Genomic DNA, 461,373 nt, shown 5'->3' with positions numbered 1-461,373 from the left:
CAGCAGGATGTAGAGCACGAACTGGGGACCCGGGAGGATGCACGAGACCACGAAGGCGAGCCGCACCAGGAACACGGGCAGCCCGAACCGGTGAGCGAGGCCCGCGCACACGCCGGCGATCATCTTTCCGTTGCGAGGACGCTCCAATGCCGTCATGACTCCACCCTGCCCGCGCTCCGACGATCTCGCCAACCCGCGCCTCGCGCGCCGCCCGTCCGGATGGCACGTTGAAGGCGTGGACCTGCGGGAAGTGGCACGGGAGCTGTGCACGGGCGATCCGGTAAACTTCGTCACCGCCCGGAACGCGGCCGCCGCGCGCGCCCGCGAGTCAGGGGACACCGGGCTGGCCGAGCGGATCAAGAAGCTGCGCAAGCCCACCACGGCGGCGTGGGCGGTGAACCTGCTCGCCGACCGCGAACCCGACGAGCTGGGTGCCCTGCTCGACCTCGGTGACCGGCTCCGCCACGCGCAGCGCGAGCTGCGCGGCGACGAGCTCCGCGACCTGGCCGCCGAACGGACCCGCGTGCTCGACCGCCTCACCACCCGCGCGGCCGAGCTCGCCGTCGAGGGCGGCCACGGGATCGCCGACTCGGGCCGCGAGCAGATCACGCAAACCCTCACCGCCGCCCTCTCCGACCCCGAAGCCGCCGCCGAGGTCCAGCGGGCGACCCTGACCAAGCCCCTTGAGTACAGCGGCTTCGGGCTCGACGACCTCGCCGTCGCGGCGATCCAGCGCCAGGCCGCACGACCCCGGCCCGCCCGCAAGAGCGAGGAATCCGGCGAGGGGAAGGTCCTGGAGCTGCGAAACCGCCTGCGGGACAGCGAGAAGCACCTCGACGTTGCGGCCGCCGAGCTCACGAGGGCCGAAACCGCGTGCCGCGAGGCGGAAGAGCACCACGAGCGGCTGCGCGAGGAGCTCGCCGACGCCGAGGCGGAGCTCCGGGTGCGCCGCCGGGACGTGAAGACCGCGCGGCAGGAGCACGAGCGGGCGGTCAAGGCCAAGGACGCCGCCGCCCGGGCCCTGGGCGAGGACTGAGGACGGTTCTTCCTCGAATCACCCCATGATCATGTCCGTTTTGTTCGGACAATTCGAGGAGGAACCGTCCCCTGGTGAGAAGGGCGCACTCCCGGTCGCGCTCCTCGTCGGTGGCGCGTGTTGAGCGGAGCTGACTTTGCTCGGGCGTAGGCGACAGAAGTATTACTTTTCGCCGGGTTGTGTTGTTCGGGCGCTTACGTTGACGGCTCTCGCAGGACAAGCACAACGAGCAAGGGTGCCGACGATGGCAGATCGCAACGACGCGAGCCCGGTGAGCCCGGAGGCGGCGTTCCCCGACAAGTACATCCCGAGACCGCAGGTGCGCGACCTGCCCGAGCCGCCGCGCGACCAGTGGCGGCTGATCGGCCCGGGCATCGTCGCGGCGGGCGTCGGCCTGGCCAGCGGGGAGTTCATCCTCTTCCCCTACATCACGTCGCAGGTCGGCCTGACCTTCGTGTGGGCGGCGCTGCTGGGCCTGGTCACGCAGTACTTCCTCAACATGGAGATCGAGCGCTACACGCTGGCCACGGGCGAGACCGCCGTGACCGGTTTCAGCAGGCTGTGGAAGCACTGGGGCCTGGTTTTCGCGATCATGGCCTACTTCGCCAACCTCTGGCCGGCGTGGGCGACGAGCTCGGCGACGCTGATCACCTACGCGATCGGCGGCGACAAATCCCTGATCGCGGTGGGAATCCTGGTGCTGGTGGCGCTGATCCTCACCCTCGCGCCCGCCGTCTACACGGCGCTGGAGCGCGCCGAGATGCTCAAGGTCGCCGCGATCGTGCTGCTGATCGTGATCGGCTGCCTGTTCGTCATCGGCGCCGAGAGCTGGCAGGCGCTGCCCACCGTGGTCACCGAACCCGGGTTCCCGGCCGCCGAGCTCGGATTCGCCGTGCTCATGGGCGCTCTGGCGTTCGCCGGTGCCGGTGGCGGCCAGAACCTGGTGCAGAGCAACTGGATCAGGGACAAGGGCTTCGGCATGGGCCACTACGTGCCCAAGATCGTCTCGCCGCTGACCGGTCAGTCCGAGGCGCGCGGCCAGGCCGGGTTCATCTTCCCGGCCACCGACGAGAACCTGGGCCGCTGGAAGGCGTGGTGGCGCTTCGCGAACAAGGAGCAGCTGATGACCTTCGTGGCCATCACGTTCCTGTCCATCATGTTCATGTCGCTGCTCGCCTACGGCACCGTGTTCGGCCACCCCGGGCTGGAGAACGACGTGTCGTTCCTGCGCATCGAGGGCGAGAAGATGTCCGAGATGGCCGGCGGCTGGTTCGGCTACTTCTTCTGGGTCGTGGGCGCGTTCTCGCTGTTCGCGGCGGCGCTGGGCATCGTCGACTACACCAGCCGGCTGGCCGCCGACGTGCTCAAGACCAGCTACTTCCCGGACTCCTCGGAGAGCAAGATCTACGCGATCCTGGTCTGGGGCCTGTGCGTGATCGGCATCGTGGTGATCCTCGCCGGCATGGATCAGCCGCTCGTGCTCGCCACCATCTCGGCCTGCACCGGTGGCGTCATGATGTTCATCTACTCCGGCCTGCTCATCGCCATCAACCGCAAGATGCTGCCCGCCCGGATCCGCATCTCCGGCGTGCGGCTCGGCGCGCTGACCTGGTCGATCATCCTGTTCGGGGTGCTGGCGGTGCTGACCGTGCACCAGCAGATCGGGGAGTTGTTCGGGGGGTGAGAGGTGGGGAGGTTTTCATGAAAACTTCCCCCACACCCCACTCGGGGGAGCCTCCGGTCGCTCGGGCCGGAGGCTCCGCCGCGCGGGGACCCGAATGCTCCACGTGCCAGCGCGGAGCGCCCGCCGGCACCTCCAGGATAGCTCGCTCACCTGCGGTTTCGTCTACCTCCGGGCCGGGGTGAGCTGGCCGCGGCGGTCGAGCTTCTGCCACGGCAGACGAGCCCCGGCCAGGGCCGTGATCACCGACTGCACCACCACCAGGTACATCAGCTGCCGGTAGACGACCTGCTGCAGCGGCAGCGCCCACAGCGGTCGCAGCCGCTCGCCGTCCATCCGGAACGCGATGATCCCCGGCAGCAGCTGCATCGCCAGGAACGCCAGCCAGGTCAGCGCGAAGGTCCGCGCCTCGGCGGAGAACAGCGCGAAGAACGCCGCCACGTCCACCACCGGGGCGATGACCTGCAGCAGCACCTGGAACACCAGCAGGTAGGGCAGGCCGATGCGGCCGAGCCTGCCGCCCGGGCCGCGCTCCAGCACCGACCGCCGGTGCTTCCAGGCCGCCTGCAGCGTGCCGTAGCACCAGCGGTACCGCTGCTTCCACAGCTGACCGGTGGTGGCGGGCGCCTCGGTCCAGGAGATCGCGTTCTCCTCGTAGGCCATCCGCCAGCCGTGCCGCTCCAGCGCCATCGTCAGGTCGGTGTCCTCGGCCAGCGTGTCGTCGCTGACCCCACCGGCCGCGAGCACCGCCGAGCGCCGGAACGCGCCCAGGGCACCGGGGATCGTCGGCGTGCACCCGAGCATCTCGTAGACCCGGCGGTCCAGGTTGAACCCGATCACGTACTCGATGTGCTGCCAGCGCCCCAGCATGGTGCGGCGGTTGCCGACCTTGACGTTGCCCGACACCGCCCCGATCGAGGCGTCGGTGAAGTGGTCGACCAGCCGCGACACCGCGTCCGGTTCGAGGATCGTGTCCCCGTCGACGACCACCACCAGCTCCGAGCGCGCCGCCGCGAGACCGGTGTTGAGGGCGGCGGCCTTGCCCGCGTTGCGCTGCCGGATCAGCCGGACGTGCTGGTGCCGCCTGAACTGCCGCTCGACGATCGCCGCGGTGCGGTCGGTGGAGCCGTCGTCGACGACGATGACCTCCACCGGGTGGTCGGAGGCCAGGATCGTGCGCACCGTCGCGGCGATGCCCGCCTGCTCGTTGTAGGCGGGGACGATCACGCCGACGCGCTGGCTGATCTGCCACGGCGGGCTCCAGCGGCGCGAGCGCCGCCGCTGGATCGGGGCCAGGACCAGCACGAACACCATCCGCAGGACGCCCAGCGCGGCCGCCGCCCACAGCAGCGCGCGCAGCGCGTCGGCCAGCCAGGCCGACAGCACCACCACGCCCACGAACAGCGATCCGGCGACCCGGTCGAGCAGCCCGGCGGGAACGGTGGTGGTGCGCAGGCCGAACGCGGCACCGACCGAGTCGACCCGCCACCCGCTGCCGGTGAGCTGCGGCAGCAGCCGGTCGAGCGCGGCGACGGTGTCGGGACCGGCGGTGTCGTGCATCAGCAGGACCGCGCCGCGGTCGTCGCGCGGGGTGGAGGCGGCCAGCACCGCCTCGGGTCCCGGGGCTCGCCAGTCCTGCGAGTCCTTGTCGGGCACCACCACCTGATGACCGTGATTCCCGATGCGCAGCAACGAGTTCCACGCGGCCTGGTCGAGCGAGCCGGTGGTCAGGTGCGCGGGCTGGGCCAGGGTCGTGGTGATCCCGGCGGCCCCGGCCAGCGCGAGATCGGTGGACTTCAGCTCCAGCTGCACCCGGCGGGCGCCGACCTCGCGCAGGTCGGTGCGGGTGAGCGTGCGGTTGCCGATCTCGTGCCCGGCGGCGACGATCTCGCGGATCAGCCCGGGGTTGCGCGCGGCCTGCGCGCCGGTGACGAAGAACGTCGCGTGCACCCGGTGGCGCGCCAGCACGTCCAGGACCTGCGGCGTCCACCGCGGATCAGGTCCTTCGGCGAAGGTGAGCGCCACGGTGCGCGGCGGTACCGGGCGCACGGTGGGTTCGCGCGGGTCGATCACCGACCCGCCGTCGAAGGCGGTCGCGGGCACGAACTGCCGGGTGCCGCTGGGCGTGCCGTCGGTGCCGACCCGGCTGAGCAGCACGTCGAGTCCGAGCAGGCCGCAGATCGCGAGCAGCGCCAGGCCCAGCAGCAGCCAGTGGGATCGGGGAGTACGGGGTTTTCGGTTGCGGGGCAAGGGGTTTCCGAATCATCGGGTGGCTTCGGGGGTGTTCGGCAGCGGGGGTGCCGGGGTGGGGGAGTCGAGCATCGCGGCGGCCAGCAGCAGCGCCAGGCCGGTCAGCACGAGGCTGGTGAGCAGCACGAACCGCCGCACCGCGCGGCGCCGTCGGCCGCTGCGGTCGACGAAGACCGGGTCCGCCGGGTGGTAGTGGCGCTGGAGCCGCCGGTCGGGGGACAGGCCGACGGTCTCCGCGCCGCGGTAGGTGGCGGGGTCGGCGCGCTCGGTGCGCACCAGGACCGAGCCCGGTCGGCGCCGGTGCCGATGCCGGGTGGGTGATCCTTGCCGGGGCGTCGGGTGGCCTCGGGAGGTCATCGATACTCCGAATGTCGGGGGTGTCGTTCACTCGTTCTGGTGATCTAGGCTGGGTACGATAACGCTCAGGTCACGTTGATCCAAGGCGCGCTGGTTGTCGGGGTGGTGCGCGAGGTCGCCCGACAACAGGAGTGAACACACGCGGTGAGGAAGTTCTTGCGGCGCGCGACGCGCTCGCTGGTGCTGGTGCTGGTCGTGCTCGCGATGACCGGGCTCGGCATCACCAGCTACGTCGACCACGCGCTGACCCGGGTTCCGGCGTCCACCGACTACGCCGGGCGCACCGAACCCGGCGGCGGCACCAACTGGCTGCTCGTCGGCTCCGACAGCCGCGAAGGGCTCACCCGGGAGCAGGAGCAGGACCTGGTCACCGGCGGCACCGCCGACGCCGAGGGCGCGCGCACCGACACGATCATGCTGCTGCACATCCCGGCGGGATCAGGCGCTCCGACGCTGGTCAGCCTGCCGCGCGACTCGCTGGTCGACATCCGCGGCCACGGCCCCGACAAGCTCAACGCCGCCTACGCCACCGGCGGACCGGCGCTGCTGTCGCGCACGGTGGAGGAGCGCACCGGGCTGCGCGTGGACCACTACCTGGAGATCGGTCTCGGCGGGTTCGCCGGGGTCGTCGACGCCATCGACGGCGTCCGGGTCTGCCTGCCGCAACCCATCGAGGACCCCAAGATCTCGCTGTCGCTGCCGGCCGGGTGCCAGAACCTGACCGGGGCGCAGGCGCTGGGGTTCGTGCGCACCCGCCACTTCGCGGGCGGCGACCTGCAGCGCGCCGAGCACCAGCGCCAGTTCCTCACCGCGCTGGTCGACAAGGCCACCAGCCGGGAGGTGCTGCTCAACCCGCTGCGGTCGGTGCCGATGACCTGGCGGCTGGCCGACACGATCACCGTCGGCGACCCGGACCACCTCGACGACCTGGGCGAGCTCGGCTACCAGGCGAGCCTGGCCGGGACCGGCCTGGCGACCGAGACGGTCCCGGTCGGCGGCACCGACGACCTGCCCGGCGTCGGCTCGGTCCTGCGGTGGGACGAACCGCGTGCCGCAGCGCTGTTCGACGCGCTGCGGCACGACCGGCCGCTGCCGTGACCGGCTCACATCTTCGCGGCGCCCGCCTTGACCGCCTCGCGGATGCGGAAGTAGGTGCCGCAGCGGCAGATGTTGCGGATCGAGTCCAGGTCCGCCTCGGTGATCTGGCGGCCCTCGTCGGACGCGCGGCGCACCAGCGCCACCGCGGCCATGATCTGGCCCGGCTGGCAGTAGCCGCACTGCGCGACGTCCTGCTCCAGCCACGCCTCCTGCATCGGGTGCAGGTCGGCGTCGGCGGTGGCAGGCAGGCCCTCGATGGTGGTGATCTCGTCGTCCTCGGCGATGTCACCCACCTTCACCGAGCACGGGTTGAACGCCTTGCCGTTGATGTGGCTGGTGCACGCCTTGCAGACGTTGATCCCGCAGCCGTACTTCGGCCCGGTCACGCCCAGCAGATCGCGCAGCACCCACAGCACCCGCACGTCGTCGGCGACGTCGACGGTGACCTGCTCGCCGTTGAGTCGAAAAGTGTGCTCAGGCACGGGAATTCCTCCAGGTCCTCACTGCGCGTGGCGCAGGCCGTCGGTGGGCGACTCGGGCATCGGGGGCACGTTCGGCTTGGGCTCGAACGACAACGTGCCGTGGTTGATCGGGAAGCTCGTCGGCACCGAGCCCGTCGCGCGGGCGTAGGCGCAGGCCACCGCCGCCTGGGCGGAGGCGACGCCGAGCTCACCGGCACCACCCGGCTTGCCGGTCGTCGGCGGCATGACGATGATCTCCAGCTCCGGCGGCGAGTTCCACTGCCGGGTGTAGAAGTAGTTGTCCCAGCTGGCTTCCAGGAAGTAGCCGTCGGTCAGGTGCAGGCTGGAGGTCAGCGCGTTGGCGATGCCGTCGTTGATGCCGCCCATGATCTGGGCCTCCAGACCGCGCGGGTTGACCGCCAGGCCGACGTCGACCGCGCAGACCGCCTTGGTCACGCGCGGACCGGCCACCGCGTTGCGGATGCGGCGGTTCACCGTCTCCGGCGTGCAGTCGATCTCCACCAGCGTCGCGATCGCCGCCCGGTACTCGTTGTGCAGCGCGATGCCCTGGGCGTGACCGGACGGCATCGACCGGCCCCACTCGCCCTTCTCGACGACCTCGTCGAGCACCGCCTTGAGCCGCTCCTCCTGCAGGAACCGCTTGCGGAACTCGTAGCCGTCCTGACCCATCTTGGCGGCGAGCTGGTCGATGATCAGCTCCCGCGCGGTGACGACGTCGGGGGAGTAGATGTTGCGCATGCTGCCGGTGTTGAAACCGTGGTCGGTCTCGTTGAGCAGCATCGTCGTCGCCCCGAAGCCGTAGGGCATCGTCTGGGTGAAGTGGAAGATGGTCTGCGAGAAGGTCGCGTCGGCGATCGGCAGCTTCGCCGCGCTGGCGGTGATGATCTCGCCGAAACCGTGGCTGAAGTCGGTGAACACGCTGGTGTGCCGCTGCTCGTAGCTGAGCACGCTGTCCCCGGCGACGCCGACCCGCACCCGCGAGGTCGCCATCGGGTGGGTGCGCCCCTGCCGCGAGTCGTCGGAGCGGTGCCACATCAGCTTGACCGGCTTGCCGATCTCGTGGGAGATCTCGGCGGCCTCCATCGCGCCGTCGTTGAACAGCTTGCGGCCGAACGACCCGCCGCCCTCGGTGACGTGCACCTTCACCGAGCCGAGCGGGAGCCCGTACTTGGCGGCGATGGTCTCCTTGGTGACGATCGGGTTCTTCTGCGGCGACCAGATCTCCGCCCGGTCGCTGCGCATGTCGGCGACCGCGCAGTTGGTCTCCAGCGCGCTGTTGCTGCGGAAGTAGAAGGTGAAGTCGCCCTCGACGCTGTCGTCGCCCTTCGGCGCCACGAGCGGGATCTCGGCCGCGCGCAGCTCCTTCAGCACCGACTCGTCTGACTTGCCCTCGGCCGTGCCGGGCTTCCAGTCGACCTCCAGCGCGCGCACGGCGTCGATGCACTGCCCGAAGGTCTCCGCGCGCACCGCGACACCGGTGGAGATCGCCACGACGTCGGTGACGCCGGGCATGGTGGCGACCTCGTCGAGGTTGCGCACCTCGCCGGGCTTGCCGTTGAGCGTCGGCGGGCGGCACACCATCGTCGGCAGCGCGCCCGGGATCTTGAGGTCCATCGCGAACTTCTTCTTGCCGGTCACCGCGGCGCGCGCGTCCACGCGGTTGCGCGGGGTGCCGATGACCGAGAAGTCCTCGTTGGCCTTGAGCTGCACCGGAACTTCCTCGGTGCGCTGACCGGCGGCCTTCTTGGCGAGTTCGCCGATGCCGAGGGTGTTGCCGAGCAGGTCGGTGATCACGCCCTGCTTGAGCCGCAGCGTCGCCACCGCCTGGTTCAGCTCGACCGCGGCGGCCTGCAGCAGGCGGCCCCGCGCGACGGCCGCGGCGACCCGGATCGGGGTGTAGGTGGACAGCGTGCTGCCGGAACCACCGGTGATCTGGTTGAACACCAGCTCCGGGCGCGCGTCGGCGAGGGTGACGTGGACGTGCTCCAGCGGCACGTCCATCTCCTCGGCGATGAGCATCGCGGTGGAGGTGGTGATGCCCTGCCCGACCTCGGCGCGCGGCAGCTCGAAGGACACGGTCCCGTCGGTGTTGACGGTGACGGTGATGAGGTTCGCGGTGGGCGCGGCGGAGAACTCGAGCAGGTCGCTGAGATCGGCGATCTCGGCGAGCGCGGGCGAGGGGATCGGCGGCGCGCCTTCGGCCTGCGCGGCCTGCGCGGTCAGGTTCAGGTCGGCCGCGGCGACCAGCGTCGGCGCCGCCAGCACGTAGCCGAGGAAACCGCGACGCCCGACGTGGTGGGACGCGGCTTCGGCCGGCTCCGAGGGCGGTGAGGTTCGGTCCGCGGTCGTCATCTCGCTCCCCCTCCGCCGGACGCAGCGGGTCCGGCAGCCGGAATTATGGGCGTGGCCTGGGAAAAAGCGTTTCCCAGGCCATTCGAACAGCGGAACTGTAACGTTGAGCGTTAAACAGGTCAACGGTTCTCGTCCACAGCAAGATCACGATCGCGTCAAGCGGTCGAAATGCCCAATTCGGCGTCCGTTTCACGCATCGGGCGCGTCGAACCGGCGGCGCACGTCCTCGGCGACGTGCGGATGCCCGGCCGCCTCGATGAGCTTGGCGAACCGCTGCGCGGTCAACCGCCGCACCGGGTTGCGCTCACCGTGCAACCCGAGCTGGTCGAGCAGCATACCGACGTGATCCGAAGGCGTTCGCGCACCTGCGGTCAGCTTCTTGAAGGCACCCCATCCGACCCCCGCCAGCAGCGGAACCACCACCCACGCAGGCCATTCCAGCAGAATCCCGAACACCAGCGGGATCAGCACCGCCAACCCGAGTCCGATGTAGAGGATCCGGTTCGAAGCGGGTTCCGGTTGCGGGTTCGGTGTTCTCGGTCATCGGTGGTCGTCCTTCGGGCGCTGGACGAACTGGTTGCCCGATCCGCTGTGGTGCGGTCCGCTGGTGGGGGCGTTGAAGTGCGTGGTGGTGCCGCCCATCTGGAGGCCGCCGTAGATGGTCCCGGCCTGGACGCGCGGGCCGTCCCCGGTGCTGTAGTCGTAGTTGCGGACACCGCCGGAGGACCTCGGTTCCTCCTGGCGGTCGTCCAGCGCGGGCACGAGTTTCACGAGGTGGCGGGCGAGGCGGTCGAGGTCGTCCTCGGCGTTGCGGACGTCGAAGTCCAGCGCGTTGAGGTAGGCGAGGAACTCCAGCTCCGCGGGGAGGTCCCGGGGATCGAGGTGCGGCAGTCCGCGCCCGCAGTGGACCGGGATGATGCGGGCCCCGGCGCGCATGGCGTTGAGGATCTCGAGCCGGATGAAGTCGTCCTCCCGGGCCAGCCGCGGGTGTCCGCGCTCGTCCGGGAACTTCGCCCAGCCCGCGCCCATCAGCACCAGCAGCACCGTGGTGGTCGACGACTCGCGGTTCAGCCGCGTCCGGTAGTCCTCGCCCGGATCCATGTTGGCGTCCCGGAAGACCAGCTTGTCGCCGAACCGGTCGGACAAGGCCTTCTCCACGGGCACGGCGGCGAACTCGCCGCTGTCGCCGGTCCGGTAGTTGACGAAGATCTCGGGCACGACGGTTCTCCTGTTCGGTTGGGGGCGGGGTGATTTCAGCTGTTGTGGTGGTGCAGGGAGGTGATCAGGGCCGGTTGGAGGGCCTGGACCGCGGGGACGCGGTGGTGGCGGGCCAGCAGCTGGTTGAGCTTGCGCAGGTCGGTGAGGACCGTGGCGGAGGTGACCGCGTCGACGACCGGCAGCACCTCGGTGGTGAGCGCGCAAGCGTGCTCGATCTCGCCCGCAGCTGCGTGGGCGAGGGCGCGGCGGAGGCCGTAGCGGGCCCGCGAGCGCAGCGCCTGCTCCGGCAGCCCGGTGACCTCGCGGTCGAGGACCTCGGCCGCCCGGTCGGTGCGGCCCAGGTCGTGCAGGCACCAGCCGGTGATCATCGAGACCGGGTCGCTCAGGTTCGACGCGCCCAGGACCGGTCCGGGCTCCGGCCGTGCCGCGTCGAGGTGCCCTCGGGCGAGGTCGAGGGTGCGCATGCAGCGGTCGTAGTCGCCCGCCAGCGCGTGCCCCTGCGCCTCGTGCAGCGCCGCCCAGCCCCGGATCCGGTCGGTGAGCGCGTCGCGCCTGGCCCGCTGGGCGACGTCGATGGTCTCCCGCGCGTCGTGGCGGTAGAGGGTGACCAGCGCCCGGCGCACCAGCGCGTAGGCGCCCAGGCTCTGATCCCCGCCGGCCTCGGCCAGCCGCACCGACTTGTCGGTCCACCACAGCGCCGCGCGGTCGTCCCCGGCCTCCTGGGTCATCCAGCCCGCGAACTCCGCGTATCGGGCCGTCAGGGCCAGGATCTCGGCCGCCTGCGCCGGATTCGCGTTGCGCGCCAGGTCCCGCAGCGAGTGCGCCTGGGCGATCAGGCTCGGCAGCACCAGCGACGGGCTCGCGGTCTGCCCGAGCGCGCGGAGCTGGGCGAACATCGCCTGGAACGGCTCGGTGGCGCCGCCGGCGGCCACCGCGCGCGAGCCGCCCACGCCGAAGGCCACCACCGAGGCGGCCCCGGCCGTCAGGACGCTCCTGCGGTCCATCGGTTGGAACGAACTGCTTCCGTCGGAATCGAGTCGCAACACCCACACCTCATCACCATCGGTCGGGATTTCGGAGGGCAGAGGTGTTTTCGGCGCGTGCTCGGAAACGAGGTCGGACAGCGTGCCCCCGGTCTTGAGGGCGGTATCGGCTCGCCGCGCGAAATCGGGAGTCGGTGGCTTGCCACCGGTTTCGATTTTGCTGAGATAACCCTTGCTGTAGTGCAGGAGTGCCGCGAGCCGGGAGAGCGTCAGTCCGGCCTCGATCCGCAATCGTCGAAGCTCTGCCCCGAACAGTGTGGGCCGCTCGGTCAACTCGCCCTCCGGGTTGCCCGTTTCCCGTTCATCCCGGCATCGGGAAACGGGTGGCCGGATGCTCCTGCCAGCGGAGATCGTGGGTTCAGCGGGTTCAGTCCTGGAACTGGAACACCGCTCGACACTAGGAGAAGTGATGTTGACCGACGACCTCTCCCGCGAATTCACACCCGAACAGCGCAGCGCTTCACCCGCGCGCCTGCTCGGACACCTGGCGATGACGCTGGGATTCACCGCCGTGCAGGTGTGGGCGTTCTTCGAGCTGGCCTCGTTGCACGCGTCCGGACCGGTTCTGGTGGCGCTCGTCGTCGTCATGGCCGCCGCAATCCTCGTCATCATCGATGCCTGGATCGACATCCGCGGGCTCGCATCAGCTGTGCTGCGTTCACCGGCGGATTCTGGCGGAGATCGGAATTAACAAGCGGCGGTTCACCAACGGTTTCCCGTTTCCCGTTCGAGCGTGAACGGGAAACGGGAACGGGGGGAGAGCGGAGCGAGGCTGGGGGTCTCGCTCCGCTTCTTCACGTCTGCAGGGGGCGGTGGGCGACCAGTTGCAGCAGCAGCTCGGAGACGTCGAAGTCGGTGATGAGGCTGGTGACGATGCCCGAGCGCAGCACCGCGTCTATCGCGCGGGCCTTGGGCGTGGTGTAACCGACGGCGATGACCTCGGGGACCGCGCGCAGCTGCTCGTGCGGGATGGCCAGGACGTGGTGGGCCAGGCCGGTGGACAGCTCGTTGCCGTCGGCGTCGAAGAGCCGGGCGGCGATCTCGGCGGTGGCGCCGCGCTCGCGGATGGACTCGCGCTCGGCGGGGCTCAGCGAGTCGTAGACCGTCGACTCGTTCTCCTGCCAGGCGCCGATGCTGACCACCGCCTTGGTGAGGTGGTGGAACTGCTCGAAGGTCTCGGCGATGCCCGGCTGGTTGCGCAGGATCTCGGTGGTGCGGCGGTCGGGCAGCACCAGCGGCCCGTAGATGGGGTAGGACTCGCCGCCGGCGACCGCGGCGACCCGGCCCACCGTCTCCACCGAGCGGTCGCGCATGTCCATCCCGGCCTGCACGCCGCACAGCTGCACGATCGGGCACTTCGGCAGGCTGCGGACGGCCTCGGCCATCGCGTTCACCGAACGCGCCCAGGACAGGCCGATGACGTCGCCCGGCACGGTGATCTCGGAGAGGAGCTGCGCGGCCAGCGCACCGACCCGGCGGCGCAGCTCGGGCCTCTCGGCCTTCGAATGCGCTCGGTTGAGCACCAGCGCGCGCCGCAGCCCGTAGGCGGTGCGGAGCCGTTCGGACTGCTCCACGTCGACCGGGAAAGGTAGCTCGAACGAGATCTTGATCAGGCCGGTCTCCTGCGCCGATGTCAGAATTCGGGCGACCTTGAAGCGGCTGATGCCGAACTCCTCGGCGATCTCCAGCTTCGAGCGCCCGGCGACGAAGAACCGGTGCGCGATGGACGCCGCCGTCATGGTGTCGATGAGCCCGCTGCGTGGCCGAGAAGTGCTCATCTGAGCACTATAACGTGAAATCTGAAGGAAAGGTTGACGTCATCAACAGTGAACCTCTTCAATGCGTGGCAAGTTCAGGGCAGAGTACAGCGCAGTTCGCTCAGATGAGCGCTCTGGAGTCGGAGGTGTGATGCGGGCCGCGATCATTGACGAACCCGGTTCGATCCGGGTTGGCGACGTACCGGATCCGGTACCTCGGGAGCGGCAACTGGTGGTGAAGGTCGGCGCCACCGGTATCTGCGGCACCGATGTGCACATCGCCGACGGGCACTTCCCGCCCACGCCTTACCCGATCGTGCCGGGCCACGAGTTCGCAGGCGAGGTCGTCGAGGTGGGCCCGGACGTCCCGGGCGACTGGAAGGTGGGCGACCGGGTCGCGGTCGACCCGTCGCTGTTCTGCGGGTACTGCACGCCCTGCCGCAACGGGCACGGCAACCTCTGCGCGAACTGGGGCGCCACGGGTGACACCGTCGACGGCGCGTTCGCCGAGTACGTCGCCGTCCCGTCGGCCAACTGCTACCGGATGCCCGAGGAGCTGACCTGGCAGCAGGGCGCTCTCGTGGAACCGGTCTCCTGCGCGGTGCACGGCGTCCGCCAGATCGGTGTCGAAGCCGGCGAGCGGTTCCTGGTCATCGGCGCGGGCACGATGGGACTGTTGATGCAGCAGCTGCTGCAGCGCGCGGGCGCGCAGGTCACCGTCGCCGACCGCAACGCCTCGCGGCTGCCGCGCGCGGAGCGCCTGGGCGCCGTGGCCACCATCGAGGACGCCGCCGAGCTGGAGGGCGGCTTCGACGCGGCCGTCGACTGCACCGGCGCCGCCCCGGCGATCGAGACCGCGTTCGACAAGCTGCGCCGCGGCGGCCGGCTGCTGGTCTTCGGCGTCGCCCCGGCCGAGGCGCGGATCTCGCTGTCGCCGTTCCGCATCTACAACGACGAGATCACCATCGTCGGCTCGATGGCGGTCCTGCACAGCTTCGGCCCCGCGCTGGACCTGATGGCGATGGGCGCGATCAACAGCGACGAGCTGCTCACCGACGCGCTGCCGCTGGAGGAGTTCGGCAAGGCCCTGGAGCTCATGCGCAGCGGCGCCGGGCTCAAGGTCCAGGTCCTGCCGGGAGGTGCCGATGCCTAGGTCGTTACGGCGCGGGCGGATACGGCTCGCGCTGCTGGCGATGGTCGGCCTGCTGCTGACCAGCTGCGCCGGCGCCGGGGCGCTGGGTTCCGGCGGACGAACCCTGGTGATCGCGATCGTGTCCAACCCGCAGATGGAGGACGCGGTCGCGCTCAAGGGCGAGTTCGAGAAGGAGAACCCGGGCATCCACCTGAAGTTCGTGCAGCTGCCGGAGAACCAGGCGCGCGCGAAGATCACCGCCTCCACCGCCACCCAGGGCGGCGAGTTCGACGTGGCGATGATCAGCAACTACGAGACCCCGCAGTGGGCGGCCAACGGCTGGCTGGAGAACCTCCAGCCCTACATCGACAAGACCCCCGGCTACGACGCGAACGACTTCATCCCGACCATCCGGGACTCGCTGTCGCACGACGGGTCGATGTACGCGGTGCCGTTCTACGGCGAGTCGTCGTTCCTGACCTACCGCAAGGACCTGTTCGAGCAGGCCGGTCTGGTCATGCCGGAACACCCGACGTGGCAGCAGATCGCCGACTTCGCGGCCAAGCTCGACAACCCCGCCACCGGCGTCTCGGGCATCTGCCTGCGCGGCAAGCCCGGCTGGGGCGAGAGCCTGGCGCCGTTCTCCACGGTGGTCAACACCTTCGGCGCCCGCTACTTCGACGAGAACTGGCACGCCCAGATCACCTCGCCGGAGTTCAAGGCTGCGGCCAACTTCTACGTGAACCTGGTTCGCGAGCACGGTGAGGTCGGTGCCTCCAGCGCCGGGTTCTCCGAGTGCGGCACGCACTACGCCCAGGGCCAGGCCGCCATGTGGTACGACGCGACGGTCATGGCGGGCACCAACGAGGACCCGGCCGAGAGCAAGGTCGTCGGCAAGAACGGCTACGTCGCCGCTCCCGTCGAGCGCACCCCCGAGGCCGGCTGGCTCTACACCTGGTCGCTGGCGATGCCCAAGGTCGCCAAGGACAAGGACGCCGCCTGGCGGTTCATGAGCTGGATGACCTCCAAGCAGTTCGTCAAGCAGGTCGGCAACGACTTCGGCTGGAACCGGGTTCCGCCGGGCGTGCGCAAGTCGACCTACGAGATCCCGGAGTACCAGCAGGCCGCCTCGGCCTACGCGCAGCCGACGCTCTACGGCATCGACAAGGCGCAGCAGTCCAACACGATGGCGAACCCCGTTCCGTACCCGGGGATCCAGTTCGTCGGCATCCCGGAGTTCCAGGACCTGGGCACCCGGATCAGCCAGCAGTTGTCGGCGGCCATCGCCGGGCGGATCACCGTCGACGAGGCCCTGGAACAGTCCCAGGAGTACGCCGAGTCCGTCGGCGAGTCCTACCGGGAGACGCGATGAGCCAAACGGTGGTCGAAGAAGTCAAGGCGCCCGCGGTGCGCAAGAACGAGCCCGCGAAGGCCGGTTCGTGGCTGCGCCGCGCGCCGCTGCTGCCCGCGCTGCTGTTCACGGTGCTGGTCACGCAGATCCCGTTCCTGATGACGGTGGTCTACTCGTTCCAGTCGTGGAACCTGGTGCGGCCGGGCTCGCGGCACTTCGTGGGTCTGCGCAACTACGTCGACGTCTTCGCCGACAGCCAGTTCCGCGGGGCGCTGCTCAACACCGTGGTGCTGACCGTGGTGTGCGTGTTCGTCTCCATGCTGCTGGGGCTGGGCCTGGCGATCCTGCTGGACCGGAAGTTCCTGGGACGCGGCGTCGTCCGCACCCTGCTGATCACGCCGTTCCTGATCCTGCCCGCGGCCGGCGCGCTGCTGTGGAAGACCACGATGTTCGACCCGACCTACGGGCTGCTGAACTTCGTCTTCGGCGGCGACACCGACTGGCTGGCGGAGTTCCCGCTGGCGTCGGTGATGACGCAGGTCATCTGGCAGTGGACGCCGTTCATGATGCTGCTGATCCTGGCGGGCCTGCAGGGCCAGTCGAAGGAGGTGCTGGAGGCCGCCGCGGTCGACGGCGCCGGGCGGATGCGGACGTTCCTGTCCATCACGCTGCCGCAGCTGTCGCGGTACCTGCAGCTGGCGGGTCTGCTGGGGGCGATCTACATCGTCAACAGCTTCGACGCGATCTTCCTGATGACGCAGGGCGGTCCGGGCACTGCCAGCACCAACCTGCCCTACTACATCTACCAGCGCGCGTTCGAGGGCTTCGACATCGGTCAGTCCTCGGCGATGGGCGTCATCGTGGTCGTCCTGACCCTGATCGTCGCGAACTTCGCGCTGCGCTTGATGTTCCGCACCTTCGGCCTGAGCGAGGCGCGCTGATGCATACCTCGAACCCGATCGGCCGGTGGGCGCTGACCGCGTTCACCTGGGTCGTGGCGATCCTGTTCGTCTTCCCGCTGCTGTGGATGGTGCTGACCTCCTTCAAGGAGGAGGCCGACGCCTACACCGATCCGCCGCGGCTGCTGTTCACCCCGACGCTGAGCCAGTTCGCCGGCATCCTGGAACGCGGTTTCCTGCCGTACCTGGGCAACTCGGCGTTCGTCACGATCGTGTCGACGCTGCTGGTGCTGCTGCTGGCGGTCCCGGCGTCCTACGCGCTGTCCATCGCCCCGGTTCCCGGAACCCAGGGCGTGCTCGGATTCTTCTTGTCCACCAAGATGCTTCCGATCGTGGCGGCGATCATCCCGCTGTACGTCATCTCGCAGAACATCGGTCTGCTGGACAACGTCTGGGCGCTGGTCATCCTCTACACGGCGATGAACCTGCCGCTGGCGGTGTGGATGATGCGGTCGTTCTTCCTGGAGGTGCCCAAGGAGATGGTCGAGGCCGCCCGGGTCGACGGCGCACCGCTGCCGGTGCTGCTGTTCCGGGTGATCCTTCCGGTCGTCGCCCCCGGCATCGCGGCGACGGCGCTGATCTGCGTGATCTTCTCCTGGACGGAGTTCTTCTACGCGGTCAACCTCACCGCCGCTCAGGCCGGCACGGTGCCGGTCTTCCTGGTCGGCTTCATCACCAGCGAGGGCCTGTACTGGGCGCAGCTGTCGGCGGCGGCCCTGATGGCCTCGCTGCCGGTGATGGTCATCGGCTGGATCGCGCAGAACCACCTGGTTCGCGGTCTGTCGATGGGCGCGGTGAAGTAATCCGGACCGGGGCCGCCGGAGATATCGCGCGTTTCCGGCGGCCCCACCCGGAAAGGTCTCCCCGAATTCACCGAGACATGGCTCACAGATCACGTCAGGTCCGGTGAATTGAGGACGTTGGTCCTAGCGAGTGCGGTCGTTCCTTGGGCATGCTGTGAGTAGCCGCTCGGTTACGAGCAGGTGCCTTCGGAGGTTTCACGCTTGTTGGCTAGGGAGACGACCATGGAACAGACCAGGATCGGCGCGTCCGCATCGAACGCAGTCGAGAAGCAATCCGAGACTGCCAGGGCGTCCGCTCCTCACGAACTTCCGGTGCCTCGCTCCGCCGAGGAGCTCAGCGGCAAGCCCCGCCTGGTGATCACCCGCGGCAACGCGGTGGGCAGCGGATTCGTGCTCCAGGCCGAGCGCACCACGATAGGGCGCGACGCCATATGCGACATCGTCGTCGACGACATCACCGTCTCCAAGGAGCACGCCGAGATCCGGCTGCGCGGCGAGTCGCACGTGCTCGTCGACGGCGGTTCGCTCAACGGCACCTACCTCAACAGACTGCCGGTGGACACCGCGGAGCTGCACGAGGGCGACGAGATCTGGATCGGCAAGGCGCGGTTCCTCTACCGAACCGGGCTGTGAGTTCGCCGCGGGCGTCGACCGGGGGTTCGAAGCTCCCCCGGTCGGCGCCCGCTTTTCGCGCGTGATCAACCGGTTTCGGTCGCGTGCAGGTCCGCCGGGCGCAGCGCGATGGTGGCGGTGAGACCGATGAGGCCGGTGAGCACCAGGTAGCCGCACGCCCACCAGGGGGATCCGCCGCCCGCGGTGATGAGCGCCGTGACGATGAGCGGGGTCAGGCCCGAGGCGTAGATCCCGGAGAACTGGTAGACGAACGACATCCCGGTGTAGCGCGAGCGCACCGGGGCCAGCTGCGCGTAGAGCGTGCCCTGGGGCGCGTAGAGCAGCGCGTGCACCACGCCCAGCACGAGCACGATGATGATCCCGGACAGCAGCAGGTCGCGGGTCTGGAAGGCCACGAACGCGGGGTAGACCGACACCGCGAACAACCCGGCGCCCAGCGCGTAGGCGCGGCGCGGCGTGATGCGGTCGCTGACCCGCCCGAACACCGGCAGCAGCACGGCCAGCACCGCCGAGGCCAGCATCACCGAGACCAGCACCCCGTTGCGCGGCAGGTGCAGCGTCGAGGTCGCGTAGGACAGGAAGAACACCGCCCAGGTGTTGAACGCCGCGCCCTCGGCCCAGCGCGAGAGCAGGCCGAGCACCGTGTTGCGGCGGGTGGTGCGGTCGCGGAACAGCTCCACCAGCGGGGTCTTGGCGGCGCCCTGGGTCTCGCGCATCCGCTCGAACGCCGGGGTCTCGGCCACCCGCAGCCGGATCACCAGGCCGATGAGGACCAGCAGGATGCTCACGCCGAACGCGATCCGCCAGCCGTAGCCGAGGAACTGGGCGTCGTCGAGGACGTTGCCGAGCAGCGCGAACAGCCCGGTGCCCAGGCCCAGCCCGAGCGCCAGCCCGACCTGCGGCCAGGCGCCGTACCAGGCGCGCTTGCCGGGCGGGGCGTACTCGACGGCCATGAGCACGGCGCCGGCCCACTCACCGCCGATCGCCAGGCCCTGCACCACGCGCAGCAGCACCAGCAGCAGCGGTGCGAGCAGGCCGACCTGCTCGTAGGTGGGCAGCGCGCCCATCGCCGCCGTGGACAGGCCCATCAGCAGCATCGTGGTGACCAGGGTGCGCTTGCGGCCGATGCGGTCGCCGATGTGTCCGAACAGGACGCCGCCGAGCGGCCGGGCGACGAACCCGACGAAGAACGTGACGAACGCCAGCATCGTCGACACCGCGGGGTCGTCGGTGGGGAAGAAGAGCTTGTCGAACACCAGACCGGCGGCCGTGCTGTACAGGAAGAAGTCGTACCACTCGACGGTCGTGCCCATCAGGCTCGACACGATCACGGTGCGCACGTCGCGGCGCGAGACCTCGCGCACGTCCGGAGCAGGCTGCAGGCCCGCGGTCATCACTGCCTCCAAGGCCGGAGTCCGGCCGGTTAAGAACGGTGTCGGTGGGCACGTCTGAGGTCGTCAGGGCTGGGGACAGGCTGCGGAGGCCACGCGGAGCAGGTCGACGTGGTGACGGGAGGTCAGCAGTGCGGGGCGGAGCACGGGGCAGAGCTTCGCCGCCGGACTCCGACCCGGTCAAGAAGCGTGGGAGGAAGTTTCCACGTTGTGGGATGCGTCGCGCGTTCGTTGACTTCGCTCCGCCCGCTGCCGAACGATGAAGCGCGTGGAACCCCTGACCCGCCGCCGCCACGTGGACCTGCTCCGCGTCGTCGCACAGGCCTGTCGCAGCTGACTTCCCCTCCCGCTCAGACCGGACAGACAGTCCACAGAGGACTTTTGGAGAAGCAGATGTCCCTCACCTTCCACTGGTTCCTGCCCACCTACGGCGACAGCCGCTACCTCGTCGGCGGCGGCCACGGCACGCCCACGCACACCGCAGGCGGCGCCCGCCCGGCCACGCTGGGCTACCTCGGGCAGATCGCGCGCAGCGCCGAGCAGCTCGGCTTCGAGGGCGCGCTGACGCCCACCGGTGCGTGGTGCGAGGACGCGTGGCTGTCCACCGCGATGCTCGCCGAGGTCACCGAGCGGCTGAAGTTCCTCGTCGCCTTCCGGCCCGGCCTGCTCTCGCCGACGCTGGGCGCTCAGATGGCTGCGACCTTCCAGCGGCACTCCGGTCAGCGGCTGCTGCTCAACGTCGTCACCGGCGGCGAGAGCCACGAGCAGCGCGCCTACGGCGACTTCCTGGACAAGGACGCCCGCTACGCCCGCTGCGACGAGTTCCTGGAGGTCGTGCGCGGCCTGTGGCGCGGCGAGCGGATCGACTTCCACGGCGAGCACGTCCGCGTCGAGGGCGCCGAGCTCACCCGCCTGCCCGACCCGGTGCCGCAGGTGTACTTCGGCGGCTCCTCTCCGGCCGCGGGCAACGTCGCCGGCAAGCACTCCGACGTGTACCTGACCTGGGGCGAACCGCCCGCCAAGGTCGCCGAGAAGATCGAGTGGATCCGCGGGCTGGCCGCCGCGCAGGGGCGTTCGCCGCGCTTCGGCATCCGGCTGCACGTGATCAGCCGCGACACCTCCGAGCAGGCGTGGGCCGAGGCGCAGCGGCTGCTCGACGCCCTCGACCCGTCGGTCATCGAGCAGATCCAGGCGGGCCTGGGCCGCAGCGAGTCCGAGGGGCAGAAGCGGATGCTGGAGCTGCACGGCGGCTCCAGCTCGCAGCTGGAGATCTACCCGAACCTGTGGGCCGGTGTCGGTCTGGTGCGCGGGGGAGCGGGCACCGCGCTGGTCGGCAGCCACGCCGAGGTCGCCGAGCGCATCGAGGAGTACCACGCGCTGGGCATCGACGAGTTCGTGCTCTCCGGCCACCCGCACCTGGAGGAGGCGTACTGGTTCGGCGAGGGCGTGCTGCCGATCCTGGAGCGCAAGGGGCTGTGGCGGCACCCGGACCGCGCCGAGGCCGAACCCGCCCCGGCGAGCATCCCGTTCGCGGGAGCCCCGACCCCCGCTTCCTGAGCCGAACGCGAAACGGCCCGGACGGCTCTCTCGTCCGGGCCGTTTCGCGATGGAGCGGGGTGACTCCGCGATGATCGCGGAGAGTGGAGGGAACGACCGAGAACGGTTCCGGGAAGAATGCGAGGGCTTGCGCTACCGGCGGGAATCCGGAAATGCGAGAAGTCGCTCTGGGTGAGCATTTTAGCGCCGGTAATCGAACGTTGTTCTCGCGCAATTCCAGCGAGTCCGCATCGTTGTTCCGGGCTGTGGGATCTGTCCTGTTCCGAATGGTGATCATCTGTCATGCTCTGCCGCCGCGCGGCACGTCGGGGAGCGCGAAAAACCTCGCCGGAACACGACTTCTCGGATGGCAGATGAACTACGCTCAGCAACAGATGGTACACGCACGGCCACCGCATCATCGGCCGAAACCCCGCCGCACCGGCAGGAAGATCCTCGTCGTGCTGCTGGTCCTGGTGCTCGCGCTCGTCGGATTCCTGATCTACGTGGACTTCTCGCTCAAGCGGGAGGCCGCGCTGCCGGCCGGTGGTGACCGTCCCGCCGACGGGCCGGGGACCAACTGGCTGCTCGTGGGCTCCGACAGCCGCGAAGGGCTCGACGCCGACCGGCAGGCCGAGCTGGGAACCGGTGACGCCGCGGGCCGCCGCACCGACACCGTCATGCTGGTGCACATCCCGCAGGCCGGCGGCAAGCCCACGATGGTCAGCCTCCCGCGCGACTCCTACGTCTCGATCCCCGGGCGCGGCAAGGACAAGCTCAACGCCGCCTTCGCCTACGGCGGCCCGCAGCTGCTCACCCGGACCGTCGAAGCCGCCACCGGCGTGCACGTCGACCACTACGCCGAGATCGGGCTCGGCGGCTTCGCCGACATGACCGACGCGATCGGCGGCGTCGACGTCTGCGTCAAGGAACCGATGCAGGACCCCAAGGCCAACCTCGACCTGCAGGCCGGGTGCCAGGAGCTCGACGGTCCGCAGGCGCTGGGCTACGTGCGCACCCGCGCCTCGGCGCGCGGCGACCTGGACCGGGTCGAGCGGCAGCGCGAATTCCTCGCCGCGCTCACCGAGAAGGCCTCCTCCCCAGCGGTTTTCCTCAACCCGCTGCGGCTCTTCCCGCTCATCACCGACACCTCGGGCGCGTTCATCGTCGACACCGGTGACCACGTCTGGCACCTCGCCGGGCTCGCGTTCGCGATGAACGGCATCGCCTCCGGGCAGGGCGTGACCACGACGGTCCCGATGTCCGGATTCGGCGAGACCAGCAGCGGCGCGTCCGTCGTGAAGTGGGACAACGACAAGGCCGAGCAGCTCTTCGGCGCGCTCGCCAACGACACCCCGGTTCCGGAGGACGTCATCGTCACCGGAATGTGAGTCGCGCATTCCCCGGCGCCCGATCGGAATGAATTCTTCCGGTTGGGCGCCGGGGTAGTTCGCGGGAATTCCTCAGACGTCGGCGGCGCAGCGGAAACCGAGATTGCCGCTCGAACTGTCCGGCGTGTTCGACGTCCTCGCCGCCACCCGGTAGCGATTGCAGTAGGAGTCGTGGCACAGGTAGGAACCGCCGCGCATCGCGCGATTCTCGATTCCCTCCGCGAACCGGTCGGCGCACCACTCCCACACGTTGCCGGAGACGTTGTGCAACCCGAAACCGTTGGGCTCGAAGGAATCCACCGGTGCCGTGCCGACGTGGCCGTCCTCGGCGGTGTTGCGGACCGGGAACTGCCCCTGCCAGATGTTGCAGCGGTGCTCGCCGCCCGGCGTGAGCTCGTCACCCCACGGGTAGCGGGCCTGGTCCAGGCCACCGCGCGCCGCGTACTCCCACTCCGCCTCGGTCGGCAGCCGCGTGCCCGCCCACGTGCAGAAGGCGGCGGCGTCGTGCCACGAGACGTGCACGACGGGGTGATCCCAGCGGCCGTCGAGATCGCTGCCCGGCCCCTCCGGGTGCCGCCAGCAGGCACCGCTCACCCCGCACCACCACGGGGTCTGCTCCGGGCGCGGTGACTCCTTGCGCAGGTGCCCCGGCAGGAACTTGGCGAACACGTAGGTCCAGCCGAAGCGCTCGGCCTCGGTGACGTAGCCGGTGGCCTCGACGAACTCGGCGAACCGCGCGTTGGACACCGCGTGCCGGTCGATGGCGAAGGCCTCCACCCGGACCTCGCGGATCGGGCCCTCGGCGTCGTCCGGGAACCCGTCGGCGTCCTCGGTGCCCATCCGGAACACCCCGCCCGGCAGCACGACCATCCCCTCCCGATCGCCGCTGCCCGGCGTGATCGGCTGTTCCGGCCCGCTCGCGGAACCGGAACGCGACGGGGGACAACAGCTCGCCACTCGGCACCTCCCGCACTCGTCCTGCGCTGCGCGACGACGGTACCCGCGCGCGTCACGCGCGGGAGGAGGGCTTCCGGTGTGACGGCGGCAACTCCCGGGAACCAGGACGTTGCGGGCACCGACATCTCGAACGGACGCACCACGCCGCGAACGGAGACGAGATGAGCACCGAGGCGACCCCGGCCGCCGATCAGACGCCCGGAACGACACCGCCCGCGCCCGGGACGTGGGCGGCGCTGCGCCCGCTGGTGCTGCGGCTGCACTTCTACGCCGGACTGCTCATCGCCCCGTTCCTGGTCGTGGCCGCCACCACCGGGCTGCTGTACGTGTTCAGCCCCCAGCTGGAGCAGCTGGTCTACGACCACGAGCTGCACGTGCCCGCGAGCCCGCAGGTGGTCTCGGTGGACGACCAGGTCGCCGCGGCCCGCGCGGCGCTGCCCGGCGCCTCGGTGCAGTCGATCCGCCCGGCGCCCACCCCGACCGACACCACGCAGGTCCTGTTCGCCGCGCCGGACCTGCCGGAGAGCTTCCAGCGCACCGCGTTCGTCGACCCGCACACCGCCGAGGTCCGCGGCGTCCTCGACACCTACGGCAGCAGCCAGGCGTTGCCGCTGCGCGCGTGGATCGACAACCTGCACCGCGGCCTGCACCTCGGCGACTTCGGCCGGCTCTACAGCGAGCTCGCCGCGAGCTGGCTGTGGGTGGTGGTGCTGGGCGGCGTGCTGCTGTGGTTCCGGCGTCGCCGGGCCACCCGCCGGTCCCTCGTCGTCCCGCCGTCCGGCACGACCGGCCGCAAGCGGCTGCTGTCCTGGCACGGCGCGCTGGGCACCTGGATCGCGCTGGGCCTGCTGTTCCTGTCGGCGACCGGGCTGACCTGGTCGAACTACGCGGGCGCCAACGTCACCGCGCTGCGCGAGGCGCTGTCCTGGGAGACCCCGACGGTCTCCGCCTCCGCCGTCGCGCCGGAGCACCAGGGCCACCACGGCCACGGCGGGCACAGCATGCACACCGGTGCCGACGTCGGCCCGGAGCGGGTGCTCGGCGCCGCCCGGGCGGAGGGCCTGACCGGGCCGGTGGAGATCACCCCGCCGAGCCACGGCGGCGCCTACGTGGTGCAGCAGATCCAGCGGCACTGGCCCACTCAGCAGGACTCCGCCGCCGTCGACCCGGCCACCGGCCAGGTCGTCGAGACGCTGCGCTTCGCCGACTGGCCGCTGATGGCCAAGCTCGCCCGCTGGGGCGTCGACGCGCACATGGGGCTGCTGTTCGGTCTGGTCAACCAGCTGGTGCTGGCCGCTCTGGTGGTGGCGCTGCTGACCGCGATCGTGCTCGGCTACCGGATGTGGTGGAAGCGCCGCCCGGCCGGGACCTTCGGCGCCCCGGTCGCCCGCGGTGCCTGGCGCCAGGTCCCGCTGCGGGTGCTGCTGCCGCTGATCGCGGTGACGCTGGTGGTGGCGTTCTTCCTGCCGCTGCTGGGGATCTCGCTGCTGGCGTTCCTGATCCTCGACACCGCGCTGGGGCGCTGGCGGGCCGCTCGGGCCTAACGTGACGTTCGTCATCCGCTTCCTGAAACGCCCCCGCGCCCACGGGTACTCGATCACCGGCTGAGAAATTCGCTTGACCAGGCCGGATGATGGAAGACGTCGCGCACGCCGGAGACCGCGCCCGATTCGCGGCGCTTCGGCGCGACGGGAATTTTCGTCCGCACCGGACGTTAAGGTGACACGGAGCTCTTGGGGGACGAGCACGCTCGTGAAGGGGACGGTTCACGTGCCGCCCCGGCACTGACCCGCTGACCCGCCGGCCGAGATCCGGCCGCGCCCGACGCCGCCGCGGCCCACCGCGCGGGTCGACCCGCCGCGCCGCCTGAGAGCGCAGAACTCCACCGAATCGCCGTCAGCGACGCGGCGAGCCCGACCGGGACACCGGCCGGGAGGAACACGGCCGCGACCAGGCCCCACACGAGCGAGGTGCACGACAAGCCCATGACCGAGACGGCCGCGATCGCGGAGCCTGACCGGCAGACCACACCGCCGAAAGCCACCGTGCTGCTCAGCGTGCTGGTCGCCTCGGCGTTCGTGATGATCCTCAACGAGACGATCCTGAGCGTCGCGCTGCGCGACCTCACCGTCGACCTGAACGTGTCCACCACGACCGTGCAGTGGCTGACCAGCGGGTTCCTGCTGACGATGGCGGTGGTCATCCCGATCACCGGCTTCCTGCTGGAGCGCTTCACGCCCCGCCAGGTGTTCCTCACCGCGATGAGCCTGTTCAGCCTCGGCACGCTGCTCAGCGGCCTGGCGCCCGGCTTCGGGGTGCTGCTGGTGGGCCGCGTCGTGCAGGCCGCGGGCACGGCGGTGATGCTGCCGCTGCTGATGACCTCGGCGATGCGGCTGGTGCCGCCGAACAAGCGCGGCGCCACGATGGGCACGATCTCGATCGTCATCGCCGTCGCCCCGGCCGTGGGCCCCACCATCGGTGGTGCGGTGCTGTCGTCGCTGGGCTGGCGCTGGATGTTCTGGATCGTGCTGCCGCTGGCGGTGATCGCGCTGGTGATCGGCGCCGTGTGGCTGCGCCTGGACAGCGAGACCCGGTCGGTCCCGCTGGACGTGCTGTCGGTGGTGCTGTCGGCGATCGGCTTCGGCGGCCTGCTCTACGGGCTGTCGGCGTTCGGCGAGTCCGGTGGCGCGCACGCCGTTCCGCCGTGGGTGCCGCTCGTGGTGGGTGCCGTGGCGCTGGTGCTGTTCGTGAGCCGTCAGCTGCGGTTGCAGCGCGACGACAAGGCACTGCTGGACCTGCGTCCGTTCCGCAACCGCTCGTTCGTGGTGCCGCTGGTGCTGGCCGCGCTGCTGTTCATGTGCCTGCTGGGCGCGGCGGCGATCCTGCTGCCGCTGTACCTGCAGACGGTGCTCAAGACCAGCACGTTCGTCAGCGGTCTGGCGGTGCTGCCGGGCGGTCTGCTGATGGGTCTGATGGGGCGGCCGGTCGGCCGGCTGTTCGACCGGATCGGGCCGCGCCCGCTGGTCATCCCGGGCGCGGCGGCGATGGCGGTGGCGCTGTGGCTGTTCGCCACGCTCACGCCGCAGTCCTCGCTGGGCGCGGTGATCGGCTTCCACCTGCTGCTGATGCTGGGCCTGAGCCTGATGATGACGCCGCTGATGACCTCGACGCTGAGCTCGCTGCCGGATCACCTGTACTCGCACGGCAGCGCGATCCTGGGCACGCTGCAGCAGGTCGCGGGCGCGTTCGGCACGGCGGTGTTCGTGACGGTCTCGTCGCTGAGCTCGGCCAACCCGGCCGGGATCCCGGACGCGGCCGGTCTGCGCACGGCGTTCATCGTCGCCGGTGGCATCGGCCTGCTGGCGTTCGCCACGGCCCTGTTCATCCGCAAGACCGACGGCCAGGGCACCTCGGCAGCAGCGGTGCACTGACCCAACCGCCGAAAGAGGCCGGGGGTGCGTGGGTTTCCACGCACCCCCGGCCTCTTTCTGGCGCCCCCGCCTCGTCTGCTGGTGTTCAGTTCGGTGCGTTCCTCACCAGTGGACAGTTTTAGCCATAATCACCCATGATCAATGTCCTTTTTGTCGGGACAATTATGGCTAAAACTGTCCGACTCCAGGACTTCTACTTCCGGGAGCGGAGGAGCTTGTTGAAGGACTTGGCGTTCTTCGGAGCCGCGTGGAGGCGGCCCGCCGCGGCGTCGTCGATGAGGGCGTCGACGGTCTCCGCCGCGCACGCGCGGTTGGCGCCGATGCCGCCCGCCGCGCCGCGCTTGGCCCAGCCCACCACGTAGGTGCCCGGCTGAACCCGCCCCGCCTCGTTCGGGATGACCCCGCTCGCCTCGTCGAACGGCAGCTGCGGGATCCGCACCCCGCGGCTGCCCACCGACCACAGCACCATCCCGGCGTCCAGGTCGCGGCTGCCGGAGCCGTCGCCGACCCGCAGCGCGCGGACCTGCGCGTCCCCGACGACCTCGGCCGGCGCCGACGAGAACCGCAGCACCAGGCGGCGATCCCCGGCCGGAGCCCGGTCCCAGTCGACGTCCTCGACCGGCAGGTCGCGCAGCAGCCCGGCGGTCGAGCCCTCGGCCGCCGCGGCGATGACCTCGCCCGCGCCGCCGTGGCCGTCGACCACGATGCGACCGGCGAGCCGCTGCTGGATGCCGATCCACTCCGAGCGCGTGTACGCCGCGTGCTCGGGCCCGCGCCGCGCCAGCAGCACGACCTCGCGGACCTTGCTCTTGCGCAGCGCGGCCAGCGCGTGCTCGGCGATGGGGGTGCCCGCCAGCTCGTCGGGATCGCTGAGCAGCAGCCGCGCCGCGTCCAGCGCGACGTTGCCGTTGCCGACGATCACGACCCGTTCCGACGACAGCTCCACCGCGTCGGCCGCCATGTCCGGGTGCCCGTTGCACCAGGCCACGAACTCGCGCGCGGCCAGCGTGCCCGGCAGGTCCTCGCCGGGCAGCCCGAGCGTGCGGTGGCCGGGCGCGCCGACGGCGTAGATCACCGCGTTGTGGTGCTCGGTCAGCTCGGCGTGGCTGATGTGGCGGCCCACCTCCACGCCCAGGTGCATCCGCACCCGCGGGTGCTTGTAGCTGGTCGCGAAGGTGTGCTCGATCTGCTTGGTGCTGGGGTGGTCCGGCGCGACGCCGAACTTGATCAGCCCGCCCGGCGTGGTCATCCGGTCGATCAGCGTGATCTCGGCGTCGGTCGAGCGCAGCAGCGACTGCACCGCGTACCCGGCCGCCGGGCCGGTTCCCACGACCGCCACCTTCGGCGCGGCGGCGTCCGTCGGCAGCGATCGCGGGAACTGCGGCTGACCCCAGGGGTAGGAGGCCGGGATCTCGGAGAACCGCTCCCGGTTGATCTCGGCGTGCACGGACAGTTCACCGGTGAGCTTGTCGATCGGGAACACCGCGTCGACCGGGCACGCATCGGCGCAGGCGCCGCATCCGATGCAGGCGCGCGGGTCGATGTAGAGCCGGTCGGTGGTCCCGAAGTCGGGCTCGTCCGGGGTCGGGTGGATGCAGTTGACCGGGCACACCGAGATGCACGATGCGTCGGCGCAACAGGATTGCGTGATCGCGTAGGTCATGGTCCTGGACTCAGATCATGTGGACGCGCTTGTAGAACGCGATCGCCGGACGGGTGAGCAGGCCTGCCTCGTCGAGGAACTCCATGAGACCGGCGCAGCCGTTGCGCATCAGCGACTTGCGGTGCTCGTTCTTCTTGACGGCCTCGACGGCGCGCTTGCGGTCCAGGCCGATGGAGTCGTAGACCTTCGGGCTGACCAGGCTGGAGACGATGACGTAGCCGACGACGGCGATCGCCAGGGCCGAGAACTGCCGCTGCAGCTTGTTCTTGCCCTGGATGTGCTCCTTGATCTCCTCGCGCGCGAACTTCATGTGCCGCGACTCCTCGACCACGTGGATCTTGGAGCTGGTGCGCACGATGTCGAGCACGCGGTCGTCGCGCATGAAGTCGCGCTGCACGACGTCGAGGACCTCCTCGGCGACCAGCGTCGCGCCGTAGGCGGTCTCCCCGACGGCGGTCGACTTGAAGAAGCGCGCCAGCTCGAGCACCAGCCGCTTGGGCAGGTAGGCGGGCACCTTCAGGGTCTGGCAGATGCGGGCGAACATGATCGAGTGCCGGCACTCGTCGGCGATCTCGGTCAGGGCGAACTGGAACTCCGAGTTGGCCGGGTTCTTGGCGTACTGATCGCGCAGGATCATCTGCTGCAGGATCATCTCGAACCAGATCCCGGTGCTCATCATCGAGCACACCTCGTGCCTGCTCAGCGTGATCCGCTGCTGCTCGGTGAGCTCGTCCCACAGCGGGGTGCCGTAAAGCGTGCTCCACTCCGGGCTCAGTCCGTACTGGTCCTCGGGCAGGGCCGCGTCCCAGTCGATCTCGGTGATCGGGTCGTAGGACAGCGTCTGCGAGGACTCCAACAGACGGCTGGAGAAGTCCTGCTCAGCGCTCTGGCCGGCAACACCGACGGCGGTCATTGCGCACCTCCGCAGTTCGTCGTACTCGAAGTAACAGGAACAGACTGTACCCCATAAATCCGCGGTTGCGGAGTCCCTTTTCGCCGACGGATAGACTCGGCGGGTGACCGCATCAACGACACGGCAGGTGGACGGCCGCAGCGCCCGGTGGGCCGGGTATCGCGAGAAGCGGCGGAAAGAGCTGGTGGATGCGGCGCTGAGCGCCATCGCCAAGCACGGACCTGAGGTGTCGGTCGAGCTCATGGCCGAGGAGGCCGGTGTCGCCCGGCCGCGGCTGTACAAGTACTTCAACGACACCGCGGACCTGGGGTCGGCCATCGCCGAGCGGGTCGCCGAGATGGTCACCGAAGAGCTGGCGCCGATGTTCAACCCGCGCGGCACGCCCGCGGAGATGATCCGCGCGGCGATCGGCGCGCACACCAACTGGCTGGCCGAGCACGGCAACCTCTACCGCTACCTGAGCATGAACTCGGCGACCGGCACGTCCGGGCAGAACGTCGTCGCCGACGTCAAGACCGTCATCGCTCGCCAGGTGACCGGGCTGTTCGAGTTCTTCCTGAAGCAGTTCGGCATCGAGGTGCCGGTGGTCCAGCCGCTGGCCTTCGGCATCGTCGGTCTCGTCGAGTCCGGCGCCAACAGCTGGCTGGAGGAACCGGGCGGGCTCACCCTCGACGAGCTCACCGACTGGCTCTGCGACTGGACCTGGCACCTGCTCGACCGGTCGCTGCAGGTCTACGGCATCGAGCTGGACCCGAATCTGCCTCTGGCAGAAGCGGATCCAGCCGACGACTGACTCAGAGCATGTGGACCTGCTTGTAGAGGTTGACCGCCGGGGCGGTGAGCAGGCCCGCGTCGTCGAGGAAGTCCATGAGCGGCGCGCAGGCGTTGCGCAGCATGGACTTCCGGTGCTCGTTGGCCTGCGCCGCGGCCAGACCGTCGCGCGGGCGGATCCCGACGGCCTTGTACACGCGCGGGTTGACCAGGCTGGAGATGATCGCGTAGGAGATCAGGCCGATCAGCCAGGCGCTCGCGTGCCGCTGGAGCAGGTTCTTGCCCTGGAGGTGCTCCTTGATCTCCTCGCGCGCGAACTTCATGTGCCGCGACTCCTCGACCACGTGGATCTTTGAGCTGGTGCGCACGATGTCGAGCACGTTCTCGCCGCGCATCCAGTCGCGCTGCATTACGTCGAGGACCTCCTCGGCGACGAGCGTGCCGCCGTAGGCGACCTCGCCGCCCGCGGTGCTCTTGAACAGCCGCGCGGCCTCGACGACCGCCTTGTGCGGGAAGTAGGCCGGGATCTCCAGCTTCTGGCAGATGCGGGCGAACATGATCGAGTGCCGGCACTCGTCGGCGATCTCGGTGAGCGCGAACTGGAACTCCGGGTTGGCCGGGTTCTTGGCGTACTGATCGCGCAGCAGCATCTGCTGCAGGATCATCTCGAACCAGATCCCGGTGCTCATGATCGAGCCGACCTCGTGCCGGGTGAGGGTGATCCGCTGCTGCTCGGTGAGCCCGTCCCACAGGGACGTGCCGTACAGCGTGCTCCACTCGGGGTTGAGCCCGTACTGGTGGTCGGGCAGCGGGCTGTCCCAGTCGATCTCGGTCATCGGGTCGTAGGAGAGCATCTCCGAGGATTCGAGCAATCGCGTGGAGAAGTCCGGTTCCACGTGCTGGACAGCGGTCATGTCCACACCTCCGCACTACGGTGTACTGGAAGTAACAGGAACACGACTGTAACCCATATTTTCCCGCTGCAGAACACCACTTGATCAGCGGTGCGACCAACGGTGCAGGTCACGAGCGGTGCCGGTCACGCCTCGCGACCGGCACCGCTCGCGGATGATCGGGATCAGGAGTTCTCGCGGCCCCGCGCGGCTTTCGCGGCCTTGTCGGCCTTGCGGGCGCGCGCCCGCTCCTCCTCGCGGCGGGCCTCGACGCGGGTGGTGCGCTCGCGCTGGAGCCACTCCGGGTCCTCGTCGCGGAGAGCGTTGATCTGCTCGGTGGTCAGCGGATCGGCGTAGCCGTTGCGGGTGAGACCGCTGATCGACACCCCGAGCTTGGCCGCGACGACCGGGCGCGGGTGCGGCCCGTTGCGGCGCAGGTCGCGCAGCCACTCCGGCGGGTCGGTCTGCAGCGCGTTGAGCTCGTCGCGCGAGACCACGCCCTCCTGGAAATCGGCGGGGGTGGCTTCCAGCAGCACACCGAGCTTCTTGGCCGCCGTGGCGGGCTTCATCGTCTGGACGGATTTGCGCGACGTCATCCGCCCAGCGTATCCGGCGACTCCGGTAGGTAGTCTGGCCAGGTGACAGACTCGGCCGACTCCTTCGACCTCGCCTACGTCCCCGGCGTGACGCCCGACAAGTGGGCGCGCAAGTGGCGGGAGCGCGAACCCCGGGTCCCGCTCACCCTCCACCAGACCCCGCCGTTCGAGGCGACCGGCCTGATCCACCGCGGCGAGGTCGACGCGGCGCTGCTGCGGCTGCCGATCGACCGCACCGGGTTGCACGCCATCCCGCTCTACACCGAGCAGACCGTGGTCGTGGTGCCCAAGGACCACCTCATCGCCGCCGCCGACGAGGTCACCCCCGACGAGCTGGCCGAGGACGTGGTGCTGCACCCGCTCGACGACACCCTGGACTGGGACGGCCCGCCGGGGCTGCCGGCGATCGAGCGCCCGGCCACCACGGCCGACGCGATCGTGCTCGTCGCCGCCGGGGTCGGGCTGCTGGTCGTGCCGCAGTCGCTGGCCCGGCTGCACCACCGCAAGGACCTCACCTACCGGCCGATCAGCGACGTGCCGGAATCCACCGTCGCGCTGAGCTGGCCGGTCACCGACGACACCCCCGACCTGATGGAGCAGTTCATCGGGATCGTCCGCGGCCGCACGGTCAACAGCACCCGCGGCAAGCAGCAGCCCGAATCGGCGCGCAAGACCAAGAAGACCCCGGCGAAGTCTCAACCGGCCAAGGCCCAGCCGCGCAAGCCCGGCACCCGGCGCGGTCCGGCACCGGCGAAGGGGCGCAAACCCCGCCGCCGCTGATTCCTCGATGGGGTGACCGGCGTGGAATGCCCGCCGGGCCCGTGGTGTTGTCGTGGTCACAGCCGGTTCTCGTGATGGAGGTACGACGATGCCGTTGACGGGCGAGTACGAGCCGAGCCCGACCGAGTTCGTGCGCGACCAGGTCGAGAAGTACGAGAGCTCGGGCGGGACCGAGGGCACGACGATGCGCGGCTACCCGGTGATCGTGCTGACCACCAAGGGCGCCAAGTCGGGCAAGATCCGCAAGGCTCCGCTGATGCGCGTCGAGCACGACGGCCGCTACGCGGTCGTGGCCTCGCTGGGCGGCGCGCCGAAGCATCCCGTCTGGTACCACAACATTCGCGCGAACCCGACCGTCGAGCTGCAGGACGGACCGGTGCGCAAGGACTACGTGGCGCGCGAGCTCTCCGGTGACGAGCGCGAGCTGTGGTGGAACCGCGCGGTCGCGGCGTTCCCGGACTACGCCGAGTACCAGACCAAGACCGACCGCACGATCCCGGTGGTCCTGCTCGAACCCGCCTGATCCCGCTCTGCAGCGCGAAAAAACGGCTTCCGGGCAGCACCCGGAAGCCGTTTTCTCGTGCGGCGGTTACGAACCGAGGGAGGCCGACCGCTTCGCCCGGTTGCGCGAGATGGCCCACCAGCCCAGGCCGATCACCACGACGATCGCCGGGATCGAGTAGAACGCGATCTGCTCGGCGCCGTCGGAGAAGCCCATCAGGACCACCACCAGCGCCAGGAACGCCAGCGTCAGCCAGTTCGTGTACGGCGCGCCCGGCATCCGGTAGGTCGGCCGCTCGATCTCGCCCCGGATCGCCTTGGTGCGCAACCGCATCTGGCAGATCACCAGCGTCGCCCAGGTCGCGACCACGCCGAGCGAGGCGATGGCCGTGGCGATCTCGAACGCCTGCTCCGGCACCACGCCGTTGAGGATGACGCCCAGCACGAAAGCGACCGCGGTGAACAGGATTCCGCCGTAGGGGATGTTGTTGCGGTTCATCCGCGCGGCGAACTTCGGCGCCTCGCCGTCGTTGGCCAGCGCCCGCAGCACCCGGCCGGTGGAGTACAGACCGGAGTTGCACGACGACAGGGCGGCGGTGAGCACCACCGCGTTCATCAGGTCGCCGACGCCGGGGATGCCCAGGTGCGAGAACACGGTGACGAACGGGCTCTCGTCGGCGCTGTAGACGGTCCACGGCAGCAGCATCGCCAGCAGCAGCACGGAACCGACGTAGAAGATCGCGATGCGCCACACGACGCCGTTGATGGCCTTGGGCAGCACCTTGCGCGCGTCCTTGGCCTCACCGGCGGCGATGCCGACCATCTCGATGGCCGAGTAGGCGAAGACCACCGACTGCATCGCCATCAGGGTCACGCCGAAGCCGCTGGGGAAGAAGCCGCCGTGCTGGGTCAGGTTGGCCGGACCGGCCGGCGTGCCGCCGATGTCGGTGGCGGTGAACACCAGGCCCAGGCCCACGACCAGGAACACCAGGATCGCCACGACCTTGACCAGCGAGAACCAGAACTCCAGCTCGCCGAACAGCTTCACCGACACCAGGTTGACCGCCAGCAGCACGCCCAGCGCGATCAGGGCGGTGATCCACTGCGGCAGGTCGGGCAGCCACCGGTGCACGTAGATGGCGACCGCGGTGATCTCCGCGATGCCGGTCATGGCCCAGTTCAGCCAGTACATCCAGCCGGAGGCGAAACCGGCCCAGGGGCCGATGAACTCGCGGGCGTACTCGACGAAGCTGCCCGCGACCGGCCGGTACAGCACGAGTTCACCGAGGGCGCGCATGACGAAGAACGCGGCCAGACCGCACAGCGCGTAGGCGACCACCAGCGAGGGGCCGACCGTGGCGAGCTTGCCTCCCGCACCCAGGAAGAGCCCGACGCCGATCGCTCCACCGATGGCGATCATCTGCACCTGTCGGTTGCCGAGGGACTTCGAATAGCCCTCGGAGTCGGTCGTGGGCGCAGCATCCGGCCCCGACCGCAGCGATGAATCCACGAAAATCAAGTCCTTTCGTGACCAGGACATGTCGGAGAAAAGCGACGTCCAGGCGTTTTTCGTGCCGGTGCTAGGTCATCCGGCGGGGAGATACTAGTCATCTGTTTTTTGCGTTCGTGTTGCGCACGAGTCGGATTCGCGTGGTTCACATCGGTTCTTCCCAGAATCCTGGTGGTGTGTCCTGCGTCTCGTCGTCGCTGGTGGTGAGCGTTCGGGGGAGTGGCGGTCCGGAATCGGCTAGGCCGTCCAGCTGTCGGGCATGTCGGCGTTCGTCGTCATGCGGGTTCGATCAAATGGGAAATTCCCGCCCCGTTCGTCCGGAGATCGAAAAGGATGAACAGATGATCTGGCCCCATGCAGATCAATTCGGGCGGAGAGGGTGGCCGCCCGGTTGCGGAGCGTTCGCGCGGAGTGGTCGCCGATGTCGTGATCGACGGTTCTCCGAGTGATCGGAACGTGCCTGGAAGGCCTCGCCGGAATGTGACGCTGATTACCCGTTCGACGATTCGTGGTCGGGTGATTACGCACCGGTTCGCAGTCGGGGCAACGCTCCGTTAATTGCTGGTTCGCGCATCGCATTGCGCTAGTTGCGGATCGTGTTGACGCATTTACCGACAGTTCTGGAACGGGGAAGTCGATCGCTCTCGCGTGATCGTCGATCCTGCCTGTGACCTGGGGGAACGATCACGTGACGGGGAGTGAGAAGGTGGCGCGGGTCTCGATGGATTGCTCCATTCGGCCCATTAAAGGATCGTCGCTTGGCGTAAGGATATGAAGTTGTAATGTTCCCGCCCCGAAACGGAGACTTAGATGCCCCGGCTCGCAGTTGCGGTCGCCCCGATCGGATTGGCCGCAGCACTGGGCCTCGGTGCATTGGCAAGCGCCGAAACATCGACCCCGCACAGCGCTGACGCCGCTACGCAACCGGTCGGTGTGCAGAGCCCCGCCCCCGCCCTGACCCCCGAAACCCACGCGCCCATCGCGCTGGCCCCTCCGGCCCCCGCCGCTGTCCCCGCAGCCCCGGCCGCTCCCCAGGCCGACAAGAAGGCGGAGAAGAAGGACCAGAAGGCCGAGAAGAAGGCCGAGAAGAAGCCTGCCGAGGTCGTGCCGCAGGCCGTCACCAAGTCCCTCCCCGTCAACTACGAGGCCCAGGTGACCGGCTACTGGTGCGGTCCCGCCGCGACGCGCATCGCGATGTCGAGCAAGACCGGCGACCTGCCGTCCCAGACCGATCTGGCGAGCCTGCTCGGCACCACCGAGAACGGCACCGACCACGTCGGCCAGGTCGCCGACGGCCTGAACAAGCTGCTCGGCCCGACCGGCACGCACTACGTGGCCAAGGACCTCAGCAGCCGCCAGGTGTCCCCGGAGATGAAGAAGGAGCTCTGGGACGACACGGTCCGCAACATCGACAGCGGCAAGGCGATGGTCGCCAACATCGTCGCGCCGCCCGGCAACCAGCCGCCCGGGTACCCGTCGAGCCAGACGATCTACCACTACGTCTCGATCGTCGGCTACGACGCCGAGAAGAACAACGTGCAGATCGCCGACCCGGCGAACTTCAGCGGCAACAAGGAGTACTGGCTCAGCCTCGACCAGCTGACCTCCCTGGTCCAGCCTCGCGGCTACGTCGCCTGACGCTCCCGCACGACAACTGCGGCGGTCCCCACCCCCGGGGGACCGCCGCAGTCGTGCGTCCGGGCCGACGTCCGGAGACCTGATCGCTCAGTGCTCGCGGAGCCTCACCGTCGGTTCGTCGCGTGAGCCAGGTGCTGCTGGAGGCGGGTGTGGCGGAATTGGTAGACCGCGCCCGCCTGGCGGAGGACGCCGCGCTGGTAGGCGTCGTCGAGGAAGGTGGTGACTGGCCAGGGGAGGCGGCCGGTGAGGGGGAGGACCAGGCGGGTGAGCAGCAGCCACTGGCCCCAGGCGGTGAAGGTCAGCGCGTAGCAGGCGGCGCCGGTGAGCCCGGCCAGGACGCCGACGACGATGCCGTCGGGCAGCCAGCGCAGCGGTCCCAGCACGCCGTCGAAGACGGTCACCAGGAGCTGCCCGCCGAGGATGACCGCGAGCACGAGCACCGGTGTCAGCAGCAGGATCGAGCGCAGCACGGTGCTGCGGTTGGTGGCCAGCATCGTCGTCGGGCTGGTCGCCGAGCTGATGTCCACCGGCGCCTCCAGCGCGTAGGCGAGGACGAACAGCGGACCCGTCGTCAGCCCGAACATCAGGCAGTACAGGAAGCCGTTGATCAGGGTCGTGCGGACGATCTCGTCGAGCGTCACCGGGAATCCGTTGTGGACGATCTGCGTCGCCGTGTAGCCGGGCGCGTAGCCGAGGGCGACGGCCAGGCCGGTGAGCGTGCCCGCGCGGAACCGGACGCCCAGTTCGCGGACCGATCTCCCGGTGCCGCGCCGGCGCCTGCCCGGTAATCGCACCCGCATGCGCGCGGGCTCGAACTCCGCGCCCCGGAAGACCACCATCACCCCGTATGCGAGGCCGAACGCCAGCCCGACCTCCGGGCCGACCAGCAGGCCGTCGCTGAGCGCCACCCGCAGCGAACCCAAGCCCTGCCCGCTGACCAGGTAGAGCACCGCGTAGCTGAGGAACAGGATCAGGCCGGTGGCGATCGATCCGCCCAGCGCCACGGCCAGGATCCGGGTCGAGCGGCTCAGCGACAGCCCGAGCCGCCACCACGCGATGTCGGTGGTGCCGAGCCGGTCGAGGTGCCGCGCGAGGTGTCCCAGCCAGCGGCGCGCCAGCTCGGGATCCCAGTCCAGCAGCGGGTTCGCCGCCGGAAGCGGCCGGTAGACGGTGGGGAGGAAGCGGTCCAGCAGGTGGTCCTCGATGGCCTCCGGCGTCGGGAACCGCGCGGTGTCCAGCAGTTCCGCCGGGTCCTGACCCGGTGCGTCGCTGTAGGCGGTGCGGGCGAGCCCGACCATCAGGGGCGTGCGCAGCACCTGCGCGAGATTGGTGGCGGCGAGATCGCCGGGCCGGTCGCGGAGCGCGTCGAGCACCTCCGCCCACGCGCCGCCGTGGTCGCCGGGCGTGGTGCGCGGCAGGTATTCGTCCACATCGGACGGTGCGAGCGGGGTGAGTTCGACGCACGCGGCCCGGGCCAGCGTCGTCGCGCGGGCCGCCTTCTCGTACTCCTCGCGCCTGCTGGTCAGCACCAGCGGCAGCGTGGTGGCGTTGAGCCCGTCCAGCGCGACCCGGTGCAGCCCGCCCGCGATCTCGTCGAAACCGTCCAGCACCGGCAGGATCAGACCGGCCTCGACCAGCGCCTTCGCCAACGTCGAACCGTTCGGGGCGGTGGCGACCAGGCCGGGGTGGTCGCGCAGCAGCCGCTCGATCAGCCAGTCCCGCAGCACCGCGCTCGTCGGGTCCCACGAGCCGAGGCTGAACACCACCGGCACCGGGTCGTCGGGTTCGCGGGTGGCCAGGAAGTCCAGCGCGAAGCGGGTGGTGAGGATCGTCTTGCCGGACCCGGCGGAACCGAGCACCACCAGCCGCCCGGAGGTCAGCCGCCGGTAGGTCGCGGCGATGTCGCCGAGCGTCCCGGACGGCCCGGAGTCGACGTCGGCCAGCCGAGCGGGCACCGAGCGGAACCGCACCGGCAGCGGGAACGGGTCGTGGATGCGGCGCTGCTCCTCCTCGCGCTGCCACCGGGCCTGCAGCACCTGCCGGAGCTGATCGGCGGCCTCCAGCAGCGCCTCCTGCGACGCGGTGCGCGGAAGCGGAGCGGGCGGCGGGGGAGGTGTCGCGGCGGGTTCGGGGTCGAGCGGGGGAGCGGCGTTGATCGCCGCCAGCAGCTCGCGCCGGCTGTCCGGACTCGTGTCGAGCGCGTTGGCGAGCAGCGTCACCGTCTTCACCCGCGGCTCGGCGGACGGGTCGGTCTCCAGCCGCCGGATGGTCCGCACCGCGATCTGGGACTGCTCCGCGAGCTGCTCCTGCGTCATGCCCGCCTGGGCGCGCAGCCGCCGCAGAACCGTGCCGAACGGACTGCTCATCCTCGCCTTCCCCGACCGCCGGACGTCCGGAGAGGACTCTAGCGCGTGACCGGCCACGAATTGCCGGTTCCTGGACTGGTGTGCTGACCACCGGAAACGGCAGTCTTCACGACGTCGGGAGGACGACGGTGGCGCCGGCTCGCCCGGCAGCGCCGGAACCTCCCCGTGCCGGGGGGGCGTTCCCGGTCGGTCGGGCGTGCGAGGGGTCGTCCGACCGGCCGGGATCGGGTCATCCGCGCGGCCGGAGGGGAGGGCGAGGTGTCGGCCAGGTACCGCTACCGGTGCGGCGAGTGCCCGTTCCGCACCCCGTGGACGAGCGCGTCGCAGGCCGCCGAACGCCGGACCCGGCACTGCGCGCGGCACCACCCGGATCTCCCGCCCTCGGGTCGCGTGGAGCGCCGCCGGCCGCCGTTCGAGGGCCTGCCGACGCTCGTGCTCGTCGCGACGCTGCTGTTGCTCCTGCCGGTCCTGGTGCTGTGCGCGCACGTCCAGCCGTGACGTGAGGAGCCCCCGCCGCCGGGTCGGCGGCGGGGGCTCGGGAGATCCGGTTCAGAGCGTGAAGGAGGCCAGGTTGTAGGCGCCGACGGTGGCGTTGCGGTCGACTCCGCCGGGGATGCCCGGGACCTGACCGGCGTCGCTGTGCTGGTGCAGCGCCAGGCGCGGGTGGCTCCAGCCGGGGTTGCCCGGGTCGCCGTTGTAGCGGGCGATCCACAGCAGCACGTCGTCGCCGGCCCACAGGTTCGGGTCGATGATGTTCTGGAACCAGTTCAGGCTCGAGTACACCAGCACGCCGCGCACGCCGGTGGCGATGCGCAGCAGCCGCACGAACTCGGCGATGAACCCGTTGGGGTCCGGGATCTCCGGGTCCTCCATGTCGAGCATCGGCCACATGTTGCCCGGTTCCTTGAGACCGTGCTGGCCCATCCACCAGGCGAAGTGGCCGACCTGCGGGTCGATCGCGCCGGGCCGGGCGAAGTGGTACGCGCCGGTGACCACGCCCGCTCCGCGCGCTCCTGCGGTGTGCGCGCCCGCCGCGTCGTCGACCCACGACTGGCCCTCGGTGAGCTTGATGCTCGCGAAGGTGATGTTGTTGCCGCGCACCGCCGCCCAGTCGTCGACGGCGTTGTGGTGGCTGATGTCGATTCCGTAGTCCATGGGGTCCCTCATCCTGGTCGTGCTCGGGTTGCGCAACGCTCGCGCGAGCACGGCGACGAGGGATGCCGTCGGCGTTCCCCCTGGCCGGACGGTCGGCTGCGCTGGCGATCAACCCATGTTCGCCCACGATCTCAGGAAAAGATCGTCCTGTGGGGTGAACCACCGGATTTCCCGTTCCCGAAGCACCCGGATGGCCCAGTTGTCGTTGCTCCTGACGGGGGGATGTTTCGCGGAGGAAACGGAATGCGCGCACACCACCTACGAAGGTCTGTGCCGCGAACCACGATCGAGTGGACGGTGTTCAAAGCCTGCTAAGTGCCGGTTAATCCCCTTGTTCGGGAATTCCCGGTTCGGGGAGGGTTCTCACTGCCTGCGCAACACGAGCGAGAACAGGAGAACCACCATGAGCAACACCGTCGAGCACACCGAGGCCAAGACCGCGTCGCGCGCCAAGCGCCTGGCCTTCGGTGCCGTGGCCGTCCCGGCGCTGATGATCGGCCTGGCCCTGCCGGCCAACGCCGCCGAGCTCACGCCGATCGCGGAGGCCCTGGACGCCACCGTCGCCGACACCCTGTCGTCGGTGGGCGCCGCTCTGGACGCTCTCGGCCTCGCCGCCTGATCTCGTCCTGCTGGAGGGGCGGGAACCCGGATCCGGGTTCCCGCCCCTCCCGTGCGCCGGTGTGACGTTCGCGGTGCGAGGATCGGTGGACGCCGCGTGTTGATCATTGACATGATCCGTGACGTCGGCGGTGGGAGGAGCACGATGACCGAGGGCACACCGGACCTGCGCACGGACGTGGCGCACGGCGCGCGGATCTACGACTACATCCTGGGCGGCAAGGACAACTACGCCGTCGACCGCGCCGCCGCGGAGGCCTCCAAGCAGGTCTGGCCCGCGCTGCCGGTGCACATGCGCGCCAACCGCGAGTTCATGCACCGCGCGGGCCGCTACCTGGCCACCGAGTGCGGCATCGACCAGTTCCTCGACATCGGCACCGGCATCCCGACCCGGCCGAACCTGCACGAGGTCGTCCAGGAGGTCGAGCCGGAAGCTCGCGTCGTCTACACCGACAACGACCCCATCGTGCTGGCCCACGCCCGCGCGCTGATGTCGCGCACCGGTCAGGGCGCGACCGCCTACGTCGACGCCGACCTGCGGGATCCCGACACGATCCTGGACTCGCGGGAGTTCCGCGAGACCCTGGACGCGAAGCGGCCGATCGGCCTGATGCTCATCGCGGTCGTGCACTTCATCGAGGACGACGACGAGGCCCTGGACGTCGTCCGCCGCATCGTCGACGTGCTGCCCTCGGGCAGCTACGTGGCGGCCACCATCGCCACCGACGACTACGCGCCCGAACTCCTCGCCGAGGTCCGCCGCGCCTACCACGAGCACGGCGAGACCCTGAAGTTCCGCACCTACGACAAGGCGCTGCGCTTCTTCGACGGCCTCGACATCCTCGACCCGGGCCTGGTCCAGATGCACAAGTGGCGCCCGGACGACCTCGAACACCTCAAGATCCCCGAAGCCGACATCGCCATGTACGCGGCCATCGCCCGCAAACCCTGAGCTTCGGGCGTCCGGTCAGGTGCGGGCGGGGCGGTTGGCGAGCTGCTGGGTGGACGGTTCGGCCGGGGCGAGCTTGCCGGACTGGTGGGTTCGGCCGGTCTGAGCGGCGCTCGGCGGGACCGCCTGGGTGAGCTGCGTCTGCTCGGCGTCGGGCTGCGGGACGCTCGGGGCCTGGGTCAGTTGGGTCTGGGCGGTTCCGCTGGTCACGGCCCCGTTGGTCGCGGCGCCGTTGCTCGGGGAGCCGCCGACCTGGTAGCCGCCGTTCTGGCCGGGGGCCTGCTGCGGGGTGGAGAGGTTCGAACTGACGATGCGCTGCAGATTGCGGTGCGCGTTGTTGAGCTCGTGGCGCATGCCGTGGATCTGCTTGGTCAGCGTGTCGCCCTCACCGAGGGTGTTGGTCTCCACCGCGCGCAGCAGCACGCCGATGTGACCGTGCAGCCGCTGGTGCACCTCGGCGAACGTGGCGACCTGCTGCTGCATCTCCAGCGGCGGCTGGGTGCGGGCGATCGCCTTGATCATGGTGTCCTGCCAGCGCTGACCCGCCTGGCGGTAGTGCCGGTCGGCGGACTGCCGGTAGTGCGGGGCGACCTGGGTGTCCAGCGAGACGCGGATGAGCTCGTGGCAGCTGTTGACCAGCTCGCGGGCGGCGGTGGTCAGCGCGTAGGCCCACTCCCACTGCTCGGCCTGGGTGCTGGCCTGCCGCTCCTGGCGGGCGTCGTCGAGCTGGCTGCGGGTGAGCTTGACCTGCTCCCAGGCGCGTTCGGCCTGCTCGGTGGCGGTCGTGGCGGCGCGGCCGGTCTTGTCGGCGTTGGCCTCCACGGCGCCGGCCATCCGGCGCACCGCGTCGGCGCGCTGCGCGGTCTCCTCGGCGGTCTTGCGGGCCGACCACAGCAGCCAACCGGCGACCCCGGCCGCCACGAGGGCCAGAATTGCCGGGATCCACGTCAACCAAACCTCGGTCCCCATGTGTCCGACGATGACACATCCGCGGTTACGCCGGTTGGCGGCCTGTGAAAAACGCGGTGACGACTACGCCCAGTCGCCGAATGTGACGCTGCGCGGTCAAAACCGGACTGAACGTGACGAAAGCGCGGGCTGCACGCCTTCTTTCGACGCGCCGTGATGTGCTGTGCTCGCGGAGTCGTCGTCGGGAGCGCGAAGGTGGGGCATGTACGCGAAGTACGTGGCGATCGGGGACAGCCAGACCGAGGGCGTCGGTGACGGCGACGACCGGAGCGGCCTGCGCGGCTGGGCCGACCGGCTCGCCGAGCAGCTGGCCCCGCTCGATCCGGGCTTCCGGTACGCGAACCTGGCGGTGCGCGGCAAGCTCATCGGCGAGGTGCGCGCCGAGCAGCTCGAACCGGCGCTGGCGCTCGCTCCGGACCTGGCCACCGTCGTCGCCGGGCTCAACGACGTGCTGCGCAGCGAGTACGACGGGGATGCCGTCGCCGCGCAGCTGGAGGAGATGATCGGCGCGCTGACGGGTGCGGGCGCGCGGGTGGCGACGGTGACCTACCCGGACATCGGGGAGATCGTGCCGATCGCGCGGCGCTGGCAGCCGCGGCTGACCGAGTTCAACGCGCGCGTGCGCGAGATCGCCGCGAAGCACGGCGCCGTCGTCGTCGAAGCCGACCGCCACCCGGTCTGCGCCGACCGGCGGATCTGGAGCACCGACCGCCTGCACCTCAACCCGTCGGGCCACGCGCTCCTGGCGTCCGGCTTCGCCGACGCCCTGGGCCTCCCCGGCAGCGACGACTCCTGGACTCACCCGCTGCCGCCGCGCCCGGATCCCGGCCTCGTCCGCGCGGTCGCGGGCGAACTCCGCTGGGCTGCCACCTTCTTCGCCCCGTGGCTGTGGCGCCGCCTCACCGGCCGCTCCTCCGGCGACGGACGTTCGGCGAAACGGCCCACGTTGGAGCCTCTTCCGTGACCGGGGACAGTTTTTCCTTGAATTGTCCCGACATTTCGGACATTGATCATGGGTAATTCGAGGAAAAACCGTCCCCTGCCGAGCTACGGGCTCACCGCAGCAGCGGTGCACTGCTGAGCACCGTGGCACGAGCTCACCGCGACGAGGGTGCGGTGCAGCTCGTCCCGGCGCTGCGGCGGCAAGGTCTCGTAGACGTTGTTCAGCTGGAACGGATCGGCGCGGTCGTCGTAGAACTCCCGCTCGCCCGTCACGTACTCCACGTAGGTGCCCTCCGGAATCCGGATCGCCGTGTACGTCGGCGGCACCCCGTCGGGCTTGTCCTGATGATCCGGGTCGTCGCGGGTCGCCGGCGGCTCGTGGTGCTCGACGAGCGCGACGTCCCGCCCGGTGCCCGGTTCGCCGCGCAGCAGCGGCGCGAAGCTCGCGCCGTCGACGCCGGGACGCGGTGGCGCACCGGCGATCTCGGCGAACGTCGGCCGCAGGTCGATGTTCTGCACCGAATCCGGCACCGTCCGCCCGGCCGGAACACCCGGGCCGGTGGCGACCAGCGGAACCCGCACGTCGTGGTCGAACGCGGTCTGCTTGCCCTCGGCCAGCGCGTGCTCGCCGAGGTGGAAACCGTTGTCGGAGGTGAAGATGACGTGCGTGCGCTGCGCCTGGCCGGTGTCGGCGAGGGTGCGCTGGAACCGGGCCAGCATCTCGTCCACCGCCTGCAACGACTGAGCGCGCTTGCGGAACTTCTCATCCGCCGCCGCGGCCTTCTCCGGCGGCAGCGGCGGGAGCTGCCGCAGCCAGTCCGGCTTGTCCGAGCGGTCCGCCTCGTCGAACGACGGCGGCCGCGGCGCGGTCAACCCGGGGAAGGCGTCCTCGTGCCGGGGCGCCGGGGTGAACGGGCCGTGCGGCGCGAACGTGGCCACCTCCAGGAAGAACGGATCGCCCTGCGCGGCGCGGGTGCGGATGAAGTCCTCGCCGCGCTCGGCCAGCACGTCGGTCAGGTAGTCGCCGGGCCGGTGCCCGTGCGGCTCGAGATGGCCGTTGACGTTGAGCTTGTAGTCGTACTGCTGGTACCCGTTGCCCGCCACGGCCCACTCGTCCCAGCCCGGCGGCACGAAAGGCCGTTCCCCGCCGAGCTTCTGGCCCGGCTGGTAGCCGTTGAGGTACTTGCCGAGGAACCCCGTCCGGTAGCCGGCCTGCTGCAGCTGGGTGCCGACGGTGTCGCGCTCGTCGCGCCGGTGGAACACCCCGAACCCGCCGTCCGGCGCGGCGTTGGTGAACACGCCCGTGTTGTGCGGGTACTTCCCGGTCAGCAGCGACGCGCGCGACGGGCAGCACAGCGAGTCGGTGACCGTGAAGTTCGAGAACGTCACGCCTTCCCGCTGCATCCGCTGCACCTGCGGCATGAACCGCAGCAGGCCCTGATCCATGTCGTCGACCAGCACGAGCACGATGTTCGGCGGGCGCTCGTCCGGCGGCGGGGACGGGGGAGCGGCGGTGCAACCCGCGAGCAGCAGGCCGAGGACGGCCGCGCACAGGGCCAGCCGGGAACGCACGATCAACCTCCAGGCGTCGACGCGCCCCACAGCATGACCGCCGACCCCCGCCGCGCCAAGTCGATGACCAGAAATCCTCAGTGGAAGACCATCTCCGGGTGCGGGTGGCTGAGGAAATCGTGGTGCGAGATCTCCCAGCCGTAGGCCCCGGCGTGGCTGAAGATCAGCACGTCACCGGCCCGCACCCGCGACACCGGCACGTCGCGGGCGAGCACGTCCTTCGGCGTGCACAGCTCGCCGACCACCGTGACCGGGCCTTCGGCCTGCGGACGCGGCACCGCCGAGTCCCACTCGTCCACCGGCAGCACGGTGAACGGATGGCTGTGCTGCCACGACGACGGCAGCCGGAACTGGTGCGTCCCGCCGCGCACCAGCGCGTACTGCACGCCGTGGTTGCGCTTGACGTCGAGGACCTCCACCGCGTAGTTGCCGCACTCGGCGACCAGGTAGCGCCCGCACTCGAAGTCGACCTCCCGCACGTGCGCGGGGAACTCCGCCAGCACGCCCGGAAGTCCCCGGGCGAAGCGCGGCCAGTCGAACCGCCGGTCCGGCCGGGCGTAGTCGACGCCGATGCCGCCACCGACGTTGACCACCTCGCAGCGCAGCCCGAACTCCCGCTCCCACGCCGAGACCGTCCGCCCGTAGTGCGCCACCAGCTCCAGGTGGGCGTCGGCGGAGAGGTTGTTGGACAGCGAGTGCAGGTGGAACCCGGACAACCGCAGACCCGGCAGCGCGCGAGCCGCCTCGACCACGCCGGGCAGGTCCTCCTCGGCGATGCCGAACTGGGTGGGCCTGCCCGCCATCGCCAGCGTCGCCGAGGGGAACGGCCCGGCCAAGTTGACCCGCAGCAGCACCTCGGCGGTCACGCCCAGCCGGGTCGCCGCGGCCGACACCCGGTGCAGCTCCAGCGCGCTCTCCACGTGCAGCCGCAGCACCCCCTGCTCCAGGGCCCGCTCGATCTCCGACGGCGTCTTCGCCGGACCGCCGAAGAGCACCGGAACGTTCCCGCTCACCGCCCGCGCCTTGTCCAGCTCACCACCTGAAGCCACCTCGAAGCCCGCGACCAGCGGTGCCAGCGCGCGCAGCAGCGGATCGGCGCTGTTGGCCTTCATCGCGTAGAACATCCGGCACCGCGGCGGCAGCGTCGCGGTGATGGCGCGGACGTGATCGGTCAGCCGGTCCAGGTCGTAGGCGAACAGGCACACCGGTTCGCCGCCGGCCCGCTTCCGGACGAGGTCTTCCAGTCGCTCACTCATGGTTCTCCCGGTGCAGGTCCAGATGGGCGCGCAGGGCGCGGGCGGCCAGGCCGCGCTCCTCGCCGAGCACGAACGCGCGCACCCCGGCCGCGCGCCACTCGCGGTGGTCCTCGGGGCTGCGCGGGAGCGCGCAGAACGGCACGTCGCGCGCCCGGCACTCGGCGTGCACCCGCGCCAGCGCGTCCCGGACCCGCGGGTGCCGGGTCTGCCACGGCACCCCGTAGGACTGCGAGAGGTCCGCGGCCCCTTCCAGCACCAGGTCCACGCCACCGCCGTCGAGGATCGACGGCAGCTGCTCGACGCCCTCGGCGTCCTCGATCATCGCGATCACCATCGTCTCGGCGTTGGCGCGGCGCACGTACTCGGTGAGCTCGATGCGCCCGAACCCCGGAACCCGGCCGCCGTTGAGGCTGCGCATCCCCTCCGGCGCGTAGCGGGCGGCGCGGATCGCCGCGTCCACGTCGGCCCGGCACCGCACGTGCGGCACCACCACGCCCAGCGCTCCCGCGTCCAGAACCCGCAGGATCGCGCCCGGATCGGACTCGGGGACGCGCACGAACGGCACGAGGTCCACGGCCTCGGCGGCCCGGATCAGGTTCTCCAGCTGCTGCGGGTCGACCAGAGCGTGCTCGCTGTCGAGGACGACGAAGTCGTAGCCCGCGCAGCCGATCATCTCCACCAGCACCGGCGACGGGATCGAGCAGAACAGGCCGTGGCTCTCCCCGGTCCCGGCAAGCCGCTGCTTGACGGTGTTGGTCCTCAGCACTTCTCGACCTCCGCGAGCGGGTTGGGCACGGCGTGCAGCCGCAGCTCGGTGTCGGGGTGCAGCCTGCGGCTGGTCAGCTTCTCCACCTCGATCGCCGGGGTGAACAGGTCGAACAGCGCGAACCGCTCGGCCAGTTCGGGGAATCGCCGCTGGTGGGCGCGGATCTCCTCGGCGACGATCCGCCAGAAGTCCCGCTCGGCCAGCTCGTCCCGGTCGTCGAGGAAGATCGCGAGCTCGCCGAGGTTGATGAAGAAGAACGCGTCCAGCAGGAAGTCGGTGACCAGGCTCAGCTCGTCGGTCTCGACGAACGAGTTGCGGTTCTGGTGGTGCGCCGGGGGAGCGGCCAGCTCCGGCGCCTCGCCCGCGAGGTGCTGCGGCGAGAACCGCACGCCGTCGTGGAAGTCCTTGAGCACCAAGCGTTCCGGCACCCCGTCGACGTGCACCAGCGCCATGTTCTGCGCGTGCGACTCCAGCGCGATGCCGTGCGCGCACAGCAGGTGCACCAGCGGCAGCGCGGCGACCCGCACCAGCCGGCGCACCCAGTTCTCCGCGCCCTGGTCCCGGAGCCACTCGGCGATCAGCGGGGTCCCGTCGCGCAGGCAGGAGGTCAGGCCGGTGAACGGCATCGCCCGCTCGCCGGGTTCGAGGTGCGGGTGCAGGCTCTCCCGCCAGATGCAGGCCAGCGCGCCGTAGGTGTCGGGCCGCAGCAGCCCCGACTCCGGTGTGACCGCCGCGCCCAGCTCCTCGCCGAGCAGGATCGGCCGCAGCTCCCCGGACAGGTAGGCGTCGCCCGCGACGACCTCGCGCAGCCAGTCGGTGATGCGCGGCGCGTTGCGCACGGTGTGCGCGGCCAGACCGCGGGAGGTGGAGGTGTTCACCATCGACAGCGACAGCTTCAGATACGGCCGCTCGGGCACGTCGCGGCAGGTCAGGGTGCGGATGGACTGCTGCGGGAGGAACTCGTGCGGGTCCGGTCCCAGCGGGATCAGCTCACCGCGCGCCAGCTGCTCGGAGAACGCGCGGGCGAGCCGTTCCCGCCACTGCCACGGGTGCACCGGCACCAGCACGTACTCGTCGGGATCGCCGGTCTCCTCGATGAGCCGGTGGAAGCGGGTGACCTCCCCGCCGAGCTGGTCGGCCAGGTACCGCCGGTCCAGCGAGCGCGAGGCGCTGACCTCGGTGATGTCGCGGTGCGCGGCCAGCCACAGCGGTCGCAGCGGGTTGGCGAACTCGGGGCCGAAGGCCAGGTCGTCGGCGACGTCGAAGCCGATGCGCGACTTGTAGGCAGGGTGGTAGCGGTGCCCGTCGGTGATCGCCGTCTCCAGCGCGTCGTGGTCCGCTGTGGACGGTGGGTCTTCCCGGAGGTGTTCCGAGAGGGCGTCTTTGAACAGCGTCTCCTCGAGTTCGCGGGCGAACGCGGTGAGGTGGTCCGGGTCGGCGTCGAGGGAGTCGCGGACCTCGGTGAGGAACCGGGTGACCGAGTCGGCCTCGACACCGTCGCGCAGCACCGGTGAGGTGACCCCCACCCGGTCGAAGCCGAACCGGCGCACCGCCCGGAACTCGTAGCGGACCGGGGTGCCGTCGCCGCTCGTCCCCATCACGACGTGCCCGGTGTCGTGCTGCTCGGTGGTGAGAGCTCCTTCGTAGAGCAGGGATTCGAGCAGCTGGCGGAACACGCGGCGCCGCACCTCCGGGAACCGGGGATCGGTCAGCGCGGCCCGCACGAGCTCGGCGGTCATCGGGTCACCTCTCGGATCGGGTTGGGGATGTCGACGTAGAGCGGGCTCTCGCCGCGCTCGGCGAAGCGGCTGAGCAGGTTCGCCTTGGCGGGCAGCGTCGGCGCCTCGCGCAGCTCGGCCGCGTAGCGCCCGGGCAGGCCGCCCAGGAACTCGCGCACCACCGGCCACAGCCGCCGTTCGCCGGCCGGGCTCCACCGGCCGAGCACCGCGACCAGGTGGCCGAGGTGGTTGGTGACCAGGTGGTAGCGCAGCCGCAGCCATGCCTCCGCGTCGTCGTAGAGCACCGGGCTGTCCGGACTCAGCACGCCGTCGGGGACGCGGTCCCGGTCGGCGCTGGTGCCCTCCATGTCGCGCACCCAGAAGCGGCTCGGCCAGCCGTTCTCGGTGTGCAGCAGGCTGTTCTGCACGTGGGCCTCGAACCCGACGCCGTCCTCGGTGAAGATCGCCAGCAGCGGTGCCAGCGAGATCCGCAGGTAGCGCTCCAGCCACGCGGCGGTGTGCTCGGCGGTGAGCGGACCGGCCTGCTCGACCAGGTCGATCAGCGCCGGGCGTTCGCCGGGTCGTTCCTCCAGCAGCGCGGCGAGCACCCGCGGGGCGAGGTCGGTGCCGGGGAACGGGTTCCGGCGGAACAGCACCCCGAAGTCCGACGCGAGGTCACCGACCTCCCCCGGGTCGAGAGTGCGGTAACCCGACTCGACGAGGACCTCGAAACCGTTGTGGTCCCAGTGCTTTTCGAGCGCGGAGACGAGTCGTCCGGCGTCGGCGGCGCGGCGCAGGTGCTCGACGGGGTTGTTGCGCACGAAGTTGGTGATGCGCACGTGCAGCGGCAGCTTCCACGACGTCGGGAAGTCCGGATCGCACACCGTCCGCACCGACGAGGTCGCGTACACCTCGGCGCCCACCGGACCCAGCGGGGTCAGCGCCCCGGCCGCGACCAGTTCCCGCACCCGGGGCTGTTCCCGCAGGTAGCGGTCCTGCCACGGGTGCACGGGCAGCACCGACTCCGGCTCGCCGGGCAACCACGGCCCGTCGCACACCCGGTCCTCGACCAGCAGCTCGGGACTCACGGCCCAGTGGTGCAGCCGGAACGACGCCCTGAGCTCCGGGGCGTAGCGCTCCAGGTCCTCGTCGCTGATGCCCTCCGCGCTCTTCGGAGTCGGGTGGAACGGGTGACCGAGCAACAACGACTGCTCCGCCTGCCGGGTGACCTCCTGCGGTGTGGCCGCTTCCGGGCGACGGTCCCGATCCAGGTAGCGCGCCGACCGCGCCACGCTGTTCCCGACCTGCCGCCGGAACCGCTCCACAACCCCCTCATCCACTCCGCACCGCAAGCCCAACTCCCGAGCCACCACGGACACGAACTCCTCGTGCCCCAACACCACCCCGTCCAGCACCACCTCGTCCCGGAAGACGTGATGCCCGGCAGCAGACCAAACCCGAACCCCCACCACCAGAACCGACGAGGTCTCCCCGGACCCCTCCCTCGGTCCGGTGTCCGGGGAATCCGCAGTTTTCATGAAAACCTCCCCCGGTCCCGTGACCAGGGACGACGAAGTTTTCATGAAAACTTCCCCCACCTCCGAACCCGGGCGAGATGCGATCTCCGCAGGTGAACCCCCTGGTCCGGGGTCCGGGGAGGACGCAGTTTTCATGAAAACTGCGTCTGGTCCCGAACCCCGGGGTGGTGCAGTTTTCATGAAAACTTCCCTCGGTTCCGGGTCGTGGGGGTGCGCAGTTTTCATGAAAACTTCGTTCCCCCGGGAACGGAGGGGGATGTGGAGGGTGTGGGGGGTGCGTTCGCACTCCAGCTCTCTGACGATCGCGTTCAGCAGGCGTTGGCGCGTTGCCGCGCGTGCCGCTTCCTCGTTCACCGCAACACCTTCTCGTGAGTTCCAACCGGGTCGTGGGGTGAGGTTCCTGCGGAAACCTCCGGTTTCGCGCGGCCCGCGACGGCCAGCAGCGCGGCGGTACCGAGCATCGCGCCGATGAGCGCGAACACCACCGACGGTGGCAGCAGGACCGCCAGGGCGGCACCGGCGAGCGGTCCGAAGACCTGGCCGAGGTCCAGGACGCCGGTGCTGAAGCCGAACGCCGTGCCCGAGCCTCGTTCCGGGGCGTGCCGGGAGCTGACGTGCAGCACCGACTGCAGCAACGCCGCGAAGCAGAAGCCCTGCGCCACCCGCAGCGGCAGCAGCAGCTCCACCGGCACGACGCCCTGCAGCGCCACCGCGACCGCGCAGCACGCCGCGGCCACCGCGAACCCGAGCTGCGCGGACCCGCGGTCGTTGCGACGCCCCCACCAGGGACTTCCGACGCACGACGCCGCCCACGTCACCGCCTGCAGCACGCCGACCCACGTCGTGGCGGCGGCGACCGAGCCCGAGATCCGCTCGACCTGCGGCGCGAACACCACCACCAGCGCGTAGATCGCGGCCTGCGCGGCGAACCCGGCCAGCAGCATCCACCGGGTCTCCCGGCGACGCAGCAGCAGCGCGGCGATCGCGCGCGGCGAATGCCGTTCGCGCGCGTGCGCGTGCGCCTCGGCCAGCGACACCGCAGCCAGCGCGCTGGAGATCGCGAGCATCCCGGCCACCGCCGCGAACAGCGGCGCGAACCCGAGCCGGGTGGCCAGCAGACCACCCACCAGCGGCCCCAGCAGGGACCCCGCCGCGGTGGCGGCGAACAGCATCCCGAGCGCCCGGCCGCGCCGGTCGGTGGAGGCGGCCGCGCTCGCGTACGAGGCGGTCGCGCTGACCACCCCGCCGCACGCGCCCTGCAGCAACCGGCACCCCAGGAACTCCTCCGGGGTGTCGGCCACCGCCATGAGCGCGATCGCCAGGCCCAGTCCGGCGTGCGCGCGCACCACCATCGCCTTGTGCCCGAACCGGTCGCCGACCCAGCCCCACAGCGGCCCGCTGACCAGCTGCACCACCGCCGGAGCCGCCACCGACACCGCCGTCCACCAGGGGATCTCGCCGCGCGGCGTGCCGATCCCGGCCAGGTAGAACGGCAGCAGCGGCACCACGATCGTCAGCCCCGCCGTCGCCGCGAACTGCCCCAGGCACAGCACCGGATAGGTCCGTCCCCGCATCACGCCTCCACCAGCGGGTTCGGCACCGTCCCGGTCCCGGCGGGCATGCTCACGCCGGAGGAGGCGCCTTGCCGCAGCAGCGGTTCCAGGACCCGGCGGCTCGGCCACGTCCCGGCCCGCAGCAGCCGATCGCGCAGAACCGCCCGCACCGGTGCGGGCTGGGCGGGCAGGTGCTCGATCACGGTCTCCCGCACCAGGTTCCACAGCTCCCGCTCGTCCAGACCGAAGTGACGACGCAGCGCGTCGGCGATGCCGTGCAGGTTCACCTGAAAACCGAGCGTCTGCAGATACCCCACCAGCGACTCCGCCGAGTCGAGCCGAAGCGACTGCGGCGCACCGGGTTTGATGACGTACTCCGGATCGGGCGTGCCCGCGAGCCGCATCCACTCGCCGAACAGCCGCAGCGTGTCGTGATCGCGCAGCACGAACCGCCGCACCCGGCCGCCGCGCAGTTGCACCACCACGTTCTGACCGTGCAGCTCCGGCAGCACGCCCCGGCTCAGGAACCCGAAGGCGACCTCGCAGAACGAGCGCGCCAGGTCCCCGAAGAACGACAGCGGGTCGAAGCGCTCCGAGATCACCGGCCCCAGCACGTCCCACTCGTGCGCGGCCAGCGCCGCCATCGGCAGCACCAGCCCGTCGAGCTCGGGGTAGATCCGCACCTGCGCGGCGAGCTGGCCGGGCCGGTCGCCGAAGGGATCGTCCGGGTCGTGCCACCCCGCCCACACCCGCTCGTCGCACAGCGCGACCCGCTCGCCCAGCGCCGGATCCCGGTCGAGGACCTCGGTCATGCAGCGCTGCGCCCGCTCGGCGTTGGCCAGGTAGCGCGGCGGTAGCAGCCGGGTGGCGCCCAGCGTCGCCACCCCCAGCGGCAGCTTGACGTGCCGGGAGGACTCCGGCGAGGTGGTCAGCGTGCGCAGCGACGACGTCGGGTGGAACCCGCCGAGCTCGCGCGCCAGCGGCACCACCGATCCGTCGGCCAGCTCGTCGGCGAAGCACCCACCCAGCACGTGCTGGAACTGCCACGGGTGCACCGGGATCGCCTGGAGGTCGTCGCCGATCGCGCCGAGCGAGCGCAGCTCGGCGGGGGAGAGGACCAGTTCGGCCAGGCGCTGCGACAGCGGGTCGCCGCCGTGGACGAGCCGGTCGCGGCGCACCGCGACCCAGTCCAGCCCCAGCGGTTCGGCCCGCATCGGCCCGTAGCGCGCGACCTCCTCGGCCGACCACCCGGCCGCCGCCCGCGCCGTGGGGTGGAACGGGCGGTTGCGGGTGGCGGCCAGCCGCTCACCGGCTAGCATCCCGCCGGTCGGGGTGAGGTCGAGGGCTGAGCGCTGCCCGCGCAGCACCTCGGTGTGCTCGACCGCGGCCCGCAGGTCGGCGGCGACCGCGGCCGAGTCCTCGCGCACCGCGGCGAGCAGCTCGGCCGGGGTCAGCGGCCGCGTGCCGTCGAGCAGGACCGGACCGGTGTCGTAGCGGTAGCGCTGCAGCGCGCCGCCGGGCCGGACGGGCACCCTCACCTCTCCGGCGGACGTGCGCAGGACGGCCCGGCCCGCGTCGCCGGTGAGCTCGACCAGCTCCTCCTGCAGCAGCACGTCGACGAGGTCCCGCATGACCAGCTCGGCCGATCCCACCCGCATCAGTACAGGTCCAGCCAGGTGCCGACGCCCCGCTCGCGGGCGCGCTCGTAGACCGCGCCGGCGCAGGCGATGTCCTCCACGGCCATGCCCATCGGGTTGAGCACGATGATCTCGTCGTCCTCGGTGCGGCCGGGCCGAGCGCCCGCGAGGATCTCGCCGAGCTCGGCGTGCAGCTGCCCGCGGGAGAACGAGCCCTCCAGCACCAGCTGGTTGATGATCTTCTTCTCGCGGTTGCTCTGCTCCCAGTCGTCCACGACGACCTTGTCGGCCTTGAGGAAGACCTCCTTGTGCACGTCCATGATGGACACGTTGCACAGCAGCGCACCGCGCTTGAGCCAGTCGAAGGCGATGTAGGGCTCGCTGGTGACGGTGCACGGGACCACCAGGTCACCGGCCCGCACGGCGTCCTCGGCGGTCTCCGCGACGCGCGCCTCGACCGACGGGTGCTCGCGGCCGACGCGGTCGGCCAGCGCCCGCGCCGCCTCCGGCCTCTGGTCGTGCAGGTGGACCCGCTCGATCGAGCCGAACTGCTGCAGCAGCGCGGTGATCTGAGTGCTGCCGATGACGCCGCAGCCCACCAGCGCGACGTCGGTGAAGCCCTCCCGCGCCAGGTGCCGGGCGGCCAGGCAGGTCACGCCCGCGGTCCGCCACGCGCTGATCAGGCTGCCTTCGAGCACCGCCACCGGGTAGTTGCTGGCCGGGTCGTTGAGCACGATGACGGCGCTGGCGCGCTCCCGTCCGCGCTCGGCCGGGTTGTCGTGCTTGCTGCCGATCCACTTGATGCCGGACAAGCCGGGGTCGCCGACGTGCGCGGGCATCGCGATGATCCGGTCGGCGATGTGGCCCTGCTTGCCCGCCACCCGCAGGTACGGCTTGAGCGGCTGCACGGTCTTGCCCTCGGCGTGCGCGATCAGACCGGCGTTGAGGGCGTCGACGTAGAGCTCGGCGGCGTCACCGCCGACGGCGGCGATGTCGCTGCGGCTCAGGTAGAGCATCTGCGGTGAGTCCTCAGAGGACACTGGTTCTCCTTCTGGTAGAGGTGTTGTCGTCAGTTCGCGCAGCGCTGCCGGGCCGCGTCGAACCAGTCGTCGTCGTAGATCAGGTCGAGGTAGCGGTCCCCGCGATCGGGGAAGACGGCCACCGCCCGGCACGGGCGGGGTAGCCGCGGCAGGGTGCGCTGCATCGCCGCGACGACGGCTCCGGTGGAGCCGCCGGCGAAGATGCCTTCGGTGGCCAGCAGTTCCCGGCAGCCCACGGCGGCCTCGAAGTCGTTGACGTGCACCACGTCGTCGATCTCGGCCGGGCTGAACAGCTCGGGCACCCGGCTGGCCCCGATGCCCGGCACGTCGCGCTGCCCGGGCGGCCCGCCGAAGATCACCGATCCGACGGCGTCGACCGCGATGACCCGCAGGTCCGGGAAGTTCTCCCGCAAGCGGCGGGAGCAGCCCAGCAGACTGCCGGTGGTGCTGACCGCCCCGAACAGGTACGACGGGGCCTCGGGGAGCTGACGGCTCAGCTCGTCGCCGGTGCCGTGGTAGTGGGCCTGCCAGTTGCGGTCGTTGGCGTACTGGTTGATCCAGATCGCACCGGGCGAGCCGGCCACGATCTCGCGGACCCGGCGGATGCGGGTGTGCAGGTAGCCGCCGGTCTCGTCGGGCTGGTCGACGACCTCCACCTCGGCCCCCAGGTGCCGCAGGATGGCGACGTTGGCGCGCGCGGCCTTGGGGTCGAGCACGCAGGTGAAGCGCAGCCCGTGGAGCCGCGCGGCGATCGCCAGCGCGATCCCGAAGTTGCCGGAGCTGGACTCGACCAGGTGGCTGCCGCGCCGAATGGACCCGTTGCGCAATCCGGATTCGACGATGTGGCGCGCGGACCGGTCCTTCATGCTCCCGCCGGGGTTCATCAGCTCGAGTTTGGCGATCACCTCGACATCGGATTGGGGGAAGAGCCGGTTCAGCACGACGGCGGGCGTGTTTCCCACGCAGTCGAGAACCGACCCGACGACGGATTCGGTCTGGGTGTCGACGGCCACGATTCTCCTCAGATCGACAACCGAAAGGGCCTTGCTACGACCGAAAACGCTAACAAAGGTAAGCCTAACTTAACAGGAGTGATCTCGGAGAGCCACAGCACATCGGAGGGGTGGAAGCGGCTGCTCACATTCCGCTGGGCATTCTCCTGCCGAATTCTCCTCAGGGCGTTGATCTGCGGTTGTTCGGAATTTCCGCGAAGAATCGGATCGAACAATTCCGGATTCGACGGGACGGCTGAATTTCAAGGCTCCGAACGGGGGAGAGGGTGATCACTCCGGGGGTCCGGTTCTCCCGGCGCGATGTTCGCGAAGGCAGGATCGCCGGGAGGACCGAGCGGAACTGGAGCGGTGGATGTCGGAGAACGTGACCGTCGAGCTGGCCTACGGCAGGTCGGGGCTGACGGTGGAACTGCCGGGCGAGCGCACGACCGTGGTGGCGCCCGCGAACCCGCCCGCCGCGCCCGACACCGACGTCGCGTTGCGCGGCGCGCTGTCCGACCCGGTCGCCGGACCGCCGCTGCGGCAGCGGGTGCGGCCGGGCCAGCGGATCGCGGTGTCGCTGTGCGACGCGACGCGCCCGCAGCCCCGCGAGGCGATGGTGCGCGCGCTGCTGGCGGAGCTGGAGGGCATCGCGACGCGCGAGGACTTCACGCTGCTGGTGGCCACCGGGACCCACCGCGGCAACACCGACGCGGAGCTGCGCGCGATGCTCGGCGACGAGCTCGTCGACACGATGCGCATCGTCAACCACGACTGCCGCGACCCCGAGATGCTGCGCCACGTGGGCACTTTCGGCGACGGGGTGGAGGTGTCGCTGAACCGGCACTGGGTGGACGCCGACGTGCGGATCACCACCGGCTTCGTCGAACCGCACTTCTTCGCTGGCTTCAGCGGCGGCCCCAAGCTCGTCGCCCCCGGCCTGGCGGGGCTGGACACGGTGCTCACGCTGCACGACGCCGCGCGCATCGCCAGCCCGCGGGCGACGTGGGCGGTGTGCGAGGGGAACCCGGTGCACGACGACGTCCGCGCGATCGCCGACGGCACCGGCGTGGACTTCGCCTTCGACGTGGTGCTCAACCGCGAGCAGCGGGTGGTCGAGGCCTTCGGCGGTGACCTGCTGCCGATGCACGCGGCCGCGCGGGAGGTCGTGCGGGAGCTGTCGATGCAACCGGTTCCGCAGCGCTACGACGTCGTGGTGACCACGAACTCGGGTTTCCCGCTGGACCAGAACGTCTACCAGGCGGTGAAGGGCATGACGGCCGCGGCGACCGTCGTCAAGCCGGGCGGGCTGATCATCTGCGCCGCCGAGTGCAGCGACGGCTTCCCCGATCACGGCTCGTTCCGCGAGGTCCTGGCCTCCGAACCGACGCCGGAAGCCCTGCTGCGCACCATCTCCGGCAGGACCGAGACGGTCCCCGACCAGTGGCAGGTCCAGATCCTCGCGCGAGTCCTGGCCACCGCCCGGGTCGGCGTCCACACCACCCACCTCACCGACGCCGACCTCCGCACGGCCCACCTCTACCGGGTCGACGACATCGCCGAAGCGGTCCACGCCGAACTCGCCGCCCGAGGCCCGGACGCCCGAGTCTGCGTCCTCCCCGAAGGCCCCCAAACCATCCCCTACGTCACCACCTAGCACGACGACCCGGTCAAATACCGCAGGTTTCGACCGGTCAAAAACCGCGGTATTCGACCCGACGAAAACCGGGGTTTTCGACCGGGTGTCACCTGGTGGTGGGGTCTCGGTCGTGGTGGTGGGGGGCGGAGTCGCCGCGGTGGGGTGGTGTCGTCGCAGGGGGTGAGGGGCGCTCGCTCGTGTTGCGGATCGGGAATAGCGTCGGGGGTGTTCGAGGACCACGAGGAGGATCAGCAATGCACACGCGCACGCTCGGACAGGGCTTGGAGGTCTCGGCGGTCGGGCTGGGGGCCATGGGCATGTCCCAGAGCTACGGCCCCAACCCGGGCAGTCGCGACGACATGATCGGAGTGCTCCGCTACGCCGTGGAGGAAGCGGGCATCACCTTCGTCGACACCGCCGAGGTCTACGGGCCCTTCGTCAACGAGGAGCTCGTCGGCGAGGCGCTGCGGCCGCTGCGGGACCGCGTCGTGATCGCCACCAAGTTCGGCTGGGACATCCAGGACGGCAAGACGGTCGGCACGAACTCCCGGCCGGAGCACATCCGCCGCGTCGCCGACGAGTCGCTGGGGCGGCTCGGCATCGACGCGATCGACCTGTTCTACCAGCACCGGGTCGACCCGGACGTGCCGATCGAGGACGTCGCGGGAACGGTGGCCGAGCTGGTCCAGGCGGGGAAGGTCCGGCACTTCGGGCTCTCCGAGGCGGGGGCCGCGACGATCCGCCGCGCCCACGCCGTGCACCCGGTCACCGCGGTGCAGAGCGAGTACTCGCTGTGGACCCGCGACCCCGAACCCGAGGTGCTGCCCACCTGCGCCGAGCTCGGCGTCGGGTTCGTGCCGTTCAGCCCGCTCGGCCGCGGGTTCCTGACCGGCACGGTCAGCACCTCGGAGTTCACCGAGGGCGACATCCGCAACGCCATCCCGCGCTTCGAGGCGGGCAACCTCGACGCGAACCAGGCGCTGGTCGCCCAGGTCCGCGCGTTGGCGGAGGCCCGGGAGGCCGCGCCCGGTCAGGTCGCGCTGGCCTGGCTGCTGGCGCAGCAGCCGTGGATCGTCCCGATCCCCGGAACCCGCCGCCGCGAGCGCCTCGACGAGAACGCCGGCGCGACGCGGGTCGCGCTCAGCGCCGACGAGATCGCCGACCTCAACGCCCTCGCCTCCCGCACCGGAGTCCAGGGCAACCGCTACAACGAGACCGGCATGTCGATGGTCGGCCTCTGACCTCCCGTCTTCGACTCCTCGGCAGGGACCATCACCGCCCCCTGCCGAGGACCGGGGGCATCCCTTGGCCTCTACGCGATAATGATTTTCATTATCGTGTACAGTGGTCGTCGAGAAGGAGGTCAGGGATGAAGGTGCGCAAGTCGTTGCGGTCGTTGAAACAGAAGCCGGGCGCCCAGGTGATCCGGCGGCACGGCAAGACGTTCGTGATCAACAAGAAGAACCCCCGCTACAAAGCCCGCCAGGGCTGAAGGGGAGTGGATATGGCGCGGCGAAGTCAGGTCGGTTCGCGGGACGCTTTCGACGCCGCGGCGGCGGACTTCGCCGCGCTCGGCCGTCACCTCTGGGAGCCCATCGGCGCTGATGTCGTGGAACTCGTCGACCCCCGGCCCGGCGAGCGGGTGCTCGACGCCTGCTGCGGGACCGGGGCGTCGGCCATCCCCACCGCCCGTCGGGTGGACGTCGAGGGTCACGTCGACGCCGTCGACATCTCCGGCCCGATGGTCGCTGAGCTGCGCGAACGGGTCTCGGGATTGCCGCAGCTGCACGCGCACGAGGCCGACGTCACCGCTTGGGAAGGCACGGGTTACGACCTCGTCCAGTCGGTGCTGGGCATCTTCTTCTTCCCGGACGTGGCGGCCGGGGCGAGGCGTCTCAACGGCGCCGCCCGGCCCGGTGGGCGCGTCGCCTTCACGATCTGGCGCCGCGGTGCGGTCGAGCCGGCGGGCAGGCAGCTCACCCTCTCCGTCGCCGAGGTGACAGGGGTGGAGCCCCCGGGCGAACGTCCGAGGGGGCCGGTCGACGCGATCAACCAGCCGACGACCTTCGCCCCCTGGTTGAGCGGGCTCGGTCTGTCCGATGTGGACGTGGTCACCCACGAGCGCCGGTTGACCATGACCCCCGAGGTCGCCTGGCTCCTCGTCCTCGGCTCCGGCTACCGGGGTGCCCTCGACGAGCTCACCCCGGATCAGATCGCCCGGGTCCGAGACTGCTACCTCGCCCGCCTCGACGAAACGGGCCTCACCCACCTCGACACCACCACCCTCACCGGCCTGGGCACGACCCCCTGACCAGCACGTCGCGCACGGCGTCGGCCACCGCGTCCGGTCTGGCCCAGAGGATGTCCGAGTGGCCGGCGTCGTCAACCCGGCGGAGCGCGCCTCGGGGCAGGGTCGCGGCGAGATCGGTGTAGAGCTGGTGCTTGGCTCGTCCGGACTCCGCTGGTGGCCTGCGCGCCTCGGGTGGCACCAGCTCGTCGGCCACCGGATCGGCGCCCATCGCGGAGAGGAAGATCGTGGGAACGTCGGGTTCGGGGCCGGCTCGGCGGGCCTCCTCGAAGACCGACGGCAGGTTCAGCGGCTCCAGCATCGAGTTCCGGTACCCCTCGGTGCTGAAGCAGCGGTCCAGCAACGGTTCTCGGATCTCGTCGGGCCAGTCGCTGAGCACGCGGCCGAACGCCGCGCGGTAGCGCTCGCGCATCGGCTCCAGCTGCTCGGCGGGCGGCAGGTCGTCCGGGCTCAGGTTCCGGAGTCGCCGCGCCTCCGGCTCGGGCAGGCGCTCGACGATGTCCTCGTGCGTCGGATCGAGCAGCACCAGGCCTGCGGCTCCGAAGCGCTTCGCGTACAGCCGGGCGTGGAGCCCGCCGAGCGAATGCCCGACCAGCACCACCGGTCCCGTCACGCCCACCGTCTGAAGCAGTTCCCGCAGGTCGTCGGTCACGGCCGCGCCGCTGCGAGGCAGTTCGGCGGCATCGCTCCACCCGAGTCCGAGGCGGTCGTAGCTCACGGCGGTCCCGAACGCGGCGACCTGCTCGTGCACCTTCCACCCGTAGGCCCCGGACATCCCGCCACCGGCCAGGAACACGACCTCGGGCCCACCGCCGGACCGGTGCACCCACATCGCCCCGCCGGAAACCCCACGGCGCTCCCCGAACGGAACCCCCACCAGCACTCCTCCCGCTCAACGGCAAGGGCGACGATAGGCGGTCACCTCAGGAGGGGACAGTTTTTGCCAGAACTGCCCCATGATCATGTCCGTTCTGCCCGGACAGTTTTCACTAAAACTGCCCCCTGCCGAACGCCCACGCTGAACTCGTGGGCGGCCATTCGCGGCAGGTCGCGCTGCGCGCGGCGGCTGCCCGACGACTCCGCGGTGCTCGCGGAGTCGTCGGCTGAAGTGGGCTCCGGAGCAGTCCTCTGGGCGGTTACGTTCTCGGGTTCCGGGTGTTAACTTAGCGATCGATAAGGACATCGGGGTTCTTGTTCTGCGGAGGGCGTGTGAGCACAGTGGACAGTGACACCGTTCTGGTTCAGCGGCGCGGGTCCGTGCAGGTGGTGACGGTGAACCGGCCGCATCGCAAGAACGCGATCGACGGGCCGACCTGGGGCGCGCTGCACGACGCGCTGCGGGGCGCCGAGCAGGACGAGGACGTGCGGGCCGTGGTGCTGACCGGGGCCGGGGGTGACTTCTGCGCCGGGGCGGATCTCTCCGCCGGGCGCGACGGGCACCCGTTGACCCGGATGCACCGGGTCAACGACGTGGCGCTGGCGCTGCACGAGCTGGCCAAACCCGTGATCGCCAAGGTGCGCGGGGTGGCCGTGGGGGCGGGCTGGAACCTGGCGCTGGGCTGCGACCTGGTGGTGTCGACCCCGGACGCGCGGTTCTCGCAGATCTTCGCCAAGCGCGGCCTGTCGCTGGACTTCGGCGGCTCCTGGCTGCTGCCGCGCGTGGTCGGGTTGCAGCAGGCCAAGCGGCTCGCGCTGCTCGGCGAGATCATCGACGCCGAGGAGGCCCGCGAGCTCGGGCTGGTGACCTGGGTGAAGCCCGACGACGAGCTGGACGGCTTCGTCGACGACCTCGCCGACCGGCTCGCCTCGGGTGCCCCGGTGGCCCTCGCGCAGAGCAAGGCGATGCTCAACGCCGCAGGTCAGCAATCGTTCCGGGAGGCGCTGGAGAGCGAGGCGCGGGCGCAGAGCGTCAACTTCGCCACCGCCGACGCCCCGGCCGCGTTCAAGGCCTTCACGAACAAGACCGAGCCCGAGTTCACCGGCGAATGGCTGGTCGACTGACGTCCCCTTGTGCCGCCGCGCACGTGTGCTTAAGGTCGCTGAACGGGCGCTAAGGAGGCTCGGCATGGACTTCTCACTGCCCAGCGAGCTGGTCGAACTGCTCGGTGAGCTCGACGCGTTCATCGAGTCCGAGATCGTCCCGCTCCAGCAGCAGGACGACAACGAGCGGTTCTTCGACCACCGGCGGGAGTACGCCCGGACCGACTTCGAGGCCGGCGGCACGCCGCGGCCCGAGTGGGAAGACCTGCTGCGCGAGATGGCCCGCCGAGCCGACGCCGCCGGCTGGCTGCGCTACGGCCTCCCGGAGGAGGTCGGCGGCGGGGGCGGCGGCAACTTCGAGATGGCCGTGATCCGCGAACACCTCGCCGCGAAAGGCCTGGGCCTGCACAACGACCTGCAGAACGAGGCCTCCGTCGTCGGCAACTTCCCCGTGGTGCACATGATGCTGGAGTTCGGCACCGCCGCGCAGCGCCAGGAGTTCCTGGAACCGATGCTCACCGGGCGGGCCAGGATCGGCTTCGGGCTCACCGAACCCGACCACGGCAGCGACGCCACCTGGCTGGAGACCACCGCCGTGCGCGACGGCGACGACTGGATCATCAACGGCGGCAAGCGCTTCAACTCCGGGATGCACTCGGCGACCCACGACGTCGTGTTCGCCCGCACCTCCGGCGAACCCGGTCAGGCCCGGGGGATCACCGCGTTCATCGTGCCCACCGACACGCCCGGTTTCTCGGTGGACTTCCACTGGTGGACCTTCAACATGCCCACCGACCACGCCGAGGTGTCGCTGCGCGACGTGCGCGTCCCGTCGTCGGCGATGTTCGGCGAGGAAGGCGCGGGCCTGGAGCTGGCGCAGTGCTTCGTGCACGAGAACCGCATCCGGCAGGCCGCTTCCGGCGTCGGCGCGGCGCAGTTCTGCATCGACCGCAGCGTCGAGTACGCCCGGCAGCGCGTCACCTTCGGTCAGCCGCTGGCACGGCGTCAGGCGATCCAGTGGCCGCTGGTGGAGCTGCAGACCGAGGCCGAGATGGTGCGCGGCCTGGTGCGCAAGACCGCGTGGGAGATGGACCGCCGCCCGAACTTCGAGATCAGCGACAAGGTCTCGATGTGCAACTACCGCGCGAACAGGCTCGTGTGCGACGCCGCCGACCGCGCGATCCAGGTGCACGGCGGACTCGGCTACACCCGGCACGCGCCGTTCGAGCACATCTACCGCCATCACCGTCGCTACCGGATCACCGAAGGCGCCGAGGAGGTCCAGATCCGCAAGGTCGCGGCCTACCTCTTCGGCTTCGCCGGCCCGGGAAAGCGCCCATGAGCGCTCCAGGCCTCGGCGACCTCCTCGCCGCCCGACTCACCACCCTCCGCCACCCACCCCCGGATTCCGGCGGTAATCGGGAACCGGAATACCGGCGTAATCCGGGGTCCGGGCCGGTGCGGGTGGTGGGGTTGGAGCAGGCGAGCGGGGGTGCGAGCCGGGAGACGTGGTTCGTCGAGCTCGACACCGGTGAGCGTCTGGTGCTGCGTCGCGACCCGCCCGGGTTGACGCGACCGGAGGGCATGGCGCGCGAGGCCGTCGTGCTGGAAGCCGCGGCGCAGGCCGGGGTTCCGGTGCCGGAGCTGGTCGATCACGGAACCGACGCGGCCGTGCTGGGTTCGCCGTACGTGCTCACCCGGCACGTCGACGGCGAGACGATCCCGCGACGGCTGCTGCGCGACGACGCCTACGCCGACGCCCGCGCCGGACTGGCTCGCGAGCTCGGCCGGGCGGCCGCGCGCATCCACCGCATCCCGGTGCCCGACGGGTTCCCCGAACCCGACCCGCTGGAGCAGCTCATCGCCGACTACGACGTGCTCGGCGACCCGATCCCGGCCGTGGAGATCGCCTTCCGCTGGCTGCGGGAGCACCGGCCCGCCGGGTCCGGGCGAACGCTGGTGCACGGCGACTTCCGCAACGGGAACCTGATCGTCGACGAGACCGGACTGCGCGCGGTCCTGGACTGGGAGCTCGTGCACGCCGGTGACCCGATGGAGGACCTGGGCTGGCTGTGCACCAAGGCCTGGCGCTTCGGATCTCCGCTCCCCGCAGGAGGTTTCGGCTCGCTCGACGAGCTCTTCGACGGCTACGCCGAGGTCGCGGGAACCCGCCCCGACCCGGAGGTGGTGCGCTGGTGGGAGGTGCTGGGCACCGCCAAGTGGGGCGTGATCTGCCGGTCCCAGGCCGAGCAGCACCTCAGCGGCGCGCACCCGTCGATGGAGCTCGCCGCGATCGGACGCCGGGTCTGCGAGCAGGAACTCGACCTGCTGGAAGCGCTCGCCGTCCCCGAACCCGCACCACTGCCGCAGGTCGAATCCGGCGCCTCGGACCTGCACGGGCGGCCGACCGCGGCCGAACTCGTCGTGGCGACGCGGGATTTCCTGCGCGACGAGGTCCTCGCCAGGGCCGAGGGGCGGATGCGGTTCCAGTCGCTCGTCGCCGCCAACGTGCTGTCCACTGTGGAACGCGAGTTGCGGTTCGGCGGCGAGCAGGAGCGGCGGCACGCCGAACGGCTCGGCGAGCTCGGCTTCGCCGACCGGGCCGGCTTCGCCGCGGCGCTGCGGGCGGGCGAGATCGACCCGTGGAACGAGGACGTGGCCGCGGTGCTGTGGTCGGAGGTGTTCGACCGGCTCGCGGTGGCCAACCCGAAGCACATCCAGTCCAGGACCAGGGGAGGCAACGGTGCCTGACCAGCTGCGCGAACGCCTGCTGAACGAACTCACCGGACCCGGCGGCGACTTCGAGATGACCGACGCCGTCGTCCGCGGCATCCCCATGCGCGTCTACGCGAAACCGCTCGGGACGCTGCGGGACGCCGCGCTGCTGAGCGCCTTCCACGGCGACAAGGACTTCCTGCTCTACGAGGACTACCGCTGCACGTTCGCCGAGCACCACCGGCTGGTGGCCGGGCTCGCCCGCGCGCTGCGCGAGGAGTACGGGCTGACCAGCGGTGATCGCGTGGCGATCGCGATGCGCAACTTCCCGGAATGGGTGCCGATCTTCTGGGCCATCGAGGTCGCCGGACTGGTCGCGGTCCCGCTCAACGCCTGGTGGAGCGCCGACGAGCTGCGCTACGGCATGACCGATTCCGGCAGCAAGCTCGTCTTCGCCGACCCCGAGCGCACCGCACTGCTCGGCCGCGACGTCCCGATCGTCGAGGTGCGCGGGGGCGCGCCCGGTCCCGGTGTGCGGGCCTGGTCGGACCTCGTCGCGGGCCTGCCCGACGACGGGCGACCGCCGGAGGTCGACATCGACGCCGACGACGACGCCACGATCCTCTACACCTCCGGCACCACCGGCCGCCCCAAAGGCGCCATCGGCACGCACCGCAACCACGTGACGAACCTGCTCAACACCGTGGTCAACCGCAAGATCGGCATGGCGGTCACCAACGGCGGCACGTTCCCCGAACCCGGCCCGGACGATCCGCAGCCGGGGGCGCTGCTGACCTTCCCGATGTTCCACATCGCCGGCATCACCGTGCTCTGCTTCGCCACCTTGGCCGGGGCGAAGCTCGCCACGATGTACCGGTGGGACCGGGCGCAGGCCGAGAAGCTGATCAGCGAGCACGGCCTGACCAGCGCTGCCGGGGTGCCGACGGTGATGCGCGATCTCGTCGAGAACAGCGACGCCGTGCGCGGCCTGGACGGCGTGACGATGGGCGGTGCGCCCATCCCGCCCGACCTGGTCGAACGCATCGGCGGGCTCGGCAGCAGCGCCTCCAGCGGTTACGGGCTGACCGAGACCACCTCGACCGTCGTGGGCAACTCCGGCGAGGGCTACCAGGAGCACTCCCACAGCGTCGGGCAGCCGATGCCGGGCGCGGAGATCCGCGTCGTCGACCCCGCCACCGGCGACGACGTGCCCGACGGCGAGATCGGCGAGCTGTGGTTCCGCGGTCCGAACGTCGTGCGCGGCTACTGGAACCTGCCGGAGGCCACCGCGGAGGCCTTCACCGACGGCTGGTTCCACACCGGCGACCTCGGTTACGTCCAGGACGAGTGGGTCTACGTCGTGGACCGGCTCAAGGACGTCGTCATCCGAGGTGGTGAGAACGTCTACTGCGCCGAGGTCGAGGCCGTGCTGCACGAGCACCCGGCGATCGCCGACGTCGCCGTCATCGGGCTGCCGCACCGCACTCTCGGCGAGGAGGTGTGCGCGGTGGTGAACCTCAAAACCCCCGCGGATGTGGAGGAACTGCGCACGCACGTGCGAGAGCGGTTGGCCGGGTTCAAGGTTCCGACGCACGTGGTGGTGCGCGAGGACCCGCTGCCGCGCACCGCGACCGGCAAGGTCCTCAAGCGGCGGCTCCGAGAGCAGATCGTGCAGCAGGGGTGACAGCGGTGGAACTGCAAGGCATCGAACGCGAAGCCGTCACCCGCTGGCTGGACCGGCACGGCGTGCCCGCGCCCGTCGAGTTCTCGCTGGTCTCGGGTGGTCGATCGAACCTGACCTACCGGGTCACCGGCGCCGACGGCCGGGTGCGCGCCCTGCGCAGGCCGCCGACCGGGGGAGTGCTGAGCACCGCGCACGACATGAGCCGCGAGTGGCGGTTCATCTCCGCGCTGCACGGCACCGGCGTCCCGGTTCCCACGCCGATCGCCTACTGCGACGATCCTGAGATCACCGGCGCCACGTTCTACGTGATGGATTTCGTCGACGGCCACGTCCTCGCCGACCGGGATTCCGCCGGACCGTTCTCCCGAGAAGCCCGGCACCGCGCGGGAATCGCGACCGTGGAGTGCATGGCGGCGCTGCACAACCTCGACCCGGACGCCGTCGGACTCGGCGACGCCGCCCGCCGCGACGGCTACCTGCAACGGCAGCTGAGCCGCTGGCAGAAGCAGGTCCACGCCTCCGGCGCCCCGGACCTGGCCCTGCTGGACGCGGTCCACGACGCCCTGGCCGCCAACGTCCCGCCGCAGACCACCGGCATCGTCCACGGCGACTTCCGCCCCGGCAACCTCTCCTACGGACTCGACGGCGAGGTCCTGGCGGTCTTCGACTGGGAACTGGCCACACTCGGAGAGCCCTTGGCGGACCTCGGCTGGCTCATCGCCACCTGGGAGGAACCCGGCGACGACCTCCCGGCCGTCACCCCCGGCCCCACGGCCGAAGGCGGCTTCCCGACCCGCGACGACCTCATCACCCGCTACCGCTCGCTCACCGGCCGAGACCTCGCCGACCTCCCGTTCTACGTCGCCTTCCAGCGCTGGCGCTCCTGCTGCATCACCGCCGGAGTCCGAGCCCGCTACCAAGCAGGCCACATGGCCGACGACGGCTACGACGCCACAGAACGAGCAGACACCGAACAACGCCAAGCACACCTCGCCTGGAAAGCCGTCAAAGACCTGGGCCTGGTCTAGCGGGGACTCCCACCACCTGTCCGACTACCGAACACCGGTGTCCCCACGGGTCAAAAACCCCGGTTTTCGACCGGTTAAAAACCGGAGTTTTCGACCCCGCGAAAGTTGCAGTTTTTGACGCCGGGCGCGGGTGGGCCGCTTCGGCGGTTGCGTGAGGTGGGTGTCTCACGCAGGGGCGAGGGCGTCGAAAGTGGTCTCACGCAGTGACTGAGGAGCACGTCGTGGCAGCCGTTGATGAGCGTGGTACTCGCTGGCGGAAGAGCAGTCGCAGCAGCATGCAGGGCAACTGCGTGGAAGTCGCCTTCACCGGGAACGAGGTGCGCGCCCGAGACTCGAAGTCCCCGGAGCGGGCCCAGCTCGCGTTCGGTGCGTCTACCTGGGGAAACTTCCTGGACGGTGTTCAGCAGGGGCGGTTCGACCGGGCGTAGTGCGATCATGGTCAGTTCTCCGGGTTGAGGTGTGGTCAGGGGCCTTTCGTCTGTTTGAGGACTTCGTTGCACTCGGGGCAGGTCGGGGAGTGGATCCAGTCGAATTCGGAAGGTGTGGCCAGGGCGAACGTTCGCTCGCAGACCGACTCGGCTGAGGGGCCGGAATCGTGGGCGATGCCGAAGAAGGCGTGGCGGACCAGCCCGTACGAGCTGTCGCTGTCGGGGACCGGACGCCAGAAGTAGCGCAGCCAGGTGTGTGAATTCGCCATGCGAGCTCCCATCGGTGTCGAGGAGTGGGGCGGCCTTTTCGGGGAAGATGCCTGTGAATAGTTTCGTGATAACGAGCTGTGATCATGAGGCATTGGCTGTTCACAGGCGTTCACTGCGAGGTGGGGCTGATGACAACGGGTGCTGGACTGCGGGCGGCGCGGGAAGCGGCGGGGTTGAGCCTGTCGCGGATGGCTCAGCGGACGCACTTCGCGAAGTCGTACCTGAGCATGGTCGAAACCGGAAAGCGGGCGGTGGCACCGGATGTGATCACCGCCTACGAGCAGGTCCTCGGGGTGCCGCTGCAAGCCGACTTTGGTGATCCGCTGCGGATCGCTCATGAATGGCTCGTGGCGGAGTCGCCGATGGTCGTTCATCGGCGTGCCGGTCGGCAGGTGGGTGTGTCGCTGGCGAAGGCTCTTGAAGATCGGGTCGTGGAGCTGCGGCATCTCGACGACGTGGTCAGCAGTCGCGACCTGTTGCCCGCTGCGGCGAAGGAGCTCGGCGAAGCCCAGGAGCTGGTCGGCACGGCTAGCTTCTCGGAGCAGGTGGGGCGGCGGTTGTTCACCGCCGTCGGGGAACTTGCGCAGCTCGCGGGATGGATCGCCGGCGACGCGGGGCGATACGCCGACGCGCAGCGGACGTACCTGGAGGGCGTGGGTGCTGCGGAGCAGGCCGGTGATCGCGTGCTGGCGGCTCAGCTGTTGTCGAGCCTGAGCTATCAGCTGGCCAATGTCGGAAACCCGCGCGACGCAGCACTTCTGGCGCGGACCGCGGTTCGCGGGGCGGACGGGGCGACTCCGGTGGTGCGGGCTCTGCTGCTCGAACGCGTGGCGTGGGCGTCGGTCAAGGCCGGTGACGTGCACGCCACCTGGCACGCCCTGGACGCGGTGAACGACTCCTACGGCCGTCGCGGTGCCGAGGGTTCTGAGCCTGAGTGGGTGTACTGGCTCGACCAAGGCGAGATCGACGTCATGGCCGGTCGCTGCATGATCGAGCTCGGCCGCCCGCACGACGCCGAGCCGTTGCTGTCCCACGCCGTCGCGCAGTACCCGGCCGAGCACGCCAGGGAGGTCGCGCTCTACCTGACGTGGCTGGCCGAATCACACGCCCGCACCGGCGATCTCGACGCAGCGCGCGACGCGGTGGCACGAGCGCAACACCACGCGGCGATCATGCCCTCGATCAGGACCGACACCCGCCTCGACGCGATCTCGAAGCTGCTGTGAGACGCCTGAACAGCACAAGACTTCGCCTGCTCTCACACCCGATCTCAGGGTCTGCCGTCCGAATTCCGAACACTGCTGTCCCCTCGGGTCAAAAACTCCGGTTTTCGACCCGACAAATACCGCAGTTTTTGACCCGACGAATGCCGCGGTTTCGGGAGAACGTTGAGGTTCGGGTGCTGCCTGCGGCATTAGGAGCGCACGCCGGGATGTCGGGGCCGTTCGTGCTTCTGGAGTTCGGCGGCCATCAGGACTTGGTCTTCCTCGAGAACCGGGGCGCGACCGCGTATCTGGAAGAGCCCCGCTATCTCACTGATGCGGAGGAAGCCTTGGTCAACCTGCGTAAACTCGCGTTGTCTGCGAGGGATTCAGCAGCGCTCATCTCGGGGCTCGCTGACAGGTTGGCTTGAAAGGAGACATGCGTGTCCGGAGAGGGTCTTCACTGGCGGAAGAGCAGCAGGAGTGCGCCCGACAACAACTGCGTCGAGGTCGCTTTCACCGGCAAATGGGTGCGGACACGGGACTCGAAGCACCCGGACCTGGCGCACCTCGCGTTCGGCGCCTCCGCCTGGGGCACGTTCCTGGACGGTGTTCAGCAGGGGCGGTTCGACCGGGCGTAGTGCGATGGGGGTGGGGGAAGTTTTCATGAAAACTTCCCCCACCCCCACGAGACGTCAGTCGTCGAGTTTGGTGGTGTCGATCTTGAGGAACTCGCCGTCGTCCTGGGTGCCGTCGGGGAGGGTCTTGGGCTTGAGCTGGTAGGGCGGGGTGTCGTTGGTGACGCCGTCGATGCCGAAGTCGCTGTCGTTGCTGATGATCAGGGTGCGGCCGCCGTCCCGGGTCGCGACGCCCTCGATCTTGTCGTGGTTGAAGACCCCGGCGTCGGTGATCACGGCGTCGAGGTCGAGGAACAGGTCCTTCGCCACCGGCTTGATGCCGGCGTCGGCCAGGGACCTCGCGGCGTCGGCGGTGTTCTTCGCACCGACGTGGGCTTCGATGCTCTTGCCGTCGACGTCGCGGCCCTGGACGTCGGTGGCGCCGGCGAGGTCGATCGTGAACAGCTTCTTGTACGCACCGGGACCGAAGTCGCCGTCCCGCTCGTCGACGAGGAACGTGCTGTCGCTGAGCGCCGTGATCTCGCTGACCGCGCCCCCGTTCTCCTTCGGGTCGTCGAGCAGGTAGACGAACTCGCGGGTGGCCTTGGTGACCAGGTCGTAGGTGACGATGCGGGTCGCGGTGACCTCGTCCTGCTCGGCGGTGAGGTCGGGCTGCTGCAGCGCCGACTGCATCATCCCGACCAGCGTGCGACCGTCCGGCGTGATCGTCAGCCCCTCCATGCCCTGGTTCGGGGTGCGGTGGGCGAGCTCGGCGGGAAGGCCGCCGTCGAACGGCGAGACGCGCTCGATGGCGTGGCCGTCGGGGCCGAAGTGGGTGAGGAACGGGCCGTACTCGTCGGAGATCCAGAACGAGCCGTCCGGCAGCGCGACCAGGCCCTCCGGGTCGTAGCCGTTCGGGTCGGGGTCGAGGGGCGTGCCGTCGCGGTCGACGATCGTCTCGCCGGTGCCGGCCTCGCTGTTGAGGCGCCCCGAGTACGGGGTGCCGTCGGCGGCGCGCAGCGGGATCGTGCCGAGGAACTCGGCCTTGCCGTCGACGAGCCGGAAGCGCCCGATCTGCGGGGTGAAGTCCGGGATCGGCTCGACCTTCACGTCGTCCGGCCCGTCCACGTTCGGCCCGCGGTCGGTGATGCCGAAGTACTCGTCCGGCGAACCCGGCACCGGGGCCAGCGACGAGCCGTAGGCGCCACCGGAGATCTTCACCCCGTCGACCGTCGCCAACGGCGGCAGGTCGGTCGGGAACACCTCGACGGCATCACCGTCATCACCAGCGAGGGCGACCCCGGACGTCACCAACCCCACGACCAGCGCACTCGACACCGAAACGACCACGAGACGATTCATGCGGCGCAGTCTTTCCCCAGAACATGAATGCCACGGTGAACACCCGGATAACCATGAACGACGTGCTTCGGGATGTTCCTCGAGGCGGCATCTGGGTATCGGTGTGCTCGACGCAACGCGGTAAACAATCATGTGCTATCAGGTGGCACCAGGTGGCACATGCGGGTAGCATCGATGACATGACCGTTCAACCCGACATCACCCAGCGCGACTTGCGCACGAGATCCAAAGAGATCATGGATGCTGTCCAGGGCGGACAGGCATTCACAGTCACCCGAGACGGGCATGAAATCGGCGAGCTGATTCCACTGCGGCGCCGTCGCCGGTTCGTCTCTCGAAGCGAGTTCGCGGCAATGTCACGTGCCGCGCCCGATGTCTCGTTGGAAGCATTCCGCGCTGACCAGGACACCATCGCTGAACAGGAGTTGGACGACCCCTATGCCCGCTGAGCACCAGCAGGGAATCCTCGACACCAACATCATGGTCTTGCGTCGGTGGATCAACGTCGATGAGCTTCCTGCTGAGATGGCCATCACCGCGATCACTTTGGCCGAACTGTCGGCTGGCCCGAGTCAGGTGCGCAGCAATGCGGAGCAGGATGACTACGACGAGCACGCTGAACGAGCTCGACGCATGGAGGTCCTGCAGCGGGCTGAGAACGAGTTCGATCCGATCCCCTTCGATGCTGAGGCCGCTCGCATCTACGGGAGAGTCTCAGCAGCGGTCGTCAGTGCGGGCCGCAAGCCTCGACGGAGGGTTGCTGACCTCATGATCGCAGCGATCGCAATTGCCGAGGGGCTTCCGCTCTTCACGACTAACCCCGACGACTTCAAGGGCTTGGACGACCTGCTCACGATTAGTCCCGTCACTAGGCCGCGGGTTGCCCTCGGCACGACGTGACCGAGCCCTGAAGCAGCCTGCTGTGACCGTCAGACCGACGTCGTGGTTTGGTCGGTTTGATCGGTTTTCGCGCTCTGCTCCGCGGGGTGGTCGTGGGGCATGAAGTAGGCCAGGACCAGCAGGGTCGCTCCGACGAGGAACAGCAGCCCGAACACGACGTGCAGCGCGTCCATCAGGCCTGGTCCGGACGGGGTTCCGTCGGCGGAGGCGGTGGTGCGGGCGTTGATGATGGCACCGCAGATCGCCACGCCCACGGCCGAGCCCAGCGACCGGGCGAACATGTTGATCCCGGTCACCGCGCCCCGCTCGCTGAACTGGGCCGACGACTGGGAGGCGATGAGCGTCGGGACCGCGGTGAGGCCCATCCCGATGCCGACCACGAAGGTGAAGATCCCGACCGTGATCACCGTCGAGGACTCGCCGAGCAGCAGCGTCAGCGCGGTGCCGACGGTCACGAACGACGCGCCGATCAGCGCCGTCCACCGGAACCCGAGCGCGAGGTAGACGCGACCGGCGTTGGTCGCCGCCAGCGGCCAGCCCACCGTCATCGCGGCCAGCGCGAACCCGGCGATCAGCGGGCCGACGCCCAGCACGCCCTGCGCGTAGATCGGGACGTAGGTGGACAGGCCGAGCACGATCACGCCCACCAGCAGCGCGATCGCCGTGGGCACGCCCACCACCCGGTTGCGCAGCAGCCGCAGGTTCAGCATCGGGTGCGAGGAGCGCAGCGCGTGCACCGCGAACCCGGCCAGCAGCAGCACCGCCGCCGCGAAGATCGCCACCGACGGCACCGACAGCCACGCCCAGCTGGTGCCGCCCTCCAGCAGACCCAGCAGCATCAGCGTGCTGCCGGCGGTCAGCAGCGTCGCGCCCAGGTAGTCGATCGGCTCGCGGTCGCCCTCGCGCGGCGACTCGTGGTACTTGAGCACCAGCATCGTCGCCGCAGCGAAGCACAGCGGCAGGTTGATCCAGAAGATCCAGCGCCAGCTCACGAACTCGCTGAACACGCCGCCCAGCGTCGGGCCGACCACCGAGGAGATCGCCCACACCGACGCCAGGTAGCCCTGGGTCTTCGCGCGTTCCTGCAGCGTGTAGATGTCGGCGGCGATGGTCAGCGAGACCGGCATCACCGCGCCCGCGCCCAAGCCCTGCAGCACGCGGCCGACGATCAGCACGGGCATCGACCACGCCGCGCCGCACAGCACCGACCCGACCAGGAAGAACCCGACGCCGGCCAGCATCAGCCGCTTGCGGCCGAGCACGTCGGCGAGCCTGCCGAACAGCGGCGTGCTCACCGCCTGGGCCAGCATGTAGGCCGAGAACAGCCACGGGACCTGCGCGAAGCTGCCGAGATCGCGCGCGATCGTGGACGACGCGGTGGCGATGATCGTCGCGTCCAGCGCCACGAGAGCGGTGGACAACATCAGTGCGAGCAGGATGGGGCCGCGCTCGGAGCGCAGCCCGACAGCGGAAGACGAAGCGGGCACGAACTCCATAAGACACCGGGGCGCGGAAATATTCCAGGAGTCGATCCCGATTCACGAATTCCCCACTTCTCCACGAGAACCGTTGTGATCGTGGGAAAAACGTGATCGAGCTATTCCGGGGCGAGTTGGGCGAGTTCTTCCGTTCGCGCCGCGAGTCCGACTCGCGCGGAGGACATGAGCACCACGTGATCGGCTCCGGCATCACGATGTTGCCGGACCTGGTCGGCGACCTCCTGGGGTTGTGCGGCGTTGTCGATGCCGACGATCAGGAGTTTGTCCGGGCCCAGCGCTTTCCGCGTTTCGGCGGTGTACTCCGGTGTCCGCATGGCGGGGAACGTGCCGTCGGCCATCTCGGCACCCAGCGCGGTCAGCTTCGGGCCCATCGCCCCGATGATCCTCGGATAACGCGCACGCGGAGCGGGGACGGCTCCGGGCTCCGACATCCGGCTCAGGTAGTCGCGCAGCGTCGCCACCGGCGAGCCGAACTCGCGTCCGACCGCTCGGGCCTGCTCCGGGTACCCCACGCCCAGCCCCAGCACGAACCGGCCGGGGTAGGCCTCGGCGAGGGTCGCGGCCGCCGCGTGGGCGGTCTGCGGCTCGCGCACCCAGATGTTGACGATCCCGGTGCCGAACACCACCCGGTCGGTGGCCGCCAGCAAGGCTGCGACCTGCGTGAACGCGTCCTTGCCGAGGACTTCGTTGACCCAGATCGCGGTGTAGCCCGCCCGTTCCAGGCGCTGGGCGGCTTCGCGTTGTTCGGAGATCGGCGGCATGTCGGCGAACTCCACCGGCAGGTAGACCCCGACCGGTCCGAGCGCGCGGCGGGTGTCGTTGGGGGTGGTCATGCGAAGTAGTGGTCCTGTTCGAGGTCGGCGAGGAGGCCGGGGTGGATGGGCTCCCAGTCGAAGCGGGCGCGGGTGGCCTCGGCCGAGGTGCTCTGGTCGGTGGAGATGATCAGGCCGACGAACCCCAGGTGGTCCGCCGCTTCGGCGGCGGGCAGCGACTTCGTCGGCAGGTCCAGCCGTCGTCCGATGGTCTCGGCGAGTTCGCGGCCGGGGATCGCCCCGTCGCCCACCGCGTGCGCGCGGACCCCGGCGGGCGCCGCTTCCAGCACCCGCAGGTACAGGCGGGCGGCGTCGAGCAGGTGCACGGCGCAGAAGTTCTTCGTCCCGTCGTCGATGTAGGCGGAGAAACCGGACCTGCGCGCGGCCTCGATCATGATCGGGACGAACCCGTTGGTGTCGGGTTCACCGTGCACGGAGCGCGGCAGCCGCACGATCGCCACCCGCACGCCGCGTTCCACGTAGGACAGCGCCAGTTCCTCGGTGACGAAACGTCCCGCCACCGGGGAATCCAGCGGCGGCACGGTGTCCTCGTCGGACCCGTCGCCCGGAGTTCCCGACGTGATCAGCAGCGGCTTGTCCGACCCGACGAGCGCCTCGCACAGCGCCTCCACGGCGGCGCGATCGGTGGCGACGGAGGCCTCGAAGTCGGTGAAGTCGTGGACGAACGCGGTGTGGATCACCGCGTCGGCTCGGGTCGCGCCGTCGCGGAGGCCGGCGAGGTCGGTGAGGGAACCGCGGTGGACGGCCACGCCCGCGGCGGTCAGCTTCGCCGCGGCGGCCTCCGATCGCGCGAGCCCCAGCACCTCGTGCCCGGCGGCGTGCAGTTCGCGGATGACGGCGGTGCCGACCATGCCGGTCGCGCCGGTGACGAAGACTCGCATGTGCTCACTCCCGGAACGTGCTCATCGGATGGCTCCAGAGTGCGCCCGGGCATCGCGCGACGTCCAAGTCCTGTTCCGGAATCCGACATGCAGAACAGGCATCACAGCAGTTCAGAATCCTGATCGAAGGCATCTGCGGGTGTGAGCGGGATAGCCTGAAAGCATGACCGACCTCGACCTGCGGCTGGTCCGGTACTTCACCGTCGTCGCCGAGCACCAGCACTTCCGGCGGGCCGCCGACGAGCTGCGCATCGCCCAGCCGTCGCTGTCCAGGCAGATCCGCCGCCTCGAACAGCAGCTCGGGGCGCGGCTGCTCGACCGGACACCGCGCGGCACGGTCCTGACCGAAGCGGGGGAGGCCTTCCTGCCGCGCGCCAAGTCGCTGCTGCGCTCGGCCGCCCGCGCGGCGGCCGAGGCACGCGCGGCGGCGCGACCCCACCGCATCGTCCTCGGCTACGCCAACGGGCTCATCATCACCGAGGCGGCGCGGGCGATGCGACGGCTGCACCCCGACGCCGAGGTGCGGACCAAGCACATCGACTTCACCGAACCGCATACCGCGCTGCTCGACCACCGCGCCGACGCCGTCGTCGCGCGACTGCCGTTCCCCACCGACGGGCTGCGCGTGACGCTGCTCTACCAGGAGCCTCGCGCCGTGGTGGTCTCGCGCGAACACCGCCTGGCCGAACGGGATTCGGTCACCCTCGCCGACATCGCCGACGAGCCGATGCCGCAGATCCCCGGTGCCGACGGCGCCTGGACCGCGTACTGGCGGCTGGAACCCCGCCCCGACGGCAGCACCGCCCCCGCCGGGCCCAGCATCACCGCGCTGGAGGAGAAGTTCGAGGCCGTCGCCTCCGGCCAAGCGGTGGTGGTCGCGGTGCGCGCGGTCGCGCGGATGCGTCCCGACCTGGTGGCGATCCCGCTCGTCGACGTCGAACCCAGCCACGTGGTGCTGGCGACCCGAGCGGGCGAGCGCAACCGGCTGATCACCGACTTCGCCCGCCTCGCCGAGGAGCACATCACCGGCCCCGAGGTGTGAAACCCCGTGCTGCGCTGAGGATTCGTTCTCCCGGGTGGGGGAAGTTTTCATGAAAACTTCCCCCACCCAGGGTGAGGCGTGGGATCAGAACTCGCCATTGAAGAACACCGTCTGGCCCGCGACGGGGTTCGGCTTGACCGAGACCTGGAGCTCGCCGGGCTGCTCGTCGACTTCCCAGACCTTGGTGAAGGTCGTCTCGCCACCCGGCGGGACCTCGGTGTTGGGCAGCGGATCGCCCGCGGTGTAGTTCTCCTGCGCGACGCGGCCGGAGTGCTGAGCGGTCAGCTGCGCCATCATCACCTGGTACGGCCGGCTGGATCCGTTGTGGACGGTGACGTCCACGGCCGCGAACCGCTTGCCCGAAGACGCCTGCAGGAACGGGTTGTCCGGGGTGAACTCCCGGGGAGCGGAGATCGCGATGGTCTCGCCGCCGCCCCAGGTGTGGCCCTGCCCGAACGCGACGGTCGGCGGCGTGCCCGGTACGGCGGGCGGCGAGCCGGGCGTGATGCCGGTGCCGACGACGCTTCCGGGAGCGTTGATCTGGTCGTTGACCGCCGTGGCGAACAACCCGAACACCACCGTGCTGAGGACGAACGCCACGGCGCCCAACCCGGTGCCGACGGCCGCGACGGCGAGGTTGGTCGCACGCCCCTTGCGGGCGCGCACGATGCCGATGATCCCCAGAACGATCGCGAGCGCGCCCAGGATGAATCCGATGAAACCGATGAGCGGGATCCAGGCCAGCAGCAGGGCGATGATGCCCAGAACCAGTGCGGCGGTTCCCATTCCGTTGCGAGGCTGCACCGGAGCGGAGGGAGGCGTGTAAGCCGGAGTCGTCATGACCTCTTCCTTCAGGGGGTTACTCTTCGAGGTCGCGACATTACCGTCCGGACATGGTGTCCCGTACGCGAAATGGTGGAACGCGTTCGTATTCGGGAGAACTTCTCCGCCGCCGCTCGGCCGAACGAGTGATCCGGCGAACGGCTCAGGGGGTGTCGAGGGTGTCGACCTGGGTGTGCATGAGCGCGAGGGTCTGGTCGAGGGTGAGCCCCGAGTTCAGCGCGTGGTCGAGGTAGGTGAGGATGCGCTGCGCGTCGGGGTTGAGGACCTCGTTGGTCGCGTCGGCGGTGGCCGCGGCGAGGGTGCCGAGCGAGGCGCGCTGCTGGGCGGCGCGGACCGCGCGGCGCAGGATGATCGTCTCCTGGGCGTTGGGGCGGCGGCGTTCCTCGGTGAGGCGCGCGAGGATGCGGCGGACGGTCGGGTCGTGCCGGACCGTCGCGGTGCGGGCGGCGTAGGCGGCGACCAGCTGCGAGTCGCGGCGGTCGTCGGGAGCGTTCTCGCCCTCTCCGGCGTGGGCCGGGGGCACGTCGACGGCCAGGGCGTCCAGCGCCTGCTGCACCCGCGCGTCGCGGGCGCGCGCCCGGGCGATCGGGTCCGGCCGCCCCTTGCCCGCGCGCTCCCGCACCTGCCTGCGAGCCTGTTGCCCGGCCTCCGTCAGCCGCCGGGGCCGGGACACCAGACCGTCGTTGATCTGCTGCTGGCGCTTGAGGCGCAGGTGCATGTCCAGCGACTGCCCGGCGCGCGGCGGGGCCAGCCGGGCGTTGCGCTCGAAGTCGTCGTCCTCCTCGCGGAACCACTTGCGCAGGCGCCGCACCAGGAAGTCCTCCGGCGACTCCTGGTCGCCGCGCCTGGGCTGGAAGCCCTCCCGGCCCTCCGGGAGGTTGTCCAGCGCGACCTTGATCGCGTCCACGCACCAGCCGGCGTCGAACCAGCGGTTGAGGATCGCGATCGCCTGGGAGGTCACCGGGTGGCCGGGGAAGAGCTCGCCGAAGAGCTTGCGGGTGGCCAGCTCGGCCTGCTCCCGGTCGGCCGGGATGACCCGGCCCGGCCAGGTCTGCGGGGTGAACGCCATCTGCTCCTCCGAAAGGTGCCGCGCCCGTCCGGGCAAACGGCACTGCGCGCGTGCTCCGAGTGTCCCCGATCGGCTTCGGCGAGGTGCCCGGGCGACCTCCCGTTTGGTGGGTCCCGACTAAATTTCGGCCCCACCGCGCGGCACCGGCTACATATCCCTACTAGCCGGTAACCGGGAGGGTGTTCTTGAAGGTCGGGAGCGGCTGCTCCCGCGATGAGCTTAGGAGGTCTGGTCGGTGTTCCGTCGTGTGGCGATCGTCAACCGCGGGGAAGCCGCGATGCGGCTGATTCATGCTGTGCGGGAGGTCGAGGCGGAAACCGGCGACCGGATCGAGACCGTCGCGCTGCACACCGACGCCGACCGCGCGGCCGCCTTCGTCCGCGAGGCCGACGTGACCTACGACCTGGGCCTGGCCCGCGACCGGCCCTACCTGGACATGGCGGTGCTGGAGCGCGCCCTGACCGAGACCGGTGCCGACGCCGCGTGGGTCGGCTGGGGCTTCGTCGCCGAGGACCCGGCGTTCGCCGAGCTCTGCGACAAGCTGGGCGTGACCTTCATCGGCCCCAGCGCCGAGGCGATGCGCAAGCTCGGCGACAAGATCGGCGCCAAGCTCATCGCCGAGGAGGTCGGCGTGCCGGTGGCGCCGTGGAGCCGCGGCGAGGTCGCCGACCTCGACTCCGCGATCCGCAGCGCCGGTGAGATCGGCTACCCGCTGATGCTCAAGGCCACCGCCGGTGGCGGCGGGCGCGGCATCCGCGTGATCCACGACGAGACCGAGCTGACCGAGGCCTACGAGCGGACCCGGCTGGAGGCCGAGCGGGCCTTCGGTTCCGGCGCGGTGTTCCTGGAACGCCTGGTCACCGGGGCTCGGCACGTCGAGGTGCAGGTCATCGCCGACGGCCAGGGCACCGCGTGGGCGCTGGGCGTGCGGGACTGCTCGGTGCAGCGCCGCAACCAGAAGATCATCGAAGAATCCGCGTCCCCGGTGCTCACCGCCGAGCAGGCCCGCGAGCTCAAGGCCTCCGCCGAGCGCCTGGCCGTGGCGGTCGACTACCGCGGCGCCTGCACGGTCGAGTTCCTGTACCACCCGGGCGAGCGGCTGTTCGCGTTCCTCGAGGTCAACACCCGGTTGCAGGTCGAGCACCCGATCACCGAGGCCACCACCGGTATCGACCTGGTCAAGGCCCAGCTGCACGTCGCCTCCGGCGGCAAGCTGGAGGGCGAGCCGCCCGCCGAGTCCGGCCACGCGATCGAGGCGCGGCTCAACGCCGAGGACCCCGAGCGCGACTTCGCGCCCTCGCCCGGCAAGATCGTCCGCCTCGACTTCCCCGCAGGCCCGGGCATCCGCGTCGACACCGGCGTCGGCGAGGGCGACAGCATCCCCGCCGACTTCGACTCCATGATCGCCAAGATCATCGCCGTCGGTCGCGACCGCGACGAGGCCCTGGGCAGGCTGCGGCGCGCGATGGCGCAGACCACCGTCATCGTCTCCGGCGGCGCCACCAACAAGAGCTTCGTGCTCGACCTGCTCGATCGCCCCGAGGTCATCGACGGCTCCGCCGACACCGGCTGGATCGACCGCGTCCGCGCCGAAGGCGACCTCCAGGCCCACCGGCACTCCGCGATCGCCCTGGCCGCCGCCGGCATCGAGGCCTACGAGGACGCCGAGCTCGTCGAGCGGCAGCGGTTCCTCGCCGCCGCGCACGGCGGCCGCCCGCAGGCCCAGCACGAGAGCGGACGGCCCCTGGAGTTCAAGCTGCGCGGCGTCGGCTACCGCGTGCAGGTCGCCCGCATCGGGCACGAGCGGTTCCGCATCGGCATCAGCGCGAGCAGCGGCGCCGCCGTGCACACCGCCGACGTCGAGGTCGAGCGGTTCGACTCGCACGTCCGCCAGCTCAACGTCAACGGCCAGCGGTTCCGCGTCGTCACCGACACCCACGGGCCGGTGTGCCTGGCCGAGGTCGACGGCGTGGCCCACCGGGTCAGCCGCGACGAGGGTGGCGTGCTGCGCGCCCCGGCCCCCGCGCTGGTCGTCGCCACCCCGCTGGAGGTCGGCGCCGAGGTCGAGGAAGGCGCTCCGGTCCTGGTGCTGGAGAGCATGAAGATGGAGACCGTGCTGCGCGCCCCGTTCCGCGCGAAGCTGCGGGAATGCCTGGTGCGCACCGGAAGTCAGGTCGAGACCGGTGCCCCGCTGCTGCGGCTGGAACCGCTCGGCGACGGCGAGGAGACCGCCGAGCAGACCAGCGAGGACACCGCCGACCTCGCACTGCCCAGCGCCCCCGACGGACTCACCGCCGCCGAACGCGCCGAGCGCAACCGGCAGGACCTGCGCAGCATGCTGCTCGGCTTCGACGTCGACCCGCAGGACGAGCGCCGCGTCCTCAACGACTACCTCCGCGCCCGCGAAGAGCTCGTCGAGGCGGGAAAGCGCCCGCTGGACGAGGAGATCGAGCTGCTGGGCGTGTTCGCCGACCTCTCCGAGCTCAGCCGCAACCGGCCGGTCGGCGAGGAGACCGCCGCCGACTCCCGGGTGCACAGCCCGCGCGAGTACTTCCACACCTACCTGCAGAGCCTCGACGTCGAGCGCGCCGGGCTGTCCGAGACCTTCCAGGGACGCCTGACCCGGGTGCTCGGCCACTACGGGGTCACCGAGCTCGACCGCACTCCTGAGCTGGAAGAAGCCGTGTTCCGGATCTTCCTCGCCCAGCAGCGCGCCTCCTCCGACGAGGCGGCCGTGGCCACGCTGCTGCGGCAGTGGCTGGCCGAGGCCCCGCCGTCCGGCGCGCAGCGCCAGGCCGCCGGGCTCGCCCTGGAACACCTGGTCGCCGCCACCCAGGTCCGCTTCCCCGCGCTGTGCGACCTGGCCCGCACCGTGGCGTTCCGCTGGTTCGCGCAGCCGATGCTGCGCCGCCAGCGCGCCGAGGTCTACGCGGGCGTGCGCAAGCACCTGCGGCACCTCGACGAGAACCCGGCCGCGCCGGACCGCGCCGAGCGCATCTCGGCGATGGTCGCCAGCGCCGAACCGCTGGTCCGCCTCGTCGGCCAGCGCATCGGCCGCCCGGGCACCGACCCGGCGCCGCTGCTGGAGGTCCTGGCCCGCCGCTACTACGGCAACCGGGAGCTCGACGAGGTCCGTGCCTTCGAGGCCGCAGGCTGCACCTTCGTCAGCGCCGAGCACCGCAGCGCCGGATCGCGCGTGGTGAGCACCGCGGTGGACTTCGCCGCGCTGCCCGACGTCGTGCGCGCCATCGGCGAGCTGGCCGCCGACGGTGACCTGGTCGCCGACGTCTACCTGGTGTGGGACGGCCAGCCCGACGACACCGACGCCATGGCCGCCCGCCTCGGCGAGGTGCTCGCCGCGCAGCCGCTTCCCGCCGCCGTCAACCGGATCACCACCACCGTGGCCGGTCCCAGCGGCGCCGTGATGCACCACCACTTCACGTTCCGGCCCTCCGTCGACGGCTTCGCCGAGGAACGGCTGATCCGCGGCCTGCACCCGCTGATCGCCGAGCGGATGCAGCTGGAGCGGCTGCGCGAGTTCGACCTGACCCGCCTGCCCTCCTCCGACGAGGAGGTCTACCTGTTCCGCTGCGTGGCGCCGGAGAACCCCGCCGACGAGCGGCTGGTGGCGCTGGCCCAGGTGCGGGACCTCACCCCGCTGCGGGAGGAGGACGGCAGGCTCGTCGCCCTGCCCGCCGCCGAAGGCGTGCTCACCGCCTGCCTCGACGCGATCCGCAAGGCGCAGAAGCCCAAGTCCAAGAAGCGCGCCGGGACCAACCGGATCGTCGTCTACGTCTGGCCGCCGAACGAGCTGTCGCTCGACGAGCTCGACGTGGTCGCCCAGCGCGTGCTGCCGACCGCGGCCGGGGCCGGGCTGGAAGAGGTGCTGTTCCTGGTGCGGCAGCGCGACGCCGACACCGGCGAGCTCGCCGAGGTCGCGGTGCGGATCGGGTCGAAACCCGGTTCGGGCGTGCACATCTCGGTCGAAGAGCCCTCCACCGAGCCGATCAAGCCGCTGGACAGCTACCGGCAGAAGGTGCTGCGGGCCGAGAACCGCGGCACGGTCTACCCCTACGAGCTGACCGGGATGCTCGCCGGCGCCTCGGGTTCGTTCGTCGAGCACGACCTGGACGACTCCGGTGCCCTGGTCCCGGTGGACCGGCCGAAGGGCCAGAACTCGGCGGCGATCGTCGCCGGTGTCGTCAGCACGCCGACGGACCTGCACCCCGAGGGCGTGAAACGCGTTGTGCTGCTGGGTGATCCGACCAAGGCGCTGGGCGCGCTGTCGGAGCCGGAGTGCGCGCGGGTGATCGCGGCGATCGACCTGGCCGAGTCGATGGGCGTCCCGCTGGAGTGGTTCGCGCTGTCGGCCGGTGCGCGCATCTCCATGTCGTCGGGCACCGAGAACATGGACTGGGTCGCCGCCGCGCTCAAGCGCATCGTGCGGTTCACCCAGGACGGCGGTGAGATCAACGTCGTGGTGGCCGGGATCAACGTGGGCGCCCAGCCGTACTGGAACGCCGAGGCCACGATGTTGATGCACACCAAGGGGATCCTGGTGATGACGCCGGATTCGGCGATGGTGCTCACCGGCAAGCAGTCGCTGGACTTCTCCGGTGGTGTCTCGGCCGAGGACAACTTCGGCATCGGCGGCTACGACCGCGTCATGGGGCCGAACGGTCAGGCGCAGTACTGGGCGCCGAACCTGGGCGCCGCAGCCGAGGTGCTCATGGCGCACTACGAGCACACCTACATCGCCCCCGGCGAGTCCGGGCCGCGCAGCGCGGGCACCAGCGACCCGAGCGACCGCGATATCTCGGACTTCCCGCACGAGCTGGCCGGCAGCGACTTCACCACGGTGGGCGAGATCTTCTCCACCACCGCCAACCCGGACCGCAAGAAGTCCTTCGACATCCGCACCGTGATGCGCGCGGTCGCCGACCAGGACCACGAGGTGCTGGAGCGCTGGGCGGGCATGGCCGACGCCGACACCGCCGTCGTGCAGGACGCCCACCTGGGCGGACAGCCGGTGTGCCTGCTGGGCATCGAGTCGCAGTCGGTGGCCCGCCGCGGGTTCCCGCCCACCGACGGCCCGGACACCTACACCTCGGGCACGCTGTTCCCGCGCTCTTCGAAGAAGGTGGCGCGCGCGATCAACGCGGCCAGCGGGAACCGGCCGCTGGTGGTGCTGGCGAACCTGTCCGGCTTCGACGGCTCCCCGGAGTCGATGCGCAAGCTGCAGCTGGAGTACGGCGCCGAGATCGGCCGCGCCATCGTCAACTTCGACGGCCCGATCGTGTTCTGCGTGATCTCCCGCTACCACGGCGGCGCGTTCGTGGTGTTCTCCAAGGCGTTGAACCCGAACATGACGGTCCTGGCCGTCGAGGGCTCCTACGCCTCGGTCATCGGCGGCGCCCCGGCTGCGGCGGTGGTCTTCGCCGGTGACGTCAACGAGCGCACGGCCAACGACCCCCGGGTCCGCGAGCTCGACGAGCTCGTCGCCAACGCCGAAGGCCCGGAACGCGCGGCGCAGAGCCTCAAGCTCGCCGACGTGCGCGCCGAGGTCCGCGCCGAGAAGCTCAGCGAGGTCGCCGCCGAGTTCGACCGCGTCCACAGCATCCAGCGCGCAGTCGAAGTCGGCTCGGTCGACGCCATCGTCACCGCCGCCGAACTCCGCCCCAGCATCATCAACGCCATCACCTCCCACCTCTCCTGACCCCACACCCCAAAACCCCGGTTTTCGCCCCGCGAAAACCGGGGTTTTCGGCGTTAGCCTTGGGATGATCCGGGGTGCGGCTTCTCTCCGCCGGGGCGGAGCGGTGGATCTAGTGCGCGGGTACTAGTGGTTCGAGGGCGGTGCGGGCGAGGAGATCGCTGCCGGCGAAGAAGCCGGAGGCGCCGGGGCCGCTGGTGGGAGTGTGAATGCCGGCGACGTAGGGGCCGATGGCGAAGCGATTCGGGTGCGCGGTGCCGTCGGATCGCAGCAGCCGGTGGTCGCCCGCGCGGACGCTGATCTTACCGGTGGTGTGCTCGGTGCCGTCGCCGTCGAGGTGGGTCTGCGGGGTGCACTCACCGGCTTCCCGAAGCCGACGCAGCAGCTCGTCGGAGGTGTCCAGCAGCGACGGCGTGCGCAGCCGCGACTCGACCAGCACGCGCGCCTGAACCGGCTCGGACGTGAACGCGCTCGTGGCGCGGAAGATACCGTCCTCGGCGCGAACCCGGGTACCGGGGCCGAGGAAGTGGACCACCCCGGCGCGGGATAGGGCGAGCAGCTCCGACAAACGGCGTGGCGGCGGCCCGCTGCTGATGTAGCTCAGAAGCGGCAGGAAACCGTGCTCCAGCTCCACCACCAGAGACCGAGCCGACAGTTCCTCGGCCTCCACCAGCTCGATGAGCACCCCCACCGACGACAGCAACCCCTGCACCGCCGCCAGTTCCGGGCTGAACACCGGGTCGCCGCGACGACGTAGGTCGTCGGTGACGTGGGTGCGGATCGCGGCCTGCAGATCGGGGCCCGGGTCGGTGAGGTGGCGGTCCAGCAGGTCCCAGGAGAACCGGTCGGACGGTGCCGGCACGCAGTCGGCGACCAGCTCGTCCCACTCCCGGCCGCCCCAGACCACGCCATCGAGAGCGGCGGCGAAGTCCGGCCAGGAGCAGCGCACGCGGTTCGGCCGGGTACGGAAGAACTCGTGGTAGTAGGCCGCCGCGGTCTCCTTCGAGACCAGAGGCAGCAGGTCCCGATCGAACTCCAGCGGAACCCCCATCGCCCGCGCGGCTTCGGCGGTGAAGAACCTCGGCAGCGGCGGGGCCTCGCTCTCGAAACCGAACTTGGCGCGATACGGCAGACCGCGCCGCGAGCCCACGTGCAGCACCGGTTCCCGGCCGCACGGCCGATACCGCAGACCGTGCACCGGATCCGGCTCGAACCGGCCGCCCCGGCCCTCGCACAGCAGCGCCATGCAATCGATGAAGGTCAGCCCGAAACCGCGCAGCAGCACCGGTTCGCCGGCCGGAAGCGATGCCAGCCGGTCCTCGTCGTAGTAGCCCGACGGGAAGTATCTCAAGCCGTGACGCTCGGCGTACCCGGCGAGCTCCCGTTCCTCGTCGGTGGCCGCGGACTCGAAGTTGCCCTGCGTCAGCACCACCTGGTCCACGACCAGCCGGGTCCCGTCTCCCAGCACCACCAGCTGTCCGTCCGCGTGATCGTCGAGTTCGATAGCGCGGGTGCGGTGCACGACCACCCGCACTGAAGGCGGAGCGGTGGCCACGACGTGCTCGAACACCCACGAGAAGTACGCGCCCACCAGCGGCCGCGGTGCGAAGGACTGCCCGGTCAGCTCGGTGAACTCATCGGTCAGCTCGTGCGGGGCGACCGATCCCAGCCACTCCTCGAACGTCGGGACCATCCCGGCTGGACCGCAGCGCGCCGTGTCCGGGCCGGTGAATATCCGGACATCGGCGACCGCGGAGTTCATCCACAGCAGATCCGACTGGGCGCGCCGCCAGATCCGTCCCGGGCCCGGCGGGAAGGGGTCGACCACGTGGAGCACTAGCGGCTCGTTCCCGGCCCACGCGCACAGCCGCTCCAGCACCGACGTCCCGCGCGGGCCCGCGCCCACCACGCAGATCGTTCTCATGCCGCGTCGCGCCGCCGCACGGTCACCGTCGCGAATCCCGCCGGGACCTGAGTCACGTGTCGCGCCTTGACGTCCTCTCCCGGGGCGTCGGTGGGCTCGAACTCGAAGTGGCGCAACAACTCCCGCATCACCACCCGCGACTCCACCTGAGCGAAGGTGGCGCCCAGGCAGCGCCGGTTGCCGATGCCGAAGGGCACCCAGTCGGCCATGGCGCCTCGTTCCAGGAACCGTTCCGGCCGGAATGCCCCGGGATCCGGGAACGACTCGGCCGAGGAGTGCAGCAGTGCGATGCTCGGCCACACGCTCGTGCCCTTGGGCAGCCGGTACCCGGCGAAGTCCGCGTCGCGCGACAGCTTCCGGCCCACGTCCGGCACCACCGGGCGGCAGCGCAACGCCTCCTTGATCACCGCGTCCAGGTAGGCGTCGTCGTCGGTGTCGGCGGCGCGCTGCGCCTCGGCCAGTACCTCCGGGTGCCGCACCAAACGCTCCAGGCACCACGCCAGGCCCGTCGCCGTCGTCTCGTGCCCGGCCAGCAGCAACGTGATCAGCTGGTCGCAGATGTTGGCGTCCGACATCCACCCGCCCTCGGCCTCAGACGCGCGCAGCAGCATTGCCAGCACGTCGGTGCGCTCGGCGAGCCTCGGGTCGGCCCGGTGCGCGGAGATCTGCCGGCGCAGCAGCGCGTCCGCGCGGGCGCGCATCCGCCTGCGCTTGAGCCTGCCGGGGTGCAGAGACGGGAACCGGTCGTGACCGGGCAGCACGTCGAACACGGACCCGGTGCGCAGCAGCCGCAGCACGGCCTCCTGCACCTGCTCCTTGAGCGCGGAGTCGTCGATGCCCATCACGTTGCGGGAGATGATCTCCAGCGAGATCGCCTGCATCTGCGGCAGCGCCTCCATCGGCTCGCCCACCGGCCAGGACGCGAGGTTGGCGGTGGTGATCTCGCGCATCAGCTCGACCTGGTCGCGGACCGCCTTGCCGTGGAACGCGGGCATCATCAGCGCCCTGGTGCGGCTGTGCTCCTCGTCGTCGATGACGAACACCGACTCGCGGCCCAGCACCATCTCCCCGAAGCTGTTCGCGCGACCGGCCTGGAACACCGACGGGTCGCTGCGCACCAGCGACTTCACGTCGTCGGGATCGGCGAGGACGACGACGGTGCCGAACGGCCACAGCCGCACGGTGAACCGCGCGCCGAACTCCTCGTGGCAGCGGCGCACGAACTCGGCGGGGGAGCGCCAGTAGCGCCAGGTCTGGGTCAGTGCCGGGAGGGACGGCCCCGGGGGTAATCGGGTGATCATCGGTGGACTCGCTTCGTCGTCGCCGAGTCGGCGACCTTCTTGGGGGTGATCACATCGGTGGGCAGCTCGTTGTTGGTGATCCGGGCGAACATGTTCCGCGGCCCGATGATGTGCGCGCGCTCGGCGCGGGCGGCGCGCATGCCCTCGACCACGGTGGTCCAGCGCACGGGGGTCACCCACCCGTCGAGCAGGTCCTGCTCGATCTCCGCCGGATCGGTCAGCAGTCTCCCGCTGACGTCCGACAGCATCGGCCACTTCGGACTGTTCCACGAAACGCGGTCGTACACCTCGGTTTCGAGTCGATCGCGCAGCGGCCGAACGGTGGAGCAGTGTTCCGATCGGTTCATCGTGTAGAACGGGTAACCGCCGGACTCGCGCACGCGGTCTTCGAACAACCGCAGGTCGGCCAGAGTGCCCGACACGGCGTGCACGGAGTCGTCGAGGTAGATCGACACCTCCAGTTCGCCGGGGAAGTCGGCCACCAGGGCGTCGACCGTCCGCGAGTCCAGCCGGTAGAAGAACAGGCAGCCCAGCGGTTCCGGAACGGCCGTGAAGTAGTCGACCTCCACCGCCGCGCTCGACCGCACCAGCCGCAGACCGTCCTCGTAGGACAGAGCACCGCTGAACACCGCAGCGATGATGGCGCCGAAGCTCTGCCCGCCGCACAGCACCGGGTCCAGTTCGACGTGGTCGAGAGCCCAGTCCGCCAGTGCCAGGGTCAGCACCAGGAACCCGGACTCGTAGACCTCCCAGTCGTAGACCTCGGCTTCGGCATAGGCGTCCAGCAGCGAGTAGCCGAGCACGTCGTCGGCGATCTCGATCCGGGTGCGGGCATGGTCGCTGGTGCGCAGGAAGTCCTCGATCGCGGAGAACTTCGTCGGCACCAGGCCCGGGAAGTAGAGCGCGTCACGGCGCACCGGTGTTCACCTCTCTGGCTTTGCGATGGGCGGGCGCGATCAGAGCCGGTCGAGCAGTTCCCGCTTCTTGGCCTCGAACTCCTGCTGGGTGAGGATGCCGTCGGCGTGCAGCTGCCCCAGCTCGCGGATCGTCGCGAGGATCTCCTCCCGCGACATCTCCGGTCGCTGCGGCGCTCCCGGCAGCATCCGGGGAACCGGGCCGGCGCCGAGCGCGGTCAGCTTCGGTTGGGCCTGCTGGATCGCGGCCAGCACGGCTGCGGCGAACGGCAGCGAGTTGGCGGTGGTGCCGAACCCGAAGCCGAACAGCAGTGCCCGGATGTTGTCGGCGGGCGGGGCCTCGTTCCGGTCGCCGTGCGGCACCAGCAGGAAGTGACCCGAGGTCAGGCCCGGCTTGACCCATTCGACGCCGACGAGCTCGGTGAGCTCGTGACGCCGCTTCGGCGAGCGGTGCTTGACTCGGGACGCGTCCGGGTGCCACTGGAACTCGACCGCGGAACCGTCGAAGGACGCCTCGCCGTCGTAGCCCTTGAGACGTCGCGGCGACTGGTCGACCTCAACGAGGAAACGCGGCGCGAGCGCGTCGGAATCCGGGTTGAGATCGCAGTGATCGTTGATGTGGTCGGCGTAGTAGGCCGCCAGTTCCTGCTGGTTCGGTTCCAGCTCGATCTGGTTCGGTTCGGAATCGTCGGAGAGCTGGCCCGCGGCGATCTCGGTGAGCGGATCCGCGCCGGGTCGCAAGTGGAGCGACAGCTGCGGATGACCGTCACCGCCGGCCGCGGTGGCGCGGGAAATGGCGTGGTACGGGATGGTTCTGTGCTTGAGCTTGCGCAGCAGGCGGGGATGCCCGAGTCCGCTGGAGTAATTGATCTCGATTCTGTCGTGCTCGAACACCCAGGTGGCATTCGTGCCCGCGAGTTCCAGCCCCAGTCCCATGCGGTGAACCTACCAGTGGAATGAATTGATCGGCAATGATTTCGAGGTGATCGTCGGGGTAGTAGGGGTTGTCGTCGAAAAGTGTGAGTGGAGTCGGTGGTCGCCACCGCGACCACCGACGTCCCGCCCGAATAACACCAGGTCAGCGGGATGATCTCCCCAGAGCTTCCCGGAGCGCTACTTGAGCTTCTTCTCGGGGAAGAAGATCGAGGCGACGCCGATGACGGCCTCGATGCCACCGATGATGGCGATGACGTTGCCGACCGTCCGCAATTCGAACGGGCCGATCTCGGTTTCACCCCCGTAGATCCGCAGCAGGACACCGGCCACCACCATGAGCGCGCCGATGGCTATGTGCTTCGCATTCGACATGAATCCTCCGTCTGTGAATCAAATGCCGTTCGTGATCGTAGCAGCGGTCAGGTCTCGAAAATCCGGTTCTGCCGGAACTCGCCGGATTCCCGCGGGTATTCCTGCCGCTGCCATTGCACCGTCGGCAGGTGCGCCGCGCCGATTCGCGGAATCGGCTGGGTCAGACCGGCGTCCGCCGACAGCATCCACACCCGGTGCCCGGGCGGGGAAGTGGGAATCCTGGGAATGGGCTGGGTTGCCAAGTGGTCGAAGCGGCGGGGGATGGGCTGGGTCGCGAGCACCTTCCGCGGCAGTCGCCGCGTGACCTCGCCGCTGTCGGCCAGCGCGGTGTCGAGCTTGTGCAGATGCCGCACGAACACCAACCCCACCGCCAGTGCCAGGTAACCGCAGCCCAGCACGAGCATCGTCGTGCGCACGCCGACGCTGCTGATCAACCCGGTCGCGGCGGCGACCGCCAGCGGAGCCGGCGCGCTCAGGACCGTGTTGGCGATGCTGATGACCCGGCCGAAGACCCGTTTCGGCACCCGTTCCTGCAGCGCGGCCATGTAGAGCATGTCCAGGGGGCTGGTCACCAGACCGGCCGCGGCCATCACCGCGAACGCCGGCGCTACGCCGAGTTCCAGCGACATCAGCAGCACCAGCGCCGCGAACGCCAGGTAGACGCCCAGGTAGGTACGGCGCTTGGGCAGCCTGTGCCCGACGACGCCGTAGCCGATCGTGCCGACGAGCGAACCGATGCCGAACGCGCTGATCAACCCGCCGTAGAGGGCGGGCTGGTGCAGCACCTCGGCGGCGTAGGCGGTCAGGCCGATCGTGGCGAAGCTGGAGTCGAACGCAGCAAACACCATCGTCGCCACCACCAGAGTGCGCAGCAGCTTGTCCTGGAACAGGTACCGCATCCCGATGCGGAACCGCCGGAAATAGCTCATCCCGTCCTCGTCGGGCCCGCCCAGTTCGGTGCCGCCGCTGCGAGGGGTGCGGGCGACCAGCAGCAGCACGGTCGTGCCGAGCAGACCGGTGACGGCGTTGAGCAGGATCGTCCACTCGCTGCCCGCGAACGCCGCGATCCCGCCTGCCGCCAGCGGGCCCACCAGGTTCGACGAGGCCGTAACCGTGCGCAGCGTCGCGTTGGCGCGCTCCAGCGGCACGCCGGCCTGCCCGGCCAGCTGCGGCACGAGCCCGAAGATCGCCACCCGCCCGGGTTCGTCGGCGACGCTGCGCACCAGCGCGAGCAGGACCAGGAGCGAGGGCGTGAGCAGCCCCGTCATGTGCAGCAGGTACACCGACAGGGTCGTGGCGGCGGCGAAGACGCTGGAGAACAGCATGCTGGCGCGAAAGCCCAGCCGGTCGATCAGCGGGCCCTGCAGCAGGCCAGTGATCACCGACCCGCCGACGCTGACCGTCGCGATCCAGCCGGTCAGCGCCAGGTCGTGGGTGGTTTCCAGGACGAACAGCGGCAACGCCGCAGTGCCGATGACGTCGCCGAGGACGTTGATCGATGAGCCGGTCAGCAGTCCCCGGTACGGGCCCCGCTTGAGCGGGTGCTTCCGGAATCGCACCGTGGGGGCGTCGGCGTGCGCGCGGTGTCGTCCCATCGACCTCTACCGGGAGGTGTCCCGCAGCGCGGCCGCAGAGGTCAGCGAACGCCAGGCGACGGGCACGGCCGCGGCGGTGATGGCCAGCGCCACGGCCGCGACGGCACCCGAGACGGCGATCCCTGCGGCCTGGTAGAGCGCGCCGATCGCCGCGGTGCCCGCGGCAACGCCCGCCAACTGGGCGCTCTCGTAGTGGCTCAGGCGGGTGGCGATGCGGGCACCGGCCCGCTCGGAGATGGCCGACTGCTCGGCGGGGACGGCGATGCCCAACGCGGCTGCGGCGAAGATCCACACGACGCTGAGCACCCACGGTTCGGGCGCGGCCGCGAGCACACCGGTGACCAGGGCGCTCGCCAGCAGCGCGGCCATCACCGCGGTGCGCTTGCCGATCCGGGTGAGCACGCGGTGGGCGATGTTCGGGACCAGGATGAACGCGATGAAGCCAGGTGCCAGCGCGGAGGCGATCGCATAGGGGCCGTAGTGGTGGGCGGTCTGCAGGTGCAGGAGCAGCAGCAGACCCATCGCGGCCTCCAGTGCCGCGGTCACTCCGCAGATCCCCAGGAACGGCAGCAGGTCTCGCGTCGACACCGGATCGGACGGGGCCGGTGGGCGCGGGTCGCCGCCGCGCGCGGTGAACCCGAGCATCGCGGCGGCGATCAGCGCGGAGGCTGCGCCGAGCGCGAAAACCGCGGGGTAGCCGAGGTCTTCGAGCATCGTGAAGCAGATGATGTAGGCGATGAGCTGGCCGGTTCCCTCGAACGACAGCAGCCTCCCGAATCCGCGGCCATCGTCGTCGCCGGCCCGGGCGCCGATCCAGCTGCGGACACCTACCCAGAACAACCCGCTGCCGACGCCGGTCAGCGCCGCCATCGCGAAGGCCGCGGGCAGCCCGATGCTGAGCGCGAACCCGGCCAGCGCGGCCGCGTGCAGCACGGCTCCGGCCGCGGCGACGAGGAGTTCGTTGACGCGGTCGGCGAGGTGGCCGCTCAGCGGCCGGGTCAGCAGCGCGGCCAGCGCGCACACCGCGACCAGCGCCCCGGCCTGGCCCGGGGCTGCGGCCAGCACGGCTCCGGCGTAGAGCGGCAGCAGGAAGTCCAAGACCTCCATCGGGCCGCTTGCGAAGGCGGCCGAGTGCAGCACGCGTTCTTCGCGGCCGAATCGCGGGCGGTCGGCGGTGTTGCTCATGGTGGTCCCGTTCCTCATCGGGGAAAAGATCAACTCGGGACAGTATCGCTGATCTTCCGTTTCTCGGGTGGCTGATCAACGGCGATTCCGCCGGTTCGGCACCCTGTGGCCGAACCGGCGGAACGCCCCGCTGGTATCAGCGGTTCAAGGCGAATTGCCTCAGCAACCGCTGCTCCAGGTGCTGCCCGGAACGTGGGCCTCGGCGGCCGCGGTCTCCAGGGCCTGCAGGTCGAGGATCGACATGGAAGATCACCTCCTCTCGTTTCGTCTCGTCACTTTCTTCGCCGTGTTGGGGAGGCGAAGAGATCAGCAGTTGGTGCTCGCGGTGCTGCCCGGCACGGAGGCCTCGGCCGCGGTGGTCTCCAGGGCCTGGAGCTCGAGGATCGACACGTGATTCACCACCTAACTCTTTCACTCGGGAATGCCATCGCCGCACGGTCGACGGCGAAGTTGTTGTTGGTCGAACATCCTGGGAAAGGTCTTACTGCAAGCAGATTCGAGGCCGGATCGGCGTTCGTGTCGCGCTTTCCCCAGGTTCAACCCGAAGCTTATCAGGAATTGCTTTCCGGCAACGGGTTTCGTTGATTTTCAGGGGTTGGTAGTGGTTTCAGGAAGGGAAGGAATTCGACCGGGTCGTCCAGCGATGCCAGCGTCGCGAGTACACCCGCGTTGCCGGTCGCGAAATCCATCGACAACCGGAAATTCCCCTCTCCGGGAAATGCCAGGTGCCCGTGATAGCCCAGCGCGTGCCAGTGCAGCACCGACAAGTGCGCCACGACCGGTTCCGGCAGCGGTCCGCCTGGTGAGCAGCGCGCCAGCGTCGCCAGCAGCCCGGCCCGTCCGGCGAACAATCCCGACTGCACCACCAGCGTGCTGCGGCAGCTGTGGAGCAAACCCGGAGCGCTGGTCGACAGTCGATCGTCGGGCACGTGCCGCAGCACCTCCTCGGCGACCAGACCGATGCCCGCCGAGCCCACGTCGAGATAGGGCAGCGTCCGAAAACCGCCGTCGACCTGCAGCGTTCCGTCCGGCCGGGTCACGCACAGATCCAGGTCCCGGTGCAGCGCGCGCACCGCCAGGTCGAGGTGCTCCCGCCGCTTGGTGACCTCGAAGCAGCGCAGGAACAGCAGCGCCGGACCGCTCCATCCGCGCAGCAGACCGCCGCGGGTGCCCGCGTCGCGCAGACCGATCCGGCCGGCGGTGTCGATGCCGTGCGACCGGCCGCCGTCGACCGCCTCGGCGACCCGATCGGCGATCTCCAGCGCGCGGGCCAGCTGCGCAGGATCGCGCACGGCCAGGTGCAGGTGGTTCAGCCCGACCCCGGCCAGCCCGCTGAACAGGCTCATGTCCTGGGTGCTCGCCACGTGCGGTGCCGCGAGATCGATGAGCTCGGCCGCCCGCTCGTGGTGTCCCAGCAGGTCGAGGACGTGCGCGGTGCCGTGCGCTCCGTCGAAGAAACCGGGTCTGCCCGCCGATCGGTCGGCGTGCTCGGCCAGCCAGGACACGTGCTCGGGTGCGATCTCGTGCCCGGTGGTGCGCAGCGCCCACAGCACCCCGGCCGCGCCGAAGGCGAAATCGGTGCCGCCGTTGAGGAATCCCTGCACATCACCCGGGAACAACCGGTCGTCGCGGTCCGGGGTGGCGGTGGCGCGGATCGCTGCGGCCAGCGACTCCCGGGCCGACCGGCGGCCCGGTTCGTCGGTGAAGCGCACCGCGGGCGCCGCCGCGACCGCTGGGGCCGGAGCGGGGGTGCTGAACCGGTCGAGGATGAGCGTTCGGACGTCGTCGGGCACGGTGAAGTGCTCCTCCACTGCGGCGAGCAGATCGCTCGCTTTGCCGGGGGACAGGGCGTTGAGGCTGGTCAGCGGAAGGAACAACCACAGCGCCAGCACTCCCAGCGCCTGCCGGTCCACCTCGGCGCCGCGTGCCTCGGGATCGGTGAAACCGGCGTAGCCCATCCGCTGCCGCTGCTGGTCGCCAACATGCGAAGCGTTCTCGAAGTCGACCAGCCCTACGCGGTCCTCGTCGTCGACTAGGACGTTCGCCGGGTGCAGGTCGCCGAAGACCACGCCGCGCTCGTGAACGCGTTCCACCAGCTCGGTCACCCGGCGCAGCACCCGCACCGCGCGCTCGGCGTAGTCGCGCCGGGCCCCCGGGGACTCCTGCGGTCCGACGAGCGGGTGGTGCAGCGCGCCCCACGCCTGCAACGTGCGGCCGGGAACGCGGTCGAGCACTGCGAACCGGTGCTCCCACACGTTCACGACCTCGTGCACCCGGGGGACTCCCGCGATCCCCTCAAGGGCCCGCAGGGCGCGCACTTCGTGCTCCAGCCGCGTGATCGCGTCTCGGCCACCGTTGTCCAGCCCGGCCAACGGGCGTGCTTCCTTGAGCACGACCTCGGCGTCGTCGCTCTCGCGTCGCGCCAGGTAGACCCCACCGCCGTTGGAGAAGTGCAGCGCCTCGGTGATCCGGTATCCCAGCTCGGCCGACCGCCCGGTTCGCGCCCGCAGGTGCGGTTCGAGGAAGTCCGGTGCGGACACCCACTCCGGAGTGGTGAAGAACGGCCTCCGGTCGTCGGGAACGAGCGCGCCGTCCGGGTTCTCGATCGCCAGCACCTGCTCCCCGTCGGAGGTGAAGCAGTGCTTGACCGCGAAACCGCCGTAGCGCACGAAAACCGGCCCCTCGCCGATTCGCAGATCGGTCAGGACGTACGGGCCGCGCTCACCGTCGAGCGCCTCGGACAGCGCCTTGACCGCGGTCTCCAGCTGCGCGTCGTCTACCGGGTAGAGCGTGAGCAGCTTCCCGCTGGCCGAGCGCGGTGCGTACTTCAAGCTGTAGGCGGTCACCAGGCGGCGGGTCCGCAGGAACTTGAACGCCACACCCGCCTCGAAGCAGTACCGCGACACCTGCTCCAGGACGCGTGAGGAGCCTTCCGGGGTCGCTGAGATGTGGACCTTCCAGCCCTGGGCCGGCAGCTCCACGTCGGCCGGGCGGAACATGCACCAATCGCTGTTGCCGCCCCGCACCCAGCCCTCGGGAACCTCGCCGCCGGTCAGCTCGAACGTGCTCTCCGCCGTGTCCCAGCGCGACGGCGCCTCGTAGAACAGCGTGTCCGCCAGCGAGTACAGCTCCAAGTCCTCACGCATGCCCGATCGCCTCCCTGCCGCGTCAGTACGCGCGAACGCGGCCGCTGCGCTGCTCGAAATCGCGCAGCGACGTCGGCGGGTCGTTGGCCAGGAACTTGCTCAGCAGCTCGCGGGCCTTCTCCTTGTCCTCGGCCGGGATCGCGTCGACCACCGGGAAGTGCTCGGCGCTGGCAGCCGCGTACTCCTCGAACTCCTCGCGCAGGATCGACCAGACCGTGCGGTCGTAGTACATGCCGTCGAGGTAGTGGTAGTCCCGCAGCACGCCCTCCAGGACGAACCCGCCCTTGGTCAGGATCTTCAACGTCTCCTTGTTGTAGGCCGCGGTGGTGAACTCCACCCGGTGCGCGTTGAGCCCGTTGAACAGGTGCTCAATGACCAGCCCGAACGCCTCCGCGCCGTACCCGCGGCTCCACTTCTGCCAGTCGCCGACGACACCGCCGAGGCTGTAGGAACCGGAGCTGTTCACCGGCCGGTAGTTGACCGCGCCGACGCGTTCGCCGTCGCTGGTCACGGCCATGAAGAACCGCACGTTCCCGTCCTCGTTGGCCGCCTTCACCTTGGCCGGGGTCAGGAACTCGCGGGTGTCGGCGGTCATCGCCGCAGCCGGCGACAGCGGCTTGAGCCAACTCGCGATGAGGTCGTAGTCGTCCTCGGCGGCCCATTCGATGCGGACGAGTCTTCCCTGCATTGGCACCGTCTTTCGGTCAGCGTCGGTCAACGGGACGAACCGATGGTTCGCCCGCGCTGGTGTTTTTTCGGGCGCACGTTCGCCCGGTGATTGCGGGATTCCGCGATGCCTTGCTTGCTTCAGTCACCACTCCGACGCGGCGAGGGCATCATCGGTTCCCGCGATTATCTCCCCAGATTCCCGTTATTTCGAATTCCCCTGATTCGCAAAGCTCTTCGGTCGGCGCGAACGCTAAGGAGCGCTAGATGGGGTGTCAAGCGAAACGGTCAGATTCGGTCGCTCCGCCCAAGTCGATGAGTCTGTTCGGAGGAATGCTGACCACTTCCAGCCAAATAGGGGTAGGGGTGCCCGAACCCCACAATTCCCCGATCCGCTTGACCGGACCGGTGACGGCTGTTTCACTCGGCCCCGCTCCAGCGAACACAGCTGCTTCAGTCTCTCCTCGCCGGTGGGCGGTGCGCCTTCACCGCCTCCGGAACCCGTGTCGAAGTCATGCGATTCCCGCTGCCGCAAGGAGTTTCGCGGCGGGATCGACCGATGTGGTGCGAAGGATTGAGAGATGAGTCGTTGGACTCCGTTGCTCATGGACGAGGCGTCGCTGAGCGCGATGCCGAAGCTGCCGGTGAGCGAGGTGATGCAGCACGCACACGTGGTGGCCGCACAGCGGCTCAAGCCCAAGGAGCTCTACGAGCGGTGGGACCGCCAGCAGTGGTCCGCTGTGGACGTAGAGCTGGGACCCGACAAGCACAACTTCGACCACGCGCTCACCCCGGGCTTCCGCGAGGTCGTCGCCGAGTCCATCGCGACGTTCATCATCGGTGAGTACACCGGGTTGGACATGCTGGGCCCGATCATCAGCGGCTCCCCGGACGAGCAGTACTCGGTGTTCCTGGGCACCCAGATCGCCGACGAGACCCGGCACACCCACCTGGTGTTCCGGCTCGGCGAGGAGATCCTGGGCATGGATCCCGACCCGAAGCGGATGCTCGCCGAGAGCTGGAACCTCGCCGCACCCGCGCACCGGGAGCTGAGCCTGCTGGAGGCCGGCATCGTCCGCGACCTGCACCACCGGCCGCTGGACTACCGGCAGTGGCTGCGCGCCGTGACCCTCTTCCACATGATCACCGAGGGTGTGCTGGCACTGGTCGGGCAGCGCGTCCTGGTTCAGGCGCTGCGTGACGTCGACCAGCTCGACGGCATCAAGACCGCCTTCACCGCGATGTGCCGGGACGAATCCCGCCACGTCGGCTTCGGCATGCACGCCCTGCGCACCGGAGTGCTCGAAGGCCACCACGACGACATCTGCGAGGTCCTGGAACAGGCGGTGCCGCTGGCGCTGCGCATCGACCAGGAGACCTCCGCGGTCAGCAATCGCGGCTTCCGGCAGATGAGCCTGGACATCCTGCGCCGCCACATGCGGCTCATCGGCATCGACGAGGGATTCCAGCAGCACCTGATCAGCACCGCGTCGGCGAAGGCGGGGCGCGCTGGTGCGAACTGACCTGCCCACCACACCTTTTCGCGCATCGAACCGAGGAAAGCGAGGCCTCATGGGGGACAACGGACGCGGTGGGCTCATCACCACCGAAGGCGTCGTCGGCCGCGACCAGGTCGCTTGGGACTCCGCGCTGCTGGCCAACCGGCTCCGCGGCAGGGGAGTGCGCGGTGGCGACCGGGTCGTGCTGTCGGCGGCGAACTCCGCGGAGTTCGTGGTGGCGCTGCTCGCGCTGATCGCCCTGGACGCCTCCATCGTGCTCGTCGACCACCGCCAGTCGGCCAAGGAACACCGCCGCGTCATCGGTCACGCCAGGGCGAGATGGCTGCTGCGCGACCGCAACGTGCCCGCCGAGGACCTCGGCGCCGAGGTCATCTCGTTGGAGAACGCGCTCAGCGAGGTGCGGCTGGCCCGGCCGGTGGACGCGTTCGCCGACGTCCACGACGCCTTGTCGTTCGACGCTTGGTACGCGCGCGCCGACGGACTGATCCTGTGGTCCTCGGGCACCACCGGCACGCCCAAGGGCATCGTGCGCTCCGGTGCGTCGGTGCGCGCCAACATCGAACGCACTCAGGCCCGGATGCGCTACGTCGCCGACGACGTGCTCATGCCGCTGCTCCCGTTCTCCCACCAGTACGGGCTGTCGATCATCTTGCTGTGGTGGTGGTCGGAGTTCACGCTGGTGGTCAACTCCTCCAACCGGCTCGACCAGGCGCTGGACCGGATCAGCGAGCACGGCGTCACCGTCGTCGACGCCACCCCGTCGAGCTACGACACGATGCTGTCGATCTACGGCAAGCGCAACCGTTACCACGGTTCGTTGGCCAGCGTCCGGATGTGGTGCGTGGGCGGGGCGCCGCTGTCGGCGGCGCTGAGCGGACGGTTCCGCACGGTCATCGGCAAACCGCTGCTCGACGGCTACGGCAGCAGCGAAGCCGGCAACATCGCGCTCGCGGTCGAGCCCGACCCGCGCGGCGTGGGCCGGGCGCTCGACGGCGTCGACGTCAGGATCGTGGACGCGCACGGCGCCCCGCTGCCGCCGGGTGAGCGCGGCGAGATCGTGGTGCGCACCCCCGACTACCTCAACGCCTACCTCGGCGAGGACGGTGAGCCGGTTCCGGTCACCGACCGCGAGTACCGCACCCACGACCTCGGCTGGCTCGACGACCAGGGCAACCTGACCCTGATCGGCCGCAAGCGGGCGGTCCACCGCCTCGGCCACACCCTCTACCCGGATGCGCTGGTGGAGAAGGTGGAGCGCTGCGGCAACCCGGTGCGGGTGATCCCGTTCGACCACGAGCGGCTGGGCAGCGAGCTGGTGTTCGTCGTCGCCGACGAGCAGGACCGCAGCCCCGCGCACTGGCGGGCCCGCTTCGCCGCCGAGCTCGCTGAGTACGAGCGGCCCAACCGGGTCGTGGTGGTGCCCGAGTTCCCGCTCAACCTCAACGGCAAGGTCGACACCGAGGCGCTGCGCGACATCGCCCGCGGCGGAACGCAGGCCACCCCGTCGATTCCGCACCCGGAGCGGTTGCAGGCGCTGCGCGCGGTTGTGGAGTTCCTGCAGTCCCAGCGCGCCCAGGTGCACGAGCTGCTCACCGAGGCCTCGCACCACGCGACGGTCAACGGTGAGATCGACCTGTGCATCCGGACCCTGGAAGGCGCTCAGGACGAGGTCCTGAAGCACCGGCCCCGGCCGGTGGAGGGCGCGGCCGTGTTCATGCCCTCGAACATCCCGCTGTACTCCTACGTGCTGTACCTGTTGATTCCGAGCCTGTACTGCGACCACGTCAGCTTCCGCGCCTCCAGCAAGATCGCCGACATCACCCGCAAGCTGCACGAGCTGCTCTCGCCGGCGCACAACTTGCCGATCCACGACTGCTCGATGGCCCAGCGCGAGTTCATCAACGGGCCGGTGGCCGAATCGGAGCTGGTGGTGTTCACCGGCACCTACCACAACGCAGAGAAGGTGCGCGGGCAGCTGAGTCCCGAGCAGCTGTTCGTGTTCTTCGGGCAGGGAGTGAACCCCTTCATCCTCGGCCCGGACGCAGACCTCCGCAGCGCGATCCCGGCGCTGATCGACGTGCGGATGATCAACTCGGGGCAGGACTGCTTCGGCCCGGACCGCATCTTCGTGCACGAGTCGCTGGCGGACGTGTTCGTGCCCGCGCTGTGCCACTACGTGGCCAAGCTCCGGCACGGCGACAACCGGGACACCACCAGCGACTACGGGTCCATGCACTACCTGGAGGCCTTCGCCGACTCCTTCGACTACCTGCGCAAACACGCGCAGCACATCGTTTCCGGCGGCGAGGTCAGCATCATCGACATGCACCTGCGGCCCACGGTGCTCGACCTGCCGCTGGACCCGAAGGAGAAGGCGACGGAGATGTTCGCGCCGATCTTCAACGTGGTGCGCTACTCCAGCGACGAGGAACTGCTGTCGGTGCTGAACTCGCCGTACTACATCGACCGCGCGATGGGGGCCACCGTCTACGGCGACCTGCCGGACGTGGTGGCGTTCCTGCGCAAGCGGCACCAGGTCACCGTCAACAGCACGCTCGTCGACCACGACGACGGCAACGAACCCTTCGGTGGCAGGGGCATCGTCGCCAACTACGCGGCTGTGGGCGGCAAGCGCGTCGCTGAACCGCTGCTGCTGTCCAAGGCCGTCGCCGACCACCTCGGCACCGGGGCGCGCCGCCGCGAGCTGATCGGTGCCGTCGATGTCTGACCACCTCGAAGGCGCCTGGCCCGCGGTTCTGCACGTGCTGCGGCAGAACCGCGTCGGCACCCTGTTCGGGTTGCCCGGCGACGACCTGAAGCTGCTCGCCGCGCTGGAACGCGCTGGGGAGGCGCCACGGCTCGTGCTGTGCCGGGACCAGCGCAACGCGCTGTTCATGGCCACCGGCCACGCCCTGCACACCGGCTCGGTCTCCGTCGCGGTCGTGGGCAAGGGGCCCGCGGCCACCAACGCCGCCACCGGCCTGCTGGAGGCCCAGTGCTCCCGCACGCCGCTGGTCCTGATCGGCGCGGGCACCGATCCGCACCACATCGGTGCCCGCGCTTTCCAGGAGCTTGACCAGGTCGGCGCGCTGGCACCGCTGACCAAGTGGGCGCATCGCGTAGAGCACCCCGACCGCCTGGTCCCGGCCCTTCGCCGGGCGATGCTGGTCGCCGAGCACGGCGCCCCCGGCCCGGTGTACTTGGAGGTCCCGGACCACCTGCTGACGGCCGAGATCCCGCTGCGCGGCGACGGTCCGGAGCTGACCACGGGTGTGCCGCAGCAGATTCGGGAATCGCGGCGGCCGATCCTGCTGGTCGGCGGCGGAATGCGCCACCGCAACGCCGGTCGCGTCGTGGAACGGCTGGCCGAGCGCTTGGGTGCGGCGATCTTCACCACCGCTACCGGTCGCGGCGCGGTCGACGAGGACCACCCGCACTTCCTCGGTCTCTCCGGCCTCTACGCCGCCCCGGCCACCGCCGAGCTGTGGTCGGCCTCGGACTGCGTGATCGCCCTGGGCAGCCGGCTGGAGGAGACCGCGACCCTGGAATGGCCCGAATCCGTGGGCAACTCGGTTCCCGTGGCGCAGCTCAACATCGCCGCCGAGGAGCTGTCGACCGAGCACTCGGGCCCGTGCGTCGTCGGCGATGCCGCCACCACCGCCGAGTCGTGGCTGACCGACGATCTCGGTGGCGACCGCGCGGAGTGGGCTGACCTGGTCACCACCACCAGGCTCGCGCTGCGGCCCCGCACGTCCGGCATCCCCGGCCTGCTCGCCGCCGTCCAGGACGTCGTCCCCGAGGGGCGAATCCTGGTGCAGGAGAACGGGTTACAGGACATGTGGTCCTACTTCTTCCCCAACTACAGCTGCGGTCGCCGCGGCGGCTCGGTGGTGCCGTCGGAGCAGACCAGTCTCGGTTTCGGCGCCGCTGCGGCGGCCGGGGTGAAGGCGGCCGAACCGGACCGCCCGGTGCTAGCCCTGGTCGGCGACGGCGCCTTCGGCCTGTTCAGCAACGAACTGCGCACGTTGGTCGCCGAACGCCTCGGCGTCTGCTACCTGGTGCTGCGCAACGGCGGCTACGGCTGGCTGCAGCAGCAAGCCGACCAGTACGAACCACCCCTGACGCACCACCGCTTCACCCGCGACGACGAACCGCTGGTGTGCGTTCCGGGCGTGCACCACGCGCTCGTTCACCACCGCGACGAGCTCCCCGCTGCGCTCACCGAAGCCCTCCGGCTCACCGCCGGGGGAGTCCCCTGCGTGATCGAGATCCCGGTGAGCCTCGACGATTCCGCCCTGCGCCCCGAAGGTGACTTCGGTGCCCCGAAACCCGAGGAGAACCAGTGATTTCCGACAACCTCCGCTCTCTGCGCCGTCGCGTCGTCGTTACCGGTGTCGGCGCTGTCACTCCCGTCGGCCTGACCTTCGAGGACACCTGGGAGGCGTTCCTTGCCGGGCGCAGCGGGGTCGCCGAGATCAGCACCTTCGACGCCTCCGATCTGCCGACCTCGATCGCTGGGCAGATCAAGGGCTTCGACGCCGCCGAGCACATGCCTCGTACCCTCGCCCGCCGGATGGACAGCTACGCCCAGTACGCGATGGCAGCGGCCACCTGCGCCACGCAGATGGCCAAGCTGGACGTCGATGATGACAACGCGGACCGGGTCGGTGTGCTCATCGGCAGCGGCTACGGCGCGGTCAACTCCATCGACGGTTTCTCCGTCGCCATCCGCGAGAAGGGCCCGCGCGCGATCAGCCCATACGCCCCGATCACCGGCGCGATCGACAGCGCCGCCGGCGAGATCAGCATGGCCTTCGGCGCCCGCGGGCCCAGCCGCGCCATCAGCAGCGCCTGTGCCACCGGTACCGACGCGCTCGGCGAGGCGGCCCGCTGGATCCAGTTCGGCATCACCGACGCGGCCATCGTCGGCGGCGCCGACAACTGCATCACTCGAGTCGACCTCGCGGGCAGCGGCAACGCCCGCGCCCTGTCCCGCCGCGTCGACGACCCGCAGGCGGCCTCCCGCCCGTTCGACGAGGACCGCGACGGCTTCGTGATGAGCGCCGGCGCCGGGGTGCTGGTCCTGGAGGAGGCCGAGCGCGCCGAACGCCGGGGAGCCACCGTCCTCGCCGAGGTCCTCGGCTACGGCTGTTCCTCCGACGCTCACCACTGGACGGCCCCGCAACCCGAGGGCCGGGGCGCCAAGCGCGCCATGCGCGCGGCGCTCGCCGACGCCGGGGTCACCCCGGAGCAGGTGGACCACGTCAACGCCCACGGCACCAGCACCAAGCTCAACGACGCCTCCGAGATCGCCTCGCTGCGCGAGGTCCTGGGCACCCGCGCCGCCGAGATCCCGATCTGCTCGATCAAATCCATGACCGGCCACATGATCGGCGCGGCCGGAGCTGTCGAAGCCATCACCACGATCCAGGCGATCCGGACCGGCATCGTGCCACCCACCATCAACTGCCACCGCCCGCTGGCCGACGACATCAACTTCGTCGCCCACGAACCGCAGCGGCACGAGGTCCGGGTGGCCATGAGCAACTCGTTCGGTTTCGGCGGTCACAACGCGGTCGTCGTCCTCGGCGCCTGGGAGGGCTGAGCGGTGGCGGCGCTGGTGACCGGCGGGAACCGGGGAATCGGTCTGGCGATCGCCCGTGAGTTCCAGGCAGCGGGCGAGCCGGTCGTCATCACCCACCGCGGCAGCTGCCCGGACGAGCTGTTCGGCGTGGCCTGCGACGTCACCGACCCCGCCCAGGTCGAGGAGGCGTTCGACGAGGCCGAAGCCGAGCTCGGACCGATCACGACGGTGGTCTGCAACGCGGGATTCACCGACGACCAGCTTCTGCTGCGCATGGACGAAACGCAGTTCACCCGAGTCCTCGACACCAACCTCACCGGCGCCTACCGGGTTGCCAAGCGAGGTGTGCGCAGCATGCTGCGCCAGCATCGAGGACGGCTGGTCTTCATCTCCTCGGTGGTGGCGCTGCGCGGCGAAGCGGGCCAGGCCAACTACGCGGCGAGCAAAGCGGGCCTGATCGGCATGGCCCGCTCGCTGGCCCGCGAACTCGGCTCCCGCGGCATCACCGCCAACGTCGTCGCACCCGGGTTGATCAGCACGGACATGACCGAAGGGCTCAGTGATGCCCGTGCGCAGCAGATCCGCGACGGCATTCCGCTCGGCCGTTCCGGCGAGCCGGCCGAGGTCGCCGCGACGGTGCGATGGCTGGCCTCGGACGAGGCCGGCTACATCACCGGTGCGGTCGTCCCGGTCGATGGCGGCGCGGGCATGGGTTACTGAGCTGATCATGAAGGAGGAGCACATGGGATTGCTCGCGGGCAAGCAGGTCCTGATTACCGGGGTGCTGACGGAGTCCTCGATCGCCTTCCACACCGCCAAGGTCGCTCAGCAGCAGGGCGCCCGCGTCGTGCTCACCGGCTACGGCCGGATGAGCCTGGTCCGGCGCATCGCCAACCGACTCCCGGAACCACCGCCGGTGATCGAACTCGACGTTACCGACCAGGCGATGCTCGACGACCTCGCCCCGCAGCTGCGGGAGCACGTGGATCAGCTCGACGGAGTTCTGCACTCCATCGCCTACGCGCCCCCGAGCTGTCTCGGCGAGGACTTCCTCGACGCCCCCTGGGCCGACGTCGCGACCGCGGTGGAGGTCTCGGCCTACTCCCTGAAATCCCTCGCAAATGCCTGCCGCCCGCTGATGCGCCGGGGCGGTTCGATCGTCGGCGTGGACTTCGACGCGCGCGTCACCTGGCCCGGCTACAACTGGATGGGAGTTGCCAAAGCCGCCCTGGAATCCACCACCCGCTACCTCGCCCGAGAGCTTGGGCCCGACGGCATCCGGGTCAACCTCGTCGCCGCAGGCCCTCTGCGCACCGTCGCGGCCCGCTCCATCGGGGGTCCCGACGACCTCGAAGAGGAGTGGAAAGCCAGAGCCCCGCTGGGCTGGGACACCAGCGACCCGGAACCGGTAGGCCGCACCCTCTGCACCCTGCTGTCGGACTGCCTGCCCGCCACCACTGGCGCTCTCCTCCACGCGGACGGAGGGTTCCACTCCACCGGTCGGTGACGTTCAGACCCGCCTGGGACCAGCTCATACGCCCTCTGCGTCCACGCCAGAGCCCGCACGTGCCCGCTCGTGTTGCCTGGTGACACGAACGGCAGCGCACCGAACCTCCGTTGGTCCCGGGGTGGGGGAAGTTTTCATGAAAACTTCCCCCACCCCGTGCACGAGGTGAGGTTTCCCCTGGTCATGGGGTTGGTGGGAAGTTTCGGTTGGAGCTTCGGTCTCGTGGGGGTGCGCAGTTTTCATGAAAACTGCGCACCCCCACGAGACCGAAGAGCGAGGACCGCGGTCACGGCGAGGACGACGACCCCGGCCGATTCGACGACCAGGGACGTGGGCGCGCGGACGCAGGAGGGGCAGCGCCGGATGACCGCGGGGGAGGACCCGGAAGGCCGGTTTCAGCTGAAGCTCCCGCGCTTCGGCTGAAACCGGCTCGGACCTCAGAGCAGGTGGAAGGTCTCGTAGTGGTCCGGGGAGAAGTAGACCTCGTTGGTGGTGGTGTCCACGATCAGGCGGTAGGCCTGGCGCTGGGCACCGCACTCGCGCGGGGTCACGTCGAACTCGAGGTAGCTGTGGCCCTCGGGGAGCTGGCCCTCGTAGTTGTTGTAGGTGCCACCGGCGAAGTTGCACTGCCCGTCCGGCCAGTCCACCCAGCCGCGCTCCGACGGGTAGTTCAACGACGCCCAGATCTCGTTCGAGCTGCGAGCCTCGTCGCAACCGTTGACGTCGCAGGCCTGGGCGACCGCGGCCGTGGCGCTCGGGGCGACGACGGCGCTACCGCCGCCGAGCAGACCGAGCACGGCGAACGCGGCCACGAGCAGCTTGATCACCGGGTTGATGCGGTTGTGCTTCACACGTCCTCCCGAAAGGTAGTCGGCGCCTCGGAATCTAGAGGCACCTCAGCCTCGCGGGGCGGATCTGCGACAACTGGACAAACACATCACCACAACGTGAACATCAGTGGTCCACACCATTTCGCCGACCGCTGGAGCGCGGCGGCCTGCGCTGCGGGAACGATGTGAAGTCCGTGCTGGGAGCTTTCGGAAAGCGAAGCGCTCCCGTAGCGCTGCTCGCGTGTCGGTCACGTGCCGCGCTGCAGGTCCCCCCGACGACCTGGCGCCCGGCGGATCTTCCGAGGTCCTCTGTTGGTAGCCGACTCGGTCGATGGTCGCGCTGAGCTCCGCGTGCGGAACGGGCGTGTATCCCATCGAAACCAGTCGTGAGTACCGGATGCTGCTCTGGTTCAGCGAGCGGAGCACTGCGCGGGGAACAACCCGGAACTCCCATTGGGCGGTGTTGAACACGTCGTAGAGATCCGGGTCCGTCTCCGTGTGCAGCATGAACACGAACACCTCGGCCCGGAACTCGGGAGGACCGGCCAGGTAGGTGGCGCCTCCTGGGGCGAGTCTCTGACCGCGCAGGCCGCTGTAGGTGATCGTCGGGGCGTGCTTCGGCGAGTCCCAGACTTGAAGACGGGCGCTGGACTTCACCTCGACGGTGATACCGCTGGCCGTCCTGACGTCGTAGTCATCCCACTCGTTGCGGGGTTCTCTGAGATCGGCTCCGGTCGCGTTGGCGACCAGCCACTCGGCGACGACTCCGCGGGTGGCGTTGCTGCGGAGCGGGAGCGCCCACCTGGCGAACTTCGCGAACTCCTGGTCACTGCTCGGAATGGCTGCTTCCCCTCGCCGCTTCCACCACATTGCCGCGGTTGCTGGTCCGTTGATGCGTCCCGATCTTGATAGCAAGACGGAGGGTGCGGTGGGGGGATGTTCCTCAGAAATCGCCGGATTTCACGCGGGATAAGAACGTGGCGAAGGCGTCGTTGCTGAATTCCAGGGTCGGCTGGTGGGTGTCGCCCGCCTGCTTGGTGTCGCGGATGGCGCGGCCGGTGTCGGCGAAGCCGATCTCGACGCACTCGCCGCCGTTGGTGCCGGACCTGCTCGACTTGCGCCAGGTGCTGTATGTGCCGGGCATCGGCGCTCCCTTCAATTTCGCTTCAGCTCGCTAGTGCTCCCTTCAGCATCTCCCGTGAGTCCGGCGGATTCAATGAGAGTCGGTCGAGGTCGGCGACGATCGAGGTGTAGCGGGCGAACTCGGTCACCATCGCCGAGGGAACCGAGCTCCACTGGCTCTGGCCGACCTGCGAGGAGTGCTACCGCGAGGCGCGCGTGCTGGTCAATGCCGGTGTGGGCTCGTGACCAGCGACGCCGCTACGCTGGCAGGCCTGCTGCGCAAAGCGCAGTGGCTCCTCGACGACGTCGCGTTCGAAGTCGCGGCAGGACGTGGCGTGGACATCGACCTGTCGCAGGTGGCCGGCGTGCTCGAAGAGGTGGCTCTGCTCCTGCGCGTGAGTGCGGAGTGAGGGCTTCTGCAGCGGATCGTTTTCCGCGCTGGGTTGGTCAGTCGAGGTGGAGTCGTTGGCGTTCCACCTGCACGATTCGCTGATCCATCGGGATGGCGGTGTCGTGCAGGAGGTCCTGGTTGAGGGTGGTGACGTCGGTGGCGGCCGTGTTGCGGTCCTTGGTCGTGCTCTCCCGGGCGTAGGCGTCGAACAGCCGGGTTTTGCCCTCGAGGATCTCCTGGAGTCGCTGGTCGACGGTGTCCTTGGCCATCAGCCGGTGGACGTGGACCTTGCGGGTCTGCCCCATGCGGTGGCAGCGCGCGATGGCCTGCGCCTCGGTGCTGGGTTTGAGCTGCGGTTCGGTGATGACGACGACCGAAGCGGCCTGGATGTTCATGCCGACACCACCCGCGTTGATCTGGCAGGGGAGCACCGCGGGACCGTCGTGCGCGCTGAACCTGTCGACGAGCTGCTGCTTCGCCTCGGGTGAGAGCTTGCCGGTCAGCGGTGGCATGGACATGGGCCCGACGACGGTGCGCACGGCTTCGAGAACGTCGAGGAAGTAGGAGAACACCACGACCTTCCAGCCGTTGGCGGCCGATTCCTCGACGATGTCGTGAAGCCGGTCGAGCTTCTCCGAGCCCTCGACGGTGCCCGGGGCGCAGGCGGCTCGCCGCATCGCCATGAAACTGCCGTCCGCCACCGCTTTCCGGTACGCGCGCCCGTCTGCCTCGCCGAGCTCGACCCAGTCGTCGAGCTCGAGCTTCTCGGGGAGTTCGGTGAGCACGTCCTCCTGGTTGCGGCGCAGGTACACCGGCGCCACGGTCCGGCGGAACGCGCGGGGGTCCATGAGCGCGTCCTGGGTCCGGATCTTGCGGGCGATGTCCGGCTGGAGGTAGGAGATGAGCTGCTTGAACTCCTCGACCCGGTTCTCCATCGGCGTGCCGGTGAGGAGCAGCGCGTGCTCCGCGCGGCGAACGTGAGCGGCGACGGTCCGGGAACGCTTGACGTCGGGGTTCTTGATGTAGTGCGCCTCGTCGACGACGACCAGGCCCAGCCGCACCTGCTGGAAGTCGGGCAGCCGCCGCAACGTGTCGTACGTGGTGACCGCGACGCCACCCGCCCGCACCCACTCGTGCGTTCGCTCGTCGCGGTCCCGCCCGTGCAGGACGTGGACGTCCAGGCGACTGTGCTCGACGACCTCGGAAGCCCAGTTGACCAGCACCCCCGCCGGGCACACGACCAGGAAGTGCCGTCGGCCGGACGCCGTCAGGTGCGCGAGCACCGCGAGCGCCTCGATCGTCTTCCCCAACCCCATCTCGTCACCCAGGATCGTTAACCGGCGCGCGAGCGCGAACTTGGCACCGAACTCCTGGTAACCGCGCAGGGACACGCGCAGCCGACCGGTGTCGAGGGAGATCGCGGAGATCTGCTGCCGAATCTCGCGCGGCATCTCCTCCCGCGAAGCGGGGCTCTCCGCCGAGTCCTCACCGGTGACGCGGCCCAGCAGCGTGTTGTAGGTGGCGGCGCGTTGCCGGTAGTCGGACCACGGCGACCGCCCGTCGCGGCCCGCGGCCTCTCCGACGCGTCGGGCCGCGGCGAAGGTGCGCTCCGCGAGCGGACGCCGCAACACGTTCGCGAGCTCGCCCAGCGCCTCTCGCGCTTCGGACTTCTTCCGCGAGGTCGAGAAGAACATCCGCACGCGGCTGCCCGCCCGTCGCGCTCGCTTGTGCAACCCCTCGACGAGACCGGTCAGCGGGTGGACGGTCTGGCCCAGTTCCCCGACCTCGCGTTCGGCGACCTCCAGCGCCCGCAGCGTGCCGAGGAGGTGTTCCTGAGCCGGATCGGGGTGGTCCGCGTCGAACCGGAACACCGCCTGCTTCCGCGCGGAACCGGCCAGCGCGTCGGCGGCCCGGCGAACCTGCTGCGCCGTCTTCTGCCCGACGCCCGGGTAGCGCTGCAACTCCTCGACCGACAGAGACACGACGTCCAGGACGGTGCGGACGCCCGCCTTCTCCAACCCGCTGAGCCGAACCTGCCCCGAACTCGCCTCGCGCAGCCTGTCGATCGGCATCTCCCGCAGCAGCCGACGGGCCTCCTGATCCCGCAACCACTCGTGCTGCTCCCGAGCACGCCGGCGCAGCTGCTGCGGCGCGGCGAGAACGGCGTTCGCCGCTGCCAGGAACGATGTGGCGTGCGCGAGCACGGACCTGGCTGCGGTGGCGTTTCCGGACGCCGCCTGAGACTCGCCGGGTTGCGGGTCCATTCTTCTCCCTGCTGCCGTGGTGTGCACTGCGATGATCGCAGCCGTCCACGACGTTCCGGCTGCAGACGCGCTCCACGACGCCCGTCTGCAGCAACGGCTTCACCTCTGGGGGATCGATCCGAAGGTGAAGCGCTCGATTCGCCGATGTCTCGTGTCCGACCGGTCAGCGGTGCCGGTGTCCGGCCGGGCCAGGTGGGCGGTCACATGAGTTCGGCTCGGCGTTGCTGGACTTCTTCGTGGAGGGCGCGGCGGACTTCCTGCAGGGCTGGGCGGCTGATTCCGTCGCGGCGGGCGGCGAGGGTGAACGAGAGGGTGACGTCGAGCGCCAGGTCGGTGAGTTCCACGAGGCTCGGTTCGCGGACCGCGAGGAAGCGGGGGAGCAGGCCGATGCCCGCCCCGTGCTTGGTGGCCTCCACCTGGGCGAGGACGTTCGTGGAGCTGAAGCGCGGTTCGACGCCCGGCAGGTACTGCAGCAGGTCGAGGCCGCCGACCTGGAGCAGCGAGTCCACGTAGAAGACGACGGTGTGGTCGCGGAGCTCGTCTCGGGTGTTCGGGGAACCGTTGCGGTGCAGGTAGTCTCGCGTGGCGTACAGCGCGAGCCGGTAGTCGCACAGCTTCTCGGTGAACAAGCGGCGTGACGTGGAACCGCCGATGGCCACGGCGATGTCGAAACCCGACTGGTGCAGGCTCAGCTGCCGGGTCTCCGTCAGGAGCTCGACCTGCAACCCGGGATGCCGTTGCCGCAGCCGGGTCAACGCCGGAACCACGAACGCCGTGCCGAAACCGTCCGGGGCGGTGATCCGGAAGTTGCCGGCGAGAGTTCCTCCGGCGGCGCCGTCGGCCACCTGCACCACGCCCTTGAGCGCGTCCTCGATCGGGCGGGCGCGTTCGATGACCCTGCGTCCGAACTCGGTCAGCTCCCAGCCTTCCAGCGATCGTTCCAGCAGCTTCGCGCCCAGGCTGCGTTCGAGCGCGCGCAGCCGCCGCGACACCGTGCTGTGGTCGACGCCCAGCTGGCTCGCCGCGGCCACCAAACGACCCGTGTTGGCCAGCGCGAGCAGGTAGCGCAGGTCGTCGACGCGGAGATTCCGGTCCACCGAGTTCCCCGGCATGGTGCTCCTCAGCCCAGATATGCGCACGTGACCTGCAGTCTTGCACATCTGCACACGATGCTTGCAAAGGTGGTGCTTGATTGCTCATCGACCGGGCGGAGAGATTGGTGCTCGCAGCGCACCCGATGCTCGAAGACGACGGGTGCTCGACAACGCGGAGCAGCAGATGACGACAACAACGATGTTGTGCGGACTCCCGGCCGCGCACGGCTCACTCGCGAAACACCTGGACCCCACCCGGTTGCGGGGCGACGCGTGATGGCCGGCGCGACGACCTCCCAACGGCCCTCGACCCTGATCATCGCGGCCTCCACCGCGGGAACCGTCGTCGAGTGGTACGACTTCTTCATCTACGGCACGGTGGCCACCCTCGTCTTCGGCAAGCTGTTCTTCCCCGAAGCCGGCTCCGAGCTGGTGGGGATCATCGCCGCGCTCGGCACCTACGCCGTCGGGTTCATCGCCCGACCCATCGGCGGCGTCATCTTCGGCCACTTCGGCGACACCCTCGGCCGCAAGAAGCTCCTGCAGCTCAGCCTGCTGATGATCGGCCTGTCCACGGTCTGCATCGGACTGCTGCCGACCTACGGCGTGGTCGGGGTGTGGGCTCCCGTGATGCTGGTGGCCCTCCGCTTCATCCAGGGCATCGCGCTCGGCGGCGAGTGGGGCGGCGCCGTGCTGCTCGTCAGCGAGCACGGAGGCTCCGATCGTCGCGGCCTGTGGGCGAGCTTCCCGCAGGCGGCCGTGCCCGCCGGCAACATCCTCGCCACAGCGGTCCTCGCACTGCTCAGCGTCACCCTGTCCGAGAACGCCTTCCTCGCCTGGGGCTGGCGGATCGCCTTCCTCGCCTCGGCGGCCCTGGTACTGCTTGGCTACTACATCCGGATGCAGGTCGAGGACGCCCCGGTGTTCAAAGAAGCGCTGGCCAAGTCCGCCGAGAACGAGCACTCCCCGCTCAGGGAAATCCTCCGCACCCACAAGGCGACGCTGCTCAAGGCGATGGGAATTCGCCTGGGCGAGAACACCCTCTACTACATGGTCGTCTCGTTCTCGATCACCTACCTGAAGGTGGTCGTCGGCACCGAGACCATCCACATCCTCGAACTCATGCTCCTGGCGCACCTGCTGCACCTCGTCGCGGTGCCGCTGTGCGGGTACCTCTCCGACAAGTGGGGCCGCAAACCCGTCATCGCGGCCGGGCTCGTGGTCTCGGTGGCCTGGGCCATCACCACGTTCAGCATCTTCGACTCCGGCCGCACCGCCGCGATCCTGAGCGCGATCATGCTGGGCCTCATCGCGCACGCGCTGATGTACGGGTCGCAGGCGGCGTTCTTCACCGAGATGTTCCCGACCCGCATGCGCTACACCGGCATCTCGATCGCCGCGCAGGTCACCTCCATCGTCGCCGGAGCACTGGCGCCGATCATCGCCGGAGCGCTCCTGGCCTGGTACGGCGGCTCGATCCCCATCACCGCCTACGTCCTGCTCGCGATCGCCATCAGCGGCGTCGCGGTGGCCGTCACCCGGGAGACCAACGGCGTCTCCTACGACGCGCTCGACGTGCCGTCGACCCGCGAACGCGCGGGCAGTCACGCCGACTGATCACCACACCTCGATGAGGAGACACCTGTGATCAACACGATCATGATGCCGCGCGACATGCGCGTCGGCGGAGGCGCGATCGACCAGATCGGCGACCTCGCCCAGCAGCTCGGCAGCGCCAGACCGCTGGTCGTCACAGACGCCTTCCTGGTGAGAACCGGACTCGCGGAACGAGTTCTGACCGCGCTGCGCGAGACCGGGCTGCGGCCGAAGCTGTTCGCCGACACCGTCCCCGACCCCACCAGCGAATCCCTGCTCGCCGGGCTCGAAGCCCTCAAGGACGGCGACTGCGACGCTGTCATCAGGCTGGGCGGCGGATCCCCCATGGACACCGCGAAAGCACTGGCGCTGCTCGCGATCCGCGGCGGGGAGATGATCGACTACAAGGCCCCGCTGACCAACACCGGCCCTGCGTTGCCGATCATCGCCGTGCCCACCACCGCGGGCAGCGGATCCGAAGCCACCCAGTTCACCATCATCACCGACAGCGAAACCGGCGAGAAGATGCTGTGCAGCGGACCGGCCTTCCTGCCCGTCGCCGCGGTGATCGACTACGAGCTGACGCTGTCCGCGCCGCCCCGGCTGACGGCCGACACCGGCATCGACGCGCTCACCCACGCCGTCGAGGCATACGTCAGCAAGAAGGCGAACCCCTTCAGCGACGCGCTGTGCCTCACCGCCATCTCCACGATCGGCGCACACCTCCGCAGCACCTACGCCGACGGGCAGTGCACGACGGGACGTGCGGCGATGATGCTGGCCGCCACCCAGGCGGGGATCGCCTTCTCCAACTCGAGCGTCGCGCTCATCCACGGCATGAGCAGGCCGCTGGGCAGCCACGTCGGCATCGCCCACGGCATGTCCAACGCCATGCTGTTCCCCGCCGTCACCGAGTTCTCCGTTCCGCACGCCACCGCGCGGTACGCCGACTGCGCGCGAGCCTTCGGCGCGGCTGAGACCGACACCGCCGACGGCGAGGCCGCGACCGCGTTCGTCGCGGCGATCCGCGACCTCTGCCGCGACCTGCGAGTCCCCACACCGCAGGTCTACGGCGTCGACGAAGTCCGGTTCCGCGAGATGGTCCCGCTCATGGCAGAGCAGGCCCTCGCCTCCGGCTCGCCCCTCAACAACCCGCGCGTCCCGTCAGCGGACGAGATCGCGGACCTGTTCCACCGGATCTACTCGTGACCACCCAGGAGACGACCATGTCAGCTTCCCCCAGCACCCGCATCGAGCACTGGATCAACGGCCGCAGCACGCCCGGCACCGGTGAGCGGCGCGGCGAGGTCTACAACCCCGCCACCGGCGCGACCACCGGCCACGTCGCTTTCGCCGCCGACAGCGACGTCGACGCCGCTATCGACGCCGCCGCCCAGGCCTTCCCGGCCTGGTCCGCGACACCCGCGCACGTGCGCGCCCGGGTCATGTTCCGCTTCCGCGACCTGCTCGAAGCCAACCGGGACCGGCTCTCCGAGATCATCGTCGCCGAGCACGGCAAGGTGTTCAACGACGCCCAGGGCGAGGTCACCCGGGGCATGGAGGTCGTCGAATTCGCCTGCGGCATCTCCCAGCTGCTCAAGGGCGAGTACTCCTAGAACGTCGGACGCGGCATTGACGCCGTCACCGTGCGGCAGCCGCTCGGTGTGGTCGCCGGCATCTCCCCGTTCAACCTCCCCGCCATGGTGCCGCTGTGGATGGCACCGGTGGCGCTGGCCTGCGGCAACACGTTCGTGCTCAAGCCCTCCGAGAAGGACCCCACGCTCAGCGTCGAACTCGCGCGACTGCTCCAGGAAGCCGGGCTGCCGGACGGCGTGTTCAACGTCGTCCACGGTGACAAGGTGGCCGTGGACGGCCTGCTCACCGACCCCCGCGTGGAAGCCGTCAGCTTCGTGGGTTCCACGCCCATCGCTGAGTACGTGCACCGCACGGCTTCGGAGAACGGCAAGCGGGTCCAGGCCCTCGGCGGCGCCAAGAACCACATGGTCGTGATGCCCGACGCCGACCTCGACAAGGTCGTGTCGGCACTGATGGGCGCCGCCTACGGCTCGGCCGGGGAGCGTTGCATGGCGATCTCGGTGGTCGTTCCGGTCGGCCCGGAAACCGCCGACGCGCTCCGCGAACGCCTCGTGGAAGCCCTCGGGAACCTCAAGATCGGGCCGGGGATGAACGACGGCGTCGAGATGGGACCGCTGGTCACCGCCGCTCACCGGGACAAGGTGGCCGGCTACGTCGACGCCGGCGTCACCGAAGGAGCCGAGCTGGTCGTCGACGGGCGCAAGACGCAGATCCCCGAAGCCGGCAACGGGTTCTTCTTCGGTCCGACGCTGTTCGACCACGTCACCCCGGACATGCGGATCTACCGCGAGGAGATCTTCGGACCGGTGCTCTCGCTGGTCCGGGCGAACAGCTTCACCGAAGCCCTCGCCGTCGTCAACGACCACGAGTTCGGCAACGGCACAGCGGTGTTCACCCGCGACGGCAACACGGCCAGGACCTTCTTCTCACAGGTCAAGGCCGGCATGGTGGGCATCAACATCCCGATCCCGGTGCCGATGGCGTTCCACTCGTTCGGCGGCTGGAAGCGCTCGCTGTTCGGCGACCACCACGTGTACGGTCCCGAAGGCGTCCGGTTCTACACCCGGAACAAGACCGCGACCACGGCCTGGCCCACAGGCGGTCTCGCAGCAGCCGACTTCACCATGCCCACCCTCGACTGACGGTGCGGATCAGGGCCGATCGCGCGAGGTCGATCGGCCCCGATCACCGTTGCCGCGGGCGCTGCTCATCCGTGGGGGAGGACGACTGCTCTGCCGTTGACCGTGCCGTCGTGGAGGCGCTCGTACGCCCGGGGTGCCTCGTCCAGCGAGTACGTCTCGGTGTGGACCGAGATCGCTCCGGCTCGGGCCAGCTCCAGGACCTCGTGGAACTCGCTGCGACTGCCCCAGTAGGGGGCGGTCACCGAGGCCTCGAACGGGAGAGCGCCGAAGCCCACGGGGAGGGTGCCTCCTGCGATGCCGACGATGGTGATGTCGGCCTCGACCGAGGCCACGGCGCCTGCGATGTTCACCGTGGGCTGGGCGCCGACGAAGTCGAAGACGGCTTGGGCGCCGCGGCCGTCGGTCAGCTCGCGGACCTTGGCGGCGGCCTTGTCATCCGACAGCAGGGTCTCGTGGGCGCCGACGGTGCGGGCCAAGGCGAGCTTGTCCTCGGTGACGTCCAGGGCGACGATGCGCGCGCTGGTCAGCGCGCGGAGGATCTGGACGGCGATGTGCCCCAGCCCGCCCACGCCGATGACCACCGCGGTCGCTCCCGGGACGAGCTTGGGCAGCGTCGGCTTGATCGCGTGGTACGGCGTCAGGCCCGCATCGGTCAGCGGGACCGCGTCGACCGGGTCCAAGCCGTTCAGCGGGGCCAGGTGGCGAGGATCGTCGACGATCAGGTACTCGGCCATCGACCCGGGAGCGCCGAGCCCAGGTGGGTTGATTCCCAGGTCAGCGGCGCGCAGGCAGTAGTTCTCCTTGCCCGCGGCGCAGTTGAGGCAGATGCCGCAGCCCCACGGCCCGTAGACCGCGACCGCATCGCCCTCGGACAGACCCGTGACACCGGCGCCGAGGGCGGCCACGGTGCCGACGCCCTCGTGCCCCAAGGTCATCGGCAGCGCGTACGGGAAGCCCTCGGCCGGCCAGCTCATCACGGCGATGTCAGAGTGGCACGCACCGGCGGCGCTGACCTTCAGCAGCACCTGACCGGGCCCGGGCTCCGGATCGGGGACGGTGACGACCTCGGGTGCGGAGCCGATCTCCCGGTACTGCAACGCCTTCATCGCCTGCTCCTCACCTGCGACACGGGTACGTCCCGCATGGTAGGTGAGCGCACGCGGATCCGTGGCGCCAGAAACCCGAGGTCAGGGCGTTACCTCGTGGAACACCTGTGCGGTGGGTGGGTGGTGGGGAAGTTTTCATGAAAACTTCCCCCCCACCGCACAGGTGCAGCGTTTGGACGTGGGACCTCTACCTCGCTCGTGTGTTCTCGGTTGGTGTGGTGGGGAGGGGGTTTGTCGGGTGGAAGTTGAAAACGCCTTGTGTTCTTTGGGATTCGATCACCTGATCTAGCGATGGCGTGGGGTGTGGCTCGGCGGCACAATGGGAACATGAGTTCGATGACGCAGGTTTTCGCCGATGCCGTTGCCACGGCTCGGGCCGCTGTTGCGGGAGCCGTGGCGTCACCGAGGCGCGCCAGTGAACTGGCGGGCGCCATCAGGGAATTGGAGTCGCTCGCGCGGTACGTGCACTCGGTCCAGGGTGAGCTGATCGCCGAGGCCGAGAGGCACGAGGTGGCGCGGGCTCACGGGGCGCGCAACACCGGTGTGTGGTTGCAGGACGTGCTCCGGGTCGATCCCGGGCAGGCGCGCGGTCGCGTCGAGGTCGCCGTCAGCAGCGCGGCGAGCGAGGCGCGACGGGCGCTGGCCGAGGGGGCGATCAGCGTGGAGCACGCGCAGGTCATCGCCTCGTGCGTGAAGCGGCTTCCCGCGCACGCCGCGGGCGAGGCGCCGCGCGTGGAGACGGTGCTGGTGCAGCGGGCCCGGCGGTGCCGACCCCGCGATCTGCGCCGGTTGGCCAACGGGATCAACGCCGGCTACGACCGCCGTGCGGCCGCGTCGGAGGAGGACGCCCAGCACGAGTCGCGCGAACTGCACTACGTCACCACCGGCGACGGCAGCGTCGTGGTCAAAGCGCGGTTGGACAAGGAGGTCGGGCGGAAGTTCATCGCCGCGCTGCGACCGCTGTCCAAGCCCTGCCCCGCCCACGACGGGACGCCCGACCCGCGGACCCCTGCCCAGCGGCACGCCGACGGTCTGGCGACCTTGGTGGATCTCGCGCTGGGCTCCGAGGGGATGCCGAGGGTGGGCGGTCAGCGGGTGCAGGTCCAGGTCACCGTCGGATACGACGACCTGGTGCGCAGCCTCGACTCCGACGCCGAGGGGGTTCTCCCGGGCATGTTCGCCGACGGGGAGCCGATCAGCGTCGACGCGGTGCGCCGCTTGGCCTGCGACGCCGGGATCCTGCCCGTCGTGCTCGGAAGCGACGGGGTCGCGCTCGACTACGGCAGGGAGGAGCGGACCGCGCCGCCCCAGCTGCGGGCGGCGCTGTTCCGGAGGGACGGGATCTGCGCGTTCCCCGGATGCGAGCACCCGCCGGGCACCTCGCAGGCGCACCACGTCGTCGAGTGGTTCAACGGGGGAGAGACGAACCCGGGAAACATGGTGATGCTGTGTGCGTTCCACCACCGGACCGTCCACAGTGACCACTGGAACATCGTCATCGAGGAGGGGAGAACGCTGTTCACGCCACCGCGACGCATCGACCCGGATCAGACGCCACGGCCCGGGGGAACGGCCCGGCCGAGCGACCACCTGCGTCTGGTCCGGGAACTCGTTCCCAGACCGCGACAACCCGAACCCGCCACCTGAACCGGCCCGCGCTGGCCGGGCGACCCAACGCGCCCTCGTGGCACCTGCTGTTTGACAACTCCATCTGCCGGGCAAGCACGTCGGGTGCCGGACAACGGCTCCGGCACCCGACGCGTCCGCACTACCGGGCCGCGGAGGCCTCCTCGTCCGGGGCCGCCGAAGCCGGCGAACCCGGGAGAGGCCGTCCAGCGGACTCCTGGGCGAACCAGATCCCGATCGCGCCGATGACACCGGCGCCGATCAGGTAGTAACCCGGCCACATCAGATCACCGGTCGCGGCGATCAGGGCCGTCATCACCGTGGCGACCGTGCCGCCGAACAGCGAGACCGAGATGTTGAACGAGATCGACAGGCCGCCCTGGCGGATGTTGGTCGGGAACAGGGCGGGCAGCGTCGAGGGCATCGTGGCGCTGAACACCACCAGCATCAGACCCATGATCATCAGGCCGGCGAACACCGTCGGGATCGTGTTCTGCTGGATGAGCAGCACCGACGGAACCGACAGGACCACCAGGGCGATGCAGCCCGTCATGACGACCGGCTTGCGGCCGAAGCGGTCGCTGGCGCTGCCGATGAACGTGATGACCACGAGCATCACCGCCATGACCACGATCTGCAGCACCGACGACTCCGTGTCGCTGATTCCGGGCGGCATCTCGTCCGACAGGTAGGTCGGCATGTAGGCGGTGAGCATGTAGTTGGTCACGTTGAACACCAGGACCAGCGCGCCGCAGATCAGCATCGCCGGCCAGTGGCGGACGAAGATCTCGCGGAACTCGGTCTTGGTCGACTCGGCCTCGCGCTTCTCGTGCGTCTCGACGAGCTGCGCGAACGCCGGAGTCTCCTCCAGCTTCAACCGCAGGTACATGCCGACGATGCCCAGCGGGCCGGCGATCAGGAACGGGATGCGCCAGCCCCACGACAGCAGTGCCTCCTCCGGCATGACGGCCGTGAGCACCGCGACGATCACCGCACCGAAGATGTAGCCGGTCAGGGTGCCGAACTCCAGCCAGCTGCCCAGGAAGCCGCGCCTGCGGTCCGGTGCGTACTCGGCGATGAACGTCATCGCACCGCCGTACTCACCACCGGTGGAGAAGCCCTGGACGAGCCGGGCGAGCAGCAGCAGGATCGGGGCGGCCAGGCCGATGGTGGCGTGGCTGGGGATCAGGCCGATGCAGAACGTGCCGGCCGCCATCATGATCATCGTGGTGGCCAGCACCTTCGTGCGGCCGATGCGGTCGCCGAGCGGGCCGAAGAACATGCCGCCGATGGGGCGGACCAGGAACGCCGCGGCGAACGTGCCGAACGTCGCCAGCAGCTGGGCGGTCGGGCTGGACGACGGGTAGAAGACCTTGCCGATCGTGGTCGCCATGTAGGCGAAGACCCCGAAGTCGAACCACTCCGTCACGTTCCCCACCGCGGCCGCGGCGACCGCGCGACGCACCAGCGAGGGGTCGACGACCGTGATGCCGCCGACGGACCGGATACCGGGCGAGAATCCGGGATCTTCCTTCTTGCCGGTCACCACGACCACCTCCTCAAGCGGAGGGTCACGGATTCGCAATGCGCAGATGCCTTCTTGCGGTACGTGAACATGGCGAACGACAGTAGTGGAAGAAACCAAGGTCGCCTAATCCGGCGAAAACGAAACAGCGCCGTATGCAATCAAAGCGGGCAAATCATTCATTCCGCGCGGAAAATGCGGAAGTTCACACCCCGAAAGATCGTTGTTCCCGCCTCGGTAGACTGGGTGTGAACGGATCGAACGGTAATGCCGATGTCGGGAGGGCGCGAGCATGGGATCGTTGAGCGCATGGCACTGGTTGATCGTGCTGGTTGTGGTCGCCCTGCTGTTCGGCTCGAGCAAGTTGCCGCAGGTCGCGCGCTCGCTGGGGCAGTCCGCGCGGGTGCTCAAGGCGGAGGCGCGAGGTCTGCGCGAGGACGAGGAAGCGGCCAAGAAGGACGATTCCGCCACCCCGCGACCGGAGGCCGGCGCGAACTGATCGTCCCCTCTGAGGGGTTCCTCGTTCGCCGCGCGTCCCGTCCTGAGATCGCGCGGTGATAGCGGCCGCAGTGGAGCCGGCCGTGATGAAAGCGGCCCCGCGTGAAAGCCCCGTGGTGATCGCGTAGCGACGCACGGGGCGACCGCGGGGAATGAACGCATTCCTCGTCGTGCACGGCGGAGTTGTTATTGCCCGCCTGTTGGCCTCGCTGTCGGTGTTGGCCTTGCTGTCGCTGTTTGTTCCGCGCCGCGGTGGAGCTGTGGGCCCTCACCCCGGATCGCGGCGTTCTGCGGTCACTGCCCGGCGTCTGCCTGTTCGTGGCACTGCTGTTGACGTTGGTCGCCGGGTCTCGTGCCGTTCGACGGCTCTCGACGGCTCTCGATGGTGACGGCCGGTCGGCGATGGCCCCGTCGGCCTTGACCGTCGGTCGGCCTTGATGGCCCTGTCGGCGTTGGCGGATCGGGTCCGGCGGCCGGGCGGTCTGAACTGATCCCCTGAAGGCGGTTCGGCGACGCACCGACCGCGGCGACCACGGCGACAGCGCCGGCGCCGCCGAGCGCTCAGTCCGAGCGCCCCGCGCCCTGAATTGATCGAGCGGGTTCAATTCGTTACCGCGATGGAATGAACCGTTTGGCTGTGGTGTTCAATGGCGAATATAAGGATTCCTGCTCGTCGTCCGGTAATATGGGAATTCTGTGAAGTCTGGGATTTCAACGCGCTCAGATGAGCACGGGCGGCTACTCGGCTCATTTGAGCAATTGCTCTGAGTGTTCGGACTTGTCCGGCTTAGAACGCCGCGCCTCGGACGACTAAATACTCTCCCCGGGCGCCAGTGGCGCGGATCACGCGTGTATGGCTACCCCGGACGCCGCATGGTTCAATTAGCCTGAACGGCCCAACGTAGGGAGCCCGTTTGGTCCGCACCTCTTCTGTCGTCGCAGGTAGGAAGCGGTTCAAATTTTTTTCTGAGAGAGGTGCACGAACTGCTGGTGTCGGCAACCACAACATTAGGAGGCGGCCTCTCCGTCGCGTTGACCTCATAAGAGCGCGCTTCATACGATCGGAGGTGTCTCCGTGCGGGGACAAACAGATCTTCCCGGCAGTCGGGATTCCTCAGGATTCGAGAGAGGTACACCGTCAATGCCCCCTGTTGCCGCCGATTCTCGCCTCTTGGACAACGCATGCGGCGATGAATTGAAGAATGATATCGCCGACGCGGATGTGTTCCAGTCCCTCCTCGAGCGATCAGGGCTTCACTTGGCGAGTTTGGATCTGCAGTTGCGGATCACTCAGGCCAACGACGCCTTTGTCGATCAATTCGGCCGGTCTCGCGAGTCGGTCGTGGGACGGAACTTCTGCGAGCTGCTGCACCCCGGCGTGCGGGAGCCGATCAGCCGGAACTTCGAGCGGTTGCTCGACGGCCGCAGCCAGCGCTTCTCCGAGTGCTTCGTGGGCGTCGGCGCAGATCAGACCGCCTTCACCGGCGACATCACCGGGGTCGCCGTGCGCGGCGCCTCCTCCGGTGAGCTGACCCAGTTCGTCGTGCTGCTGTCCCCGGAGAAGCTGAACAAGGCCAACGTGGTCGTCGCCGACCGCAAGCGCGTCCTGTCCGAGCTCAACGCCCGCATCCTCGAAGGCATCGCCACCGGGGAATCGACGGTGCGGCTGGCCTCCCGGCTGTTCCTGAGCCGGCAGGGTGTCGAGTACCACGTGGGCGCGATGCTCAAGAAGCTCAAGGCGCCCAACCGAGCTGCGCTGGTGTCCCGGGCCTACAGCCTCGGGTTGCTGAGCGTCGGAAGCTGGCCTCCCCGCGTTCCGCGCGACTACGTGAAGTAAGGCCCGTTTCCGAAGTTGATCAGCGCTTGCGCTCCTGCGCGGGCCGATGGTGGACTGCGCAGGTCTACCGGCGGACGAACCCCGCGAGTGCGGCTGGGAAAATCCCTGGTCAGAACGTGTAAGTCGGGGTGAGTTGGGTTGCGGGGTGACCATCAGCGCATCGCCGAGCCGATCCAGCCCTGGGTTGGTCGCTCCCGCGAGTGCGCCGTGCTCGCGGAGGCGCTCGCGGACGCCCGGGCGAGCCGAGCGCGGTGCGTCATCGTCCGGGGACCGAGCGGAGTCGGAAAGAGCCGTCTGCTGAGCGAATTCCGGCGGCACGAGCACCTGAGAACCTGCTCCGTCCTGCAGGTGCGCTGCCCGGCCACGACCCGTCCGCCGCGCTACGACGCGGTGCGGAGGCTCTTCGAACCCCTGGAACTCGGCGCCGACGACGTCGCCGGGGCCGCGGTTCCGGCGCTGTTCCCGGACCTGCGGTTGGCCCGCAACTCCAGCGACTACGCGACGCTGTCCGCCCTGCACTCGGTGGCCGCGAACCTGATGGTCGCCCGCCCGCTGGTGCTCGTCATCGACGACGCCCACCACTGCGACCCCGCCTCGCTGCGCTGGCTGGACTTCGCGCTGCGCCGCGCCGCCGACCTGCCGCTGCTGGTGGTGCTCGGCTACCGCTCCGACGAGCTCGACGGCGCGGCGCGGGCCGCCATGTCCGACCTGGTGGCGCAGCGCGCGGGCACGGTGCTCGAACCGGCGCCGCTGACCCGCGACGAGGTCGGCGAGATCGTGGCGGCGTCGCTGCCCGTCACCCCGGACAGCGATTTCGTCGACACCTGCGCTCGCACCTCCGGCGGGAACCCGGCGCTGCTGCACCGGCTCCTCGACGCCCTGCACCAGGCGGGGGTGCGGCCCGACGAGACGGGCACCGTCCCGGCCGAGCAGATCGGGCGCGGCGTGCTGGCGGCCTCCGTGCGGAGCCGTCTCGCCGGGCAACCCCGGCGCACCGCCCGGGTCGCCGCGGCCGTGGCCGTGCTCGGACCCGGTGCGGGCGTGGAAACCGTTGCGGCGATGGCGGGAGTGACCCGGTGGCAGGTCACCGAGGCGATCGAGGCGCTGCGGCGCTGCGACGTCATGGCCGAGTCCGGTGTGGACTTCGCGCACGACGGGATGCGGGCGGCGGTGCTCGAAGTGGTGCCGGTGTCCGAAGAGGACCGGATGCGGGCGGCCCGCATCCTCAACGACACCGGGCGGCCCGCGATCGAGGTCGCCGAGCACCTGGTGCAGCTGGGCGAGCTGAACCAGCCGTGGATGGCCGGGGTCCTGCGCGACGCCGCCGCGCTGTCCGAGCAGCGGGGTGCCCCCGAGATCGCCGTTCGCTACCTGCGGCGGGTGCTCGACGTCGAGACCTCCGAGCCCCAGCGGATCCGGGTGCGCGCAGACCTGGGCCGGGTGCTCGCGCAGCTCGACCCGTACGCGGCGCTGCCGATCCTGCGGGAACTGCTCGACGAGGTCACCGACCCCACGATCTACGTGTCGTTCGTGCTGAACTTCGCGATGACGGCGGTCACCGCGCAACGGCATCCCGAGGCCGTGCGCGCGCTGGGCGAAGTGCTGGCGATGCTGACCCGCAAGGCCCGGCACGACGCCTCGGCGGCGCTGCGCGAGCTGTGCCTGTCGGTCGAATCGATGCTGATGATCATCGGCAGCGGTGAGAAGTCGACCTTCGGCCTGGTGCAGGACCGCATCGCCGAGCGCCCGCTGCTCTCCGGCGGCACCCCGGCCGAGCGCCGGATGCTGGCCGCGACCGCGTTCGTGCAGTCGCTGCGCGGTGAGCCGTCCGCGCAGGTCGTGCAGCACGCGCGCACCGCCTTGAACTTCCAGGCCAGCGACGCCGACCCGTGGACCGAGCGGTGCGCGCTGTTCGCCCTGCACCTGGCCGACACCACCGACGACCTGCTGCCCGCCGCGCAGCGCTCGGTGGAACTGGTCGAGAGCATGGGGGCGCGCTGGGACTACTCCTACTCGCTGTCCTGCTACGCCCGGGTCCTGCTGCACTTCGGCGACGTGCGGGGCGCCGCCGAGGAGGCGCGGACCGCCGCCGAGATCTGCGCGCAGACCGTCTGCGCCGACTCGACCGCCGCGCAGTACACCGCCTGGGCCGCCGCGCTCACCGAGCAGGGGCACGTCGACCAGGCCGACGAGGTGCTCGGCCGCATCGAACGGGACTGGTTCGACGAGGCGACCCTCGAATGGCCCTACTACCTGCACGCGCGGGCCCGCGTGCACTGGATGCGCGACGAGCGCACCGCGGCCGCGGAACTGCTGCTGCGCTGCGGCCGCAGCATGACCGGCGCGGGCATCCTGAACCCGGTGTTCGTGCCGTGGCGCACCGACGCGGCCATCCTGCTGGCGGGTCTCGGCCGCCGCTCGGAAGCGGCCGACCTGCTCGACCAGGACGGGGAGGCCGCCCAGCGCTGGGGCACCGCGCGGGCTCGGGGCCGGCACCTGATGGCGCGCGGCGCGGTCACCGAGGACCCGGTGCTCGCGGTGGACTCGCTGACCGAGGCCGTCGAGGTGCTGTCCGGATCACCCGCCTGGCTCGACGAGGCCCGCGCCCACCACCGGCTCGGCGAGGCGCTGCTGCGCACCGAGGACGCCCGGGGTGCGCGCAAGCACCTGCGGCGCTGCGTCGACCTGGCCACCCTGTGCGGGGCCAAGCCCATCGCCGACAGCGCGCGCACGCTGCTGGTGACCGCGGGCGGCCGGGTCGGGCAGCCGCTGCGCTCGCCGGTGGACCTGCTCACCGGCAGCGAACGACGGGTCGCGACGATGGCGGCCGCCGGGGCCAGCAACCGGGCGATCGCCGAGGCGCTGTTCGTCACCCTGCGCACGGTGGAAACCCACCTCACCAACGCCTACCGCAAGCTGCGGGTGTCCAAGCGCGCTGACCTGGCGGCCGTGCTGGGCGGTTCCCGGGCACGACTTCAGCACCGCGACGACGAGGTCGAAGCGGCGCCGCTCGCCGGAAGACCATGACGACGTTCGAGGGGGCGATGCAGATGACCGGGACGCGACGTGCGGCACCGGGCCTGAACCGGTCGGCCTCGGCGACAGCGGCCGCGAGCAGCCCTGGCACAGCAGGGGAGCCGTGGCGGCTGTGGGAGCGCGAGCACGAGCTCGACACCCTCGACGCGGCACTGGAAGCCACCCGGGCGGGCACCGGGTCTCTGCTGGTCATCAGCGGTCCGCTGGGCATCGGGAAGTCCGAGCTGCTCAGCGCTTGCGTCCCCAGGGCCCAGCGCACCGGGCTGCGCGTGCTGCGGGCCTCGTGCGCGCCGCAGGAGCGGGACTTCGAACTCGGCGTGGTGCGGCAGCTGCTGGCCGCGAGCGATCCCGGAGTTGGGGTTTCCAGAGCCGTCGAGCCCGGCGCGGCAGCGGATCTGACACCGGCGGCGGTGCCGTCGCACATCGCCGCGATGAGCGCGGAGAGACCGCTGCTGATCCTGGTCGACGACCTGCACGCCGCCGACAGCGCCTCGCTGACCTGCCTGACCGAGCTCGGCAGACGCGTCGCGAGCCTCCCGGTCACGCTCGCGGTGACGGTGCTCGACGGCGACCCCGGCGCGGAACTCCCGCAGGTCCGGCTGCTCGCCGAGACCGCCACCCGGGTCCTGCGCCCGGAGCCGCTGTCGACGGCCGGGGTGCGCGCGGTGGTGCGCGGCGAGCTCGGGGACCGCGCCGGCGAGGACCTGGTGGCCGCGTGCCGGGACGGCTCGGCGGGCAACCCGCTGTTCCTCATGTCCATGCTCTCCGAGGTCAAAGCAACCGGTCCGCAGGCCGTCGAGGCCGCGCCGCGGCCGGCCGGGCTGCGCGAACGCCTCGTGTCGTGCCTGCGCCAGCAGCCCCCGGCGGTGCACCGGCTGATCCGGACCGCGGCGGTGCTCGGCGAGAGCGCCGACACCGAACTCGTGGGCCGCGTCGCCGGGCTCTCCGAGCACCAGCACGTCAACGCCGTGCGGGTGGTGCGCCAGCTGGGCCTGCTCAACTCCGAATCCTGCCTCGGCCCGGCCCGGCAGGCCGTGCGCGCGGCCGTCGAGGAACTCGCGGTGGGGGAGGAGCAGGAGGAAGTGCACCTGCGCGCCGCGAGATGGCTCCACCGGCAGGGGCACCAGCCGCGCGAGGTCGCCCGCTACCTCGTCGAGGTCGCCGGTCCGGTCGACGACTGGGCGCTGCGGGTGCTGCGCGACGCCGCCGAGGCCGAACTCGGTTGCGGGGCGCCGGAAACCGCGGCGTCCTACCTGCGGCGGGCGCTGCTCGACGGCGCGCCCGGCGGGGAGCAGCGGGCGGAACTGCTGGTCGAACTCGCCACCGCGGAGCGGGCTTTCGACCCGTCGGCGTCGGTGCGCCACGTGTCGCAGTCGGTGTCGATGCTCGACTCCACCCACCAGCGGGCCGCGGCGCTGTCGCGCCTGTCGCCGATGATGCTGGCGACCTCGCCCGCACCGATCACCGAGGTGATCCGCGAGATCGTCCAGGACTTCGGGGAGGAGCAGGACCTCTCGTCCGAGGACCGGGTGCTGCGCATGGAGGCCCGGCAGCGCTACCTCATGATCGAGGACCCGCTGGGCCTGGCGGACAACGTGCGCCGGTTGCGCTCGCTGGGCCCGAACCCGCCGCTGGACAGCGCCGCGCAGCGCGAACTCCTCGCCGTCCTGCTCTACGCGGCCACCGTCAGCTCCGAGATCGGGGCCGCCCAGGTGGCCCGCCTGGCCCACCGCGTCCTGGAGCGCGAACCGGCCCACACCGCGCACGTCCACACCGGACTGCCGCTGCTGGCCAACGTGCTCGTCGGCGCCGACGCCCCGGGCCGGCTCTCGACGTGGCTGGACCGGGCTCGCGAGCAGCAGCGCCCCCACGGCGACGGGGACCTGGTGGCGCGCACGCTGCTGAGCACCGAGAAGGGCCTGGTGCTGCTGGCCACCGGCCGGCTCGACCAGGCGCTGTCGGTCACCCGCGAAGCCATCGAGCTGGGCGGGCTGGGCTGGGAGCACGGCAACGCCGCGACCCTGCTCACCGTGGCGTTCCTGGCGCTGGAGACCGCCGACCACGACCTGGCCGGGCGGGTGCTGGAAGGCGGTGCGGCGTCGAAGAACAACATGTGCGTCACCGCCACCCTGCGGCTGCTCAAGGGCTCGGTCGCCACCGAGCGCAGCGAAGTCGCCCCCGAACTGCACCGCATCCTGGACCTGGGGCAGCAGCTCGACCACTGGGGCATGCGCAATCCCGCGCTGTGCCCGTGGCGCGGGCTGGCGGCGACGATGCACCACCGGCTCGGCAACGTCGACGAGGCCAACGCGCTCGTGGAGCAGGAGTACGAGCTGGCGCGGCAGTGGGGCGCACCCATCGCGATCGGGCGGGCGCTGCGCACCCACGCCGCGCTCAGCGACGGCGGCAAGGAACTCCGGCTGCTGCGGGAGGCGATCTCGGTGCTTGGCCAGTCGGCCAACCGGATGGAACTGGCCCGCGCGCATCTGCTGTACGGGCGGCGGCTGCGCGCCACCGGCCGCTCCGGCGCCGAGAAGCACTTCGAGGAGGCGCGCAGCCTCGCCATCGAGTGCGGGGTGCAGCGGATGATCGACCGCACCAACGCCGAACTGGGCGAGCAGGCCGCCGCGGTCCCGGCGCGGGCACCGCTGCTGACCCCCTCCGAGCACCAGGTGGCGATGCTGGCGCGCACCGGCCGCACCAACGACGAGATCGCCCGCGAGGCCCGCATCACCGCCCGCACGGTCGAGAAGCACCTGACGAAGATCTACCGCAAGCTGGGAGTCGCGGGCCGCGCCCAGCTCGCGGAGGTGCTCCCGGCGGGACCGGCGTAGCTCACCAGCGGCGCCAGGCGACCAGACCCAGCAGCGCGCCCAGCACGACCGTCACCACCGCGATCGGCGGCGCGGTCAGCAGGTTCGTCACCGTCGCGCCGATCATGACGGCGATGAGCCCCAGCGCGGCCGGTCCGGTCAGCCGCGGCACGAGCAACCCGATCGCCCCGGCGATCTCCAGGGCACCGGTGACGTAGCGCAGCCACTGGCCGACGCCGACGGCCTCGAAGGTCGCCACCATCGTCGGATCACCGAGGAACTTCGGGACCGCGGCCATCACGAACACCACGGCCAGCACGCCCTGCAGCACCCACAGCGCGATCCCGCCGATGCGACCCGGGTTTCGGGAGGTCTCAGCCATGCCCGCCCGCCTTCCGCGCCGCGGCCAGCTCGGTCTCGATCTCGCGGTTGACCTCGTCCTGGTGCTCGGTGAGGAAGAAGTGCCCGCCGGAGAACTCGCGGAGCCGGAACTCGCCCTCGGTGTGCTTCGCCCAGGCCTCGGCCTCGTCGCGGGTCGTCTTCGGGTCCTGGTCGCCGGTGAGCACGACGATCGGGGCGCGCAGGGTCTTGCTCTGCTCGCAGCGGTAGGACTCGATGGCCCGGTAGTCGTTGCGGATCGCGGGCAGCGCCATCCGCAGCAGCTCCTCGTCGCCGAAGATCGCCATGTCGGTGCCGTTGAGCTTCTTCAGCTCCTCGATGACGCCCTCGTCGTCGCGCTTGTGCACCTCCTCGTCGCGCACCGTCGCCGGGCCGCGCCGGCCGGAGGCGATCACCGAGTGCGGCGCGCGAGTGCCGCGCTGCTCGAGCCGGTGGGCGGTCTCGAAGGCCAGCGCCGCGCCCATGCTGTGGCCGAAGAAGACGGTGGGCTTGTCGCTGAGCGCGGCGATCTCGTCGGCCAGCAGGTCGGCCAGGGACTCGAGGTCCTCGACGAAGGGTTCCCGCCGCCGGTCCTGGCGCCCCGGGTACTGCAACGACACCACGTCGGTGCCGGGGGCGAATCGCGGTGCCAGCGGGTGGAAGAAGCTCGCCGACCCACCCGCGTGCGGGAAGCACACGAGTCGCGTCGTGCTCGTCGCCGACGGCCGGTACCGCCGGATCCACGCGGTGGTGACGTCGTCCTGGATGGTGTTCAACTGGTTCAACTCGGTCGCCGATCCTTCCGGTCGTGGCCTCGTCCACCCACCATCCAACCCGACCCGGTACTCGCGAATCCCTAGTTCGTCGGGAAATCGGGACACCGGGACACCGGGCTCACGCCGTGTAGAGGCGCGCGTAGTGGCCCCCGGCTTCGAGGAGTTCGTGGTGGGTGCCGCGCTCGACGACGCGGCCGGAGTCCATGACCAGGATGAGGTCGGCGTGCCGGATGGTCGACAGCCGGTGGGCGATGACGAAGCTGGTGCGCCCGGCCCGCAGCGAGGCCATCGCCTGCTGGATGAGGACCTCGGTGCGCGAGTCCACCGAGCTGGTGGCCTCGTCGAGCAGCAGGATCGACGGTTCGGCGAGGAACGCCCTGGCCAGGGTGATGAGCTGGCGCTCACCGGCGCTGACGGCCGAGGACTCGTCGTCGAGGACGGTGTCGTAGCCGTCGGGCAGCGAGCGCACGAAGCGGTCGACGCACATCGCCCGGGCCGCCTCGACGACGTCCTGCCGGGTCGCGCCGGGCCGCCCGTAGGCGATGTTGTCGGCGATGGTGCCGGAGAACAGCCACGAGTCCTGCGAAACCAGGCCGATCTGGGAGCGCAGGTCCTCGCGGGTCATGGTGGCGACGTCGACGTCGTCGAGCAGGATCCGGCCCCGGTCGACCTCGTAGAACCGCATCAGCAGGTTGCCGAGGGTCGACTTGCCCGCGCCGGTCGGGCCGACGATCGCGATGAGCTGCCCGGGCACGGCGGTCAGCGCGAGGTCTTCGATCAGCGGCGCGTGCGGCTCGTAGCGGAAGTCGACGTGCTGGAACTCCACCCGCCCGCGAACCCGGCCCGGCCGCACCGGCTGCGGCGGCGCGGGCAGCTGCTCGGGCTCGTCGAGGACCTCGAAGATCCGCCGCGCCGAGGCCATCCCGGACTGCAGCTGGGCGGAGAAGTTCGCCATGTCGATGATCGGCTGGGTGAACATGCTGGAGTACTGCATGAACGACTGCACGCTGCCGATCGACATGGACCCGCCCGCCACCTGCAGCGCGCCGACCACGGCGACCATCACGTAGTTCAGGTCGGTGACGAACCGGGTGACCGGGCCGATCATCCCGGACAGCGTCTGCGCCTTCGACGAGGCGTCGGACAGGCCGTCGTTGTGCACGTCGAAGACGCGCTCGACGAACTCGCGGCGGCCGAACGCCAGCACCGTGGAGTGCCCGGTGTAGATCTCCTCGACGTAGCCGTTGAGCGTGCCGGTCCGCTGCCACCGCTCGGCGAAGCGCGGCCGGGCCCGCCTGCTGATCCGCAGCGCCACGGCCGCGGCGATGAGCACGCTCACCAGCACCAGACCGGCCAGCATCGGCGACAGCCACACCATCACCGTCATCACGCCGACCACCGCGAACACCGAGTTGACCATGTGGCCGAGGGTTTGCTGCAGGGTGCGCTGGAGGTTGTCGACGTCGTTGGTGACCCGGCTGAGCACCTCGCCCCGCGAGTGGCGGTCGAAGTAGCCCAGCGGCAGCCGGGTCAGCTTCGCGCTGACCCGGTCCCGCAGCGCGAACATGGTGCGCTGGGCGATGAACGCGACCAGGCGGCCCTGGCCGAGCATGCACAGCCCGCTGGCGATGTAGAGCGCGAGGATGACCACCAGCAGCTGGAACAGCGCCTGGAAGTCCACGCCGTGGCCGGGAACGATGTCGGCGGTGCTGAGCACGTTCGCCATCGTGTCCTCGCCGCGGGCGCGCATCCCGGCGATCACGTCCTCCTTGGACGCCCCGAGCGGCAGCCCCCGGCTGATCACGCCGGCGAAGGCCATGTCGGTGGCGTTGCCGACGAGCTTGGGCCCGGCGAGGTTGAACGCGGTCGCCGCGGTCCCCAGCACCGCCACCAGCACCAGGCGGAACCGGTGCGGACGCAGCAGCCCGAGCAGCCGCACCACGATCGACGAGCTCCCACTAGCCGCGCTGACCATGCAGAACTCCTCGGGTGGATCGGCCGTCGCGGGGCGGGACCTCCTGCGGGAGCGCCTGGGAGTGGGCGATCTCCTGGTAGGTCCGGTTGTGGTGCAGCAGTTCGGCGTGGGTTCCGGTGCCGACGACGCGGCCCTGGTCGAGCACGACGATGCGGTCGGCGTCCTGCACGGCGCTGATCCGCTGCGCGACGACGATCATGGTCGCGTGCGGGACCGCGCGCCCCAGCGCCTCGCGCAGCCGCGCCTCGGTCGTGCGGTCCAGCGCGGAGAAGCTGTCGTCGAGCAGGTAGATCTCGGGCCGCAGCACCAGGGCTCGCGCGATCGCGAGGCGTTGCCGTTGCCCGCCGGAGAGGTTCGAGCCGCCCTGGGTGACGCGCGCGCTGAGCATCCCGGGCAGCCGCTCCACGAAGTCCCGCGCCTGGGCGACTTCGAGGGCGTGCCACAGCTCGCGGTCGCGGGCGATGGGTCTGCCGTAGCAGAGGTTCGAGGCGATGGTGCCGCTGAACATCTGCGGTTCCTGCGGCACGATGCCGATGACCGAGTGCAGCGCTTCGGGGTCGTACTCGCGCACGTCGATGCCGTTGACGTGGACGCTGCCGCTGGTGGTGTCGTAGAGCCGCAGCGCGAGGTTGAGCAGCGTGGTCTTGCCGCTGCCGGTGCTGCCGACGATCGCCACCGTCTCTCCGGGGTCGGCGGCGAGTTCGACGCCCTGCAGCACGGGATTCGCCGCGCCGGGGTACCGGAATCCGGCCGCCCGCACCCGCAGCTGCCCGCGCAGCCGCGACCCGCGGACCGGGTGCTCGGGCATCGGCACGCTGGTCTCGGTGTCGAGGACCTCCTGGACGCGGCGCACGGACACCGCGGCGCGCGGCAGGTCGGCGAACACGACGGTGGCCATGATGATCGCGGTGATGATCAGCGTCACGTAGCCCAGCAGCGCCGAGATCGACCCCACCTGGGCCTGGCCCTCGTCGATGCGCCGGGTCGCGAACCAGATGATCGGCAGGGTCGCGGTGTTCATCAGCATCATGACCACGACCGGGATCGTGGCCATCATGCGGCCGACCTTCATGCCGACGCCGAACAGCTCGGTGTTGGCCTCGCCGAACCGGGCGCGCTCGTGGTCGTCGCGCACGAACGCGCGGATGATGCGGATGCCGGAGATCTGCTCGCGCAGCAGCCGGTTGATGTTCTCCACGCCGCGCTGCATCCGGCCGTAGGTGGGGCTGATGCGCACCAGGATGACCGTCAGCCCGACCACCAGCACCACCACGAGCGCCACGATGATCAGCGACAGCGACACGTCCTGCACCAGCGCCATCACCACGCCGCCGACGCAGGTGATGGACGCGGCGACGGCGATGTCGAGCACGGTGACGACCAGCGCCTGCACCTGCTGGACGTCGTTGGTGGTGCGGGTGATCAGCGACGGCGCGCCGAACCGGGCGACCTCGCGCGCCGACACGCCCATGACCTGCCGGAACAGCCGGGAGCGGAGGTCGCGGCCGAGCGCGGCCGCCACCCGCGCGCCCAGCGCCGCCGCGCCGATGGCGGCGAGGATCTGCACCAGCGCCACGGCGATCATCGCGGTGCCGAGGGTGCGGATGGCGTCGATGTCGCCGCGCACCACGCCCCGGTCGACGACCAGCGAGTAGAACGTCGGCTGCAGCAGCGTGGCCATCGTTTGAACGACCTGCAGCACCAGCAGGACCAGCAGCGCGCGCCGGTACGGCCGGAGATGGGTCTTCAAGAAGGAGATCAGCAATCGGCACTCTCCGATGGCGGTCAGCGGGCCTCGCGCCAGTCGACCGCACACCGGGGCCGGGGAATCCCTAGATTTCGCGGCCCCGCCGGGTTCCCGGCCGCCGCGAGCCGTCTTGAGCCGTCCTGAGCCGTTGCCGGACGCGAGAACTAGGGGTTTCTGAGCCGTTGCTGCACAACACTTCCCGGCGGGTCGTTCCTCCTGCGTGATCGCGTCCGGGCCCGGTGGGCCGCGACAACGGGCGTCGTCGAGATGGGTTTGGTGGAGATGGACAACGAGCAGAAGCTCCGGGATTACCTGCGGCGGGCCAGCGCGGACCTCCAGCGGACCCGGCGGCGGTTGCGCGACGTGGAGGCCGCGGCGCAGGAACCCATCGCCGTCGTCGGTATCGGCTGCCGCTACCCGGGCGGGGTCACCAGCCCGGAGGACCTGTGGCGCATGGTGTCCGCCGGCGAGCACGGCGTGGGGGAGTTCCCCGACGACCGCGGCTGGGACCCGGAGCTGCTGGCGATGTCGTCCACCGACCAGGGCGGTTTTCTGCGCGGCGCAGGCGATTTCGACGCCGACTTCTTCGGCATCTCGCCGCGCGAGGCGCTGGGCATGAACCCGCAGCAGCGGGTCGTGCTGGAGGTGGCGTGGGAGGCGCTGGAGCGCGCCGGGATCGACCCGCACTCCATCAAGGGCACCGAGGCCGCGGTGTTCATCGGTGCGATGAACCAGGACTACCAGGTCTCGCCCGGCGAGGGCGCGGAGGGCGCGGCGCTGCTGGGCAGCTCGCAGAGCGTCATCTCCGGCCGCATCGCCTACACGCTGGGCCTGGTCGGCCCGGCGGTCACGCTGGACACCGCCTGCTCGTCGTCGCTGGCGGCGATGCACATGGCCACGCACGCGCTGCGCCACGGCGAGTGCTCGATGGCGCTGGCCGGTGGTGTGACGGTGATGTCGAACCCGGCGACGTTCATCGAGTTCAGCCGCCAGGGCGGGCTGTCCGCGGACGGACGGTGCCGCTCGTTCGCCGACGCCGCCGACGGCACCGGCTGGGCCGAGGGCGCCGGTGTGCTGGTGCTGGAGCGGCTGTCGGACGCGCAGCGCAACGGGCACGAGGTGCTGGCGGTGCTGCGGGGTTCGGCGGTCAACCAGGACGGCGCGTCGAACGGGCTCACCGCGCCCAATGGGCCCTCGCAGCAGCGGGTGATCCAGCAGGCGCTGGTCAACGCGCGGCTGACCGCCGACCAGATCGACGCCGTGGAGGCGCACGGCACGGGCACCACGCTGGGCGACCCGGTGGAGGCGCAGGCGCTGCTGGCCACCTACGGGCGTCAGCGCGACGCGGACCGGCCGCTGCTGCTGGGGTCGGTGAAGTCCAACATCAGCCACACGCAGGCGGCCGCCGGTGTCGCCGGTGTGATCAAGATGATCATGGCGATGCGGCACGGGATCGTGCCCAGCACGCTGGGCGTCGACGAGCCGTCCTCGCACGTGGACTGGTCGGCGGGCGCGGTGCGGCTGGTCACCGAGAACACGCCGTGGCCGGAGACCGGCGAACCGCGCCGCGCCGCCGTGTCGTCGTTCGGGCTGTCCGGCACCAACGCGCACACCATCATCGAGCAGGCCCCCGAGCCCGAAGCTCAGGACGCCGAAGAACCGGAAACCGTTCCGGTGCGGGACGTCCCGGTGGTGCCGGTCCTGGTGTCCGGGCGCAGCGCCGCCGCCCTGCAGGAGCAGGCCGCGCGGTTGTCCACTGTGGAAGCGAACCTGCTCGACCTCGGGTTCTCCGCGGCCACGACCCGGTCCGGCTTCGAGCAGCGAGCGGTCGTACTCGCTGATAACACTCAGGATTCCGCCGAGGGAGCCGATGCCGCGAGTCTCAGCGCCGCGCTCGGCGAGCTGGCGCGCGGCGAAGCCGGGGCGCGGGTCGTGCGGGGCGTCGCGCAGGGCCGCGGCAAGCTGGCGCAGCTGTTCACCGGGCAGGGCGCGCAGCACCCGGGCATGGGCCGCGAGCTGCACGCCCGGTTCCCGGTGTTCGCCGAGGCCCTGGACGAGATCCTCGACCAGCTCGACCCCGCCGTCCGCGAGGTGATGTGGGGCGAGGACGCCGACCGGCTGGCGCGCACCGAGTTCGCCCAGCCCGCGCTGTTCGCGATCGAGGTCGCGCTGCACCGACTGGTCGAATCCTGGGGAATCAAGCCCGATTTCGTCGCCGGCCACTCGATCGGCGAGATCGCCGCGGCGCACGTCGCGGGCGTGTTCTCGCTGCCCGACGCGGCCGAGCTCGTCACCGCGCGCGGCAGGCTCATCCAGGCGCTGCCGACCGGCGGCGCCATGCTGGCGGTGACCGCCACCGAAGCCGAGATCCAGCCCCACCTCGACGCGGTCCCCGACACCTCGGTGTCGATCGCCGCGATCAACAGCCCGCGCTCGCTGGTCGTGTCCGGCACCGAGGACGCCGTCGCCGCGATCGAGGCCGCGTGCGCCACCGAGGGCCGCAAGACCCGCCGCCTGCACGTCTCGCACGCCTTCCACTCGCCGCTGGTGGAACCGGCGCTCGACGAGTTCCGCACCGTCCTCGAAGGACTCGCGATCGAGGCGCCGAGCATCCCGCTGGTGTCGACCGTGACCGGTGAGCAGGTGCGGCTGGAGCAGGTCACCTCGGTGGACTACTGGGTCGACCAGGTCCGCCGGACCGTGCGCTTCGCCGACGGCGTGCGCTGGATGCACGACCACGGCGTCACGACGTTCCTCGAACTCGGCCCCGACGGGGTGCTGTCGGCGATGGCGCAGGAGTGCGTGGACTCGCCCGACGCGCTCGCGGCCGTGCCCGCGCTGCGCGCCGGCCGCCCCGAGGTCGAGACGATCACCGCCGCGCTGGCGTCCGCGCACGTGCGCGGCATCACCGTGGACTGGGCCGCCTACTTCGCCGGGACCGGTGCGCGGCGCGTCGACCTGCCGACCTACGCGTTCCAGCGCAAGCGCTTCTGGCCCAAGCACGGCGGGTTCGGCTTCACCGATCCGCGCTCGGCCGGGCTCGGCACCGCGCACCACCCGCTGCTGTCGGCGGCGGTGTCGCTGGCCGACTCCGACGGGGTGCTGCTCACCGGCAGGCTCTCCCGGCAGTCGCACCCGTGGCTGGTGGACCACGCGGTCGACGGCGCGGTGCTGCTGCCCGGTACCGCGTTCGTCGAGCTGGCGATCCGCGCCGGGGACGAGGTCGGCTGCGACCGCGTCGACGAGCTCACCCTGACCGCGCCGCTGGTGCTGCCCGAGCGCGGTGCCGTGCAGGTGCAGCTGTGGATCGGCAAGCCCGACGCCGCCGGGCAGCGCTCGGTGACGATCTACTCGCGGCCGGAGTCCGAGGACGAGCAGCCGTGGACCCAGCACGCCACCGGTGTGCTGGCGGCGGGGGAGACCACCGCGTCGTTCGACGCCGGGACCTGGCCGCCCGCCGACGCCGCGCCGCTGGACGTGGAGGGCTGCTACGAGCTCTTCGCCGAGCGCGGATTCGCCTACGGACCGGCGTTCCGGGGTCTGCGGGCGGCGTGGCGTGGCGCCGACGGCGCGGTGTTCGCCGAGGTCGAGCTGCCCGAGGATGTCGACCGGTCCGAGTTCGGCCTGCACCCGGCCCTGCTGGACGCGGCGCTGCACGCCGCCCAGGTCGCCGGTCTCGGCGAGTCCGGTGTCCCGTTCTCCTGGGAGGGCGTGTCGCTGCATGCCACCGGCGCCACGACCCTGCGGGTGCGCCTGGCCCTGGGCGACGACGGCGCCCTGAGCCTCGCGGCCGCCGACGGCGCGGGCGCGATGGTCGCCACGGTGGACTCCCTGGTCATCCGCCCCACCGCAGGAGCTCCCGCAGCCGGTGCCCAGGACCGCGACTCGCTGTTCAGGATCGACCTGGCGGCCGTGCCGGAGGACCCGGGGAACGCCGGGAGCACCGGGAGCACCGGGAACGTCGCTGTGCTGGGCGAGGACGTCTTCGGGCTGGGCACGGGTTCTCCCGACGAGGCCGACGTGCTGGTCGTTCCCGTGGTCGGCGGCGACGAGGTGGCGGCCTCGGCGCACGAGGCCGCTGAGCGAGTGCTGGAGCTCGTCCAGGAGCACCGCGCCGAGCGCGTTGTGTTCGTGGTGCGCAGCGGGGACCTGGCCGCGTCGGTCGTGCGGGGGCTGGTGGGCTCGGCGCAGGCCGAGCACCCCGGTGCGTTCGGCTTCGTGGAGGTCGACGACACCGAGGCGTCCCGGGCCGCGCTGCCCCGGGTGCTGCGGTCCGAGGAGCCGCAGCTGGTGCTGCGCGACGGTGAGATCCGCGCACCGCGCCTGGCCCGGGCCGAGCACCCGACCGGCGCCGCTCTGACCGGCACCGCCCCGACCTGGGACGGCACGGTCCTCATCACCGGTGGAACCGGGGGACTGGGCGGGGTTCTCGCCCGCCACCTGGTCACCGAGCGCGGGGTGCGGGACCTGCTGCTGGTGAGCCGCCGAGGCCTGGCCGGCGAGCTGGTCGACGAGCTGACCGGGCTGGGCGCCCGGGTGCGGGTCGCCGCCTGCGACGTCGCCGACCGCGACGCCCTGGCCGAGCTGCTCGACCAGCACGAGATCGGCGCCGTGGTGCACGCCGCCGGAGTGCTCGACGACGGCGTCATCGACGCGCTCACCCCTGACCGCCTGCACGCCGTGCTGCGACCCAAGGTCGACGCCGCGTGGAACCTGCACGAGCTCACCCGCGAGCGCGACCTGTCGGCGTTCGTCCTGTTCTCCTCGGCCGCCGGTGCCTTCGGCAACGCGGGGCAGGGCAACTACGCCGCGGCCAACGTCTTCCTCGACGCCCTCGCCGAGCACCGGCGCGCCCAGCGGCTGCCCGCCGTGTCGCTGGCCTGGGGCGCCTGGCAGCAGGACGGGATGCTCTCCGACGCCGAAGCCGAGCGCATGGCGCGCGTCGGCATGCCGCCGCTGCCGGTCGAGCACGGCCTGCGGTTGTTCGACACCGCCATCGCCGCGGACCAACCGGTCCTGGTCCCCGCCAAGCTCGACCTGGCCACGATGCGCGGCCGAGGCCAGGTTCCCGCGCTGCTGCGCGGACTCGTCCGCACCCGCACCCGGCGCCGCGCGGCCGGGTCGCAGACCGCCGACACCCTCGTCCAGCGCCTCACCGGCCTGCCCGAGGACGACCGCCGCACCGCCGTGCTCGACCTGGTGCGCGGCCGCGTCGCCGCGGTGCTCGGGCACGCCGGTGGCGACGACGTCGACCCGCAACGCCAGTTCCAGGACCTGGGTTTCGACTCGCTGACCGCCGTCGAGCTGCGCAACCAGCTCACCGCCGTCACCGGGCTGCGGCTGCCCGCGACGATGGTGTTCGACTACCCGACACCGGCCGCCCTGGCCGCGCACCTGCTCGGCGAGCTCCTCGACGAGCTGGACGAGCCCACCCCCACCGCAGGCCGTCCCGCCGCCGTCACCACCGGGAACGTCGCGGACGACCCGATCGTGCTGGTGGGCATGGGCTGCCGCTACCCGGGCGGGATCGGCTCGCCGGACGAGCTGTGGCGATTCCTCGACGAGGGCGGCGACGCCGTCTCCGGCCTGCCCACCAACCGCGGCTGGGACCTGGAGCGGCTCTACCACCCGGACCCGGACCACCCGGGCACCTCCTACGCCCGGTTCGGCGGATTCCTGCACGACGCCGGCGAGTTCGACGCCGGGTTCTTCGGCATGTCCCCGCGCGAGGCGCTGGCCACCGACGCGCAGCAGCGGCTGCTGCTGGAAACCACCTGGGAGGCCATCGAGCACGCCGGGATCGACCCGCGCTCGCTGCGCGGCACCCCGACCGGTGTTTTCGCCGGTGTCATGTACAGCGACTACGGCGCGGGTCTGGGCGGCGAGGCCGAGGGCTTCCAGGGCAGCGGCACCTCGCCGAGCGTGGTCTCCGGCCGCGTCTCCTACACCCTGGGCCTGGAGGGCCCGGCCGTCACGGTCGACACCGCGTGCTCGTCGTCGCTGGTCGCCATGCACTGGGCGATGCAGGCGCTGCGCGCGGGCGAGTGCTCGCTGGCGCTGGCCGGTGGCGTGACGGTGATGTCGACGCCGACCGCGCTCATCGAGTTCTCCCGGCAGCGCGGACTGTCCCCGGACGGCCGCTGCAAGGCGTTCTCCGACTCGGCCGACGGCGTCGGCTGGTCCGAGGGTGTCGGCGTCGTGGTGCTGGAGCGGCTGTCCGACGCGCGCCGCAACGGCCACCGCGTGCTGGGCGTGGTGCGGGGCAGCGCGGTCAACCAGGACGGCGCCTCCAACGGCCTGATGGCGCCGAACGGTCCCGCGCAGCAGCGGGTGATCCGCTCGGCGCTGGCGAGCGCGAACCTCGAACCGTCCGATGTGGACGTGGTCGAGGCGCACGGCACCGGTACCTCGCTGGGCGACCCGATCGAGGCGCAGGCGCTGCTGGCGACCTACGGCCAGGACCGCGACGAGGCGCTGCTGCTCGGCTCGGTGAAGTCGAACATGGGCCACACGCAGGCCGCGGCCGGTGTCGCCGGGGTCATCAAGATGGTGCAGGCGATGCGCCACGGCGTGCTGCCCAAGACGCTGCACGTCGACGCCCCGTCCTCGCGGGTGGACTGGTCCGAGGGCGCGGTGGAGATCCTCACCGAGCGCACCGCCTGGCCGCGGGGCGACCGCCCGCGCCGGGCCGGCATCTCCTCGTTCGGCATCAGCGGCACCAACGCGCACCTGATCATCGAGCAGCCCCCGGAGGAACCCGCGCCGGAGGCCGGGACGGACGAGCTCGGCGCGGTCCCGGTGCTGCTGTCGGCGCGCACGCACCACGGCGTCCGGGCGCAGGCCTCGCGGCTGCGCGCCCACCTGGACGGCCACGACACGTCCCTGACCGACCTGGGCTTCTCGCTGGCCACCTCGCGCACCGCGTTCGAGCAGCGGGCCGCGATCGTCGCCGAGGACCGCGAGGTGTTGCTGCGCGCGCTGGACGCGCTGGCCGCCGACCGCCCCGACCCGGCGGTGGTCCGCGACGTCGCCGACCGCGACGCCGAGTCCGCCCGGGTCGCGTTCCTGTTCTCCGGGCAGGGTTCGCAGCGCCTGGGCATGGGACGCGAGCTCCACCAGCGGTTCCCGGTGTTCGCCGAGGCCCTGGATCAGGTGCTGGACCGGCTCGACCCGTCGGTCCGCGAGGTCGTGTGGGGCGAGGACGCGGACCTGCTGCACGAGACCGGGCACGCCCAGCCCGCGCTGTTCGCGATCGAGGTCGCGCTGTTCCGGCTGGTCGAGGCCTTCGGGGTGCGGCCGCGTTCGCTGGCCGGGCACTCGGTCGGTGAGATCGCCGCCGCGCACGTGGCGGGTGTGCTGTCGCTGGAGGACGCGTGCCGCCTGGTGTCGGCGCGCGCTGCGCTGATGCAGGCGCTGCCCTCGGGTGGGGCGATGGTGGCGGTGCAGGCCGGTGAGGCCGAGGTGGCGCCGCACCTGACCGAGGGTGTGTCGATCGCGGCGGTCAACGGTCTCGACGCGGTGGTCATCGCCGGTGTCGAGGACGAGGTGCTGGAGCTCGCGCAGCGCTGGAAGTCCAAGCGGCTCAGGGTCTCCCACGCCTTCCACTCGCCGCTGATGGACCCGGTGCTCGACGACTTCCGCGCGGTCGTCGAGGAGCTGGAGTTCCACGAGCCGCAGATCCCGCTCGTGGTCTCCGGTGACGTGACCTCGCCGGAGTACTGGGTGCGGCACGTGCGCGAGACCGTGCGCTTCGCCGACAACGTGGCCTCGCTGCGCGAGTCCGGGGTCACGACGTTCCTGGAGATCGGCCCGGGCGGAGCGCTGTCGGCGCTGGTCGAGGACTGCGCGCCGCTGCTGCGCGACGACCGCGACGAGCCGGCCTCGCTGCTCACCGCGCTGGCCCGCGCGCACGTGCGTGGGGTGCGGGTCGACTGGGCCGCGCACTTCGCCGGAACCGGTGCGCGCCGCGTCGACCTGCCCACCTACGCCTTCCAGCACGAGCACTACTGGCCGGTGGCCACCGGCGGCCCCGCCGTGCAGGCCCGGTCGGCCCAGCACGATCCGGCCGACGCGCGCCTGTGGGCGGCGGTCGAGCGCGGCGACGCCGCCGAGCTGGCGGCGATGCTCGGCCTGGACCTCGACGACCGCTCGCAGCTGGACGCGGTGCTGCCCGCCCTGTCGTCGTGGCGCCAGGGAAACCAGGACAAGGCGCTGCTCGACACCTGGCGCTACCGGGTGCTGTGGGCGCCGCTGCGCGCCTCGGAAACCCCTGCGCTGGAAGGGCATTGGCTGCTGTTGGCGTCCTCGGCCGCCCAGGAGGGGCTGGTCGGACCGGTGCGGGAGGCGCTGACCTCGGCCGGTGCCGAGGTGTCGGTGCTGCTGCTCGACGAGACCTGCCTGGACCCGGAGGTGCTCACCGAGCGCCTCACCGACTGCGCGGGCGCGGTGTCGCTGCTCGCGCTCGACGAGACCCGCTGCGCCGAGAACCCCGCGCTCCCGGTCGGTCTCGGCCTCACCCTGGCGCTCACCCAGACCCTCGACGCTCCGCTGTGGACGGTCACGCGAGGCGCCGTGAGCACCGGTCCCGCTGATGAGATCACCTCGCCCGCGCAGGCCGCCGTCTGGGGCTTCGGCCGGGTCGCCGCGCTGGAGCAGCCGGAGCGCTGGGCGGGCGCGGTCGACCTGCCCGAGGTGGTCGACGAGCAGGCCGCCCGGCGCCTGGTGACCGCCATCGCCGGTGTCGGCCGCGACCGCGCCGAGGACCAGATCGCGATCCGGCCGAGCGGCCTGCTCGGCAGGCGGCTCGCGCGCCGCACCGTCGACGCGCTGCCGTCCCGCGACTCCTTCACCGCCCGCGGCACCGTCCTGATCACCGGCGGCACCGGCGCGCTCGGCGCCGAGACCGCCCGCTGGCTCGCCCGCTGCGGCGCCGAGCGCCTGGTGCTCACCAGCCGCCGCGGCCCCGACGCGCCTGGCGCCGCCGAGCTGCGCGCCGAACTGGAAGCGCTGGGACCCCGGGTCGACGTCGTGGCCTGCGACATCGCCGACCACGTCGCCGTGGCGGACCTGCTCGCGGAGCTCGACCACCCGGACGACCCCGACCTGCCCGAGCTGACCGGCGTCGTGCACGCGGCCGGTGTCGGCCAGGCCGCGCCGCTGGCGCAGACCTCGCACACCGAGTTCGCCGAGGTGCTCTCGGCGAAGGTCCTCGGCGCGCTGCACCTGCACCACCTGCTCGGCTACCGCGACCTGGACCTGTTCGTGCTGTTCGGCTCCATCGCCGGGGTCTGGGGCAGCGGCGGGCAGAGCGCCTACGCCGCCGGGAACGCGCTGCTGAACGCCCTCGCCGAGCAGCGCCGGGCGCAGGGGCTCGTCGCGACCTCGGTGTCGTGGGGCCCGTGGGCCGAATCCGGCATGGCCACCCACGAGGCCGTGGCCGAGGACCTGTCGCGTCGCGGCCTGACCCCGCTGCCGCCGCAGCAGGCCGTCGCCGAGCTCAACCGCGCGGTGGTGCAGGGCGACACCGCGGTCACCGTCGCCGACGTCGACTGGGAGCGGTTCCACCCGGTCTTCACCGCCATGCGGCCCAGTGCGCTGCTCGCCGACCTGCCGGACGTGCGCGCGCTCGCCCGGGAGACCTCGGCCGCCCAGGACTCCGACCTGGCCCGGCGGTTGCGCGAGATGACCTCCGACGACCGGGAACGCCACGTCCTCGACCTGGTGCGCGCCGAGGCCGCCGCCGTGCTCGGGCACAGCTCCGCCGGGGAAGTGGGGGAGCAGCGGGCCTTCCGCGACATCGGCTTCGACTCGTTGACGGCCGTGGAGCTGCGCAAGAAGCTCGCCACCGCCACCGGCCTGTCGCTGCCCGCGACGCTGGTGTTCGACCACCCCACCCCGAAGGTGCTGGCCGAGCACCTGGTGGCGGAACTGCTCGGCGCCGCGGACGACGACCTGGCCCGGCGCCCGCAGCAGGACGGCTCCTCCGACGAACCGATCGCGATCATCGGCATGAGCTGCCGCTTCCCCGGCGGCGCAGGCACTCCCGAGGAGTTCTGGGAGCTGGTCAAGAACGGCACCGACGCGATCACCGAGTTCCCGAACGACCGCGGCTTCGACGTCGCCGCCCTGCACGACCCGGACCCCGACCACCCCGGCACCACCTACACCACCGCCGGCGGCTACCTCGACGACGCCGCCGAGTTCGACCCCGGCTTCTTCGGCATCTCGCCGCGCGAAGCCCTGGGCATGGATCCGCAGCAGCGGCTGCTGCTGGAATCCACCTGGGAAGCCATCGAACGCGCCGGCATCGACCCGGCGTCGCTGCGCGGCACCAGCACCGGCGCGTTCATCGGTTCCAGCTACATCGAGTACGGCGGCGGGGACGGCGCCTCCGAGGGCTACCAGGTCACCGGCAGCAGCCCGAGCGTGCTGTCGGGCCGCGTGTCCTACCTGTTCGGCCTGGAGGGCCCGGCCGTCACCGTCGACACCGCGTGCTCGTCATCGCTGGTGGCGCTGCACCTGGCCTGCCAGTCGCTGCGCAGCGGGGAGAGCAGCTTCGCGCTGGCCGGTGGCGCCACGGTGATGCCCAACCCCAAGCCGCTCATCGCCTTCAGCCAGCAGCGCGCGCTGGCCGCCGACGGCCGCTGCAAGGCCTTCTCCGACTCGGCCGACGGCATGATCCTCTCCGAGGGCATCGGCGTGCTGCTGGTGGAGCGGCTCTCCGACGCCGAGCGCAACGGGCACCCGGTGCTGGCCGTGGTGCGCGGCTCGGCGATCAACCAGGACGGCGCCTCCAACGGCCTGTCCGCGCCCAACGGTCCCTCGCAGCGGCGGGTCATCGCGCAGGCGCTGGCCAACGCGGGCGTCGAACCGTCCGATGTGGACGTCGTGGAGGCGCACGGCACCGGCACCGCGCTGGGCGACCCGATCGAGGCGCAGGCGCTGCTGGCGACCTACGGCAAGCACCGCGACGCCGGCCGCCCGCTGCTGGTCGGCTCGGTGAAGTCCAACATCGGCCACGCGCAGTCCGCGGCGGGTGTGGCCGGTGTGATCAAGATGGTGATGGCGCTGCAGGAGGGCGTGCTGCCGCGCACGCTGCACTGCGACACGCCGTCCTCGCACGTCGACTGGGACTCCGGCGCGGTGTCGCTGCTGCGCGAGGACCAGGAGTGGCCGGAGACCGGGCGGGCGCGGCGCTGCGCCGTGTCGTCGTTCGGCATCAGCGGGACCAACGCTCACGTGGTTCTCGAGGGTCCGGGCGAAGTTTTCATGAAAACTGCCCCTCACCCACACAACAGGACCAGCCACGGGATCCCGTGGGTGGTCTCGGCGAAGACGCCGCGGGCGCTCGACGCGCAGATCGAGCGGGTGCGGCGGGTCGAGGCCGATCCCGCCGACGTCGGGTACTCGCTGATGCTGCGGTCGCAGCTGGAGCAGCGGGCCGTGCTGCTCACCTCTTCTGCATCGCCGGACCGCGTCGAGGTGGCGCGGGGTGTCGCCGACGTCGACTCCAAGGTGACGTTCGTGTTCCCCGGGCAGGGAGCGCAGTGGGTCGGCATGGGCGCGCAGCTGCTCGACGAGTCGCCCGCCTTCGCCGACCGCTTCTTCGAGTGCGCCGCCGCGCTCGCCCCGTTCACCGACTTCTCGCTGGTCGACGTGGTGCGCAACGGCGAGTCGCTGGACCGCGTCGACGTCGTGCAGCCCGCGACCTGGGCCGTGATGGTGTCGCTGGCCGAGGTGTGGCGCGCGCACGGCGTCGAACCCGACGCGGTGATCGGCCACTCGCAGGGCGAGATCGCCGCCGCCTGCGTGGCCGGGGCGCTGTCGCTGCAGGACGCGGCGCGCGTCGTCGCGCTGCGCAGCAAGGCCATCGCGGGCGCGCTCGCCGGGCGCGGCGGCATCGCCTCCGTGGCGCTGCCCGCCGCCGAGGTCGAACCGCGCCTGGCGGCCTGGGACGGTCGCGTGTCGCTGGCCGCCACCAACGGCCCGCGCTCGGTGGCGATCTCCGGTGACCTGGACGCGCTCGACGAGCTGTGCGCGACGCTGGCCGAGGAGGGCGTGCGGGTCCGCCGCATCGAGGTGGACTACGCCTCGCACTCGCGGCATGTCGAGGACCTGCACGACGAGCTGCTGCGCGAACTGGCCCCGATCCGGCCGCAGCGCCCCGAGGTGCCGTTCTTCTCCACCGTCACCGGCGAACGGCTCGACGGCGCCGACACCGACGCCGAGTACTGGTACCGGAACCTGCGGCAGACGGTGCGCTTCACCGAGACGGTCGAGTCCCTGCTGGAGTCGGGGCACCGGGCTTTCATCGAGGTCAGCGCGCACCCCGTGCTCACCCCGGGCGTGCAGGACGCGATCGACGACGCCGAGGTCCGCGGGGTCGCCTGCGGCACGCTGCGCCGCGACGCCGGCGGCACCGACCGGGTGCTGACCTCGCTGGCCGAGGCGTTCGTGCGCGGCGTCCCGGTCGACTTCTCACCGCGATTCGACGGTGCCCGCCGCGTGGACCTGCCGACCTACCCGTTCCAGCGGGAGCGGTTCTGGATCGAACCCGCCCTGCCCGGCCAGAACGGACAGAGCGGCCAGGGCGGGGGAGAGGCGAGCGACCCCGCTGAGGCCGAGTTCTGGGCGGCCGTCGAGCAGTCCGACCTCGCCGCGCTCACCTCCAGCCTGCACGTCGACGAGGAATCCCTGGCCGCCGTGCTGCCCGCGCTGCACACCTGGCGCGAGCGCAGCCGCGAGAAGTCCACGACGGACTCCTGGCGCTACCGGGTGACCTGGAAACCCCTGCGCGGACTGCAGGATTCGACGCTCACGGGCACCTGGCTGCTGGTCGGCGCAGACGGTTCCGACGGCACCGACGGCGCCGGGGACGACGTGCGCTCGGCGCTGGCCGACAACGGCGCCGACGTGCGGGACCTCGTCCTCGACGAGACCTGCGCGGACCGAGCGGTGCTGGCCCGGAAGCTCGCCGAGGCGGAGCTCGACGGCGCAGAGCTCGCCGGTGTGGTGTCGGTGCTGCCCTCGGCCGAGGAACCGGCCGAGGGCACCGCCGAGCTGCCGCTGGGTCTCGTGCTCACCGTCTCGCTGATCCAGGCCCTCGGCGACGCCGGTATCGACGCGCCGCTGTGGAACATCACCCGCGACGCGGTGGCCACCGGCCGCTCCGACGCGGTGGCCCACCCGACGCAGGCGATGGCGCTGGGCCTGGGCTGGTCGGCCGCGCTGGAGCACCCGCAGCGCTGGGGCGGCTCGATCGACCTGCCCGTCGAGCTCGACCCGCGCGCCGCCCGACGGTTCGCCGCCGCGCTCGCCCGCCCCGGCGACGAGGACCAGATCGCCGTGCGCGCCAACGGAATCCTGGCCCGCCGCGTCGTCCACGCCCCGGCCCGGACCGACCGGGCCGACCGGGCCGAGAGCTGGACGCCGCGCGGCACCACGCTGATCACCGGCGGCACCGGCACCCTCGGCCCGCACGTCGCCCGCTGGCTCGCCCACCTGGGCGCCGAGCACCTCGTGCTCACCAGCCGCAGCGGCCCGGACGCGCCCGGCGCCGCCGAACTCGCCGCCGAACTGCGCGAACTCGGCACCCCGACCACGGTCGTGGCCTGCGACGTCGCCGACCGCGACGCCGTGGCCGCGCTGCTGGAGGACCTGCGCGCCGACGGCCACGAGCTGCGCGCCGTCGTGCACGCCGCCGCCACCATCGGCCTGTACCCGATCGAGGACGCCACCGTCGACGTGCTCGACGAGGTGCTGCGCGCCAAGGTCCACGGCGCCCGCAACCTCGACGCGCTCATCGACGACGACCTCGACGCGTTCGTGCTGTTCTCCTCGGTCTCGGGCATGTGGGGCAGCGGCGACCACGCCGCCTACGTCGCCGGCAACGCCTACCTCAACTCGCTGGCCTGCCACCGCCGCGCCCGCGGCCTGCGCGCCACCGCGATCTCGTGGGGCATCTGGGCCGACGACCTGGGCCTCGGCCGCGTCGACCCGGAGCAGATCCGGCGCAGCGGCCTGGAGTTCATGAAGGCCAAGCTCGCCCTCGGTTCGCTGCAGCGCGCCATCGAGGACGACGAGACCGAGCTCGCCCTCGCCCACGTCGCCTGGGACCGCTACCACCCGGTGTTCACCGCGGCCCGGCCCACGACGCTGTTCGACGAGATCCCCGAGGTCCGCAGGCTCACCGCCACCGCCGAGCAGGCCCAGGCCGCAGACGGCGGCGCGGTCGCCGAGCTACGCGCGCTGCCCGCCGGGGAGCGCAGGCAGGCCGTGCTACAGCTGGTGCGCACCGAGGCCGCGAAGGTCCTCGGGCACAGCAGCCCCGACGCGCTGCCGGAGGACCGCGCGTTCCGCGAGGTCGGCTTCGACTCGATCACCGCCGTCGACCTGCGCAACCGGCTGGCCACCGCCACCGGCCTGCGGCTGGCCACGACGATGGTCTTCGACCACCCGAGCGCGCTGGCGCTCACCGAGCACCTGCTCGCCCAGATCGGCGGCGGTGAGACCCGCCGCGACGCACCGGTCGTCGCCTCGGTCACCGACGACGAGCCGATCGCCATCGTCGGCATGGCCTGCCGCTACCCCGGGGGCGTGAGCTCCCCGGAGGACCTGTGGCGGCTGGTGTCCGACGGCGTCGACGCGATCTCCGGGTTCCCCACCGACCGCGGCTGGGAAGGCCTGCTGCATGACCCGGACCCGGACAAGGCGGGCAGCACCTACTCCGTGCAGGGCGGATTCCTGCACGACGCGGCCGAGTTCGACCCCGGATTCTTCGGCATCAGCCCGCGCGAGGCGCTGTCGATGGACCCGCAGCAGCGGCTGCTGCTGGAGACCGCGTGGGAGGCCATCGAGCGGGCCGGCATCGACCCGCACCGGCTGCGCCGCAGCCTCACCGGCGCGTTCATCGGCGCCAGCTACCAGGACTACTCGGCCGGGCGCGGCGGAGCGTCCCCGGACGAGGGGCACATGATCACCGGCGCGCTCTCCAGCGTCCTGTCCGGCCGGATCAGCTACCTGTTCGGCCTGGAAGGCCCGGCGGTCACCCTCGACACCGCGTGCTCGTCGTCGCTGATGGCGCTGCACCTGGCCTGCCAGTCGCTGCGCGGCGGCGAGAGCTCGCTGGCCCTGGCCGGTGGCGTGAGCATCATGTCGACCCCGGGCGCGTTCGTCGGGTTCAGCAGGCAGCGCGCGCTGGCCGCCGACGGCCGCTGCAAGGCCTACGCCGAGGGCGCCGACGGCATGACCCTGGCCGAGGGCGTGGGTCTGGTGCTGCTGGAGCGGCTCTCCGACGCGCAGCGCAACGGGCACCCGGTGCTGGCGGTGGTGCGCGGCAGCGCCGTCAACCAGGACGGCGAGTCCAACGGGCTCACCGCCCCCAACGGTCTCGCCCAGCAGCGCGTCATCCGGCAGGCCCTCGCCAACGCCCGTCTGGAGGCGTCCGATGTGGACGCCGTGGAGGGGCACGGCACCGGCACCGCGCTGGGCGACCCGATCGAGGCCGACGCGCTGCTGGCCACCTACGGCCAGGACCGGCGGAGTCCGCTGCTGCTGGGGTCGATCAAGTCCAACATCGGCCACACCCAGATGGCCTCGGGCGTCGCGAGCGTCATCAAGGTGGTGCAGGCGCTGCAGCGCGGCGTGCTGCCGCGGACGCTGCACGTCGATCAGCCGTCGACGAAGGTCGACTGGGTTCCCGGCGCCATCGAGCTCCTCGCCGAGGAGACCCCGTGGCCCGAGGTGGACCGGCCGCGCCGGGCGGCGGTGTCGTCGTTCGGGCTGTCCGGCACCAACGCGCACGCCATCCTGGAGCAGGCCCCGGACACCCCGGAGCCGGCCGACGAACCGGTCGGCGGCACCGTGCCGGTGCTGGTCTCGGCGCGTGCCGAGGGCGCGCTGCGCGGGCAGGCCGCGCGGCTGCTCGCGCTCCTCGACGAGCGGCCCGACCTGCACCTGACGGATCTCGCGGCCGGGCTGGCCACGTCCCGCTCGACGTTCGAGCACCGCGCCGCGGTGATCGCCGCCGACCGCGACGACCTGATTACCGGCCTGACCGCGCTGCGCGACGACCGGACCGACCCGGCGCTGGTGCGCGGTGTCGCGTCGCGCGGCCGCACCGCGTTTCTGTTCTCCGGCCAGGGTTCTCAGCGCCTGGGCATGGGAAGCGAGCTCTACGAGCGGTTCCCGGTGTTCGCCGACGCCTTCGACGAGGTGTGCGCGCACCTCGACGCCGACCTGCCGCGCCCGCTGCGCGAGGTCGTGTGGGGCGAGGACGCCGACGCGCTGAACCGGACCGGGTTCGCCCAGCCCGCGCTGTTCGCGGTGCAGGTGGCGCTGTTCCGGCTGGTGGAGTCGCTGGGCGTGACCCCGGACCAGCTGGTCGGGCACTCGGTCGGTGAGATCGCGGCCGCGCACGTGGCGGGTGTGCTGTCGCTGGAGGACGCGTGCCGGATGGTCTCCGCGCGGGCCTCGCTGATGCAGGCGCTGCCCTCGGGCGGTGCGATGGTGGCGGTGCAGGCCGGTGAGGCCGAGGTGGCGCCGCACCTGACCGACGGTGTGTCGATCGCCGCGGTCAACGGCCCGGCCTCGGTCGTGCTGGCGGGTGTCGAGGACGAGGTGCTGGAGCTGGCGAGTCGCTGGAAGTCCAAGCGGCTCACGGTGTCCCACGCGTTCCACTCGCCGCTGATGGACCCGATGCTGGACGAGTTCCGGGCCGTCGTGGACGGCTTGGAGTTCCACGACCCGCAGATCCCGCTCGCGGTCTTCGGCGACGTGACCTCGCCGGAGTACTGGGTGCGGCACGTGCGCGAGACCGTGCGCTTCGCCGACAACGTGGCGCGGCTGGCCGAGCGCGACGTGCGCGCGGCCCTGGAGATCGGCCCCGACGGCACGCTCTGCGCCCTCGCCCAGGAGATCCTGGGCGGCGACGCGGTGCTGGCGCCGTCGCTGCGCGCGGACCGCGACGACGTGCCCGCGCTGCTCGGCTCGTTGGCCCGCGTGCACGTGCGCGGCACCGGGGTGGACTGGGCGGCGCTGTTCGCCGGCAGCGGCGCGCGGCCCGTCGACCTGCCCACCTACCCGTTCCAGCACGAGCGCTTCTGGCCCGACGCCACCCCCGAGCCCGCGACCGCCGAGACGCCGGGTTCCGCGCCGCTCGACGAGCAGTTCTGGGACGCCGTCGAGCGCGAGGACTTCGCGGCCCTGGCCGAGTGGCGGCGCAGGCACCAGCTGTCCACGGTGGACTCCTGGCGGTACCGCGTCAGCTGGCGTCCGCTCACCCCCGCGGAGAGGCTCACCGGGCACTGGCTCGTCCTCCACGGCCCCGGCCAGGACGAATCCGAGCTCGTCGACGGGCTCGGCGTCGACGTCACCCGCCTGGAGGTCACCGACCCGGCGGCGCTCGCGGATTCCCTGCGCGACCTGGCGACCCCGGTCGACGGAGTCCTGTCGCTGCTGGCCCTCGACGCCGACTTGCACGGCGGGCTCGCCGACACCACGAGCGCCGTGCAGGCGCTGGTGGCGAGCGGCCTCGACGCGCGGCTGTGGGTCGCCACCCGCGACGCGGTGTCGGTGACCGGCGGCGTGCCGAACCCCGATCAGGCGGCGGTGTGGGGACTCGGCCGCGTCATCGCCCTGGAACACCCGCAGCAGTGGGGCGGGCTGGTCGACCTGCCGGAACGGCTCGACCGCAACACCGCCCGCCGCCTCGCCGCGGTCCTCGCCGGAACCGGCGAGGACCAGGTCGCGGTGCGCCCCTCCGGCGTCCACGGCCGCAGGCTGGTGCGCGCCGAAGCCGCCCAGGACGGTCCCGGCCGCGAGTTCCGGCCCGGAACCGCGCTGGTCACCGGCGGCACCGGCGCGCTCGGCGCGCACGTCGCCCGGTGGCTGGCCGAGGCCGGCGCCGAGCACCTGCTGCTGGTGGGCACGCGCGGCGCGGACGCGCCCGGAGCCGCCGCGCTCGCCGAGGAGCTGGGGGAGCGGGTCACCATCGCCGCGTGCGACGCGGCCGACCGCGACGCCCTGGCCGCGCTGCTCGCCGAGCACCGCGTCACCTCGGTGTTCCACGCGGCCGGTGTCGTCGACGACGGCCTGGTCGACTCCCTCACCCCCGAGGACTTCACCCGGGTGCTGCGCGCCAAGGCGATCGCGGCGCGCAACCTGCACGAGCTGACCTCCGACCTCGACGCGTTCGTGCTGTTCTCCTCCACCGCGGGCGTCATCGGCGCCGCCGGTCAGGGCAACTACGCCGCCGCCAACGCCTACCTGGACGCCTTCGCCGAGATGCGCTGGGCGCAGGGCCTTCCGGCGACCTCGGTCGCGTGGGGCCCGTGGGCCGGGTCCGGCATGGCGGTCGACGAAGGGGTCGAGGACCGGTTGCGGCGCGGCGGGTTCAGCCCGATGGCGCCGGACCTGGCGATCTCCGCGCTGCGGCAGGCCGTGGAGCGCGGCGACACCGCGATCGCGGTCGCCGACATCGACTGGGCGCGATTCCTGCCCGGCCTCACCCAGCTCCGCCCGGCACCGCTGGTCGGCGACCTGCCCGAGGTGCGCGGTGCCCGGGCCGAGAGCGGCCCGGAGCAGCGCGGCGAGCCGCTGCGGGAACTGGCGCGGTTGCCCGAGGCCGAGCGCCGCCGCGCGATGCTCGACCTGCTGCTGGCCAACATCGCCGGGGTCCTCGGCCACTCCCGCGCCTCCGAGATCGACGCCGAGCGCGCCTTCCGCGACCTCGGTTTCGACTCGCTGACCACGCTGGAGCTGCGCAACCAGCTGTCGGCGACCACGGGCCTGACGCTGCCCGCCTCGCTGCTGTTCGACTACCCGACCCCCGCCGACCTCGCCGAGTTCCTGCTGGCCGAGGCCGTGGGGGAGCCGGCGGTCGCGCCGGTGGAGGTCGTGCGGGCCGACACCGACGAGCCGATCGCGATCGTCGGCATCGGCTGCCGCTTCCCCGGCGGCATCTCCTCCCCGGAGGAGCTGTGGCAGCTGCTCGTCGACGGCGCCGACACGGTCGGGCCGTTCCCCGGCGACCGCGGCTGGGACCTCGACGCGCTCGGCGCCGGGGCCTCGGCCGCGCGGGAGGCGAGCTTCCTGCGCGACGTCGCCGACTTCGACGCGGCGTTCTTCGGCATCTCGCCGCGCGAGGCGCTGGCGATGGACCCGCAGCAGCGCCTCGTCCTCGAAACCGCGTGGGAGGCGCTGGAACGCGCGGGCCTGGACCCGGCGGCGCTGCGCGGCAGCGAGACCGGCGTGTTCGTCGGCACCAACGGCCAGGACTACGAGCACGTGCTGCGCCGCTCGCTCAACGCCGACGTGCTCGGCTACCTGGCCACCGGCAACACCGCCAGCGTCATGTCCGGCCGTCTCGCCTACGCGCTGGGCCTGGAGGGCCCGGCGGTCACCGTCGACACCGCGTGCTCCTCGTCGATCGTGGCCATGCACTGGGCGAGCACCGCGCTGCGCCACGGCGAGTGCTCGCTGGCGCTGGCCGGTGGCGTGTCGGTGATGTCCAGCCCCGACTCGTTCGTCGAGTTCACCGCCCAGGACGGGCTCGCGGCCGACGGGCGCTGCAAGGCGTTCGCCGAGGCCGCCGACGGCACCGCCTGGTCGGAGGGCGTGGGCGTGCTGGTCCTGGAGCGGCTGTCCGACGCGCGCCGCAACGGCCACGAGGTGTGGGGCGTGCTGCGGGGTTCGGCGGTGAACTCCGACGGCGCGTCGAACGGTCTCACCGCGCCGAACGGCCCGTCGCAGCAGCGCGTGATCCGCAGCGCCCTCGCCGACGCGGGACTGTCCACTGCGGACATCGACGCGATCGAGGCGCACGGCACCGGAACCACTCTCGGCGACCCGATCGAGGCGCAGGCGTTGCTGTCGACCTTCGCCGACCGGGACCGGCCGCTGTGGCTGGGGTCGGTGAAGTCCAACATCGGGCACGCGCAGGCCGCCGCCGGCGTCGCCGGTGTCATCAAGATGGTGATGGCGATGCGCGAGGGTCTGCTGCCGAAGACCGCGCACGTCGACCAGCCCACCTCGCACATCGACTGGGACTCCGGCGCCCTGTCGCTGCTGACCGAGCCGGTCGCGTGGCCGGACACGGGACGCCCCCGGCGCGCGGGCGTCTCGGCGTTCGGCCTGTCCGGCACCAACGCCCACGTCGTCCTGGAAGCCGCCGACGAGCAGCCGGCCGTGGTCGAGCAGCGGCAGCCGCTCCCGGCCCCGTGGCTGGTCAGCGGCAAGACCGCAGCGGCCCTCGACGCCCAGATCGACCGGATCCGCGCCGCCGAGGGCGACCCGCTGGACGTCGCGTTCTCGCTGGCCACGACCCGAACGGCCTTCACCCACCGCGCCGCCCTCCTGCCCACCGACAAGGGCCTGATCGAACTCACCCGAGGCTCGCTACCCCGCACCACCGCCTCCACGACCTTCCTCTTCGCAGGCCAAGGCTCCCAACGCCTCGGCATGGGCCGAGACCTCTACGACCGCCACCCGGTGTTCGCGGAGGCCTTGGACGAGGTCCTGTCCCACTTGGACCCGTCGGTCCGAGAAGTGATGTGGGGCGAGGACGAGGAGGCCCTCAACCAAACGGGTGTCGCTCAACCGGCCCTGTTCGCGATCGAGGTCGCCCTCTATCGCCTGATCGAGTCCTTCGGTGTCCGCCCTGACTACCTCGCAGGTCACTCGATCGGTGAGGTGGCCGCAGCCCACGTGGCGGGCGTGTTGTCCCTCGAAGACGCGTGCACGTTGATCTCGGCCCGAGCCCGGTTGATGCAGGCCTTGCCTTCGGGCGGGGTGATGGTCGCGGTCCGCGCCAGCGAGTCCGAGGTGTTGCCTTACCTGTCGGGTGATCTTCCTGGGGTCAAAAACTCCCAGATTCGGGGGGACGAATACCGGAGTATTCGACCCGCCGAAAACTCCGGTATTCGACCCCACGAAAATGGCAATTCTCGAACGGGTGTCATCTCGTTGGCGGCGGTCAACGGACCGAACTCGGTCGTTCTGGCTGGGGACGAGGATGCGGTTCTTGAGGTCGCTAAGAACTGGGAGTTCAAGCGGCTGAGGGTTTCTCATGCTTTCCACTCGGCTTTGATGGAGCCGATGCTCGGGGAGTTCCGGGAGGTTGTTGAGGGGCTGGAGTTCCGGGAGCCCGGGATTCCGGTTGTTGCTTCCGGGGATGTGACCGAGCCCGAGTTCTGGGTGCGGCATGTGCGGGAGACCGTGCGGTTCTCCGAGAACGTGGACAGGTGCGGGGCTTCGCGGTTCGTGGAGATCGGGCCCGACGGGGCGCTGTCGGCGCTGGTCGACGGCGGCGTGCCGGTGCTGCGGCGGGGACGCGACGAGCAGGAGAGCCTCGCCGCGGCGCTCGGGCGGATGTTCGTGGCCGGGATCGCCATGGACTGGCCGGCGTTCTTCGCCGGAACCGGGGCGCGTCGGGTTCACCTGCCCACCTACGCCTTCCAGCACGAGCGCTACTGGCCGGAGACCGTGCCCGGCAGCGTCGTCGAGCGCACCGAACCGGACTGGCGCTACGCGATCGACTGGACCCCGGTCACCGGAAACCGCGACAGCGCGGGACGGTGGCTCGTGCTGGCACCCGCCGACGACGAGTGGGCGACCACCGCCGCCGAGGCGCTCGGCGTCGACGCGATCCTGGCCGAGACCGTCGACGCGGCGGACGCGGACGAGTACGCCGGAGTCGTGTCGCTGCGCGACGACCGGCCGCTCGCGCTGCTCGACGCGCTCGCCGAAGCCGGGATCACCGCGCCCCTGTGGTGCGTGACCCGGGGCGCCGTCGCCGTCGGCGACGAACCGCTGCGCCACCCCGCGCACGCCGACATCTGGGGTGAGGGCCAGGTCGCGGCCCTGGAACAGCCCGAGCGCTGGGGCGGCCTGATCGACCTGCCCGAGGTCGTCGACCGCTGGTTCACCACGATCCCCGCCGACGAGCCCGAGATCGCGATCCGCCCCGACGGCACCCGCGCCCGCCGCCTGGTGCGCGCGAGCGCAGCCGACCGCTGGACGCCGCGCGGCACGGTCCTCGTCGTCGGCGGCACCGGCCCGATGGGCGGGCTCGTCGCCCGCTGGCTGGCCGACAACGGCGCCGAACACCTCGTCCTCACCGGCGGGGACACCCCGTCCGAGGACCTGCCCGCCGAGGTCGTGGCCTGCGACCCCGCTGACCGCGACGAGCTCACCGCGCTGCTCGACACCGTCGGCGACGACCTCACCGCCGTCGTGCACGCCGACGCGCCCGAGCACGCGCTCACCGGCCTCGCGCACCTCGACGAGCTGCTGGCCGACCGCGACCTGGACGCGTTCCTGGTGCTCGGCTCCCTCGCCGGCACCTGGGGCGTGCGCGGCGGTGCCGAGCAGGCCGTCCACGACGCGCGGCTGGCCGCGTTCGCGCGGCAGCGCGACGACCGGGGCCGCCCGACGCGCTTCGTCGCGTGGGGGCCGTGGGCGGAGACGACCGACCCGAGCATGACCTCCCACCTGCGCCTGAGCGGCCTGCCCGCGGTGCCCGCGCAGCGCGCGCTGGCCGAGCTCGGCCGCGTCGTCGCAGGCCAGGAGCCTGCCGTGACCGTCGCCGACGTGCACTGGGAGACCTTCGCCCCGGCCATGACCGAGCGCGCGGCGCTGTTCTCCGGCATCCCGGAGGCCCGCGTCGACGAGCCCGCGGGCGAACCGGAGCTGCGGCGCGACCTGCTCGCCATGCCGGAGGGACGTCGCCGCAGCGCGGTGCTGGCCCTGGTGCGCGAACGCGCTGCGGCCGTCCTCGGCCACGGCGACGCCGAGGCCGTCGAGGACGACGCACCGTTCCGCGACCTCGGGTTCGACTCGCTCACCGCCGTCGACCTGCGCAACCAGCTCGACCGCGCCACCGGGCTCTCCCTGTCGGCGACGCTGGTGTTCGACCACCCGACGCCCGTCGAGCTCGCCGAGCACCTGCTCGCCGAACTCCTCGGCGCGAGCGACGGCCCGGTAGAGCAGGTCACCCGGCAGACCACCGACGAGCCGATCGCCATCGTCGGCATGAGCTGCCGCTACCCGGGCGGTGTGCGCTCGCCGGAGGACCTGTGGCGGCTGCTCATCGACGAGGTCGACGCCGTCGGCGAGATGCCCACCGACCGCGGCTGGGACCTCGGCGCGCTGTTCGACGAGGGCCGCAGCGCCACCCGGTGCGGCGGATTCCTGCACGACGTCGCCGATTTCGACCCGGACTTCTTCGCGATCTCGCCGCGCGAGGCCCTGGTGATGGACCCGCAGCAGCGGCTCGTGCTCGAAGCCGCGTGGGAATCGCTGGAACGCGCCGGCATCGACCCGGGCCGGCTGCGCGGCACCGACACCGGCGTGTTCGTCGGCGGCGGCAGCGGCGAGTACCGGGCACCGGCCGAGATCACCGGCATGGAGTGGCAGACCGCGCAGTCGGCGAGCCTGCTCTCCGGCCGCGTCGCCTACACCTTCGGCCTGCAGGGCCCGACGGTGTCGGTGGACACGGCGTGCTCCTCGTCGCTGGTGTCGCTGCACCTGGCCTCGCAGGCGCTGCGCTCCGGCGAGTGCTCGATGGCGCTGGCCGGTGGTGTCACGGTGATGGCCACGCCGGTCGGGTTCGTCGAGTTCAGCGCCCAGGGCGCGCTGTCGGCCGACGGCCGCTGCAAGGCGTTCTCCGACGACGCCGACGGCACCGGATGGGCCGAAGGCGTGGGAATGCTGGTGCTGGAACGGCTTTCGGACGCCCAGCGCCGAGGTCACCAGATCCTCGCGGTGGTGCGGGGTTCGGCCATCAACTCCGACGGCGCCTCCAACGGCCTCACCGCGCCCAGCGGGCCCGCGCAGCAGCGCGTCATCCGCCAGGCGCTGGCCGCCGCCGGACTCGAACCGTCCGATGTGGATGCCGTGGAGGCGCACGGGACCGGCACCGAGCTCGGCGACCCGATCGAGGCCCAGGGCCTGCTGGCCACCTACGGGCGGGACCGCGAGCGGCCGCTGTGGCTGGGCGCGGTGAAGTCCAACATCGGCCACACCCAGGCCGCGTCGGGCGTCGCCGGGATCGTGAAGATGGTCATGGCGATGCGGCACGGCGAGCTGCCCAAGACGCTGCACGCCGACACCCCCTCGTCGCACGTCGACTGGGACTCCGGCGAGCTGCGGCTGCTCACCGAGCGCACCGCCTGGCCGGAGACCTCGCACCCGCGCCGCGCCGGTGTGTCCTCCTTCGGCGCCAGCGGCACCAACGCGCACGTGATCATCGAGCAGTACCCGGGCGAACCCGAGGCCGCCGAGCGGACGGTGCCGGTGTCGGAGGTGCTGGTCCCGGTGTCCGGGCGCACCCCGGCGGCGCTGCGCGACCAGGCGCGACGGCTCCTCGACCACCTCGATTCGGGGCACGCGCTCACCGACGTGGCCTGCTCGGCGGCCACCACGCGCGCCGCGTTCGAGCAGCGCGCCGCCGTGCTGGCCGCCGACCGGGACGAGCTGCTCGACGGGCTGACCGCGCTGGCCGAGGACCGGAGCTCCCGGCGGGTGCTGCGCGGTGAAGCCGCCCGCAACCGCAAGCTCGCCTTCCTGTTCTCCGGTCAGGGCGCCCAGCGCCTCGGCATGGGACGGGGCCTGCACGAGCGGTTCCCGGTGTTCGCCGCCGCTCTGGACGAGGTGCTGGAGCACCTGGACCCGAAGCTGCGCGACGTGATGTGGGGCGACGACGCGGACCTGCTCAACCAGACCGGCTACGCCCAGCCCGCCCTGTTCGCGGTCGAGGTGGCGCTGTTCCGGCTGGTCGAGTCGCTGGGCGTGGAACCGGACCACCTCGTCGGCCACTCCGTCGGCGAGATCGCCGCCGCGCACGTCGCCGGCGTCCTGTCGCTGGCCGACGCGGCCGCGCTGGTCAACGCCCGCGCTTCGCTGATGCAGGCGCTGCCCGAGGGCGGCGCGATGGTGTCGGTGCAGGCCGGTGAGGACGAGGTGAAGGAGCTGCTCACCGACGGCGTCTCGATCGCCGCCGTCAACGGCGTCTCCTCGGTCGTGATCGCGGGCGTCGAGGACGAGGTGCTCAAGATCGCCGAGAACTGGCAGTCCAAGCGGCTCCAGGTCTCGCACGCGTTCCACTCGCCGCTGATGGACCCGATGCTCGACGACTTCCGAGACGTCGTGCGGGGCTTGACCTTCCGCGAACCGCGGATCCCGATGGCCACCAGCGGCGACGTGACCTCGCCCGAGCACTGGGTGCGGCACGTGCGCGACACCGTGCGCTTCGCCGACAACGTCGACGCGTCCGGGGCCACCAGCTTCGTCGAGATCGGCCCCGACTCGCCGCTGTCGACGCTGGTCGGCAACAGCGTCCCGATGCTGCGGCGGGAGCGCGACGAGCAGGCCTGGTTCACCCAGGCGCTCGGCCGGTTGTTCGTGACCGGCGCGACCCCGGACTGGTCGGCGTACTTCGCCGGAACCGGGGCGCGGCGAATCGACCTGCCCACCTACGCCTTCCAGCACCAGCGGTACTGGCCCGACACCCTCCCGTCCCCGGCGACCGCGGCCGCCCCCGGCACCGACGACCAGGCGTTCTGGGACGCGGTGGAGAGCCAGGACTTCCCGTCGCTGGAGAACGTCCTGAACGTCGACGGCACCGCCCTGTCCGAGGTGCTGCCCGCGCTGCTCGACTGGCGCAGGCAGCACCAGGACCTCGCCGAGATCGACGGCTGGCGGCACCGGATCGCCTGGCGCCCGCTCGGCGGCGCGCACACCGGCGAGCTCACCGGCACCTGGCTGGCGGTCGTCCCGCGCGAGCACGACCGGCACGTCACCGCCGCCGTCGAAGCGCTCGGCACCGGCGCGGTCGTCGTCGAGGTCGACGCACCCGACCGCGACGCCCTCACCGACGTGCTGCGCGAGCACCGCACCGGCGTCGACGGCGTCGTGTCCTTCCTGGCGCACACCCCGCCGGGCACCGGGTCGGCACCGCGCGGCGTGCTGCACACCGCGACGCTCGTCCAGGCGCTCGGCGACGCCGGGATCACCGCGCCGCTGTGGTGCGTGACCCGCCGCGGCGTGTCCACCGACCGCGCAGACCAGGTCGAGGACGTCACCCAGGCCGGGGTGTGGGGCCTCGGCCGGGTCGCGGCGCTGGAGCACCCGGAGCGCTGGGGCGGTCTGGTCGACCTGCCCGACGAGCTCGACGACCGCGCCGCGACCCTGTTCCGCGCGATCCTCGCCGGGCTCGACGGCGAGGACCAGGTGGCGGTGCGCGCCGGCGGCGCGTTCGCCCGCAGGCTCGTGCAGGCACCCGCGCCCGCACCGGCCGCGATGTGGGAACCGTCCGGCACGGTGCTCATCACCGGCGGCACCGGCGCGCTCGGCGGGCACGTCGCCCGCACCCTCGCCCGAGCCGGCGCCGAGCACCTGGTGCTGGCCAGCAGGCGCGGGCCCGACGCGCCCGGAGCCGACGAGCTGCGGCGCGAACTCGAGGACACCGGCGTCGGGGTCACCGTCGCCGCCTGCGACGTCGCCGACCGCGCGCAGCTGCGGGAACTCCTGGACGCCGCCCCGGGCGAGCTGACCGGGGTCGTGCACACCGCGGGCGTCATCGACGACGGCGTGCTGGACCGGATGACCCCGGAGCGGTTCGCCGACGTCTACCGCGCCAAGGTCGACTCGGCGCTGCTGCTCGACGAGCTCACCTCCGGCCTCGACGCGTTCGTGCTGTTCTCCTCGGCGTCGTCGGCCGTCGGCAGCCCCGGTCAGGCCAACTACGCGGCGGCGAACTCGGTGCTCGACGCCCTCGCCGAACGCCGCAGGTCCCAGGGCCTTCCCGGGACCTCGATCGCCTGGGGTGCCTGGGGCGGTGGCGGCATGGCCGGATCCGCCGAGGCCGAGCAGAGCGCGCAGCGGGCCGGGATCAAGCCGATGGCTCCGGAACTGGCCTGCACCGCGCTGCGGCAGCTGGCCGCCGAACCGGAACCGACCGCGGTCGTCGCCGCGGTCGACACCGGCCGCTCCGGCAGGCCCGCCCGGCCGAACCCGCTGCTGCGCGAACTCATCGGCGACGACGCCGCCGACAGCGCGACGTCGTCCGAACCGGAGCTGCACGAGCAGCTCGCCGGGCTCGCCCCCGACCAGCGCCGCGACGCGGTGCTGGAGCTGGTGCGCACGATCGCCGCCGCCGTCCTGGGCCAGCCCGACGTCGAGGCGGTGCGCGCCGACCGGCCGTTCCGCGACCTCGGGTTCGACTCGCTGGCCGTGGTAGAGCTGCGCAACCAGCTGGGTGCCGCGACCGGGCTGAGCCTGCCCTCGACGCTGGTGTTCGACCACCCGACCCCGGCCGACCTCGCCGAGCACGTCCTCGGCGAAATGCTGCCCGACACAAGCACTTCCGACACCGGCACCGACGAGGAAGCCGAGATCCGGCGGCTGCTCGGCAGGGTGCCGCTCTCGCAACTGCGGGAGATCGGCGTCCTCGAACCGCTGCTGCAGCTGATCGGCCGCGACGACGCCGAGCCCTCCCACGACGACGGCATCGACGCGATGTCCGTCGATGACCTGGTGCAAGCCGCACTCGACGGCCAGGACTGAAGGAGCTGACCATGAACGACTCCAGCGACAAGGTCGTCGAGGCGCTGCGGGCGGCGGTCAAGGAGACCGACCGCCTGCGGCGGCAGAACCGGCAGTTGGTGGCCGCGGCGACCGAACCCATCGCCATCGTCGGCATGGCCTGCCGCTACCCGGGCGGCGTGGACTCCCCGGAGGACCTGTGGGACCTGGTCGCCTCCGGCCGGGACGCGACCTCCGAGCTGCCCACCGACCGGGGCTGGGACGTGGGGGCTCTCGGTGACGCCGGGGTCGACGAGCGCGGCACCCGGGTGAGCGTGCGCGGCGGGTTCCTGCCCGGAATCGCCGACTTCGACCCCGGCTTCTTCGGGATCTCGCCGCGCGAGGCGCTGACGATGGACCCGCAGCAGCGGCTGCTGCTGGAGACCTCGTGGCAGGCCGTGGAGAGCGCGGGCATCGACCCGACGTCGCTGCGCGGCAGCCGCACCGGTGTGTTCGTCGGCACCAACGGGCAGGACTACCAGCACCTGCTGATCCGCTCGGTGTCGGACGCGACCGGCGACATCGGCACCGGCATCGCCGCCAGCGCCGAATCCGGCCGCATCTCCTACGAGCTGGGGCTGGAGGGCCCGACCGCGACGGTGGACACGGCGTGCTCGTCGTCGCTGGTGTCGCTGCACTTCGCGGTGCACGCGCTGCGCGCGGGCGAGTGCGGGCTGGCGCTGGCCGGTGGTGTGAACGTGATGTGCACGCCGGGCTCGCTGGTGGAGTTCAGCCGGCAGGGCGGTTTGGCGCCGGACGGGCGGTGCAAAGCGTTCTCCGACGACGCCGACGGCACCGGTTGGTCCGAGGGCGTGGGAATGCTCGTGCTGGAGCGGCTTTCCGACGCCGAGCGCAACGGGCACGAGGTGCTGGCGGTGGTGCGGGGTTCGGCGGTGAACTCCGACGGCGCTTCGAACGGTTTCACCGCGCCGAACGGCCGCGCGCAGCAGCGCATCATCCGCCAGACCCTCGACCAGGCCGGGCTCGCACCGTCCGATGTGGACGTGGTGGAGGCGCACGGAACCGGGACCCCGCTGGGTGACCCGATCGAGGCGACCAGCCTGCTCGCCACCTACGGCCAGGAGCGCGAGAACCCGCTGCTGGTGGGCACGATCAAGTCGAACCTCGGGCACACCCAGGCCGCCGCCGGGGTGGCCGGGGTGATCAAGATGGTGATGGCGATGCGGCACCAGACGGTGCCGCGGACGTTGCACGTGTCCGAGCCGTCCTCGCACGTAGACTGGTCGGCGGGTTCGGTGGAGCTCGCGACCTCGCCGGTCCCGTGGCCGTCGAACGACCGCCCGGCCCGCGCCGGTGTGTCGTCCTTCGGCGTGAGCGGCACCAACGCCCACGTCATCCTCGAAGCCCCGGCCGCTGCCGAGGTCCCGGGCGCCGTGGCGCCGGCGGGCCCGGTCCCGTGGCCGGTGAGCGCCAAGTCCGAGGCATCGCTGGACGAGCAGGTCCGGCGGCTGCGCGCCCTTGACGGAAATCCCCTGGACATCGGCCGCTCCCTGGCCACCGGCCGCGCCTCCTTCGAGCACCGCGCGGTCCTCCTCGACGGCGAGGAGATCGCCAGGGGACAGGCCACCCGCCGAACCCCCGCGATCCTCTTCGCAGGCCAAGGCTCCCAACGCCTCGGCATGGGCCGCGAGCTGTACAACCGCTTCCCGGTGTTCGCCGAAGCCCTGGACGAAGTCCTGACCCACTTGGACCCCTCGATCCGAGAGGTCATGTGGGGCGAAGACGCCGACGCCCTCAACCAAACAGGCGTCGCCCAACCAGCCCTGTTCGCCATCGAGGTCGCCCTCTACCACCTGATCGAGTCCTTCGGCATCACCCCGACAAAGCTCGTCGGCCACTCGATCGGTGAAGTCGCCGCAGCCCACGTCGCGGGCGTGTTGTCCCTCGAAGACGCCTGCACGTTGATCTCGGCCCGAGCCAGGTTGATGCAGGCCTTGCCCTCAGGCGGGGTGATGGTCGCGGTCCGCGCCAGCGAGTCCGATGTCCTGCCGTACCTAACGGGTGATCTTCCGCCAATCAAAAACTCCCAGATTCGGGGGGACGAATACCGGAGTATTCGACCCGACGAAAACTCCGGTATTCGACCCCACGAAAATGGCAATTCTCGATCGGGTGTCATCTCTTTGGCGGCGGTCAACGGGCCCGAGTCGGTCGTGTTGGCCGGGGACGAGGGCGCCGTTCTTGAGGTCGCTAAGAACTGGGAGTTCAAGCGGCTCAAGGTTTCTCATGCTTTCCACTCGGCTTTGATGGAGCCGATGCTGGAGGAGTTCCGGGAGGTTGTTGAGGGGCTGGAGTTCCGGGAGCCCGGGGTTCCGGTGGTGGCTTCGGGGGATGTGACTTCGCCTGAGTTCTGGGTGCGGCACGTGCGGGAGACCGTGCGGTTCGCCGACAACGTCGAGGCCGCGGGTGACGTGACGTTCGTGGAGCTCGGGCCGGACGGCGTCCTGTCGGCGCTGGTCGGCGACGGAGTTCCCGCGCTGCGCGCGGACCGCGACGAGGAGACCGCGTTCCTCACCGCCCTGGCGCGGCTGCACGTCACCGGCGTCGACGTCGACTGGTCGCCGGTGCACGCCGGTGGCCGGCGGGTTCCGCTGCCGACCTACGCGTTCGACCACCAGCGGTTCTGGCCGTCGGTGTCGGTCAGCGCGGGCGACCCGACCGGGCTCGGCCTGTCGGCCGCCGACCACCCGCTGCTCGGCGCGGCGATGACCGTCGCGGGCTCCGACGAGCTCATCCTGACCGGCACGCTGTCGCTCGCCGCGCACCCGTGGCTGGCCGATCACCTCGTCGACGACCGGGCGCTGCTGCCGACCTCGGTGGTGCTGGAGCTGGCGTCCTGCGCCGCCGACCGAGTCGGCTGCGACCGCGTCGAGGAGCTCACCCGGGCAGCACCGCTGGTGCTGCCCGACGACGCCCCGCTGCAGGTGCAGCTGCGCGTGGGCGAACCGGACGAGTCCGGTCGCCGCGAGCTGCGCGTGCACGCCCGCCCCGGCGAGGAGTCCGAGTGGGCGCTGCACGCCACCGGAACCCTCGGCGCGAACGCGAGTCCGGCGGACTTCGACCTGGCGCAGTGGCCGCCGCGCGGCGCCACGGTCGTCGACATCGACGGCTTCTACGACGAGCCCGGCGAGGTGCTGCGCGGCCCGGCGTTCCGGGGCCTGCGCGCCGCCTGGCGCGGCCACGACGCGATCTTCGCCGAGGTCGCGCTGCCGGAGGAGATCACCGGCGCCGAGGCGTACGGGCTGCACCCGGCCCTGCTCGACGCCGCCCTGCACGCCGCGACGTTCCTCGACGCCCGGGGCATCCCCGCCGACTGGACCGAGGTGACGCTGCACGCCACCGGAGCATCGGTGCTGCACGTGCGGCTGACCGGCGACTCCAGCGGCATCACCGTCGAGGCCGCCGACGTCACCGGCGCCCCGGTGCTCTCCGCGCGGGCCGTGCTCGGCCCGGTGCCGGAACCGGCCGCCGACTCCCACCCCCGCTCGCTGTACCAGCTCGACTGGGTGCCGCAGGACGTCGAGCCCGTCGGGTTCGACGACTGGTCCCTGCTCGCCGACCACGAGCTCGACCTCGGCTTCCCCGGCCCGAGGACGGCCGTCGCGAACCTGCCGGTGGATTCCGCGCCCGAGGCGGGTTCGGTGGTGGCGGTGCCGCTGGTGGGCGGAGCCGAACCGCACCGCGTCCACGACCTCACCGCCCGCGTCCTGACCCTGCTGCAGGAGCGCGTCGCCGAACCGGGTTCGCGACAGCCCGCGATGGTGTTCCTCACCCGCGGAGCCGTCTCCGGCGACGACCCGGCCGCGGCCGCCGCGTGGGGACTCGTGCGCGCCGCGCAGACCGAGCACCCCGGCCGGTTCCTGCTGGTCGACCTCGACGACGCCGACGAGTCCGCCGCACTGCTGCCGGGCCTTCCCGCGCTGCTGGAGGCGGGCGAGACGCAGGTGATCGTCCGCGAAGGACAGGCCCGGGTCGCACGCCTCGCGCGCGCCGAGCTGAGCGAAAACCATTACGGCGCTTGGAATCCCGACGGCACGGTGCTCATCACCGGCGGCACCGGCGGGCTCGGCGCCGCCCTGGCCCGGCACCTCGTCGCCGAGCGGGGTGTGCGCAAGCTGCTGCTGGTGAGCCGCCGCGGCCCCGACGCGCCGGGCGCCGCCGAGCTCCGCGAGGAGCTGACCGGGCTGGGCGCCGAGGTGACCGTGGCGACCTGCGACGTCACCGACCGCGCCGCCCTCGCCGCCCTGCTGGACACCGTGCGGCTCACGGCCGTGATCCACACCGCCGGTGTCCTCGACGACGGCGTGATCGGCTCGCTCGACGCCGAGCGGCTCAGCACCGTGCTGCGCCCGAAGGTCGACGCCGCCTGGAACCTGCACGAGCTCACCCAGGACCACGACCTGGCCGCGTTCGTCGTGTACTCCTCGGTGGCCGGGGTGATGGGCTCGGCCGGGCAGGGCAACTACGCCGCCGCCAACAGCTACCTCGACGCGCTCGCCGCGCACCGGCGCGGTCTCGGGCTTCCCGCGCTGTCGCTGGCGTGGGGCGCGTGGGAGGCCGGCGCGGGCATGACCTCCACGCTGGCCGACCTGCGCGGGATGCCGACCCTGTCGGTGCAGCGGGGCCTGGCGCTGTTCGACGCCGCGGTCGCCTCCGACGCGCAACTGCTCGTGCCGCTGGCGACCGGCGCCCGGCCCGCCGGGGGAGAGGTTCCGGCGATCCTGCGCGGTCTCGTGCGGCCGGGACGGCCGACCGCCGCCGGTGGTCGCGGCACGGCCGAGGCCCACGCGCTGGCCGGGCTGCGCGCCGAGGACCGGCTGCGCCACGTCACCGAGGTGGTCCGCACCGAAGCCGCAGCGGTGCTCGGGCACGCCTCCGGCGCGGACGTGCGCGCCGACAAGGAGTTCCGGGCCCTGGGCTTCGACTCGCTGACCGCGATCGAGCTGCGCAACCGGCTCGCCGCCGCGACCGGCCTGACGCTGCCCGCCACCCTCACCTTCGACCACCCGACGCCCGCTGAGCTCGCCGAGCACCTGCTCGCCGAACTCCTCGGCGAGCAGCACGACCTCGGACCCGCCCCGCAGCACGCCGACACCGGCGACGACCCGATCGTCATCGTCGGCATGAGCTGCCGCTTCCCCGGTGGAGTGCGCTCGCCCGAGGACTTCTGGCAGCTGCTCGCCGACGGCACCGACGCGATCTCCGGTTTCCCGACCGACCGCGGCTGGGAGCACGACCCGCTCGCCTCCGGCGCCACCTCAGAAGGCGGATTCCTCGACGGTGCCGCCGAGTTCGACCCCGGCTTCTTCGGGATTTCGCCGCGCGAGGCGGTGGCGATGGACCCGCAGCAGCGCCAGCTGCTGGAGGTCGCGTGGGAGGCCGTCGAGCGCACCGGCATCGACGCCGCCGGGCTGCGCGGCAGCGACACCGGCGTGTTCATCGGCACCAACGGCCAGGACTACACCAACCTGGTGCTCCGCTCCCGCGAGGAGATCATGGGGCACTCCAGCACCGGCCTGGCCGCCGCCGTCATCTCCGGGCGCCTGTCCTACGCCTTCGGGCTGGAAGGGCCCGCGCTGACCGTCGACACCGCCTGCTCGTCGTCGCTGGTGGCGCTGCACCTGGCGGCCCGGTCGCTGCGTGCGGGCGAGTCGTCGCTGGCGCTGGTCGGCGGTGTGACCGTGATGTCCACGCCGATGAACTTCGCCGGGTTCAACGCCCAGGGCGGTCTGGCGGCCGACGCCCGCTGCCGGGCGTTCTCCGACGACACCGGCGGCACCGGCTGGTCCGAGGGCGTGGGCGTGCTGGTGGTGGAGCGCCGCTCCGACGCCGAACGGCGCGGTCACCGGATCCTCGCCACCGTGCGCGGCACCGCGGTCAACCAGGACGGTGCCTCCAACGGGCTCACCGCCCCCAACGGGCCCGCGCAGCAGCGGGTGATCCGGCAGGCCCTGGCCAACGCCGGCCTCGAGCCGTCCGATGTGGACGCAGTGGAGGCGCACGGCACCGGGACGACCTTGGGTGATCCGATCGAGGCGCAGGCGCTCATCGCCACCTACGGGCGCGACCGGGAGCACCCGCTGCTGCTCGGCGCGGTCAAGTCGAACCTCGGGCACACGCAGGCCGCGGCCGGTGTCGCCGGGGTGATCAAGATGGTGCTGGCGATGCAGCACGGGGTCGTGCCGAAGACGCTGCACGTCACCGAACCGTCCTCGCACGTCGACTGGTCCGCCGGCGCCGTCGAGCTGGCCACCGAGGCCACGCCGTGGGTGGAGCTGGACCGGCCGCGCCGCAGCGGCGTGTCCTCGTTCGGCCTGTCCGGCACCAACGCGCACGTGATCCTGGAATCGGTCAGCGAGCCCGACACCGTCGAGCAGCAGCCCGACGGTCCGGTTCCGCTGCTGGTCAGCGCCAAGTCCGAGGCCGCCCTCGACGCCCAGCTCGACCGCGTCCGCGCGCTCGACGGCAACCCGCTCGACATCGGCCACTCGCTGTTCGCCCACCGCAGCACCTTCGAGCACCGCTCGGTCCTGCTCGACGACCTGGAGATCGCCAGGGGAGTCGCCACCGACCACACCCCGGCATTCCTGTTCTCCGGCCAGGGCTCCCAACGCCTGGGCATGGGCCGTGAGCTGTACGCCCGCTTCCCGGTCTTCGCACAGGCGCTGGACGAGGTCCTGTCCCACTTGGACTCGTCGGTCCGAGAGGTGATGTGGGGCGAAGACGAGGCTGCCCTCAACCAAACGGGTGTCGCGCAACCGGCCCTGTTCGCCATCGAGGTCGCCCTCTATCGCTTGATCGAGTCCTTCGGAGTCCGCCCCCGCTATCTCGCAGGTCACTCGATCGGTGAGGTGGCCGCAGCCCACGTCGCTGGCGTGTTGTCCCTCCAGGACGCGTGCACGTTAATCACGGCCCGAGCCTCGTTGATGCAGGCCCTGCCCTCAGGTGGGGTCATGGTCGCGGTTCGTGCGACCGAGTCCGATGTCCTGCCGTACCTAACGGGTGATCTTCCCGGGGTCAAAAACTCCCAAATTCGGGGGGACGAATACCGGAGTATTCGACCCGCCGAAAACTCCGGTATTCGACCCCACGAAAATGGCAATTCTCGAACGGGTGTCATCTCTTTGGCTGCGGTCAACGGCCCGGAGTCGGTCGTGTTGGCCGGGGACGAGGACGCCGTTCTTGAGGTCGCGAGTAAGTGGGAGTTCAAGCGGCTCAGCGTGTCTCATGCTTTCCACTCGGCGCTCATGGAGCCGATGCTGGAGGAGTTCCGGGCCGTTGTTGAGGGCCTGTCGTTCCGGGAGCCTCGGGTTCCGGTGCAGGTTCGGGGGGATGTGACCGAGGCTGAGTTCTGGGTGCGGCATGTTCGGGAGGCTGTGCGGTTCCACGACAACGTGGAGGCGTTGCGGGAGGCCGGGGCGAGCTCGTTCCTGGAGATCGGGCCCGGTGGCGTGCTGTCGGCGATGGTCGACGGGGCGATCCCCGCGCTGCGGAAGGACCGGGACGAGCGGACCGCGCTGCTGACCGCGCTGGCGCGGCTGCACGTCAGCGGTGTCGACGTCGACTGGTCGACGATGTTCGCGGGCGGCCGGTCCGTCGACCTGCCCACCTACCCGTTCCAGCACGAGCGCTTCTGGCCCGAGCTCGCCGACCCCGCGACGACCAGTGCCGACCCCGCCGACCAGGCGTTCTGGGAGGCCGTGCAGCGGGAGGACCTGGACTCCATCGCGGCGACCCTGGACCTCGACGACGAGACCGTCGCCGCCGTCGTGCCCGCTCTGTCGGCCTGGCGGAGCCGCCGCCGGGCGCGCACCGAGGTGGACTCCTGGCGGCACCGCGAGACCTGGCGGCCGCTCACCGGCCTGCCCACCGCCCGGCCCGGAACGCACCTGGTCGTGGTGCCCCGGCACCTCGCCGACGACCCGCGCGCGCTGGCCGTGGTCGGGGCGCTCGACTCCGCCGTCACCTGCGAGGTCGATGCCCTCGACCGAGCCCACCTGGCCGAGCGGATCGGCGCCGCGCAGACCGGGTTCACCGGCGTCGTGTCGCTGCTGGCCCTGGACGATCCCGGCGACCTGACACCGGTTCTCGGCACCACCGCTCTCGTGCAGGCCCTCGGCGAGGTCGGCATCACGGCCCCGCTGTGGACGTTGACCAGCGGAGCCGTGTCGGTCGGCCGCTCGGACGCGGAACTCAGCCCGTGGCAGGCCGCGGTGTGGGGCGTCGGCCGGGTCGCCGCGCTCGAACACCCCCGCCGCTGGGGCGGTCTGGTCGACCTGCCCGAGCAGCCCCTCGACGAGCGCGCCGCCGCGCGCCTCGCCTCGATCCTCGACGGCGGCTCCGGGGAGGACCAGGTCGCCCTCCGCGAGGGCGGCGCCTTCGGCCGCCGGATCGTGCAGGCCCCCGAGGGCGGCCTCACCGAGCAGGCCGAATGGGAACCGTCGGGCACCGTCGTCATCACCGGCGGCACCGGCGCGCTCGGCCGCCACGTGGCCCGCGACGTCGCCCGCCGCGGAGCCCGGCACGTCGTGCTGCTGAGCCGAAGCGGCCCCGACGCGCCGGGCGCGGCCGAGCTGAGCGAGGAACTCCGCGAGACCGGTACCGAGGTCTCGGTCGTGGCCTGCGACGCCGCCGACCGCACCGCGCTCGGACAGGTCCTGTCCGGGTTGTCCGAGGTCACCGCCGTGGTGCACGCGGCGGGCGTGCTCGACGACGGGTTCCTGGAAGGTCTCACGCCCGAGCGGTTCGACGAGGTCGTCCGCGCCAAGGCCGAGTCCGCGCTGCTGCTCGACGAGCTCACCCGCGACCTCGATCTCGCGGCGTTCGTGCTGTTCGCCTCGGTCACCGGCGCCGTCGGCAGCCCCTCGCAGAGCACCTACGCCGCCGCGAACGCGGTGCTGGACGCCGTCGCGCACCGCAGGCACGCTGCCGGGCTTCCCGCGACCTCGATCTCCTGGGGCGCCTGGACCGGCGATGGCATGGCGTCGAGGACCGGTGCCGCCGAGGAGATCCGCCGGCTCGGCGCCTCCACGCTGGACCCCGAGCTCGCGCTGTCGGCGCTGCGCCGCGCGGTCGCCGAGGCGAGCCCCGCGATGATCGTCGCCGACCTCAACCGCCCGCGCGTGCTCGGCGCGCTGCTGAGCCTGCGCCGCAGCCCGGTGCTCGCCGAGCTGCCCGAGGCGCGGGACGTGCTGGCCAGGCTGGATTCGGCCGACGACAGCGAGGAACGCGGCGCCGAACTGCGCGGGCAGCTGCGCGGCACGCACCCCGGCGACCGCGTCGAGGTGCTGCTGGACCTCGTGCTCACCCACGCCGCCGCCGCGCTCGGGCACGCCGACAAGGGCGCGATCAGCCCCGACAAGGCCTTCCGCGATTTCGGATTCGACTCGCTGACGGCCGTCGAGCTGCGCAACCGGCTGATCGAGTCCACCGGGCTGGGACTGCCCACCGGGCTCGTCTTCGACCACCCCACGCCGCGCGTCCTCGCCGACCACCTCGTCACCGAACTCCTCGACGACACCGACCTGCCCGCACCCGTCCAGGTCACCGAGGCCGCGCCGCTGAGCGCCGACGACGACATCGCGATCGTCGGCATGGCCTGCCACTACTCCGGCGGCGTCGACTCGCCCGAGGACCTGTGGCGGATGCTGGTGGAGGGCCGGGACGCGATCGGCGACTTCCCGACCGACCGCGGCTGGGACCTGGCGGGCATGACCAGCTCCACCGGCAAGGGCGGATTCCTCACCGGGGTCGCCGACTTCGACCCCGAGTTCTTCGGGATCCCGCCGCGCGAGGCGCTGGCGATGGACCCGCAGCAGCGCCTCCTGCTGGAGACCTCCTGGGAGGCGTTCGAGCGCGCCGGGGTGGACCCGTCGTCGCTGCGCGGCAGCCGGACCGGCGTGTTCGTCGGCACCAACGGGCAGGACTACCAGCAGATCGTCATGGCCGCCAACGAAGACCTGCAGGGCCACGCGAGCACCGGCCTGGCCGCCAGCGTCCTGTCCGGCCGGCTGTCCTACGTGCTGGGGCTGGAGGGGCCGGCGATCACCGTCGACACCGCCTGCTCGTCGGCGCTGGTGTCGCTGCACATGGCGGCTCGGGCGCTGTCCGGCGGCGAGTGCTCGCTGGCGCTGGCCGGGGGTGTGAGCGTGCTGGCCACACCCACCAGCTTCGGCGGTTTCTCGCTGCAGGGCGGCATCGCCGAGGACGGGCGCTGCAAGGCCTTCTCCGACGACGCCGACGGCACCGGCTGGTCCGAGGGCGTCGGAATGCTGGTGCTGGAACGACTTTCGGACGCCGAGCGCAACGGTCACCAGGTGCTGGCGGTGGTGCGCGGTTCGGCGGTCAACCAGGACGGCGCGTCCAACGGCCTCACCGCGCCCAACGGCCCGTCGCAGCAGCGCGTCATCCGCGAAGCGCTCGCCAGCGCCCGGCTGCAACCGTCCGAAGTGGACGTGGTCGAGGCGCACGGCACCGGAACGACCCTGGGTGACCCGATCGAGGCCGAGGCGCTGGTCGCCGCCTACGACCACGACCGGCGGCACCCGCTGCTGATCGGCTCGGTCAAGTCCAACCTGGGTCACTCGCAGGCCGCGGCCGGCGCCTCGGGCGTGATCAAGGTCGTGATGGCGATGCGCAACGGGCTGGTGCCGAAGACGCTGCACGTCACCGAACCGTCCTCGCGCATCGACTGGTCCGGGGGGATCGAGCTGCTCACCGAGCCCGCCGAGTGGCCGGTCGCGGACCGGCCGCGCCGCGCGGGCGTGTCGTCGTTCGGCATGAGCGGCACCAACGCGCACATCATCCTCGAATCCGTCGAGACCCCCGAACCGCCGGTGCGCGAGGAATCGGGTTCGACCCCGTGGCTGGTGAGCGCCCGGACCGAGGAGGCCCTCGACGAGCAGGTCGAGCGGATCCGCCGCGTCGAGGCCGACCCGCTCGACGTCGGCTACACGCTGGCGACCGGCCGCGCGACCTTCGACCACCGCGCGGTGCTGCTCGACGGCACCGAGATCGCCCGAGGCGTCGCCACCGAAGGGCCACTGGCGATGCTGTTCTCCGGCCAAGGCTCGCAACGCCTGGGCATGGGCAGGGAGTTGTACGCCCGCTTCCCGGTCTTCGCCGACGCCCTGGACGAGGCCCTGACCCACCTCGACCCGTCGGTCCGAGAGGTCATGTGGGGCGACGACGCCGACGCCCTCAACCAAACGGGTGTCGCTCAACCGGCCTTGTTCGCGATCGAGGTCGCCCTCTATCGCCTGGTCGAGTCTTTCGGTGTCCGCCCCCGCTACCTCGCTGGTCACTCGATCGGTGAGGTCGCCGCGGCCCATGTAGCGGGCGTGTTGTCCCTCGAAGACGCCTGCACGTTGATCTCGGCCCGAGCCTCGTTGATGCAGGCCCTGCCCACGGGCGGCGCGATGGTCGCGGTCCGCGCCAGTGAGTCCGAGGTGCGGCCGTTCCTGTCGGGTGATGGTGCTGCGGTCAAAAACTCCCAGATTCGGGGGGACGAATACCGGAGTATTCGACCCGCCGAAAACTCCGGTATTCGACCCCACGAAAATGGCAATTCTCGATCGGGTGTCATCTCATTGGCGGCGGTCAACGGACCGGAGTCGGTCGTTCTGGCCGGGGACGAGGACGCCGTGATGGCGGTCGCCAAGAACTGGGAGTTCAAGCGGCTCAGCGTGTCTCATGCTTTCCACTCGGCGTTGATGGAGCCGATGCTTGATGAGTTCCGGGGCGTCGTTGAGGGCCTGTCGTTCCGGGAGCCTCGGGTTCCGGTGCAGGTTCGGGGGGATGTGACCGAGGCTGAGTTCTGGGTGCGGCATGTTCGGGAGGCTGTGCGGTTCCACGACAACGTGGAGGCGTTGCGGGAGGCCGGGGTGAGCCGGTTCCTGGAGGTCGGGCCGGACGGGGTGCTGTCGGCGATGGTGCCCGGGGCCGTGCCGGTGCTGCGGAAGGACCGGGACGAGGAGATCGCCGCGATCACCGCGCTGGCCCGTCTGCACGTCGAGGGCGTGCGGGTCGACTGGGACGCCTGGTTCGCCGGGAGCGGGGCGCGGCTGGTGGACCTGCCGACCTACCCGTTCCAGCACAAGCGGTTGTGGCCCAAGACCTCCGGCACCGGGCGCAGCGACGCGCGGGCCTTCGGGCTCACCCGCGGCGGGCACCCGCTGCTCACCGCCGCTGTCACCGTCGCCGGGACCGAGCAGCTGGTGCTGTCCGGCAGGCTGTCGGTGTCGACGAACCCGTGGCTGGCCGATCACGTCGTCGGCGGCGCGGTGCTGTTCCCCGGCACCGGTTTCCTCGACTTCGCGCTCCGCGCCGGCGACATGGTCGACTGCGATCGGGTGGACGGGCTGAGCATCGTCGTGCCGCTGGTGCTCGGCGAGCGCGACGCCGTCGACGTGCAGGTGCGGGTGCAGGACCCCGACGACAGCGGTCGCCGAGCGGTCAGCATCCACGCCCGGCCCGCCGACACCGAGGAGTGGACCCAGCACGCGAGCGGCACGCTCGTCTCCGGCGCCCACACCGCCGAGCTCGACACCACCGAGTGGCCCCCGAACGGGGCCGAGGAGATCGACCTCGACGGCTTCTACACCAGCCTGCACGAGAGCGGCCTGTCCTACGGCCCGGTGTTCCAGGGCCTCGAGGCCGCCTGGCGGTGCGGCGAGGACGTCTACGTCGAGGTCGCGCTGCCCGACACCATCGACGACGCGGGCTCGTTCGGCGTGCACCCGGCGCTGCTGGACTCGGCGCTGCACGCGATCGGGTTCCTCGACGACGCCGGACAGGGCCTGCCGTTCGCGTGGGACGGGGTGTCGCTGCACGCCATCGGCGCGTCCCGGCTCCGGGTGCGGCTGTCCCGGTCGGGCCGGTCGGGCGTGTCGGTGGCCGCGGTCGACGTCGAGGGCAAGCCGGTGATGTCGGTGTCCTCGCTGGTCGTGCGCACCCCCTCGACCGACGAGCCGGCGTCGGTGAAGCCCGTCGAAGACCCGCTGTACCGGGTCGAGTGGGTTCCGGTGGAGGTCGACGACTCGGTGGAGAGCCCGTCGGCCGACCTCGTCGAGATCACCGGCGGCATGAACCCCGAATCGGCGCACGTCGAGACCAAGCGCGTGCTGGACATGCTCCAGCAGGCCCGCAAGCCCATCGTGTTCGTCACCCGGGGCGCGGTGTCCATCGACGGCGAACCGATCACCGACCTCGGCGCGGCCTCGGTGTGGGGCCTGGTGCGCTCCGCGCAGGCCGAGCAGCCCGGCCGGTTCCAGCTGATCGACCTCGACCCGGACGCGGCCGTCACGCCCGGCATGTTCGGCACCCGCGAACCGCAGCTGGTGGTCCGCGGCGGCGACGCCTACGCGGCGCGGCTGGCCCGGATGGCCACCGACGGCGGTCTGGTGCCGCCGACCGGCGGCTCCTGGCGGCTGGACATCGCCCACCGCGGCAGCCTCGACGACCTCGAACTCACCCCCTGCCCGGAGGTCCGGGAACCGCTGGCCGGGCGGCAGGTCCGGGTCGCGATCCGGGGCGCGGGCATGAACTTCCGCGACGTGCTCAACGCCCTGGGCATGTACCCGGGCGAGGCCGGTCTGCTGGGCAACGAGGCCGCCGGCGTGGTGGTCGACACCGGTCCGGACGTGGCGGACCTGCGGGTCGGCGACCGGGTGTTCGGCATGCTGTCCGGCGGTTTCGGCCCGCTGGGCGTGGTCGACGAGCGGCACCTCGCGCGGGTGCCCGACGACTGGTCGTTCGAGGTCGCGGCCTCGGTGCCGCTGGTGTTCCTCACCGCCTACCACGCGCTGGTCGACCTCGCCGCCGTGCGACCCGGCGAGAAGGTGCTGATCCACGCGGGTGCCGGTGGTGTCGGCATGGCCGCGATCCAGCTCGCCCAGCACCTCGGCGCGGAGGTCTTCGCCACCGCCAGCGAGGGCAAGCAGGACGTGCTGCGCGGCTTCGGCATCCCCGACGACCACATCGCCTCCTCCCGCACCGTCGAGTTCGAGCAGCGCTTCGGGCAGGGCGTGGACGTGGTGCTCAACGCCCTGTCCGGCGAGTTCATCGACGCGTCCCTGCGGTTGCTCGGCGACGGCGGCCGGTTCCTGGAGATGGGCAAGACCGACCTGCGGGACCAGGCGGACCTGCCCGGCATCCGCTACCTGCCCTTCGACCTGGGCTGGGTGGAACCCGAGCGCATCCAGCAGATGCTGGTCGAGCTGCTGGAGCTGTTCGGCCGGGGCGTGCTGGAGCCGCTGCCGATCCGCTCCTGGGACGTGCGGCGGGCCCGCGAGGCGTTCCGGTTCATGAGCCGCGCCAAGCACATCGGCAAGATCGTGCTCACCGTGCCGGAGGGCTGGGACCCCGACGGCACGGTCCTCATCACCGGCGGCACCGGTGGTCTGGGCGCCGAGCTCGCCCGGCACCTCGTGGTCACCCGAGGCGTGCGGCACCTGCTGCTGCTGAGCCGCCGCGGCCCGGACGCCCCGGGTGCCGCGGAGCTGCGCGAGGAGCTCACCGGGCACGGCGCGACCGTGGCGATCGAGGCCTGCGACCTCGCCGACCGCGACGCGCTGGCCGGTGTTCTGTCCGCTGTGGAGCGTCCGCTGACGGCGGTGGTGCACGCCTCCGGCGTGCTCGACGACGGCGCGATCGGCTCGCTCACCCACGAGCGGCTGGAGAAGGTCATCAAGCCCAAGGCCGACGCCGCCTGGCACCTGCACGAGCTCACCCGCGACCAGGACCTGGCCGCGTTCATCCTGTACTCGTCGGTGTCGGGTCTGCTCGGCACGCCCGGCCAGGGCAACTACGCCGCGGGCAACAGCTTCCTCGACGCGCTGGCCTCGCACCGCCGCGACCTGGGGCTGCCCGCGATGTCGCTGGCGTGGAGCGCCTGGGCCTCCTCGCTGGGCATGACCAGCACGATGGACGCCCGGCAGTTGCAACGCTTGGAGCAGTCGGCGCTGCCGCCGCTGCCGATCGAGATCGGCCTGTGGCTGTTCGACCTGGCCACCGGCGTCGACAAGCCGCTGGTGGTGCCCGCGCAGATTAGGACCGGGGCGCTGACCGGGATGCTGCCGCCGATGCTGCAGGGCCTGGTGCGCGGCAGCCGCCGCGTCGCCGCGTCCGGCACCGACGGCGCCGCGGTCGCCTCGCAGCTGCAGAGCGTTCCGCCGGCGCAGCGCGAGCGGGCGCTGGTGGACCTCGTGTGCGGTGAAGCGGCGGCGGTGCTGGGGCACTCGTCGGGCGAGGCCATCGAGGCCGAGCGCGAGTTCCGCCAGCTCGGCTTCGACTCGCTGACCTCGGTGGAGCTGGGCAACCGGCTCGGCACGGCCACGGGCCTGACGCTGCCCGCGACGCTGGTCTTCGACTACCCGACACCGCTGGAGATGGCCGAGTTCCTGCTCGGCGAGCTCTTCGGTGCCGACGTCGAAGCCGTCGACGAGCCGCTGACCGGCCTCGACGTCCGCGACGACCCGATCGCGATCGTCGGGCTCAGCTGCCGCTTCCCGGGCGGCGCCGACACGCCGGAGGCGCTGTGGGAGCTGCTGACCGAGGGCCGCGACGCGATCGGCCCGTTCCCCACCGACCGCGGCTGGGACCTGGACTCGCTCTCCGGTGACGGGCCCGGCAACAGCGCCACCGACTGCGGTGGGTTCATCTCCGGCATCGCCGACTTCGACCCCGCGTTCTTCGGGATCTCGCCGCGCGAGGCCGTCTCGATGGATCCGCACCAGCGGTTGACGCTGGAGCTGTCCTGGGAGGCGCTGGAGCGCGCCGGCATCGACCCGGTGTCGCTGCGCGGCAGCCGCACCGGCGTGTTCGTCGGTGCCAGCGGCCAGGACTACGCCCACCTGGTGCTCGGTTCGGAGCTGAGCATGGCCGGGTACTCGGGCACCGGTACCTCGCCGAGCATCATCTCCGGCCGCCTGTCCTACGTGCTCGGGCTGGAGGGCCCGGCGATGACCATCGACACCGCCTGCTCGTCGGCGCTGGTGGCGCTGCACGTGGCGATGCAGGCGCTGCGCAACGGCGAGTGCTCGCTGGCGCTGGCCGGTGGTGTGCAGCTGATGTCGACGCCGGGCGCGTTCATGGAGTTCACCCAGCAGGGCGGGCTCGCGTTCGACGGCCGCTGCAAGCCGTTCTCCGACACCGCCGACGGCACCGCCTGGTCGGAGGGCATCGGCGTGCTGGTCGTCGAGCGGTTGTCCGACGCGCGGCGCAACGGCCACGAGGTGCTGGCGGTGCTGCGGGGCAGCGCCGTCAACCAGGACGGCGCCTCCAACGGGCTGACCGCGCCGAACGGGCCGTCGCAGCAGCGGGTCATCCGGCAGGCGCTGGCCAGCGCCGGTCTGGAGTCGTCCGATGTGGACGCCGTCGAAGCCCACGGCACCGGAACGACTTTGGGTGATCCGATCGAGGCGCAGGCGCTGCTGGCGACCTACGGTCAGGATCGGGAGCGGCCGTTGCTGCTGGGGTCGGTGAAGTCGAACCTCGGGCACACGCAGGCCGCGGCCGGTGCCGCCGGGGTCATCAAGATGGTGATGGCCCTGCGGCACGGCGTGCTGCCGCGGACGCTGCACGTCACCGAACCGTCCACGCACGTCGACTGGTCGGCGGGCGACATCGAGCTGCTCACCGACGCCACCGAGTGGCCCTCGGCGCAGCGGCCCGCGCGCGCCGGGGTGTCGTCGTTCGGCATCAGCGGCACCAACGCGCACGTCATCCTCGAACGCGCCCCCGAACTCGAGGAGGTCGCCGAGGAACGGCGGCCGGTCGCGGCGCCGTGGGTGGTGTCGGCCAAGACGCCGGAAGCCCTCGACGACCAGATCGAACGCCTCCGGGCCGTCGAGCACGACCCGGTCGACGTGGGCGCCTCGCTGCTGCGCCGCTCGGCGTTCGAGCACCGGGCGGTGCTGCTCGACGGTCGCGAGATCGCCAGGGGAGAGGCCCGTCGCCGCTCGGTGGCGGTGCTGTTCTCCGGGCAGGGATCGCAGCGCCTCGGCATGGGACGCGAGCTCTACCAGCGGTTCCCGGTGTTCGCCGACGCCCTCGACGCCGTGCTGGCCGAGCTCGACGACGGTCTGCGCGAGGTCATCTGGGGCACCGACGCCGACGCCCTCGACAGCACCGGGCGCACCCAGCCCGCGCTGTTCGCCGTCGAGGTCGCGCTGCACCGGCTCGCCGAATCCTGGGGCGTGACACCGGAATTCGTCGGCGGCCACTCCATCGGCGAGATCACCGCGGCGCACGTCGCCGGGGTGCTGTCGCTGACCGACGCCTGCCGGCTGGTCACGGCCCGGGCCCGCCTGATGCAGGCGCTGCCCGCCGGCGGCGCGATGGTCGCCGTCCAGGCCACCGAGGACGAGGTGACGCCGCACCTGAGCGACGAGGTCGCGATCGGTGCGATCAACGCCGCCGACTCCGTGGTGCTCTCCGGCGCCGAGCCCGCCGTGCTGGCGGTCGCGGAGCGCTTCGCCGAGCAGGGCCGCCGCACCCGGCAGCTGCCGGTCTCGCACGCGTTCCACTCGCCGCTGGTGGAACCGGTGCTGGACGAGTTCCGCGCGGTCGTCGCGGAACTGGACTTCGGCGCACCGCAGATCCCGGTCGTGTCCAACCTCAGCGGACGCCTCGCCTCGCCCGAAGAGCTGGCCTCGCCGGAGTACTGGGTGCGGCACGTCCGCGAGCCGGTGCGCTTCGCCGACGGCGTCGCCGCGCTGCGGGAAGCGGGTGCCGACGCGTTCCTGGAGGTCGGCCCGGACGGCGTGCTCTCCGCCCTGGTCGACGGGTGCGTGCCGATGCTGCGCCGGGACCGCGACGAGGAGACGTGCGCGGTGACCGCGCTGGCCCGGCTGTTCGTCACCGGCGTGCGCGTCGACTGGGAGCGGCTGTTCACCGGCTCCGGCGCGCGGCGGGTGCCGCTGCCGACCTACCCGTTCCAGCACGAGCGCTTCTGGCCGACTCCGCTGGAGAAGAACGCTGCGGCGCAACGGGATTCGCTGCTGAACCTGGACTGGGTGCCCGCCGGGACCCCGGTCGCGGGCGAGGAGACCCGGTGGGCGGTGCTCGGCGACGACGTGCTCGGGGCCGCCGTGGCGCTGGACAAGGCCGGGCACCAGGTCGTGGCCGCCTCCGCGCTCGCGGCGATCGCCGACGACGAGGTCCCCGACGTCGTGCTGGTGCCGCTGGTAGGCGAGACCACCGGTGCCCGCGCCGCGCACGAGATGGCGGCAGCGGTGCTGCGGCTGCTGCAGGAGTGGTCGGCCGACGACCGGTTCACCCGCAGCCGCCTGGTGTTCGCCACCCGGGGCGCGGTCGGCGGCGACGACCTCGGCGCCGCGACCGCGTGGGGCCTGGTGCGCTCGGCCCAGTCCGAGAACCCCGGCACGTTCCTGCTGGTCGACCTCGACGAGCCGGACGCGCTGCCGCTGGTGCCGGGACTGCTCGACTCCGGCGAGACCCAGGTGCTGCTGCGCGGCGGAACACCGCTGGTCGGCAGGCTCGACCGGCTCACCGACCGCGCGGAACCCCGCGACTGGGATCCCGAGGGCGCGGTGCTCATCACCGGCGGCACCGGTGGTCTGGGCGCCGAGCTCGCCCGGCACCTGGTCACCGAGCGCGGCGTGCGGCATCTGCTGCTGGCGTCCCGCAGCGGCCCGGACGCCGTGGGAGCGGCCGAACTCCGCGACGAGCTCGCCGAGCACGGCGCCGAGGTCGCGCTCGCGGCCTGCGACTTCGCCGACCGCGAGGCCGTGGACCGGCTCGTGTCCGGTCTGGACCGCCCGCTGACGGCGGTGGTGCACGCAGCGGGCGTCCTCGACGACGGCATCGTCTCGTCGCTGACACCGGAACGGCTGGAGACCGTGCTGCGGCCGAAGGTCGACGGCGCGTGGAACCTGCACGAGGCCACCCGCGAGCACGACCTGGCGGCGTTCGTCCTCTACTCGTCGATCGCCGGGGTCATCGGCTCCGCCGGGCAGGGCAACTACGCGGCCGCCAACGCCTTCCTCGACGCCCTCGCCGAGCACCGCCGGGCGCGGGGACTGGTCGCGACCTCGCTGGCCTGGGGCCCGTGGACCGAATCCGTCGGCATGACCGGCGGTTTGGCCGACGGCGCGGCCGAGCGGATCGGGCGGTCCGACATGCCTCCGCTGTCGGTCGCTCAGGGCCTGGCCCTGTTCGACCAGGCCACCGGCCGGGACGAGGCGCTGCTGGTCGCCGCCCGCATCGTCGGCGGACGCAGCGACGGGCCGGTGTCGGCCGTGCTGCGCGGGCTGATCAGCGGTCCCGAACCCGCGGCCCAGCCCGAGGTCGACCTGGCGAGCAGCCTCGCCGGGCTCGACCCCGACGAGCGGCTGCGGCACCTGGTGGGTCTGGTGCGCGGGCACGCCGCCGGGGTGCTCGGCCACGCCTCACCGGAGGCCGTCGACCCGGACAAGGAGTTCCGCCAGGTCGGGTTCGACTCGCTGACCGCGGTCGAGCTGCGCAACAGCCTGTCGGCCGCGTGCGGCGTGAAACTGCCCTCGACGCTGGTGTTCGACCACCCGACACCCGCCGAGCTCGCCGCGTTCCTCGCCGAGGAGCTCTTCGGCGCCGAAGCCGACCCGGTGGACGTCCTGCTCGGCGAGCTCGACCGGCTGGAATCCCTGCTGGCCGCCAGCGACCCGGAGCAGCGGGCGCGCTCGGGCGCCTCGGCCCGGCTGCGCAACCTGCTGTCCCAGTACGGCGGGACGGCTGCGGGCACCGAGGAGGTCGCGGTCGCCGACCGGATCCAGGCGGCCAGCGCCGACGAGGTCCTGGCGTTCATCGACAACGAGCTCGGCCGCGACGCCGAGCGCTGATCCCTGGTTTCGAGAAGGAAGGCACACCGGCCATGCCCGACGAAGAGAAGCTCGTTGAGTACCTGAAGTGGGTCACCGCCGACCTGCACAAGGCCCGTCAACGGCTGGAGGAGGTCGAGGCCGGCAAGCACGAACCGGTCGCGATCGTCGGTCTCGCCTGCCGCTTCCCCGGAGGGGTGCGCACGCCGGAGGACCTGTGGGAGGTGCTGGAGTCCGGCCGCGACGCGATCTCGGGCTTCCCGACCGACCGCGGCTGGGACCTGGGCACTCTCGCGGGCGGCGACGACGGTCGCAGCGCCACCCTGCAGGGCGGTTTCCTCTACGACGCCGCCGAGTTCGACCCGGGCTTCTTCGGGATCTCCCCGCGCGAGGCGCTGGCGATGGACCCGCAGCAGCGGCTGCTGCTCGAAACCACCTGGGAGGCGGTCGAACGCGCCGGCATCGACCCGTCTTCGCTGCGCGGCAGCCGCACCGGCGTGTTCGTCGGCACCAACGGCCAGGACTACGGGCACGTGCTCATCGGCTCGCAGGAGGACGTCGGCGGGCACGCCGGGATGGGCACGGCGGCCAGCGTGATCTCCGGCCGCGTCGCCTACACCTTCGGTTTCGAGGGACCGGCGGTGACGGTGGACACCGCGTGCTCCTCGGCGCTGGTGTCGCTGCACCAGGCGGCGCAGGCGCTGCGCGGCGGCGAGTGCTCGCTGGCGGTGGCGGGCGGGGTCACCGTCATGGCGACCTCCTCGAACTTCGCCGGGTTCACCCGGCAGGGCGGCCTCGCCCCGGACGGGCGGTGCAAGGCGTTCTCCGACGACGCCGACGGCACCGGCTGGTCGGAGGGCGTCGGCGTGCTGCTGGTGGAGAAGCTCTCCGACGCCGAGCGCCACGGGCACCCGGTGCTGGCGGTGCTGGAGGGCAGCGCGGTCAACCAGGACGGCGCCTCCAACGGCCTCACCGCCCCCAACGGTCCCGCGCAGCGCGAGGTGATCCGCGCGGCCCTGGCCTCCGCCGGACTCGGACCGTCCGATGTGGACGCGGTGGAGGCGCACGGAACCGGGACGACCTTGGGCGATCCGATCGAGGCGCAGGCGCTGCTGGCGACCTACGGGCAGGAGCGCGAGCAGCCGCTGCGGATCGGGGCGATCAAGTCCAACATCGGCCACACCCAGGCCGCCGCCGGTGCCGCCGGGGTCATCAAGATGGTGCTGGCCCTGCGGCACGAGCTGCTGCCCAAGACCCTGCACGTCACCGAACCGTCGGGGCACGTCGACTGGTCGGCCGGCAGCACCCGGCTGCTCACCGAGCCGGAGGCCTGGCCGCGCGGCGAGAAGCCGCGCCGCGCCGGGGTGTCCTCGTTCGGCGTCAGCGGCACCAACGCCCACGTGATCCTCCGCGAAGCCCCCGAACCGGCCGACGAACCCGCCCCGACGGGCACCGGCCCGGTCCCGCTGGTGGTCTCGGCGAAGTCCCCGGCGGCGCTCGACGCCCAGCTCGAGCGGATCCGCGCGCTCGACGCCAACCCGCTCGACATCGGCCACTCGCTGCTCACCACCCGCACCACCTTCGACCACCGCGCAGTCCTCCTCACCACCGAAGACGACCCCCTCGAAGCAGCCCGAGGCGTCGCCAGCACTGGGCCCCTGGCAATCCTGTTCTCCGGCCAGGGCTCCCAACGCCTCGGCATGGGCCGAGACCTCCATACCCGCTACCCGGTCTTCGCCGAGTCCCTGGACGAGGTCCTGAACCACCTGGATCCCTCGGTCCGCGAGGTGATGTGGGGCGAAGACGAGGAAGCCCTCAACCAAACGGGCGTCGCCCAACCGGCCCTGTTCGCCATCGAGGTCGCCCTCTATCGCCTGATCGAGTCCTTCGGAGTCCGCCCGGATCACGTGGCAGGCCACTCGATCGGGGAAGTCGCCGCAGCCCACGTAGCGGGCGTGTTGTCCCTCCAGGACGCCTGCACGTTGATCTCGGCCCGAGCCTCGTTGATGCAGGCCCTGCCTTCGGGCGGGGCGATGGTCGCGGTCCGCGCGACCGAGTCCGAGGTCCTGCCGTACCTAACGGGTGAACCTTCTGCGGTCAAAAACTCCCAGATTCAGGGGGACGAATACCGGAGTATTCGACCCGACGAAAACTCCGGTATTCGACCCCACGAAAATGGCAATTCTCAATCGGGTGTCATCTCGTTGGCGGCGGTCAACGGGCCTGAGTCGGTCGTGTTGGCTGGGGACGAGGACGCCGTTCTTGAGGTCGCTAAGAACTGGGAGTTCAAGCAGCTCAAGGTTTCTCATGCTTTCCACTCGGCTTTGATGGAGCCGATTCTGGAGGAGTTCCGAGACGTTGTTGAGGGGTTGTCGTTCCGGGAGCCTCGGGTTCCGGTGGTGGCTTCGGGGGATGTGACTTCGCCTGAGTTTTGGGTGCGGCATGTTCGGGAGGCTGTGCGGTTCCACGACTTCGTGACGTCGTTGCGGGGGAGCGGGGTCACGCGGTTCCTGGAGGTGGGGCCGGACGGGGCGTTGTCGGCGATGGTCGACGGGTGCGTTCCGGTGCTGCGCAAGGATCGCGGCGAGGACGTGGCGTTCCTGACCGCGCTGGCCCGGCTGCACGTCTCCGGCGTCGCGGTCGACTGGACGCCGGTGTTCGCCGGGACCGGGGCGCGGCGGGTCGAGCTGCCGACGTACCCGTTCGACCGCGAGCGCTACTGGCCGGAGTCGGCGATCGACCCGCGCGCCGCGTTCGGCAAGCTCGACGAGCCGCGAGGCGCGCTGCACCGCCTCGACTGGGTGAGCACCGACGTCGGCACCGCCTCCTCCGGCGCGCGCTGGGCGATCATCGGCAACGACGAGCTCGACCTCGCCCACCTGCTCTACAGCGCCGGCCAGACCGTCACCGGCTACGGCGACACCCTCGCCGACGCCACCGGCGACACCGGCATCGCCCCCGACGTCTTCCTGGTGACGCTCTCCGGCGGCCACGCCGCCGCCGACGCGCACGCCCTCGCCGAACGGGTCCTCGGCCTGATCCAGGAAGCCCTCGCCGACCCGCGCTTCGACCGCGCGCGCGTGGTGTTCGTCAGCCACGGCGCCACCACCGGCGAGGACCTGGCCTCGGCCACCGCGTGGGGCCTGGTGCGCTCCGCCCAGTCGGAGAACCCGGGACGGTTCCTGCTCGTCGACTCCGACGGCGAACCGCTGTCGGCCGCGACCCTGCCCGAGCTGATCTCCACCGACGAACCGCAGGTCCTGGTGCGCGGTGGAACCACCCACGTCGCCCGTCTCACCGCGCTCCCGCGCGCCGAAACCCCGCACGGCGACTGGGATTCCGAGCGCACCGTGCTCATCACCGGCGGAACCGGCGGACTCGGCGCCGAACTCGCCCGCCACCTGGTGACCCGGCGCGGCGTCCGGCACCTGCTGCTGGTCAGCCGCCGCGGCGGCGACGCCCCCGGGGCCGCCGAGCTGCGGGCCGAACTCGCCGAGCACGGCGCCACCGCGACCACCGCGGCCGCCGACGTCGCCGACCCCGACGCCGTCGCGACCCTGCTCGCGTCGATCCCGGCCGACCACCCGCTGGGCGCGGTCGTGCACACCGCCGGGGTGCTCGACGACGGGCTCGTCGACGCGCTCACCCCGCAGCGGCTCGCCGACGTGCTGCGCCCCAAGGTCGACGGCGCCTGGAACCTGCACCGCGCCACCAGCGAGCTCGACCTGTCGGCGTTCGTGCTGTACTCCTCGGTCGCCAACGTCCTCGGCGGCGCCGGGCAGGGCAACTACAGCGCCGCCAACGCCTACCTCGACGCCCTCGCCGCCCACCGCCGCGCCGCCGGGCTCCCGGCCGTGTCGCTGGCGTGGGGCCCGTGGACGCAGACGGGCGGCATGACCGGCGAGCTCAGCGACGCCGCGATGGACCGCATCACCCGCTCCGGAATGCCACCCCTGGCACCCGAGCAGGGCCACGCCCTGTTCGACGCCGCTCTCGACGCGGACGCGTCCCTGCTGGTCGCCGCCCACGTCGAGACCGGTTCCCGCGGTCCCGTCGCCCCGCTGCTGCGCGGCCTGCACCCCGACGAACCCGCCGCCCGGCCCTCCGGCGCGGCCGCGGTCACCGTCCGGGACCGGCTGCGCGACGCCGACCCGGGGGAGCGGGAGGGCATGCTGCGCGACCTCGTCGTGGGCATGTCGGCCGCGCTGCTCGGGCACCCCGATCCCAGCGCCGTCGACCCCGAACGCGACTTCCTGGAGCTGGGTTTCGACTCGCTGATCGCGGTGGAGCTGCGCAACCAGCTTTCCGAGCAGCTCGGCGTGCGGCCCTCCAGCTCGATCGTGTTCGACAGCAAGACGCCCGCGCAGCTCGCCAAGACCCTGCTCGGCGAACTCGGCTCCCTCGACGGTCCCAGCGCCGCACCGGTCGCGGGGCTGCGGGCGACCGCCGACCCGGGCGACACGCTGCACGGTCTGTTCATGCAGTCGGTCAGCTCCGGCCAGACCCTGCAGGGACTTCAGGTCCTCAAGCACGTCGCCCTGCTGCGGCCGCAGTTCGAAAACCCCGCCGAGCTCGAGGAACTGCCCACCCCGGTGTCGATGGCCGACGGCCCGAAGCAGCCCAAGCTGATCTGCATCAGCGCCCCCGGCGCCACTGCGGGCATCCACATGTACGCGCGGCTGGCTGCGCAGCTGCGCGGCAAGCGCGAGGTGGCGGCGCTGCCGCTGGTCGGTTTCGAACCCGGCGAACCGCTCCCGGCCACCGGTGAGGCCGCCGCGCGCTGGGTCGCCGAGGCCGTGCTGCACGCCAGCGACGGCGAACCGTTCGCGCTCGTCGGGCACTCCTCCGGCGGCACGCTGGCCTACTTCGCGGCCGCCGTGCTGGAGGAGACCTGGGGCATCACGCCCGAGGCGGTGATCATGCTCGACACGCTCAGCCTCCGCTACGACAGCCACGAGGGCATGGACTTCGACGCGGTGACCGCCAACTACTTCAACACCATGGAATCCCCCGCGGTGAGCCTCAACAGCGCCCGCCTGTCGGCGATGGCGCACTGGTTCGTCCGCATCGTCGACATCGGACTGGAGACCTCCGCGCCGAAGCTGCTGGTCCGCTGCGCCAAGGAGGTCGACGGCACCGACCTGGTCATCACCGGCCAGGACGTGGCCGTGCCGCACGACGCGATGCGGCTGGTGCAGACCGACCACATGTCGATGGTGAAGGAGGACTCCGACCTGACCGCGCAGGTGATCGAGGACTGGCTCGGCACCCGGACCCTGACCGCGAACGCACCCGGAGAGGTGTCATGACCGCAACGCACGAAGAAGAGCTCCCCCTGGTGGGGGTCGAACGGCCGTCGATCCTCAGCTTCAGCCAGGTCCGCCTCGACCTGCAGCAGAAGGCACCGGTGTGCCGTATCCGCACGCCCGCCGGTGACGAGGCGTGGCTGGTGACCCGGCACGCCGAGGTCAAGGAGCTGCTGCAGGACAACCGGCTCGCCCGCTACCACCCGGACCCGGCCAACGCGCCGCGGTTCCTGCGCAACCCGATGCTGGACATGCTCGTCACCGACACCGACGTGGAGACCGAGCGCCAGGTCCACGAGGAGAAGCGGGTCCTCTACACCAAGAGCTTCGCGGCCCGCCGCGTGCTCGACCGCAAGTCGCGGGTGGAGGCCATCGCGCACGCCAAGATCGACGAGATCATCGCCGCCGGTCAGCCCGCCGACCTGCACGAGATGTTCTCCACGGTGTACTCGCAGAACGCGCTGTGCGACATGATCGGCATCCCGGAGGACGCCCGCGAGGAACTGCTGACCCAGATGGACCGGGTCGGCGCCGTCGACCGGGAGCACGCCGAGGGCGGCATGGAGTCGGTGTTCGCCTTCGCCGCCGAGGTCGGCAGGCGGCGCCGCGACGACCCCGGCGACGACGTCATCACCCGGTTCGTCGAGAGCGGCCTGACCGACTCCGAGATCGGCATGCACGTGGTGGTCCTGCTGTTCACCGGCCTGGCCGGGCTGGTCAGCCACCTCGACTTCGGGGTGCTGCTGTTCCTGCTCAACCCGGAGCAGCGGGAGCTGGCGATGAACGACCCGGAGATCATGGCGCGCGCCGTCGACGAGGTGATGCGGGCGACCATCGGCAGCCCGGTGCTGCCGCGCTACGCCAGCGAGGACATGGAGATCGGGGGAGTGACGATCCCCTCCGGTGACCTGGTGATGCTGGACTTCTCGCTGGCGAACTTCGACGACCGCGTCTACGCCAACCCCGAGCGGTTCGACGTCACCCGCACTCCCAACCCGCACTTCACCTTCGGGCACGGGATGCGCCACTGCACGGGGGCGCCGCTGGTGCGGATCATCATGGCGGTCGGGTTCACGGCCCTGTTCTCGCGGCTGCCCGGGCTGAGCCTCGCGGTGCCGCAGTCGGAGCTGGAATCCCGCGCGGGCGGCAAGCTCGCCGGCGGCCTCGAACGATTCCCGGTCCGCTGGTGAGAGAGGTCCGAAGATGATGGGCGAAGAGCTCCGGGCGTGCCCGTTCCCGATGGCGCGCGACACCGAGCACCGGCTCGACCCGCCTCCCGAGTACCGGCGGCTCCGCGAGGAGGAACCGGTGTGCCGGGTGCGGACCTCGGCCGGTGACGACGCGTGGGTGATCAGCCGCTACGACGACGTGCGGGCCGCGCTCAGCGACCAGCGGCTGAGCTCCGCGGTGGCGCACCCGGGCTACCCGCGGCTGTTCTTCCCGGAACCGGCACCGCCCGGGGCCTTCGTCCAGTCCGACCCTCCCGAGCACACCCGCTTCCGGCGGATGGTGATCGGCCAGTTCACCCGCAAGCGGGCCGAGGAGATGCGGCCCTACCTGCAGGAACTCGTGGACGCGCGGATCGATGCGATGCTCGCGGCGGGACCGCCGGTGGACCTGGTGGCCGAGTACGCCAAGGAGGTCCCGCTGTCGGTGATCTGCAAGCTGCTCGGCGTGCCCTACCGGGATCGGGTGGCGTTCGGCCGGTGGGTGCACAAGCTCAACGAGCCGACCGCGAACCCGTCGGTGAACAAGGGCGCGGCGAGCTCGCTGTTCCAGTACCTGCGCAGGCTCGTGACGGCCAAGGCGAAGAAGCCCACCGACGACCTGCTGGGCTGGCTGGCGGGAAACCACCTCGCCAACGGCGAGATCACCCGCGAGGAGATCACCGCGATGGCGATGATGCTGCTCTCGGCCGGCTACGACACCTCGGCCAGCGCGATCTCGCTGAGCGTGATGACGCTACTGCGGAACCCGGACCAGCTGGCGCGGCTGCGCGAGGACCCGAGCCTGATCAACGGTGCCGTGGAGGAGCTGCTGCGGCACCAGAACATCATGCAGTGGGGCGTGGGCCGGGTCGCGGTGGAGGACGTGGAGATCGCGGGTCGCACCATCCCGGCGGGCGACGGCGTGATCCTGCTGCTGCCCTCGGCCGACCGCGACGACGCGGCCCACCCCGACGCCGACCGCCTCGACATCACCCGCGAGACCGGGATCTCGCTGTCGTTCGGGCACGGCCTGCACAGCTGCGTCGGCAAGTTCCTCACCCGGGTGGAGATGCAGGTCGCCATCGGCACCCTGGTCCGCCGGATCCCCACCCTGGCCCTGGCCACGCCGCTCGAAGACCTGCACTACCGGGACGCGGCGATCACCTACAGCGTCCGGGAACTCCCCGTCACCTGGTGATTCTGGTCCGAACCGCCCGAGATGCCGGGCGGTTCGGACCCCGAACCGCCCTCAGCGGCGCTGGGCCGCAAGCAGGAGGTAGCCGAGCTCCTCGACGTCGATGAGCCCCGGTGCCGGGATGCCCGCCGCCAGCGCGAGCTCCAGGGTCGCGTCGGGGTTGCCGGCGGCCCAGTCCGTCCAGGGCTTGGACATCTCGATGAAGGTGTTGCGGGTGGTGTGGTCGCTGATGTCCCGGATCTCCTCGAAGAGCATCCCCGCGTCCCGCAGCATCTGCGGGTAGTCCTCGACCGGGACCGTGGTGAGCAGCGACGTCTCGCGCAGCAGGTCCACGAACGGGCGGTGAACCTCCGGGATCGGGGCGCGCTCGAAGAAGTCGGTGAGCACCAGGCGCCCGCCGGGCCGCAGCACGCGGGCGATCTCGCCGAGCACCTGCCTGCGGTCCGGCATGTGCATCATGGACTCCAGCGCGAACGCCGCGTCGAACGAGGCGTCCAGGAACGGCAGCCGCAGCGCGTCCGCCAGCTGGAAGTCCAGCCGCAGATCCTCCGACAGGGCAGCGGCTTTCGCCTGCTCGATCTGCGCCTCGCTGACCGTGATGCCGGTGACCCGCGCGCCCGTGCGCCGGGCCGTGCGCAGCGCCGGACCGCCGATGCCGCAGCCGACGTCGAGCACGTGGTGGGTGTCGTCGACGCGCAGCCGGTCGATCACCATGTCGGTCAGCCGCAGCGCGGCGACGCCCAGCGGCGCGTCGTCGTCCTCGTCCTCCCAGTAGCCGAAGTGCAGGTGCTCGCCGAAACCGAAGTTCGGCACCTCCGCCTCGTCGGGCCACAGGTCGCGGGACTCGGCGGCGAACCGGTCGTAGAGCTTGCCGACGGCCTCGGCGTTCGACGTGCTCGTCTGCTCGGACATCATCGGCTCCTCAGAACTGTTCAGGACGTGCCTTGGGTGGCGATGCGGGGAGCGGAACCCGAACGGTCCCCGGGGGTCTCGCGGTGATCGGTGCCGCCGAGGATCCGGGTGAACACCGCGGTCAGCTCCGCGACCGGGTCCTCTGCGGCGTCGCGGCTGCGCCAGGCGACGAACCGGTCCGGGCGGACCAGCACCGCCCCGCGCTCGGTGACGCCGCGGTGCCCGACCCACGCCGAGCGCGGGTCCTGGTAGTCGCCGTCGAGGTGGCCGATGCTCACCGCGTCCAGCGGCAGCTCGGAGCGTTCGACGAGCTCGCGGGCCGCGCCGGTCCAGCGGTCGTCCTCGCCGGCGATGAGCAGGAACCGGCCCGGCCGCACCAGGTCCATGATCGGGAAGCGCCGCCCGTCGGCGTCCTCCAGCTGCGCGTGCGGCAGCGGCTGGCCGGGGCGGGTGCCGGGCTGGTAGTGGCGGATCGGGTCGGGGTTGGAGGGTTCCGGGGTGCCGTCGGGGATCACCGCGTCGGACTCGTAGGTGTACCCGGATTCGAGGTTGAGGGCGTTGAACTCCATCGACTGGCTGGCGATGGCGCGGCGCACCAGCGCGCGGAACGACGCGTCCTCCGGCCGCCCGCTCCACAACCGGTGCAGCGACGTCCAGTTCTCCTCCGGGACGCTGCCCGGGCCCATGCCGACGGTCTCGATCGCCTGCAGGTGGTTGACGATGTTGTTGACGGCCTGCCCGACCGTGCGGCCGGTGACCTTGCGGCGCTCGACCTCGTAGCTGTCCAGCAGTTCCGGGTCGGCCTCGCCGTGGACCACGGCCGCCAGCTTCCAGGCGAGGTTGTGCGCGTCCTGCACCGCCGAGTTCAGCCCGTAGCCGCCGGTGGGCGGGAAGCGGTGCGCGGCGTCGCCGAGCAGGAAGATCCTGCCGTCGCGGAACCGCTCGGCCACCGAGCCGCCCATCGTCCAGCGGGACACGGTGTGCACCGTCATCTCCTGCTCGGTGAGCCCGAGGATGTGGCGCACCTCCGCCAGCACCGACTCGTCGTCGGGGGCGTCGAGGTCGCCGGTGACCGGGCTGGTGTGCACCACCCACTCCTCGGAGTCCGGCCCCCACGAGTCGGGGCCGACGGGCAGCAGCGTTGCGCCGACACCGGTCTCGGGCAGCCACAGCCAGCGCAGCAGGACCTCGGGGTCCGACACCGACTTGGACAGGTCGGCCGACAGGTGCACCGAGACCATGCGGGCGATGTCGTCCACGCCTTCGGAGCCGATGCCCAGCGCCGGGCCGATCATCCGGCCGCCGTCGCAGGCCAGCAGGCACTTGCTGCGCACCCGGTAGGTCCGGTCGGTGGCGCGGTCGCGGACCGTGGTGGTCACCCCGGTGGCGTTTTGCTCGAACGCGGTGACCTCGTGGCCGAAGCGGACCCCGTCCGGGGCGAGCTCGTCGGCGCGCTGCTTGAGCAGCGGTTCGAGGCGCATCTGCGGGAGGTTCGCGGGGCGGCAGGCGCTGGCGGCCAGCCACGCCGGGTTCGCGCCGCCGGCGCCCCACAGCTCCACCTTCGCCAGGCAGCGCCCGCGCTGGGGGTGATCGGTGCCGTCGAGGTACCAGCCCGCGTAGGACATGTTCTGCGGCGGCGTGCCCCGCTCGTAGACGGCGTCGGCGACCCCGGCGTCGCGCAGGATCTCCATCGTCCGCTGGTGGAGCACGTGCGCCTTGGGTTGCGTCGACGTCGTCGGCGCCGCGCTGACCAGCAGCGATTCCACTCCTTGCAGCGACAGCAGGATCGACGCGGTCAGTCCCGCGCCGCCACCACCGACGATGAGCACCGGCACGTCGCAGGGGTCGGTCATGCTCTCCTCCTGCCCGGCCCCGCGCCGCTGCGGCACCGGATTTCAAGGGAAGTCGGGATTTCCATGGAAATCGGGGTCCCGATTTCCATGGAAATCAGGTCAACGGGGTTTGCGGCCGATGACGGCGCCGTCGGCTCCCGCGGCGTCGATGCGGATGACCTCGAGGTCGGCGAAACCGGCGTCGGCCAGCCAGTCCTGGTACTCGGCTTCCGAGTAGTTCTGCCCGCCCGGGTGGCTGACCAGCATGTTCAACCCCATCACCGCGGCGTTGGCGGGGCCGGTGCGGTCGGGGTCGAGCAGCAGCTCGCAGATGAGCACGGCACCTCCGGGTTCGAGCGCGGCGAAGCACTTGTCCAGCAGTTCCCGGTTGGTCTTCTCGTCGCCGCAGTGCAGGACCTGGCTGAGCAGCATGACGTCGTAACCACCGGGCAGGGTCTCGTCGGTGGTGAAGTCACCGGGCACGGCGTCGATGACGTCGGTGAGCCCGGCCTCGGCGATCTTGCGCTCGACCACGGTGCACACGTGCGGCAGCTCGTACACGCCCGCGCGCAGCCCCGGAACCCGCCGGCACAGCTCGATCGGGATGCCGCCCGAGCCGCCGCCGACGTCGAGGAGCCGCTGGTGGCGGCTGAAGTCGTAGGCCGCGCCGAGCTCCTTGCCGGTGTAGCCGGCCAGCGCGTGCATTGCCTCCCAGAAGAAGTTCATCATGAAGTCGTTGGGGGCGAAGACGGTTTCCTGCTGCTGCTCGGGGTCGACGAACATCGACCGGTTCGTGCGCAGCGAGTTCACCAGCTGCTCCCAGCCGGGGTAGAGCCCGCGGTCGTAGAACTGCACGAAACCGCCGAAGAAGTACGGCTTTCCCTTGACCAGGAACTCCTCGGCCATCGCCGAGTTCCGGTAGCGCCCGTCGCGCTTGTCCAGCAGGTCCAACGCCACCAGCGCGGGCAGCAGGATGTCCGCCGGGCGCTGCTGCAGCCCGATCTCGGCGGCGAACTCCTCGGCGGTGACCTCGCGGCCACCGGCGAGGCGGGTGAACACCTCCAGCTCCACCGCGGCCGCGAAGGTCTTGAAGCGCATGAATCCGGTGGTCAGATCGAGCAGTGGCTGCTGGCTGACCGCGTTCGCGTTGTCCGTCAAGACTTCTCCAAGGCGTGGAAGGGCCGGACGAGGTCACGATAGGCGCGCGGGCGTTAGTGAAACGCCCACTGCTTCGGCCGATCAGGGCTTCTTGCGGGCGATGTGGTGCCGGTAGCTGTGGTAGGACTGCTGGGCGCGCCGGGGCCGGATGCGGGTTGCTTCCAGCACCCGGTCGAGAGCGTCGCGATGGCCGACGAAATCGGCTCCGGCGAGGTGACTTCCGCCGCGCCCCATCATGATCCGCGTCTTGACCGACAGCTTCTTCGCGGAGAAGTTCCGGCGGTAGAAGCTGCCCGGTGCCAGGCGTTTCCGGATCGCGGCGCGCACCCGCTCGGTCACGTCGACGTCCTCCAGCCACTCCAGCGGCCCGTCCTCCCGCTTGATCCGGGTGAGCAGCTCGTGGGACTGGTCGATGAACAGGTCGATGTGCGAGAGGTACCCGCCGGGCTTGAGCACCCGCGCGGCCTCGTTCAGGAACCCGCCGAGATCCGGGTAGTTGTGGGAGCTCTCGACGTTGAGGACCACGTCGAACTCGCCGTCGGCGAAGGGCAGGTCCTCGGCGTCGCCCTGCACGAAGCGCAGCCGCTCGCCCCGGGACAGCCGCGCGTTGGCGCGATCGGTGGCGGCCTGCGACAGGTCGAGCCCGACGACCTGCGAGGCGTCGACGACCCGCGACACGAAGTTCAGGCCCTCGCCGAGACCGCACCCGACTTCGAGGACCTTCTTGCCCGCGTAGTCCGACAGCGGGATCGGAATCCGGCGCAGCGCCTGGAAGTACAGCTGCTCGGAGAACCCGTCGGTGCCGTGGTCGTCGAAACCCGGGATGAGCGACCGGATCTCGCGCAGCACCTCGTCGTCGTGCAGGCCCCAGTTCCAGAAGTCGCCCTGGGTGGACCAGGAGGCGACGCCGTTGTAGATCTCCGACACCGCGCCCTTGACCCGCTCCGGCGGCGGGCCGGAGTCGTGCTTGGCGTTGAGCTTGCGGAATCCGGAGCTGAAGTCCTCCGCCGTCGCGGAGTCCTGGGTGCTCGTCGACATGGTGGTCGGCCCTTTCTGGTCAGTGCCGCGGGTCGCGCCGGGCCGCGAGCGGCCTGCGCTGGAGCGACGGCGACCCGGTGATCTGGGCGCGCAGCTCGCGCACCAGCCGGGTGAGGTCGGCGCGGTCGCGCGCCCCGCCGAAGACGTAGAAGTCCGGCCGCACCAGCACGGCGACCTGCCGGGACTCGGCGAGGTACGGCAGGTAGGTGTTGCCGACGTCGACGACCTCGTTCGGTCCCGCGTGCTTGGGGCCGGACCCGAACGGCAGCACCCGCACCAGGTGCGCGCCGAGGTCGTCGAGGAACGCGCGGGACTCCTCGTCGAGCTCTTCGCCCGGGTCCAGGGAGGACAGCAGCACGAAGCCGCGGCCGACCACGTCGTCGAACAGGCCGCGCCGGTCGCCGCGCGCCACCTGGCCCTGCGGCATGAGCTGCCCGGCGGGTGCGGCGATGGTGCGGCCGAGGGACCGCCGCAGGAACCCGTCCTCCAGCGCGAACGACGGCGGGGCGGCCTCCGGCTGGTCCTGCTCCGAGCGGGCGGCGATGAGGTACTCGTCGCGGGCGGCGGCCTTGGCCGGGTCGAGCTCGGAGACCAGCTTGCCCATCTCGATCGAGGCGTCGGTGGTGCGCCGGACCTGCTTGGCGCGCTCGGCGGGGTAGCCGTCCAGCAGGCGTTCGGCGGCCCGGCCGCGCAGGACCAGGTCCAGTCGCCACGCCAGGCTCGCCGCGTCCCGCACGCCCGAGCACATGCCCTGGCCCGCGAACGGCGGCATCAGGTGCGCCGAGTCCCCGGCCAGCAGCATCCGCCCGCTGCGCCACCGGTCGGTCATGGCGGCGGCGAAGGTGTAGACGATGTTGCGGGTCAGCTTCGCGTTCTCCGGGGACACGCCGTGCGGTTCGAGCAGCCGCCACAGGGCTTCCTCGGTGCTGAACTCCTCGACGGTCTCGCCCGGCAGCAGCATGAACTCCCAGCGGCGGTGACCGCGCCCGCTGGCGACGATCGTCGTCGGCCGCGCCGGATCGCAGATCTGCACGTCGGTGGGGTGGAACTCGCGCGGCTCGTGGAACACGACGTCGCACAGCAGCCAGTCCTGGGAGAACCCGAAGTCGTCGACCTGCGCGCCGATGCGCTCGCGGACGAGGCTGTTCGCGCCGTCGCAGCCCACCAGCCACGTCCCGGTGATGCGACCGTCGGCGAGCGCCGGGCCGGACGCGCGGACCTCGACGTGGTCACCGTGATCGGTCAGGTCCTCGACCTCGTGGCCGTAGAGCATCCTCAGGTTCGGCAGCGTCTCGGCGTGCGTCCGCAACGCCGCCTCGTACGAAGGCTGGTGCATGACAGCGGCTTTCGGCCACCCCTGGTGGCCGGGGCGGTAGGGCGCGTCGAAGCTGAGCAGCACCTCGCCCGCCGCGTTGCGGAACTCGTAGACGCCCATCGGCTCGCCGAGATCGTGCAGCTGGTCGCCGATCCCGGCGGCGGCGAAGTTCCTGGAGGTCTCGCCGTCGATCGTGACGACCCGGGGGAACGGGTACTGCTCGGCGTAGCGCTCCAGCACCGCCACCCGCCACCCGCGGTGCGCGAGCAGCAGGGCGAGGGTCAGCCCCACCGGACCGCAGCCGACGATCACCACGTCCGCGTCGGCACCGCGGTCGGAACTGGGGGACTCAGCTGGGATCGACATCTCACTTCCGCTCGAAGTCGGTGGCGCGGACGGCGTTGCGGAGTCAACGGTAGGCGCAGAACACTCGGGGAACTCCCAGTCCTGGAACTCCCGCCGGCGCGGACCTGGTGCTTGCTAGGGAAATTCTCACTACCCCTCGGACTAGCGTCGCGGCTGGTTGCAAGCGACGTCGTCCGGTGCCGAGGCGTCCCGGTTCGCGTGGCCGGTCCGACGGCCCGAGCGGCGGCCGACCCGATCAGCCACTGGACGAGGGAGCGTCGTCGTCGTGTTACGTACCGAACTCATCCGGCCGCTGTCCGAGCTGCTGCGGGAGCACGCCGAGCGGACGCCGGACAAGATCGCGTTCAGCGACCACCGGCGGGACCTCACCTACGCCGAGTACGAGCGGCGCACCGCCCGGCTCGCGGGTCACCTGGCGGACCGGCTGGATCGCGGCGACCGGGCGATGATCTACCTCGGCAACTCGGTGGAGACGCTGGAGGCCTACCTCGCGGTGATCCGCGCGAGCGGCGTCGCGCTGCCGTTCAACCCGAACTCGGCCGACGCCGAGCTGGCCTACGTCCTCGACGACAGCGGCGCCCGCGTGGTGATCACCGACCGCGGCCGGCTGGACCAGGTCGTGGCGCTGCAGCGGGAACGCCCGCACCTGCGGATCGTGGTCACCGGCGACGACCCGCTGCCCGAGGGCACCCCGGCCACCCGCTACGCGGACCTGATGGCCGCCGAACCCGCCCAGCCCGCCCGCGACGACCAGGACCTCGACGACGTCGCCTGGATGCTCTACACCTCCGGCACCACCGGCAAGCCCAAGGGCGTGCTGTCGACGCAGCGCAGCTGCCTGTGGTCGGTGGCGGCCTGCTACGCCCCGATCGTCGGCCTGTCCGGCGAGGACCGGGTGCTGTGGCCGCTGCCGCTGCACCACAGCCTCGCGCACGTGCTGTGCGTGATCGGCGTGACCGCGGTCGGCGCCACCTGCCGCGTGCTGGACGGCTTCTCCGGCGAGGAGGTGCTGCGCGCGTTCCAGGACGACACCTACACGTTCCTCACCGGCGTGCCCGCGATGTACCACCACCTGCTGGAGGCCGCGCGGCGCCACGACGTCGACATGAGCGGCCTGCGGCGCTGCCTGACGGCGGGTTCGGTGTGCCCGGCCTCGCTGCGCACCGCCTTCGAGGAGACCTTCGGCGTCCCGCTGCTGGACGGCTACGGCAGCACCGAGACCTGCGGTCTGATGGCGGTGAACTGGCAGCACGGCACCCGGGTCGACGGGTCCTGCGGCCTGCCGGTGCCCGGTCTGGCGCTGCGGCTGGTCGACCCGGACAGCGCCCGCGACGTCGCCCCCGGAGCGGAGGGCGAGGTGTGGGTGCGCGGCCCGAACCTCATGGTCGGCTACCACAACGCGCCGGAGGCGACCGCCGCCGCGCTGCCGGGAGGCTGGTACCGCACCGGTGACCTGGCCAGGCAGGACGAGGCCGGTTACCTGACCATCACCGGCCGGGTGAAGGAGCTGATCAACCGGGGCGGGGAGAACATCCACCCCGGCGAGGTGGAGGACGCGCTGCGGGACGCCCCGGGCGTCGCCGACGTGGCCGCGGCGGGCGAACCGCACGAGGTGCTCGGCGAGGTGCCGGTGGCCTACGTCGTCCCGCGCGAGACCGGCGTCGACGTCGAGGCGCTGTTCGCGGTGTGCCGGGAGCGGCTGTCGAGCTTCAAGATCCCCGAGCGGATCTACGAGACCGAGCGCATCCCCCGGACGGCTTCCGGCAAGGTCACCCGGCACCTGCTGCGCGACCTGCCGACCCGCCTGCTCGCCGACCGCGAGTCGTTCTCCAGCGAGCTGGTCGAGAGCGCCGCGCGCGTGACCGAGGCGGACGAGGCGGCGGCCGCCGAGCTGCGGCGGCGGTTGACCGGCCTGACGCCGCAGGAGCAGGAGTCGTCGCTGCTGGAGCTGGTGCGCGCCGAGGTCGCGCAGGCCCTCGGGCTCGACGCGCTGAGCGCCGCGGCGGCCCGGAGCGCGTTCCGCGAGCTCGGGTTGACCTCGGTGAGCGCGGTGGCGTTGCGCAACCGGCTGACGGCCGTCACCGGCCTGGACCTGCCCGCCCCGGTGGCGTTCGACCACCCGACCCCGGACGCGCTGGCCCGCCACCTGCGCGCCGAACTGCTCGGCGAGCGGACCCCGGCCCCGGCTCTCGCCGCGCCGCGCCAGGACCCGGGCGAGCCGATCGCGATCATCGGCATGGGCTGCCGCTTCCCCGGTGACGTGCGCTCGCCCGAGCAGCTCTGGCAGCTGGTCGCCGACGGCGACGACGTGCTGTCGCCGTTCCCCGCCGACCGCGGCTGGAACCTGGCGAAGCTGTTCGGCGAGCCGGGCGATCCCGGCACCAGCGCGACCCGGCACGGCGGATTCCTGCACGACGCAGCCGATTTCGACGCCGCGTTCTTCGGCATCTCACCCCGCGAGGCGTTGGCGATGGACCCGCAGCAGCGGTTGTTGCTGGAGGTGTCGTGGGAGGCCCTGGAGCGCTCCGGCATCGACCCGACGACGCTGCGCGGCCGAGACGCGGGCGTGTTCACCGGCGTCATGTACCACGACTACGGCACCGGTCTCGCCGACGCGCCCGAGGGCACCGAGGGCTACTGGACCACCGGGACCGCGGGCAGCGTCGCGTCCGGCCGCGTCGCCTACGCGCTCGGCGTCGAAGGCCCTGCGGTCACGGTGGACACGGCGTGCTCGTCGTCGCTGGTGTCGATGCACTGGGCGGCGCAGTCGTTGCGGCAGGGGGAGTGCTCGCTGGCGCTGGCCGGTGGGGCGACGGTGATGTCGACGCCGTCGACGTTCGTCGAGTTCACCAAGCAGGGCGGTCTGGCCCCGGACGGCCGCTGCAAGTCCTACTCCGACGACGCCGACGGCGTCGGCTGGTCCGAGGGTGCCGGCGTGCTGGTGCTGGAGCGCCTGTCCGACGCCCGCCGCAACGGCCATCGCGTGCTGGCGCTGCTGCGCGGATCGGCGGTGAACTCCGACGGCGCCTCGAACGGCCTGACCGCGCCGAACGGCCCGTCGCAGCAGCGGGTCATCCGGCAGGCCCTGGCCGGTGCTGGTCTGTCCACTTCGGATGTTGATGTGGTTGAGGGGCATGGCACTGGAACGACTTTGGGTGATCCGATCGAGGCGCAGGCGCTGCTGGCGACCTACGGTCAGGACCGGGAGCGGCCGCTGCTCCTGGGCTCGGTGAAGTCCAACCTCGGGCACACCCAGGCCGCGGCCGGTGCCGCCGGGGTCATCAAGATGGTGATGGCACTGCGCCACGGCATCGCCCCGCGCACGCTGCACGCCGACACCCCGTCCGGCCACGTCACCTGGGGCTCCGGCGCGGTCGAACTGCTCCACGACGCGGTCGACTGGCCCGACACGGGTCGCCCGCGCCGCGCGGGCGTCTCGTCGTTCGGCATCGGCGGCACCAACGCCCACGTGATCGTCGAACAAGCCCCCGACCAGCACGTCCCGGCCGAAACCCCCGAGATCGACCCGGCCGTCATCCCGTGGCCCATCTCAGCCAAGACCGAAACCGCCCTCGACGACCAGATCACCCACCTCAACGCCCTCGACCACACAGCCCTCGACATCGGACACTCCCTGGCCACCTCCCGCTCCACCTTCGACCACCGAGCAGTCCACCTCCCCTCCGGCGAAATCCGAGACACCGCCACACACCGCACCCTCGCAGTCCTCTTCGCAGGCCAAGGCTCCCAACGCCTCGGCATGGGCAGGGAGTTGTACGACCGCTTCCCGGTCTTCGCGGACGCGTTGGACGAGGTTCTGTCCCACTTGGATCCGTCGGTCCGAGAGGTGATGTGGGGCGAGGATCAGGAGGCCCTCAACCAGACGGGCGTCGCCCAACCGGCCCTGTTCGCGATCGAGGTCGCCCAGTTCCGGCTGGCGGAGTCCTTCGGTCTCAACCCGGACTACGTCGCAGGCCACTCGATCGGGGAAGTGGCCGCAGCCCACGTGGCTCGCGTGTTGTCCCTCGAAGACGCCTGCACTCTGATCACGGCTCGAGCCCGGTTGATGCAGGCCTTGCCTTCGGGCGGGGTGATGGTCGCGGTCCGCGCCAGCGAGTCCGACGTCCTGCCTTACCTGTCGGGTGATCTTCCGGAGGTCAAAAACTCCCAGATTCGGGGGGACGAATACCGGAGTATTCGACCCGCCGAAAACTCCGGTATTCGACCCCACGAAAATGGCAATTCTCGAACGGGTGTCATCTCTTTGGCGGCGGTGAACGGCCCTGAGTCGGTGGTTCTGGCCGGGGACGAGGACGCCGTGATGGCGGTGGCTGGGCAGTGGAAGTCTAGGAATCTGCTGGTCAGTCATGCGTTTCACTCGGCGTTGATGGACCCGATGCTCGATGACTTCCGCGAGGCGATCAGCGGGTTGTCGTTGCGGACCCCGACGACACCGATCGCCGTCGACGGCGACGTGACCTCGCCGGAGTTCTGGGTCCAGCACGTCCGCAACACCGTGCGCTTCGGCGAGACCGTGCGGACCCTGGGCGAGCGCGGCGTGAACGCCTTCCTGGAACTGGGCCCCGACGGGACCCTCTCGGCGATGGCCGCCGACTCCGCGCCCGAGGGCGCCGTGCTCGTCCCGGCGCAGCGCAAGGACCGCGACGGCGAGACCGCCCTGGTCGAGGCGCTGGCACGGCTGCACGTGTCCGGCGTGGACGTCGACTGGACGCCCTGCTTCACCGGCACCGGCGCACGCCTGGTCGACCTGCCGACCTACCCGTTCCAGCGCGAGCGCTACTGGCCGGAACAGCTCGCCGCGAACATCACCGACGACTGGTGCTACCAGGAGACCTGGACCCGGCTCACCCACCGGCCCGCGACACCGGACGGGCAGTGGCTGATCGCGACCCCCACCGAGCTCGCCACCGACCCGTGGGCCTCCGCGATCGCCGACGCCCTCGGCGACGACGCGGTGCGCCTGCCCGTCGAACCCGGAACCCGGCGCGACGACCTCGCCAAGCGGCTCACCGACCTGCCCGCCGCTCCGGCCGGGGTGATCGCCCTCGGCGACGAGATCGAGTGCGCCGTCCTGCTCCAGGCGCTCGGCGACGCCGGCGTCGACGCCCGCGTGTGGGCCGTGACCCGAGGCGCGGTCTCGGTCGCCGACGACGACCCGGTGCGCGACTCCACCTACGCGGGCGTGTGGGGCCTGGGGCGGGTCGCCGCCCTCGAACTGCCCGGCAGGTGGGGCGGCCTGATCGACCTGCCCGACGAGCTCGACGCCCGCAGCGCCGAACTGCTCACCGGCGTCCTCGCCGGAACCGAGGACCAGGTCGCCATCCGGACCGCAGGCGCCTTCGCCCGCAGGCTCGCACCCGCACCGCGCTCCCACCGGGCCGACACGGCGCCCCCCTCCGGCACGGTGCTGATCACCGGCGGAACCGGCTCGCTCGGCACCCACCTGGCCCACGACCTGGCCGAACGCGGCGCCGACGCGCTCGTGCTGCTCAGCCGACGCGGCCCCGACGCCCCGGGCGCCACCGAACTCGCCGAGCAGCTGGAAGAGCGGGGCGTGCGGGTGCGGATCGAGGCCTGCGACGCCGCCGACCGCGACGCGCTCAGCGCCGTGCTCGACGGCATCGACGACCTCACCGGCGTGGTGCACGCGGCCGGAGTCGTCGACGACGGCGTGCTCGACCAACTCACCCCGGAGCGCTTCGGCGAGGTCTTCGAGTCCAAGGTGGACTCCGCGCTGCTGCTCGACGAGCTCACCCGCGACCGCGACCTGGACTTCTTCGTGCTGTTCTCCTCCCTCGCGGGCAGCATCGGCAACGCCGGGCAGGCCAACTACGCCGCCGCCAACGCCGTCCTCGACGCCGTCGCCCGCCAGCGCCGCGCCGAAGGCCTGCCCGCCACCTCGATCGCCTGGGGCGCGTGGGCGGGAACGGGGGCGGCCGCCGACGACGCCATCGCCGACCGGCTCCGGCGGCGCGGCGTGCTGCCGATGGAACCGGACCTCGCCCTCGACGCCCTGTGGCGCGCCGTCGCCGACGACCGCACCGCGCTCACCGTGGCGCACCTGGACTGGCCGCTGTTCGCCCCGCACTTCACCGCGGTCCGCCCCAGCCCGCTGCTGTCGGGCGTCGAGGCGGCACGGCGCGCCCTCGCCGGGACCGAGACCGCGGTATTCGTCGACGAGCTCGCCGGCCTGCCCCGGTCCGACCGCGGCCCCGCCGTCCTGGAGCTGGTGCGGACCGAAGCGGCAACCGTGCTCGGGCATCCGAGCCCGACCGCGATCGGCGTCGACAACGCCTTCCGCGACCTGGGTTTCGACTCGCTGACCAGCCTGGAGATGCGCGACCGGCTGCGGAAGGCCACCGGCGTGGCGCTGCCCTCGGCGCTGCTGTTCGACTACCCGACGCCGCGCGCCGTGGCCGACCACCTGCTGGCGAACCTCGACGTCGAGGACACCGCCGAGGTCGGCTCCGCGCTCAGCGAGTTCGAGCGGTTCCACACCGCGCTGCGGGCCTCGACCGACGACGTCGACGAGATCAAGCGGCGCCTCGAGGACACCCTCGCCTGGTTGCGCGAGCGCGGGCAGTCCTCGACCGGCGGTCGCCCTTCCGAGGACGACATCAAGTCGATGCCCGTCGACGAACTCCTCAACAGCATCGACAACGGGCTGCTCGACCTCTCCTGACGAGACCCAGCTCGACACGAGACATGAAGGTGGACCGGTGGCGGAAGATCAGCAGGACCGAGTTGTCGAATACCTGAGGCGCACCACCGTCGACCTCCGCCGCGCCCGCGAGCGCATCGCCGAACTGGAGTCCCGCAACAGCGAACCGATCGCGATCGTCGGCATGGCCTGCCGCTTCCCCGGCGGCGTGCGCTCGCCCGAGGACCTGTGGCGGCTGGTCGAGGAGGGCGTCGACGCCATCGGCCCGTTCCCCGACGACCGCGGCTGGGACCGGACGGCCCTGGCCGAGTCCAGCCTCGCCGCCGAGGGCGGTTTCCTCGACGGGGCAACGGATTTCGACGCGGACTTCTTCGGGATCTCACCGCGCGAGGCCGCCGGGATGGACCCGCAGCAGCGGCTCGTGCTCGAAACCGCGTGGGAGGCACTGGAACGCGCCCACCTCGACCCCGCTGAGCTGCGCGGAAGTCGCACCGGCGCGTTCCTGGGCACCAACGGTCAGGACTACGCGTCGCTGCTGGGCACCGGCGCGGACGTGCCCGAGGGGCACGCGGCCACCGGGCACATCGCCAGCGTGCTGTCGGGCCGGGTGTCCTACACCTTCGGTTTCGAGGGTCCTGCGGTGACGGTGGACACGGCGTGCTCGTCGTCGCTGGTGTCGATGCATTTGGCGGCGCAGTCGTTGCGGCAGGGGGAGTGCTCGCTGGCGCTGGCCGGTGGCGTGACCGTCATGTCGACGCCGCACGCGTTCTTCGAGTTCACCCGCCAGCGCGGCTTGGCCGCCGACGGCCGCTGCAAGGCGTTCTCCGACTCCGCCGACGGCACCGGCTGGTCCGAAGGTGTCGGAATGCTCGTGCTGGAGCGGCTTTCCGATGCCCAACGCCACGGCCATCGGGTGCTGGCGGTCGTGCGGGGCAGTGCGGTGAACCAGGACGGCGCGTCGAACGGGCTGACCGCGCCCAACGGTCCGTCGCAGCAGCGCGTGATCCGGGAAGCGCTGCGCTCGGCCAACCTCGAACCGTCCGAAGTGGACGCCGTGGAGGCGCACGGGACCGGCACCGCGCTCGGCGATCCCATCGAGGCCGACGCGCTGATGGCCACCTACGGCGGTGACCGGGCCGCACCGCTGCTGCTGGGCTCGGTGAAGTCGAACCTCGGGCACACGCAGGCCGCGGCCGGCGTCGCCGGGGTGATCAAGACGGTGATGGCCATGCGGCGCGGTGTCCTGCCGAAGACGCTGCACGTCGACACGCCGTCCTCGCACGTGGACTGGTCCTCGGGCGCGCTCCGGCTGCTCACCGCCAGCACGGCCTGGCCGGAGACGGGACGCCCGCGTCGGGCCGGGGTGTCGTCGTTCGGCGTCAGCGGCACGAACGCGCACGTCATCCTGGAACACCCGGCGGCGCTGGACGTTCCGGCAGCCGAGCCGTGGGTGTCGCCGACGGTGGTTCCCTGGGTGGTCTCGGCGAAGTCCGAGGCCGCGCTCGACGAGCAGATCACCCGCCTGCGCGGCTGGGACGGCGTCCGCGTCGACATCGGCTACTCGCTGGCCACCTCCCGCACCGCGCTCGACCACCGCGCGGTGCTGCTGGCCGCACGAGACTCGATCACCGAAACCGCCCGCGCCGTCGCCACCAACCGCACCCTGGCGGTCCTCTTCGCAGGCCAAGGCTCCCAACGCCTCGGCATGGGCAGAGAGCTGTACGACCGCCACCCGGTCTTCGCACAGGCACTGGACGAGGTCCTGTCCCACCTGAATCCGTCGGTCCGAGAGGTCATGTGGGGCGACGACCAGGAAGCCCTCAACCAGACAGGCGTCGCCCAACCGGCACTGTTTGCCATCGAGGTCGCCCTCTACCACCTGATCGAGTCCTTCGGCATCACCCCGGACCACGTGGCAGGCCACTCGATCGGGGAGGTCGCCGCAGCCCACGTAGCGGGCGTGTTGTCCCTGGAGGACGCCTGCACGTTGATCACGGCCCGAGCCTCGTTGATGCAGGCCCTGCCCTCAGGCGGGGCGATGGTCGCGGTCCGCGCGACCGAGTCCGAGGTCCTGCCTTACCTAACGGGTGAACTTCCGCCGGTCAAAAACTCCCAAATTCAGGGGGACGAATACCGGAGTATTCGACCCCACGAAAACTCCGGTATTCGACCCCCCGAAAATGGCAATTCTCGAACGGGTGTCATCTCATTGGCGGCGGTGAACGGTCCGGAGTCGGTCGTGTTGGCCGGGGACGAGGACTCCGTGATGGCGGTCGCGAAGAACTGGGAGTTCAAGCGGCTCAACGTTTCTCATGCTTTCCACTCGGCTCTGATGGAGCCGATGCTGGAGGAGTTCCGGGGCGTTGTTGAGGGGCTGGAGTTTCGGGAGCCTCGGGTTCCGGTGGTTGCTTCGGGGGATGTGACGTCTCCGGAGTTCTGGGTGCAGCACGTTCGCGACACCGTGCGGTTCGGCGAGACCGTGACGACGTTGGCCGAGCGGGGTGTGGACGCGTTCCTGGAGCTGGGGCCGGACGGGGTGCTGTCCGCGATGGCCGGCGAGTCCGCGCCGGAAGCCCTCGTCGTGCCGGTGCTGCGGAAGGACCGGGACGAGGGGACGTCGGTGCTGTCGGCGCTGGCCTCGCTGCACGTCGCCGGGGTCGACGTGGACTGGAGCCCGATCTTCGACGGGACGCGCGCGCAACGGGTCGACCTGCCCACCTACGCCTTCCAGCGCCGCCGCTACTGGCCGAAGCTCACCGCGGGCAGCGGAGTCCGGGCGGCCGGGTTGACGGCGGTCGAGCACCCCTTGCTCGCCGCGGGCGTCGAACTCGCCGAGGCCGACGGCTTCCTGATCGCCAGCAGGCTGTCGCTCGACACCCAGCCGTGGCTCGCCGACCACGCCGTCGGCGGACGAATCCTGTTCCCCGGCACGGCGTTCCTCGAACTCGCCCTGCGCGCCGCTGACGAGGTCGGCTGCGACGAGGTCGGGGAGCTCACCCTCGCCGCCCCGCTCGTGCTGCCCGAACGCGGTGCCGTGCAGCTCCAGGTGTCGGTGGGCGCGGCCGACGAGTCCGGCCGGCGCCCGATCGCCGTGCTGTCCCGGCCCGACGACACCGACCAGCCGTGGACCCGGCACGCCAGCGGCACCCTCACCCACGGCGCCCACGATAAGCCTGCTGACCTGGCGGAATGGCCGCCGTCCGGTGCCGTGGCGGAGGACGTCGAGCGCGGTTACGAGCGCTTCGACGCGGCCGGGTTCGACTACGGTCCGGTCTTCCGCGGGCTGCGCGCGGTGTGGCGTCGCGGCGACGAGGTGTTCGCCGAGGTCGCACTCCCGGACGGCACCGACGGCAGCGGCTTCGGCCTGCACCCGGCGTTGCTGGACGCCTGCCTGCACGCCTCCGGCGTCGCCGACCCCGAGACCGTCGAACGCGGCGGTCTGCCGTTCTCCTGGCAGGGCGCGACCCTGCACGCCGCCGAGGCCTCGGCCGTGCGGGTGCGGATCACGCCGCGCGGCGAGGACGAGGTCGCCCTCACCCTCGCCGACACCGCCGGACGTCCGGTCGCCTCGGTCGACTCGCTGCGCACCCGGCCGATGCCGGTCGAGGCGCGGGACACCGACAACGCCCTGTTCACCGTCGAGTGGACCCCGATCAGCGGCGCCGAACCGCCGCCCGCGATCGCCCTCGCGGGCCCGGACCGGCACGGTCTCCGCGACACCGGCATCCCGATCGACCCCGACGCCGATCTCCTCGTCGTCCCGATCGCCGGCGGCGACGACGTGATCACCTCGGCCCGCGAGGCCACCGCGCACGCGCTCGCCCAGGTTCAGGACTGCCTGGCCCGCGAGGGCACCCGCCTGCTGTTCGTGACGCGCGGGGCGACCTCCGGAACCGACCCGGCCGCGGCCGCAGTGCACGGCCTGATCCGCACCGCCCAGACCGAGCACCCCGGCCGGTTCGGGCTGCTGGACCTCGACCCCGAACCGGTCGACGGCAGCGCCCTCGCCCGGGCCTTGGCCTGCGACGAGCCGCAGATGCTGCTGCGCGGCGACGAGCTGTTCGCCGCCCGCCTGGCCCGCACCGCACCGCAGGACGAGCCGGTCGGCTGGGAAGAGCCCGTGCTCATCACCGGCGGCACCGGAGGGTTGGGCGCCCTGGTGGCCCGGCACCTCGTCGTCGAGCACGGGGTGCGCGAGCTGCTGCTGGTCAGCCGCACCGGCACCGCCGACGAGCTGGTCGCCGACCTGGCCGAGCAGGGAGCGCGGGTGGAGGTGCGGGCCTGCGACGTCGCCGACCGCGCCGCGCTCCGGGACCTGCTGGCCGAGCACGAGGTGCGGTCGGTGGTCCACGCCGCCGGTGTCCTCGACGACGGCGTGATCGAGACCCTGACCCCGGAACGCGTGGACGCCGTGCTGCGCCCGAAGGTCGACGCCGCCTGGAACCTGCACGAGCTGGTGCCCGACCTGTCGGCGTTCGTCGTGTTCTCCTCCGCCGCCGGTGTCCTCGGCACCCCCGGGCAGGCCAACTACGCGGCGGGCAACGCCTTCCTGGACGCGCTGGTCGAACACCGCCGCGCGCGAGGACTTCCGGGCGTGTCGCTGGCGTGGGGGCCGTGGCAGCTCGGCATGGCCTCCGGCGTCGACGCGCAACGGCTCGACCGCTCCGGGATGCCGCCGATCACCCCGGAACAGGGGCTTCGCCTCTTCGACGCCGCGCTGAGTGCCGGACGGCCCGTGGTTGTCCCCGCTCGGCTGGACCTCACCCGCTCCGGGGAGGTTCCGCCGCTGCTGCGCGGACTCGTGCGCGGCCGGACGCGCCGCTCGCGGGCGAGCTCGACGACAACCGAGTCGCTGGTGGCGCGGCTGACCGCGCTGCGCGAGACGGAACGCCCCGCTGCCCTGCTGGATCTGGTCCGCCGCGAGGTCGCCACCGCGCTGGGGCACACCAGCGCCGACGCGGTCGACCCGAACCGCGCGTTCCAAGAACTCGGCTTCGACTCGCTGACGGCGGTGGAACTGCGCAACCAGCTCGGCGCGGCGACCGGGCTGCGCCTGCCGACGACGCTGAGCTTCGACCACCCGACCACCCAGGCCCTCGCCGACCACCTGCACGACGAGCTCTTCGGATCGGAAACCGATGCGGCGCAACCCGTTCCGTTCATGGTGAGTGCGGAGGACGATCCGGTCGTCATCGTGGGCATGGCCTGCCGCTACCCGGGTGGGGTGTCCTCGCCGGAGGACCTGTGGCGGCTGGTGTCCGACGGGGTCGACGCGATCAGCGAGTTCCCCGTCAACCGCGGCTGGGACGTGGACGCGCTGTACGACCCGGATCCGGAGCACGCGGGCACCTCCTACACCCGATCCGGCGGATTCCTGCACGACGCAGGCGAATTCGATCCGGCGTTCTTCGGCATGTCGCCGCGTGAAGCGCTGGCCACCGACGCCCAGCAGCGGTTGCTGCTGGAAGTGGCGTGGGAGTCGCTGGAACGCGCCGGTGTCGACCCGATGTCGTTGCGCGGCAGCCGGACCGGCGTGTTCGCCGGCGTGATGTACAACGACTACAGCGCCCTGCTCACCGGTGCCGCGTTCGAGGGGTACCAGAACCTCGGCAGCTCGCCGAGCGTCGTCTCCGGTCGGCTCGCCTACGCCTTCGGCTTCGAAGGCCCCGCCATGACCGTGGACACCGCGTGCTCGTCGTCGCTGGTGTCGATGCACCTGGCCGCGCAAGCGATCCGGCAGGGCGAGTGCTCGCTGGCGTTGGCCGGTGGCGTCACCGTCATGTCGACGCCGCGCACGTTCCTGGAGTTCTCCCGCCAGCGCGGCCTGTCCCCGGACGGGCGTTGCAAGTCCTTCTCCGACGACGCCGACGGTGTCGGCTGGTCCGAAGGCGCGGGACTGCTGGTGCTGGAACGGCTCTCCGAAGCGCGTCGCCAGGGGCACGAGGTGCTGGCGGTGCTGCGCGGCAGCGCGATCAACTCCGACGGCGCCTCCAACGGCCTCACCGCGCCCAACGGCCCCTCCCAGCAGCGCGTCATCCGCCAGGCGCTCAGCGCCGCCGGACTGGGCGCGGGGGACGTCGACGTGGTCGAGGCGCACGGGACCGGCACGACCCTGGGCGATCCGATCGAGGCCCAGGCCCTGCTGGCGACCTACGGCCGCGACCGCGAGGAACCGCTGCTGCTGGGGTCGGTGAAGTCGAACCTCGGCCACACCCAGGCGGCCTCGGGCGTGGCGGGCGTGATCAAGATGGTGCAGGCCATGCGTCACGGCGTGGTGCCCCCGACGCTGCACGCCGACACCCTGTCGACGCACGTGGACTGGGAGGACGGCGCGGTCGAGCTCGTCACCTCGCCCCGCGCGTGGGCGGCGCACGGGCACCCGCGTCGCGCCGGGGTCTCCTCCTTCGGCGTCAGCGGCACCAACGCCCACGTGATCATCGAGCAGGCGCCTGTCGAGTCCGTTCCTGTCGAGGCTGTTTCCGTCGAGCGACCGGTTTCCGGGGCGGTTCCGTGGCCGGTCTCGGCCAAGACCGAGGCCGCCCTGGACGAGCAGATCGCGCGCCTGAGCTCGGTCGACGATTCCGCCGTGGACGTCGGGTTCTCCCTGGTCACGTCCCGGTCGACGTTCGACCACCGCGCCGTCCTGCTCGCCTCCGACACCGGCGACGAGCCCGTCGAGATCGCCCGCGGCACCGCCGGAGACCGGCCGCTCGCGATGCTGTTCTCCGGCCAGGGCTCGCAGAGCTTGGGCATGGGCCGAGACCTCTACGACCGCCACCCGGTCTTCGCCGAAGCCCTGGACGAGGTCCTGACCCACCTCGACCCGTCCATCCGCAAGATCATGTGGGGAGAAGACCAGGAAGCCCTCAACCAAACAGGCGTCGCCCAACCAGCCCTGTTCGCCATCGAGGTCGCCCTCTACCGCCTGATCGAGTCCTTCGGTGTCCGCCCGGACCACCTCGCAGGCCACTCGATCGGGGAAGTCGCCGCAGCCCACGTAGCGGGCGTGTTGTCCCTCCAAGACGCCTGCACCCTGATCACGGCCCGAGCCTCGTTAATGCAGGCCCTGCCCACAGGCGGCGTCATGGTCGCGGTCCGCGCGACCGAGTCCGATGTCTTGCCGTTCCTGTCGGGTGATCTTCCGGCGGTCAAAAACTCCCAGATTCGGGGGGACGAATACCGGAGTATTCGACCCGCCGAAAACTCCGGTATTCGTCCCCACGAAAATGGCAATTCTCGATCGGGTGTCATCTCTTTGGCGGCGGTCAACGGTCCCGAGTCGGTCGTGTTGGCTGGGGACGAGGACGCCGTGATGGCGGTCGCCAAGAACTGGGAGTTCAAGCGGCTCAACGTTTCTCATGCTTTCCACTCGGTGCTCATGGAGCCGATGCTTGATGAGTTCCGGGCCGTCGTTGAGGGGTTGGAGTTCCGGGAGCCCGGGGTTCCGGTGGTCGCTTCCGGGGATGTGACGTCGCCTGAGTTCTGGGTGCGACATGTTCGGGATGCGGTGCGGTTCGGGGATGTGGTTGCTGAGCTGGCCGGGGCTGGTGTGTCGGCGTTCCTGGAGGTCGGGCCGGGTGGGGTGCTGTCGGCGCTGGTCGGGGAGCAGGTTCCGGACGCGGCGGTGGTCGTGCCGGTGCAGCGCAAGGACCACGACGAGCACGCCGGTCTGATCAAGGCCTTGGCGTCGCTGCACGTCGTGGGCGTTGATGTGGCGTGGGAGCCGTCGTTCGCCGGGACCGGGGCGCGCCGGGTCGACCTGCCGACCTACCCGTTCCAGCACCAGTGGTTCTGGGCGACCCCGGCCCAGCGCACCGGCGACGCGTCCCGGCTCGGCCTCGCCGCCGTCGAGCACCCGCTGCTGGGCGCGGCCGCGGAACTGGCCGGATCCGGGGAAGTCCTGCTCAGCGGCCGGGTGTCGCTCGACGAGCACCCGTGGCTCGGCGACCACGTGGTGATGGGACGCGTGCTGCTGCCCGGCACCGCGTTCCTGGACATGGCGTTGCGCGCCGCCGACGAGCTCGGCTGCGACGGCGTCGAGGAGCTGACCCTCGCGGCCCCGCTGGTGCTGCCCGAGCAGGGCGCCGTCGACCTCCAGGTGCGCGTGGGCGCCGAGGACGACGGCCGCCGCGCGGTGGCGATCCACGCTCGCCCGGCGGGAACGGGGGAGTGGACCGAGCACGCCACCGGCACCCTCGCCGCCCACCACCCCGGCACGAGCTGGGTCGGTGCGGAGTGGCCGCCGAACGCCGAACGCATCGACGTCGAGGCCCGCTACGCGCGACTCGCCGAGCTCGGGCTCGACTACGGGCCGCTGTTCCGAGGCCTGCGCGCCGCGTGGCGCCGCGGCGACGAGATCTTCGCCGAGGTCCGTTTGCCGGAGAACACCGACGGTTTCGCCCTGCATCCGGCGCTGCTGGACGCCTGCCTGCACGCCGCCGACCCCACCGAGACCGCGCTCCCGTTCTCCTGGCAGGGCGTCTCGGCGCGCACCACCGGCGCCACCGCAGTCCGCGTCCGCCTGACCCGCGACGGCGACGGGATGAGCCTGGAGCTGGCCGACGAGACGGGCGTTCCGGTGGCCTCGGTCGAGTCGCTGGTCCCCCGGCCCGTCACGCCCGACCAGCTCGCCGGCACCGGAGCGGAGGACCTGTTCGCACTCCGCTGGACCCCGGTGACACCCGGGCCCGAGCCGGAACGCGACGCCGAGATCCTGCGCACGACACCGGCTCTCGACGCACCCGGGATCCATGCCGAGGTGCTGCGGGTCCTCGACGAGATCCGCGACTTCCTCGCCCGCGACACCGACACGACGCTGCTGGTGACCACCCGGCGGGCGGTCGCGGTCGCCGACGAGGAGGTCACCGACCTCGCGGGCGCCGCCGTGTGGGGCCTGGTGCGCTCGGCGCAGGCCGAGCACCCCGGGCGGATCGTGCTCGCCGACATCGACGAGGACCTGGACGCGCACGCGGTCCTGGCGACCGGCGAACCCCAGGTCGCGGTGCGCGACGGTCGCTACCACGCGGCGCGGCTCGCCCGCGCCACCGGTGAACCCGGCACACCCGCCACCACCTTCGACCCCGGCGGAACCGTGCTGGTCACCGGCGGCAGCGGCAGGCTCGGGCGGCTGTTCAGCCGCCACCTCGTCGCCGAGCACGGCGTCCGCCACCTGCTGCTCGCGAGCCGCCGGGGCGGCGACCCCGACCTGCGCGCCGAGCTGGAGGAGCTGGGCGCCGAGGTCCGCTTCGCGGCCTGCGACGTCACCGACCGCGCGGCGCTGGCCGCGCTGCTCGACGACATCCCCGCCGAGCACCGGCTGACCGGGGTCGTGCACCTGGCGGGCGTGATCGACGACGGAGTGCTGGAAACCCTGACCCGCGAGCAGGTCGAGACGGTGCTGCGGCCGAAGGTCGACGCCGCCCTCCACCTGCACGAACTCACCAGCGCTCTGCCGCTGTCGGCGTTCGTGCTGTTCTCCTCGGCCGCCGGAGCGATCGGCGGCCCCGGGCAGGGCAACTACTCTGCCGCCAACGCCTGCCTGGACGCCCTCATCCAGCACCGCCGGGCCCGCGGCCTGCCCGGGCAGTCCCTGGCCTGGGGCCTGTGGTCGGACGGCATGGCCGACGAGCTCGACGACACCGCGCGACAGCGCACCGCCCGCAACGGTGTTGGAGCCCTGACACCGGAGCACGGGTTGCGCCTGTTCGACGCGGCCTGCGCCCGCAGCACCCCGGTGCTGATGCCGATGCGCCTGGAAGCGGGAGCGCTGCGCGACTCCGGCGCGGTCGTGCCCCGCGTGTTCAGCGACCTGGTGCGGCCGGGGCGCCGCCGGACGACGACCTCGGCGGAACCGGTGGTGGCCGACCGGCTGCGCACCGCCTCCGACAGCGAGCGCGCGGCACTGCTCGTCGACCTGGTGCGCTCGCACGCGGCGGCCGTCCTCGGCCACGCCGACGCCGAATCCGTCGACGTCGCAGCGGGTTTCAACGACCTCGGGTTCGACTCGCTGACCGCCGTGGAGCTGCGCAACGCGCTCGGCAGGGCGACCGGCCTGAGGCTGCCCGCGACGCTCGTCTTCGACCACCCCAGCGTCACCGCGCTCGCCGAGCACCTCGGCACCGAGCTGGCCCCGGTGGACCGGGACGCGGAGGAGCTCACCGAGGACCGCGTCCGCGACGTGCTCACCAGCGTCCCGCTGCACCGGCTGCGCGACGCGGGACTGCTCGACGCGCTGCTGGAGCTGGGCGGGGTGAGCGCACCCGCTGAGAGCACCACCGGTGTCGGCGACGACATCGACGAGATGGGCGCAGAAGACCTGATCACGATGGCGCTGGAGGGTGCGAGCGCACCCGACGACGCCGCACGGGAAGCGTGAGGCTGAAACATGGCTGAGTCCAAGGACTTCGGAAACCAGGACAGGCTCGTCGGAGCCCTGCGGGCGTCGCTGAAGGAGACCGAGCAGCTGCGGGCCCAGAACCGCGAGCTCGTCGCCGCCGCCAGCGAGCCGATCGCGATCGTCGGCATGGCCTGCCGCTACCCGGGCGGCGTGACCGGCCCGGACGAGCTGTGGCGGCTGGTGTCCGACGGCGTCGACGCCGTCTCCGAGTTCCCCACCAACCGGGGCTGGGACGTCGAACGCCTCCACGACCCCACCGGTGAAGCGCCGAACACCACCTACAGCCGGCACGGCGGATTCCTGCACGACGCAGGCGATTTCGATCCGGCGTTCTTCGGGATCAGCCCGAACGAGGCGGCCGCGATGGACCCGCAGCAGCACCTGCTGCTGGAGACCTCGTGGGAGGCGTTCGAGCGCGCGGGCATCGAGCCGGGCACGCTGCGCGGCAGCCGGACCGGCGTGTTCGTCGGCATGATGTACCACGACTACCCGGCGAACTCGAACTCCGGATCGGTCGCCTCCGGCCGGTTGTCCTACGTGTTCGGCCTGGAGGGCCCGGCGGTCACCGTCGACACCGCCTGCTCGTCGTCGCTGGTGTCGCTGCACGCGGCCGTGCGGTCGCTGCGCACCGGCGAGTCGGACCTCGCGCTGGCCGGTGGCGTGACCGTGATGGCCACTCCGGAGACGTTCATCGAGTTCAGCAGGCAGCGCGGGTTGTCCGCCGACGGTCGCTGCCGCTCGTTCGCCGACTCCGCCGACGGCACCTCGTGGGCGGAGGGCGTGGGTGTGCTCGTCGTCGAGCGCCTGTCCGACGCGCGCCGCAACGGCCACCGGGTGCTGGCCGTGGTGCGGGGCAGCGCGGTCAACCAGGACGGCGCGTCGAGCGGGCTGACCGCCCCGAACGGTCCCGCGCAGCGCCGCGTCATCCGGCAGGCGCTGGCCAACGCGCGGATCTCGGCCGACCAGGTCGACGCCGTGGAGGGCCACGGCACCGGCACGTCGCTCGGCGATCCGATCGAGGCGCAGGCCCTGCTGGGCACCTACGGCACCGACCGGCCCGCCGACCGCCCGCTGTGGCTGGGCTCGCTGAAGTCGAACATCGGCCATGCGCAGGCGGCCTCGGGAGTCGGCGGCGTCATCAAGATGGTGATGGCGCTGCGGCACGGCGTGCTGCCGAAGACCCTGCACGTCGACGAACCCAGCAGCCGCGTCGACTGGTCCACCGGCACCGTCCGGCTGCTCCGCGAGGCCACGCCCTGGCCGGAGACCGGGGCCCCGCGTCGCGCGGGCGTGTCGTCGTTCGGCATCAGCGGCACCAACGCTCACGTCATCCTGGAGCAGGCCCCGGCCGAGGACTCGGAGGAGACCGAGCGCCGCCCGCTGCCGGCCACCCCCTGGCCTCTCTCGGCCCGAACCCCCGAAGCCCTTCGCGCCCGAGCCCGGAACCTCCTCGACCGCACCGCCGAACACCCCCTGGACATCGGGTTCTCCCTCGCCGCCACCCCCGTCTTCGAACACCGCGCGGTCGTCCTCGATCCCACCCCCGACACCCCGGACCACGACACCTCCCGTACCCCGCACACGGAAAACTCCCGTAATCAGGACCCGGAATACGGCAGTAATCGGGAACCCGAATACCGGAGTAATCCGGAACCCGAAAACCGGAGTAATCGGGAACCCGAAAACCGGGGTAATCCGGGGGTTGAGGACGGGAGTGGCTCGGGTTTGGTGGCCGGGGTGGGGGCTCTGGCCAGGGGTGAGGACGGGCCTGGGGTGGTGTCCGGGCGGGTCGTGGCCGGGGGGACCGCGTTCGTGTTCTCCGGGCAGGGGGCGCAGTGGGCCGGGATGGGGGCGGATCTGCGCGCCGGTTTTCCCGTGTTCGCCGAGGCTTTCGACGAGATCGTCGACCGGTTGAGCGCCCTGGTCGGGCGGGATGTGCGGGAGGTCGTCCTCGGGGAGGCCGGGGACGAGCTGCTGGACGAGACGCTGTTCGCCCAGGCCGGTCTGTTCGCGTTCGAGGTGGCGCTGTTCCGGCTGCTGGAGTCCTGGGGCGTGCGCCCGGACGCCGTGGCGGGGCACTCGATCGGTGAGATCGCCGCCGCGCACGTCGCCGGGGTGCTGTCGCTGGACGACGCGTGCGCGCTGGTGGCCGCGCGAGGGCGGCTGATGCAGGAACTCCCGGCCGGCGGCGCGATGGTCGCGGTCGGAGCGGCCGAGCGCGACGTGCTGCCGCTGCTGTCCGCCGACGTGGAGATCGCGGCCGTCAACGGCCCGTCCTCGGTGGTCCTCTCCGGTTCCGAGGACGCGGTGCTGGCCGTCGCCGAGGACTGCGCCGAGCGCGGGTGGCGGACTCGCAGGCTGCGGGTGTCGCACGCCTTCCACTCGCCGCTGATGGAACCGATGCTGGCCGCCTTCGAAGCCGAGATCACCGGGCTGTCCTTCGGCACCCCGCAGATCCCGCTGGTGTCGGCGGTGACCGGCGAGCAGATCACCGACCAGATGTCGGATCCGGCGTTCTGGGTCCGGCAGGTGCGCGGCACCGTGCGCTTCGCCGATGCGATCTCCGGCCTGCGCCGGCTCGGCGCGTCCCGCTTCGCCGAGGTCGGGCCCGACGCGGCCCTGACCCCGATGGTGCTGGAAACCCTCGACGCCGAGGACGACCTCGGGGCGACTCGGCCGGTGGCGGTCGCGCTCGGGCGGCGTCACCGCAGCGAGCGCACCGCCGCGATCACCGGCCTGGCCGGGCTGTTCGTGGCCGGTGCCGACGTCGACTGGGCCGCGTTCTACCGCGACAGCGGTGCGCGCCGCGTCGACCTGTCCACCTACCCCTTCCAGCGTCGGCGCTTCTGGCTCGATCCGCGCGAGCACCTGGCGAACTCCTGGCTCGGCGGTGACATCGGCAGCCTCGCCGCGCGCGGTCTCGCCCCGGCCGCGCATCCGCTGCTGGGCGCGGTCGTCGAGCAGCCCGACTCCGACGGCGTGACCTTCACCGGTACGCTGTCCACCGCCGCGCTGCCGTGGCTGGCCGACCACGTGGTGCTCGGCTCGGTGCTGCTGCCTGGCACCGCGTTCGCGGAGCTGGCGGCGCACGCCGCGCAGCGGGTGGACTGCGACGTCGTCGACGAGCTCACCCTGCGGGCACCGCTGCTGATCCCGCAGGACGGCGCCGTCGCCATCCAGGTGGCGGTGGCCGGTGCCGACGAGGCCGGCAGGCGCCGGATCACCGTGCACGCCCGCCCGCACGGCGACGCGCCGTGGACCCTGCACGCCGAGGGCACCGTCGCGCCCGGGGCCCCGGCACCTGACGTCGACCTCGCCGAGTGGCCGCCGCCGCGGGTGGAGCCGATCGACGTCACCGGCGTCTACGACGCCCTCGCCGACGCCGGGTACGCCTACGGCCCGGTGTTCCGGGGCCTGCGCGCGGCCTGGCGGCGCGGCGACGAGCTGTTCGCCGAGGTCGCCCTGCCCGACGGCACCGGAACCGAGGACTACGGCATCCATCCCGCGCTGCTGGACGCGGCCCTGCACGTCTCGCTGCTCGGACGCGACGACGTGTCGCTGCCGTTCGTGTGGAACGGCGTCTCGCTGCACGCCACCGGCGCCGACGCGGTGCGGGTCCGGATGGTGCCCGACGGCAACGGCACCGCGACCCTGCACCTGGCCGACGAGCTGGGCCGTCCGGTGCTGACAGTCAACGCGCTGGTCGGACGCCCGGTCACCGCCGAGCAGCTGGGCTCGCAGCACCGCACCGACTCGCTGTTCGGCCTGGAGTGGACCACCCGGCCGCTGCCGGAAGCCGAAACAGACTGCGCCGTGGTCGATCTCGACGCGCTGCCCGCGTTGCTCGACTCGGCGGAGATCCCCGACGTGGTGGCCGTGCTGTGCCCGGCGGGCGAGGCGCCGCTGAGCGGAGCGCACTCGGTGGCCGCGGCCGTGCTGACGGCGGTGCAGTCGTGGCTGTCCGACGACCGCTGCGCCGACTCGCGGCTGGTTGTGGTCACCGAAGGCGCCCTCGACACCGACGACGTCGACCTCGCCCAGGCCCCGGTGTGGGGGCTGATCCGGGCCGCCGAGGCCGAGAACCCCGGCCGCTTCCAGCTCCTCGACGTCGACGACCGCGCCCTCATCCCGGCGGCGGTCGCGGCGGGCGAACCCGAGGCGACCGTCCGCGCGGGAATCCTGCGCGCGCCCCGGCTCACCCGCAGCACCGCCCGCGACACCACGTCCCCGCAGGTGGGGGAGGGGACCGTGCTCGTCACCGGCGGTACCGGTGGGTTCGGTGCCCTGCTGGCCCGGCACCTCGTCACCGCGCACGGCGTGCGCCGCCTGGTGCTGACCAGCCGTCGCGGCCTGGACGCGCCCGGTGCCGAGGAGCTGTGCGCGGAGCTGACCGAGCTCGGTGCCGCGGTGTCGGTGGTGGCCTGCGACGTCGCCGACCGGGACGCGCTCGCCGCGGTCCTCGACGACGTCGACGACCTGGCCGGCGTCGTCCACGCGGCCGGGATCACCGACAACGGCGTCGTCGAATCCCTCACCCCGCAGCGCCTCGACGAGGTGCTGCGCCCGAAGGCCGACGCCGCCTGGCACCTGCACGAGCTCACCCGCGACCGCGACCTGGCGATGTTCGTGCTGATCTCCTCCGCCGGCGGTCTCGTGCTCGCCGCCGGGCAGGCGAACTACGCCGCCGCCAACGTCTTCCTCGACGCCCTCGCCGCGCACCGCCGCGCCCAGGGGCTGCCCGCGATCTCGCTGGACTACGGGGTGCTCGACGTCGGGCTCAGCGCGGGCCTAACGAGCACCGACTGGGACCGGATGCGCGAGCAGGGCTTCCTGCCGCTGACCGGCGAGGACGCGCTCGCCCTGTTCGACGCCGCGCTGACCGCCGACGCCGCCCAGCTCGCCCCGCTGCGCCTGTCCACCGCGGCGCTGCGGGCCCGCGACGGCCAAGTGCCCGCGCTGCTGCGCGGATTCGCGCGCGGCCCGGCCCGCGCCACCGGGACCTCGCAGCTCGGCCGCCTGGCCGGGCTCGATGACGCCGACCGCCGCGCCGCGTTCCTCGACCTGGTGCGCTCCACCGCCGCGTCGGTGCTCGGGCACGCCTCCCCGGAGGCCGTCGAACCCGACCGCGCCTTCCAGGAGCTCGGGTTCGACTCGCTGACCGCCGTGGAATTCCGCAACCGGCTCGCCACCGCGACCGGCCTGCGACTGCCCGCGACCCTCGTGTTCGACCACCCGACGCCGCTGGACGTCGTGCGGCACCTCGACGACGACCTGCGCGGCGTCGCCCGCCACGACGAGATCACCGCGCGCGGCGAGAACGGCGACGACCCGATCGCGGTCGTGTCGATGAGCTGCCGCTACCCGGGCGGCGCGGCCACCCCGGAGGACCTGTGGCGGCTGCTGGTCGACGGCACCGACACCACCGGCGCGTTCCCCACCGACCGCGGCTGGGACGTCGACCGGATCTTCGACCCCGAACCCGGCAAGGTCGGCCGCACCTACGTCTCCACCGGTGGATTCGTCGACGGCGCAACGGGATTCGACCCCGGCTTCTTCGGGATCTCCCCGGCCGAGGCCACCCAGACCGATCCGCAGCAGCGGCTCATGCTGGAGGTCGCCTGGGAGGCCGTCGAGCGCGCGGGCATCGACCCGCGAGCCCTGAAGGGCAGCCCGACCGGGGTGTTCGCGGGCGTGATGTACCACGACTACGCGCGCGGCACCGACGCCGCGACCAGCAGCGGCGGCAGCCTCGTGTCCGGCCGCGTCGCCTACACCCTCGGCCTGGAGGGGCCGGCGCTGTCGGTGGACACGGCGTGCTCGTCGTCGCTGGTCGCCCTGCACCTGGCGGTGCAGTCGCTGCGCTCCGGCGAGTGCGACCTGGCCCTGGCCGGCGGCGTGACGGTGATGTCGACGCCGGAGGCCTTCACGATCTTCGGGCGGCTGCGCGGCCTGGCGCCCGACGGCCGCTGCAAGCCCTTCTCCGACTCCGCCGACGGCATGGGCTGGTCGGAGGGTGCGGGAGTCGTGGTCCTGGAACGGCTTTCGGACGCGCGCCGCAACGGTCACGAGGTGCTGGCCGTGGTGCGCGGTAGCGCGGTCAACCAGGACGGCGCCTCCAACGGTCTCACCGCGCCCAACGGTCCCGCGCAGCAGCGCGTCATCCGCCAGGCGCTCGCGACCGCCGGACTGCATCCGTCCGATGTGGACGCCGTGGAGGGGCACGGAACCGGGACGCCGCTGGGCGACCCGATCGAGGCCCAGGCCCTGCTGGCCACCTACGGCCGGGACCGCGAGCACCCGCTGCTGCTGGGCGCGCTGAAGTCCAACATCGGCCACGCCCAGGCCGCCGCCGGGATCGGCGGGGTCATCAAGATGATCCTGGCGCTGCGCAACGGGATGCTGCCCCGCACCCTGCACGCCGAGGAACCCAGCAGCCAGGTCGACTGGTCCACCGGCGGCGTCCGGCTGCTCACCGAGTCGACGCCGTGGCCGGAGACCGACCGCCCGCACCGGGCCGGGGTGTCGTCGTTCGGCATCAGCGGCACCAACGCCCACGTCATCCTCGAACAGGCCCCGCACGTCGACCTCCCCGCCGAGCCGGGCGCGCCGCCCGCGGTGGTGCCGTGGGTGCTCTCGGCCCGCTCCGAGCAGGCGCTGCGCGCCCAGGCCGCCCGGCTGCGCGACGTCGACGCGGAACCGCAGGACATCGGGTTCTCGCTGGTCACGACCCGGTCGTCGTTCGAGCGGCGGGCCGTGGTGCTCGGCGCTGACCGCGACGAGCTGCGCGAGGCGCTGGACTCGCTGGCCGCCGACCGGCCCGACGCCCGCGTGGTGCGCGGCTCGGCCGGGCGGGTCGGCAAGGTCGCGTTCGTCTTCCCCGGGCAGGGCTCGCAGTGGGTCGGCATGGGCCGCGCGCTGCTGGGACGTTCGGCGGCGTTCGACGAGCGGATCGCCGAGTGCGCGGCCGTGCTGGAACCGTTCGTCGACTGGTCGCTGCTGGACGTGCTGCGCGAGGCCGACGACGCGCCGTCGCTGGAGCGCGTCGACGTGGTCCAGCCGGTGCTGTGGGCGACGATGGTGTCGCTGGCGCACCTGTGGCGCTCGATGGGCGTGGAACCGGCTGCGGTGGTGGGACATTCGCAGGGCGAGATCGCCGCCGCCGCGGTGTCCGGTGCGCTGAGCCTGTCCGACGCCGCCCGCGTCGTCGCGCTGCGCAGCATCGCCGTCGCCGACTCGCTGTCCGGCCGCGGCGGGATGCTCTCGGTCGCCGCGCCGGAGAGCGCGCTGCGGCTGGAGCCGTGGGGCGACCGGCTCGCGGTGGCCGTGGTCAACGCGCCGCAGTCGACCGTCGTCGCCGGTGACGACGAGGCGCTGGACGAATTCGCGGCGCAGTGCGAAGCCGAAGGCGTCCGGGCCCGCCGGGTCAGCGTCGACTACGCCTCGCACAGCCCGCAGGTGGAGGCCATCCGCGAGCGGGTCCTCGGCGAGCTGGCCGACATCCGCCCGCGCACCGGCGAGATCCCGTTCTACTCCACGGTCACCGGCGGGCTGATCGACACCGCCGGCCTGGATCCCGAGTACTGGTACGGGAACCTGCGCCGGACGGTCCGCTTCGAGGACACCACGCGCACCCTGCTCGCCGACGGTTTCGGGGTGTTCGTCGAGCCCAGCGCGCACCCGGTGCTCACCCACGCGGTCGAGCAGACCCTCGACGACGCCGGTGCCGAGGGCGTCGTGCTGGCAACGCTGCGTCGCGACCAGGGGGAGTGGGCGCAGCTGCTGGCCTCGGTCGCCGAGGCGCACGTGCGCGGCGTCGAGGTCGACTGGGCCTCGCTGTTCCCGGGCGCACGGCGGGTGTCCCTGCCCACCTACCCGTTCCAGCGCCAGCGCTACTGGGAGGACCCGGTCGAACCGGCCGGGACCGCCGACCCGGTCGACGCGGAGCTGTGGGAGCTCGTCGACGACGGGAACCTCGCCGCGGCCCTCGACCTCGACGCCGACACCGCCGCGGTGGTGGCCCCCGCGCTGGCCTCGTGGCGGGACCGCTCCCGCACCCGGGCCACCCTCGACACCTGGCGCTACCGGGAGACCTGGGCGCCCATCGCGTCCTCGCACCCCGCTCCGTCCGGGACCTGGCTCGTGCTGGCCCGCCCGGGCGAAGCCGTTCCGGAGCTGGGCACCGACGTCGTGCTGCTGGAGGTGAGCGACGAGACCGCGCTGGCCGACCGCCTCGCCGAGGTGACCGACGAACCCGCCGGAATCCTCTCGTTGCTGGCTGACGACCCGCTGACCTCGACGGTGGAGCTGCTGAAGGCGTTGGGAGAAGCCGGGATTCGCGCTCCGCTGTGGTGCGCGACCCGGGGAGCGGTGTCGATCGGCGAGTCCGACCCGGTGCGCCACCCCGAGCAGACGGCGCTGTGGGGGCTCGGCCGGGTCGCCGCCCTGGACCTGCCGGACCGGTGGGGCGGGCTCATCGACCTGCCCGACGAGCTCGACGAGCGCGTCGCCGAGCACCTCGCCGCCGCGCTGACCAGCGGCGAGGACCAGATCGCCGTGCGCTCGTCCGGGGCGTTCGGGCGACGCCTCACCCGCGCCCCGCGCGGCGGGACCGGCGCCGAGTGGCGGGCCCGCGGGACCGTCCTGATCACCGGCGGCACCGGCGCGCTCGGTGGGCAGGTCGCCCGCTGGGCCGTGGAGCGGGGCGCCGAGCACGTGCTGCTGCTGAGCCGTCGCGGACCCGACGCGCCCGGAGCGGCGCAGCTGCGCGAGGACCTGACCGCGCTGGGTGCCCGGGTCACCGTCGAGTCCTGCGACGTCGCCGACCGCGACGCCCTGGCCGGGGTGCTCGCGCGGGTGCCGGAGGACTGCCCGCTCACGGCCGTCGTGCACGCCGCCGTCAGCGGCGAGGGCGAAGCCCCCGTCGACCAGCTCACCGGCGAGGACCTCGAGGTGGTGCTGCGCGCCAAGGCCACCGCCGCGCGCCACCTGCACGAGCTCACCGCCGGGACCGAGCTGGACGCGTTCGTGCTGTTCTCCTCGGGTGCGGCGAGCTGGGGCAGCGGCGGCCAGTCCGCCTACGCCGCCGCCAACGCCTACCTCGACGGGCTGGCGCACTACCGGCGTTCGCTGGGGCTGCCCGCGACGTCGATCGCCTGGGGCGCGTGGGCCGGTGCGGGCATGGCCGCCGACCCCGAGCTGGCCGAGCGGATGCGGAAGGTCGGCGTGCAGCCGATGGACCCGCAGCGGGCGCTGCTGGTGCTGCAGCACGCCATCGAGGACGGTACGACGACCCTCACCGTCACCCACACCGACTGGCAGCGCTTCGCTCCCGGCTTCACCGCCGGACGGCCCAGCCCGCTGCTGACCGGCATCCCCGAAGCCCGGCAGGCCCTCGTCGACGACCAGCCCGACAACGCCTCCGACCTGCAACGACGCCTCGCCGGACGAAGCGAGGCCGAGCAGGAGCGGATGCTGCTCGACCTGGTGCGCGCCGAAGCCGGGCGGGCCCTGGGCTACGACGACCCCGGTGAGATGCCGGTCGAGCGCGCCTTCCGGGAGCTCGGCTTCGACTCCGTCACCGCCGTCGACGTCCGCAACCGGCTGCGCACCGCCACCGGTCTCGCGTTGCCGACGACGCTGGTCTTCGACCACCCGACCGCGAAGGCCGTGGCCGCGCACCTGCGGGAACGCCTGCTCGGCGAGACCCGCCCGGTCGCGGTGACCGTCGTCGGCGCGGCCCCCTCCGACGAGGAGATCGCGATCGTCGGCATGGGCTGCCGCTACCCGGGCGGGGTGTCCTCGCCTGAGCAGCTGTGGGACGTGGTGGCCGAGGGTCGCGACGTCATCGGCCCGTTCCCGACCGACCGCGGCTGGGACCTGGACCGTCTCGACAGCGCCACCGCGCAGGGCGGATTCCTGTCCGACGTCGCCGGCTTCGACGCCGGCTTCTTCGGGATCTCGCCGCGCGAGGCGATGGCGATGGACCCGCAGCAGCGGCTGCTGCTGGAGGTCTCGTGGGAGGCGCTGGAACGCGCCGGCATCGACGGCACGTCGCTGCGCGGCAGCCGCACCGGCGTGTTTGCCGGGACCACCGGCCAGGACTACGGCGACCTGCTCACCGAGTCGACCGCGCGCGAGGACTTCCAGCTCTACGCCACCACCGCGTTCTCCGCGAGCGTGCTCTCCGGACGCCTGTCCTACCTGCTCGGGCTGGAAGGCCCTGCGGTGACGGTGGACACGGCGTGCTCGTCGTCGCTGGTGGCGATGCACCTGGCCGCGCAGTCGCTGCGCCAGGGCGAGTGCGACCTCGCGCTGGCCGGGGGCGTGCGGGTGATGGCGACGCCGAACGCGTTCGCGGCCTTCACCTGGCAGGGCGGTCTCGCCCCGGACGGCCGCTGCAAGGCCTTCGCCGAGGCGGCAGACGGCACCGGCTGGTCCGAGGGCGCGGGCGTGGTCGCGCTGGAGCGGCTGTCCGACGCGCGCCGCAACGGGCACCGCGTGCTGGCGGTGCTGCGGGGCAGCGCGGTGAACCAGGACGGCGCGTCGAACGGGCTCACCGCCCCGAACGGGCCTTCGCAGCAGCGCGTGATCCGCCAAGCGCTGGCCAACGCCGGACTCGAACCGTCCGAAGTGGACGCCGTGGAGGCGCACGGCACGGGAACGACTTTGGGTGACCCGATCGAGGCGCAGGCCGTGCTGGCCACCTACGGTCAGGGCCGGGAGACGCCGGTGCTGCTCGGGTCGATCAAGTCGAACATCGGGCACGCGCAGTCGGCGGGCGGTGTCGCGGGCGTCATCAAGATGGTGGCGGCGATGCAGCACGGCGTCGTGCCGCGCACGCTGCACGTCGACGCCCCGTCGTCCGAAGTGGACTGGACGACCGGTGCGGTGGAGCTGCTGGCGTCGCCGCGGGAGTGGCCGGACACCGGCCGCGCCCGCCGCGCCGGTGTGTCGTCGTTCGGCGTCAGCGGCACCAACGCCCACGTGATCCTCGAAGCCGCCGAACCCGCTCCGGTGGAGGACGCCGACACCTCGGCCGCCGTGGTGCCGTGGCCGGTGTCGGCCCGCTCCGAGGAAGCCCTGGCGGCCCAGCTGGAGCGGCTCACGACCTTCGTCCGCGACAACCCGGATCAGTCCCGCACGGACATCGGCCGCACCCTCGCCGACACCCGCGCGACCTTCGAACACCGCGCGGTCCTGCTCGCCACGCCCGACGGCGTTACGGAAGCGGCCCGCAACACCGCCCACCCCCGCTCCACCGGAATCCTCTTCGCAGGCCAAGGCTCCCAACGCCTGGGCATGGGCCGAGACCTCTACGACCGCTTCCCGGTCTTCGCGGAGTCCTTGGACGAGGTCCTGTCCCACTTGGACCCCTCGGTCCGAGAGATTATGTGGGGCGACGATCAGGAAGCCCTCAACCAAACAGGCGTCGCCCAACCGGCCCTGTTCGCCCTGGAGGTGGCCCAGTTCCGGCTGGCGGAGTCCTTCGGTCTCCGCCCGGACTACGTCGCAGGTCACTCGATCGGGGAAGTGGCCGCAGCCCACGTGGCCGGCGTGTTGTCCCTCCAGGACGCCTGCACGTTGATCTCGGCCCGAGCCAGGTTGATGCAGGCCTTGCCTTCGGGTGGGGTGATGGTGGCGGTTCGCGCGAGTGAGTCCGAGGTGTTGCCGTTCCTGTCGGGTGATGCTGCGCCGGTCAAAAACTCCCAGATTCGGGGGGACGAATACCGGAGTATTCGTCCCGCCGAAAACTCCGGTATTCGACCGCACGAAAATGGCAATTTTCGATCGGGTGTCATCTCTTTGGCTGCGGTCAACGGGCCGGAGTCGGTCGTGTTGGCCGGGGACGAGGACGCCGTGATGGCTGTGGCTCGGCGGTGGAAGTCTAGGCGTCTGCTGGTCAGTCATGCGTTTCACTCGGCGTTGATGGAGCCGATGCTGGCTGACTTCCGCGAGGCGATCAGCGGACTGTCGTTCCAGGAGCCCAGCATTCCGATCGCGACCGACGGGGACGTGACCTCGCCGGAGTTCTGGGTTGCCCACGTGCGGGAGACCGTGCGGTTCGGCGACTCGGTCGCCCGGCTCGCCGCCGCCGACGTCACCGCGTTCCTGGAGCTCGGCCCCGACGGGGTGCTCACCGCGATGGCAGCCGAATCCGCCGGTGCGGACGCGGTGCTGGTCCCGGCCCAGCGCAAGGACCGCGACGGCGAAACCGCCCTGGTCGAGGCCCTGGCGCAGCTGCACGTGTCCGGCGTCGACGTCGACTGGACGCCCTGCTTCACCGGCACCGGCGCACGCGTCGTCGACCTGCCGACCTACCCGTTCCAGCACCAGCGCTACTGGCCGGAACGCCTGGAGCGCCGCACCGGCGACGACGCGTTCTGGGACCTGATCGACAACGGCTCCCTCGCCTCCGAACTCGGCGTCGAGGAGCAGGCGGTGGCCGACCTCGTCCCGGCCCTGTCGTCCTGGCGCGAACGCCGCCGCGGCCAGTCCCGCGTGGACTCCTGGTGCTACCAGGAGTCCTGGACACCGCTGACCCCCTCCACGACCCCGCTGACCGGGACGTGGCTGGTCGTGGCGCCCGCCGAGCTCGCCGACGACCCGTGGACCACCGCGATCGTCGACTCCCTCGGCACCCGCGCCCGGCTCGTCCGCGTCACCGACACCCGAGCCGACCTCGCCGAACACCTCACCGAGGACCCCACCGGTGTCCTGTCGCTGCTCGACCCGACCGGCACCGCGCAGCTGATCCAGGCGCTCGCCGGCAGCCACGCGACGATCTGGGCGGTCACCCGAGGCGCGGTCTCCACCGGCGACGCCGACCCGATCACCGACCCGATGCGCGCGGGCGTGTGGGGCCTGGGCCGGGTGGCCGCGCTGGAACTGCCCGCCCGCTGGGGCGGCCTGATCGACCTGCCCGAGCACGGCGGCACCGACCGGCTCGCCGCAGTCCTCGCCGACGGCGGCGAGGACCAGGTCGCGATCCGCGAGCACGGCGTCTACGGCCGCAGGCTGGTGCCCGGCCCCCGCGCCGGGAGCGTCGGCGCCGACCCGGCCGGGACCGTGCTCATCACCGGCGGAACCGGCGCGCTGGGCGCCACCGTCGCCCGCGACCTCGCCCGGCGCGGTGTCGACGAGCTGATCCTGGTGAGCCGACGCGGCCCGCAGGCCCCCGGAGCCGCCGAGCTGCACGACGAGCTCACGGCCCTGGGCGCGCGGGTGCGGATCGAGGCCTGCGACGTCGCCGACCGCGACGCGCTGACCGCGCTGCTCACCGGCGTCGACCTGACCGGCGTGGTGCACACGGCCGGTGTCGTCGACGACGGCGTGCTGGAACAGCTCACCCCGGACCGCTTCACCGAGGTGTTCCGGTCCAAGGTCGACTCCGCGCTGCTGCTCGACGAACTGGCCGGTGACCTGGACTTCTTCGTGCTGTTCTCGTCGGTGGCCGGTGCCGTGGGCAACCCGGGCCAGGCCAACTACGCGGCCGCCAACGCCGTCCTCGACGCCCTGGCCCAGCGCCGCCGCGCCACCGGCCGGCCCGCGACCTCGATCGCCTGGGGCGCCTGGGCGGGCGGCGGCATGGCCGCGCAGGACGAGGTCGCCCAGCGGCTGGAGCGCGGCGGTGCCGGGACGCTGGACCCGGACCTGGCGATCACCGCGCTCTGGCAGGCCGTCGCGCGGCCCGCCGCCACCGCCGTCGTCGCCGATCTGGTGCACCCGAAGAGCCTCGCCGCGCTGCTGGACGTGCGACCCCTGCCGCTGCTGTCCGAGCTGCCCGAAGCCCGCGAGATCCTGGCCCGCCGCGACACCACCGCGTCGAGCGGCTTCGTCGAACGACTCCGCGAGCTCGACGACGAGGCCCGCACCGACCTCGTGCTCGACCTGGTGCGCAGCCGCGTCAGCGCCGTGCTCGGCCACGCCGACCCGACGGCGGTCGGCCTCGACAAGGCCTTCCGCGACCTCGGTTTCGACTCGCTGACCGGTGTCGAGCTGCGCAACCAGCTCGCCCGCGCCACCGGCAGGACCCTGGCCGCGAGCCTCGTCTACGACTACCCGACGCCGCGTGCCCTGGCCGAGCACCTGCTCGCCGACCTGCTCGGCGACCGCCGCGAGATCGAGGTGGCCCAGCGCCGCGACCGGGTGGACGAGCCGATCGCGATCGTCGGCATGGCCTGCCGGTTCCCCGGCGGCGTCACCTCCCCCGAGGAGCTGTGGCAGCTGCTGGTCGACGGCCAGGACGCCATCGCGGCGTTCCCCACCGACCGCGGCTGGGACCTCGACGCGCTGCTGGGCTCCGGCGAGATCCCCGGCGTCGGCGGGTTCCTGGCCGACCAGGCCGACTTCGACCCGCTGTTCTTCGGCATCTCCCCGCGCGAAGCGCTGGCGATGGACCCGCAGCAGCGGATGCTGCTGGAAACCTCGTGGGAGGCGCTGGAACGCGCCGGCATCGTCCCGGACTCGTTGCGCGGCAGCAGGACCGGCGTGTTCGTCGGCAACACCATGCAGGACTACGCCAACGTCCTGACCGGCTCCGACCAGGACACCGGCGGGCACGCGCTGACCGGTGTCGCGGGCAGCGTGATCTCCGGCCGCCTGGCCTACAACTTCGGCTTCGAAGGCCCTGCCGTCACCGTCGACACCGCCTGCTCGTCGTCGCTGCTGGCGATGCACCTGGCCGCCCAGTCGCTGCACCAGGACGAGTGCGACATGGCGCTGGCCGGGGGAGCGACGATCATGTCGACACCGGCGACGATCTCGGAGCTCGAACGGCAGGGCGCCTCCGCGCCCGACGGACGCTGCAAGGCCTTCTCCGACGCCGCCGACGGCGCCGGGTGGGCCGAAGGCGTCGGCATCGTCGTGCTGGAGCGGCTCTCCGACGCGCGCCGCCGCGGCCACCGGGTGCTCGCGGTCGTGCGGGGCAGCGCCGTCAACCAGGACGGCGCCTCCAACGGCCTCACCGCGCCGAACGGACCGTCGCAGCAACGCGTGATCCGCCAAGCGCTCTCGTCCGCAGGACTGTCCACATCGGACGTCGACGCGGTCGAGGCGCACGGCACGGGCACCGCGCTGGGCGACCCGATCGAGGTCCAGGCCCTCGCCGCCACCTACGGCCAGGACCGGGAGTCCCCGCTGCTGCTGGGCTCGATCAAGTCCAACATCGGCCACACCCAGGCCGCCGCGGGCGTCGCCGGGGTGATCAAGATGGTGCAGGCGCTGCAGCACGGCACGCTGCCCCGAACCCTGCACGCCGAGACGCCGTCCTCGCACGTCGACTGGGACGCCTCCGGGGTGCGGGTGCTGAACTCGCAGGTGGACTGGCCCGAGGTCGGCCGGGCGCGGCGGGCCGCGGTGTCGTCGTTCGGCATCAGCGGCACCAACGCCCACGTCATCCTGGAGCAGGCCGAACCCGAGGAACCCGCCGACGAACCTGCCCTCGCCGGTGCGCTGGGCGCAGTCGTGCCGTGGGTGGTCTCGGGCCGTTCGGAGTCCGCCGCCGACGCTCAGCTGGAGCGGGTGCGGGACTTCGCCGCGACGCGCCCCGAGATCAGCCCGGTCGAGATCGGGCACTCGCTGCTGACCAGCCGGACGCGGTTCGAGAACCGCGCCGTGGCACTGCGCTGCGGCGGTGAGGACGTCGGCGTCGTGCGCGGCGAGGTCGGCGAGATCGGCCCCGGCCCGGTCATGGTGTTCCCCGGGCAGGGAACCCAGTGGGCCGGCATGGCGCTCGAACTCCTCGACACCGCACCGGTTTTCGAGCAGCGGATGCGCGACTGCGACGAGGTCGTCGCGTCGATGACCGGCTGGTCGCTGCTGCAGGTGCTGCGCGACTCCACCACCGACGAGGGCGCGGAGGTGCTGCAGCGGATCGAGGTCCTGCAGCCCGTGCTGTTCTCGGTCATGGTGTCGCTGGCGGAGCTGTGGCGCTCCTGCGGCGTTGAACCCGCCGCCGTGGTCGGCCACTCGCAGGGCGAGGTCGCCGCCGCCCACGTCGCCGGAGCGCTGAGCCTGACCGACGCGGCCCGCATCATCGTCGTGCGCAGCAAGCTGTTCGCCGACGAGCTCGTCGGCACCGGCGGCATCGCCTCCGTCGCCGCCGGGCGCGAGGAGGTCGCCCCGCTGCTGGAGCAGTGGTCCGACCGGCTCACCCTCGCCGGCATCAACGGGCCCACCGCGGTCACCGTCGCCGGTGATCACGACGCGCTGCAGGAGTTCGTGGCCGCCTGCGAGGCCCGCGAGCTGCGGGCGCGGGTCGTGGCCACCGTCGCCTCGCACTGCGACCACGTTGACCCGCTGCGCGAGGTGCTCGTCGACTCGCTGGCCGACGTGCGGCCCGGGGCCGCCGACGTCCCGTTCTACTCGACCGTCACCACCGGCCGCATCGACGGAGCGGAGCTCGGTGCCGAGTACTGGTTCGAGAACGCGCGCCGCCCGGTCGACTTCGCCGGTGCCGTGGAGGCGCTGCTCGCCGACGGCTACCGGGTGTTCGTCGAACCCAGCTCCCACCCGGTGCTCACGGTCAACGTGCAGCAGATCGCCGAGGGAGCCGAGGTCGACGTCACGGCCGTGGGAACGCTGCGCCGCCAGCAGGGCGGGCCCGTGCGGTTCGCGACCTCGCTGGCCGAGGCGCACGTGCGCGGCGTCGACGTCGACTGGACGACGCTGTTCACCGGGCCCGGTGCGCGCCGCGTCGACCTGCCCACCTACGCCTTCCAGCGGCAGCGGTTCTGGCCCGAACCGGGCACCGCGACGAAGGCCGACCCGGTGGACTCGGCGTTCTGGGAGCTCGTCGAGGACGGCGACCTGGCCTCGGCGCTGGGACTGGACCCCGAGACGGCGGCGACCATCACGCCCGCCCTGTCGTCCTGGCGCACCAGGCAGCGCGCCCACTCGCTCACCAACTCCTGGCGCTACCAGGAGAACTGGGCACCGGTGACCGGACTCGCCGGGACGCCGTCCGGGAAGTGGCTGGCCGTCGTGCCGGACGCACCGGACGTCTGGGCCGAGACCGCGCTCACCGCGCTCGGCGATGCCGCCGTGCGCGTCGAGGTCTCACCGACGGCCGACCGCGACAAGCTCGCCGCCGCGCTGGCCGAGGCCGCACGGGACACCGAGATCGCCGGAGTGCTCTCGCTGATGGGCGTGAACGACGCGGCGCACCCGGTGTTCGGCGCTACCCCGGTCGGGATGCTGAGCACCCTGACGCTGCTGCAGGCGCTCGGCGACCTCGACCTGGACGCCCCGCTGTGGTGCGCCACGCGCCGGGCCGCGTCGGTCGACGGCGGTGCTTGCAGCCCGTCCCAGACCGCGCTGTGGGGGCTGGGACGCGTTGCGGGACTGGAACTCCCGCGTCGCTGGGGCGGACTCGTCGACCTGCCCGACGAGCTCGACCGGCCGGTTCTCGACCGGCTCGCGGCCGTGCTGGCCGGAGCCGGGGACGAGGACCAGCTCGCGGTGCGCTCGTCCGGCGTGTTCGGGCGCCGCCTCCACCGCGCGCCGCGCGGACCGCGCACCGACGAGTGGCAGCCCCGCGGCACCGTCCTCATCACCGGGGGCACCGGCGGTCTGGGCGCCGAGGTCGCCCGCTGGGCGGTGGCGCACGGCGCCGAACGCCTGGTGCTGGCCAGCCGTCGCGGCCCGGACGCCCCCGGCGCCGCCGAGCTGCGCGACGAGCTGGCGGCCTCCGGCGCGGAGATCGTGGTGCGGGCCTGCGACGTCGCCGACCGCGACGCCCTGGCCGCGCTGCTGGCCGAAACACCCGGCGACCGGCCGCTGCGCGCGGTCGTGCACGCCGCGGGCGTGTTCGACAGCGGCGTCGGGCTCGACTCGCTGACCGGCGAGGACTTCGACGGCGTGCTGCGGGCCAAGGCCACCTCGGCCGCTCACCTGCACGAGCTCACCGCCGAGACCGAGCTGGACGCGTTCGTGCTGTTCTCCTCGGGTGCGGCGAGCTGGGGCAGCGGCGGCCAGTCCGCCTACTCGGCGGCCAACGCCTACCTCGACGGGCTGGCGCAGCACCGGCGTTCCCTCGGTCTGCCCGCGACGTCGATCGCCTGGGGAGCCTGGGCCGACGCCGGGAAGGCGGCCTCCGACGCCGCCGACGCCGAGCGGCTGCGCAAGCGCGGTGTGCTGCAGATGGACCCGCAGCTGGCGATCCAGGTGCTGCGGCAGGCCGTGGCCGACGGCAGCACGACCCTCACCGTCACCAACACCGACTGGCAGCGCTTCGCACCCAGCTTCACCGCCGGGCGCCCGAGCCCGCTGCTGACCGGCATCCCGGAGGTCCGGGAAGCGCTGGCCGAACCGGAGGCCGACGCCGACGAGTCGGCGTTCACCCAGCGCTTGGCGGGCCTGCCCGAGGCCGAGCGGAGCCGGGTCGTGCTCGACCTGGTGCGCCGCGAAGCCGCCCAGACCCTCGGCTTCACCGACGCCGACGCGTTCCCGGCCCAGCGGGCCTTCCGCGACGTCGGCTACGACTCGGTGACCGCCGTCGAGCTGCGTAACCGGCTCAAGGCCGCCACCGGCCTGGCGCTGCCCGCGACGCTCGTGTTCGACCACCCGACCCCCGCCGCCCTGGCCGGACACCTGCAGCAGCAGCTCCTGCCGGGCGGCACCGACTCCGACGACCCGGACGCCCACATCCGGGACGCCCTCGCGGCGATCCCGATCAGCCGACTCCGCAAGGCCGGCCTGCTGGACCTCGTCCTCGGGCTGGCCCACGACGACGGCGACTCCGCCGAAACCTCCTCCGACGACACCGAGTCGCTCGACGAGATGGACGGCGAGAGCCTGCTGCGGCTGGTCAACGAGAACACCGCGAACTGAAAGACCCGGCGATCAAAGGAAACCGATGAGCAGCTCTGAGAAGCAGTACGTCGAGGCTCTGCGCTCGTCCCTGAAGGAGAACGATCGCCTGCGCAAGCAGAACCAGCAGCTCATCGCGGCCGCGGTGGAGCCCATCGCGATCGTGGGCATGGGCTGCCGGTACCCGGGCGGCGCGTCCTCGCCGGAGCAGCTGTGGGAGCTGGTCGCCGAGGGCCGCGACGGCATCTCGGAGTTCCCGGCCGATCGCGGCTGGGACGTCGAGGGGCTCGCGAGCGCCACCTTCCAGGGCGGTTTCCTGTCCGACGTGGCCGGTTTCGACGCCGGCTTCTTCGGGATCTCGCCGCGTGAAGCGGTCGCGATGGACCCGCAGCAGCGGCTGCTGCTGGAGGTCGCGTGGGAGGCCGTCGAGCGGTCGGGCATCGAGGCCACCTCGCTGCGCTCCAGCCGCACCGGCGTGTTCATGGGCACCACCGGTCAGGACTACAGCGAACTGCTCGCGAACTCCGCCGAGGACATCGGGCTGTACTCGACGACCGCGTTCGCGGCCAGCGTGCTGTCGGGCCGCATCTCCTACCTGCTGGGCCTGGAGGGGCCCGCCGTCACCGTCGACACCGCCTGCTCGTCGTCGCTGGTCGCCCTGCACAACGCCATGCAGTCGCTGCGCGGTGGCGAGTGCTCGCTGGCGCTGGCCGGTGGTGTGGCGGTGATGTCGACGCCGAACGCGTTCACCGCGTTCAGCTCGCAGAGCGGCCTGGCCTCCGACGGCCGCTGCAAGGCCTTCGCCGACGAGGCCGACGGCACCGGCTGGTCGGAGGGCGTGGGCGTGCTCGTGCTGGAGCGGCTGTCGGACGCCCAGCGCAACGGCCGCGAGGTGCTCGCGGTGCTGCGCGGGTCGGCGATCAACCAGGACGGCGCGTCCAACGGGCTGACCGCGCCGAACGGCCCGTCGCAGCAGCGGGTGATCCGCACGGCGCTGGACAACGCGGCCCTGACGCCGGGCGACGTCGACGTCGTCGAAGCGCACGGCACCGGAACGACCCTGGGTGACCCGATCGAGGCGCAGGCCGTCCAGGCGACCTACGGGCAGGACCGGGAGACGCCGGTGCTGCTGGGCTCGATCAAGTCCAACATCGGCCACCCGCAGGGCGCGGCCGGTGTCGCCGGTGTGATCAAGATGGCGATGGCGCTGCGCAACGAGCTGCTGCCCCGGACGCTGCACGCCGAGAACCCGTCGTCCAACGTGGACTGGTCGGCGGGTTCGGTGGAACTGCTGACCTCCGCCCGCGAGTGGCCCCGCGGCGAGCGCCCGCGCCGCGCGGCCGTCTCGGCCTTCGGCGTCAGCGGCACCAACGCGCACGTGATCCTCGAAGAGGCCCCGGCGGTGACCGAGCCCGAGCGCGAGGTCGCCGACCTCCCCGAGGTCCCGTGGGTCCTGTCCGGCCGCTCGAGCACGGCCCTGGACGCCCAACTCGACCGCATCGACACCTTCGCCCACCGCAACCCCCACCTCACCCCCCTCGACATCGGCTACTCCCTGGTCACCTCCCGCTCCACCTTCGACCACCGAGCAGTCCACCTGCCCTCCGGCGATTTCCGAGACATCGCCACAGACCGCACCCTCGCAGTCCTCTTCGCAGGCCAAGGTTCCCAACGCCTGGGCATGGGCAGGGAGCTGTACGAACGCTTCCCGGTGTTCGCGGAGTCCCTGGACGAGGTCCTGTCCCACTTGGACCCGTCGGTCCGAGAGGTCATGTGGGGCGACGATCAGGAAGCCCTCAACCAAACAGGCGTCGCCCAACCGGCCCTGTTCGCCCTGGAGGTGGCCCAGTACCGGCTGGCGGAGTCCTTCGGTCTCAACCCGGACTACGTCGCAGGCCACTCGATCGGGGAACTCGCCGCAGCCCACGTCGCTGGCGTGTTGTCCCTCGAAGACGCCTGCACCCTGATCACGGCCCGAGCACGGTTGATGCAGGCCCTGCCCACGGGCGGCGCCATGGTCGCCGTCCGCGCCAGCGAGTCCGAGGTGCTGCCTTACCTGTCGGGTGATGCCGCGCCGGTCAAAAACTCCCAAATTCAGGGGGACGAATACCGGAGTATTCGACCCGCCGAAAACTCCGGTATTCGACCCTACGAAAATGGCAATTCTCGAACGGGTGTCATCTCTTTGGCTGCGGTCAACGGCCCTGAGTCGGTCGTGTTGGCCGGGGACGAGGACGCCGTACTTGAGGTCGCGGGGAACTGGGAGTTCAAGCGGCTCAATGTGTCTCATGCTTTCCACTCGGCTCTGATGGAGCCGATGTTGGAGGAGTTCCGGGCGGCTATCGGTGGGGTGACGTTCTCGGAGCCGAGCCTGTCGATCGTGGTGAGCGGGGAGGTGACGTCGCCGGAGTTCTGGGTCGAGCACGTGCGGAACGCGGTGCGGTTCGCCGACAACGTGACGACCTTGACCGAGCAGGGCGTGAACGCGTTCCTGGAGCTGGGCCCCGACGGGGTGCTGACCGCGATGGCGGCCGAATCCGCCGCCGAGGACGCCGTTCTGGTCCCGGCGCAGCGCAAGGACCGCGACGGCGGGTCCGCGCTGGTCGAGGCGCTGGCGCGGCTGCACGTGTCCGGGGTCGACGTCGACTGGTCGCGGCTCTTCGACGGCACCGGAGCGCGGCGGATCGACCTGCCGACCTACCCGTTCCAGCGCGAGCGCTACTGGCCGCGGCCCGCCACGACCCGGGCCGACGTGCGCTCCGCCGGACTGGACTCCGTCGGGCACCCGCTGCTGGGCGCGGCGGCCGAACTCGCAGGCACCGACGGCTACCTGTTCGCCAGCCGCTTGACGCTGCGCACTCACACCTGGCTCGCCGACCACGTCGTGCACGGCCGAGTCCTGTTCCCCGGCACCGGTTTCCTCGAACTCGCGATCCGCGCCGGCGACGAGGTGGGATGCGGTCACGTCGACGAGCTCACCCTGTCCGCGCCGCTGGTGCTGCCCCCGCAGGGCGACGTGCAGGTGCAGGTCACCGTCGGCGCCGCCGACGACGCGGGCCGCCGCCCGATCGCGATCTTCTCCCGCCCGTCCGACGCCGGGCAGGGCGACTGGACCCAGCACGCCAGTGGTGTGCTGGCGGTGACCCCGTCCGAACCGACCTTCGACCTGGGTGCCTGGCCTCCGGCCGGGGCCGAGGCGGTGGACGTCGCCGACTGCTACGAGCGCTTCACCGAGGTCGGCTTCGACTACGGCCCGATGTTCCGCGGCCTGCGCGCGGTGTGGCGGCTCGGCGACGAGCTGTTCGCCGAGGCCGAGCTGCCGGACGACGCCGGTGCCGACGAGTTCGGCCTGCACCCCGCGCTGCTCGACGCCGGAATGCACGCCTCGGGCTTCGGCGACGTCGGCAACCTCAGCCGGGGAGGCCTGCCGTTCTCCTGGCAGGGCGTCTCGCTGCACGCCTCCGGCGCCTCGCGCGTGCGCATGCGGCTCGCGCCCGGCCCCGACGACACCACCGTGCTGTCCGTTGCCGACGCGACCGGCGCCCCGGTCGCCAGCATCGACGGCCTCATCACCCGGGCCCCGCAGACCGAGCAGACCCCCGACACCACCCGCGACGCGCTGTTCCAGCTCGACTGGACGCCCATCGCTCTGCCTGAGACCGCCACGACCTGGGCGCGACTCGACCCCGACGCCCGCGACCTGACCGGTGTCGACGCCACCACCGTCGTGCTGCCCGTCGCCGCCGACACCGACGACGTGGTGACCTCGGTGCACGCCGAAACCGCGCGCGTGCTGTCGCTGCTGCAGCAGTGGCTGGCCGACGAGCGCTTCGCCGACTCGTGCCTCGCGCTGGTCACCCGGGGCGCCACCTCCGGTGACGACCTGGTCGGCGCCGCCGTGCGCGGCCTGGTGCGCTCCGCCCAGACCGAGCACCCCGGCCGCTTCGCGCTCATCGACGTGGTCCCCGGCACCGACCCCGAACCGCTGCTGGGACGCGTGCTGACCAGCGGCGAACCGCAACTGCTGCTGCGCGGCGAGGAAGTCCTGGCCGCCCGCATCGCCCGCGCCACCGGGCAGCCACCCGCCTTCGACGTCGACGGCACCGTGCTCATCACCGGCGGAACCGGTGGTCTGGGCGCTGTCCTGGCTCGGCACCTGGTGACCGAGCACGGCGCCCGCGACCTGCTGCTGGTCAGCCGCCGCGGCCCGGACGCCGACGGCGCCGCCGACCTCGTCACCGAGCTCACCGGGCTCGGCGCCACCGCCCGGGTGGTGGCCTGCGACGTCACCGACCGTGCCGCGGTCGCCGACCTGCTGCGGCAGCACCCGGTGCGGGCCGTGGTGCACACCGCCGGTGTCGTCGACGACGGCGTGATCGCCTCGCTGACCCCGGAGGCCGTCGACACTGTCCTCGCCCCGAAGGTCGACGCCGCCTGGCACCTGCACGAACTGGCCGGCGACGTGTCGGCGTTCGTCCTGTTCTCCTCGGCCGCGGCCACCTTCGGCGGCGCCGGACAGGGCAACTACGCGGCTGGCAACGCCTTCCTCGACGCCCTCGCCCGGCACCGCCACGAGCGCGGTCTGCCCGCGGTGTCGCTGGGATGGGGCGCGTGGGAGCAGACGGTCGGCCTGACCAGCGGGCTCTCCGAAGCCGACGTGCAGCGCATCTCGCGCATGGGCGTGCAGGCGCTGTCCGTCGAGCAGGGCGTGGCGCTGTTCGACGCCGCCCTGGGCTCCGGGCAACCGCTGGTCCTGCCGGTGCACCTGGACCTGCCGTCGCTGCGGTCGAGCGGCGACGTGCCGCACCTGCTGCGCGGACTCGTCCGCGCCCCGATCCGCCGCGCCACCGCGTCCTCGCAGGCCGAGACCGCGGCGCTGGCCGACCGGCTCGCCGCGCTCAGCGAGACCGAGCGCACCGAGCGGCTGATCGAGCTGGTGCGCGAGGAGGTCGCGGCGGTGCTCGGCCACGCGAGCGCCGGGGGAGTGGAGCCCGGGCGGCCGTTCCAGGAGCTCGGTTTCGACTCGCTGACGGCCGTGGAACTGCGCAACCGCCTCACCGCGGCGACCGGCTTGCGGATCTCGGCGACGTCGGTGTTCGACTACCCGACGGTGACCCGCCTCGCCGAGCACCTGCGCGACGACCTGTTCGGCGCGGCGCTCGAGGTCACCCCGACGGTCCCGGTGGGCTCGGTCGACGACGATCCGATCGTGATCGTGGGCATGGCCTGCCGCTACCCGGGCGGCGTGTCCTCGCCGGAGGACCTGTGGCGGCTGGTGAGCGAGGACGCCGACGCGATCACTGGATTCCCCACCAACCGCGGCTGGGACCTGGACTCGCTGTTCGACTCCGACCCCGACCGCGCCGGGACGTCGTACTCGACGTCGGGCGGATTCCTGCACGACGCGGGCGATTTCGACGCCGACTTCTTCGCGATGTCCCCGCGCGAAGCCCTGGCCACCGACGTCCAGCAGCGCTTGGTGCTGCAGACCGCGTGGGAGGCCATCGAGCGCGCGGGCATCGACCCGACCTCGTTGCAGGGCAGCCAGACCGGGGTGTTCGCCGGTGTGATGGTCAACGACTACGGCACGCTGCTCGACGGTGACACCTTCGAGGGCTACCAGGGCACGGGCACCGCGCAGAGTGTGCTGTCGGGCCGGGTGTCCTACACCTTCGGGTTCGAGGGGCCTGCGGTGACGGTGGACACGGCGTGTTCGTCGTCGCTGGTGTCGATGCATTTGGCGGCGCAGTCGTTGCGGCAGGGGGAGTGCTCGCTGGCGCTGGCCGGTGGCGTGACGGTCATGTCGACGCCGGCCTCGTTCGTCGTCTTCTCCCGGCAGCGCGGTCTGGCCTCCGACGGGCGGTGCAAGTCGTACTCGGAGTCCGCTGACGGCGTGGGCTGGTCCGAGGGCGCCGGGCTCGTCGTGCTGGAGCGGCTGTCCGACGCGCAGCGCCACGGACACCGGGTGCTGGCGGTGCTGCGGGGTTCGGCGGTCAACCAGGACGGTGCCTCGAACGGGCTCACGGCGCCGAACGGTCCGTCGCAGCAGCGCGTGATCCGGCAGGCCCTGGCGGGTGCTGGTCTGTCCACTTCGGACGTGGATGTGGTCGAGGGGCACGGCACCGGAACGACTTTGGGTGATCCGATCGAGGCGCAGGCGCTGCTGGCGACCTACGGTCAGGATCGGGAGCGGCCGCTGCTGCTGGGCTCGGTGAAGTCCAACCTCGGGCACACGCAGGCGGCTTCGGGTGTCGCGGGCGTGATCAAGATGGTGGCGGCGATGCAGCACGGTGTCGTCCCCCGCAGCCTGCACGCCGAAGCCCCGTCGTCCCACGTGGATTGGGAGGCCGGGTCGGTCGAGCTGCTGAGTTCGGCGGTGGAGTGGCCGGAGACCGGGCGTGCTCGTCGTGCGGCGGTGTCGTCGTTCGGCGTGAGCGGCACCAACGCCCACGTCATCCTCGAGCAGGGACCCGCCGTCGAGGAGCCGGCCCCGGCATCGTCGGCGACGGTGGTCCCGTGGGTGGTGTCGGCGAAGTCCCAGGCCTCGCTGGACGCCCAGATCTCCCGCCTGCGCGACCTCGACGCCTCACCCCTCGACGTCGGCCACTCCCTGGTGACGTCCCGCTCGCTGTTCCAGCACCGCGCCGTCCTGCTCGCCTCCCCCAACGGCCTCGTCGAAGCCGCCCGCGGCACAGCGGACACGCAGCACCTCGCACTCCTCTTCGCAGGCCAAGGCTCCCAACGCCTCGGCATGGGCCGAGACCTCTACGCCCGCTTCCCGGTGTTCGCGGAGGCCCTGGACGAGGTCCTGACCCACCTCGACCCGTCGGTCCGAGAAGTGATGTGGGGCGAGGACGAGGAAGCCCTCAACCAAACGGGTGTCGCTCAACCGGCCCTGTTCGCGATCGAGGTCGCCCTCTATCGCCTGATCGAGTCCTTCGGTGTCCGCCCTGACTACCTCGCAGGTCACTCGATCGGTGAGGTGGCCGCAGCCCACGTGGCGGGCGTGTTGTCCCTCGAAGACGCGTGCACGTTGATCTCGGCCCGAGCCCGGTTGATGCAGGCCCTGCCCACAGGCGGGGTCATGGTCGCGGTCCGCGCCAGCGAGTCCGAGGTGCTGCCTTACCTGTCGGGTGATTCTGCGGCGGTCAAAAACTCCCAGATTCGGGGGGACGAATACCGGAGTATTCGACCCGCCGAAAACTCCGGTATTCGACCCCACGAAAATGGCAATTCTCGAACGGGTGTCATCTCGTTGGCTGCGGTCAACGGCCCGGAGTCGGTCGTTCTTGCTGGGGACGAGGACGCCGTGATGGCGGTCGCGGGGAACTGGGAGTTCAAGCGGCTCAGCGTGTCTCATGCTTTCCACTCGGCTTTGATGGAGCCGATGCTGGAGGAGTTCCGGGACGTCGTTGAGGGGTTGGAGTTCCGGGATCCTGGGGTTCCGGTGGTTGCTTCCGGGGATGTGACGTCGCCTGAGTTTTGGGTGGAGCACGTTCGGGACACCGTGCGGTTCGGGGATGCCGTTGCCGGGCTCGTCGAGGAGGGCGTGACGTCGTTCCTCGAGGTCGGGCCTGACGGGGTGCTGTCGGCGATGGCCGCCGAGTCGGCGCCCGATGCCGCGGTGATCACGCCGGTGCTGCGCAAGGACCAGGACGCCGAGACGACGCTGCTCACCGCCCTGGCTCGGCTGCACGTCGCCGGTGCTGACCTGCGGTGGGAGCCGTTGCTGGAGGGCGGGCGTCGCATCGACCTGCCCACCTATCCCTTCGAGCGCCAGTGGTTCTGGCCGGACACGACGGGGCGCGCGGGCGACGTGCGCGGGGCCGGCCTGGAAGCGGTGGAGCACCCGCTGCTCGGGGCGTCGGCCGAGCTCGCCGACGCCGACGGGTTCCTGTTCACCAGCCGCCTGTCGCTCCGGTCGCAGCCGTGGCTGGCCGATCACGTCGTTCAGGGGCAGGTGCTGGTGCCGGGCGCGGCGCTGGTGGACCTGGCGATCCGGGCGGCCGACGAAGCCGGGTGCGAGCGGGTCGAGGAGCTGACGCTGTCCTCCCCGCTGGTGCTGCCCGAGCAGGGGGCGCTGCAACTCCAACTGCGCGTCGGCCCCGAGGAGGACACCGGCCACCGCACCCTCGTGATCCACAGCAGGCCCGACGGCGACGCCGACCTGCCCTGGACGCAGCACGCGACCGGCCTGCTCGGCCGCGAACCGCTGCCCCCGGCCTCCGGCACCGAGGCGTGGCCGCCCGCGGGCGCCGAGCCGGTGGAGCTCGACGGCTTCTACGAGCGCTTCGCCGACGCGGGCTTCGACTACGGCACCACCTTCCAAGGCCTGCGCGCCGCGTGGCGCTCCGGTGACGAGGTGTTCGCCGAGGTCGCGCTGCCCGAGGGAGTGGACGCCGGCGGGTTCGGCCTGCACCCCGCCCTGCTCGACGCGAGCCTGCACGCCCTCGCCCTCTCCGGTCGGGGAGCGGCCGGGGTCGTGCCGTTCTCCTGGAGCGGCATCTCCCTGCACGCCTCGGGAGCCTCCGAACTGCGGGTCCGGCTCTCGGTCGCGGCCGACGGATCGATGCTCATCGCACTGGCCGACGCCACCGGATCGCCGGTGGCGAGCGTGAACTCCCTGGTCGTGCGCGAGTTCGCGCAGACCGAGCTCACCGACGCCCAGCTCACCCGCGACGCCCTGTTCGGCATCGACTGGGTCCCGGTCTCCCCGGTCGAGGCGGAGCTGGAGTGCGCGGTCCTCGGCCCGGACCCGCTGCACCTGCCCGGCGAGGTCCACCAGGACCTGAGCGCGGTGAACGCCGACGTCGTGCTGGTGCCGGTGGTCGGTGACGCCGCCGAGGTCGTGTCCTCCGCCCACGCCCTGGCCGGCCGCGCTGTGGAGCTGGTGCAGGAGTGGCTCGCCGACGGCAACCCCGAGTCGCGCCTGGTGTTCGTGACGCGCGAAGGCGATGTCGCCGCCGCCGCGGTGCGGGGACTGGTGCGTTCGGCGCAGTCGGAGCACCCGGGCCGCTTCGGCCTGCTGGAACTCGACTCCAAGGACGTCGATTCCTCGCTCGTAGCAATGGCTTTGGCCTCCGACGAGCCGCACCTGATGATCCGTGACGGCGAGGTGCTGGCCCCGCGCCTGACGCGGGTCGCACCGCACGACGAGCCGATCGCCTGGGGTGGCAAGGTCCTCATCACCGGTGGCACGGGTGGTCTGGGCGCGCTGGTGGCCCGTCACCTGGTCGCCGAGCACGGCGTGCGCGAGCTGGTCCTGGTGAGCCGTCGCGGCGGCGACGTCCCGGCCGAGCTCACCGACCTCGGTGCGCAGGTCGACGTGGTGGCGTGCGATGTCGCCGACCGCGACGCGGTCGCGAATCTCCTCGCGCAGCAAGACATCTCGGCCGTCGTGCACGCGGCGGGCGTGCTCGATGACGGCCTGGTCGAATCCCTGACTCCCGAGCGCGTCGACGCGGTGCTGCGGCCGAAGGTCGACGCGGCGTGGCACCTGCACGAGCTGGCCGAGAACCTGTCGGCGTTCGTGGTGTTCTCCTCCGCCGCAGGGGTTTTCGGTTCGCCGGGCCAGGCGAACTACGCGGCGGGCAACGCGTTCCTCGACGCCCTCATCGAGCACCGCCGCGCGCTCGGTCTCCCCGGAACCTCGCTGGCCTGGGGCGCCTGGGAGCAGGGCATGGCTTCGGACGTCGACGCCGAGCGGCTTGAGCGCTCGGGGATGCCCGCGCTGACCACCGACCAGGGCCTGCACCTGTTCGACGCCGCGCTGGCCACCGACCGGCCGGTGGTGCTGCCGGTCCGCCTCGACCTCGCGGCCCTGCGCTCCAGCGGGGCCGTCCCGCCGCTGCTGCGCGGGCTCGTGCGCACCAAGGCGCGCCGCTCCCTCGCCGGATCCCGGGCAGCGGAATCCCTGGTCGCCCGGCTGAGCGGGCTCACGCCGACCGAACGCCTCGACGCGCTCCGCGACCTGGTCCGCGCCGAGGTCGCCGCCGTCCTCGGCCACGCCGACGGCAAGGCGATCGATCCCACTCGCGCCTTCCAGGATTCCGGTTTCGACTCGCTGACGGCCGTCGAGCTGCGCAACCGGCTCGGCGCCACCGCCGGACTGCGGCTGCCCGCGACGCTGGTCTTCGACTACCCGAACGCCCAAGCCCTCGCCGAGCACCTGGACGACGAGCTGTTCGGATCGGGCGCGCAGGACACCGCGAACGTCCCGGCCCTGGTCAACACCGCCGACGACCCGGTCGTGATCGTGGGCATGGCCTGTCGCTACCCGGGCGGCGTGTCCTCGCCCGAGGACCTGTGGCGACTGGTGTCCGACGGGGTCGACGCGATCTCGGACTTCCCCGACGACCGCGGATGGCCGCTCGACTCCCTCTACAACCCCGACCCCGACCACGTCGGCACCTCCTACACCCGCTCCGGCGGATTCCTCCAGGACGCCGGGGACTTCGACGCCGAGTTCTTCGGCATGTCGCCGCGTGAAGCCCTGGCCACCGACGCCCAGCAGCGGCTGCTGCTGGAGGTCGCGTGGGAGGCGATCGAGCGCGCCGGCATCGACCCGATGTCGTTGCGCGGCAGCCGGACCGGCGTGTTCGCGGGCATCATGTACAGCGACTACAGCGGACTGCTCGACGGCGGCGCCTTCGAGGGCCACCAGGGGCAGGGCAGTTCGCCGAGCATCGCCACCGGCCGCGTCGCCTACGCCCTGGGCTTCGAGGGTCCGGCGGTGACGGTCGATACCGCGTGCTCGTCGTCGCTGGTGTCGATGCACTGGGCGATGCAGGCGTTGCGCAGTGGTGAGTGCTCGATGGCGCTGGCCGGTGGTGTGACGGTGATGTCCACGCCGGGTCCGTTCGTGGAGTTCTCCCGCCAGGGAGGCTTGTCCCCGGACGGCCGGTGCAAGTCCTTCGGCGACTCGGCGGACGGCGTGGGCTGGTCCGAAGGCGTCGGTCTGCTGGTGCTGGAGCGCCTGTCGGACGCTCGCCGCCACGGCCACGAGGTGCTGGCCGTGGTGCGGGGCAGCGCGGTGAACCAGGACGGCGCGTCCAACGGGCTCACGGCGCCGAACGGTCCGTCGCAGCAGCGGGTCATCCGGCAGGCCTTGGCCAGCGCCGGTCTGAAATCGTCCGATGTGGACGCCGTCGAAGCGCACGGCACCGGAACGACCTTGGGCGACCCGATCGAGGCGCAGGCGCTGCTGGCGACCTACGGTCAGGACCGGGACGAGCCGCTGCTGCTGGGGTCGATCAAGTCCAACATCGGCCACACGCAGGCCGCGGCCGGTGTTGCGGGCGTGATCAAGATGATCACCGCGATGCGGCGAGGTGTGCTGCCCCGGACTCTGCACGCCGAGGTCCCGTCCTCGCACGTGGATTGGGAGGCCGGGTCGGTCGAGCTGCTGAGTTCGGCGGTGTCGTGGCCGGAGACCGGGCGTGCTCGTCGTGCGGCGGTGTCGTCGTTCGGCGTGAGTGGCACCAACGCGCACGTCATCCTCGAACAGGGGCCCGCCGTCGAGGAACCGGTGGAACAGCCCTCCTCGCAGGTGGTTCCGTGGGTGGTGTCGGCGAAGTCCGAAGCCGCGCTCGACCAGCAGATCACCCGCCTCCGCGCCCTGGACGCGTCCCCGGCCGACATCGGCTACTCCCTGACCACGTCCCGCTCCCGCTTCGAGCACCGCAAGGTCCTCCTCGCCACCGGCTCGGACATCACCGACATCGCCACCGGCACAGCCCGCGAAACCTCCCTCGCACTCGTCTTCGCAGGCCAGGGCTCCCAACGCCTGGGCATGGGCCGCGAGCTGTACGACCGCTTCCCGGTGTTCGCCGAAGCGCTGGACGAGGTCCTGTCCCACTTGGACCCGTCGGTCCGCGAGATCATGTGGGGAGACGATCAGGAATCCCTCAACCAAACAGGCGTCGCCCAACCGGCCTTGTTCGCCCTGGAGGTAGCCCAGTACCGGCTGGCGGAGTCCTTCGGCCTCAGCCCGGACTACCTCGCAGGCCACTCGATCGGGGAGGTAGCCGCAGCCCACGTAGCGGGCGTGTTGTCCCTCCAGGACGCGTGCACGCTGATCTCAGCCCGAGCCCGGTTGATGCAGGCCTTGCCCACGGGCGGCGTGATGGTCGCGGTCCGCGCGAGCGAGTCCGACGTCCTGCCGTTCCTGTCGGGTGAACCTTCTGCGGTCAAAAACTCCCAGATTCAGGGGGACGAATACCGGAGTATTCGACCCGACGAAAACTCCGGTATTCGACCCCACGAAAATGGCAATTCTCGATCGGGTGTCATCTCTTTGGCGGCGGTCAACGGCCCGGAGTCGGTCGTGTTGGCCGGGGACGAGGACGCGGTTCTTGAGGTCGCGAGTAAGTGGGAGTTCAAGCGGCTCAGTGTGTCTCATGCGTTCCACTCGGCTTTGATGGAGCCGATGTTGGAGGAGTTCCGGGGCGTTGTTGAGGGGTTGAGCTTCCGGGAGCCTGGGGTTCCGATTGCTGCTGCCGGGGACGTGACGTCGCCTGAGTTTTGGGTGGAACACGTGCGGGAGACCGTGCGGTTCGGGGACTCGGTTGCTGAGCTCCTTGAGGTTGGGGCTTCGGCGTTCCTGGAGTTGGGGCCTGATGGGGTGTTGTCCGGGTTGGTGGCCGAGTCGGCTGCCGATGTCGTGGCCGCTCCGGTGCTCCGGAAGGAGCGCGACGAGGAGTTCTCGCTGTTCACGGCGTTGGGCCGGTTGCACGTGTCCGGTGTCGACGTCGACTGGGCGCCGGCGTTCGACGGGGCCCGTCGGGTGGAGCTGCCGACCTACGCGTTTCAGCACCAGCGGTACTGGCCGCTGCTGCGGACCCGCAGCGGGGACGTGTCCGGGTTCGGCCTGGTGGACGTCGAGCACCCGCTGCTCGGGGCCGCGGCGGACCTCGCCGGTTCGGGCGGGGTGCTGTTCACCAACCGCCTGTCGGTGAGCTCCCAGCCGTGGCTGGCCGAGCACGTCATCCTCGGGCAGATCGTGGTGCCCGGTGCCGCTCTCGTGGAGCTGGCGCTGCGGGCCGGTGACGAGGTCGGCTGCGACCGGGTCGAGGAGCTCACGCTCGCCGCGCCGCTCACGCTGCCCGAGCAGGGCGCGGTGCAGGTGCAGGTCGTGGTCGGCGACGCCGACGAGTCCGGTGCTCGTGCCGTGACGGTGTTCTCCCGCCCGGCCGAGGCCGTGGACGGGTTCTGGACCGAGCACGCCACCGGCACCCTCGCCTCCGGCGAACGGCAGCCGTGGTTCGACGACGGTCTCCAGCCGCCCGCCGACGCGAGCCCGCTCGACGTGACCGGCTGCTACGACCTGTTCGCCGACGCCGGGTTCGGCTACGGCCCGGTCTTCCGGGGACTGCGCTCGGTGTGGCGGCACGGCGGCGACGTCTACGCCGAAGTCGTCCTGCCCGACGAGGCCGACACCAGCGGTTTCGGCCTGCACCCCGCGCTGCTCGACGCGTGCCTGCACGCCGCGGGCGTCGCCGGTGACGGGGCGGCGGGCCTGCCGTTCTCCTGGACCGGTGTGTCCCTGCACGCCGCCGGCGCCACCCACCTGCGCGTCCGCCTGTCGAAGCAGGCTGACGGCTCGATGTCGCTGGCCCTGGCCGACCCGGCCGGAACCCCGGTCGCCTCGGTCGATTCCCTGGCCTTGCGCCCGGTGTCGACCGACGGGCTCGCCGAGCGCGACTCCCTGTTCGGCCTCCGCTGGACCCCGGCCGCGCTGACCGGCGACGAGGCGGACTGGCAGGTCCTCGGCCCGAACCCGCTGAACCTGCCCGGCGAGGTCGGCGAGGACCTCGACGCGCTGTCGGCCCCGCTGGTCCTGGTTCCGGTGGTCGCCGCCGCCGACGTCGTGCCCTCCGCGCACGCCCAGGCCAACCGCGCCCTGGGCCTGCTGCAGCACTGGCTGTCCGAGCGGCCCGCCGACTCCCGCCTGGTGTTCGTGACGCGCAGCGCCGACGTCGCCGCCTCCGCCGTGCGGGGCCTGGTGCGCTCGGCCCAGTCCGAGCACCCGGGCCGCTTCGGCCTGCTCGAACTCGACACCGACGAGGTGTCGCCCAACGTGCTGGCCCGGGCGCTGACCAGTGACGAACCGCACCTGCTGATCCGCGACGACCAGGTCCTCGCGGCTCGCCTCGCGCGGGTCGCGCCGGAAGGCGGCCCGGTCAGCTGGGGCGGACGCGTTCTCATCACCGGCGGCACGGGCGGCCTGGGCGCTCTGGTGGCTCACCACCTGGTCGCCGAGCACGGAGTGCGTGACCTGGTCCTGGTGAGCCGTCGCGGCGGTGACGTCCCGGCCGAGCTCGCCGACCTCGGTGCGCGCGTTGAGGTGGTTGCCTGCGATGTCGCCGACCGCGACGCGGTTGCGAACCTCCTGGAACAGCACGACATCTCGGCCGTCGTGCACACGGCCGGTGTGCTTGACGACGGAATCCTCGAATCGCTGACCCCCGAGCGAGTCGACGCGGTGCTGCGGCCGAAGGTCGACGCCGCTTGGCATCTGCACGAGCTCACTGAGAACTTGTCGGCGTTCGTGGTGTTCTCCTCCGCCGCAGGCGCTTTCGGCACTCCGGGCCAGGCGAACTACGCGGCGGGCAACGCGTTCCTCGACGCCCTGATCGAGCACCGCCGCTCCCTCGGCCTCCCCGGAACCTCGCTGGCCTGGGGTGCCTGGGAGCAGGGCATGGCCGCGGACGCCGAGCGGCTCACCCGCTCGGGGATGCCGCCGCTGTCGCCGGAGCAGGGCCTGCGGCTCTTCGACGCCGCCCTGGCCACGACCGACCCGGTCGTCCTGCCCGTCCGCCTCGACCTGGCCACCCTGCGGGCCGGTGGCGACGTGCCGCCGCTGCTGCGCGGACTCGTCCGCACCCGATCCCGCCGCAGCCTGGCCGGATCGGGCGCCACCGAATCCCTGCTCGCCCGGCTCGGTTCGCTCGGCGAAGCCGACCGCGCCGCAGCGCTGCTCGACCTCGTGCGCGGGGAGGTCGCCGCGGTCCTCGGCCACGCCGACGGGAATGCCGTCGATCCGTCGAAGGCGTTCCAGGACCTCGGTTTCGACTCGCTGACCGCCGTCGAACTCCGCAACCGCCTGGGCGCCACGACCGGGCTCCGACTGCCGGCGACGCTGGTGTTCGACTACCCGACGGCCCACGTCCTCGCCGAGCACCTAGCCGACGAGCTGTTCGGTGCTGACGCGGACGCGGACCTGCCGGTCCTGGTCGACACCGCCGACGACCCGATCGTGATCGTGGGCATGGCCTGCCGCTATCCGGGTGGGGTCTCCTCGCCGGAGGACCTGTGGCGGCTGGTCGACGACGGGGTCGACGCGATCACCGAGTTCCCCGACAACCGCGGCTGGGACCTCGACGCGCTGTACGACCCCGACCCGGACCACGCAGGCACGTCCTACGTCCGCGAAGGCGGATTCCTGCACGACGCGGGCGAATTCGACCCCGCTTTCTTCGGCATGTCGCCGCGCGAGGCGCTGGCCACCGACGCCCAGCAGCGGTTGCTGCTGGAAGTGGCGTGGGAGTCGCTGGAACGCTCCGGCATCGACCCGTCCGCCCTGCGCGGCAGCCGCACCGGGGTGTTCGCCGGCGTGATGTACAACGACTACGCCCAGCTCCTCGCGGGTGACGCCGAGGGCTACCAGGCCACCGGCGGCTCCAGCGTGGTGTCCGGCCGCGTCTCCTACACCTTCGGCTTCGAGGGACCGGCCGTCACCGTCGACACCGCGTGCTCGTCGTCGCTGGTGTCGATGCACCTCGCCGCGCAATCCCTGCGCCAGGGCGAGTGCTCGCTCGCGCTGGCCGGTGGTGTGACCGTGATGTCCACGCCCAGCGCGTTCATCGGTTTCTCCCGGCAGCGCGGTCTGTCCCCGGACGGCCGCTGCAAGGCCTTCGGCGAGTCCGCCGACGGCGTCGGCTGGTCCGAAGGCGTCGGCGTGGTCGTGCTGGAACGGCTCTCCGACGCCCGTCGCCACGGACATCACGTGCTGGCGGTCGTGCGAGGAAGCGCGGTCAACCAGGACGGCGCCTCCAACGGGCTCACCGCCCCGAACGGTCCGTCGCAGCAGCGGGTCATCCGCCAGGCCCTGGCCAGCGCCGGTCTGTCCACATCGGACGTGGACGCGGTGGAAGCGCACGGCACCGGAACCACTTTGGGCGATCCGATCGAGGCCCAGGCACTGCTGGCGACCTACGGTCAGGACCGGGACGAGCCGCTGCGACTCGGGTCGATCAAGTCCAACATCGGCCACGCCCAAGCCGCCGCCGGTGTCGCCGGCGTGATCAAGATGGTCACCGCCATGCAGCGCGGCGTCCTGCCGCGCACCCTGCACGCCGAAACGGCGTCCACGCACGTGGATTGGGAAGCCGGCACCGTCGAACTCCTCACCAACCCCACCGCCTGGCCCGAAGTGGACCGGCCGCGCCGGGCCGCGGTGTCGGCGTTCGGCGTCAGCGGCACCAACGCCCACCTCATCCTCGAACACGGGGAACCCGACGAAGAACCCGCCGAGCAGACGCCGCCGGCCGCCGTGCCGTGGATGGTCTCCGCGCGCTCCGAGGACGCGCTCAATGAGCAGATCAACCGCATCCGCTCCGCCGAGGGATCCCCGCTGGACATCGGCTACGCGCTGGCCACCTCGCGCTCGCTGTTCGAGCACCGCGCCGCCCTGATCGCCACCGGCGACGGCGTCGTCCACGCCGGGCGCGGCGTCGCCGAGCCCCGGACGCTGGCGCTGCTGTTCACCGGGCAGGGCTCGCAGCGGCTCGGCATGGGCCGCGAGCTCTACCAGCGGTTCCCGGTGTTCGCCGACGCCCTCGACACCGTCCTGGAACGGTTCGACCCCGCCGTGCGCGACATCATGTGGGGCTCCGATGCCGAGGAGCTGAACCGGACCGGGACCGCGCAGCTGACGCTGTTCGCGATCGAGGTCGCCCTGTTCCGGCTCGTCGAGTCCTTCGGCGTGCGGCCCGACCACCTGGCCGGGCACTCCATCGGCGAGATCGCCGCCGCCCACGTCGCCGGGGTGCTGTCCCTGGAGGACGCGTGCACCCTGGTCAGCGCCCGGGCACGGCTGATGCAGGCCCTGCCCCCGGGCGGCGCGATGGTGGCGGTGCAGGCCGGTGAGGCCGAGGTGCTGCCGCACCTGGTCGGGGGCGTGTCCCTCGCCGCGATCAACGGCCCGGCGTCGGTGGTGCTCTCCGGCGACGAAGACGCGGTGCTGGAGGTGGCGTCGCGGTGGAAGTCGACCCGCCTGCACGTCTCGCACGCCTTCCACTCACCGCATATGGACCCGATGCTCGAGGAATTCGAGCAGGTCGTCAGCGGTTTGACGTTCCGCGCCCCGACGATCCCGGTCGTCGCCTCCGGTGACGTGACCTCGCCGGAGCACTGGGTGCGGCACGTGCGCGAACCCGTGCGGTTCGGCGACGCCATCGCCGAGCTCGTCGACGCGGGCACCACCGCGTTCCTGGAACTCGGCCCCGACGGCGTGCTGTCCGGCATGGCCGCCGAGACCGCCGAGGACGCGGTGCTCGTCCCGATCCTGCGCAAGGACCGCGGCGAGGAGGAAGCGGCCGTCACCGCGCTGGCCCGGCTGCACGCGATCGGCGTCGAGGTCACCTGGGAGCCGCTGTTCGCCGGAACCGGCGCGCGCCGCATCGACCTGCCCACCTACGCCTTCCAGCACCAGTGGTTCTGGCCCGCGGTCGCGGCCCGGCACGACAGCTCCCTCGGTCTCGGGCTGCTGTCGACCGAGCACCCGCTGCTCGGTTCGGCGGTCGAGCTCGCCGAGGGCGAAGGCGCCCTGTTCACCAGCAGGCTGTCGCTCCAGTCGCACCCGTGGCTGGCCGACCACGCCGTCGTGGGACGCCCGGTCGTGCCGGGCGCCGCGCTGGTCGAGATGGTCGCCCGCGCCGGTGACGAGCTCGGCTGCGGCGGTGTCGAGGAGTTGACGCTGGTCGCGCCGCTGGTCCTGCCCGAGCACGGCGGCGTGCGGGTGCAGGTGTGGGTCGGCGCGGCCGACGAGTCCGGCCGACGCACCGTCAACGTGTACTCCCAGCCCGACGGCGACGAGCAGGAGTGGACGCCGTGCGCCGGCGGTGTGCTCGCGGTCGACGGCCGGGAGACCGAGCTCGACGTGGCGGTCTGGCCGCCCGCCGACGCCGAACCCGTCGCGCTGGACGATTGCTACGACCGGCTCGCCGACGCCGGACTGGAGTACGGCCCCGTCTTCCAGGGACTGCGCGCGGTCTGGCAGCGCGGGCCGGAGATCTTCGCCGAGATCGCCCTGCCCGAGGGCGTCGACACCGAGGGCTTCGACCTGCACCCGGCGCTGTTCGACGCCTGCCTGCACGCGGCGGCGGTCACCGGGGACGGGGGAGCGGGCCTGCCCTTCTCCTGGTCGGGCGTGACGCTGCACGGGTGGGACGCGACCGAGCTGCGGGTGCGGCTCCGCCGCGAGCCCGACGGGGCGATCGAACTCGCGATGACCGACCCCGACGGCGTCCCGGTGGCCTCGGTGGAGGCGCTGACGGTGCGCCCGGTGGACGGGGACCAGCTGGCCACCTCGGGGGTGGAGCGGCGGTCGCTGTTCGGCGTCGAGTGGACCTCGGTGCCCGCGCAGACCTTCTCCGCACCGGTGACGATCCTCGGCTCGGACGAGTTCGGCCTGGTCGACGCGCTGCCCGGGATCGAGACGCGCGTGGAGCCGCACCTGCGGCCGGAGACCGGCGGTGTGGTGCTGGCACCGATCGCCCCGGAACCCGGCGGCGTTCCGGAGTCCGCGCACGCGACCGCGTCCCGCGCCCTGGCGTTGCTGCAGGACTGGCTGAGCGGCGAGCGTTCCGCCGAGTCCCGGCTGGTGTTCGTGACGCGCGGCGACCTGGCGGCCTCGGCGGTGCGGGGGCTGGTGCGTTCGGCGCAGTCGGAGCACCCGGGCCGGTTCGGGCTGCTCGACATCTCCGGGGACGTCGAGTTCGCTTCGCTCGCAACGGCGTTGGAGTCCGCCGAGCCGGAGTTGCTGATCCGTGACGGCGAGGTGCTGGCGGCCCGGCTGGCGCGGGTGGCGCCGGAGGGCGAGCCGGTCGTCTGGGACGGCCGGGTGCTGGTCACCGGCGGCACGGGTGGTCTGGGCACGCTGGTGGCCCGCCACCTGGTGGCCGAGCACGGTGTCCGCGAGCTGCTGCTGGTCAGCAGGCGCGGAGACGCCGGAGAGCTGCCCGCCGAGCTGGCCGGGCTGGGCGCCGACGTCGAGGTCGTGGCCTGCGACGTGGCCGACCGCGACTCGGTGGCGGAACTGGTGCGGCAGCACGACTTCTCGGCCGTGGTGCACGCGGCCGGTGTGCTCGACGACGGTGTGATCGAGTCGCTGACCGCCGATCGCCTCGATGCCGTGCTGCGTCCGAAGGTGGACGCGGCGTGGCACCTGCACGAGCTCACCGAGGACCTGTCGGCGTTCGTGATGTTCTCCTCCGCCGCAGGCGTTTTCGGCACCCCCGGTCAGGCGAACTACGCGGCCGGTAACGCGTTCCTCGACGCCCTGGTCGAGCACCGGCGGGCCCAGGGGCTGCCGGGTGCCTCGCTGGCCTGGGGCGCGTGGGAGCAGGGGATGGCGGCCGAAACCCGCTCGGCCACACCTGCGCTCACTTCTGAGGAGGGGCTGCGGTTGTTCGACGCTGCCCTGGCCACCGGGCGACCCGTGGTGCTGCCGCTGCACCTCGACCTGGCCGCGATCCGTGCCCGCGGCGAAGTGCCACCGCTGCTGCGGGGACTCGTCCGCAGCCGCACCGCCAGGGCGGGGACGGGTTCGCGCACGGCCGAGTCGCTGGCGACCCGCCTGCGCGGCCTGAACGAGACCGACCGTCGCGATTCCCTGCTGGAGCTGGTGCGCGGGGAGGTCGCCGCGGTCCTCGGGCACGCCGACGGCAACGCCGTCGATCCGTCGAAGGCGTTCCAGGACCTCGGTTTCGACTCGCTGACGGCTGTTGAACTCCGCAACCGGCTCGGCTCGACGACCGGGTTGCGACTGTCGGCGACGCTGGTCTTCGACTACCCGACCGCGCACGCTCTCGCCGAGCACCTGCACGAGGAGCTGTTCGGTGCCGACGCGGACGCGGCCCTGCCGGTCCTGGCGGCCACCGACGACGACCCGGTGGTCGTCGTCGGCATGGCCTGCCGCTACCCGGGCGGGGTGTCCTCGCCCGAGGACCTGTGGCGGCTGGTGTCCGAGGGCGGTGACGCGATCACCGGGTTCCCGACCGACCGCGGCTGGGACCTGGACCTGCTGTTCAACACCGAACCCGACCAGGCCGGGACCTCCACGGCACGATCCGGCGGATTCCTCACCGCCGCAGGCGATTTCGACGCCGAGTTCTTCGGCATGTCGCCGCGCGAAGCGCTGGCCACCGACGCCCAGCAGCGACTGCTGCTGGAGGTCGCGTGGGAATCGCTGGAACGCTCGGGCATCGACCCGTCCGCCCTGCGCGGCAGCCGCACCGGTGTGTTCGCCGGTGTCATGTACAGCGACTACGTCCAGCTGCTCACCGACGCCTCGGAGGGCCACCAGGGCACCGGGAACTCGCCGAGCGTCGTGTCCGGCCGCGTCGCCTACACCTTCGGCTTCGAGGGACCGGCGATGACCGTGGACACCGCGTGCTCGTCGTCGCTGGTGTCGATGCACCTCGCCGCGCAGGCCCTGCGTCAGGGCGAGTGCTCGCTGGCGCTGGCCGGTGGTGTGACCGTGATGTCCACGCCGGGCTCGTTCGTCGAGTTCTCCCGGCAGGGCGGGCTCGCGCCGGACGGCCGCTGCAAGGCCTTCGGTGACTCCGCCGACGGCGTCGGCTGGTCTGAGGGCGTCGGACTCGTGGTGCTGGAACGGCTCTCGGACGCGCGCCGCAACGGGCACGAGGTCCTGGCGGTGCTGCGGGGCTCGGCGGTGAACTCCGACGGCGCCTCCAACGGCCTGACCGCGCCGAACGGCCCGTCGCAGCAGCGCGTCATCCGGCAGGCTCTGGCCTCCACCGGGCTGGAACCGTCCGATGTGGACGCCGTCGAAGCGCACGGCACCGGGACGACCCTGGGCGACCCGATCGAGGCCCAAGCGCTGCTGGCGACCTACGGGCAGGACCGGGAACGGCCGCTGCTGCTGGGGTCGGTGAAGTCCAACATCGGCCACACCCAGGCCGCGGCCGGTGTCGCGGGCGTGATCAAGATGATCGCGGCGATGCGGCTCGGCACCCTGCCGCGCACCCTGCACGCCGAGGTCCCGTCGTCGCACGTCGACTGGGAAGCCGGTGCCCTGGAGCTGCTGAACGCCCCGGTCGAGTGGCCGGACACCGGCAGGCCGCGCCGCGCCGGCGTGTCCTCGTTCGGCATCAGCGGCACCAACGCCCACGTCATCCTGGAGCAGGCCCCCGCCGCGGACACCCCGGAGCCGAAGGCGGTGACGGTGCGCCCGACGGCGGTGCCGCTGCCGATCTCGGCGAAGACCGAGGGCGCCCTGCTCGGCCAGACCGAACGCATCCGCGCCGCCGCCGAGCACACCCCGGCCCTGGACATCGCCTTCTCCCTGGTCACCTCCCGCTCCCGGTTCGACCACCGCAAGGTCCTCCTCGCCACCGACTCCGGCATCACGGACCTCGCCACGGGCACACCCCACGACGGCTCCCTCGCAGTCCTCTTCGCAGGCCAAGGCTCCCAACGCCTGGGCATGGGCAGGGAGTTGTACGCCCGCTTCCCGGTGTTCGCGGACGCATTGGACGAGGTCCTGACCCACTTGGACCCGACGGTCCGCGAGGTGATGTGGGGCGACGATCAGGAAGCCCTCAACCAAACGGGCGTCGCCCAACCGGCCTTGTTCGCGATCGAGGTGGCCCAGTTCCGGCTGGCGGAGTCCTTCGGCCTCCGCCCGGACTACCTCGCAGGTCACTCGATCGGTGAGGTGGCCGCGGCCCATGTGGCGGGCGTGTTGTCCCTCGAAGACGCCTGCACGTTGATCACGGCCCGAGCCCGGTTGATGCAGGCCTTGCCTTCGGGCGGTGCGATGGTCGCGGTCCGCGCGACCGAGTCCGAAGTCCTGCCTTACCTGTCGGGTGATTCTGGGTCGGTCAAAAACTCCCAGATTCGGGGGGACGAATACCGGAGTATTCGACCCGACGAAAACTCCGGTATTCGACCGCACGAAAATGGCAATTCTCGATCGGGTGTCATCTCTTTGGCGGCGGTCAACGGGCCCGAGTCGGTCGTGTTGGCCGGGGACGAGGACGCCGTGATGGCGGTCGCCAAGAACTGGGAGTTCAAGCGACTCAACGTGTCTCATGCTTTCCACTCGGAGCTCATGGAGCCGATGCTCGGGGAGTTCCGGGACGTTGTTGAGGGGCTGGAGTTCCGGGAGCCGGTGGTTCCGGTTGCTGCTGCCGGGGATGTGACCGAGCCCGAGTTCTGGGTGGAGCACGTTCGGGAGACCGTGCGGTTCGGGGACGCTGTTGGTGAGCTCGTGGAGGCTGGGGCTTCGGCGTTCTTGGAGGTCGGGCCTGATGGGGTGTTGTCGGCGTTGGTCTCCGAGACCGCTCCGGACGCTCTGGCGGTGCCGATGTTGCGCAAGGACGGTCATGAGGAGGTCGCCGCGGTCACGGCGCTCGCGCGGTTGCACGTGGCGGGTGTGGACGTGGACTGGCGGCCGTTCTTCACCGGGACGGGGGCGCGCCGCGTCGACCTGCCCACCTACGCCTTCGACCACCGGACGTTCTGGCCGACGCCGACCGCCCAACCCCACGACGCCTCGGGCCTGGGCCTCACCGCGCTCGGACATCCGCTGCTGGGTGCCGGCGCGGAACTGGCGGGCTCGGACGGGTTCCTGTTCACCAGCCGCCTGTCGCTGCGCGCGCAACCGTGGCTGGCCGACCACGTCGTCATGGGCCAGGTGCTGGTTCCCGGCGCGGCCCTGGTGGAGCTGGCGATCCGCGCCGGTGACGAGGTCGGCTGCGAGCGGGTCGAGGAGCTGACGATGGCGGCGCCCCTGGTGCTGCCGGAGAAGACCGCGCTGCGGCTGCAGGTCGCCGTCGGCGCTCCCGACGAGTCGGGACGACGCTCGATCGCGGTGTACTCGCGGCCGGAGGACGCCGACGCGCCGTGGACCGAGCACGCCGCCGGTGTGCTCGCCGGGGCGCTCCCGCACGACGCGACCGAACTGGGCGAGTGGCCGCCCGCCAACGCCGAGTCCCTGGACCTGGAGGGCTGCTACGACCGCCTCGCCGAGGCCGGCTTCGACTACGGCCCGCTGTTCCAGGGTCTGCGCGCCGCGTGGCGTCGTGATGGCGAGGTGTTCGCCGAGGTCGCGCTGCCCGAGGACGTCACGACCGGCGGGTTCGGGCTGCACCCGGCGTTGCTGGACGCGAGCCTGCACACCGCGTTCGTCGCCGAGACCGGCGGTGAAGCGGGACTGCCGTTCTCCTGGGCGGACGTGACCCTGCACGCGGCAGGCGCGACGGAACTGCGGGTGCGCCTGACCCGCTCCACCGACGGCACCATGACCCTCGACCTGGCCGACACCACCGGAACCCCGGTCGCCTCGGTGCGGTCGCTGGCGGTGCGCCCGGTCGCGCGCGAGCAGCTCGGCGGCGTGAGCCGCGACGCGCTGTTCGGCCTGGACTGGAACCCGGTGACCGCCGAACCCGCCGACCTGGACTGGGCGGTGCTCGGCCCGAACGACCTGGGCCTGCCGGGGTCGGTCCACGACGAGCTGCCCGAGTCCGAGGTGGTGCTGGTGCCGATCACCGGCGGCGACGACGTCGTCGCGTCGGCGCACGAGCTCACCGCGCGAGCGCTGGAGCTGGCGCAGAGGTGGATCGAGCGCGGCAGTGGATCGCGGCTGGTGTTCGTGACCAACGGGGACGTGGCGGCCTCGGCGGTGTGGGGCCTGGTGCGCTCGGCCCAGTCGGAGCACCCGGGCCGGTTCGTGCTGATCGACGTCGACGAGCCCGACGACACCGCCCTGAGGCGGGCGCTGGCCACCGACGAGCCGCAGCTGCTCATCCGCGACGGCCGGGTCCTGGCCGCGCGCCTGGCCCGGGTGACACCGCAGGATGACCCGATCACCTGGGGCGACCGCGTCCTGATCACCGGCGGCACGGGCGGCCTGGGCGCTCTGGTGGCCCGTCACCTGGTCGCTGACCAGGGCGTTCGTGACCTGGTCCTGGTGAGCCGTCGCGGCGGTGACGTTCCCACCGAGCTCACCGACCTCGGTGCGCGCGTCGAGGTGGTCGCCTGCGATGTCGCCGACCGCGATGCCGTCGCGAATCTTCTGGAACAGCAAGAGATCTCGGCCGTGGTGCACGCGGCGGGCGTGCTCGACGACGGTGTGCTCGAGTCGCTGACCCCCGAGCGGGTGGATGCCGTGCTGCGTCCGAAGGTGGACGCCGCCTGGCACCTGCACGAGCTCACCGAGAACCTGTCGGCGTTCGTCGTGTTCTCCTCCGCCGCAGGCACCTTCGGCACTCCGGGGCAGGCGAACTACGCGGCGGGCAACGCGTTCCTTGACGCCCTGATCGATTACCGCCGCGACCTCGGCCTCCCAGGGGCCTCGCTGGCCTGGGGAGCGTGGCAGCAGGGCATGGCGGCCGAAACCCGCTCGGCCATGCCCGCGCTCACTCCCGAGGAGGGGCTGGAGCTCTTCGACGCGGCCCTGGCCACCGACCGCGCCGTGGTCCTGCCGGTCCGCCTCGACCTGGCGGCCCTGCGCTCCGGCGGCGACGTGCCGCCGCTGCTGCGCGGCCTGGTCCGCACCAGGTCGCGACGCTCGCTGGCGCAGACCCGCACGGCCGAGACGCTCATCGCCCGGCTCACCGGTCTCGACGCGAGCGAGCGGTCGGCGGCGCTGGTCGAGCTCGTCGCGGGCGAGGTCGCCGCGGTCCTCGGCCACGCCGACGCCAACGCCGTCGATCCGTCGAAGGCGTTCCAGGAGCTCGGGTTCGACTCGCTGACGGCCGTCGAGCTGCGCAACCGGCTCGGCACCGTCACGGGCCTGCGACTGCCCGCGACGCTGGTGTTCGACTACCCGACGACCCGCGTGCTCGCCGAGCACCTGCGCGACGAGCTGTTCGGCGGCACCGAACCGGCCGCGGACCTGCCGGTCCTGGTCGACACCGCCGACGACCCGATCGTCATCGTCGGCATGGCCTGCCGCTACCCGGGAGGGGTGGCCTCACCCGAGGACCTGTGGCGGCTGGTGTCCGAGGGGGTCGACGCGATCACCGAGTTCCCGGCCGACCGAGGCTGGGACCTGGACGCGCTGTTCGACTCCGACCCCGACAACCCGGGCACCTCCTACACCCGGTCCGGCGGATTCCTGCACGACGCGGGCGATTTCGACCCCGCCTTCTTCGGCATGTCGCCGCGCGAAGCGCTGGCTACCGACGCCCAGCAGCGGCTGCTGCTGGAAACCGTGTGGGAAGCCCTGGAGCGCACCGGCGTCGACCCGACGTCGCTGCGCGGCAGCCGGACCGGCGTGTTCGCCGGCGTCATGTACAGCGACTACAGCCAGCTGCTCAGCGGCAGCTCCGAAGGCCATCAGGGCACCGGCAACTCGCCGAGCGTCGTCTCCGGCCGCGTGGCCTACACCTTCGGCTTCGAGGGGCCGGCCGTCACCGTCGACACGGCGTGCTCGTCGTCGCTGGTGTCGATGCACTGGGCGATGCAGGCCTTGCGCAGCGGTGAGTGCTCGATGGCGCTGGCCGGTGGTGTGACGGTGATGTCCACGCCGGGCTCGTTCGTGGAGTTCTCCCGGCAGCGCGGCCTGGCCGCCGACGGTCGCTGCAAGGCGTACTCGGATTCGGCGGACGGCGTCGGCTGGTCCGAAGGCGCCGGTGTCGTCGTGCTGGAACGTCTCTCCGACGCCCGCCGCCACGGCCACCACGTGCTGGCGGTCGTGCGAGGAAGCGCTGTGAACCAGGACGGCGCGTCCAACGGGCTCACCGCGCCGAACGGTCCGTCGCAGCAGCGGGTCATCCGGCAAGCCCTGGCCGGCGCCGGTCTGTCCACATCGGACGTCGACGTGGTCGAAGGGCACGGCACCGGAACGGCTCTCGGCGACCCGATCGAGGCGCAAGCGCTGCTGGCGACCTACGGTCAGGACCGCGAGCAGCCGCTGCTGCTGGGGTCGATCAAGTCCAACATCGGCCACACCCAAGCCGCGGCCGGTGTCGCGGGCGTGATCAAGATGATCACCGCGATGCAGCACGGGACCTTGCCCCGGACGTTGCACGCCGACATCGCCTCTTCCCAGGTCGACTGGGAGGCCGGCGCGGTCTCGCTGCTCACCGACACCACCGACTGGCCCGAGGTCTCACGGCCCCGTCGCGCGGCGGTGTCCTCGTTCGGCATCAGCGGCACCAACGCCCACCTGATCCTGGAGCAGCCCGAGGAGGTGGCCGAGCCGGAGGAGGACACCCAGGTCCTGCCCGGTGTGGTGCCGCTGCCGGTGTCGGCCAAGACCGAGGGCGCGCTGTCCGGTCAGGTCGAGCGGATCCGCGCCTACGTCGACGAGGAATCCGCCGTCGACGTCGGGCACTCCCTGGTGGAATCGCGCCCGGTGTTCGAGCACCGCGCGGTCCTGCTCGACGGCGACACCGGCGTCGTCGAATCCGCGCGCGGCGTCGCCGAGGAGCGCGCGCTGGCGGTCCTGTTCTCCGGTCAGGGCTCGCAGCGCGTCGGCATGGGCTGCGAGCTCTACGACCGGTTCCCGGTGTTCGCCGAAGCCCTCGACGAGGTCCTGGAACACCTCGACCCGGCGGTCCGCGACGTCATGTGGGGTGCCGACGAGGAACCGCTGACGCAGACCGGCATCGCCCAACCGGCCCTGTTCGCCCTGGAAGTGGCGCTCTTCCGGCTCGTCGAGTCGTTCGGCGTGCGCCCCGACTACCTGGCCGGCCACTCGATCGGCGAGGTCGCCGCGGCCCACGTGGCGGGCGTGCTGAGCCTGGAGGACGCGTGCGCGCTGATCACCGCCCGAGCACGCCTGATGCAGGCGCTGCCGCCCGGAGGTGCCATGGTCGCGGTCCGCGCGAGCGAGGCCGACGTGCTGCCGCACCTGTCGGACGAGCCGTCCCGGGTCGTCTCGCTCGCGGCGGTCAACGGGCCCGAATCGGTCGTGCTGGCCGGTGACGAGGACGCCGTGCTCGATGTCGCCTCGCAGTGGAAGTTCCAGCGGTTGAGCGTGTCCCACGCGTTCCACTCGGCGCTGATGGAGCCGATGCTCGACGAGTTCCGGGACGCCATCAGCGGGCTGTCGTTCCAGAGCCCGACCGTGCCCGTGGTGGTGTCCGGCGACGTGTGCTCGCCCGAGTTCTGGGTGCAGCACGTGCGGGAAGCCGTGCGGTTCGGCGACGTCGTCGCCGACCTCGCCGACGCTGGGGTGAGCGCGTTCCTCGAACTCGGCCCCGACGGGGTGCTCTCGGCGATGGCCGCGGAGACCGTCGAGGACGCCGTGCTGGTGCCGATGCTGCGCAAGGACGGAGCCGAGGAGGTCGCCGCGGTCGCCGCGATGGCCCAGCTGCACGTGTCTGGCGTCGACGTCGACTGGCGGCCGTTCTTCACCGGGACCGGCGCGCGCCGGGTCGACCTGCCCACCTACGCGTTCGACCACAAGCGGTTCTGGCCGATGCCCGCGGGCCAGTCCCGCGACGCCTCCGGGCTGGGCCTGCAGGCCGTCGAGCACCCGCTGCTGGGCGCCGCGGTCGAACTGGCCGGAACGGACGGGTTCCTGTTCACCAGCCGCCTGTCGCTGCGGTCCCAGTCCTGGCTGGCCGACCACGTCGTCATGGGCCAGGTGCTGGTGCCCGGTGCGGCGCTGGTGGAGCTCGCGGTGCGCGCCGGCGACGAGGTGGGCTGCGACCGGGTCGAGGAGCTGACGATGGCCGCGCCGCTGGTCCTGCCCGAAGACGGGTCGGTCCAGCTGCAGGTCGTCGTCGGCGCCCCGGACGACGCGGACCGCCGCAGCGTCACGGTGTTCTCCCGGCCCGAGGGCGATTCCGACGCGCCCTGGGCCGAGCACGCGACGGGTGTCCTGGCGGCCGGGGACGACCCCGCCCCGACGGGCCTGTCCGCGTGGCCGCCGGCCGACGCCGAAGCCCTGGACCTGGCGGACTGCTACGAGCGGTTCGCCGAGGCCGGGTTCGACTACGGCCCGCTGTTCCAGGGCCTGCGCGCGGCGTGGCGTCGTGACGGCGAGGTGTTCGCCGAGGTCAGGTTGCCGGAAGACGCTGCGACCGGCGGGTTCGGGCTGCACCCGGCGTTGCTGGACGCGAGCCTGCACACCGCCTTCCTCACCGGCGGCGACGGGCAGGCCGGAGTCCCGTTCGCCTGGACCGGCGTGTCCCTGCACGCCTCGGGCGCCGCGGAACTGCGGGTCCGGATGACGGTCGCCGACGACGGGGCGATGACCCTCGCCCTCGCCGACACCACCGGAGCCCCGGTCGCCTCGGTGGACTCGCTGGTCGTGAGGCCGATCTCGCCGGAACTCGCCGGTCAGAACTCGCGCGACCTGTTCGGCCTGGACTGGACCACGATCACCGCGCCCGACGCGCCCGAACCCGACTGGGCCGTGCTCGGCCCGGACGAGCTGGGGCTGCCCGGGCCGGTGCACGAGGAGCTGCCGGAGTCCGAGGTGGTGCTGGTGCCGATCACCGGCGGCGGTGACGTCGTCGCGTCGGCGCACGAGCTCACGGCGCGAGCGCTGGACCTGGCGCAGCGGTGGATCGAGCGCGGTGGGTCGCGGCTGGTGTTCGTGACCAGCGGCGACGTGGCCTCGTCGGCGGTGTGGGGTCTGGTGCGCTCGGCCCAGTCCGAGCACCCGGAGCGGTTCGCGCTGATCGACACCGACACCACCGACCCGGCCGCCCTGGCCCGGGCGCTGGCCACCGGCGAACCCCAGGTCCGGCTGCGCGACGGCGAGGTCCAGGTTCCCCGGCTCACCCGCGTCGGCCCCTCCGGCGAGACGACGTGGGCCGCCGACGGGACCGTGCTCATCACCGGCGGCACCGGCGGACTGGGCGCCCTGGTGGCCCGGCACCTGGCCGCCGAGCGGGGCGTTCGCCGACTGCTGCTGGTCAGCCGGCGCGGCCCGGACAGCGACGGGGCCGAGGAGCTCCTCAAGGAGCTCGCCGACCTCGGGGCGTCGGCCGAGGTCGCGGCCTGCGACGTCGCCGACCGCGCCGCCGTCGCCGACCTGCTCGAGCAGCACCCGGTCTCCGCCGTCGTGCACACCGCCGGTGTGCTCGACGACGCCCCGATCGACTCGCTGACACCGGAACGCGTGGACGCGGTCCTGCGACCGAAGGTCGACGCCGCGTGGAACCTGCACGAGCTCACCGGCGACCTGTCGGCGTTCGTGGTGTTCTCGTCCCTCGCGGGCACTTTCGGCAACCCGGGGCAGGGCAACTACGCGGCGGGCAACGCGTTCCTCGACGCGCTCGTCGACCGGCGCCGCGAGCTCGGACTGCCCGGCACGTCGTTGGTGTGGGGAGCGTGGGAGCAGACCGGCATGGCCGCCGACGTCACCGAACGCATGGCCAGGTCCGGGATGCCGCCGCTGCCGGTCGCCGACGGCCTCGCCCTGTTCGACGCGGCTCTCGGCGTCGACCGGGCCGTGGTGCTGCCAGTGCGCCTGGACCTGGCGACCATCCGGTCTCGCGGCGAGGTCCCGCCGATGCTGCGGGGTCTCGTCCGGCGGCGGTCCCGCCGCGCGGTCACCGAGGCCGCGGCGGACGTGCTCACCGCGCAGCTGGCCGGGCGCTCCGCCGCCGAACGCGCGGAGATCGTCCTCGACGCCGTCCAGCACCAGGCCGCCGAAGTGCTGGGCCACGACGACAAGGACGCCGTCGAACCCGGCCGCCGGTTCCAGGAGATGGGCTTCGACTCGCTGACGGCGGTCGAGTTCCGCAACCGGCTCAGCGCGGCGGCCGGCACCCGCCTGCCCGCCACGCTGGTGTTCGACTACCCGACGCCGCAGGAACTGGCCGACCACCTGCTGACCGAGCTCGCCCCGGACGAGGGAACCTCGATCCTCGCCGAGCTCGAACGGCTGGAGAACGCCCTCGGCAGCGCCGACATCGACGTCGAGATCCACAAGCAGGTCGCGGGACGCCTCGACGTCCTCAAGACCCGCTGGGACTCCCGCCGCACGAACACCCAGGAGCAGGCGGCGGACATCGACCTCGACAACGCCTCCGACGACGAGATGTTCGCCCTCCTCGACAACGAACTGGGAGACGCCTGACCCCACCCCGCTCCCGGGGCTCGAAGCCACCACCGCTCCGAGCCCCGGGCCCTCGGCGGTCTTCCACCCCTGTGGTCGGAGGCTTGGGCGGGGGCGTTCCGCGAGTGGTGGGTTCTGGAGGGGGACAGTTTTAGTGAGAACTGTCCATGATCAATGCCCGAAATGTCCGGTAAATTTGGACTAAAACTGTCCACTGCCTCCCCTTCGGGAGGTGCGGGTGGAGACGACGATGCCCCGCACCTGGGGTGGTGCGGGGCATCTGGGGCCTGGTCGCCTGGCTCGTGACCGGCAGGGGACGAGCGCCGCGCGCCGGCGGCGCTCCGGGGCGGAGCCCGGCGGCCAGGGAATCAGAGCGGCTTCACCGCCCGGAACCGATCCTGCGGGACGGGAATCGGCCCCGGTTCAGTCCTGGACCGTGATGGCCTGGGAGGGGCAGAGCGTGGCCGCCGTGGCGGCCGACTGGGCGAGCTCGCCGGTCGGGTTCTCCTCCAGGACGAGCACGAAGCCGTCGTCGTCCTGGTCGAACAGGTCCGGGGCCGAGAGCACGCACTGCGCCGCGCCGACGCACTTCGTGGTGTCCACGACGATCTGGGTCATGCCTTTGTCACCTTTCTCAGAGAGGGGTCCTGGTCACCAGCGCACGGGCAGCGCGTGCAGACCGAAGAGGATCCCGTCGTACTTGAACGGCAGCTCGGAGACCGGCACCGCCACCTCCAGCGTCGGGATGCGCTCGAAGAGCTTCGAGTAGGCGACCTCCATCTCCAGCCGCACGAGGTTCTGCCCGAGGCACTGGTGCACGCCGTAGCCGAACGCGACGTGGCCCTGCGCGGACCGGGTCGGGTCGAACTCGTCGGGCCGTTCGAAGACCGTCGAGTCGTGGTTGGCGCCCGCGACCAGCGGCACCACGCCCTCGCCGGCCTTGATCAGCTGCCCGCCGATCTCGACGTCGTCGGTGGCGACCCGCAGCGCCACCATGTCGGCCACCGAGTAGTAGCGCAGCAGCTCCTCGACGACCCGCGGATCGTTGATCCACTCCGGGTGCGACAGCAGCGTCAGCACGCCCAGCGAGATGTTGTTCGCGGTGGTCTCGTGCCCGGCGATGAGCAGCAGCATCGCCACGCCCGAGAGCTCCTGGACCGACATGCCGTCGCCCGCGCTGAGCTTGCTGAGCAGGTCGTCGCCCGGTCGCTTCCGCTTGATCGCGATGAGCCGGTTGAGGTAGCGCAGGATCTGCTTGCTGGCCTCGTCGCGCTGCTCGTCGGTCGAGTTGATCGTCACCAGGACCTTCGTCTTGGCCTCGAAGAACGCGCGATCGACCTTCGGCACGCCCAGCAGCGCCGAGATGACCAGCGACGGCACCGACAGCGAGAAGTCCTCGACGAGGTCGGCGGTGTTGCCGCGGGCCAGCATCGCGTCGATCGATTCGTCCACGATGGACTCGATGGCCGGGCGCAGCGCGCGGATGCGCCGCACGGTGAACTCGGGCAGCAGCTGCTTGCGGAACTTGCCGTGGTCCGGCGGGTCCAGCGCCACGAACCACCCGGGGATCTCGCTGGCGGCGGGAACCCCGCCGGTCCGCCCGGGCGCGGGGAAGCCCTCGTGCGCCGGGTTGGAGCTGATCCGCGGATCGGTGAGCACCTCCCGCACGTCCTCGTGCCGGGTCACCAGCCACACCGTGTCGCCGGTGGGCAGCGCGGCCCGGGTCAGGCCGGGACGCTGCCGGAACTCGGCGTACTCGGGCGGCGGGAACGACACGCCCGGCCTGCGCAGCATGAACGGGACGGGCTGCTCTTCGGTGTTCGTCACGCGGTTCACTTCCCTGCGAGCGCGGGCAGATCGAGGATGAGATCGGCGGCGGTGGTGCGACCCCCGGCGGTGCGCTGGAGCGCGGCGAGCTCCTCGGCGCGCTGCCGGAACGACGGGTCGCCGAGCACCCGGGTGAGCTTGTCCAGCACGTCGTCGGGGTCCATGTCGCGCGGCTTGTCGAGGGTGAGGCTGACGCCGACGTCGTGGCCGCGCACCGCCTGGTCGTAGCAGTCGACCCACAGCGGCCGCATCACCATGGGCTTCCCGAAGTGCACGCCCTCGGTGTAGGCGTTGCCGCCGCCGTGGGTGAAGAACAGCCTCACGTTCGGGTGGGCGAGCACGTCGAGCTGCGACGACACCCACGACTCGATGCGCAGGTTGCCCGGCAGCTCCTCCGGCAGCCACTTCTGCTGGTCCTCGGGCAGTTTCCACAGCACGTCGTGCTGCCCCTCCAGCCGCCGGACGACCTCGACGAACGAGCGGACCTGCTCGGCGGTGAGCCGGGTGATCGTGCCGAAACCGGTGTAGATGACCGACTTCCGCTCGTCGAGCCAGCGGGCGAGGTCGTCGTCGGGGGCCTGCGGCAGCGGCGGCACCATCGCGCCCACGGTGCGCAGCCCGTCGGGCAGCTCGAACGGGTAGTCCATCTCCGGGACCGCGTAGCACAGCACCATCTCGGCGGCCTCGACGCGGGTGAACTGCCCGTAGGCGGCGGGGTCGATGCCGAGCTCGGCGCGGACCTCGGTGTCGCGCGCGTTGCGCTCCTTCATCATCGACGAGAACGCCAGGCTCAGCGTGCGCCACCGGAACAGCCGGTTCGCCAGCCGCTGGCGCACGTTCATCTTCCGCGGCAGCCCGGAGTTAGGCGCGGGGAAGTCCGGTGGCGTGTAGGACTTCCCGATCGGCACGGCCGAGGTGTAGAGGTAGCTGGGCACGAAGGTGTCGCTGAGCACGAACGGGATCTTCTCGGTGATCGCCAGCTCGTGCCCGAACTGGCACATGCAGTCGATGACCATCAGCGCCGGCTGGACCTTCTCCACGGCTTCTTGCAGCGCCCGGTACTTCGGCACCCGCTGCTCGGGCCGGTGGGTCTGCTCGATGACCGCGCGGTGGGCCTTGAACCGGGACGACTGGGTGACCTTGCGGTAGACCTCGTCGGGCCAGGTCACCGACGACATCTCGGGGGTGACGTCGCCGAGCGAGCAGAACTCGATCGGCGAGCCGACCTGGGCGGCCTCCACGCCGGCCCGCGCCTTCTCGTCGGCGACGAACCACAGGTCCGGCACGCCCCGGCGGGACAGCTCCTCGACGAGCACCAGCAGCGGGTTGAGCAGACCGGCCTCGGGGAGGCTGACGAACAGGATCGGCCGTGGGGGCGAGCTCATGGGGAACCTCTCGGCGTTGGTGGGGGTTACGGCTCGTTCCGGGGCGCGTGGACGATGCCTTCCAGCTCCACGGACAGGTCGGCTCGGCACACGTCGACGTTGAGGTAGGCGACCTGGGCGTCGGGGGAGAAGTGCTCCTCGCAGATCCGCCGCACGGCCGGGATGTCCTCGCGGTGGCGCACGTAGACCTTGATGGTGTCGAGGTCGGCGAGCGTGCTGTGCTGCTCGATCCGGTGGTCCGCGGCGGTTTCCGGCCCGATGAGGTGCGCGATGTTCTCCAGCGCCAGCAGCGTCTGCTTCTCCACGTCCCCGGCGAACAGCGTCTCGTGGCCGCGGATGCTGGAGGTGCCCGAGACGTAGACCTGCCCGGCGGCCCGGTCCTCGGTGGCGCTCACGTGGGTGGCGCGGGCGAACTTGGGCGGTCTCGGCCCGTACTGCTTCGGGTAGTTGTAGGCCGATACCTGCTTGGAGTTCTCGATCGGCGTCAGCGTGTTGCTGCGGGAGGCGAGCACGTAGAACGAGATTCCGCCGCCCAGCGAGCCGATGCCGGTCGCGGCCGGGACGGAGGTGTCGCTGAAGTTGCGGGCCTCGAACGCCTCCGCCCGGCCCAGGCAGAAGTCCCGGTAGACCTCCAGGCCGTCGGCGTTGTCGGCGTTGATGTCGTTGACGAAGTTCCACATCCGCGCGCAGCGCTGGTAGCCGAGGGATTCCATCAGCTCCAGCATCGTGGTGTAGGCGGCGCGGGTGGCTTCGGCGTAGTTCCCGGACGGCGGGACGCGGCCGCCGCAGATCAGGTGCTCGCCGTCGTGGGCGTAGCCGATCCCGCCGGACTCGCCGGTCTCCACGGGCCGGTCGGTGGTCCACACCTCGGCGAAGCCCTCGGCGGGTTCGCGGGCCATGTGCAGGTCGAGCCGCAGGTGCCCGGGCGAGACGTCGGGGTCGCTCGCGCCGTCGGTGTAGTGGATGGCGCCGAGCACGCCGCTGATCTCGTCGAGTTCGTCCAGCGGCACGAACGCGGCGGTGGGCAGGGCGCTGATCTGCTGTGTCATGGGTGAAGTCGCTCCAGTGTCGAGGTCAGTTCGCGCCGCGCTCGACGGCCGCGATGATGCGCGAGCGCAGCTCGGCGGGGCTGATGATCGCGTCCACCGAGCCCATCTCGACGGCGCGCTCGATGCTGTGGATCCGGTCGAACTCGGCGGCGACCTCGCCGAGCTTCTCCGCCCGCACCGCGGAGCGGACGTCGTCGAGCTGCGCGGTGAGCGCGTCCCGTTCGGCGTCGTCGGCGGCCGCGAGCTGGTCCTGCAGCTTGGCGACGCGGGGGTCGGCGGTGGTGCGGTCGCGCACGTCGCGGGCGAAGACCACGGCCGCCGCGGGGGCGCCGCCGATGACCGAGGCGTAGGAGCCTTCGACGGCCAGGACGGTCATGTTCGGGTTCAACGCCTTGGAGAACACCACGAAGGCGCCGCCGTGGTAGCGGGAGATCACGCAGAACACGATCGGGCCGTCGAAGTTGACGATGGCGCGGCCGATCTCGGCGCCGTACTCCAGCTGCAGCTTGCGCATCGATTCCGGGGAGCCGTCGAAGCCGGAGAGGTTCGCCAGCACCACCAGCGGCCGGTTGCCGCTGGCCGCGTTGATGGCTCGGGCGGTCTTCTTCGACGACAGCGGGAACAGGGTGCCCGCGGTGTAGGCGTCGGGCCCGTCGGTGGGCAGGAAGCCCTGGCGCGGCACCGAGCGGGATTCGATGCCGAGCAGGCACACCGGGTGACCGCCGACGTGGGCGTCCTGGACGACGGCGGTGTCGGCGTCGGCCATGCCCGCCCAGCGCTCCAAGACCTGGTGGTCCTGGTCGGAGACGGCGCGCATGACGGTGCGGATGTCGAAGGGCTTCTTGCGGTCCGGGTTGTGCTCGGGCGAGAAGATCTGGCCGACGCGGGTGAAGTCGCTGCCGTCGATCTCGTGCGGGAAGTCGCAGATGTCCCGGTCGGCCGGGTCGGTGGTGCCCGCCGAGCGCGGTGCGGTCTCGCCGGGGGCGATGTAGGTGTGCTCGTAGTGGGCCATGAGGACGTCCCGGGCCCCGGCGAGGTGCGGTGCCCAGTACTGGGCTTGCCCGTTGGGTCCCATGACGCGGTCGTAGCCGCCGATGCCGAAGTTGTCCTCGGCCGAGACGCCACCGGAGAAGTCCAGGGACTGCTTGCCGGTGAGCACCATCGCCGAATCCGGCGTCATCACCAGGATCCCCTTGGTGTGCATCAACATCGTGGCCTCGGCGTTCCAGTACGGCTGGGCGCCCACGTTGATCCCGGCCACCACGACGTTGATCTCACCGCCGCCCTGGGTGAAGGTGATGATCCGCTTGAGCACCACCGAGATCCAGTCCATCGTCTCGGTGCCCGAGGTCATCGAGATCCGGGCGCCGGCCGACAGCGCGAACCACTCCAGGGGGACGCCCATCTGCTCGGCGAGGTCGATCGCGGCGACCACCCGCGCGCACTCGGGTTCGGCGAGCGCGCCCAGCGATCGGGTCGGATCACCCAGCAGCACAACGCGTTTCACGCCCTCGGGGTGCAGCGCCGTCGGCGTGGTGACCACGCCGGTGACGAGTCCCGCGTCGTTGCCGCCCCTGGGGCGCTCGACCGGTTCCAGCGCGCCATCGCGCAGGTCGTGCTCGACGAACGTCCCGTCCGGGCCGGTGAGCAGGCCGATCAGCTCGTAGGGGTAGACCGTGCCGCGCCGCGCGGCCCGCAGCACCTTCTTCCGGTAGTCGTCGAGGGGCTGCTCCGGCTCGCCCGCGTCCTCCCGCTCGCCGGAGATGGGGTCGCGGGTGATGCGCGGCAGCTCCCGGGAGAACCACTGCCGCAGCACGTCGCGGGCCAGGCTCGCGACCTCGGGGAATCGCGTGCGCGTCGCCTCGACGAGGCGTTCCAGCAGCAGTTCGCAGCGTTCCCGCAGCGACTCGTCCGGCGGCGGGGCGCCCAGGAACCGGGTCAGCAGCTCGGTGGCCACCACGACGTCGTCCGACAGTCGCTGCAACGCCAGGAAGGTCCGCAGGACCGCGGTCTCCAGCTCCGGCCCGCGCTCCAGGTCGGTGACGCCGTGGTGGGCGAGCACGGTGCTCAGCACCGCCTGGAAGCCGACGCTGACCCCGGATCGGTCGAGGTCGAGGCTCTGCAGGTAGCGGTGGAAGTGCTCGCGCGGGCTGTGCGCACCGGCGGGGTCGGACTCGTCGCGGGGCTTGTCGCGGGCGAGTTCGGCGAGGTCGGCGAACACCGCCAGCAGGTCCAGCTCTCCCGCGCAGGGGCGCGCGCCGAGTTCCGCGCGGGCGGTCAGGTAGTCGGTGAGCAGCGCGCGGCGGTCGGTGGGGTCGAACCCGAGCAGCAGGTCCCGCAGCTCCCGCAGTCCGCGCTCGACCCGCACGACGGCGGAGTCGGCCTTCGGGCGCTCGGGGAGGTCGATCTCCACCGGTTCGGCGGAGGTCTCGGAGGTCTCGGCGTCGTCGGTCAGCGGTTCCAGCCGCAGCAGCGGAGCACCGGTTTCGACCTGGTTTCCCACCGCGGCGGGGCATTCGCGCACGCGGGCGCGGAACGGCGCGCGCAGCACCGTCTCCATCTTCATGCTCTCCAGCACCAGCACGGGATCCCCGGACTCGACCTCGTCGCCGACGGCCAGGGGAGTGGCCACCACCAGGGCCGGGGCGGGGGAGCGCACCACACCGCCCTCGTCGCGGCTGATCCGGTGCGCCACGCCGTCGATCTCGACGAGGTGGGCGGGGCCGTGGGTGGCCGCGACGAACCGGAAACCGCGCCCGTTGACCGAGATCCGACCGCTGTGGACGTCGAACCGCTCGATCTCGACGTCGGCGGTCCGGGTTTCACCGCCGCCGCTGATGTCCACGCGGAACCGCTGCGCCCCGGTCCGCGCCACGCTCACCCGGTAGCTCACGCCGCGCAGCTTCAGCGCCAGCGGCGCCCCGGCGTCGTGCCGGACCTGCGGATATCCGCCGCGCGCCGTCGCCAGCAGCTGCTCGCGGGAGGCGTCCTCGGCGTCCTGGTAGGCGTCGATGCCTGCGGCGGCCAGCGCGATCGCCGAATGCCGGTCGGTGACCAGGTCGCCTTCGGCGCGGACCCGGTCGATCCAGCCGGTGTCGGCGGTGCCGTCGATGACCTCGGGGCGGTCGAGCAGGTCGAGCACGAAGCTCTTGTTGGTGGCACCGCCCTCGATGACCACCGTCGTGTCGGCCATCGCGCGACGCAACCGCGCCAGCGCCTGGTCGCGGTCGGCGCCGACGGCGATGATCTTGGCGATCATGGAGTCGAAGTCGGGCGGGATGGTGTCGCCCTCGCTGACCCCGGTGTCGACCCGGACGCCCGGACCCGCGGGCAGCACGAGCCGGGTGATGCGGCCGGGCGCGGGCGCGAAGTCGCGGTCCGGGTCCTCGGCGTTGAGCCGCGCCTCCACGGCGTGGCCGGACTCGACGGGCCGGGAACCGTCCAGCGCACCGCCGCCGGCCACGTGCAGCTGCAACCGCACCAGGTCGGTGCCGGTGGTGGCCTCGGTGATCGGGTGCTCGACCTGCAACCGGGTGTTGACCTCGAGGAACGCGAACAGCCGCTCACCCGGGTGGTACAGGAACTCGACCGTGCAAGCGCCTCGGTAGTCGACGGCGACGGCGAGCCGTTCGGCGGAGGCCTTGAGCTCGGCGACCTGATCCGGTTCCAGCACCGGGGAGGCCGATTCCTCGATGATCTTCTGGTTGCGGCGCTGCACCGAGCAGTCCCGGACACCCAGCGCCCAGGCGGTGCCCTGACCGTCGGCGATGACCTGCACCTCGACGTGCCGCGCGCCGGTGACCAGGCGCTCCAGGAACACCGCGCCGGAACCGAAAGCCCGCTCGGCCTCCAGCCGCGTCCGCTCGTAGCACTCCGAGAGCTCCTCGGCCGAGTCCACCTTGCGGATGCCGCGCCCGCCACCACCCGCGGTGGCCTTGAGCATCAGCGGATACCCGATGTCCTCGCCGACCCGCAGCGCCTCCTCCAGCGTGGCGACCTCGCCGCGGCTCCACGGCGCCACCGGCACGCCGACCTCCTCGGCGAGGAGCTTGGCGCCGATCTTGTCGCCCAGCCTGCGCATCGCCTCCGCGTCGGGGCCGACGAAGGTGATGCCCAGCTTGTCGCAGAGCTCGGCGAAGGCCGGGTCCTCGGCGACGAAGCCCCAGCCGACCCACGCCGCGTCGGCACCGGAGTCGACCAGCGCGCGCTCCAGGACGGCGTGGTCGAGGTAGGGGCGGGCCGAGGCGGGGCCGAGCGGGATCGCCAGGTCGGCTTCGCGGACGAAGGTCGCTTCGCGGTCGGCGTCGGTGTGCAGCGCGACGGTCTCGACTCGTCTGCCGAGCTCAGCGGAGAGGTCCCGGACGGCGTGGATGAGCCGCATCGCGGCCTCTCCACGGTTGACGATGGCGACACGGCTGAACATCGGTCAAGCCTCCCGAGTACCCGCGTGCGGAAGGCGACGCCCGGACACCGGAGAGCCGGTCGGAACCTGTCCACAATGGTCGATGGCTCCACGGGCGCACGGGCGTTGCGCATCGCCCGTGCGTGAACTGGCGCGAAGCACGCCAGCAGCCTATGTCCGCAACAACTAGGGAAATGCCGGATTCTCGCCGGAGATCAACACCGCGCTGGTGTGAACGCCCGGATCGCGGGCAGCGGGCCGCGCGTGCCCGAGTCCGCCGCCACGCCCGTGCGCTGCGAGTACGGGGCTCAGGAGTCCTCTGTGGATTCCCATTTCGGGGTGGCGAGAACGACAACGCAAGAGGCGCAAGGCTTGTCGTCGACGCGAACGGGCCGGTTGCGGCGGGGTGCTACCGTCCTGGAGCGGTAGCAACGCGGCTGTCGTCGTGGTTCGGCCGGTCAACCCGAGACGAACCCGCCTGCGGAGCTTCACTCGCCGCACGCTGACGTCCCACCTCGCGCCGGATCGACGAAACCGGTCCGAGGACGCTGCGGCGGGCCGGTCACCGAAAGGACTTCCCGCCATGACTTTGACCGCAGGCCCTGCGGACATCACCCCCGACCTGGACGATCGGCGGGTCACGGCCGTCAACCCGCTGATCTCGCCCGCGCTGCTGCGCCAGGAGCACCCGATGCCCCCGGACGTGGCCAAGACGGTCGCCAACGGCCGCGCCGCCACCGCCGACGTCCTCGCCGGGCGCGACGACCGCGTGCTGGTGGTGGTCGGCCCCTGCTCGGTCCACGACCCCGAGGCCGCCCTGGACTACGCCCGCAAGCTCGCCCGCGCGGCCGAGGCGGTCCGCGACGAGGTGCACGTGGTGATGCGCGTCTACTTCGAGAAGCCGCGCACCACGCTCGGCTGGAAGGGCCTGATCAACGACCCGGACCTGGACGGCAGCTTCGCCGTCAACGAGGGCCTGCGCACCGCCCGCAAGCTGCTTCTGGACATCGGCGCCCTGGGCCTGCCGGTGGGCTGCGAGTTCCTCGACCCGATCCTGCCGCAGTTCATCGCCGACGCGGTCAGCTGGGGATCCATCGGCGCCCGCACCGCCGCCAGCCAGGTGCACCGCCAGCTGTGCAGCGCGCTGTCGATGCCGGTCGGCATCAAGAACTCCACCGACGGCGACGTCCAGGTCGCCGTCGACGCCACCCGCGCGGCCGCGGCGAGCCACGTGTTCACCGGCATCACCCCCGACGGCGTGGCGGCCCTGCTCACCACCACCGGCAACGACGACGGCCACGTCATCCTCCGGGGCAGCACCACCGGCCCCAACCACGACCCGGGCACCGTCGCCGACACCCTCGCCCGGCTGCGCAAGGCGAACCTGCCCGAACGCGTCCTGGTGGACTGCAGCCACGGCAACAGCGGCAAGGACCACCACCGCCAAGCCGAAGTCGCCGCCGAGCTCGCCGACCGGATCGCCGACGGCGAACCCGGCCTCGTCGGCCTGATGCTGGAGAGCTTCCTCGTCGAAGGCCGCCAGGACCTCGTCCTCGGCCGGGCCGACGCCCTCACCTACGGCCAGAGCATCACCGACTCCTGCCTCGACTGGCCCACCACGGAAACCCTCCTCACCACCCTCACCACAGCAATCCGAACCCGCCGCCGCGAGAGCCGCCGCTGAACCGGTGCGTCGGCGGGTTCGCGGGGATAGCGTCGGGGCGTGAGCAGAGTCAACGACGTCGGCGGGCAGCAGGGGTTCGGCGCGGTCGAGCCCGACGTGGACGAGGCACCGGTCTTCCACGCGGACTGGGAGGCGCGCGTGTTCGCGCTGCAGCGGGTCCTGCTGGCTCGCGGGGTCTACAACCTCGACGAGTTCCGCGACGCGGTCGAGCGGATGCCGCCCGCCGACTACCTCGGTTCCTCGTACTACGAGCGCTGGCTGGCCGGCATCGAGACGCTGCTGGCGGAGAAGGGTCTGCTCGACCGTGAGTGAGCCGCGCTTCGCCCCTGGCAGCCGGGTCCGCGCCGCGCTGACCGACCCGCCGCACCACACCCGCGTCCCGAGGTACGTGCGGGGCCGGGTCGGCGAGGTCGTCGAGTGCCAGGGCGCTTACCCGCTACCCGACGACCGGGCCCGCCGGTTCCCCGACTCTCGGGTCGAGCCGGTCTACACGGTCCGGTTCGCCGCCCGCGACCTGTGGGGCGAGGGGGCGCACCACGTGACGGTCGACCTGTGGGAGTCCTACCTGACGGAGGAGACATGAGCGGTGATCACGCGAGCCTGCCGGTCGCGGCACGGGTGCGCAGGCTGGAGGAGCGGCTCATCGAAGCCGGCCTGACCAGCGACGCCGAACTGGACTCGGCCGTCGCGAGCTTCCTGGACAACGCCTCGCCGACCAACGGTGCCCGCGTCGTGGCGCGCGCCTGGACCGACGACGGCTTCCGCGCCCGCCTGCTCGACGACGCCAACTCGGCGCTGCACGAGCTCGGGCTGTCGATGGGCGGCGGGCTGCAGGAGCAGCGGCTCAAGGTCGTCGAGAACACCCCGACCGCTCACAACGTCATCGTCTGCACGCTGTGCTCCTGCTACCCGCTGGCGCTGCTGGGCCCGTCGCCGAGCTGGTACAAGTACGAGGCCTACCGCTCGGGCGTGGTCCGCGATCCGCGCGGCGTCCTCGCCGAGTTCGGCCTGCACCTCGACGAGGACGTGACGATCACCGTCTGGGACTCCAGCGCCGAGACCCGGTACATGGTGCTGCCGCGACGCCCCGACGGCACCGGCGGTCGCGGTGAGGCCGAACTCGCCGAGCTCGTCACCCGCGAAGGCCTGATCGGCACCGCCGCCGTGTGACCGCCCCGCTGCACGCCACCGGCCCGCGGTTACAGTCGCCGACGTCAGCGGTGTCCGGGAAGGGTGAGCAGTGCGAGCAGTCGTCTTCGATGCGATCGGTGCCGAGCCGGAGGTCCGCGAGGTCGCCGAGCCGACCGCCCCCGACGGCGGCGTCGTCGTCCAGGTGCACGCGACCGGGCTGTGCCGCAGCGACTGGCACGCCTGGGCTGGCCACGACGACATCGCCCTCCCGCACGTGCCCGGCCACGAACTCGCCGGCGTGATCACCGAGGTCGGGTCGGGCGTGACGCGCTTCCAGGCCGGGGACCGGGTGACGGTGCCGTTCGTCTGCGGCTGCGGACGCTGCGAGTGGTGCCGCAGCGGCAACGCCCAGGTGTGCCCCGACCAGCAGCAACCCGGCTTCACCACGTGGGGTTCGTTCGCCGAGCAGGTCGCCCTGCACGCCGCCGACACCAACCTCGTCGCCATCCCCGACGGCGTCGGTTTCGAAGCCGCCGCGAGCTTGGGCTGCCGCTTCGCGACCGCCTACCGAGGCCTGGTCGGCCGCGCGCGGCTGGCCGAGGGGGAGTGGGTCGCGGTGATCGGCGCGGGCGGCGTCGGCCTCAGCGCGGTCATGATCGCCAAGGCGCTCGGCGCCCGGGTCGTCGCTGTCGACCGCAACCCGGAAGCCCTCGCGGTCGCCCACATCCTCGGCGCCGACCGCACCGTCGAAGCCGGAACCGACACCCCGGCCGCCGTCCACGACGTGACCTCCGGCGGCGCCCACGTCGCCGTCGACGCCGTCGGCAGCGAGCGGACCAGCTCGGACGCGATCTTCAGCCTCCGCCGCCGGGGCCGCCACGTCCAGATCGGCCTCCTCCCGCCGGTCGACGGCCACCCGCGCGTGCCGATGTCCCGGGTCATCGGCTGGGAACTCGATCTCCTCGGCAGCCACGGCATGGCCGCCGCCGACTACCCCGGCATGCTCGCCCTCATCGACCAGGGCGCTTTGGCCCCGCAAGCCCTCGTCGAACGCACCATCGGCCTCCCCGACGCAGCCGCCATGCTCCCCACCTTCGACCAAGCCACGGTCGCAGGCATGACCATGATCAACCCCGCGCTCTGACGGATCAGCTGCTGGGTTGATCAGCAGGTCCCGGCGGCCGGCCGGCGGTCACCGCAGGTGCTGGGCAGTGGGCAGTTTCAGCCATAATTGTCCGGGCAAAACGGACATTGATCATGGGTGATTATGGCTAAAACTGCCCACGACCCGGACACGCCCTCCCGCGACGGGAGGCTCGGACGGTGACAGCGGTCATCGGGTGTTCGCCGTGTCGTCGCGGGAGAGGTGGGTGGCGGTGAGGGGGAAGAGGAGGACGGTCACGGCTCCTGCGCAGACCATGACCGAGGCGGTGGCGTCGGTGATGAGCTGGGAGGACGCGGCGATCTGGGTGACCGCGACGATGATCGGCAGACCCGTGGCCGCGTAGAGGCCGAGCGCCATCCGGTCGCGGGTGCCGGTGATGCCGGAGCGGGTCGTGGTCCACGCTTCGCGCAGGAACACCGGCAGGCCGCGCACGAGCAGGATCACCGCGATGAACCCGAGCAGCAGCGGCCACTGCGACGCGACCGCGGCGATGTCGATGGCCATCCCGCTGGTCACGAAGAACACCGGGATGAGCAGGCTGAACCCGACGATCTCGATCTTGTGCGCGATCTCCTCCGCGTGCTGCCGGGTGACCGCCTGCAGCACCGCGTTCGACAGCAGACCGGCGGAGAACGCGCCCAGCGCGACGTCGAGTTCGAGTACCGCCGTCAGCAGCATCAGCGTCACCAGCACGAGAACGGTGATGCGCAACGTGGTCTGCATCGTCGTGTTCGAAGCGCCCATGACGGCACGGCCGAGCAGCGGCAACCTGCGCAGGATGCGGGCGGGCAGCGCGACCACGAGCACCGCCGCCGCGGCGAACGCCAGCAGCACGACCGCGGCCTGCCACGTGGCGCGCGTCGACAGCAGCACCGACATCGCCACGATGGGCAGCAGCTCGCCGTAGGCCCCGTGGGTCATGATCGCCCGTCCCAGCGGGGTGTCCATCCCGCCGGAGTCCTTCAGGATCGGCAGCAGCGTGCCCAGCGCCGTCGACGTCGAGGCGATCGCGATGACGATCGCCACCTGCACCTGACCACCGGTCAGCAGCAGACCCGCCCCGACGCCGAGCACGGCGCACAGCAGCCAGGTCAGCGCCGCGTGCCTGCCCTGCGCCCCGTGCATGTCCGCGACCCGGACCTCGAACCCCGCCAGCAGGAACAACAACCCCAGCCCGAGTTCGCGCAGCACCCCCACGGCCTCGGTCTCGCCCGCCAACCCGAGCACGTGCGGACCGATCAGCGCCCCGAACACCAGCAACCACACCACGTCCGGGACCGTCCGGCGGGTGACGAGCGCGAAGACCGGTCCCAACGCCGCGGCCAGCGCGATCCACCACACCGACAGCAGATCCGCCACCAGCCCGTGCTCCGCACCCATGAGGTGCCACGTTAACGGCGAAGGACACCGGCCGCCGTCCTACGGACGGCCTCGCTCACCGGCGGGGTCGATCCGCAGCGCGAGCGCGGCGAACGCGAGGTCCTGCAGCGCGATGCCGATCGAGTTGAACAGGGTGATCTGCTCCCGCCCGGTCCTGCCGGGGGCGAGGTCGGCCAGCACCGCGCCGAGCTCGGACCGGAAGTGCTGCTCGGTCGTCGCGCCGTCCCGCAGCGACAGCAGGACCTCGCCCGAGTCGTGGAGCTGGACGTCGGCGCTGTCGACGAACACGGTCGCTCGCGCCATGCCGCCGGAGTCGATCTCGCGGTGGTCGGGCCGAGGCGGTGCGCCGACGGCGTTGACGTGCTGACCCGGGCGCAGCCACGCGCCCTCGACGATCGGGACGCGGGAGGGGGTCAGCGTGCAGAGCACGTCGGCGGCGTCGACCACCTGGCGCGGGCTTTCCAGCGCCACCACCTCGATCTCGGGGACGCCGTCGGCCCGCTCGCGCTGCCGGAGCAGCGAGCCGAACGCGGCGACCCGCGAGGACGAGCGCGACCAGACCACGACCCGGTCGATCGCGCGGACCCGGCGGATCGCGGCGACGTGCTCGACCGCGAGCGGACCCGCGCCGACGAGCCCGAGAACGCGGGAATCGGTGCGCGCCAACGCATCGGTGGCGACGGCGCTGGCCGCGGCGGTCCGCATTCGGGTGCCGGTCGCGCCGCTCAGCACCGCCAGCCGGTCCCCGGTGCGGGAGTCCAGCACCACGACGGTCGACTGCTGGACGGGACCGCCCGCGTCCCGGTTGCCGGGCGCGTCGGTGAGCACCTTGACGACGGTCAGCCCGAGCCGGTGGGAGGTCGCCACCATCGGCAGCACGATGGTGGCCCCCTCCGTGCTGCTGGTCGCCGGGACCGGCTGCGCGGCGCGCCCGAGGGCGAGGTCGCGGTGCGCGGTCCGGACGGCCTCGATCAGCTCGCCGAGGTCGACGAGCCCGGCCAGGGCGTCGTCCTGCACGACAGCGGTCACCGGTAGTCCTTCATGAAGCTGTCGTCGGCGAGCTCGTGGTAGCCCGGGATCCGGGTGAGCATCGCGCTCTCGTGGAGCATCCGCATCCAGCGGTCGCTGCCCTCGGGGTCGATGGCCACGGTGTCCCAGACGGTGCTCGCCGACATCTGGCGGGTGGCCTCGCGAAGGATGTCGAGGTCCTTGCCCGGCCAGCGTGCGGTCAGGATCTCGTCGATGGTCTCGGCCGGGGTTTCCGGCAGGCGTTGCATGGCCGCGTCGATGCAGGCCGTGAAGCGGGTGAACCGGTCGCGCAGCTCCTCGACGCGGTCGGTGCGGCAGTAGTAGACGCTGTTGGGCATGATCCCGCCCTGGTCCAGGTTGCGGAACACGATCCGGCCCTGGCCGGTGGCCTCGACCTCGAGCGCCGTGACGAGGTCGAGGACGATCGCGTCGCCGAGGCCGGCGGCGAACAGCTCGACCATCATCGGCGTCGACAGGTCGCGGAGGAACGTGACGTCGTCGGGGTCGGCGCCCGACTCCCGGATCAGGCCCGCGGTGACCGCGTACGGAGCGCTGCCACCGATGCCGGGCGCGAGGACGACCTTCCCGCCGAGGTCGCCCAGGGTGAAGGACTCCGGTGCGCCGCGGTGCACGATCGCCTTGGGCGCCTGGTGGTTGAGCTGGCACACGACGGTCAGCTCCCGGCTGCTGCCCGCGTACATGCCCGGGACCCAGAGGCCGCCGAGCGCGAGATCGGCCTCGCCGGAAGCCAGGTCGTCCAGGACCCCGGTCCACGGGTCGCAGGCGCGGGCGGTCACCGCCAGGCCCGCGTCGCGGAACAGGCCGGTGGTGTCGGCGAGGTATTCCGGCAGGTAGTTCAGACCGTTGGCGGTCGCGGAGATGCGAAGGGCGTCCACGTGAGTGCTCCGTTTCGTTTCGTCAGGCTGCGAGGGTGGTCCGGGGCGAGTCTTCGTTGATCTGCTCCAGCGTCCGGGCGCGGGTTTCGGGAGCGAACCGCGTGGCCAGGACGAGCAGGGCGTACATGACCGCGGCCATGCCGAAGACCCCGGCGAAGCCGAACGCCCCGAACAGGGCGACGGCGAGGAAGGGCATCACGGCGCCGGCGATGTTGCCGATGCCGTTGACGATCGAGGTGCCGTTGGCGCGGATCGAGGTCGGGTAGAGCTCGGGCGACCAGACGGCCAGCGTGGTGTTGGTGATCATGGTGAAGAACTGGAAGAGCCCGCCGAGGATCAGGATCAGCGTCGTCGTGTCCCCGAACATCGCGAACGCGGCGGCGGTGACGCAGCCGAGCACGCCCGCCCCGCCGACGGCGCTGCGGCGGCCGACTCGTCCGGCCAGCCAGGCGGCCGCGCAGGAACCGACCAACGAGCCCAGGTTCATGATCATCGTGAACAGCAGGCTCTCCGAGATCGAGTAGCCGCGCTCCACGAGCAACGTCGGCATCAGGAAGTTGAGGGTGACCTGCACGCCGAAGGCCATCCAGGACGCGACACCGATGGACACCGTGCGCGCGAGGACGGAGCGGGCGAACACCGCCGCGGGCGACGAGGAGAGCTGGCGCTCGGGGATGTCCGCGGTGGTCAGCGGGCCGTCGGGCGCGGCTCCGGTCGCGGGGGTGAGGGAGTTCGACGCCAGGATCGCCAGCGAGCGGTTGGCCTCCTCGACACGTCCCTTCGACAGCAGGAACCGCGGGGTTTCCGGGAGGCGTCGCCGGTAGAGGACGACGAGCAGCGCGGGGAAGGCCAGGAGCAGGAAGGTCCACCGCCACACCAGGTGGTCGCCGCCGAGGGCGGGCGCGAGCGGGCCGAGCAGCAGGAAGAACAGCCCGTAGGACAGGAAGTTGCCGACCCCGCCGGAACCGATGTTGAGCGTCGCGACCAGCGTGCCGCGATGCCGGGTGGCGACCATCTCGGCGAGCATCGCGATGCCGATGGTGAACTCCCCGCCCAGTCCGATGCCCACCACGAAGCGGCTGGCCAGCATCATCTCGTAGTTCAGGGCGACGGCGCTGAGCAGCCCGCCGAGGGTGTAGAGCAGCAGGTTGATCGACAGCGAGGCGCGGCGGCCGTACCGGTCGGCCAGCCAGCCGCCCGCGAGCCTGCCGACGAGGCCGCCGATCACGGTCGCGGTGTTGATGGTGGTCAGCTGGGTGTCGGTGATCCCGAGCGCGAGCTTGAGGTTGGCGCCCATCGCGCCGACCGAGTTCTGCTCGAGGGTGTCGAAGAACATCCCGGCGAGGATGAGCGCGAGCACCCAGAACTGGGCGCGGCTGAAGCCGATCCGGTCGAGGTGCTGGGCGAGGGTGCCGGAGCTTGCGCGCTCCGGGGCGTGATTCGAGGTCATGGGGCTGAGCTCCACATCGGCGGTGTCCCCGCGCCGAACGGGCGGAGGGAAGAGGCGGCCACGCAACGAACACCCGTTTTGTATACGAGTACTGTTTCCGCGACGTGTACTCCTGTGCCGATGAGATGAACTCAGGGACGGCGCTGTCGTTTCGTATACGAACTACGCGTTGGCTTGGCGGCGGTAGATCTGCTCGTCCTTGAGGATGTGCTCGCCCATCAGATAGCCGGCCTGCACCGGCGACCCGCCGAGGATCGCGGTGGCGATCGCCGCGTGATCGGACCACGACGTGTCGATGCGGTCCTCGATCTCGAGCTCGAATCCCCACGCGATCCGGCGGAGCAGCCCGTCGAGCATGCGCACGAGCTCGGCGTTGCCCGAGGCTCGCGCGACGATCTCGTGGAACTCCATGATCAGCGACGGGAGCCGGTCCACCGCCCCGGACTCGCCGGCCCGACGCCCGCGCTCCACGACCGCCCGGAGGTTCTCGGCCTCGTCACCGCCGCGCACCTCAGCCGCGAGCGAGGCGGCGAGCACCTCAAGCCCGCGCCTGACCTGCATCAACTCGACTACGTCGCGCTCCGACCGCGCCGAGACGGTGGCGCCCTTGTACTTCTCGGTGTTGACGAAGCCTTCGCTCTCGAGCTGCAGCAGAGCTTCCCGGATCGGCACCCGCGACACGCCGAAGCGAGACGCGATCGCCTCCTCCTTCAACCGCGAACCCGCGGCAATCGTGCCGTCGATGATCTCAGCACGCAGCGCAGCAACGATCGAATCAGACTTGGCAACCACGAAACGAGCATATGGCACACCCGGCGCAACCCCATCTCCTGCCGCGAGTCCCGAGGGGGAGGCAGGGGGCAGTTTTAGCGAAAACTGTCCGGACATTTCGGGCGCCACCCGGCGACAGTTTTCACTAAAACTGTCCCCCTCCAGAACCCACCACCCACGAAACCTCCCCACCCAACCCCACAGAAGCAGGAGCCGGGTCGACGTTGGGGTTCTGTTGCGGTGAGGGGGAGGGTCGGCAGGGCATTTCTCCTCTGGGGTGCCTCACGGGTGGTCGCTTACACGTTGTGGGACCGCTCTTGCCGCTGCGGTGAGAGCTCTCGACGATAGGGGCACGTCATGCGGTTCCCTCAACTCCGGGTCTTCACCTGGGTCATCCTCGTCATCAACGCGATCTTCCTCGTCTGGGTCATCGGCGGGATCGCTTCTCGCCCGAATCCCGACGATCCCGCCGCGAACGTCGGCACGGCCATCGGAGTCGGCCTGGTCATCGGCTTGTGGGTCGCGGCCGATGTGATCCTCGGGATCCTCTGGCTGGTCACGAAGCCGAGAACCCGCGACTGCCCGGCGTGCGGCCGAACGATCAAGCGAGGCCAGATGACGTGCAAGAGCTGCGGCTACGACTTCGCCCAAGCGGCCCGATTCCTCCAGGGCGACAAACAAAGTCCTCCCGACCTGGCATGAGAAGACGTCGGCGAGGCTCATGCTCCGAGCGACTGCTGGACGTGAACCCGGCCCTCGGTGTGATCGACCTTGCCTACGACGACTAATTCCACCCGGGCCATTCCCAGATCGCCCTCACTCCCTCGCCACTCGGCTCGAAAGCGGCGGGTCCCCTGTGTGCAGACGGGCTGACTGCGGCGGAATCGCCCCAGGTCGCCACCGGCGTTGGTGTTCTGCAAACGAGGAATGTGCGCCCGTGCGCAGGTTGCGTTCACCCCCGCCCCACGCAAGTCGTCCATCCGACCCGGCCCCGCCCCCCGAGGATCACTACGCCGAGTCCGGGTTCCTAGCCGCTTGGGGCCTTCTGCCGCGAGTCCTGAGGGGGAGGCAGGGGGCAGTTTTAGTGAAAACTGTCCGGACATTTCGGGCGTCACCCGGCGACAGTTTTCACTAAAACTGTCCCCCTCCAGAACCCACCACCCACGAAACCTGTGGGTCGCGGCCGATGTGATCCTCGGGAACCTCTGGCTGGTCTAGTTGATGTCCGGGTCGGATGGGGTTGCTGCGTCGGGGTTGACCCATACCAGGTGTTCGGTGAAGTTGTCGCCTGCGCGGAAGCCGAGCAGGGCTCGTTCCGGTGTTTCCAGGCTCATGCGGAGGCCGCCGTCGACGTCCACGACTTCGGCTCGGTCTTCGAAGGCGATTCCCCAGGCGACGATTTCGGCGTCGAGTCGGTCGCCGTACTCCTGCACGATCGCGAACACCTTCGGCGCGAAGTCCGCGACCAGGCTCTCGATCAGTTCGGTGAACCGGGCGCGGCTGCATATCGGGCTGAGGCCGGATTCGTCGGCTGAACCGTCGATCGTGCTGGGCATGGATCCTCCGAAGGGTGTTGATCGAGGTGAACCTGGTTCCCGCAATGGTGGTGGAAAGAAACTTGGTCATCAAGCTTTGATGGTGATGCCGTTTGGGTGATCATCGGGTTTACCCTGTGCTCGCGTTCGGAGTCCGTCACCCAACGGCCTTCGCCTGCCGCACTGACCAGGAGGACCACACGCATGTCGGCGACGGTTCGCACCGCCCGGAAACTGCTGCTCGGCCGCGAGCTCGCGCACATGATCGAGACCGCGGGCCTCTCGCAGAGCGAGGCCGCGAAGCTCATCGAGACGAGCCAGTCGCGCATCGCCCTGCTCATCAACGGCGGCGGCAGCATCTCGCCCGGCGACCTGGTGCTGCTCGCCGACAAGCTGGGCTTCGACGACGAGGGCTACAAGGAATCCCTCCGCGAACTCCGCCGCGACAACCACAAGCGAGGCTTCTGGACCACGGGCCACAATCGCGCCTACTCCGAGGACCTGCGACTGCTGGTGGACCTGGAAAAGCACGCCGACCAGATCCGCGCGGCGCACGTCGAGGTGATCCCGGGACTGCTGCAGTGCGAAGCCTACGTCCGGGCCCAGCACGAGGAGAGGTCCGGAGCCGGCGATGTGTCGCTGGACGAACGGGTCGAGGCGCGCTTGGCGCGGCAGGAAATCCTTGCAGGATCTGAGGCGCCGATCGTGCAGTACGTGATCTCGGAGTCGTGCGTGCGGCGTACTTGGGGTGACGCCGATGTAATGCGCGAGCAGATGGATTTCCTGATCAAGCTGTCAAAGAGGCCGAACATCATGCTGCAGGTCATGCCCTTTGACCAGCCAGTTGGTCAGCGGGTGCCTGTCGTGAATCCGTTCACCGTGATCCATGTTCCGTCGCCCGGCGCGGCGGGTTCGTTGAAGCTGGTCTACGTCGAAGGTGAGGGCGAGATCAGGTATCTCGATGACAAGAAGGCGGTTGCTGCGCACGAAGCGGCTTGGGCTCGCGTCTCGAACGCCGCGCTACGGTTCGAAGAGACCAGGAAGTTCCTGAAGTCGGTCTCGCAGGACTTCAGGAAGTGAGCGCACGAGGGGACCGAGGACGATGACGACGCTGCCCACCTTCGCTGAGAACGATTTCCACAAGGCCAGTGCCAGCCTGCCTGACAGGGAGTGCGTCTGCGTCGCTCGTCGGGACGGCTGGGTCGAGTTACGCGACGACAAGACAACTTTCGGCGCGCCCGATGACCTGCGGCTCCGGTTCACGGAAGACGAGTTCGACGCTTTCCTGGTCGGTGTGCGTTCCGGGGATACCGACGGGCTGTGCCTGGCGATGACGTCCCGCTCCGACGGGACCTACACCTTCCGCAGCAACGCCTCGCCGTCCGCGGGTGCCGAGCTCGAATTCACCGAAGCCGAGGTCGCCGCGTTCCTCGACGGCATCACCCGAGGCGAGTTCGATCGAGATGTCATGTCGGAACTGATTTCTGCATGAGGGACGTAGCCAACGCGGAACGCCCCGGCCGACGAAGTCGGGGCGTTCCGCGGGTACCTCAGCAGTCGGGGTTGGTTTGGGTGGCTTTGGCGATCTGGTAGGGGAGGTCGTTGTAGTCGCCGCTGGCGGAGGGGTCCTTGCCCTGGTAGACGAGCTGGAGGTTGCAGGGGTCGATGGTCATCGTCTGGTCGTTCGTGCTGCGGATCAGCTCGCCGTGGCTGATGTCCTGCGTCCAGGCGTTGCCGTCGTCGAAGGTGACGTTGTTGCTGCGGGCGAAGGGGTTGTCCTCGGTGTCCGCCAGGGGTTTCCACTCGCCGTCGAGGCCTTCGGCGGTGAAAGCGCGGTACCAGCGGTTGTTGTCGGTGCCGATGGCCTCCCACATCAGCAGGTAGGTGTTGGTGTCGCCGACGCGGTAGACGGCGCCGCCTTCGAAGAGGTTGTTGGCGGTGTCCTCCAGAACGATCTGGGTGTTGCCGAAACCGTTCGGGAAGTTCGCCAGGGTGGTTTCGGACCGGTAGACGTGCCCGTTGTCATCGGCGGAGAACAGGTAGCAGTTGGCGTCGTCGCAGGTGACGAAGAAGTCCAGCCAGTTGCCGTTGCCGATGTTGTCCTGGACGACCTGGGGGACGGAGTCCATGAAGTTCTTCGGCGCGGACCAGCTGGTCGGGTCGTCGGGGTTCTTCGTGGTCGAGTACGACGGCAACCCGGTCTGGTAGACGAGGTACCACTCGTCGGTGGGCGCGAAGTAGAAGGCGTGGGGTGCGGCGTGGTAGCCGGGGCCGATGGCCGACGCGGTTTCCAGGTCGACCTGCGGTGCGGTGGCGGCCTGGGACCAGTCGGTGAAGCTGGTGTGGGCCAGACCCCAGTCGTCGTTCTCGACCCTGGTGAAGAACACGTGCCAGGTGCCGTCCTCGTCCTGCACGACGGACGGGTCCTTGGCGGAGGGGGAGTTGAGGTCCGGAGCCGGCGCGATCAGGGGTCCGGTGGAGGACCACTCGAAACTGCCGGGCAACTGCGAGGCGTCGCGGGTCGGGGCCGCCGAGGACGCCGGACCGGCGAGCAGCACCGATGCGGAACTCAGCGCGGCGACGGTCGCCACGACGACGGGGCGACGTGCGTGAACGGGCATGGCAGAACTCCCTCGTGATTCGGCCGGGGGCCACCGGCGGCAATCGCCGCCGGTGGCCCGAACACGGGAAAACGGTGGGGGCGCGGGGATCAACCCTGGTGCGTGCCAGCGCTGTTCAGCGCTTCGAGCACGGCGTAGTACGCCTCCTTCTTCTGGTAGTTCCCGTCGAACAGCAGCGGGGTTTCCTCAGCGCGCCACGAGTACGTGTCGGGGATGCCCCACACGGTGATCCCCTCGCACCGCTCCACCGCCAAGCAGGCCTGGGTGACGGCGCGGTACACGTCGGCCTGCGCGGTTCCCGAGCCGCCGACGTCGAGCTCCGTGATCTGGACGTTGACGCCGAGGTCGGCGAAGCGCTGGAGGTTCTCCTGATAGGTGCTCAGGTCGCTGCTGGTGCTGAGGTGGGTCTGGAAACCGACGCAGTCGATCGGCACACCGCGAGCCTTGAAGTCGGCGACCATGTCGTAGACGCCGTTGCTCTTGGCGTTGATGCCGTCGGTGTTGTAGTCGTTGTAGCAGAGCTGGGCGTTCGGGTCGGCCTCGCGCGCGGTGCGGAAGGCCTCCTCGATGTAGCCGTCGCCGAGCTGCTGCTGGAAATGGGAGTCGTCGCGGCGGGTGCCGTCCTCGTCGAACGCCTCGTTCACCACGTCCCAGGAAGCGATCTGGCCCTGGTAGTGGCCGGCGACGCCGTTGATGTGGTCGATCATCGCCTGGTTGAGCGCGTCGCCGGAGAGCTGTTGCGCCCATTGCGCCAGCTGCGAGTGCCACACCAGCGTGTGGCCGCGCACCTGCATCCCCTGGCTCTCGGCGTGGGCGACGACCTGGTCACCGCCGCTGAAGTCGAACTGGCCCTGGGCCGGCTCGGTGGTCTCCCACTTCATGTTGTTCTCGGCGACGACGCTGTTGAACTCCTGGTTCAGCGTGTTGACGTACGGCTGCTCGCCGAAGTAGCCGGGTTCGATCGCGGTGCCGAAGTACCGCCCGCTCTGCGCGGCCGATTCCCCCAGCGTCTCGGCCGCGTGGGCCGTACCGGTGAAGAGACCGACACCGCTGGTGGCGAGAACACCGGACGCCAGCAGCGCCAACGCGGTCCGACTTCGGGGTCGAACGCTCGAACTGTTCTTCACGAGAACTCCTTCTCTTGGTTTCCAACGGACATCTCTGCCGGTGCTCCAGCGAGAGCCGTGCCGGAACCCGGCGCGAACAACCGGGCACGGCGGTGCTTTCGGGGGAGCACCGAGTGGAAAACGCTTTACCGCACGGGAAATCAGCGTGCGTGTGGCATGAGTGCGTCACCGGAGGAGCACGGGTTGCCGTGTGAGGAAGCCGAATCGGCAGTCCGTGCGAGGAGCCGCCCACCGGTGTTCATCGCCGCGGCGGTGCGATCCGCATTCGTCTCCGGAACGCTCCGGCGATGGGCCTGACCGGGCCAGAACATGTGAACACCATCCCGTCGAAGCAAGGAAATGCCTGCTGAGTGGGGGATACCGCGCGCAGCGACGCCCTGAACGGGACGTTCGCTTGCTCGGACAGTGTTCGGGCCGTGTTGGTTTCGAATGTTACGGCTCCGCGCCGGGTTGTCAACGGCCACTTGGTGCGAATCGGTCGCATGGGTCGTACCCAGCGGTTTCGGGTGATGACGGCGGGAAGGCGCGAGGTTGTGCTCCGAAACTTTCTTCATCAGGATGGCCCAATTTCCCGTGTCAGCAGTATTTCCGGTTGACTGCGGCGCGGTTACTTGGGATAAGATCCTGAAAGTTTATTGATAGTTCCGAAAATTTCGGGCTCGTGTTGCTCGGTGATGCACTTCCGCTTCGACGATGAAGAGGAGAGTTCGGTGTCCATCCGTGCTGGTATTCGACGCTGTTCGCGGAGCCCTTCGGTCCGGAGGCGTGCGTCGATCACCCCCGAAAGTTAGCCCTTCCGGGCGGTTGATCCGGATGCGGTCCGGAGCACGATTTCGGCCACGCGGTTTGCCGTGAGCGGCCGAAACCGCCGGCTCACTTCCCGGAGCGCTCGTAGGGGAGCAGCTCGCCCGCGGTCACCTCGAACGGCAGGTGGTTCCCCTCAGGCGGCAACGGGCAGGTCGCGAAGTCGGTGAACGCGCACGGGAGGTTGACCGCCCGGTTGAAGTCGAGCGTGACCGTCCCGTCTGCGGCAGGTTCCCCGGTGGCCACCGAGCGGTTCGCCGGATAGGTGGTCACGCCGCTGGTGGCGTCGGTGAACAGGATGTTCAAGCCGTTTCCGGACTTCCCGTTGAACGCGGTCAGCGCGTGCTCGACGCCGCCGCGCTCGAAGCGCACCACACCGGGAGCCTGGTAGACGTGGTTCAAGCCGGGGGTGACGGCACCGACGGTCGTTGGCTTCGGTTCGGCGAAGGGCTCGAAAACACCGGTGAGCGCCCACTCCGGGTCCGGCTCGTAAGCCGGAACACCCCGGAATTCGCGCAGCGCAGGGGCTTTCGGAGAGTGCACGCGGATGAGGTAGCCGGAACGCCGCGCCACCTCGACCTCCACGTCACCGGCCGACACCCGGACGCCCGCTCCGCTGTTGACCAGCTCGAACCGCTGCACCCCGGTGATCGGCTCGCCCTCGTAGAACAACTCGTCGCCCCGCGGGTCGACGTAAGCCGCCTCGGCGTCCTGCCACCACACACCCGGCGCAGCCGAGTAGGTGGCCGGAACCTCGCTCAGCCAGTCCAGGGAGATCAGAGCCAACCACCCGTACGGGTCGGCGAGCGCGCGCTCCCGCTCGGCGTGCCACACCCGCCACTGCTCGACGAACGCACTCATACGACCTCCCTCGACCCACCCCGACCATACGACTCCCACCACAACCCAGCCCCGAAGTCCACAACGTGGAACAACACCGTCGTCGGCGCAGCCTCAGGTCAGCCCGAGTTGTTCGTTCGCGATGAGGCGGTAGGTGGGCTCCTTGAGCTGCGGGTTGCGGTGCCCGACGGCCTGGGCCAGGTCGCGGAACACCCGCTGGAAGCGTTCCCCGTGCTTCGACGCCGAGGCGCCGACCGTGCGGTAGAGGTCGCGGTCCACCGCTTCCCACGCCTGCACGACGAGCTCGCGGCCGATCCCGCCGAGCAGGTTGTCGGTGGCGGCCGTGAACGGTTCGGTGCCCGCGACGTTGGCGCGTGCCGCATCCATCCAGCGGTCGAGCGCGTGGAACAGCGCCGCCTCGGCGACCTGGAGCTTGACCAGCGCGCTGCCGTACCAGCGCAGGTAATCCGGGTCCTCGGTGCGCGGCGCGAAAGGCGGTAGGGGCGCCTTGCGCGTGCGCATGATGTTCTCGTACTCGTCGAGGGCGTTGTAGCCGCCGCCGATGGTGAGCGCGGCGACGCCGATGCCGAACGAGGACATGTGCCGCCCCGAGTACATGGGGTTGCCGTAGGCCAGCGAGCCCGGGCTATGCCCGTCGAACCCGTAGTCGGCCAGGTTCACGTCCTCGAGCACGTACCGGGCCGGGAGGAACGCGTCGTCGAACACGATGCTGTGCGACCCGGAACCGTTGAGCCCCAGCATGTTTCCCCAGTCGTCCAGCCGCGTGTACGCATCCTCGGGTGCGACGTACAGACCGAGGCGCGGACTCCCGTCAGCGTTGGTGCCAGGCAGCACGCACTGCCCGATGAAGTGCGTGGAGTAGGGGATGCCCGAGCAGTAGTTGACCGTCCCGTCGAGCTTCCACCCGCCGTCGACCGGAGTCGCCCGCGTGGTGGGTGCGTACATCGAGGCCGCGATCAGCTGGCCATCGTCGTACACCTCGTCGTGGATCTCCCGCGGGAACCAGTTCCCGAACATCAACGCGTGGTTGGAGGACAGGCAGAAGCACCACGCCGTCGACATGTCCGCCCGCGCGAGCTCGATGACCACCCGGTAGAACGTCGCCAGATCGACCTCGAGCCCGCCCTGAGCCTCGGGGATCAGCATCCGGTAGAAGCCGGCCTCCTGGAACCACCGGTGGACCTCACCGTCGTAGAACGTGGCCTGCTCGACCTGCCCGGCCCGCGCGATGAGCTCATCCCGCATCTCCCTGGCAGCCCGGACAAGCCCCTCCCGGACCTTCAACTGCTCGTCATCGACGGTGTTCGAGACAGTCATACGTGCCCCCGACTCGGCGAAGCTGAATGGCATACGTGTTTACGTACTACCAGCAGCACCTCACCGCGCCGCCCTCGGGGGAGCGGTCCTCAGAACACGTGGAGCCCGGTATTTCGCCAGGAAAGCCCCATTTCCGGCTCAGTTGACGCAGGGGATCTCATCTGCCGTGATGCCGCTCTTGGTGGGGAGGGGTGCCTGCTGCCCGTCGAGGCGGATTGGTGCTCGTGGGGCGAATTCCTGGATGTTCTCCGGGTCGTCGTAGTCCTTGCCCTGCAAGACCCGCACGTTGCCCATCGGGAGTGACGGGTCGACGGCAGTGGGGATCGAGCCGAGGAGTCCGGAGACGTACTCGGCGACGTCGGCGTCGTTCGGGTGGTGCAGGACGCGGGACTCGGTGGTCTCCGGTCCGTTGCCGACGTGGCCGATGACGACGTCCCCATCGCGCAACTCCTCCTCGGCGCGTGCCGCCATGCCGGTGGTGCTCGTGCCGTTGAAGATCTCGACGGTGGTCGTCTCCAGATCGGCGGGCTTCGACGGTGGTGGCGGCGGGCCTTCGTTGGCGCGGGCGATCGCCCTTCTCACCGACTGCGGGAGGACCTTGACCGCCTGCCCGTCGGGCGTGTCGTATTCGGGATCGGCGACGGGGATGGTGCCGAACTGGATGTTGCCGCCTGCGAGACCGGTCAGATCGCCCGCGAAGCCGAGCACGTCCCAGTCGTCGTCGAGCACGACGGACCGCTCGACGGCGTTGAGCAGCCGCTGCAGCTTCGCCGGGCTGGTCAGCGTTCCGGCGGAGAGCACGCGCTCGGCGAATCCCGCCAGGAACGCCTGTTGGCGCTGGACCCGGTCGAGGTCCCCGCGCGGAAGGCCGTGGCGCTGCCGCACGAACGCCAGGGCGTCCCCGCCGGAGACCTCCTGGCGCCCCGCAGCGAATCGGGCGCCCGAGTACGGGTCGTCCACGGGCTGGTTGAGACAGACCTCGACGCCACCGATCGCAGTGGTGAGCTCGTAGAAGCCGAGCAGGTTCACCTCGGCGACGTGGTTGATGTCCACGCCGGTGAGCTGGTGCACAGTCCGCACGAGCAGGTCCCGCCCGGCGTCGGAGGACAGGCGCTCCAGGTCGGCTTGGTCGTCGACGCCGTCCGACTGCAGGCGGCGGCGCTCTTGGGCCTTGCCGATCCCGTAGGCCGCGTTGAGCTTGTGCGAGCCGTGCCCGGGAACCGCCACGTACGAGTCCCGGGGGAGCGAGTGCGCGACCGCGCGGGTCCGGTCGGCGGAGACGTGCAGCAGCATCACCGTGTCGGTCAGGCTCGATCCGCTGTCCTCGGTGCGCAGCTCGCGCAGCAGCTCCGGCGGCAGCGGGTTGCCCTGCGCGTCGGTCCTGCCGTCCATGCCCACCAGCAGAACATCGACCGGCTCGTTGTCGTTCGCGCTCGACGTCGACCCACCCAGGTCGCCCAGCAGGCTCCAGCCGAACCCGGTCAGCAGCAGCACCAGCGCGGAGCTCAGGGCGACTGCCGCGCGCGCGGCCACGGACCGGCGCCGGGTCGGCCTCAGCGAGCGCAGGGGAGTGGTCGCGGTGATGTCCGGTCGTGCGCGGCGCCCTACCTGAGCCATGCGTGGTCCTTCGTCTCGGTGGTCGGCGTCGGTGATGCCTTCACCTCGGGCGAAGGAACATCGGGGGCAGCAACGCGCCGCCGACGATCGTGGCGGCGGCACACCGCGAGTGCGACGGCGAACAGTGCGCACAGCGTCGTTCCCAGCGCCAGCATGGAGATCGGATCCTGGGGCGTGGCGACGGCGGACAGGACGAACAGCCCGAAGACGATCCCGCGCCACCAGCTCCGCAACGCCGCATACGACAGGACCTCCGCGCGGTTGAGCATCACCACCAGCAGCGGCAGCTCGAAGCACACGCCGAACAGGAACAACATCAGCAGCACGAAGCGGACGTACTCGGCGCCGGTCAGCGCGGTGTAGAACGCGTCACCACCGAACCCGACCATGAACGCGAGCCCTGCCGGAACCACGGAGTAGGCCAGCAGCGCACCGGCGACGAACAGCACTGAGCCGAAGCCGACGAACTGAGCGGCGAACCGCCGCTCCACTGCTCTCAGCCCGGGCGTGATGAAGGCCCAGAGCTGGTGGAGCCACACCGGGCTGAGCAGCACCGCCCCGGCGGTGAACCCGACCTTGAGCTGCAGCGCGAAGACCTCGAACGGGGCGGTCTGCAGCAGCCGGCAACCGCCGTCTCCGGGGCTGAACCGCATGGTGGGCGGCAGTGCGCAGTAGGGCCCGAGCAGGATGTCGGCCAGCGATGGCAAGCCGAACAGCCGGTGCGAGAACCACCAGATCCCGAAGAGGCCGCCGACGACGAGGGCCGCCATCGAGACGCCGACGCGATACCGCAGCTCGCGCAGGTGCTCGACGACGGTCATCGTCCCGTCGGGATCGCGCTTCCGGCTCCATCGGCGACGCGGGACGTCGTTCGGCCGGGGTGATGTTTCGGTCACGTGGTTCGCGTCAGGACCGGGGCTTGTCACCGACCGCGTCGGAGGAGCGCCGCGCCACTTCCTCGTCCTCCCGCATCCCCCGGGTCTCGGCCTTGAGCACGCGCGCCGACTGGCCGAGGGAACGGGCGAGCTCCGGCAGCTTGCCCGCGCCGAACAGCAGCACTACGACGCCGATGAGCAGAACGAGCTGCCACCCACCCGGCACAGTCACGAATCCCGCACCTCACCACATCCGAAAGTCCGCTTCTCCGACCGAAGAAGCCGGCGGGCGACGTGTCCACTCAGGACCTGTCGAGCCATGTTCCTGCGGTCCAGCAGATTTCGTCAGCATCGACGCGCCCGCCCGCCGTCGCGGTCTCGACCAGTCTCGGGCGCAGCGGATCCGGCGGCAATGCCCGCGGTGTGATGGCTGCGATCGTGCGATGCGATCGCACCTAGTGCGAGCCCGCCACCTCCGGACGGCCGGCTTCGGCGATCATGTCGACGAGAGCGCTCATCGGCGTCCCGTGCACCGGGTCCCGTCCGCTGAGGACGAACTCGATCGGTTCGAGTTCGGGAAGACCGTAGTCGAGCGGCACCAGTCCGTCCGGGATCACGCTGCGCGCGAACACGGCCACGCCGAGCCCGGCGCGCACGGCCATGCTCAGACCGTTGAGCCGGTCCGCGTTGCAACTGATGCGCCACGACCGCTGCCCCTGCTGCAGCGCGGACAGCGCCCGGGCCCGAGTGATGCTGGGCTCCGGGTACACCACCAGCGGAACCGGATCGCCGGGAACGATCTCGGTGTCCGGCCTGCCGACCCAGACGAGCTCGTCCCGCCACAGCACGCGCCCCGAGGGCTCACCGTCCGGCTGCTTGATGAGGGCCATGTCGAGCTCACCGCGCGCGAGGCGGTCGTGCAGCGGGGCGCTGAGCCCGGCGGTGAGGTCGAGATCGATCCGCGGGTACTTCCGCTGGAACCGCTGCGCGATGTCGGTGAGCCACCCCGTGACCAGGTCTTCGGACACACCCAGCCGCACCCGGCCGCTCGGCTCCGGACCGGCGAAGTAGTCCAGCGCCTGCTGCTGACTGCCGAGGATGCCCCGGGCGAAGCCGACCATCGCCTCACCGTCGCCGGTGAGCTCCACGGTGTGGCTGTCTCGCGTGAGCAGCGACCGGCCCACCACCGACTCGAGCTTGCGTATGTGCTGACTCACCGTCGGCTGCCCGAGCTCGAGGGCCCGAGCCGCGCGGCTGAAGCCACCCGTCTCGGCCACCGCCAGGAACGTCCGCAGCCACACAGTGTCCAACACAATTCGGAAATATCACCACCGTTGGCAGATTTCCACTCACCGGATGTGCTACCGCAACGAGGATCACACTTGCTCCCCGACCGGCGTAGCCACCCGGGCGCGGAGGGCCCGACGCTCTGCCGGGTGTGCCCTCCGGCGAGGTCTCGATCGTGAGCGCGGTGGTCGTGTTCACGAACGGTTCAACGGCGACCGCGTTTCGCAACGACCGGGCTCCGAGCAGGGGCACGGGCGGTCGCGGCCGTTTTGGGGCGCTGTGGTTTTCGGGGGTGACGGTCTGGATCTCGACGGTAGAAGTCCCCGAGAGCGCAAAGTTCTCGGGGTCTTTTCGGAGAAGTGGATAGGGCTCCGCGATAATGTGAGAAAAGCTCGAAGAGCGATCTTCACAATGCCCCGAGCGGGTGGTTATCGGCTTTGATCGCCGACGCCGCGTGGTAGGTCGTGATCGCCCTGTTTAGGGTGATTTCACCCCCTCGAGAGGCCCTTCCATGTTTCGAATCATGCGAATGGACTTGTCGCGGCTGCTGTTCTCGCCCTAACTCTGGCTTTGTTCAACCCGCCGCTTGCCCGTTCGGAATCGCTTCCCGCCGCCTATTCCGGCGCCACGCACGGCGACGTCATGGAGCTGAATCTCAGCGCGGCGGGAATTGCCAGCATCAACGCCGCGATCGGGCATTCCGCGACGACCACCGACAGCACCGGTGATCCCCGCGCGCACGCCGAGTCGGCGAATCTGGACGCGAACGCGTTGGGCATCCCGCTGGCCGTGGCGTCCGACGAGGCGAGCTCGGACAACGCGACCCCGACCGACAGCTACACCACCGGCTTCGGCACGATCAGCGTGCCCGGCGTCCTGAGCACGGGCGCCATCAACGGCTCGGGCAGCACGAACTGGGCGGGCGACGCGGCCTGCGTGCCGGACGGCACGCCGATCGCGCAGTCCCGCACCGACCTCGCCAACGCGACCCTGGGACTGACCTTGGCTGGAGTGGGCCTGGAACTGCTCAGCCTGGGAGCGCTGCAGACCAGCGGGCAGACCACGCTGGATGCCGGATCGGTGGTGTCCAGCAGCTCCGGCAACCTCAGCTCCCTGTCCCTGCTCAACAAGCTGGTTCAGGTCGAGGTGCTGAGCAATCCGACGCTCACCGCCACCTCCGATGGGACCACCGGCCAGATCACCGCCAACGACTACTCCGTCGCGGTCACGATCGCCGGCCAGCGGACCGTTCTCCGGGCGGGCCAGGAGATCCCGATCCGGCTCAACATCGGCGTGCTGAGCACCGATCTCACGCTCAGCGTCGGCCAGCTCGTGAACAACTCCAGCGGCCCCACCGCATCCGGCTCGATGACGTTCCTGCGGCTCGCCGGTTCCGTCAACGGCCCGCTCGGGGTCAACCTCGCGAACGTCAACATGGGCCTGCTGCCGTTGTCCGCCACGGCGACCGCACCTCCTGGCGGGGTGGAGTGCGACCGGCTCGACGCGCCCGCGATCACCTCGCCCTCGAACGGCGACATCACGAGCGAAACGCCGACCATCACCGGCACGGGCGTTCCCGGCGCCACCGTGACGGTCACCGAGGGCGGCACCACGATCGGCACCGCGACCGTCGGCCCGGACGGCACCTGGTCGCTCACACCGGAACAACCGTTCCCGCCGGGCGAGCACACGATCCAAGCCACCCAGGCGCTCGGCGACGCCCAATCCGATCCGTCGAACTCGGTGACGTTCACCGTGCCGGACACGGTGCCGCCGGACCCGCCGGTCATCCAGTCCCCGGCGCCCGGTGACCTCACCGGTGACAGCACGCCGACCGTCTCCGGGACGGCCGAACCCGGCTCGACCGTGATCGTCACCGACGATCAGGGCAACCAGGTCGGGACCACCACGGCCGATGTCGACGGCAACTGGACCGTCGAAGTCGCCCAACCGTTCCCGGACGGTCCGCACACGATCACCGCGACCGCGACGGATGCCGCGGGCAACACCTCGCAGCCGTCGGATCCCGTGACGTTCACAGTAGACACCACGCCACCCGGCGCACCGACCATCACCGGACCGGGGAACGGGTCGCTGACCGGTGACAGCACGCCGACCGTCTCGGGGACGGCCGAACCGGGCTCGACCGTGACGGTCACCGATGATCAGGGCAACGAGCTCGGCACGACCACGGCTGATGCCGATGGGAACTGGGTCGTCGAGGTCGGCCAACCGCTCCTGGACGGTCCGCACACGATCACCGCGACCGCGACGGATACCGCGGGCAACACCTCGCAACCGTCCGATCCCGTGACGTTCACAGTGGACACCACGCCACCCGGCGCACCGGCCATCACCGGACCGGCCGACGGTTCCGCCGTCGGCGACAACACGCCGACCATCACGGGCACCGGCGAACCCGGTGCGACCGTCGAAGTCACCGTGGACGGCACCGTCATCGGCACCACGACCGTCAACAACGACGGCACGTGGACCCTGGATGTCCCGCAAGCGCTGGTCGACGGTCCGCACACCGTCACCGCGACCCAGACCGACCTGGTCGGCAACGCCTCGCCCGCGTCGTCGGAGACGACCTTCACGTTGGACACCGCGGTCGAACCGCCGGTGATCAGCGAACCCACCAACGGCAGCGCGACCGGTGACAGCACGCCGACCATCTCCGGCACCGGCGAACCCGGCGCCACGGTCACGGTCACCACCGCCGATGGAACCCAGCTCGGCACCGCCACCGTCGGTCCCGACGGCACCTGGTCCTTCGACGTGCAAACCCCGCTGCCCGACGGGCAGCACACCATCACCGCGACCCAGACCGACCAGGCGGGTAACACCTCCGCCGACTCGAGCTCGGTGATCTTCGCGGTGGACACCACAGCCGACCCGCCGGTCATCACCAGCCCGGCCGACGGCTCGACGACCGGTGACAACACCCCGACCATCACCGGCACCGGCGAACCCGGCTCCACCGTCGCCGTCACCGTGGACGGCACCTCGGTCGGCACCGCCACCGTCGGCCCGGACGGCACCTGGCACCTGGACGTGCCGACGGCCTTCCCCGACGGCCGGCACACCGTCGAGGCCACCCAAACCGATCCCGTCGGCAACACGTCCGCCCCGGCGTCGTCGACCTTCGCGGTCGACACCACGGCACCCCAGCCGCCGGTGATCACCGGCCCGTCCGACGGCGCGACGACCGGTGACAACACCCCGACGATCACCGGGACGGCCGAGCCCGGATCGACCGTCACGGTCACCGACGCGTTCGGCAACCAGCTCGGCACCGCCACGGCCGACGAGCAGGGGAACTGGTCGGTGCCGGTCGAAACCGCGCTGGCGGACGGGTCGCACACGATCACGGCGACGGCCACCGACCCCGTCGGCAACGTCTCCGGGCCATCCGCGGAGGTGACCTTCACCGTGGACACGACGATGCCCGAAGCGCCGGTGATCCAGTCCCCGGCCGACGGCGCGACCATCGGGGACGCGACACCGACCGTGTCCGGCACCGGCGAACCCGGGGCGACGGTCCAGGTCAGCATCGACGGCAGCCCCGTCGGAACGGCCCAGGTCGGCGAGGACGGCACGTGGAGCCTGGACCCCACCACGCCGCTGGCCGAAGGCCGGCACGTGGTCACCGCCACGCAGACCGACGGGGCCGGCAACACCTCGCCGGTGGGTTCGAACGCGTTCACCGTCGACCTCACCGCGCCGGCCCCACCGGTGATCGCGAGCCCGACCAGCGGCGAGGTGGTCAGCGGACCGCCGACCTTCTCGGGCACCGGTGAGCCGGGCGCGACCGTCGAGGTCGTCGTGGACGGCGAGAGCATCGGCACCACGATCGTCGGCGAGGACGGCACGTGGAGCCTGGTCTCACAACGGGATCTGGGCGACGGCGAGCACACCGCCACCGCCACGCAGACCGATCCGGCGGGCAACAGGTCCGCCCCGTCACCGGAGCTCGTGTTCACCACGGACAGCACGGCACCGGCCCCGCCGAGCATCACGGGCCCGGCCGACGGAACCGTGACCAACGACAACACGCCTACGATCTCGGGAAGGGCCGAGCCCGGGTCGTCCGTGGTGATCACCGATTCCGCAGGGGTCGTGGTGGGCACCACGCAGGTGGACGCGAACGGCAACTGGTCGTTCACCCCGGAGGCACCGCTGGACGACGGCTCCTACACGTTCACGGCGACGGCCACCGACGCGGCGGGCAACGTCTCGGCTGAGTCCGAACCGGTCACCATCCTGGTGGACACGGTCGCCCCGCCGACGCCGGTGATCACGAGTCCGGCGGACGGATCGACCGTCGAGACCAGCAGGCCCGTCATCGAGGGCGAAGGCGAGCCGGGCGCGACCGTCGAGGTCACCGTGGACGGTCAGCTCGTGGGCACCGCGGAAGTCGGTGAGGACGGCAGGTGGCGCCTCGAGCTCACCGATCCGCTCGGCAACGGCCGGCACACCGTCTCGGTGGTCCAGGTCGACGAAGCGGGGAACCGCTCGACGCCCGACTCGATGACCTTCGAGGTGAACGCGCCCGCGACCGATCCGCCGGCGGACCAGCCGCCGCCCGACGGCGGTGGGGACGGGGACGGCGGTGCCGGGGACGGCGCACCCGGCGGGGCACCGTCCGGCGAGGCGGACGGCGACGAGCTGGCGGTGACCGGCACGTCGCTGGGAACGACGTTGCTGAGCGCCCTGGCGTTCCTCGTGCTGGGCGGCGGGCTGTTCCTGAGCACCCGGCGCAGGCACAACAGGGAGTGATGCGGCTGCCCGTGCGGCATTGATCCCTACCCACGAGAAGTCCCTGCGCCTCACGCGCAGGGACTTCTCTTAGCAGCAACCCCGAAACCGCACCTTGCGCCGGTGGGTACGGCGGCCGACACGCGATCACGATCGTCTGCGCGCGCTCTCGAGTGTCGTGAGGTTGTTCCTACGTGGATGCGCCGTGGGCCGCGCCGAAGAAGCCCACGGCGATGCGAGCGTGTCCGCGCGCTGTCCGCGGACAGCTGCAGAAAGCCAGTCCCAACATCGAACGCCCGGAAAGCGCCAGGGCACGAAAACACCTGGTCAGGAAACTGAAGTCCCAGTTCAAACGGAGTGCCCCCGGTGAGATTCGAACTCACACTGTACGGATTTTGAGTCCGCTGCCTCTGCCGTTGGGCTACGGGGGCTGGTCTTGTCGTCAGCATACGGGACGGCCGATCAGGGTCTTCCGGGAGGGTGTCTGGGGCGTTACTCCTGGTCAGGTTCATGTGAACGGGTGCTGAAGATCGTTTACCTCGCGGGTCTGGTGGTGGTGATCACGGCGTCCTAGGTTCGCTGGATCGTGCAGCGTGTGGCAGGCCGAACGTGCGGAGGACGTGGTGGTCGAGGAAGTGACCCGGGGTGAGCCGGGGCTGCGGAGGAGTCTGAAGAACCGGCACCTCCAGATGATCGCGCTCGGCGGCATCATCGGGGCGAGTCTGTTCATCGGCAGCGGGGCGGTGATCTCGACCGTCGGGCCGGCGGCGATCGTGTCCTACGCGATCGGTGGGCTGATCGTCGTGCTCGTGATGCGGATGCTCGGTGAGATGGCCACCGCGGCACCGACGTTGGGCTCCTTCATGGAGTACGCGCGGACGTCGCTGGGGGAGTGGGCGGGATTCACGCTCGGCTGGTTGTACTGGTACTACTGGGTCGGCGTGGTGGCCTTCGAGGCCGTCGCCGGGGCCGAGCTGATCAACCCGCTGATCCCGATGGTGCCGCAGTGGGTGATCTCGCTGGGGCTGATGCTGGTGCTGACCGGGACGAACCTGGTGTCGGTGCGCTCGTTCGGCGAGACCGAGTTCTGGCTGGCCTCCATCAAGGTCATCACCATCGTGATCTTCCTGGTGTGCGGGGTGCTGTTCGTCTTCGGGCTCTGGCCCGGGGCCGAGATGTCGGTGAGCAACATCGGCAAGGACGGCTTCTTCGCGCACGGCGGCTTCTCGGTGCTGCACGGCGTGGTGATCGTGATCTTCTCCTACTTCGGCACCGAGATCGTCACCATCGTCTCCGCCGAGTCCGACGAGCCCGAGCGCTCGGTGGCCAAGGCGACCAAGGCCGTGGTGTGGCGGGTGCTGCTGTTCTACGTCGGCTCGGTGACGCTGCTGGTGATGATCACGCCATGGGATCAGATCCCGACCGAGGGCAGCCCGTACGCCGCGGCGTTCACCCGGTTCGGCATCCCCGCGGCGGAGGTCGTGGTCGACGTCGTGGTGTTCACCGCGGTGATCTCGGTGCTGAACTCCGGGCTGTACACGGCTTCCCGGATGCTGTTCGCGCTGCAGCGGCGGTCGTTCGCGCCCGGGTGGGTGCGCGACCTCAACGGCCGCGGTGTGCCGTGGAAGGCGATCGTGCTGTCCACACTGGTCGGTTACGTCGCTGTTGCCGCCAGTTACGTCGCCCCCGACACGATCTTCTACTTCATCATCAACAGCGCGGGCGCCGTGGCGCTGTTCATCTACGGCATGATCGCCCTCTCGCAGCTGCGGATGCGCCGTCGCCTGGAGCGCGAGGCGCCGGAGACGCTGAAGCTGAAGATGTGGCTGTTCCCGCACCTGACGTGGGTCACCCTGGCCCTGATCGCCACCGTGATCATCACCATGGCCTTCGTCGCCGACGTCCGCTCGCAGCTGCTGCTGAGCCTCATCAGCGTCGCCGCCATCATGCTGATCTACGTGCTGTTCGTGCGGCGGAAGGTGTCGAACGGGTGAGCGGAAGGGTGTCGCAATGGTCACGCCGCCTCTTAACCTCGGCGTGAAGTCAGGACCGGTAAGCTGCGGTTTCCGATGCAAACCGCATCGGCGGACCCCGAGTTCTACTGGAGGATCCCGGTGACGACGCCGGCTGCCGAGGACACACGCGAGGCCAAGCCCGTCGAACGTCGCGTACTCGTGGCCGAGGACGAGGCGTTGATCAGGCTTGACCTGGTGGAGATGCTCCGCGAGGAGGGCTACCAGGTCGTCGGTGAGGCTGGTGACGGACAGGAAGCCGTCCGGCTCGCCGAGGAACTTCGACCCGATCTGGTGATCCTGGACATCAAGATGCCGAAGATGGACGGCATCGAGGCCGCCTCCAACATCGCGGGGGACCGGATCGCGCCGGTGGTCATCCTGACCGCCTTCAGCCAGCGCGATCTGGTGGAGCGGGCGCGCGACGCCGGGGCCATGGCCTACCTGGTCAAGCCCTTCGCCAAGCGCGACCTCGTGCCGGCCATCGAACTGGCCGTGTCCCGGTTCACCGAGGTTCAGGCCCTGGAAGCCGAGGTCAACGACCTCACCGAACGGCTTGAGGCGCGCAAGACCATCGAGCGGGCCAAGGGCCTGCTGATGAGCAAGCACAACCTCTCCGAGCCCGAGTCCTTCCGCTGGCTGCAGCGAACCGCGATGGATCGCCGCACCACGATGAAGGCGGTCGCCCAGGCGGTTCTGGAGAACCTGTCCTGATCGACGACGTGAGCGAGGCGGGGCGCCCACGGGCGCCCCGCCTTCTTCATGCCCGGATCACTTCGGCGGCGCGTCGCGCAGCACGCAGGTCAGCCGCGCCGAGCAGGTGCGCCGGCCCCGATCGTCGGTGATCTCGACGTCGTAGGTGGCGGTCGAGCGGCCCCGGTGCAGCGGCGTGGCCACGGCCGTGACCGTGCCCTCGGTGGCCGCGCGGTGGTGGGTGCAGTGCAGGTCCAGGCCGACGGCGATGCGGCCCTCACCGGCGCCCAGCGCCGCGGCGATGGAGCCCGCCTGCTCGGCCAGCACCGCGTTGGCGCCGCCGTGCAGCAGCCCGTAGGGCTGCCGGTTGCCCGCCACCGGCATCGTCGCGACCACTCGATCGGGGCTGTATTCGACGATCTCGATGCCCATCCGCGCGCTCAACTGCTCGTGGGTGGCGTTGATCAGGGCGTTGAGATCGGCGTCGCCGCTGGTCACGGCCTCACCGTTGTCGGTAGCGGGCACTGCCGGTCCTCCCCGTCGCCTGCGGTACTGGCTGTCAGGCCTTCAGCCTAAACTCGCGGCCGTGACGCATTCCGAGGACCGACGCCTGCTGTTGATCGATGGCCACTCGATGGCCTACCGCGCTTTCTACGCCCTGCCGAAGGAGAACTTCCAGACCGGCACCGGGCAGCACACCAACGCGGTCTACGGGTTCACCTCGATGCTGATCAACCTGTTGCGCGACGAGCAGCCCACGCACCTCGCGGTGGCCTTCGACATCTCCCGCAAGACGTTCCGCAGCGAGACCTTCGCCGAGTACAAGGCCAACCGCAGCGCCAGCCCCGACGAGTTCAAGGGCCAGGTCAGCCTCATCCAGGAGATCCTGGGCGCGCTGAACATCCCGGTGCTGAGCAAGGACAACTACGAGGCCGACGACGTCATCGCGACGCTGGCCACCCAGGCCACCGCCGGCGGCTTCCAGGTCTCCATCTGCACCGGCGACCGCGACGCGCTGCAACTGGTCACCGACGACGTGACGGTGCTCTACCCGACCAAGGGCGTCTCCGAGCTGACCCGCTTCACGCCGGAGGCCGTGGAGGCCAAGTACGGCCTGACCCCGCAGCAGTACCCGGACTTCGCGGCGCTGCGCGGCGACCCGTCGGACAACCTGCCCAAGATCCCGGGCGTCGGCGAGAAGACCGTCACCAAGTGGATCCAGCAGTACGGCTCGCTGGCCGGGCTCGTGGACCGGGTCGACGAGGTCAAGGGCAAGGCGGGCGACAACCTGCGCGAGCACCTCTCGTCGGTGCTGCTCAACCGGCAGCTCACCGAGCTGGTGCGCGACCTGGAGCTGGAGGCCGGGCCCGACGACCTCGAGGTGCGGGCCTGGGACCGCGACGCCGTGCACCGGCTGTTCGACGACCTCGAGTTCCGGGTGCTGCGCGACCGGCTGTTCGCGACCCTGTCCACCGCCGAGCCCGAGGTCGAGGACGGGTTCGAGATCACCGGCGGCGTCGTCCAGCCCGGCGAGCTCGCGGCCTGGCTCGACGAGCACGCGCGCGGCGGTCACCGCGTCGGCCTGTCCTGCACCGGGACCTGGGCGCGCGGGCGCGGAGACCTGGCGGGCATCGCGCTGGCGACCTCCGACGGCACCGGCGCGTTCGTCGACGTCACCGCGCTGACCGGTGAGGACGAGCAGGCCCTGGCCGCGTGGCTGGCCGACGCCGAGGTGCCCAAGGCCGCGCACGACGTCAAGGGCCCGCTGCACGCGATCCGCGACCGCGGCTGGACCCTCGCCGGGCTCACCAGCGACACCGCCCTGGCCGCCTACCTGGTGCGCCCCGGCCAGCGCTCCTTCGAGCTGCCCGACCTCGTCGTGCGCTACCTGCAGCGCGAGCTCCGGGCCGACAGCGACGGCGACGACGGCCAGCTGTCGCTGCTGGAGGACGAGTCGGAGAGCAAGGAGAAGGCCGCCTCGGGCGAGCTGCTGCGGGCCCGCGCCGTCGCCGAGCTCGCCGACGCCCTGGACACCGAGCTGGCCCGCATCGACAGCAGCAAGCTGCTCACCGACCTCGAACTGCCGCTGCTGCTGGTGCTCGCCGAGCTGGAGGGCGCGGGCATCGCCGTGGACGCCGAGCAGCTGGCCGAGCTGGGCGCGCACTTCGCGGCCCGGGTCAAGCAGGCCGCTCAGGAGGCGTACTCGGTCATCGGCAAGGAGATCAACCTCGGGTCGCCGAAGCAGCTGCAGGTGGTGCTGTTCGACGAGCTGAACATGCCCAAGACCAAGCGCACCAAGACCGGCTACACCACCGACGCCGAGGCGCTGCAGACGCTGTTCGAGAAGACCGAGCACCCGTTCCTGCAGCACCTGCTGGAGCACCGCGACGCCACCCGGCTCAAGACCACTGTGGAGGGTCTGGCGAAGTCCATCTCGGACGACGGCCGGATCCACACCACGTTCAACCAGACCATCGCCGCGACCGGTCGGTTGTCGTCGACCGAGCCGAACCTGCAGAACATCCCGATCCGCACCGAGGAGGGCCGCCGGATCCGCGAGGTGTTCGTCGTCGGCGGTGACTACGCCGAGCTGATGACCGCCGACTACAGCCAGATCGAGATGCGCATCATGGCGCACCTGTCCGGCGACGAGGGGCTCATCGAGGCGTTCAACACCGGCGAGGACCTGCACAACTACGTCGCCTCGCAGGCGTTCGACGTGCCGATCGCCGAGGTCGACCAGGAGCTGCGGCGCCGGGTCAAGGCCATGTCCTACGGCCTGGCCTACGGGCTGTCGGCCTACGGGCTGGCGCAGCAGCTGCGGATCTCCGCCGAGGAGGCCAAGGCGCAGATGGACGCCTACTTCTCCCGCTTCGGCCGGGTCCGCGACTACCTGCGCGAGGTCGTCGACCAGGCCCGCAAGGACGGCTACACCTCCACCATCCTGGGACGCCGCCGCTACCTGCCGGACCTGCTCAGCGACAACCGGCAGCGCCGCGAGCTGGCCGAGCGGATGGCGCTCAACGCCCCCATCCAGGGCAGCGCCGCCGACATCATCAAGGTCGCGATGCTCGGCGTGCACGGGGCCATCAAGGCCGAGGGGCTGCGGTCGCGGACGCTGCTGCAGGTGCACGACGAGCTCATCATCGAGGTGGCCGACGGCGAGCGGGACGTGGTGGAGAAGCTGGTCCGCGAGCAGATGGGCTCGGCCTACCCGCTGGACGTGCCGCTGGAGGTCTCGGTGGGCGTGGGCCGGTCGTGGGACTCGGCGGCGCACTGACCCCCGGATCTCGAGTCGATCACGGTTACCCCGTTCCGGGGATGCGCGGCCGGGGCGTGTTGTGCAATGGCGAACGTCACCGCTGGTGGGGCCCTGGGTCCGGTACCGAACACCGGTGCGGATAACCTGCTACGCGCTCCGGCCGACCTCGGCCGCTGCGGGATCGTGGCCGGGCGGGGCGCCAGCAGGGCGCGGGCACCCCGAACGCGTACCGCGCCGACCCCGAGGAGGAGCATGATCAGCATCGATCGAGTCGACCACCTGGTCCTCACCGTCGCCGATGTGGATCGGGCGGTCGAGTTCTACCGGGACGTCCTCGGCATGGAGCCGGTGGAGTTCCCAGGTGAGCGGCGTGCGGTGCGCTTCGGCGACCAGACGATCAAGCTGCACGCGTCCGCCGAGCTCGTCGAGCCGACCGCGACGCACCCGGTGCCCGGTTCGGCGAACCTGTGCTTCGTCACCAGCCGGCCGCTGTCCGACGTGCAGGAGCACCTGCGCACCAGCGAGGTCCGCATCGAGGAGGGCCCGGTCGGCCGCACCGGCTCGCGCGGCCCCATCACCTCGCTCTACCTGCGCGACCCCGACGGCAACCTCATCGAGATCGCCCGCTACGACGACGAGGCCTGATCACGTCAAAAACCCCGGTTTTCGCGCGACGAAAACCGGGGTTTCTGACGTGAGGAGCTACAGGGAGAGCTCGGGCTTGAGGCGGCTGGGGGTCCAGACCCGCTGGCGCCAGGCCGCGATCGTGGTGAGCAGCAGCGCGGCGAGCAGGTAGCAGAGCAGGACCACCACCGACTGGGTCACCGAGCCCTCGGTGCCGCCGTAGATGAGGTGGCGCAGCCCGGTGACCACGTAGCCCAGCGGCAGGACCTGGTGCAGCGGGTGCAGCGGTTCCGGGATCGTCTGCCACGGGAACGTGCCGCCGGCCGTGACCAGCTGCAGGACCAGGATCACCAGGGCGATGAACTTGCCCTTCGGGCCGAACGCCGCGTTGAGCGAGTGCACCACCGCGGTGAAGGCGAACGAGGTCAGGATCAGGAACCCGAGCGTGCGCCACTGGTGCGCGGGGTGCACGCCGATCGCGAACACCACCACCGAGAACAGCAGCACCGCCTGCACCAGGCCGATCAGCGCCGCGGGCAGCCAGCCGCCCAGCGCGACCCGCCACGGGGCCACGCCCGCGGCCAGCGCGCGGTTGGACATCGGCCGCATGATCAGGAACAGCACGAACCCGCCGACCCACAGCGCCAGGCCCATGAAGTACGGGGCCAGCCCGGCGCCGTAGGTGTCGGCCTTGACCTGCGCCTGGGTGTCGACGGCGACCGGGTCGCCGATGGTGTCGGCGGTCGCCTGCCGGGTCTGCTCGTCGGGGTGCGGGATGTCGCCCGCGCCCTTGCCGAGCTCGCTGGCCAGCGTCGTCGAGCCGTCGGCGAGCTGCCCGGAGCCGTCGTAGAGCTGCTGGGTGCCGCCGACGAGCTGGTCGGCGCCGTCGGCGAGCCTGCCGGTGCCCGACAGGGCCTGCTGCTGGCCGTCTCGCAGCTGCACCGCGCCGTCGTCGACCTGCCCGGCGCCGCTGGTGAGCTGCTCGATGCCACTGGTCAGCTGCGGGGTGGCGTTGGCCAGCGCCCGGTTGCCGTCGGCGACCTGGCGGGCTCCGTCGGCGAGCATGTTGAGCTGCCCGACCTGGGTCTGCAGCTTGGTGTTGGCGTCGGTGGCGGGGCTGCCGAGCTTGTCCAGCCCGTCGACGATGCGCTGGACGGTGGCGTCGTCGAGACCCGCCTGGTGCAGCTGCTGCGCGGTCTGGGCCTTGGTCTGGTCGAGGTTGTCGATGATGCCCTGCGAGAGGTTGCCGACGACGTTGGCCTTCTGCGCCAGCTGTTCGTTGCCCTGGGCGACCTTCTCGGCGCCGTCGGCGAGCTTGGCGGTCTGGTCCGGCAGCTGCGCGGTGGAGTCCCGCAGCTGCTGCAGGCCGGTGTGCAGCTGGCCGGTTCCGTCGGCGAGCCGGTTGGCCCCGGACGCGAGCTGCCGCTGCCCGTCGAGCAGCTGGTGCGCGCCGTCGGAGAGCTGCGTGCCGCCCTGCTGGGCCTGGCCGAGGCCGTCGCGCAGCTGCCCGGCGCCGTCGGCGAGCTTGCCTGCGCCGTCGGCGGCCTCGACGGTCTTGTCGTGCACGGTCGAGAAGCCCAGCAGGAACTGCTCGGCCGCGGTCGACCCGGCGTTGGACGCCACGCCCTTGCGGACCTCACCGGCGAGCTTGTCGGCGATGGTGCCCACCAGGTAGTTGTTCGCGTCGTTGGTGATCAGCTGCAGCTTGGCCTGCCGCGGCGTGAAGTCGGCGGGGGAGACCAGCGCGTTCGAGAAGTCCTTGGGCACCACGAGCGCGAAGGTGTAGTCGCCGTTGGCGACCCCGGCCTGGGCGCGCTTCAGGTCGGTGCGGGTCCAGGAGAAGGTGTCGGAGTCGACGAGCTCGTCGTAGACGTCCTGGCCGGCGTTGAGCGCCTTGCCGTCCTCCTGCTGCGCGCCGGTGTCGTCGATGACGACCGCGGCGGGCACCGAACCGAGCTTCCCGTAGGGATCCCAGTTGGCGTAGATGTACATCGCGCCGTAGAGCAGCGGCACCAGCGTGACCGCCAGCAGCGCGAGCTTGGGCAGCTTGCCCGAGGTGAGCCGCCGCAATTCCGTTGCGGCGAGCCGGAAAGTAGTCATCGCGGACCTTCAGGTGTCAACGGACCGAAGTGGACTTCTGGGTGTCGTCGGACTTCTCGGAGTCCTCGGACTCGGTGTCGTTCGCGCCGATGCGGACGGCGGGCACTCCGAGCTTCTCGGCGGAGTGGGTGGAGCAGAGCACGATCACCGCCATGCCCGCGGCGGCGCGGGCGGTGGCGGGGGCGAACCAGTGCTGCGGGTCGTGGCCGTGGCGGTCCGGGCAGTCGAGCACCAGCGCGCGCGTGGTGCGGGACTCGCAGGCCAGGTCGATCAGCAGCCGGGTGCGCTGGTGGTCGGGCAGGTTCTCGAACCGCACGTCGCCGGGCAGCTCGCGCTCGGCGAGCCAGTCGCGGACCTTGCGGCGGGTCGAGCGGCGCCCGGCCAGCGACAGTCCTTCGGCGGCGACGTCGCGGACCTGCAGCGACTCGTCGGGCTCGGTGATCTGCGGGGCGTCGACGACGGCGACGGCGCGGCGCAGCCGGTCGGTGTCGGACGAGCCGTCCAGCCGGACGCTGCCGGAGCTGGGCTTGAGCCGACCGGACAGGGCCAGCGCGAGGGCGGTCTTGCCGGTCCCGGCCTCGCCGGTGACCAGCAGCGTCTGCCCGTCGGTGACCCGCAGCGAAGTGGGCGCCAGCAGCGGCCCGTGCGCGCCGATGACCTCGACGCCGGTGGCGACGATCTCCACGTGTCCTCGATCCTCTCGGAGCCTGCCGCGCGGGCCCCGGGGTTCGGGGTCAGCGCAGTGCGGTGGCCGGGCGCACCTCCCACATCGTCCACAGCGGCCGGTATCCCTGGCGGGGCCAGAACACCGAGGACAACGGGTTGGGCGGGTTGTAGTACAGGAAGCTGCCGACGGCGCCGCGGCGCACGAACTCGTTGTGCGCCACCGCCATCAGCTGCCGGCCGACACCGGTGCCGCGCGCCTTCTCGTGCACCGACACGCAGTTGACGTAGGCCCACGAGCCGGGGCGCAGCCGGTAAGCCCTGGGGGACTTGCCGGTGTCGATCCAGCCGCATTCCGCGACCGCGACGGGCGTGCCGTCCTGCTCCGCCAGCCAGACCGGGTCGTCGGAGTGCAGGCGCACTCGGGCGGCGGCCCGCTTCAGCTGCGCGGCGTCGGAGCGGTACGTGGCGGTGCCGACGAGGGCGGCGTACTCGAGCTCGGCGAGGGTGAGCTCGACGACGGCGTCCAGATCGGTCGGTCCCGCGCGGCGCACCTTTACGGTACCAGACAGTTCCGTATCTGCGACCGGGGCGGGTGATCGAATCGCGAGCACCGACAGCGGTAAGAAACCGTGATCCAGCAACGCCCTCGTGCCCTGCACGTCCCGGCTCGGCCAGACCACCATCGCCGAGGAGTTCGGCCCCGGATCCTCTTGTGCCGCCAGCCACTCCCGCCAGGCGCCCAGCAGCGCGTCCAGGCCGGCGCGCGGGCGCTCGCCGACGATCGGGAACAGCTCGAAGGCCTCACCGGCCTGCCACAACCCGCGCGCCGAGCCCGCCGGGTTCGAGGTGTGGGTGATCAGCCCCGCCACCCCGTAGCCCTCGGGAGTGCGCGCCGCCACCGGCTCGGCGTCCGAGGGCACGAACTGGTCGTGCGGCAGCTGCGGGTCCAGGGCGGCGAACCGCGCGAACTGGGCCGCCATCAATTCCTGCGCGGTCGCCACCGGGGCTCCTCACATCCATCTCGGCCGAGCGACGAAGTCGCTCTCTCTTCGCGCCACCTCGCGGGGCGGGCACCGGCTCAGTCGAGGGCGCAGACGAAGATCGCTGTGCCCGGGAACAGCTTGCCTCGCAGTGGGCTCCACTGTCCCCACTGCTGAGTGTGCCCCTCGGGCCATTCCGGCTCGATCAGATCGGTCAGGCGCAGGCCCGCGCCCGCGAGCGCGCGCACGAAGTCACCGAGCGTGCGGTGGTGCTCGACGTAGGTCGCGCGGTCGTCGCCGTCGATCTCCAGGTAGGGCGTCCGGTCGAAGTAGGAGTGGGTGACCGTGAGCCCGGTCGGGCCCGGGTCGTCCGGGAAGATCCACCGCATCGGGTGGGTGACCGCGAACACCCACCGGCCGCCGGGGCGCAGCACCCGGGCCACCTCGCGGAACACCGCGCCCACGTCGGCCACGAACGGCACCCCGCCGAAGGCCGAGCAGGCCAGGTCGAAGCTGTCGGTGGCGAAGGGCAGCTGGTCCGCGCTGGCCTGGACCAGCGGGATCGAGGTCCCGGTGCGCGCGGCGGCCTCGGTCGCGTGCCGCAGCATCCCGGCGGAGATGTCCAGACCGACCGCCTCGGCTCCCTGCCGGGCCAGCCAGAGCGCGCACGACGCGGCGCCGCAGCCGACCTCCAGCACCCGCTTGCCGCGCACCTCGCCCAGCAGCCGCGCCTGCTCCTCGCGCAGGCCCTCCGGGCACCACACGAAGTCGTCGTCGCCGAGGAACTCGCCGTGCTCGGCCTGGTAGTCGTCGGCGTCGGCGTCCCACCACAGCCGGTTCGCCGAGCGCGACTCGGCGGCGTCCACGTCGCGCTTGCGCACGCCGACGGTCCCCAGGCGCTGCTCCGCCGAGCTATTCTGGGAGCTGGCGTTTTCCGGCTCGTCGGGATGTGTCAAGGAGGCCCCCGGGACTGGTGCGTGCGGTGCGGACGTGAAGAGATTGTGTCGTGCGTCCGACACGCGTCTGCCGCCCAGGGGTACCGCGGTTTGCCCGACGATCGAGAAAGCGCGTACGATACCGCCCGCGCCGTGGGTCTTTTTCTCATCGGCTTCTGCGTCCCGGGTCACACCGAGGCGGCGAAGGCCGATCGGCGAACGGAATCCGCAGGTCCGGTCTTCGACCGGGCCGGACGAAACCGGCGACGACGCGGCACAAGAGCAGAACCAGCGACCAACCTATCCGTACCGGAGCAACCCACCTGATGTCCACCGACACCACCACCGTCCCGACTGCAGCCGCCACCAAGCCGCAGGTCGCAGTGAACGACGTCGGGACGGAGGAGGACTTCCTCGCCGCCGTCGACCAGACCATCAAGTACTTCAACGATGGGGACATCGTTGAGGGCACCATCGTCAAGGTCGACCGTGACGAGGTGCTGCTTGACATCGGCTACAAGACCGAGGGCGTCATCCCGTCCCGGGAACTGTCGATCAAGCACGACGTCGACCCCGCCGAGGTCGTCACCGTTGGTGACTTCGTCGAGGCGCTTGTTCTCCAGAAGGAGGACAAGGAAGGCCGGCTGATCCTCTCCAAGAAGCGCGCCCAGTACGAGCGCGCCTGGGGCACCATCGAGGAGCTCAAGGAGAAGGACGAGCCGGTGCGCGGCACCGTCATCGAGGTCGTCAAGGGCGGCCTCATCCTCGACATCGGACTGCGCGGCTTCCTGCCGGCGTCCCTGGTCGAGATGCGCCGCGTCCGCGACCTGCAGCCCTACGTCGGCCGCGAGCTCGAGGCCAAGATCATCGAGCTGGACAAGAACCGCAACAACGTGGTCCTGTCCCGTCGCGCATGGCTGGAGCAGACCCAGTCCGAGGTCCGCAGCGAGTTCCTCAACCAGCTGCAGAAGGGCCAGGTCCGCAAGGGCGTCGTGTCCTCCATCGTCAACTTCGGTGCGTTCGTCGACCTCGGTGGAGTCGACGGTCTGGTGCACGTCTCCGAGCTGTCCTGGAAGCACATCGACCACCCGTCCGAGGTCGTCGAGGTCGGCCAGGAGGTCACGGTCGAGGTCCTCGACGTCGACATGGACCGCGAGCGCGTCTCCCTGTCGCTGAAGGCCACCCAGGAAGACCCGTGGCGTCAGTTCGCCCGCACCCACGCGATCGGCCAGATCGTGCCGGGCAAGGTCACCAAGCTGGTGCCGTTCGGTGCGTTCGTCCGCGTCGACGAGGGCATCGAGGGCCTGGTCCACATCTCCGAGTTGGCCGAGCGCCACGTCGAGATCCCGGAGCAGGTCGTCCAGGTCGGCGACGAGGTCATGATCAAGGTCATCGACATCGACCTCGAGCGTCGTCGGATCTCCCTGTCGCTGAAGCAGGCCAACGAGGGCTTCAGCCCCGACTCGGAGTTCGACCCGACCCAGTACGGCATGGCTGCCGAGTACGACAACGAGGGCAACTACATCTACCCCGAGGGCTTCGACCCGGAGACCCAGGAGTGGCAGGAAGGCTTCGAGTCGGCTCGCGAGGAGTGGGAGCGCCAGTACGCCGAGGCGCACTCCCGCTACGAGAAGCACATCGCCCAGATCGCGAAGGCCCGTCAGGCCGACGCCGAGGCCGCGGCTGCCGCGGCCGCCGGTGGCGGCGAGGAGCAGGCGGCTCCGAGCGGCGGCGGCAACTACTCGTCGGCTTCGAACGACGAGCAGCAGGACAGCGGCTCGCTCGCCAGCGACGCCCAGCTGGCCGCCCTCCGCGAGAAGCTCTCCGGCGGTGCGTGAGCACTTCACGCCTGAAGGCTGAGGTCTGAGAACGGCCCCGCATCCTCCTCGGATGCGGGGCCGTTCCGCGTTTGCCGGGCGGTTCGGGCCAAAACCGGCTCTCACCGCGGCGCCGGAGCCTGGCAGGATGTAGCGCATGTTGCGGGTGGGTTTGACCGGAGGAATCGGATCGGGCAAGTCGACGGTGGCGCGGCGGCTGGCCGAGCTCGGCGCGGTGGTGATCGACGCCGACGCCCTGTCGAGGGAGGTCGTCGAACCCGGCAGCGCCGGGCTGGCCGAGCTCGTCGAGCGGTTCGGCGAGGGCATCCTCGACGAGTCCGGGGCGCTGGACCGGCCCGCGCTGGCGGCGAAGGCGTTCGCCGACGAGCGGTCGCGGCTGGACCTCAACGCGATCGTGCACCCCAAGGTCGCCGAGCTGACCGCGCGGCGGATGGCCGAGGCGCCGGCGGACTCGGTGCTGGTGCACGACATCCCGCTGCTGGTGGAGGCGGGCTACGCGCCCAACTACCACCTGGTGATCATCGTGGACGCCGCCGAGGACGTCCGCGTGCAGCGGCTCGTCGGCCGCGGCCTCGGCGAGCAGGACGCCCGCGCCCGGATCGCCGCCCAGGCCACCGACGAGCAGCGCCGCGAGGTCGCCGACGTGTGGCTGGACAACAGCGGGCAGGTCGAGGACCTGCTGGCCCGCGTCGACGAGCTGTGGCGGGACCGGCTGGTGCCCTTCGAGGAGAACCTGCGGCGACGGCAGCGGGCCGCGCGGTTCGGGCCGTCCCTCGTCGATCCCGACCCGCAGTGGGCCGCCCAGGCCCGCCGGCTGATCGCCCGCGTGCGGCGCGCGGCGGGGGAGCGCGCGGTCCGCGTCGACCACGTCGGCTCGACCTCGGTGCCGATGCCCGCCAAGGACGTCATCGACCTGCAGCTCACGGTCCGCACCCTCGCCGACGCCGACGCGCTCGCGGACTCGCTCACCGAGGCGGGGTTCGCGCACGTGCCCGGGGGTGAGCTCGACACGCCCCACGACTTCGCGCCGGAACCCGAGCAGTGGGCCAAGCGCCTGCACATCGCCGCCGACCCCGGCCGGCCCGCCAACCTGCACGTCCGCGTCGAGGGCACGGCGTCCTGGCGGGTCGCCCTGATCTTCCCCGCCTGGCTCCGCGCCGATCCGGCCGCTCGCGAGAGCTACCTCGCCCTCAAGCGGCGGGTCGCCGAGGCCCACGCCGACGACACCGATCACGAGGCCTACGCCCTGGCCAAGGAACCCTGGTTCGCCGACAACCTCCCCAAGGCCCTCGCCTGGGCGGACTCCACCGGCCACACCCCCTGACGCCGAGAGCGCGAACCCCGGTATTCCTCGCGAATACCGGGGTTCGTCCGTCTCCGGGGCTCAGCGCAGCTCGGCCTGGATGGCCTGCAGCCCGGCCCGGGCGAACTGCTCGTCCATGTCGCCGCTGGGAGCTCCCGCGACGCCGATGCCCGCGATCGGGGAGCCGGCGCTGACCGGGACACCGCCTGCGAGGAACAGGGTGCCGGGGATGTCGCGCAGCGTGGCGCCCTGGCCGCCGGCCTGCTCGCCCAGCTCGGAGGTGGGCTTGCCCCAGGCGACGGCGGTGTAGGCCTTGCGCTCGGCGGACTCGAAGCTCTGCGGGCCCGCGCCGTCGCCGGTCAGCTGCACGCGCTCGTTGCCCGCGCGGTCGACGATCGAGACGGTGACGTGCTGGCCCTTGGCCTCGGCGGCGTCCAGAGCGGCTTGGGCGGCCTTGATCGCGGCGTCGGCGCTGAGGACCTGCTGCTGGACGACGGCCGCCGGGCGGGGCTGCGGGGCCGGGTCGGCCTGGGCGACGGTCAAGCCGGTGGCTCCGCCGAGGAGGCCGATGCCGACGAGGGCGCCGACGACGGCGCGGGTGCGGGTGTTCACGATGAGGGCTCCCTGCTCGGTGATGCGTTCCTGCGTTGTGCTTCCAGCTTCGGCGCCGGGACGACCCGCGACGTCGATCCGGCGGTGCGTTCCCCGGCGTCGGGCGGTTGATCCCGGATCAACCGATCAGTTGATGCCGCAGGGCGGCGCGCGACGTATTCGTGGGCGTGTCAGCCTTCGGAGTGGCCGAGAGGAGCCCGGTGACCGACGAGACCGCACCCCCAGGCGGGTGGCTGTACCGCGCGATGCACGCGGGGTTCTTCGTGCTGCTGGCCGCCTCGGCCTCGCGCTTCGTCGACGCGCACGGCCTGGCCCGGCTCACGCCGCTGGTGCTGGGCCTGTCGGTGGCGCTGATCGTGGTCTACGCCGTCGGCATCGCCTTCTGGGAGCGCAGCGCGCACCTGCGGCCGGCCTGGGTGGGCGCGGTCGTGGTCGTGTGGTGCGCGCTGGTGCTGGTGGCGCCCAGCTTCGGGTGGTGCGCGGTGCCGCTGTTCTTCGTCTGCCTGCGGGTGCTGAAACCGACACCGCTGATCATCGCGGTCGTGCTGCTGACCGCCGCGGTGATCTTCGCGCAGCTGCGGATCGCCGAGCGCGTCGAGCTGATCTCGATCCTGGTGCCGATCGCGGTCGCCACCATGGCCACCGCGGTGTTCCTGGAGCTGCGCCGGGAGAGCGAGCGACGCCGGCGGCTCATCGAGGAGCTGGTGCGCACCCGCGGCGAGCTGGCCGAGGCCGAGCACCGGGCGGGCATCAGCTCCGAGCGCGAGCGGCTGGCTCGCGAGATCCACGACACCCTCGCCCAAGGCCTGTCGAGCATCCGGATGCTGCTGCAGGCCGCCGAGCGCTCCGGCAACGCCGACGGCAACGTGCGGCGGGCGGGCGAGATCGCCGAGCACGACCTGGAGGAGGCGCGCCGGTTCGTGCGCGGGCTGCCCCCGGCGGAGCTGGAACGCCGATCGCTGCCGGAGGCGCTGCGGGCGCTGGCCGACCGCACCGCCGCGGAGTCCGGTCTCGAGGTGCGCTTCGACGTCGTCGGCGACCCGCTGCCCACCGGTGCGGACGACGACGCGGTGCTGCTGCGCGTCGCGCAGGGCGCGCTGGCCAACGTCCGCGAGCACAGCGGTGCCCGCGCGGTCGGCGTGACGCTGTCCTACCTCGACGACGAGGTCAGCCTCGACGTCCGCGACGACGGGATCGGCTTCGACCCGGCGAACCCGCCGCACGGCGCGGGACGCGGGTTCGGGCTCGGCGGGATGCGCGCGCGGGCCGAGCAGCGCGGCGGCACGCTGGTGGTGGAGAGCGGAGCGGGCGAGGGCACGGCCGTCGCGGTGACCTTGCCGCTGGGAGGTGCTTCGTGACGGAGCGGGTGCGGGTGATCGTGGTCGACGACCACGCCGTGGTGCGCGCTGGGCTGCGGGCGCTGCTCGGCGGGGACGAGGGCGTCGAGTTCGTCGGCGAGGCGCGCACCGCCGGCGAGGCCGTGCGGCTGGCCGGTGCCCACCGCCCCGACGTGGTGCTGATGGACTTGCAGCTGGGCGACGGCGTCGACGGGGTCGAGGCCACCCGGAGGCTGCGCGCGCTGGAGGACCCGCCGCAGGTGCTGGTGCTGACCACCTACGACGCCGACACCGACATCAACCGCGCGATCGACGCGGGCGCCACCGGCTACCTGCTCAAGGCCGGGCCGCCGGAGGAGCTGTTCCAGGCGATCCGCTCCGCCGCGCGCGGCCAGACGACGCTGTCGCCGGAGATCGCCTCCCGCCTGCTGCGGCGCAGCAGGTCACCGGAGCAGGCGCTCAGCGACCGCGAGGTCGAGATCCTGGAGCTGCTCGCGCAGGGCTTGGGCAACCGGGACCTGGCCAGGCGGCTGTTCATCAGCGAGGCCACGGTCAAGACCCACCTGGTGCACATCTACACCAAGCTCGGCGTCGACAGCCGCGTGGCCGCGGTCAACGCCGCCGTCGAACGACGCCTCATCCGCCTCGACGGCACACCCCCGCAGCGGTGAGCGCTCGCGCTCGTTCATGCACCGCCGAGCAGCAAGTCCTCAACTCACCAGGGGTCGAAGATGCCTCGGTAGGCGAGCCACTGGTTGACCGAGCGGTGCATGCTGATCTCGTCGAGCGTGCGGTGGACCGTGCGGAAGGCGTAGTCGGCCTCGCTCGGGCGGATGGCGCCTGCGGCCACGGCGGAGGCGAACTCGGCGGCGCGGGTGATGCGCGGCCGGCCGCCGTCCGGGACCTCCAGGCTCAGCAGCAGGTCGGCGGTGGCCCAGGAGCGGGTGTCGCGGTGGATGGTGACCGCGGTGAGCGTGCTCGGGCCGGGCAGCGAGTGCCGGTTGCGGGGCCGCAGCCGCGTCAGGCGCAGGCCCAGGTCGGCCAGCAGCCAGGTGATCTCCACGTCGTGGTCCGGGGTCGGGCACTCCACGGCCAGACCCCACCGCTCCACGTGGCAGACCTCCAGCCGGTGCACCTGGCCGGTCGGGCGCCTGCGCTGCGAGCTGAAGAGATCGATGACTTCCATCAACGTGGGGGAAATCGCAGCGCTCACAGCGTCAGAGAGTAGCCGGGAAAAGTGGAAACGTGATCATCAGTACCGGTTCTTAACATAACTTTTCCGCACACGACGATCCGTTCCGGGAATAGCGGAGGAAACGGGTTCGGAGATCACTCCGATGGCGGTAGCGAACGCGGCTCGGGTACGGGACCTTTGATCGGTTGCGCGTCCCACGACAGCTCGATGTCGTTGTCGCGCAACCACTTCGGCAGGTCGTAGCCGCAGCGGGCGAGGCCTTCCACGGCCGCGCAGGCGCGTCGCATCGCGCGTTCCGCGGTTTCCGGATCGAGCAGTTCCGCGTGCACCGCGAGCACGAATTCATCGACGTCGAGCAGTTCCACGTCGCGGTTCTGGCGCACTTCCAGATCGAGGTAGTGGTCGACGGTTCGCCACCGGTTCTCACCCGTTTCCACGTCGACCAGATCCAGGTAGTAATCGAGGTCCCGCTCGTGACCCGGGTGCCGGTGGAATCGCGACACCCGCAGCCCGAGCGCGGGCAGCAGCCACGACTCCAGCGCGGCCAGCCGGGGGTGACCGGGCATCGGCCGGGCGATGTAGAGCCCGAAGGGCTCGAGGTGGAAGCGGCTCACGGTGCGGACGTGGCCCTTGGGGTCGGTGTTGGTGCCCTCCGCCAGGTCGAAGACCTCGGTCTTCGGCGGGTGCACGGGCAGTCCCAGGCTCTCGGCGATCTCCCGCTGAGTGGTCACCCGACCACTCTAAGCTCGCGCACGAGGCGGGCGCGACGTTCGAAGCCCGCCGCGCCCGCTGATCTCTCTACCACTGTTCGCAGGTCACCTCCCATCGGTCGGGGCCGGTGACGCAGACCATTGTCCGCCTTCCGGGCTCGGAAAGCACCCCGTGACGCGACATGATGTCGGGGGTGGCTCGTACGCTGGGTGCCGTGGCTTTCGCGACTGAGCGCCCCGCACTCGACGACTCCGTGCTGGCGCACTCCGAGTTCCGACCCGTCAGCGACATCCCGCGCGCCGACGGCACCTTCCGCGTGGTCAGCGACTACGAGCCGGCAGGCGACCAGCCGCAGGCGATCCAGGACCTGGAGCGGCGGATCAACAACGGCGAGAAGGACGTGGTCCTGCTCGGCGCCACCGGTACCGGCAAGTCGGCGACCACGGCCTGGCTGATCGAGCGGGTGCAGCGGCCCACGCTGGTGCTGGAGCCGAACAAGACGCTGGCCGCCCAGATGGCCAACGAGCTGCGCGGGTTCTTCCCGGACAACGCCGTGGAGTACTTCGTCAGCTACTACGACTACTACCAGCCCGAGGCCTACGTCCCGCAGACCGACACCTACATCGAGAAGGACTCCTCGATCAACGAGGACGTCGAGCGGCTGCGCCACTCGGCGACGTCCAACCTGCTCTCGCGCCGCGACTGCGTGGTGGTCTCGTCGGTGTCCTGCATCTACGGCCTGGGCACGCCGCAGTCCTACCTCGACCGCGCGATCCCGCTGCAGGTCGGCGGCGAGATCGACCGCGACGTGTTCCTGCGCGCGCTGGTCGACGTGCAGTACAGCCGCAACGACATCGCCTTCGCCCGCGGCACCTTCCGGGTGCGCGGCGACACCGTCGAGATCATCCCCGCCTACGAGGAGCTGGCGGTGCGGGTGGAGTTCTTCGGCGACGAGATCGACCGGCTGCACTACCTGCACCCGATGACCGGCGAGATCGTCCGCGAGGTGCAGGAGCTGCGGATCTTCCCGGCCACCCACTACGTGGCGGGACCCGACCGGATGGACAAGGCGATCCGGGCCATCGAGGGGGAGCTGGAGGAGCAGCTGGACCGGATGGAGAAGCAGAACAAGCTCCTCGAAGCTCAGCGGCTGCGGATGCGCACCCAGTACGACATCGAGATGATGCGCCAGGTCGGCTTCTGCTCCGGCATCGAGAACTACTCGCGGCACATCGACGGCCGCGAGGCCGGGTCGGCCCCGGCGACGCTGATCGACTACTTCCCGGACGACTTCCTGCTCATCGTCGACGAGTCGCACGTGACGGTCCCGCAGATCGGCGGCATGTACGAGGGCGACGCCTCCCGCAAGCGCACGCTGGTCGAGCACGGCTTCCGGCTGCCGAGCGCGCTGGACAACCGGCCGCTGACCTTCGAGGAGTTCTCCGACCGCATCGGCCAGAGCGTCTACCTGTCGGCCACGCCCGGCCCCTACGAGATGGCGCAGGCCGGCGGCGAGTTCGTCGAGCAGGTCATCCGCCCGACCGGGCTGGTCGACCCCGAGGTCATCGTCAAGCCCACCGAGGGCCAGATCGACGACCTGGTGCACGAGATCCGCGAGCGCTCCGAGCGCGACGAGCGGGTGCTGGTGACGACGCTGACCAAGAAGATGGCCGAGGACCTCACCGACTACCTGCTGGAGCTGGGCATCCGGGTGCGCTACCTGCACTCCGAGGTCGACACGTTGCGCCGGGTGGAGCTGCTGCGGCAGCTGCGGCTCGGCGAGTACGACGTGCTCATCGGCATCAACCTGCTGCGCGAAGGTCTGGACCTGCCGGAGGTCTCGCTGGTGTCCATCCTGGACGCTGACAAGGAGGGGTTCCTGCGCTCCGGAACGTCTTTGGTGCAGACCATCGGTCGTGCGGCGCGCAACGTCTCCGGCCAGGTGCACATGTACGCCGACCGGGTCACCGACTCGATGCAGCACGCCATCGACGAGACCAACCGGCGTCGCGCCAAGCAGATCGCCTACAACGAGGAACGCGGCATCGATCCGCAGCCGCTGCGCAAGAAGATCGCCGACATCCTCGACCGGGTCTACAGCGAGGCCGAGGACACCGAGGAGACGGTGTCGGTGGGCGGTTCGGGCCGCAACACCTCGCGCGGCAAGAAGCCCACGGGCGAGGCCGTGGCCAGCGCCGGGTTGCTGGAGGAGCGCGACATCTCGTCGATGCCGCGCGCCGAGATGGCCGATCTGGTGCAGCAGCTCAACGACCAGATGATGAACGCGGCGCGGGAGCTGCAGTTCGAGCTCGCGGCCCGGCTGCGCGACGAGATCGCGGACCTGAAGAAGGAGATCCGCGGCATGGACGCCGCGGGCATCGAGTGAGCGCGCGGCGCGGAAGGTGATCAAGGTCTCGGCTTCCGCGCCGCTTTACTCGCGAGTACCCGAACGGTGTTCCTCCTTACCGCCGAGTTCTCGTCCTGACCTCGGACAATTCCGGTTCTGGTCCACAGAGGACTCCGTTTCCTGAGAATCCGCTCAACCGTTCCGTCGAATTGCTCACAGGACGCCGCTTCGAGCCGACCAGCCACGATTACAGTCCGTCAGTTGGCTCACCGAAAAGGTGGTACCCCGTTCTGCCGAGTTAGGGTAATTTCGCTCTCCTGCTGTGCTCACGTGGACGCTGCGGGCTCGTGCAAGAAACGGAGTTTTTCGAGATGGATCCCGGCCTCTGGTCACGACCTCGTTCCCTCCGAGGACCTGCGACCGGACCGGGCAGAGAGCGAGCTCGCACGGCGTGAACCCGGCAGGACGAGGCGACCCCGACATCCCCATTGCTGACGGCATGCCCTTCCCCTCTCCCCGGTCGAGCGACGCCGCAGGCGCGACGCGGCACCCCCACTGCTCATACCGGTGACCGAGCATGCCCGAAGACGGGACGCCTCATTCCGCTCAACGGCACGAATGAGATGACGAACGCGGTTATCCACCCGCACCGAATTGCCGGTGCGCGGCCGGTTCGTCGTTTCGCTCGCGCCGCGAACACCCCCTTCGCGAACCCCCTCGCGAGAGCCTTTCCAGGAAGGACCTATCGGAATGGAGTCGACCAATATCGGTTCCGCGCGCCCCGGCGCGGTGTCGGAGATGCTCGATTTCCTGCGCAGGTACAGCAGGGAGCAGCTCGACTCTCGACGAATGGATGAACGGCGCGGTTTCCATTTGTCGCTGATCCCCGATCTCGCCCAGGCCGGGCTGTTCGGCCTGCAGATCCCCCAGCAGTACCAGGGACGAGAACTCTCGCATTCCGACACCACCAAGGTGTGGCGGCAGGCCGGAGCCATCGACTGCAACCTGCTCATCCTGCTCGCGGTGCACAACACCCTCGGCGTCCCGCCCATCCAGGAGTTCGCCCGGGAGGACGTGCGCGCGGCCGTGCTGCCCGAGCTGGCGCAGGGCCGCAGACTCGTGACCAGCGCGATCAGCGAACCGAGCATGGGCTCGAACGTCCGGGCCATCACCAGCACGGCTACCAAGCGGCCCGACGGTTCCTACGTCATCAACGGCGGCAAGCAGTGGATCTCGCTGGGCGCCGACGCGAATTACGTGAACCTCTTCGCGCGGCTGACCGACGAGCACGGCCAGGACGCCGGGATCACCGGTTTCCTCGTCGACACCGCGACGCCCGGTTTCGTGCGCGGGCCCGAGGTCGTCACCCTCGGCCTCAAGGCCGTGCCGCAGAACAGCCTCAGCCTGGAGAACCTGCACGTCCCGGCGGAGAGCCTGCTCGGCGAGGAGGGCAAGGGCCTGCTCGCGGCCAAGACCGCGTTCACCCGGGGCAGGCTGATGCTGGCCACCGGCGCGCTCGGCGCGGCGATGCGGGCGCTGGAGATGACCCAGCGCTTCGCCCGCCGCCGCGAGGTCGCCACCGGAAACCTCGCCGAGAACGGGCGGATCCAGCAGGTCATCGCCGAATCGGTGGCGGCCGTGCAGGCGGTGGAGACGCTGGTCGAGCACATCGCCGACCGGCTCGACGCCGGCCGCGAGGTGCCCGAGCCGTTCTACTTCGCGGCCAAGATCCTGGGCTGCGAGCTGATGTGGCAGGTCGTGGACCGCTGCGTGCAGCTGCTGGGCGCCCGCGGTTTCGTCGACACCAACGTCGTCGGCCAGTTCTACCGGGACTACCGGCTGTTCCGGATCTTCGAGGGCACCACCGAGGCCATCACGGTCTACCTGGGCTCGATGGTGCTCAAGCAGCCGCAGCAGTTCCTGTCGATCTTCGACGAGTTCGACGTGGACCCGAAGCTGGCCGAGTACATCTCCCGCATCGACAAGCTGACCACCACCACGACCACCGGTGGCCAGCAGCGGCACATCCTGGCCGGTCAGATCGGCGAGCTCGCCTGCTGGGCGATCCTGTCGGCGCTCACCGCGGACGGCCGCACCCGCTCGTCGATGTACGCCCACACGGCGTCCTGGAGCGAGCAGCAGCTGGTCGACAAGCTGCGCACCGCCGAGGACAGCAGGCCGTTCGTGGAGCTGCCCACCGTCGACGAACTCGCCCGCCACATCGGCGATTTCGAGTCCAGCATCGGCAACGTCGAGCAGCGCCGCCCCGGTATCCAGCACGACCTGGACCTGCTGCTGCGCCGCGGCTGACGACCGAGGAAGCACCGAGGGGGCGGGACCGCGCGACGCGGTCCCGCCCCCTCGGCGCAGGTGGGGCTCTCAGCCCGCCTGGAGATCGCGCTCGCGGCGGTGGATGAGCTCGACGCCCTCACCCGCCAGCGCCTTGATCGCGTTGAGGCCGTCGCGGCCCCACGGCCGCACCTCGCTGTCGATGACGCAGACCGTGCCCAGCGCCATGCCGGTGCGGTCGATGAGCGGAGCGCCCAGGTAGGAGCGGACGTTCATCTTGTCCACGACGTCGTTGCCCGCGAAACGCGGGTAGTCGCAGACGTCTTCGAGGACCAGCGCCATCCGGCGGGCGATGACGTGCGGGCAGTACCCGGTCTCCATCGGCGCCGACCGCGGGTCGGTCTCGGCGTTGGGGTCCTCCATCCCCGCGGCCTTGGTGAACAGCCCGCCCAGGTACTGGTGGGTGTCGGTGATGAAGTTGACCATCGCGTTGGGCACGCCGAGGGTCTGGGCGACGCGCTGGGCGAAGGCGTCGAACTCGGGATCGGCGGCGTCGCCCAGGCCGAGCTGGCGCAGCCGCGCGGCTCGTTCGGACGCGTGTGAGTCGACGGGGCTGAGGTGCCGGTGTCCGGCAGCATCGAAAGTCGTCACGAGAAGCTCCGATTTCAGTGGAATCCGGGGGCGGATTCGGGGCGGGGGATCATAGAGCGCGGGTCTCCAGCACGTGCTCGATCAGCTGCACCAGCACCGACGCCGAGGAGCGGCGATCGCGCGCGTCGCAGAGCACGACGGGGATGTGCGGTTTGATGTCCAGTGCTTGCCGTACCTCCTCGGGTTGGTAGCGGAAGCTGTTCTCGAACTGGTTGACCGCGACCAGGAAATCGATGCCGCGGCGTTCGAAGAACTCCACGGCCGCGAAGCAGTCCTCCAGCCGACGCGTGTCGGCCAGCACGACCGCGCCCAGGGCGCCGTCCACCAGGTCGTCCCACATGAACCAGAACCGGTCCTGGCCCGGCGTGCCGAACAGGAACAGCACGATGTTCTGCGGGTTGAACGTGATTCGACCGAAGTCCATCGCCACGGTGGTGGTGGTCTTGTCGCCCACGCCGGTCAGGTCGTCGTGCCCGACGCTGGCGACGGTGAGCGTCTCCTCCGTGGTCAGCGGCTCGATCTCGCTGACCGAATGGATGAACGTGGTCTTCCCGACTCCGAACCCACCCGCTATGAGGAACTTGAACGAGGTCGGGAATGGCTCAGAGCTGTTGGAGCCCATTCAGCAAAGCCTCCAGTTGATCGCGCTTCGGCACGTCGGCGGGTGCGTGGGTGGTCAGCGCTCCCCAATCGATGAGATCGGAGAGCAGAACTTTGGTCACTACGGCGGGCTGCCGCAGGTGAGCAGCGACCTCGGCGACCGAGGTGGCGTGCCGGCACAGGTTCAGCATCTTGGCGTGCACCGGCTCGATGCGGTCCGGCGAGAACCGGCCGGTGGACCGGACCAGCGACTGCAGCGACAGCGGTTCGCTGGGCTCGGTCCGCCCGTTGGTCAGCGAGTACGGGCGCAGCAGCGGGCCGGCTTCGTTGTCCAGCCACGGAGTGTCCGAGGGGCCGGGCATGCTCACCTGCCCATCTCACCGGCGCTCCGCGCGGCGGTGGGCTGCCGCATGGGGGTAGCCAGGTGGGAGGGGACGCGCTTGACGAGCTGAGCGATCTCGTAGCCGAGAACGGCGGCATCGGCCTCCGGCGTGGCCAGCACGACCAGCACGGCGCCGCTACCGGCGGCGGAGACGAACACGACGAGGTCGTTGAACTCCACGACCACCTGGCGCACACCACCGCCGTTCATGCCGAACCGGCGGCCGCCGTTGCGGGCCAGCGAGCACTGCGCGGCGGCCCAGGCGGCGAGGGCGTCGGCCTCGTCGTTGTCCAGGCCTCGGTAGTACCGCTTGATTCCGTCGGTGGAGGCGAGCAGGGCACAGCGGGTGTGCGGGACTCGTCGGAGCAGGTCGGCGAGTAGCCAACTCAGGTCGGACGACGAGCCCGCTGCGTCATTGGCCATTTGGAAAACGTCTCCTGACTCTCTTCTCACTGCCGGGGCAGATCGTGTGCGGGGGAGGGGGATGCGGTAAGCGAGGTCAGCCCTGGTCGGTTCTGTCGTCCGACACGCCGCCCTCGACACCGGAGCGGAACGAGGCGTACAGGCTCGGGCTCGGCCCGCCCTGCGGCTTGTCCTCGGGCGCGGAGGTGCCTTCGGCGAGTTGCGGGACCAGGTAGGTGCGGGTGCGGTCGCGCCTGGGGAGCGCGGGCCGGTCCGCGTTGTCGGCGCCCACCGGGCCGGACGCCGCCGCGGGGGCGGTGGGGGTGGAGGCCGGTGCGGCCTCGGGCACGACACCGGCGTGCCGCGCGCGCTGGGACGGCTGCCGGGTCGGCAGCTCCTCGGCGACCGCCGGCTGCGGGCCGGTGGCGTAGACGGGCTGCTGGCCGGTGTGCCTGCCGTTGTTGTTGAACGTCTGCGGCGACGGCATCAGCGAGGTGCGCGAGTCGTGCCCGTTGCTGCCGGGCTCGGTCGTCGACAGCACGCTGGCGGAGCTCTGCGCGGCCGAGTCGTCGGCCTCGACGTCGTTCTCGCCCAGCAGGTTGTTGGGGATGACCACGTGCGCGTCGGTGCCGCCGTACATGTTGTTCTCCAGCTCCACGCCGATGTGGTGCCGGTGGGCGAGCTGGGCGACCACGTACAGGCCGATGCGGCCGTCGCGCAGCTGGGCGTCGCGGTCGACGTCGTCGGGGTTGGTGAGCAGCCCGTTGAGCGTGACCCGGTTGCGCTGGTCGATGCCCAGACCGCGGTCGCGGATGTCGATGGCCAGGCCTGCGGTGACGATCTGGCTGTTGATGGTGACCTGCGTGTCGGGCTCGGAGAAGGCGGTGGCGTTCTCCACCAGCTCGGCGATGAGGTGGATGACGTCGGCGACGGCGTGCCCGTGCAGCGTGCCGTCGACCGGCGGGATCACCTTGACGCGGGCGTAGTGCTCGACCTCGGCGACCGCCGAGCGCAGCACGGTGTACATCGCCACCGGCTTGCTCCACTGCCGCCGCGGCATCGAACCACCGAGCACGGCGAGGGATTCGGCCTGCCTGCGCACGCCGGTGACCAGGTGGTCCACCGCGAACAGGCCCTTGAGCAGGTCCGGGTCCTCGACCTGCTGCTCCAGCTCGTCGAGCCGCTGGATGGCGCGGTGGGCCAGGGACTGCACGCGCCGGGCCAGGTTCGCGAAGACCGCGACGCTGGGGTCGATGTTGGCCTGCGAGGGCTCGCTCTGCATGCGCACCAGCGCGAACTCGACGGCCATCTGGGCCTGCCGGAGCTCGTGGGCGAGCAGCTCGTAGGGGTTGCCGGTGACGGGCTCACCGGTGGGCCACTTGGGCGCGGGCTGCTGACCGGCCTGGATCTGCTCGACCAGGTGCGGGAGTTCGCGGGTGCCCTGGGCGACGGTGCCGCGCAGCGACTCGATCCACTGGTGGGAGTGGCGCAGCGATTCCTGCAGCCTGGCCTGGGCGTCGTGGCCGGACTCGTGGATCCGGCGGTCGACCTCGTCGGCGAGGGTGTTGGCGCGCAGGAACCCGACGACCACCACGGCGATGCAGGCGACGATGCCGACGGCCAGCGCGGTGTAGCGCACTTCGGGCGGCGGGACGAAGACGAGCGTGACCGCCGTGGCGGTCCCGAGCAGCGCCGTCACGGCCAGGGACACCACGACCAGCCGCTGCAGCTTCGCCCGAAGATCGTTGTGGGGTGGGGCTTCGGGGGCTCGTTCGGATGGGCTCGCGGGTAAGGGGCTTTCAGACATCAGCGTCCTTGGTACGGGGGTGTCGGTGACGGGCACCGCGGTGCCGAGACGGCGGGGGCCGAAACGTCGGGGGCGTCACCGGGGACTACTGGTGCTCCACTAATGATCAAAAGTATCACTCGGCGTGATGATAGTGCGTCGGGCCGGTGAATTGGACCTTTCCGCCCAACGATGCGGCCATTGGGCGGATGGACGATGCGGCCGCTGAGCGTCAGAAGGGCCGCCCACCTCGGAAATCGAGGTGAGCGGCCCGTTCTCGCGCGTGCTGCGAATTTTTTGTTGAGTTCGGGAGGATTTGAGTGCAAGTACCCGAACGGGTCATGTTCGTTCGACACCCTCACGAGTGACGTCCGGACCCGGCGGGAGCGCTCAGGTCCCTCACGCGAAGGCGCTGAGCCCCGTGATCGCCTTGCCGACGATGAGGGTGTTCATCTCGCGCGACCCCTCGAAGGAGTAGACCGCCTCGGCGTCGGCGAAGAACTTCGCGACCTCGTAGTCCAGGACGATTCCGTTGCCGCCGAACAGCTCCCGCGCCCAGGCCACGACCTCGCGCATCTTGGTGGTGGTGAAGGCCTTGGCCAGCGCGGCCTGCTCGGCGCTGCCGGAACCCTGGGCCACCAGCTCGTTGAGCCGCACCACGACGCCGAACATGGCGGTGATGTTGCCCAGCATCTTGACCAGCAGGTCCTGGATCATCTGGAAGCCGCCGATCGGCTTGCCGAACTGCACGCGCTCCACCGCGTACTCGCGGGCCAGCTCGTAGGCGCGCACGGCCACGCCCAGCGCCTGCCACGCCACGCCGCCGCGGGTCATGGCCAGCACCTTCGCGGTGTCGCGGAAGCTGTTGACCTGCTGCAGCCGGTTGGCCTCCGGCACCCGGACGTCGGTGAGGGTGATGTCGGCGTTCTGCACCGTGCGCAGCGCGATCTTGCCCTCGATCTTGGTGGCGGTGAAGCCGGGCGTGCCCTTCTCCACCACGAAGCCCTTGACGTTGCCGTCGGCCTCGTCGCGCGCCCACACCACGACCAGGTCGGCGAAGGTGCCGTTGCCGATCCAGCGCTTGGAGCCGTTGAGCACCCACTCGTCGCCGTCCTTGCGGGCGGTGGTGCGCATGCCGCCCGCGACGTCGGAGCCGCCCTCGGGCTCGGTCAGCGCGAACGCGCCGATCCGGTTCATCTCCACCATGTCCGGGATCCAGCGGTCGCGTTGCGCCTGGTCACCGCCGTGGTAGATGCTGCCCATCGCGAGTCCGGTGTGGACACCGGAGAACACCGCCAGGGACGGGTCGATCCGGTTGAGCTCCAGGCTCAGGAACCCGGTGAACAGCGGGCTGCGCTTGACGCCGTCGCCGTGCTCGGGGAACTGGTAGGACGCCAGGCGCAGCTTGGCGAACTTCTCGACGACCTCGAAGGGGAACTCCGAGGTGTCCCACGCGCGGTTGGCCAGCGGCTTGACCTCGCGCTCCAGGTACTCGCGGATCTCGGCGAGCTCGTTGCGCTCGGATTCGCTGAGCAGCTCGTAGAAACCGAAGAAATCGGGGTTGGTGATAGCGGGCTTGGGCATCGTCGTTCCTCGTCAGATCGATTCGGTGGAAGACGCTTCGACGCCGGAGAGGGCGTCGTTGAGCGCGTTGTGCTTGCGGTCGCGCAGTCGTGCGCGTTCCTGGTAGGCCTCGGGGCCCGAGCCGTAGGCGGTCTCGGTCTGCTCGACGATCGAGGAGATGGTCCTCTCGTCGAGCTCGGGACGGCCCAGTTCGGACCAGCGGTCCGCCATGCCCACGCCGAGGTGGGCCATCATGTGCCGGATGCCGCCGGGCCCGCCGCCGAGGTGGAAGCTCTCGAACGGGCCGATGGTCGCGTAGCGACCGCCCAGCGACGCCTTCATCACGGTGTCGAGCTCCTCGGCCGAGACCACGCCCTGCTGCACCAGCGAGATCGACTCCCGCATCAGGGCGCTCTGCAGCCGGTTGGCGACGAACCCGGAGACCTCCTTGTGGATCCGCACCGGGGTCTTGCCCAGGTCGCGGTAGAAGGCGATGGCCTCCTGCACCACGTCCTCGGACGTCGTGCCGGGCACGATCTCCACCAGCGGCACCACCTGCGGCGGGTTGAACGGGTGGGCGATCAGCAGCCGCGCGGCCACGTCTTCCGGCAGCTCGGCGGCGATGGCCGAGGCCACGATGCCGGAGCTAGAGGAGGCCAGGATCGCCTCGGCCGGGGCGTGCCGGGCGATCTCGGCGAACAGCTGCTGCTTGAACTCGACCCGCTCCGGGCCGTTCTCCTGCACCAGCTGCGCGTTCTCGACCGCCTTGGCCAGGTCGTCGGTCGCCTCGATGCGGCTGCGCAGCGCCGCGACGTCGGCGCCCGGGATGCTCTCGGCGAGCATCGGCAGCGCCTCGTCGATGGCGGTCTCGAGGTCGTCGCGCGGGTCGGTCACCCGGACCCGGAGGCCGGCGTGCGCGAACAGCGCCGCCCAGGCCAGCCCGATGGTCCCGGCGCCCACCACCGCGACGTTCGTCCACTTCGGATTCATGACTGCTTCCCCTCCGCCAGGTAGTCGTGCACGGGCTCGACACCCGACAGCGTGAGATCGGTGATGATGTGGCTGGCCGAGACGACCTCGCGCACCGGCAGGTCGGCCAGCGGTGCCAGCGCGTGCTCGAACAGCTGCAACCGCGCGGGGCCGGTGAAGGCCTGCTTGACGGTGATGTCGGTGATGCGGGTGCGCACCAGCTCGGCGATCCGCGGCCGGTGGTCGTAGCCCGGTTCGAGCTTGAGCATGAAGGTGGGCACGGTGATCTCGGCCTCGGCGGCCGCGAGATCCATCGGGAACCACTTGTAGCCCATGGTCGCCGTGGCGACCCGCTCCGAGCCGTAGTCCAGCGTCCCCACCAGCGCGGCGTGGTCGACCTTGAGCGCCGGTTCGCCCATCACCTTCGGGTAGGCGCTGGCCTCGCGGCCGGCGGCGGTGGCGGGGAAGTTGTTCAGGTACATCGCGTGCAGGTACTCGCCGCGCTCCTCGCCGAAGCGCACCGGGATCGCCTGACCCGCCTCGACGTAGGGCCCGAACGAGGTGACCTCGCCCATGTTCATGATCTCGAACCGCACCAGCGGCTCGTCGAACTCCAGCGGCTCGGGGACCACGGCCCGCAGCGCCTCGGGGTCGGTGCGGTAGACGATGTTGAGGTACTCGCGGTCGGTGAACCGCGCGACCGCCGGTGCGTAGGCCGGGGACGTCAACGGGGTCGCCACCCGGCGCAGGATCTCTTCGCTGTTCACTGTCCCGTCCACTTCGGTGCGCGCTTCTCGGTGAAAGCCCGGACGCCTTCGGCGAAGTCGGCGGACTCGTAGAGCCCGCGGATCTCGCGGCGCTGGGCGGTGAAGGCCTCCGGCTCGGGCAGCCGGTCGGAGTGCCGGACGACCTGCTTGACCGCGGCCAGCGCCAGCGGCGCGTTGGCGGTCAGCTCCTCGGCCAGCTCCAGCGCGGCCTCCAGCGCCGCGCCGTCGTCGGCGACCCGGTTGACCAGGCCCAGCTCGGCGGCCCGACCGGCGGCGATGGTGCGGCCGGTCAGCAGCAGCTCCATCGCCAGGTGGTGCGGGATGCGCTTGGGCAGGCGGATCGCGCCGCCGCCCCCGGCGATGAGCCCGCGCTTGACCTCCGGCAGCGCGAACGACGCGCCCGAGGCCGCCACGACCAGGTCGCAGGCCAGCGCCAGCTCGAAACCGCCGCCCATCGCGAAGCCCTCCACGGCGGCGATCAGCGGCTTGGCGCTGTCGAACTCGGTGATCCCGCCGAAGCCGCGGTCGACGACGCTGGGCGACTCGCCGCGGGCGGCGGCCTTGAGGTCCATGCCCGCGCTGAAGGTGCCCGCCGCGCCGGTGAGCACGCCGACCCGCAGCTGCGGGTTCGCGTCGAGCTCGTCGACGGCGGCGGCGATGCCGTGCGCGACGTCGGCGTTGACCGCGTTGCGGGCCTCGGGCCGGTTGACGGTGATGATCAGGACGTTGCCGCGCGTCTCGGTCAGCACGGCGGTGTTCGGGGCGCTCATGCCGCTTCTCCCTCGTTGCGCTCGGTGCGCTCGTTCAGCTCCGCGAAGACGTCGTCGGTGTCCTGGCCGGGGATCGGCGGGTGCAGCCGGATCGAGGCCGGGGTCGTCGAGAACCGCATCGGCACGCCCACCTGGCGGTAGCTGCCCTCGGTGGGGTGCTCGGCGAGGTCGAGCAGGTGGCCGTCCTGGACGTACGGGTCGTCGGCGGCCTCGTCGAGGCGCAGGACCGGGCCGACGGGGATGCTGCACTCGCCGCAGACCCGGATCCACTCGGCGGTGGTCAGGTTCGGCGTCACCGACTCCATGAGCTCCACCAGCGCGGTGCCGTCCTGGCGGGTGTCGATGTAGTCGCCGGCGATGCGCGGGTCCTCGGCGAGGTCGGGGCGCCCGGCCGCGGTGAACAGGTCGCGGAAGTTCTTCGGCGAGTAGGGCATGATCATCGCGTAGCCGTCCTTGGTGGGACGGGCGCGGTGGCCGACGTTCATCGACAGCGGGAACCCGGTGTCGGACATCGGCGGCTCGTAGATCCGGCCCTGCAGGTGCTCGACGAGGTTGAACGCCAGCATCGTGTCGGCCATCGGCACCTCGACCAGCTGGCCCTGCCCGGTCGCGCGCTGGTGCACCAGGGCGGCCAGCGCCGAGTAGACGATGGTGAGCGCGGCGACCTTGTCGCCGAAGATGCTCGGCAGCACCACGGGCTTGCCGATGTCCCCGGCGCGCTGGGCGACGTCGAGCAGACCGGAGGCGGCCTGCACGGTCTCGTCGTAGGCGGCGAGCTCGGCGCGGTCGGAGTCCGGGCGGAAGCCCTGGGCGTGGGCGTAGATCAGGTGCGGGTTGTCGGCGGCGAGGCTCTCGTAGTCCATGCCGAGCCGGCGCAGCGCGTTGATCCGCATGTTGGTGATGAGGATGTCGGCGCTGCCGATGAGGTCGCGGGCGCGCTGGGCGTCGTCGGCGTCCTTGAGGTTGAGCGCGACGCTGCGCTTGTTGCGGTTGACGTTCATCGCCAGCGGCGTCATGCCGGGAGTGCGGTGAAGGGGGCCGATCCGCGCGGTGTCCTTCGGGGACTCGATCTTGATCACATCGGCGCCGAGGTCACCCAGGACCTGGGCCGCGTACGGGCCCATGACCACGGTCGCCATGTCGATGACACGCACGCCGGCCAGCGGGCCGGAGGCGTTGTCGGCGGGGGTTGTCATCACCACTCCTAGTGCGTCGGGAATTCGTCCCGAATCGGCTTATTTGCTTCGCTAACAACGTTAGGTCCGCAGTGGAGCGGTGTTCAATTGATCAGTGGAACCGTATCGCGAACAATGGCGTGACCGCAGCGGTCACGCCACGGGATCTGTCAGGAATTCCCTCGCCTCGGCGATGAGTTTTTGCAGGTCAAGCTGCACTTCAGTGCGGTCCTGACGCCAAATCAGGCCGGTTGCGAGACTGGGTGAGAAGTCCTGAATGGGCAGCACGGTGATGCTTTCGTCACGCAGTTTCTGCATTCCGCTCCGCGGGTCCAGCATCGAAATCGCGAATGCGCCGCCGTTGGCGATCACTTCCGCGGTGCTGCCGTAATCACCCGTGTCGAGCGTCATCCTGCGGTGTATCCCGGCGGCGCTGAGCCGGGCCTCCAGCTCGTCCCAGTAGTCCGGCAGCATCCGGGGCGCCGGGCGCACGTAGGTCAGGCCCACCAGCTCGTGCAGCGACACCGACTCGCGGCCGGCGAAGTCCAGCGCGGGCAGCACCGCGCCCAGCGGCTCCCGCATCAGCTCGGCGACCTCGATGCCCTCGGCGTGCACCGGCAGGTGCACCAGCGCCATCGCCAGCTCGCCGCGCTGCACGCCGAGCAGCAGCTCGCGGCTGCCGCCGGGCCAGCGCTTGAGCTCGCACACCTCGGCGCAGTAGCGGGTGAAACCGGTCAGCCGCTCCCGCAGCGTCGAGTGCAGGCCGGGCGGCACCCCCAGGTACACCACGGGACGGGTCCGCCCGATCGCCTCCCGCAGTCGCCACGGCACGTCGTCGAAGCGGCTCAACGCCTCCCGCGCGATCGGCAGCAGCGAACTGCCGGCGTCGGTCAGCTGCACGTGGTGCGAGTCGCGTTCGAACAGCACCACCCCGAGCTCCCGCTCGAGGTCCCGGATGCGCTGGCTCAACGGCGAGGTCGCCATGTGCAACGAACGGGCGGCCCCCGAGAAGCTCAACTTCTCCGCCACGGCCACGAAGTACCGCAGATGAAAGATCTCCATCGCCGAACAACACTACGCCGCCCGGCCCAACGCACCGGGTCACACCACCCGAACCCCGCGCCCCACCCCCGAAAACCGGGCGTCCACCCCACCGAGGACGAATACCGCAGGTTTTGCCGGGTCGAAAACCGCGGTATTCGACCGGTCAAAAACTGCGGTATTCGACCCGACGAAAACCGGGGTTTTCGACCGGGGGTCACGCGGGTGGGTGGGGAGGGTCAGCTGTTGATGTCCTTGCGGGAGAAGCGCCAGAGGGCGAGGACCGTGAAGACCGCGGCGTAGGACAGGGCGGAGAAGACGCCCGTGATCATCGACGAGGGGTCGATGTCCTCGCTGAGGAGGTCCGAGTAGGCGGTGGAGAAGTGGGTGGGGAGGTAGTTGCGGAGGTCCCCCAGGGCCGAGATCTGGTCGATGATCTCCGAGACGATGGAGATCAGGACCGCGCCGCCCACCGCCCCCAGCGGGGCGTCGGTGCTGGTGCTGAGGAACAGCGCCAGCCCGGCGATCCAGCTGAGGTGGATCGCGACGTAGAACGTCGCCAGCGCCAGGCTCAGCACCCCGCGCGGGAACGCCAGGGCCTCGCCGGTGGTGCTGATCAGGTCCCCGGTGCCGAACCAGAACACGCCCACCGCCAGCGCCACCCCGACCAGCAGCACGATGCCCAGCACCGACAGCAGCGCCGCGACCTTCGCCTTCTGCCGCAGCAGCCGCATCCGCGGCACCGGCGCCGCCAGCAGGTACTTCAGGCTCGACCACGACGCCTCGCTGGCGACCGTGTCGCCGAAGAACAGCGCCACCACCACGACCAGCAGGAACCCGGTCGAGACGAACAGCGTGAACACCGCGAAGTTCAACCCGCTGGAGGTGGCCACGTCGGCGAACGTGCGCCCGCCCCGCGACTCGTCCTCGCCGAGCTCGAACGCCGCGAGCAGCAGCAGCGGGAGCAGCACCAGGAACGCCAGCGTCAGCCGGGTCCGCGCGCGGCGCAGCTGGCGGGCCAGCTCGACCCGCAGCGGCAGGGTGCGCTTGGCCGAGTAGCCCTCGACGGCGCCGTCGGCCTGCGGCACCCCGAGCTTCGGCGTGCGCACCAGCGAGGTCTCGGTCTCGGGAAGGACCACCTCGGTGGACGTGGTCGTTTCGTCGTCGCTCACGGCTGCTCCTCTCCGACCAGCTGCAGGAAGGCGTCCTCCAGGCGGCGCCGCGGTCCCACCTGGTGCACCGCGATCCCCGCCGCGACCAGCACGTTGACCGCCACCGCCGCCGGGTGACCGGCGAGGTCGGCGTGCACCAGGTCGCCGTCGATCTCGACCGCGCCCATGCCCTCGATGGTGCGCAGCGACTCGGCGGCCAGCTCCGGGTCGTCGACCCGGAACGTCGCCTCGCCGTTGACGGCCATGATCTCGGAGACCGTGCCCTGGGCGACCAGCTTGCCGTCCTGCATGACGACCACGTGCGTGCAGGTCTGCTCGACCTCGGCCAGCAGGTGACTGGAGACCAGCACCGCGCGGCCTGTGGCGGCGTAGCGGCGCAGGATCTCGCGCATCTGGTGGATCTGCGGCGGGTCGAGCCCGTTGGCCGGCTCGTCGAGCACCAGCAGCTCCGGCAGCCCGAGCATCGCCTGCGCGATCGCCAGCCGCTGCTTCATGCCCTGGCTGTAGGTGCGCACCTTGCGCTTGGCCGAGGCCTCCAGACCGGCGATCTGCAGCACCTCGTCCATGTGCGCCCGCAGCATCGGGCGCCCGGTGGCCGCCCAGTAGTGCCGCAGGTTGTCCAGCCCGGACAGGTGCGGCAGGAAGCCCGGCGACTCCACCAGCGCCCCGACCCGGGACAGCACCGGGGCGCCCGCCTGCAGGCGGTGCCCGAAGATCCGGATCTCGCCGCGACTCGGCCGCAGCAGCCCCAGCAGCATCCGCAGGGTGGTGGTCTTGCCCGCGCCGTTGGGTCCGAGCAGGCCCACGATCTGGCCGCGCTCGACCTGGATCGACAGGTCGTTCACCGCGGCCTTCTTGCCCGGGTAGGACTTCGTCAGCCCGGAGATCACCAGCGGCGTGTCGGCGAGCCGGGTGTCCGGGTCGTCGTGGAACTTGCGGCGGATCGCCGAGATCACCCGCAGCAGCAGCGCCAGCAGGAACACCAGCCCGATGCCCACCAGCGGCCCGACCGGCACCGTTCCGGCGCTCGAGGACGTCGCGCGCACCGACGGAATGGACACCGCGCGGTCGCCGGCCAGCGCCACCACGTGCATCGAGGCTTCCCGGGGCAGCGCGTAGGCCTGGTCGGTGGTGGCCACCGCGAGCTCGACGCGGTGCCCGGACTCCACCGGGTGCACGATGCCCGGCAGCGCCACGTCGAACTCCTTCGGCGTGCCGTCCGGCGGGATGTCGGTGATGTGCATCGGCGACACGGCGTTGCCGAGCAGCCGGCGCTGCCCGTCCGGGCCGACGTCGTAGAGCTTGGCGAACAGCACCGCGTCGGTGGGCTGCGGCTGACCGGGCACCGAGGCGATCGAGAGCCGGGTGCGCGGCGTGCCGGAGATGAGGGTCTGTTCTTCCAGCGGCTTCGTGCCGAACACCGCGACCTGCCCGGGCAGGTCGCGGGCCAGCGACTGGCCGAGGCTGCCCGCCGCGTCGAGGACCTGACCGGCGCCGGGCAGCGAGCTCGTCGCGGCCGGGGACCCGCCCGGCGGGTTGAGCACCGGGGTGGCCGGTCCTTCCAGCGGCAGCGAGAAGCGCGGCGTCCGCGACTCGCGCAGACCCGGGTAGCTCGGTGCGGTCATGGTGCGCACCGGGACGTCGCCGTCACGCTGCGGCTGCCCGGCGATGTCGAACTGGAAGCCGGTCCCCGGATCCGGAACCGGCGGCACGCCGCCGAGGTGGAAGGCGAACCAGTCGGCGATGCGGTTGCGCACCTCCGGACCGGGCGGGGTGCTGTCGTGACCGCCGGCGAACCAGATGGTCTTGACCGGCGCGCCCGCCGCGGCGATCTGCCGCGCGTTGGCGTCCGCCTGGTCCAGGCCGAACAGCGTGTCCCGCTCGCCCTGCACCAGCAGCGTCGGCTGGGTGATCCGCGAGTTGTAGGTCTTGGGGGAGGACTTGGCGAGCAGGTCCAGCGTGGCCTGGCTCGCCCGGCCGTACTGGGCGATCTCCGAGTAGGCCGCGCACACCTCGCGGGTGAAGTTCCCGCAGGTCGGCAGCGCGCCGGGCTTGGGCACGCCGCCCGCGGCGAACAGCAGCCCGGTCCAGGCCTGCTTGAACACGCCGTCGGGGTTGAACGAACCGCCGGCCGGGGTCGTGCCGCCGATGCCCGCCTGCGTCGCGTTGTTCGGCAGCAGCGCCTGGCCCAGGTCGTTGTAGGTCATCACCGGCGAGATCGCGTCCACCCGCGGATCGGTGCCCGCGAGCATCAGCGCGAGCGCACCGCCGTAGGAACCGCCGGTGACGCCGACGCGCGGGTCGCCGTCGCGGTCGCGCAGCACCTCGGGCTGGCGGGCCAGCCAGTCCAGCAGCTGCCGGGCGTCGGCGACCTCGTAGTCCGGCGAGTTCAGCGCGATCTGCCCGGTGCTGCGGCCGAAGCCGCGCGCCGAGTAGGTCAGCACGGTGAAGCCGCGCGCGACGAGCTCCCGCGCCTGCTGGTCGGTCTCGTCCTTGCTGCCGCCGAAGCCGTGCGCCAGCAGGATCGCCGGGGCGGGGGTGTCGACGGGGGAGTGCAGGGTGACGTCGATCTGCACGCGCTCGGAGCCGGTGGGCCCGTCGAGCACGTCGACCATGGCCTCTCTCGGGGCCGGCGGCTGCACGGCCGCTTGCGGCTGCCGGACCTGGCCCGACCACAGGAACGCCCCCAGCACCACTAAGAGGATGCAGGGCAGGGCGAGCAGGGCCAGGCCGGTGCGACGACGGGGAGAGGCGGACACGCCATCGACAGTAGGGGAACGGAGCGGCACCGGTTTCATCCAGACGCGGGGGGAAGGCAAGACGCTATGAACCAGAGACCAAAGCGCAATCGGGCACCTCGTCGTGCCCGTCGATGTGTGGTCTCCGCCGCATCCCCGCGTGCGGTGCCCGTGTGATCGGACCGACGTGATCGTAACGATCACCGGGCCGAGCGCAACGCCTCCGTCCCGCCCAGTCCGCGTCGTCCGCATTGCCCCGTTCGGCGGTGCCGCCTAGGTTCGGTGCGTGACTTTGCGTGCGAGTGGTCACCCCGCCTGGTGCGGCGACCCCGGCATACGTGACAATCTTGGCGAGTGGTGGAGGGGAGTATTCCTTCGCAGCGGTGTCGTCATCACGGAACTTGCCTGGTCAAGCCCGGTGCCGCTGACCGATGACGTAGATCGGTGGAAGAGACCTCCGGTCCCGGACGTGTTCGCCCTGAACCGGAGGTGATTGATGGGTGCCGACCTGATGCTGCGCGCGGTACAAGCCCAGCAGCCCGCAGTCGACACGATGCACGTGCACTGGTGGGTGTGGGCAGCCACGCTGGGCGGTCTCGCCCTGCTGCTGCTGCTCGACCTGGTGATCGTCGACCGCAAGCCGCACGAGGTGACCACCGGCGAGGCCGCCAAGTGGGTCACCTTCTACGTCGCCTGCGCGATCCTGTTCGGCATCGGCGTCTGGATCTTCGGCGACCAGCACTTCGCCATCGAGTTCTTCACCGGTTACATCACCGAGTACTCGCTGAGCGTGGACAACCTGTTCATCTTCATGGTGATCATGTCCAGCTTCGCGGTGCCGTCGATCCACCAGCACAAGGTCCTGCTGATCGGCATCCTGCTCGCGCTGCTGATGCGAGGCATCTTCATCGCGGTCGGCGCCGCGCTGATCGCCCAGTTCGTGTGGATCTTCTTCATCTTCGGCGGCTTCCTCATCTGGACCGCGATCAGCATGGTCCGCAAGAAGGACGAGGAAGAGGAGTACAAGGAGAACGCGGTCGTCCGCTGGGTCCGCAAGGTGTTCCCGGTGACCGACGACTACCACGAGGCGAAGTCGACGGTGAAGATCGACGGCAAGCGGTACCTGACGCCGATGTTCGTGGTCATCGTGGCCATCGGCAGTGCCGACCTGCTGTTCGCCGTGGACTCGATCCCGGCGATCTTCGGCATCACCCAGGACCCGTTCCTGGTGTTCACCGCCAACGCGTTCGCGCTGATGGGGCTGCGGCAGCTGTACTTCCTGCTCGGCGGCCTGGTGGACAAGCTGGTGTACCTGTCGATCGGGCTGGCGGTCATCCTCGGCTTCATCGGCCTGAAGCTGATCCTGCACGCGTTCCACGAGTACCACCTGGTGCCCGAGTGGGCGGAGATCAACAACTGGATGTCGCTGGGCTTCATCGTGGTGACCCTGGCGATCACCACCTGGGCCAGCCTCGCCAAGTCCAAGCGGGACGAGGCCGCGGCGGAGGCGGAAGCCAACCGCAGCTGATCTTCCGGAATTTCGAGAATCCCCTTCGGGAATTGTCCCGAAGGGGATTCTTCTTTTTGCGGTCGCGACGGTTGTTGCCCATTCGGGGAGTTGTTCGCCGCCACCCTTTCGGATCATTGTTCGCTCGGGTCGACAGTTCGGTTGGCGAACTGATCGCGATGGCTGTTCAATCTGCTCTTGTCCGGTGATCAGGGATCTTCCGGACTTCTCCGAATCCCGTTCACCAGCGAAAACGGCGTGCTCTTGACGTGGCTTCCGGTATCGCTGCCGGGTGCCCGTCCGCTGTCGCGCGCGGTTTTCCACCGACACCAACGTCGAGTCGTGGAGCACGGGAATGCGCGGTCGGAAACGAGGAACAATTCTCACGTCGAAGTGGGGAGGTGGCGCTGCTCACCGCATTCTGGCGGTCCTGGGTGCGGTGGCGATGTTGCTGACCATCCTGCAGATCGTCGACCGGCCCGAGGCCCAGGCCGCGCCACCCGCCGGCTACGTGTCGGTCCCCGCCTGGGACGGCGCCGACGCGGCCCCGTCCACGTCGCCGGTCACCACGACGCTGCCCAACAACGGCGCCGCGCTCGGCCCGGTCACCGCCGTCGACAGCAGTCCCGCCTCGACCGACCTGCTCGACACCTCCGCGGCGACGCAGTTCAACATCGACGGCCAGGTCGTGCCGCGCGTCCAGGTCAACTCGACCTCCGTCCCCACCCTCGGCGACCCGTGCATCGCCAACAAACCCGTCGACCAGATCAACCAGTGCAGCGCGCACTACGTGACCGTGAACCTGCCGCGCGCCGTGGTCGACCCCGTGATCGCCATCCGCACCAGCGGCGGCTACCGGCAGACCGGTGACGCCTGCAACGCCTCGTGGCTCGACACCGCCGTGTCCCGGGTCAACGGCGCGACGACCACGTCCGGGTCGACCTCGGTGGTGGGCGGCTCGCTCGGCAACTACGCCTACAACTCCACCACGAACCGGCTCTCGCTGACCCAGAGCTACATCGCCGGTCTCGCCTGCAACACCCTGCCGACCAACGCCACGGACGGGTCCGCGGTGTACCTCCAGCTCAAGGGCGTGGTGACGAGCTTCGAGCTCACCGACTACTTCATGACCTCGGCGCTCACCCAGGTCACCACGACGGCGGCGGCGATCTCCGGCCGCGCCATGTTCAACCTCTACGTGCCCCAGAGCGACCTGGCCATCACCAAGACCGGGCCGGCCACCGCCGTCAACGGCGGCCTCATGCAGTGGACGATCAACGCCACCAACAACGGCGCGGCGCCCTCGCACGGCTTCGTCATCAACGACGCCGTCCCGGCCGGCGTCACCGGCGCGTCCCTGGTCTCCGCGCCGCCGGGCTGCTCCTTGAACGGCACCTCCCTGGTCTGCTCCGCCGCACCACCGAACTGCACGGTCGCCCAGAACACCACGAGTCCCACGTGGGCGGATTTGACGTGCGCGAACCCGCAGAACGCCGACGCGTCGGTGCTCGACCCCGGGGCGTCGTTCGGCCCGATCATCCTGCAGGGCAACGCCCCGGTGACGGGCAGCTCGGTGACCAACACGGCGAGCATCGCGGGAGTCGACAGCGATCCCGCGACCGGCAACAACACCGCCTCGGTCACCACGACCCTGGCCGAAGCGCCCGGGCTGTCGCTGGTCAAGACCGCCGACCCGACCACGGTGACCGCGGCCGGCCAGCAGGTGGGCTACTCCTACGAGGTCACCAACACCGGGGACGTGCCGCTCGGCGGCCTCGCGCTCACCGAAACCCAGTTCACCGGCTCCGGTACGCCGCCGGACATCAGCTGCCCGACCACGAACCTGAACGTGGGCGCCTCGACGACCTGCACCGCGACCTACACCACCACCCAGGCCGACATCGACCGCGGCTCCGTCCTCAACGCCGCCACCGCCACCGCCTCCACCGCGGGCGGCGGCGTGGCCACCTCGCCGGAGGCCGCGGCCACCGTGACCGCGACCCGCACGCCGGGGCTGGCGCTGACCAAGACCGCCGCGCCGACCTCGATCAGCGCGGCCGGGCAGCCGGTGAACTACACCTTCGCGGTCACCAACACCGGCAACGTCACCGTCAGCGGGCTCACCATCAACGAGACGCAGTTCTCCGGGAGCCCGACCCCGGCGGTGACCTGCCCGGTGACGTCGCTGGCGCCCGGCGCCTCGACGAACTGCACCGCCACCTACACCTCCACGCAGGACGACGTGAACCGCGGCTTCATCACCAACGAGGCCAACGCGTCCGGCACGACCACGGCGGGCCCGATCGCCTCGGCGCCGTCGAGCGCGCGGGTCGACATCGCCGCGGAGCCCTCGCTGGCGCTGGTCAAGACCGCCGACCCGGCCACCGCGCCGGGTGCGGGCGCGCAGGTGACGTTCCACTACGACGTCACCAACACCGGCAACGTCACCATGTCGGGCATCGCGGTCACCGACACCGAGTTCACCGGCACCGGGATGCTGCCTCCGGTGACCTGCCCGCAGACCACGCTGCTGCCGGGTCAGTCCACGTCCTGCACCACGACCTACACGATCACCCCGGCCGACGCCGACGCCGGAGGCGTCAGCAACACCGCGACCGCCGTCGGCACGATCCCGGCCGGTCAGCAGGTCCCGTCGAACCCGTCGTCGGCGACGGTGATCGTCCCGGCCACCGGCGGTCCGACCCTGGTCAAGACGGCCGATCCCGCGACGGTGACGAACGCGGGCCAGTCAATCACCTACTCCTACGCGGTCACCAACGACTCCAACGTGACGCTGAACGGGGTCTCCGTGGCCGACACCGAGTTCACCGGTACCGGTCCGGCGCCGATGCCGAGCTGCCCGGTGACCACGCTCGCCCCGGGCACCTCGACCACGTGCACGGCGACCTACGCGGCCACGCAGGCCGACATCGACCGGGGCTCGATCGCCAACACCGCGCAGGCGGTGGGCACCGTTCCCAACGGGGAGCAGCGCACCTCCGCACCGGCCTCGGCCGTGGTCGACGCCCCCGCCGCACCGGCCCTGGAGCTGACGAAAACCGCTGCGCCGCAGTCGATCGACGCCGAAGGCGACCAGGTGACCTACACCTTCCTGGTCCGCAACACCGGCAACGTGACGATGTCGGGCGTCGCGGTCGCCGAGACCTCGTTCAGCGGCACCGGCACCCCGCCGGTCCCCGCCTGCCCGGGCGACGTCCTGGCACCCGGTGCGGAGATGACCTGCACGGCCACCTACACCGCCACCCAGGCCGATCTCGACGCCGGCACGATCACCAACGCCGCCAACGCCACCGGGACGCCGCCGGGAACCAACGAGCCGATCAACTCGGCGATCAGCGAGGCCGCGGTGGACGTCGCGGCGGCACCGGCGCTGTCCATCGTGAAGTCCGTCGACAAGCCCACGCCGCAGGACTTCTACCCGGGTTCGCTGCTGACCTACAGCTTCGTGGTCACCAACACCGGCAACGTGACGATGGGCGCGGTGACCGTGAACGACACCGAGTTCACCGGCACCGGCACGCTCTCGCGCGGGCCTGCTCGTCGGACGTGCTCGCGCCGAACGCGCAGATGACCTGCACGGCGACCTACGCGATCACCCAGGCCGACGTCGACGCCGGGACGCTGCGCAACTCCGCGACCGCCACCGGCGTTCCGGCGGGGGAGACCGCACCGATCCCGCCGACGCCACCGTCCACGGTGGAGCTTCCCGGTGAGCTGGCTCCGGGGCTGTCGGTGGACAAGACCGCCGACGCGACGGAGCTGACCGGGCCGGGCCAGCCGATCACCTACTCGATGCTGGTGACCAACACCGGCAACGCGATCCTGGGCCAGGTCGTGGCCGTGGAGGGGGCGTTCGACGGCTCCGGAACGCTGTCCCCCGTGGAATGCCCGGAGGGGGCGCTGCTGCCGGGGCAGCAGAAGACCTGCACCGCGAGCTACACGACGACCCAGGCCGATGTGGACCGCGGGAGCCTCACCAACGAGGTGAGCGCGACGGGCGTCGCGCCCGGAGGCCGCGCGGTCGAGGCGGAGCCGAGCAGCGTGACGCTGCGCGGTGACTTCGCCCCGGTGCTGCAGATCGCCAAGAGCGGCGCGCCGGTGGACCTCGACGGCGACGGGGTGACCGGCCTCGGCGACCAGGTCGTGTGGACGATCACCGTGTCCAACACCGGCAACGCCACCGCGTCCGAGGTGACGGTGTCGGATCCGCAGGCGGGAACCGTGATGTGCGAACGGGATTCGCTGGCGCCGGGCGAGGAGATGCCGTGCACCGCGGAGCCGCACGTCGTCAACGCCGAGGACGTGGCCGCCGGTGAGGTCAGCAACACCGCCGTCGCGCACGGCACCGCGCCGGGCGGGGCACCGCTCGAATCGGACCCGGCGAGCGCTTCGGTGCCGGTGGTCGACACGACGCCGCCGCCGTCGCCGGGACCGACCGAACCGCCGGAGCAGCCGGCGCCCCCGGCTCCGGCTCCGCCGCAGCCGGGACCGGAGCCGGGCCCGCAGCAGGAACCGCTGGCCCAGACCGGGCAGAACGTGACGGCGTGGTCGTTCCTGGCGGCGGCCCTGCTCACCGCCGGGGGAGTGATCGTGCTGACGGTCCGCCGACGCCGCATCGACGGCTGATCCCGGAGGGCGACACCCCGGTTCTCGCGCAGGCGAGGACCGGGGTGTCCGCCGTTTCAGTCCAGGAGGGTGTAGCTGAGCTCCTGGCAGACCCGGCCGAGCGGGACGTCGAGGCCCGGGTGGCTGAGGGGCAGCAGCACGTCGGGAGTGTCCGGCAGGGCCGTGTCCGCCGGCGGGTCCCAGAGGCAGACCGAGGGGTTGCCGGAGTCCATCGAGGACCGGTACCAGAGGCCGTCGAGCTCCGGGTAGGACGCGCGGATCGCGCGCGCCCACGCCTGGGTGCGGGACTTCGGGCCGCTGCTGATGGCCTGCGAGGCACCGGCCCGGGTGGGCCAGAGCCCGGTGAGGTCGAGCAGCCGCAACGTCCGGCGCGGGCGGAACAGCACCAGGTGCGGGCTGCGGGTGCGACGGTCCACTGTGGAGGTGGCCTGGTAGACCTCGGCGATGCAGGTCTGCACCGACAGCGAGAAGTACAGCACCCCGTGCTCGCGGGTGATCGTCGGCCCGCCCTGCGAGTTGGGCAGGTGCGGGTCGAAGCGGGCGTGCGGCAGCGGGCCCGCGTAGCGGAAGCTGTTCCACTGCTGCGGGTGCGTGCCGCCGGAGGTGAACACGCGCGCGAGCCTGGTGCCCGCGGGTACTGCGATCACGTCCTCCGCGCGGCGGAGGATCGCCTGCAGCGCTGCAGGAGCGGGCGGCTGGGGGAGCCGTGCCAAAGTGTGTCCCGGTGGTGGTCGCGGTGGGGCTGGTCAGGCGGGGGTGCCGATGGCGGCGGCGAGCTCGGCGACCCGCTGCGGGTCACCCCCGGCCAGCAGCCACTCTCGCGGGCTCACCGGTCTGTCGTGGATCTCCAGGTCTTCCTGCGGGGTGGTCATGAAGTTGGCCAGCACGAGCGCGGGCTGGTCGGCCGGCATCCAGGCCAGAACGACGTCCAGTCCCGGCAGCACGTCGGAGTCGCCGAACTGCCACGCGGGCAGCCGCCAGCCGCCGCGGTCCTTCCAGCCGATCAGGCGGCGTTCGCCGATGCGGTGGCGGATGCGGCTGGTGTCGACGCCGATGCGAGCGGCGGCCTGCCCGACCGACAGCGCGGTGTCGCGCAGCACGGTCTGCTCGGCGACGGTGCGCGCGCGGGGGTCGGCTTCGTCGGCGTCCAGCGGGCGCAGGTCGAGCCCGGTGCCGGTGAGGGCGTCGCGCTCCGCTTCGGTGAAGTGCGCGGCTGGGTCGACCTGCGGCGAGGTGAGCTTCTTGGCTGCGTCCTCGACGAGGGTGAGGAATTCGTTGGCGGTGACCTTCAAACCGGCCCGGGCCAACACGGTCTCCAGCGCGGCTGACATGACCCCAGAATACCGCAGAGCGCACGAGATGCGTGCGCGAACGTGCGCCGATGCACGCGAAACTCACCGCCTGTAGCACTGATGTTGCAGATGGTGACGATGAGGTTGCTCTGACCGGATTCACCCCGGTCCGGCGTCCGTGTCCTTGATCGCCCGCCAGGTGGCATCGGCCGACTGCGAAGTGTCGGCGGATCGCCTCTTGACGGGGGCGGCGATGGGTCGTTGACTGGACGTACCGACTGGTCGGTCTCACTGTGGAGGTGGCGCGTTGGGCAGCGTGTACGACGAACGGCCGTGGCTGAAGCTCTACGAGGGCGAGCTCCCCGCCGAGATCGAGCCGCGGCACGCCACGATGGTCGAGCTGTTCGCCGACGCGGTCCGCACGAACCCCGACGGGCTCGCCCTGACCTACTTCGACGGTCGGCTGACCTTCGCCGAGCTCGACGACCTCAGCAACGGCCTCGCCCGCCACCTCGCCGACAGCGGCGTGAACCCCGGCGACCGGGTCGCGGTCTACCTGCAGAACGTGCCGCAGTTCGCGATCGCGGTGCTCGCCGGGTGGAAGATCGGGGCCATCGTCGTCCCGCTCAACCCGATGTACCGGGTCCACGAGCTCACCAAGATCCTCGGCGACGCCCGGCCGAAGGCCGTGATCGCCTCCGAGCTGGGCTGGCACGACGTCGTCGGTGGCGTCGCCACCGCCCTGGGCATCGACATCGCGGTCACCACCAGCGAGCTCGACCTGCAGACCCGCAACGACCCCCGGCTGTTCGCCAAGACCGAGCGCAAGCCCGCGGCCGGGACCGTCGACCTGCTCGCGGTCGCCCGCGCGCACTCCGGCGAACGCCCGCCCGAGGTCGCGCAGTCGTCCTCCGACATCGCGCTGCTGGTCTACACCTCGGGCACCAGCGGAGTCCCCAAGGGCGCCACCAACACCCACGGCAACATCGTGTTCAACGCCGAGGGCACGGCCCTGCGGCTGGACGAGGACACCCCGGGCGGGATCTTCGCGCTGGCGCCGCTGTTCCACATCACCGGCCTGGTCGTGCAGTTCGCCGCCGCGCTGGCCGCCGGGCGCCAGCTCGACATGGCCTACCGCTTCGAACCCGGCGTCGTGCTCGACGCCCTGGCCGAGCACCGGCCCGCGTTCATGGTCGGGCCCTCCACCGCCTACATGGCGCTGATGAACCACGCCGAGGTCACGCCCGAGCACTTCGCCTCGCTGAAGATGGTGCACTCCGGCGGTGCCCCGCTGCCCTCGGCGGTGGTGGAGTCCTTCCGGGAGCGCTTCGGCCTCTACATCCGCAACGGCTACGGCCTCACCGAGACCAGCGCCACCGCCACCTCGGTGCCGCTGGGCAAGGAGGCCCCGGTCGACGCCGCCTCCGGCACCCTCGCCGTCGGCGTGCCCACCTACAACACCGTGCTGCGGGTCGTCGACGAGGACGGTGCCGACCTGCCCGTCGGCGAGGTCGGTGAGATCGTCATCGAGGGACCGATGGTGGTCCCGGCCTACTGGAACAAGCCCGACGAGACCGCCGCGGCCATCCGCGACGGCCGGCTGCACACCGGCGACGTGGGGTTCATGGACGAGCAGGGCTGGTTCTACGTGGTGGACCGGAAGAAGGACATGATCAACGCCTCGGGTTTCAAGGTCTGGCCGCGCGAGGTCGAGGACGTCCTCTACGGGCACCCGGCCGTGCGCGAAGCCGCCGTCGTCGGCGTGCCCGACCCCTACCGCGGCGAGACCGTGAAGGCCTTCATCAGCCTGGCCCGCGACAGCTCCGCCACCGGCGAGGAGCTCGTCGAGCACTGCAAGCGGCAGCTGGCCGCCTACAAGTACCCGCGGAGCGTCGAGATCCTCGACGAGCTCCCGAAGACCGCGACCGGCAAGATCCTGCGCCGGCAGCTGCGCGACGCGGCGCGAGCCGGCGAGTGACACGGAAGGAAGAAGCATTGAGCAAGCGTTTCGACGGACGAGTGGCGATCGTGACCGGTGCCAGCCGGGGAATCGGGCTCGCCATCGCCGAACGCCTGGTCGCCGAGGGCGCCAAGGTGACCATCACCGCCCGCAAGCCGGAACCGCTGGCCGAAGCCGTCAAGGGCCTCGGCGAGGAGAACGCGCTGGGCATCGCGGGCAAGGCCGACGACGTCGAGCACCAGGCCGAGGTCGTCGCCAAGACCCAGGAGGCCTTCGGCCGGGTCGACGTGCTGGTCAACAACACCGGCATCAACCCCGCCTTCGGCCCGATGATCGACCTCGACCACGGGGTCGCGGCCAAGACCTTCCAGGTCAACGTGCTCGCGGCGCTGTCGTGGACCCAGCAGGTCTTCCGGGCCGGGATGGGTGAGCACGGCGGGTCGGTGCTCAACGTGTGCTCGGTCGCCGGCCTCAACCCCGCGCCCGGCATCGGCTTCTACGGCGCGACCAAGGCGATGCTGGCGCACATGACCCAGGAGCTCGCCGTCGAGCTCGCGCCGAAGGTGCGGGTCAACGCCATCGCCCCGGCCGTGGTCAAGACGAAGTTCGCCACCGCCCTCTACGCCGAGAACGAGGCCGAGGTCGCCGCCGGATACCCGTTGGGGCGCTTGGGGATTCCCTCCGACATCTCCGGTGCCGCGGCGTTCCTGCTCTCCGAGGAGGCCTCCTGGATCACCGGGCAGATCATGGTCCTCGACGGCGGTACGACCCTGAAGGGCGGTATGTGACGTGGAGTTCGCCGATTCGGTCGTGATCATCACCGGCGCCGGCAACGGCATCGGTGCCGCGATGGCCCGCAAGTTCGCCGCGCTCGGCGCGAGAACCGTGCTGGCGGACCTCGATTCGGACGCCGTGCGGTCCGTCGCCGACGAGGTGGGCGGTCTCGCGGTGCCCGGTGACGTGGCCGGCGAGCAGGGCGTGAACGCGCTCGTCGAGGCGGCGATGGCCGAGCACGGCCGGATCGACGTCTTCTGCGCCAACGCCGGCATCGGCCGCAACGGCGGCCCCGAAGCCGACGAGGACGCCTGGGCCGCGTCGTGGGAGGTCAACGTGATGTCCCACGTGCGCGCGGCCCGGGCGGTCCTGCCGCACTGGCTGGAGCGCGGCAAGGGCCACTTCCTCGGCACCGCCTCGGCCGCCGGACTGCTCACCATGCTCGGCTCCGCGCCGTACTCGGTGACCAAGCACGCCGCGGTCGCCTTCGCCGAGTACCTCAACATCACCTACGCGGACAAGGGCGTGACCGCGCAGGCGCTGTGCCCGCAGGGCGTGCGCACCCAGCTGCTGGAGGCCACCGGCGAGACCGGGCAGATCCTCATGGGCGCCACGGCCATCGAGGCCACCGACGTCGCCGAGATGGTCGCCGAGAAGCTGGGCGGCGAGGAGTTCCTGATCCTGCCGCACCCCGAGGTCGCCGACTACTACGCGTTGCGAGCGGCCCAACCGGAACGCTGGCAGGGCGGCATGCGCAAGCTGCAGCGCAAGGTCGAGAAACGACCCGTCTAGGCTTGTGGGGACGTATCGACGAGGGAGGAACGATGGCGCGGTCGGCCAACGCACGCACGTCCACCGCTGCGGAGGCGGGAACCGAACCGGTACCCCAGCGATTGCTGGCCGTAGCCACCCGGCTGTTCGCCGAGCAGGGCTTCGAAGCCACCTCGGTGCAGCAGATCGTCGATGCGGCGGGCGTCACCAAGGGCGCGATGTACCACTACTTCGGCTCCAAGGACGACCTGCTCTACGAGATCTACGCCCGGGTGCTGCGCGACCAGCAGGCCAGGCTGGAGAGCGCGGCCGACAGCGATTCCCCCGTCCGGGAACGGCTGCACGCGGCCGCGTCGGACGTCGTGGCCACCACGGCGGCCAACCTGGAGGACACGATCATCTTCTTCCGGTCGATGCACCTGCTGCACGCCGACAAGCAGGCCGAGGTGCGCGCCGAGCGGCGTCGCTACCACGAGCGGGTGCGCGGGCTGATCGAGGAAGGCCAGTCCAGCGGGGTGTTCCGCACCGACAAGCAGGCGGACCTGGTGGTGGACTTCTTCTTCGGCGCGGTGCACCACCTCGGCACCTGGTTCCGCGAGGACGGCAAGCTCACCGGTGAGGAGGTGGGCGCGCACTTCGCCGACCTCCTGCTGGACTCGCTGCGGCCGTAGTTTCCGTCCTGTTTCGTTCCGGCGCCGGGGCTTGTGGCTTCGGCGCCGGAGCGGTTGGCTACCGCTGGCATGTCACCGGCCGGCGGGAGTGACCCGTGAGCGAGACCGAAGCGGCGCGCACCTCGCGCCTGGACCGAGCGCTCAACCTGATCGAGCGGATCGGCAACCGGCTCCCCGAACCGTTCATCCTGTTCGGACTGCTGTTCCTGGTCGTGGCCGTGGTGTCCACGGCGGTCGCGGCGTTCGGCGTCACCGTGACCATCCCGGGCGCGGCGGAGGCGACGCCGGTCCGCGGCGCGTTCACCGGTGAGGGGCTGGAGTTCCTCTTCACCGAGATGCCGGAGAACTTCATCGGCTTCCCGCCGCTGGAAACGGTCGTCACGATCATGCTCGCGGTCGGCCTGGCCGAGCGCACCGGCATGCTCACCGCGCTGATCAGGGCGTTCTTCGGCAGCGCGCGTGGACCGGTGCTGCCCTACGCGGTGGGTCTGGTCGGCGTCAGCGCGAGCGTGATGGCCGACTCGGCGATGATCATCCTCCCGCCGCTGGCGGCGCTGGTGTTCAAGGCCGCCGGGCGGCACCCGGTCGCGGGCCTGCTGGGCGGGTTCGCCGCGACCGGCGCCGGGTACTCCACCTCGATCGTCGTGACCAGCCTGGACGCGCTGTTCTCCGGGATCAGCAACAAGGTCGCCGAGACGCTGCCCGACCCGGGCACGCTGGTCACGCCGGTGTCGAACTACTACTTCAACGCGGTCTCCGCGGTCCTGCTGGGGCTGCTGGCCGGGTTCCTCATCGACCGGCTCATCGAACCCCGCCTGGTCCGGGGCGGGGTGTCCCGCGAGGCCGTCGACGGGGAGCAGGACACCGACCTCGAGGTCGCGCTCGAACCCGCCGAGCGGAGCGGTCTGGTGCGGGCTGGGGTGGCGTTCCTGATCGCGGCGGCGCTGGTGCTGCTGCTGGTGTTCTGGCCGGACTCGCCGCTGGCCAACGCCGACGGAGGGTTCCTGCCGGACTCACCGCTGATGGACTCGGTGACCACGCTGATCTTCCTCGGCTTCGCCGTCCCGGCGATCGCCTACGGCGCTCAGGCGGGGTCGATCAACCGCGCCGCCGACGTGCCGCGGCTGATGGCGCTGGCGCTGCGCGACCTGACCGGGTTCCTGGTGCTGGCGTTCATGCTCGGGCAGTTCATCGCGCTGTTCAACTGGACGAATCTCGGTTCGCTGGTGGCGGTTTCGGGTGCCGACCTGCTGCAGTCGCTGAACCTGGACGGGTATCCGGCGTTCCTCGGGTTCATGCTGCTGGCGTCGGTGCTGAACCTGTTCATCATCTCCGGGTCGAGCCTGTGGACGCTGATGGCGGCGGTGTTCGTGCCGATGTTCGCGCTGCTGGGCTTCGAACCCGGCTTCGCGCAGGCGGCGTTCCGCGTCGGCGACTCGGCCACGCAGATCATGACACCGCTGAACCCGTACATGATCATCATCCTGGGCTACCTCCGCCGCTACGAACCCGAAGCCGGCATCGGCACCCTGGTCGCCCGCATGGTCCCCTTCGTCGTCCCGTTCTGGCTCCTCTGGGCCCTGGTCATGACGATCTTCTACGCCTTCGACCTCCCCCTAGGCCCAGGAATGGGAATCCACACCCACCCATGACGACCGCCCGACCACATCCCGGTCGACGCTTCGCGGCTCGGCTGCGCGGAGCGGGGCAGGCGACAGTTTTAGTCCAAACTGTCCGGACATTTCGGGCGTCACCCGGCGACAGTTTTCACTAAAACTGTCCCCCTCCAGCACCCACCACCCACGAAACCCGACGTCGCGAGGTCTCGATCCCCAGCGGTGGGGTTCGGGTTCACGCGTGACGGTGGGAGGGAGGTTTTCATGAAAACCTTGGTTTGTGAATGTGTTTCGGGGTGGGGGAAGTTTTCATGAAAACTTCCCCCACCCCGAAACGTGAGGTGATCTTCGGTTGTGGTCTCCGACGGGGGCTCGGGATAGGAATCCTGCTCACTCGAATTACCTGCTGTCCGTGAAGTTCGTCAAAGTGGTCGGCGGAGTCGTTCGCGAGGTCCGGAACCGTGAGCGGGGTGCGGACGGCTGTTCGTGATGTGATCGCGGGGTGAGTGGTCGAGGCCGGGAGGTAGTGCACGTGCGTATCGGAATTACCGGGCCTTCCAACCTCACTCCGGAAACGAGTCGTCTGGTTTATCGGGCGTTGGGGCGCGAGCTGGACGCGCATCGCGGGGATGCGGTGATCGGTGTGAGCTGCCTGGCCAGGGGAGCGGATCAGGTTTTCGCTCGGGTGGTCCTCGACGCCGGTGGAACGCTCGAAGTCGTGCTTCCCGCCGCCGACTACCGCGAGCGGAAGGTCAAGCCGGACAACGCTGCGGAGTTCGACGAGCTGCTGGCCAGGAGTGCGACCGTCCGCACCTTGGCGTTCCCGGAGTCCAACAGAGAGGCCTACATGGCCGCCGGCGAGCACGTCCTGAACTCCGTCGACGCGATGATCGCCGTGTGGGATGGCAAGCCGTCCGGCGGCCACGGCGGTACCGGTGACGTCGTCGAGGCGGCTCGTCGCCGCGGAATCCCGGTCACCGTGGTCTGGCCGGATGGGGCCGAGCGCGAGTGACCCGGTTTCGCCGAGTCTTCGGCCCAGACGTGGAAATCCACACCCACCCATGACGACCGGGATCACCGCCCGGCCACATCCCGGTCGACGCTTCGAGGCTCGGTTGTGCGGAGCGGGGCAGGCGACAGTTTTAGTCCAAACTGTCCGGACATTTCGGGCGTCACCCGGCGACAGTTCTCACTAAAACTGTCCCCCTCCAGCACCCACCACCCACGAAACCCGACGTCGCGAGGTCTCGATCCCCAGGGGTGGGGTCCGCGTCGTCCGTGACGGTGGGCGGGAGGTTTTCATGAAAACCTTCGTTTGTGAATGTGTTTCGGGGTGGGGGAAGTTTTCATGAAAACTTCCCCCACCCCGAAACGTGAGGCGATCTTCGGTTGTGGTGTCAGAGGAGGACTCGGGAGAGGAATTCCGCGACGCAGGCGGGTTTTTCAGCGCCCTCGATCTCCACCACGGCCTTGACCGTGAGCTGCAGGCCGCCTTCGATCTCGGTGGCGTCGACGAGCTGGGTCGTCGAGCGGACCCGGGAACCGACCGGGACCGGGGACGGGAAGCGGACCTTGTTGAGGCCGTAGTTGATGCCCATCTTGACGTTGTCGACCCGGAAGGTCTCCGAGTTCAGCTTGGGCAGCAGGCTCAGCGTCAGGAACCCGTGGGCGATCGGCGTGCCGAACGGCCCCGCCTTGGCCTTGTCGACGTCGACGTGGATCCACTGGTGGTCGTGGGTGGCGTCGGCGAAGGTGTTGACCTGCTCCTGGGTGATGGTCAACCACTCGCTGGTGCCGAGCTCCTGGCCCTTGGCCGCCAGGAGCTCGTCCTTGCTGGCGAAAACCTTCATGCGCTTCCTCCGGGAAGGTCGACGAGTTCGGCGATCCGGGCCCGGTGGACCTCGGCGATGCCGAAGGTGAGCTGCGAGCTCTTCGCGCGCCCCAGGTACAGGTGCGCCGGGTGCTCCCAGGTCATGCCGATGCCGCCGTGCAGCTGCAGGTGCTCCTCGGCCGCGCGGACCACGAGGTCGGAGACGTAGGCCTGGGCCATCGCCACCGCCAGCTCCTCCTCGCTGCCCGAGGCCAGCGCGTCGGAGGCGTTGCGGGACACCGCCCGCGCCATGCTGATCTTGGTCCACAGGTCGGCCAGCCGGTGCTTGATCGCCTGGAACGACCCGATCTGCCTGCCGAACTGGTAGCGGGTCTTGCCGTACTCGACGGTGGTGTCCAGGCAGTGCTGGGCGAGTCCGACCTGCTCGGCGGCCAGCATCCCGGCCGCCGTGACCAGCGCCCGGTGCAGGGCGGCCTCGGCCTCCGCGCCGGAGGCGATGCGCTGACCGGGCGTGCCGTCGAGCTCCAGCGTGCCGAAGCGGCGGGTCAGGTCCAGCGGCGTCGTCGGCGTGCGCGTGGCCGCCGCGGCCTCCACCAGGTACAGCGCCGGCCCGTCGGCGTCGACCGCCGGGACCACCACGTGGTCGGCGACCTCCAGGTCCACCACGGCCGACACCCGGCCGGTCAGCGCCGAGCCCTCGGCCTTGACGGTCCGCGGGAACGGCGCGTGCGGGGCGGTGGTGAGGCCGACGGCGAGCGTGCCCACCTCCGACCCGTCCACCAGCCGCGGCAGCACGGTCCGCTCGCCGCAGCCCACCAGGGTCGCGGTCGCCAGCACCGCGCTCAGGAACGGGACCGGGGCCACGGCGCGGCCGATCTCCTCGGCCACCACCGACAGCTCCCGCGCCGTGGCACCGGCACCGCCCAGCTCCTCCGGCACGAGCAGGCCCGCCAGGCCCATCTCGCCGGCCAGCGAGCGCCACAGGTCCAGGTCGTAGGGCTCGTCGGTCTCCACGCGGGCCAGGACGGCCGTCCAGTCGCAGCGGTCCCGCAGCACCCGGCGCACCCCGGAGCGCAGGTCCTCCTCGACCTCGGTGTAGAGCAGGTCCGTCATCGCGGCAGCTCCTTCCACGGCTTGTCCTTGTCGGTGCGGATCTCCGGCGGCAGGCCGAGGATCCGCTCGGCGATGACGTTGCGCAGGATCTCCGTCGTGCCGCCCTCGATGGTGTTGCCCTTGGCCCGCAGGTAGCGGAATCCGGGGCCGCGCTTGGTGAAGTCGGCGAACTCCGGCTGGCGGAACGTCCAGTCGTCGTAGGCCAGGCCCTCCGCGCCCAGCAGCTCCAGCTGGTAGCCGGTGAGCCGCTGGTTGAGCTCGGCGAAGGCCGACTTGATCGCCGAGCCCTCCGGGCCCGGTTCGCCGACGGCCATCTGCTGGCGCAACCGGATGCTGGTCAGGCGCACGGCCTCGGCCTCCACCCACAGCTCCAGCAGCCGGTCGTGCAGACCCGGCGTGCGCTTGTCCGGGTGCTCGCGCCACTGCTCGGCGGCGGCGCCGATCAGGCCGCTCTCGCGCGGGGGCGTGCGGCCGCCGATGGCGACGCGCTCGTTCATCAGCGTGCCCAGCGCCACCGACCAGCCCTGGCCGACCTCGCCGAGCCGCTGCGAGTCGGGGATGCGCACCCCGGTCAGGAAGACCTCGTTGAACTCGGCCTCACCGGTGATCTGCCGCAGCGGGCGGACTTCCACGCCCGGCGCGGTCATGTCGCAGATGAAGTAGGTCAGGCCCTTGTGCTTGGGCTGGTCCGGATCGGACCGGGTCACCAGGATCGCCCAGCGCGCCTGGTGGGCCAGCGACGTCCACACCTTCTGCCCGTCCACGACCCACTCGTCGCCGTCCTTGACGGCGCGCGTGGACAGCGCCGCGAGGTCCGATCCGGCTCCCGGCTCGCTGAAGAGCTGGCACCAGATCTCCTCACCGGTCCACAGCGGACGCAGGTAGCGGCGGCGCTGCTCGTCGTCGCCGAACCGCAGGATCGTCGGCGCGGCCATGCCCAGGCCGATGACGTTCATGTGCGGCCGGTTGTCGGGTGCGCCCGCCTCGGCGAACGCGGCGTCGACGTCGGCCTGCAGCTCGCGGGCCGCGCCCAGTCCGCCCAGCCCCTCCGGGAAGTGCACCCACGCCAGCCCGGCGTCGAACCGGGCGCGCAGGAACTCCAGCCGGTCGGTGCTCTTCGGGTCGTGCGCGGCCAGGAACTCCTCGACCCGGCCGCGCAGCTCGGTGGCGTCCACGCCGCTCACGCCTTCGGCCCGCCGGCCACGTAGATGACCTGGCCGGAGACGAAACCGGACCGCTCGTCGGCGAAGAACGACACCGTGTTGGCGATGTCCTCCGGCGCGCCCGCGCGGCCCACCGGGATCTGCGAGATCGCGGCGGTGGTGAAGTCCTCGAAGGACATGCCGACGCGCTCCGCGGTCGCCTTGGTCATGTCGGTGGCGATGAAGCCCGGGGCGATGGCGTTGGCGGTGATGCCGAACTTGCCGAGCTCGATGGCGAGGGTCTTGGTCAGGCCCTGCAGACCGGCCTTGGCGGTGGAGTAGTTGGCCTGGCCGCGGTTGCCCAGCGCCGAGGTCGACGAGAGGTTGACGATGCGGCCCCACTTGGCCTCGACCATGTGCTTCTGGACCGCGCGGGCCATCAGGAACGAGCCGCGCAGGTGCACGCTTATGACGGTGTCCCAGTCGTCCTCGGACATCTTGAACAGCATGTTGTCGCGCAGCACGCCCGCGTTGTTGACCAGCACGGTCGGCGCGCCCAGCTCGGAGGCGATCCGGTCGACGGCGGCCTGCACCTGCTCGGCGTCGGCGACGTTGGCCCCCACGGCCAGCGCCTTGCCGCCGCCGGCCTCGATCGCCGAGACCGTTTCCGCGCACTGCTTCTCGTCAAGGTCGATGACGCCGACGGCGAAGCCGTCCTCGGCCAGCCTCTTCGCGGTGGCCGCACCGATCCCGCGAGCGGCACCGGTCACGATCGCGACACGACTCTCAGTCATGGACAACTCCTCGCTGCTCTGTTCCTCAGTCACGGTCCCGACCGGGGTGACCGGAATACCGGAGTAATCCGGTCACCGATTACGGCGGTAATCCGTGTTGGACGCGGAATACCGCCGTAATCCGCGTCCGGAATACCGGAGTAATCGGGTCACCACCCGGGGTCGGGGGTTCGTCGGGGTAAACGGGGGAGAGGGGTGGTGGGTTACTTCTTGGTGTACTTGCGGAGTTCTCGGCGGGCCAGGGAGCGGCGGTGGACCTCGTCCGGGCCGTCGACGATGTGCAGGGTGCGGGCGTGGGCGTAGAGCGCGGCCAGCGGGAACTCCTGGGAGACGCCGCCACCGCCGTGGGCCTGGATGGCGCGGTCGATGACCCAGGTGGTCATCTCCGGCACCGCCACCTTGATCGCCTGGATCTCGGTGTGCGCGCCCTGGTTTCCGACGGTGTCCATCAGCCACGCGGTCTTGAGCACCAGCAGCCGGGCCTGCTCGATCTTGACGCGGGACTCGGCGATCCAGTGCTGCACCACGCCCTGCTCGGCCAGCGGCTTGCCGAACGCGACGCGCTCGGAGGTGCGCCGGCACATCAGCTCCAGCGCCCGCTCGGCCATGCCGATCGCGCGCATGCAGTGGTGGATGCGGCCGGGACCCAGCCGCGCCTGGGCGATGGCGAAGCCCTCGCCCTCACCGGAGATGACGTTCTCGACCGGCACCCGCACGTCGTTGAACACGACCTCGGCGTGGCCGCCGTGGTCGGCGTCGTCGTAGCCGAAGACGTGCATGCTGCGCTTGATCTCGACGCCGGGGGTGTCCTTGGGCACCAGCACCTGGCTCTGCTGGCGGTGCCGCTCGGCGTCCGGGTCGGTCTTGCCCATCACGATGAGGATCTTGGCGCGCGGGCTCATCGCCCCGGAGGAGAACCACTTCCGGCCGTTGATGACGTAGTGGTCGCCGTCGCGGACGATCCGGGTGCCGATGTTGGTGGCGTCGGAGGAGGCCACGTCGGGCTCGGTCATGCAGAACGCCGAGCGGATCTCGCCGTCGAGCAGCGGCTGCAGCCACTGCTTGCGCTGCGCCTCGGTGCCGAACTGGGCCAGCACCTCCATGTTCCCGGTGTCCGGCGCCGCGCAGTTGGTGGCCTCCGGCGCGAGAGCCCCGGAGCGGCCCATGATCTCGCACAGCGGGGCGTACTGGAGGTTGGTCAGGCCCGCGCCGTGCTCACCGGGCAGGAAGAGGTTCCACAGGCCGCGCCGCTTGGCCTCGGCCTTAAGCTCCTCCATGATCGGCGGGTGCGCCGACCAGCGGTCGGGGGCCTCGTCGAGCTGCTGGTGGAACACCGGCTCGGCGGGGTAGATGTGCGAGTCCATGAAGTCCAGCAGCTCGCCCTGCAGCTGTTGGGTCTTGGCGTCGAACGCGAAATCCATCTGTCATGCCTCCTTGAGGGTCGCCAGGCCCTGCGCGACGAGCGGAGCCACCAGGCCGCCGACGTGCTCGAAGCCCTCGCCGACGGTCTGGTTCTGGATGAAGCGGAAGTGGATGCCTTCGAGGATCACCGCGATCTTGAAGTAGCCGAAGGCCAGGTACCAGTCCAGATCGGACAGGTCGAGCGGGCTGCGCTCGGCGTAGCGCGCGAAGAGCTGCTTCGCGCTGGGGAAGCCGTACTCCGGGCCGACGCCCTTGGCGATGGGGTTGTTGGCCAGACCGCTGAAGCCCTCCCAGTACACGGCCAGCAGGCCGAGGTCGGTGAGCGGGTCGCCGATGGTGGCCATCTCCCAGTCGAGCACGGCCTTGATCTGCTGGTCGTCGCCGACGATGACGTTGTCCAGCCGGTAGTCGCCGTGCACGATGCCCACCGGCCCGCCGGAGGGGACCGAGGCGGCCAGCTGCTGGGAGAGCGCGTCGATGCCCTCGACCTCGCGGCTGTGCGAGGCCTTGAGCTGCTTGGTCCAGCGCCGCACCTGGCGCTCCAGGAAGCCCTCCGGGCGGCCGAACTCGGCGAGCCCGACCGAGGCCGGGTCGAGGGAGTGCAGGTCCGCCAGCACGTCCATGAGCTGGTAGGACAGCGCGTGGCGCTGCTGCTCGGTGAGCGCCTCGCTCTGCTCGGGCGAGCGGTAGACGGCGCCGGGCACGTACTCCATGACGTAGAACGGGGCGCCGAGCACCTCCTCGTTCTGGCACAGCAGCTCGGCCCGGGGCACGGGCACGGCGGTGTCGGCCAGGGCGGTGAGCATCCGGTGCTCGCGGCTCATGTCGTGCGCGGTGGCCAGCACGTGCCCGAGCGGCGGGCGGCGCACGACCCACTGCCGGACGCCGTCGCCGACGATGTAGGTCAGGTTGGAGCGGCCGCCCTGCACCAGCTCACCGGTGAGCTCGCCGGTGACCATGCCGGGCATCTCGACGTCGAGGTAGGCCCGCAGCCGGTGGAGGTCGAGTCCGGGCAGCTCGTCGGGCTCTGGTGCGTTCACCTGATCTCCTCTTGCGGTACGGAACCGGCGGGCAGCAGCTCCGCCAGCCGGGTTCGGGTGTCGGCCGGGCCGGTGTGCAGCACGGCGTGCATGCCCAGTTCGCGGGCGGCGTCGACGTTGGGAGCGCCGTCGTCGACGAAGGCGGTCTGCTCGGGGTCGAGGCCGAGCGCGTCCAGGCTCATCCGGTAGATGCGGGGGTCGGGCTTGCGCAGCCCGACCTCGCCGGAGAGGACGGTGGAGTCGAACAGCCCCGCCAGCTGCTCCCACGGGTAGGCGTCGATGTTCCCCCAGCTGTTGGACAGCAGTGCGGTGCGGATCCCGCGTTCCCGCAGGTCCCGCACCAGCGTCAGCATGGCCGGTTCGGGCCGCATCCGCCCGAAGAGCCGTCCGAGCAGGTCATCGGGGGAGACCGGCTGGTCGTCGAGGGTGCGCAGGCGGGCGGCCATCGCCTCGTTGAAGCCGGCGGCGTCGAGTTCGCCGGTCTCCAGCCGGTGCACGGGCGTGCCCTCGGGCGCGTTGCGCGACAGCCACTCCTTGAGCGCGGCGGAGAACAGCTCCGGGCGGATGCGCTCCTCGGTCAGCCAGGCGTTGATCGAGTCGCGGGTGGGTGTGGTGAGCACACCTCCGTAGTCGAAGACGACCGCGCGCACGGCCGGGTTGGCGACACTGGAACCCATGAACTGGACCGTACCGACTAGACGGTATGTCGCGCTAGCCCCAGTTCGGGCGTCCGCGTGGCGTCAAGGCGCCGGGGTGATGTCGCGGTCGCCCGAACGGCCGCACGGCGCTCACGCCGCGTTCGCGGGTGTCCGGTTCATCCGGATCGGTGGTGTGATCGAGGGGTGGTGGTCCTCGTCGGGACGGCGGTTGCGCGGCCTCGTCCGGCCGAGCGCGGTGACGGTGGGTCAAAGGTGGTAACTCCGGCAAAAACGTCGTCGTTGACCGGGCTTTTAACCCGTCGGTAGGTTTCGAATCCGCCGCGCGGCCAGCACTTTTCGAATTCCCACGAACGTGCAGGAGAGGCCAATGAAGTCCGTCCTCAGTGGAAAGCGCGCCGCCATCGCGGCCGCCTTCGCCGCCGGTGCGGCGCTCGCCGTCGTCCCGCAGGCCGCGGCCGCGCCCTTCGACGTCAACTTCGACTGCTCCGGTGACTCGCCGCTCGGCGCGCAGCAGTTCAGCCTGCAGCAGAGCACCGACGTCACCGCGCCCGAGACCGTCGCCCCCGGGGCCGCGTTCGACGTCGTCGTCGACCCGGCCGTGAACACCATCCCGGGCGAGGTCAACGGCAACACCGTCAAGGAGGTCGGCGGCTTCGACCTCAAGATCCCGATCCCGGCCAACTCCACCTACGTCTCGGCCGACCTGGAGGGCGGCTCGGGCCTCGGCGACGCCGCGCCGACCATCGACGTCGCCGACGGCGTGGCCACGCTGCACCTCGACGGCCCGATCGCCGGCGACAGCGAGTTCGAGCTGCCCACCATCACCGTGCACCTCACCGCCGGTGAGTCCGGCACGATCGAGACGAAGCTGGCCGGCAGCAGCTACGAGGACCCGGGTCTGACCTTCACCGCCGTGGTGTCCTCGGTGGTCGGCGACGTCGACGTCCCGTCGGCGTGCTTCCCCAACCCGAACCCGACCCTGACCACGACGACCATCGGCTGACCGGCGGGAGCGGCGGGGGCGATGTCCCCGCCGCTCACCTGCGGGTGATCAGGTGCGCGAGGACGCCCGCGACCAGGCCCCAGAAGACCGAGGCGATGCCGAAGGCCGTGATGCCCGAGGCGGTGACCAGGAACGCGATCAGCGCGGCCGTCCGGTCCTCGGCCTCGGCGGTGGCCTTGGCCAGCGAGCCGCCGATGGTGTCCAGCAGGCCGATCCCGGCCAGCGCGGCGATCAGCGCACCCGGGAACGCGGCGATCAGGCTCGCCAGCGTCGCCCCGAACACCGCGATGAGCAGGTACAGCGCGCCCGAGGTGATCGCGGCCTTGTAGCGCTGCGCCGGGTCCTCGTGGGCCTCCTCGCCCATCGCCAGCGCGGCCGTGATCGCCGCGAGGTTGATGCCGAAGCAGCCCAGCGGGGCCAGCAGCACGTTCGCCAACCCGGTCCAGGACAGCACCGGCGAGATCGGCGTGGTGTAGCCGTGCGCCCGCAGCGTCACGACGCCGGGCAGGTTCTGCGAGGTCATGGTGATGACGAACAGCGGGATCGCGATGCCCACCACCGAGTGCACCGAGAACTCCGGCCACGTCCACACCGGCGTCGCCAGGGCCAGGTCGACCTCCCCGGCCCGCAGGGTGCCGGCCAGCGCCGTCCCGGCCACGCCCAGCACCAGCGCGACCAGCACCGCGTAGCGCGGCAGGAACCGCTTGGCCAGCAGGTACCCGGCCAGCATCACCGCCACCAGCGCGAACTGCTCGCGCATCGTGGTGAACAGGTCGAGGCCGAAGCGCAGCAGCACACCGCCCAGCAGCGCGGCGGCGATCGCGGGCGGGATGAGGTTCACCGCCCGCTCGAACAACCCGGTCACGCCCACCAGCAGCGACAGCACCGCGGCCAGCAGGAACGCGCCGACGGCCTCCGGCATCGACAGCCCGTGGCCGCTGGCGGCCAGCAGGGCCGCGCCCGGCGTCGACCAGGCCAGCACGATCGGAGCGCGGGTGCGCCACGACAGCGCGATCGAGACGACGCCGATCCCGATGCCCAGCGCGAAGATCCACGAGGAGATCTCGGCGGGCGACGCCCCCAGCGCCTGCGCGGCGGAGAAGACGATGGCCGCCGAGCTCACCACGCCCACCAGCGTCGTGATGAACCCGGAGACCAGGGTGGAGACCGGCATCATCCGAACCCGCTGCTCTGACCGCACAACCCCGTCCGTTCTCTCGGCGAACGACCACGATCGCATCGCGACCGCCCGCAGCGGGGCGAACTGTGTTCAGGAAAACGAAAACCCCTCCGGGACGGGGGACCGGAGGGGTTCTCATCACCGGATCCCGGACGCGTTCGGGGCGGTCCGGGGTCCGCGGGCGGGCGTCCTCGGTGGGGGAGGACGCCCGCCCGGCTCAGGCGTTGTCCTGCTTGAGCATGTCCGAGCACTTCTCGCCGATGGCCATGGTAGTGATGTTCGGGTTGACCGCCACCAGGAACGGCATCACCGAGGCGTCGGCGACGCGCAGGCCCTGCACGCCCTTGACGCGCAGCCGCGGGTCCAGCGGCTTCGACTCGTCGTCGGCCGCACCCATCTTCACCGAACCGGCCGGGTGGTAGACGGTGTTGTGGGTGCGCTTGATGTAGTCGGCGATCTCGTCGTCGGTCTGCACGTCCTTGCCGGGGAAGAGCTCCTCGCCGGCCCACTCCTGCATCGCCGACTGCGCGACGATCTTGCGGGCCAGCTTGATGCCCTCGGTCATGACGCGGATGTCGTGACCGTCCGGGTCGGTGAAGTACTTCGGGTCCACCTTGGCCTTGTCCCGGAAGTCCTTGCTGCGCAACCGAACCGTGCCGGTCGAGCGGGCGCGGGTGACGTTCGGGGTCAGGCAGAAGGCGTTCTCCGAGGTCGGGTAGCCCTGCCGCACGGTGTGCATGTCGAACGGCACCGAACCGTAGTGGAACATCAGGTCCGGGCGGTCCAGGCCGTCCTCGGTGCGGGTGAAGATGCCGATCTCCCACCACTGGGTGGAGTCCTCCACCATCGGCTTCTTGGCCTCCCAGCTGATCACGCCCTCGGGGTGGTCCTCCAGGGTGGAGCCGACGCCGGGGGAGTCGACCAGCACGTCGATGCCGAACTCGCGCAGGTGCTCGGCCGGGCCGATGCCCGAGAGCATCAGCAGCTTCGGCGTGTCGATCGCGCCGGTGGAGAGCACGACCTCCTTGCGGGCGGTGACCGTCTTGGAGTGGATCAGGTCGTCGCTGAGGTACTCCACACCGGTGGCGCGGGTGCCGTCGAAGGTGACCTTCTTGGCCCAGGCGTTGGTGCGGATCTCCAGGTTCGGCCGGTCCATGATCGGGTGCAGGTAGGACACCGACGACGAGGAGCGGGTGCCGTCCTGCTTGGCGTTGATCTGGAACCAGTTGGCGCCGTGGGTGACCGTCGTGCCGGAGTTGAACTCGGTGGTCGGGATGCCCTGCTGCTTGCAGGCCTCCAGCAGCGCCACACCGGTCGGGTCCTTCGGCGGGACCGAGCGGATGGTCACCGGGCCGGAGCGGCCGTGGTGCTCACCCGGTCCGTCGTTGGTCTCCAGCCGCTTGTACAGCGGGAACATGTCCTTCGAGCCCCAGCCGGGCAGGCCCATCGACTCCCACTCGTCGAGGTCCTCGGCCGGAGCCCAGAACGCGATGCAGGAGTTGTGCGAGGAGCAGCCGCCGAGCACCCGGGCGCGGGCGTGGCGCATGAAGGAGTTGCCGTTCTCCTGCGGCTCGATGAGGTAGTCCCAGTCGTAGCCGGACTCCAGCAGCGCCATCCACTTCTTGAGCTCGAGGACGTTGCTGTCGCCGACGTCGGACGGGCCGGCTTCGAGCAGGCACACGGTGGTGCCGGGGTCCTCCGACAGCCGTGCCGCGACCGCCGCACCGGCGCTGCCGCCGCCCACCACGACGTAGTCGAACTGATCGGTCATGGTCATTCCTTTCCGAACTCAGACGAGGGACGTGGTCTCGTCGCCCGCGGTGTCCTTCTCGGACGACGCGTGGTCGGCGAGAACACCCACCTTGTGCCGCTGGACGAACCAGTAGTAGGCGAAACCGGCCACCGCCGCGATCCCGACGAACAGCACCGAGCTGTACTGCAGGTACCAGTGGTACGGGGGCTCGGCGTTGTAGACCTCGGTGCGAGGCCAGGCCAGGTTGATCGACATGCCCAGGCCCCACAGCACGGCCAGGACGTTGATCGGCAGGCCCAGCTTGCCGAGGCTGAACCGGCCCTTCTCCTTGACCGGCTTCCACGTCCCGCGCAGGCGCGCCACCAGCATCGGGATCGTGACCAGCAGGTAGGAGATGTAGATCAGGATGATCGCCAGCGAGGTGATCGCGGTGAAGATCTGCGGCTGGCCGATGTTGACCAGCAGCAGCACGATCGCGACCACGCCGATGAACACCGCGGGCAGCACCGGGGTCTGGAAGCGCGGGCTCACCCGGGCCAGCAGCTTGCCCGCGGGAAGCGCGTTGTCGCGGGCCATCGCGAACATGATGCGGATCGCGGCGGTGTGCACCGCCAGCACGCACACGGTGATCGCCACGAAGATCGCCAGCAGGAACAGCCGGCCGACGAACGGGCCGAGCGCGTCGCTGAGCACGAACTGCAGACCGGACTCCGCCAGCTCCGGGGCGTTGAAGTCGCGGGTGGCCATCATGCCGAACAGCAGGATCAGGCCGCCGAGCACGAACGAGGCGATCAGCGCGCGCAGGATGGCGCGCGGGGCGTTCTTGTGCGGGTCGATCGACTCCTCGCCGAGGGAGGCGGCGGTGTCGAAGCCGTACATGACGTACGAGGAGGCGATGCCGGCGACCAGGAAGGCGCTCAGGTAGCTGCCGCCGAAGGCCGATTCGGTGCCGTTGGTGTCGAGGATGACCGTCGGCGGGTTCACCACGACCAGCGCCAGCGCGATGATCAGCAGCACCGCGGCGGCCAGCTCGATGAACACGCCGGTGGAGTTGATCTGCGCCATCAGCTTCACGCCGTAGGCGTTGACCAGCGTGGTGAACAGGATCAGCACCAGCGCCAGCAGCACCGCGTTGACCGCGGAGTCGGTGGCGTCGGAACCGTCCCCGATGAACTGGAAACCGGCCCAGATCTGGGGCAGCGTGTTCTGGTAGGCCAGGGCCGTGGCCGAGATCGACACGATCGAGGCCAGCAGCATCATCCAGCCGGCTAACCAGCCGACGTGCGGGCCACCGAGCTTCTTGGCCCAGTTGTAGATGGAACCGGCGATCGGGTAACGCGATGCCAGCTCGGCGAAACTCAACGCCACCAGCAACTGCCCGAGGAACACGATCGGCCAGGACCACACGTAGGCGGGTCCGCCGAAGCCGATGCCGAAGTACGAGAGTTGGAAGGCGCCGGTGAGCACCGAGATGTAGCTGATGCCTGCGGCGAAGGTGTGGAAGCTGCCGAGGCTTCTCTTCAGCTTGTTGGTGTAGCCGAACTCGTTGAGCCCGGCGTCGTGATTGGTGGGCGCGCTCATGCCCCGAACTCCTTCCCCGGCCGCACCCTCCCGCCGGGAGGCAGGAGCGACGACGCGGGTTGGTTGTTTGCTAGCGCGAAATCCCGCTTCCCACAATGCGTTTGCGGGCGGTGCGGCGGAACGCTGTCCGCCGCACCGGACACAAGATTCCTTTCCTTACTTCGCGGAGAACCAGTTCTGCGGACCGGGCCGCAGGTTCTGGTAGACGTGCTTGGCCTCCTGGTACTCGCCGAGACCGGCGCGGCCCAGTTCGCGTCCGATGCCGGACTGCTTGAAGCCGCCCCACTCGGCCTGCGGGAGGTACGGGTGGAAGTCGTTGATCCAGACGGTGCCGTGCCGCAGCCGGTTGGCCACCCGCTGCGCCTTGGCCGGGTCGCCGGTGAACACCGCGCCTGCCAGCCCGTAGTGGGTGTCGTTGGCGATGCGGATCGCGTCGTCCTCGTCGGTGAAGCGCTCGACGGTCAGCACCGGGCCGAACGATTCCTCGGTGACCGCGTAGCTGCCCTGCTTCACCTCGTCGAGGACGGTGGGCAGGTAGTAGTGGCCGTTCGCGTAGCGCTCGCCTTCGGGGCGCTTGCCGCCGGTGCGCAGCACCGCTCCCTCGGAGACGGCCTTCTGGACGTAGTCGTCGACCTTCTGCAGGTGCGCGGCCGAGATCAGCGGGCCGGTCTCGGCGTCCTCGTCGAAGGGGCCGCCGATGCGGATCTGCTCGGCGCGGCGGACGATCTCGTCCACCAGCGCGTCGTGCAGCTCGTCCTGCACGATCAGCCGGGCGCCCGCGGAGCAGACCTGGCCGGAGTGCAGGAAGATCGCGGTGAGCGCGAAGTCCACGGCGGTGTCGAAGTCGGCGTCGGCGAAGACGACGTTGGGGTTCTTGCCGCCCAGCTCCAGCGCGACCTTCTTGACCGTAGGCGCGGCCATCGCCGAGATCTTGCGGCCGGTGTGCAGGCCGCCGGTGAACGAGATCAGGTCCACGTCGGGGTGCTCGGCCAGCACCGAGCCGACCTCGGAACCGGTGCCCGGCACCAGGTTTCCGACCCCGGCGGGCAGACCGGCCTCGTCCAGCGCGCGCATCAGCAGGATCGCGGTGGAGGGGGTGAGCTCGCTGGGCTTGAGGACGAAGGTGTCGCCCGCGGCGATGGCCGGCGCGACCTTCCAGGCCACCTGCAGCAGCGGGAAGTTCCAGGGTGTGATCATCCCGCACACGCCGACCGGCTCGTACTGCACGCGGCTGATCGCGTCGGGGGTGCCGGTGTCGACGAGGGCGCCCGCGTCGGTGCCGGCGATCTTGCCGAAGTAGCGGAAGCAGGCGGCGATGTCGTCCATGTCGTACTCGCTCTCCACCAGGCGCTTGCCGGTGTCGAGCGATTCGGCGCGGGCGAACTCGTCCTTGTCCCGGACCAGGATGTCGGCGACGCGCAGCAGCAGGTCACCGCGCTCCCAGGCGGAGCCGGTCGACCAGGTGCCCTCGTCGAAGACGCGGCGCGCGGCCGCGATGGCCCGCTCGGCGTCGGCGCGACCGCCCTCGGAGACGGTGGCGGCGAGCTGCCCGTCGGCGGGGCAGTGGATCTGCCGGGTGCGGCCGTCGGCGGCCGGGACCCACTCGCCGTCGATGTAGCACGTGGCTGCCGAATTGTCTGCTTGCGGCATGGCTCTTCCCCGTAAAAGTCGCTTGTGTGTCCGCGTCCTCATCCGCGTGTGGAACACGCGCCGCCCCCGGCGGCGAGTTCACAATGCGGCGGACGCCGATTCGTCGCCACGCGAATCCGCACCGGGCGATGATGCGGAGCAATTCGCCGAATGGTGCCCATCTCGGGCACGCATCGGTCTCGAATTCACCTCCTGGTGTTCCATTCGGTGGCTTCCGGGCGCGTTTTCTCCCATTCCGCGCGACGCAATTCTTTCCGCCGCGCGGAGCCTTTGGCTGCGCTGCCGGGGAAGGACACTAACACCATTGATGTACATCTGTACATCATCTGCGGGTCATCGATGCCGGAACGCGTGGAAAAATGCGTTCTGAACTGGTCAAACGTGTGTCCGGTGACGTGGACCGCATCGGTATCGGCCGCGACGTGGCAAGCTGGATCTCCGGATCGGCCGATCGCCCCAGGTCGTTCCTCCGGTCCCACCACCCGGATGCCGATGACGTTCACGCGCTGTGACAGGGGAGGAACACCGAGCGCATGTCGACCACGCAGCCCGCGCCGCCCGCTCGCCGCAAGGACCCCGACCGCCGGGAGCGCATCGCGCGCGCCGCGATCGAGGTCGTCGCCGAACGCGGCGTCGAGAAGCTCACGCACCGCAGCGTCGCGGCTGCCGCGGGGGTCCCGCTCGGTTCCACCACCTACTACTTCGCGACCCTCGACGACCTGCTCGCCAGCGCCCTGCGGCAGGCCGCCGAGGACGACGTCGAGCACATGCGCAGGTGGGCCGACGAGCTCGAACCCGGCTGCGACCTGGCCGAGGCGCTCACCGACCTGGTGCTGCACTACCTCGGCGACGCCCGCGCGCAGACCGCCGTCGAGCACCAGCTCTACATCGCCGCGCTGCACAAGCCGGCCTTGCGCCAGGTGAGCCAGGAGTGGGACACCTGGCTGGCCGAGCTGTTCGCCTCCTACACCGACGAGACCACCGGCCGCGCGCTGTCGGTGCTGTTCTGCGGTTGGCAGCTGCAGGGGATCGTCCGGGAATCGGTGCCGAGCCGAGACGAAATCGAGACTACTTTTCGGCGGATGCTGGAACCCGGCGCGAAAACCTGATTCCAACAGGCATTTCAGGGTGGGTGTCCGGATGGTCAACATCGGATGTCCGTTGCATTGCACCGGAATCGGGGCAGTTGATCTCAATGGCCTCGGCGAGGAAGATGGACCCATAGCGATCCGTGGCATCGGTGTTCGGTGATGTCGTCGCGGTTGTCGGTTTCGGCCCGGCGGTCGCATCAGCGGAGGAATCACCGGTGGCGCACGGACTTGCCGCGTCGGGGCGTGGCTCGCTCCCAGCACAATTGATCAACTCAGGTGGGGTGAGACCGTGGGGCACATCGAGGACCGCGAACTGGTACCGCTGAAGGCTGATTTCGACACCGTCTGGTACGGATACCGCCGTTCGCAGGTGAAGTTCTACATCCAGCAGACCGAGGCCGAGCTGCGGCTGGTCACCGAGGACAGGGACTCGGCGTTAAGCCAGGTCAACGAGCTGTCCGCGCAGCTCGACCAGGCGCGGGCGCAGGTCGAGGAGCTCAAGAGCGAGCTCGACGCGCAGGCGCAGGAGCCCATTTCGATGGACGCCCTGTCCGACCGCATGCGCCGCATGGTCCGGCTCGCGCAGGACGAGGCCAAGGAGATCGTGGCCAGCGCCCAGGCGGCGTCCGAGCACGAGTGGGCCCGCTCCGAGCAGGCCGCGGCCGAGCTGCGCAACCGCTACGAGAAGCTCGTGGCCGAGGCCGACGAGTGGCGTCGCCAGTCCGAGGAGCAGCGCAACGACATGATCGCGCGCACCCGCTCCGAGGTGCAGGAGATGGCCCGGCAGGCCGAGCAGCAGCGCAGGCAGCTCGACACCGAGGCCGAAGAGCGCCGTGTCCAGGTGGAACACGACTTCGAGGTGTCCATGTCCGCCCGCCGCGAGGAGGCCATGCGCATCCTCGCCGAGCGCGAGCAGGCCAGCCGCGAGGAGGCGCAGCGCCGCGTCCGCGAGGCCACGGCCGAGGGCGAGCGCCGGATCGTGCGCGCCGACGAGTACGCGGCGACGATGCTCAAGACCCGGCAGCAGCTGGCCGAGCAGGTGCGCACCGCGCAGCAGATCCTCGGCAACGCCGAGCCGTTCCTGGTGGCCACCGAGACCGGTTCGGACAGCGAGGCTTCGGACGCGTACGTGACCGACACTGTCCACAGTGGAGACACCGACGTGGAGGTCCCGAAACAGCGCGACGAGGAGACGCTGCCGCAGGAGGCCGAAGCCACCGTCTGAGGTGACCGCGTCACCCGGGGTGCGCAACCGCGCGCACCCCGGGTGAGCGACGGGCCGCCCGCCCGACACCCGGCGGGCGGCCCGTTGCTGCGTGCGGGGGACGTGACGAGAACACGCCGCGCGCTTCCCGGTGCTCCGCCCGGCTGGCTATCTTGCTCCGATCGTCGTGCTCACGGGAGGTCGGATGAACTGGCGCGGATGGGGGACCACCGTCGCGGTCTGCGCGTTGCTGCTGGTCGGGATGCCCGCGGGAGCGGCCCCGCCGGAGGACGTGGCGCAGCGGCTGGAGCAGGTGCCGGGCCTGACGGTGGTGGGCGAGCGGCCCACCGAACCGGGCTTCCGGCTGTTCGACCTGACCTTCGCCCAGCCGGCCGATCACCGGCACCCGGAGGCCGGGACGTTCCAGCAGCGGCTCACCCTGCTGCACCGCGACGTCTCCCGCCCCACCGTCGTCTACACGACCGGCTACGGGCTGCCGACCAGCACCAACCGCACCGAGCCGACGCAGCTCGTGGACGGCAACCAGATCACGCTGGAGCACCGCTTCTTCACCCCGTCGCGGCCGGAACCCGCCGACTGGACCGATCTCGACATCTGGCAGGCCGCCACCGACGAGCACGAGGTGATCTCGGCGCTGCGGGGGATCTTCGATCGACAGTGGATCACCACAGGCGCGAGCAAGGGTGGCATGACGGCGGTCTACCACCGCCACTTCTACCCGGACGACGTGGACGGAACCGTTGCGTACGTCGCACCGAACGATGTGGACAACGCTCACGACGCCTACGACGGGTTCCTCTCATCGGTCGGTACCGATCCAGCGTGCCGCGAGGCGCTGACCGCCGTGCAGTGGGAGGCGCTGCTGCGCCGGCCGGAGATGATCGCGAAGTTCCAGGCCCAGGCCGACGAGCAGGGCCTGACCTTCGACCGGATCATCGGCGACATCGACCGGGGCCTGGAGCTGGTCGTGCTCGACGCGCCGTGGAGCTTCTGGCAGTACCGCGGTCAGCAGGACTGCGGGCGGATCCCGGCGCCGAGCGCGAGCACCGACGAGATCTACCGGTTCCTGGACGAGACGGTCGAGTTCGCCTTCTACACCGACCAGGGCATGGAGCCCTACACGCCGTACTACTACCAGGCGGGAACGCAGCTGGGCTGGCCCGACGTCTCCGACGAACCGCTGGCCGACCTGCTGCACCACCGGGAGCTGAGCCAACCGCGCAACCTGGTGCCGCGCGAGATCCCGATGCGGTTCGAGCCGGGCGCGATGCGCGAGGTCGACGGCTGGGTGCGCAGCCGGGGTTCGGAGCTGATGTTCGTCAACGGGCAGAACGACCCGTGGAGCGCCGAACCGTTCGAGCCGAGCGCCCTCGACTCGCACTCCTACCTGGTGCCGGGCGCCAACCACGGCGCCGACATCGCGGGGCTGCCTGCCGGGCAGCGCGCCGAGGCCGAGGCGACGGTGCGCCGCTGGGCCGGGGTGGAGGCCCCGGCGCTGCGCAGCACCTCTCTCGACCAGCGGCCGCTGGAACGTCACCCGCTCTGACGGGCCGGGTTCCGCTCGCTGAACGTGCGGTCGTAGAGGCGGATCAGGAAGTCGTGGGCGGGGCGCTCGACCAGCTTGGTCAGCGCCCAGCCCACGACCGTGCCGGTGACCAGCACCGACAGGGTCTGCAGCAGCGACGGCACGCCGTTGGTGTCGAGGTAGTGCAGCAGGATGTAGCCGATGGTCTGGTGGGTGAGGAACACGCCGTAGGAGATGCCGGCGAACCAGGTCACCGCGCGCGCCACCGCGGGCGGCAGGGGCCAGTCCGGCCCGCAGGCCACCAGCGTTAGCACCAGCAGTCCGATCCAGACGGCGATGGTCGAACCCCAGTCGCAGTCCAGCGCGCCGTCGGGGAGCCGGATGTAGTTGTGCAGCGCCTGGGCCCCCATGCAGGCGGCCAGCAGCAGCGCGAAGTGCCCGCGTCCCAGGCGACCGGTGGAGACCATCCAGATCGCCACCCCGGCGACGAACAGGTGCCAGCGGTGCGCGCCGAACCCGTCCACCAGCATCCGGTAGGTCTCGGGCACCCCGGAGATGCGGAAGTGCCACTGGGCGAGCGGAAGTAGTACAGCTGTCCACATCACCCAGACGATCTTGTTGCCGTGGCCCCACTTGGTGGCGTAGAGAACGGCGGCGAAGGTGAAGCCCATCAGCTGCAGCGGGACCGTCCAGTGTGAACCGTCCAGGAAGGCGTAGACCTGCGGCTTCCAGTTCCACAGCATGAGCAGGTGGTGCGCCAGGTCGGCGCCGGTGGGCTCGACCCACCCGGGCGGCCGCAGGAACCGCAGGACCAGCCAGATCAGCACCACCGCCCCGGCGAACGGCGGGACCAGCCGCGCCATCCGCTTCCACCAGTAGCGGCGCAGGCTGCCGCGCCGGATGGTGGCCGCCGCGAAGTACGCCGAGATCACCAGCAGCAGGCTCGCGCCCACCTGGTACGGGAAGTACAGCGTGCGCGGGGAGAGGTCGGGATGAGTCACCCGGCTCATGTAGGTCGCGTGGTAGAGCATCACCAGCACCACGCACGCGGTGCGCACCACGTCCCAGCTGACCTTCCGGTTGCTGCGCTTCGGCGCGGCCGCCGCGGGGATGAGTTCCTGCACGCTCGCTACCTCGAAGGTCGGGATTGTCCGAAGAAACCGCAGGTAGAGGTGGGCTTCGAGCGAACAGTCTAGCTTCCTGGGCTGTTCGGGCGAGGAGGGGTGCGGGCGAGCAGGGCGAAGCTCAGCGGCTCGTCGACGCGCAGGTCCTCGGAGGCGTCGTCGGGTCTCCAGTCCGAGGCCGGCACCGCGCCCGGTTCGAGCGGTTCGAGACCGCCGAGGAACGACAGCACCGTCGCCCGGTCCCGCGTCACCGAGGGCGGGCAGTCCGGCAGCACGGCGAGCAGGTCGCGGGCCCGCCGCGGCGTGAACTCGTCGGTGAGGTGCGACAACGCCAGGAACGAGCCGGGCGCCAGCGCCTCGGTGTAGCCGCGGATCACCTCGGCGGGGTGGTGGTGCTCGCCGAACAGGTGGGCCACGCCGAACAGCAGCACCGCCACCGGGCGGTCGAGGTCCAGCAGCTCGCGGGTCCGCTCGGCTCCGAGCACCGCGTCCGGATCGCGCACGTCGGCGTGCACCATCGCGGCCGTGCCGCTGCCGCGCAGCAGGAGTTCGCCCTGGGTGGCGGCCAGGTGCTCGTTGTCGACGTAGACCACGGGGGAGTCCGGCGCGATCTCGTGCGCGCTGCCCGCGGTGGGGATGCCGGAGCCGAGGTCGAGGAACTGGTCGACCCCGTGGTCGAGGCAGGTGCGGATCATCCGCCGCAGGCAGTCGCGGTTGGCCAGCGCGTCGAGCCGGGCCGAGGGCGCGGCGGTGAGGATGCGGCGGGCCAGCGCGCGGTCGGCGGCGAAGTTGCTGCCGCCGCCGAGCAGGTAGTCGTGGACCCGCGCGTCGCTCGGGCGGTCCAGGTCGAGGGTCCTGGTGATCATCGGTCGGCCGCCAAGGTGTCTGCGAGTGACTTCACTGATGCGTAGCGTAGTGATCGGACCTCGTCCTGATCAGGTGAAAAATCCGCAGCGCAGTGACGCAGCGTCACCTCTCTGGAGTAACGCGCAAGATCTCCGAACGGGCCGCGACGCCTTCCGGGAACGGGTGAAAAATGCGTTTCCTCTTCTGTGGAAAACCGAAAGAACTACGGCACTAAGCGGCGGGTTGGTGTCCGGATTGAAGATCGAAAATGGCGTTGGTTCGCCGCAGTGAGGCGAGTATCACCCAAAAGAGAGTCATCAGCTGTATGCTCTCCGTTACTATCTGCGTCGCGTACCCGCGCGCCCAAGCGAGCCCCCACCCCGCATCCGGCGATGAGGAACCGTTGATGTCGACCGACAACCCCGTGCCCCGAGGAGAGTTCCCTTATCGGTATCCGGTGGTCGTCGCGTTCCTGATCACGCTGGGCCTGTCCGGCGCGCTGCTCGGCTGGGCGCTGTTCCAGGGCCCGCTGGAAAGCCCCGTCGCCGCCGTCGGCGCGCTGCTCGTGGTCGCCCTGTCGGCCGCGGTCGGCGGAGTCGTGCGGGGCGTGCAGATGACCCGCCACTACCGCCTCGCCGCCACCGGCATGAACGCCGACCTGGTGCGGCTGGCCGACGAGGCGCTGCCCGCCCTCGCCCGCGACCTGCGCGCCGGGACCGGGACCGAGGAGGCGGCCAAGGAGCTCAACCAGAGCTTCGGCATCCCGCACCGCCGCGTCATCAAGGCGCTGTCCCAGGAACTCGCCGCGGCCGAGAAGCTGCGCGCCGCCGCCCTGTCCACCTGCTCCAACGCCGCGGGCCGGGTGCAGGCGCTGGCCACCGGCATGCTCGCCGACCTGCGCGAGATGGAGGGCAGGCACGAGTCCGAGGACGTGCTCGCCGACCTGCTCAAGCTCGACCACACCACCGCCCAGGCCGGGCGGCTGGCCGACAGCATCGCCGTGCTCACCGGCGCCCGCAGCGGGCGCCGCTGGACCAAGCCGATCGTGATGGAGAGCGTGCTGCGCGGTGCGATGGGCCGGATCAGCGCTTACCAGCGGATCCGGCTGCACTCCACCAGCACCGTCGCCGTCGTCGGCTACGCGGCCGAGGGCGTGATGCACGCGCTGGCCGAGATCATGGACAACGCCACCAAGTTCTCCCCGCCCACCGAAGAGGTGCACGTCTACGTCGAAGAGGTGCACAGCGGCGTGGTCATCACCGTCGAGGACAGCGGGCTGGCGATGAGCGAGGCCGCGCTGGCCCGCGCCGAGCAGGCCGTCTCGGGCACCCCGCTGGACCTCGCCGAGCTCGCCGGCAGCCGGCTCGGCCTGGCCGTGGTCGGGTGCCTGGCGCGCAAGCACGAGCTGTCGGTGTCCTTCCGCGGCTCGGCGCGCGGCGGCACCGGCGTGGTGATGATGATCCCGCAGAAGCTGATCACCGAGCCGCGCGCCGAACCCGAAGCCCCCGCCGAAGAACCCGTCCCGCACACCCTCGACCCCCACGCCGAAACCCCTTCGGAGACCACCGATCCCGGCGAGCTCCCCAAGCGTCGCCGGGGGAGCACCCTCACCGCAGCGCGCAAGACCCCGGCTCCCAGGCGGGCCGAGTCCGCGCGTCCGGACGCGGGAACCCGCTTCGGCGCGTTCTCCCGCGCCCGCCGCGACGAATCGTCCACATCGGACGATCAGCCCCGATGAACCCCCCGACAGCCCCGATTGGAGGTGTGGGACCGCGGGGCACCCCGCCCGCCGTCCCGCAGCCGCGATGACCATCGACACCCGTGAGCTCGACTGGATGCTGGAGAACCTGCTGCAGAACACCCCCGGCACCAGACACGCGCTGGTGCTGTCCAAGGACGGCCTCAAGCTGTGCCACACCGCCGGTCTCGGACCCGACCAGGCCGACCAGCTCTCGGCGATCGCCTCCGGCATCCAGAGCCTGTCCTACGGCGCGTCGGTGGAGTTCGGCGACGGCAGCGGGGGAGTGCGGCAGTCGATGACCGAGTTCTACGGCGGTGTGCTGTGCATCGTCGAAGCCGGGTTCGGCGCCCACCTCGCGGTGCTGGCCTCCGACGAGGCCGACGTGGGCATCATCGGCCACAACATGAACGAGCTCGTCGAGCAGATCGGCGAGTACCTGCGGAGTCCGAACCGGGTCGAGGTCTCATGACCCGGCGGCTGCTCGACGACGAGAACCCGGACCGGCTCTACATCGTCACGGGCGGCCGCACCCGTCCCGCCGACGACGCGTTCGACTCGGTGACCCTCGTGGTCACCGAGGGGGAACCGACGCCCGGCATGCAGTCCGAGCACGCCACCATCCTGGGCCTGGCGCGCTCGCCGATCTCGGTGGTCGAGCTGGCCGCCGAGCTCCGGCTGCCGGTGAGCGTGGTGCGCATCCTGCTCGGCGACCTCCAGGCGCTGGGCAAGATCACCGCGCGGCACCCCTCCAGCCGCCGCGCCCCGTCGGAGATACCGACCCCGGATTTCCTCGAGCAGGTGCTAGTTGGACTTCGCAACATCTGACCGCGTCCCGCTGCGGTCCACCGCCGCCGACGGGCTCAAGATCGTCGTGATCGGCGGTTTCGCGGTCGGCAAGACAACCCTCGTGCGCTCGGTCAGCGAGATCCGGCCGCTGGAGACCGAGGAGACCATGACCGTCGCCAGCGTCGGCGTGGACTCCACCGCCGGCGTCGGCGCCAAGACCACCACCACGGTGGCCTTCGACTTCGGGCGCATCACGCTCAACGAGCGGATGGTGCTGTACCTGTTCGGCGCGCCGGGCCAGGAGCGGTTCTGGTTCATCTGGGACCAGCTGTTCAGCGGCTGCCTCGGCGCGGTCGTGCTGGTGGACTCCCGCCGCGTCGCCGACTGCTGGTACGCCCTCGACCGGCTGGAGGAGCAGGGAACGCCGTTCGTGGTGGCGCGCAACAACTTCGGCGTCCCGAAGCACACCCTGGAGCAGGTGCGCGAGGCGCTGGACCTGCCCGCCGACGTGCCGATGCTCGACTGCGACGCCCGCGACCGCGACTCCAGCGCGCGAGTGCTGGTGCGCCTGGTGGAGCACCTGCGCGAGCTGTCGCTGGCCGGGGGCCGGTGATGGACCAGGGAGTGGGCGCGACCCCGTTCTTCGGCGAGCAGTTCCACCGCGACCCGGCGGCGGTGTACCGGTGGCTGCGGCGCGAGCACGGCCCGGTCGCCCCGGTGCGGCTGGAGGGCGGTGTCCCGGCGTGGTCGGTGCTCGGCTATCGCGAAGTGCACTACGTGGTGGGCAATCCCGAGCTGTTCAGCCGCGATCCGCGACGCTGGAACCAGTGGCACCGGATCCCCGAGAACTGGTCGCTGCGCGCCTACGTCGAACCCCGCCCGTCGGCGCTGCTGACCGACGTCGCCGAGCACCGGACCCGCGGCGCGGCCGTGCACGAGGCGCTGGCCGCGGTCGACCGGTTCGAGCTGGCCTCGTCGGTGGAGCGGATCTGCGACCGGCTCATCGACCGGTTCGCCGGCCGGGGCTTCGCCGATCTGGTCGTCGAGTACACCCACCAGATCCCGCTGCTGGCGATGGCCGCCGTCTACGGCCTGCCCGACGACGACGCCCCGATGCTCACCCACGACGTGGCGCTGTCCGGGCAGGAGGGGGAGGAGGCGGTGCGCGCGCACGAGCGCACCGTGGCCCGGATGCTGCGGCTGGTCCGCGAGCGACGCGCCGAACCGTCCGACGACCTGGTCTCGCACCTGGTGGAGCACCCGATCGGCTTCTCCGAGGACGAGATCGCCGCGGACCTGTTCATCACCCTCGGCAAGGCGCATCTGACCACATCGGACTGGATGGGCAACGCGCTGCGGCTGATGCTCACCGACGCGCGCTTCGCCATCGACCTCGCCGGCGGGCGCAGCAGCGTCGGCCACGCGCTCAACGAGGTGCTGTGGGAGGACACGCCGATCCAGAACCACGTCGGCCGCTGGGCGACCCGGGACGTGCAGCTCGGCGGCCAGGCCGTCCGGCGGGGAGACCTGCTGGTCCTGTGCCTGGCGGCGGCCAACGCCGACCCGCAGGTCCGCCCGTGCGGCCACGAGGGCGCGCTCGGCAACCACGCCCACCTGTCGTTCAGCCACGGCGAGCACGGCTGCCCGCACGCGGCTCAGGAGATCGCCCGCACCATCACTACCACCGGCATCGAGGTCCTCCTCGACCGCCTCCCCGACACCACCCTGGGAGTCCACCCCGACGACCTCACCTGGCGCCCCTCGGTCCTCATGCGAGGCCTCACGTCGTTACCGGTGACGTTCTCCCCGCACTAGGAGCTCAGGTTTCGCTACCCGCACCGCTGAGCACAGCAACCACAGCAACGGTTTTGCGGGTCAGAGCCAGTGGTAGCGGCGTTCTGGGCGGCCCGTGCCCCCGTAGCGGAGGTGGACTTCGGCGCGGCCGGTCTCGACGAAGTGCTCCAGGTACTTGCGGGCGCTGACCCGCGAGAGCTCCGTGGCCTCGGCGCACTCGGCGGCCGAGACGTCACCGCCGCCGGCGGAGCGGGCGCGGAGGATGTCCTCGACGATGCGGGAGGTCTCCGGCGACAGGCCCTTCGGGGGCGTGACGCCGCGGGTGCGGGTGCCGAAGAGGCGGTCGACGTCCTGCTGGGCGGTCGGGGCGTCGCTGGGCAGGTCGGCCAGCGCGCGGTGCACCGAGCGGAAGCTCTCCAGGCGTTCCCGCAGCGCCTCGTAGCTGAACGGCTTGATCAGGTAGTGCAGCGCGCCGCCGTGGATCGCGCCCCGCACGGTGTCCAGGTCGCGGGCCGCGGTGATCACGATGACGTCCGGGTCCGCCGACGGCCGGCCGCGCAGCTGCCGCAGCACCGACAGGCCGTCGAGGTCGGGCAGGTAGATGTCCAGCAGCACCAGGTCCGGCCGCAGCTCGTCGACGGCCACCACCGCGTCGGCCCCGGTGTGCGCGGTGCCGACGACCTCGAAGCCCTCGACCCGCGAGACGTAGCCGCTGTGGACCTTGGCGACCATGAAGTCGTCGTCGACCACCAGCACTCTGATCATGCCGCCTCCAGGGGGAGTCGCGCGGTGAACACCGCGCCGTCGGCGTTGTGCACCTCGACCGATCCGCCGCGGCGGCGGCAGATCTGCCGCGTCAGCGCCAGGCCCAGCCCGCGCTCGCCGCCGCGCGCCGCCTTGGTGGTGAACCCGTGCCGGAACACCTCCTCGACGATCTCCGGCGCCACCCCGGGCCCGGAATCGCGCACCACGACGGTGATCTCGTCGGTGTGGTGCAGCTCCACCTCGATCCACGCGTCCCGCGCGGACTCCAGCGCGTCGAGCGCGTTGTCGACGAGGTTGCCGAGGACGGTGACGACGTCGGCGGAGAGCTCCTCGTCGATCTCGCCGAGGTGGCTCTGCTCGTGGAGCCGCAGCCCCACCCCGCGCTCGGCGGCCAGGCTCGACTTGGCGATGAGCAGCGCCGCCGTGGCCGGGTCGTGCACCCGGGAGGTGACTTCGGCGTGCCAGCGCTCGCTGTGGCCGCTGATGCGCTGCACGTAGCGCTGCAGCTCCTCGTACTCGCCGAGCTCCACCAGCCCGGAGATGGTGTGCAGCCGGTTGGAGAACTCGTGGGCCTGCGCGCGCAGCGTGTCGGTGGTGTCGCGGTGCACCGCCAGCTCCCGCTGCAGGTCGACGAGCTCGGTGCGGTCGCGCATCGTCACCACCGCGCCGACCGCGGAGATCGGCATCCGGTTGAGCACCACGACCCGTCCCCGGCGCAGCACGATCTGGTCGACCCCGTCGGAGCGCCCGGTGAGCACGTCGCGCGCCCGGTCACCGAGGTCGAGGGAGTCGATGTGCCGGCCGAGGCTGTCGGCAGGCAGCGCGAGCAGTCGCAGCGCCTGGTCGTTGACCAGCGTGATCCGGTTCTGCTCGTCGACGCCGACGACGCCTTCGCGCACCCCGTGCAGCAGCGCCTCGCGGTGCTCGACGAGCCGGGTGATCTCCTGCGGTTCCAGCCCGAGGGTCTGCCGCTTGACCCGGCGCGCCAGCAGCACCGACCCGGCGATGCCGAGGAACGCGGCGAACGCCAGCAGCGCCAGCGGGTTCTCTGGCGCGTTGCGCAACCCCTGCAGCAGGTCGGGGGTGTTGCGGCCGGCGGCGATGACGCCGACGATCCGCGCGTCGTTGGAGATGACCGGCACGTGCGCCACGAGCGTGTCGGTGCCGTCGGCCCGGACCTCGCCGACCCACGCCGCGCCGCGCAGCACCGTCGACTCGCCCAGCGGCAGCGGATGCCCGCGCTGCCCGGGATCGGGCGAGGTCAGCACCCGGCCGCGCGCGTCGGCGATGATCACCTGGTCGGCGCCGGACAGGCTCCGCGCGCTCTCGGCGAGGATCGGCAGCGCGTCCCGCCGGTAGGGGTCCTGCAAGCCGGCCCGGACGGTCTCGGTGGCCGCCAGGTCCTCGGCGACGGAGAGCATCTTGCGGCCCTCGGTGGCCCGGAACGCCGCGTCGCTCTGCGACACCGAGTACACCGCGACGGTGCCGAGCAGCACGAGGATGATCAGCAGCTGCCAGCTCAGCAGCTGCCGCGACAAGCTCCCCTGCACACGCAGCACCGCGCACCTCCTCGCGGGAACGTTAACCCGCGCTCGTCGAGAAGTCGCAAAGACACTGGTCAGCGAGTCGCGGGGGAGGAATCGGGCGGGTCGGCGCGCGTTTCGCGGGTATCGATCGTTGGCCGCCGCGGCCCGGTTACACAAGTTTCGGAAGTGTCGTTACGACGTTAAGGGAGACAGATCACCGACCGGCGGTGCAGCATGAGCCGGCTCACGTTCCGACCACAATGGAGAGGCGGGATTGCCCGTGCGGCTACGCAGCGCGCTGGCTGCGATCGCGGCCGTGCTGCTCGTGCTCCTGGTGCCACCACTGGTCAGCACCAGCACAGACAGCAGCGCCGAAGCGCAGATCCGAGGACTGCGGGTCCTGGTGCCCAACTCGCCCGGCGGCGGGTACGACATCACCGCTCGCACCGCGGTCAAGGCCATGGACGACGCCGGTCTGCAGAGCAACACCGAGGTGTTCAACCTCCCCGGCGCCGGCGGCACGGTCGGTCTCGGGCGCGTGGTCAACGAGCGCGGCAACGGCAAGCTCGCCATGTCGATGGGCCTGGGCGTCGTCGGCAGCGTCTACACCAACCACTCGCCGGTGTCGCTGCAGGACACCACGCCGATCGCCAAGCTCGTCGAGGAGTCCAACGTCGTCGTGGTCGGCAAGGACTCGCCGTACCGCAGCCTCGACCAGCTGCTCAGCGACTGGAAGGCCAACCCCGGCGGCGTTCCCGTCGGCGGCGGCTCCTCGCCCGGCGGGCCCGACCACCTGGCGCCGATGCTCATGGCCAAGGCCATCGGGCTCGCGCCGAAGCAGGTCAACTACGTGCCCTTCGACGGCGGCGGCGAGCTGCTGGCCTCCGTGCTCGGCGGCAAGGTCGCCTTCGGCGTCTCCGGCATCGGCGAGTACCGCGACCAGATCGAGGCCGGTGAGCTGCGCGTGCTGGCGGTCACCGGCCCGCAGCGGCTGCCCGGCGTCGACGCGCCGACGCTGATCGAGTCCGGTGTGGACGTCAACTTCACCAACTGGCGCGGCGTCGTCGCCCCGCCCGGGATGAACGAGGCCGACCGCGCCAAGCTCGTGTCGCTGTTCGAGCGCCTCAACACCACCCCCGAGTGGAAGGACGCGATGCAGCGCAACGGCTGGACCGAGGCCTTCCAGCCGGGCCCGCAGTTCGGCGAGTTCCTGCGGCAGGAGAACGACCGGGTGGCCTCGGTGCTCAAGGAGTTGGGGCTGGCATGACCGAAACCACGACCACCACCGGCTCCAAGCGCACCTGGCTGCGCGAGCACTCCGAGCTGGGCATCTGCGTGCTGCTGGCGCTGCTGGGCGTGCTGGTGCTCGTCGACGCCGCGTCGATCTCGACCGACTTCACCCAGCGCGGGCCGGTGGGGCCCAAGACCGTGCCGTTCCTCATCGGCGGCCTGCTGCTGCTCGTCGCGGCGCTGCTGGCCCGCGACGTGCTGCGCGGCGGGCGCGGCGAGTCCGAGACCGGTGAGGACGTCGACCTGTCGGCACCGAGCGACTGGCGCACGGTGCTGCTGCTGTCGGCGTCGTTCCTGGCCGACGCGGTGCTGATCAACATCATCGGCTTCCCGCTGTCCGGGATGATCCTGTTCTGGGGCTGCGCCTACGCGCTGGGCAGCCGCAACGCGGTGCGGGACCCGCTGCTGGCGGCGGTGCTGTCGGTGGCGACGTACTTCGTGTTCAACAACCTGCTCGGTGTCCCCCTGCCCGGCGGCCCGCTGATGGGGGTGCTGTAACTGATGGAATCGTTCAACCTGCTGCTCGACGGGTTCGCCACCGCGCTGACCCCGATGAACCTGGTGTGGGCCGCGCTCGGCGTGCTGCTGGGCACCGCCATCGGCGTGCTGCCCGGCATCGGCCCGGCGATGGCGGTGGCGCTGCTGCTGCCCGTCACCTACGCCCTGGAACCGACCAGCGCGTTCATCATGTTCGCCGGCATCTACTTCGGCGGCATGTTCGGCGGATCGACCACCTCGATCCTGCTCAACACCCCGGGCGAGAGCTTCTCGGTGATCGCCGCGCTGGAGGGGAACCCGATGGCGCGCAAGGGTCGTGGCGCGCAAGCGCTCGCGACCGCGGCCGTCGGGCACTTCATCGGCGCTATCGTGGGCCTGACCCTGCTGGTGCTGCTGGCGCCGACCGTGGCGTCGCTGGCGGTCGACATCGGCGCACCGGACTACCTGGCGATCACCGTGCTCGCCTTCATCGCGATCACCTCGGTGCTCGGCAAGTCCCGGATCCGCGGGTTCGCCTCGCTGCTCATCGGTCTCACGCTCGGCATCATCGGCCTGGACGAGATGACCGGCCAGCAGCGGCTCACCTTCGGGATGCTGCACCTGTCCGACGGCATCGACGTCGTCCTCGTCGCGGTCGGGCTGTTCGCGATCGGCGAGTCGCTGTGGGTCGCCGCGCACCTGCGGCGCAGCAACGCCGAACCGATCCCGGTCGGCCGCGCGCTGCTGTCCGGTTCGGACGTGCGCCGGACCTGGAAGCCGTGGCTGCGCGGCCCGTTCATCGGGTTCCCGTTCGGCGCGATCCCGGCCGGTGGTGCGGAGATCCCGACGTTCCTGTCCTACGTGGCCGAGCGGCGGCTGTCCAAGCACCGCGACGAGTTCGGCAAGGGCGCGATCGAGGGCGTGGCCGGTCCGGAGGCGGCGGCCAGCGCGTCGGCGGCGGGCACCATGGTGTCGATGCTGACGCTGGGCCTGCCGACCACGGCGGTCGCGGCGGTGATGCTCGCGGCGTTCCAGCAGTACGGCATCCAGCCGGGTCCGCTGCTGTTCGAGCGCGAGTCGGACCTGGTGTGGGCGCTGATCGCCAGCATGTTCATCGGTTCGGTGCTGCTGCTGGTGCTGAACCTGCCGCTGGCCCCGGTGTGGGCGAAGCTGCTGCAGATCCCGCGGCCGTACCTGTACGCGGGCATCCTGTTCTTCGCCAGCGTCGGCGCCTACGCGGTCGGCGGTGACCCGCTGGACCTGCTGGTGCTGTTCGTGATCGGCCTGATCGGCTTCGCGATGCGCCGCTACGGCCTGCCGGTGCTGCCCGCGATCATCGCGGTGATCCTCGGGCCGACCTCGGAGCAGCAGATGCGGCGGGCGCTGCAGATCAGCGACGGCAGCCTCAGCGGGCTGGTCAACACGCCGTTCTCGATCACCGTCTACTGCATCGTGGTGCTGATCCTGCTGTGGCCGCTGCTGGCCCGGCTGCTGCCCCGGCGCGGGCAGGACGCTCCCCAGGAGGGGGAGAAGGTGGAGGTCTAGATCCCCCGGATCTCCACCGCTCGCGAGGTGGCCCGGTCGGCTTCCCCCGTCCGACCGGGCCACCTCCCTTTTCCGCTCAGCCGAGCTCGGATTCGGCGGCCTGCAGCGCGGCGAACTCCTCCTCGGGCGCGTCGGCGACGAGGTGGTGGCGGCTGTAGAACCAGAAGTAGCCGAGCGCGACGAGGAACAGCGCGGCCGTGATGGCCGCCGCGAGCATGTCCACGATGAACGTCGCGACCACCGCCGCCAGGGCCAGGACCAGGGCGATCCCGGTGGTGATCGCGCCGCCCGGGGTGCGGTAGGGGCGGTCGAGCCCGGGCTCGCGCAACCGCAGGACGATGTGCGAGAGGTTGAGCAGCACGTAGGAGACGGTCGCGCCGAAGACCGCGATGTTGATCAGCAGCGCGCCGTCCCCGGTCGCCGCCGCCAGCACGAACCCGATCGCACCCGGCACCAGCAGCGCCAGGTACGGCGTCCGGCGCGTGCCGGTCACCGACAGCACCCGGGGCAGGTAGCCCGCCCGGGAGAGCGCGAACAGCTGGCGCGAGGAGGCGTAGATGATCGAGAAGAAGCTCGCCACCAGCCCGGCCAGCCCCACGTAGTTGACGACCTCGGCGAGGACGCTGCCCTCACCGGCGGCCACCCGGACCGCCTCCGGCAGCGGGTTGTCGGCCTCGGCGATGGCCGCCGACCCCGACCCGCCCGGGGCCACCAGCAGGATCGCCGCCGCGAACACCAGCAGCACCGAGACGGCCGCGATGATGCCGCGCGGCATGTCCCGGCGCGGGTCGCGCGCCTCCTCCGCCGCCAGCGGAACCCCTTCCACCGCCAGGAAGAACCAGATCCCGTACACCAGCGACGCCAGCACACCGGCGTAGCCGAACGGCAGGAACTCGCTCGCGCCGAAGGCCTCGGTGGCCGGGATGTCGACGAGCTTGGCGGGGGAGAAGTGCGGGATCATCCCCACCACGAACGCCACCAGCGCGACCACCGCCACCGCGGTGATCGCGAACATCAGCCGCAGCGCCTCGCCCACGCCCCACAGGTGCACCCCGATGAAGATCGCGAAGCACGCCAGGTACACCGGCCAGCTGTTGGTCAGGCCGAACAGGCCCAGCGATTCCACGTATCCGCCGATGAACACCGCGATCGCCGCCGGGGCGATGGCGTACTCGACGAGGATCGCCGTGCCGGTCGCGAAACCGCCCAGCGGGCCCAGCGCGCGCCGCGCGAACCCGTACCCGGCCCCGGCGACCGGGAGCGCGGAGGCCATCTCGGCCAGGCCGAACACCATGCACGTGTACATCGCGGCCATGAGGGCGGTGGCGAGCAGCAGCCCGCCCCAGCCGCCCTCGGCCAGCCCGAAGTTCCACCCGGCGAAATCGCCGGAGATGACGTAGGAAACGCCCAGTCCCGCCAGCAGGACCCACCCGGCGGCGCCGCCCTTGAGCCGCCGCTTGTCCAGGTAGTCGCTGCCCGCCCGCTCGTAGTCGACCGATCTCGGTGCGTCCGCCACGGTTCCTCCGATTGGTATTCAGTTGGCCCATTGCGGTTGATCCGGAAGCTTCCCGAGGTTGCCTCGGCGCTGTCAAGGTGTCGCGCGTTGCCGTCGGGTTACCGCCTCGGATAACCCCAATGGCCGCATTGACAGCGGGTTTCGGCTGCTGCTGTGATCGCACCGGGCCAAAGGTCTGATCGCATACCTTTCCGGGAGGCGCGGTGCCGCAGCAGGAACCCCTGACCGTGGATCGACTGCGCGAGCTGGTCGACTCCGGCGACGTCGACACGGTGGTCGTCGCGCTGACCGACATGCAGGGCAGGCTCCAGGGCAAGCGCTGCGCCGCCCGCTACTTCCTCGACGAGGTGCTGGCGCACGGCACCGAGGCCTGCAACTACCTGCTGGCCGTGGACGTCGAGATGAACACCGTCGACGGCTACGCGCTGACCTCCTGGGACACCGGCTACGGCGACTTCGTGCTGCGCCCCGACCTGGCGACGCTGCGGCTGATCCCGTGGCAGCCGGCCACCGCGCTGGTGCTCTGCGACGTGCTGTGGCACTCGGGCGAACCGGTCGGCCCGTCGCCGCGCCAGGTCCTGCGCCGCCAGCTCGACGCGCTGGCCGAGCTCGGGCTCACCGCGCACGTCGGCACCGAGCTGGAGTTCCGGGTGTTCCGCGACTCCTACGAGCAGGCCTGGGACAAGCGCTACCGCGACCTGACCCCGGCCAATCAGTACAACGTGGACTACTCGATCGCCGGAACCGGCCGCGTGGAAGGACTTCTGCGCCGCATCCGCAACGACATGACCGGCGCCGGCCTCTACGTCGAATCGGCCAAGGGCGAGTGCAACCTCGGCCAGCACGAGATCGCGATCCGCTACGACGAGGCGCTGACCAGCTGCGACAACCACGTGCTGTACAAGAACGGCGCGAAGGAGATCGCCGCCGCCGACGGGCTCGGGCTGACCTTCATGGCCAAGTTCGACGAGCGCGAGGGCAACTCCTGCCACATCCACGTCAGCCTCCGCGACGCGAACAGCTCGGCGCTGACCGGCGACGACGAGCACGGGTTCTCGCCGATCATGCGGCACTTCATCGCCGGGCAGCTGGCGTGCCTGCCGGAGCTGACGTACTTCCTGGCGCCCAACATCAACTCCTACAAGCGCTACGCCGCAGCGAGTTTCGCGCCGACGGCGATCGCCTGGGGCCGGGACAACCGCACCTGCGCGCTGCGCGTGGTCGGGCACGGCGAGAGCCTGCGGGTGGAGAACCGCGTCCCGGGCGGCGACGTGAACCCGTACCTGGCGGTGGCGGCGATCCTGGCCGCCGGGCTGCACGGCATCCGGGCCGAGCTGCCGCTGGAACCGATGCTGGAGGGCAACGCCTACGCCGCCGACCGCCCCTCGGTTCCGCGCACCCTGCGCGAGGCCGCCGACCGGCTCGCCGCCGGCGAGGTCGCGGTGAAGGCGTTCGGCGAGGACGTCGTCGAGCACTACCTCAACGCCGCGCGCGTGGAGCTCGCGGCCTTCGACTCCGCCGTCACCGACTGGGAGCGAGTCCGTGGTTTCGAACGGCTCTGACCGGCCGGTCATCGGCATCACGAGCTACGTCGAACGCGCGAGATGGGGAGTGTGGGACCGGGAAGCGGCCCTGCTGCCGACCGGCTACGTCCGCGCCGTGCACCGGGCGGGCGGACTTCCGGTGCTGCTGCCCGTCCTGCCCGACTCCGCCGACGACGCGGTGTCCGCAGTGGACGGTCTGATCATCGCAGGCGGACCGGATCTCGACCCCGCCGGCTACGGCCAGACCCCGCACTCGCTGCTGGGCGCCACGAGTCCCGAGCGCGACGACTGGGAGAGCCGCCTGCTGCGGGCCGCGCTGGCGGCGGGCACGCCGGTGCTGGGCGTGTGCCGGGGCGCGCAGGTGCTCAACGTCGCCCTCGGCGGCACGCTCCGGCAGCACCTGCCCGACCTCGTCGAGCACGCCGGGCACCAACCGGCACCCGCCGAGTTCGGCCGCACCCGCGTGCGGCTCGCCCCCGGCAGCCGCGTCGCGGCCGTGCTCGGCGCGCAGGTCGAGGTGCCCTGCTACCACCACCAGGCCCTCGCCGAGATCGGCCGGGACCTGGTGGTCACCGGACGGGCCGAGGACGGCACGCCCGAGGCGGTGGAGCTGCCCGGGCGGTTCGCGATCGGCGTTCAGTGGCATCCGGAGGAGGACCGCACCGACGACCGGCTGTTCGCCGCCCTCGTCGCGGCGGCCGAGGAGGAAGGCGCGTGAACGACGTGCAGGACGTCATCAACCCGGCGACCGGGGAGACCATCGCGGTGGTGCCGCTGCGCACCGTCGAGCAGACCGACGCGGCCATCGCCAGAGCCGTTGCCGCGCAACGGGACTGGGCCGCCCTGGCGCCCGCCGACCGGGCTCGGCTGCTGCGGCGGTTCGCCGACGCCGTCGACGGCGACCTGGAGAACCTCGCGCGCCTGGAGGTCCGCAACTCCGGGCACCCCATCAGCTCCGCGCGCGGCGAGGCGGCCAACGTCCGCGACGTGCTCGAGTACTACGCGGCCACCCCGGAACGGCTCTTCGGCAGGCAGATCCCGGTCGCGGGCGGCATCGACATGACCTTCCAGGAACCCCTGGGCGTGGTCGGGGTGATCGTGCCGTGGAACTTCCCGATGCCCATCGCCGGCTGGGGACTGGCGCCCGCCCTGGCGGCGGGCAACGCGGTGGTGCTCAAACCCGCCGAGCTCACCCCGCTGACCGCGATCCGCCTCGGCGAGCTCGCCCTCGAAGCCGGCCTGCCCGAAGGGCTGCTCACGGTGCTGCCGGGCGAGGGCCCGGTGGTCGGGGAGCGCTTCGTCACCCACCCCGACGTGCGCAAGGTGGTGTTCACCGGCTCCACCCGCGTCGGCAAGCGGATCATGGCCGGGTGCGCCGACCAGGTCAAACGCGTCACGCTCGAACTCGGCGGCAAGAGCGCCAACGTCGTCTTCGACGACGCCGACCTGGAGCGGGCCGCGGCCACCGCGCCCTACGGGGTCTTCGACAATGCCGGTCAGGACTGCTGCGCGCGCTCCCGCATCCTCGTGCAGCGGTCCGTCCACGACCGGTTCCTGGAACTGCTGGAACCCGCGGTGCGCGGGGTGAAGGTCGGCGACCCGTCCGAGGAGGACACCGAGATGGGCCCGCTCATCTCCGCCGCGCACCGCGACAAGGTCGCCTCCTACGTCCGCGGCGACGTCGCGATTCAGGCCGAAGCGCCTGCGGGAGAGGGGTTCTGGTTCCCGCCCACGGTGCTGACCACCACGCTCGACGATCCCGCGTTCACCGACGAGATCTTCGGGCCGGTCGTGGCGGTCGTGCCCTTCGCCGACGAGGACGACGCGGTGCGGATCGCCAACGACACCAGCTACGGCCTGTCCGGCTCGATCTGGACCCGCGACGTGGGACGCGCGCTGCGGGTCTCGCGCGGCGTGCAGGCCGGGAACCTGTCGGTCAACTCGCACGCCTCGGTCCGGCCCACCACGCCGTTCGGCGGCTTCAAGCAGTCCGGTCTGGGCCGCGAACTCGGCCCGGACGCGGCCGAGGCGTTCACCGAGACGAAGAACGTCTTCATCCCCACCGCGTGAGTCAGGAGGAACGTCATGCCGGAACGTCTGCAGGACCGGGTCGCCGTCATCACCGGCGGCGGCAGCGGGATCGGGCTGGCCACCGCGCGCCGCTTCGCCGCCGAAGGAGCCCGCGTGGTCATCGCCGATCTCGACGCCGAGACCGGTGAGCGCGCCGCCGAGGAGGTCGGCGGGATGTTCGTGCACACCGACGTCACCGACGCCACCGCCGTCGAGCGGCTCTACGCCACCGCCGAGGCCGAGCACGGCGCCGTCGACATCGCCTTCAACAACGCCGGGATCTCCCCGCCCGACGACGATTCCATCCTCGACACCGGCATCGAGGCCTGGCAGAAGGTGCAGGAGGTGAACCTGACGTCGGTTTACCTGTGCTGCAAGCACGTCCTGCCGCACATGCGGCGGCGCGGCAAGGGCTCGATCATCAACACCGCCTCGTTCGTCGCGGTGATGGGCGCGGCGACCTCGCAGATCTCCTACACCGCCAGCAAGGGCGGCGTGCTGGCCCTGTCGCGGGAGCTGGGCGTGCAGTTCGCGCGCGAGGGCATCCGCGTCAACGCGCTGTGCCCCGGCCCGGTCAACACCCCGCTGCTGCAGGAGCTGTTCGCCAAGGACCCCGAGCGCGCCCAGCGGCGCCTGGTGCACGTGCCGATGGGACGATTCGCGGAGGCCACCGAGATCGCCGCGGCCGTGGCGTTCCTGGCCAGCGATGACGCCTCGTTCATCACCGCCTCGCAGTTCCTGGTCGACGGCGGGATCTCGGGGGCGTACGTGACACCGCTGTGAGCGAGCGAGGAGGCGACGTGCCGGGGGAACCGCTGGTGCTGCGGGACCGGGCCGAGGAGGCGCTGTTCCGCGCCGTGCGCGCGGGCAACGCCTTCGAGGAGACCGTGGAGCGGCTGCTGCAGGCGATCCGGCTCGGCGTCGTCGCACCCGGGGAACGGCTCCCCGCCGAACGCGAACTCGCCGCACGGCTCGGGGTGAGCCGGGTCACCTTGCGGGAAGCCATTCGGGCGCTGCAGGAATCCGGTTACGTGGAGTCCCGGCGCGGTCGCTACGGTGGCACGTTCGTCAACGCCGAACCGGCGCGGTCCAGCAGGAAGGGGCCGCGCCGGATCGCGCGCGAACTCGGCGTCGACCTGCACGACGCGCTGACGCACCGGCACGTGCTGGAAGTCGGCGCGGCCGAGCAGGCCGCCTCCCGCGAGCTGGGCGAAGCGGAGCGCGCGCATCTCGTTTCGCGGCTGGGCGAGGCCGGCGACTGCGCACTGCGGCACTACCGGCGGATGGATTCACGTCTGCACCTCGCGATCGCCGAGCTGACCGGATCGGCGTCGCTGACCTCGGCGATCGCCGACGTGCGGATGCGGATCAACGCGCTGCTCGACGCGATTCCGCTGCTGGAGCGCAACATCGAGCACTCAAACGAGCAGCACGAGGCCGTCGTGCGCGCCGTGCTGGACGGAGACGCGCAGAAGGCTCGCGTCGCGATGGCCGAACACCTGGAGGGAACGGCCGCGTTGCTGCGGGGTTTCCTGTCCTGAACCGCCGAATCCCGGCGCGCACGGGGAGCGGCACGGCTTGCGACGAGTAACTACACTTCGCGGCGTGGTGGACTATCGGATCGACGACCTCGCCCGGGCAGCGGGAACCACGGTGCGCAACGTTCGCGTCTACCAGGATCGCGACCTGCTGCCGCCGCCCCGCAAGGAGGGTCGCACGGCGATCTACTCCGACGCGCACCTGACCAGGCTCAAGCTGATCATCAGCATGCTGGAGCGCGGATACGCGTTCGCGCAGATCAAGGAGATGCTGGGCGCCTGGGAGTCCGGTCGCAGCCTCGGCGACGTGCTCGGCCTGGAGGAGGCGGTCGCCGACCGCACCTGGGCCAAGGAGCAGCCGCGGACGGTGACGCTGGGCGAGCTGCGCAAGCGCTTCGGCACCCAGATCACCCCGAGCGCGATCAAGCGGGTCATCGACCTGGGCATCCTGGAGCGGCGCGGACGCGGTTTCGTCACCACCAGCCCGCTGCTCTACGACGCGGCGGTGGAGATGGTCGACCTCGGCATCCCGCTGTCGGAGACGCTGACGATCGCCGAAGAACTGCTGCGCAAGGTGGATTCGCTCGGTGACGACCTCGCCGACCTGGTGCGGCAGCACGTGGTGACCCGCGCGTCGAGCGCCGAGGAGGCCACTCCGTTCTACGGCGAGGTCATCGACCGGCTGCGCCCGCTGGTGTTCAACGCGCTGCAGGCCGCGGCGATCCGCTCGGCCGAGCGCCTCATCCCCACCGTCGTCGGAGAACGCATGGCCGAGGTCATGTCTCAGCGCGAGGTCGCCTCGTCCGGCAGGGAAACCGCCGATCGCTGACGCTTTCGGGTTTTCGGTGTCCTGATCGGGCGCGTAATTCGCCGGTGCCGCCGCGTCTCGCTTTCCCACCACTTTCCTGCGGGCCGGTTTCGGCGGACGGCCTTTCCCCGCGCTTTCCCGTTCGTCCACTGTGGACGAACGCGGTTTCAAGATCGGTTCAGAAGGCTCGCGGCGGCGGGTGAGGAAGTGATCGTCCGCTCCGGGGCGGTGATTACCCTTCTGAGATTGGTGGCGGGTCCGTGTGAGACAACGGATCCGACGCCGTGATCCTCGATCAGCTGGAAGGCGCGAGAACATGACAGCGAACCCGGCCCTGTGGCGAGCTTCGTCGCGGTCTCACAACCTGAGTTCCCGCCTGGAAGTCGGCCCCCTGAGACCCGGTATCGCCGTGCGGAACTCATCGCGGCAGGAGAGCATCACCGCCTCGGCCGAGCAGTGGCGTTCCTTCGTGAACGCCATCAAGGCCGGACGTTTCGACCGGTGACATGACAAGAGGGGCTCCCGGCGACGCGCATCGCCGGGAGCCCCTCGTCGGTTCGCGATCAGTTCTTGCCGAAACCGGCCCTGCGCAGCGCCTCGGCCATCGCCCCGCTGGGAGCGTCGTTGCGCTGGCGGCCACCACCGCCGCGGTTCTGCTTCCCGCCGCCGCGGTTGCCGCCGCCGTTGCGGTTGCCCCCGCCACCGTTGCCGCCGCTGTTGCCGCGGCCGCCACCTGCGCGGACGCCCTGCTCGGCGCGCTCGGGCTTGCCGCCCTTGCCCGGCTCGTCGTCCAGTCGCAGCGTCAGCGAGATCCGCTTGCGCGGGATGTCGACGTCGAGGACCTTCACCCGGACGATGTCGCCGGACTTGACCACGTCGTGCGGGTCGTTGACGAAGTTCTTCGACATCGCCGACACGTGCACCAGGCCGTCCTGGTGGACGCCCACGTCGACGAACGCGCCGAACGCCGCCACGTTGGTGACCACGCCCTCCAGCGTCATGCCCTGCTGCAGGTCGGCGATCTTCTCGACGCCCTCGGCGAAGGTCGCCGTCTTGAACTCCGGACGCGGGTCGCGGCCCGGCTTGTCCAGCTCGGCGAGGATGTCGGTGACCGTCGGCAGGCCGAACTGCTCGTCGACGAAGTCCTGCGGCCGCAGCTGCTTGAGGACCTTCGCGTTGCCGATCAGCGCGTCGATCTCGCTCTGCGTGGAGGCCAGGATCCGGTGCACCACCGGGTAGGCCTCGGGGTGCACGGCCGAGGAGTCCAGCGGGTCGTCGCCGTCCGGGATGCGCAGGAAGCCCGCGCACTGCTCGAACGCCTTCGGCCCGAGCCGGGCCACGTCCTTGAGCGCCTTGCGGGTGCGGAACGGCCCGTTGCCGTCGCGGTGGCTGACGATGTTCTCCGCGAGGGTCTCGCTGATGCCCGACACGCGGGTCAGCAGCGGTGCCGAGGCGGTGTTGACGTCCACGCCGACGGCGTTCACGCAGTCCTCGACCACCGCGTCCAGCGAGCGCGACAGCTTCGACTCGGAGACGTCGTGCTGGTACTGGCCCACGCCGATCGACTTCGGGTCGATCTTGACCAGCTCGGCCAGCGGGTCCTGCAACCGGCGGGCGATGGACACCGCGCCGCGCAGCGACACGTCCAGCTCCGGCAGCTCCCGCGAGGCGTAGGGCGAGGCCGAGTACACCGAGGCGCCGGCCTCGGAGACCGAGACCTTGCTCAGCTTGAGCTCCGGGTGCTTGCCGATCAGCTCACCGGCCAGCTTGTCGGTCTCGCGGGAGGCGGTGCCGTTGCCGATCGCGATCAGGTCCACCTCGTGCCGCTGGGCCAGCTCGGCGAGCTTGGCCAGCGCCTGGTCCCACTGCCGCTGCGGCTGGTGCGGGTAGATGGTGTCGGTGGCCACGACCTTGCCGGTGCCGTCGACGATCGCGACCTTCACGCCGGTCCGGTAGCCCGGGTCCAGGCCCATCGTGGCGCGCGAGCCGGCCGGGGCGGCCAGCAGCAGGTCCCGCAGGTTCGCCGCGAACACCCGGACGGCCTCGTCCTCGGCGTGCTGGCGCAGCCGCAGCCGCAGGTCCACGCTCAGCCGGGTCAGCACGCGGGTCCGCCAGGCCCAGCGGACCACGTCGGAGAGCCACTTGTCGGCCGGGCGGCCCTGGGCGGCGATGCCGAACTGCTGGGCGATCCGCAGCTCGTAGGAGGTCGGGCCCTCGACCGGCGTGCCGTCGTCGGGTTCGAGGGACAGCTCCAGGGCCTCCTCGTTCTCGCCGCGGAACAGCGCGAGGATGCGGTGCGAGGGCAGCGCGGTGAAGGGCTCGTCGAACTCGAAGTAGTCGGCGAACTTGGCGCCTTCCTCCTGCTTGCCCTCGCGGACCTTGGAGACGATCCGGCCGCGCGTCCACATCTGCTCGCGCAGCTCGCCGATGAGGTCGGCGTCCTCGGAGAAGCGCTCCACCAGGATCGAGCGGGCGCCGTCGAGGGCCGCCTGGACGTCGGCCACGCCCTTGTCGGCGTCGACGAAGCCCTCGGCGGTGGCCTGCGGGTCGTTGCTCGGGTCCGACAGCAGCTGGTCGGCCAGCGGTTCCAGGCCCGCCTCGATGGCGATCTGGGCCTTGGTGCGCCGCTTGGGCTTGTACGGGAGGTAGATGTCCTCCAGGCGCGCCTTGGAGTCGGCGGCGTTGATCTGGGTCTCCAGCTCGTCGCTGAGCTTGCCCTGCGAGCGGATCGACTCCAGCACCGTGGCGCGCCGCTCCTCGAGCTCGCGCAGGTAGCGCAGCCGTTCCTCCAGGGTGCGCAGCTGGGCGTCGTCGAGCGCCCCGGTCACTTCCTTCCGGTAGCGCGCGATGAAGGGCACGGTCGACCCGCCGTCGAGCAGTTCGACGGCAGAGGCCACCTGGCCTTCGCGGACCCCGAGCTCCTCGGCGATCTTCTGATGAACAGTCGTCGTCACGTTTCCTGGTTCCGCCTTCTCTGCGATCTTCGCCAGATCCGATCGAGCATTGTGCCCGACCCGACACCTGGGCAACCGTGCCACTGGACCCGGCGTGTCGGGACCCCCGGGGTCGCCCGCCACCCCTGCCTCGCACCCCATGACGCACGGTGCTCGGAGATGGGCGCTCCGTGGCGCGATCCTCACCAGGGGACAGTTTTAGTGAGAACCGCCCGGCCCCGATGCCCGAAATGTCCGGACAGTTATGGCTAAAACTGTCCCCTGGCGACCCTCGAACCCGAGGTGGGGTGGTGCCGAGGTGGGGGAGCGGTGTGGTTAGGATTCGACAACAGCCGGGGTGGTCTCACGATGCGTAACCGGCCATGTGGGCATCGATACCCGATGGGGTGAAACTAGGTAGTCGTCTAGGTATATACCTCGATGGCAGACCACTCTCCGTCGCGGAGTGTGGGGCTCGTGAAACCCGAGACCCCCGACCACAGCAGATCCCCCGAACACAACGATCCCGCCTCGACCCCGAACGAGGCGACCGAGCGTGGGCGGCACGCGAAGGCGCAGGGTGCCGACTCCGGTCTGCGGACCGCCGCGGATCGAGTGGGCCAGTGGCTGGCGCCGCTGCTCCAGCGCCTCGCGCAGTGGCTGTCCCCGCTGCTGCAGCGCATCACCAACGCCCCCGCCGTGCGGCGCCTCCGGGAGAGGGTTGCGCCGCACGTCCCCGAGTCCGTCAAGAACGCGTCCCGCCTGCGCCCCGTGCAGGTGGCCGCCGGCGTCGCCGCCGTGGGCGTCGTCGGTCTGATCATCGGCGGTGTCACCGGCGGTGACGAGCGCGACGTCGAGGAGGCCGCCGTGGCCGCCCCGATGGCCGCCCAGCAGAACCCGGCCGCCGCGCAGCAGGCCCCGGTGGCCGACCAGAAGAAGGCCGACCCGCCGCAGACCCGCGCGGAGACCAAGTCCGAGACCAAGGCCGAGGCGAAGACCGAGGCCAAGGACGAGGCGCCGGCTCCGCTGGGCCCGCCCGTCGAGGGCATCGACGTGTCCAACCACAACGGCAACATCGACTGGAAGCAGGTCGCGGCCGACAACAAGAAGTTCACCTTCGTGCTGGCCAGCGACGGCACCGACTTCACCAACCCGAAGTACTCCGAGCAGTACCACGGTGCCAAGGACGCGGGTCTGATCGCCGGCGCCTACCACTTCGCGCGGCCCGACGATTCCGACGGCGCGACCCAGGCCAACCGGTTCCTGGACATCATCGACTACAAGAACGACGGCAAGACGCTGCCTCCGGTGCTCGACCTGGAGGTCGACCCCAACGGCGGCAGCTGCTACAGCATGAGCGTCGACCAGATGCACCAGTGGACCAAGGCGTTCAACGACACGGTCAAGCAGCGCACCGGCAAGGACCCGATCATCTACGCCAACCCGTCCTTCTGGAAGCAGTGCATGGGCGGCACCGACACCTTCAGCAACCACAACCTGTGGCTGGCCGCCTACGAGGTCGACAGCCCGACGGTGCCCACCGGGTTCCAGGACTGGGACTTCTGGCAGTACACCGACAAGGGTTCGGTCGCCGGCATCAGCGGCAACACCGACATCAACCAGTACAAGGAAGGCTTCGAGCGCCTCAAGCAGCTCGCCGGCTGACCGAGTGCTGACACCACCGAGAGGAGCGGGTCGTCCATCGCATGGGCGGCCCGCTCCTTCGCGCGTGCGGGCGAAAGGTGGCCGCGGCCGGTTCCCCGACGCGCCGAGGGCGATATTCTCGTGATCGACGATCACCCGATCGGAGGGCGCAGCGGAATGTCACGGTGGGAGCAAGAGGTCACTCGAGCGAGGCAGTTGCTGCTCGACAGTGATCACGACGCCGCGGCGCAGGCGTTACGCACCGTGCTGGACGAAGGCGACTACGAAGCCGCCGCCCAGGCCGGGCTGATGCTCGGCGCGATCCTCACCGAGAACGACGACCTCACCGCCGCCCGCGACGTGTACCAGCGGGTGATCGACTCCGGACATCCCGAGCACGCCCAAGCCGCCGCCCTCGCCCTCGGCCACCTGCTGCTCAACACCGGCGAACTGCCCACCGCCCAGGTCCTGCTGCGCTTCGCCACCGAAGGCGCCGAGCCCGACGAGGCCGGTCGCGCCGACGTCCTGCTGGCCCAGGTGCTCCAGCAGCTCGGCGACACCGGTGGGGCCCGCGAGGCCCGCACCCGCGCGCTGTCCTGCGGGGACCCGGCGGTCGTCGAGGCCGCCCAGCAGCTGACCCTGCCTCCCGAGCGCTCCGAGGGCACCGAGTTCCTGCAGATCGCCTACCAGCGCGCGCTGGCGATGCTGGAGCAGGGACGCGACCACGACGCCGAACCGCTGCTGCGCAAGCTCCTCGACAGCGGCCACCCGCACTACGGCTCGCTGGGCGCGGGCAAGCTCTACGCGCTGCACGTCGACGACACCGACGTCACCCGCCGTCTCGCCGAGCAGATCATCGAGCTCGGCCATCCCGAGCACCTCGCGTGGGGGCACGTGCTGCTCGGCGGCGTGCTCGTGGCGCTCGACGACCCGGCCGGGGCCGCGCGCGCCTACGAGCGCGCCGCGCAGGACCCGCGGCCCAGCGTGCGGCTGCACGCGCTGATCCAGCTGAGCCTGCAACTGCGCCGGATGGAGCGGATGCCGGAGGCCCGCCGGGCGTTGCAGCGGGTCATCGACAGCCGCCACCCGCGGCTGAGCCTGGAGGCGCTGGGCGTGCTCGCCGAGATCCAGCGCGACACCGGCGAGGTCGACGCCGCCATCGAGACCTTCGGCCTGGTCGTGGCCTCCGGCCACCCGGACAAGGCGCCGCGCGCCGCCTACCACGTCGGGGTGCTGCGCTACGAGCGCGGCGAGCGGGACGCGGCGATCGAGTCGTTCCGCGTGGCGGCGCAGGCCGAGGACACCAACGTCGCGCACGAAGCCGAACTCGCGCTGTCCACGATGGACTTCCAAAGCCCCGACGGCGCAACCGGTCCTGGCGTGGAGGACACCGCGCGCCTGGTGGTCCCGCCGATCGAGCCGGAACCCGCCGAACCCGAGTCACTTGACGCCGCCGAGCTGGAGCGCCGCGCGCACCGGGCCGCCGCGTCCGGCGACATCGCGGCCGCCCGGGAGGCCTACCAGCGCCTCGTCGAGCACGACCCCGGCACCGCCGCACGCGCCCGGATCTCGCTGGGACTGGCCGAAGCCGCGCTGGGCGACCCCGCCCGCGCCCGGCAGCTGCTGCGCGGCGTCGCCGCCGAGGGCGGGAGCCAGGCCCGTCGCGCCGCGTTCGTCGAAGCGCTGCTCGCCGAACCGGATGCGCGCGGCGTCCTGCCGGTGCTGCTGCGCATGGAACGCGACGACGAGTCCGAAGTGGACTCCATGCTGGCCGGGGCCGAACCGGCCGTGCGCGAGCTCGCCGAGGCGGCGCGCGTCGAGCGCACCGGCCAGACCCCCGCCGACGGGCTCGCTCGGCTCGCCGAATCGCCCAACACGCTGGTCGCCACCACCGCGCGCACCGCCCTCGCCGAGGAGCTGGTCGGCCGCGGGGAGCACGAGCAGGCGCGCGGGCTGCTGCAGCGCGTCGTCGACGCCGGGCACCCGGCGCTGCGCCCGTGGACCGCGTGCCGGCTGGGCGAGCTGCTCATGGAGCACGGCGAACCCGACGGCACCATCGCCGCGTTCGAAACCGCCCTGGCCACAAGGCATCCCGCGATCCTCGGCGAGGTGTTCGGCAAGCTCTCGCTGATCTACCGCACGCTGGAGCGCACCGAGGCACTCACCGACCTCTACCAGCGCACCGCCGCCAGCGGGCACCCGGAGTTCGGGCCGCGTGCCGCGTTCCTGCTCGGCGAGCACCACGTGGAGCACGACCGCCTCGACCAGGCGCTGGAGCTGTTCACCCGCGCCGCCGGGTCGTCCTCGACGGCCGCACCGGTCGCGGTGTTCGCGATGCGCGCGCTGCGCCAGGAGCTCGAACCGGCGCGGTCGAGCTTCCTGCTGCTGGCCGACGAGGACGAACCGCACTACACCGCCACCCAGCTGTGCCTCACCCTCGCGCACCGCTACCTGCGGCGCGGCATCCCGGACTTCACCGACTGGGCGCTGCGGCTGGTCTCCGAGGCCGGGCACGCCGAGCTGCGCCAGCAGGGCCTGCTGTTCCTCGGCGCGCTGCGCGAGGAGAACGGCGACACCGACGGCGCGCTGCGGGCCTGGAAGCAGGCCGCCGAGGGCGCCGATCCGGAGGAGGCCGCCGTGGCGAAGGTCAGCACCGCCGAGCTGCTGCGCCGCCAGGGCGACGACGAGCGCGCGGCCGAGCTGCTGGCCGAGGTGGCCGCCGCCGGGGTCACCAGCTCCGAACGGGCGGTCGCGATCCTCGCCGAACTGCGGGCCACCACCCCGGAAACTCCGGCACCGCAACAGGAAGCAGCCGAGCAGCCGCAGGAGGACGACGACGTCGAGGAGCGCGCCCAGCGGCTGCTGCGCGAGGGCGACGTCGAGGCGGCGCGGGCCGCGATCGCCGAGCACCTCGGCTCCGGTCGGGTCGCCGACTTTTGGTGCGCGCTCGGGACCGACCTGGCCGCGGCCGCGCGTCTGCTGGCCGAGGCCGACGGCGAGGACGCCCGCGCGTGCTCCGAGCTGGCCCTGGACTTCGGCCGCCGCGCGCAGGCCTCCGGCGGAGCCGACGCGCCCGCGTACTTCCGCCTGGTCGCCGACCACGGTCATCCCGCCGCGCTGCCCAAGGCGCAGATCGCGCTGGGCAAGCTCGCCGACCAGCGCGGCGAGAACGCGATCGCGCTGAGCTGGTACCGCCGCGCGATCCGCACCGGCGAGCCCGCCGCCATCGCCCGGGCCGGGGTGCTCGTGGCCCAGCTGCTGATCCGGGTGCACGACCTCAACGGCGCGATCGCCGTCGCCCGCCACGCCAAGGCGGAGGGCACCGGCACCGCGGTGGTGGAAGCCGGTGTGCTGCTGGGACATCTGCAGCACCGGGTCGGCGAACCCGCCGCGGCCAAGCAGGCGTGGGACGAGACCGAGGCGGCCGCCGAGTCGCCCGAGATCTTCGGCGTGGCGCTGCACCGCCGCATCCGCGCGGTCGGCGAGACCGCGCCGGAGTCCGCGGAGATGCTGTTGCGCGCCGCCGAGTCCGAGGACCCGGGCACCGCGGTGGTGGCGCACCTGCTGCTGGCCGACCGGACCGAGGAGCGCGCCGAGCGGACCCGCTGGCTGGAGCGCGCGATCGAGCTGGGCGTGCCGGTGCACTCCGATTCCGCCCGCAGCAGGCTCGGCGAGCTGCTGCTGGAGGACGGCGACACCGAGACCGCCCGGCGGCACTTCGAGCGGGTCAGCGCGTGCGAGGACCCGGAGGTCGCGGCGCGCGGCGAGTTCGGCATCGGCCTGATCCGCTACGAGGCCGGGGACATGCCGGGCGCGGTGCACGCGTTCGTCAAGGCCGCCGGGCACGTGCCGGAGGCCGAGCTGGGGGAGGACGCGATGAACAACGTGCGCGTCGTCCTCGACGAGCAGCGCGCCCACGGCGATCACCTGGAGGCCGCCGACACGCTGCGCCGGATGACCGAGGTGGTGCCGGAGGAGCACGTCGCGGAGTGGGCGCAGGAGACGGGATCGGCGCTGCTGGCCGCCGACGACGCGGAGGCGGCGCTGGTGTACCTGCGCTGCGCGGTGGAGATCGGCGCACCGGACCCGTCGCCGGAAGCGGTGCTGGCGCTGGGCGAGGCGCTGCACCGGCGCGGTGATCTGGCCGGGGCCCGGCAGGCCTACGAGCGGGTCCTGGGTGCCGGCGAGCACCTGGCGGCGCAGGCGAACTACCGGCTCAACGAGCTGCGCGCGGACGAGACGCCCGTGGGCAGCAGGGAAGCGCGCTGACTCAGACGCGGATGAGGCTCTCCGGCAGGGCCAGCACCTGGTCGACGACCTCGATGACACCACCGGCCACGCGCCAGTAGGCTGCGCTGTCGTCGGTGCGGATCTCGCCGCGGCGGGGAACGCGGGCGGCGCGGACGTGGTCCTCGGCCAGGACTTCGACGATGTCGATGACATCGCCGTGCGGGCGCACGTAGATCAGCGCCTCGAGCTCGCCGGAACCGTCCCGCACCGGTGGCATGAGCTGGAAGCCGCGCAGCACCAGCTGCCGCAGCCACATGCTCGGGTCGGGTTCGTCCGCCTCGTCTGACGAGAGCATCTGTCTCCCCCAGATTCTTTCGTCGCAGATCATCCGCACGTGCACGTGCAATCCGCAGACTCTAACACAGCGGAGAGCAACCAGTCGATCACGCGGAGTGAGTGCACCAGGCGTTCGCAGGGCGAACGCCTTTCGGCTCGGTACAACCAAACGCTTGCTTGTTTTCGGGCGTCGTCCGGGACTACTCTCGAACCCTGCCAGTGGTGGCGACGGAAGGGACTCCTCATGGCGGAGGCGTACATCATCGACGCGGTGCGCACACCGGTCGGCAAGCGCGGCGGCGGGCTCAGCGGGGTCCACCCGGCGGACCTGTCCGCGCACGTGCTGCAGAACCTGGTGGACCGCACGGGAATCGACCCCGCGGCGGTCGACGACGTGGTGTGGGGCTGCGTCGACACCGTCGGCGCGCAGGCGGGCAACATCGGCCGCACCGGCTGGCTCGCGGCCGGCTACCCCGAGCACGTCCCCGGCGTCACCGTGGACCGCCAGTGCGGGTCCTCGCAGCAGGCGGTGCACTTCGCGGCCCAGGCCGTGATGTCCGGCGTCAACGACCTGGTGATCGCCGGTGGCGTGCAGAACATGTCGGCGATCCCGATCGGCAGCTCGCTGCGCGGCTCCGACCAGCTCGGATTCCCCCGCGCCTACGGGCCGGACTGCGGATCGGAGGGCTGGGCCAAGCGCTACGGCGACGAGGTCGTCACCCAGTTCCGCGGCGCCGAGCTCATCGCCGAGCAGTGGGACCTGTCCCGCGAGGCGATGGAGGAGTTCGCGCTGACCAGTCACCTGCGCGCGATCGCCGCCGTCGACGGCGGGCACTTCGACCGCGAGACCGCGCCGCTGGCCGGCGTCGAGCACGACGAGGGACCGCGCCGCGACACCTCCAAGGACAAGCTCGCCGGGCTCAAGACGCTCAGCGACGGCGGGCGGCTCACCGCCGGTGTGGCCAGCCAGATCTCCGACGGGTCGGCGGCGTTGCTGGTGGCCTCCGAGCAGGCGGTGCGCGAGCACGGGCTGACCCCGCGCGCCCGCGTGCACCACATGAGCGTGCGCGGCGACGACCCGGTGAAGATGCTGACCGCGCCGATCCCGGCGACCAAGCACGCGCTGGAGCGGACCGGCCTGAAGGCCTCGGACATCGACGTCGTGGAGATCAACGAGGCCTTCGCCAGCGTCGTCCTGGCCTGGCTGAAGGAGATCGACATCGACCCGGCCCGGGTCAACCCCAACGGCGGCGCGATCGCCCTGGGCCACCCGCTGGGCGCCACCGGCGCGAAGCTGATGACCACCATGCTCCACGAGCTCGAACGCACCGGCGGCCGCTACGGCCTCCAAACCATGTGCGAGGGCGGCGGCACCGCCAACGTCACCATCATCGAACGACTGTGAGGCGACGTGTCGATCAACAGGGACTACATCGGTTTCGAGTTCACCTCGGACGAGGCCTACGAGGTCAGCCGCGGCAAGATCCGGGAGTTCGCCGACGCGATCGGTGACCCCAACCCGGCCTACCGCGACCCGGCGGCGGCACGCGCGCTCGGGCACCCGGACGTGATCGCGCCGCCGACCTTCGGGATCGTGGCGACCGGTGCGGCGTCGGAGAAGAACCCGATCCTGCGGCCGGACTTCGGCCTGAACTACCGGATGGTGGTGCACGGCGAGCAGAAGTTCAGCTACCGCAGGCCGATTCGCGCCGGGGACGTGCTCAGCACCCGGGGCCGGATCGTGGAGATCCGCGACGCGGGCAAGAACGAGCTGGTGCGCATCGAGACCGAGATCGTCGACGTCGACGGCGACCTGGTCGGGACCGCGGTCAACACGATCATCTCGCGGGGAACCGCGGAAGGAGGGCGATGATGGCCGCGAGCGTGGCGTTCGACCAGGTCGAGGTCGGCACCGAGATCCCGTCCGAGCGCTATCCCGTCCAGCGGTTGACGCTGGTGCGCTACTGCGGTGCCTCGGGCGATTTCAACACCATCCACTGGAACGAGCGGATCGCGAAGTCCGCGGGACTGCCGGACGTGATCGCGCACGGCATGCTCACGATGGCCGAGGCGGCCCGGCTGGTCACCGACTGGGTGGGCGACCCGGGCGCGGTCGAGGAGTACGGCGTGCGCTTCGCCAAGCCCGTCGTCGTGCCGGACGACGACACCGGCGTCGAGGTGGAGGTCGCCGGCCGGGTGACCGAGAAGCTCGACGACAACCGCGCGGTGGTGGAGCTGTCGGCCACCTCTGGTGGCGTCGAGGTCCTGGCCAAGGCCAGGGCGGTCGTCCGGCTCGCCTAGGAACCACCACGAGCGGCTGCTCCGCCTCCCCGGTGGAGCAGCCGCTCTTTCACGCGTGCAGCAGGGTCGCGCGGTGGGCGCTCGGGGTGCCGAACAGCTGGGTCGCGGCGTGGGCGCGCTTGAGCTGCAGGTGCGCCTCGTGCTCCCAGGTGATGCCGATGCCGCCGTGCAGCTGCACCCCTTCGGCGGCGATCGCGTAGTGCGCCTCGGTGCAGGCCGATTTCGCCATCGCCGCCAGTTCGCTCGCCCGCTCGTCGTGGGTCGCGACCGCCCAGGACGCCGCGTAGGACAGCGAGCGGGCCGATTCCACGGCGACGTAGCAGTCGGCCAGCCGGTGCTTGAGCGCCTGGAACGAGCCGATCGGACGGCCGAACTGGGTGCGCATCTTGGTGTACTCGACGGTCTCGTGCAGCCAGCGCTGCGCCGCGCCCACCGACTCCGCCGCCACGGCCGCGGCCGCGACGTCGACCAGCCGCTGCACCGGCAGCGCTCCCACCGGGCGCGCGGGCGTGCCGTCGAGGTGGACCTCGGCCATCCGGCGGGTCAGGTCCAGGGGAGTGGTGGCGACCGCGGCGGCCGCGTCGGTCTCGAACAGCACCGGCTCGCCGTCGCGGGTGGCCAGGACCAGCAGCACGTCGGCCTGCGCCCCGTCGAGCACGTGCGCCTTGCGCCCGGTGAGCCCTCCGTCGTCGGTCGCCGTGGTGCTGAAACCATCCGTCCGCCAGCCGGTTCCGGGCTCGGCCCAGGCCAGCGCCGCGATCGTCTCCCCGCTCGCGATGCCCGGCAGAAGCCTCTCGCACGCCTCGGCGTTCCCGGTGGCCAGCAGCGCCTCGGCGGCGAGCACGGCACTGCTCAGGAACGGGATGTCGGACAGCCGCCGCCCCAGCTCCTCCACCACGATCAACGTCTCCAGCAGGCTGAACCCACCACCGCCGAACTCCTCGGGAATCCCCAGGGAATGCGCCCCCACCTGCTCGGCCAGCTGGGACCACACCTCCCGGTCGAACCCCTCGGCGACCTCCTCCGGCTCACCCACCACGGGCCCGCCCCGCCGCTCCAGCAGCCGCCGCACGACGCCTCGCAGCTCCTCCTGCTCCTCGCTGAACGCAAACCGCACAACAACCTCCCACGTCCGAGTCACTCCGGTCGAAAAACCGCAACATTCGTCGTGTCGAAAACCGCAGCATTCGTCGCGTGAAAACCGGGGTTTTCGACTGGCGGACACCCGTTCAGGGGGTGCCTACGGGTGTTTTCGGGTCGGTGGCCAGGGACGTTGCGATGCGGCGGCGGTGCCAGGTGGGGGTGCCCCAGGACTGGCGGAGGGCCGCGGTCTTGGTGAGGTGGCGGTGGAGGTCGTGCTCGGCGGTGTAGCCGATGGCGCCGTGGACCTGCAGGGCCGTGCGGGCCGTGAGGTGGGCCGCGTCGGCGGCGGCGAGCTTGGCCGCGGAGGCGTCCCGGCCGCCGTGCGGGCCTCCGGCCGAGAGGGCCGCGCCGCGGATGAGGGGGCGGGCGAACTCCAGCTTGAGCAGGGCGTTGGCCAGGTGGTGCTTGACCGCCTGGAACTCGCCGACCGGTTTCCCGAACTGCTGCCGCTGCGTGACGTGCTCGGTGGCCAGGTCCAGCATCCGGTGGCCGAGCCCGAGCAGGTACGCCGCGCAGCCCAGCACCGCCAGGTCGAAGGCGCGCTCGAAGTCCGCTCCGGCGACCTCCTCGCCGCCGGTCGAGGAGACCTCGAACAACCGCCGCGCCGGATCGAAGGATTCCCTGCGCCGCACCGAGATCCCGGACAGCTTCCGCGTAGACCCGGGCCCGCACGCGTAGACCTCGTCGGCCAGGTCGGCGTCCAGCGCCCACGGCACGTGCGGTGCCACCACGGCCGTGCGCACGGCGGCGTCGGCCGCCAGGTCCGGCACCAGCGCGGGCAGCAGCGCCAGTGACTCGATCACCGGTCCCGGCAGTCCCGCGTACCCGCATTCCTGCAGGCAGAGGGTCAGTTCCACCGGGCCGAGCCCGAGTCCGCCGCGCTCCTCGGGCAGCGTCACACCGGTGACCCCGAGCTCGGCCAGGCTCTGCCACAGCTTCCGCCAGCCCTCGGCGTCCCCGTCGGCCCACGCGCGGGCGATGCCCGGCACGTCGGCGGTGGTGAACACCGAGCGCAAGGTGTCGGCCATGTCCTGCTGCTCGGGTTCGAGCACGAACCTCATCGCGACCCCCTCGGCAGGCCGAGCACCCGCTCGGCGGCGATGTTGCGCTGGATCTCGTTGGTGCCGGCGTAGATCGGCCCGGCCAGCGAGAACAGGTATCCCTCCACCCACGAGCTCGACTCCGCCTCGGGACCCAGCAGGTCCCAGGCGGTTTCGTGCATCGCGGTGTCCAGTTCGGACCAGAAGATCTTGTTCAGGCTTGCTTCGGCGCCCAGCCCGGCGCCGTCGAGCACCTTGGTGACGGTCTCGAACGTCGCGAGCCGGTAGGCCTGCGCGGAGATCCACGCGTCGACCACCCGGTCGTCGTCGAGCGCGCCGGGCACCTCGGTGAGCCGCTGCGCGGTGGCCAGGAACCGTCCCGGGCTGCGCAGGGTCAGGCCGCGTTCGTTGCTCGCGGTGCTCATCGCGACCCGCCAGCCGTCGCCGACCCCGCCGAGCACGTCGGCGTCGGGCACGAAGACCTCGTCCAGGAACAGCTCGGCGAAGGCCGGTTTGCCGTCGATGCGCTGGATCGGCCGCACCGTCACCCCGGGCGCGTCCAGCGGGAACAGGAAGTAGGTCAGCCCCTTGTGCCGGGGCGCGTCGGGGTCGCTGCGGAACAGGCCGAAGGCGATGTCGGCGAACGCCGCCCGCGAGCTCCAGGTCTTGTTGCCGCTGAGCAGCCAGCCGCCGTCGACGCGCCGCGCGGTCGAGCGCAGGCCCGCCAGGTCGCTGCCCGCCTCGGGCTCGGACCAGGCCTGCGCCCAGATGTCCTCGGCGGCGGCCATCCTCGGCAGGTAGCGCTGCTTCTGCTCGTCGGTGCCGTGCTCGAACAGCGTGGGCGCGAGCAGGAAGATGCCGTTCTGGCTGACCCGGCCGGGCGCCCCGGCGGCGTAGTACTCCTCCTCGAAGAGCACCCACTGCAGCAGCGACGCCCCTCGGCCGCCGAACTCGCGCGGCCACGACACCACCGACAACCCCGCCGAGTGCAGCAGCTTCTCCCACTCGCGGTGGGCGGCGAACCCCTCGGCGGTCTCCAGCGAGGGCAGCGGCTCGGCGGGCACGTGCTCGCGCAGCCACTCCCGCACCTCGTCGCGGAAGGCCAGGTCGTCCTCGGAGAGCTCCAGGTCCACGGCTCAGCCACGCTCCTCGTTGGACTTCTTCATGCTGCGCGCGTCCATGCCGGCCAGGGAGTCCTTGCCGACCTCGGCGTTGTGCGCGTGGGCGAAGTGGTGCAGGCCGAACACCGAGTCCATCCCGTTCTGCATGCCCATCAGGTCCTCGGCCTGGTTGACGGCCTTCTTGGTCAGCGACAGCCCGAAGGACGGCATCCCGGCGATGTCGCCGGCCAGCCGCATGGTGGCGTCGGCGAGCTCGTCGCGCGGGACGACGTCGTTGACCATGCCGATCTCGTAGGCCCGCTGCGCGCTCATCCGCCTGCCGGTGAACAGGAACTCCTTGGCGATGCGCGGCCCGAGCACCCACGGGTGCGCGAAGTACTCCACGCCGGGGATGCCCATCTTGACCACCGGGTCGGCGAAGAACGCGTCCTCGCTGGCCACGATCAGGTCGCACACCCACGCCAGCATCAGCCCGCCCGCGACGCAGGCGCCCTGCACCGAGGCGATCGCGGGTTTGGGCATCTCCCGCCAGCGGCGGCACATGCCCAGGTAGACCTCCTGCTCGCGGGCGAAGCGGGACTCGCCGCCGGAGTGCGTCGTGTGGTCCCACCACAGGCCGGCCCGGCGCGGGTAGCTGACGTCGATGTCGCGCTCGGGGGAGCCGATGTCGTGCCCGGCGGAGAAGTGCTTGCCCTCGCCCGCCAGCACGATGACCTTGACCCGGTCGTCCTCGCAGGCGCGGTAGAACGCGTCGTCGAGGGCGTAGGTCATCACCGAGTTCTGCGCGTTGCGGTAGTCGGGCCGGTTCATCGTCACCACGGCGACCTGGTCGCGGACCTCGTAGTGGACGACCGCTTTGTCTGCTGCCATCGGGCGCTCCTAGCTCGGCCTTGCGATTGCGGCACGTCGAGGTTAGCCGAACAAGCAAGTGCTTGGTAGAGTGCCGAGGCGGGAACGACGCCGAGGAGGCGGTTGTGGACCTCACCGACAGCGCCGAGGAAGCGGCCTTCCGCCGCGAGGTGCGGCAGTGGCTGACCGAGCACCTGACCGGCGAGTTCGCCGAAGCCCGGGGGCTCGGCGGGCCCGGTCGCGAGCACGAGGGGTTCGACGTGCGGCTGGCCTGGGACCGGCTGCTGGCCGAGCACGGCTGGACCTGCCTGGGATGGCCGAGGGAGTTCGGCGGGCGCGAGGCGAGCGTCGGGCAGCAGATCATCTTCCACGAGGAGTACGCCCGCTCCGAGGCGCCGGTGCGGGTCGGCCACATCGGCGAGGAACTCCTCGGCCCGACCCTGATGGCCTTCGGCAGCCCCGAGCAGCAGAAGCGGTTCCTGCCCGAGATCGTCGGCGCCCGCGAGCTGTGGTGCCAGGGCTACTCCGAGCCCGGGGCCGGTTCCGACCTGGCCAACGTGGCCACCACCGCGCGCCTGGAGGGCGACGAGTGGGTGCTCAACGGCCAGAAGGTGTGGACGTCGATGGCCCACGTCGCCGACTGGTGCTTCGTGCTCGCCCGCACCGACCCGGCTCAGAGCCGCCACCAGGGGTTGTCCTACTTCCTGGTGCCGATGGACCAGCCCGGCATCCGGGTGCGGCCGATCATGCAGCTCACCGGCACCTCCGAGTTCAACGAGGTGTTCTTCGACGACGCCCGCACCGCCGCCGGGAACGTCGTCGGCGAGGTCGGCCAGGGCTGGAAGGTCGCGATGGGCACGCTCGGCTTCGAGCGCGGCATCGGCACCGTCGACCAGCAGGTCGTCTTCCGCCGCGAGCTCGCCGAGATCACCGAGCGGGCCCGGGCCGGCGGCGCCCTCGACGACCCGCTGCTGCGCGACCGCATCACCCGCGCCTGGACCGACCTGGAGGCGTTGCGCTGCACCGTCTTCCGGCTGCTCGGCGGTGACGGACCGCCCGGCCCGGAGTCCTCGGTGGTCAAGCTGCTGTGGTCGACCCTGCACCGCGAGCTCGGCGAGCTGGCGATGGCCGTGTCCGGTCCGGACGGCCTCGTGGCCCAGGGTCCGCCCTACGACCTCGACGGCGGGCAGCGGCTGTTCCTGTTCACCCGCGCCGACACGATCTACGGCGGCTCCAACGAGATCCAGCGCAACATCATCGCCGAGCGGGTGCTCGGCCTGCCGCGCGAACCCCGACCCCAGGAGGTCACCCGATGACCCAGGCCCCGCCCGCGCACGGGCTGCTCAACGGCAAGACCGCCCTCGTCACCGCCGCGGCCGGCACCGGCATCGGCTCGGCCGTCGCCCGCCGGATGCTGGAGGAGGGCGCGCAGGTGCTCATCAGCGACCGGCACGAGCGGCGGCTCGCCGAGACCGAGGCCGAGCTCGCCGAGATCCCCGGCGCCAAGGTCGCCTCGGTGGCCTGCGACGTCACCGACGAGGCCCAGGTGCAGCGCATGTTCGACACCGCGACCGCCACGTTCGGGCAGGTCGACGTGGTGGTCAACAACGCCGGGCTGGGCGGCACCGCCTCGATCCTGGAGATGACCGACGAGCAGTGGGACAAGGTCGTCGACGTCACCCTCGGCGGCACCTTCCGCTGCACCCGCGCGGCCACCCGGCTCTTCCGCGAGCAGGGCAATGCCGGCGTCGTGGTCAACAACGCCTCCGTGGTCGGCTGGCGGGCCCAGGCCGGGCAGGCTCACTACGCCGCCGCCAAGGCCGGGGTGATGGCGCTGACCCGCTGCGCGGCGATGGACGCCGCCGAGCTGGGGGTCCGGATCAACGCCGTGGCGCCGAGCCTGGTGATGCACGAGAACCTGGCCAAGGTCACCTCCGACGACCTGCTGGCCACCCTCACCGAGCGCGAGGCGTTCGGCCGCTCTGCCGAGCCGTGGGAGATCGCCAACGTGATCGTCTTCCTGGCCTCGGACTACTCGACGTACCTCACCGGCGAGGTCATCTCGGTCTCCAACCAGCACCCGTGAACCTCCGGTGAGCACCGCCGGAGGGGCTTTGAGAGGATGGCCCCGTGGTCTCGACCAAGCGCTTGTCCGCACGCAACCGCCCGGCGCGGGAGAACGGCTCCGAACGTCGCGCCGAACTGCTCGCCATCGCCGGTGAGCTGTTCGCGACCCGTGGCTTCCTGGCCACCACGGTCCGCGACATCGCCGACGCCGCAGGCATCCTCTCGGGGAGTCTCTACCACCACTTCGACTCCAAGGAGGCGATGGTGGACGAGATCCTGCGCGAGTTCCTCGACGACCAGCGGCAGGCCAACGCCAAGATCATCGCCGACGCGCCGGACCCGCGCACCGCGCTCACCGAGCTGATCAAGCGGTCCTACTCGGCGCTGCGCAAGCACCCGGCCGCGATCGCGATCTTCCAGAACGAGGCCAACTACCTGGCCCAGTTCGAGCGCTTCGACTACCTGCCGGGCGTGGCCGACGAGTTCGAGAAGACCTGGCTGCGCGTGCTGCAGGAGGGGCAGAAGTCCGGCGTGTTCCGCGAGGACCTCAACCTCAAGCTCACCTACCGCTTCATCCGGGACACCGTCTGGACCACGGTCCACTGGTTCAACCCCAACGGGAAGCTGAGCATCAAGTCGATCGCCGACCAGTACATCAACATCCTCTGCGACGGCATCGTCACCCGCTGAGCCGGGGGTTCGAGCCCGGTCCGGCCGGGCTCGAACCGCGCGATCAGCTGCTCAGCGAACCGGCCCGGCGCAGGGCCTCGGCCGCCTCGGTGACGAGCGAGTCGATGAGCTTCTCGCAGCTGGGCAACTCGTCGATCATGCCGACCACCTGACCCGCCGGCAGCACCCCGGCTTCCGGGTGGCCGTCGACCAGGGCCGATTTGATCAGCATCGGCGTGTTGGCCGCCAGCAGCACCCGGTTGAGCGGGAGCTTCTGGGCCTTGCGCATCGCCAACCCGTCGGAGATGAGCCGGCGCCAGGACATGCCGGTGAGCGCCTTGAACGCGACCGCCTGCCGCAGCGCCTGGGGGAGACGCCGCAGCAGCGCCTGCGACTCGGCGGAGTGGGTGAGATCGGTGCGCAGCATCCGGTGCGGCAGACCGTCCACCTTGGACGTCACGACGGTGTCGCCCACCTGCGCGTCCAGGTAGGAGCGCTTGACCTCGTCGGGCACCCGGCTGTCGGTGGTGAGCAGGAAGCGCGTGCCCATCGCCACGCCCGCCGCGCCGTAGCACAGCGCGGCGGCCAGGCCGCGGCCGTCGAAGAACCCGCCCGCGGCGATCACCGGGATGTCCACCGCGTCCACCACCTGCGGGATCAGCAGCGTCGTGGCCACCGAACCGGTGTGCCCGCCGCCCTCGCCGCCCTGCACCAGCACCGCGTCGGCGCCCCAGCCCGCGACCTTCTCCGCGTGCCGCCGGGCGCCGATCGACGGGATCACCACGACCCCGGCGTCCTTGAGCTTGCCGATGAGCCGCTGCGACGGCGCCAGCGCGAACGAGGCGACCTTCACGCCCTCGCGGATGAGCAGGTCGCAGCGCTCCTCGGCGTCCCCGGCATCGGCCCGCAGGTTCACCCCGAACGGTTCGCCGGTGCGCTCCTTGACCTCGCGGACCGCGTCGGTGAGCTGCGGCAGCGTCATCGTCGCCGACGCCAGCACGCCCAGACCGCCCGCGTTGGCCGTCGCCGAGACCAGGCTGGGCCCGGCGACCCAGCCCATGCCGGTCTGCACGATCGGATGGCGCACGCCGGTCAACTCGCACAGCGGCGTGCGCAGCCGCTGCTCGATCACGCCGGAACCTCCTTGTCCCGCAACCCCTTCGGGTCGATCCGGTCGCGGATCAAGGACAGCTCCTCGTCGGTGGGCAGCCGCGTCTCGGCGACCTCGTCCACCGCCAGCTCGAAACCGGTCTTCTCCCGCACCTCGTCCACGCTCACCCCGGGGTGCACCGAGCGCAGCCGCATCGCGCCGTCCGGGCCGCGGAAGTCCAGCACCGCCAGATCGGTCACCACCACCTGCACGTCGTGGTAGCGCGCGCCGACCTGACGCGCCCGGTCGTGCCCGACGCCGGCCACCAGGTCCACCGACTCGACGAAGATCTTGGTGCTGTGGTTGGGGATCCAGTAGTTCGTGGTGTGGTTGACCGAGTTGCCCGGCGCCCCGCGCACCCCGATCAGCTGCACCTTGGGCTGCGCCCAGTCGCCGATGCGGGAGATGTTCTGGTTGCCGAAGCGGTCCACCTGCGAGGCGCCCATCATCACCCGGCGCTTGCCGCCCGCCAGCAGGTCGAGAACCTTGCCGTAGGGCAGCCAGCCCTCGACGGTGGCGGTGGACTCCTCGCCCAGCGGCGTCGTCTCGGCGATGAGCATCGCCTCGCCGTCGGAGAGCAGCAGTTCCGGCGCGCTGGTCAGCCGCGCCAGGCGGGCGCCGATCGAGGGGATCGTGCCGAACGGGGAGGCGATGGCCGTCCCGGCGTCGGCGAAGCTGTCCGCGCAGGCCACCGCGCAGACCTCGGCTCGGGTGATCGTCATGCCGGCACCTCCGCGCGTGCGTGGAACTTCTCGACCGCCGCCTGGTACTGCGTCTCGTCCCCGTCGAGGAACTCGGCGCGGAACGCCTCCCACTGGCCGGGTTTCGCGCTGGCGACGTAGTGCCGCTGGAACGCCTCGTCGCGGCCGTAGTCGGGCACGCAGCTGGTGAAGTGCGCGCCGTTCGGCGTTTCCACCACGCCCTGCGGGTGCAGCCGGTTGATCAGCAGCGTCTGCGGCGGGGCGGTCTCGGTCAGCTCCTCGGTGGGCACGATCTTCTCGCAGCTCAGGAAGCTGGTCCGCGCCGCGGCGCACATCAGGTCGTCGAAGTACGGGTCCGGGCCGAGGTACTGGCCGTTGCCGTACCGGTCGGCGCGGTTCATGTGCACCAGCGCCACGTCCAGGTTCAGCGCCGGCATCGCCACCAGCTCCTCGCCGTCGGCGTAGGGGGAGCGGACCGTGCGCAGGTCCGGGTTGAGCGCCATCACGTCGGAGCCGAGCCCGGCGCGGGTGGGCAGGAACGGCAGCCGCGCGGCGGCGGCGCGCAGCCCGGCCAGCACCATGCCCTCGTCGTACTCGGCGACCTCCAGCTCGCCGCGCTGGCGGGCGGCGCGGAAGTGCGGGTCCAGCGGGATCGAGTCCAGCGACACGAACCCGTAGACGACCTTGCGGAGCTTGCCCGCGGCGGCCAGCAGTCCGACGTCCGGGCCGCCGTAGGACACCAGCGTCAGGTCTTCGAGGTCCGAGCGCAGGATCGCGCGCACCAGGGCCATCGGCTTGCGCCGGGAACCCCAGCCGCCGATGCCGATCGTCATGCCGTCGCGCAGGTGGGAGACCACCTCGTCGACGGTCAGCTGCTTGTCCTGCACCTACGCCTCCTCGTCGCGGCCGAACTCGGCGCGGATCGCATCCGACACCCCGGTGAGGTTGAGCTCGAAGGTGAAGCCCTGCTCGAACCGGTAGCTGCGGTTGACGTCGACCGGGTCGATGCCGTTGAGCGCGGCCTTGGCCTTGCGGATCACCAGCGGGTTCTTCGCCGCGATGTCGGCGGCGACCTCCAGCGCGGCCTCCAGCAGCCCGTCGCGCGCGACGACCCGGTGCACCGAGCCGAGCTCGGCGAGCTGACCGGCGGTGACGGTCTGCCCGGTGTAGAACATCGCGCGCATCATGTGCTGCGGCACCAGCCGGGACAGGTGGGTGGCGGCGCCCAGCGCGCCCCGGTCCACCTCCGGCAACCCGAACGTCGCGTCGTCGCTGGCGACGATGACGTCGGAGTTGCCGACCAGACCGATGCCGCCGCCGACGCAGAAGCCCTGCACGGCGCTGATCACCGGCACCGGGCACTCGTAGACGGCCTTGAAGGCCTCGTAGCAGCCGTTGTTGACGGCGACGAGCTTGTCGTGGCCGGGATCGGCGGCCAGTTCCTTGATGTCCACACCCGCGTTGAAGCCGCGTCCCTCGGCGCGCAGCACCACGACTCGGGTCTGCGGATCGGCGCCGCTGTCGCGCAGCGCCTCGGCGAGGTCGAACCAGCCCTTGACCGGCAGTGCGTTCACCGGTGGGTGGTCGACGGTGAGGACGACGATGCCGCCGTCCCGCCGTTCGATGTGCGTGCCCATGCCACCTGCCAAACCTAGCACTTGTTTGGTTGGGTTGTTACCGTAGCAACACCGCAGGACACCCCGCCAGGGGCGAGAACGCAGGGAGCGGCGGATGGGCATCGAGATCGACCTCACCGGCCGGGTGGTGCTGGTGACCGGCGGAACGCGCGGCATCGGCGCGGGCATCGCCGAGACGTTCCTGCGCGCAGGCGCCGAAGTGCACGTCTGCGCCCGGAAACCGGTCGACGACCTGCCTTCGCACGGGTCGGCCACGGCGCACTTCACGCAGGTCGACGTCCGCGAGAGCGATCAGGTCGCCGAGCTGATCGACGGCATCCGGCGGCGCTCGGGCCGGCTGGACGTGCTGGTCAACAACGCGGGCGGAACCCCGGTCGCCGACACCGCCACGTCCTCGATCCGCTTGCACCGCAAGGTGATCGAGCTCAACCTGGTCGCCCCGCTGCTGCTCGCCCAGCACGCCCGCGACGCGCTGGCGGAGACGCGGGGCTCGATCATCAACATCAGCAGCGTCTCCGGCCGCCGTCCCTCACCGGGCACCGCAGCCTACGGCGCGGCCAAGGCGGGCCTGGACAACCTCACCGCGACCCTGGCCCAGGAACTCGCCCCCGACGTCCGAGTCAACGGAGTCGTCGTGGGCCTGGTCAGCTCCGAGGACCAACCCGACCACTACGGCGATTCCGACCTCGCGTCGATCGTCCCCATGAGACGCCTCGCCGAACCCGCCGACGTCGCCCACGCCTGCCTCTTCCTCGCCTCACCCCTCGCGGCCTACATCACCGGCTCAGACCTCACAGTCCACGGCGGAGGAGAGACCTCCACCTACCTCAACACCATCCGAACCTGACCCACCAACCCCGATTACGGCCGTATTCGACAACCCGATTACGGCGGTAATCCGCCCGTCCCCACGGGGTTGACGGATTACTCCGGTATTCCGCCGACGGATTACTCCCGTATTCGGGGGACGGATTACCGGAGTAATCCGTCAACCCCGGTGCCAGGGGGGCCGTCTTCGCGGTCGGGGCGGAGTGCGGGGGCGGTCTGTTGAACGTTGCGAACTTCGAGGAGGATTCACGTGATTTGCGAAGATCGGGTTGTGATCGTGACCGGGGGTGCCCGGGGGATCGGGCGGGCGCACTCGCTGGAGTTCGCCCGGCAGGGGGCGAAGGTCGTCGTCAACGACATCGGGGTGCAGCTGGACGGGAGCGGGGGTGACGGGTCCGCGGCCGCCGAGGTGGTGGAGGAGATCCGGGCGCTCGGAGGTGAGGCCGCGGTGCACGGGGCCGACGTCGCCGACTGGGAGCAGGCGCGGGAGCTCGTGGAGTTCGCCGCGGAGCGGTTCGGCCGGCTCGACGTGCTGGTGAACAACGCCGGGGTCGTGCGGGACCGGATGTTCGTCAACCTCGCCGAGGACGAGTGGGACCAGGTCATCCGCGTCCACCTCAAGGGCCACGCCGCGACGATGCGGCACGCCGCGCAGCACTGGCGCGACCGGACCAAGGCGGGGGAGACCGTGCGGGCCCGCGTCATCAACACCACCTCGGGCGCCGGGCTGCTGGGCAGCGTCGGGCAGACCAACTACGCCGCCGCCAAGGCCGGGATCATCGCGCTGACCCTCAACACCGCCGCTGAGCTCGCCCGCTACGGCGTCACCGTCAACGCCATCGCACCCTCGGCGCGCACCCGCATGACCGAGACCGTCTTCGCCGACATGATGGCCCAGCCCGACCAGGGGTTCGACGAGATGGCGCCGGAGAACGTCTCCCCGCTGGTCGCCTGGCTCGGCAGCGTCGAGTCCGCCGAGGTCACCGGCCGGGTCTTCGAGGTCGCGGGCGGCGACATCACCGTCGGCACCGGCTGGACCCGCGGTCCGTCGCGCGATGCGGGCCGCCGCTGGAACGCCGACGAGCTCGGCCCCGTGGTCTCCGAACTGCTCGCCAAGGCCCCCGTTCCCGACCCCGTCTACGGCACCTGAGAGGGCGGAGTGGTACATCTCTTTTAGGAGTTTCGGCACGAAAACCCGGAGGACAGCGGTGAGCGATCGGCACGCGTGGATCGAGCCCGGCGTCGAGCAGGTCGGGCCAGGCGTGCACCGCATCCCGCTGCCGCTGCCCAACGACGGGCTGCGCGCCGTCAACGTCTACGCCATCGAGGACTCCGACGGGCTGGTGCTCATCGACTCCGGCTGGGCGCTGGAGGAAGCCCGCACCCAGCTGGAGAAGGGCCTCGGCGAGATCGGCTACGACTTCGCCGACGTGCAGCGGTTCCTGGTCACCCACGTGCACCGGGACCACTACACGCTCGCGGTGCAGCTGCGCCGCAGCTTCGGCTCCAAGATCAGCCTCGGCGCCGGTGAGCAGCCCACGATGGACGCGATCCTGGCCGGGGGCACCGAACTCGCCGAGCTGCGGCGGTTGCAGCGCTGGGGCGCCGACGAGCTCATCACCAAGCTCGCCGACGCCTACGGCGGAAAACCGCCGGAGCGCAAGGGCGAGAACCCCTACGAGCCGCCGGACGAGTGGCTGCACGGCAAGGTCGAGATCCCGCTGGGCTCGCGCACCCTGCTCGCCGTGCCCACGCCCGGGCACACCCGCGGCCACGTCGTGTTCGTCGACGCCGACTCGCAGGTGCTGTTCTCCGGCGACCACGTGCTGCCGCACATCACGCCGTCGATCGGCGTCGAGTCTGCGCGGCCGGAGCTGCCGCTCGGCGACTTCCTGGACTCGCTGCGGCTCATGCAGACCTACCCGGACCTGCGGCTGCTGCCCGCGCACGGACCCGTCGGCGGCAGTTCCCACCAGCGCATCGAGGAGCTGCTGAGCCACCACGACGAGCGGCTGCGGCAGACCGCCGAGGTCATCGCCGACGGTGCCGGAACGGCCTACGAGGCGGCGCTCAAGCTCGGCTGGACCCGGCGCAACCGCGACTTCGCCGACCTCGACCTGTTCAACCAGGTGCTGGCGGTCGGCGAGACCAGCGCGCACCTGGACCTGCTGGTGCGGCGCGGCGAGCTCACCGCCACCCAGAACGGCGACGCCGTGGAGTACTCAGGCCAGCAGTAGCCGGACGGTCAGCTCCAGCCGGTTGGACACGTCGCTGGCCGAGGCCCGCCGGGTCACCCAGGCGACCAGGTTCGACAGCCACACGTCGCCGATGACCCGCGCGATCGCCTTCTGCTCGTCGGTCGGCTCGTCGTTGGTCATGGCCCGGGTGAACAGCTGCTCCATCAGCAGCGCCACGGTGTCGACCTCGTTGGCGACCGAGGTGTCGGCGAACATGAACGCCCTGGTCATCGCCTCGGTCAGCTCCGGGTTGCGCTGGAGCTGGCGGGTGGTGCGGTTGAGCACGTGCAGCACCCGGTCGTAAGGCGTGTCGCCGGGGATCTTCGCGCGGTCCAGCTTCTCCTGCTCGCGGGCGAACTCCCGGGCCAGGCCCACCACCAGCAGGTGGATCTTCGACGGGAAGTACCGGTAGAGGGTGCCCAGCGCGACGTCGGCCTTCTCGGCGACCGCGCGCATCTGCACCGCGTCGTAGCCGCCCTTGGCGGCCAGCGCGAGCGTGGCGTCGATGATGCGCTTGCGGCGCTCGGCCTGGGCCGTAGTGCCGGTGGCACTGCCCCGGAGCGCCTCCAGCACGTTCTGCGAGCTTTCCATGGACCGGGGTTCTCCTTGAACTTTCGACGGACATCCGGTGACGGCGAAGCGTGTTCGTCGCCACGCGACTCATCGTCCGGGGCTACTCACGGGTTAGGGTGAGCTGGTTACCTCGACCGAAACATGTTCCAGTCTACCCAGCCCGCGGCACCCGGGCAGTGTGAGGTGAATCGTGCGGATCGCGCTGCTTTCCTACCGGAGCAAGCCGCATTGCGGCGGACAGGGTGTCTACGTCCGCTATCTCAGCCGCGGCCTCGCCGAACTGGGGCATCACGTCGAGGTCTTCTCCGGTCAGCCCTACCCGGATCTGGACCCGGGCGTGGACCTGACGCCGGTCGACAGCCTCGACCTCTACAACGACGACGACCCGTTCCGCACCCCGCACTGGCGCGAGCTGCGCGACCACATCGACCTGCTGGAGGTCGGCACCATGTGGACCGCCGGGTTCCCGGAACCGATGACCTTCAGCATGCGCGCCGCCCGGCTGCTCAAGGCCCGCGCGCACGAGTTCGACGTCGTCCACGACAACCAGTGCCTGGGCAGCGGGCTGCTGTCGCTGCAGCGCGCCGGGATCCCGCTGGTGGCCACCGTGCACCACCCGATCACCCACGACCGCCGGGTGGACCTGGCCGACGCCAAGGGCTGGCGCAAGCTCACCGTGCGCCGCTGGTACGGCTTCACCCGGATGCAGGCGCGGGTGGCCCGGCAGATCCCGCAGCTGCTGACCGTCTCGCAGAACTCCGCCGACGACATCCGCGACGACTTCGGCGTGCGCCCCGAGCAGCTGCGGGTGGTGCCGCTGGGCGTGGACGCCGACGTGTTCCGGCCGCCGGAGAAACCGCGCGTGCCCGGCCGGATCGTGGCCATGGCCAGCGCCGACACGCCGATGAAGGGCGTGGGCACGCTGCTGGAGGCGGTGGCCAAGCTGCGCACCGAGCGCGAGGTCGAGCTGGTGCTGGTCAGCAAGCTGACCCCCGGCGGGCCGACCGAGCAGCGCATCGAGGAGCTGGCCATCGGCGACGTCGTGCGCACCGTCAAGGGCATCAGCGACGAGGAGCTGGCCGAGCTGTTCGGCTCGGCCGAGGTCGCCAGCGTTCCCTCGCTCTACGAGGGCTTCTCGCTGCCGACCGTGGAGGCGATGGCCTGCGGCACGCCGCTGGTCGCCAGCCGCGCGGGCGCGATCCCCGAGGTCGCTGGCCCCGACGGCGAGTGCGCAGACCTGGTGCCGCCGGGCGACGCCGAAGCGCTGGCCAAGGCCCTGGCGCGGTTGCTGGACTCACCGGAGCGCCGCGCCCGCCTCGGCGCCAACGGACGCGAGCGGGTGCTGGCCCGCTACAGCTGGAAATCCGTGGCAGCGGCGACCGTCGACTGCTACGCCGAAGCGATCGCGCGCAGCCCGCGCGGTGGGAAGGGAGCAACGCGTTGCTGACGGTGGACTTCGACAGGCTCGGCGTGCGGCCGGGACAGCGGGTGCTGGACCTGGGCTGCGGCGGAGGCCGGCACGCCTTCGAGCTGTACCGGCGCGGCACCGACGTCACCGCCTTCGACCAGGACGTCGAGGAGCTGGAGAACGTGGCCGCGATGTTCGCCGCCATGAAGGACGAGGGCGAGGTGCCCGAGGGCGCCAAGGCCCAGACCGTCTCCGGTGACGCGCTGGCCCTGCCGTTCGCCGACGGCGAGTTCGACGTCGTCATCGCCTCGGAGATCATGGAGCACATCCCCGAGGACGAGAAGGCGATGCGCGAGCTGGTCCGCGTCGTCAAGCCCGGCGGTCGCGTCGTGGTGACCGTGCCGCGCGCCTGGCCGGAGCGGATCTGCTGGGCGCTGTCCGACGAGTACCACCAGGTCGAGGGCGGGCACGTGCGGATCTACTCCGCCGACGAGCTCATCGGCAAGCTCACCGACGCCGGGCTGCGCTACGTCTTCCGCGACTACGCGCACGCGCTGCACGCGCCGTACTGGTGGATCAAGTGCGCCGTCGGCACCGACAACAACGATCACCCGCTGGCCAAGGCCTACCACGCGTTCCTGGTGTGGGACATGATGAAGGCCCCGTGGATCTCGCGCACCGCCGAGAAGCTGCTGAACCCGGTGGCGGGCAAGAGCATCGCGGTCTACCTGGGCAAACCTCGTGCCGGCGCCTGAGCTGCCGGGCGTGGTCTCGGCCGAGGCGCTCGTCCAGACCGGCAAGGCCATCGCGTCCGTGCAGCTGCCCTCCGGGGAGATCCCGTGGTTCCCGGGCGGGCACACCGACCCGTGGGACCACGTCGAGTGCGCGATGGCGCTGTCGGTCGTCGGTCAGCTCGCCGAGGCCGAGAAGGCCTACGAGTGGTTGCGCGCCACGCAGCGCGCCGACGGCTCGTGGCCGCTGCAGGTGCGCGACGGCGTGGTCGAGGACGCCGGGGCCGACACCAACTACTGCGCCTACCCGGCGGTGGGGGTGTGGCACCACGTGCTCATCACCGGCGACGACGCGTTCGCCGAGCGGATGTGGCCGATGGTGCGCGACGCCGTCGACTTCGTGCTCACCGCGCAGCACCCGCGCGGCGAGATCGATTGGGGCATCGGCGAAGCCGGGCCCACCGGTGAGGCGCTGCTGTCGGGCAGCTCCAGCATCCACCAGAGCCTGCGGTGCGCGCTGGCGCTGGCCGACCGGGTGGGCGCGCCGCAGCCGGGCTGGGAGGTGGCCGTTGGCCGCCTCGGGCACGCGCTGCGCAGGCACCCGGAGGCGTTCACGCCCAAGACCCGGTACTCGATGGACTGGTACTACCCGATCCTGGGCGGCGCGGTGCGCGGCGAGGACGGGCTGCGGCGCATCGAGGAGCGCTGGGACGACTTCGTGGTGCAGGACCTGGGGATTCGCTGCGTCGACGACCACCCGTGGGTGACCGGCGCGGAGACCTGCGAGCTGGTGCTGGCGCTGGACGCCCTGGGCGAGCGGGACCGCGCGCTGCAGCAGCTGGCCGCGATGCAGCACCTGCGCGATCCCGACGGCTCCTACTGGACGGGCTTCGTCTTCGCCGACGGCAAGCGCTGGCCGGAGGAGCAGTCCTCCTGGACCGCCGCCGCGGTCGTCCTCGCCGCCGACGCCCTGAGCCGGACCTCGCCGGGCAACGGCATCTTCCGGGGCGAGGACCTGCCGCGCGGGCTCCCGGTGGAGAACGCCTCCTGCTGCGAGTACGAGCGCTCCCGCTGACCCGATGACGATCCCCACCCCGCCGAACCGCTCGGCGAGGTGGGGATCGTCGCGTCCGGTGCCCGGTCAGGGCAGCGAGCCGGGCTCTCCCGAGGTGCGTTCGAGGACGCGGAGCGAGCCGGTGACCCGGGTTTCGGTGAACGCGCCGGTGTCGAGGGCCCGGCGGTAGATCGTGTAGGGCGCCTGGCCGCCGTCTTCGGGGTTGGGGAAGACGTCGTGGATGACCAGGGCGCCGCCCGGGGCGACCCAGTGGGCCCAGCCCTCGTAGTCGTTGACGGCCGCTTCCTCGGTGTGGCCGCCGTCGATGAACAGGAAGGTCAGCGGCGTGCGCCAGAAGCCCGCGACGTCGCGGGAGCGGCCGACCACGGCCGTGACCTCGTCCTCCAGGCCCGCGCGGGCCAGCGTGCGGCGGAACTCGCCGAGGGTGTCGAGCTTGCCGACCTCGGCGTCCACCAGCGTCGGGTCGTGGTACTCCCAGCCGGGCTGGTGCTCCTCGGAGCCCCGGTGGTGGTCGACGGTGACGACGCGGCCGCCGGTGATCCGGGCCGCGGCGCCGAGGAAGATCGTGGACTTGCCGCAGTAGGTGCCGATCTCGACGCCCACGCCGTCGCCGAGGTGCGCGACGGCGGTCTCGTGCAGCGCCAGGCCTTCGTCGGTGGGCATGAACCCGGTCGCCCGCTCGGCGAGGTCGAGCAGGTCCGCAGGCATCGACGGGTGGTGCTCGCGGTCGGTGGTCGATCCCTGCGTCACGTGGTGCCTCTTTCACATCGGTACTGGTGCGCATTGCAGCGTACCCGGTCCAGGCGCTAGCTTGTTAGAACATGTTCTAATTCTCGCAGTGCGGGCGCGGACGAGGAGGCGTTGTGCCGATCGCGATCACCGACGAGCAGCGGGCCCTGCAGGAGTCCATCCGGTCCTGGGCCGACGGGCTCGGCACCGACCCGGTGCGCAAGCTGGAGAGCTCCGACACCCCGATCTGGCACGAGCAGGAGACCTGGACCGGGCTCACCGAGATCGGCGTGTTCTCCCTGCTGGCCGAGGGGATCGGCACGACGGTCGACCTCGCCGCCGGGCTGGAGCAGGCCGCCGACGCGCTGCTGCCGGGCCCGGTGTGGTCCACGGCGGTGGCCGTGGCGCTGCTGGGCGAGGCCGACTTCGCCGAAGGCCGGGCCACCGCCGCGCTTTCGCTCGACCCCGGCGAGCTCGTCGCCACCGAGAACGCCGACGGGCTGGTCGTTTCCGGCCGCATCGCCGCCGTTCCGGGCGCGATGGGCGTGACCCACCTGCTGCTGCCCGCGCGGGCGGGCGAGCGCGAGGTCTGGGTCCTCGTGCCCGCCGAGGCGGCCGAGCGCAACCCGCGCCCGTCGCTGGACCTGTCCCGCCCGGTCGCCGAGGTCGTGCTGCGCGAGGTCGCGGTGCCCGCCCGGCACGTCGTCGAGCGCGACGTCCGGGACCTCGCCGTCACCCTCGCCGCCGCCGAGGCCGCAGGCATCGCCGGGTGGTGCCTGCGCACCGCCGTCGACTACGCCGGGACCCGCGAGCAGTTCGGCCAGGTCATCGGGTCCTTCCAGGCGATCAAGCACCTCTGCGCGCGGATGCTGTGCGCGGTCGAGAAGACCGCCGCTCTGGCCTGGGACGCCGCCCGCGCCGCCGACGACGCCCCCGAGGAGCACCCGCTGGCCGCCGCCGTGGCCGGGGCGGCGGTGTTCGACGCGGCCGTGGAGGTCGCCAAGGACTGCATCCAGGTGCTCGGCGGCATCGGCTTCACCTGGGAGCACGACGCCCACCTCTACCTGCGCCGCGCGCTGGCGCTGCGCCAGACCGTCGGCGGCACCGCCGGCTGGCGCCGCCGCGTCGCCGAGCTCTCCGCCGGGGGAGCGCGCCGCACGCTGAGCCTGTCCGGCGAACTGCCCGAGGACCGTCGCGGCGAAATCCGCGGCACCGTCGAGGAGATCGCCGCGCTCTCCCCGCAGCAGCAGCGGATCCGGCTCGCCGAGACCGGCTTCCTCGCCCCGCACTGGCCCCGCCCCTACGGCTGCGGGGCGAGCCCGCACGAGCAGCTGCTCATCGACGAGGAGCTGGAGCGCGCGGGCGTGCGGCGACCCGACATGATCGTCGGGAACTGGGCGGTGCCCACGATCGTCGAGCACGGCACCGACGCGCAGCGCGAGCGGTTCGTGTGGCCCACGCTGCGCGGCGAGATCACCTGGTGCCAGCTGTTCTCCGAACCCGGCGCGGGCTCCGACCTGGCCGGGCTGCGCACCAAGGCCGAGCGCGTCGACGGCGGCTGGAAGCTCACCGGCCAGAAGGTGTGGACGTCGCTGGCGCAGGAGGCCGACTGGGGCATCTGCCTGGCCCGCACCGACCCCGAGGCGCCGAAGCACAAGGGGATTGGCTACTTCCTGGTGGACATGCGCTCGGAGGGCATCACGGTCCGCCCGCTGCGCGAGATCACCGGCGTGGAGCGGTTCAACGAGGTGTTCCTCGACGAGGTCTTCGTTCCCGACGAGTGCCTGGTCGCCGAACCCGGCCAGGGCTGGAAGCTCGCCCGCACCACGCTGGCCAACGAACGCGTCGCGCTGGGCGGCGGTTCGAGCCTCGGCCAGGAGGTCGAGCGGCTGCTCGCGGTCTCCGGCGACACCGACCCGTCGATGCGGGAACGCCTCGGCTCGGCCGTGGTCGAGGGCCTGGCGGGCTCGCTGCTGCGGTTGCGCGCGACCCTGCGCAGCCTGCACGGCCGGGGTCCCGGCCCGGAATCGAGCGTGGAGAAGCTGCTGGGCGTCTGGCACCGCCAGGACGTCGCCGAGCTCGGCGTGCAGCTGCTCGGCACCGAAGCGCTGGTGATGGAGGCCGAACCGGTGCACGAGGTGCTGCTGACCCGCGCCCTGTCGATCGCGGGCGGCACCACCCAGATCCTGCTCAACGTGATCGCCGAACGAATCCTCGGGCTGCCTCGCTGAGGCTTGCGCGGGAGGTCTCCCAGGCGGTAGAAGTAGAACAAGTTTCACAACGTGTCCGGGGTTGGTCGAGGGGGCGGGATGGAGTTCACGCTCGGAGAGACGCAGCAGGCAGTGCGGGATCTCGCGGCTGAAGTGCTGGCGCGGGAGACCGAGCGGTCGGCCGCCTCAACTGGAATCGGTTTCGACGAGTCGGTGTGGAAGGCGCTCGGCGAAGCCGGCCTGCTGTCGCTGCCGGTCCCGGAAGAGCTGGGCGGCGCCGGGCTCGGCCCGCTGGAGGTCGGCCTGGTGCTCGCCGAGATCGGCCGGGCCGGGGTCGCCGTCCCCGCCCTGGCCACCCTCGCCTTCGGCGTGCTGCCGATCGCGCGGCACGGCAGCCCGGCGCAGCAGCGGGAGCTGTTCGCTGAACCCGGCCGGGTCTTCAGCGCCGCGCTCAACGAGGTCTCGAACCCGCTGCCCGCGAAACCCGCTGCGACACTGCGGGATTCGCGGGTGACCGGACGCAAGGTCGGGGTGCTGCACGCCGACACCGCGCACCGGCTGCTGGTCTCGGTCGGCACCGACGCTGACCCGGCGATCGCGCTGGTCGACCCGCACGCCGACGGCGTCACCCTGCACTCGGTGAAGTCCTCGGCCGGGACCGAGTGGGTCGTCGACCTCGACGGCGTGGCGGCCGAAACCCTCGGCGAGGCCGGGGAATCCGTGCTCGACGACGTGCACGCCTGCGCGTTGGCGGGCATGTGCGCGCTCGGCGACGGGGCGGTGGCCGGGGCGCTGGAGCTCACCTCCGAGCACCTGCGCACCCGCGAGCAGTTCGGCAAGCCGCTGGCCGCGTTCCAGGCCGTGGCGCAGCAGATCGCCGACGTCTACGTCGTCAACCGCACCCTGCATCTCGCCGCGCTGTCGGCCTCCTGGCGGCTGAGCACCGGACGCGACGCGGGGGAGGACCTCGACGTCGCCGCGTTCTGGCTCACCGACCAGGCCCCGGCCGCCATGCACACCTGCCACCACCTGCACGGCGGGCTCGGCGTCGACATCACCTACCCGATGCACCGCTACTACTCGCAGGTCAAGGACCTGGCGCGGCTGGCAGGCGGCGCCGCGCACCGCGTCGACGTCCTCGCCCGACACGCCTGAGGAGAAGCCGTGTTCATCGAACTCACCGAGGAGCAGCGGGCGCTGCAGGCCGAGCTGCGCGAGTACTTCAGCGCGCTGGTCACGCCCGAGGAGCGCGAGGCGCTGGCCGCGGACCGGCACGACCAGGCCCACCGCGACATCGTCAAGCGGATGGGTCGCGACGGCTGGCTCGGCGTGGGCTGGCCGACCGAGTACGGCGGTCGCGGGTTCGGCGACGTCGAGAACTACCTCTTCGCCAACGAGGCCTCCCGGGCCGACGTGCAGCTGCCGTCGGTGACGCTGCAGACCGTCGGGCCCACCCTGCAGACCTACGGCACCGAGGAGCAGAAGGCCTTCTTCCTGCCCAAGATCCTCTCCGGTGACGTGCACTTCGCCATCGGCTACAGCGAACCCGAGGCAGGCACCGACCTCGCCTCGCTGCGCACCACCGCCGTGCGCGACGGCGAGGACTACGTGGTCAACGGGCAGAAGATCTTCACCACCGGCGGGCACGACGCCGACTACATCTGGCTGGCCTGCCGCACGAACCCGGACGCGCCCAAGCACAAGGGCATCTCGATCCTCATCGTCGACACCCGCGACCCGGGCTACTCGTGGACGCCGATCATCACCGCCGACGGCTCGCACCACATCAACGCCACCTACTACAACGACGTTCGCGTCCCGGCGTCGATGCTGGTGGGGGAGCAGGACCGGGGCTGGAAGCTGATCACCACTCAGCTCAACCACGAGCGCGTCATGCTCGGCCCGTCCGGTCGCACCGGGGGCCTGCGCGAGCGGGTGCGCGCGTGGGCGGGCGAACGCGGCCTGCTCGACGAGCCCGACGTGCGGCGGGTTCTCGCGCGCGTGCGGGCCTTCGAGCGGGTCAACGAGCTGCTCAACTGGCAGGTCGCGGCCTCGGCCTCGCTCGGCCCGGTGGAGGTCGCCGACGCCTCGGCGACCAAGGTGTTCTCCTCCGAGACCGTGCAGCAGCTGGGCCGCGAGCTGGAGGAGATCGTCGGCAGGCACGGCGATCCGTCCGATGAGGACACCGCGGAACTGCTGCACTGGCTCGACGTCCAGGCCAAGCGCAACCTCGTGCTGACCTTCGGCGGCGGGGTCAGCGAGGTGCAGCGGGAGCTGATCGCCACCGCCGGACTGGGACTGCCGCGGGTGCCGCGCTGAGGAATGGAGTGACATGACCAGTACCGCCACCGAAGCCGACGAGATCAGGGCGGCGGCCAAGCGGATCGCCGAGCGCGGTGCCTCCGCGCCGCGCTCCGGGCGCGATCCGGTGAACCTGCCGATGATCAACAACTGGGTGGAGGCGCTGCGCGACGCCAACCCGGTCTACACCGACGCCGAGGCCGCCGCGGCCTCCGTCCACGGTGGACTCGTCGCGCCGCCGGCGATGGCCCAGGTGTGGACCATGGGCGGGCTGCACCCGCAGCGCGACCCCGACGACCCGCTCTACGCGATGATGGGCGCTCTCGACGAGGCCGGTTACGTCTCGGTGGTCGCCACCAACTGCGAGCAGACCTACCACCGCTACCTGCGGCACGGCGAGCAGGTCGCGGTCACCACCAAGCTCGACTCCGTGGTCGGACCGAAGACCACCGGGCTCGGCGAGGGCTGGTTCGTCACCACCCGCAACACCTGGTACGTCGGCGACGAACCGGTCGCCGAGATGATGTTCCGGGTCCTGAAGTTCCGGCCCGCCGAAGCCGAACCCGCGCAGGCCAAGCCCGATCCGGAGCCGCCCGCCGAGGTGATCCGGCCCGCGATCAACCGCGACACCGCCTACTTCTGGGAGGGCGCCGCCGCCGGTGAGCTGCGCATCCAGCGCTGCGGCGCCTGCGGGCTGCTGCGCCACCCGCCGGGCCCGATGTGCCCGGAGTGCGGTGCCACCAAGCGCACCCACCTGGTCGCCGAGGGGCTCGGCGAGGTCTACAGCTACGTCGTGCACCACCGGCCCGCGATCCCCGGCAAGAAGCTCCCGCTGGTGATCGCGCTGGTCGAGCTCGACGAGGGCGTCCGGATCCTCGGCGAGCTGCACGGCGTCGAGCCCGACGAGGTGACGATCGGGCAGCGCGTCCAGGTCGCCTACCAGCGCGTCGATGACGAACTGACCCTGCCGTACTGGAAACCCGTGGAGGCGGAATGACTTTGGCGCACACGCGCACTGCGGGGGAGATCGCGATCGGTGATTCCCTGCCGGAGGAGCGCATCGAGGCGACCCCGACCTTCATCGTCAGCACGGCCATCGCCACCCGCGATTTCCAGGACGTGCACCACGACCGGGACCTGGCGCACGCCAAGGGGTCGCAGGACATCTTCCTCAACATCCTCACCACCACCGGGCTGGTGCAGCGCTACGTCACCGACTGGGCGGGTCCGGAGGCGCTGGTGCGCGGGGTGTCGATCAAGCTCGGCGTGCCCTGCTACGCCTACGACACGCTGACGATGCACGGCCAGGTCCTCGAACGCGCCGACGGCGTGTTCGTCGTCGAGGTGCTGGGCCGCAACCGGCTCGGCACCCACGTCACCGGCCGGGTGCGGCTGGAGCTGCCGGAGGTGGCCCGATGATCTCAGGCAAGACCGCCATCGCCGGCATCGGCGCGACCGAGTTCTCCAAGGACTCCGGGCGCAGCGAGCTGCAGCTGGCCGCCGAGTGCGTGCGCACGGCGCTGGCCGACGCCGGACTCGAACCGTCCGATGTGGACGGGCTGGTCACCTTCACCATGGACACCAACACCGAGGTCGCGGTGGCCCGCGAGGTCGGCATCCCGAACCTGAGCTACTTCAGCCGGATCCACTACGGCGGTGGCGCGGCCTGCGCGACCGTGCAGCAGGCGGCGATGGCGGTGGCGACCGGGATGGCCGAGGTCGTGGTCTGCTACCGGGCGTTCAACGAGCGGTCCGGGCAGCGGTTCGGCCAGTTCAACGCCGGGCTGTCCGGGCAGGCGACCTCCACCGGCGTGGACAACAGCTGGTCCTACCCGATGGGCCTGGGCACGCCGGGCGCGCAGGTGGCCATGTTCGCCCGCCGCTACATGCACGAGTACGGCGCGACCAGCGAGGACTTCGGCCGCATCGCGGTCGCCGACCGCAAGCACGCCGCCACCAACCCGCACGCCTGGTTCTACGAGCGCCCGATCACGCTGGAGGACCACCAGAACTCGCGGTGGATCACCGAACCGCTGCGGTTGCTGGACTGCTGCCAGGAGAGCGACGGCGGGGTGGCGCTGGTGGTCACCAGCCTCGACCGCGCCCGGGACCTGGCCCAGCCGCCGGCCGTGGTGTCGGCGGCGGCGCAGGGCAGCGGGCCGGACCAGTTCACCATGACCAGCTACTACCGCGATTCGCTGACCGGGCTGCCCGAGATGGGCCTGGTGGCCCGTCAGCTGTGGGAGCAGTCCGGGATCGGGCCCGACGAGGTGCAGGTCGGCATCCTCTACGACCACTTCACGCCGTTCGTGCTGGTCCAGCTGGAGGAGCTGGGCTTCTGCGGGCGGGGCGAGGCCAAGGACTTCATCGCCGACGGCGCCATCGAGCACGGCGGCAGGCTACCGCTGAACACCCACGGCGGTCAGCTGGGCGAGGCCTACATCCACGGGATGAACGGCATCGCCGAGGGAGTCCGGCAGATCCGCGGCACGGCGGTCAACCAGGTCGACGAGGTGAGCAACGTGCTGGTGACCGCGGGGACCGGGGTCCCCACCAGCGGACTGGTGCTCACAAGCAACTGAAACATGTTATAGATTTCGCCGCGTCGAGCGGTATGATGGGCCAATATCAGCACGTGAACCGGTTTCTTACGTGAAGGGGAACCTGTTCCAGTCGGTGGCGTGGAGGTCGCATGCTCAGTGCCGAGACCCGGGCAGGGCTCGCCGAGCGGTTGTGGCGGGCCGAACGCGAGCGGGACCCCATCCCGCCGCTGGTCGAGTCGCACCCGGACATCGACGTGGTCGACGCCTACGAGATCCAGCTGATCAACATCCGCCGCCGGAACACCCCCGTCGCCGGGCACAAGGTCGGGCTGTCCTCACCGGCGATGCAGCAGATGATGGGCGTCGACGAGCCCGACTACGGGCACCTGCTCACCGACATGGCCGTCGACGAGGACGTCCCCCTCGACGCCCGCGCCTACTGCTACCCGCGGGTGGAGGTCGAGGTCGGGTTCCTGCTTGCCGAGGACGTCCCGCCGGGCTGCGACGAGCAGGGCGTGCTGGACCGGACCGAGGCGCTGATCCCGTCCATCGAGCTGATCGACAGCCGCATCCGCGACTGGCGCATCGGCATCGCCGACACCATCGCCGACAACGCCTCCTCCGCCGGCTACGTGCTCGGTGCCGCGCGTGTGGCGCCCGGCGAGCTCGACCCGCGCGGCATCGACGCCGTGCTGCACCGCAACGGCGAGGTCGTCGCCGAGGGGCGCTCCGACGCTGTGCTCGGCAACCCCGCCACCGCCGTGGCCTGGTTGGCCGACAAGGTCTCCGGGTTCGGGGTGCGCCTGCGAGCGGGCAACGTCGTGCTGCCCGGCTCCTGCACCCGCGCCATCGACCTGCGGCCCGGCGACGCGTTCCGGGCCGAGTTCACCGGTCTCGGCACCGTCGGTCTCACCGCGAAACCCTAGGGAGGGCGTTATGGCCGCCAAAGCGGCGATCGTGGGGTCGGGCAACATCGGCACCGACCTGCTCTACAAGCTCAGCCGGTCGAAGGACGTCGAACCGGCCTGGATGATCGGCATCGACCCGGACAGCGACGGGCTGCGCCGGGCCGCCGACATGGGCGTGGCGACCAGCGCCGAGGGCGTGGACTGGTTGCTGGACAACGAAAGTCCCGACATCGTCTTCGAGGCCACCTCGGCCTACGTGCACAAGGCCAACGCGCCGCGCTACGCCGAGCGCGGCATCCGGGCCATCGACCTCACGCCCGCGGCCGTCGGGCCCTACGTGGTGCCGCCGGTGAACATCGGCGAGCACCTGGACGCGCCGAACATCAACCTCATCACCTGCGGCGGGCAGGCCACGATCCCGATCGTGCACGCCGTGTCCAGGGTCGTGCCGGTCGCCTACGCCGAGATCGTCGCGTCGGTGTCCTCGGTGTCGGCCGGGCCCGGAACCCGCTCCAACATCGACGAGTTCACCCGCACCACCGCCAAGGGCATCGAGGTCATCGGGGGAGCCGAGCGCGGCAAGGCGATCATCGTGCTCAACCCCGCCGACCCGCCGATGATCATGCGCGACACCATCTTCTGCGCCATCCCGGCCGACGCCGACACCGACGCCGTCGGCGAGTCGATCACCCGGATGGCGCGCGACATCGCCGAGTACGTCCCCGGCTACCGGCTGCTGTCCGAGCCGCAGTTCGACCCGCCCTCGGCCGTCACCGGCGGGCACGCGCGCGTCGCGGTGTTCGTCGAGGTCGAGGGCGCGGGCGACTTCCTGCCGAAGTACTCCGGCAATCTCGACATCATGACCGCCGCCGCGGTGCGGGTCGGCGACGAGCTCGCCCGCACCGGGGCGCTGCAGAAGGAGGCCGCGCGGTGACCGGACTGCCCAAGACCTTCAGCGCTGAGCGGGACCTGCGCATCACCGACACGTCGTTGCGCGACGGCTCGCACCACAAGCGCCACCAGTTCACCGCCGACGAGGTGCGCGGCATCGTCACCGCTCTCGACGGCGCCGGGGTGCCGGTGATCGAGGTGACCCACGGCGACGGGCTCGGCGGGTCCTCGTTCAACTACGGCTTCTCCCGCACGCCCGAGCAGGAGCTCATCACCCTGGCGGCCGAGACCGCGCGCCGCGCCAAGATCGCCGTGCTGATGCTGCCCGGGGTGGGCGTCACCGACGACATCGTCATCTCCCGCGACAACGGCGCCTCGGTGTGCCGGATCGCCACCCACTGCACCGAGGCCGACGTGTCCGTGCAGCACTTCGGGCTGGCGCGGGAGCAGGGCATGGAGACCGTCGGGTTCCTCATGATGGCCCACTCCCAGCCGCCGGAGGTGCTGGCCAAGCAGGCCCGCATCATGGTCGACGCGGGCTGCCAGTGCGTCTACGTCGTCGACTCCGCCGGGGCGCTGGTGCTGGAGCAGGTCACCGAGCGGGTGCAGGCCATCGACGCCGAGATCGGCGGTGACGCGCAGATCGGCTTCCACGGGCACGAGAACCTCGGCGTCGGCGTCGCCAACTCGGTCGCCGCCGCGCGCGCCGGAGCCGTCCAGATCGACGGCAGCGCACGGCGTTTCGGCGCGGGAGCGGGAAACACGCCGGTGGAGGCGTTCGTCGGCGTCTGCGACAAGCTCGGCTACCGCACCGGCGTCGACTTCTTCGCCATCGCCGACGCCGCCGAGGACGTGGTGCGCCCGGCGATGCCCGAGGAATGCCTGCTCGACCGCTCCGCGCTGATGATGGGCTACGCCGGGGTGTACTCCAGCTTCCTCAAGCACGCCGCCAACCAGGCCGAGCGCTACGGCGTCAGCCAAGCCCAGCTGCTGGTGCGGGCCGGCGAGCGCAAGCTCGTGGGCGGCCAGGAGGACCAGCTGATCGACATCGCGCTGGAGCTGCAGCGCGAGCAGACCAAGTGAGACGGGAGCACCGCATGAGCGACAGCACCGAAGTCCTCGAGGCAGTGCGCAAACTCCTTCCCGCGCTGCGGGATCGGGCGCAGCAGGCCGAGGACGGACGCAAGATCCCGGCGGAATCGATCGCCGAACTGCAGGACGCGGGCTTCTTCAAGCTGCTCCAGCCGCAGCGCTACGGCGGCTACGAGGCCGATCCGGTGGAGTTCTACACCGCGGTCAAGCTCATCGCCAGCGCCTGCGGTTCCACCGGCTGGGTCGCCTCCATCCTCGGCGTGCACCCCTGGCACCTGGCGCTGTTCCCGCAGCAGGCGCAGGAGGACGTCTGGGGATCCGACCAGAACACGCGGATCTCCTCGTCGTACGCGCCGATGGGCAAGGCCACCGTCGTCGACGGCGGCTATCGGCTGTCCGGCAAGTGGAGCTTCTCCTCCGGCTGCGACCACGCGACCTGGGTGTTCGTCGGCGGTCCCGCCCTCGACGGCGACGGCAAGATGGTCGACTTCTGCACCTACCTGCTGCCGCTGGGCGACTACGCCATCAACGACGTGTGGGACACCGTCGGTCTGCGCGGCACCGGCAGCAACGACATCGTGGTCGACGACGTGTTCATCCCCGAGCACCGGGCGCTGAGCTTCATGGCGATGTCGAAGACGAACTGCCCGGGTCACGAGATCAACACCGCGCCGCTGTACCGGCTGCCGTGGGGGACCGTGCACCCGTCCACGATCACCGCCCCGATCATCGGCATGGCCCAGGGCGCCTACGACGCGCACGTGGAGCACCAGGCCAAGCGGGTGCGCGCCGCCTACGCGGGCGAGCAGGCCAAGGACGACCCGTTCGCCAAGGTCCGCATCGCCGAGGCGGCCAGCGAGATCGACGCCGCCTGGCTGCAGCTGTCGACCAACATCGCCGACGAGCTGGCGCTGCTGAAGGCGGGCGAGGAAGTGCCGATGTCGTTGCGGCTCAAGGCTCGTCGCGACCAGGTCCGCGGCACCGCGCGCGCGATCTCCGCGGTGGACCGGCTCTTCGAGAACTCCGGCGGTCGCGCGCTGGCGGCCGGCACCCCGATCCAGCGGTTCTGGCGGGACGCGCACGCAGGCCGGGTGCACGCGGCCAACGACGCCGAGCGCGCCTACACGATGTTCGGCAGCGGGGAATTCGGTCTACCGGTGAAGGATTCGATGGTCTGATGGTGGAGATCAAGAGCCAGGACGCGACGCTGCCCTCCGGGCTGACGCTGCACTACCACGAAGCGGGCGCAGGCAACGAGACCACCGTGGTCATGCTGCACGGCGGCGGGCCCGGTGCCTCGGCGTGGAGCAACTTCAGCCGCAACATCGAGGCGTTCGCCGAGGAGTTCCACGTCATCGCCGTGGACCAGCCCGGGTTCGGCAAGTCCTCGAAACCCACCGAGCACGGCCAGTACTTCACCCACAGCGCGAGCGCGCTGCACGAGCTCTTCGACGTGCTCGGGGTGGGCAAGGCGCACCTGCTGGGCAACTCGCTCGGCGGCGGCACCGCGGTGCGGTTCGCCCTGAACTTCCCGGACCGGGCGGGCCGGCTGGTGCTGATGGGGCCGGGCGGGCTGAGCCTGAACGTGTTCGCCCCGGACCCCACCGAGGGCGTGTCCAAGCTCGGCCAGTTCGGGGCGCCGCCCGGGCCCAGCAAGGACAAGCTCGAAGCCTTCCTGCGGACGATGGTCCACGACCAGTCGCTGATCACCGAGGAGCTGCTGGAGGAGCGCTTCGCCGCCGCCAGCGCGCCCGAGTCGCTGGCCGCGATGAAGGCGATGGGCAAGTCCTTCGCCCAGCCCGAGACCTTCGAGGAGGGCCTGCTGTGGCGGGAGGCCTACAAGCTGCGGCAGCGGGTGCTGCTGATCTGGGGCCGCGAGGACCGCGTCAACCCGCTCGACGGGGCCCTGGTGGCGCTCAAGCTGCTGCCGCGCGCGCAGCTGCACGTCTTCGGCGGGTGCGGGCACTGGGCCCAGCTGGAGAAGTTCGAGGAGTTCAACAAGCTCACCCGCGATTTCCTGCTCAACTAGGGAGGTAGTCCGATGGGGATTCGCTCGCTCGGGTACCTGCGCATCGAGGCCACCGACGTCGACGCGTGGCGGACCTACGCGCTCAAGGTCCTCGGCATGGTCGAGGGCAGCGGCAGCGACCCGAACGCGCTGTACCTGCGGATGGACGACTTCCCGGCGCGGTTGGTCATCGTGCCCGGCGAGCAGGACCGGCTGTCCTGCGCGGGCTGGGAGGCCGAGCACGCCGCGGGTCTGCAGGAGGTCCGGGACTCGTTGAGCGCCAACGGGATCGCGTTCAAGGAGGGGACCAAGGAGGAGCTGGCCGACCGCCGGGTGATGGAGCTGATCCGCTTCCAGGACCCGTCCGGCAACGAGCTGGAGGTCTTCCACGGCGCGGCCCTGCAGCACCGCCGGGTCGTCAGCCCGTACGGGCACCGGTTCGTCACCGAGGAGCAGGGCCTGGGGCACGTGGTGCTGTCCACCCACGACGACGAGGCGGCGCTGCGGTTCTACCGCGACGTGCTCGGGTTCCGGCTGCGCGACTCGATGCGGCTGGCGCCGGAGCTGGTCGGGCGGCCCGCGGACGGGGATCCCGCGTGGCTGCGGTTCTTCGGCTGCAACCCGCGGCACCACAGCCTGGCGTTCCTGCCGATGCCCACGCCCAGCGGCATCGTGCACCTGATGGTCGAGGTCGACAACGTCGACGACGTCGGGCTCACCCTCGACCGCGCCTACCGGCGTCAGGTGCCGATGTCGGCGACGCTGGGCCGGCACGTCAACGACCTGATGCTGTCGTTCTACATGAAGACCCCGGGCGGCTTCGACGTCGAGTTCGGGTGCGAGGGGCGGCAGGTCGACGACGAGGACTGGATCGCCCGGGAGAGCACCGCGGTCTCGCTGTGGGGCCACGACTTCTCGGTCGGCAACCGGCCCCCGGGCCAGTGAGGGGAGCGGCGATGGGAGCGGTGGTTCCGCAGGTGAGCGGCGCGGAGGTCGAGGCGGCCGGGTTCCGGCGCACGCTGGGGCACTTCTGCACCGGCGTGACGGTGGTGACGGCCGCCGGGGACGGCGGACCGGTGGGCTTCGCCTGCCAGTCGTTCTCGGCGCTGTCGCTGGACCCGCCGCTGATCCTGTTCTGCCCCGGCAAGACGTCTCGCACGTGGCCGCTGATCGAACGCGCCGGCCACTTCTGCGTCAACGTCCTGTCCGCCGAGCAGCGCGAGGTCTCCGCGGTCTTCGGCCGCCGGGGCGAGGACAAGTTCGCGAACCTCGGCTGGGCCCCGGCCCCGTCGGGCGCCCCGGTCCTCGACGGCGCCCTCACCTGGCTCGACTGCGAGGTCGACAACGTCCTCGACGGAGGGGACCACCACATCGTCGTGGGCCGAGTCCGCACCCTGGGCGAACCCACCGACGAAGACCCCCTCCTGTTCTACAAGGGCTCCTACACGGGCATCACCCACCCCACCACCCCGGCCCGCTACTGGCCGGAGGACTTCCTCACCGGAACCCCCGAAGACTGGCTCTGACCCACCCCCGACCAACGGTCACCTCTAGTGCTGGGGGTGGGGAAGTTTTCATGAAAACTTCCCCACCCCCAGCACGAGACCCCGAGGTCCCGTCCGTTTGTGGGGGACACAGTTTTCATGAAAACTTCCCTCCTCCACCCACCTCACCACCCGGTGGTCGACCGGGTCCAGATGACGAAAAGTCCACCGTGCGCTGGGCACGGTGGACTTTGTCGTTCCTCGGGTGGGGAAGTTTTCATGAAAACCTCCCCACCCGAGGGGGAGCGCAGTTTTCATGATAACTGCGCGTCGGGGTCAGAGGCGTTCGATGATGGTGCCCGTCGAGAGTGCACCGCCCGCGCACATGGTGACCAGGGCGGTGGTGCCGTCGCTGCGCTCGAGCTCGTGCAGCGCGGAGGTGAGCAGCCGGGCGCCGGTGCTGCCGACCGGGTGGCCCAGCGCGATGGCACCGCCGTTGACGTTGACCCGCTCCATGTCCGGTCCGTGGACACCGGCCCAGGACAGCACGACGGAGGCGAAGGCCTCGTTGACCTCGAAGACGTCGATGTCGCCGACCTTCATGCCGCTGCGCGCCAGCACCCGCTCGGTGGCCTGCACCGGCCCGTCGAGGTGGTAGTAGGGCTCGGCGCCCACCAGGCACTGCGACACGATCCGGGCGCGCGGGCGCAGCCCCAGGGCCCGGGCGCGGTCGGAGTCCATCAGCAGCAGCGCCGCGGCGCCGTCGGAGATCTGCGAGGAGCTGCCCGCGGTGTGCAGGCCGTCGTCGAGGACCGGCTTGAGACCGCCGAGGGCCTCCAGGCTGGTCTCGCGCAGGCCCTGGTCGCGGGTGACGTCCTCGCCGCCGACGCGGACCGGCACGATCTCCCGGTCGAAGCGGCCCTCCTGCCACGCCCGCTGCGCGCGTTCCTGCGAGCGGACGCCGAAGCGGTCCAGGTCCTCGCGGGTGATGCCGCGCCGGCCGGCGATGCGGTCGGCGGCCAGGAACTGGTTGGGCAGGTCGATGTCCCAGGAATCGGGCTTGGGCTTGCCGACGTCCACGCCGATGTTGCTGCCCAGCGGGACCCGCGTCATCGCCTCCACGCCGCACGAGACGCCCACGTCGATGGCGTCGGTGGCGATGAGCCCGGCGATGAGGTGGGTGGCCTGCTGGGCCGACCCGCACTGGGCGTCGATCGAGGTGCAGCCGGTCTGCTCGGGCAGCCCGGCGTGCAGCCAGGCCGTCCGGGTGACGTTGCCCGCCTGCTCGCCGGCCTGGGTGACGCAGCCACCGATGACCTGCTCCACCGCCGCCGGGTCGATGCCGGCTCGGTCCAGCAGGCCGCGCTGGGCGGCGCCGAGGATTTCCGAGGCGTGCAGCCCGGACAGCCAGCCCTTGCGCTTGCCGATCGGCGTGCGCACCGCCTCCACGATCACCGGAGTGCCCACCTGAATCTCCTCTCGCGCGCGATCACTACCCAGATGAATCTAGAACATGTTATCCCTGTGCGCCACGGTGCAGTTCGAGGTCGGACGATCTTTCCCTTTGCTTGTACGATTCATGTGCGGTGAAAGGGGTTTACCGAGCTGGCATCTTGTGGTTCTCTTCACATAGAACTCGTTTCAGTTCGTGCAGCGCAGGAGGTAGCCGTGGCAGCACCGAGCCTTCCGGAAGGCTTCGACTTCACCGACCCCGACCTCTACTCCGAGCGGGTGCCGCTGGAGGAACTCGCGGAGCTCCGGCGCACCGCGCCCATCTGGTGGAACAAGCAGCCCTTCCGCAAGTCCGGCTTCGAGGACGAGGGGTACTGGGTCGTCACCCGGCACGCGGACGTCAAGGAGATCTCGCGCCGCACCGACGTGTTCTCGACCTACCAGAACACCGCGATCATCCGGTTCAACGAGGAGATGAGCCGCGAGCAGATCGAGATGCAGCGGTTCGTCATGCTCAACATCGACCCGCCGGAGCACACCAAGGTCCGGCGCCTGGTGGCGCGCGGGTTCACGCCGCGCGCGGTCAACAGCCTCGAGGAGGTCCTGCACCAGCGGGCCGAGGCGATCGCGACCGGCGCGCTGGAGTCCGGCACCGGCGACTTCGTCACCGACATCGCCTGCGAGCTGCCGCTGCAGGCCATCGCCGAGCTGCTGGGCGTGCCGCAGGACCACCGCAAGGACATCTTCGACTGGTCGAACCAGATGGTCGCCTACGACGACCCCGAGTACGACATCGACCCGGAGACGGCCGCGGCGGAGATGCTCGGCTACTTCATGGGCGTGGCCGACCAGAAGCGCAAGTGCCCGATGGACGACATCGTCACCAAGCTCGTCGAGGCCGACGTCGACGGCAGCGCGCTCAGCGACGACGAGTTCGGGTTCTTCACGATCCTGCTGGCGGTGGCCGGCAACGAGACCACCCGCAACGCCATCAGCCACGGCATGCACGCGTTCCTGCAGAACCCCGACCAGTGGGAGCTCTACAAGCGGGAGCGCCCGCAGACCACCGCCGACGAGATCGTCCGCTGGGCCACCCCGGTGGTGTCGTTCCAGCGCACCGCGCTGGAGGACGTCGAGCTGTCGGGCGTGCAGATCAAGAAGGGCGAGCGGGTCGGGATGTTCTACAGCTCGGCCAACTTCGACCCGGAGGTGTTCGACCAGCCGGAGCGCTTCGACATCACCCGCGACCCGAACCCGCACGTCGGCTTCGGCGGTACCGGCGCGCACTACTGCCTGGGCGCGAGCCTGGCGCGGCTGGAGATCGACCTGATCTTCAACGCCATCGCCGACCACATGCCCGACATCCGCCAGCTCGCCGAACCCCGCCGCCTCCGCTCCGGCTGGCTCAACGGCATCAAGGAATACCGGGTCCAGTACCGCTGACCAACACCACGACGCCCCTCGGCTCCCTCCGAGCCGAGGGGCGTAGTCGTACCCAACCCCATCCCCGCGACGAAAACCCCGGTTTTCGCGGTGTCAAAAACCCCGGTTTTCGTCGCGCGAAAACCGGGGTTTTCAACTGGGGGACCCTCGGACGGGGGTCAGCGGAGGGTGGCGACTGCTCTGTCGAACTCCCAGAAGGCCCTGAGGGCCGTGACCCGGCCCTGGTCGTCGACCCGGTAGGTGAAGACGCCCTCGGCGTCCATCGCGGAGCCGTCGGGGAGGTGGGTGGTGATGGTGCCGGTGTTGGCGACCTCGTTGCCGCAGGCGAACGAGTCCTCGATGGTGAACTCGATGCGCTCGGCCTGGGCGATCGCCGTCTCCCAGAACGCGGCGATGGCCTCCCGGCCGTGGTGGCCCTTGCCGTCGGGGTCGAACGCCGAGGGACCCACCGGGTCCTCGACGACGGCGTCGTCGGCGAACAGCGACAGCCACTCGTCCTTCGCACCTCGCGAGACGGCGTCCATCGACGCCAGGGCGGCGTCGCGGGCCGGGTGGGAGGCGCGGGTGGCCTTCCAGTGCACTCCGCTCATGCGGCCTCCTCAGACCTTCTCGATGACGTCGGCGGCGAACTTGCGGACCGAGTCCAGCTTGGCCTCCAGCGGCGCGTCGAAGCCGTGCCCGTCGAAGATCCACGGCACCACGATCGCGTCGGTGACGCCCACCTCGGCCTGCTCGCGGTAGCCGTCGACGCCGAAGCGGTCGATGCACACCGCCTGGATCTCGAACGGCACGTCGGCGCGGTCGTAGGAGGCGCGCAGCTCACCGAGCCGGTCGATGGTCTCGCGCAGCTCGGAGAGCTTCATCATCGCCGACGCCCAGCCGTCGCCGACCCGGGCCGCGCGCTTGAGCGCCGGCTCGGTGTGCCCGCCGACGTAGAGCGGCATCGGCTTCGCCGGGGCGGGGGAGATCTGCAGCTTGTCGAAGTCGAAGAACTTCCCGTGGTACTCGACCATCCCGCCGCCCAGGATCAGCCGGATGATCTCGATCATCTCGTCGACCCGGGCGCCGCGCTTGGCGTACGGCGCGCCGCACCACTCGAACTCCTCCGGCGCCCAGCCCAGTCCCAGCCCGAGCCCGAAGCGGTCGCCGGTCATCGCCGCGACCGAGGACAGCTGGCGGGCCAGCAGCACCGGGTTGCGCGGACCGAGCTTGAGCACCGAGGTGTAGAACCGCAGCCGGGAGGTCACCGCGCCCATCGCCGCGGTGGCGATCAGCGGGTCCACCCACGGCGTGTCGGCGTTCCACATCCGCGAACCGTCGGGCGTGTAGGGGTACTCGGCGGAGACCTTCTCGGAGTAGAACAGCGAGTCGGGCAGCGCGATCGAGGCGAAACCGCACTCCTCGGCGGTGCGCGCGAGCTCGGTGAGCTGATCCAGCGGTGTCATCGCCACCGACATCGTGAACTTCATGTCAGGCTCCCGGTTTGTTCGATCCGACGACCCACATCGAGAAGTACTGCGAACCGCCGCCGTAGGCGTGGCCCAGCGCCACCCGGGCGCCGTCGACCTGGTTGTCGCCGGAGTCGCCGGTGACCTGCCGCGCCGCCTCGGCGAAGCGCAGCAGGCCGGAGGCGCCGATCGGGTTCGACGAGAGCACGCCGCCCGACGGGTTGACCGGGATCCTGCCGCCGATCGCGGTCTCTCCGGCCTCGGTGAGCTTCCAGCCCTCGCCCTCGGCGGCGAAACCCAGGTTCTCCAGCCACATCGGTTCGAACCAGGAGAACGGCACGTAGATCTCGGCGCAGTCCACTTCGGACAGCGGATCGGTGATGCCCGCCTGCTTCCACAGCGCCGCCGCGGCGTCCTTGCCGGCCTGCGGGTTGACCTGGTCGCGCCCGGCGAAGGTGGTCGGCTCGGTGCGCATCGCGGTGGCGTGGATCCAGGCCGCCTTGCGGCCGGTCGCGCTGGCCTCGTCGCCGATGACCACCGCGCACGCCCCGTCGGAGGACGGGCAGGTCTCGTCGTAGCGGATCGGGTCCCACAGCATCTGCGAGGACATCACCGAATCCACCGTGATGTCGGGCTGCTTGAGGTGCGCGTAGGGGTTGCGGGAGCCGTTGCGCCGGTCCTTGGCCGCCACCATCGCCCCGGTGTGCGTCGGCGCCCCGGAGCGGCGGATGTAGGAGCGCACGTGCGGCGCGAAGTAGCCGCCCGCGCCCGCGCCGACCGGCATGGTGAACGGCGGGACGATCGACAGCGCCCACATCGCGTTGGACTCGGACTGCTTCTCGAACGCCACCGCCAGCACCCGCTTGTGCACGCCGCCCTGCACCAGGCTCGCCGCGACGTTGCCGGTGGACCCGCCGACCGAGCCCGCGGTGTGCACCCGCAGCAGGGGTTTCCCGGTCGCGCCCAGCGCGTCGGCCAGGTGCAGCTCGGGCATCATCACGCCCTCGAACAGGTCGGGCGCCTTGCCGACCACGACCGCGTCGATGTCCGGCCAGTCCACGCCGGCGTCGGCCATCGCGCGGTCGATCGCCTCGCGGCACAACCCGGCCATCGAGACGTCCAGCCGCTTGCTGGTGTGGTGGGTCTGGCCGGTGCCCAGCACGGCCGCCAACTGCTTGCTCATCAGGCCCGTCCCTCCATCACGCACACCAGGTTCTGCTGCAGCGCGGGGCCGCTGGTCGCGTGCGCCAGCACCTTGCCCGCGCGACCCTCGAAGATCTGCCCGGCCGCCTCGCCGATGCGCGACAGGCCCGCGGCGAACATCGGGTTGCCGCACAGCGCGCCGCCCGAGGGGTTGATCGCCACCGCGTCGTCGAGCCCGAGGGAGCGGCGCAGCACGATCTCCTGGTGGGTGAACGGCGCGTGCAGCTCGGCGATCTCCACGCCGTCGGTGCCCAGCGCCTTGCCCGCCGCCTCGGTGGAGACCGATCGGCGCAGGTCGCGGGCACCGAGGCTGCCCGATTCGATGCGGTGCTGGATGCCGCCGATGTAGGCGGGCCGCTCGCGGATCTCCCGCGCCCGCTCGGCCGAGGCCAGCACGATCACCGACGCGCCGTCGGTGATCGGCGCGCAGTCGTGCGCGCGCAGCGGATCGGCCAGGTAGGGCTCGCTCAGCAGCTGCCGGGCGTCGTAGGCACCGGAGATCTGCGCGCTGGGGTTGCCCTTGGCGGCGGCGCGGCTGCGGACCGCGACCTCGGCCATGTCGGCCTCGGTGTAGTCCCCGGAGTCCAGGCCCATCCGCGCCTGCAGGCCGGCGATGCTCACCGAGTCCGGCCACAGCGGCGCGACCGAGTACGGGTCGAGCTGCATGGCCAGCGTGCGGCGCAGGTTCCCGGCCGAGGACTTGCCGAACCCGTAGACCAGCGCGGTGTCGACCTCGCCGGTCTGGATCTTCACCCAGGCCTCGAACAGCGCCCACGCGGCGTCCATCTCGACGTGGGACTCGTTGATCGGCGGGAACGCCCCGATCGCGTCGACCGCGGCGATGAACGAGAACGCCCGCCCCGCCAGGTAGTCCGACGAACCCGAGCACCAGAACCCGATGTCGGTCTTGGACAGCCCGGTCTGGGCGAAGACGTCCTGGAAGATGGGGACGAGCATCTCGACACCGTTCGTGGTGCCGGTGGTGGCGCGCACGTTCGGTGCCTGTGCGAAGCCGACGACGGCGACGTCAGTCATTCCAGCTCCTTCACAGGTGGTGGGCGTAGGTCTCGAACGGCGCGTCCGGTTCCCCGGTCGGTTCGAAGTGGTCGATGTTCTCCAGCGTGTGACCCCACTGCTCGCGCGGCTTCCACGACGCCTTGACCCGCATGCCCATCCGCACCTGGTCGGCCTCGCAGCCCAGGACCAGGTGCAGGAACGCGATGTCGGCGCCGTCGAGCAGGATGTAGGCGCCCACGTAGGGCGGCTTGATGCGCTGGCCCAGGAACGGCACGTTGACGATGCAGAAGGTGGTCACGATCCCGGTGTCGGGGAGCTCGACCTCCTCGACGGTCGGCACGCCGTCGGTGGGGCAGGCGCCGCGCGGCGGGATGTAGACCTTCTCGCAGGCGGGGCAGCGCTGGCCGAGCATCCGGCCCTCGGCGAGCCCTTCCAGGTAGCGGCTCTCCTCGGGCGAGGCGGAGTGGGTGTAGTCCAGCTTCACCGGCGTGGTCACCATCGTCACCGGGTCACCGCCGACCGGTGCGGGCGCGGCGGTCTCACCGGCGGGCTCGAAGCAGGCGATGTCGTGAATCCCGTTGCCGCGCTCGGCCGCCCAGCGCACCTGCACCCGCATCCCGGTGGAGATGGCCTCCGGTCCGGGCACGTCCACGGCGTGCAGCAGCGGGGTGTCGGCGCCGTCGAGGCGCACCAGCGCCCAGGCGAAGGGCCGGTCGAACGGCTGGCCGGGCAGCGGTTCGGGCATCCAGGTCCAGCTCACCACCGTGCCCTGGGTGCCGACGTCGACGAAGTCGTCCAGCGGGGCGGCGGTGTCCGGGTCGTATTCGAGGGGCGGCACGTGCACCCGGCCGTCGCTGCCGCGGACGCCGACGATGCCGCCGTCGCGCAGCGCGGTGGCGAATCGACTGTGCGCGGTCCCGAGGGAGCGGGTGTAGTCGAAGCCGATGTTGAGCGGGGCGCTGAGCGGTTCGGAGATCCCAGTCACAACCCGAAGTGAAACATGTTCTCGCCATCCCGGCAATATCCGGTGCAGTATGGGCGGAGTCCGCGTGCGGTCGGGAAAGGGAGGTTCACAAGTGAAAGCAGGACTGCAACTGGGGTACTGGGGTGCGGCCCCGCCGCAGAACGCGCAGGAACTCGTTCTCGAAGCAGACCGGGTCGGGTTCGACGCCGTCTTCGCCGCCGAGTCGTGGGGCTCGGACGCCTTCACCCCGCTGGCCTGGTGGGGTTCGGACACCGCGAACGTGCGGCTGGGCACCTCGGTGGCCCAGATGTCGGCGCGCTCGCCGGCCTCGTGCGCGATGCACGCGCTGACCCTCGATCACCTCTCCGGCGGCCGCGCGGTGCTGGGGCTGGGCGTGTCCGGGCCGCAGGTGGTGGAGGGCTGGTACGGCCAGCCGTTCGCCAAGCCCCTGGCCCGGACCAGGGAGTACGTCTCGATCGTGCGGCAGGTGCTGGCGCGCGAGGGCCCGATCCGCAACGACGGCGTGCACCACCGGTTGCCCTACGACGGGCCGGGTTCGCTGGGCCTGGGCAAACCGCTCAAGCCGATCACCCACCCGCTGCGCGCGGACCTGCCGATCTGGCTGGGTGCGGAGGGGCCGAAGAACGTCGCGCAGACCGCCGAGATCGCCGACGGCTGGATCGCCGTCTACTACTCGCCGCGGGTCGGCGGGATGTACGAGGAGTGGCTGGCCGAGGGCTTCGCCCGGAAGGGCGCGCGTCGCACTCGCGAGGAGTTCGAGGTGGCCGCGACCTGCCAGGTCGTGGTGACCGACGACCCGGCGGCCGAGCGGGCGAAGCTCAAGCCGTCGGTGGCGCTCTACATCGGCGGGATGGGGGCGCCGGGGATGAACTTCCACGCCGAGCTGTTCCGCCGCATGGGCTACGACGAGGCGGTCTCCGACATCGAGCGCCTCTTCGCCGCCGGGCGACGCGAGGAGGCCGTCGCGGCCGTCCCGGACGAGGCCGTCGACGACGTCGCCATCATCGGCGACCGCGACCACGTCCGGGAGCGCATCGCGGTCTGGGAGAAGTCGGGCGTGGACATGCTCCTCGTGGGCTGCCGCGACACCGACCACGTCAAAGCCGTCGCCGAAGTCCTCACCTAGAACACCCCGACCTCACCGGCGCCGGAGCCGGACCACCACCGGCTCCCGCACACGGGGTTGCGACGAAGGAGGCAGTTTTAGCCACAACTGTCCAGACATTTCGGGCACTCCAACGCGACGGTTATGGCTAAAACTGCCCCAAACCCCGGATTACCGCCGTAACCGGTCACCGGATTACCGCCGTAACCCCACCCCCGATTCCCCCGGTATTCGGGGACCCGATTACGGCGGTATTCGGGTGTCCGATTACTCCGGTATTCGGGTGCCCGACTACGGCGGTAATCCGGGTGGGGTGGTGATCTTGGGGGAGTGGGGTGGAATGTGTTCTTGGGGGTGGGGGTCGTGTGGGATGCGGTGTCAGGGGTGGTTCTTGGGGTGGGCTTGCCCTGGAACTGCAACACGTTCTAGGTTTGCTGGGCTGGGGAACGCTCTCGCCGTCGACAGGAGTCGCCGTGGCCGACATAGGACTGTGGAACATCGCCGACCAGCAGCCGAACCGCACGGCCGTGGTCACGCCGGAGGGCGCCGCGGTGAGTTACGCCGAACTCGCCGCAGCCGCCGACCGGTACGGCCGCGGCCTGCAGAGCATGGGGCTGGAGCCGGGCGACAGCATCGTGCTGATGCTGCCCAACGGCGCCGACCTGCTCGCCGCCTACTTCGCGGCCATCCAGACCGGGCTGTACGTGGTGACCGTCAACTGGCACCTGGTCGGGCCCGAGGTCGCCTACATCGTCGAGGACAGCGGGGCCAAGGCGTTCATCGCCCACGAGCGCTTCGCCGAGGCCGCCGCCGACGCCGCCGCGCGCAGCGGCCTGTCCAGCGAGGCCCGCTTCGCCGTCGGCGAGGTGCCGGGCTTCCAGCCGCTGGCCAACCTCGGCGCCGACGAGCCCGCCAAGCGCCCCGACGTGCGCACCACGGGCTCGCCGATGCTCTACACCTCCGGCACCACCGGTCGCCCCAAGGGCGTGCGCAGGCCGCTGACCGGCGCCGATCCGGACGACGTGCCCGCCGCCAACGCGTGGTTCTTCGGGGTGTTCGGGCTCAAACCGTTCGACGACCACGTGCACCTGTGCGGCTCGCCGCTGTACCACACGGCGGTGCTCAACTTCGTGAGCATCTCGATCCAGTTCGGGCACACCGCGGTGCTGATGGACCGCTGGGACGCCGAGGAGATGCTGCGGCTCATCGAGCGGCACCGCGTCACCCACAGCCACATGGTGCCGACCCAGTTCCACCGGCTGCTGGCGCTGCCCGCCGAGACCCGCGAGCGCTACGACGTCTCCTCGCTGCGCACCATGATCCACGGGGCCGCGCCGTGCCCGCAGGAGGTCAAGCGCGCGATGCTGGACTGGTGGGGTCCGGTGGTCGTGGAGTACTACGCGGCCACCGAGGGCGGCGGCACGACGATCATGGCCGACGAGTGGCTGCGCAAGCCCGGTTCGGTGGGCAAGCCGTGGCCGGGGTCGGTGGTGCGGATCCTCGGCGAGGACGGCGCGGAGCTGCCGGCCGGGGAGATCGGCACCGTCTACATGCAGATGGGCGCCTCGACCTTCGAGTACCACAACGACAAGAAGAAGACGCAGGAAGCGCGGGTGGGCGACCTGTTCACCCTGGGCGACGTCGGCTACCTCGACGAGGACGGCTACCTGTACCTGTGCGACCGGCGCAACGACATGATCATCTCCGGCGGGGTGAACATCTACCCGGCCGAGATCGAGAGCGCGCTGTCGGTGCACGACAAGGTCGCCGACGTGGCCGTGTTCGGCGTGCCGCACGACGACTGGGGCGAGGAGGTCAAGGCCGTCGTCCAGCCCGCCGAGGGCGTGGCGCCCGGCGACGCGCTGTCCGAGGAGCTGCTGGCCTACGCCCGCGAGCGGCTGGCCAAGTTCAAGGTCCCGCGCAGCGTCGACTACGTCGAGGAGCTGCCGCGCGACCCCAACGGCAAGCTCTACAAGCGCAAGCTGCGCGACCCGTACTGGGAAGGTCGCGAGAAGGCGATCTGACCTGCGATGATCCCGTGCGCGACCGCGTGCGGCGGCGATCCCGGCCGCCGCACGCGGTTTCGCGCTGCCCGGCGGGTCCGGATGACGAATCGCCCATTTCGCGGTAGCCCTTCTGCCCCCTTGTCTTCCGCGATAACACGTTCTACTTTTTTCGAGTGGCACTCAACATCGCAGATCTCTTCGAGCACGCAGTCGACCTGGTCCCTGAGCGCGTCGCAGTGGTCTGCGGCGAGCGCCAGGTGACGTTCTCGGAACTGGAGGAGCGCTCCAACCGGCTGGCGCACCACCTCTCCGCCCGCGGTGTCGGGCCGGGCGCGCACATCGGTGTGTACTCCAGGAATTCCATCGAGGCGCTGGAGGCGATGCTCGCGGCGTACAAGCTGCGGGCCGTCGCGATCAACGTGAACTACCGGTACGTGCCCGCTGAGTTGCAGTACATCTTCTCCAATGCGGACATGGTCGCGCTGGTCCACGAGCGGCGCTACAGCGACCACGTCGCCGAGGTGCTGCCGCAGGTTCCCGGACTGGATCATGTTCTAGTGATCGAGGACGGTTCGGACGCCGACTACGCCCGCTACGACGGCGTGGAGTACGAGTCGGCGCTGGCGGCCTCGCGCGCCGACCGCGACTTCGCCGAGCGCAGCTCCGACGACCTCTACCTGCTCTACACCGGCGGCACCACCGGGATGCCCAAGGGCGTCATGTGGCGCCAGGAGGACGTGTGGCGCGTCCTCGGCGGCGGCATCGACTTCATGACCGGTGAATACGTCAAGGACGAGTGGGAACTCGCGCGCACCGGTGCGGAAACCGGTGGCCTGGTGCGACTTCCGGCCGCTCCGTTCATCCACGGCGCCGCGCAGTGGGCCACTTTCGGCAACCTCTTTGCCTGCGCCACCACCGTTTTCGTGCCCGAGTTCGACCCGCACGAGGTGTGGAAGGCGGTGGAGCGCAACAAGGTCAACGTGCTGGCCATCGTCGGTGACGCGATGGCGCGACCGATGATCGAGGCGCTGCACGAGGGCGAGTACGACGCGTCCTCGGTGGTCGCGATCTCCTCGACTGCGGCGCTGTTCTCCACCTCGGTCAAGCACCAGTACCTCGACGCCCTGCCCAACGTGGTGATCACCGACGCGATCGGCTCGTCGGAGACCGGGTTCGGCGGCATCGGCATCGTCACCAAGGACGGCGTGCAGACCGAGGGCCCGCGCGTCACCGCCGACCGCAAGCTCATCGTCATCGACGACGACAACAAGCCGCTGGAGCCGGGAACCGGGCAGGTCGGCTGGCTGGCCAAGTCCGGTCACGTGCCGCTGGGCTACTACAAGGACCCGGAGAAGTCCGCCTCGGTGTTCGTCGAGGTCGACGGCACCCGCTACGTCGTGCCCGGCGACTACGCGCGGCTGGAGGCCGACGGGACGGTCACGCTGCTCGGCCGCGGCAACATGTCGATCAACACCGGCGGCGAGAAGGTCTTCCCCGAGGAGGTCGAGAGCGCGCTGAAATCGCACCCCGACGTCTTCGACGTGCTGGTCGTCGGGGTGCCCGACGAGCGGATGGGCCAGCGGGTGGCCGCGCTCGTGCAGCCGCGCGAAGGCGCCTCGCCGGGCCTCGCCGAGCTCGACGCCCACGCGCGCCAGGTCATCGCCGGGTACAAGGTGCCGCGCAGCCTGTGGATCGTCGAGCAGATCACCCGCTCGCCCAGCGGCAAGCCCGACTACCCGTGGGCGCGCAAGCACACCGAGACCCACGCCCCCACGGAAGTCAACGAACCCACGCGGAAATCCGCCGCGCGCTGATGCGTCTTTAAGGCGCTGTGCGCAAGCGGCGGAGCCGCTTTCTCTTTCACCACGTCAGCACCTGGCACCGCCGCGGGTTCTGAGGCGCCGTCTGGGGAGGACGCCGCGACGCCGTGTATTGGCATACATCAGGAGTGGCGCCCGGACCCAGGCGGCGCCTCAGGTTCCGCTACCCGCACCGCTACGCAGAACGAGCACGAAACAGGGTTTTGAGAGGAACACGATGCGAACTTCGCTGTGCGACACGCTCGGGATCGAGCACCCGATCGTCGCGTTCACGCCGTCCGAGCACGTCGCCGCCGCGGTCAGCAAGGCCGGTGGGCTGGGCGTGCTGGGGTGCGTGCGGTTCAACGACCCGGACGAGCTCGACCGGGTGCTGGACTGGATGGACGCCAACACCGACGGCAAGCCCTACGGCGTCGACGTCGTGATGCCCGCCAAGATCCCCACCGAGGGCACCCAGGTCGACCTGGACTCGCTGATCCCGGCCGAGCACCGCGCGTTCGTCGAGCGGACCCTCGCCGAGCTCGGCGTCCCGGAGCTGCCCGAGGACGAGCAGGAGCGCGGCGGTGTGCTGGGCTGGCTGCACTCGGTGGCCCGCTCGCACGTCGACGTGGCGCTGCGGCACCCGATCGCGCTGATCGCCAACGCGCTGGGCTCGCCGCCGGTGGACATCATCGAGCAGGCCCACTCGCACGACGTGCTGGTGGCGGCGCTGGCCGGCAAGGCCGAGCACGCCAAGCGGCACGTGGACAACGGGGTGGACATCGTCGTCGCCCAGGGTCACGAGGCCGGCGGGCACACCGGCGAGATCGCCACGATGGTGCTGGTGCCGGAGATCGTCGACGCCCTCGCCGGTCGCGCCCCGGTGCTGGCCGCGGGCGGTATCGGGACCGGCAGGCAGGTCGCCGCGGCTCTCGCGCTCGGCGCGTCGGGCGCGTGGATGGGTTCGTACTGGCTGACCACGGCCGAGTACGGGATGACGATGGGCGACTCGGTCACCCAGGAGGCGCTGCTGGCGGCGAACTCCAGCGACACGGTCCGCTCCCGCATCTACACGGGCAAACCGGCGCGGCTGCTCAAGACCAAGTGGACCGAGGCCTGGGCCGCCCCGGACGCCCCGGATCCGCTGCCGATGCCGCTGCAGAACATCCTGGTCGCCGACGCCCACCAGCGGATGATGAGGGCCAACGACCCGCAGGCGGTGTCGATGCCGGTGGGCCAGATCGTCGGCCGCATGAATGAGATCCGCCCGGTGGCCGAGGTCTTCGACGACCTGCTGCGGGAGGTGGAGGAGACCTTCGCCCGCCTGGACAAGCTCCGCTGAGATTCACCTCCGACGCCCTCCCGGCCCGCACCCCGGCCGGGAGGGTTTCTCACGTCCGGCACCTCCCGGGGGTGGCGTCGTGGTGGCGGTGTTCCTCACCAAAGGACAGTTTTAGCCATAATTGACTGGACAAAAGGGACATTGATCATGGGTGATTATGGCTAAAACTGTCCCCTGGCAACGGACGTCGGCAACGCGACGCCGCCTCCCCGGGGTGGGGTCAGGCCTCGATCGCGGACTTCTCGGCTTGGGTCTTGGCCCAGCGGTAGTCGGCTTTGCCGCTGGGGGAGCGCTGGATCTGGGGGACCCGGATGACGGCTTTGGGGAGCTTGTAGCGGGCTATGTGGTGGGCCGCTTCGGTGAGGAGGGCTTCGTCCGAGACCTCTTGGCCCTCCAGGAGTTCCACGATGGCCACCACTTCGCTGCCCCAGCGGTCGGAGGGGCGGCCGGTGACGATGACGTCGGCGATGGCCGGGTGGGCGGCGAGGGCGCGTTCGACCTCCTCGACGAAGATCTTCTCGCCGCCGGAGTTGACGGTGATGCTCTGCCTGCCGAGCAGCTGGATCCGCCCGTCGTCCAGCCGGATCGCGCGGTCGCCGGGAACGCTGTAGCGCCTGCCGTCGACGACCGGGAACGTGCGGGCGGTCTTGTCGGCGTCGCCGAGGTAGCCCAGCGGCAGCAGCCGGTGCCGGGCCAGCCACCCCTGGCCCTCGCCGGGGGAGAGCTCGCGGGTGAGCTCGTCGTCGAGGACGGTGGTGTCGCCGTCGGGGGTGAAAACGCCCGTCTCCGCGCCGTTGCCGTCGGCGACCTGACTCATCTGGATGCCGGTCTCCGACGAGCCGACGGTGTCGACGACCAGCACGTTCGGCAGCCGCTCCTGCAACCGGGCGCGCACGGCCGGCGTCAGCGGCGCGCCGCCGTTCTGCACCGCGAACACACCGGAGAGGTCGTAGTCGCCGCGCTCCAGCTCGGCCACCAGCGGGCGCGCCATCGCGTCGCCGACCACCGGCACGCTCACCACCCGCTCGCGCTCGGCGGTGCGCAGGACGTCCGGCCAGTCCAGCCGCGTCGGGTCGGTGGGCAGCACGATCGCGCCGCCCTGGGTGATCATGTGGAAGGTGGACCACTGCGCGGCGCCGTGCATGAACGGCGCGGTCATGATCAGCCGCATCACGCCGCCCCCGGCCACCGCGGCCTCGGCGATCTGGGAGTAGGACCGGTAGGGCTCGGTGCTGCCGAACGGGGTGCCGCCCATCGCGCTGACGTAGGCGTCGTGCTGCCGCCACATCACGCCCTTGGGCATCCCCGTCGTCCCACCGGTGTAGAGCAGGTAGAGGTCGTCCCCGCTCGGCTCGGGCAGCTCGCCGGGAGTGTCCACGATGGACTCGTAGGCGACCGCGCCCGGCAGCAGCGGGTTCCCGCTGTCGTCGTCGACCTGGATCAGCAGCCGCAGCCCGGGCAACCGATCCCGGATCTCGGCGACCTGCGGCGCGAACGCGGAGTGGAACACCAGCGCCTCGGCGCCGGCGTCGCGGAACAGGTACAGCAGCTCCTCGGCGACGTAGCGGTAGTTGACGTTGAACGGCACCGCGCGGGCGCGCACCGCGCCGACCAGCGCCTCCAGGTACTCGTTGCCGTTGTGCAGGTAGAGCCCGACGTGGTGCTGCCCGGACTCATGCCCGGCCAGCCGCTCGCGCGGCGTGTGGCAGCCGAAGCCCTGCGCGGCCAGGTAGCGCGCGACGCCGTCGATGCGCGCGTTGAGCTCGGCGTAGCTGAACCGCCGCTCGCCCCAGACCAGCACCTCCTGGTCGGGCACGGCCTCGGCGACCGTCTGGAAGACCTCGGACAGGGTGAAGCTCGTGCCGGTCATCGTGCAGCTCCTCACCGAACTGGCGTGATGGGCAGGGACTTCCGCGGCTGGAACCGGAAGCTCGCGCCGGTGCTGATGCGGGTCACGGCCACCTCGTCGAACTCCGGTGCCGGGTCCTCGCGGGTGAGCACCCGCGCCGTCCAGGAATCGGGCGAGCCCTCGACGACGACGTCGAGCCGCGGATCGACCGCCCGCACCACGGCTTGCAGCGCGGCGGTGGAATCGGGCCCGCACAACGAGATCCACGCCCCGTCGTCGTGCGCCGGGCCCGGCCGCACGGTGATCGCGCCGTCCTCGCGGGACGCGCGCACGTATTCGGCGGGGTTGAGCAGCGGGTGCAGCTCCAGCGTCCGCAACGCCCCCTCGACACCGCCCGGCAGGCCCAGCGCCGCGTGCAGGCGTTCGGCGGCGACCCCGGCGATGCCCACCAGCTGCTTGGTGCAGATCTCCCGCGGATCACCGGTCCGCCGCGACACCGCGCGCACGAAACCCAGGTTGAGCAGGTGCATCTGCAGGCACACCTCGTCGGCGATGCGCACCAGGGCCGAGTGGCTGAACTCGGCGAAGTCCAGATCGCTCAGCAGCGGCCCCGTGTAGTCCCCGCGCCCGGGCTCGGCCGGGTCGATCGGCGGCAGCGGCAGGGTCGCCGCCCGGGACTCGCGCAGCGCCACGCAGTCGGCGCTGGGGGAGACCGGTGGGTGCGCGTCGTCGATGCGCACCGTCCACGCGCAGTGCGGTCGCCGGTCGGCGGGAACCCGCGGCGGCCGGTGCACCGGCCGGACCTGCGCTTTCGGGTTCGTGGCGACGGCGGTGGCGTCGAAGGTCGGGTCCTCGATGTCGTGGCACATCGCGCGCACGTAGCGCTCGCCCATCGGCTCGACGTCCATCAGCGCGCCGCAGTGGTCGAGGTGGAACTCGCCGGACCACGGGTCGTGCACGGTGTAGCGGAAGTCCATGAACTGCGGGGGAGCCCCGATGTCGAGCTGCAGGCCCTTGAAGATCGTCACCACGTCGTCGCCGCGGTAGTCCAGCGCGTCCTGCATCCGGCGGGTGTAGATCGGGCTGGCCGCCATCCACTCCTCGATGGCGATCCGGGTCATCTCCTCGCGGCCGAACGCCGAGATGCACCAGGCCATCGCCGACCGGTCGATCAGCTGGCCCGCCAGCAGCAACTCCGGCAGCAGGACGGCCAGCCGGGACCGGGACAGCGTTGCGTAGCGGCTCGGGGTGGCGTGGCGGCTCTGCATCCGTGCACCTCGCGACATTGCGGGGACGTTCGACACTGCAACGACCGTGGCCCGGTCCCGGTGCTGCTGGACCGATCAGGGGACGCCCCGCCCGGGGACGCCCCCTCGGGGGTCACTTGCCCTGGAAGTTCGGCTTGCGCTTCTCCGCGAAGGCCTTCGGGCCCTCCTTGGCGTCCTGGCTCATGAAGACCCCGATGCCGTGCTCGGCCTCGATGGCGAAGGCCTCCTCCTCCGGGACGGCCTCGGTCTCGCGGATGGTGCGCAGGATCGCCTGCACGGCCAGCGGGCCGTTCGCGGCGATCATCTCGCCCAGCTCCAGGGCCTTGTCCAGGGCCGTTCCGTCCGGCACGACGTGACCGATCAGCCCGAGCTCCTTGGCCTCCGGCGCCTTGATGTGCCGTCCGGTGAGCAGCAGGTCGGCGGCCACGGTGTAGGGGATCTGGCGGGTGAGCCGCACCGCCGAGCCGCCGAGCGGGAACAGGCCCCAGCGGGGTTCGGAGACGCCGAAGCGCGCGCTCTCCCCGGCCACCCGGATGTCGGTGGCCTGCAGGATCTCGGTGCCTCCCGCGATCGCGGGTCCCTCGACCGCGGCGATCAGCGGCTTGGTGAGCCGGCGGCCCTTGAGCAGGCCCTCGATCTTGGCGGGGTTGAACGAGCCCTGGGCGTGCTGGTCGCCGGGGTGGTTGTTGCTCATGCTCTTGAGGTCGGCGCCCGCGCAGAACGCCCCGCCCGCACCGGTGAGCACGCAGGCCCGGATGTCGGGGTCGTTGTCGACGCGGTCCCAGGCCTCGATCATGATCTTGATCATCTCGCCGGAGAGCGCGTTCTTGGCCTCCGGGCGGTTCATGGTCACCACCAGCACGCCGCCGCGCTGCTCGACGAGGCAGTGCGGTTGCTCGGTGTCCGTGGTCGCGGTCATTGCGCCTCCTGCCTGCGGACAGTTTTTGCCAGAACTGTCCATGATCAATGTATGAAATGTCCGGTCAATTCGAGGAAAAGCTGCCCGTTGCCCGCGCGGCGATGTCCAGCGCGGCCACGTACCCGAAGGTCATCGCGGGCCCGATCGTCGCCCCGGCCCCGGCGTAGGTGGACCCCATCACCGCCGCGCTCGCGTTGCCCGCCGCGTACAGCCCCGGCACCACCGAGCCGTCCTCGCGCAGCACCCGCGCCTGCGCGTCGGTGCGCAACCCGCCCTTGGTGCCCAGGTCGCCGGGCACGATCTGCACCGCGTGGAACGGCGCGACCTCCAGCGCGGCCAGGCTCGGGTTCGGCAGCTTCGGATCGCCGTAGTAGCGGTCGTAGGCGCTGTCGCCGCGCCCGAAGTCCTCGTCGGTGCCCCGCTCGGCGAAGCCGTTGAACCGCTGCACCGTCGCCCGCAGCGCCTCGGCCGGAACCCCGATCTTGGCGGCCAGCTCCTCGAGAGTGCCTGCCGAGTGCACGATCCCGGCCTTGTACCAGCTTCCGGGGAAGCGCTGCCGGGGCGGTAATCCGGCGAAGGTGTAGTTGTTGCGGTAGCGCTGGTCGGCGATCAGCCACGACGGGATGTGCGAGACGCCGGTCTCGTGCCCGCGGTACATCGCGTGCACCGCGTCGACGTAGGGCGTGGCCTCGTTGACGTAGCGCTCGCCCGCGGCGTTGACGATGATCGAGCCCGGCAGGTTGCGCTCGGACAGGCAGAAGTACGGGCCCCGGGGCAGCGGGATCGACGGCCCCCACCACGCGTCGTCCATCAGGTCCACGTCCGCGCCGACGCGCTGACCGGCTTCGATGCCGTCGCCGGTGTTGGACTCGGCGCCCACGGTCCACTCGGTGCCGATCGGTTCGCGCTGGAACTGCTTGCGCATCCGCTCGTTCTTCTCGAACCCGCCCGCGGCCATGATCACCCCGTGCCGGGCGCGGACCAGCACGTCCTCGTCGCCGCGCCGCACCCGCACGCCGGTGACCGCGCCGTCCTCGACGTGCAGCTCGGTCAGCGGGCTGTTGAGCCACACCGGTACGTCGGCGCGCAGCAGGCCCGTGCGCAGTCCGGCGGCCAGCGCCTGGCCCAGCGCCAGCAGCGGGCGCTTGGTGGCCAGCGAGACCACCCGCCGCAGGCCGACCTTCGCCGAGGTGAACACGCCGCGCGGGTGGCGGGCGATGAGGTTCATCCACTTGTACTCGGCGGCGGTGACCGTGATCCCGGCCGGTGCGGGCAGGTACGGCGGTTGCAGGTTGGCCAGCTCGTCGCCGAGCAGCTTGCCGTTGAACGGCTTCGGTTCCAGCGAGCGGCCCATCGGCGTGCCACCGGGGGTCTCCGGGTAGTAGTCGGAGTAGCCGGGGATCCACTTGAGCTTCATCGGGGTGCGGCGCAGCACCAGTGAGACCATCTCGGGGCCGTGCGACAGCAGCGCCTCGCGGCGGTCGGCGGCGATCTCGTCGCCGATGAGGTGCCGGAGGTACGTCGCGGCCTTCTCCGGGGTGTCGCCGGCCTTCGCGCGTTGCAGCACCTCGTTGTGCGGGGCCCAGACGGCGCCGCCGGAGCGGGCGGTGGAGCCGCCGAAGTAGCGGTCCTTCTCCACGACCAGCGCCGACAACCCCCGGTCCGCCGCGGTGAGCGCGGCGGTCATGCCGGCGGCGCCGGAGCCGACCACGACGACATCGAAGGTCGCTTCTGTCATGGCACCCTCCAGGTGACCCTTACGATACTGAAACAGGTTATAGTTCTGCCGGGTTCAGCGCTACGTCCCAGCGTCATTCGCGTGGAGAACGCGTTCCACGTGATCAGTCGTAGTCGACCTTGACCTTGGGCGTCTTGGGCAGCGACTGGCAGGCCAGGCGGTAGCCCTCGTCGAGGTCCTCCTGCTCCAGCACCTGGTTGTTGACCATCGTCACCTCGCCCTCGGTGACCCGGCACTCGCAGGCCGCGCAGATCCCCTCCGCGCACGACGACGGCGCCTGGATCCCGTTCTCCTTGAGCAGGTCCAGCAGCCGCTTGTCGGCGGGCCAGGTGAAGGTGTGCGCCTCGCCGTCGATGGTCACCTCGACCACCGAGTCCTCCGGCTGCGCCTCCTCGGCCTCGGACTCGGCCGGGGTGACGGCGTCGGCCGGGGTGGCGGTGTCGAACGGGTTGCCCGCCAGCGAGGCGAAGCGCTCCAGGTGGATCGATGACTTCGGGAAACCCGCCTCGCGCAGGGCTTTCCGGGCGGTGTCCATGAACGGCTTCGGCCCGCACAGGAACGCGTCGTGGTCCGGGAACGCCGCGGCCAGCGACTGCATCGCCTCCTGCGTCGGCAGCCCCTGCACCGACTCCAGCCAGTGCAGCACCAGCAGCCGGCCGGGGTGCGCGGCGGCCAGCTCGGTGAGCTCGCGGGCGAAGATCACCGAGCGCTCGTCGCGGTTGGCGTAGACGAGCGCGACGCGCCCGGAACCGGTGGCCAGCGCGGACTTCAGGATCGACATGATCGGCGTGATGCCGCTGCCCGCCGCGAACAGCAGCAGGTCGGCCTCCAGCGACTTCGGGGTGAACACCCCGGCGGGTTCGAGCACGTCGATCTCGCTGCCCGCGGCGACGTTGTCGCAGATCCAGTTCGAGGCGTAGCCCTCCGCGGTGCGCTTGACGGTGACGGCCAGCCGCCCGTCGGTGACCGGGGAGCTCGACAGCGAGTACGCGCGCGCCACCGAACCGCAGCGGTCGCTGGGGATCCGCAGCGTCAGGAACTGGCCGGGCCGGTAGGGCAGGCGGTCGGTGCCGACGTCGAAGACCACTGAGCGGGCGTCGGCCGTCTCCTCGACGACCTCGGCCACCCGCAGCCGGTGGAACTCAGGCATCGCAACTCTCCTCGCTGGTCAGTAGGTCACCAGGATCGCGGTGGCCTCGGCCGTGACCTCGCCGTCGGCGACGATCTCGCCGCGGGCGAAGACCTTGCGGCCCTCCTTGCCGGTGAACCGCGCGTGCACGGTCAGCGGCACGCCGTGCGGGGTGCCGCGGCGGTAGTCCACCGTCAGCGACACCGTCATCGCCGGGTGCCCGGCGACCGCGACCGCGCGGCCCACGGCGTGGTCGAGCAGCGAGGCCACCCAGCCGCCGTGCACGCGTCCCGGCGGGCCCTCGTAAGCGGCGGTGAGCAGCGCGGTCGAGGTGGTCGTGCCGGAGTCGTCGATCTCGACGCCGACCATCGGCGGCGCGAGCGGGTTGCCGGGTCCTTCGACCGGGTTGTGCACGCTGACCTGGTGGCCGTCGACGTGCGAGAGCAGCAGCGGCCGGTCCCGGGTGCGCTCGCGCAGCAGTGCCGTGGCGGCGGCGACGTGCTCGGCGGCTTCGCGCAGGTCCGCGCCGTCGGTGTCGGTGAACACGCTGGCCTCCACGAGTTCGCGGATCCGGCCTGCCAGCAGCGTGGTCTCGGCCGGGATCTCCGGGATGACCGGGACCGGTCCGGCGGTCGGCAGCGAGGTCGTGCCTGGTCTCTCGTCGGTCATCCGGTGGTTCCCCTCCTGATCCGAATATCTAGAACATGTTCTACGGCTTGATTATGCTGTGTCAACGGGAGCTCGCCGAAGAAGGGGTAACCGGTTCTATTGCCACCGGTGTGGATGGACCCTAGTCTTGACACGTGTCTAGGAACCGGATGTGGTGCCGATGAGCGTCTGGACCGACAAGACCGCGAACCTGCTGGTCGACGGGGAGTGGTGCCCCGGATCGGGCGGCCGGTTCGAGACCGCCGACCCCGCCACCGAGGAGGTCCTCGGCACGGCGGCCAACGCCACTCCCGCCGACCTGGACCGCGCGATCGCCGCCGCGCGGCGGGCTTTCGACGACACCGAGTGGTCCCGCGACGTGGACCTGCGGGTGCGCTGCCTGGAGCAGCTCGGCACCGCGCTGCACAACCACGCCGACGAGCTGCGCGAGCTGACGATCGCCGAGGTCGGGGCGCCGCGCTTCCTCACCCACGGCGCGCAGCTGGACGCGCCGGTCGCCGACCTCGCCTACTTCGCGGAGCTCGCCGCCGGGTACGAGTGGACCCGCGACCTGGGCGTGGCCGCGCCGATGGGGATGCCGAGCAGGCGCTGGACCCGGCGCGAGGCCGTCGGCGTGGTCGGGGCCATCACGCCGTGGAACTTCCCGCACCAGATCAACCTCGCCAAGCTCGGTCCCGCGCTGGCGGCGGGCAACACCGTCGTGCTCAAACCCGCCCCGGACACGCCGTGGTGCGCCGCGGCCGTGGCCGAGATCCTGCACCGCGAGACCGACATCCCGCCGGGTGTGGTCAACGTCGTGACCTCCGACGACCACGCCCTCGGCGCGCAGCTGTCGGCCGACGAGCGGGTGGATCTGGTGTCGTTCACCGGCTCCACGGCCACCGGCCGCGCGGTGATGGCCGCCGCGGCACCCGGCATCAAGCGGACCTTCCTGGAACTGGGCGGGAAATCGGCGTTCGTCGTCCTCGACGACGCCGACCTGGGCGCGGCGTGCGGGCTCGCGGCGTTCACCGTCTGCACCCACGCCGGGCAGGGCTGCGCCCTGACGACCCGGCTGCTGGTGCCCCGGGCCCGCTACGACGAGGCGGTCGAGGCGACCGCGAAAGCGCTGCGCGGCATCGGAGTCGGCGACCCCGGCGACCCCGGGACGGTGTGCGGGCCGCTGATCTCGGCGCGCCAGCGCGACCGGGTCGAGGGCTACCTGACGCTGGCGCGCCGGGAGGGCGGCGAGTTCGTCACCGGCGGCGGGCGCGCCGAGCGGGACCGCGGGTTCTTCGTCGAGCCGACGCTCATCGCCGGGCTCACCAACGACGCGCGGGTGGCCCGCGAGGAGATCTTCGGGCCGGTCCTGGTGATCCTGCCGCACGACGGCGACGACGACGCGGTGCGCATCGCCAACGACTCGCCCTACGGCCTGTCCGGCGCCGTGCACGGCGGTGACCTGGAGCGGGCGCGGGCGGTGGCCGCGCGGCTGCGCACCGGCACGGTCGGCGTCAACGGCGGCGTCTGGTACGGCGGCGACGCGCCGTTCGGCGGCTACAAGCAGTCCGGCATCGGCCGCGAGATGGGCGTGGCCGGGTTCGAGGAGTACCTGGAGACCAAGCTGATCGCCGAACCGGCGTAGGAGGGCGCAATGGGGCGTTTCCAAGACAAGGTCGCCGTCGTGACCGGCGCGGCGCAGGGCATCGGCGAGGCCTACGCGCGGGCGCTGGCCGCCGAGGGCGCGCACGTCGTGGTCGCCGACCTCAACACCGAGTCCGGCGAGAAGGTCGCCGAGTCGATCACCGCCGACGGCGGCAGCGCGGCGTTCGCGGAGGTCGACGTGTCCTCGCCGGAATCCACCGCGGCGATGGCCGATTTCGCGGCGCGGCGCTTCGGCGGCATCGACCACCTGGTCAACAACGCCGCCATCTACGGCGGCATGAAGCTCGACCTGCTGTGCACCGTGGACTGGGACTACTACAAGCGGTTCCTGAGCGTGAACATGGACGGCGCGCTGCTGTGCACCCGCGCGTGCCTGCCGCACATGCAGCGGCGCGGCGGGGGCGCCATCGTCAACCAGTCCTCGACCGCCGCCTGGGTCTACTCCGGCTTCTACGGGCTGGCCAAGGTCGCGGTCAACGGGCTCACCCAGCAGCTCGCGCACGAGATCGGCGGCATGGGCGTGCGGATCAACGCCATCGCCCCCGGCCCGACCGACACCGAGGCCACCCGCGAGACCACGCCGCCGGAGATGGTGAAGAAGCTGGTCAAGGGCACGGCGCTCAAGCGCATGGGGCAGCCGGAGGACCTGGTGGGGATGTGCCTGTTCCTGCTGTCCGACGAGGCGTCGTGGGTGACCGGGCAGATCTTCAACGTCGACGGCGGGCAGGTGATCCGCTCGTGAGCGCGGTCGGCTTCATCGGCCTCGGCCAGATCGGCGCGCCCATGGCGCGCAAGCTGCTGAGCTGGCCGGACGGTCTGGTGGTGCACGACGTCCGGCCCGAGGTCGTCGCGAAGTTCGTCGACCGGGGTGCCCGCGCGGCGGACACCCCGGCCGAGGTCGCGCGGCAGGCCGGGGTCGTGTCGGTGATGGTGCGCGACGACGCGCAGGTCGAGGAGGTGGTGTGCGGCCCGGACGGCCTGCTCGCCGGCGCCTCTCCCGGGACGGTGCTGGCCGTGCACTCCACCATCGACGAGACCACGGCGCCCCGGATCGCGGAACTCGCCGCGCTGCACGGGGTTTCGGTGGTCGACGCGCCGGTCAGCGGAGGTGCGGCCGGCGCGGATCGCGGGAACCTGGCGGTCATGATCGGCGGTGACGCCGAGTCGTTCGCCCGCTGCGAGGAGGTGTTCTCGCACTGGGCCGGGCTCGTGGTGCACGCCGGTGAGGTCGGCGCCGGGACCCGGTGCAAGCTGGCCCGCAACCTGCTGCACTTCATCGCCTTCGCCGCCACCGCCGAAGCACAGCGGCTCGCCGAGGCCTCCGGGCTCGACCTGCGGGCGCTCGGCGAGATCGTGCGGCACACCGACGCCATCACCGGCGGGCCCGGCGCGATCATGCTGCGCGGCGACACCGCGCAGCTGTCCCCGTCCGACGACTGGTACCCGATCTTCAGCAACGTCCGCGACCTCGGGGAGAAGGACCTCGCGCTGGCCCTGCGGCTCGGCGAGCGGCTCGGCGTCGAGCTGCCGCTGGGGCAGCGGGCGCTGCGCGACCTGGCGGCCGGACTCGGTGTCTCCGCGGAGGTGTCATGACCGACGAACGACGAGCGCGAGGCCTGGCCAAGATGGGCGAGGTCTACGGCTGGGAGGTCTCCGACGGGCCGGGGGAGTTCTTCGGCGTCACCGTCGACCACCTCTTCGCCGACATCTGGTCCCGGCCCGGCCTGAGCCTGCGCGACCGGCGGTTGCTGCTGCTGGGCGCGCTGGCCGCCCAGGGACTCGACGACGTCGCCGACATCCAGGTGCGGGCGGCGCTGGGCAACGACGAGCTCGACGCCGAGCAGCTGCGCGAGATCGGGCTGTTCCTGACCCACTACGTCGGCTGGCCGCTGGGCACCAAGTTCACCATGCGCATCGAGAAGATCCTGGGAGAGAAGGACCGCTCATGAAGTACGGCATCGTGCAGTTCACCAGCGACCGCGGACTGGCTCCCGCCGTGGCCGCGAAAGCCGCCGAGGAGGCGGGTTTCCACTCCTTCTGGGTGCCCGAGCACACCCACATCCCGGTCAAGCGGGAGGCCGCGCACCCCGGCACCGGCACCGCGGAACTGCCCGACGACCGGTACCTGCGGACGCTGGACCCCTGGGTCGCGCTGTCGATGGTCGCCGCGGTGACCTCGCGGATCCGGCTGGCCACGGCGGTGGCGCTGCCGGTCGAGCACGACCCGATCACCCTCGCCAAGACCATCGCGACGCTGGACCACCTCTCCGGCGGCCGGGTGAGCCTGGGCGCCGGGTTCGGCTGGAACATCGACGAGCTCACCCACCACGGCGTTCCCAAGGCGAAGCGGCGCACCGTGCTGCGGGAGTACCTGGAGGCGATGCAGCGGCTCTGGTCCCAGCAGGAGGCCGAGTACCACGGCGAGCACGTCGACTTCGGCCCCAGCTGGGCCTGGCCGAAGCCGGTCCAGCAGCCGCGCCCGCCGGTGCTGATCGGCGCGGGCGGCACGGAGAAGACCTTCAGCTGGATCGCCCGTTCCGCCGACGGCTGGATCACCACGCCCACCGAGGGCGAGATCGACGACAAGGTCGCGCTCCTTAAGCGCATCTGGAAGGAAGCCGGGCGCGAAGGTGATCCCCAGATCGTCGCCCTCTCGGGCAAACCCGACTTCGACCGGCTCGCGCGCTGGGAGCAGCTGGGCGTCACCGAAGTGCTCTTCGGCTTCCCGGAGAAGGACGCCGATGCGGTGGCCGCGTACTTCCAGCGCCTCGCGGCCAAGCTCGGCATCGCAGCGTGAGGCAGTGGACAGTTTTAGCCATAACTGTCCATGATCAATGTCCGAAATGTCGGGACAGTTATGGCTAAAACTGTCGCCGCTGCCGAGACGGCGGCGACGGGAGGATCACCTCGGATCAGGTGATCGGCTCGCAGATGACGACCGGGATCTCGCGGTCGGTCCAGGACTGGTAGTCGTCGAAGTCCGCGTAGACCTCCAGGAGACGCGGCCAGAGATCGGCTCGCTCCTGCGGGGTCGCCGTGCGGGCGCGCATCCGCCGGACGTCGCGCTTGACCTGGATCGTGACCTCGGGATTCGCCCGGACGTTGTGGTACCAGTCCGGGTGCCGGGGCAGCCCGCCCTGCGAGGCGACCAGGACGATCCGGTCGCCCTCGCGCATGTGCAGCAGCGGAGCCGTGCGCGGCTGACCGCTGCGCCTGCCGATCGTGGTCAGCAGGCAGATCGGGACGCTCTTGCGGAAACCGGCGCCGATCCGCCAGTTCCCGCCGAGTCGCCCACCGGTGGCGCGGTAGAGCCTGGTGTTGGCCCGCGAGGCCACCTTGATGACCTTGCCGACCACCGGTGAATCCAGTTGTTTCGGACGTTGTTTCGGCACCCGATCAGTCCTTCAGCGACAGCGCGGCCTTCGGGCAGGACTGCACGGCCTGCTCGATGGAGTCCCGCAGCTCCGGCGTGGGCTCGGCGACGATGTGCAGGTTGTCCTCGTCATCGATCTCGAAGACGTCGGGCGCCACGGCCTCGCACATGCCGTTGGCCTCGCACAGGTCGAAGTCGACCTCGATCCTCATGAAACCCTCCCGTTCCGTCGCGGTTCACCACAGCTCGACCGGCGCCGTGCCCCTGCGGTAGTGACCGGGCTGCGGCTCGCCGGACGCGGCGACCTCCATGCGCTTCTTCATCCCGGGCGAGAGGACGTCGGCCTTGATCATCTCCAGGAACAGGTGCGCGGCGTTGCCGAAGTCGAAGAAGTCCCGCTGCCACGACCACATCAGGTCGCCGCCGTAGCGGAACCAGCTCCCGCCGATGCCGGCCACCTGGTACGGGGTGCCGTCGGGTCGCTTCGCGTCGGCGACCTGCTTCCACAACCCGATCACCTCGCCCTGCTCCTCGTCGATGAGCACCCGCTGGTACGGGTAGCTCCAGCCCTCCAGGCCCCGCATCTCCACGCCCAGGGCGATGTCGCGGATCTCCTCACGCCCCACCGTCATGAAGTCCTCGCCGGGCCCGGTGTTCCACCCGTAGGTGGCGTCCTCGGTGTACAGGCGCGCCAACGGTTTCCAGTCGCCGAGCCGTTCGCAGCGCGCGTTCTCGTCCAGCCAGAGCCGGACCATGCGTTCCAGTTCTTCCCGAGGGTAAGCGGGCATGTCAAGCCTCCTCGATGCTCAAAGCCCGCGTGGGGCACTCCCGCACGGCACGTTCGACCTCGCCGCGCAGATCCGCGGGAGGCTCGCTGACCAGCACCTCGACCTTGCCGCGCCGGGGCACCGAGAACACCTCCGGCGCCTCCAGCTCGCACATCGCGTGCCCCTGGCACAGGTCGAGATCGCACACGACTCGCATCAGGACTCCTTCCGGCGGCGGTACCTCACCCGGCACGGCTGGGCGAGCTGGACGACCATCTTCGAGTGGTCGTTGCGGTAGGTCTCCGGCGGTTGCGCGAGCTCGAACTCGAAGTCCCGCAGCAGGACCGAGAAGATCGCCTTGAGCTGCATCATCGCGAACGCCGCCCCCACGCAGCGGTGCCGTCCGGCGCCGAACGGGATCCACGTCCACCGGTTGACCAGGTCCTCCTGCCGCGGCTCGGCGTAGCGGTCCGGGCGGAAGGCGTCGGGATCGGGGAAGTCCTCGGCGATCCGGTTGGAGATCGCCGGGGTGGCCGCCACGAAATCGCCGCGCTCGACGCGGTGCCCGCACACCTCGAAGTCGCCCCGGGCGACCCGCAGCAGCAGGATCAGCGGCGGGTGCAGCCGCAGCGCCTCCTTGATCGCGCCCTCCAGCCGCGGGATCGCCCGCAGCGAGCGGAAGCTCACCTCCGAGCCGTCGGCGTAGAGCTCGTCGAGCTCGCCGACCACCTCGTCCAGCACGCCCGGGTTGCGCAGCAGCTCGATGAGCGTCCACGCGGCCGTGCCGGAGCTGGTGTGGTGCCCGGCGAACATCATCGAGATGAACATGCCGGTGATCTCGTCGGCGCTGAACCGCAGCGCGCCGTCCTCGTCGCGGACCGACATGAGCACGTCGAGCATGTCGCGGTCCTCGCGCGGCGGTTTCCCGGCGGCGGCCCGGCCGTCCATGATCTCCTGCACCAGCCGCACCAGGCCCGCCCGCGCCTCGTCGCGGCGCCGGAAGCTCTCGATCGGCGCGTGCGGGTCGACGTAGGCCAGCGCGTCGGTGCCGCGCTCCAGGTCGTGGTAGAGCTCGGCGAAGCGGTGGTCGAGCTGGTCGCGGAACCGCTTGCCGATCAGGCACGCCGAGGACGTGTAGATCGTCAGCTCGGCGAAGAAGTCCAGCAGGTCGATCTCGCCCGCGTCGCCCCAGTCCGCCACCACGTGGGCGATCTCGGCGTCGATGGTCTGGGCGTGCCCGCGCATCTGCTCGCCGCGCAGCGCCTGGTTGTGCAGCATCTCCTTGCGCCGCTCGGGCGGGGCGTCGAAGACCACGCCCTCACCGAAGATCGGCGTCATGAACGGGTACGCGGCGGCCTGGTCCAGGTCGTCGTCGGAGGAGCGGAAGAAGAACTCGTTGGCCTCCGCACCCGACAGCAGCACCACCCGGCGCCCTGCCAGGTCGAAGGAGCCCACGTCGCCGCACTCCTCGCGGACCCGGCGCATCAGCGCGATCGGATCGGTGCGCAGCTCGTCGAGGTGGCCGTGCTCGTGACGGCCGCCGGAGACCGGTTTCGGGGCGAGCGGCGTCATGTCTCCTCCAGAGGTGCTTCGGGCTGGACCTCGATCAGGCTCAGGTGCACGCCGCGCGGCGCCGAGACGACGTGGTGCACGGCCTCGGCGATGTCGGAGGCGCGCAGGAAGTACGGGTGCCGCGCCAGCCCCCACTTCACCCAGTCGTCGAGCACGGCCTGCGTGGTGTCGTGGTCCCACTTCATGCCCATCGAGGTGGAGGTGGGCCCGGGCCGCACGACACTGGCGCGCACCCCGGTGCCCTCCAGCTCCATCCGCATCGCGTGGGCCATCGCCTCCAGGCCGGCCTTGGCGGGCACGTAGGCGCCCATCCGGGGCCGGGGCGTGACGACCACGTCGGAACCGATGAGCACCACGTCGCCGCGCCGCCGCTCGACCATGCCGGGCACGATCGCCGACACCAGCCGGTGCGCGCCGCCGAGGTGCACGTCGAGCTGACCGGCGAAGCGCGCGGCGTCCATCTCGTGCACCGGGTCGGCGTCGAGATCGCCCGCGCCGTAGACCAGGATCTCGACCTCGCCGAGCTCCTCGCGGGTGCGGGCGACGAAGGAGCGCACCGAGTCGTCGGAGGTGACGTCCAGCGGCAGCGCGACGGCTTGACCTCCGTCGGCTCGGATCTTGGCGGCGAGCTCCTCGCACACCTCGACGCGGCGCGCGCCGAGCGCCACGGGGTGGCCGTCGGCGGCCAGCGCCAGGGCGGTGGCCGCGCCGATCCCGGCCGAGGCGCCGGCCACGACGGTCGGCCTGCGCTGCGGGTTCGGTTCGAATCTGGGCATGGCTACCTGCTTTCCACGCGAACGGGCAGGGTCGCGAAGCCGCGCACGTTGCTGGAGTGCACCCGCCGCGCGCGGTCGAGGTCGACCTCGTAGCTATTGACCAACCCGACGAACTCGGTGAGCGCGATCCGGGCCTCCAGCCGCGCCAGGTGCGCGCCGAGGCAGAAGTGGGTACCGCCGCCGAAGCTCACCAGCGGGATCTCGCCGCGGCGGTCGAGGTCGTAGCGGTCGGGGTCGGCGAAGGCGCGCGGATCGCGGTTGGCGGACCCGACCAGCAGCAGCACCCGGGCGCCCTCGGGGATCGTGCCGCCGTCCAGCGGGATGTCCTCGGTGGCGGTGCGCGCGACCATCTGGGTCGAGGTGTCGTAGCGCAGCGTCTCCTCGATCCAGTCGGTCACCCGCTCCGGGTCGCTGAACGGCTTGGCCTGCTCGCCGGGGTTGAGGTGCGCCCAGTGCACGGCGTTGGCCAGCAGTTTCGTGGTGGTCTCGTTGCCCGCGACGACCATCAGGAACAGGAACGCGATGATCTCCTCCTCGCTGAGCCGGTCGCCGTCGATCTCGGCGGCCAGCAGCGCGGAGGTGAGGTCGTCGGTGGGGGAGCGGCGGCGCTCGGCGAGCAGGTCGGTGTAGTAGCCGACCAGGTTCAGCGAGGCCTCCATCGCCGCCCGCGGCACGTCGGAAACGCCTTCCTCGCGGTGCATCACGGTGTCGGCGAGCTCACGCAGCCGGTCGCGGTCGGCCTCGGGCACGCCCATCAGCTCGGAGATGACGTCCATCGGGAACTTGCCCGCGAAGTCGGCCACGAAGTCGAACTCCCCGGCCTCCAGCGCGGGAAGCAGGTGGTGGCGGGCGAGTTCGAGGATGCGCGGTTGCAGGTCGCGGACCCGGCGCGGGGTGAACCCGCGGGAGACCAGCGAGCGCAGCCGGTTGTGCCGGGGGTCGTCGAGCGCGAGGAACGACATGGTCCGGTGCGCACCGGGTCCCCAGGCGGCCGGGTCGAGCGAGACGCCGTTGGCGTTGGACAGCCGGGTGTTGTCCCGGAACAGCGCGGCGACGTCGGCGTGCCGGGACAGCGCCCAGAAGTCGAGCTCGTCGTTGCGGTACACCGGCGCCTCGTCGCGCAGCCGCGCGTAGGCCGGGTAGGGGTCGTCGTGCACGGCGTAGTCGTAGGGGCTGAACACCACGTCGCTGGACATGTGTCCAGACGCTAGTACGGTTCGCTCGGCTCAGGCAAGCCTGCCCGCGACTGAATCGAGAACAAGTTCCGCCGTTGATCGACCCGTGGGGCAACGAACCTTCCCTTATGTCGAGAACGTGTTCTAGTCTCGTGCGGGTACGGTTCGACTCGGCAGGGAGGGCGGCGCATGGGACGGCTCGCGGGAAAGGTCGCGCTGGTCACCGGAGCGGCGCGAGGGCAGGGCGCGGCCATCGCGCGCGGCTTCGTCGCCGAAGGCGCGTCGGTGGTCATCGGCGACATCCTCGACGCGCCCGGCAAGGAACTCGCCGACGAGCTCGGCGCGTCCGCGAGCTACGCGCACCTCGACGTCTCCGACGAGCAGGACTGGAGCGCCGCGGTCGACCACACCACCGAGACCTTCGGGCGGCTCGACGTCCTGGTCAACAACGCAGGCGTGCTCATGTTCTCCGCGCTCGAGGACACCTCGCTGGCCGACTACGAGCGCATCGTGCGGGTCAACCAGTTCGGCACCTTCCTCGGGATGCGCGCCGCCACGCCCGCGCTCACCGCGGCCGGGGGCGGGTCGATCGTGAACTTCTCCTCGGTCGAGGGTCTCGGCGGGATGCCGCAGCTGGTCGCCTACACCGCCAGCAAGTTCGCCATCCGCGGCATGACCAAGGCCGCCGCCACCGAGCTCGGCCCGCGCAACATCCGCGTCAACTCGGTGCACCCGGGCATGTTCGACACCGGCATGACCCGCCAGTTCACCGGTGAGGACACCGACCTCAGCCCGATCGGCGACATGGTGCCGCTGGGCCGCATCGGCCAGCCGGAGGACATCGCAGGGCTGATCATCTTCCTCGCCTCCGACGAGAGCACCTACTGCACCGGCGCCGAATTCGTCGCCGACGGCGGGGCGACGGCGACCCACGCCTACTACCGCCGCTGAGAAATTCCAGCGCTGACAGGGCCTTTCCCGAAGCACGCACGACAACGACGTCGCGAGGAGCGCGGTATGGGTGCTGAAGTCGTGATCGAGGGGTTGAGCAAGTCCTTCGGCCCGCAGACGATCTGGCGGGACGTGGGCTTCACCCTCCCGCAGGGCGAGGTCTCGGCGCTGCTGGGTCCCTCGGGCACCGGGAAATCGGTGTTCCTGAAGTCCATGATCGGCCTGCTCAAGCCGGAGAACGGGCGCTGCCTGGTCAACGGCGTCGACATCTGCTCGTGCAGCGACCACGAGCTCTACGAGATCCGCAAGCTCTTCGGCGTGCTGTTCCAGGACGGCGCGCTGTTCGGGTCGATGGACCTCTACGACAACGTCGCGTTCCCGCTGCGCGAGCACACCCACAAGACCGAGGCCGAGATCCGCCGGATCGTGCTGGAACGCATGGAGATGGTCGGGCTCACCGGCGCCGAGGACAAGCTGCCCGGGGAGATCTCCGGCGGCATGCGCAAGCGCGCCGGCCTGGCCCGCGCGCTCGTGCTCGACCCGGAGATCATCCTCTGCGACGAGCCCGACTCCGGGCTCGACCCCGTGCGCACCGCCTACCTCTCGCAGCTGCTCATCGACATCAACGCGCAGCTCGACGCCACGATCCTCATCGTCACCCACAACATCAACCTGGCCCGCACCGTCCCGGACAACCTCGGGATGCTCTTCCGCCGCGAACTCGTCCTGTTCGGGCCGCGCGAAGTCCTGCTCACCAGCGAGGACCCGGTGGTCGCGCAGTTCCTCAGCGGCGACCGGACCGGCCCGATCGGGATGAGCGAGGAGAAGGACCAGGCCAGCATCGACCGCGAGCAGCAGTGGCTGGCCAGCGGCCGGATCTCCGCCGCCGAGCGGGTGGTGGGCGTGCCGGAGCAGCTGCCGGTCAGCGCCGGGATGCCGGAACGTCAGGCGGTGCGGCGACGCCAGGACCGCGTGATGGGGATGCTCGACCAGCTGCCGCCCGCGGCGCGGGAGAGCGTGCGGCGCAGCATCAGGCCCGCGGCAGCACCCGGTCGGTGATGCCGGCCAGGTGCGAGGCCATCCGGTCCATCGGCAGGTACCCGCTGCCCGCCAGCACCAGCGAGCCCACGAAGGCCGTCATCACGGCGTCCAGCGCGGTCGGATCGGCCTCGCCGACCGCGTCGGTGAGCCGCCGGTAGACCTCCTTGCCGATCTCGTCGCGGAGCCGCTTGACCTCCTGCTGATCGGCCAGCAGCGCCGTCGTGCACGCCCGCACCAGGGCGGGCTCGGCGGCCAGCATCCGCGCGATCGTGTCCACCACCTGCGCCACGTCGGCGCCCGGCTTGCCGGTGCGCTCGGACTCGCTCGGCGGCAGCGCCTGGATGCGCTTCCAGAACACCGCGGTGACCAGGTGCTCCTTGGAGGAGAAGTAGGAGTAGGCGGTGGCGCGGGAGACCTCGGCCCGCTCGGCCACCGAGCGCACGGTCATCGACCCGAACCCGCGCTCCGCCAGCTCCTCCACGGTCGCGTCCAGCAAACGCCGCACGGTATCGGCGCGCTTGCCCTCGACCACCTGGCGAACGGGTTCGGTCATGTTGGAAAGCCTAACGTGGTCTTTTTGCGTGGCGGTGCGGGTAGCGGAACCTGAGCGCTTCCGTGGACTCCGTGCGCCGCTCCTGATGTATGCCAATACACGGCGTCCCGGCGTACTCGCCACGAAAGCGCTCAGAACCCGCGGCGGTGCCAGTTGCTTAGGTGGTGGAAGAGAAAGCGGCTCCGCCGCTTATGGCAAAGCACGACAGAACGATAACGCGTTCTACGTGGTGGGAATTCATCGGAGGAGGAGTCGGACCGTCAGCTCCAGGCGGTTGGAGACGTCGGTGGCCGAGGCGCGCCGGGTCACCCACGCCACCAGGTTCGACAGCCACACGTCGCCGATCACCCGGGCCACCGCGACCTGCTCCTCGGTGGGCTCGCCGTCGCTCAGCACCGCGATGAACATGCCCTCCATCATCCGGTTCGCCGCGTCCACCTCGGTCGCCGCCGAGGCGTCGGCCGACATCAGCGCGCGGGTGACCGCCTCGGAGAGGTTCGGGTTGCGCTGGAACGCGCGGGTGAGCCTGCCCAGCACGAACAGCAGCCGCTCGTAGGGAGATTCGCCGCGCACCGGAGCGCGGTCCAGGCGTTCCTGGATGCGCTCCAGCTCGCGGACCAGGCTGGCCACCAGCAGGTGGATCTTGGACGGGAAGTAGCGGTAGAGCGTGCCCAGGGCGACGTCGGCGCGCTCGGCCACGGCCCGCATCTGCACCGCGTCGAAACCGCCCTTGTCGGCCAGGGTCATGGTGGCGTCGATGATCCGCTTGCGGCGGTCCCGCTGGGCCGTGGCGGTGAGCTCGTCCTCGGGCACGGCGTGGAGCGGATTACCGCCCTGACCGTTCCGGTTGGCCGCAGAAGTCATCGACGCAAAGCCCCCTAGCCCGTCGGCGGAAAGGCGGATCGCGCCACCCGCAAGATCACGTTAACACGGTGGAATCGGTAACTCGTTTCACCTGCGTTTCGACTTCACGCACCCGTGTCGGAGACGTCGAGAATTCCTTCGCTGATCGCGTGCTCGATGGTGGCGCGCAAGCGCGGGCAGGTGTCGACCAGCGCCGGGTGCTCGCCCTCGGCGATGCGCGCCGAGATCTCCGGGCAGGACTCGGTGGAGGTGGTCCACTGGATGCTGGTCTGCTCCGGGCTGAGCTTCTTGACCAGCACCCGCACCCCGCACGTGGCGCAGGGCAGCGGGCGCAGGCCTCCCTCCAGGTACAGCCGCTGGTCGGCGGCGGTGCCGGCCGGGACGTCGGTGCGGGCGGCCGTCATGAGTTGCCGACCTCTTCGGCTTCGCGGCGGGCCAGGTTCTCGGCGACCTCGGCCTCCCAGGCCTGCACGGCGCGGGTGGTGTCGACCTCGAACTCGAAGCGGGCGGTCTGCTCCTCGGTGACGTCCTCGACGTCCACGTAGAACTGGTCGTACCAGCGGCGCAGCTGGTAGACCGGGCCGTCCTCCTCGACCAGCAGCGGGTTGTCGATGCGCGACTTGTTCCGCCAGATCTCCACGTCCTGCAGGAACCCGACGCCGAAGGACTTGGCGAACTTGCCGGCCACCATGTCGGCCTGCTCGTCGTCGAGGCCGGGCAGCTTCTTGACCGACACGCCCCACTGCAGCACGAAGCTGGTCGGCGAGACCGGGTAGTGGCAGTTGATCAGATACGCGTCGATCGGCGTGCCCTTGAACTCGGTCCACAGCCGGTTGATCATGTACGACGGCCCGTAGTAGCTGGCCTCGGAGCGCAGCTGGGTGTCGTCGCCGGCGTAGTTGCCCTGCGAGGCGCCCACGTCCGGGCGGCCGCGCGAGTGCAGGTACTGGGTGGCGACGTGGCCCTCGAAGATGTTCTTGAAGTACGTCGGGAAGGCGAAGTGCACGTAGAAGAAGTGCGCCATGTCCACGACGTTGTCGATGATCTCGCGGCAGTTGGAGTTGTCGATCTGCACCCGGTCCCAGGTCCAGTTCGACCACTCGCTGGTGAAGACCTCGTCGATCCGCGGGATCGTGACCTCCGGCGGAGGCGGGTTGCCCTGCGGGTCGTGGTAGACGAACAGCTGCTTGTTCTCCTCCAGCGTCAGCCAGGACCGGGTCCGCGCGCGGCCGGGAACCCGCTTGGCGTAGGGGATGGAGGTGCAGCGGCCGTTGCCGCCCCAGCGCCAGTCGTGGAACGGGCAGGCGACCGAGTCGCCCTTGATCTCGCCCTGGGTCAGGTCGCCGCCCATGTGCCTGCAGTACCCGTCGAGCACGTGCAGCGCGCCCTGGCTGTCGGCGAAGACGACCAGCTTGGTGCCGAACGCGGTCACCGCGTGCGGCTTGCCGTCCTGGAACTCCGCGACGGGTCCCAGGCAGTGCCACCCCCGGGCGAACCGTTGTGGCGGGGCACCGGCATCGATCGTGCGCACCCCGTGCTCACGCTCCGTCCCGCTCATCGCGTCCCTCCATCAAGTCACGTGTTGTATGTGAAACAGGTTATAGGAATAAGGGGCGAAAGCGCCATCGTGCGCTGCCGCTCAATCGCAGGAAAGTTAGAACAAGTTATAGCTATTGGCGTCGGTAGGTGCCGTCCACGCGGGACAGCACCGGGTCGGAGGTCCGCACGCCCTCGGCGGCCAGCTCCCGCTTGAGCACCTTGTGCGTGGAGGTGCGCGGCAGCTCGGCCACCAGCCGCACGTGGCTCGGCCACTGCTTCGGGCC

The 461,373-nt window shown here is 71.1% G+C and carries 304 protein-coding genes, 1 tRNA gene and 2 pseudogenes (2 of these 307 running past the window's edge); 149 read left to right on the top strand and 158 right to left on the bottom strand.

The features are described from left to right. Positions 1 to 156: the 5' portion of a PspC domain-containing protein gene (locus tag BM424_RS12215; protein WP_093416368.1), read on the bottom strand. It extends 27 nt beyond the left edge of the window; the window shows 156 of its 183 coding nt (coding positions 1-156); the start codon lies at positions 154 to 156; its stop codon lies off the left edge, out of view. Between BM424_RS12215 and BM424_RS12210 the strand changes: the two genes are divergently transcribed. Then, positions 155 to 1,036: a hypothetical protein gene (locus BM424_RS12210; RefSeq protein ID WP_139274056.1), complete on the top strand. Its 882-nt coding sequence runs from the start codon at positions 155 to 157 to the stop codon at positions 1,034 to 1,036. The two genes, BM424_RS12215 and BM424_RS12210, sit on opposite strands and share 2 nt — an antisense overlap. A gap of 244 nt (positions 1,037 to 1,280) precedes the next feature. Further along, positions 1,281 to 2,720, top strand: coding sequence for an Nramp family divalent metal transporter (locus BM424_RS12205; RefSeq protein ID WP_093417021.1), 1,440 nt, complete (start codon positions 1,281 to 1,283; stop codon positions 2,718 to 2,720). Between the two features lie 162 nt (positions 2,721 to 2,882). Here the strand turns inward: BM424_RS12205 and BM424_RS12200 are convergent, their stop codons facing one another. Both BM424_RS12200 and BM424_RS12195 read right to left on the bottom strand, forming a co-directional pair. Beyond that, a complete protein-coding gene (locus tag BM424_RS12200; protein ID WP_093416362.1) occupies positions 2,883 to 4,967 on the bottom strand; it encodes a glycosyltransferase in 2,085 nt (694 codons plus the stop codon). Positions 4,968 to 4,979: 12 nt separating this feature from the next. Continuing rightward, complete coding sequence (locus BM424_RS12195) at positions 4,980 to 5,324, bottom strand: hypothetical protein (protein WP_139274055.1); 345 nt, start codon at positions 5,322 to 5,324, stop codon at positions 4,980 to 4,982. A gap of 144 nt (positions 5,325 to 5,468) precedes the next feature. On the opposite strand from BM424_RS12195, the gene BM424_RS12190 reads away from it, so the two are divergent. Then, entirely contained in the window at positions 5,469 to 6,422 is a 954-nt protein-coding gene (locus BM424_RS12190; protein ID WP_245775791.1) for an LCP family protein, read from the top strand. Positions 6,423 to 6,427: 5 nt separating this feature from the next. Here the strand turns inward: BM424_RS12190 and BM424_RS12185 are convergent, their stop codons facing one another. From BM424_RS12185 to BM424_RS12165, 5 genes are all read right to left on the bottom strand, one after another. Next, entirely contained in the window at positions 6,428 to 6,904 is a 477-nt protein-coding gene (locus BM424_RS12185) for a (2Fe-2S)-binding protein (protein WP_093416357.1), read from the bottom strand. 18 nt (positions 6,905 to 6,922) lie between these two features. Then, positions 6,923 to 9,256 (bottom strand): molybdopterin cofactor-binding domain-containing protein, encoded by a 2,334-nt coding sequence (locus BM424_RS12180; protein WP_093416355.1) that lies wholly within the window; start codon positions 9,254 to 9,256, stop codon positions 6,923 to 6,925. Positions 9,257 to 9,445: 189 nt separating this feature from the next. After that, entirely contained in the window at positions 9,446 to 9,727 is a 282-nt protein-coding gene (locus tag BM424_RS12175) for a hypothetical protein (RefSeq protein WP_245775826.1), read from the bottom strand. Positions 9,728 to 9,796: 69 nt separating this feature from the next. Next, the gene (locus BM424_RS12170; protein ID WP_175548052.1) at positions 9,797 to 10,474 is read right to left on the bottom strand and encodes a TIR domain-containing protein; all 678 of its coding nucleotides are present in this window, start codon (positions 10,472 to 10,474) and stop codon (positions 9,797 to 9,799) included. A 35-nt stretch (positions 10,475 to 10,509) separates the two neighbouring features. Next, positions 10,510 to 11,958 carry a helix-turn-helix domain-containing protein gene (locus tag BM424_RS12165; protein WP_483880137.1) on the bottom strand — a complete coding sequence of 483 codons (1,449 nt, stop codon included), beginning with the start codon at positions 11,956 to 11,958 and terminating at the stop codon, positions 10,510 to 10,512. On the opposite strand from BM424_RS12165, the gene BM424_RS29190 reads away from it, so the two are divergent. Then, complete coding sequence (locus BM424_RS29190) at positions 11,927 to 12,208, top strand: hypothetical protein (RefSeq protein ID WP_139274054.1); 282 nt, start codon at positions 11,927 to 11,929, stop codon at positions 12,206 to 12,208. The genes BM424_RS12165 and BM424_RS29190 overlap by 32 nt on opposite strands. A 103-nt stretch (positions 12,209 to 12,311) precedes the next feature. On the opposite strand, the gene BM424_RS12155 is transcribed toward BM424_RS29190, so the two are convergent. Then, complete coding sequence (locus BM424_RS12155; RefSeq protein WP_093416342.1) at positions 12,312 to 13,295, bottom strand: sugar-binding transcriptional regulator; 984 nt, start codon at positions 13,293 to 13,295, stop codon at positions 12,312 to 12,314. Between the two features lie 130 nt (positions 13,296 to 13,425). Here BM424_RS12155 and BM424_RS12150 point away from each other — a divergent pair, with 130 nt between their 5' ends. From BM424_RS12150 to BM424_RS12130, 5 genes are all read left to right on the top strand, one after another. Continuing rightward, a complete protein-coding gene (locus tag BM424_RS12150) occupies positions 13,426 to 14,427 on the top strand; it encodes a zinc-dependent alcohol dehydrogenase family protein (RefSeq protein WP_093417016.1) in 1,002 nt (333 codons plus the stop codon). Further along, on the top strand, positions 14,420 to 15,778 hold the full coding sequence (locus tag BM424_RS12145; protein ID WP_093416340.1) for an ABC transporter substrate-binding protein: 1,359 nt from the start codon (positions 14,420 to 14,422) through the stop codon (positions 15,776 to 15,778). Before BM424_RS12150 ends, BM424_RS12145 begins: the two co-directional genes overlap by 8 nt. Beyond that, entirely contained in the window at positions 15,775 to 16,698 is a 924-nt protein-coding gene (locus BM424_RS12140; protein WP_245775790.1) for a carbohydrate ABC transporter permease, read from the top strand. Before BM424_RS12145 ends, BM424_RS12140 begins: the two co-directional genes overlap by 4 nt. Beyond that, positions 16,698 to 17,519: a carbohydrate ABC transporter permease gene (locus tag BM424_RS12135; RefSeq protein WP_093416334.1), complete on the top strand. Its 822-nt coding sequence runs from the start codon at positions 16,698 to 16,700 to the stop codon at positions 17,517 to 17,519. The genes BM424_RS12140 and BM424_RS12135 overlap by 1 nt, the downstream gene beginning before the upstream one ends. Before the next feature lie 312 nt (positions 17,520 to 17,831). Continuing rightward, positions 17,832 to 18,152, top strand: coding sequence for an FHA domain-containing protein (locus tag BM424_RS12130; RefSeq protein ID WP_245775789.1), 321 nt, complete (start codon positions 17,832 to 17,834; stop codon positions 18,150 to 18,152). Positions 18,153 to 18,217: 65 nt separating this feature from the next. Here the strand turns inward: BM424_RS12130 and BM424_RS12125 are convergent, their stop codons facing one another. Both BM424_RS12125 and BM424_RS29870 read right to left on the bottom strand, forming a co-directional pair. Then, positions 18,218 to 19,546 (bottom strand): MFS transporter, encoded by a 1,329-nt coding sequence (locus BM424_RS12125; protein ID WP_093416329.1) that lies wholly within the window; start codon positions 19,544 to 19,546, stop codon positions 18,218 to 18,220. 63 nt (positions 19,547 to 19,609) lie between these two features. Further along, positions 19,610 to 19,690 (bottom strand): putative leader peptide, encoded by an 81-nt coding sequence (locus BM424_RS29870; protein ID WP_425442010.1) that lies wholly within the window; start codon positions 19,688 to 19,690, stop codon positions 19,610 to 19,612. Between the two features lie 246 nt (positions 19,691 to 19,936). On the opposite strand from BM424_RS29870, the gene BM424_RS12120 reads away from it, so the two are divergent. After that, the gene (locus BM424_RS12120) at positions 19,937 to 21,100 is read left to right on the top strand and encodes an LLM class flavin-dependent oxidoreductase (RefSeq protein ID WP_093417013.1); all 1,164 of its coding nucleotides are present in this window, start codon (positions 19,937 to 19,939) and stop codon (positions 21,098 to 21,100) included. A 440-nt stretch (positions 21,101 to 21,540) separates the two neighbouring features. Next, the gene (locus BM424_RS12115) at positions 21,541 to 22,470 is read left to right on the top strand and encodes an LCP family protein (protein ID WP_245775788.1); all 930 of its coding nucleotides are present in this window, start codon (positions 21,541 to 21,543) and stop codon (positions 22,468 to 22,470) included. A gap of 72 nt (positions 22,471 to 22,542) precedes the next feature. Here BM424_RS12115 and BM424_RS12110 read toward each other — a convergent pair whose 3' ends face one another. Beyond that, complete coding sequence (locus tag BM424_RS12110; protein WP_483880136.1) at positions 22,543 to 23,427, bottom strand: formylglycine-generating enzyme family protein; 885 nt, start codon at positions 23,425 to 23,427, stop codon at positions 22,543 to 22,545. A 161-nt stretch (positions 23,428 to 23,588) separates the two neighbouring features. Here BM424_RS12110 and BM424_RS12105 point away from each other — a divergent pair, with 161 nt between their 5' ends. Together BM424_RS12105 and BM424_RS12100 are read left to right on the top strand one after the other, a co-directional pair. Continuing rightward, positions 23,589 to 24,971, top strand: coding sequence for a PepSY-associated TM helix domain-containing protein (locus tag BM424_RS12105; RefSeq protein ID WP_093416320.1), 1,383 nt, complete (start codon positions 23,589 to 23,591; stop codon positions 24,969 to 24,971). A 441-nt stretch (positions 24,972 to 25,412) separates the two neighbouring features. After that, positions 25,413 to 26,858 (top strand): DHA2 family efflux MFS transporter permease subunit, encoded by a 1,446-nt coding sequence (locus BM424_RS12100; RefSeq protein ID WP_093417010.1) that lies wholly within the window; start codon positions 25,413 to 25,415, stop codon positions 26,856 to 26,858. A 193-nt stretch (positions 26,859 to 27,051) separates the two neighbouring features. Here BM424_RS12100 and BM424_RS12095 read toward each other — a convergent pair whose 3' ends face one another. Beyond that, on the bottom strand, positions 27,052 to 28,521 hold the full coding sequence (locus BM424_RS12095; protein ID WP_093416317.1) for an FAD-dependent oxidoreductase: 1,470 nt from the start codon (positions 28,519 to 28,521) through the stop codon (positions 27,052 to 27,054). Positions 28,522 to 28,531: 10 nt separating this feature from the next. After that, positions 28,532 to 29,434: an AurF N-oxygenase family protein gene (locus tag BM424_RS12090; RefSeq protein ID WP_093416314.1), complete on the bottom strand. Its 903-nt coding sequence runs from the start codon at positions 29,432 to 29,434 to the stop codon at positions 28,532 to 28,534. Between the two features lie 103 nt (positions 29,435 to 29,537). On the opposite strand from BM424_RS12090, the gene BM424_RS12085 reads away from it, so the two are divergent. Then, positions 29,538 to 30,227: a TetR/AcrR family transcriptional regulator gene (locus tag BM424_RS12085; RefSeq protein ID WP_093416311.1), complete on the top strand. Its 690-nt coding sequence runs from the start codon at positions 29,538 to 29,540 to the stop codon at positions 30,225 to 30,227. A gap of 1 nt (position 30,228) precedes the next feature. Here the strand turns inward: BM424_RS12085 and BM424_RS12080 are convergent, their stop codons facing one another. Both BM424_RS12080 and BM424_RS12075 read right to left on the bottom strand, forming a co-directional pair. After that, positions 30,229 to 31,119, bottom strand: coding sequence for an AurF N-oxygenase family protein (locus BM424_RS12080; RefSeq protein WP_093416308.1), 891 nt, complete (start codon positions 31,117 to 31,119; stop codon positions 30,229 to 30,231). Between the two features lie 164 nt (positions 31,120 to 31,283). Further along, positions 31,284 to 31,694 carry a DUF5997 family protein gene (locus tag BM424_RS12075; protein WP_093416305.1) on the bottom strand — a complete coding sequence of 137 codons (411 nt, stop codon included), beginning with the start codon at positions 31,692 to 31,694 and terminating at the stop codon, positions 31,284 to 31,286. Positions 31,695 to 31,736: 42 nt separating this feature from the next. Between BM424_RS12075 and BM424_RS12070 the strand changes: the two genes are divergently transcribed. Beyond that, positions 31,737 to 32,474 carry a LysR family substrate-binding domain-containing protein gene (locus BM424_RS12070; protein WP_093416302.1) on the top strand — a complete coding sequence of 246 codons (738 nt, stop codon included), beginning with the start codon at positions 31,737 to 31,739 and terminating at the stop codon, positions 32,472 to 32,474. Positions 32,475 to 32,562: 88 nt separating this feature from the next. Next, positions 32,563 to 32,997, top strand: coding sequence for a nitroreductase family deazaflavin-dependent oxidoreductase (locus BM424_RS12065; RefSeq protein WP_093416298.1), 435 nt, complete (start codon positions 32,563 to 32,565; stop codon positions 32,995 to 32,997). A 66-nt stretch (positions 32,998 to 33,063) separates the two neighbouring features. Here BM424_RS12065 and BM424_RS12060 read toward each other — a convergent pair whose 3' ends face one another. Next, complete coding sequence (locus BM424_RS12060) at positions 33,064 to 34,485, bottom strand: amino acid permease (protein ID WP_425442000.1); 1,422 nt, start codon at positions 34,483 to 34,485, stop codon at positions 33,064 to 33,066. 933 nt (positions 34,486 to 35,418) lie between these two features. Between BM424_RS12060 and BM424_RS12055 the strand changes: the two genes are divergently transcribed. Continuing rightward, entirely contained in the window at positions 35,419 to 36,123 is a 705-nt protein-coding gene (locus BM424_RS12055; RefSeq protein WP_245775786.1) for a C39 family peptidase, read from the top strand. Positions 36,124 to 36,227: 104 nt separating this feature from the next. Here BM424_RS12055 and BM424_RS12050 read toward each other — a convergent pair whose 3' ends face one another. Beyond that, entirely contained in the window at positions 36,228 to 38,489 is a 2,262-nt protein-coding gene (locus BM424_RS12050) for an NACHT domain-containing protein (protein WP_093416289.1), read from the bottom strand. A gap of 258 nt (positions 38,490 to 38,747) precedes the next feature. Here BM424_RS12050 and BM424_RS12045 point away from each other — a divergent pair, with 258 nt between their 5' ends. Further along, the gene (locus BM424_RS12045; protein WP_093416287.1) at positions 38,748 to 38,987 is read left to right on the top strand and encodes a hypothetical protein; all 240 of its coding nucleotides are present in this window, start codon (positions 38,748 to 38,750) and stop codon (positions 38,985 to 38,987) included. Between the two features lie 51 nt (positions 38,988 to 39,038). On the opposite strand, the gene BM424_RS12040 is transcribed toward BM424_RS12045, so the two are convergent. After that, positions 39,039 to 39,644, bottom strand: coding sequence for a glycoside hydrolase family 25 protein (locus BM424_RS12040; RefSeq protein WP_175548050.1), 606 nt, complete (start codon positions 39,642 to 39,644; stop codon positions 39,039 to 39,041). 403 nt (positions 39,645 to 40,047) lie between these two features. Between BM424_RS12040 and BM424_RS12035 the strand changes: the two genes are divergently transcribed. Both BM424_RS12035 and BM424_RS12030 read left to right on the top strand, forming a co-directional pair. Then, positions 40,048 to 40,263, top strand: a complete 216-nt coding sequence (locus BM424_RS12035; RefSeq protein ID WP_093416280.1) for a hypothetical protein — start codon at positions 40,048 to 40,050, stop codon at positions 40,261 to 40,263. A 144-nt stretch (positions 40,264 to 40,407) separates the two neighbouring features. Beyond that, on the top strand, positions 40,408 to 41,214 hold the full coding sequence (locus BM424_RS12030; protein WP_093416278.1) for an SAM-dependent methyltransferase: 807 nt from the start codon (positions 40,408 to 40,410) through the stop codon (positions 41,212 to 41,214). A gap of 15 nt (positions 41,215 to 41,229) precedes the next feature. Here BM424_RS12030 and BM424_RS12025 read toward each other — a convergent pair whose 3' ends face one another. After that, a complete protein-coding gene (locus BM424_RS12025) occupies positions 41,230 to 42,180 on the bottom strand; it encodes a hypothetical protein (protein WP_245775785.1) in 951 nt (316 codons plus the stop codon). A 202-nt stretch (positions 42,181 to 42,382) separates the two neighbouring features. On the opposite strand from BM424_RS12025, the gene BM424_RS12020 reads away from it, so the two are divergent. Continuing rightward, entirely contained in the window at positions 42,383 to 43,144 is a 762-nt protein-coding gene (locus BM424_RS12020) for an SGNH/GDSL hydrolase family protein (protein WP_093416275.1), read from the top strand. An 83-nt stretch (positions 43,145 to 43,227) separates the two neighbouring features. Here BM424_RS12020 and BM424_RS12015 read toward each other — a convergent pair whose 3' ends face one another. The 9 genes from BM424_RS12015 to sbnA all read right to left on the bottom strand — a co-directional run bounded on the left by BM424_RS12015 (position 43,228) and on the right by sbnA (position 55,215). Then, positions 43,228 to 44,694 (bottom strand): sulfatase family protein, encoded by a 1,467-nt coding sequence (locus BM424_RS12015; RefSeq protein ID WP_245775784.1) that lies wholly within the window; start codon positions 44,692 to 44,694, stop codon positions 43,228 to 43,230. Between the two features lie 77 nt (positions 44,695 to 44,771). Then, complete coding sequence (locus BM424_RS12010) at positions 44,772 to 45,950, bottom strand: type III PLP-dependent enzyme (protein ID WP_093416273.1); 1,179 nt, start codon at positions 45,948 to 45,950, stop codon at positions 44,772 to 44,774. Next, positions 45,943 to 46,716: an HpcH/HpaI aldolase family protein gene (locus tag BM424_RS12005; RefSeq protein ID WP_093416270.1), complete on the bottom strand. Its 774-nt coding sequence runs from the start codon at positions 46,714 to 46,716 to the stop codon at positions 45,943 to 45,945. Before BM424_RS12005 ends, BM424_RS12010 begins: the two co-directional genes overlap by 8 nt. Beyond that, entirely contained in the window at positions 46,710 to 48,455 is a 1,746-nt protein-coding gene (locus BM424_RS12000; RefSeq protein WP_093416268.1) for an IucA/IucC family protein, read from the bottom strand. The genes BM424_RS12005 and BM424_RS12000 overlap by 7 nt, the downstream gene beginning before the upstream one ends. Further along, the gene (locus BM424_RS11995; protein WP_139274053.1) at positions 48,452 to 49,972 is read right to left on the bottom strand and encodes an IucA/IucC family protein; all 1,521 of its coding nucleotides are present in this window, start codon (positions 49,970 to 49,972) and stop codon (positions 48,452 to 48,454) included. The genes BM424_RS12000 and BM424_RS11995 overlap by 4 nt, the downstream gene beginning before the upstream one ends. Before the next feature lie 350 nt (positions 49,973 to 50,322). Continuing rightward, positions 50,323 to 51,546: an MFS transporter gene (locus BM424_RS11990; protein ID WP_093416264.1), complete on the bottom strand. Its 1,224-nt coding sequence runs from the start codon at positions 51,544 to 51,546 to the stop codon at positions 50,323 to 50,325. After that, a complete protein-coding gene (locus BM424_RS11985) occupies positions 51,546 to 53,183 on the bottom strand; it encodes an IucA/IucC family protein (RefSeq protein WP_093416261.1) in 1,638 nt (545 codons plus the stop codon). Before BM424_RS11985 ends, BM424_RS11990 begins: the two co-directional genes overlap by 1 nt. Further along, complete coding sequence (gene sbnB / locus BM424_RS11980; RefSeq protein WP_281248769.1) at positions 53,183 to 54,202, bottom strand: 2,3-diaminopropionate biosynthesis protein SbnB; 1,020 nt, start codon at positions 54,200 to 54,202, stop codon at positions 53,183 to 53,185. Before sbnB ends, BM424_RS11985 begins: the two co-directional genes overlap by 1 nt. A 29-nt stretch (positions 54,203 to 54,231) precedes the next feature. Then, on the bottom strand, positions 54,232 to 55,215 hold the full coding sequence (sbnA, locus tag BM424_RS11975) for a 2,3-diaminopropionate biosynthesis protein SbnA (RefSeq protein WP_093416256.1): 984 nt from the start codon (positions 55,213 to 55,215) through the stop codon (positions 54,232 to 54,234). Between the two features lie 352 nt (positions 55,216 to 55,567). Between sbnA and larA the strand changes: the two genes are divergently transcribed. The 4 genes from larA to BM424_RS11955 all read left to right on the top strand — a co-directional run bounded on the left by larA (position 55,568) and on the right by BM424_RS11955 (position 59,144). Beyond that, the gene (larA, locus tag BM424_RS11970; protein ID WP_093416254.1) at positions 55,568 to 56,851 is read left to right on the top strand and encodes a nickel-dependent lactate racemase; all 1,284 of its coding nucleotides are present in this window, start codon (positions 55,568 to 55,570) and stop codon (positions 56,849 to 56,851) included. Positions 56,852 to 57,087: 236 nt separating this feature from the next. After that, on the top strand, positions 57,088 to 58,074 hold the full coding sequence (locus tag BM424_RS11965; protein WP_093416251.1) for an aldo/keto reductase: 987 nt from the start codon (positions 57,088 to 57,090) through the stop codon (positions 58,072 to 58,074). A gap of 128 nt (positions 58,075 to 58,202) precedes the next feature. Further along, the gene (gene ykgO, locus BM424_RS11960) at positions 58,203 to 58,325 is read left to right on the top strand and encodes a type B 50S ribosomal protein L36 (RefSeq protein WP_093416249.1); all 123 of its coding nucleotides are present in this window, start codon (positions 58,203 to 58,205) and stop codon (positions 58,323 to 58,325) included. Between the two features lie 12 nt (positions 58,326 to 58,337). After that, positions 58,338 to 59,144, top strand: coding sequence for a class I SAM-dependent methyltransferase (locus tag BM424_RS11955; RefSeq protein ID WP_093416246.1), 807 nt, complete (start codon positions 58,338 to 58,340; stop codon positions 59,142 to 59,144). On the opposite strand, the gene BM424_RS11950 is transcribed toward BM424_RS11955, so the two are convergent. Beyond that, the gene (locus tag BM424_RS11950) at positions 59,119 to 60,018 is read right to left on the bottom strand and encodes an alpha/beta fold hydrolase (RefSeq protein ID WP_139274052.1); all 900 of its coding nucleotides are present in this window, start codon (positions 60,016 to 60,018) and stop codon (positions 59,119 to 59,121) included. The two genes, BM424_RS11955 and BM424_RS11950, sit on opposite strands and share 26 nt — an antisense overlap. 332 nt (positions 60,019 to 60,350) lie before the next feature. On the opposite strand from BM424_RS11950, the gene BM424_RS11945 reads away from it, so the two are divergent. From BM424_RS11945 to BM424_RS11920, 6 genes are all read left to right on the top strand, one after another. Then, complete coding sequence (locus tag BM424_RS11945; RefSeq protein ID WP_093416241.1) at positions 60,351 to 61,142, top strand: enoyl-CoA hydratase/isomerase family protein; 792 nt, start codon at positions 60,351 to 60,353, stop codon at positions 61,140 to 61,142. Positions 61,143 to 61,206: 64 nt separating this feature from the next. Beyond that, complete coding sequence (locus BM424_RS11940) at positions 61,207 to 62,463, top strand: acyl-CoA dehydrogenase family protein (RefSeq protein WP_093416238.1); 1,257 nt, start codon at positions 61,207 to 61,209, stop codon at positions 62,461 to 62,463. Next, positions 62,460 to 63,872, top strand: coding sequence for a phosphotransferase family protein (locus tag BM424_RS11935; protein WP_093416236.1), 1,413 nt, complete (start codon positions 62,460 to 62,462; stop codon positions 63,870 to 63,872). The genes BM424_RS11940 and BM424_RS11935 overlap by 4 nt, the downstream gene beginning before the upstream one ends. Then, complete coding sequence (locus BM424_RS11930; RefSeq protein ID WP_217649686.1) at positions 63,865 to 65,520, top strand: class I adenylate-forming enzyme family protein; 1,656 nt, start codon at positions 63,865 to 63,867, stop codon at positions 65,518 to 65,520. The genes BM424_RS11935 and BM424_RS11930 overlap by 8 nt, the downstream gene beginning before the upstream one ends. 5 nt (positions 65,521 to 65,525) lie before the next feature. After that, positions 65,526 to 66,548, top strand: coding sequence for a phosphotransferase family protein (locus BM424_RS11925; protein ID WP_175548049.1), 1,023 nt, complete (start codon positions 65,526 to 65,528; stop codon positions 66,546 to 66,548). A gap of 203 nt (positions 66,549 to 66,751) precedes the next feature. Next, complete coding sequence (locus BM424_RS11920) at positions 66,752 to 66,976, top strand: DUF397 domain-containing protein (protein WP_342742609.1); 225 nt, start codon at positions 66,752 to 66,754, stop codon at positions 66,974 to 66,976. Between the two features lie 35 nt (positions 66,977 to 67,011). Here the strand turns inward: BM424_RS11920 and BM424_RS11915 are convergent, their stop codons facing one another. Then, complete coding sequence (locus BM424_RS11915; protein WP_093416231.1) at positions 67,012 to 67,245, bottom strand: hypothetical protein; 234 nt, start codon at positions 67,243 to 67,245, stop codon at positions 67,012 to 67,014. A 129-nt stretch (positions 67,246 to 67,374) separates the two neighbouring features. Between BM424_RS11915 and BM424_RS11910 the strand changes: the two genes are divergently transcribed. The 3 genes from BM424_RS11910 to BM424_RS11900 all read left to right on the top strand — a co-directional run bounded on the left by BM424_RS11910 (position 67,375) and on the right by BM424_RS11900 (position 69,089). Beyond that, positions 67,375 to 68,472: a helix-turn-helix domain-containing protein gene (locus BM424_RS11910; RefSeq protein WP_245775782.1), complete on the top strand. Its 1,098-nt coding sequence runs from the start codon at positions 67,375 to 67,377 to the stop codon at positions 68,470 to 68,472. A gap of 140 nt (positions 68,473 to 68,612) precedes the next feature. Next, positions 68,613 to 68,879 carry a Scr1 family TA system antitoxin-like transcriptional regulator gene (locus BM424_RS11905; protein WP_245775781.1) on the top strand — a complete coding sequence of 89 codons (267 nt, stop codon included), beginning with the start codon at positions 68,613 to 68,615 and terminating at the stop codon, positions 68,877 to 68,879. A gap of 12 nt (positions 68,880 to 68,891) precedes the next feature. Next, entirely contained in the window at positions 68,892 to 69,089 is a 198-nt protein-coding gene (locus BM424_RS11900) for a DUF397 domain-containing protein (RefSeq protein ID WP_093416225.1), read from the top strand. 54 nt (positions 69,090 to 69,143) lie between these two features. On the opposite strand, the gene BM424_RS11895 is transcribed toward BM424_RS11900, so the two are convergent. Then, positions 69,144 to 70,427 (bottom strand): esterase-like activity of phytase family protein, encoded by a 1,284-nt coding sequence (locus tag BM424_RS11895; RefSeq protein ID WP_245775780.1) that lies wholly within the window; start codon positions 70,425 to 70,427, stop codon positions 69,144 to 69,146. A gap of 179 nt (positions 70,428 to 70,606) precedes the next feature. Here BM424_RS11895 and BM424_RS11890 point away from each other — a divergent pair, with 179 nt between their 5' ends. After that, positions 70,607 to 70,876: a type II toxin-antitoxin system Phd/YefM family antitoxin gene (locus BM424_RS11890; RefSeq protein WP_175548048.1), complete on the top strand. Its 270-nt coding sequence runs from the start codon at positions 70,607 to 70,609 to the stop codon at positions 70,874 to 70,876. Then, positions 70,866 to 71,327: a type II toxin-antitoxin system VapC family toxin gene (locus BM424_RS11885; RefSeq protein WP_093416219.1), complete on the top strand. Its 462-nt coding sequence runs from the start codon at positions 70,866 to 70,868 to the stop codon at positions 71,325 to 71,327. The genes BM424_RS11890 and BM424_RS11885 overlap by 11 nt, the downstream gene beginning before the upstream one ends. Positions 71,328 to 71,356: 29 nt before the next feature. Here the strand turns inward: BM424_RS11885 and BM424_RS11880 are convergent, their stop codons facing one another. The 3 genes from BM424_RS11880 to BM424_RS11870 form a co-directional block, all read right to left on the bottom strand. After that, entirely contained in the window at positions 71,357 to 72,814 is a 1,458-nt protein-coding gene (locus tag BM424_RS11880) for an MDR family MFS transporter (RefSeq protein ID WP_245775779.1), read from the bottom strand. A 110-nt stretch (positions 72,815 to 72,924) separates the two neighbouring features. Continuing rightward, positions 72,925 to 73,659 (bottom strand): LLM class flavin-dependent oxidoreductase, encoded by a 735-nt coding sequence (locus BM424_RS11875; RefSeq protein WP_093416214.1) that lies wholly within the window; start codon positions 73,657 to 73,659, stop codon positions 72,925 to 72,927. Continuing rightward, a complete protein-coding gene (locus tag BM424_RS11870; RefSeq protein WP_093416212.1) occupies positions 73,656 to 74,540 on the bottom strand; it encodes an SDR family oxidoreductase in 885 nt (294 codons plus the stop codon). Before BM424_RS11870 ends, BM424_RS11875 begins: the two co-directional genes overlap by 4 nt. 163 nt (positions 74,541 to 74,703) lie before the next feature. Between BM424_RS11870 and BM424_RS11865 the strand changes: the two genes are divergently transcribed. Next, on the top strand, positions 74,704 to 75,582 hold the full coding sequence (locus BM424_RS11865; RefSeq protein ID WP_093416209.1) for a LysR family transcriptional regulator: 879 nt from the start codon (positions 74,704 to 74,706) through the stop codon (positions 75,580 to 75,582). Between the two features lie 84 nt (positions 75,583 to 75,666). Here the strand turns inward: BM424_RS11865 and BM424_RS11860 are convergent, their stop codons facing one another. Together BM424_RS11860 and BM424_RS11855 are read right to left on the bottom strand one after the other, a co-directional pair. Further along, on the bottom strand, positions 75,667 to 76,422 hold the full coding sequence (locus tag BM424_RS11860; protein WP_139274051.1) for a DUF4352 domain-containing protein: 756 nt from the start codon (positions 76,420 to 76,422) through the stop codon (positions 75,667 to 75,669). 145 nt (positions 76,423 to 76,567) lie between these two features. Continuing rightward, entirely contained in the window at positions 76,568 to 77,494 is a 927-nt protein-coding gene (locus BM424_RS11855; RefSeq protein WP_093416204.1) for a hypothetical protein, read from the bottom strand. A 235-nt stretch (positions 77,495 to 77,729) separates the two neighbouring features. Between BM424_RS11855 and BM424_RS11850 the strand changes: the two genes are divergently transcribed. Continuing rightward, the gene (locus BM424_RS11850; protein ID WP_093416201.1) at positions 77,730 to 83,210 is read left to right on the top strand and encodes an ATP-binding protein; all 5,481 of its coding nucleotides are present in this window, start codon (positions 77,730 to 77,732) and stop codon (positions 83,208 to 83,210) included. A 109-nt stretch (positions 83,211 to 83,319) separates the two neighbouring features. On the opposite strand, the gene BM424_RS11845 is transcribed toward BM424_RS11850, so the two are convergent. From BM424_RS11845 to BM424_RS11810, 10 genes are all read right to left on the bottom strand, one after another. Next, positions 83,320 to 85,131, bottom strand: a complete 1,812-nt coding sequence (locus BM424_RS11845) for an FAD/NAD(P)-binding protein (RefSeq protein WP_093416198.1) — start codon at positions 85,129 to 85,131, stop codon at positions 83,320 to 83,322. Continuing rightward, positions 85,128 to 86,432, bottom strand: coding sequence for a cytochrome P450 (locus tag BM424_RS11840; RefSeq protein WP_093416195.1), 1,305 nt, complete (start codon positions 86,430 to 86,432; stop codon positions 85,128 to 85,130). The genes BM424_RS11845 and BM424_RS11840 overlap by 4 nt, the downstream gene beginning before the upstream one ends. Then, positions 86,429 to 87,349, bottom strand: a complete 921-nt coding sequence (locus BM424_RS11835; protein WP_093416192.1) for an ACP S-malonyltransferase — start codon at positions 87,347 to 87,349, stop codon at positions 86,429 to 86,431. The genes BM424_RS11840 and BM424_RS11835 overlap by 4 nt, the downstream gene beginning before the upstream one ends. Before the next feature lie 39 nt (positions 87,350 to 87,388). After that, complete coding sequence (locus BM424_RS11830) at positions 87,389 to 88,282, bottom strand: DUF4429 domain-containing protein (protein ID WP_093416190.1); 894 nt, start codon at positions 88,280 to 88,282, stop codon at positions 87,389 to 87,391. Positions 88,283 to 88,459: 177 nt separating this feature from the next. After that, positions 88,460 to 88,654 carry a hypothetical protein gene (locus tag BM424_RS28400; protein WP_139274050.1) on the bottom strand — a complete coding sequence of 65 codons (195 nt, stop codon included), beginning with the start codon at positions 88,652 to 88,654 and terminating at the stop codon, positions 88,460 to 88,462. A gap of 47 nt (positions 88,655 to 88,701) precedes the next feature. Further along, positions 88,702 to 90,249 carry an MFS transporter gene (locus BM424_RS11825; RefSeq protein ID WP_093416187.1) on the bottom strand — a complete coding sequence of 516 codons (1,548 nt, stop codon included), beginning with the start codon at positions 90,247 to 90,249 and terminating at the stop codon, positions 88,702 to 88,704. Positions 90,250 to 90,255: 6 nt separating this feature from the next. Next, positions 90,256 to 91,434: an MFS transporter gene (locus tag BM424_RS11820; protein WP_175548047.1), complete on the bottom strand. Its 1,179-nt coding sequence runs from the start codon at positions 91,432 to 91,434 to the stop codon at positions 90,256 to 90,258. 159 nt (positions 91,435 to 91,593) lie between these two features. Then, positions 91,594 to 91,677, bottom strand: a complete 84-nt coding sequence (locus tag BM424_RS29865) for a SapB/AmfS family lanthipeptide (protein ID WP_139274061.1) — start codon at positions 91,675 to 91,677, stop codon at positions 91,594 to 91,596. A gap of 308 nt (positions 91,678 to 91,985) precedes the next feature. Next, on the bottom strand, positions 91,986 to 94,580 hold the full coding sequence (lanKC, locus tag BM424_RS11815; protein ID WP_093416182.1) for a class III lanthionine synthetase LanKC: 2,595 nt from the start codon (positions 94,578 to 94,580) through the stop codon (positions 91,986 to 91,988). Positions 94,581 to 94,602: 22 nt separating this feature from the next. Further along, positions 94,603 to 95,268, bottom strand: coding sequence for a GNAT family N-acetyltransferase (locus BM424_RS11810; protein ID WP_093416179.1), 666 nt, complete (start codon positions 95,266 to 95,268; stop codon positions 94,603 to 94,605). Positions 95,269 to 95,827: 559 nt separating this feature from the next. On the opposite strand from BM424_RS11810, the gene BM424_RS11805 reads away from it, so the two are divergent. The 6 genes from BM424_RS11805 to fabI are packed head-to-tail and all read left to right on the top strand — an operon-like array spanning position 95,828 to position 103,857. Next, a complete protein-coding gene (locus BM424_RS11805; protein WP_093416177.1) occupies positions 95,828 to 96,769 on the top strand; it encodes a ribonucleotide-diphosphate reductase subunit beta in 942 nt (313 codons plus the stop codon). 49 nt (positions 96,770 to 96,818) lie between these two features. After that, positions 96,819 to 99,494: an aldehyde dehydrogenase family protein gene (locus tag BM424_RS11800; protein ID WP_093416174.1), complete on the top strand. Its 2,676-nt coding sequence runs from the start codon at positions 96,819 to 96,821 to the stop codon at positions 99,492 to 99,494. Beyond that, positions 99,487 to 101,112 (top strand): thiamine pyrophosphate-binding protein, encoded by a 1,626-nt coding sequence (locus BM424_RS11795; protein ID WP_093416993.1) that lies wholly within the window; start codon positions 99,487 to 99,489, stop codon positions 101,110 to 101,112. Before BM424_RS11800 ends, BM424_RS11795 begins: the two co-directional genes overlap by 8 nt. Beyond that, on the top strand, positions 101,109 to 102,371 hold the full coding sequence (gene fabF, locus BM424_RS11790) for a beta-ketoacyl-ACP synthase II (RefSeq protein ID WP_245775778.1): 1,263 nt from the start codon (positions 101,109 to 101,111) through the stop codon (positions 102,369 to 102,371). Before BM424_RS11795 ends, fabF begins: the two co-directional genes overlap by 4 nt. A gap of 3 nt (positions 102,372 to 102,374) precedes the next feature. Next, positions 102,375 to 103,070, top strand: coding sequence for a 3-oxoacyl-ACP reductase FabG (gene fabG / locus BM424_RS11785; RefSeq protein ID WP_093416172.1), 696 nt, complete (start codon positions 102,375 to 102,377; stop codon positions 103,068 to 103,070). A gap of 22 nt (positions 103,071 to 103,092) precedes the next feature. Continuing rightward, complete coding sequence (gene fabI / locus BM424_RS11780) at positions 103,093 to 103,857, top strand: enoyl-ACP reductase FabI (RefSeq protein WP_093416987.1); 765 nt, start codon at positions 103,093 to 103,095, stop codon at positions 103,855 to 103,857. Between the two features lie 437 nt (positions 103,858 to 104,294). Here fabI and BM424_RS11770 read toward each other — a convergent pair whose 3' ends face one another. Beyond that, entirely contained in the window at positions 104,295 to 104,708 is a 414-nt protein-coding gene (locus BM424_RS11770; RefSeq protein WP_093416166.1) for a ribonuclease domain-containing protein, read from the bottom strand. A 922-nt stretch (positions 104,709 to 105,630) separates the two neighbouring features. Beyond that, a complete protein-coding gene (locus BM424_RS11760; protein ID WP_093416161.1) occupies positions 105,631 to 105,831 on the bottom strand; it encodes a DUF397 domain-containing protein in 201 nt (66 codons plus the stop codon). A 220-nt stretch (positions 105,832 to 106,051) separates the two neighbouring features. On the opposite strand from BM424_RS11760, the gene BM424_RS28820 reads away from it, so the two are divergent. Beyond that, positions 106,052 to 106,219, top strand: a complete 168-nt coding sequence (locus BM424_RS28820; protein WP_175548046.1) for a hypothetical protein — start codon at positions 106,052 to 106,054, stop codon at positions 106,217 to 106,219. A 37-nt stretch (positions 106,220 to 106,256) separates the two neighbouring features. Here the strand turns inward: BM424_RS28820 and BM424_RS11755 are convergent, their stop codons facing one another. Both BM424_RS11755 and BM424_RS11750 read right to left on the bottom strand, forming a co-directional pair. Beyond that, a complete protein-coding gene (locus BM424_RS11755) occupies positions 106,257 to 108,464 on the bottom strand; it encodes a DEAD/DEAH box helicase (RefSeq protein ID WP_093416159.1) in 2,208 nt (735 codons plus the stop codon). Between the two features lie 200 nt (positions 108,465 to 108,664). Next, positions 108,665 to 109,576 (bottom strand): LysR family transcriptional regulator, encoded by a 912-nt coding sequence (locus tag BM424_RS11750; protein ID WP_093416156.1) that lies wholly within the window; start codon positions 109,574 to 109,576, stop codon positions 108,665 to 108,667. A gap of 258 nt (positions 109,577 to 109,834) precedes the next feature. On the opposite strand from BM424_RS11750, the gene BM424_RS11745 reads away from it, so the two are divergent. The 3 genes and pseudogenes from BM424_RS11745 to BM424_RS11735 all read left to right on the top strand — a co-directional run bounded on the left by BM424_RS11745 (position 109,835) and on the right by BM424_RS11735 (position 113,892). Further along, the gene (locus BM424_RS11745) at positions 109,835 to 111,175 is read left to right on the top strand and encodes an MFS transporter (RefSeq protein WP_093416154.1); all 1,341 of its coding nucleotides are present in this window, start codon (positions 109,835 to 109,837) and stop codon (positions 111,173 to 111,175) included. Positions 111,176 to 111,202: 27 nt separating this feature from the next. Then, positions 111,203 to 112,363, top strand: coding sequence for an iron-containing alcohol dehydrogenase (locus BM424_RS11740; protein WP_093416151.1), 1,161 nt, complete (start codon positions 111,203 to 111,205; stop codon positions 112,361 to 112,363). Between the two features lie 17 nt (positions 112,364 to 112,380). Beyond that, a pseudogene (locus tag BM424_RS11735) lies at positions 112,381 to 113,892 on the top strand (CoA-acylating methylmalonate-semialdehyde dehydrogenase). A 65-nt stretch (positions 113,893 to 113,957) separates the two neighbouring features. On the opposite strand, the gene BM424_RS11730 reads toward BM424_RS11735, so the two are convergent. After that, positions 113,958 to 114,998: an NAD(P)-dependent alcohol dehydrogenase gene (locus tag BM424_RS11730; protein ID WP_093416149.1), complete on the bottom strand. Its 1,041-nt coding sequence runs from the start codon at positions 114,996 to 114,998 to the stop codon at positions 113,958 to 113,960. A 327-nt stretch (positions 114,999 to 115,325) separates the two neighbouring features. On the opposite strand from BM424_RS11730, the gene BM424_RS11725 reads away from it, so the two are divergent. Beyond that, positions 115,326 to 116,645, top strand: a complete 1,320-nt coding sequence (locus BM424_RS11725) for an HNH endonuclease signature motif containing protein (RefSeq protein WP_175548045.1) — start codon at positions 115,326 to 115,328, stop codon at positions 116,643 to 116,645. 121 nt (positions 116,646 to 116,766) lie between these two features. Here BM424_RS11725 and BM424_RS11720 read toward each other — a convergent pair whose 3' ends face one another. Beyond that, complete coding sequence (locus tag BM424_RS11720) at positions 116,767 to 118,170, bottom strand: MFS transporter (RefSeq protein ID WP_245775777.1); 1,404 nt, start codon at positions 118,168 to 118,170, stop codon at positions 116,767 to 116,769. A gap of 271 nt (positions 118,171 to 118,441) precedes the next feature. Between BM424_RS11720 and tatA the strand changes: the two genes are divergently transcribed. The 4 genes from tatA to BM424_RS11700 all read left to right on the top strand — a co-directional run bounded on the left by tatA (position 118,442) and on the right by BM424_RS11700 (position 126,354). Beyond that, the gene (gene tatA / locus BM424_RS11715; RefSeq protein WP_175548044.1) at positions 118,442 to 118,648 is read left to right on the top strand and encodes a Sec-independent protein translocase subunit TatA; all 207 of its coding nucleotides are present in this window, start codon (positions 118,442 to 118,444) and stop codon (positions 118,646 to 118,648) included. A 1,140-nt stretch (positions 118,649 to 119,788) separates the two neighbouring features. After that, positions 119,789 to 120,484, top strand: a complete 696-nt coding sequence (locus BM424_RS11710; protein WP_093416144.1) for a LuxR C-terminal-related transcriptional regulator — start codon at positions 119,789 to 119,791, stop codon at positions 120,482 to 120,484. 138 nt (positions 120,485 to 120,622) lie between these two features. After that, the gene (locus BM424_RS11705; RefSeq protein ID WP_093416141.1) at positions 120,623 to 123,511 is read left to right on the top strand and encodes an ATP-binding protein; all 2,889 of its coding nucleotides are present in this window, start codon (positions 120,623 to 120,625) and stop codon (positions 123,509 to 123,511) included. Further along, complete coding sequence (locus BM424_RS11700) at positions 123,508 to 126,354, top strand: ATP-binding protein (RefSeq protein WP_093416139.1); 2,847 nt, start codon at positions 123,508 to 123,510, stop codon at positions 126,352 to 126,354. Before BM424_RS11705 ends, BM424_RS11700 begins: the two co-directional genes overlap by 4 nt. Before the next feature lies 1 nt (position 126,355). Here BM424_RS11700 and BM424_RS11695 read toward each other — a convergent pair whose 3' ends face one another. The 4 genes from BM424_RS11695 to BM424_RS11680 all read right to left on the bottom strand — a co-directional run bounded on the left by BM424_RS11695 (position 126,356) and on the right by BM424_RS11680 (position 131,227). Then, positions 126,356 to 126,715, bottom strand: a complete 360-nt coding sequence (locus BM424_RS11695) for a DoxX family protein (protein WP_093416136.1) — start codon at positions 126,713 to 126,715, stop codon at positions 126,356 to 126,358. Beyond that, positions 126,708 to 127,496, bottom strand: coding sequence for a thioesterase II family protein (locus tag BM424_RS11690; RefSeq protein WP_245775776.1), 789 nt, complete (start codon positions 127,494 to 127,496; stop codon positions 126,708 to 126,710). The genes BM424_RS11695 and BM424_RS11690 overlap by 8 nt, the downstream gene beginning before the upstream one ends. Positions 127,497 to 127,605: 109 nt before the next feature. Then, on the bottom strand, positions 127,606 to 129,462 hold the full coding sequence (locus BM424_RS11685) for an ABC transporter ATP-binding protein (RefSeq protein ID WP_093416133.1): 1,857 nt from the start codon (positions 129,460 to 129,462) through the stop codon (positions 127,606 to 127,608). Continuing rightward, complete coding sequence (locus BM424_RS11680) at positions 129,446 to 131,227, bottom strand: ABC transporter ATP-binding protein (protein ID WP_093416130.1); 1,782 nt, start codon at positions 131,225 to 131,227, stop codon at positions 129,446 to 129,448. The genes BM424_RS11685 and BM424_RS11680 overlap by 17 nt, the downstream gene beginning before the upstream one ends. Before the next feature lie 249 nt (positions 131,228 to 131,476). Between BM424_RS11680 and BM424_RS11675 the strand changes: the two genes are divergently transcribed. The 5 genes and pseudogenes from BM424_RS11675 (at position 131,477) to BM424_RS11655 (ending at position 186,338) form a co-directional block, all read left to right on the top strand. Then, positions 131,477 to 158,770, top strand: coding sequence for a type I polyketide synthase (locus BM424_RS11675; RefSeq protein WP_139274049.1), 27,294 nt, complete (start codon positions 131,477 to 131,479; stop codon positions 158,768 to 158,770). Continuing rightward, positions 158,767 to 178,647 (top strand): SDR family NAD(P)-dependent oxidoreductase, encoded by a 19,881-nt coding sequence (locus BM424_RS29450; RefSeq protein ID WP_425442009.1) that lies wholly within the window; start codon positions 158,767 to 158,769, stop codon positions 178,645 to 178,647. Before BM424_RS11675 ends, BM424_RS29450 begins: the two co-directional genes overlap by 4 nt. Positions 178,648 to 178,679: 32 nt before the next feature. Then, a pseudogene (locus BM424_RS29725) lies at positions 178,680 to 183,935 on the top strand (SDR family NAD(P)-dependent oxidoreductase); the annotation flags it as partial. Further along, a complete protein-coding gene (locus BM424_RS11660; RefSeq protein WP_093416121.1) occupies positions 183,932 to 185,122 on the top strand; it encodes a cytochrome P450 in 1,191 nt (396 codons plus the stop codon). The pseudogene BM424_RS29725 and the gene BM424_RS11660, both read left to right, overlap by 4 nt. Before the next feature lie 13 nt (positions 185,123 to 185,135). Beyond that, positions 185,136 to 186,338 carry a cytochrome P450 gene (locus BM424_RS11655; RefSeq protein ID WP_093416117.1) on the top strand — a complete coding sequence of 401 codons (1,203 nt, stop codon included), beginning with the start codon at positions 185,136 to 185,138 and terminating at the stop codon, positions 186,336 to 186,338. Between the two features lie 51 nt (positions 186,339 to 186,389). On the opposite strand, the gene BM424_RS11650 is transcribed toward BM424_RS11655, so the two are convergent. From BM424_RS11650 to mhpA, 5 genes are all read right to left on the bottom strand, one after another. Next, positions 186,390 to 187,247 (bottom strand): methyltransferase domain-containing protein, encoded by an 858-nt coding sequence (locus tag BM424_RS11650; RefSeq protein ID WP_139274048.1) that lies wholly within the window; start codon positions 187,245 to 187,247, stop codon positions 186,390 to 186,392. A 20-nt stretch (positions 187,248 to 187,267) separates the two neighbouring features. Further along, entirely contained in the window at positions 187,268 to 189,100 is a 1,833-nt protein-coding gene (locus tag BM424_RS11645; RefSeq protein WP_093416112.1) for an FAD-dependent monooxygenase, read from the bottom strand. Between the two features lie 99 nt (positions 189,101 to 189,199). Continuing rightward, complete coding sequence (locus BM424_RS11640; RefSeq protein WP_217649685.1) at positions 189,200 to 190,237, bottom strand: methyltransferase; 1,038 nt, start codon at positions 190,235 to 190,237, stop codon at positions 189,200 to 189,202. Between the two features lie 81 nt (positions 190,238 to 190,318). Further along, positions 190,319 to 191,275, bottom strand: coding sequence for a class I SAM-dependent methyltransferase (locus tag BM424_RS11635; RefSeq protein WP_093416110.1), 957 nt, complete (start codon positions 191,273 to 191,275; stop codon positions 190,319 to 190,321). Between the two features lie 19 nt (positions 191,276 to 191,294). Further along, complete coding sequence (gene mhpA / locus BM424_RS11630; protein ID WP_093416107.1) at positions 191,295 to 192,956, bottom strand: bifunctional 3-(3-hydroxy-phenyl)propionate/3-hydroxycinnamic acid hydroxylase MhpA; 1,662 nt, start codon at positions 192,954 to 192,956, stop codon at positions 191,295 to 191,297. 265 nt (positions 192,957 to 193,221) lie between these two features. Here mhpA and BM424_RS11625 point away from each other — a divergent pair, with 265 nt between their 5' ends. From BM424_RS11625 to BM424_RS11565, 4 genes are read left to right on the top strand one after another with little or no spacing between them, the layout of a single operon-like run. Beyond that, positions 193,222 to 199,659, top strand: coding sequence for a type I polyketide synthase (locus tag BM424_RS11625; protein ID WP_175548043.1), 6,438 nt, complete (start codon positions 193,222 to 193,224; stop codon positions 199,657 to 199,659). A gap of 37 nt (positions 199,660 to 199,696) precedes the next feature. Further along, positions 199,697 to 210,013 carry a type I polyketide synthase gene (locus tag BM424_RS11620; RefSeq protein WP_093416103.1) on the top strand — a complete coding sequence of 3,439 codons (10,317 nt, stop codon included), beginning with the start codon at positions 199,697 to 199,699 and terminating at the stop codon, positions 210,011 to 210,013. Positions 210,014 to 210,070: 57 nt separating this feature from the next. Beyond that, positions 210,071 to 228,862 (top strand): type I polyketide synthase, encoded by an 18,792-nt coding sequence (locus BM424_RS29435; RefSeq protein ID WP_425442008.1) that lies wholly within the window; start codon positions 210,071 to 210,073, stop codon positions 228,860 to 228,862. A 25-nt stretch (positions 228,863 to 228,887) separates the two neighbouring features. Beyond that, the gene (locus BM424_RS11565) at positions 228,888 to 259,133 is read left to right on the top strand and encodes a type I polyketide synthase (RefSeq protein WP_093416101.1); all 30,246 of its coding nucleotides are present in this window, start codon (positions 228,888 to 228,890) and stop codon (positions 259,131 to 259,133) included. Between the two features lie 402 nt (positions 259,134 to 259,535). On the opposite strand, the gene BM424_RS11560 is transcribed toward BM424_RS11565, so the two are convergent. From BM424_RS11560 to BM424_RS11540, 5 genes are read right to left on the bottom strand one after another with little or no spacing between them, the layout of a single operon-like run. After that, entirely contained in the window at positions 259,536 to 259,730 is a 195-nt protein-coding gene (locus tag BM424_RS11560; protein ID WP_093416099.1) for a ferredoxin, read from the bottom strand. Positions 259,731 to 259,763: 33 nt separating this feature from the next. Continuing rightward, positions 259,764 to 260,939: a cytochrome P450 gene (locus tag BM424_RS11555; protein WP_217649684.1), complete on the bottom strand. Its 1,176-nt coding sequence runs from the start codon at positions 260,937 to 260,939 to the stop codon at positions 259,764 to 259,766. A 5-nt stretch (positions 260,940 to 260,944) separates the two neighbouring features. Next, on the bottom strand, positions 260,945 to 262,324 hold the full coding sequence (locus tag BM424_RS11550) for a glycosyltransferase (RefSeq protein WP_093416097.1): 1,380 nt from the start codon (positions 262,322 to 262,324) through the stop codon (positions 260,945 to 260,947). A 26-nt stretch (positions 262,325 to 262,350) separates the two neighbouring features. Continuing rightward, positions 262,351 to 263,373 carry an FkbO/Hyg5 family chorismatase gene (locus tag BM424_RS11545; protein ID WP_093416095.1) on the bottom strand — a complete coding sequence of 341 codons (1,023 nt, stop codon included), beginning with the start codon at positions 263,371 to 263,373 and terminating at the stop codon, positions 262,351 to 262,353. A gap of 25 nt (positions 263,374 to 263,398) precedes the next feature. Further along, the gene (locus BM424_RS11540; protein ID WP_093416093.1) at positions 263,399 to 267,796 is read right to left on the bottom strand and encodes an ATP-binding protein; all 4,398 of its coding nucleotides are present in this window, start codon (positions 267,794 to 267,796) and stop codon (positions 263,399 to 263,401) included. Between the two features lie 562 nt (positions 267,797 to 268,358). Here BM424_RS11540 and BM424_RS11535 point away from each other — a divergent pair. From BM424_RS11535 to BM424_RS11515, 5 genes are all read left to right on the top strand, one after another. Next, entirely contained in the window at positions 268,359 to 269,459 is a 1,101-nt protein-coding gene (locus tag BM424_RS11535; RefSeq protein ID WP_093416090.1) for a 3-deoxy-7-phosphoheptulonate synthase, read from the top strand. Between the two features lie 39 nt (positions 269,460 to 269,498). Further along, the gene (locus tag BM424_RS29815) at positions 269,499 to 269,771 is read left to right on the top strand and encodes an SH3-like domain-containing protein (RefSeq protein WP_093416087.1); all 273 of its coding nucleotides are present in this window, start codon (positions 269,499 to 269,501) and stop codon (positions 269,769 to 269,771) included. Then, the gene (locus BM424_RS29810) at positions 269,764 to 270,042 is read left to right on the top strand and encodes an SH3-like domain-containing protein (RefSeq protein ID WP_093416085.1); all 279 of its coding nucleotides are present in this window, start codon (positions 269,764 to 269,766) and stop codon (positions 270,040 to 270,042) included. Before BM424_RS29815 ends, BM424_RS29810 begins: the two co-directional genes overlap by 8 nt. Then, the gene (locus BM424_RS11520; protein WP_093416082.1) at positions 270,039 to 270,629 is read left to right on the top strand and encodes a nitrile hydratase subunit alpha; all 591 of its coding nucleotides are present in this window, start codon (positions 270,039 to 270,041) and stop codon (positions 270,627 to 270,629) included. Before BM424_RS29810 ends, BM424_RS11520 begins: the two co-directional genes overlap by 4 nt. Positions 270,630 to 270,699: 70 nt before the next feature. Continuing rightward, a complete protein-coding gene (locus BM424_RS11515) occupies positions 270,700 to 271,734 on the top strand; it encodes a zinc-dependent alcohol dehydrogenase family protein (protein ID WP_093416080.1) in 1,035 nt (344 codons plus the stop codon). A 189-nt stretch (positions 271,735 to 271,923) separates the two neighbouring features. Here BM424_RS11515 and BM424_RS11510 read toward each other — a convergent pair whose 3' ends face one another. The 5 genes from BM424_RS11510 to BM424_RS11490 form a co-directional block, all read right to left on the bottom strand. After that, positions 271,924 to 273,135, bottom strand: coding sequence for a cation:proton antiporter (locus BM424_RS11510; protein WP_093416077.1), 1,212 nt, complete (start codon positions 273,133 to 273,135; stop codon positions 271,924 to 271,926). Between the two features lie 39 nt (positions 273,136 to 273,174). Beyond that, complete coding sequence (locus BM424_RS11505; protein ID WP_093416074.1) at positions 273,175 to 274,164, bottom strand: ornithine cyclodeaminase family protein; 990 nt, start codon at positions 274,162 to 274,164, stop codon at positions 273,175 to 273,177. After that, a complete protein-coding gene (locus tag BM424_RS11500; RefSeq protein WP_093416071.1) occupies positions 274,161 to 275,060 on the bottom strand; it encodes an ABC transporter substrate-binding protein in 900 nt (299 codons plus the stop codon). The genes BM424_RS11505 and BM424_RS11500 overlap by 4 nt, the downstream gene beginning before the upstream one ends. A 22-nt stretch (positions 275,061 to 275,082) precedes the next feature. Beyond that, positions 275,083 to 276,510: an MFS transporter gene (locus BM424_RS11495; RefSeq protein WP_093416069.1), complete on the bottom strand. Its 1,428-nt coding sequence runs from the start codon at positions 276,508 to 276,510 to the stop codon at positions 275,083 to 275,085. A 162-nt stretch (positions 276,511 to 276,672) separates the two neighbouring features. After that, positions 276,673 to 277,302, bottom strand: coding sequence for a GntR family transcriptional regulator (locus tag BM424_RS11490; protein WP_175548042.1), 630 nt, complete (start codon positions 277,300 to 277,302; stop codon positions 276,673 to 276,675). Positions 277,303 to 277,638: 336 nt separating this feature from the next. Here BM424_RS11490 and BM424_RS11485 point away from each other — a divergent pair, with 336 nt between their 5' ends. Next, entirely contained in the window at positions 277,639 to 277,983 is a 345-nt protein-coding gene (locus tag BM424_RS11485; protein WP_093416063.1) for an Rcat domain-containing protein, read from the top strand. Between the two features lie 512 nt (positions 277,984 to 278,495). Here the strand turns inward: BM424_RS11485 and BM424_RS11480 are convergent. Then, positions 278,496 to 278,837 carry a hypothetical protein gene (locus BM424_RS11480; protein ID WP_093416061.1) on the bottom strand — a complete coding sequence of 114 codons (342 nt, stop codon included), beginning with the start codon at positions 278,835 to 278,837 and terminating at the stop codon, positions 278,496 to 278,498. Between the two features lie 183 nt (positions 278,838 to 279,020). Between BM424_RS11480 and BM424_RS11475 the strand changes: the two genes are divergently transcribed. Continuing rightward, positions 279,021 to 279,896: a helix-turn-helix domain-containing protein gene (locus BM424_RS11475; RefSeq protein ID WP_093416058.1), complete on the top strand. Its 876-nt coding sequence runs from the start codon at positions 279,021 to 279,023 to the stop codon at positions 279,894 to 279,896. Between the two features lie 22 nt (positions 279,897 to 279,918). Continuing rightward, on the top strand, positions 279,919 to 280,308 hold the full coding sequence (locus BM424_RS11470) for a DUF397 domain-containing protein (RefSeq protein WP_093416056.1): 390 nt from the start codon (positions 279,919 to 279,921) through the stop codon (positions 280,306 to 280,308). A 58-nt stretch (positions 280,309 to 280,366) separates the two neighbouring features. Here the strand turns inward: BM424_RS11470 and BM424_RS11465 are convergent, their stop codons facing one another. The 8 genes from BM424_RS11465 to BM424_RS11430 all read right to left on the bottom strand — a co-directional run bounded on the left by BM424_RS11465 (position 280,367) and on the right by BM424_RS11430 (position 289,351). After that, complete coding sequence (locus BM424_RS11465) at positions 280,367 to 281,437, bottom strand: glycoside hydrolase family 62 protein (protein ID WP_093416053.1); 1,071 nt, start codon at positions 281,435 to 281,437, stop codon at positions 280,367 to 280,369. A gap of 89 nt (positions 281,438 to 281,526) precedes the next feature. Beyond that, positions 281,527 to 282,564, bottom strand: a complete 1,038-nt coding sequence (locus BM424_RS11460) for a glycoside hydrolase family 10 protein (protein ID WP_093416051.1) — start codon at positions 282,562 to 282,564, stop codon at positions 281,527 to 281,529. Between the two features lie 873 nt (positions 282,565 to 283,437). Further along, the gene (locus BM424_RS11455; protein WP_093416048.1) at positions 283,438 to 284,229 is read right to left on the bottom strand and encodes a DUF1684 domain-containing protein; all 792 of its coding nucleotides are present in this window, start codon (positions 284,227 to 284,229) and stop codon (positions 283,438 to 283,440) included. Between the two features lie 93 nt (positions 284,230 to 284,322). Then, entirely contained in the window at positions 284,323 to 285,546 is a 1,224-nt protein-coding gene (locus tag BM424_RS11450) for an acyl-CoA dehydrogenase family protein (protein WP_175548041.1), read from the bottom strand. A gap of 138 nt (positions 285,547 to 285,684) precedes the next feature. Beyond that, the gene (locus tag BM424_RS11445; RefSeq protein ID WP_093416045.1) at positions 285,685 to 287,163 is read right to left on the bottom strand and encodes an LCP family protein; all 1,479 of its coding nucleotides are present in this window, start codon (positions 287,161 to 287,163) and stop codon (positions 285,685 to 285,687) included. Next, on the bottom strand, positions 287,151 to 287,984 hold the full coding sequence (gene tatC, locus BM424_RS11440; RefSeq protein ID WP_093416044.1) for a twin-arginine translocase subunit TatC: 834 nt from the start codon (positions 287,982 to 287,984) through the stop codon (positions 287,151 to 287,153). The genes BM424_RS11445 and tatC overlap by 13 nt, the downstream gene beginning before the upstream one ends. An 85-nt stretch (positions 287,985 to 288,069) precedes the next feature. After that, positions 288,070 to 288,270: a twin-arginine translocase TatA/TatE family subunit gene (locus BM424_RS11435; protein WP_093416042.1), complete on the bottom strand. Its 201-nt coding sequence runs from the start codon at positions 288,268 to 288,270 to the stop codon at positions 288,070 to 288,072. Positions 288,271 to 288,493: 223 nt separating this feature from the next. After that, on the bottom strand, positions 288,494 to 289,351 hold the full coding sequence (locus BM424_RS11430; RefSeq protein WP_093416041.1) for a LysR family transcriptional regulator: 858 nt from the start codon (positions 289,349 to 289,351) through the stop codon (positions 288,494 to 288,496). 616 nt (positions 289,352 to 289,967) lie between these two features. Here BM424_RS11430 and BM424_RS11425 point away from each other — a divergent pair. Then, on the top strand, positions 289,968 to 294,107 hold the full coding sequence (locus BM424_RS11425) for an Ig-like domain-containing protein (RefSeq protein WP_093416039.1): 4,140 nt from the start codon (positions 289,968 to 289,970) through the stop codon (positions 294,105 to 294,107). Positions 294,108 to 294,444: 337 nt separating this feature from the next. Here BM424_RS11425 and BM424_RS11420 read toward each other — a convergent pair. Then, positions 294,445 to 294,517 (bottom strand) — tRNA-Leu (locus BM424_RS11420). A gap of 258 nt (positions 294,518 to 294,775) precedes the next feature. Between BM424_RS11420 and BM424_RS11415 the strand changes: the two genes are divergently transcribed. Together BM424_RS11415 and BM424_RS11410 are read left to right on the top strand one after the other, a co-directional pair. After that, a complete protein-coding gene (locus BM424_RS11415; RefSeq protein WP_093416968.1) occupies positions 294,776 to 296,080 on the top strand; it encodes an amino acid permease in 1,305 nt (434 codons plus the stop codon). 120 nt (positions 296,081 to 296,200) lie between these two features. Beyond that, on the top strand, positions 296,201 to 296,812 hold the full coding sequence (locus BM424_RS11410; RefSeq protein ID WP_093416966.1) for an ANTAR domain-containing response regulator: 612 nt from the start codon (positions 296,201 to 296,203) through the stop codon (positions 296,810 to 296,812). 57 nt (positions 296,813 to 296,869) lie between these two features. Here BM424_RS11410 and BM424_RS11405 read toward each other — a convergent pair whose 3' ends face one another. Beyond that, positions 296,870 to 297,259 carry a PaaI family thioesterase gene (locus BM424_RS11405; RefSeq protein WP_425442007.1) on the bottom strand — a complete coding sequence of 130 codons (390 nt, stop codon included), beginning with the start codon at positions 297,257 to 297,259 and terminating at the stop codon, positions 296,870 to 296,872. A 118-nt stretch (positions 297,260 to 297,377) separates the two neighbouring features. Between BM424_RS11405 and polA the strand changes: the two genes are divergently transcribed. Both polA and BM424_RS11395 read left to right on the top strand, forming a co-directional pair. Further along, a complete protein-coding gene (gene polA / locus BM424_RS11400) occupies positions 297,378 to 300,071 on the top strand; it encodes a DNA polymerase I (protein ID WP_281248766.1) in 2,694 nt (897 codons plus the stop codon). 234 nt (positions 300,072 to 300,305) lie between these two features. Next, the gene (locus BM424_RS11395) at positions 300,306 to 300,698 is read left to right on the top strand and encodes a VOC family protein (protein ID WP_093416035.1); all 393 of its coding nucleotides are present in this window, start codon (positions 300,306 to 300,308) and stop codon (positions 300,696 to 300,698) included. Between the two features lie 57 nt (positions 300,699 to 300,755). On the opposite strand, the gene BM424_RS11390 is transcribed toward BM424_RS11395, so the two are convergent. The 4 genes from BM424_RS11390 to BM424_RS11375 all read right to left on the bottom strand — a co-directional run bounded on the left by BM424_RS11390 (position 300,756) and on the right by BM424_RS11375 (position 305,379). Next, complete coding sequence (locus BM424_RS11390) at positions 300,756 to 302,777, bottom strand: YhgE/Pip domain-containing protein (RefSeq protein WP_093416033.1); 2,022 nt, start codon at positions 302,775 to 302,777, stop codon at positions 300,756 to 300,758. 16 nt (positions 302,778 to 302,793) lie between these two features. After that, positions 302,794 to 303,462, bottom strand: coding sequence for an ATP-binding cassette domain-containing protein (locus BM424_RS11385; RefSeq protein WP_093416032.1), 669 nt, complete (start codon positions 303,460 to 303,462; stop codon positions 302,794 to 302,796). 49 nt (positions 303,463 to 303,511) lie between these two features. Then, positions 303,512 to 304,444, bottom strand: coding sequence for a GNAT family N-acetyltransferase (locus BM424_RS11380; protein ID WP_093416030.1), 933 nt, complete (start codon positions 304,442 to 304,444; stop codon positions 303,512 to 303,514). A gap of 77 nt (positions 304,445 to 304,521) precedes the next feature. Next, a complete protein-coding gene (locus BM424_RS11375; RefSeq protein WP_093416028.1) occupies positions 304,522 to 305,379 on the bottom strand; it encodes a class I SAM-dependent methyltransferase in 858 nt (285 codons plus the stop codon). A gap of 305 nt (positions 305,380 to 305,684) precedes the next feature. Between BM424_RS11375 and rpsA the strand changes: the two genes are divergently transcribed. Together rpsA and coaE are read left to right on the top strand one after the other, a co-directional pair. Next, complete coding sequence (gene rpsA, locus BM424_RS11370) at positions 305,685 to 307,196, top strand: 30S ribosomal protein S1 (RefSeq protein ID WP_093416027.1); 1,512 nt, start codon at positions 305,685 to 305,687, stop codon at positions 307,194 to 307,196. Positions 307,197 to 307,332: 136 nt separating this feature from the next. Beyond that, complete coding sequence (gene coaE / locus BM424_RS11365; RefSeq protein WP_093416026.1) at positions 307,333 to 308,520, top strand: dephospho-CoA kinase; 1,188 nt, start codon at positions 307,333 to 307,335, stop codon at positions 308,518 to 308,520. Between the two features lie 60 nt (positions 308,521 to 308,580). On the opposite strand, the gene BM424_RS11360 is transcribed toward coaE, so the two are convergent. Beyond that, a complete protein-coding gene (locus tag BM424_RS11360; protein ID WP_245775775.1) occupies positions 308,581 to 309,111 on the bottom strand; it encodes a GlcG/HbpS family heme-binding protein in 531 nt (176 codons plus the stop codon). Between the two features lie 200 nt (positions 309,112 to 309,311). Here BM424_RS11360 and BM424_RS29080 point away from each other — a divergent pair, with 200 nt between their 5' ends. Next, a complete protein-coding gene (locus BM424_RS29080; RefSeq protein ID WP_245775774.1) occupies positions 309,312 to 310,469 on the top strand; it encodes a sensor histidine kinase in 1,158 nt (385 codons plus the stop codon). Next, the gene (locus BM424_RS29075) at positions 310,466 to 311,119 is read left to right on the top strand and encodes a response regulator (protein WP_245775773.1); all 654 of its coding nucleotides are present in this window, start codon (positions 310,466 to 310,468) and stop codon (positions 311,117 to 311,119) included. The genes BM424_RS29080 and BM424_RS29075 overlap by 4 nt, the downstream gene beginning before the upstream one ends. Positions 311,120 to 311,163: 44 nt before the next feature. On the opposite strand, the gene BM424_RS11345 is transcribed toward BM424_RS29075, so the two are convergent. Together BM424_RS11345 and BM424_RS11340 are read right to left on the bottom strand one after the other, a co-directional pair. Continuing rightward, a complete protein-coding gene (locus BM424_RS11345; RefSeq protein ID WP_245775772.1) occupies positions 311,164 to 311,661 on the bottom strand; it encodes a DUF402 domain-containing protein in 498 nt (165 codons plus the stop codon). Between the two features lie 116 nt (positions 311,662 to 311,777). Next, positions 311,778 to 312,374, bottom strand: a complete 597-nt coding sequence (locus BM424_RS11340; protein ID WP_093416021.1) for a ribonuclease FAU-1 family protein — start codon at positions 312,372 to 312,374, stop codon at positions 311,778 to 311,780. 194 nt (positions 312,375 to 312,568) lie between these two features. Here BM424_RS11340 and uvrB point away from each other — a divergent pair, with 194 nt between their 5' ends. After that, a complete protein-coding gene (gene uvrB / locus BM424_RS11335) occupies positions 312,569 to 314,740 on the top strand; it encodes an excinuclease ABC subunit UvrB (protein ID WP_093416019.1) in 2,172 nt (723 codons plus the stop codon). A gap of 711 nt (positions 314,741 to 315,451) precedes the next feature. Further along, entirely contained in the window at positions 315,452 to 317,011 is a 1,560-nt protein-coding gene (locus BM424_RS11330; RefSeq protein WP_342742608.1) for an acyl-CoA dehydrogenase family protein, read from the top strand. Positions 317,012 to 317,080: 69 nt separating this feature from the next. Here the strand turns inward: BM424_RS11330 and BM424_RS11325 are convergent, their stop codons facing one another. From BM424_RS11325 to BM424_RS11265, 13 genes are all read right to left on the bottom strand, one after another. Next, a complete protein-coding gene (locus tag BM424_RS11325) occupies positions 317,081 to 317,641 on the bottom strand; it encodes a GAF domain-containing protein (protein WP_093416018.1) in 561 nt (186 codons plus the stop codon). Positions 317,642 to 317,690: 49 nt separating this feature from the next. Continuing rightward, positions 317,691 to 318,263, bottom strand: a complete 573-nt coding sequence (locus BM424_RS11320) for a GTP-binding protein (RefSeq protein WP_093416016.1) — start codon at positions 318,261 to 318,263, stop codon at positions 317,691 to 317,693. Continuing rightward, on the bottom strand, positions 318,244 to 318,603 hold the full coding sequence (locus tag BM424_RS11315) for a DUF742 domain-containing protein (RefSeq protein ID WP_093416015.1): 360 nt from the start codon (positions 318,601 to 318,603) through the stop codon (positions 318,244 to 318,246). Before BM424_RS11315 ends, BM424_RS11320 begins: the two co-directional genes overlap by 20 nt. A gap of 2 nt (positions 318,604 to 318,605) precedes the next feature. Next, entirely contained in the window at positions 318,606 to 319,046 is a 441-nt protein-coding gene (locus BM424_RS11310; protein WP_093416013.1) for a roadblock/LC7 domain-containing protein, read from the bottom strand. A 76-nt stretch (positions 319,047 to 319,122) separates the two neighbouring features. Then, on the bottom strand, positions 319,123 to 320,832 hold the full coding sequence (locus BM424_RS11305) for a sensor histidine kinase (protein WP_093416012.1): 1,710 nt from the start codon (positions 320,830 to 320,832) through the stop codon (positions 319,123 to 319,125). Between the two features lie 378 nt (positions 320,833 to 321,210). Continuing rightward, on the bottom strand, positions 321,211 to 322,395 hold the full coding sequence (locus tag BM424_RS11300) for an acyl-CoA dehydrogenase family protein (RefSeq protein ID WP_093416010.1): 1,185 nt from the start codon (positions 322,393 to 322,395) through the stop codon (positions 321,211 to 321,213). Positions 322,396 to 322,407: 12 nt separating this feature from the next. Then, the gene (locus BM424_RS11295; RefSeq protein WP_175548040.1) at positions 322,408 to 323,364 is read right to left on the bottom strand and encodes a 3-hydroxyacyl-CoA dehydrogenase NAD-binding domain-containing protein; all 957 of its coding nucleotides are present in this window, start codon (positions 323,362 to 323,364) and stop codon (positions 322,408 to 322,410) included. Beyond that, positions 323,361 to 324,110, bottom strand: a complete 750-nt coding sequence (locus BM424_RS11290; protein ID WP_175548039.1) for an acetoacetate decarboxylase — start codon at positions 324,108 to 324,110, stop codon at positions 323,361 to 323,363. Before BM424_RS11290 ends, BM424_RS11295 begins: the two co-directional genes overlap by 4 nt. Beyond that, positions 324,107 to 324,880: a crotonase/enoyl-CoA hydratase family protein gene (locus BM424_RS11285; RefSeq protein WP_093416007.1), complete on the bottom strand. Its 774-nt coding sequence runs from the start codon at positions 324,878 to 324,880 to the stop codon at positions 324,107 to 324,109. The genes BM424_RS11290 and BM424_RS11285 overlap by 4 nt, the downstream gene beginning before the upstream one ends. Further along, on the bottom strand, positions 324,877 to 326,076 hold the full coding sequence (locus tag BM424_RS11280; RefSeq protein WP_093416953.1) for a CaiB/BaiF CoA transferase family protein: 1,200 nt from the start codon (positions 326,074 to 326,076) through the stop codon (positions 324,877 to 324,879). The genes BM424_RS11285 and BM424_RS11280 overlap by 4 nt, the downstream gene beginning before the upstream one ends. Before the next feature lie 132 nt (positions 326,077 to 326,208). Continuing rightward, positions 326,209 to 327,117 (bottom strand): LysR family transcriptional regulator, encoded by a 909-nt coding sequence (locus BM424_RS11275; protein WP_093416006.1) that lies wholly within the window; start codon positions 327,115 to 327,117, stop codon positions 326,209 to 326,211. A gap of 218 nt (positions 327,118 to 327,335) precedes the next feature. Further along, a complete protein-coding gene (locus BM424_RS11270) occupies positions 327,336 to 328,268 on the bottom strand; it encodes an ABC transporter permease (RefSeq protein WP_425441999.1) in 933 nt (310 codons plus the stop codon). Beyond that, a complete protein-coding gene (locus BM424_RS11265) occupies positions 328,265 to 330,883 on the bottom strand; it encodes an alpha/beta fold hydrolase (protein ID WP_245775819.1) in 2,619 nt (872 codons plus the stop codon). The genes BM424_RS11270 and BM424_RS11265 overlap by 4 nt, the downstream gene beginning before the upstream one ends. A gap of 676 nt (positions 330,884 to 331,559) precedes the next feature. Here BM424_RS11265 and BM424_RS11260 point away from each other — a divergent pair. From BM424_RS11260 to BM424_RS11250, 3 genes are all read left to right on the top strand, one after another. Continuing rightward, entirely contained in the window at positions 331,560 to 332,534 is a 975-nt protein-coding gene (locus tag BM424_RS11260; protein WP_093416946.1) for a TerC family protein, read from the top strand. A 424-nt stretch (positions 332,535 to 332,958) separates the two neighbouring features. Beyond that, the gene (locus BM424_RS11255) at positions 332,959 to 336,105 is read left to right on the top strand and encodes a DUF7507 domain-containing protein (protein ID WP_093416004.1); all 3,147 of its coding nucleotides are present in this window, start codon (positions 332,959 to 332,961) and stop codon (positions 336,103 to 336,105) included. Continuing rightward, the gene (locus tag BM424_RS11250) at positions 336,081 to 337,160 is read left to right on the top strand and encodes a DUF7507 domain-containing protein (RefSeq protein ID WP_093416002.1); all 1,080 of its coding nucleotides are present in this window, start codon (positions 336,081 to 336,083) and stop codon (positions 337,158 to 337,160) included. The genes BM424_RS11255 and BM424_RS11250 overlap by 25 nt, the downstream gene beginning before the upstream one ends. A 56-nt stretch (positions 337,161 to 337,216) precedes the next feature. Here BM424_RS11250 and BM424_RS11245 read toward each other — a convergent pair whose 3' ends face one another. Both BM424_RS11245 and BM424_RS11240 read right to left on the bottom strand, forming a co-directional pair. Next, positions 337,217 to 337,873, bottom strand: coding sequence for an RES family NAD+ phosphorylase (locus tag BM424_RS11245; protein WP_175548037.1), 657 nt, complete (start codon positions 337,871 to 337,873; stop codon positions 337,217 to 337,219). 33 nt (positions 337,874 to 337,906) lie between these two features. Then, positions 337,907 to 338,491 (bottom strand): DNA-binding protein, encoded by a 585-nt coding sequence (locus BM424_RS11240; protein WP_093416000.1) that lies wholly within the window; start codon positions 338,489 to 338,491, stop codon positions 337,907 to 337,909. Between the two features lie 268 nt (positions 338,492 to 338,759). Between BM424_RS11240 and BM424_RS11235 the strand changes: the two genes are divergently transcribed. The 6 genes from BM424_RS11235 to BM424_RS11210 all read left to right on the top strand — a co-directional run bounded on the left by BM424_RS11235 (position 338,760) and on the right by BM424_RS11210 (position 345,256). Then, positions 338,760 to 340,430 (top strand): class I adenylate-forming enzyme family protein, encoded by a 1,671-nt coding sequence (locus BM424_RS11235; RefSeq protein ID WP_245775770.1) that lies wholly within the window; start codon positions 338,760 to 338,762, stop codon positions 340,428 to 340,430. A 17-nt stretch (positions 340,431 to 340,447) separates the two neighbouring features. Next, on the top strand, positions 340,448 to 341,200 hold the full coding sequence (locus BM424_RS11230) for an SDR family oxidoreductase (protein WP_093415999.1): 753 nt from the start codon (positions 340,448 to 340,450) through the stop codon (positions 341,198 to 341,200). A 61-nt stretch (positions 341,201 to 341,261) separates the two neighbouring features. Continuing rightward, positions 341,262 to 341,978 carry an SDR family oxidoreductase gene (locus tag BM424_RS11225; RefSeq protein ID WP_093416938.1) on the top strand — a complete coding sequence of 239 codons (717 nt, stop codon included), beginning with the start codon at positions 341,262 to 341,264 and terminating at the stop codon, positions 341,976 to 341,978. Between the two features lie 32 nt (positions 341,979 to 342,010). Beyond that, positions 342,011 to 342,628: a TetR/AcrR family transcriptional regulator gene (locus BM424_RS11220; RefSeq protein WP_093415998.1), complete on the top strand. Its 618-nt coding sequence runs from the start codon at positions 342,011 to 342,013 to the stop codon at positions 342,626 to 342,628. 95 nt (positions 342,629 to 342,723) lie between these two features. Continuing rightward, the gene (locus tag BM424_RS11215; protein ID WP_093415997.1) at positions 342,724 to 344,280 is read left to right on the top strand and encodes an AbgT family transporter; all 1,557 of its coding nucleotides are present in this window, start codon (positions 342,724 to 342,726) and stop codon (positions 344,278 to 344,280) included. 598 nt (positions 344,281 to 344,878) lie between these two features. Next, on the top strand, positions 344,879 to 345,256 hold the full coding sequence (locus tag BM424_RS11210) for a hypothetical protein (protein WP_342742607.1): 378 nt from the start codon (positions 344,879 to 344,881) through the stop codon (positions 345,254 to 345,256). Between the two features lie 385 nt (positions 345,257 to 345,641). On the opposite strand, the gene BM424_RS11205 is transcribed toward BM424_RS11210, so the two are convergent. From BM424_RS11205 to BM424_RS11175, 7 genes are all read right to left on the bottom strand, one after another. Continuing rightward, the gene (locus BM424_RS11205; protein WP_093415995.1) at positions 345,642 to 346,094 is read right to left on the bottom strand and encodes a MaoC family dehydratase; all 453 of its coding nucleotides are present in this window, start codon (positions 346,092 to 346,094) and stop codon (positions 345,642 to 345,644) included. Continuing rightward, complete coding sequence (locus BM424_RS11200; RefSeq protein WP_093415994.1) at positions 346,091 to 347,188, bottom strand: acyl-CoA dehydrogenase family protein; 1,098 nt, start codon at positions 347,186 to 347,188, stop codon at positions 346,091 to 346,093. The genes BM424_RS11205 and BM424_RS11200 overlap by 4 nt, the downstream gene beginning before the upstream one ends. Further along, positions 347,185 to 348,363 carry an acyl-CoA dehydrogenase family protein gene (locus BM424_RS11195; RefSeq protein WP_093416936.1) on the bottom strand — a complete coding sequence of 393 codons (1,179 nt, stop codon included), beginning with the start codon at positions 348,361 to 348,363 and terminating at the stop codon, positions 347,185 to 347,187. The genes BM424_RS11200 and BM424_RS11195 overlap by 4 nt, the downstream gene beginning before the upstream one ends. Positions 348,364 to 348,368: 5 nt before the next feature. Continuing rightward, positions 348,369 to 349,124 carry a 3-oxoacyl-ACP reductase FabG gene (fabG, locus tag BM424_RS11190; protein WP_217649683.1) on the bottom strand — a complete coding sequence of 252 codons (756 nt, stop codon included), beginning with the start codon at positions 349,122 to 349,124 and terminating at the stop codon, positions 348,369 to 348,371. Between the two features lie 203 nt (positions 349,125 to 349,327). Next, positions 349,328 to 350,545: an acyl-CoA dehydrogenase family protein gene (locus BM424_RS11185; RefSeq protein WP_093415991.1), complete on the bottom strand. Its 1,218-nt coding sequence runs from the start codon at positions 350,543 to 350,545 to the stop codon at positions 349,328 to 349,330. A gap of 3 nt (positions 350,546 to 350,548) precedes the next feature. Continuing rightward, positions 350,549 to 351,586 carry a phosphotransferase family protein gene (locus BM424_RS11180; RefSeq protein WP_425441998.1) on the bottom strand — a complete coding sequence of 346 codons (1,038 nt, stop codon included), beginning with the start codon at positions 351,584 to 351,586 and terminating at the stop codon, positions 350,549 to 350,551. Next, the gene (locus BM424_RS11175) at positions 351,583 to 352,263 is read right to left on the bottom strand and encodes an HAD family hydrolase (protein WP_093415989.1); all 681 of its coding nucleotides are present in this window, start codon (positions 352,261 to 352,263) and stop codon (positions 351,583 to 351,585) included. The genes BM424_RS11180 and BM424_RS11175 overlap by 4 nt, the downstream gene beginning before the upstream one ends. Positions 352,264 to 352,612: 349 nt before the next feature. Here BM424_RS11175 and BM424_RS11170 point away from each other — a divergent pair, with 349 nt between their 5' ends. Continuing rightward, positions 352,613 to 353,248: a cyclase gene (locus tag BM424_RS11170; protein WP_093415988.1), complete on the top strand. Its 636-nt coding sequence runs from the start codon at positions 352,613 to 352,615 to the stop codon at positions 353,246 to 353,248. A 34-nt stretch (positions 353,249 to 353,282) separates the two neighbouring features. Here BM424_RS11170 and BM424_RS11165 read toward each other — a convergent pair whose 3' ends face one another. The 5 genes from BM424_RS11165 to BM424_RS28385 form a co-directional block, all read right to left on the bottom strand. Beyond that, a complete protein-coding gene (locus BM424_RS11165) occupies positions 353,283 to 354,422 on the bottom strand; it encodes a benzoate/H(+) symporter BenE family transporter (protein ID WP_245775769.1) in 1,140 nt (379 codons plus the stop codon). A gap of 223 nt (positions 354,423 to 354,645) precedes the next feature. Beyond that, the gene (locus tag BM424_RS11160; RefSeq protein WP_093416931.1) at positions 354,646 to 356,199 is read right to left on the bottom strand and encodes a GMC family oxidoreductase; all 1,554 of its coding nucleotides are present in this window, start codon (positions 356,197 to 356,199) and stop codon (positions 354,646 to 354,648) included. A gap of 18 nt (positions 356,200 to 356,217) precedes the next feature. Beyond that, complete coding sequence (locus BM424_RS11155; RefSeq protein WP_093415985.1) at positions 356,218 to 357,762, bottom strand: APC family permease; 1,545 nt, start codon at positions 357,760 to 357,762, stop codon at positions 356,218 to 356,220. A gap of 156 nt (positions 357,763 to 357,918) precedes the next feature. Then, a complete protein-coding gene (locus BM424_RS11150; protein ID WP_093415983.1) occupies positions 357,919 to 359,412 on the bottom strand; it encodes an aldehyde dehydrogenase family protein in 1,494 nt (497 codons plus the stop codon). Between the two features lie 185 nt (positions 359,413 to 359,597). Further along, positions 359,598 to 359,915, bottom strand: a complete 318-nt coding sequence (locus BM424_RS28385) for a hypothetical protein (protein ID WP_139274046.1) — start codon at positions 359,913 to 359,915, stop codon at positions 359,598 to 359,600. 30 nt (positions 359,916 to 359,945) lie between these two features. On the opposite strand from BM424_RS28385, the gene BM424_RS11145 reads away from it, so the two are divergent. From BM424_RS11145 to BM424_RS11135, 3 genes are all read left to right on the top strand, one after another. Then, complete coding sequence (locus tag BM424_RS11145; RefSeq protein ID WP_093415981.1) at positions 359,946 to 360,521, top strand: TetR/AcrR family transcriptional regulator; 576 nt, start codon at positions 359,946 to 359,948, stop codon at positions 360,519 to 360,521. A 271-nt stretch (positions 360,522 to 360,792) separates the two neighbouring features. Beyond that, entirely contained in the window at positions 360,793 to 361,728 is a 936-nt protein-coding gene (locus BM424_RS11140; RefSeq protein ID WP_093415980.1) for a coiled-coil domain-containing protein, read from the top strand. Positions 361,729 to 361,912: 184 nt separating this feature from the next. Continuing rightward, complete coding sequence (locus tag BM424_RS11135; protein WP_093415978.1) at positions 361,913 to 363,274, top strand: S28 family serine protease; 1,362 nt, start codon at positions 361,913 to 361,915, stop codon at positions 363,272 to 363,274. On the opposite strand, the gene BM424_RS11130 is transcribed toward BM424_RS11135, so the two are convergent. Next, positions 363,262 to 364,377: an acyltransferase family protein gene (locus BM424_RS11130; RefSeq protein WP_245775768.1), complete on the bottom strand. Its 1,116-nt coding sequence runs from the start codon at positions 364,375 to 364,377 to the stop codon at positions 363,262 to 363,264. The genes BM424_RS11135 and BM424_RS11130 overlap by 13 nt on opposite strands. A gap of 68 nt (positions 364,378 to 364,445) precedes the next feature. Further along, positions 364,446 to 365,243, bottom strand: a complete 798-nt coding sequence (locus BM424_RS11125) for an SAM-dependent methyltransferase (protein ID WP_093415977.1) — start codon at positions 365,241 to 365,243, stop codon at positions 364,446 to 364,448. 25 nt (positions 365,244 to 365,268) lie between these two features. On the opposite strand from BM424_RS11125, the gene BM424_RS28380 reads away from it, so the two are divergent. From BM424_RS28380 to BM424_RS11100, 6 genes are all read left to right on the top strand, one after another. After that, positions 365,269 to 365,514 (top strand): hypothetical protein, encoded by a 246-nt coding sequence (locus tag BM424_RS28380; RefSeq protein ID WP_139274045.1) that lies wholly within the window; start codon positions 365,269 to 365,271, stop codon positions 365,512 to 365,514. Between the two features lie 115 nt (positions 365,515 to 365,629). After that, positions 365,630 to 366,961: a sensor histidine kinase gene (locus BM424_RS11120; protein WP_093415975.1), complete on the top strand. Its 1,332-nt coding sequence runs from the start codon at positions 365,630 to 365,632 to the stop codon at positions 366,959 to 366,961. 67 nt (positions 366,962 to 367,028) lie between these two features. Next, complete coding sequence (locus tag BM424_RS11115) at positions 367,029 to 367,433, top strand: roadblock/LC7 domain-containing protein (RefSeq protein WP_093415974.1); 405 nt, start codon at positions 367,029 to 367,031, stop codon at positions 367,431 to 367,433. Continuing rightward, a complete protein-coding gene (locus BM424_RS11110) occupies positions 367,430 to 367,789 on the top strand; it encodes a DUF742 domain-containing protein (protein ID WP_093415972.1) in 360 nt (119 codons plus the stop codon). The genes BM424_RS11115 and BM424_RS11110 overlap by 4 nt, the downstream gene beginning before the upstream one ends. A gap of 10 nt (positions 367,790 to 367,799) precedes the next feature. Further along, positions 367,800 to 368,363: a GTP-binding protein gene (locus BM424_RS11105; protein ID WP_425442006.1), complete on the top strand. Its 564-nt coding sequence runs from the start codon at positions 367,800 to 367,802 to the stop codon at positions 368,361 to 368,363. After that, on the top strand, positions 368,363 to 369,565 hold the full coding sequence (locus BM424_RS11100) for a cytochrome P450 (RefSeq protein ID WP_093416926.1): 1,203 nt from the start codon (positions 368,363 to 368,365) through the stop codon (positions 369,563 to 369,565). Before BM424_RS11105 ends, BM424_RS11100 begins: the two co-directional genes overlap by 1 nt. A 60-nt stretch (positions 369,566 to 369,625) precedes the next feature. Here BM424_RS11100 and BM424_RS11095 read toward each other — a convergent pair whose 3' ends face one another. Together BM424_RS11095 and BM424_RS11090 are read right to left on the bottom strand one after the other, a co-directional pair. Continuing rightward, entirely contained in the window at positions 369,626 to 370,309 is a 684-nt protein-coding gene (locus BM424_RS11095; protein WP_093415969.1) for a response regulator, read from the bottom strand. Continuing rightward, positions 370,306 to 371,868 carry a sensor histidine kinase gene (locus BM424_RS11090; RefSeq protein WP_425441996.1) on the bottom strand — a complete coding sequence of 521 codons (1,563 nt, stop codon included), beginning with the start codon at positions 371,866 to 371,868 and terminating at the stop codon, positions 370,306 to 370,308. The genes BM424_RS11095 and BM424_RS11090 overlap by 4 nt, the downstream gene beginning before the upstream one ends. A gap of 247 nt (positions 371,869 to 372,115) precedes the next feature. Here BM424_RS11090 and BM424_RS11085 point away from each other — a divergent pair, with 247 nt between their 5' ends. From BM424_RS11085 to BM424_RS11075, 3 genes are read left to right on the top strand one after another with little or no spacing between them, the layout of a single operon-like run. Next, positions 372,116 to 373,102: a Bug family tripartite tricarboxylate transporter substrate binding protein gene (locus tag BM424_RS11085; RefSeq protein WP_093415968.1), complete on the top strand. Its 987-nt coding sequence runs from the start codon at positions 372,116 to 372,118 to the stop codon at positions 373,100 to 373,102. Continuing rightward, complete coding sequence (locus BM424_RS11080) at positions 373,099 to 373,623, top strand: tripartite tricarboxylate transporter TctB family protein (protein WP_093415966.1); 525 nt, start codon at positions 373,099 to 373,101, stop codon at positions 373,621 to 373,623. Before BM424_RS11085 ends, BM424_RS11080 begins: the two co-directional genes overlap by 4 nt. Positions 373,624 to 373,626: 3 nt before the next feature. Beyond that, the gene (locus BM424_RS11075) at positions 373,627 to 375,147 is read left to right on the top strand and encodes a tripartite tricarboxylate transporter permease (RefSeq protein ID WP_093415965.1); all 1,521 of its coding nucleotides are present in this window, start codon (positions 373,627 to 373,629) and stop codon (positions 375,145 to 375,147) included. 76 nt (positions 375,148 to 375,223) lie between these two features. On the opposite strand, the gene eat is transcribed toward BM424_RS11075, so the two are convergent. Further along, positions 375,224 to 376,663 (bottom strand): ethanolamine permease, encoded by a 1,440-nt coding sequence (gene eat / locus BM424_RS11070; RefSeq protein ID WP_175548036.1) that lies wholly within the window; start codon positions 376,661 to 376,663, stop codon positions 375,224 to 375,226. A gap of 203 nt (positions 376,664 to 376,866) precedes the next feature. Here eat and BM424_RS11065 point away from each other — a divergent pair, with 203 nt between their 5' ends. The 7 genes from BM424_RS11065 (at position 376,867) to BM424_RS11035 (ending at position 383,128) form a co-directional block, all read left to right on the top strand. Then, positions 376,867 to 378,225 (top strand): glutamine synthetase family protein, encoded by a 1,359-nt coding sequence (locus BM424_RS11065; protein WP_093415963.1) that lies wholly within the window; start codon positions 376,867 to 376,869, stop codon positions 378,223 to 378,225. Then, positions 378,206 to 378,925 carry a gamma-glutamyl-gamma-aminobutyrate hydrolase family protein gene (locus BM424_RS11060; protein WP_093415962.1) on the top strand — a complete coding sequence of 240 codons (720 nt, stop codon included), beginning with the start codon at positions 378,206 to 378,208 and terminating at the stop codon, positions 378,923 to 378,925. Before BM424_RS11065 ends, BM424_RS11060 begins: the two co-directional genes overlap by 20 nt. After that, on the top strand, positions 378,922 to 380,277 hold the full coding sequence (locus tag BM424_RS11055; protein ID WP_093415960.1) for an aldehyde dehydrogenase family protein: 1,356 nt from the start codon (positions 378,922 to 378,924) through the stop codon (positions 380,275 to 380,277). Before BM424_RS11060 ends, BM424_RS11055 begins: the two co-directional genes overlap by 4 nt. A gap of 15 nt (positions 380,278 to 380,292) precedes the next feature. Next, complete coding sequence (locus BM424_RS11050) at positions 380,293 to 381,060, top strand: 3-oxoacyl-ACP reductase (protein ID WP_093415959.1); 768 nt, start codon at positions 380,293 to 380,295, stop codon at positions 381,058 to 381,060. Further along, positions 381,057 to 381,818 carry a FadR/GntR family transcriptional regulator gene (locus tag BM424_RS11045; RefSeq protein WP_425441995.1) on the top strand — a complete coding sequence of 254 codons (762 nt, stop codon included), beginning with the start codon at positions 381,057 to 381,059 and terminating at the stop codon, positions 381,816 to 381,818. Before BM424_RS11050 ends, BM424_RS11045 begins: the two co-directional genes overlap by 4 nt. 64 nt (positions 381,819 to 381,882) lie before the next feature. After that, complete coding sequence (locus BM424_RS11040) at positions 381,883 to 382,644, top strand: MerR family transcriptional regulator (RefSeq protein WP_093415958.1); 762 nt, start codon at positions 381,883 to 381,885, stop codon at positions 382,642 to 382,644. A 295-nt stretch (positions 382,645 to 382,939) separates the two neighbouring features. Next, entirely contained in the window at positions 382,940 to 383,128 is a 189-nt protein-coding gene (locus BM424_RS11035; RefSeq protein WP_093415957.1) for a DUF397 domain-containing protein, read from the top strand. Between the two features lie 58 nt (positions 383,129 to 383,186). Here BM424_RS11035 and BM424_RS11030 read toward each other — a convergent pair whose 3' ends face one another. Then, positions 383,187 to 385,577: a Tex family protein gene (locus BM424_RS11030; RefSeq protein WP_093415956.1), complete on the bottom strand. Its 2,391-nt coding sequence runs from the start codon at positions 385,575 to 385,577 to the stop codon at positions 383,187 to 383,189. 456 nt (positions 385,578 to 386,033) lie between these two features. Here BM424_RS11030 and BM424_RS11025 point away from each other — a divergent pair, with 456 nt between their 5' ends. Both BM424_RS11025 and BM424_RS11020 read left to right on the top strand, forming a co-directional pair. Next, entirely contained in the window at positions 386,034 to 387,221 is a 1,188-nt protein-coding gene (locus BM424_RS11025) for a lysozyme (RefSeq protein WP_245775767.1), read from the top strand. Between the two features lie 195 nt (positions 387,222 to 387,416). Continuing rightward, positions 387,417 to 391,469 (top strand): tetratricopeptide repeat protein, encoded by a 4,053-nt coding sequence (locus BM424_RS11020; RefSeq protein ID WP_175548033.1) that lies wholly within the window; start codon positions 387,417 to 387,419, stop codon positions 391,467 to 391,469. A gap of 1 nt (position 391,470) precedes the next feature. On the opposite strand, the gene BM424_RS11015 is transcribed toward BM424_RS11020, so the two are convergent. After that, complete coding sequence (locus BM424_RS11015; protein WP_093415951.1) at positions 391,471 to 391,785, bottom strand: hypothetical protein; 315 nt, start codon at positions 391,783 to 391,785, stop codon at positions 391,471 to 391,473. A 225-nt stretch (positions 391,786 to 392,010) separates the two neighbouring features. Between BM424_RS11015 and BM424_RS11010 the strand changes: the two genes are divergently transcribed. Genes BM424_RS11010 through BM424_RS11000 form a run of 3 tightly spaced genes read left to right on the top strand, consistent with a single transcriptional unit; the run spans position 392,011 to position 394,067 of the window. Continuing rightward, the gene (locus BM424_RS11010) at positions 392,011 to 393,171 is read left to right on the top strand and encodes an acetyl-CoA C-acetyltransferase (protein ID WP_093415950.1); all 1,161 of its coding nucleotides are present in this window, start codon (positions 392,011 to 392,013) and stop codon (positions 393,169 to 393,171) included. Between the two features lie 6 nt (positions 393,172 to 393,177). Continuing rightward, positions 393,178 to 393,639, top strand: coding sequence for a MaoC family dehydratase N-terminal domain-containing protein (locus BM424_RS11005; protein WP_093415948.1), 462 nt, complete (start codon positions 393,178 to 393,180; stop codon positions 393,637 to 393,639). After that, a complete protein-coding gene (locus BM424_RS11000) occupies positions 393,639 to 394,067 on the top strand; it encodes a MaoC family dehydratase (protein WP_093415947.1) in 429 nt (142 codons plus the stop codon). Before BM424_RS11005 ends, BM424_RS11000 begins: the two co-directional genes overlap by 1 nt. 49 nt (positions 394,068 to 394,116) lie before the next feature. On the opposite strand, the gene BM424_RS10995 is transcribed toward BM424_RS11000, so the two are convergent. The 4 genes from BM424_RS10995 to BM424_RS10980 all read right to left on the bottom strand — a co-directional run bounded on the left by BM424_RS10995 (position 394,117) and on the right by BM424_RS10980 (position 398,241). Then, positions 394,117 to 395,184, bottom strand: a complete 1,068-nt coding sequence (locus BM424_RS10995; RefSeq protein ID WP_093415945.1) for an acyl-CoA dehydrogenase family protein — start codon at positions 395,182 to 395,184, stop codon at positions 394,117 to 394,119. Between the two features lie 112 nt (positions 395,185 to 395,296). Then, complete coding sequence (locus tag BM424_RS10990) at positions 395,297 to 396,271, bottom strand: acyl-CoA dehydrogenase family protein (RefSeq protein ID WP_093415944.1); 975 nt, start codon at positions 396,269 to 396,271, stop codon at positions 395,297 to 395,299. Next, positions 396,268 to 397,383, bottom strand: coding sequence for an acyl-CoA dehydrogenase family protein (locus tag BM424_RS10985; RefSeq protein ID WP_093415942.1), 1,116 nt, complete (start codon positions 397,381 to 397,383; stop codon positions 396,268 to 396,270). The genes BM424_RS10990 and BM424_RS10985 overlap by 4 nt, the downstream gene beginning before the upstream one ends. Positions 397,384 to 397,386: 3 nt before the next feature. Continuing rightward, positions 397,387 to 398,241: an enoyl-CoA hydratase gene (locus tag BM424_RS10980; protein ID WP_093415941.1), complete on the bottom strand. Its 855-nt coding sequence runs from the start codon at positions 398,239 to 398,241 to the stop codon at positions 397,387 to 397,389. A gap of 104 nt (positions 398,242 to 398,345) precedes the next feature. Between BM424_RS10980 and BM424_RS10975 the strand changes: the two genes are divergently transcribed. From BM424_RS10975 to BM424_RS10965, 3 genes are read left to right on the top strand one after another with little or no spacing between them, the layout of a single operon-like run. Beyond that, positions 398,346 to 399,536, top strand: a complete 1,191-nt coding sequence (locus BM424_RS10975; RefSeq protein WP_093415939.1) for an acyl-CoA dehydrogenase family protein — start codon at positions 398,346 to 398,348, stop codon at positions 399,534 to 399,536. Continuing rightward, complete coding sequence (locus BM424_RS10970; RefSeq protein WP_093415938.1) at positions 399,533 to 400,306, top strand: SDR family oxidoreductase; 774 nt, start codon at positions 399,533 to 399,535, stop codon at positions 400,304 to 400,306. The genes BM424_RS10975 and BM424_RS10970 overlap by 4 nt, the downstream gene beginning before the upstream one ends. Positions 400,307 to 400,350: 44 nt before the next feature. Next, a complete protein-coding gene (locus BM424_RS10965; RefSeq protein ID WP_245775766.1) occupies positions 400,351 to 400,977 on the top strand; it encodes a TetR/AcrR family transcriptional regulator in 627 nt (208 codons plus the stop codon). A 43-nt stretch (positions 400,978 to 401,020) separates the two neighbouring features. Here the strand turns inward: BM424_RS10965 and BM424_RS10960 are convergent, their stop codons facing one another. The 4 genes from BM424_RS10960 to BM424_RS10945 are packed head-to-tail and all read right to left on the bottom strand — an operon-like array spanning position 401,021 to position 404,444. Further along, the gene (locus tag BM424_RS10960; protein WP_093416915.1) at positions 401,021 to 402,073 is read right to left on the bottom strand and encodes an NAD(P)H-dependent flavin oxidoreductase; all 1,053 of its coding nucleotides are present in this window, start codon (positions 402,071 to 402,073) and stop codon (positions 401,021 to 401,023) included. A gap of 11 nt (positions 402,074 to 402,084) precedes the next feature. Continuing rightward, positions 402,085 to 402,828: a CoA-transferase subunit beta gene (locus BM424_RS10955; RefSeq protein WP_093415936.1), complete on the bottom strand. Its 744-nt coding sequence runs from the start codon at positions 402,826 to 402,828 to the stop codon at positions 402,085 to 402,087. Beyond that, positions 402,825 to 403,694, bottom strand: coding sequence for a CoA transferase subunit A (locus BM424_RS10950; RefSeq protein ID WP_093415935.1), 870 nt, complete (start codon positions 403,692 to 403,694; stop codon positions 402,825 to 402,827). Before BM424_RS10950 ends, BM424_RS10955 begins: the two co-directional genes overlap by 4 nt. Then, positions 403,695 to 404,444: an enoyl-CoA hydratase family protein gene (locus tag BM424_RS10945; protein ID WP_093415933.1), complete on the bottom strand. Its 750-nt coding sequence runs from the start codon at positions 404,442 to 404,444 to the stop codon at positions 403,695 to 403,697. Between the two features lie 94 nt (positions 404,445 to 404,538). On the opposite strand from BM424_RS10945, the gene BM424_RS10940 reads away from it, so the two are divergent. From BM424_RS10940 to BM424_RS10930, 3 genes are all read left to right on the top strand, one after another. Next, positions 404,539 to 405,291: an SDR family oxidoreductase gene (locus BM424_RS10940; protein ID WP_093415932.1), complete on the top strand. Its 753-nt coding sequence runs from the start codon at positions 404,539 to 404,541 to the stop codon at positions 405,289 to 405,291. Between the two features lie 225 nt (positions 405,292 to 405,516). Then, positions 405,517 to 406,422 (top strand): SDR family oxidoreductase, encoded by a 906-nt coding sequence (locus tag BM424_RS10935; RefSeq protein WP_093416913.1) that lies wholly within the window; start codon positions 405,517 to 405,519, stop codon positions 406,420 to 406,422. 58 nt (positions 406,423 to 406,480) lie between these two features. Continuing rightward, on the top strand, positions 406,481 to 407,509 hold the full coding sequence (locus BM424_RS10930) for an MBL fold metallo-hydrolase (protein ID WP_245775765.1): 1,029 nt from the start codon (positions 406,481 to 406,483) through the stop codon (positions 407,507 to 407,509). Here the strand turns inward: BM424_RS10930 and kstR (BM424_RS10925) are convergent. After that, complete coding sequence (kstR, locus tag BM424_RS10925) at positions 407,495 to 408,100, bottom strand: cholesterol catabolism transcriptional regulator KstR (protein WP_093415928.1); 606 nt, start codon at positions 408,098 to 408,100, stop codon at positions 407,495 to 407,497. The two genes, BM424_RS10930 and kstR (BM424_RS10925), sit on opposite strands and share 15 nt — an antisense overlap. A 172-nt stretch (positions 408,101 to 408,272) precedes the next feature. On the opposite strand from kstR (BM424_RS10925), the gene BM424_RS10920 reads away from it, so the two are divergent. Genes BM424_RS10920 through BM424_RS10910 form a run of 3 tightly spaced genes read left to right on the top strand, consistent with a single transcriptional unit; the run spans position 408,273 to position 411,296 of the window. Then, on the top strand, positions 408,273 to 409,529 hold the full coding sequence (locus BM424_RS10920) for a glycosyltransferase family 4 protein (RefSeq protein ID WP_093415927.1): 1,257 nt from the start codon (positions 408,273 to 408,275) through the stop codon (positions 409,527 to 409,529). Between the two features lie 2 nt (positions 409,530 to 409,531). Then, positions 409,532 to 410,245, top strand: coding sequence for a methyltransferase domain-containing protein (locus BM424_RS10915; protein ID WP_245775818.1), 714 nt, complete (start codon positions 409,532 to 409,534; stop codon positions 410,243 to 410,245). Next, positions 410,232 to 411,296: a prenyltransferase/squalene oxidase repeat-containing protein gene (locus BM424_RS10910; RefSeq protein WP_093415924.1), complete on the top strand. Its 1,065-nt coding sequence runs from the start codon at positions 410,232 to 410,234 to the stop codon at positions 411,294 to 411,296. The genes BM424_RS10915 and BM424_RS10910 overlap by 14 nt, the downstream gene beginning before the upstream one ends. Before the next feature lie 66 nt (positions 411,297 to 411,362). Here BM424_RS10910 and BM424_RS10905 read toward each other — a convergent pair whose 3' ends face one another. Then, positions 411,363 to 412,046: a class I SAM-dependent methyltransferase gene (locus BM424_RS10905; protein WP_245775764.1), complete on the bottom strand. Its 684-nt coding sequence runs from the start codon at positions 412,044 to 412,046 to the stop codon at positions 411,363 to 411,365. A gap of 113 nt (positions 412,047 to 412,159) precedes the next feature. On the opposite strand from BM424_RS10905, the gene BM424_RS10900 reads away from it, so the two are divergent. The 13 genes from BM424_RS10900 to hsaB all read left to right on the top strand — a co-directional run bounded on the left by BM424_RS10900 (position 412,160) and on the right by hsaB (position 425,504). Further along, positions 412,160 to 414,256 carry an acyl-CoA dehydrogenase family protein gene (locus BM424_RS10900; protein ID WP_093415922.1) on the top strand — a complete coding sequence of 699 codons (2,097 nt, stop codon included), beginning with the start codon at positions 412,160 to 412,162 and terminating at the stop codon, positions 414,254 to 414,256. Between the two features lie 78 nt (positions 414,257 to 414,334). Continuing rightward, positions 414,335 to 415,390: an acyl-CoA dehydrogenase family protein gene (locus BM424_RS10895; protein WP_093415921.1), complete on the top strand. Its 1,056-nt coding sequence runs from the start codon at positions 414,335 to 414,337 to the stop codon at positions 415,388 to 415,390. Positions 415,391 to 415,399: 9 nt separating this feature from the next. Next, positions 415,400 to 416,554, top strand: coding sequence for an acyl-CoA dehydrogenase family protein (locus tag BM424_RS10890; RefSeq protein ID WP_093415919.1), 1,155 nt, complete (start codon positions 415,400 to 415,402; stop codon positions 416,552 to 416,554). 13 nt (positions 416,555 to 416,567) lie between these two features. Further along, entirely contained in the window at positions 416,568 to 417,533 is a 966-nt protein-coding gene (locus tag BM424_RS10885) for a bifunctional MaoC family dehydratase N-terminal/OB-fold nucleic acid binding domain-containing protein (RefSeq protein WP_093415918.1), read from the top strand. After that, on the top strand, positions 417,530 to 417,955 hold the full coding sequence (locus BM424_RS10880; protein ID WP_139274043.1) for a MaoC family dehydratase: 426 nt from the start codon (positions 417,530 to 417,532) through the stop codon (positions 417,953 to 417,955). Before BM424_RS10885 ends, BM424_RS10880 begins: the two co-directional genes overlap by 4 nt. Beyond that, positions 417,952 to 419,118 carry a lipid-transfer protein gene (locus BM424_RS10875; RefSeq protein WP_093415916.1) on the top strand — a complete coding sequence of 389 codons (1,167 nt, stop codon included), beginning with the start codon at positions 417,952 to 417,954 and terminating at the stop codon, positions 419,116 to 419,118. The genes BM424_RS10880 and BM424_RS10875 overlap by 4 nt, the downstream gene beginning before the upstream one ends. A gap of 110 nt (positions 419,119 to 419,228) precedes the next feature. Beyond that, complete coding sequence (locus tag BM424_RS10870; protein ID WP_093415915.1) at positions 419,229 to 420,005, top strand: 2-keto-4-pentenoate hydratase; 777 nt, start codon at positions 419,229 to 419,231, stop codon at positions 420,003 to 420,005. 10 nt (positions 420,006 to 420,015) lie between these two features. Next, positions 420,016 to 420,921 carry an acetaldehyde dehydrogenase (acetylating) gene (locus BM424_RS10865; protein WP_093415913.1) on the top strand — a complete coding sequence of 302 codons (906 nt, stop codon included), beginning with the start codon at positions 420,016 to 420,018 and terminating at the stop codon, positions 420,919 to 420,921. Continuing rightward, positions 420,918 to 421,961 (top strand): 4-hydroxy-2-oxovalerate aldolase, encoded by a 1,044-nt coding sequence (gene dmpG / locus BM424_RS10860; RefSeq protein ID WP_093415912.1) that lies wholly within the window; start codon positions 420,918 to 420,920, stop codon positions 421,959 to 421,961. Before BM424_RS10865 ends, dmpG begins: the two co-directional genes overlap by 4 nt. A 14-nt stretch (positions 421,962 to 421,975) precedes the next feature. After that, positions 421,976 to 423,148: a 3-hydroxy-9,10-secoandrosta-1,3,5(10)-triene-9,17-dione monooxygenase oxygenase subunit gene (hsaA, locus tag BM424_RS10855; RefSeq protein WP_093415910.1), complete on the top strand. Its 1,173-nt coding sequence runs from the start codon at positions 421,976 to 421,978 to the stop codon at positions 423,146 to 423,148. Continuing rightward, entirely contained in the window at positions 423,148 to 423,999 is an 852-nt protein-coding gene (gene hsaD / locus BM424_RS10850) for a 4,5:9,10-diseco-3-hydroxy-5,9,17-trioxoandrosta-1(10),2-diene-4-oate hydrolase (protein WP_093415909.1), read from the top strand. Before hsaA ends, hsaD begins: the two co-directional genes overlap by 1 nt. 12 nt (positions 424,000 to 424,011) lie before the next feature. Beyond that, positions 424,012 to 424,923: an iron-dependent extradiol dioxygenase HsaC gene (gene hsaC / locus BM424_RS10845; protein ID WP_093415907.1), complete on the top strand. Its 912-nt coding sequence runs from the start codon at positions 424,012 to 424,014 to the stop codon at positions 424,921 to 424,923. A gap of 11 nt (positions 424,924 to 424,934) precedes the next feature. Further along, positions 424,935 to 425,504 (top strand): 3-hydroxy-9,10-secoandrosta-1,3,5(10)-triene-9,17-dione monooxygenase reductase subunit, encoded by a 570-nt coding sequence (gene hsaB, locus BM424_RS10840; RefSeq protein WP_093415906.1) that lies wholly within the window; start codon positions 424,935 to 424,937, stop codon positions 425,502 to 425,504. Between the two features lie 294 nt (positions 425,505 to 425,798). Here the strand turns inward: hsaB and BM424_RS10835 are convergent, their stop codons facing one another. Beyond that, complete coding sequence (locus BM424_RS10835; protein ID WP_093415904.1) at positions 425,799 to 426,929, bottom strand: steroid 3-ketoacyl-CoA thiolase; 1,131 nt, start codon at positions 426,927 to 426,929, stop codon at positions 425,799 to 425,801. Between the two features lie 201 nt (positions 426,930 to 427,130). On the opposite strand from BM424_RS10835, the gene BM424_RS10830 reads away from it, so the two are divergent. After that, entirely contained in the window at positions 427,131 to 428,357 is a 1,227-nt protein-coding gene (locus BM424_RS10830) for a cytochrome P450 (protein WP_093415903.1), read from the top strand. A gap of 158 nt (positions 428,358 to 428,515) precedes the next feature. Here the strand turns inward: BM424_RS10830 and BM424_RS10825 are convergent, their stop codons facing one another. The 5 genes from BM424_RS10825 to BM424_RS10805 are packed head-to-tail and all read right to left on the bottom strand — an operon-like array spanning position 428,516 to position 433,010. Beyond that, complete coding sequence (locus BM424_RS10825; protein WP_093415901.1) at positions 428,516 to 428,947, bottom strand: nuclear transport factor 2 family protein; 432 nt, start codon at positions 428,945 to 428,947, stop codon at positions 428,516 to 428,518. A 9-nt stretch (positions 428,948 to 428,956) separates the two neighbouring features. After that, positions 428,957 to 429,826, bottom strand: coding sequence for a TIGR03619 family F420-dependent LLM class oxidoreductase (locus BM424_RS10820; protein ID WP_093415900.1), 870 nt, complete (start codon positions 429,824 to 429,826; stop codon positions 428,957 to 428,959). A 1-nt stretch (position 429,827) separates the two neighbouring features. After that, positions 429,828 to 430,988 carry a thiolase domain-containing protein gene (locus tag BM424_RS10815; protein ID WP_093415898.1) on the bottom strand — a complete coding sequence of 387 codons (1,161 nt, stop codon included), beginning with the start codon at positions 430,986 to 430,988 and terminating at the stop codon, positions 429,828 to 429,830. Further along, the gene (locus BM424_RS10810; protein ID WP_093415897.1) at positions 430,988 to 432,043 is read right to left on the bottom strand and encodes a thiolase domain-containing protein; all 1,056 of its coding nucleotides are present in this window, start codon (positions 432,041 to 432,043) and stop codon (positions 430,988 to 430,990) included. The genes BM424_RS10815 and BM424_RS10810 overlap by 1 nt, the downstream gene beginning before the upstream one ends. A 10-nt stretch (positions 432,044 to 432,053) precedes the next feature. Then, on the bottom strand, positions 432,054 to 433,010 hold the full coding sequence (locus BM424_RS10805) for a Zn-ribbon domain-containing OB-fold protein (protein ID WP_425441994.1): 957 nt from the start codon (positions 433,008 to 433,010) through the stop codon (positions 432,054 to 432,056). Between the two features lie 91 nt (positions 433,011 to 433,101). Between BM424_RS10805 and BM424_RS10800 the strand changes: the two genes are divergently transcribed. The 4 genes from BM424_RS10800 to BM424_RS10785 all read left to right on the top strand — a co-directional run bounded on the left by BM424_RS10800 (position 433,102) and on the right by BM424_RS10785 (position 439,262). Further along, positions 433,102 to 434,136, top strand: a complete 1,035-nt coding sequence (locus tag BM424_RS10800; RefSeq protein ID WP_093415895.1) for an LLM class F420-dependent oxidoreductase — start codon at positions 433,102 to 433,104, stop codon at positions 434,134 to 434,136. A gap of 452 nt (positions 434,137 to 434,588) precedes the next feature. Further along, positions 434,589 to 436,139 (top strand): acyl-CoA synthetase, encoded by a 1,551-nt coding sequence (locus BM424_RS10795; protein ID WP_093415894.1) that lies wholly within the window; start codon positions 434,589 to 434,591, stop codon positions 436,137 to 436,139. Positions 436,140 to 436,294: 155 nt separating this feature from the next. Beyond that, entirely contained in the window at positions 436,295 to 437,935 is a 1,641-nt protein-coding gene (locus BM424_RS10790) for an acyl-CoA synthetase (RefSeq protein WP_093415892.1), read from the top strand. A 223-nt stretch (positions 437,936 to 438,158) separates the two neighbouring features. Continuing rightward, complete coding sequence (locus tag BM424_RS10785) at positions 438,159 to 439,262, top strand: NAD(P)H-dependent flavin oxidoreductase (RefSeq protein ID WP_093415891.1); 1,104 nt, start codon at positions 438,159 to 438,161, stop codon at positions 439,260 to 439,262. 220 nt (positions 439,263 to 439,482) lie between these two features. Here the strand turns inward: BM424_RS10785 and BM424_RS10780 are convergent, their stop codons facing one another. From BM424_RS10780 to BM424_RS10755, 6 genes are all read right to left on the bottom strand, one after another. Continuing rightward, positions 439,483 to 441,132 carry an acyl-CoA synthetase gene (locus BM424_RS10780; RefSeq protein WP_093415890.1) on the bottom strand — a complete coding sequence of 550 codons (1,650 nt, stop codon included), beginning with the start codon at positions 441,130 to 441,132 and terminating at the stop codon, positions 439,483 to 439,485. A gap of 11 nt (positions 441,133 to 441,143) precedes the next feature. Then, complete coding sequence (locus BM424_RS10775) at positions 441,144 to 442,379, bottom strand: hypothetical protein (protein ID WP_093415888.1); 1,236 nt, start codon at positions 442,377 to 442,379, stop codon at positions 441,144 to 441,146. 112 nt (positions 442,380 to 442,491) lie between these two features. Continuing rightward, complete coding sequence (locus BM424_RS10770) at positions 442,492 to 443,298, bottom strand: crotonase/enoyl-CoA hydratase family protein (protein WP_093415887.1); 807 nt, start codon at positions 443,296 to 443,298, stop codon at positions 442,492 to 442,494. Between the two features lie 64 nt (positions 443,299 to 443,362). After that, entirely contained in the window at positions 443,363 to 445,036 is a 1,674-nt protein-coding gene (kstD, locus tag BM424_RS10765) for a 3-oxosteroid 1-dehydrogenase (RefSeq protein WP_093415885.1), read from the bottom strand. A gap of 103 nt (positions 445,037 to 445,139) precedes the next feature. Further along, the gene (locus tag BM424_RS10760; RefSeq protein WP_093415884.1) at positions 445,140 to 446,186 is read right to left on the bottom strand and encodes a ferredoxin--NADP reductase; all 1,047 of its coding nucleotides are present in this window, start codon (positions 446,184 to 446,186) and stop codon (positions 445,140 to 445,142) included. Between the two features lie 18 nt (positions 446,187 to 446,204). After that, complete coding sequence (locus BM424_RS10755; protein WP_093415882.1) at positions 446,205 to 446,834, bottom strand: PaaI family thioesterase; 630 nt, start codon at positions 446,832 to 446,834, stop codon at positions 446,205 to 446,207. A gap of 160 nt (positions 446,835 to 446,994) precedes the next feature. Here BM424_RS10755 and BM424_RS10750 point away from each other — a divergent pair, with 160 nt between their 5' ends. From BM424_RS10750 to BM424_RS10730, 5 genes are read left to right on the top strand one after another with little or no spacing between them, the layout of a single operon-like run. Continuing rightward, positions 446,995 to 448,458, top strand: a complete 1,464-nt coding sequence (locus tag BM424_RS10750) for an aldehyde dehydrogenase (RefSeq protein ID WP_093416903.1) — start codon at positions 446,995 to 446,997, stop codon at positions 448,456 to 448,458. Between the two features lie 9 nt (positions 448,459 to 448,467). Beyond that, positions 448,468 to 449,220: an SDR family oxidoreductase gene (locus BM424_RS10745; RefSeq protein WP_093415881.1), complete on the top strand. Its 753-nt coding sequence runs from the start codon at positions 448,468 to 448,470 to the stop codon at positions 449,218 to 449,220. Continuing rightward, on the top strand, positions 449,217 to 450,071 hold the full coding sequence (locus BM424_RS10740; protein ID WP_093415879.1) for an NAD(P)-dependent oxidoreductase: 855 nt from the start codon (positions 449,217 to 449,219) through the stop codon (positions 450,069 to 450,071). The genes BM424_RS10745 and BM424_RS10740 overlap by 4 nt, the downstream gene beginning before the upstream one ends. After that, the gene (locus BM424_RS10735) at positions 450,068 to 450,427 is read left to right on the top strand and encodes a carboxymuconolactone decarboxylase family protein (protein ID WP_093415877.1); all 360 of its coding nucleotides are present in this window, start codon (positions 450,068 to 450,070) and stop codon (positions 450,425 to 450,427) included. Before BM424_RS10740 ends, BM424_RS10735 begins: the two co-directional genes overlap by 4 nt. Next, positions 450,424 to 451,275, top strand: a complete 852-nt coding sequence (locus tag BM424_RS10730) for an LLM class F420-dependent oxidoreductase (protein ID WP_093415876.1) — start codon at positions 450,424 to 450,426, stop codon at positions 451,273 to 451,275. Before BM424_RS10735 ends, BM424_RS10730 begins: the two co-directional genes overlap by 4 nt. 115 nt (positions 451,276 to 451,390) lie before the next feature. Here the strand turns inward: BM424_RS10730 and BM424_RS10725 are convergent, their stop codons facing one another. Genes BM424_RS10725 through BM424_RS10695 form a run of 7 tightly spaced genes read right to left on the bottom strand, consistent with a single transcriptional unit; the run spans position 451,391 to position 456,162 of the window. Next, the gene (locus BM424_RS10725) at positions 451,391 to 451,834 is read right to left on the bottom strand and encodes a nitroreductase family deazaflavin-dependent oxidoreductase (RefSeq protein WP_245775763.1); all 444 of its coding nucleotides are present in this window, start codon (positions 451,832 to 451,834) and stop codon (positions 451,391 to 451,393) included. A gap of 40 nt (positions 451,835 to 451,874) precedes the next feature. Further along, entirely contained in the window at positions 451,875 to 452,063 is a 189-nt protein-coding gene (locus BM424_RS10720; protein WP_093415874.1) for a ferredoxin, read from the bottom strand. Positions 452,064 to 452,087: 24 nt separating this feature from the next. Beyond that, positions 452,088 to 452,639: a Cif family virulence factor gene (locus BM424_RS10715; protein ID WP_093415872.1), complete on the bottom strand. Its 552-nt coding sequence runs from the start codon at positions 452,637 to 452,639 to the stop codon at positions 452,088 to 452,090. A 1-nt stretch (position 452,640) separates the two neighbouring features. Continuing rightward, positions 452,641 to 452,835: a ferredoxin gene (locus BM424_RS10710; RefSeq protein WP_093415871.1), complete on the bottom strand. Its 195-nt coding sequence runs from the start codon at positions 452,833 to 452,835 to the stop codon at positions 452,641 to 452,643. Next, positions 452,835 to 454,190, bottom strand: a complete 1,356-nt coding sequence (locus tag BM424_RS10705) for a cytochrome P450 (RefSeq protein ID WP_093415870.1) — start codon at positions 454,188 to 454,190, stop codon at positions 452,835 to 452,837. Before BM424_RS10705 ends, BM424_RS10710 begins: the two co-directional genes overlap by 1 nt. Further along, complete coding sequence (locus tag BM424_RS10700; protein WP_093415868.1) at positions 454,187 to 454,966, bottom strand: SDR family oxidoreductase; 780 nt, start codon at positions 454,964 to 454,966, stop codon at positions 454,187 to 454,189. Before BM424_RS10700 ends, BM424_RS10705 begins: the two co-directional genes overlap by 4 nt. 2 nt (positions 454,967 to 454,968) lie before the next feature. Continuing rightward, the gene (locus tag BM424_RS10695; RefSeq protein WP_093415866.1) at positions 454,969 to 456,162 is read right to left on the bottom strand and encodes a cytochrome P450; all 1,194 of its coding nucleotides are present in this window, start codon (positions 456,160 to 456,162) and stop codon (positions 454,969 to 454,971) included. A 168-nt stretch (positions 456,163 to 456,330) separates the two neighbouring features. On the opposite strand from BM424_RS10695, the gene BM424_RS10690 reads away from it, so the two are divergent. Next, the gene (locus BM424_RS10690; protein WP_093415865.1) at positions 456,331 to 457,092 is read left to right on the top strand and encodes a glucose 1-dehydrogenase; all 762 of its coding nucleotides are present in this window, start codon (positions 456,331 to 456,333) and stop codon (positions 457,090 to 457,092) included. 66 nt (positions 457,093 to 457,158) lie between these two features. Continuing rightward, positions 457,159 to 458,151 (top strand): ABC transporter ATP-binding protein, encoded by a 993-nt coding sequence (locus BM424_RS10685; protein ID WP_093415863.1) that lies wholly within the window; start codon positions 457,159 to 457,161, stop codon positions 458,149 to 458,151. Here the strand turns inward: BM424_RS10685 and BM424_RS10680 are convergent. The 5 genes from BM424_RS10680 to BM424_RS10660 form a co-directional block, all read right to left on the bottom strand. Beyond that, the gene (locus BM424_RS10680; RefSeq protein WP_093415862.1) at positions 458,123 to 458,686 is read right to left on the bottom strand and encodes a TetR/AcrR family transcriptional regulator; all 564 of its coding nucleotides are present in this window, start codon (positions 458,684 to 458,686) and stop codon (positions 458,123 to 458,125) included. The two genes, BM424_RS10685 and BM424_RS10680, sit on opposite strands and share 29 nt — an antisense overlap. Positions 458,687 to 458,923: 237 nt before the next feature. Next, the gene (gene kstR / locus BM424_RS10675; protein WP_093415860.1) at positions 458,924 to 459,550 is read right to left on the bottom strand and encodes a cholesterol catabolism transcriptional regulator KstR; all 627 of its coding nucleotides are present in this window, start codon (positions 459,548 to 459,550) and stop codon (positions 458,924 to 458,926) included. Between the two features lie 104 nt (positions 459,551 to 459,654). Beyond that, positions 459,655 to 459,954, bottom strand: coding sequence for a hypothetical protein (locus BM424_RS10670; protein WP_093415858.1), 300 nt, complete (start codon positions 459,952 to 459,954; stop codon positions 459,655 to 459,657). After that, positions 459,951 to 461,108 carry a 3-ketosteroid-9-alpha-monooxygenase, oxygenase component gene (locus BM424_RS10665; RefSeq protein ID WP_093415857.1) on the bottom strand — a complete coding sequence of 386 codons (1,158 nt, stop codon included), beginning with the start codon at positions 461,106 to 461,108 and terminating at the stop codon, positions 459,951 to 459,953. The genes BM424_RS10670 and BM424_RS10665 overlap by 4 nt, the downstream gene beginning before the upstream one ends. 112 nt (positions 461,109 to 461,220) lie before the next feature. After that, positions 461,221 to 461,373, bottom strand: partial view of a long-chain-fatty-acid--CoA ligase gene (locus BM424_RS10660; protein WP_093415855.1) — the 3' portion only. It continues 1,431 nt past the right edge of the window; the window shows 153 of its 1,584 coding nt (coding positions 1,432-1,584); the start codon falls outside the window, past its right edge; it ends in the stop codon at positions 461,221 to 461,223.

Source organism: Saccharopolyspora flava (assembly GCF_900116135.1).
Classification (GTDB): Bacteria; Actinomycetota; Actinomycetes; order Mycobacteriales; family Pseudonocardiaceae; genus Saccharopolyspora; species Saccharopolyspora flava.
Note: the sequence above shows the minus strand (reverse complement) of the source record. Positions and strands in the feature narration are given on the sequence as shown.

What these genes read in the sequence shown, in the direction of transcription:
- BM424_RS12210 (WP_139274056.1), top strand. Translation starts at nt 155, where the DNA reads ATGACTCCACCCTGCCCGCGCTCCGACGATCTCGCCAACCCGCGCCTC.
- BM424_RS12205 (WP_093417021.1), top strand. Translation starts at nt 1,281, where the DNA reads ATGGCAGATCGCAACGACGCGAGCCCGGTGAGCCCGGAGGCGGCGTTC.
- BM424_RS12195 (WP_139274055.1), bottom strand. Translation starts at nt 5,324, where the DNA reads ATGACCTCCCGAGGCCACCCGACGCCCCGGCAAGGATCACCCACCCGG.
- BM424_RS12180 (WP_093416355.1), bottom strand. Translation starts at nt 9,256, where the DNA reads ATGACGACCGCGGACCGAACCTCACCGCCCTCGGAGCCGGCCGAAGCC.
- BM424_RS29190 (WP_139274054.1), top strand. Translation starts at nt 11,927, where the DNA reads ATGTTGACCGACGACCTCTCCCGCGAATTCACACCCGAACAGCGCAGC.
- BM424_RS12155 (WP_093416342.1), bottom strand. Translation starts at nt 13,295, where the DNA reads ATGAGCACTTCTCGGCCACGCAGCGGGCTCATCGACACCATGACGGCG.
- BM424_RS12150 (WP_093417016.1), top strand. Translation starts at nt 13,426, where the DNA reads ATGCGGGCCGCGATCATTGACGAACCCGGTTCGATCCGGGTTGGCGAC.
- BM424_RS12145 (WP_093416340.1), top strand. Translation starts at nt 14,420, where the DNA reads ATGCCTAGGTCGTTACGGCGCGGGCGGATACGGCTCGCGCTGCTGGCG.
- BM424_RS12140 (WP_245775790.1), top strand. Translation starts at nt 15,775, where the DNA reads ATGAGCCAAACGGTGGTCGAAGAAGTCAAGGCGCCCGCGGTGCGCAAG.
- BM424_RS12135 (WP_093416334.1), top strand. Translation starts at nt 16,698, where the DNA reads ATGCATACCTCGAACCCGATCGGCCGGTGGGCGCTGACCGCGTTCACC.
- BM424_RS12125 (WP_093416329.1), bottom strand. Translation starts at nt 19,546, where the DNA reads ATGACCGCGGGCCTGCAGCCTGCTCCGGACGTGCGCGAGGTCTCGCGC.
- BM424_RS12120 (WP_093417013.1), top strand. Translation starts at nt 19,937, where the DNA reads ATGTCCCTCACCTTCCACTGGTTCCTGCCCACCTACGGCGACAGCCGC.
- BM424_RS12105 (WP_093416320.1), top strand. Translation starts at nt 23,589, where the DNA reads ATGAGCACCGAGGCGACCCCGGCCGCCGATCAGACGCCCGGAACGACA.
- BM424_RS12100 (WP_093417010.1), top strand. Translation starts at nt 25,413, where the DNA reads ATGACCGAGACGGCCGCGATCGCGGAGCCTGACCGGCAGACCACACCG.
- BM424_RS12095 (WP_093416317.1), bottom strand. Translation starts at nt 28,521, where the DNA reads ATGACCTACGCGATCACGCAATCCTGTTGCGCCGACGCATCGTGCATC.
- BM424_RS12090 (WP_093416314.1), bottom strand. Translation starts at nt 29,434, where the DNA reads ATGACCGCCGTCGGTGTTGCCGGCCAGAGCGCTGAGCAGGACTTCTCC.
- BM424_RS12080 (WP_093416308.1), bottom strand. Translation starts at nt 31,119, where the DNA reads ATGACCGCTGTCCAGCACGTGGAACCGGACTTCTCCACGCGATTGCTC.
- BM424_RS12075 (WP_093416305.1), bottom strand. Translation starts at nt 31,694, where the DNA reads ATGACGTCGCGCAAATCCGTCCAGACGATGAAGCCCGCCACGGCGGCC.
- BM424_RS12065 (WP_093416298.1), top strand. Translation starts at nt 32,563, where the DNA reads ATGCCGTTGACGGGCGAGTACGAGCCGAGCCCGACCGAGTTCGTGCGC.
- BM424_RS12050 (WP_093416289.1), bottom strand. Translation starts at nt 38,489, where the DNA reads ATGAGCAGTCCGTTCGGCACGGTTCTGCGGCGGCTGCGCGCCCAGGCG.
- BM424_RS12040 (WP_175548050.1), bottom strand. Translation starts at nt 39,644, where the DNA reads ATGGACTACGGAATCGACATCAGCCACCACAACGCCGTCGACGACTGG.
- BM424_RS12035 (WP_093416280.1), top strand. Translation starts at nt 40,048, where the DNA reads ATGAGCAACACCGTCGAGCACACCGAGGCCAAGACCGCGTCGCGCGCC.
- BM424_RS12030 (WP_093416278.1), top strand. Translation starts at nt 40,408, where the DNA reads ATGACCGAGGGCACACCGGACCTGCGCACGGACGTGGCGCACGGCGCG.
- BM424_RS12025 (WP_245775785.1), bottom strand. Translation starts at nt 42,180, where the DNA reads ATGGGGACCGAGGTTTGGTTGACGTGGATCCCGGCAATTCTGGCCCTC.
- BM424_RS12020 (WP_093416275.1), top strand. Translation starts at nt 42,383, where the DNA reads ATGTACGCGAAGTACGTGGCGATCGGGGACAGCCAGACCGAGGGCGTC.
- BM424_RS12010 (WP_093416273.1), bottom strand. Translation starts at nt 45,950, where the DNA reads ATGAGTGAGCGACTGGAAGACCTCGTCCGGAAGCGGGCCGGCGGCGAA.
- BM424_RS12000 (WP_093416268.1), bottom strand. Translation starts at nt 48,455, where the DNA reads ATGACCGCCGAGCTCGTGCGGGCCGCGCTGACCGATCCCCGGTTCCCG.
- BM424_RS11995 (WP_139274053.1), bottom strand. Translation starts at nt 49,972, where the DNA reads ATGAAAACTGCGGATTCCCCGGACACCGGACCGAGGGAGGGGTCCGGG.
- BM424_RS11990 (WP_093416264.1), bottom strand. Translation starts at nt 51,546, where the DNA reads ATGCGGGGACGGACCTATCCGGTGCTGTGCCTGGGGCAGTTCGCGGCG.
- BM424_RS11985 (WP_093416261.1), bottom strand. Translation starts at nt 53,183, where the DNA reads ATGCGGGTGGGATCGGCCGAGCTGGTCATGCGGGACCTCGTCGACGTG.
- larA (WP_093416254.1), top strand. Translation starts at nt 55,568, where the DNA reads ATGTCGGAGAACGTGACCGTCGAGCTGGCCTACGGCAGGTCGGGGCTG.
- BM424_RS11965 (WP_093416251.1), top strand. Translation starts at nt 57,088, where the DNA reads ATGCACACGCGCACGCTCGGACAGGGCTTGGAGGTCTCGGCGGTCGGG.
- ykgO (WP_093416249.1), top strand. Translation starts at nt 58,203, where the DNA reads ATGAAGGTGCGCAAGTCGTTGCGGTCGTTGAAACAGAAGCCGGGCGCC.
- BM424_RS11955 (WP_093416246.1), top strand. Translation starts at nt 58,338, where the DNA reads ATGGCGCGGCGAAGTCAGGTCGGTTCGCGGGACGCTTTCGACGCCGCG.
- BM424_RS11940 (WP_093416238.1), top strand. Translation starts at nt 61,207, where the DNA reads ATGGACTTCTCACTGCCCAGCGAGCTGGTCGAACTGCTCGGTGAGCTC.
- BM424_RS11935 (WP_093416236.1), top strand. Translation starts at nt 62,460, where the DNA reads ATGAGCGCTCCAGGCCTCGGCGACCTCCTCGCCGCCCGACTCACCACC.
- BM424_RS11915 (WP_093416231.1), bottom strand. Translation starts at nt 67,245, where the DNA reads ATGGCGAATTCACACACCTGGCTGCGCTACTTCTGGCGTCCGGTCCCC.
- BM424_RS11910 (WP_245775782.1), top strand. Translation starts at nt 67,375, where the DNA reads ATGACAACGGGTGCTGGACTGCGGGCGGCGCGGGAAGCGGCGGGGTTG.
- BM424_RS11905 (WP_245775781.1), top strand. Translation starts at nt 68,613, where the DNA reads ATGCCGCGGTTTCGGGAGAACGTTGAGGTTCGGGTGCTGCCTGCGGCA.
- BM424_RS11895 (WP_245775780.1), bottom strand. Translation starts at nt 70,427, where the DNA reads ATGAATCGTCTCGTGGTCGTTTCGGTGTCGAGTGCGCTGGTCGTGGGG.
- BM424_RS11890 (WP_175548048.1), top strand. Translation starts at nt 70,607, where the DNA reads ATGACCGTTCAACCCGACATCACCCAGCGCGACTTGCGCACGAGATCC.
- BM424_RS11885 (WP_093416219.1), top strand. Translation starts at nt 70,866, where the DNA reads ATGCCCGCTGAGCACCAGCAGGGAATCCTCGACACCAACATCATGGTC.
- BM424_RS11875 (WP_093416214.1), bottom strand. Translation starts at nt 73,659, where the DNA reads ATGACCACCCCCAACGACACCCGCCGCGCGCTCGGACCGGTCGGGGTC.
- BM424_RS11870 (WP_093416212.1), bottom strand. Translation starts at nt 74,540, where the DNA reads ATGCGAGTCTTCGTCACCGGCGCGACCGGCATGGTCGGCACCGCCGTC.
- BM424_RS11865 (WP_093416209.1), top strand. Translation starts at nt 74,704, where the DNA reads ATGACCGACCTCGACCTGCGGCTGGTCCGGTACTTCACCGTCGTCGCC.
- BM424_RS11860 (WP_139274051.1), bottom strand. Translation starts at nt 76,422, where the DNA reads ATGACGACTCCGGCTTACACGCCTCCCTCCGCTCCGGTGCAGCCTCGC.
- BM424_RS11855 (WP_093416204.1), bottom strand. Translation starts at nt 77,494, where the DNA reads ATGGCGTTCACCCCGCAGACCTGGCCGGGCCGGGTCATCCCGGCCGAC.
- BM424_RS11845 (WP_093416198.1), bottom strand. Translation starts at nt 85,131, where the DNA reads ATGAGAACGATCTGCGTGGTGGGCGCGGGCCCGCGCGGGACGTCGGTG.
- BM424_RS11840 (WP_093416195.1), bottom strand. Translation starts at nt 86,432, where the DNA reads ATGATCACCCGATTACCCCCGGGGCCGTCCCTCCCGGCACTGACCCAG.
- BM424_RS11830 (WP_093416190.1), bottom strand. Translation starts at nt 88,282, where the DNA reads ATGGGACTGGGGCTGGAACTCGCGGGCACGAATGCCACCTGGGTGTTC.
- BM424_RS28400 (WP_139274050.1), bottom strand. Translation starts at nt 88,654, where the DNA reads ATGTCGAATGCGAAGCACATAGCCATCGGCGCGCTCATGGTGGTGGCC.
- BM424_RS11825 (WP_093416187.1), bottom strand. Translation starts at nt 90,249, where the DNA reads ATGGGACGACACCGCGCGCACGCCGACGCCCCCACGGTGCGATTCCGG.
- BM424_RS11820 (WP_175548047.1), bottom strand. Translation starts at nt 91,434, where the DNA reads ATGAGCAACACCGCCGACCGCCCGCGATTCGGCCGCGAAGAACGCGTG.
- BM424_RS29865 (WP_139274061.1), bottom strand. Translation starts at nt 91,677, where the DNA reads ATGTCGATCCTCGACCTGCAGGCCCTGGAGACCGCGGCCGCCGAGGCC.
- lanKC (WP_093416182.1), bottom strand. Translation starts at nt 94,580, where the DNA reads ATGCGTGAGGACTTGGAGCTGTACTCGCTGGCGGACACGCTGTTCTAC.
- BM424_RS11810 (WP_093416179.1), bottom strand. Translation starts at nt 95,268, where the DNA reads ATGCAGGGAAGACTCGTCCGCATCGAATGGGCCGCCGAGGACGACTAC.
- BM424_RS11805 (WP_093416177.1), top strand. Translation starts at nt 95,828, where the DNA reads ATGAGTCGTTGGACTCCGTTGCTCATGGACGAGGCGTCGCTGAGCGCG.
- BM424_RS11800 (WP_093416174.1), top strand. Translation starts at nt 96,819, where the DNA reads ATGGGGGACAACGGACGCGGTGGGCTCATCACCACCGAAGGCGTCGTC.
- BM424_RS11795 (WP_093416993.1), top strand. Translation starts at nt 99,487, where the DNA reads ATGTCTGACCACCTCGAAGGCGCCTGGCCCGCGGTTCTGCACGTGCTG.
- fabI (WP_093416987.1), top strand. Translation starts at nt 103,093, where the DNA reads ATGGGATTGCTCGCGGGCAAGCAGGTCCTGATTACCGGGGTGCTGACG.
- BM424_RS11760 (WP_093416161.1), bottom strand. Translation starts at nt 105,831, where the DNA reads ATGCCCGGCACATACAGCACCTGGCGCAAGTCGAGCAGGTCCGGCACC.
- BM424_RS11755 (WP_093416159.1), bottom strand. Translation starts at nt 108,464, where the DNA reads ATGGACCCGCAACCCGGCGAGTCTCAGGCGGCGTCCGGAAACGCCACC.
- BM424_RS11750 (WP_093416156.1), bottom strand. Translation starts at nt 109,576, where the DNA reads ATGCCGGGGAACTCGGTGGACCGGAATCTCCGCGTCGACGACCTGCGC.
- BM424_RS11745 (WP_093416154.1), top strand. Translation starts at nt 109,835, where the DNA reads ATGGCCGGCGCGACGACCTCCCAACGGCCCTCGACCCTGATCATCGCG.
- BM424_RS11730 (WP_093416149.1), bottom strand. Translation starts at nt 114,998, where the DNA reads ATGAAGGCGTTGCAGTACCGGGAGATCGGCTCCGCACCCGAGGTCGTC.
- BM424_RS11725 (WP_175548045.1), top strand. Translation starts at nt 115,326, where the DNA reads ATGAGTTCGATGACGCAGGTTTTCGCCGATGCCGTTGCCACGGCTCGG.
- tatA (WP_175548044.1), top strand. Translation starts at nt 118,442, where the DNA reads ATGGGATCGTTGAGCGCATGGCACTGGTTGATCGTGCTGGTTGTGGTC.
- BM424_RS11710 (WP_093416144.1), top strand. Translation starts at nt 119,789, where the DNA reads ATGCCCCCTGTTGCCGCCGATTCTCGCCTCTTGGACAACGCATGCGGC.
- BM424_RS11700 (WP_093416139.1), top strand. Translation starts at nt 123,508, where the DNA reads ATGACGACGTTCGAGGGGGCGATGCAGATGACCGGGACGCGACGTGCG.
- BM424_RS11695 (WP_093416136.1), bottom strand. Translation starts at nt 126,715, where the DNA reads ATGGCTGAGACCTCCCGAAACCCGGGTCGCATCGGCGGGATCGCGCTG.
- BM424_RS11685 (WP_093416133.1), bottom strand. Translation starts at nt 129,462, where the DNA reads ATGGTCAGCGCGGCTAGTGGGAGCTCGTCGATCGTGGTGCGGCTGCTC.
- BM424_RS11675 (WP_139274049.1), top strand. Translation starts at nt 131,477, where the DNA reads ATGGGTTTGGTGGAGATGGACAACGAGCAGAAGCTCCGGGATTACCTG.
- BM424_RS11660 (WP_093416121.1), top strand. Translation starts at nt 183,932, where the DNA reads ATGACCGCAACGCACGAAGAAGAGCTCCCCCTGGTGGGGGTCGAACGG.
- BM424_RS11655 (WP_093416117.1), top strand. Translation starts at nt 185,136, where the DNA reads ATGATGGGCGAAGAGCTCCGGGCGTGCCCGTTCCCGATGGCGCGCGAC.
- BM424_RS11650 (WP_139274048.1), bottom strand. Translation starts at nt 187,247, where the DNA reads ATGTCCGAGCAGACGAGCACGTCGAACGCCGAGGCCGTCGGCAAGCTC.
- BM424_RS11645 (WP_093416112.1), bottom strand. Translation starts at nt 189,100, where the DNA reads ATGACCGACCCCTGCGACGTGCCGGTGCTCATCGTCGGTGGTGGCGGC.
- BM424_RS11635 (WP_093416110.1), bottom strand. Translation starts at nt 191,275, where the DNA reads ATGTCGACGAGCACCCAGGACTCCGCGACGGCGGAGGACTTCAGCTCC.
- mhpA (WP_093416107.1), bottom strand. Translation starts at nt 192,956, where the DNA reads ATGTCGATCCCAGCTGAGTCCCCCAGTTCCGACCGCGGTGCCGACGCG.
- BM424_RS11565 (WP_093416101.1), top strand. Translation starts at nt 228,888, where the DNA reads ATGAGCAGCTCTGAGAAGCAGTACGTCGAGGCTCTGCGCTCGTCCCTG.
- BM424_RS11560 (WP_093416099.1), bottom strand. Translation starts at nt 259,730, where the DNA reads ATGACCCAGATCGTCGTGGACACCACGAAGTGCGTCGGCGCGGCGCAG.
- BM424_RS11550 (WP_093416097.1), bottom strand. Translation starts at nt 262,324, where the DNA reads ATGAGCTCGCCCCCACGGCCGATCCTGTTCGTCAGCCTCCCCGAGGCC.
- BM424_RS11545 (WP_093416095.1), bottom strand. Translation starts at nt 263,373, where the DNA reads ATGACACAGCAGATCAGCGCCCTGCCCACCGCCGCGTTCGTGCCGCTG.
- BM424_RS11540 (WP_093416093.1), bottom strand. Translation starts at nt 267,796, where the DNA reads ATGTTCAGCCGTGTCGCCATCGTCAACCGTGGAGAGGCCGCGATGCGG.
- BM424_RS11535 (WP_093416090.1), top strand. Translation starts at nt 268,359, where the DNA reads ATGACTTTGACCGCAGGCCCTGCGGACATCACCCCCGACCTGGACGAT.
- BM424_RS11520 (WP_093416082.1), top strand. Translation starts at nt 270,039, where the DNA reads ATGAGCGGTGATCACGCGAGCCTGCCGGTCGCGGCACGGGTGCGCAGG.
- BM424_RS11510 (WP_093416077.1), bottom strand. Translation starts at nt 273,135, where the DNA reads ATGGGTGCGGAGCACGGGCTGGTGGCGGATCTGCTGTCGGTGTGGTGG.
- BM424_RS11495 (WP_093416069.1), bottom strand. Translation starts at nt 276,510, where the DNA reads ATGACCTCGAATCACGCCCCGGAGCGCGCAAGCTCCGGCACCCTCGCC.
- BM424_RS11485 (WP_093416063.1), top strand. Translation starts at nt 277,639, where the DNA reads ATGCGGTTCCCTCAACTCCGGGTCTTCACCTGGGTCATCCTCGTCATC.
- BM424_RS11480 (WP_093416061.1), bottom strand. Translation starts at nt 278,837, where the DNA reads ATGCCCAGCACGATCGACGGTTCAGCCGACGAATCCGGCCTCAGCCCG.
- BM424_RS11475 (WP_093416058.1), top strand. Translation starts at nt 279,021, where the DNA reads ATGTCGGCGACGGTTCGCACCGCCCGGAAACTGCTGCTCGGCCGCGAG.
- BM424_RS11470 (WP_093416056.1), top strand. Translation starts at nt 279,919, where the DNA reads ATGACGACGCTGCCCACCTTCGCTGAGAACGATTTCCACAAGGCCAGT.
- BM424_RS11465 (WP_093416053.1), bottom strand. Translation starts at nt 281,437, where the DNA reads ATGCCCGTTCACGCACGTCGCCCCGTCGTCGTGGCGACCGTCGCCGCG.
- BM424_RS11455 (WP_093416048.1), bottom strand. Translation starts at nt 284,229, where the DNA reads ATGAGTGCGTTCGTCGAGCAGTGGCGGGTGTGGCACGCCGAGCGGGAG.
- BM424_RS11450 (WP_175548041.1), bottom strand. Translation starts at nt 285,546, where the DNA reads ATGACTGTCTCGAACACCGTCGATGACGAGCAGTTGAAGGTCCGGGAG.
- BM424_RS11445 (WP_093416045.1), bottom strand. Translation starts at nt 287,163, where the DNA reads ATGGCTCAGGTAGGGCGCCGCGCACGACCGGACATCACCGCGACCACT.
- tatC (WP_093416044.1), bottom strand. Translation starts at nt 287,984, where the DNA reads ATGACCGTCGTCGAGCACCTGCGCGAGCTGCGGTATCGCGTCGGCGTC.
- BM424_RS11425 (WP_093416039.1), top strand. Translation starts at nt 289,968, where the DNA reads ATGGAGCTGAATCTCAGCGCGGCGGGAATTGCCAGCATCAACGCCGCG.
- BM424_RS11415 (WP_093416968.1), top strand. Translation starts at nt 294,776, where the DNA reads ATGATCGCGCTCGGCGGCATCATCGGGGCGAGTCTGTTCATCGGCAGC.
- BM424_RS11395 (WP_093416035.1), top strand. Translation starts at nt 300,306, where the DNA reads ATGATCAGCATCGATCGAGTCGACCACCTGGTCCTCACCGTCGCCGAT.
- BM424_RS11390 (WP_093416033.1), bottom strand. Translation starts at nt 302,777, where the DNA reads ATGACTACTTTCCGGCTCGCCGCAACGGAATTGCGGCGGCTCACCTCG.
- rpsA (WP_093416027.1), top strand. Translation starts at nt 305,685, where the DNA reads ATGTCCACCGACACCACCACCGTCCCGACTGCAGCCGCCACCAAGCCG.
- coaE (WP_093416026.1), top strand. Translation starts at nt 307,333, where the DNA reads ATGTTGCGGGTGGGTTTGACCGGAGGAATCGGATCGGGCAAGTCGACG.
- BM424_RS11330 (WP_342742608.1), top strand. Translation starts at nt 315,452, where the DNA reads ATGGAGTCGACCAATATCGGTTCCGCGCGCCCCGGCGCGGTGTCGGAG.
- BM424_RS11320 (WP_093416016.1), bottom strand. Translation starts at nt 318,263, where the DNA reads ATGGGCTCCAACAGCTCTGAGCCATTCCCGACCTCGTTCAAGTTCCTC.
- BM424_RS11315 (WP_093416015.1), bottom strand. Translation starts at nt 318,603, where the DNA reads ATGCCCGGCCCCTCGGACACTCCGTGGCTGGACAACGAAGCCGGCCCG.
- BM424_RS11310 (WP_093416013.1), bottom strand. Translation starts at nt 319,046, where the DNA reads ATGGCCAATGACGCAGCGGGCTCGTCGTCCGACCTGAGTTGGCTACTC.
- BM424_RS11305 (WP_093416012.1), bottom strand. Translation starts at nt 320,832, where the DNA reads ATGTCTGAAAGCCCCTTACCCGCGAGCCCATCCGAACGAGCCCCCGAA.
- BM424_RS11300 (WP_093416010.1), bottom strand. Translation starts at nt 322,395, where the DNA reads ATGCCCAAGCCCGCTATCACCAACCCCGATTTCTTCGGTTTCTACGAG.
- BM424_RS11295 (WP_175548040.1), bottom strand. Translation starts at nt 323,364, where the DNA reads ATGAATCCGAAGTGGACGAACGTCGCGGTGGTGGGCGCCGGGACCATC.
- BM424_RS11285 (WP_093416007.1), bottom strand. Translation starts at nt 324,880, where the DNA reads ATGAGCGCCCCGAACACCGCCGTGCTGACCGAGACGCGCGGCAACGTC.
- BM424_RS11280 (WP_093416953.1), bottom strand. Translation starts at nt 326,076, where the DNA reads ATGACAACCCCCGCCGACAACGCCTCCGGCCCGCTGGCCGGCGTGCGT.
- BM424_RS11275 (WP_093416006.1), bottom strand. Translation starts at nt 327,117, where the DNA reads ATGGAGATCTTTCATCTGCGGTACTTCGTGGCCGTGGCGGAGAAGTTG.
- BM424_RS11265 (WP_245775819.1), bottom strand. Translation starts at nt 330,883, where the DNA reads ATGGTCGACGTGCTCGACGGGCCCACCGGCTCCGAGCGCGTGCAGATC.
- BM424_RS11260 (WP_093416946.1), top strand. Translation starts at nt 331,560, where the DNA reads ATGCACGTGCACTGGTGGGTGTGGGCAGCCACGCTGGGCGGTCTCGCC.
- BM424_RS11255 (WP_093416004.1), top strand. Translation starts at nt 332,959, where the DNA reads ATGTTGCTGACCATCCTGCAGATCGTCGACCGGCCCGAGGCCCAGGCC.
- BM424_RS11240 (WP_093416000.1), bottom strand. Translation starts at nt 338,491, where the DNA reads ATGTCAGCCGCGCTGGAGACCGTGTTGGCCCGGGCCGGTTTGAAGGTC.
- BM424_RS11225 (WP_093416938.1), top strand. Translation starts at nt 341,262, where the DNA reads ATGGCCCGCAAGTTCGCCGCGCTCGGCGCGAGAACCGTGCTGGCGGAC.
- BM424_RS11220 (WP_093415998.1), top strand. Translation starts at nt 342,011, where the DNA reads ATGGCGCGGTCGGCCAACGCACGCACGTCCACCGCTGCGGAGGCGGGA.
- BM424_RS11205 (WP_093415995.1), bottom strand. Translation starts at nt 346,094, where the DNA reads ATGAAGGTTTTCGCCAGCAAGGACGAGCTCCTGGCGGCCAAGGGCCAG.
- BM424_RS11200 (WP_093415994.1), bottom strand. Translation starts at nt 347,188, where the DNA reads ATGACGGACCTGCTCTACACCGAGGTCGAGGAGGACCTGCGCTCCGGG.
- fabG (WP_217649683.1), bottom strand. Translation starts at nt 349,124, where the DNA reads ATGACTGAGAGTCGTGTCGCGATCGTGACCGGTGCCGCTCGCGGGATC.
- BM424_RS11185 (WP_093415991.1), bottom strand. Translation starts at nt 350,545, where the DNA reads ATGGATTTCGCGTTCGACGCCAAGACCCAACAGCTGCAGGGCGAGCTG.
- BM424_RS11175 (WP_093415989.1), bottom strand. Translation starts at nt 352,263, where the DNA reads ATGGGTTCCAGTGTCGCCAACCCGGCCGTGCGCGCGGTCGTCTTCGAC.
- BM424_RS11170 (WP_093415988.1), top strand. Translation starts at nt 352,613, where the DNA reads ATGAAGTCCGTCCTCAGTGGAAAGCGCGCCGCCATCGCGGCCGCCTTC.
- BM424_RS11165 (WP_245775769.1), bottom strand. Translation starts at nt 354,422, where the DNA reads ATGCCGGTCTCCACCCTGGTCTCCGGGTTCATCACGACGCTGGTGGGC.
- BM424_RS11160 (WP_093416931.1), bottom strand. Translation starts at nt 356,199, where the DNA reads ATGACCGATCAGTTCGACTACGTCGTGGTGGGCGGCGGCAGCGCCGGT.
- BM424_RS11155 (WP_093415985.1), bottom strand. Translation starts at nt 357,762, where the DNA reads ATGAGCGCGCCCACCAATCACGACGCCGGGCTCAACGAGTTCGGCTAC.
- BM424_RS11150 (WP_093415983.1), bottom strand. Translation starts at nt 359,412, where the DNA reads ATGCCGCAAGCAGACAATTCGGCAGCCACGTGCTACATCGACGGCGAG.
- BM424_RS11145 (WP_093415981.1), top strand. Translation starts at nt 359,946, where the DNA reads ATGTCGACCACGCAGCCCGCGCCGCCCGCTCGCCGCAAGGACCCCGAC.
- BM424_RS11135 (WP_093415978.1), top strand. Translation starts at nt 361,913, where the DNA reads ATGAACTGGCGCGGATGGGGGACCACCGTCGCGGTCTGCGCGTTGCTG.
- BM424_RS11125 (WP_093415977.1), bottom strand. Translation starts at nt 365,243, where the DNA reads ATGATCACCAGGACCCTCGACCTGGACCGCCCGAGCGACGCGCGGGTC.
- BM424_RS11120 (WP_093415975.1), top strand. Translation starts at nt 365,630, where the DNA reads ATGTCGACCGACAACCCCGTGCCCCGAGGAGAGTTCCCTTATCGGTAT.
- BM424_RS11115 (WP_093415974.1), top strand. Translation starts at nt 367,029, where the DNA reads ATGACCATCGACACCCGTGAGCTCGACTGGATGCTGGAGAACCTGCTG.
- BM424_RS11110 (WP_093415972.1), top strand. Translation starts at nt 367,430, where the DNA reads ATGACCCGGCGGCTGCTCGACGACGAGAACCCGGACCGGCTCTACATC.
- BM424_RS11100 (WP_093416926.1), top strand. Translation starts at nt 368,363, where the DNA reads ATGGACCAGGGAGTGGGCGCGACCCCGTTCTTCGGCGAGCAGTTCCAC.
- BM424_RS11095 (WP_093415969.1), bottom strand. Translation starts at nt 370,309, where the DNA reads ATGATCAGAGTGCTGGTGGTCGACGACGACTTCATGGTCGCCAAGGTC.
- BM424_RS11080 (WP_093415966.1), top strand. Translation starts at nt 373,099, where the DNA reads ATGACCGAAACCACGACCACCACCGGCTCCAAGCGCACCTGGCTGCGC.
- BM424_RS11075 (WP_093415965.1), top strand. Translation starts at nt 373,627, where the DNA reads ATGGAATCGTTCAACCTGCTGCTCGACGGGTTCGCCACCGCGCTGACC.
- BM424_RS11050 (WP_093415959.1), top strand. Translation starts at nt 380,293, where the DNA reads ATGCCGGAACGTCTGCAGGACCGGGTCGCCGTCATCACCGGCGGCGGC.
- BM424_RS11035 (WP_093415957.1), top strand. Translation starts at nt 382,940, where the DNA reads ATGACAGCGAACCCGGCCCTGTGGCGAGCTTCGTCGCGGTCTCACAAC.
- BM424_RS11015 (WP_093415951.1), bottom strand. Translation starts at nt 391,785, where the DNA reads ATGCTCTCGTCAGACGAGGCGGACGAACCCGACCCGAGCATGTGGCTG.
- BM424_RS11010 (WP_093415950.1), top strand. Translation starts at nt 392,011, where the DNA reads ATGGCGGAGGCGTACATCATCGACGCGGTGCGCACACCGGTCGGCAAG.
- BM424_RS11000 (WP_093415947.1), top strand. Translation starts at nt 393,639, where the DNA reads ATGGCCGCGAGCGTGGCGTTCGACCAGGTCGAGGTCGGCACCGAGATC.
- BM424_RS10990 (WP_093415944.1), bottom strand. Translation starts at nt 396,271, where the DNA reads ATGAGGTTCGTGCTCGAACCCGAGCAGCAGGACATGGCCGACACCTTG.
- BM424_RS10980 (WP_093415941.1), bottom strand. Translation starts at nt 398,241, where the DNA reads ATGGCAGCAGACAAAGCGGTCGTCCACTACGAGGTCCGCGACCAGGTC.
- BM424_RS10970 (WP_093415938.1), top strand. Translation starts at nt 399,533, where the DNA reads ATGACCCAGGCCCCGCCCGCGCACGGGCTGCTCAACGGCAAGACCGCC.
- BM424_RS10955 (WP_093415936.1), bottom strand. Translation starts at nt 402,828, where the DNA reads ATGACGATCACCCGAGCCGAGGTCTGCGCGGTGGCCTGCGCGGACAGC.
- BM424_RS10945 (WP_093415933.1), bottom strand. Translation starts at nt 404,444, where the DNA reads ATGGGCACGCACATCGAACGGCGGGACGGCGGCATCGTCGTCCTCACC.
- BM424_RS10940 (WP_093415932.1), top strand. Translation starts at nt 404,539, where the DNA reads ATGGGCATCGAGATCGACCTCACCGGCCGGGTGGTGCTGGTGACCGGC.
- kstR (WP_093415928.1), bottom strand. Translation starts at nt 408,100, where the DNA reads ATGGAAAGCTCGCAGAACGTGCTGGAGGCGCTCCGGGGCAGTGCCACC.
- BM424_RS10895 (WP_093415921.1), top strand. Translation starts at nt 414,335, where the DNA reads ATGGAGTTCACGCTCGGAGAGACGCAGCAGGCAGTGCGGGATCTCGCG.
- BM424_RS10885 (WP_093415918.1), top strand. Translation starts at nt 416,568, where the DNA reads ATGACCAGTACCGCCACCGAAGCCGACGAGATCAGGGCGGCGGCCAAG.
- BM424_RS10880 (WP_139274043.1), top strand. Translation starts at nt 417,530, where the DNA reads ATGACTTTGGCGCACACGCGCACTGCGGGGGAGATCGCGATCGGTGAT.
- BM424_RS10875 (WP_093415916.1), top strand. Translation starts at nt 417,952, where the DNA reads ATGATCTCAGGCAAGACCGCCATCGCCGGCATCGGCGCGACCGAGTTC.
- BM424_RS10870 (WP_093415915.1), top strand. Translation starts at nt 419,229, where the DNA reads ATGCTCAGTGCCGAGACCCGGGCAGGGCTCGCCGAGCGGTTGTGGCGG.
- BM424_RS10865 (WP_093415913.1), top strand. Translation starts at nt 420,016, where the DNA reads ATGGCCGCCAAAGCGGCGATCGTGGGGTCGGGCAACATCGGCACCGAC.
- hsaA (WP_093415910.1), top strand. Translation starts at nt 421,976, where the DNA reads ATGAGCGACAGCACCGAAGTCCTCGAGGCAGTGCGCAAACTCCTTCCC.
- hsaD (WP_093415909.1), top strand. Translation starts at nt 423,148, where the DNA reads ATGGTGGAGATCAAGAGCCAGGACGCGACGCTGCCCTCCGGGCTGACG.
- hsaC (WP_093415907.1), top strand. Translation starts at nt 424,012, where the DNA reads ATGGGGATTCGCTCGCTCGGGTACCTGCGCATCGAGGCCACCGACGTC.
- hsaB (WP_093415906.1), top strand. Translation starts at nt 424,935, where the DNA reads ATGGGAGCGGTGGTTCCGCAGGTGAGCGGCGCGGAGGTCGAGGCGGCC.
- BM424_RS10825 (WP_093415901.1), bottom strand. Translation starts at nt 428,947, where the DNA reads ATGAGCGGAGTGCACTGGAAGGCCACCCGCGCCTCCCACCCGGCCCGC.
- BM424_RS10820 (WP_093415900.1), bottom strand. Translation starts at nt 429,826, where the DNA reads ATGAAGTTCACGATGTCGGTGGCGATGACACCGCTGGATCAGCTCACC.
- BM424_RS10815 (WP_093415898.1), bottom strand. Translation starts at nt 430,988, where the DNA reads ATGAGCAAGCAGTTGGCGGCCGTGCTGGGCACCGGCCAGACCCACCAC.
- BM424_RS10810 (WP_093415897.1), bottom strand. Translation starts at nt 432,043, where the DNA reads ATGACTGACGTCGCCGTCGTCGGCTTCGCACAGGCACCGAACGTGCGC.
- BM424_RS10785 (WP_093415891.1), top strand. Translation starts at nt 438,159, where the DNA reads ATGCGAACTTCGCTGTGCGACACGCTCGGGATCGAGCACCCGATCGTC.
- BM424_RS10780 (WP_093415890.1), bottom strand. Translation starts at nt 441,132, where the DNA reads ATGACCGGCACGAGCTTCACCCTGTCCGAGGTCTTCCAGACGGTCGCC.
- BM424_RS10775 (WP_093415888.1), bottom strand. Translation starts at nt 442,379, where the DNA reads ATGCAGAGCCGCCACGCCACCCCGAGCCGCTACGCAACGCTGTCCCGG.
- BM424_RS10770 (WP_093415887.1), bottom strand. Translation starts at nt 443,298, where the DNA reads ATGACCGCGACCACGGACACCGAGCAACCGCACTGCCTCGTCGAGCAG.
- kstD (WP_093415885.1), bottom strand. Translation starts at nt 445,036, where the DNA reads ATGACAGAAGCGACCTTCGATGTCGTCGTGGTCGGCTCCGGCGCCGCC.
- BM424_RS10760 (WP_093415884.1), bottom strand. Translation starts at nt 446,186, where the DNA reads ATGCCTGAGTTCCACCGGCTGCGGGTGGCCGAGGTCGTCGAGGAGACG.
- BM424_RS10755 (WP_093415882.1), bottom strand. Translation starts at nt 446,834, where the DNA reads ATGACCGACGAGAGACCAGGCACGACCTCGCTGCCGACCGCCGGACCG.
- BM424_RS10750 (WP_093416903.1), top strand. Translation starts at nt 446,995, where the DNA reads ATGAGCGTCTGGACCGACAAGACCGCGAACCTGCTGGTCGACGGGGAG.
- BM424_RS10745 (WP_093415881.1), top strand. Translation starts at nt 448,468, where the DNA reads ATGGGGCGTTTCCAAGACAAGGTCGCCGTCGTGACCGGCGCGGCGCAG.
- BM424_RS10735 (WP_093415877.1), top strand. Translation starts at nt 450,068, where the DNA reads ATGACCGACGAACGACGAGCGCGAGGCCTGGCCAAGATGGGCGAGGTC.
- BM424_RS10730 (WP_093415876.1), top strand. Translation starts at nt 450,424, where the DNA reads ATGAAGTACGGCATCGTGCAGTTCACCAGCGACCGCGGACTGGCTCCC.
- BM424_RS10720 (WP_093415874.1), bottom strand. Translation starts at nt 452,063, where the DNA reads ATGAGGATCGAGGTCGACTTCGACCTGTGCGAGGCCAACGGCATGTGC.
- BM424_RS10715 (WP_093415872.1), bottom strand. Translation starts at nt 452,639, where the DNA reads ATGCCCGCTTACCCTCGGGAAGAACTGGAACGCATGGTCCGGCTCTGG.
- BM424_RS10710 (WP_093415871.1), bottom strand. Translation starts at nt 452,835, where the DNA reads ATGCGAGTCGTGTGCGATCTCGACCTGTGCCAGGGGCACGCGATGTGC.
- BM424_RS10705 (WP_093415870.1), bottom strand. Translation starts at nt 454,190, where the DNA reads ATGACGCCGCTCGCCCCGAAACCGGTCTCCGGCGGCCGTCACGAGCAC.
- BM424_RS10700 (WP_093415868.1), bottom strand. Translation starts at nt 454,966, where the DNA reads ATGCCCAGATTCGAACCGAACCCGCAGCGCAGGCCGACCGTCGTGGCC.
- BM424_RS10695 (WP_093415866.1), bottom strand. Translation starts at nt 456,162, where the DNA reads ATGTCCAGCGACGTGGTGTTCAGCCCCTACGACTACGCCGTGCACGAC.
- BM424_RS10690 (WP_093415865.1), top strand. Translation starts at nt 456,331, where the DNA reads ATGGGACGGCTCGCGGGAAAGGTCGCGCTGGTCACCGGAGCGGCGCGA.
- BM424_RS10685 (WP_093415863.1), top strand. Translation starts at nt 457,159, where the DNA reads ATGGGTGCTGAAGTCGTGATCGAGGGGTTGAGCAAGTCCTTCGGCCCG.
- BM424_RS10680 (WP_093415862.1), bottom strand. Translation starts at nt 458,686, where the DNA reads ATGACCGAACCCGTTCGCCAGGTGGTCGAGGGCAAGCGCGCCGATACC.
- kstR (WP_093415860.1), bottom strand. Translation starts at nt 459,550, where the DNA reads ATGACTTCTGCGGCCAACCGGAACGGTCAGGGCGGTAATCCGCTCCAC.
- BM424_RS10670 (WP_093415858.1), bottom strand. Translation starts at nt 459,954, where the DNA reads ATGACGGCCGCCCGCACCGACGTCCCGGCCGGCACCGCCGCCGACCAG.
- BM424_RS10665 (WP_093415857.1), bottom strand. Translation starts at nt 461,108, where the DNA reads ATGAGCGGGACGGAGCGTGAGCACGGGGTGCGCACGATCGATGCCGGT.